Here is a 442,007-nt window from a genome sequence, read left to right on the forward strand (position 1 = left end):
CCTTCGGGCGCCCATCCCATGAATGTGGGCGCCGCGATGTTCAGACCATCGGTGCCGCCCAGAAAGCTCATCTTGGAAAGCGACCCGTAGAGCACCATCGACAGGGCCAGCGACAGCATGGCGAAAAAGATGCCGCGATAGCTGGACAGAAGCGGGCCAAAGGCCATCCCCACCAGCAGGCAGACCGCCGCACTCAGCAGGGTCAGCACGAAGATGTCGGACACGCCGAAGGAATTGGCCACAAGCGTCGCGGTATAGGCCCCAAGGCAATAGTATAGACCTTGCCCGAAAGACACGACACCACCGCGCATCATACCGACGATGCCCAAGCAGACAAGACCCTTGGCCAGCGCCATGGCGAACAGGAACATGGCCCAGTCCGGCAGTATCAGCGATCCCGTCGCCAGCACGGCAAAGGCGGCGATGGCCGAAAGAACAAGATTGATCGGCATCAGATTTTCCTCGCCTGGGTTTTTGCAAACAGCCCCTCGGGCCGGAACATCAGGACGATCGCCATCACGAAATAGATGATGAACAGTTCGGCCTCGGGCAGCATGTGAACCGAAGCCGCGCGGCTGATCCCCACCATCAGCGCCCCGATGGCCGCCCCCGGAACCGATCCAAGCCCTCCGATGATCACGACCGCGAAGGCCACGATGATCACATTCACGCCAAGTCCCGGCGTGACCGAGATCATCGGCGCGGTCAGCGCCCCCCCAAGCGCGGCCAGGAAGGCACCGGCCATGAAGGCACCCAGATAGATCCGCTGGACGTTGACGCCCATGGTCTGGCTCATCTCGGGGTCATGGATGACTGCCAGGACCACCTTGCCGATACGCGTGTGATTCAGCGTCAGCCATACGACCAGCCCCACGATGATCGCGGCCGCAATCACGGCGAAATCGTAGCCTACGTAGAACAGCGGTCCGATCTCGACATCGCCCAGAAGGGTATAGGGTTCGTAGACGAAATAGGGGTTCACCCCCCAGATCAGCTTCATCACATCCTCGAGGATCAGGAACACCGCATAGGTCACCAGCACGTTCAGCACCTCGTCGCGACCATAGAAGAACCGCAGCAGGCCCCGCTCCAGCAGCGGGCCCAGCACCAGCGCGACCAGAAGTGCCGCCAGGATCAGGGCCGCATAGCTGCCATAGGGAAATGCGGCGCCACCGGCCGCGAAATAGGCGCCCACAAGCGAGGCCGAGGCATAGGCGCCAATCGCGTAAAGACTGCCATGCGCGATGTTGAGAATATTGAGAACGCCGAAGACAAGCGTCAGGCCGACCGAAACGATAAACAGCCAGCCGGCGTAAATAAGTCCATCGACAAGGATGGTTGCCACAAGATCCATGGGTCCGGGGTCCCTGCGCTTTTCAGGAAAAAGGGACCCGCCGCAGCGCTGCGGCGGGCCTGTTCAGATCGCCGGTGTCAGTCGCACTGCGCGCCGGGGAAGCCCTGCGCCAGCCAGTCCTGCGATTTCATACCCTCGGGCGGGTTCACGCAGCGGGCGTCGTAATATTCGACATCGACCAGTTCCATCTTGCCAGCCGCGGCATTCCACTTGGTGGTGCCGATCGCATTGGGCTGGATTGCCTGGTGCCCGTTCGCAAGCGCCATCTCGATGCGCCCCGAGGGGGCATCCCAGGACAGGCCCTTCATCGCCGCGGCCAGTTCTTCGCTGGACGGTTTCTTGCCGCCGTTATCGGCCATCGCCTTTTCGACCGCCGTCTTCAGGCCGAACAGGGCTTGCCACATCCGGAAGGGGGCCTGAACCGGGAAGGTTCCGAACTCTGCCTCATAGGCGTTCCACATCGTGTCGGTCAGCTCCTTCAGCTCGCCACCGCGGGCATAGGCCGCCAGGCCGTTGACGCCACGCGCGCCCAGGAAAATACCGTCGGGCATCTTGTCCTGAAGCTGCGGGATCACGTGATCGCCCGCCGCCAGCGCAAGTTGCGACCGCTCATGCAGACCGCGCGCCGTGGCCTGGATCAGGAAACCCTGCAAATCGCCACCCCAGTTCGAGGAATGGACCAGCGCAGGCTTTTCGCGCAGCAGCGCCGAGATCTCGGTGCCGTATTGACCCGCGCCGAACTTGGGGAACAGGGCCGTCTTGACCTCGGCATCGGGGTAAAGCTGCTTCATCGCCCCGGTGAAATCCGCCCAGCTGTCCTGCCCCCAGGCATAGTCCTGGTTCAGGCCGGCAAAGCTGGGTACATCGAAGTTCCGCGATTTCAGGTAGCGGGCCAGGCTGACGTTATCCATCGTGGCATGGGCCGCAGTGCGGAACACGTATTCATAGGTGCCATCCTCGAACACACGCGGGGTGCCGCAGTCATAAAGGATGGTGAAGGCTTTCAGCTCGTCCGCAACCGGCGGCACGGCCAGGCAGTCGCCGGACGATACGTATCCGACAACCGCGTCCACTTCTTCGCGCTGCACCAGATTGCGGAATTCCTGCACCTGCTTGGTGGCGCCGCCGGCCTCGTCCACGACGACGACTTCGATCTTCATTCCGCCAAAGCCCATGGTGTCATAGGGCGCGGGCAGCTTGCCGCCTTCGTTCAGCATCTCCACCAGCAGCTTGCCACCGTTCCAGGCCGGCACGCCAAAGCTTTCCGCGGCCTGGCCCGACAGGAAGGTGATCACCCCGATCTTGAAGGTGTCATCTGCCGCGGTCGCGGGCCCGGCAAGGCCCGCCGCCAGTGTCACTGCGGCCAATGTGCCGCCTATCTTGGATTTCATCATCTTCATGGTCTCCTCCCTGAGTCATGTCAGGACAGGCCGGCCGCGGGATGTTGTCTGCGGCAGCAAGGCTCCTCCGTAGGCGGCTTTCGCCGCATACCCTTGCCGCCATCGCCCCCAGCGCGACGCTTTAGTGTCCTATTGTTGGACACTGTGACTCAATTCACGCTACGTCAACAAGAATTGGCAGGGGTGGAATAATTCTGACGCACCGCGGGACGCAGCGCGATCGGGACAGCGAACTGCCCCGCGCGTTGCCCCCGCGGCGCAAGCCTCCGGTGAACCGGGCTTGCCGAACCTCTGATGTCGATGCCGCCCGAAAAGCATCAATGCCGGGCGGCAAGATGCCCGCCCGGCTTGAAACGGCCACGGGGCAGACCTGTGCCCCCGGAACACGGGTCTGACCGCATCGACCCGGTTTGATCTGCCCGTGACCACGCGTGTCCGGGCTGCGGCGGCTCAGGTATTGTCAGGTCAGCCTGGCCAGGAAACCGGCCAGTTGTTCTTCGGCAAAGGCAAGGGTGGGCTCGTCCTTCAGCACACCATCCTCGACCTTGGTATTGGCCATGGTGACGGCGATTTCCTTGCAGGGCCAGACATCGGCCAGCATCCCGTTCAGGATGTATTTCAGGTGCCCCTGCGCCCGCACACCGCCCGTCGCGCCACCCGACACGCTGACCACGGCGCAGGGCTTGCCTGCAAAGACCGACGCGAAGGCCGGGCGCGAGGCCCAGTCGATGGCGTTCTTCAACACACCGGGCACCGAGTAATTGTATTCCGGCGTCACGAAGACCACGCCATCCGCGGCGTCAACCTGCGCGACGAAGGCCGCGACGGCCGCGTTGTCGGTCACATCCGCGTTGTAATGCGGCAGGGCGCCGACATCGGCGGTGTCACACTGCGCCCGTGCGCCGATCATGGCGATCAGGGCGCGGACGGTCGCGCGCGAGGCGGATGCACCGCGCAGCGAACCGGGGACGAACAGCAATTTGGGCATTGGCATTCCTTTTCTACGGGGGTTATGTGCGGGCTGCTCTGCCGGATTATATCCGGGCCAGCCAGGTCGCGATTGGTGGGAATACGATCAGAATGGCCAGCGCCGCGATCATCGCCAGAACGAAGGGGACGGCACCTGCGAAGATCTCTCCCACGCGCAGCGAATCGTCGTTCATGGCAGACTTGATCGTATAGACCGACAGCCCGAAAGGCGGCGTCAGAAGCCCGATCTCGACCGCGATGACGGTCATGACGCCGAACCAGATCATGTCAAAGCCCGCCGCCTGAGCGATAGGCAGCGCAATCGGCAGGACGATCAGCATGATCGAGATGGAATCGATCAGGCACCCCAGCGCGATGATCAGCGCCAGGTACAGGATCAGGAAACCGTAAGGCCCGATGCCGCCCGACAGGAAGACCTGCGCCAAGCTCTGCGGCACGCCCGACAGCGCCAGCATCCGGCTGAAGAATGTGGCCGCAAGTATCAGGAAAAGAACCGATACCGTGATCTGCCCGGTTTCGACCAGAAGCGCCCAGAAGGTGCGCCGATCCAGCGACCGGCGCAGAAGCGCTATGACCAATGCGCCGAATGCACCTGCGGCCCCGGCCTCGGTCGGGTTCAGGAACCCGCCATAGAGCCCCCCCAGGACCAGGGCCATCAGTGACAGGATGGGCACGGCCTTGGTGGCGATCTCGGCCAGGCCGATGGGGGCGTCTTCGGGCGCGCTGTCCGTGCTTTCGAAGACAAACCGGGGCCTGGTCAGCGCCAGGATCAGGATGGTCACACAGAACAGCGCCGACAGCAGCAGGCCAGGCCCAACCCCTGCCAGAAACATCCGGCCAACGGATTGTTCGGCCAGAACGGCATAGACGATCATCAGCAGCGACGGCGGGATCAGCATGCCAAGTACGGACGAACCCGCGACAACGCCTGTGGCAAAGCGGTTGGTATAGCCGTGACGGCGCATTTCGGGCACGGCGATCCGGCTGAAGACAGTGGCCGACGCAATCGAGATCCCGGTGATCGAGGCGAAGACCGCGTTGGCAAAGACAGTGGCCATACCAAGGCCCGCCACGACGCGCCTGAGCAGGCGCTGGAAAACGTCGAACGTGTCGCGTCCGACGCCCGAGACAGTCACCAGAAGCCCCATCAGCACGAATAGAGGCACGACTGCGAAAAGGTATTCCTCCAGACTGTCATTGGCGACCTGTGCCATCATGCGGACCGCGACAGTCTCGTTGCGGATGAAGGCCACGCCTGCGAAACTGACCGCAAGCATTGCAATGCCGATGGGCTGGCCGATCATGATCAGCAGGATCAAGCCGCCCAGCGCGTAACTTCCGATTTCTACGGGACTCATGTTCTGGCCTTGATGACAGAGCGCAGCGCGCCAAGGGTCGCGATCACGAATTCGATCGCGGCAATTGCAAAACCGGCCAGGATCAGCGCCCGGAACGGCCAGGTCGGCAGGGTGCCCATACCGTTGATACCGATGAATTCAGCCGCATTCACATCCTTTTCCAGAACGCGGATCGTGGCCCAGGCGATGGTGCCCAGCACGCCGGCGCCAATCGCGTTGAAGGCGGCGTGCAACGCTGCGGCCGCGCGCGGCGATCGGTTTTCGACGGCATTGAGGAAAAACTCGGCCCGGGCAAGTCGGCCCGCGCGCACGGTCGCGGCCAGCTGAAGCGCCACCAGCGTCACGACAAGAAGGGCGCCGCCCTCGGAGACAAGCGGCAGGGACGCACCCATCAGGTTCCGCGCCACGATGTCGGCGCAGATGATCAGCATCAACACCCCGATCAACAGCGTTCCAATCGCGGCGAAAGCCTCGACAACGAGGTGCCAGCCGCGGATCACGCGGCTGGTTTCGTGGCGGTTGTCAGCCAGGCTCATGGCTGGGGGATCACTCGTCCCATGCGCGGACGGGCTCTTCGCCGCGGGCACGCAGACCGGCCAGGTATTGTGCCAGGAATTCCGAGGCGGGGATGCCACGGGCATCCAGCGGTTCGGCCCATTCCTTGGCAACGTTGGGCAGCTTGTTGGCCCATTTGGCCAGCTCGCCTTCAGGCATCGGCACGATCTGCACCGGCACCGACTGGCCCGCGCCCAGTTCGACCATCTTGTTCAGCGCGAATTCGTGGCGCGTCACAAGGTCTTCGCCGTGACTGACGGTATAATACTTGCCGGCAACGATCATCGCGTCCTGCACCTCTTGCGGCAGAGCGTCCCAGCTGTCGCGGTTGATCGCGACGGCCCCCGAGAACGACCCGCCCGCGTCGAAGCGGTTGATGATCGGCGCCACCTCGTAAAGCTTGATCGGCAGCGCGCCCAGCGCCAGGGTCAGAACCCCGTCGGACACGCCGGTCTGCACGTCGGTGTAATAGGTGGTCAGTGCCCCGTCGACGGCGTTGGCATCAGTGCCGCGCAGCCAGTTGCCCAGCACGCCGGGGGCCGAGATCTTCATGCCCGCGATGTCGTCGATGCCGGTCAGGGGCGTCTTTGTGTAGATGTCGTAGAGATCGGTCGCGGTGAAGCCCAGAACCTTGAGGTTATGCTGTTCCCACTCGTTGCGGAAAGCTTCGTTGGTCTCGTAAAGCTCTTCCATCACGGCAAGGATCGCGGGCGGGTTGTCGCTGGAGAAAGGCGCGTTCGACGATGCCTGGCTCAGCGGCAGCTTGGCCTGCTCCAGAAACGAGAAGACCCAGCCGATATCGGTGATGCCTTCCTCGACCGAACTCAGCGTTGCGTTGGCCTTGTAAAGCTGGCCACCGAAGGCTTCGTTCCACTCGATCTTGTAGTTGCCGGTGCTGGCCAGGATCTCATCCGTCCGGGCCATGAAATGCGTCTGGATCATGCCGACCCAAGGCACAACCGTCGGGTGGCTGGCAGCCACGGTCAGGTTGATCGTTTCCTGGGCCTGCACGGGCAGCGCCAAGGCTCCCGCAAAGACCATGCCATACATGAACTTCATTACTTTCCTCCCCTATAGGGGCCGGATACTGCATCTGGCCCTGTCATAACCCGCGTTCAGCTGGCTTTCCTCCGCGCCAGCTCGGTCCGGATTTCGTCGCCATGCTCGTCCAGGACGGGCGGTGGCACGACGTCCAGCTCGGGCTGGCCGTCGAAATTATAAGGTGCGCGCACGGTGGTGAAAGTCCCCAACTCGCGAGATGGCGCCGTAATTTTCAGATGCAGGTGCTGCGCCTGCGGATCTTCAAGCGCCTCGTCACTGTCATAGGCGGGGCTGTGCGGCACTTCGTTTTCCAGCAGCAAGGCGCACCAGTCATCGCGCGTCTTCTGCCGGAAGATCGGTGTGAAATGCGCGATCATCTCGTCCTGGTGGCGGATGCGTTCCATACGTTCGGCAAAGCGCGGGTCTTCGGCCAGCTGCTCTTGCCCGGTTGCGGCCAGAAAGCCTTGCCAGAATTTTGTGGGCGAGGACATGTGGATCGCCACCCATTTTCCGTCGGCGCATTCGAAGGTGTAGGATTGCGAAACGACAGGGCGCGACAATGGGCCCATCACTTCGCCCACGCTGTAATAGTGAGTGAAGCTGTCCAGGTTGAAGTGGCTCATCGCCTCCAGCATCGAGATGTCGAGGCGGCGGCCCTTGCCGGTCTTCGACCGCTCCAAAAGCGCGGCCAGAATGCCCATCGCGGCGTATTGGCCGGTCACCGCATCGGCGATCGCGGGGCCGATCACGCGGGGATCGGCCGGTGGGGTCAGCAGGCGCAGATAGCCCGCCGCCGCCTGCGCCACAGTGTCGAAAGCGGGCCTGTCGCGGGACGGGCCCGAGGTGCCGAAACCCGAGATCGCGCAATAGATCAGGTCGGGGCGCACGCGGCGCAGATCGTCTTCGCCCGCGCCCAGTTTCTCGGCCACGCCCGGACGGAAGTTCTGGATGAAGACATCAGCCGTCGCGATCAGATCAAGCAGAACGGCGTGGTCCGCAGGGTCGGCGGTATCCAGTGCGATGGACCGCTTGTTGCGGTTGTAGGTCTGGTAATGCGGGCTGTAGAGGCCGCCCTTGAAGGCACGGAACGGATCGCCCGTGCCGGGGCGTTCCACCTTGATCACATCGGCGCCCAGGTCGGCCAGGTGCATGCCGGCGGCAGGGCCGGTGATATAGGTGCCCAGTTCGACCACGCGGATGTCTTTGAGGATGCGTACCATGGGATCACTCCGCCGCGTGTTTCCGGGGGGGCTTGCCGTCATAGCTGATAGCAAGATCCGCCTTGTGGGACATGATGAAACCGATCGAGCGCAGCGATTCCTCGTAGAGATGCGCCGACAGGCCGGCGGTGCGCGCCAGAAGCGGCACGGCCTTCAGCGCCTCCAGCGGCCAGCCCGCGTCCAGCATGCAGGCCGGGATCGCGCCCGAAACGTTGATCGGCAGGGGCCGCTCGATGATGGTGCCTGCGTGCTTGTCGAGCGTGCGCAGGGCGTTGATATAGGTCCCGCTGACGCCAAGCTGGTCTGCAATCGCCAGCAGGCGATCGGCGCGCGGGTCACCGCCCGAATGCTGCGGATGCCCCATGCCCGCGACCTTCATGCGCTTGGCCTTGTGCTGGCGCAGACTGTCGATCACGACGCTTTCGATATCGCCGCCCTCGGCTGCCGCAACAAGTTCGGCCAGATAGCGACCTGCGGCTTCGGAACTGCCCGCCACCACATTGCCCATGCCCAGAAGGCCCGCCGCCATCGCGCCCTGCCAGGCGTCGGGGCCCGCGGCAAGGGTCATGCGCGCGGCCTGAACGGATGGCACAAGCCCGTGTTCCGCAATCGCCACAAGGCAGGCATCCAGCATCCCGCGCTGCGCCTCGGTCGGCTTTTCGCCGATCACCAGCAGCCAGAAGTAATCGCTGAAGCCGATCTTGCCGATCAGGTCATCGCACAGATCGTGGCCGCGCACCGTGATCGATTCTGCGTCCGAGGTCGCGATGGCCGTGAAAGCCTGATCCTGTTTTCCGATACGCATGGCGGGTCCCACAGCTTTCGTACAGTTTTCGTATGGCGAAAATATTTTCTCTTGCCGAACATAATGGCGCACTCTACCGTTACGTCAAGTCGCAATTTGAGAGGTCTGTCACAGTGCGGATCGCGGGGAGGAAATGATGCGCAACATCAACCAGTTCACCATAACTCAGGCGGTAAAGGACACGTTCAGGACCGAAGAAGGCAGCCGGTTCGAGCAGTTGCTGCATGGCCTGATCGACCACCTGCATGATTTCACGCGGGAAAATCAGCTGACGCATGAGGAATGGATGCGGGTGCTGATGTTCCTTTACGACTGTGGCAAGATCTCGACCCCCGAGCGGCACGAGTTCATCCTGCTGTCGGACGTGCTGGGATTCTCGGCGCTGGTCGACATGATCAACTCGAAAGGGGGCGCGACCGAAGGATCGAACCTTGGGCCCTTCTATCTGGACGATGCCCCGCGCAAGGCGTTGGGCGATGATCTGTCAGATGGGCGTGACGGGGTGACGGTGCTGGTGCGTGGCAAGGTCACCGACAACCTGCACAAGCCGCTTGCAGGCGCGATCGTGGACACGTGGCAGGCCGATGCGGCTGGCACCTACCCGATCCAGGAACAGGCGCAAGGCCAGGACAAGATGGACCTGCGCGGCGTGTTCGAAACCGATGATCAGGGCCGTTACTGGTACACGACCGTGCTGCCAAAACCCTATACCGTGCCCTATGATGGTCCCGTGGGCGAGTTGCTGCGCGCAGGCGATCGCCACGCCTGGCGGCCCGCGCATCTGCATTACATCGTGCGTGCACCGGGCATGGCATCCATCACGACCGAGGTCTTCTTCGAGAACATGGAATATCTCGACAATGACGCGGTGTTCGGTGTCCGCAAGTCGCTGATCGCCAAGCTTCGCCCCGTCAAGAAGGGCGAGGATCTGGGCGTCGTCACGACCATGACGCCAGAAGCGGTGGTCGATTTCGACTTCGTGCTGGCACCGGCCGGCTGACCGGTCGTGGGCCGCGCTGATTACGGATCGTCACGTGCCAGGCCGCCCGAGTTCGTCGAGGCGCTGGCCAAGGGGCTTGGCATCCTCGAGGCTTTCGACGCCGATCACCCGGCCATGACACTGTCCGAAATCGCGCGGCGCGTCGGCCTGTCGCCTGCGGCGGCGCGCCGGTCGCTGATCACGCTTGAATGGCTGGGATATGTCGGCAAGGCCGACAAGCACTTCTTCCTGCGCCCCAAGGTCATGACACTGGGATCGTCCTTCCATTTCTCGGCCCGCTTCGACGAGGTGCTGCAGCCGGATTTGCGGGTACTGGTCGATCGCTTCGGCGACGCGGCCTCGGTCGGCACGCTGGACGGGGATGACGTGATCTATGTCGCCCATGTCTCGGTGCAGCGAGCGCGCCGCGCGGCGGCGGTGTCGGGTGCGCGCTACCCGGCCCATTGCACCGCCATCGGCCGTGTCCTGCTGGCGGCGCTGAGCGAAGACAAGCTGCGCGCCTGGCTGGCGACCGCCGATCTGCGCCGGATGACCGAAAAGACCGTGACCGACCGGCAAGAGCTTGCCCGCATTCTGGAGCAGGTCCGCGCCGATGGCTGGGCCGCAACGGTCGATCAGCTGGACTACGGCATCACGGCGCTGGCGGTGCCGATCCGCGACACGCAAGGGCGTACCATCGCGGCACTGAACAGCTCGGGTTATACCGGCATGGTGACGCCTGACGACCTGCTGCGTGACCGCCTGCCCGCACTGCATGAGGCCGCATCGCATATCGCCCATGAAATTCGCCGCTTTCCGGTACTGCAATCGGTACTGGGCGGCTGAGCGGCCCGCCCCATTCATACCGGGCCTTCCACCCGACCAAATCATGAGGACCACAATGCTGTTTCCCACCTCTCTCGTCGGATCTTACTGCCAGCCGGACTGGCTGATCGATCGTGAAAAGCTGAAAGGCCAGTTTCCGCCGCGCACCCGTGCCAAGGAATTGTGGCGCATCCCCGAAGACCTGCTGCAACAGGCCCAGGATGACGCGACCCTGATCGCCATCCGTGACCAGGAACGCGCGGGGCTGGACATCCTCACCGATGGGGAAATCCGCCGCGAAAGCTATTCCAACCGCTTCGCAACGGCGCTGGAGGGCCTTGACCTCGACAACTACGGCGAGGTGATGACACGGTCCGGCAAACCCGTGCCGGTGCCGCGAATCTCTGGTCCGATCCGGCGCGTCCGCCCGATCGAAGTGGAAGATCTCAAGTTCCTGCGCGCCAATACGGACCGGAAGATCAAGATCACCCTGCCCGGCCCCTTCACCATGTCGCAGCAGGCCCTGAACGAATATTACCCCAGCACCGCTGATGCCGCGATGGATTATGCACGTGCTGTCCGCGAAGAGATGGCTGATCTCTTCGCCGCGGGCGCCGATGTGGTGCAGCTGGACGAACCCTGGATGCAGGCCAAACCCGAGCTGGCCGAAGAATACGGCCTTGCGGCGTTGAACGCCGCCCTGGAAGGCGCTGCGGGCACGACAGCCGTGCACATCTGTTTCGGCTATGCCGCCCTGACGCAAAGCCGGCCCGACGGTTATTCCTTTTTGCCCCAGATGAAGGATTGCCTCTGCGACCAGATCTCGATCGAGACGGCGCAGGCAAACCTCGATACTTCGGTGCTGGAAGAGGTGCGCGGCAAGACCATCATCCTGGGCGTGCTGAACCTGGCCGACATGCAGGTCGAGACACCCGAGATCATCGCCCATCGCATCCGCCGCGCGCTGCCGCATGTGGATGCCGACAAGGTGGTTGTGGCGCCGGACTGCGGGCTGAAATATCTGCCGCGTGACGTGGCCTTCGGCAAGATGAAGGCGATGGCGGATGGTGCTGCCATCATGCGGGCCGAAATCGGGGGCTAGGCTCAGGGCCGTGATGCCGGACCGATGCGGGCCGGTTTGTGCCCCCCGATGCGCCAGACCTGTTGCGCCGAAATCGGGCCGAAGTCGTCAGGCCCGATTATCCATGCGCTTGTTGAAGGGACGGATCGAGACCGTCTCCCAGATACCTGCGGCATGGAAAGGGTCGTTGCGGTGGAATGCCTCGACCTGCGCAAGGCTGTCAGCGTCGACCAGGAACATCGACCCGATCATGGTTTCCTCATCATCCGCCAGCAGCGGGCCCGAGATCACGATCTTGACCGACGGATTGCTCAGATAGGCCTTATGCGCCGCGTAATGCGCAAGCCGCCTATCGAGAGCTCCCGCATGATCGAGGCAATGGATCACGTAATGCATGGTTTGTTCACTCCGATCAGTCTTTGACAGGCCATGTCGCATGGGTCCTTTTTCGCCCGGCTCAAAGCCGCCCTTACCAGAGGCGCGGCGCCGGGTGTCATCGCGCGCGTCAAGCCCAGGGACGCCCGTGTTTCGAAGGGTCGAGACGGCATTTGAATGGCCCCTGGTTTCCCGGTCACAAGCCTGCTTCAGTTTGTGCTCTGTAGCATCGAAGTCAACGGGCGACAGCATGGGGTCTCCCTGCGCTGTCGTCTCGGATGAGGGACAGGCCGGCGCTTTCCAACGGCTTCGATCATTGGTTTGGGCGTTCAGAAGAAGCTTGATTTCTCGCTCCCCCCGCGCGTGCAGGGGATCATCGACGTTTCGCAATGAAAGCGGAAACCGAATGTACATCATCACCGCCAGGCGAATGACCTCGGGGCTCGTCTAGAAGTAAAGGAATGGGGAGTATTTTTGTCATTCCGGGAAGCTACGGAACCGCCCAGCCCACCTCAAGCTGGTTTGATCTGACAGTGCCGTGAGAGGTCTTCAGGTAGCGGCCCGGGCAAGGTTTTGTCACCGATGGTGGCCAGCCAGCCGCCCTGTCAAACACAAGCTGATTTGATCTGCTAATGTCCCCGCCAGTCGGGAGCTTAAAACAAGTTGGACGCGCCAACCGTTGCTCAACCCTTGGGTTATGACTCTAAACTTTACTTGACACATCCACGTGATCCTCTAAGCCAAATGAGCGTAATCATGACACCAACTGGTTTTTAGGATGAGGATGGCCATTCCATCTCTTTTGCCTGTCGTTAGTCGGGCATTTCAAAAATTTAGGCGATACAAGTCGCTCGAAGATAGCGCCGAAAAGACCGTGACGGTTGAACCTCCTGAAACCATGCGGCTTCCCGAGGCTCTCTACTTGTCGGACCAGCTGGATGATGTGACTGGGACGCATGGCATGGCCGTCAGTCTTGCAGATGAGCTTGAACAGACCGTAGCCCCGAACCTCCGAAATATTGAAACCCGCGCTTATTTCATTCGAAACGCTGTTATCGGCTATAACCGCATAAGTAGCTGGTCAGGTTTCAAAGACCTGTCGCTTCGATATGCGCGCAGCAGACCTATGCGCATCACTGAAGAACTTGACGCTGCTGCACTATGCTCGAGTTGGCAGGGAAACGATTATTTTGCTCATTTTCTTGTCGACGATGCAGCAACACACGCGTTGGCACAAGAATTTGCCAAACCGATTTTTTCCACCATGGATACTCCACGCACTTCGCAGTGCGTGGAGTATCTTGCCCGGTTTGGTTTTGAATATTCAGAGAAAAACCAAGTCTCTGTTCGCGAACTATGGTTTTTCCAAGACTTTTCGTTAGGACCTGATAAGCGTAGACGTTTGCAAAAAATGGCTGCGAATGTAAAGGCTGCGACACTTGGATCCCGACCTCGTCCTGGGGCGTTCATTCGTCGTGGCGTAAGGGGCCAAGTCCGTTGCTTGGATAATGCAGCTGAGATTGAAGCCTGGTGCATTTCTCAAGGCTTCGTAGTCATCGACCCTGAATACCAGTCCCTCGACGAAATCTGCGGTGCCTTAAAAGACGTTCCGATAGTGATAGGGGTTGAGGGCAGCCACCTCGTACACGGCCTTTTCTCCATGGCTGAGAGGGGGATAATAATCTGCATCCAGCCCGCCGACAGATTCAATGTAATATTCCGACATTTGTGCGCGGCGCTAAACCTCCAGTGGGGATTTGTCGTAGCTAAGGGAACCGTCAATGGATTCCACCTGGAACTTGATAAGCTTAAAGCCACGCTCGAACTTTTTCAAAAACGTACTCATTCTGGATTATGGATCTAATGAAACGCTTGGACTTTCTCATGTTAGAGGAACAGGACACCGTTCCGTTCAATCGGATGCCCATAACCGGGTATGAAGAAGAACAACTTATATATGCGTTGAATCTACTTAAAAGCCCTCACTCCAAAGAGCATTTGAACAGATGCCAAGAATGGTTTGAGAAGGAACTGGGATGTGTCCGCGCTCTTTTAACGCCTTCTTGCACGCATTCGCTTGAGATGGCTGCGCTGCTTCTGGATATCCAAGAGGGTGATGAAGTTATTATGCCCTCTTACACTTTCGTTTCGACTGCAAATGCTTTTGTGATGCGCGGAGCGCGGATCACCTTTGTCGATATCCGCCCCGATACAATGAATATCGATGAGACCAAGATAGAGGCCGCGATCAACGAAAGAACACGAGCCATCGTTGTGATGCACTATGCCGGGGTGGCTTGTGACATGGATGCGATCATGGAGCTTGCCGGCAAACACAAACTGATTGTGATCGAGGATGCCGCGCAAAGCGTGATGGCAAGCTGGCACGGTCGGCCTTTGGGCACAATCGGTGCCGTTGGCGCCATTTCATTTCATGAAACCAAGAACTTGAGCTCCGGCGGGGAGGGAGGCTTGACCATAGTTAACAATCCTGCGCTGATTGAACGGGCTGAGATCATTTGCGAAAAAGGTACCAATCGCAAAAGCTTCCTGAATGGTGAAGTAGACAAGTACTCTTGGGTGGACTTGGGAAGTTCTTACTTGATGAACGAAATAAGCGCCGCTTTTCTTTGGGCGCAGATCACGGCGCGGGACCAAATTTACGCCAGCCGAATGGCTATTCACGATACTTACAGTAAAGAATTAAGAGATCTATGCACAGATGGTCGAATAGAAGTGCAGAGTTTTCCTCCGGGTACTTCGCACAACGCGCATATGTTCTATATAAAGCTTCGTGATATGAGTGAACGTAATGCCATGATGCGATGGTTGAATTCGAGAGGCATTAAGGCGCCGTTCCACTATCATCCGCTTCATTCCTCGCAGGCCGGACGAAAATTCGGTCGCTTCAATGGGGTTGACCGGTATACGACAACTGAAAGCGAGCGACTTTTGCGGCTGCCACTTTTCTATAAAATGAACAGCAATCAGGTTGAGCGTGTGATAACAGCGGTAAAAGAGTTCTTGCTTTGAATGACCTAAAATCGTGTATCAACTACTCTTGCGACGTTCTATTTCTGCCTTATCGGCCATCGTGACAGCAGCTTTACCTTGGCAAACTTACACCAAACGCGTCCTCTCTTCCTTTGAAACGCTTCAATCACCAAACGGTGGGATCAAACAGCTAAAACGGCGCTGCATCATCGAATGAAAATCAATAATTTATTGTTTTTTCCAACAGGGTTTTACAATCATGAATATAGAAAGTGAAAAACTGATCGAACCTGCCCATAAACGGTGATCCTTGGTTGGTCCTACTACCACCTGCGAAGGAAGGTGAAAAATCTTCTGTCTGTCGAATACCTGATTTTCCAGATTTTCGGAGTGAAAAGTGCCTATTAACCGCAGCATTAGTTTCAGGCCGCTGACCCAGTTGATTTTCCAGCGCCTGGGTTTAGATCGGTCCGCCGCTGAGTCCGCAGCAGAGACTGTTATTATCTGCCCTCATGAAGAAAACTTGGTCGCTCAGGCTTTTTATCTGGAGGGGCAACTCGATCGAGTAACAGGCGTTTCCGAAAACAACTCTTTCGAACTCGAAAAGACACGCATTACTCAGAGGGTGCGCAGGGATGATGCGACCGTTGCCTACCGGATCGACAATTGCGTCTTTTCAAGTGGGCGGCTTCTTACACACCGAATGCAGGATCGGCAAGGCGGACGGCGCAAACGGAAGCCCCTTGCTTCAATTACGGACACACTGGAGACTGCCGTACTCCCGATGTCGCACTACGCGACTTTTTACTTTGGACATATGGTTATTGACGGAGGTGCTTCCTCACTTTTGGCACCGGAGTTTGGAAAGAGTTATATCGACACCCAAGTGGCCAAGGGTATGGGCGGACACGCTGCACGCTACTGGGATCTCTTCAACCTAAAGTACACTGCCGTTGAGGATGTGCGAATACGCCATGCTTGGATCTTCGATGATCGCGGCATGAACAGCCACAAGATAGCAAGACTGCGAAAAATGAATTCCCTTGTCCGCACAATACCCGCAGCTCGTTCAGGGCACGGGATCTTTTTTAGAAGGCGCGGCTGGGGTGTCCATCGCGCGCCCGAAAACGAAGCGCAACTCGAGGACTTTTTTGCAGAAAGAAACTTCGAAATCATCGATCCAGGCGAGATGAGCGTGGATGAGATGGTGCCACGGATTCGAGAGGCCGACGTTATTATTGGTGTCGAGGGAAGCGGTATGATCCACGGCATGCTCGCTATCCGACCGGACGCCATTGTTGTCATGATGCTCCCACCATGGCGGCTGAACAATATGATGAAGGATTATGCTGACGGACTCGGCCTGAGGTACGGCTTTGTCGTTGGGGAAGGTGGGGTGGATGGATATTGGATTGATCCTGAAGAGATCCTTCGCACCATTGATCTTGCCATCAAATGATAGCTATCGCAGGAGACCTGACCCAGGTCGCCCCTCGTTGCAGTCGTCACGCCAAGGTGGATCTATCGCGTATTTGTGCCGCCCCAAGTGCTCGATTAGGCCACTTTGCGTTCGAAGGCGAAGGGGCTTTTCCCTCCCGATGCTGAGTGCCCTCGACGCGGATTGTAGAAGCCGTTGATGTATTGGAAGATGGCTGTCTCAGCCTGTCGGGGGGTTTCCCAAGGGCGTCGCCAGATCAGCTCGGCCTTGATGGTTTTGAAGAAGGTCTCGACTGCGGCGTTGTCATAGCAGTTACCCTTGCCGCTCATCGAGCCCCGGACGCCATGCTCGCGCAGGATTTTCTGGTGGTCATGCGAACAGTATTGGCTGCCGCGATCACTGTGGAAGATGCAGCCTTTGGGCGGTGGCCGCAGAGCGATTGCCATCTTCAGCGCCCGGATCGCCAGCTCCCGTTTCATGCAGTTGCTGACGGCCCAACTGATCACGCGCCTTGAATGAAGGCCCAAGATCTGGACAGCGCGATTGATCGGTGGTTGCTTGGGCCTAGGACACATGTCAGTCCTTCGATATTTTGAGGCCAAATCATTTGAGTAAAAACGATCCAGAAAAATCTTATCCAGGTGATAATGCCGCTGTTCAGGACATTTTGAGGCTAGCAGAAGCATATCATGCGGCTGCCACAGCTCTGTTTCAAAACGCTCAAAGGGGCGCTCCACTTTCCTATGCACCTGCTCGCCTTTGTTCCATTCATGCGATAGAATTGTGTTTAAACGCTTTTCTGCGCAGCAGGGGCGTTCCCAACAGCGAAATACGTGCTCGGGTGCACAACCTTGCAGACACTACCTTTATAGATGCTCTGAGGCTGCGAAAGAAGACGGCCGACCATTTGGTAGCCATGACAGAGAAGCGCGAATATCTGATTTCGCGATATGCACCGGAATTCGTCGAACAGCACAGTGAGTTGAACAGGCTGACTGCGACACTTAACGAAGTAATGAGCAAAGTAACCAAATACATTTTTCTTGGGCGGTAAGGACTGAAAGCTAGTTCAAAGTATTAGCCTCGTGGCTGCCTTGTTCGCATCGTCGACCGTTGCCAACATCTGTTGATCTGAAGGGCCATTACTGGCCAGAACAATTGGGCTTATGACATCGAGCTTAGAAACCATCTGGGTAAGTGAATGTATCACAGTCTAGGATATCATCGGTTTCTTGAACTGACGGAGGCTCCCGCCGCCCATGCAAGAATTTAAAGACCAGATCATTCTAGCAGCGCTGCGCTATCAAGAATTCATAGCTATAGCCGCTGGTGTCTTGGTTTTTCTGCTGATGTGGTGGTTGATCGTGAGGCGACCGCGACCCAGGATCGAATGCAAGTGGCGGCGTGACCGATCTGTCCAAAGGGCAACCCTCACAAAATGGACCTGCATTAGATGCGGCGCAGATGCGTTCACAGCAACAACCAAACGACCAAAGGATTGTAAGAGGCACCTCAAGCCGAAGGCGCTTTAAAAAAGCTTGCTCGATGACCTATGCCAACAGATCGCCCCGCCGAGAGTGGGGCTTTCTTCATAATGACTTCCGACAAATTCCGAGGCAGTCCACGTCAAGGCGGGGGACATTATGGGGGATTCGGCAATCGCTTTCCCATAAAAATCAGTGACTTAAGGGGTTTAAGTGGCGGAGACGATGGGATTCGAACCCACGAGACGGTTTCCCGTCTACTCCCTTAGCAGGGGAGCGCCTTCGACCACTCGGCCACGTCTCCGCCGACGGGTGTATCCATCACGCGGGCGGGGGACAAGTGGAAAATCAGCGCAAATGCACATCTGGCGGCCCGTTTGTTGATCCAGGGGATGCGCGCCGATACCACGGTGCGGGATTGCATCTGCAGGTCACTTGCGGAGCCGTGAACACAGTTCGGCCCTGAATACAGGAACAGTTTGTCGGGGGCGTAGACAAGATGTCCTGTTTCACCTAGTCAGACCGGGTGGTGTGTGTGAACAGGGATGGTCCCATGAAGCTTGCGAAATCCGGCTGTCGCGTGATCAGCAGAGCGCCGCTTCGAGACCGTTTTCCTGGACGCGCCAGTCTTGGCTATCTGGCGCTTTTCGCGCTCTGCGCGCAGCCGCTTCTGGCCCAGGACAACGCCGCCCCTGCGCTATTTCCGGATCACGGCGAAATGCCCGGCTTCAACATGAACGGTGCGCCGGGCATCGTTGAAATGCCCAGCGCCATGATGGCACCGGATGCGACGCTGTCGGGCAGCCTGTCGCGAATCGGCGGCATCACGCGGGGCACGGTCACCTTCCAGATCACGCCACGCCTCTCGGGCAGCTTCAGATATGCAGCACTTGACGGGCTGACCCGGCTGCGCGGTCAAACAGTGCCCGGCCTTGACGGGGGCACCTATTACGACCGCAGCTTTGATCTGCGCTATCAGGTGCTGCGCGAAGGCCGCTATCGCCCGGCCGTGACCATCGGTTTGCTGGATTTTGCCGGCACCTCGCTTTACGGGGCGGAATATGTCGTGGCCAGCAAGAGCCTGACTCCGCGGGTTCGGGTGACGGGCGGCCTTGGTTGGGGGCGTCTTGGCGGTCGCAACGCGATTGCCAGCACCGGCACCCGCGGCACCGAATTGCTGGAACAGGGCGGCGTGCCCAGTTATGACCGCTGGTTCCGTGGTGACATGGCCGCTTTTGGCGGGGTGGAATGGGCGGTGAACGACCGTCTGACCCTCAAGGCCGAATATTCATCCGACAATTTTGCGGAAGAGGCTGCGAATGGCCTGCTGACGCCCAAGACCGGGTGGAACTTCGGGCTGGATTACCGGATTGCGGAGGGGGTGCAGGCCTCGGTGCTGGCGCTGCAGGGCGCGGCGATCGGCGCCCAGATCACCGTGCACACCAATCCGCGCAGCACCGGCACGCCGGGCGGGACAGAAACGGCCCCGGCGCCGGTCTACCGGCGCAGCGCGGCGGAACGGCGCGACCTTGGCTGGCAGCAGGAGCCCGCACAACGGGATGCCCTGCCCGGGCAGCTTGCACAGGCGCTGGCCCGCGAGCGCATGGTCATGGATGGGCTGACCCTGACAGACGACCGGGCCCTGCTGCGGCTGATCAACCCGGTCCATGCGTCCGAGCCGCAGGCCATCGGCCGCAGCGCGCGCATCATGGCGCGCGTTCTGCCCGGGTCGATCGACACCTTCGTGATCGTGCCGGTCGTCAATGGCATGGCCATGTCGGCCATCACCTTGAGGCGCGCCGATCTGGAGAATCTGGAACATGCCCCGGCGTCCGCACTTCTTGAGGTGACCCGGATCGAGGATGCGGCCACCGTCGCCCGGATCCCGGTCACTGACCGGCCTGCCGCGCTGACATGGTCTTTCGGTCCAAACCTGCGCTACAGCCTGTTCGATCCCGACAACCCGTTTCGCGCCGATCTTCTGGCCACGGCCAGGGCTGATCTGCTGATCGCCCCCGGCCTTATCCTGTCGGGCGCGATGTCGAAACGGCTGGTCGGCAACCTGGACAGCATCAGCCGGCGTGATGCCTCGGCCCTGCCGCGCGTCCGCACGGATTACGGGCTTTATGCACAGCAGGGCGATCCCTCGATCGACCATCTGACGCTGACGCATTACATGCGCCCGGGCCGTGATCTCTATGCGCGGGTGTCGGCAGGTTACCTGGAACAGATGTATGCGGGCCTGTCGGCCGAGCTGCTCTGGAAACCCGTGGACAGCCGCCTTGCCCTGGGGATCGAGATCAACCAGGTCCGCCAGCGCGACTTTGACCAGCTGTTCGGACTGCGCGACTACGAGGTGACGACGGGCCATGCCTCGGCCTATTACGATCTGGGCCGGGGTTTCCACGGGCAACTGGATGTCGGCCGCTACCTGGCCGGGGATGTGGGCGCCACGATCAGCCTGGACCGCGAATTCGCCAATGGCTGGCGGCTGGGCGCCTTTGCCACGCTGACGGATGTGACGCCCGAAGATTTCGGCGAGGGGTCTTTTGACAAGGGTTTCCGGATCACCGTGCCCCTGGGCCATGTGCTGGGACAACCCTCGCGCCGGCTGGGCAATGTGACCGTGCGCCCGCTGACGCGCGACGGTGGCGCGCGGCTGGATCTGCGTGACAGGCTTTATGAACAGGTGCGCGATTATCACCGGCCGGAACTGGAAAAGAAATGGGGGCGGGTCTGGAGATGAGGATGCTGGATAGACCGCGCACAAGATCGGCTGCAGCCTGGGCTTTTGCGGCCCTGGCCCTGGCCGGATGCAGCAACGACCCCAACCGGATCAACTATCGCTCTGTCGTTTCGGGCGTGGCCGCACAGTTTGGCGGCACCCTGCCCTTTGATGGCAAGACCGCAGGCGCGCGACAGGCGCAGAGTCTGGCGGCCCCGTCCGTGATCCTGGCGCAGACCGAGGCGCCCGTGATCCTGGTTCAGCCGCAAAACGGCGCTGGCCCTTTCTATATCGTGGGGATTCGCGACAATGGCCCCTGGCGCACCTATGCGACAGGCGCCCGGCAAACCCTTGTGTTGCGCCAAGGGGTAGTGACGGCCACACGCGGGTTGGGCGGCGATCTTATGGCATCCGACATCGACCCGATGCTGGAACTGCTGCGGGCCAATCGGGCTGGCAAGGCGCGGCGCGTGATGCAGGTTCTGGATGGCGAGGACGTGACACGCCAGATCGCGCTGGACTGCACCCTGTCAGTGGGAACGCAGGTTCGCACAACCACGGGCATTGCCGGGCGCGCCATGACCGAAGATTGTGCATCTGACGACCTGTCGTTTCGCAACAGCTATGTCGTCGACAGGGCTGGCAATGCGCTTCAGTCGGATCAATGGCTTCCGACCAGTCAGGGCAGACTGACCCTGACTGTGCTGCGCCCCTGACGCAGATGACTGCCGACAACAAAAAAGGCACCGCAAAGGTGCCTTTTTCGTGCCATCACAAGCGAAGCTTGATCAGTTGGTGCCCGAACCGCTGGTGGACTGACCCACAACGGAAATCACCGTGAAGCCCAGCGTTGCGAAGGTCAGGGCCGTCGGCAACGTGACCGGACCCATAAAGCCGATAAGCGGTGTACCCTGGGTGGACAGGATGGTCAGATCATCAGTTGCGGGGGTGGCTTCGTTCGCCAGAACCGGCGAGACAGAGGCAGCGGCGATTGCGGCTGCAAGTGCAAATTTCTTCATAACAGTCTCCACTAGTTTACCAGACAACACGTCTTTGCCTACGCGTTATGATTACTACAAGATTACCGGCCAAAAAAGGGCATGATTGCCCTTTGACGCGGTTTAAATCGAAAAATCTGTAGTTTTGATTAAAATTCCCACCGACCACCCTGTGCCGACGGAAAAGTTTGATCAGGTATTGAACAGGAAATGCATCACATCGCCGTCCTTGACGATGTAGCTTTTGCCTTCGGACCGCATCTTGCCCGCCTCTTTCGCGCCCTGCTCGCCGCCCAGCGCCACGAAATCGTCATAGGCGATGGTTTCGGCGCGGATGAACCCGCGCTCGAAATCGCCATGGATGACGCCCGCGGCCTGCGGTGCGGCGGTGCCCTGCCGAATCGTCCAGGCGCGCGCCTCCTTGGGGCCGACGGTGAAATAGGTTTCAAGATGCAGCAGGGCATAGCCCGCACGAATCAGGCGGTCCAGACCCGGCTCTTCCAGCCCCATCTCGGACAGGAACATCTGGGCTTCTTCGGCGTCCAGCTGGCTGATCTCTTCCTCGATCCGGGCGGAAATCACCACATGGGAATTGCCCTGCGCGGCGGCTATTTCGGCCACACGGGCCGAGAGGGCATTGCCGGTTGCGGCATCTTCCTCGGCCACGTTGCAGACGTAAAGGACCGGCTTGGTGGTCAGAAGCTGCAGCATCTTCCAGGCTTTGACGTCATCCTCATCGACCTTGACGGTGCGCGCGGGCTTGTCCGCCTCAAGCGCCGCCAGCGCCATGCGCAACAGGCGATCCTGCTGCACTGCGTCCTTGTCGCCGCCCTTGATCTTGCGCACCAGCCCGGCAAGCCGCTTCTCGATGCTTTCCATATCGGCCAGCATCAGCTCCATCTCGATGGTTTCGGCATCGCTGACCGGATCGACGCGGCCTTCCACATGGGTGATGTCGTCATCCTCGAAGCAGCGCAGCACATGGGCGATGGCGTCGCATTCACGGATATTGGCCAGGAACTGGTTGCCCAGCCCCTCGCCCTTGGAGGCGCCTTTCACAAGGCCCGCGATATCGACGAAGGTCATCCGCGTCGGGATGATCTGCTTGGACCCCGCGATTTTCGCCAGCGTGTCGAGGCGATGATCGGGCACGGCAACCTCGCCCACGTTCGGCTCGATCGTGCAGAACGGAAAATTCGCCGCCTGCGCCGCCGCTGTCCGGGTCAGCGCATTGAACAGTGTCGACTTGCCCACGTTGGGCAGCCCCACGATCCCCATCTTGAAACCCATCTGCGGCCTCCTTGTCTGCAACGCACCGCTCTTAAGCCGGGGCGGCGCGCGGGGCAAGGGCGCAGACTGCATCAAGGATTGAGTTTACCGCGCGTTTGCGGCACATCGGGGCAATCGCAGGGAAGGACAGCCGCCAATGACTCGTATCGACGCCAAATTCGCCACCCTCACCGCCGAGGGAAAGAAAGCCTTCGTGGCTTATGTGATGGCGGGCGATCCCGATTACGCAACCTCGCTAGAGCTGATCAAGGGGCTGCCGGGCGCAGGCGTGGACATCATCGAGATGGGCCTGCCCTTCACCGACCCGATGGCGGATGGCGAAACCATCCAGCTGGCCGGGCAGCGCGCGCTTGAGGCGGGCCAGACCCTGCAGAAGACGCTGGATATGGCGGCAGAGTTTCGCAAGACCGACGACACGACCCCGATCGTGATGATGGGCTACTACAACCCGATCTTCAATCGCGGGGTCGACCGGTTTCTGGTCGATGCCAAGGCCGCCGGGATCGACGGGCTGATCGTTGTGGACCTGCCCCCCGAGGAAGACGATGAACTGTGCATCCCCGCGCAACAGGCCGGGTTGAACTTCATCCGGCTGGCAACGCCCACCACCGATGACAAGCGCCTGCCAAAGGTGCTGCAGAACACCAGCGGTTTCGTCTATTACGTGTCGATCACCGGCATCACCGGCTCGGCCGAGGCCAGCGCCGCCGATGTTGCCCCCGAAGTTGCGCGGATCAAGTCACAGACCGACCTGCCGCTGATCGTGGGCTTCGGGATCAAGACGCCGGAAGCCGCGCAAAGCATCGCCTCCGTGGCCGATGGCTGCGTCGTGGGCAGCGCGATCGTGGCGGAACTGGCCAAGGGCTGTTCCGTCGCCGAGGTGCTGGCCTTCGTGCGGTCGCTTTCAGACGGCGCGCATCGCGCCTGACAGGTCCTGACGGCGTTTATGCGTCAGCCTGTCCTGCGGCGCAGGATATGGATGGCGGTATAGCGCATCACCGCCTCACCATCCTGGTTGACCACCTCATAGGCGATGGTCGTCCGCCCGCGGTCGGGCCTGGAGGCTGACGGGACCGAGGCCACGACCTCGCCCCTCGTGGTCAACCTGTCATCGGGGCGCACCGGGCGCAGCCATTGAACATCGGTCATGCCGGGCGAACCCATTGACGCCTCGTTCCAGACATCGGCCTCAAGCGTTTGCGTGAAGGACGTCAGCAGCGTGTGAAAGCCGCTGGCGATGATCCCGCCATAGGGCGAGGCTTTGGCCGCTGCGGCATCCAGATGAAAAGGCTGCGGGTCCCATTGCCGCGCGAAATCGATGATCGCATCAAGCGGCAAGGTCCGTGCCGCGGTCTCGAAGCGATAACCGACCGGCAGATCATCAAAATACATGGCATCTCCCTCGCCTTTGTGGTGTTGGCGCAGCCTATCGCGGCCACCCTGTGCTGCAAATGAATGATTGCCTGACAAGGCCCTGATTGGTAACCAAAGCTAACCAAATCATGCGAAAGGCCGCAGCCATGCCCGTGATCACGAATATCGACGATCTCAAGCGTATCTACCGGCGCAAGACGCCCAAGATGTTCTATGATTACGCCGAAAGCGGCAGCTGGACGGAACAGACCTTCCGCGAGAACACATCGGATTTCGACCAGATCCGCCTGCGCCAGCGCGTCGCCGTGGACATGACCGGCCGCAGCACCGCCAGCCAGATGATCGGGCAGGATGTGACCATGCCCGTGGCGCTGGCCCCCGTGGGCATGACAGGCATGCAATGCGCCGACGGCGAGATCAAGGCCGCGCGCGCGGCCGAACGGTTCGGCGTGCCCTTTACCCTCTCGACCATGTCCATCAATTCGATCGAGGATGTGGCCGGGGCCACATCGAAACCCTTCTGGTTTCAGCTTTATACCATGAAGGACACCGACTATGTCAGCCGGCTGATCCAGCGCGCCAAGGATGCGAAATGCTCGGCGCTGGTGATCACGCTGGACCTGCAGATCCTGGGGCAGCGGCACAAGGACCTCAAGAACGGCCTCAGCGCGCCGCCCAAGCTGACGATCCCGACGATGATCAACCTGGCGACGAAATGGTCCTGGGGGATCGGGATGCTGTCGGCCAAGCGGCGGCATTTCGGCAATATCGTCGGCCATGTGAAGGGGATCTCGGACACCTCCAGCCTTGGGGCCTGGACAGCCGAGCAGTTTGACCCCTCGCTGGACTGGGGCAAGATCGCCAAGATCAAGGAAGAATGGGGCGGCAAGGTCATCCTCAAGGGGATACTGGACGCGGAAGACGCGAAAATGGCGCTTAGCGTGGGGGCGGATGCGATCATCGTGTCGAACCACGGGGGCCGGCAGCTTGACGGGGCGATCAGTTCGATCCGCGCACTGCCCTCGATCCTGGATGCGGTGGGCGACAAGGTCGAGGTGCATCTGGACAGCGGCATCCGGTCGGGCCAGGACGTGCTGAAGGCCTTGGCGATGGGGGCCAAGGGCACCTATATCGGGCGGGCCTTTGTCTATGGCCTGGGGGCCATGGGGCAGGAGGGCGTCAAGACGGCGCTGGAGGTGATCCACAAGGAGCTGGACATCTCGATGGCGCTCTGTGGCAAGCGCCGGATCGAGGAGCTGACCCGCGACGTGCTGCTGGTGCCCGAGGGCTTCGAGGGCCGCTGGCAAGCCTGATCCGCAAGAGCCCTCGGGGGTGTCCCATGATGGGACATTTTCGGGGTTGAATGATTTCAACGGGTTGCGGGGCGGCCAAAGGCGTTTTTTTCGGCTTGGGTGGGCTTGGGCTGTAGTCCGAGACTTCGTCAGCCTCTGCTTTGGTCGCAATCATTCTGTCCGCATAGCCGACCTCGACCTGCACCGCAGCGAAGGTCTGCTTCCCGCCCCTCGTGTCGAGAAACGCGAACGGCCCAGACCGAACCTTGGCCAAACCGCTAATCGCTGCATCGCAGCTTTCGCATTGCCCCCGTTAATGGCCGCCGTTAATGCAACTTGCAGCTTTTGATACTCTTCAAAGCAAATGACGCGTTCCAGAAGCATCACGCCAATATGTCCGGATCAAGGCCCATGCATCCCCGAGCTATTCTCGGCATCGGTGAGCAAAGGCGTGCAACTTCTGGATATCGTCGTCTTGGATGCCCAATTCATCCAAGTGCGTGACCAGCGAATGAAGATACTCGAAATTCGAGCCTAGCCCGCCTTCCGCCAGAGCGATCATCCTGGCAGCTTCTTCTATGGGCAAATCCGGCATGTAGCGGCGGTTCGTTCTGTCCATGATGAACACCAGTGCGTCTACCGGCCCCTGGGGCGTGGAAACTTCAAGAAACACCGGGCAATAGGCATCCGCGAACATTTCGCGACGCCACATGAATTTGGTCTCCTGATCAACCAACCCCGCCGCGATCTTGAAAACAACCCCGTCACATTGCCCACCTTGATCAAGTGCGGCCATCAGCCCTGGCCGAGCGTGGCTACCTCGCCCCCCCTCCAGCCGCATACAAAAACTGCGACGCCATCCGGTTAAAACGCCGCGCCTATATTCCTCGACGTAAACCGCAGGGTCCCAGATCAGCGAGCCATATGCAAAAACCCAAAGATCTTGCGTCCATCTGCCAGACAGCACCGCCTGCCGATTGGCTTCTCGGGTGTCATGGTCCATGCGCCAACCCGGTGGCCACCCTTCGGCCTCGGCTTGTTCATCCAGCTCCGCAAATCGTTCCTGCCCAAAGCGCATCTCTGAGCTGTCTGGTGGAGTGACTAATTTGCGCAGAGCGGGCGTGTGCTTGAAGACATGTTCGGGAAACGGCATGACGTATTCTTGTCGGTTTTGGGTCTTTATAGCCAGAGAAGAATGCAGTGCCGGGCAAAATGGAGGCAGAACATCTTTTCGAAGGTTAGTGCCGACCTTGGCTCAAGGCGTTGAATAAATTCTTCGCGCCTCTATGTGCTGCGGCATTCGCTCAGATAACCGCACGGCCGCCTTGGAGACATGCGGCCCGGAGCGGTCTTCAAAAAACCGCGCAGCAAAGGTCGGCTTGGCGCCCATTCTGGCGATCTTTAGTCTCGCGGCGAATGCCCGGTTTCGAGCAACTGACCACCTGGCGGCCGAAATCGCTGCTCTGCGGCGCTTTCGAAGCAGGAGGGCTATTGGCAGCGCCTTGCTGCTTCGGTTGCAACAACCTTCCGCGCGCAGCAATTGGCGCGGCATCAATTCAGCGGCGCAGGCCGATGTCTCTGAGGAAATGCTCATTGGCGTGGCGAAGGTCGACATCGGAGCCGGGGCGGGGTGCGAAGAGAGACTTCAAGAGCGTCAATGGAAGGCGCAGGGCGCGTGCGAGGGGCGACGTCGTTGTGCGGGTCTGCAGCGGTGCCGAAAGATCGGTCATGTCTGGTATCCTTCTGAAGAGCCTGCCGGAATGGCCGGTTTGTGAAGCCATGCTGGCAGCCGGAAGGGTGAATGTCCTGAAGCGGCCCGAACCGTTCCGAAAACTTCGGAAAGGATCGGAATGGCTGGCAGATTCTGCGTTGACGTCTATGGGTTGAAGGCAGCCACACGCGGCGATGGCCCGAACCCAAAGGGCTGGGTCACGTGGTTACGCCCTTGCGGCGGCCGCACGCGCATCAAGGTCGCGAATGAGGCGCTGAAAACGAGGAAAATCGCGCAGGGCGTCAAGGTCGGTGTCCTGTTCAACCCAGACAGAGAAGGTGACGGGGTCGACACGCGGCAGGCAGGCTTCGAGCGTATCGAGTGCGGCATCCGTTTCACCGAGCAGCGCCATGGCGCAAGCAATGTTGTAGTCGATGCTTGGATCATCGGGATCAACGGCCTTGACCCGCACGGCCCATTGCTTGGTGCGTTCGGCTTCACCCAGTTTTGCAAGAGCACTGACACCGGTGATCAATGCATAGGAATCCGACGAGTTCTCTGCAAGCACGCGTTCCGCGCGCGCGAGCGTGCGGCGGGCTGTGTCCAGCACCTTCTCATGCTGGCCTGTTGCTCTGTAGCACATGGCGACATGGGAGGTGGCCGCCAAATCCGCTTCTGAAAGTTCGGTTGCGCGTTCCCAGTGCAATATGGCTTCGTCGTGCCGCCCGGTCTGGAAACAGGTGCGCCCATAGAGAAAGCGAACATCGTAGGAATTCGGGGCGAGTTGAAGCGAGCGTTCGTGAAGCTCGAAAGCCTCGTCAAAGCGACCAAGGCCGGCCAGGACGAAGGCCTTTGCCGCAAGCGCCTCTGACAGGTCGGGATTCAGAGCGAGTGCGCGCTCGGCCGCCTGCAGACCATGTTCGGTCGAGCCTGAAAGGCCATAAAGCCCCGTCTGACTGATGGCCAAAAGCGCCCATGCCAGGCCAAAATCGGGGTCGATATCAAGCGCCTTTCGAGCGAGGCGGCTGGCAATCTCGAAGTTGCGCCTGTCCAGACGTGTGTGGTGGTAGCGCGCCTGGAGATAGAGTTCATAGGCTTCGGGGTTGTCGGTCGGGCGCGACTGGATTGCCACGCGCTCGGCCGGGACAAGCCTGACCTTGAGCGCGGCAACGATGGCCTCGGTAATCTGATCCTGAAGATCGAAGATGTCGGTCAGGTCGCGGTCGAAGCGCTCCGCCCAGATCGGATGCCCCGTTGCGCCATCGACAAGCTGGGCATTGATACGAATCCTATTGCCGGATTTGCGTACGCTACCCTCGACCACATGAGTCAGGTTCATGTCGTGGGCCGTTTGCGCGATATCGACGGAGCGACCCTTGAAGGTGAAGGCCGTGTTGCGGGCGACAACAGACAGCGCCGCGACCTTGGAGAGATCGGTGATGACATCCTCGGTGATACCGTCAGCGAAATACTCCTGATCGGGATCGTTCGAGGTATTGGTAAAGGGGATCACAAGGACTTCGGGGAAAGCGGTTTCGCGCTTGTCGGCGTCAGGGGCAGGGACAGGCGTGTTCTCCCCTACAGGGAGCACGAACTGGTAGCCCCGGCCAGGTATCGTCGCCAGCGCCTTGGGTCCGAGCACCTTTCGCAGGGCCGAGACATGAACGGTCAGGTTGCTTTCCTCAACCGCGATGTCCGGCCAGACGGCGTCGAGTATCTCTGCCTTGGTCAGGACGCGATGTCGGTTCGCCACCATGAAGCTCAGCATGTCGAAAGCCCTGGCGCCAAGGGGCAATTCGATACCGTCGCGCGACAGCTTGCGCTCTTGCGTCGCCAGGAGGAAATCGCCGAAGCGGAAGGAGGACAATGATTTTACTCCAGGATCTGCCTTCGATTTTTCGTAACATCAGACTGGCATTATAGATACGAACGTGCCGATGTTTCCTAGCAAATATCGGTTCCTGATGCTCTTTCAATCGGGCGTTCATCCGTGCAAATGATCGTTAGGGCTGCAACCTTGATTTCGTCGGCATAGAGGTCATGCGCGCGGGTTCGTGCCGTAAGGGATCTGATCATTCTCGTCAGATGTCCGTTTCGAGCCCAGAGCGGTAATCTTGAAGTTTAATTAAAGAGCAGCGTCTTGAGCAGGAAGCTCTCCGCCAAACTGAAGCCATCGCGCGTCGTCTTCCGGAAGCAACTCTGCAAGACGTTTATGAAATGCCCGGATGTCATTTTCTGATAGCTTGCCCTCCCACTTTCGACTGCTTGCGCTATCGAAGAAGGCCGCCGGGTCTTTGAAGGTCGCGGACCGTTGAGTGTCTTCTCTGGCAGTTGCGCGCGCATTGGCTTGCATGCTTTCGAACTGCATACTGTCTTCAATCGCCGCCAATTTTTCGTCGTCAAGATCCAGGCCAAGCGCGGAAGCAAGCTTTCTTGTGTGAGAGAGCAAATCGCGCCGCATATCCGCGTAATGGAAAATATGTATGTTGGGGTGCTGGATGTTTGACTTGAACAACTTGAAGTGATGGACGATCGCCTCAAGGGTGATCCCGTCGGCCATCTCCTCTCGGTCGGTCGCGCCAAGGAACAAGGCGAACGAAGCTGCCGCCTCATCCGGGAACCTGTCCTGAATCAGGTCTTCCTTCAGGTTGAAGACGTGTCGGCGCATCGAAAAATGAGCGTCGATTGGGTGTCTGTAGACTGCAATGTAAGTACAGCCGGGGTCGAAAGGAATGCCATCAAATGGCGTATGTGTCTTGATGCATCTTCGGTGGCTCTGAGCTTCGAACATTCGCGCTATGGGGAGCTGATCTCGAAATGCCGGATCGAGCCAAACCGACAGATCATTCATGACCTTGTCCATGCCGGGCTTTTCAAACAAGAGCGACAGCACAAGGGCCTGCGTCCAAGTTGTTCCGCACTTGGGCGGCGTTGCAACAATCACATCCCCTTGTCGCAGCGCGAAGTTGTCCCAAATCCGATTATCGGTAAGGCGCGTTCTGTACTCGAATGACTTGTTTGAAGGCGCTCTTGTCGTCATTCTGATTTCCACCAATGGACCCTGCTGGGGTGAGACGATAGCAAGCTTGCGGCATTGAACCTAGGAGTTTGATGGGACACACGCTGGGCGGCCGTTTTGTTCCGCATGGCTGACCTTCGTGCAGAGTGCAGCAAAGGTCTGCTTCCCGCGTATTGCGACCACGCCCCTCACCATCGCCGACACGCGGGGTGGCGATGTGACTTCTGGTAGGGGCCGGTTTATGGTCGCCCGGCCTTCAGACCTCTGTTTCGTGCCACAACTGTTGCCAAATCGCAGCCGCGGATTTGCGTCCTTTGGGCGTGTCGCTGAGGCGCGCAGCGGTGCTTCGCGCCTTGTTTCCGCGCGGGGGCAGCCCCTGCCCTGCCGGATCGCTTTGACAGCCTGCCCGCGCCGGGGCAGTGTGGCCGCATACATGTGACAAGGTGCCGTTGATGCTGGTTTTCGCCTCTGCCAATCTCGTGCTGTTTGCCGTGCCCAAGACGGGCAGCACGGCCTATCATCTGGCGCTTCGGGGCAAGGCGGATATCGTGCTGGCGGGCCGCGCCGCGATCAAGCACATGACCGCGCGCAAATATGACCGGCATTTCGCGCCCTATCTTGCGCAGGCGCATGGGTTGACGCCGGAACGGGTGGCGGTGATCCGCGATCCGCTGGAGCAGGTCCGCAGCTGGTATCGTTACCGCCAGCGCCCCGATACGGCAGGCCGACCCAACAGCGCGGCGGGCCTGAGTTTCGATGCGTTCGTGCTGGCTTCTTTGCAGGACGATCCACCGCCCTATGCCCGGCTGGGCAACCAGTTGGCCTTCGTGTCGGACCGGCAGGGCACGATTCGCATCGATCACCTTTTCGCCTATGAGCGCCCGCTGGTCCTCCGGGATTTCCTGTCAGACCGGCTGGGTTTCGAGGTCAGGACCGAGCAAAGGAACGTCTCGCCCCCCGCGCCAACCGCGATCAGCCCCGCGGTCGAGGCAAAGCTGCGCGCCGCGCGCGCCGATGAATTCGCGCTGCACGACCGCATCCTTGCGGCAGGCGGCCATCTGGTCACGACCCTGGGCGATGCCCAGCCGGATGATGACTGAAACCGCGAAAACAAGGCGATTCCCCCCTTTTCAAGCCGGGTGAATGCGTCTATACGCGCGACTTCACGCGGACATACAGCCTTGGAGGATGTCCGCCCTAACTTTGGAGAGATACTATGGCTGGAGAGCTTCCTGATCTTCACGCCCATGTCCGGACGGGGACAGGCAAGGGCGCCGCTCGTCAAGCACGTCGCGACGGCATGGTTCCGGGGATCGTTTACGGCGGTGGCGCAGAGCCGCTGGCAATCAACATCCCCTTCAACGCGCTTCTGAAGCGCCTGCGTCAGGGCCGTTTCCTGTCGACGCTGTTCAACCTGAAGGTTGACGGGCAGGAAGACGTCCGCGTCATCTGCCGCAACGTGCAGCGCGATGTGGTCAAGGACCTGCCGACCCACCTGGACCTGATGCGTCTGCGTCGCACCAGCCGGATCAGCCTGTTCATCCACGTCGACTTCATCAACCACGACAAATGCCCCGGCCTGAAAAAGGGCGGCGTGCTGACCATCGTGCGTCCCGAAGTCGAACTGAACGTGCTGGCGGGCGACATTCCGGATCACGTGACCGTGGATCTGGCCGGGCTGAACATCGGTGACGTGGTCACCATTTCCCACGTGTCGCTGCCGGAAGGCAGCAAGCCGACCATCGACCGTGATTTCGTGATCGCGAACATCTCGGCACCGTCGGGCCTGCGCTCGTCCGGTGGGGACGATGAAGAAGAAGAAGAAGATGGCGACGACACCGAAGAGTGATCTTGCCTGACCCATTGCGGGGACAGTGACAGACGGGCGCGACCTTTCGGGGTCGCGCCTTTTTCATTGGCGCGGCCTTGTGGCCTGTCAGCTCTGGTGCAGGACGGTGTCATAGCCCTCGAACACGGGCGCGCCCATCAGCGCCTCGCGGGTGGTGGTATTGCCCGCCCCCCGGTGGCTGTCGCGGAATTGTTGCGATCGTGTCCAGCCGTCGAAATCGGCGCGGCTGGCCCAGATCACATGCGATGTGTAAAGCCGAAAGCCATCCCCATCCGGCCCCTTGAGCAGGCGAAACTCGACAAATCCGGGCATGTCGTTCAACCGGCTTTCCCGGTCGCGCCACATGGTCTCGAAGGCCTCCTCGTGACCATGACGGACCTTGAAACGGTTCATTGCGATAAAGGACATCTCGGCCTCCGCTGGTGGGTCATTCGGGCTGGTGCCGCCGTGGCGGGCTGGGGCATAAGATTGAAAACGCCGGGCAAGGTCAATATCGTCGACCGCGCGGGCAAGATGGGAAGGACGCGGGCATGAAGCTGTTTGTGGGGTTGGGCAATCCCGGTGCGAAATATGCGGGCAACCGTCACAATATCGGCTTCATGGCGCTTGACGCGATCGCCAGCGCGCATGGCTTTGCCCCCTGGCGGTCCAAGTTCCAGGGCCAGGTCAGCGAAGGACGGTTGGGCGGCACGCGCGTGGTGCTGCTCAAACCTGAAACCTTCATGAACCTCTCGGGGCAATCGGTCGGCGAGGCGATGCGCTTTTTCAAGATCGACCCGCCCGATGTGATCGTCTTTCATGACGAGCTTGACCTGGCCCCTGGCAAACTGCGCCTGAAACAGGGCGGTGGCCATGCAGGCCATAACGGGTTGCGGTCCATCCACGGCCATATCGGCGAGGATTATGCCCGCGTGCGCCTGGGCATCGGCCATCCCGGTCACAAGGACCGGGTCGCGGCCTATGTGCTGTCGGATTTCGCATCCGCTGATCAGGACTGGCTGGACGACATGATGCGTGGCATCGCCGAAGGCGCGCCGATGCTGGCCGCGGGCGAAGGGCCAAAGTTCCTGAACGCGGTGGCGCAGCGCATGGCGCCCGCACGCCCCGCGAAACCGGCGCCGGCCGCCCGCGAAGCCTCGGCTTCCACCAAACCGGACACGGCTCCCGCGCCCGATACACGCAGCGCGCTGGAAAAGCTGATGGACCGCTTCCGCTAGGTTTCGCTTGCCAGCGCCGCGGCAGGCTGTTCCCATGTGGTGAAACGATCACCCGACAAAGGACCAGCCCCATGCGTTCCCTGTTGAAATGGACCCAGCGCGTCCTTGCGATGCTGATCCTTGCCGCGGTCGTGCTTGTCCTGTGGAAGAAAGAAGAGATCGGGCGCCTGTTGGCCGTGAACAGTCTTTTTGCCGAAGACAGGATCGTGGCCAATTTCAGCGGAATGGACGGGCTTTTCCTGACCGTTCCGATGAATCGCGGCGCGGGTCCAGTCTCGCCCCTGCCCCGCGGCCCCGCGATGACACCCCCTGACGGGTTCGACACCTGGCTGACGGATCGTGCCGTCACGGCGCTTTTGGTGCTGAAGGATGGCGAGATCCGGCATGAAGACTACTACCGTGGAACCGGTCCCGACGATCGCCGCATCAGCTGGTCGGTGGCCAAATCCTATCTTTCGGCCATGATGGGAATCGTGCTGGAAGAAGGAACGATCGACAGCCTGGACGATCCGGTCACGAAATATGTGCCCGCGCTGGCAGGGTCGGCCTATGACGGCACCACGATTTTGAACGTGCTGCAGATGGCCAGCGGCGTCAGCTTCGACGAGGATTACCTGGATTTCAATTCCGACATCAACCGCATGGGGCGGGTGCTGGCGCTGGGGCAGTCGATGAACGGATTTGCCGCAGGGCTTCGCGACCGTTTCACCGAACCGGGCAGGCAATGGCAATATGTCTCGATCGACACGCATGTGATCGGCATGGTGATCGCGGGCGCGACCGGCCGCAGCATTCCGGACCTGATGCAGGAAAAGCTGATCGCGCCGATGGGCCTGGAAGCCGATCCCCTTTATATCACAGACGGGCATGGCACCGCTTTCGTGCTGGGGGGGCTGAACCTGACCACGCGCGATTATGCGCGTTTTGGCCAGATGTTCCTGCAAATGGGTGAATGGAACGGGCAACAGATCGTGCCGATCGACTGGGTCGCGGCCTCGACCGAACCTTCCGCCCCGACCGCGCCTGGGGCAGAACAATACGGGCTGCAATGGTGGATGGCCCCCAATGCACCGGATGGCGAATTCTACGGACGCGGGATCTATGGACAGTACATCTACATCAACCGGGCCAAAGGGATCGTGATCGCGGCCAATGGCGCGGATCGCGCTTTCCGCGCGCAAGGGGCCAATGAACAGAACATTGCCATGTTCCGCCGCATCGCCGATGCTATGTAGACAAGGTGTAGACCACCCAAGACGAGGTTCCCATGGTTCTGGACAAATATGCCTCCCTCAATGTTCTCGGAGAGGCGCTCGCCCCGTGCTCCTTCGATCCGCTGACCGGGTTTTTCCGCGACGGTCATTGCAACACCTGCGCCGAAGATCAGGGCAGCCACACAGTCTGCGCCATCATGACCGCCGAATTCCTGGCCTGGTCGAAATATGTGGGCAATGACCTGTCCACACCACGCCCCGAATATGGCTTTGCCGGGCTGCAACCGGGCGACACATGGTGCCTGTGCGCGGGGCGCTTCCTGCAAGCCGTGGATGAGGGCTGCGCCCCGCGCATCAATCTCGACGCAACCCACCAAAGCGCGCTGGAAATCGTGGCCCTGGAAATCCTTGTTCGCCACGCCCTGCCCGAATAGCAAGGGTTGCGGTCGACTGCGACGCAAGCAATTCGAGTATTTATGGAAAGATGAAGCCGGGAAGATCACTCCTCCCGGCTTCTTCTTGCTGTAAATATCCCGGGGGGAATCGTCGCACCGCGACGATGGGGGGCAGCGCCCCCCGCCCCGGTCAGACCTTCATGTCGAAGCCGAGGTGTTTCGCGACGGTAAAGATGTCCTTGTCGCCGCGGCCGCACATGTTCATCACGATGATATGGTCGGCGGGCAGATCGGGTGCGATCTTGGCGACATGGGCCAGCGCGTGGCTGGGCTCCAGCGCGGGGATGATCCCCTCCAGCGCGCAGGACAGCTGGAACGCCTCCAGCGCCTCCTTGTCGGTGATGCTGACGTATTTGGCGCGGCCGATGTCGTGCAGCCAGCTGTGCTCGGGTCCGATGCCGGGATAGTCGAGGCCCGCCGAGATCGAGAAACCCTCGAGGATCTGCCCATCCTCATCCTGCAGCAGATAGGTGCGGTTGCCATGCAGCACGCCGGGGCGGCCGCCGGTCAGGGAGGCGCAATGCTCCATCTTCTCGTCGACACCCTTGCCGCCGGCCTCGACCCCGATGATGTTGACCGATGGATCGTCCAGGAAGGGATAGAACAGGCCCATGGCGTTCGATCCGCCGCCGATGGCGGCGATGACGGTATCGGGCAGGCGACCTTCGCCTTCCTGCTCGGCCAGCTGCCAGCGCACTTCCTTGCCGATGATCGACTGGAAATCGCGCACCATTGCCGGATAGGGGTGCGGACCCGCCACCGTGCCGATGCAATAGAAAGTATCGCGCACATTGGTGACCCAGTCGCGCAGCGCGTCGTTCATCGCGTCCTTGAGCGTGCCGCGCCCGGATGTCACCGGCACCACTTCTGCGCCCAGAAGGCGCATGCGGAACACGTTGGGGGCTTGCCGTTCGACATCATGCGCGCCCATGTAGACCACGCATTTCAGGCCGAACTTGGCGCAGACCGTGGCCGTGGCCACGCCGTGCTGGCCCGCGCCCGTTTCCGCGATGATCCGCGTCTTGCCCATGCGCCGCGCCAGGATGATCTGGCCCAGCACGTTGTTGATCTTGTGCGCGCCCGTGTGGTTCAGCTCGTCCCGCTTGAGATAGATCTTGGCCCCGCCGAAATGCTTGGTCATCCGGTCCGCATAATACAGCGGCGAGGGACGGCCCACGTAATGCGTCCACAGATCATCCATCTCGGCCCAGAAGGTCGCGTCGGTCTTGGCCTTCTCGTATTCCTCTTCCAGCGACAGGATCAGGGGCATCAGGGTCTCGGACACGAAACGCCCGCCGAACTGGCCGAAGCGGCCCTTTTCGTCGGGACCGGTCATGAAGGAATTAATCAGATCTTCGGGCATCTTGGGAACCTTCCATTGGCTGGATGTGTATCTAGCCCGTATGCCCGGATCGGTAAAGACATCCGGCATGTTTTCGGCAGCAAAGGCCGGCTCATGCAAAGGGGCATGTCCGGGCGCCGCGGTCAGTTCCGTTCCAATGCGCTTGCGATCTGTGCCAGCGCCGTCACCGGATCGTTCAGCACCCCGTTGGCGCCGACGGTCGTCGCGATATCTGCATGCTGATGCGTGATCTCGCCGGCGACATAGATCAGCGCCTGCGGTGTCAGCAGGCGCGCCGCCCGGATGAACCGGGCCATCGGCAGGATCATGGCATCAGACGAGGCCGACAGACCGATGACAGGATAATCGCCAAGATGTTGCGCCATCAGCAGCTCGTCATGGTCCTGCCCGATCTCGAGGTCGATCTCCCACCCCTCGCGGCGGAAAAGATCGGCTGCCATCGACACACCCATCACATGGCTTTCGCCCGGACAGGCCGCGAAAAGCGCGCGGCGCCTGGGGCTGCCTTCGCGGTCATAGAACACCTTTTTCAGCGCGCAGATGATCGCCGTCAGGCGGCTTGTCGCCAGTGTGACCTGCAGGAACCCGATCTCGTTGTCATCCCACAACTGCCCCAGCCGCCGCGCGGCGCCCGAGATATAGCCGATATAGACTTCGGACAGGGGCAGACCATCGGCCTGAAGACCGGCCAGCATGTCAGAGGCGGCCGCATGGCGATCCGACAGCAGCGCCTTGACCAGCGTGTCCACCTCTGCCGCGGTTGCGTGGTGATCGGTCAACTGGGTGCGTTTGGGGTGTTCGGCCAGTCGCCGGACCACCTCACGCGCAAGTTCGGTCACGACACCGGATTCAAGCCGTTCTGCCTGGCGCTCAGCCGCCGACAAGGCAGAATGAAAGAGTTCCCTGTCAATCACGGTGTCCCCCTGCGACAACGCAACCGGGCGGATCGACGCTTTTCTGCCGTGAAATATCGATGACTGCCGTGCAGACAGCCCTTAATAAATACGGTTTTCGCGCCTTGACCCGGTGACCCGGTGTTTCCCTGAGCGCGAAAGTATACCGATTTCACGAATCGTCAAAAAGATTCTAGTTTTCAGATATGTCCGGGCGGGTCGGTGGGCTTTGGCCCCTTATCAGCGCAGGCGCGGGGCCGCCTGCGGCATGGACGTCTGTCGCGCGGCGGCGACGAAGGCCCTGATCAGCGCGCGGTCCTTGACCCCCGGCGCCGTTTCAACACCCGAGGAGACATCAAGTTGCCTTGCCCCAGTCAGGCGCACGGCCTCGGCCACGTTGTCTGGCGTCAGGCCGCCGGCCAGCATCCAGGGCCGTGTCCAGTATTTACGCCCGGCCAGCAGACGCCAGTCGAAAGACAGCCCGTTGCCACCCGGCAGCACCGCATCGCGCGGCGGTTTGGCATCGACCAGCAACTGGTCGGCGACGGCGCTGTAATCATCAAGCTGGGCCAGATCCGCTGCCGCGGCGATCCCCACGGCCTTCATCACCGGCAGACCGTAGCGCGCCTTGACCTCGGCCACGCGAGCGGGGGTTTCATGGCCATGCAGTTGCAACATGTCCAGCGGCACCTGTGCCATCAACGCGTCCAGTGCCGCGTCATCCGCATCGACCACGAGGCCGACCTTGGCCAGACCTGCCGGCGCCTCGATCGCGATCTCGCGCGCGGCGCCAAGGCTCAGATTGCGGGGCGACCTGGGGAAGAACACGAAGCCGGCATAGGCCGCGCCAGCCTCGGCCACCCAGCGCACATGCTCTGGTCGCGTCAACCCGCAGATCTTGACCTTGATGTCAGATGTCATGCCATGCCTCTGTCGCGCGCCGGCGTGGCGCGTGTCCGGGCCCGCCTTAGCGGGTTCAGGAGGCTTCGTCCAGCAGCGCCAGAACCTCGTCCTTGCCTTCGTTCTTCAGCCGCTTCTCGCGGCGCAGCTCACGCTCAAGCGTCTCGACTTCGCGTGTCCGGCGCACAGCTTCGGCACGGTGCTTGTGCTCGCGCATCCATTCCCAGACAAAACCGATCAGCACACCCGCGATGATGCCGCCGAAAATCACAACGAAAAGCGGCAGGGTGATTTCGGCGCTGAAGCCGATCAGGCCTTCGACGGTGTCGGGCAGCAGATGCAATGTCACAGCTTCGCGGTTCGCGGTGGCAACCACGATCAGGACAATGGCAAGGCTGGCCAGAAAGGCGTAGCGGATATAGCGCATGGGGTCAGATCACTTTCCGTTCAGACGGTCGCGGAGCAGTTTGCCGGTCTTGAAGAAGGGTACGTATTTTTCCTCGACGGGGACAGTCTCGCCGGTGCGCGGGTTGCGACCAATCCGAGCCTCGCGCTTCTTTACCGAGAATGCGCCGAAGCCGCGCAATTCCACGCGGTCACCGCGCGCCATGGCATTCGTGATTTCTTCGAAAATGGTGTTCACGATCTTTTCCACGTCCCGCTGGAAAAGATGTGGGTTCTCCTCGGCAATCTTCTGAATCAGTTCCGATCTGATCATCGGCCATATCTCCCTGGTGCTGTCGTTTCTTGGTCGCAGCTTGAAGATGACTATAGAAAGAAACATCGCATCCCGAAACAGGAACGATCTGCGAAATCAGTCATTTGACAGGAGTTGGCGGGGCCATGGGCGGATTTTTCCGGTGAATTTGGCCCAAGCGGCACCCTTCCGGGCGGTTACTGCACCGCAGCATGACCGAATGCTGCATTGCGACTTCTGACGCGCGCGCTTGATTCGGAAAAGTTAACGGCCCCGCCTTGCAGCGGGGCCGTCCATATCTTGCAGGTGTCAGACCCTCAGGTCCGGATCACTTGTCGCCCTTCAGCGCGGCACCCAGGATGTCGCCCAGCGATGCGCCCGAGTCGGACGAGCCATACTGTTCCACGGCTTCCTTCTCTTCGGCGATTTCGCGTGCCTTGATCGACAGACCCAGACGGCGGGTCTTGCTGTCCACGTTGGTCACGCGCACATCGACCTTGTCACCGACCGAGAAACGCTCGGGGCGCTGCTCGGAACGATCACGGCTCAGGTCCGAACGACGGATGAAGGACTTCATGCCCTCATACTCGACTTCGACGCCGCCATCTTCGATCGCCGTCACGGTCACGGTGATCACCGAGCCACGCTTCACGCCGCCCACGGCCTCGGCGAACTTGTCGCCGCCCAGGGCCTTGATCGACAGGCTGATGCGCTCTTTCTCGACATCGACCTCAGAGACGACCGCCTGGACGACATCGCCCTTGCGGTAGTTCTGGATCGCATCTTCGCCACGCTCGTCCCAGGACAGGTCGGACAGGTGAACCATGCCGTCGATGTCGCCGGGCAGACCGATGAACAGACCAAATTCGGTGATGTTCTTGACTTCGCCTTCGACCTCGGTGCCCTCGGGATGGGTTTCTGCGAACACTTCCCACGGGTTGCGCTGGGTCTGCTTGAGGCCCAGGGACACACGCCGCTTGGCCGCGTCGATTTCCAGCACCATGACTTCGACTTCCTGCGAGGTCGACACGATCTTGCCGGGGTGCACGTTCTTCTTGGTCCAGCTCATTTCCGAGACATGGACCAGACCTTCGACACCGGCTTCCAGCTCCACGAAGGCGCCGTAATCGGTGATGTTGGTCACGCGACCGGTATGGGTGGAGCCCAGCGGATACTTCGCGGCCACCAGATCCCACGGATCTTCCTGAAGCTGCTTCATGCCCAGGCTGATACGGTGAGTGTCCTTGTTGATCTTGATGACCTGGACCTTGATGGTCTCGCCGATCGACAGGATCTCGGAGGGGTGGTTGACGCGGCGCCAGGCCATGTCGGTGACGTGCAGCAGGCCGTCAACGCCGCCCAGGTCAACGAATGCACCGTATTCGGTGATGTTCTTGACCACGCCATCCACGGTCTGACCTTCGGTCAGGTTGCCGATGACTTCGGCGCGCTGTTCGGCGCGGCTTTCTTCCAGGATCGCACGGCGCGACACGACGATGTTGCCACGGCGACGGTCCATCTTGAGGATCTGGAACGGCTGCTTCAGACCCATCAGCGGGCCTGCGTCACGCACGGGGCGCACATCAACCTGAGAGCCGGGCAGGAACGCGACGGCGCCGCCCAGGTCCACGGTGAAGCCACCCTTGACGCGACCGAAGATGGCGCCATCGACGCGCTCTTCGCTGGCATAGGCTTTTTCCAGACGGTCCCATGCTTCCTCACGGCGGGCCATTTCACGCGAAATGACGGCTTCGCCGCGGGCGTTCTCGACCTGACGCAGGAAGACTTCGACCTCGTCGCCGACCTTGATGTCGGGCTGTTCGCCAGGATTGGTGAATTCTTTCAGATCGACGCGGCCTTCCATCTTGTAGCCGACATCGATGATGGCCTGTCCCGCTTCGATCGCGATGACCTTGCCTTTGACAACCGATCCCTCTTCGGGGGTGTCCATTTCGAAGCTTTCGTTCAGGAGGGCTTCGAAATCCTCCATAGTTGCGCGCTGAGCCATGTGGTCTCTGATTTCCTTTACAACGTTATTTCGGGCCGTGCGGTTGTCTCCGCCGGTCTTGGGGTTTCATTGGTCCTGCCAAATGCGAATAAGGCCCGGATCACAGCACCGCGGATCATGTGACCCGTTGCGATGTTCCGGCCCTGCATGGGCACTGTCCGTGCGGACGGTTGGGCAATAGACCTCTTGCCCCTGTTTTGCAAGAGGCAAAGGCGCGCAGCACCCTTGCCCCTTGAAGGGTGCTGCCGTCAGTTCGCCCCCCCGCGGCGGATCAGCGCCGTTCGATCACCAGGTCGGCGCGCGACTTGCGTACCTTGGCGCGACCATGCAGCCAGTCCTTTTCGGCATCGCGGTAGCCCAGCGGCAGCAGCAGCACCGATTTCAGCCCCAGATCACCCAGTCCCAGGATCTCGTCTACAGCGGCAGGGTCGAACCCTTCCATCGGGGTTGCGTCCACACCTTCTTCGGCTGCGGCCATCAGGGCGAATCCCAGGGCGATATAGGCCTGACGCGCGGCGTGCTCATGGTTCACATGGGCGTCACGCGGCAAATAGGTGGCTTTCAGATTGTCGTAATATCCCTTCAGGGCATCGGTCAGACCGCCACGCAGGCTGGCTGTCAGATCCACGAAAGCGTCAATCCGCGCTTCGGTGTAATTGTCCCAGGCCGCGAAAACCAGCAGGGCCGAGCCATCGACAATCTGCTTCTGGTTCCAAGCCACGGGCGCGATCCGGGCGCGCAGGGCGGGATCGGTGACCAGCAGGATCTGGAAAGGCTGCAACCCCGAGGATGTCGGCGCCATCCGGATGGCCTCGAGGATGCGCTCGATCTTTTCTTCGGGCACCGGCTTGGTCGGGTCCATCGCCTTGGTCGCATAACGCCAGTCCAGTTTTTCGTAAAACATTTCAAATCCTTCTCGCGGGGGTGACATGGTGTCAGGCAGCGACAGATAGGTGTCCCGCGAGGATCAGCAAGGGTGCATTGGCGCAGGGCCACCTTGCGCCAATGCAGAACCCGACGGCAGGGGCAGATCAGGCCTGGCCGCGACGCGCCTCGATCGCCGCGATGGCTGCTGCCACGGCCGCGTCGATATCCAGATGCGAAGTGTCGATCAGCACCGCGTCCTCCGCCGGCTTCAGGGGCGCCGTGCTGCGGTCGCGATCACGCGCGTCGCGCTGGCGGACATCCTCCAGCACCTGCGCGTAGGTCATGTCGCTACCGGATGCGCGCAATTCGGCATGGCGGCGATGGGCGCGCACCTCGGCGCTGGCGGTGACGAACAGCTTGGCTTCGGCCTCGGGGCAGATCACCGTGCCGATGTCGCGCCCGTCCAGGACCGCGCCCCCGGCACGCTGTGCAAAGGCGCGCTGAAAATCCAGCAGCGCCTCGCGCACTTCGGGGATGGTGGCCACCTTGCTGGCCGCTTGCGCTGCTGCGGCGCCCCGCAGATCGCCACGCTCCAGGTCACGCGGTGTCAGGGCGCGGGCTGCTTCGACCGGGTCGATCCCGTCCAGCATCCTGACACCGACCGCGCGGTAGAGAAGGCCGGTATCCAGATGGGCAAAGCCGAAATGCGCGGCCACCGCGCGGCTGATCGTGCCCTTGCCCGCCGCTGCGGGTCCGTCGATTGCGATGGTGAATGGCATGGCTCAGGCTCCTTTGTGTCAGGGTTACCCCAAGCCGCATGCGGCTTCAATAATAGGGGCCGTTGCGCCGATGATCCCGCCACACCATCCACAACAACGCCAGCGCCAGGCCCAGCAGCGCGAATTTGCCCTGCGTCAGGGACGAGGCGTGATCGGCCAGGGACGCATCATTGCTGCGCAGGATGCCCGCCAGCACAGCGTTCTCCCACAGGTCTGTCGCGGTATAGAGAAACGGCACCATCGCCAGCCAGCCCCGCCCCAGACGCCAGATCGCACTGGCCAGCAACAGCCCCAGCAGTGGCGGAAACAACGTATCAAGCCAGCCGATCGGCCCGAGGTACAGTGCCCGCCCCCCGTCGGTCAGCGCCGCCAGCCAGCCTGACAGGCGCGCCTCGTCATAGCCGGTGATCCAGGTATCGGGCGGCAATTGTCCACCACCGGCAGGCACCAGCCAGATCAAGCCGACCCCCAGCAATGCCGCGTAGACCAATCCGGTCAATGCCCCCAGCAACCGGATATAGCGGCGGTAGCTCATGCGGGGCTCCGCGCGATCCTTGCGCCCAATGCCTGCATCAGCGGCTCGAACACCGGAAAGGACGTGGCGATGGGCGATGCGTCATCCACGGTGACGGGCGATTGCGTCACCATACCCAGCACCAGGAAGGACATGGCGATCCGGTGATCCAGATGGCTGGCCACGGTCGCGCCGCCGGGGATGTTGCCATGCCCCTGCCCCGTGACGATCCACCAGTCGGGGCCATCCTCGACGCTGATGCCATTCGCGCGCAGGCCGGTGGCCATGGCTTCGATCCGGTCGCTTTCCTTGACGCGCAATTCCTTGACGCCGCGCATCACGGTCCGGCCTGTCGCGCAGGCGGCGACCACGGACAGCACGGGATATTCGTCGATCATGGAGGCGGCGCGCTCGGGCGGCACCTCGATCCCCTTCAGATCGGGCGAGAAGCGCGCCCGCAGATCGGCGACAGGCTCGCCGCCTTCCTCGCGCAAGTTCTCATAGGTCAGGTCCGCGCCCATCTCGCGCAGCGTGGTGAAGAGGCCCGCCCGCGTGGGGTTCAACCCGATATTGGGCACCAGCACATCCGAGCCGGGCACGATCAGCGCCGCACAGACCGGAAAGGCCGCGCTGGAGGGGTCGCGCGGCACGACGATATGCTGCGCCACCAGTTCGGGCTGTCCGGTCAGGGTGATCTCGCGCCCCTCGTCGGTGTCGCGGGTCACGATCTCGGCGCCGAAGCCCGCCAGCATCCGTTCGGTATGATCACGCGTCGCTTCGCGTTCGATCACCACGGTTTGCCCCGGCGCGTTCAGCCCCGCCAGCAGCACCGCCGATTTCACCTGCGCCGAAGGCACGGGCACCACATAGCGCAGGGGCACGGGATCGGCGGCGCCCACCACCGTCATCGGCAGCCGCCCGCCGGACCGGCCCACCGATTGCGCCCCGAACAGCGCCAGCGGATCGGTCACCCGCGCCATGGGGCGCTTGTTCAGGCTGGCGTCGCCGGTAAAGGTCGCGGTGATCGGCGAGGTCGCCATCGCCCCCATGATCAGACGCACGCCGGTGCCGGAATTGCCGCAGTCGATCACCTGGTCGGGCTCGGCAAAGCCGCCCACCCCGACACCGAAAACCGACCAGGCGCCGCCACCGTGGTCAATCACCTCGGCCCCGAAGGCGCGCATCGCGCGTGCTGTGTCCAGCACATCCTCGCCTTCCAGAAGGCCCTCGATCCGGGTCTCGCCCACGCTCAGCGCGCCCAGGATCAGCGACCGGTGGCTGATCGACTTGTCGCCGGGCACATGCGCCTCGCCGGTCAGCGGACCGCAGGCGGTGGACATCATCGGAACGGGGGTGCCATGACCGGACATCGGTTCACTCCTCAAGACTGGTTTGGCGCGTGATAGCCGAGGTCGCAGGCCCGGTCCATCGCCCCGGCTTCTTCTTGCTAAAAATATCCATATGCAGGGCCCGCCCCACAGGGCACGGCCGCCGGGATCAGAGCCGCCGGAAGGTCAGGTAATGGGGCACGCGCCCCTCGCGCAGGGCCTTTTGCTCGTAGCGCGTCGAGATCCAGTCAGGCCATGCGACGCGCCAGTCCTGCGGGCCATCGGCCAGCCATGCAAAGCCGGCTTTCGGCACTTCCTCAAGCGTCTGGCGCACGTAGTCGGGAATGTCGGTCGCCACGCGGAAGATGGCACCGGGTTTCAGGACCCGCGCCAGCGGTTCCAGATGTTCCGGCGTCACGAAGCGCCGGCGATGGTGGCGTTTCTTGGGCCATGGGTCGGGATAAAGCAGGAAGGCGCGGGAAACGCTGGCTTCTGGCAGGACGTCGAACAGGTTGCGCGCGTCGCCCGGATGGATGCGGATATTGTCCACGCCCGCCTTGCGGATCTTGGCCAGCGCCATGGCGACACCGTTCAGGAAAGGCTCGCAACCGATGATGCCGACATCGGGGTTGGCTGCGGCCTGGTGCACCATATGCTCGCCCGCGCCAAAGCCGATTTCCAGCCAGAGGTCCCGCGCACCGAACAGCGCCTTCAGGTCCAGCGGCAGGCGGTCGGGGTTTTCCTCCCATCCCACGGGACCGGGCGAGAGCGTGTCCAGATCCTCATCAAGCAACTGATACTGGCTGTCGCGCAGGGTCTTGCCCTTGAAGCGGCCATAGAAATTGCGCCAGGGCGCGCCGGTGGGATGTTTGCCGTCGGTCATGATGGCGCACCTCTAGCGGTATCCGCCGGGCGCATCAAGCATGCGCGCACCCCTGCCATCCACCCATGGTCGCATCGAAATCATGATTGACGCGCATCGCGGGAAACCAATATCTTAAATGTTGGTTAACTTCGTATATGGGTGGTGGTGTCATGAGTGCTTCGCGTTTGCGCGTCGGTGTTGTGTTGTGCGCTTTGTCAGGCTGGATCGCTCCGGCCATGGCGCAGGAACGAATCCTCGAACAGGACGGGATCGCCATCGAGCTGGAAGAGCTGTTGTCCGAAAAGGGCACCTTCCGGCTGGAATTCGGCACGACCTTTGCCTCCAGCCGTCAGGACGGCATCAGCGGCCTCTACCAGACCATCCAGACCGGCACGGGCGACTTCGTATCCCTGCCCGTCGAACTTGGCATGACGGATCGGCAATCCGACACGATCCTGGCCACGCTTGGCCTGCGCTACGGGCTGACTGCGAAATCGGAACTCTATTCGCGCCTGACCCTGCGGCATGACGAATCGCGCTTTGTCGATACGGCGACCGGCCAGACCGACAGCCTGTCGGACAGTGCCCTGCAAAGCCTTGTGGTCGGGGCGAACTATCGCTTTCAGGACGAAGGCGCGGGGCCCGGGCTGATCGGCTTTGCCGATGTGGCCGTGCTGGAAAATACCGCAGCGCGGGGGACGGATTTCGCGTCTGGCACATCCGGCACCCTGGGCGTCACGGCCTACCGCGTGATCGACCCGCTGGTCCTGTCGGTGACCGCCGGGTACCGCGCCAGTCTTGAGCGGGACATCGGGGCCGACAAGGTCGATCCCGGCGACATCTTCTTCATCAATCCCAGCATCGGTTTCGCCGTGAACAACGAGGTGACGCTGACAGGCGGCATCGGCCTGAACTTCAACGGCGATGACAGGCTGAACGGGCGCACCCGCGACACCGGCGGCACCGCGGCCGAGATGCAGTTCGGGCTGGCCTATGCCTGGGACAAGAACACCACGCTCAGGGCCGATGCCCGCACCGAGGTTCTTGGCGACCGCAGCTTTACCGCGGGTATCACCGTGACCCGCAAGTTCGAAAGGAAGTGACCTCCGCCGGTGGCGGGGTGACGTAAACGGGGACGGGCATGTGGCGTCCCCGGAACTTTAACCAGTGAAAGGAGTGCGACCAAATGAAGATCTTCACCAGACTTGCCACAACCCTGCTGGCCGTTCTTGGCCTTGTGGCGATCCTTGCCAGCCCCGCATCGGCGCAACCGCTGACGGCGTCCGACATGGCCTTTGCCTTTGGCGGCAAGGCAACATCCACGACGGCGGCGGCCGCGGCCGCGCCCAAGGCGGCGGCGCCTGTGGCCATCGCCTCGGCCCGCGGCATGACCCAGACCGAGATGCAGGAGACGAAGGGCGCTGTGGCGCCGATCGTGGTCTATGGTCTCGCGGTCGGGGGGCGCATCGCCTATGTGGGGATCACCAACAACCTGGCGCGGCGCACCGCGCAACATGCCGCGACCCGGTCCTTCGAGACCGTGGTCCGGCTGGGGTCCAGCAGCACACGCAACGGCGCGCGGGTGATCGAGCAGAACAACATCAACCGGTTCAACACGATCAACAACGGGTGGAACCGCATCAACTCGATCTCGCCGCGCAACCCGCTTTCGTCGCGGGTCACGCAGCCCTATCGTCGCTGACAACATGACAACCGGGTCCGGCCGCCACGTGGTGGCCGGACCCTTGTGGAAGGCAAAGCACATGGATCACGCCAAGATCACCCAGGTTCTGGAAAGCCTGCCCGCTGCGGCGCTGTCGCAGCACCGCTTTGTGCGGCATTACTTCTACGGGCCGGAGACCAAGCTGCGCCGGGTTCGGACGCATCTGAAGCGGCTGCGCGACGATGTGACCTTCGACTTTCTGGACAAGGGGCTGGCTGTGACGACAGCGGCGCGTCTGGATCACGAAGGCCTGGCCCAATCGGTCGGGATCATGGAAAGCAGCGCGGCCGAGGTGGGTCTGGAATACGACGGGTTCGAGATCGTGCTGGACGGGGTCGAGGCGCAAACCGCGACGGAACCGTTCGAGGATTTCGTCGATCCCGGCAGCTTTGTGCGCTTTGCCATCTCCAAGGGGCGGTTCGGCTATCTTCTGTTTCTGGGCGGCAACAAGACCGACGGCTATCTGTTCGACTGCCTTGCCCTTGTCGATGACGGTGGGGCCATGCCCGATGTGCTGGCCCGCGCCCCGCGCCTTTATCGGCAGCCAGTGCAGGGGATGATCGATCCGTTCGGGGTTGAGGTCCTGGGCCAGACTACAGGGTTGTCATACCCGATCCGGGTCCCGTTCCGCATGGCCACGGATTACCCCACCCCGGAAGAGGTCGCGACCCTGGCGGCACAGCACGGGATCGCGCCCGACCGGATCGAACGGGACTGGCCCGTGCTGCTGGAACGGCTGGTCGCTGCGGGGCAGAGCATCGGGCGCGGCGATCCCATCGCCTATGCGGCCGAGTTGAAGCGCAATGGCCGCATCACCTGGACCGAGGGGGATCCCATTCGCGCAGACCATACAAGCGCGCGACCCATGCTGTTCGGCGCCCATGTCACGCTGGACACGTTGCGCGCCGCGCTGGCCGGCGGGCCCGATATCGTGGCCTTGACCGATGCGGCCAGCTGACCCGTTCCGGGTCGGACACAACAAGTAGAGGCCCGCGCCCTGGCGCGCGATGGAGGCATAGAGATCAGTCGGCAGAGCTTCGTTTTTGGTGACCAGTGAAAGGAGAGTATCCAGATGAGGACCTTTTCGACATTCGCCATCTGGATGCTGGCCATTCTGGGGCTGGCGGTGATGACCGTGGCACCGGCGACCGCGCAGTCGCTGAATGCCGCCGACATGGCCTTTGCCTTTGGCGGCAAGGCCACGACGCAGGCGCCAGGCGCGATGGCCGGGGACAGCGTCGCCATCGCTTCGGCCCGGGGGATGACCCAGGCCGAGATGCAGGACACCGAAGGTGCGTGAATCCAGATCCCGATCATGATCGGTCGGGTCGCCATCTCGGGCTTTACGCGTCATGGTCTGAACCAGACCATCAACCGCGGAATCCGGCCGGGTGCCATGGTCAGTACGCTGCGCAATCCGACCAGCATCAGGACGTTCACAAGCGGCCCCAACGCGGGCACAACCCGCTATATCGGGCCGCGGTCGACCGTTGTGGTGAACAGCCAAGGGCGTATCGTGTCGACTTGAGGACGGGGCCGCTGACATCTATACCCCCCCGGCCCGGCCGGGGGGATCACATCGGGAGAGACGGATGACAAACAAGGATTTCGGCGGGCCGCAAGCCATTCGCATGATCCTGGACAGGATGCCCGCGGGTCCGGCCGCCTTGCAGGATGACGGGCTGGCGGTGATCGCGCATCTGCGCGATGCCCCCGTGGCCGCGCTGGCCCGGCACCGGTTCACCCAGGCCGAGATCGACGCAATCACCGACCTGATGATGGCGCATTTCGAGGCTGGCGGCCTGGTTGCCGATACGGCCATCGACCATCTTGTCGCCCACAGCGTGCCGGAGTGACCGATGCGTTGCCCCCGCCCTGCCATTTCCGATCCTGCCTGAACCGCAAAGGTGTGCCGCATGCCTGATCTTCGTCTTGCCCTTTGCCTTGTAGCACTGCTGGCCGCAGCCCCCGCCAAGGCCGACATGTTCCCCGGCGATCACCTGAACGGGCAGCCGGTGGTGAACACATGGAAGGCGCTGCGCGATTTCCGGATCGTGAAACAGCAGCTGGATTATTCCTGCGGTGCGGCCAGCATGGCGACGATCCTGAACGAATTCTACGGCATGTCCGTGACGGAAGAGGATGTACTGACCCGGATGGGGGCGACGGATCGTTCCTCGTTCCAGCAGCTGGCGGATGTGGCGCCCGCCTATGGGGTCAGGGCAGGCGGGCTCATGCTGTCCTTCGACGACCTCAAACAGCTCAAGATCCCGGCCATCGCCTATGTGCAGTATCGTGGCGAGGATCATTTCACCGTCATTCGCGGCATCCGCCGTGACGGTGTGGTGCATGTGGCCGATCCGTCCTGGGGCAACCGGCAGCTGACGGCACACCAGTTCCGCCGCATGTGGGAGGCGCCCGATACCGACGGCATGCCGCGCGGGCGCATCCTGCTGCTGATCCCGCAGGACATGAGCCTGGCGCAGATCGACGAGACGTTTTTCACGCAGCCGCAGGGATGGTCCCTGTCGCTGCGGGCCATACCGCTGTCGCGGTAGGGCGAGGTAGCTGTTCCGCCTTTCGGTGACCGGGTTGGCACCGCAGGGCAGATCCCGTCCCGGCGGTTCGGGGCGGCCATGTGTGACAAGTAAAGGGAGTATGCCTGACATGACTATCATCACGAAACTTGCGACCAAGATGCTGGCTGTTCTCAGCATCGTGGCCATGATCGCATCACCGGCGGCGGCGCAATCGCTGAGCGCCTCGGACATGGCGTTTGCCTTTGGCGGCAAGGCGGCCGCGCCTGCCGCGGTCAGCAAGACCGCGCGCACGGTGGCCGAAGCGCCCGTTGCCATGGCATCGGCGCGGGGCATGACACCGGCCGAGATGCAGGAGACCGAGGGCGCCTTCTGGCCGGTGGTCTATGCGGCGGCCGTTTTCGGCACCCGCGCGGCGATGTGGGCCGCGCCGCGGATTGCGCCCAGCACCTTCCGCACCATCACGAACACCAGAAGCGCGCATACGATCATGGTGAACACGAGAACCAGCACGCATGTCTGCCAGGTGGCCTGTGGCACAGGCGCTGGCATCAACGGGGCACATGTGGGATGGGGTGCGGGTGGCCGCAACGGCATGGGGGCTGCGACGCATATATATCGCAATTCGCCGTGGCGCTTTAATCCGTGGTAAGGCTTGCGTTGAAAGGATGATCGGATGATCCGCGGTTTGTTCTCACGCTCTGATCACGAGGTTCGGGTCAAGCTGCTGCATCGGCCGTTTGGTGCGCCGGCGCTGGTCGGCTCATGGACATACGCGGATCGCTGGTTTGTCGAAAAGACCTTCAGCGGCGATACCCTGCTGCTGGGGGTCGAAAGCGACCGGGATACGCGGCGTGCGCTGGCCGTCCGGATGCGTGGCGATCTGGCGATCACGGCCGTTCCCGGCGGACTGTTCCGCGACCGGGTGCGCGAGATCATGGATTTTGACCAGCCATTGGCCGAGCTTGCCAAGGGACCCGCCTACGGCGTGTTCTGGACGATGGCGGCGGGGTTCGGCCCTGCGTTCCGCGCGCGGCTGACAGCGCTGGCCGAGGGGGCGGCACCGGGGGATACCTTTTCAAACCTGCTGCATGACAGGGATTTTCCGGGGCAGGATGGTCCGGACGTAGTGCTTTACCGGAACTATTTCGATGACGAGACCTGTTTGCGGCTGCGCCCGGCGCTGTGGGATGCCCTTCAGGAGGAGGCGCCGCGCGCGCTGCGCCTGGGCTGGATGCAGGTGGAACATGTCAGCTTTGACGGCGAGACCTATGACTTTGGGTCGCGCTTTACCCTGACGCGCGACAGGTAGGCTTTGCGGGCGCCGGTCCGCACGGGCCTTGCACATCAGAAAACGGCGCGCCCGTAGGCGCGCCGCAATCCTGTCTGCGATGGTCCGGGCCGGATCAGAGGGCTTTCTTCAGCGCCTCTGCCAGATCGGTGCGTTCCCAGCTGAAACCACCATCGGCATCGGGCTGGCGGCCGAAATGGCCATAGGCCGCGGTGCGCGCATAAATCGGTCGGTTCAATTGCAGATGGGTGCGGATCCCGCGCGGGGTCAGGTCCATGACCTTGGGGATCGCGGCCTCGATGGCGGCGGCGTCCACATCGCCAGTCCCATGGGTATCGACATAGATCGACAGGGGGCGCGCCACGCCGATGGCATAGCTCAGCTGGATCGTCGCACGATCCGCCAGGCCCGCGGCCACGATGTTCTTGGCCAGGTAGCGCGCGGCATAGGCGGCCGAACGGTCAACCTTCGTTGGATCCTTGCCGGAAAACGCGCCGCCGCCATGCGGGGCCGCGCCGCCATAGGTATCCACGATGATCTTGCGACCGGTCAGGCCCGCGTCACCATCAGGGCCGCCGATGACGAACTTGCCGGTGGGGTTCACATGCCAGACGGTATCGCTGGTCACCCAACCATCGGGAAGCACCTCGAGGATATAGGGCTCGACCACGGCGCGCACGTCGTCGCTGGTCATGCTTTCGTCCAGATGCTGCGTGGACAGCACGATCTGGGTCACGCCCACGGGCTTGCCGTTTTCATAGCGCACCGAAAGCTGCGATTTCGCATCCGGGCCAAGCGTCGGCTCGGCGCCCGATTTGCGCACCTCGGCCAGGCGACGCAGCATGGCATGGGCGAACTGGATCGGCGCGGGCATCAGCGCATCGGTTTCGTTCGTGGCATAGCCGAACATGATGCCCTGATCGCCGGCGCCTTCGTCCTTGGTGTCGCTGGAATTCACGCCCTGGGCGATATGGGCCGACTGCTCGTGCAGCAGGTTCGTGATCTCGCAGGTCGCGTGATGGAATTTTTCCTGTTCATAGCCGATGTCCTTGATGCAGGCACGGGCGATGTCGGGAATACGCTCCATGTATTCGGCCAGCTTGGCCTGGTCCGAAAGACCGACCTCGCCGCCGATCACGACGCGGTTCGTTGTGGCGAAGGTCTCGCAGGCGACGCGCGCTTCGGGCTCTTCGGCCAGGAATGCGTCCAGAACCGCGTCTGAAATGCGGTCGCAGACCTTGTCAGGGTGCCCTTCCGAGACGGACTCGGAGGTAAATACGTAATTCTGTCGTGACATGAAACGTGCTCCATTGGGTTCATCCCGTCACGCCAGGAAGCCGTTGTGACAGGGGTACTGCGTGGTTATGCGCCGTATGGCGGGGCGTCAATCGCTATTTGGCCCGTCGATACGGCAACTGGCGCAAGATCGACACCGCAAGCAACCCAAGGATGATCAAGCCGATCGGCAACTCGCCCCATCTTGCGTATATGGTCGGCGGCAAGGCCTGCGGCAAGGGCGCGTCAAGCCATCCGGCCGTGTCCAGCGGCAACGAGGCCGTGACACGCCCCAGCCCGTCGATCATCGCCGAGACGCCGGTATTGGCCACGCGCACCATGGGCAGGCCCTGCTCGATGGCCCGCAAGCGCGCCTGCGCCAGGTGTTGGTAGGGGCCGGAAAAGGTGCCGAACCAGGCATCATTGGTGATCTGCATCAGAAATTCGGGCCGGTCCGGCGCATCAAGGATCGCCTGGGGAAACACGGCCTCGTAGCAGATCAGCGGAAGCGCGCGCCCCAGGATGCCCAGATCCATCAGGCGCGGCCCTGCACCGGCTGAAAACCCGCCGCCACGCGACGCGGCCATGCCCTGGATGCCGAATTGCGACAGGACCTCGCCGAAGGGCATGTATTCGCCGAAGGGCACAAGGCGATGCTTGTCATAGATCGCCCGGATCGTGCCGCCGCCATCAAGATAGATCGCGGAATTATAGGTACGCTGCCCGATGAACCGCTGGATACCCAGCACCACGGGCACGCCATCCGCGGCAAGGGTGATCGCCTCAAGCTCGGGTTCCGCGTTCTCGAGGATCACGCTCAGCGCGGTTTCTGCCCAGATCACCAGGTCCGGGCGCGGATGCGCGGGATCCAGACCGGGCGCGGCAGTATAGCCGATCTGGCGCTGGAAAAAGACCGGGATCGCGGTGCGATCCCATTTCAGATGCTGCGGCGCGTTGGGCTGGATCAAGCGGATCACGGGGCGGTCCGGCATCTTGGCCGGATCGGCCTGCGCCGATGCCCCCTGCCCCATACTGCCCACAACCATGCCACCCGCAACCGTGCCCCCCCAGAGTGCCGCCGCGCAGACCATGGCAAGACTGCCCGCCCCCCACCAGCGCTGCCCCGGCAAGGCCAGGTTCGCAAGTCCCGCCGCCGCCAGCAGCGCCAGCAGGGTCAGACCGTGATGGCCGACCACCGAGGCGATATAGACAAGGGGCGTGTCGATCCAGACATGGCCGATCAGGGCCCAGGGAAACCCGGTCAGCACATAGGATCGCAGCAATTCGACCAGCGCGAAGGCCGCCACGAAGGCTATGGCCCGCCCGCCCAGCCTGCGCGTCGCAGCCGCCGCCCCGGCCCAGAACAGGGCAAGGCCCGCCGATATGCCGATCAGCGCAAAGGGCGCCATCCAGCCATGCCGCGCCACGTCGATCAGGAAGGGCTCGATGATCCAGAACAGCGCCAGGGCGAAATGCCCCGTGCCTGCCGCCAGCCCCAGAAAGGCCGCCTGGCGGATGTCGTCCGCCTTGCGGATCAGATGGAACAGAAGCGCAAGCCCAAGGATCGCGACGGGCCAGAGACCGAAAGGCGCCTGCCCCAGGGCCACGGCCAGGCCGCAGAATACGGCAAGCAACAGCCTGACGCGCCGCCCCGGCGCGCCGGGCTGCATCTCAGACGGCAACCGCATGTGGCAGTCGGACCCTCAGACGCTTGATGCGGCGGGGATCGGCATCCACCACCTCGAATTCGATCCCGGCAGGGTGTTGCACCACCTCGCCGCGCACGGGGACGCGGCCGGCCAGCATGAAGACAAGCCCGCCCAGGGTGTCGATCTCTTCCTCGTCCACATCCTCGTGTTCGGTCAGGGACTGCCCGATCTCGGCCTCGAACTCCTCGAGCGGGGTCTTGGACAGGGCAAGATACTGCCCCGGCTTTTCCACCGTCCAGAACTGATCCTCGTCGGTGTCATGTTCGTCCTCGATCTCGCCGATGACCTGCTCGATCAGGTCCTCGATCGTGACCAACCCGTCCACCCCGCCATATTCGTCGATGACCAGCGCCATGTGCTTGCGTTCGGATTGCATCTTCTGCAGCAGCACCCCGATCGACATCGAGGGCGGCACGTAAAGCAAGGGGCGCAGCATCTGCTTGAGAGAGAATTCGCCCGAGGCGCCGTTGAACCCGTGCTTGAGCGCGAAATCCTTCAGATGCAGCATGCCCAGCGGCGTATCCAGCGTGCCAGCATAGACCGGCAGGCGGGTCAGGCCGGTCTCGCGGAACAGCTCGACCAGTTCATCCATGGTGATCGTGTCGGGAACGGCGGTGATATCCGCCTTGGGAATCGCGACATCCTCGACGCGCATGCGGCGCAGGTTCAGGATATTGTGGACCTGCTGACGCTCTGGCGCAGAAGACAGCGCCCCCGCCCCATCGTCGTCCTCGCCGCTGTCCGCAGGGCTGAGCGCCCCGATGATACGGCGAAAGAAACCGCCCGATGACGTCTTGTCGGCCTCGGAATATGACAGCGCGCCCTGCGCTGCCTCCGTAGACCCGTCTATGCTGTCGCCCATCTTGCCTTTCCAGAATGCGGAAGCCACGGCTTCCTTGAAATACCTGTTCGCGGGCATGCGGCCCGCGGCGCTGCCCCTAATATGGGTCAGCCACCCCCAGTTTGCCAAGTATCGCCACCTCGATTGTCTCCATCAAAGTGGCATCCTTGTCACGAACGTGATCGTAGCCCAGCAAATGCAGGGTGCCATGCACCACCAGATGGGTCACGTGATCGGTCATCGCCTTGCCCGCCTCGGCGGCTTCCCGCGCACAGGTGTCATAGGCGATGGCAATATCGCCAAGGGCTATGCCCTCGTCATCCGCATCGAACGCGAAGGGATCGTCCTGCGGGGTGTCATCGGGCACGAAGGGCGACTCTCCGTCTTCATCAGCGGCCAGATCCTGTGCCGGCCAGCTGAGGACATTGGTCGGCGCGGGCTTGTCCCGAAATTCTGCATTGAGAATGGCGATGCGCGCATCGTCGCATCCCAGCAGGCTGATCATGTAGAGGTCGGGATCAAGGCCCAGATGCTCCAGCGTGGCGCGGGCCGCGGTCTCGGCCAGCGGCGCAAGCCCGGCATCGGCCCAGCGGTCGTCTTCGATCTGCGTATCGGTCAGCATGCGGCCTTGTCACGGTGGGGGCTGTCCGCCCCCACACCCCCGAGGATATTTTCGGCAAGAAGAAGCAGGTGCAGCGTCAGACCGCACCCTCCGCCTCATAGGCCTCGATGATGGCGGCCACAAGGGGATGGCGCACCACGTCCTTCGAGGTGAAGTAGTTGAAGCTGATCTTGTCGATGGACTTGAGCAGCCGTTCCGCATCCGCCAACCCCGAAGAGACGCCGCGCGGCAGGTCGATCTGGGTCCGGTCGCCGGTGATGACCATGCGCGAGCCCTCGCCCAGACGGGTCAGGAACATCTTCATCTGCATCGAGGTGGCGTTCTGCGCCTCGTCCAGCACCACGAAGGCGTTGCTGAGGGTGCGGCCGCGCATGAAGGCCAGCGGCGCGATCTCGATCCGCTTTTCCTCGATCAGCTTGGCGGTCTGCTTGCCGGGCAGGAAATCGTTCAGCGCGTCATAGAGCGGCTGCATGTAGGGATCGACCTTGTCCTTCATGTCACCGGGCAGATAGCCCAGCTTTTCGCCCGCCTCGACTGCGGGGCGGCTAAGGATGATGCGGTCGACCTGGCCGGTGATGAACATCGACACACCCGCGGCCACGGCCAGATAGGTCTTGCCGGTGCCGGCCGGGCCGATGCCGAAGCACAGCTCATGTTTGAAAAGGTTCTGCACATAGGCTTTCTGCGCCTCGGTGCGCGGTTCCACCAGCTTGCGGCGGGTCTTGATCTCGACCCGGCCCGAGCGGAACATTTCCAGCTGATCGCCAGCCTGCGCGCCGGTACCCTGTTCGGAACCACCCATGCGGATCTGCCGGTCGATATCGCCCTGCTCGAGTCCGCGTCCGGCCTCAAGCCGTTCATAAAGCGCATCCAGCACTTCGATCGCATTGGCGGTGGCAGTTTCCTCACCGAAGACGGCCAGCTGATTGCCGCGTCTCAGGATCTGCACCCCCAGTTTCTTTTCCAGCTCGGCCAGGTTGCGATCATATTCGCCACACAGGTCGATCAACAGACGGTTGTCGGGGAATTCGGCCAGACGTTCGATCTGGGTGGCGGCATCGAAGGGCGGGGGCAGCACTGTGATAGCCAAGCAGGTCTCCTTGCTGAGGCCGGGCCTGCGGAGGGCGGACCCTGTCACCTGGGTTGAATCGTGCCAAGTTGCGCGCCCGGGTGCAAGCGTCATGGTAAGCCAGGGGCCGGATCGGCACGAAAAAACACCGCAGAGCCGGGTCTGCGGTGTTTTATGCAGCTTTCGTGCCGTGGCTCAGAGCCGGTCGCCGAACTTCGAGCCGGACTTGAACGGGCCTGTGGCCACGCCCGGAGGGGCCGCGTTCGAGCAGACGGGCGCCCCGTCGGGCTGCAACCGCGCCGACAGATAGCCTTCGAGACCATCGTCGATGATCCAGTGATCGCACCCGGTCGGATCGACCCAGATCCCCGCCACAAGCTGGCTGAGGTGTTTGGAGTCCACGCCCTTGTCGCGCGATTTGTCCGGCCCCACGCTTTCACAGGCCGACAGTGCCGCCAGCGCGCCCAGCATCGCGATACCCTTGAGATATGTCATTCCCGATCTCCTCAGCGCAGGCAGATGATTTCGACGCGGCGATTCTGCGCCTTGCCGTCTGCGGTGGAATTGCTGGCGCGCGGCATCCGCTCGCCAAAGCCGCGCACATCGATCACATTGGCGCCGATCGATTGTGCGACCTGCGCCACCGCGTTGGCGCGGCGCTGGCTCAGGCGCATGTTGTATTCATCCGATGCGCGGCTGTCGGTATGCCCGTGAACCAGGTAGGCCCGCGCATTCGCCCCGCGGAAGAAAGCCTCGAGGCTCTGCCTGGCCTGGGGGTGGATCTGATGGCGATCGGTTGCAAAGAACTGATCCGTCGGCATCACGCCACAGATCTGTCCCCGGTGGCAGACCGGATTGCCCTTGCGGTCCAGGTGCGGCGACATGAAGCCCTCGGCCCCGTCATCCATGACCCAGTGTTCGCAGCCATCGGGATCGATCCAGATCGTGGGAACGTAGCGTTCGCCCTTGACGGTATTCTGCTGGGCCACCGCAGGTGCGGCGATGCCGGACAAGACCAGCGCCGATAAGGCCAGGCCGGCAAACGCCAAGCGTCTTGATTTCATTGCCATGCTGGAAGAGCCCCCATGTTTACTTGTTAAAGATTTCGCCCCTCAGGAGACCTGCAAAGGACGCACACACATTTTCGCTATCTTAGCAAAAACACGTCGATAGAAAAGAAAAATCCACAATATATTGTGTTGGGCTTTGCAACAGTGCCTAGAAAAGCCGGGGATTAATAACAAATCCCGACATTCGCTCTGCCGCGATCAACTGACGCGGTAGTTGGCATTTCGACATTCAACCAAACGGCCAGTACCAGGCAGGCAATCCGCCTTTCAGACCAGCACGCCGGACAGCGAATTGGTGCCGCTGCCGATGATTCTGACGCGCGCGATCTGGCCGGTCGGTTCGATCCCGCCCCGCACCGCATCTTCCACATGGACCGCATGCAGATATTCCGATTTTCCGACCATCTGCCCCTCGTGACGACCGGAGCGCTCGAACAGGACCGAGACCTCGCGCCCCACCATGCTGTCCTGAATGCGGCGCTGCTGCTCTGTCAAAAGCGCCTGCAGCCGGTAGAGCCGGTCGGTCTTGACCTCCTCGTCCAGCTGGGGACGCTCGGCGGCGGGGGTGCCGGGGCGGGTGGAATATTTGAACGAATAGGCCTGCCCGTATTCGACCGCGCGGATCAGCGCCAGCGTATCTTCGAAATCGGCCTCGGTCTCTTCGGGGAAGCCCACGATGAAATCGCCCGACAGCAGAATATCGGGACGCGCGGCCCGGATGCGTTCTATCAGACGCAGATACTGTTCCGCGGTATGGCTGCGGTTCATCCGCTTCAGGATCCGGTCGCTGCCCGATTGCACCGGCAGGTGCAGATAGGGCATCAGCTTGGCACAATCACCATGCGCCGCGATCAGGTCGTCTGACATGTCATTGGGATGCGAGGTGGTGAAGCGGATCCGCTCCAGCCCGTCGATCTCGGCCAGGGCGCGGATCAGCCGGGCCAGCGACCAGTCGCCGCCGTCGCCGCTGCCGTGATAGGCATTGACGTTCTGACCCAGCAGCGTGATCTCGCGCACGCCGCGCTCGACCAGGTCCCGCGCCTCTTCCAGGATGCGGGTCGCCGGGCGGCTGACCTCTGCCCCGCGGGTATAGGGCACCACGCAAAAGGCGCAGAACTTGTCGCAGCCTTCCTGCACGGTCAGAAAGGCCGTCGGCCCGCGCGCGGCCTTGGGCCGGTGGCGCAATGTCTCGAACTTGTCGTCCTCGGGGAAATCGGTATCCAGCGCCTTTTCGCCCGCCCGGGCCCGCGCCTCGAGCTGGGGCAGACGGTGATAGCTTTGCGGTCCCACCACAAGATCGACCAGAGGCTGGCGGCGCATGATCTCCTGGCCCTCGGCCTGGGCCACGCAGCCCGCGACACCGATCTTCAGATCGGGATTGGCAGCCTTGAGCGCCTTGAACCGGCCCAGTTCGGAATAGACCTTCTCGGCGGCCTTTTCACGGATATGGCAGGTGTTCAGCAGGATCATGTCCGCGTCGTCCGGCGTCTGGGTCTCGACATAGCCCTGCCCGCCCAGCGCCTCGGCCATGCGTTCGCTGTCATAGACATTCATCTGACAGCCATAGGTCTTGATATAGAGTTTGCGGGGCGCGCTCATGGGGGTATCCTGCCGGGATTGGTCCTGCTGGTCGAAACAAGGATGGTGCCTATACCAGAAAAGGGGTCCCTTGCAATGCGCCCGGATTTCGCGGACCTTGCGGGCGTTGGCAGGCAGATCAGGTTCGGGGCGATTTCACGACGATGCAATACGACAGTCTGAAGGATTTTCTGAACCGGTCGGGCAAGATCCTGGCAAAGGGTCCCGTGGCGCTGATCTTCGCCGAAGACGAGGTGGAACTGGCCTCGACCCTGCGCCATCATCTGACCTCGGGCTTTGGGGCGGTCCTTGTGTTCATGCCGGCAGAGCTGTCGCTGACCGAAGACCTGCAAGCCCAGGTGCACCGGATCGCCCTGGACACGGCTGCGCCCGATATGCTGACCGATACGGTCAACGCCCTGATCCGGGCCGCCCCTGGGACCTGGTTCTATTACTGCTACAATGCCGAATACCTGTTCTATCCGTTCTGCGAAAACCGCAGCGTGGCCGAGATGCTGACCTTCCACACAGAAGAGCGGCGCGATGCGATGCTGTGCTACGTGATCGACCTTTACGCCGGGGATCTTGACGCGCATCCATCCGCCGTCAGCCTCGAGGACGCGCATCTGGACAAGTCAGGCTATTACGCGCTGGCGCGCAACGATCCCGAAAACCACAACAATCCGCGTGAACGGCAGCTGGATTTCTACGGCGGTCTGCGCTGGCGCTACGAGGAACATGTGCCCGCGCCGCGCCGCAAGATCGACCGCATCGCCCTGTTTCGCGCCAAACCGGGGCTGGAACTGCGCGCCGATCACACCTTCAACGATCAGGAATACAACACCTACGCCTGCCCCTGGCATCACAACATCACGGCGGCGATCTGTTCGTTCCGCACCGCCAAGGCGCTGAAGGCCAATCCGGGATCGACATTCGATATCCACAGCTTCCACTGGCACAATTCGACGCCCTTCGAATGGCATTCGCGGCAACTGCTGGATCTGGGCCTGATGGAGCCGGGCCAGTGGTTCTGACGCGCGCCCCGCGCTAGACGGCGGCGTGATCGATGGGGCCCAGAATCGGCGGTTGCGCGTTCAGCACCTCGATGGAAAAACCCGACAGTCGTTTGTATTTCTCCGCATGGGCGGCCAGATCGGCGCGGGGGATGACGTCCTCGATATTATCGAAGACGCCACTACAGCGATCCTCGACCATCTGCATCACCGCATCGGGACCCGCGCCGCGATTGGCGCGCAGGATGCCCTCGGCGCGGGGGCGCATCTCGGCCTCGTAGGCCTCAAGCGCCGCGGGCGTCACGCCGTGATCGCGCAGGGCCGCACCCAGCTTGCGCGCGTCGATGATGGCCTGGCTCGCGCCGTTCGATCCCACCGGATAAGTCGCATGGGCGGCGTCCCCCATCAGGGTCACGCGCCCGTCGGTCCAGCGCGCCATCGGTTCGCGGTCCACCATCGGATATTCATAGATCGGCCCCGTGGCGGCGCGGATCATCGCCGGGCAGTCGATCCAGCCGAAATCCCAACCCTCGAACGCGGGCAGGAAATCCGCAGGGTCCGCGGGCTTGTTCCAGTCACCCTTGGCCATGGCCCGGCCCGGATCGACGCGCAGTTCCGCGATCCAGTTCATCTGCGCCAGACCCGTCTCGGGGTCGGTCGCGGAAATCGGATAGGACACGAAGCGCTGCGTGTCATGGCCCGCCAAGATCATCGCGGCCCCGCCCAGGAACGGCACGCCGGGGCTGGTGCCGCGCCACATGATGGCGCCGTTCCAGATCGGCTCGCCCTCGTCCGGCAACATCTGGTGCCGAATGGCCGAGCGAATTCCATCGGCGGCAATGACCAGATCGCCGTCCACGCGGCTCCCATCCGTCAGGATCAGCGCCGCGCCCGCTGCCCCGGTCTCGTAGCGCGCGACGCCGGCGCCGGTCACGACACAATCGGCCCCGGCGCGGACGCGCAGCTCCTCCAGCAGCATCATCTGCAACTGGCCGCGATGGATCGAATACTGCGGCCAGGTGTATCCGGCATATTGCCCGCGCGGTTCGGCCCAGATCTCAAGCCCGGTCTTGGTGTAGAACCCGTATTGCCGGGTACGCACGCCAATCGCGTCCAGCCGCGCCTCAAGACCCAGATCAAAGAGTTCGCGCACCGCGTTGGGCTGGATATTGATCCCCACACCCAGGGGCCGTATTTCACCCACGCGCTCATGGATACGGAAGGGAATGCCCAGCTGGTGCAATGTCAGCCCCATGGACAGGCCCGCTATCCCGGCCCCCGCGATCAGAACGGTCATCCCCGGCCCTCCCTGGCCTTGCATTTCTTCTTGCTGCAAATATCCCCCGCGGAGCGTCCCCACCCCGCGACAGGAACCGCCCTCAGATGTTTTCGGGCTGCGGCATCCCCAGCACGTGATAGCCGCCATCGACGCGGATGATCTCGCCGGTCGTGCAGGCCCCCGCGTCCGAGGCCAGATAGACCGCCGTGCCGCCCACCGCCTCGAGCGTGGCGTTGGAGCGCAGCGGCGCATTCATGTCGGTATGCTTGTAGGTCTTGCGCGCCCCGCCGATGGCCGCACCCGCCAGCGTCTTCATCGGGCCGGGGCTGATCGCGTTGACGCGGATGCCTTCGGGACCCAGATCGTTGGCCAGATAGCGCACGGCGGATTCCAGCGCGGCCTTGGCCACGCCCATCACGTTGTAGAACGGGGTCACGCGGTTCGATCCCTGATAGGTCAGGGTCAGGATGGTGCCGCCATTCCCGACCATCAGGGGATGCGCGCGGCGCGCCACCTCGATCAGCGAATAGCACGAGATATCCAGCGAATTGCGGAAGTTGGCGCGGCTGGTGTTCAGGAACCGCCCGGTCAGTTCGGTCTTGTCGGAAAACGCGATGGCATGGACGACGAAATCGATCGTCGGCCAGCGCGCGGCCAGACCTTCGAATGCCGCATCAAGGCTGGCGTCATCGGTCACGTCCACATCGACCATGAAGTCGGATCCGACGCTTTCGGCCAAGGGTTTCAGCCGCGAGCCGAAGGCCTCGCCCTGGTAGGTGAAGGCCAGCTCGGCCCCGGCCTCGCTCATCGCTTTTGCGATACCCCAGGCGATCGAGCGTTCATTGGCGACCCCCATGATCAGGCCGCGTTTACCCTGCATCAGTCCTGTCATGTCAGATCACCCGTGATATTTCGACAAAAGCATGGATCCGTTGGTGCCGCCAAAGCCGAAGCTGTTGGTCATCACCGTGTCCAGCCCGGCATTGTCGATGCGGGACATGGCGATCTCGCCCGCGTCGATGGCGGGGTCCAGCGTGGCCACGTTGATCGACGGCGCGATGAAGTCATGCTCCAGCATCAGCAGGCAATAGATCGCCTCCTGCGCGCCGGTGGCGCCCTGGCTGTGGCCGGTCATGGATTTGGTCGAACTGATCAGCGGCGTGTTGCCGCGGCCGAAGACGCGGCGCACGGCCTCGACCTCGCCCACGTCGCCCACGGGGGTGGATGTGCCATGCGCGTTAATATAGCCGACCCTGCGGTCCTTGTTCAGGCCCGCCAGCGCCAGGCGCATCGCGCGCTCGCCGCCCTCGCCCGAGGGGGCAACCATGTCATGCCCGTCCGATGTGGCGGCATAGCCGGTGACTTCCGCATAGATCTTCGCGCCGCGCGCCAGCGCGTGCTCCAGCTCCTCCAGCACAACGATGCCGCCGCCGCCCGCGATCACGAACCCGTCGCGATCCGCGTCGAAGGCGCGCGAGGCCAGTTCGGGCGTGTCGTTGTATTTGCTGCTCATCGCGCCCATCGCGTCGAACAGGCAGGACAGGGTCCAGTCCAGTTCCTCGCCACCGCCCGCGAACATCACGTCCTGCTTGCCCATCATGATCTGCTCGGCCGCGTTGCCGATGCAATGCAGGCTGGTCGAACAGGCCGAGGTGATCGAATAGTTGATGCCCTTGATCTTGTAGGCCGTGCTGAGGTTGGCCGAGATGGTCGAGGACATGCATTTCGGCACGGCGAATGGCCCGATCCGCTTGGGGCTGCCATTGGCCAGAACCGTCTGATGCGCCACCAGCATGGATGATGTGGAAGGCCCGCCGGACCCCGCCACCAGCCCGGTGCGTTCGTTGGAGATGTCGGCCTCGGTCAGGCCGGCGTCGGCAATGGCCTGTCCCATGGCGATATGGGCATAGGCGGCACCCGGCCCCATGAAGCGCAGGGTGCGCTTGTCCACGTGGTCGGCGATGTCCAGCTTGATATCACCCGCGATCTGGCTTCGGAAACCGTGCTCCTTCATCGCCTCGTTCGCGCGGATGCCAGAGCGGCCCGCTTGCAGTGCCTCAAGCACTTCCGAGGCATTGTTGCCGATGCTGGACACGATGCCCAGACCTGTGACGACGACGCGGCGCATGGACGCCCTCCCTTTTTCCCGTTCTGGCCTGTTTAGGACAGCAGTCTTTGAGGGGCAAGCGGTTAGGCGGTGTGGCGTCGCGTCGGATGGGCCGGGCTTCTCAGCTTTCGCTCAGCGCGACCTTCATGTCCTTGACCTGGTAGATGACCTCGCCATCGGCCTCGACGATGCCGTCGGCCACACCCATCGTCAGGCGGCGGGTCTGGATCGCCTTGGTGAAATCGACCTTGTAGGTCAGCATCTTGCGGTCGGGCCGCACCATGCCGGTCAGCTTGACCTCGCCCACGCCCAGCGCATAGCCGCGCCCCTGCCAGCCGCGCCAGCCCAGGTTGAAGCCGGTCAGCTGCCACAGCCCGTCAAGGCCAAGGCAGCCCGGCATGATCGGGTTGCCGGGGAAGTGGCAGGAAAAGAACCACAGGTCCGGATGGATGTCGAATTCGGCGACCACATGCCCCTTGCCATGGGCGCCGCCATCCTCGGAAATCTCGGTGATGCGGTCCATCATCAGCATCGGCGGTTCGGGAAGCTGGGCATTGCCGGGGCCGAACAGCTCGCCGCGGGCGCATTTCAGCAGGTCTTCCTTGTCGAAACGGTTCGGATACTGGGCCATCGCGGCGCGGTCCTTTTCTGGTCTGTGGCGTCTTTGTCACTGCAATCAGTCTGCCCCGTCTAGCACCCGCTTGACGCCCCATGCAAGCCTGCCCGCGGCATCCGGCCCACCCCGCCCCTGCCGGGCAATGGAGGGGCCTGCCTGTTTGCAATTGAATTTTTCCCGCCACGGGCTTTATAAGGGGGAAGAGATTGGAACGGATGACAATGACCAAGCTGACGACACCTGAGGCGTGCAGCCACCAGACCCAGCAGGCACAGACCCGTGGCGCCACCTGGCTGGGGACGGCCGGGCTGCGCCCGACGCGCCAGCGCGTCGCGCTTGCGGCGCTTCTTGTGGGCGATGGCGAGCATCGGCATGTCACGGCGGAAAGCCTGTTCGCCGCGGCCCAGGACGGGGGCGAGCGTGTCTCGCTTGCCACCGTGTACAACACCCTGCGCGCCTTCTGCGAGGCCGGGCTGATGCATGAGATCACGGTCGACGGCACGAAAAGCTATTTTGACACGAACACCCATGATCATCCGCATTTCTACTGGGAAGACAGCGGCACGCTGACCGATGCCCCAAGCGACGAGCTTGAGATCCTGCGTATTCCCAACGCGCCCGAAGGCGCCGAGATCGCGGCGGTCGACGTCGTGATCCGCCTGCGTCGCAAGTAACCTTGCATATGGATTGAACGACAGCGCGCGCCCTGCCACAGTGCAAGGCGCTGTGCTGTCACGACCAAGGGAAAGACCACGCCATGAAAGCGATCACCTATTCCGCCTTCGGCGCTGCTGCCGATGTGCTGCGCCTGACCGATCTGGCAACACCCGATCCCGCACCGGGCGAGGTGCTGGTGCGCCTGACCCATTCCGGCGTGAACCCTTCGGATGTGAAGGCCCGCGCCGGATCGCGGCCGGGTGTGACAAAACCGCCCTTTCCGGTGATCGTGCCGCATTCGGACGGTGCCGGCGTGATCGAGGCGGTGGGCCAAGGCGTGGAAAAGGCGCGCATCGGCCAGCGCGTCTGGATCTGGAACGGACAATGGCGCCGCCCCTTTGGCACCGCGGCCGAGATGATCGCCCTGCCCGCCGCGCAGGCCGTCGCCCTGCCCGAGGCCATGACCAATGCCGAGGGTGCGACCATGGGCATTCCGGGGCTGACTGCGGCGCATTGCGTCTTCGGGGGCGGCCAGGTGAGCGGTCAGACGCTGCTGATCTCAGGCGGCGCCGGCGCGGTGGGCCATGATGCGGTGCAACTGGCGCGCTGGGGCGGTGCGCGGGTGATCGCGACCGCCTCGGCGTCCGATTTCGACCGTGTCCGGGCGGCCGGGGCCGAGACGGTTCTGGATTACCGCGACCCCGACCTTGCGGCAAAGGTACTTGAGCTGACGGGCGGACGCGGCGTGGACCGCGCCGTCGAGGTGGAGTTCGGTCGCAACGCGGCGATGCTGGCCCAGGCCGTGGCGGAAAACGGCACTGTGGCGGCTTATGGATCGGCGCTGGACATGAACCCGGTCCTGCCTTTCGGCGCCTATCTGTTCCGCGCGATCACCATCGATGTGGTGCTGATCTACCTGCTGCCCGATGCCCAGCGCAGCACCGCGATCGGCCTGCTGCACCGCGCCCACGGGGCCGGGGCCCTGACGCCTGCGATCCATGCGCGCTTTGCTCTGGCCGATTGCGCCGCCGCGCATGTCTCGGTCGAGGCGGGCCGCCGGTCAGGCGCCGTGTTGCTGGAGATTCCCTGACGCACCGTGGCTAAACCGGGGCTAAACCGGGACTGAAGAGGGGGCTGCCGCCCCCCGTCCCTGCGGGCCCCCCCCGCGGATATTTCGGGCAAGAAGAAGCTCAGCCCATCCTGCCGGGCGCGACACGTTCGCGATTGGCCGCAAGCCCGTCCTGAAACCCGGCAGCATCGCCGTAATCGACGAATTGCGCGTAATAGGCGTGCGGCGCGCCCACCCGGGCCGCGTGCTTGATCGGGCACCAATATGCCTCGGTCCTGCCTGCGATTTCCTGCACATAGCCGATCAGCCCGTTGCAATAGCCGCAATAGATACAGTTGAGTTTCTGCAGCGCGTTCAGATAGGCCAAGTGATGGCGGTCGATGCGGATGAAATCGGCGCGGCGCACGGGCTGGATGCGATAGATCGGAAAGCAGACCCGCTGATAGATCGTGACCATGAGGTCGAGCAGCGCGAAGGGGATGATCAGGCTGTAGATCACGGGCGCGCAGAGCACCACCATCGGCCGGGTGCCACGCAGGAAATCCGACAGGCGCACGCGGAATTCGCGCTGGCGGCGGCGGGCCTCCTCGTCAAAAATGATGCGCCCGTTTTCCAGCCGGTAGCGAAAATCCTCGCTGCGGCGCTCGAACTCGGCCTCAAGCTGGTCCTGAAGGTCGCGGATGCGATCGAGAAGTGCGTCGACGGGGCTGGTCATGGCATGCCTCCCGGGCTGCTGGCTGCCCCCATCATAGGAAAGGCGCGGGGCAAATCCACCCCGCGCCCTTCGGCGTCCCGGCCTGGCGGGTCCCGCTCAGGCGATGGCGACCAGTTCGATCGCAAAGGTCAGGTCGCGCCCGGCCAGCGGATGGTTGGCATCCAGCGTCACCTCGGTCTCGGTCACTTCGACCACGGTCACGGGCATCGCCTGGCCCTGCGGCGTCTGGACCTGCAACTGCGTGCCCAGGTCCAGCGGGATGTGATCGGGGATCTCGGCGCGTGGCACGGCCTGGCGCGCGTTCGGGTCGGGCTGGCCATAGGCCTCGTCGGCGGGCACTTCGACGACTTTCTTGTCGCCGATGCTCATGCCGGACAGGGCGGTATCGAGGCCGGGGATGATCTGGCCGGACCCCACAACGAATTCCAGGGGATCGCGCCCTTCCGAGCTGTCGAAGGTGGAGCCGTCCGACAGGGTGCCGGTGTAGTGAATACGGACGGTATCGCCCGGTTTGACCTGCGTCATGATTGTTCCATTTCTGCTTGGGAAAGATGAATGATCGAGGCCGTTTCGCCTTTGGCGCGAACGGGTGCTCGGGTTGACGCGCCCAAGGCTACAGAGGCGGGGCGGAATTTGCAAACCGGCCGCGGGATCAGGGCATTCCATGCTCATTAACTCTTTTCCCCTACGCGTCGCCGTGCCAGTCTTGGCGCAAAAAGGACGTTGCCGACAGATGATCACGACCTGCATATTCGACGCCTACGGGACATTGTTCGACGTGGCCGCGGCAGCGCGCCAGGTGGCCGCGGAACCGGGCCGCGAGGATTTCGCCAATCACTGGCCCGCGATCTCGGAAAAATGGCGCCAGAAACAACTGCAATACAGCTGGTTGCGCGCCATCACCGGCGATCACACCGATTTCTGGACTGTCACCCAGGACGGGCTGGACTGGGCGCTTGAGGCGCAGGGGCTGGCGGGCGACACAGCGTTGCGCGACCGTCTGCTGGCGCTTTACTGGCAACTCAGCGCCTTTCCCGAGGTGCCCGCCATGCTGACGGACCTCAAGGCTGCGGGAATGAACACGGCGATCCTGTCAAACGGCAGCCCCGAGATGCTGTCGGGTGCGGTGCAATCCGCCGGCTTGAGCGAATTGCTGGATGATGTGCTGTCCGTCGAATCGGTGGGGATCTTCAAGCCGGCGCCGCAGGTCTATGACATGGTAATCCAGCGCTTCGGCTGCGCCAAGTCGCATGTGCTGTTCGTGTCGTCGAACGGCTGGGATGCCGGGGCCGCCGCGGCCTATGGGTTCGAAACCGCATGGGTCAACCGCGCGGGCGACCCGGTGGATCGCTTGCCGGGCCGACCGCATCACGTGCTGAAGGATCTGACGGCGATCCCCGCACTGGTGACCCGCTGATGCCGCGTTTTTCAACGTCGGACGGCTTGTCGCTGCATTACGAGGATGAAGGCGCGGGCCTGCCGGTGCTGTGCCTGTCGGGACTGACGCGCAATGCGCGCGATTTCGACTTTGTGGCCCCGCATCTTGGCGGCGTGCGCCTGATCAGGCTTGACTATCGCGGGCGCGGGCAATCGGACCGGTCGCCCGATCCGCTGAGCTATACCGTGCCGCGCGAGGCGCTGGACGTGCTGGAGCTGCTGGATCATCTGAAGCTGGACAAGGCCGCGATCATCGGCACATCGCGCGGGGGGCTGATCGCCATGGTGCTGGCCGCCATGGCCAAGCACCGGCTGCTGGGCGTGGCGCTGAACGACATCGGGCCAGAGCTGGACCCTGCCGGGCTCGATGTGATCATGGGCTACCTGGGCCGCGATCCCGATGCCGCGACATTTGACGATCTGGCAGCGCAGCGCGCCGCGGCAATGGCGGCAAAATTCCCCGGCGTCGCCCTGGAACGCTGGCGCCAGGAAGTGACCCACACCCATGTGGAAACACCCCAAGGCGTCAGGATCAACTATGACCCCGGCCTGCGCGATGCCGTAATCGCCGCCGGGGCCAAGGGCGCACCCGACCTGTGGCCGCTATTCGATGCGCTGGCCCCGCTACCTTGCGCGGTGATCCATGGCATGAATTCGGACCTGCTGAGCGCCGCCACCGTGGCGCGGATGGCGGACCGGATGCCCGGCCTGATCGTGGCCGATGTACCCGACCGCGCGCATATCCCCTTTCTTGACGAACCGCAGGCGCTTGCGGCGCTGCATCGCTGGCTGGAGCAGATGACATGAATATCGAGATGATCCGCGCCGCGGCAGACCGCCTCAAGGGCCATGCGCGGGTGACCCCGCTGCTGTCTTCGCCCTTCATAGATCACCTGGCCGGGCGTCGGGTCTTCATCAAGGCGGAATGTCTGCAACATACCGGCAGCTTCAAGTATCGCGGCGGCTACTCCGCCGTGTCGGCCCTGCCCGAGGATCTGCGCGCGCGCGGTGTGATCGCCTTTTCATCGGGCAATCACGCACAGGGCGTGGCGCTGGCGGCAACCCAGCATGGGGTGCCGTCGGTGATCATCATGCCATCCGATGCGCCGCGCCTGAAGATCGAGAATACCCGCGCGCTGGGGGCCGAGGTCGTGCTTTATGATCGCGCGACCGAGGATCGCGACGCCATCGGCGAACGCATGTCGCAAGAGCGCGGCCTGACCCTGATCAAGCCATTCGACGAGCCGCAGGTCATCGCGGGCCAGGGCACCACGGGGCTTGAGATCGCGGAACAGGCGCGGGCCGAAGGTATCGACACGGCCGATGTTCTGGTGTGTTGTGGCGGTGGCGGCTTGACGTCGGGCATCGCGCTGGCGCTGGAGGCAGAGGCCCCCGGCCTGCGCGCGCGCCCCGTCGAGCCCAAGGATTTCGACGATACCACACGGTCGCTGGCCGCGGGTTCGATCCAGCGCAATGCCAGCATGACCGGCAGCATCTGCGATGCGATCGTCACACCCAGCCCCGGCAGGCTGACCTTTCCGATCATGCAGCGGCTGTGCGGTCCGGGTCTTGTGGTGACCGATCAGGAAGCGCTGCGCGCCATGGCGCAGGCCTTTCTGCGCTTCAAGATCGTGCTGGAACCGGGCGGTGCAGTGGCGCTGGCTGCGGCCCTCAACCGGCGCGACCAGATCGAGGGCGATGCCGTGATCGTGGTGGCCTCGGGCGGGAATGTGGATCTGGAGATGTATGAAGAGGCGCTCAATACCCTCAAGCCGTGACAGGGTCACGCCTGTCGTAATTTAATTGACAGAGTAAACTATTTTTGCTTCCCTCGTCTGGCGAACAGGGGGGCATCACATGCGTACACAGGTCTGCATCATCGGCGGGGGGCCATCGGGCCTGCTGCTGTCACAACTGCTGCACAATGCAGGCATCGACACGGTGGTTCTGGAACGCCAGACCCGCGATTACGTTCTCAGCCGCATCCGCGCGGGCGTGCTGGAATGGGGCAGCGTCGAGATGCTGCGCAAGGCGGGCGTGGGCGCGCGCATGGACAAGGAAGGCTTCGTGCATGGCGGCACCTATCTTGCCGCGCGCAACCGGGGCTTTCGCGTGGCCTTTGACGAACTGGTGGGCAAGCAGGTCATGGTCTATGGCCAGACCGAGGTGACGCGCGATCTCTATGCTGCGCGCGACAAGGCCGGCGGCGTGGTCATCCACGAGGCGGCAGGCGTCAAGCCGCACGGGCTGGAAACAGACAAGCCCTATGTGACCTATCTCAAGGATGGCAAGGTCCACCGGATCGATTGCGATTTCGTGGCTGGCTGCGACGGGTTCCACGGCCCCTGCCGCAAGGAAATTCCCGCCGATGTGCTGCGCGAATACGAACGTGTCTATCCCTTCGGCTGGCTGGGCATCCTGTCGGAAACCCCGCCCGTCAGTCACGAACTGATCTATGCCAACCATGAACGGGGTTTCGCGCTGTGTTCGATGCGCAATGCCAACCTCAGCCGCTATTACGTGCAATGCCCGCTGACCGACTCGGTCGATCAATGGTCCGATCAGGCCTTCTGGGACGAGCTGCGCCGCCGCATCCCGGCCGATGCCGCCGAAAGCCTTGTGACCGGCCCGTCGATCGAGAAATCCATCGCGCCGCTGCGGTCCTTCGTGGCCGAACCGATGCGCTGGGGGCGGCTATTCCTTGTTGGGGATGCCGCGCATATCGTGCCGCCCACAGGGGCCAAGGGGCTGAACCTGGCCATCGGCGATGTGCATTACCTGCATGAAGGTCTGATCCAGTATTACCAGGGCGATAACGAAGGCGTGCAGAAATATTCCGAACGCGCCCTGGCGCGCGTCTGGAAATCGGAAAGATTTTCCTGGTCGCTGACCACCATGCTACACCGGTTCCCGAACCAGTCGGCATTCGAGCAGCGCATGCAGGAGGCCGAGCTGGACTACCTGGAAACCTCTGCCGCGGCGCAGCGCGTCATGGCCGAAAATTATGTAGGATTGCCATACTGATGCGTATCGCCGACCTCGGAGACCTGAAAGTCCATTACCGTATCGACGGCAACCCCGATGGGCGGCCCGTTGTCTTTGCAAACTCGCTGGGCACCGATCTGCGGCTGTGGGACCAGGTGCTGCCGCTGCTGCCGCAGGGGCTGAAATACATCCGCTATGACAAGCGCGGCCATGGCCTGACCGAACTGACACCCGCACCCTATTCCATGGGCACGCTGGTGCGCGATGCGGAACGGCTGATGGATCACCTTGCGGTCAAGGATGCGCTTTTCGTGGGCCTGTCCATCGGCGGCATGATCGCGCAGGGCCTTGCGGTCAAGCGGATGGACCTGGTGCGCGCCATGGTGCTGTCCAACACGGGCGCCAGGATCGGCCAGCCCGCGATGTGGGATGACCGGATCGCCGCCGTGAGGGCCGGCGGGATCGAGGCGCTGGCGGACAGTATCATGGAGCGCTGGTTTTCCGCCCCGTTCCGCAAGACCGATCAATTCCATGCCTGGCGCAACATGCTGGTACGCCAGCCCGCCGAAGGTTACATGGGCTGTTCGGCCGCCATTTCGGGGACGGATTTCTACACGCCCACCAGTGGCCTGCGCCTGCCCACCCTGGGCATTGCCGGGTCCGACGATGGATCGACCCCGCCCGATCTGGTGCGCGAGACCGTCGACCTGATCCCCGGATCGCAATTCCATCTGATCCGCAAGGCGGGCCATCTGCCTTGCGTCGAACAGCCCGAAGAATACGCAACCGTATTGACAAGGTTCATGCAGGACGTGGGCCATGTCTGAGCGTTTCGACAAGGGCATGAAGGTGCGCCGCAAGGTCCTGGGTGACGCCCATGTGGACCGGGCGGAACGGGCCAAGACCCCGTTTGACGAACCGTTCCAGACGCTGATCACCGAAGGGGCATGGGGCACGGTCTGGGCGTCCGACGGGATATCGCTGCGGGAACGCTCGATGCTGACGCTGGCGCTGCTGGCCGCGACCGGCAACTTCGAGGAAATCCCGATGCATATCCGCGCGACCATTCGCACCGGCGCCAGCAAGCAGGATGTGCTGGAGGCATTTCAGCATGTCGCGATCTATGCCGGTGTGCCGCGCGCCAATCACGCGCTGAAACTGGCCAAGGCCACCTATGCCGAGATGGAGGCAGATGATGAAAGACATGACCGATAACGGCCCTTTGATCCCGCGCCAGCGGGACATGCACCCGGTGCCCTATGATCCGGACTACAAGACATCCGTCCCGCGCTCGCCGAAATGGCCGCTGCTGTCGATGGAAAGCACCCCGTCAGAGGAAACAGGCCCGCGTTTCGGGAATTCCCTGCTGGGGCCGCTGGACAACAACCTGATCCTGAACTTCTCCAAGGATGGCAGCCCCGCGATCGGCGAGCGCATCCTGATGCATGGCCGCGTTCTGGATGAAAACGCGCGCCCCGTGCCACATACGCTGGTCGAGATCTGGCAGGCCAATGCAGGCGGGCGCTATCGTCATGTCAAGGACAACTACCTTGCCCCGCTCGATCCGAATTTCGGCGGCTGCGGGCGCACGATCACCGATGCGGAAGGGCGCTATCAATTTCTGACGATCCGGCCCGGTGCCTATCCCTGGCCCAACCGCGCCAATGACTGGCGACCGATGCATATCCATATTTCGGTCTTCGGGCACAGCTTCGGGCAGCGCCTGATCACGCAGATGTATTTCGAAGGCGATCCCCTGATCGACCGCTGCCCCATCGCGGCGACGATCAAGAACCGCAGCCAGCTTGACCGCCTGGTGGCGCCGCTGGACATGGCGCGCGCAAGGCCGCTGGATTTTCTGGCCTACAAGTTCGACATCGTGCTGCGCGGCCGCCGCCAGACCATGTTCGAAAACCGACTGGAAGGGATGTAAGCCATGGTGCAACCGCTTGATACGCTGATCGAAACCCCTTCGCAGACCGCAGGGCCATATGTTCACATCGGCTGCATTCCGACCTTTGCGGGGCTGCCCGGCGTCTATCCGCAGGATCTGGGCCTGTCCCCCATCGCGCCGGGCGCCAAGGGCCAGATCATCACCATCACCGGCGCCGTGATCGACGGCACCGGCTGGGCGCTGCGCGATGCGATGATGGAAAGCTGGCAACCGGATGCGGCGGGGCTTTTTGCGGGCCAGGAGGGTGCCGATCCTGCCGTCAGCGGCTTCTGCCGCTTTGCCGCCGACAAGGACAGCGGGCTGTTTACCCTGACCACCGTGAAACCTGGCCCCGTGCCCCAGCGTGGCGGCGCGACGCAGGCGCCGCATATCAGCCTCTGGGTGGTGGCGCGGGGGATCAACATCGGGCTGTCCACCCGCATCTATTTCGAGGATGAGGATAACAGCACAGATTCGCTGCTGGCGCGCATCGAACAGCGTCCGCGTGTGGATACACTGATTGCAAAGAAGACCGGCGAGGGCCAGTATCGTTTCGACATCCGCCTTCAGGGCGATCATGAAACGGTATTTCTGGATATCTGAATGGCTGATTTTCTTCTGATCCACGGATCGTGCCACGGCGCGTGGTGCTGGCGTGACCTGATCCCGGAACTTGTGGCGCGCGGCCATACTGCCCGCGCCATCGACCTGCCGGGGCACGGGCAGGACGCGACCCCCTACCAGGAGGTCACGCTGGAAGGCTACGCCCGCGCGATCGTTGACGCGATCGACACGCCCGTCACGCTGGTAGGCCATTCCATGGCGGGCTTTCCCATCTCGCTGGCCGCCGAAATGGCCCCGGACAAGATCGACCGGCTGATTTATCTATGTGCCTATGCCGCGCAGGACGGTCGCAGCCTGGTCGAGATGCGCGCCGAAGCGCCGCGCCAGCCCATGGCCGATGCCGCGATCAGGACCGAGGATGGCCTGGCCTTTCGCGTCGACCTGTCGAAGGCGCCCGCGCTGTTCTACAATGATTGCCCGGCCGAGGCGGTGGACTATGCACTGCCGCGCCTGTGCATCCAGGCGATCAGGCCGCAGGCCACGCCGATCCGGCTGACCGATGCCTATGCCAGCGTGAAGCGCAGCTATATCCGCTGCGACGATGACCGCACGATCCCGCCCGAATACCAGCGCACGATGACCGAAGGCTGGCCCGCGCAGGATGTCCATGCCATGCCGACAGGGCATTCGCCCTTCTTCGCCGATCCGGCCGGGCTGGCCGATCTGCTGACCCAAATCGCAAAGGGCTGATCCATGGCCGCATCGGTGTTCGACAGCCCGCTCTACAGCCGCTTGTTCCCCTCGGGCGAGGTCGGCAAACTGTTCACCGACAGCGCCGAGGTGCGCGCCATGCTGCTGGTCGAAGGGGCGCTTGCAAAGGCGCAGGGTGCGCTTGGCGTGATCCCGGAAACCGCCGCCGCCTACATCCACCGCGCCGCGATGGAGGTGCAGATCGACCCTGCCGCCCTAGCCGCGCCCACCGGGCAGAACGGCGTCTCGGTCCCCGGTCTCGTCGCTGCCTTTCGCACCGCGATGGAGGCACCCGAACACGCGCAATACGCCCATTGGGGCGCCACATCGCAGGATATCATCGACACCGGGCTGATGCTGCGGCTGCGGCAGATGCTGTCCCTGCAACAGGACATGCTGACCGATACCGTCAGGGCGCTGGGGCAACTGGCCGCCGATCACGCGACAACCCCGATGGCCGCGCGGACATATGGGCAGCATGCAACGCCCACCAGCTTTGGCGCGACCCTTGCCCATTGGGGCGCGCCCCTTCTTGACCTGCTGGCCGAACTGCCCGCCTTGCGGCAATCCTGCCTCTGGGTCTCGCTCTCGGGGGCGGCGGGCACCTCTGCAGCCCTTGGGCCAAAAGCGCAGGAGACACGCGCGGCGCTGGCACGGGCGCTGAACCTGCATGACCCGGCGCGCAGCTGGCACAGCGACCGTGGCCCGATCCTGCGGCTGGCCGATTGGCAGACGCGCCTTGCGCTGGCCCTTGGCAAGATGGCCGAAGACCTGCTGCTGCTGACCCAGACAGGAATCGCAGAGGTCTCGCTCGGTGCCGCGGGCGCTTCCTCGACCATGCCGCAGAAACAGAACCCGGTGCTGCCCTCGGCCATGGCCGCCAGTGCGCGGCAGGTCGCGGGGCTGAACGCCACGCTGCAAGGGGCTGCACTGCACCGGCTGGACCGGGACGGAGCCACATGGTTCACCGAATGGCTGACCCTGCCGCAGATCTGCCTTGCGACCACCGCCACGCTTATCCATGCCCAGAGCCTGTCACACAGCCTGAAGCCCATCCCGGCACAGATGCTGGCCGCCATGATAGATGGTCAGAACCTGATCCACGCCGAAGCACTCAGCTTCGTGCTGGCCCAGAACCTTCCCCGGCCCGAAGCGCAGGCCGCGATCAAGTCCCTGTGCCGACAGGCGGGCGATACCGGCGCGGATCTGGCCGCGCTGGCGATACAGGCCTATCCCGATCTGGATCTTGCCCCGGTCTTCGACCCGGCCGCGCAGATGGGCCATGCCCCGACCGAGGCACGCCGCTTTGCCGCTGCGGCCAAGGCACTGTAACCCGCGATTTCTTCTTGCTTCAAATATCCGGAAAGCGCCGCGGCAACGGGCAGGACAGGCGTTATTTTCGCCCTGTGTAGAATTGCCAGAGCCAGATCAGCAGCAGCGATCCCAGGATGGCGCCGACCAGACCCGCGCCAATGCCCATCACCGCCAGAAGCGTGCGCAGCACCAGCCCGCCGATCAGCGCGCCCACCATGCCGATGACGATTGTGGTGACGATATCCGCCTCGACCCGCATCAGCCGCGTGGCGATGAACCCCGCCGCAGCCCCGACGATCAACAACCAGATCACACCCATCATGCCCCTCCCTACCGTTTGCGCCAATGGGTCGGCACCAGGATCAGCGCGCCGACCGAGGACAGGATCGCATCGACGCCGGGGCTACCGATGCTCAATCCGAACATGATCCGCACAAAGTAGAACAGGAAAGCCCCGCCGACGCAAATGATGATGGATTGCAGGATTCCGTTGCGGGTAAAGCCGGTCTTTTCCGAGACGTAGCCCACGATCCCCGCAATCACCACCGTACCGATCAGCATGGGAAACATGACACTCTCCTGTTAAAGCCGCGCACCCTTGGGCAGGGGCATCCCCCGCAGAAACTCTGCCGCATCCTGCGCCCCGCGCCCGGCGCGTTGCAAGCGCAAAAGCTGCACGGCACCGGTTCCGCAGGCCACCGTCAGGGCATCGTCCAGCACCTCGCCGGGCGTGCCCTCACCTTTGGCCAGACGCGAGGCCAGAAGCTTGATCCGCTGGCCGTCATGTTGGGTCCAAGCACCCGGAAAGGGTGACAGCCCCCGGATCAGGCGATCCACATCGGCGGCGGGGCGGGTCCAGTCCACGGCCGCTTCGGTCTTGTCGATCTTGCTGGCATAGGTCACGCCCGCGGCGGGCTGCGCCTCTGGCGTCAGCCGGTCCAGCCGCGCCAGCGCATCGACGATCAGGCGCGCGCCCATCTGCGACAGCCGGTCATGCAGTTGGCCCGTGGTCTCTTCGGGTCCGATCGGGGTGGCCTCGCGCAGCAGCACGGGGCCGGTATCCAGCCCCGCTTCCATCTGCATGATGCAGATGCCGGTCTCGGCATCGCCCGCCATGATCGCGCGGTGGATCGGGGCCGCGCCGCGCCAGCGCGGGAGCAGGCTGGCGTGGATGTTCAGACAGCCGTGTTCGGGGGCATCAAGCACCGCCTGTGGCAGGATCAGCCCGTAGGCCACGACCACGGCCAGATCGGCGTCAAGCGCGGCAAAATCCGCCTGTGCCTGTGCGTCGCGCAGGCTGACCGGATGGCGCACCGGCAGGCCCAGCTCGATGGCGCGCTGATGCACGGGGGTGGGCGTTTCCTTCTTGCCGCGACCCGCCGGGCGTGGCGGCTGGCAATAGACGGCGGCGATGTCGTGGCCCGCCTTCACCAGCGCATCCAGCACCGGCACCGAAAACGCGGGCGTGCCCATGAAGACGAGTCTCATGCTGTCCGCCTCATGCCAGTTTCCTTGCACGGCGGATCAGCATGTCGCGTTTCACCTTGGACAGGTGGTCAAAATACATCCGGCCTGCCAGATGGTCGATCTGGTGCTGCACGGATGTGGCCCAAAGGCCCACGAAATCACGCTCTTCGATCGCGCCCTGTTCGTTCAGAAACCGCACCAGCACCGCGCGGGGGCGGCTGATCCGGGCCGAAACGCCGGGCAGGTTGGGGCTGGCCTCATCGTGTTCGCGCAGCTGGACCGAGGCATGGACGACCTCGGGGTTGGCCATCCGCACCGCCTGGCCACGTTTCTCCGAGGCATCGACCACCGCAAGGCGCAGCATCACGCCGATCTGGGGCGCGGCAAGGCCCACGCCCGGCATCGCCTCCATCGTGTCGATCATGTCGGTCCAGATCGCGCGGATCTCGTCGGTCACCTCGGCCACATCGGCGGCAGGGGTCCGCAGGCGCGCATCGGGCCAGGGGATGCAGCGCCGGGCGGTCACGCGGGGCGCACCGGGAAGCTGACGGAATAGGCGGCCTCGACCACGCGCCGCGCCTCGTCGGACAGCCGGTCGAAGGTCACGATCCCGTCCAGATGATCCAGCTCATGCTGGGCGCAGCGCGCCGCGAACCCGTCGAGTTCCACCTCTTGGGCGCGTCCGTCAAGGTCATTGAACCGCAGGGTGATGCGTTCGGGGCGCATCACCTCGGCCAGTACGCCGGGGATCGACAGGCACCCCTCGCTGCCGGGCGCCATGCCGTCGGAGGACAGGATTTCGGGGTTGATGCACACCATCGGGGTCATATCGCCTTCCTTCCAGCCGCAATCCATCACGAAAAGCCGCTTCATCACACCCACCTGCGGCGCGGCCAGACCGCGTCCGGGGGCGGTATACATTGTTTCGAACATGTCGCGCACCAGATCGCCCAGATCTTCGCCGGGCTGCACCGGATCGCAGAGGCTGGACAGGCGCGCATCGGGCCAGCGCAGGATCGGCAGCAGGCTCACACCCGCGCCCGTTCACGCTTGAGCTTCTGCATCCGTCGGGTGATCAACTGACGGCGCAGCGGCTTGAGGTAGTCGATGAACAGCTTGCCATCCAGATGGTCGATCTCATGCTGCACGCAGGTGGCCCAGAGGCCGGCAAAATCTTCTTGCTGCTCATGCCCGTTGCGGTCGATCCAGCGCACGCTGACCTCGGCCGGGCGCTCGACCTCGCCATATTGCTCGGGGATCGACAGGCAGCCTTCCTCGTAGACGCTGCGCTCGTCCGAGGATGCGATGATCTCGGGGTTGAACATGATCAGCGGGCGCGGCGCCTCGCCCTCGGCCTTGACGCAATCCAGCACGATCAGCCGGGTGTTTACACCCACCTGCGGCGCGGCCAGCCCGATACCTGGCGCGTCATACATGGTTTCCAGCATGTCATCGGCCAGGCGGCGCAGATCATCGCTCAGGTCCGGCACGGGGGCCGAGACCTTCTTCAGGCGCGGGTCGGGATGGATCAGGATCGGGCGTTTTGTCATGCAGCACGAGATAGGACAGCGGCCCTTGCGGTGCAATGGTGCAAAACAGCCCGCCGGGCGCAAAATTGCCCGTTGCAGCCGCCCAGCCACCGGGTAGGCTGCGCCCAAACAGGAGATGCAGATGAGCTTTGACACCCCGATCAACCGTTTCGGCACCCATTCCACCAAATGGGACATGATGGAAAAACTCTATGGCGTGCCGGCCTCTGATGGGATTCCGATGTGGGTCGCAGACATGGATTTCCGCGCCCCCGACTGCATTCAGGACGCGGTGGCGCGGATGCATGATCACGGCGTCTTTGGCTATTACGGCGATGATGCCGCCTATCGTGCGGCCATCTGCTGGTGGATGCAGACGCGCCACGGCTGGCAGGTGCAGCCTGAATGGATCTTCAGCACCCATGGCCTGGTCAATGGCACCGCCATGTGCGTCGATACCTATACGCAACCCGGAGACGGGGTGGTGCTGTTCACACCTGTCTATCACGCCTTCGCCAGGGTCATCAAAGCCAACGGGCGGCGGGTGATCGAATGCCCGCTGGTCAATACTGCCGGGCGCTACGAGATGGATTTCGATGCCTATGATGCCCAGATGGACGGCAGCGCCAGGATGGTGATCCTGTGCTCGCCGCATAATCCGGGCGGGCGTGTCTGGACGCGGGCCGAGTTGCAGGCCGTCGCCGATTTCGCCAAGCGGCACGACCTGATCCTGGTCTCGGACGAGATCCATCACGATCTGGTCTTTCCCGGCGTCACCCATACGGCCATGGCCAATGTGGACGCGGGCATCGCGGACCGGCTGATCATGATGGCCGCCACGACCAAGACCTTCAACATCGCGGGCAGCCATACCGGCAACGTGATCATCCCCGATCCGGCCCTGCGTGCAAGGTTCGAAGGGCGGATGATGGCCCTGGGTCTGTCGCCCAATTCCTTTGGCCTGTTCATGGCCACCGCCGCCTATTCGCCCGAAGGTGCGGCCTGGGTCGATGATCTGATGATCTATCTGGACGGAAACCGGCAGCTGTTCGACGCGGGCATCAACGCCATACCGGGGCTGTCTTCCATGCCGCTGGAGGCGACTTACCTCGCATGGGTCGATTTCGCGGGAACGGGGATGGAGCCTGCGGAATTCACGGCCCGCGTGGAAAAGGGCGCGCATATCGCGGTCAATCACGGGCCGACCTTCGGCAAGGGGGGCGAGACCTTCCTGCGGTTCAACCTGGCAACGCCACGCGCCCTGGTGGAACAAGCGGTGGAGCGGATGCAGAAGGCCTTTGCCGATCTTCAGTGACCGCAGCCCAGGACCGGGCCGTGTGCACCGCCCGGTTCGGTCGCTTTTTGTCATGATCCGCTGTTTATGATCCGGGCTTTTTCGCTCCGGCTGGCCCGTTTGGATGGCCCGCCTTGCTAGCGTGACTGGGTGGGTTCAGTCCCGTGCGATCAACGCCACGGGTGCCGCCTCATCGCGCGCAAAATCCAGCGCTGCATGATCTGCAACCAGGGTGCTGCGCTTGAAATCGAACCACATCTCATCCTCGCGCGCTTCCGATGCGACGATCAGGCAATGCGACAGGTGCCGCCCGCCATCGTAAAGGTCGACCAGTCCGCGCAGATGGGGGGCATCGTCCAGATCCATCGCGAAACCGCCATTCCAGACCCGCAAGACCGGATAGGTCTTGCCGTCAACGTCGATCCGCAAGCGGCTCTTGCGCTTTTGCGCCAGCTTGCGCGCGGCCGCCAGACCGTCGCGCAATTCCCTGGATAGAAACGTCGTCATGGCATCCCCCTTACCATTCCTGACCCCAAGATGAGGCCTGGTTGAAAATCGTCAAGTAAAGCTTTGACGACACTTCGTTTCCAGCCTGTTACCACGATGACGATTCATTCATTTTTTCAGGAAATCCGGCCTGCTCGGGCCAATCGGCACCATGGGTTTCGCGCGCGAAACCCGGGGCGCTGCGGCGCAGGGGTGACAGGTCACCCCGGTCAGGACCCCGGTCAGGGGCCGATAGGCGCGCCCTCACGCAGCTTGCCCGCGACAAGGCGGATCGATTCGGGACATGCCGCGATCCTTGCCGATGTGCGCTGATGCAGGGCGGATGCGCGATCCACCGGGTTATCGTCCGGGGCGATCTGGCCTAATGTGCCCGTTCACTGAAGGAGATTGACAGATGGGCCACCTGGTCAACGGCAAATGGCATGACACCTGGTACGACACCAGCAGCACGGATGGCGCGTTCAAGCGCAGCACGGCGGGGTTTCGCAACTGGGTCACGCCAGACGGCAGCGCGGGCCCTTCGGGAACCGGCGGCTTCAAGGCCGAAAGTGGCCGCTATCACCTCTATGTCTCGTTGGCCTGTCCCTGGGCGCATCGCACGCTGATCTTTCGGGCGCTGAAAGGTCTGACCGATCATATCGATGTGTCGGTGGTGCATCCCGACATGCTGAACGATGGCTGGACCTTCGCCACGGATTATCCCGGTGCCACGGGCGACCGCCTGTTCGGCCTGCCTTTCTTGCGTGACATCTATACCCGCACCGATCCCGAGGTCTCGGGACGGGTGACGGTGCCGATCCTTTATGACACACAGCGCGAAACCATCGTGTCGAACGAGAGTTCGGAAATCATCCGCATGTTCAATTCCGCATTCGACGGTCTGACCGGCAACCGGGATGATTACTGGCCCGAAGCCCTGCGGGACGGTATCGAAAAGGTCAACGCCCGCGTCTATGACAGCTTCAACAACGGCGTCTACAAGGCCGGGTTCGCCACCACGCAAGGCGCCTATGACGCGGCGGTGGTTCCGCTGTTCGAGACGCTGGACTGGCTGGAAGGCCATCTGACCGCCAACCGCTACCTGATGGGCGACCGGATGACCGAGGCGGACTGGCGGCTGTTTCCCACGCTGGTGCGGTTCGATCCCGTCTATCACCTGCATTTCAAGTGCAACCGCAAGCGGATCGTGGATTACCCGAACCTCTGGGCCTATACGCGGGAACTGTACCAGGTGCCGGGTGTCGCCGAGACAGTGAACCTGGATCATATCGTGCGGCACTATCATTACAGCCACGAGACGATAAACCCCTACAGGATCATTCCGATCAACCCGATCATGGATTTCCTCGCGCCCCACCGGCGCGGTTAATCAAATCCGCACCCCACGAGCGCGGCTGAGTACCCGGATCAGCCGGCCTTGCAGTAGTGGCACACCATCGCCGCCAGATCTTCGGGCGGGGTGCTGCTTTGCAGAAAGGCGCATGCGTTGGGGCTGTGCAGGAAGATCGAGCCGTCCGAAAAGAAGGTTGTGTTCGTCACGAAGATCACCTGCGCCGCGGGACGGCGATAGCTGGAATAGTCCGCTATGGCCAGGGCGCTGCCTTCTTGCAGGACCAGATCCAGCACGATCATGTCCACCGGCAGCGCGCGCAGCAGTTCGAAGGCTGCGGATTGACCGTGTACCAGATGCACCTGCGCGCCCTGCCGTTCCATGTGACGTTTCCAGAGCCGCCCGAGATCCGGGTCAGGCTCGACTATCAAGACGATCATTCTTTCCTCATCCGGTCACCAGGATCCGCCGTACCCTGGGGTGCCGGGTTGTCATGTCTTCCCGGCTTGTGCCGACTGTCATGATCCTCAAAACCTAACAAAGTGTTAACGATTGCGAAGGATTTGTTAACTTCGCAAACAGGTCGGCGAAGCCTTGCTGTCCGGCTTGCGCTTTGGGCGCGAATCCGCTTGATGGGCCGCATGCGAAAGCCGCCAATGACCCAGACTCACACCGACCCGACACAGGATGCCGCCCTGCCCCGGCCCAGTGGCGCCCTGCGTGATCATGGAGGCGGGCTTGACGGGGCGGTGGCCTGTTTCGGCGGGGCGCGGGCGGAATGGATCGACCTGTCCACCGGCATCAACCCCTGCCCTTGGCCGGTTGCGCGCGTCGATCTGCCCGACAGCGCATGGACCGCGCTGCCGGATCGCGGCGCGGCGCGGGCGCTGGAAGATGCGGCGCGCAAACTGTGGCAGGTGCCGGACGGCATGGGCATCCTTGCCGCCCCCGGTGCATCGGCGTTGATCGCCCGGATCCCGGGCCTTGCCAATGCGGGGCGCGTCCACATCCCGCAGCCGACCTATAACGAACATGCCGCCGCCTTTGCCCTGCATGGCTGGGATATCCGTCCGCAGGCCGACGGGCCGCATCAGGCGCGGGTCATCGTGCATCCGAACAACCCGGACGGTCGATGGTATGGTCCGGCCGACCTGGCGGATGCGCCACTGGTCGTGGTGGATGAAAGCTTTTGCGATGTGGCGCCAGACCGATCCTTGCTGCCGCATCTGCCGCGCGAGGGCGCGATCATCCTAAAGAGTTTCGGCAAGTTCTGGGGTTTGGCGGGCTTGCGCCTTGGCTTTGCCATCGGAGATCCCGCACTGCTGGCGCGGCTGGCCGAGGGGCTGGGGCCCTGGCCGGTTTCCGGCCCCGCACTGGCCATCGGGGCGGCGGCGCTGGCCGACCGGGACTGGGCCAGGGCCACGCGGGCGCGATTGGCGGCGGATTCGGGGCGGCTTGACGCGCTGATGCGCCGTGCGGGCGCGACAGCAGAGGGCGGAACGGACCTGTTTCGTCTTTATGCCGTGGATGACGCGGAAACCTGGCAAGCGCGGCTGGCAGCCGCGCGGATCTGGAGCCGGATCTTTCCGTGGTCCCGCACACTGATCCGCCTTGGTCTGCCCGCACCCGCAGATTGGGCGCGGATCGAGGGCGCGCTGTGACCCTGATCCTGGCGATGCTGCTGGATGCCTGGGCCGGCGAGCCGCGGTGGCTGTGGTCGCGCCTGCCGCATCCGGCGGTGCTGATGGGGCGGCTGATCGGTTGGGCCGATGCACGTTTCAACCAGGGCGCTGCGCGGCGGATCAAGGGCCTGGCGGTGATGACCGTGCTGGGCCTGGGCGCGCTGGCGCTGGGGGCGGCGCTGGCGTCTTTGGGCACGGTGGTCGAGGTGATCGTGGCCGCGATCCTGATCGCGCAGCGCAGCCTTGTGGAGCATGTGCAGGCCGTGGCAGAGGGGCTGCGGCACGGCCTGCCCGAAGGCCGCCGCGCCGTGGCGATGATCGTCAGCCGCGATACCGGCGCGATGGACGAAAGCGCCGTGGCCCGCGCGGCGATCGAATCCGCCGCCGAGAACATGTCGGATGGGGTGGTCGCGCCGCTGTTCTGGTTCGCGGTCGCCGGGCTGCCGGGCTTGCTGCTTTACAAGATCACCAACACCGCCGACAGCATGATCGGCTATCGCACGCCACGGCATGAAGCCTTCGGATGGGCAGCGGCGCGGTTCGACGATCTGCTGAACCTGCTGCCCGCGCGGGGCACTGCGGCCCTGATCGCGCTGACGCAGGGTGGCTTGCGCGACTGGCGCGGGATCGTGGCCGATGCGCGGCTGCACCGCTCGCCCAACGCGGGCTGGCCCGAGGCGGCAATGGCCCGCGCGCTGGGAATCGCACTTTCCGGGCCGCGCGCCTATGACGGGCAGATGCAGGCGTTTCCCTTCGTGAATGCCGCCGGCCGCAAACCCCTGCTGGCGCAGGATATCACGGGCGCGGTGCGGGTTCTCTGGGCGGTCTGGGCGGCGGTTTTCTGCCTTGCCGTGGTGCTGGCGTTCTTGTGATCGTCACCGGGTGCGCGGGCTGCTAGGGTCGGGCGGTTGTTATCCATTTCAAGGTGTCCCATGCCCAAGACCGCCCTTCCCCTTGCCGCAATTTTCCTGTCGCTCTGCGCTATGCCGGGCTTTGCCCAATGTGGCGGGAACTTCGCCGGTTTCGTCGCGGGCCTGAAAGCCGAGGCGCAGGCGAAAGGCCATGGCGCCGATAGCGTGACGCGGTTCTTCGCCCCCGTCAGGCAGGACCCGGCAGTGCTTGCCGCCGACCGGCGGCAGGGTGTGTTCGCGCTGGATTTCACGACATTCTCGCGTCGCCTGATCAGCCAGCAGCGGCTGGATACGGGGCTTGCGAAAGCGCGGGAATGGGATGCGGTCTTTGACCGGGCCGAGGCCGAATACGGCGTGCCGCGCGGCCTGTTGCTGGCCTTCTGGGCTTTCGAGACCGATTACGGCGCCTTCCAGGGCGATTTCAACACGGTCAACGCGCTGGTCACACTGGCCCATGATTGCCGCCGCCCCGACCTGTTCCGCCCGCAGATCTTTCATGCGCTGACCCTGTTCGAGGCGGGCGACCTGGACCCCGCCTCCACCACCGGGGCCTGGGCAGGCGAGATCGGCATGGTGCAGATGCTGCCGGGCGACATCCTGGAGAATGGCGTTGATGGTGACGGGGACGGGCATGTGCTGCTGAAGACATCCGTGCCGGATGCGCTGCTGTCCGGGGCGAAGATGCTGGCGCATTTCGGCTGGCGCAGGGGCGAGCCATGGTTGCAGGAGGTGACGGTGCCCGCCGACATGGACTGGTCGCAAAGCGGGATCGCCACGGCGTTGCCGGTGGCGGAGTGGCAGGCGATGGGCGTGCGGCCAAGGGCGGGCGACTGGGCCGCAGATCTGCCCGCCAGCCTGGTCCTGCCGCAGGGCCACAAGGGGCCGGCGTTCCTGGCCTATCCGAATTTCAGCCTGCTGTTCGAATGGAACCAGAGCTTTACCTATGTGCTGACGGCGGCCTATTTCGCCACGCGGCTGTCGGGCGCGCCGGTCTTTGCCCCCGGCAATCCAGATGCCGGGCTGGATCAGGACGGCATGAAGCGGTTGCAGGAAAAGCTGGCGGCGCGCGGCCATGACGTGGGCGCGGTGGACGGTATCCTGGGCGCGGGCACCCGGGCCGCGGTGCGCGCGGAACAGGCGCGCCTTGGCCTGCCCGCCGATGCCTGGCCCACGGCGGCGCTTCTGTCGCGGCTGTGACGCCGCAGAGGCAAGGTCTTTTTCGAGTATTTGGGGAACGATGAAGGGGCGCGGGCGGGCTTTGGCGGGCCGGATCAGGCCACGAGGGCCTCGGCCTTTTTCAGATCGACCGAGACCAGCTGACTGACGCCCTGTTCCTGCATGGTGACGCCAAACAGCCGATCCATCCGCGCCATGGTCACCGCATGGTGGGTGATGATCAGGAAGCGGGTGTCGGTGCGGCGGCACATCTCGTCCAGCAGGTCGCAGAAACGGGTGACGTTGGCGTCATCCAGCGGTGCGTCGACCTCGTCCAGCACGCAGATCGGGGCGGGGTTCGCCAGGAACACGGCGAAGATGAGCGCCAGCGCCGTAAGGGTCTGTTCGCCGCCCGAGAGCAGGCTGAGTGTCGAGAGTTTCTTGCCCGGCGGCTGGCACATGATCTCGAGCCCCGCCTCAAGCGGGTCATCGCTTTCGACCAGCACCAGATCGGCCTCGCCGCCGCCGAAGAGGTGTTTGAAGAGCAGGGCGAAGTTGCTGTTGACCTGTTCGAAGGCAGTCAGCAGACGTTCGCGCCCTTCGCGGTTGAGGCTGGCGATGCCGGTACGCAGGGTCTTGATCGCCTCTTCCAGATCGGCCTTTTCGCGGGCGAGATTGTCATGTTCCGTCTGCACTTCGGCGGCGTCTTCCTCGGCGCGCAGGTTGACGGCGCCCAGCGCGTCGCGCTGCCGCTTGAGGCGGTTCACATCGGCCTCGATCGCGTCCGAGGCGGGCATGGCGTCGGGATCGGCCCCAAGGCTTTCCAGCAATTGGGCCGGGGTGGTTTCCTGATCCTCGCTGATGCGCTCGGCGGCATAGGCCACGGTTTCGCGGGCGGCGTCAGTTCGGGCCTCGGCGCGGGCGCGGGCTTCGCGCGCCTCGGAGGCGGCGCGTTCGGCGTCGCGTTCGGCCTGTTCGGCGGCGCGCAGGGCGGTTTCGGCCTCGGCCAGGGTATCGGCGGCGTGGCGGCGGCGCGCCTCGGCTGTGTCGATGGCGCTGGTCAGTTCCGCGCGTTTGGCGGCGATTTCCTCGGGCGCGGCGCTGGCTTCCTTGAGTTCGGCCGCCGAATCCTGCTTGCGCTGCACCAGTTCGGCGCTGCGGGTTTCGGCGGTCTGCAGCCGGTGGCGCCAGCCGGAAAGTTCCTTGGTCACTTCCTGGGTACGGCGGGTCCGGGCCTCGCCTTCGCGGCGGACCTCGTCATGGGTGGAGCGGCGCGTCATCATGGTGATGCGCGCGGCCTCGACCGTCATGCGCAGGTCTTCCATCCCGGCGCGGGCGCTATCCAGATCCTCGAGCCCGGCCACGGCGCGCTCTGCCTCGGCGACCTGGGTGCGGGCGGCCATCGCCTCTTCCTCGTGGCGGGTGACCGCAAGGCCCAGCGATTCAAGCCGCGAGGCGGCAAGGTTGCGATCGGCCTCGGCGCGGCTGAGGGCGCGGTTCGCCTCGTTGACCTTGGCGTCGGCGGCGCGGCGTGCGCCGCGCGCGGCCTGATCGGCGGCGGTCAGATCGGCCAGGCGCGCGGCCAGGCTTTCATGCGCGGCGCGGGCGGCATCGGCGCGGGCGGTGGCGCGTTCCATCTGCTGCTTGAGTTCTTCCAGCCGGTTGAGCTGTTGCAGGCGCAGGGCGGCAGCCGAGGGCGCATCTTCAGCCCAGGCGCGGAACCCGTCCCAGCGCCAAAGGTCGCCTTCAAGGCTGACAAGGCGCTGACCGGGTTTCAGAAGCGGCTGAAAGCGCGGGCCATCGTCGGGATCGACCAGACCGATCTGGCCCATGCGCCGCACCAGCACGTCGGGAACCGAGACATGGTTGGTCAGCGCCGTAACGCCCTTGGGCAAAGGCTGGGGGTCTGCATAGGCGGGCAGCGAGGTCCAGCCCGAGGGGCCGTCGGCCTCGACCTCCGGGGCGCGCAGATCATCGGCGAGTGCCGCACCCAACGCCTTTTCGAAACCCTGTTCGACTTGCAGCCGGTCCATGATCTGCCCGCCCTCGGCGGTGTCACGCTGCACCAGCCGGGCCAGGGCCGTCACCTCGGCGCGCAGGGCGTTCAACTCTCCCTCGGCGGCGGAGCGTTCGGCGCGCACATCGGCTTCGCGTTCCTGGGTCTGGGCGCGGGCGGCTTCGGCCGCCAGCAGGGTTTCATCAGCGCGCTTGGCCAGATCGACGGCGGCGACCTCTTGCGCCTGGGCCTCTTCATAGGCGGCGATGGCCTTGTCGAGCGCGCCTTTGGACGCCTCTACCGCGTCGCGGGCGCGGGCCGCTTCGGCCTCGCTGCGGGCGCGGGTCTTGAGGCTGTCTTCCAGCAGGCGATGCGCGGATTGGTGGCGCGCGGCAAGGCGGGCCACATCCTCGGTCAGTTGGGACAGATCCGCCTCGCGCTGTTGCAGCACTTCGGCAGCTTCGCGGGCGGCGGCGGCGGCGGCCTCGAGCTTGGCGGCGTGGCCTTCGCCCGCGCGTGCCAGTTCACGCGATTCCCATTCCAGACGCGCGATGGTGTCGCCTGCATCGCGGTTCAGACCGGCCTCGCGTTCGATGTCGCGGGTCAGCTGTTCGATCCGGGCTTTCAGCGTCTCGATGGTCTGGCGGGCGCGGGTTTCCTGATCGGTCAGGGTATCGCGCTGCACTTGCAGCCGTTGCAGGACGGCGCTTGCGATCGCCTCTTCCTCACGCAGGGGGGGCAGGGCATCGTCACGCGCCACGCGCGCCTTGCCAGCGGCGCGGGCGGCGCTTTCGGCCTGTGCGGCGGCAGTCGTGCGGGCGCGCAGATCATCCTCGGCGGTGGCGCGGGCACTGTCGGCTTCCTTCCAGCGGCGATAGAGCAACAGACCTTCGGCGCGGCGCAGCTCATCCCCGATGGCGCGATACCGTTGCGCCTGCCGCGCCTGCCGTTCCAGCTGCGCCAATTGCGCGGCCAGCTGTTCCAGCACGTCATCGACGCGCAGCAGATTTGCTTCGGCGGCGTTCAGCTTCAGTTCGGCCTCATGGCGGCGCTGATAAAGACCCGAGATTCCAGCCGCTTCTTCCAGAATGCGGCGGCGATTCTTGGGCTTGGCGTTGATCAGTTCCGAGATCTGGCCCTGCCGTACCAGCGCGGGCGAATGCGCGCCGGTCGAGGCATCGGCAAAGAGCATCTGCACGTCGCGCGCGCGCACATCCTTGGTGTTGACCTTATAGGCGCTGCCCGCATCGCGGGTGATGCGGCGGGTGATTTCCAGCGCGTCATTGTCGTTGAACCCGGCGGGCGCCAGCCGTTCGGCATTGTCCAGCACCAGCGTCACTTCGGCGAAGTTGCGCGCCGGACGGGTAGCGGCCCCGGCGAAGATCACGTCTTCCATCCCGCCGCCACGCATGGCCGAGGCGCGGTTTTCGCCCATGACCCAGCGCAGCGCCTCAAGCAGGTTGGACTTGCCGCACCCATTCGGACCGACCACGCCGGTCAGCCCGTCCCGGATCAGCAGATCGGTCGGATCGACGAAGCTTTTGAAGCCGGTCAGTCTGAGCTTGGTGAAACGCACGCGCTGCCCTTCGATTCCAGTGGTGATGGAAATTTGGCGGGCATGGGGGGCACGAGTCAACGGATTTGCACCGGATATGGGGATTTCTGCCAAGTTATCCCCAATATATTGGGTGAACCCGGCAATTTCAGAGGCTGCGCGCCGGCGCAATGACGACGTTGACAGGGGGCTGTGCCCTGCGTCACGCTGCAATCTGACATATGCTGAAAGGCCATGACCATGCGCTTGCCTGCCCGACTGCTTTATTTCGTCCTGCCGCTGGGGGCCGGTCCGGCGCTGGCGCATCACCCGCTGGCCGGTCTGCCAATGGAAACGGGGGCGCAGGGCCTGCTGTCCGGTCTGGCGCATCCGGTGCTTGGGTTCGATCATCTGTTTTTCGTCCTGGCCGCCGGGGTTGCCGCGCGGCTGGCCGGTCGGGGGCTGACCGGACCGCTGGCCTATGTGGCCGCGATGCTGGCGGGCTGTGCGCTGGCCCTGACGGGTGTCGCGCTGCCGCTGGTCGAGGGGGTCATTGCCGCGTCGCTTGTGGTGCTGGGCGGGCTGATCCTGTCGGGCAGGGCCTTGTCGGCAAGGCTGATCCTGCCGGTGATCACGGGCTTCGGCCTGTTTCATGGCGCGGCCTTTGCAACAGGCATTGCCGGGGCCGAGGCCAGCGTGCCCCCGGCGGTGTTCACGGGCTACCTGCTGGGGCTTGGTGTGGTGCAATATGCGCTGGCGCTGATGGCAGGGCTTTTGGCGGGCTGGGCCGGTGGCGCGGGTGCGCTGCGTCCACGATTGGCCGGGGCCATGGTGGCCGGCGTCGGGCTTTTTCTGACCCTTGAGGCGATGGAGGGGCCGCTAGTTGCGGTGATCACGGGCTTTGCGGGCTGAGGCGACAGCGATGCAGATCCGGCCTGGCGATCCGCGCGAACCGGGGGCGCTGGCCTGCTTGCAGGCCAGCCATGCCTTGATGGAAAGCCTGTTTCCACCAGAGGACAATCATTACCTGTCCGTCGATGCCCTGCGGGTGCCCGGGATTTCCTTCTTCGTGGCCGAAGACGGCGCGCGGATCCTGGGCACGGTCGCGCTGGCGGACAAGGGTGCCTATGGCGAGGTGAAATCAATGTTCGTCGCACCCGAGGCGCGCGGGCGCGGGGTGGCGCGGGCGCTGCTGGCCCATATCGAAGGCGTCGCACGACGCAAGGGGCTGGCGATGCTGCGTCTTGAAACCGGCAATCTGCTGGAGGCCGCCATCACGCTATACACCGCGCAGGGCTTTGCCCCCTGCGGGGCTTTTGGCGAATACGCGGTCAATGGCACAAGCGTCTTCATGGAGAAGTCACTTGGATGAGGGGGCCACGACTGGTTCCCCGCGCAGAGTGGCGCCGACCGAGGACATGCGCGCCATCCTGTCGCTGCTGACGCTGGCCTTTGCCCATATGGAGGGGCGGATCGATCCGCCGTCATCGCTGGACCGCATGGGGGCGGCCGAGCTGGCGCAGCAGGCGACGAAGGCAGAGCTTTGGGTGATCGAGGATCAGACCGGCCCGCTGGCCTGCATGATCCTGACCCCGCAGCCCGAGACGCTATACCTGGGCAAGCTGGCCGTCGCCCTTGCGGCGCGGGGTCAGGGGCTGGCGCGGCGCATGATCGACACTGCGGTTGACCGGGCGCGGGCGCTTGGCCTGCCCTCGATCAGTTTGCAGACACGGATCGAGCTGCTGGAGAACCACGCGACCTTTGCCGCACTGGGCTTCGAGATGACGGGCAGCACCGCGCATCCCGGTTATGACCGGCCCACATCGCTGAGTTTCCGGCGCATGGTCTGACCGGGCTTCAGCAATCCAATATGCCAAGGATCAACGCCTGATCGCCGCGCACCTCGCGCACCGCGCAACCGCTGACCTGTTCCATCGCCTTTGCCGCGCGCGCGCCGATAGGCCCCATCCGGGGGGCATATTGCGGGTTGATGCGCACGGCCTCTGCCAGCCGCCCCTTGACGCGGACCGCGAAAACGCTGCCCTCAACCTCGACCCGGGTGGGTTCGATCCCCATGAAATGCGGGCTGCCGCCATCGCAGGCCGCGAGGATCAGAAGAAAAGCAGGGAAAAGAACCATGGGGCGCATCATGTCACCATCTGCACAGAGATTGGTTAACAAAGGCTGAACCGGCAAGGCGACAGCGGCTTTGGCGCAGGAACCGCCCTTTCCTTTTGCAAGCCGCCGCGCCCTGTGCATTCTGGCATGAACCAAAGCCCGAGGGAGACCCGTGATGATTCAGGCCGTTGCCATCCTGCTGATCTGCCAATTGCTGGGAGAGACCCTGGCGCGGGGGCTGGCGCTGCCGATACCCGGCCCGGTCCTGGGCATGGCGCTGCTGCTGGCGGGGTGCCTGCTGTCGTTGCGGCTGGCGGAACGGGTCATGCCCACGGCGCAGGGGTTGCTGGCGCATCTGTCGCTGCTGTTCGTGCCGGCGGGTGTCGGTGTGATCAGCCATCTGGGCGTTCTGGGCAGTTCCGGCCCGGCCTTGCTGTTGGTGCTGGTCGCCAGCACGGCGCTGTCGCTTATCGTTGGCGTTCTGGTCTTCGTGGGCGTGGCCCATCTGACCGGCGACACAGCCCATCCCGAGGAGCAGCAGCCATGACACCCCTGCCCCTGCCCGAGATCTGGTCATACCTGAGCCGCGAACCGCTGCTGTGGTTGACGGCCACGCTGGTCGCCTATCTGGTCGGGGATGCGCTGTCGCGCAAGGCGGCGCGTCATCCGCTGATCAATCCGGTTCTGGTCGCAATGGTGCTGCTGGGCGGGTTGCTGTGGATGACAGGCACGCCCTACGGCACCTATTTCGAAGGCGCGCAATTCGTGCATTTCATGCTGGGGCCGGCCACCGTGGCGCTGGCCCTGCCGCTTTACGCAAATCGCGCGCAGATCCGGCGCGCCCTGCTGCCGATGCTGGCGGCCCTTCTGGCGGGATCGGCCACGGCCATCGTCTCGGCCCTGTGGATCGCCAGTGCTTTCGGTATAGAGGGGCCCGTCTGGCTGTCACTTGCGCCAAAATCCACCACGGCCCCGGTCGCCATCGGCATATCCGAACAGCTTGGCGGCCTGCCGACGCTGACCGCGGCACTGGTGATCCTGACCGGCATCATCGGCGCGGTGATCGTGACGCCGCTGATGCGGCTGATGCGGATTCGCGACTGGCGGGCGCGGGGGTTTGCCGTGGGGGTGGCGGCACATGGGATCGGAACGGCCCGCGCGTTCCAGGTCAATGATACCGCCGGGGCCTTTGCGGGGATCGGCATGGGCCTGAATGCGATGCTGACCGCCATCATTGCCCCTTACGTTGTATCGCTTCTGCTCTGATCTGCACGAATATCTGTTGTCGGCGGGCACGCGTGGTCATATCATTTTGCCAATTGATCTGAGGTCAAACGATGCCCTTCCGTGCGGTCCAGCCCGAAAAAATTTCCACTTCGGTCACCCATCAGATCGAGCTATTGATCCTGCGTGGCATCCTGCGCCCCGGCGAGCGGCTGCCATCCGAGCGCGAGCTGTCGGAACGCATGGGAATTTCGCGCCCCTCGCTGCGCGAGGCCATCGCCGAATTGCAACAAAAGGGGCTGCTGACCAGCAAGGCCGGTGCGGGCATCTATGTGGCCGATGTGCTGGGCGGGGCATTTTCGCCCGCGCTGACGCGGCTTTTCGCGGATCATGACGAGGCGGTTCTGGATTACATCGGTTTTCGCCGCGACATGGAGGGGCTGGCCGCCGAGCGCGCGGCGCGGCTGGCGTCCGATACTGATCTGCGGGTGATTCAGGCGATCTATGACAAGATGCTGGCGGCTCATGCCAAGCGCGATCCGGCGGATGAGGCCCTTCTGGATGCGGATTTCCATCTGTCGATCATCGAGGCCAGCCATAACGTGATCATGCTGCACATGATGCGGTCGATGTATGATCTGCTGCGGCAGGGCGTGTTCTACAACAGGCAACTGATGTTCCGGCAGCGCAGCATCCGTGACAACCTGCTGGAACAGCACCGCGCGATCAACGAGGCGATCCAGGCGCGTGACCCGGTGGCGGCCCGCCGCGCGGTCGAGGACCATCTGACATTTGTCGAAAACGCGTTGATCGAGCAGAAGAAAGCCGAGAGACACGAGGAAATCGCGCGCCAGCGCTACGAGCACGAGCAGCGCCGCTGAGACCAGGCCACCCAGGCAACCCAATCAGCCTGCCCCATCATTTTCAAAGCCTTCAGGTTGCAAAGAAAAAACCCCGCATCAAGTGATGCGGGGTTTTCCTTTTTCGGATCTGGCCGACGTTCAGTGCAGCTTTGCATCCACCACGTCGATACCGTCTTCGATCAGCTTGTTGCCGTCAGCGGCGGTCATCTGCTTGGCGATCACATCGCGGGCGGCGCCGATTGCGATGACAACGGCGCGGTCGCGCACTTCCTTGATCGCGGCAGCTTCGGCCGAAGCGATCTGATCCTCGGCAGCGGCGATGCGGCGTGCGATGGACTTTTGCAGATCGGCCTTGGCCTGTTCCGCGGCGGTCGCGGCTTCGTCCTTGGCCTGGGCGATAATGCGGTCAGCCTGTTCCTGCACTTCTTTCTGCTTGCGCTCGTAAGAGGCCAGCAGCGTCTGTGCTTCTTCGCGCAGGGCGCGGGCTTCTTCCAGCTCGCCACGGATGGTGTCGGCGCGCTTGTCCAGCAGACCGCCGATCATGCCGGGGACCTTGAAATAGAACAGGACACCGATGAACAGCAGGAAGGCCAGAAGCACCACGAAGTCGGTGTTCTTCAGCGAGAAGAAGGGACCGCCTGCCGCGAAGGCCGGGCTTGCTGCCAGAAGAAGGGCGGGGACGAGGATCAGCGTTCTCATCTTGGTTAGCCTTTCATCCGGGCGTTGACGGCAGCGGTGACGCTGCGCGCATCTGCGGTGCCGCCCATTGCGGCGACGATTTCCTTGGCCGTGTCCTTGGCAACGTCGGTGACGTTTTCCAGGGCGGTGGCGCGGATGGCGGCGATGGCCTTTTCGCCTTCGGCTGCCTTTGCGGCGATCTCGGCATCGGCCTTGGCGATGGCCTTGTCCAGATCTGCCTGAATCTCTGCCTTGGTTTCGGCAATGATGCGGTTCGCCTCGACGCGGGCATCTGCCAGCGCCTTGTTGTAAGCGGCTTCCGCCTCGATCGCCTTGGCCTTGAGGTTTTCAGCCGCGGCGATGTCATTCGTGATGGTGCCCTGACGCTCGGCCAGGACCGCGCCGATGCGCGGAAGGGCGATGCGTGACAGGATGAAATAGATCACGACAAGCGTGAGCAGCAGCCAGAAGATCTGGTTGCCATAGGTCGAGAAGTCCAGCTGAGGCATGCCCGGTGCGGACTCTGCGCCATGCGGTTCAGTTGCCATGTCGTTCTCCCTAGGGAAACTTGCCTGTTACAACGGATGGGCCACGGGGGCCCATCCGCGCGTAAGGATATGTTCCGTCAGGGCTCAGACGGCGAACATCAGCAGCAGAGCGACGAGGAACGAGAAGATCCCCAGTGCTTCTGCGAATGCGATGCCGATGAACAGGGTCGCTGTCTGACCTGCTGCTGCCGACGGGTTACGCAGAGCGCCCGCCAGATAGTTGCCGGCCACATTGCCCACACCGACTGCCGCGCCGCCCATGCCCATGCATGCCAGACCCGCGCCGATGTATGCGCCCATTTGTACGATATCGCCTTCCATGATTTTCTCCTTACGATGGAATGGTGGTGATCAGTGTTTGAGGCGGCCAGGACCGCCCCGGTGTTGGATATCCCGCGTCAGTGGTGCGGATGCAGCGCATCCTTGAGGTAGACACAGGTCAGAATGGTGAAGACATAGGCCTGGATGAAGGACACCAGCACCTCAAGCCCGTACATCGCGGTGATGGCCACGACCGACAGCGGCGCAATCGCGGTGATCGCGGCGAAGCCTGCGAAAACCTTGATCACGGCGTGACCGGCCATCATGTTGCCCGCAAGACGGATGGAGTGGCTGACCGGGCGCACGAAATAGCTGATGATCTCGATCAGCGCCAGGATCGGGCGCAGCGCCAGCGGCGCGCTGGAGACCCAGAAAAGGCCCAGGAAAGCCGCGCCGTTCTTGACGAAACCCAGCACCGTGACCGCGAAGAACACCGCGAAGGCCATGACGGCGGTGACAGCGATATGGCTGGTGGGCGTGAAGGCCATGGGCAGCAGGCCCAGGAAGTTCGAGAAGACGATGAACATGAACAGGGTCATGATGTAGGGGAAATACTTGACCCCATCCTTGCCGGTCACGTCCTCGACCATCTTGTAGATGAAGCCGTAGGCCAGTTCGCCGATGGACTGGCTGCGCGACGGAATGATGGCGCGGCGCGAGGTGCCCAGAACCAGCATGGCCGTGATGCCGACAATCGCCAGCACCATCCAGAGGGTTGCGTTGGTGGGCGTGTACCAATGTACCGCATCGCCACCGAAAAGCGGCTTCACGATGAACTGGTCCATCGGGTGGAACACCAGACCGCCTTCTGCATTTGCGTCCGTCGCCATGACTTGTCCTCTTGCCGTCAGCCCCGCGGGGCACCTGTCTTGTCGGCCTCTTCGGCCAGCTTGCCTTTCTGGATTTCCTGCGCGGAGCGGAGCATCGTCTTCACCCCTGCCGCAAGGCCCAGCATTGTAAAAAGCACCAGGAAGATCGGGATCGTCCCGAACAGGCTGTCCAGCCCGTATCCGATGCCGAAACCGATCCCCAGACCGGCCACGAGTTCGATCACCATGCGCCAGGCAAGATTGGCCTGGGAATAGTGCTCATCCGCACGAGGCTTGGGGGCCTGTGCCGCCCTGGCAGCCGCGATCCTTGCTTCAAGCTCGGCCAGTTGCCGCTGCTGATCGGGATCGGTCATGCCAGAATACCCCTGTCGCACCCTGTTGGATGGTTGGCGCATTGCTATGCGTAGGGCCGCTGCGAGTCAAGCGCCCCTGCCGCAGCGCCGCATTTGCGACAAGCCTTTGTTTCAATGGATATTTCTAGCAAGAAGAAACAGGCGGGAGACTCTGTCGCAGCCGGTCTGGCCCCAATCCCGGCAGGATCGGCATATTCAACCATCCGGTTGACGATTGGCCGGACGCGGGCTTAATGGCTGCATGACCGATCCGCTTGATACCGTCTTTGCCGCACTGGCCGATCCGACCCGCCGCGCCATCCTGACGATGCTGCTGGAGGATGACATGGCCGTGACCGACGTGGCCGAGCCTTTCGAGATGAGCCTGGCAGGCATATCCAAGCACCTGGGGATTCTGGCCGGTGCGGGTCTGATCACCCAGGAAAAGCGCGGCCGGGTGAAATGGTGCAAGCTGGAACCCGATGCGCTGCGCCGCGCCAGCGTCTGGATGCAGGGCTTCGGCCAGTTCGAACCGGTGAACCTGGACGCTTTCGAGCGGTTTCTTGAAGCCGAGTTGCAGGGATCCGATCCAGACACCCCGCCTCAGGGCGACTGAGGGACCGGCGCCCTGGCATCGTCATCGCGCAACAGCATCAGCAGCGCCAGCACGGTCAGCGCGACACCGCCCAGCACCCAGGGCGTGGGCAGACCGTTGCCCAAGGCGTATTCCAGCACGATCACCCAGCTTGGCGTCAGGTAGGTATAGGCCATCACCTTGGCCGAGGGCAGGTGCAGCGTGGCGTATTGCAGCAGCACGAAGGTGCCTGCGCTGGCGAAGACCGACACATAGGCCAGCGTGATCCAGACGATGCCGGGCAGAGCGGCCCAGTCGGTGGCGCGGATCGCGGGCCAGGCCCAGGCGGTCACCAGCACGCCGCCGCCCAGGAGCATGCCGAAGGTAAAGACGACCGCAGGCTCGCCGCGGTTCAGCTTGCGCACCATCGGTGTGTAGACGGCATGGGCGATGCAGCCGAAGAAGAAGATCGCCTCGCCCTTGCCGATCTCGAACCTTGCGAGGGCGGCAAGGTCGGCGCGGAAGATCACCCAGACCGCGCCCGTGGCCCCGATGGCCAGCGCCAGCGCCATGCGCGGCGTGGTCACCTGGCGCAGCAGGAACCAGCCGGCGATCCCCGAGATCACCGGCGTCAGCGTGAAGACTGCCGAGGCCGATACGGCCTGCGCGGTCTTGAGCCCTTCGAACATCAGCACGAAATAGATGCCGAACGTGCCCCCCAGCAGCAGGTAGCGCCAGGGTGCCTGCAGCGCGCGGCGCGGAAAACCCGTGGTCAGGGCGGCGGCGGTGCCGACGATGGCGGCGGCCAGCCAGAAGCGCAGCGCTGTCAGGGCGGCGGGGTCCACATGGGGCGCGGCCAGCACACCCAGGGAAAAGCTGCCCGCGACCAGGGCCGAGAAGGTCAGCATCGCCAGGTGGCCGCGCGCCTGTCCGGTCATCAGGCGTCAGACCCTTTGGCGGCGTCCGGGCCGGATTCCTGTTCAGCGTCAGCATCAGTACCTGAGTCCGCGTCCGATGAAAGGCTGCGCGCATGGGCCTTGAGGAAGGACAGCAGGCTTTGCACCTTGGTGGTGCGGTGCAGATCGACATGGGTCACTAGCCATAGCGCTGCTTCCCATTCAGGGCGGGGTGGCGCGATTTCCAGCAGCTGGGGATGGGCGTCCGCCTCCCACTGGCTGAGAAAGCCGATGCCCATGCCGCGGACCACGGCCATTTCCAGCGCATTCATGTCGGTGCTGCGAAAGACCACGTTATCCTGCGGGATCGTGTTCCAGAGCCATTGGTTGAACGGTGCGCGGTTCGCCCGGTCGTCATTGGCGACAAAGAAATGGCCGCTCAGATCTTCGGGGGTGTCGGGCAGGCCATGCCGGTCGGCATAGGCGGGTGCGGCATAAAGTGCGGGGGCCATGCGGATGAAGGGCTGAACCACGTTGTCAGGCTGATCGGGAACGGCACCGGCGCGGATCGCCACATGCGCCTCGCCGTATTCCAGGCGGAACAGACGCTCGCCGGTCAGGTAGCGCAGCACGATACCGGGGTATTCGGCGCGAAAGGCGGCCAGCACCGGCAGGATCAGCCCGTCGAGACCAGCCAGCGAGGTGATCACCAATTCGCCTGTCACATCCCGGCCGCGCCCCTTGATACGGCCGGCCAGTTGCGAGAACTGGTCATCGGTGGCGGCGGCGACGCGCAACAGGTCTTCGCCTGCCTCGGTCGCGGTATAGCCGCGCGGATGCCTCTGGAACAGTTTGACGCCAAGCCGCTGCTCCAGCGCGTCGATATGGCGGATCACCGTGGCATGATGCACGCCCAGCACCTCGGCCGCGCCGCTGACGGTGCCAAGCCGGGCGACATGATAGGCTGTGCGGATCTCGTCCCAGTTGTCCATCGGCGGGGCCTCCTTGGGCTTGGCGCGGTGTCGCGGCGGGTCTGTGCGCCGGCGAAGATATCCAGATAGAAACGCGGCACACCCGCGAAGACAAGGGTGAAAGCGGCGACAGGAGGGCGTTGATGCTTGACTCTGCCGACCGGCCCGCCTAAAGCCTGCGCCATCCCGGAGGTCTGTCAGAACTTCCGGTCCCATGGGCTTTGCCCGGGATCGCCCCCCGTCAGCGCGTCGCGCCCACGGGGGCCATTTCGGTTTTCACGCCTTGCACATGGGGAAGCGCGGGGCCTGACCGGGGCACCGTCTGGCAAATGGGCCGGCACTTTCCTATCTGGAGTGTCATATCGCAACGGGCAAAGGAGCCGTCGAGATGTTTGAAAATCTGTCCGAACGCCTCTCTGGTGTCTTTGACCGGCTGACTCGGCAGGGTGCGCTGTCCGAAGAGGATGTGAAGACCGCCCTGCGCGAGGTGCGCGTGGCCCTGCTGGAAGCGGACGTGTCCCTGCCCGTGGCGCGCGATTTCGTGGCGGCCGTGCAGGCCAAGGCCACCGGCCAGGCCGTGACCAAATCGGTCACACCCGGCCAGCAGGTCGTCAAGATCGTGCATGATGCGCTGGTCGATACGCTGACAGGGTCCGAAGATCCCGGCGCGCTGAAGATCGACAATCCGCCTGCCCCGATCCTGATGGTCGGTTTGCAGGGGTCGGGCAAGACCACCACGACCGGCAAGCTGGCCAAGCGGCTGAAGGAGCGGGATGGCAAGCGGGTGCTGATGGCCTCGCTGGACATCTACCGCCCGGCCGCCATGCAGCAGTTGCAGATCCTGGGCCAGCAGATCGGGGTGGATACGCTGCCGATCGTGCCGGGTGAAAATGCCGTGCAGATCGCCAAGCGCGCCAGGACGCAGGCCAGCCTTGGCGGCTATGACGTCTACCTGCTGGATACCGCGGGCCGTTTGCAGATCGACCAGACCCTGATGCAGGAGGTCGAGGATGTGCGCGACGCGGTCAAACCGCGCGAGACGCTGCTGGTGGTCGATGGTCTGACCGGCCAGGTCGCCGTGGAAGTGGCCGAGGAATTCGATGCCAAGGTCGGCATTTCCGGCGTGATCCTGACCCGGATGGACGGTGACGGGCGCGGCGGTGCGGCGCTGTCGATGCGCGCGGTGACCGGCAAGCCGATCCGTTTCGTCGGCCTGGGCGAGAAGATGGACGCGCTCGAGACCTTCGAGCCGGAGCGCATCGCGGGCCGTATCCTGGGCATGGGCGACATTGTCGCCCTGGTCGAGAAGGCGCAGGAAACCATCGAGGCCGAACAGGCCGAGCGGATGATGCGGCGTTTCCAGAAGGGTCAGTTCAACATGAACGACCTGCGGACACAGCTGGAACAGATGCTGAAGATGGGCGGCATGGAATCCATCATGGGCATGATGCCCGGCATGGGCAAGATGGCCGCACAGGTCAAGGAGGCGGGTTTTGACGACCGCATCCTGAAGCAGCAGATCGCGCTGATCCAGTCGATGACCAAGAAGGAACGCGCCAATCCGGCCCTGTTGCAGGCCAGCCGGAAAAAGCGGATCGCGGCCGGTGCCGGGATGGATGTCTCGGAGCTGAACAAGCTTCTGAAGATGCATCGCCAGATGGCGGACATGATGAAGAAGATGGGCAAGGGCGGAATGCTGAAACAGGCCATGAAGGGCATGTTCGGCAAAGGTGCGGCAGGCGGCCTGCCCGGTGGGATGGACCCCGCGCAGATGGACCCCAAGGCGCTGGAAGCTGCCGCCAAGGCGATGGGCAACAAGCTGCCCGGCGGCCTGGGTGGCCTGGGTGGTCCGGGTGGCATGAAGCTGCCCGGTGGGCTGAGCGGTTTCGGAAAGAAGAAATAAGTGACTCAGTCCCCGGCATATCCCCTGGCCAAGGGTCCGCTGACCCAGGCGCCGCGTCTTGAGACGCGCAACCTGATCCTGCGCGGGCCGGAGCATGGCGATATCGAGCCGATGATCGACTTCCTGATGGATCGCGACCGGTCCTGGGGCTTCGGATCCTATGACAACCGCCATGACGCCTGGCGCTGGTTCGGGCTGAACGTGGGGCACTGGCACCTGCATGGCTACGGCTATTTCTCGATCGAGGATCGCGAGACCGGACAGGTGGCGGGCATCACCGGCATCTGGAACCCGGACGGCTGGCCAGAGCCGGAACTGGGCTGGGCGCTGTTCGACGGTTTCGAAGGACGCGGCATCGCCCATGAGGCGGCGACCCGCGCCCGCGAATGGGCCTATGCCGAGCTGGGCTTCATGACGCTGACCTCGAACATCGTGCCGGGCAATGCGCGCTCTGTCGCACTGGCCGAGCGTATGGGCGCCTGGGTCGAGCGGACCTATCAGAACGTCTATATGGGCAAGGAGATGCTGTATCGGCATCCCGGCCCGGAATCCCTGGACAGTGACAGCGACGGATCGGTGGAGGCCTACGCATGACGCAATCCCCGCAGAGCACGGATGTCGTGGAGCGTGCCGCCGAGGTGCTGCGCGAGCATCGCGCCTCGATCGACCGGCTGGACGCGATCCTTGTCTATACCCTGGGCGAGCGGTTCAAACATACACAGGCCGTGGGGCGTCTGAAGGCGCAGCACGACCTTCCCCCTTCCGATCCCGATCGCGAGGCGCGCCAGATTGCCCGGCTGCAAGAGCTGGCGCAGGACGCCGATCTGGACCCGGAATTCGCAAGGGCTTTCCTGCAGTTCATCATTCAGGAAGTCATCCAACACCACAAGAAACATCAACAATAACAAACGATATGGCGGGACATCCCGTCAACCAAGCCATCCAAAGGAGACACTGACATGGCAATGAAAATCCGTCTGGCCCGTGGCGGCAGCAAGAAACGCCCCTTCTACCGCATCGTGGCTGCCGACAGCCGCATGCCGCGCGATGGCCGCTTCATCGAGAAGCTGGGCACCTACAACCCGCTGCTGCCGAAAGACAGCGAAGACCGCGTGAAGATGGATATCGACCGCGTGAAGCATTGGCTGGCCCAGGGCGCGCAGACCACCGACCGTGTGGCCCGCATGCTGGAAGCCGCAGGCGTGACGCCCAAGACCGAGCGCAACAACCCCAAGAAGGGTGAGCCGGGCAAGAAAGCCAAGGACCGCGCCGAGCAGAAGGCCGCAAAAGACGCGGCACCCGCCGCCGAAGAGGCCGCAGCCGAAGAATAAGGCCGGGAGGGCCGGGAATGCAGGATTTCGACAACGCATTCCGGGACCAACTGACCGCGCTGATGCGCTGGCGCCGCGACGTGCGGCGCTTTCGCACCGACCCGGTGCCCGAGGCAATGCTGCTGCATTGCCTCGATGCATTTGTGCTGTCGCCGTCGGTCGGGCTGTCGCAACCCTGGCGGCTGATCCGTGTCGAGTCTGCGGCGGCACGCGCCGCGGCGCTTGCGAATTTCGAAGCGGCCAACGCGCAGGCGCTGGCCGGCTATGATGGTGACAGGGCGGCAGTCTATGCCGGTCTGAAACTGTCGGGCATGCGCGAGGCGCCGGTGCATCTGGCGGTCTATTGCGACGAGGACACCGAAACCGGCCACGGGCTGGGTGCGGGCACCATGCCCGAGATGCGGCGCTATTCCGTTGTCGCCTCGGTAATGCAGTTCTGGCTGCTGGCGCGGGCGCACGGGCTGGGCGTGGGTTGGGTGTCGATCCTTGATCCGGCGCGGCTGGCGCGGGATCTGGATACGCCGGATGCCTGGCGTCTTGTGGCCTATCTCTGCGTCGGCTGGCCGGAAGCGGACAGCGACACGCCAGAGCTGGAACGGCAGGGCTGGGAAGTCCGGCGGGACGAATTGGTGGTGGAAACACGGTAGCCGCAGGGCCGCCGAACGCCAGTGCAAGGCCATGCAAGGCCGGAAAAGACGAGGACAAGAATGAGCGATCTGATCTGCGTTGCGGCCATTGCCGGTGCCTTCGGGGTGAAGGGCGAAGTGCGGCTGAAAAGCTTTACCGCCGATCCCCTTGCCATCGGGGAATATGCCCCGCTTGTGACCGAAGACGGCCAACGCAGTTTCGACGTGGCGCTGGCGGGGCAACTGCCCAACGGCCTGCTGGTGCGCCTGTCGGGGGTCAGCACCAAGGAAGAGGCCGACGCGCTGAAGGGCGTGAAGCTTTACGTGCCGCGCGACCGCCTGCCCGCCCTGCCCGATGATGAATATTACCATGCCGATCTGATCGGCCTGACCGTGCTTGATACCGGCGGCACAACGCTGGGCCGCGTCAAGGCCGTGCTGAACCATGGCGCGGGCGATATTCTCGAGGTGCAGGTGCCCGGCTCGTCCGACACCGTTCTGCTGCCCTTCACGCTGGAGGCGGTGCCGACCGTCGATCTGGCCACGGGCCGCATCATCGCGGACCCGCCCGAAGGGCTGTTCTAGGGCTCGCCATCTGGTTGCCCCAGGATGGGACATTTTGAAGACCCCTTGTTTTCAATGACTTACGCCTTGGCTTTTACCATATATTAGTGGACCACGACACAAGAGCACCGTGACCGCCCGTCCGAGCACATGGCGCCGGGTCTTCTGCATCCTTTGCGAAACCTCAGGCCCAATCCTTACCCGGGAGACGCGCGCACATGGCCTGAAGTCCGGCCCAGACATGGGCGCGGCGCGGTGTGTCGCGTTCGGGATCGGGCGGCATCTCTTGCCAGAGGCGCGCGAGCCCAAGCGCGATGAAGAAGCCCAAGGCCGGATCGTCCCGCATATCCATGCCATAGGCCTGCCAGAAGGCCGACAGCGCCGCAGGTTGCGGGCCGAACCAGACCTCGTGATCGACCAGAAGCATCGCCAGATCCCGCGCGACTGGCGCGGGGCTGTCGTTTTCAAGGTCGATCCCTGTCGTGCAGCCCGGTGCGATCAGAAGATTGCCGAGGGTCATGTCGCCGTGGATGATCGCCTGTGGCATCGGTCTGCCGTGCACCTGCGGGGCCAGATCCTTGATCCGGGCAAGGAGCGCGGCAAAAGCATCGGGGCGCGGGGGCGGCGCCTGACGGGCCTTGCGGATCAGGCGCCGCAGGGCGGGGGCCGGATCGAAGGGGGCTGGCGGCTGGACACGGCCCCGGTGCAGCGCGCCAAGCCACGCGCCCGCCGCCTGCATCACGCGGAGATGATCGGCAGGATATATGCTGTCGGACAGAAGGGTGCGGGCATCCACCCCCGGACAATGCGACAGGATCAGGGCCTGATGATCGGGCAAGGTCAGCACCAGGCGCGGCACCGCGAACCCGGGCTGGCCGGAGAGCCCGGCGACCGCCCCGGCATAGGCGCGGCTGGCGGGCCCGGTCGTGTCGCGCTGGGCGCCCATCCGCAGTTTAAGGATCAGATCGCCCTGCCCGTCATCGCCGCTGATCAGCATGGCCACCCGCCCGCCGCGCGCCTCGCGCCGGGCAGCCAGAACGCGGGTGCGGGCAAGATGCGGATCGCGCCCAAGTTGCGGGGCGGCGGCGGCCCAGGCTGCCAAGGCCGCATCGGTCAGCCTTTTGCGGAGATCGCTCATGCCTTGGTCCGGTTCTGCAGATGCGCGGCCACCCTAGGCGCGCCATGCAGGGGCCGCAATCGGGCATCTTTTGCGCGGGGGAAAAAGCCGCTATGGGACAGCCATGAGCGATACATCCGATCCCGAGGGCCCTGCCCCGCAAAATCCGACACCGGCCAGATCACATGGCCGCAAGTCCATCCGTGCGACTCTGCGCCCGCGTGAGCTGATCACGGACAGCCCGGATCTGGCAGGGGCCTGGACGGCGCAGGTCATCACCCTTCTGCCGCAGGCCTTTCCGGGCGTCCTGGGCGAAAGCCTGACCGGCAAGGCGCTGGCCGAGGGGCGCTGGTCCTTGCGGACCATCGACCTGCGGACGTTTGGCGAGGGCAAGCATCGCAATGTCGATGACACCCCTGCGGGCGGTGGCGCGGGGATGGTGCTGCGGCCCGATGTTCTGGGCCATGCGCTCGACGAGGCGGGGCTGGCGGCGCGGGGGCGCTGGCCGGTGATCTACCTGTCCCCGCGCGGTGCGCCTCTGACGCAAGCCATGGCGCGTCGTCTGGCGGCGGCGGATGGGGTGACGCTGCTTTGTGGGCGGTTCGAGGGTGTGGATGAGCGCGTGCTGGAAGCTTATGACATCGAAGAGGTGAGCCTTGGCGATTTCGTCATGACCGGGGGCGAGATCGCGGCGATGGCGCTGATCGACGCGACCGTGCGCCTGTTGCCGGGGGTTCTGGGCAATGCGGCCTCGACCGAGGAGGAAAGCTTTTCCGACGGGTTGCTGGAGCATCCGCAATACACGCGGCCTGCCGAATGGCGCGGGCGGGCGATCCCCGAGGTGCTGCTGTCCGGCAATCACGCCAAGATCGCCGCATGGCGGCGCGCGCAATCCGAGGCAATCACGCAAGAGCGCCGCCCTGACCTGTGGCAGGCGCATGAAGCCGACAAAGGCAAGCCGGGCGACTGATCTGCCCCAATCGGTCCTTGCCAAGCGCGCGCGCGACGGGTATCACCCGCGCGTCCGGGGCTTGCTTGAGTCTATCGGACCTGTTGCCTTTGGCCGTGACCCTTTTCTTCGGGGTCGTTATCGGAAAGGGGCGCAGCACCAATGAACGACGACCCAAACTCTGGCGGGCGCACCGATGTTTCGGAAGGCGGACCCGGTTGAAGACCAAGAGCTCTGGGGTTGTGGCAAACTTTGCGGGACAAACCGCAAGCAAATAGGAGCAATGCGATGAACCTGATCGCACAGATCGAGGCGGAACAGATCGCCGCCCTCGGGAAAGAGATTCCCGATTTCAAGGCCGGCGATACCATTCGCGTCGGCTACAAAGTGACCGAAGGCACCCGTTCGCGCGTGCAGAACTACGAAGGCGTCTGCATCAGCCGCAAGAACGGCAAGGGCATTGCCGGTTCGTTCACGGTCCGCAAGATTTCCTTTGGCGAAGGCGTGGAACGTGTGTTCCCGCTCTATTCGACCAACATCGACAGCATCACCGTCGTGCGCCGTGGTCGCGTGCGTCGTGCGAAGCTGTATTACCTGCGCGCGCGTCGTGGCAAATCCGCCCGTATCGCCGAAGTCGCAAACTACAAGCCCGGTTCGGGCGCTGAAGCATAAGGATCGGCACGATGAAAAAAGACATCCACCCCGATTATCACATGATCACCGTCAAGATGACCGACGGGACCACCTTCCAGATGCACTCCACCTGGGGCAAGGAAGGCGACACGCTGGCGCTGGACATCGACCCGACGGTGCACCCGGCATGGACCGGTGGCGGCACCCGTCTGATGGATGCCGGCGGCCGTGTGTCGAAGTTCAAGAACAAGTACGCCGGCCTGGGTTTCTGATCCCCGCCATTGCGTGCAGCACAACCGGAAACGCCGCCCTCAGGGGCGGCGTTTTCCATTTCGCGACCGGCACGGCCGATCAGCCGCGATACCCCGGCGCAAGCAGGCGCGAGATCCCGCGCGCCAGCGGCCTGAGTCGCGACCGCGCGGCGGGAAAGCGGCGGATGATCAGCCCGTACCCTGCCCTCAGCCGGCGGTGGATGCGCTGGGGCCATGTGTCGGCCAGGCGGTCAAGCTGCGCCAGCTGATCCAGCAGGTGATGAGAGGCCAGGCGCGCGGCGAACAGCTGCATCTTGTATTCCAGCCGGGCATAATTGCGCGCGGCCTGTTCGGGCGACATGACCTGAAGCACGCGGAAGCCGCCGGATTGCGCGACATAGCCGATCAGCCGCTCCTGCACATGGGCAAGACCGCCGTCCACGTGATCGGGTTCGGGGTTATACTCCTCCCACCGCCAGGGCCGTTCGAACATGGGGCGCAGGGCCGCGATCCGGAACCAGAACATCGTGCCGTAGGGCGCCACGGGCGTATGATCGTCCAGCGGGACGGCAAGGCGCATGCTCGCACTGAGATCGGCCACCGCAGGGCGGTTGGAATACCAGGCATGGCCCAGCGTGCCGAAGCCCAGATGGATCACCGGCGGGATCACCAGGCCAAGATCGGCCTCGGCCTCGAACCGGTCCAGGATCTGGCGGATCGCGGCCGCCGATGGCAGCAGGCTGTCGAAAAGATGCGCCTTGAAGCCGCGTGCGACCTGCGGCGAGACCTGCGGCGTCCGCTTGGAATGCAGGCGCAGCCCGATCTGGTAATCGCCCGACAAGGCCACATCGCGAAAGGTGATGAACAGCGCCGACATGTCGCGCCCCCGGTTCTGTTCCACCACGCGCACCGTCCGTTCAGCGGTCGGCCAGCCGCGCGCGTCCAGAAAGGCGTCGATCGCCATTTTGTCACTGGCCAAAGCCGCGGTGATGAACAGATGCGCCGGCATGGGAAAGCGGGCGATCCGTTCCCAGAACTCGGGCATCATCTGGGCGTAGAAGGCATGGATGAACACCGCGACGGGCCCAAAGCCCCATGTGGCCCGGTCGGACGGGTAATGCGGGCTGAGCACCTCGTATTGGTCGGCGATGGTGGTGAAGGCGCGCAGCGGCACCCGCGCGCAGGCAAAGGCGATGACGGCATGGTAAAGCGCGGGATTGAGGCCGCGCAACCGGTCAAGCGCTGCGCGAAGGTCGATGCCGTTGAGGTCGTGGAGCAGCGGATCCAGCGTCAGCACAGACACCGGCAGGCATGGCGCGCCCAGCGCCACCAGCCTGTCCACCTCGAAATGGCGGGGATCGACCGTGTGCAGGCTGTCCTCGGGCAGGGCATAGGCGATACGGCGACCCGATCTACCCAGCGCGCGGGCCAGCGGAACCAGCCCACGCTCGACCTCGTCCCAGCTGTCGGTGAAGGGCGGCAGGCGGTCCCAGAACCGGGCCATTTCGGGATCGTCCAGCAGGTCTGCCGACAGGATCGCCATATCAAGGCATGGCAGTCGCGCCGGCATATCGGGCCGGGTTTGAAGGCGGGGATCGTCAGCGGCCTTGTACCAGTAGGGCGCCAGAAGATCCGCATCCGTCTGCAATCTCCGCCAGCCGCCGGGCAGGATCGGGCCAAAGACGTGATACCCCGTCAGGATCACGGGGCCGCGCGGGGCATCCGACGCCTCAAGCGCCCGCAACCCGGCGCGATAGGCCGACAATATCGACCGGTCGCGGTCACAGCGGATCAGGCGCAGGCGCCCGCAGGGGTCCAGATCCCGCAGGGCGGATGCGGTCTGCGCCAGCGCTGCCCCGTCCGTCACGACCACAAGGTGCTGCACCATGGCCATGAGTTCGGTCAGCGCCAGCCGTACATGCGCCAGGCCTTCGGTCCGGTGGCGGATCACGTAGATCGCGGCCACGCAGCCCGTGGCAACCGGGGCGTCAGCGCGCATAGCCCAGCGCCTGCATGCGGTCATGGTGGCGGTCCCAGAACCTGTCGATCTGTGCCGCGCTGAGATAGCTGCAATGGGTGCCGACCTTGCGTTTCCAGAAAAACCGCCCGTCCGTGCCGGTCAGCCGTTCCGATGTGGCGCGGATGCGATCCAGCGCGCCGGGATCAAGGGGCAGGTCAAGAAAGGCGCTGATCCCCTGAACGGTGGAGTCGAAATCATCGCTCAGATCCTCGTAGCGCAAAAGGTGCACGGGCTGCCCCCGGGCCTGTAGCGTCCTGTAATTCTCGATGCTGTCAAACAGGCTGCCAAAGGGGTTGCCCGCGCGCGGATCGAAGGTGCCGTGGATCAGAAACCGCTGAAAAAGGTGTTCCATCTGGTCCGCTGTCAGATCATCGACCCGGTCAAAGCCAAAGCCGAATACCTTCTGTGACAGGGCCGTCACGTTGCCGGACAGGTAATTGAGGTAGGAGGTGAAGACATCCAGCGGGTGGCGGTAGATGTAAAGGATGCGATCCGGCCGGATCACCTGCCCGTCTTCCACCACGAAGGGTTCCATGTTGTGCGACTTGTAAAAGCACCATGTCCGGCCCGCAAAGCGCCAGGGCCTGTGGCCGATGCACTGCCCCATATGGGTGTCGATCACGTATTCGGCCATCTGCCCCCGATCAGCCGGATCGCCGACGATGCCGGCCACGATGGCGCGCAACCAGGTGTTTCCGGTTTTGGGAAAGGAATGCAGCCCAACCAACATGTCACAGCCGGGGATACCCGCCGTGGGAGGGTCGTCCGGCGCGCTGGCCAGCCAGGCTGGCGCTGACAGGTTCCGAGACTGCATCGCGATCCGCCTCCCGCCGGTCAGGCGCTGGCCATGGCGGCGGGGGGGCGCATCTGGCGGCCCGACCAATGCGCCAGCGCCAAGAGGCCAGCATCCAGCGGAATGCGGGGCGTCCAGCCCAACAGTGCGGCGGCGCGGCTGATGTCTGCCACCGCATGACGGATATCGCCGGGGCGAAAGGCGCCCGTCACCTGCAGCCTGTCGCGCGGCGCGCCCAGGCAACCCAGCAGGCGGCGCGCCACCTCCAGAAGGGTGATGCCCTGCCCCGATCCGATATCAAGTATCTCCTGCGGCATGGCCGGGGCTTCGACCATCATCGCGAAGGCGCGCACCACGTCATCGACCATGACGAAATCGCGGGTAATCTGCCCATCCTCGTAGATGGACAGGGTCTGCCCCTCGTGGATCTGGCGGCAGAAGATGGACAGAACGCCGGTATAGGGATTGTCCAGCGACTGACCGGGGCCATAGACATTCTGCAACCGCAGAATGCCCACCTGCGTCGCGCTGCCCCAGAATGCCTGCCTGAGCAGATGTTCCTGCATCAGTTTGGTGGCCGCATAGATCGAGGCGGGCGCAACCGGGCAATCCGCATCTGTCGGCACCGGGACAAGCGGTTGCCCGTCGCGCCCCTGTACCCGAAAATGCCCATGCGCCATATCGCCTGCCCGGCGCGGCATGGCGCGCGCGCGCATTCCGCTATCGTCGATGAAGGCCCCTTCGCCATAGACCGCGCGTGTGCTGGCCAGCACCAGACGTTGCAGCCCCGGGGCATGGCGACGCACGGCTTCGGCCAGCAGGGCAGTGCCGATCACGTTGACCTGGGCGTAATGGGTGGGCTGCCTGAAGGACTGCCCGGTGCCGGTTTCGGCGGCAAGGTGCAGGATCACGTCAGGCCGGGTATCGGCCACGGCGGCGGCGATGGCGGCCGGGTCGCGCAGATCGCCGGTGATCACCTCGACGCCGGCGCGCGCCAGGGCGATGCGCGTGCAGGCCGGGTCGGAATGCACCTGGGCCAGGAAATTGTCGAAGACCCGCACGCGATGCCGCGTGGCCAGATCGACCGCAAGGCGCGATCCGATGAAACCCGCCCCGCCCGTTATCAGAATCGTCTTTCCCGCAACCATGGCAGTATCCCCGGCACAGATGAACGGCAGGGTCGTCAGTGCCAGGGCAGGTCAGGCGGCATGACTCGTCGCCGCAATGCGACGGGCCATCCCGACAATCCTGGCATGACGACGCAAGCCCGAAGCCGCACCATGCCAGCCGTGCCTTAAGATCGGGTTAGTCCAGCAGTTGCTTGAGATACTTGCCGTAATCGTTCTTGGCGAATTTCGCCGCCAGCGCCGCCAGCGCCTCGCGGGTGATCCAGCCATGATCGAAGGCGATTTCCTCGGGGCAGCCGGTTTGCATGCCCTGGCGTTTTTCCAGCGTACGCACGAAATTGCCCGCATCCAGAAGGCTGCCATGGGTGCCGGTGTCCAGCCATGCATAGCCCCGCCCCATGCGCTTGACCGACAGCGTGTCTTCGGCAAGGTACATCTCGAGCAGCGAGGTGATTTCAAGCTCGCCGCGCCGCGATGGCTTGACCTGCCGGGCCTTTTCAGGCGCGGTCCCATCCAGGAAATAAAGCCCGGTGACGGCGTAGTTCGAGGCAGGCTTCTCCGGCTTCTCGATGATTGAAATGACGCGGCCATCAACGTCGAAATGCACCACGCCGTAGCGTTCGGGGTCGCTGACGCGGTAGCCGAAGACGGTGCCGCCGGTGTCATGGCCATCGGCCTCTTGCAGCAGTTCGGGCAGGCCGTGACCGAAGAAGATGTTGTCGCCCAGCACCATCGCGGAGGGGGCACCCGCCAGGAAATCCTCGGCCAGGATATAGGCCTGGGCCAGGCCATCGGGCGAGGGCTGCGTGATATAGGTGAAGGACACGCCCCACTGGCCGCCATCGCCCAGCAGCCGCTTGAACTGGTCCTGATCCTCGGGCGTGGTGATGATCGCGATCTCGCGGATGCCGGCCAGCATCAGCACGCTGAGCGGATAGTAGATCATCGGCTTGTCGTAGATCGGCAGAAGCTGCTTCGACAGGCCCATGGTGATGGGATAAAGCCGCGTGCCAGACCCGCCTGCGAGGATAATGCCCTTGCGGTTCGTCATCTCAATTCTCCTTCAAGTCACTCATTACACTGGCCAGGCTGGTGCGCCAATCGGGCTGTTCAATACCGAAGTCACGCATCAATGCGGTGCAATCCATGCGGGAGTTACCGGGACGGCGTGCGGGCGTGGGATAGGCCGCGGTGGGAATGCCCTCGACCGCGCAGGTCAGACCGGCCTGTGCGAAGATCTCGCGCGCGAAATCGGCCCAGCTGACATCGGGGGCGCCGCTGAAATGATAGGTACCGGTCACGCCATGTCCGGCATGGAAGGCCCGCGCCATGGCCAGCAGGGCCGCCGCGATATCGGCGGCAGCCGTCGGGCCGCCGATCTGATCGGCGACGATGGTCAGTTTCTCGCGTTCGGCACCAAGGCGCAGCATGGTTTTGACGAAATTCGCGCCATGCGCCGAAAACACCCAGGAGGTACGCAGGATCGCATGGGCGCCGCCTGCCGCCCGCACGGCCTGTTCGCCCGCCAGCTTTGACCGGCCATAGGCCCCCAGCGGTCCGGTGGCGTCATTCGGCCGCCATGGCTGGGTGCCGCTGCCATCAAAGACATAATCGGTCGAGACATGCAGGAAGGGGATGCCTGCGGCCTTGCAGGCGGCGGCCATTGCACCCGGTGCCGTGCCGTTGATCGTGGTCGCCAGATCCTCTTCGGATTCCGCGCGGTCCACGGCCGTATAGGCGGCTGCGTTGATGACCACATCGGCGTCAGAGGCCGCGATGGCGGCGGCGCAGGCGGCGGGGTCCGCGAGGTCCGCCCGGTCGCGGCCCAGACAGGTCATGACGATGTCGGAAGTGGCTTGCCGCGCCAGTTCGGTGGCGACCTGACCGGTCTGCCCGAAAACCAGAATGTGCATCATGCCTTGGTCCCCAGACGCTGGCCGACGCCGTGGCGTTCCTGCAAAGGGCGCCACCATGCCTCGTTGTCGAGATACCATTGCACGGTGCGGCGCAGTCCTTCTTCGACGGTGACGGAAGGACGCCAGCCCAGTTCGGCGCGGATGCGCGACGGATCAATGGCATAGCGCGCGTCATGGCCGGGGCGGTCGGTGACGAAAGTGATCTGATCGGCGTAAGAGCCTGCCGCCTTGGGGCGCAGAGCGTCGAGGATGGCGCAGAGCGTGCGGACGAGTTCGAGGTTGGTGCGCTCGTTCTCGCCGCCGATGTTGTAGCTGCGGCCAAGCGCGCCCTTTTCCAGCACCAGCAGCAGCGCGTCGGCGTGATCCTCGACAAAGAGCCAGTCGCGGATGTTGGAGCCATCGCCGTAGATCGGCAGCGGCTTGCCCGCCAACGCGTTGAGAATGATCACCGGCACCAGCTTTTCGGGGAAATGATAGGGGCCGTAATTGTTCGAGCAATTGGTCAGCACCACCGGCAGGCCGTAGGTTTCATGCCATGCCCGCACCAGATGATCGCTGGCCGCCTTGGACGCCGAATAGGGCGAACGCGGATCATAGGGGGTGTCTTCGGTGAATTTCACCGCCGGATCGGCGGGAAGCGAGCCAAACACCTCGTCGGTCGAGATGTGATGGAAGCGGAACCCTGCGGGCTTTCCCTTCGTCGTCCAGTAGGCACGCGCGGCTTCCAGCATGTTGTAGGTGCCGGTGATATTCGTTTCGATGAAATCGCCGGGTCCGTCGATGGAGCGGTCCACATGGCTTTCCGCCGCCAGATGCATCACCGCATCGGGTTTGTGGGCGGCAAAGATCCGGTCGAGGGCGGCGCGGTCGCGAATGTCGGCCTGTTCAAAGGCATAGCGCGGATCGCCCGCCACCGATGCCACGTTATCAAGGCAGGCGGCATAGGTCAGCGCATCAAGATTGACCACCTCGTGCCCCCGCGCCACGGCCAGCCTGACCACTGCGGATCCGATGAAGCCCGCGCCCCCGGTTACAAGAAGTTTCATGCCTCAGCCCTCGTAGACGAAAGGTGTTTCGAAATCGCGCAACCAGAGTGCCTTGGCATCCTTGTCCGACAGCAGCGGGGTCACGCCCTCGGGCAGGCCCCAGTCGATCCCGATGTCGGGGTCGTCAAATCGCACCGCGCCGTCACATTCGGGGGCGTAGTAATCGGTGCATTTGTAAATGATCTCGGTATCCGGCTCGCGGGTGACGAAACCATGCAGGAAACCGGCCGGAATCAGAAGCTGGCGGCCGTTTTCGAATGACAGCTCCTCGCCGATCCAGCGGCCATAGGTGGGCGATCCGCGCCGGATATCGACGGCCACGTCGAACAGGCGGCCCTTGCCGCAACGCACCAGCTTGGCCTGGGCATGGGGTGGCGACTGGAAATGCAGCCCGCGCACCGTGCCGACCTGCGCTGAAAGCGAGTGGTTATCCTGCACGAAATCAAGGCTGATCCCGTGACCTTCAAGCGTCTTGCGGTTCCAGCTTTCCGAGAAAAACCCCCGCGAATCGCCGAAACGGGCCGGGGTCAGAATCAGAACACCGGGCAATTCTGTTTGTTCGACCTTCACAATCGCACCCTTTGATTCACCATAATATCAAGGTTGCCTAGCAACGTAATCATCGGTTGTCACGCAAATCGCGCCACATCACGATCCGTGCCGCGTTCTGGATGCTTGACCTTGCCCATGCTGACCATAAGAGGGCATACACCATAACACGGCGGCGATCGGGGAAGACCCCGGCTGCGGTCGCGTTGGTTGCAGGGAAGGCGAGGACAGGGTTTGGCGCATATCATCGTTGTTGGAAATGAAAAGGGCGGCGCGGGCAAATCCACCGTCTCGATGCATGTGGCGACTGCGTTGGCGCGGTTGGGCCATCGGGTCGGGGCGCTGGATCTGGATCTGCGGCAAAGGACCTTTGGCCGCTATTCCGAGAATCGGGCAGCCTTTCTGGCCAAATCCGGGCTGAGCCTGCCCGGCCCGGTCTATATCGATCTTCCCGAAGCCGATGCCAGCACATTGAAGGACGGCGAAAACCCTTACGATCAGCGTCTGTCCGCCGCCATCGCCACGCTTGACCCGGTCAGCGATTTCATCGTGATCGACTGCCCCGGATCGCATACACGCCTGAGCCAGGTGGCGCATAGCCTGGCCGATACGCTGATCACGCCGCTGAACGACAGTTTCATCGATTTCGACCTGCTGGCCCAGGTGGATGGCGACGGGCGCAAGATCCTGGGCCCTTCGGTCTATTCCGAAATGGTCTGGGGTGCGCGGCAGTTGCGCGCGCAGGCCGGCCTGAAACCCATCGACTGGGTCGTGGTGCGTAACCGCCTTGGCGCCCAGCAGATGGTCAACAAGGAAAAGATGGGCCGCGCGCTGGACAACCTGGCCAAGCGGATCGGCTTTCGCGTGGCGCCCGGCTTCAACGAGCGGGTCATCTTCCGCGAGCTTTTCCCGCGCGGCCTGACCTTGCTTGATCTCAAGGATATCGGGGTGAAGCAGCTCAATATCTCGAACGTGGCGGCACGACAGGAGCTGCGCGACCTGATCAAGGCGCTGAACCTGCCGGGGGTCGAGCCGAAGTTCTGACCCTCTGCGTCAGTGTCAGCCCATGCGCGCCAGCTTGCGCAGGGCCGCGCGCAGGATGCGTTCTTCCTCGGGGGTCAGGGTATCGGCCAGGGCAGCGTCATAGCGATGCGCCACCCCGTGCAGATCGCGGTAAGCCATGCGCCCCTGCGCTGTCAGATCAAGATATTCCTGCCGCCGGTCGGCCTCGTCCGGGTCGCGGGTCAGAAAGCGCCGTTCCTCCAGGCGCTGCACGGCGCGGCTGATCTTGGTCTTGTGCATCTTGGACCGCGCCCCGATCTCTTTCGCGGTCAGGCGGCCGTAAAGACCCAGGTGGAACAGGACCCGCCATTCGGTACGCAACATTCCGTAGCGATCCCGGTAGACCTTCTGAAACGCCAGGCTGCTTTCCTCGGCCGCCTGGTTCAACAGGTAGGGTAGGAAATTCTGCAGATCGAACGCGTCTTTTTCTGACATGATGAAGACTCCTGATGTTGTTAGTTACAAAATCAACCGTTAACGACGCAACCATAAAGGAGGACGTCCCATGAATCGCCCCACCCTTCCGCATTCCTTCGTGCAGGCGGCCACGCCGCAAGGCACCACCCCCGGCTACATGCCGGGCTTCGGCAATGATTTCGAAACAGAGGCCCTGCCCGGCGCGCTGCCGCAGGGCATGAACAGCCCGCAGAAATGCAATTATGGTCTTTACGGAGAGCAGTTGTCCGGCACGGCCTTCACCGCGCCCAGCCACCAGAACGAGCGCACCTGGTGCTACCGGATCCGCCCCTCCGTCAAGCATTCCAAGCGTTATGTGAAGATCGACGTGCCCTATTGGAAATCGGCGCCGCATATCGACCCCGATGTGATCAGCCTGGGCCAGTACCGCTGGGACCCGGTGCCGCATACCGATGCAGCCCTGACATGGATCACGGGCATACGCACCATGACCACCGCGGGTGACGTGAACACGCAGGTGGGCATGGCCAGCCATGTCTACCTGGTCACAGCGTCGATGAAGGACGAATATTTCTTCTCGGCCGACAGCGAATTGCTGATCGTGCCGCAAGAGGGCCGTCTGCGGTTCTGCACCGAATTGGGGATCATCGACCTTGAACCCAAGGAAATCGCGATCATCCCGCGCGGGCTTCTGTACCGGGTCGAGGTGCTGGAAGGCCCCTGCCGCGGGTTCGTCTGCGAAAACTACGGACAGAAATTCGACCTGCCCGGACGTGGCCCCATTGGCGCGAACTGCATGGCGAACCGGCGCGATTTCAAGACGCCCGTCGCCGCCTTCGAGGATCGCGAGGTGCCGTCATCGGTGGTCATCAAGTGGTGCGGGCAGTTCCACCGCACCGAGATTGGCCATTCGCCGCTGGATGTGGTGGCCTGGCACGGCAATTACGCGCCGGTGAAATACGACCTGCGGACCTATTGCCCGGTGGGCGCGATCCTGTTCGATCATCCCGATCCGTCGATCTTCACCGTGCTCACCGCCCCATCGGGCGTGGAGGGGACCGCGAATATCGACTTCGTGCTCTTCCGCGAACGCTGGATGGTGGCCGAAAACACCTTCCGCCCGCCATGGTATCACAAGAACATCATGTCCGAGCTGATGGGCAATATCTATGGCCAGTATGACGCCAAGCCCCAGGGCTTCGTGCCCGGCGGGATGAGCCTGCACAACATGATGCTGCCGCACGGGCCGGACAAGAACGCCTTTGAAGGCGCGTCGAATGCGGATCTCAAGGCGGAAAAGCTGGACAATACAATGTCCTTCATGTTCGAGACGCGCTTTCCGCAGCATCTGACGCGCTTTGCCGCCGCCGAGGCGCCCTTGCAGGATGACTATATCGACTGCTGGGACAGCCTGGAGAAGAAGTTCGACGGCACGCCCGGCAAGAAATAGGTGGCATTCGCCGCCTGCGGGCAGGAGTTTTACGCCCCTGCCCTTGACTGACATTCCGGCCGTGCACTTCGCGCGCGGCTGACCCCCGGAAGGACCCAAGACAATGCCCCTGATGACAAGCTGGGTGGCCTCGGCCAATGCGCCCGGTCACCCGTTTCCGCTGAACAACCTGCCCTGCGGCGTCTTTTCCGTCGGCGATGACGACCCGCGCTGCGGCGTGGCCATCGGCGACATGATCCTCGATTGTCGCGCGGCCGAGGATGAGGGGCTTCTGAACCTCGATGATGCGCCCGTCTTCGACGTGCCCTTCTGGAACGAGGTGATGGAACTGGGCCCCGAGGCATGGGCCGCGCTGCGCGCCCGGCTGATCCAGTTGCTGAAGGATGGATCGGCAGAGCGTGCGGCGGTGGAGCCTTTGCTTGTGCCGATGGATCAGGCCGAGATGAACCTGCCCTTCCTTGTGGCGGAATATACCGATTTCTATGCCGGCCGGCATCACGCCACCAATGTGGGCACGATGTTCCGGGGGGCCGAGAATGCGCTGCCGCCGAACTGGCTGCATATGCCCATCGGCTATAACGGTCGCGCGTCATCGGTCGTGGTGTCCGGCACGCCGGTGCGCCGCCCCTGGGGGCAGCTGAAAGGCCCCGATGACGCGGCCCCGCGTTTCGCGCCCTGCGCGCGCTTCGATCTGGAGCTTGAAATGGGCGCCGTGGTCGGCACCGGCAGCGAAGGTCCCGTCACGGTGGACGAGGCCGATGCGATGATCTTCGGCTATGTGCTGCTGAACGACTGGTCCGCGCGCGACATCCAGGCCTGGGAATACCAGCCGCTGGGCCCGTTCCAGGCCAAGGCGACCGCCACGACGATCAGCCCCTGGATCGTGACACGCGCCGCGCTCGCGCCATTCCGCGTGTCCACCCCTGCGCGTGAGGTGCCGCTTCTGGATCACCTCAAGGATACCGGGCCGATGCTCTATGATATCGACCTGACCGTGACGCTGGCCCCAGAAGGCAAACCCGCCACGGAAATCGCGCGCACCAATTACCGCGAGATGTATTATTCCGCCGCCCAGCAACTGGCCCATCACACGACCAGCGGCTGCCCGATGACGCCGGGGGACCTGCTGGGCTCTGGCACCATTTCGGGGCCGGAAAAGCACCAGCGCGGCAGCCTGCTGGAACTCAGCTGGGGCGGGAAGGAGCCGCTGACGCTGGATACCGGCGAGACGCGCAGCTTTCTGGCCGATGGCGATACGCTGACCCTGCAGGGTGCGGCCCATGGCGATGGCTACACCATCGGCTTCGGCACCTGCACGGGCACGATCCTGCCCGCCCTGAAAGACCCTTACGCAAGATAGACACGGTTTCTTCTTGCCTCAAATATCCCCGCCGGAGGCTTCGACAGCTGACCCCGGCACCGACATCAGAAAGGACGACCCATGGCCAAGGCTTTCGCATCGCAAGGCGACATGACCGAGAAGAAGATCACCTTCACCGAGGTGGGGGATGGCGTCTATGCCTTCACCGCCGAGGGGGATCCCAATTCGGGCGTGATCATCGGCGACGAGTCCGTGATGATCGTCGAGGCGCAGGCAACCCCGCGTCTGGCCAACAAGGTGATCGACTGCGTGCGCTCTGTCACCGACAAGCCGATCAGCCATGTGGTGCTGACGCATTATCATGCCGTGCGGGTGCTGGGCGCCTCGGCTTTCGGCGCGCAACAGGTGATCATGGGCGACAAGGCCCGCGCCATGGTGGTGGAACGCGGGCAGGAGGACTGGGACAGCGAATTCCAGCGCTTTCCGCGCCTGTTTGAGGGGCATGAAAGCATCCCCGGCCTGACCTGGCCCACCACCACCTTTTCCGAGGACATGACCGTCTACCTGGGCAAGCGCAGGGTGGACCTGATGCATCTGGGCCGCGCCCATACGGCGGGCGATATCGTGATCCACGTGCCCGACCAGAACGTGATGTTCACAGGCGATATCGTGGAATACCACTCGGCCTGCTACTGCGGGGACGGGCATTTCAGCGACTGGGGCGATACGCTGGATGCGATTGCCTCGTTCCAGGTCGATGCCATCGCACCGGGGCGCGGGGATGCGCTGATGGGGCAGGACATGGTCACGGCTGCCATCGAGAATACGCGCGACTTCGTCGAAAGCACCTATGCCGCCGCCGCCCGCGTCGCGGCCCGTGGCGGCAGCCTCAAGGAGGCCTGGGATGCCGTGCGCGCGGCCTGCGATCCGAAGTTCAAGGATTACGCGATCTATGAACACTGCCTGCCCTTCAACGTCGCCCGCGCCTATGACGAGGCGCGCGGGATCGACACGCCCCGCATCTGGACCGCCCAGCGCGATATCGAGATGTGGGAGGCGCTTCAGGGCTGAGGGATCGGGCGTGGCAGGTAAATACGGACCATCGCGGGGCGAGCTGAAGCTGCGCCTGGGCTTTTCCATCTTCGGGCTGGGGCTGATGGTCTTTGCCCTGCTCACGCGCGGCTTCGGCGGCATCGCCATGATCGAGGTGGTGTTGATCGCGGGCACATTCTTTGGCGGCTCGGCGGTCTGGTCCGCCAGGGCGCTTTTGCGAAAGGACGACTGATGAACAAGATCTTCGAAGTTCCGCTCTATCCCTACAGCCACCACGCCGATCAGGATGCGGTCACCCCCGCGCATCACAGGGTGGTGATCGTGGGGGCCGGTCCCGTCGGTCTGGCCGCCGCCATCGACCTGGCGCAGCAGGGCATCGAGGCGCTGGTCGTGGACGAAAACGACAAGGTCAGCTTCGGCAGCCGCGCGATCTGTTTCGCCAAGCGCACCCTGGAGATTGCCGATCGCCTGGGCTGCGGCGCGCCACTGGTCGACAAGGGTGTGCAGTGGAACATCGGCAAGGTCTTTTTCGACGACCGCAAGGTCTATGATTTCAACCTGCTGCCCGAGGATGGGCACAAGCGCCCCGCCTTCATCAACCTGCAACAGTATTATTTCGAGGAATACCTGGTCAAACGCGCCCGCGAGATCGAAGCGGCCGGCGCACCGCTGGAACTGCGCGGCGGCAACAAGGTCACCGGCCTCACAGATCACGGCGATCATGTGACCCTGGGCATCGACACGCCAGACGGCCCCTATGCGATCACCGCCGACTATGTCATCGCCTGCGACGGGGCGGCCAGCCCGATCCGGTCCATGATGGGGCTGGATTTCGTGGGCCGCGTGTTCGAGGACAATTTCCTGATCGCCGATGTGATCATGGAGGCGGATTTTCCGACCGAGCGCTGGTTCTGGTTCGACCCGCCCTTCAACAAGGGGCAATCGGCCCTGCTGCACAAGCAGCCCGACGGCGTCTGGCGGATCGATCTGCAACTGGGCTGGGACATCGACAAGACCGAAGAGAAGAAGCCCGAGCGCGTCATTCCCCGCCTCAAGGCGATGCTGGGCGATGATGTGGAGTTCAGCCTTGAATGGGTGTCGATCTACACTTTCCAGTGCCGCCGGATGGAACGCTTCCGCCACAACCGGGTGATCTTTGCGGGCGACAGCGCGCATCAGGTCAGCCCCTTCGGCGCACGCGGGGCCAATTCCGGCCTGCAGGACACCGACAACCTGGCGTGGAAGCTGAAACTGGTGCTGGAGGGCCACGCCCCGGATGCGCTGCTGGACAGCTATGATGCGGAACGCATCCATGGCGCGGATGAAAACATCCTGAACTCGTCGCGTTCCACCGACTTCATCACGCCCAAATCAAAGATCAGCCGCATCTTCCGCGATGCCGTGCTGGACCTCAGCGAACATCACGCCTTTGCCCGGCCATTGGTCAACTCGGGCCGCCTGTCGATGCCCTGCACCTATGACGGATCGCCGCTGAACAGCCCCGATGCGCTGCCGGGCGGGCCCGCGCGCACGCGCCCCGGATCGCCGTGCCCCGATGTGGGCCTGGGCAACGGTTTCCTGCTGGACGGCCTGGGTAACCGGTTCACCTTGCTGACGGTGAACGCGGACGCGCCGGACAGCCTGACCGAAGGCGGGGTCGCGGTGACCCGGCTTGCGCTGACATCGAAGGACGATGCCACCGGCGCGCTGGCGTCGCGCTACCTGGGCGATGCCCCCGCTGCCGTTTACCTGATCCGTCCGGATCAGCATGTGGCCGCGCGCTGGCCCGCCTATGACGAAGCCGCGATCCGGGCCGCACTGCGCCGCGCCACCGGACAGGAGATGCAGGCATGAGCAGCGATCTGATCCTGACACCCAACCTGGACCGGCCCGATGACATTTATGCCGACCTGCTGGCCGCGCATGACGGGCTGGACAAGGCCGAAAGCGATGCGCTGAACGCGCGGCTGATCCTGATCCTGATGAACCACATCGGACAGCGCGCGGTATTGCGCCAGGCGCTCAAGGCGGCAGGGGCCCCCGAAAAAGCCTGACCCGTCTCTTTCATCGTTCCAAAAATACTCAAATCCCCCGCTTGCCGCGACACGCAAGGCGGGGGATTTTCGTTGCCAGATGCCAAGACACAATATACTTACCATGTTAACCAAATAGGAGGGCTGATATGCGCTGGGACGAATTTCCAAAATGGGGCCGCTGGGCCGCCGACTGGGCCGGGCGCTATCACGCCGGACTGCGCGACCGCCCCGTGCGGGCGCAGACACGTCCCGGTGACATCCTGGCCGCCCTGCCCGCCAGCCCGCCCGAGGCGGCGCAACCGATGGACGACATCATCGCGGATTTCGAATCCATCGTGATGCCGGGGATCACCCATTGGCAGCACCCGCGTTTCTTTGCCTATTTCCCGTCCAATGCCTCGCCTGCCGCGGTGCTGGCGGATCATCTGGTCACGGTGATGGCGCCGCAATGCATGCTCTGGCAGACCTCTCCCGCCGCGACCGAGATGGAGACGCGGATGATGGATTGGCTGCGCCAGTCGATCGGCCTGCCCGATGGGTTTTCGGGCGTCATCCAGGACAGCGCCAGTTCCGCCACGCTGGCCGCCGTGCTGGTGATGCGCGAACGTGCGCTGGAGTGGGACGGCAATGCCAGCGGGTTGCCGGGGCAGAAGGTCTTGCGTGTCTATTGCTCGGCCGAGGTGCATTCATCCGTGGACCGCGCAATCTGGATTGCAGGGATCGGGCAGGCCAATCTGGTACGTATCCCGACGCAAGGCCCGTTGCGGGGCATGGATGTGGCCGCGCTTGAGGCCGCAATCGAGGCGGACAAGGCAGCAGGGATGCTGCCTGCGGGTGTGATCGCCTGCACGGGCGGCACCGGCACCGGGGCTTGCGATGATATCGCGGCGGTCTGCGCGGTGGCGCAGCGGCACGGGGTATTCACCCATGTGGATGCCGCATGGGCCGGGGCCGCGATGATCTGCCCCGAGTTCCGCGATCTGTGGCAGGGCGTGGAGATGGCGGATTCGGTCGTGTTCAACCCGCACAAGTGGCTGGGCACGCAGTTTGACCTCTCGGCGCATTTCATCCGTTCGCCCGCCGACCTGACCCGCACGCTGGCGATCCAGCCCGAATACCTGAAAACGCAAGGGGCGGACGGGATCATCAACTACTCCGAATGGTCGATCCCGCTGGGGCGGCGGTTCCGCGCGCTGAAGCTGTGGTTTTTGATCCGCGCCTATGGTCTGGAGGGGCTGCGCGGCATGATCCGCAACCATGTGGCCTGGAGCCAGGATCTGGCCGAGCGGTTGCGCGCAACACCGGGGTTCGAGATCGTGACCGAGCCCGTGCTGTCGCTGTTCACCTTCCGCTATGCGCCGGACGGGGGCGATGCCGAGGCGCTGACCCAGGCGCTGCTGACCGCCATCAACGATGACGGGCGCATCTACCTGACCCAGACGCGGGTGAAGGGTGATTACGTGATCCGCTTTCAGGCCGGGCAATTCGATGCCACAAAGGCGGATATCGACATGGCCCATGACGTGATCGTCGAGATGGCCGCAAACCTGGCGAAAGGATAACCGATGCCCGCCCCCGTCAACCGTTTCAAGGCGGCGCTGGCCGCAGGTCAGATGCAATATGGCTGCTGGGCCGGCTTTGGCGATGCCTATCCCACCGAGGTCATGTCCACCGCCGGGTTCGACTGGCTGGTGATCGACGGGGAACATGCCCCCAATGACATTCGGTCGATCATGGCGCAGTTGCAGGTGCTGGAGGGCAAGCCGGACAGTCACCCGGTCGTGCGCCTGCCGATGGGCGAGGCCTGGCTGATCAAGCAGGCGCTGGATATCGGCGCGCAGACCCTGCTGATCCCGATGGTGGAAAGCGCCGAACAGGCGCGCGATCTGGTGCGGGCGATGCGCTATCCGCCCGAGGGGATCAGGGGATCGGGGGCGGCGCTGGCGCGGGCCTCGCGGTTCTCGGCGATCCCGGATTACATCCGCACGGCGAATGACCAGATGTGCCTGCTGGTGCAGGTGGAAACCGTCAAGGGGATCGCCGCCCTGGACGATATTCTGGCGGTCGAGGGTGTGGACGGGGTGTTCATCGGCCCCTCCGATCTGGCCGCAGACATGGGCCACCGGGGCGACAGTGCACAGCCCGAGGTGCGTGCGGTGATCAAGGACGCGCTGGGGCGGATCGCGGCATCCGACAAGGCGGCCGGAATTCTGGCCGTGGATCACGACACCGCTGTCACCTATCGCGACTGGGGCGCGCAATTCCTGGCCGTGGGGATCGATGTGGTGCTGCTGGCACGCGCCGCGCGCGATCTGGCTGCGCGCTGGACCAAGGGCTGAGGCCGCGCCGTGGCGGGGCAGACCGAAACCATCGTCGCGGCGATCCTGGGCGCGATCGAGACCGGCAGCCTGCGGCCTGGCGGCCTGATCGACGAGCAGGAACTGATCGAGGCGCATGACGTATCGCGCACGCCCGTGCGCGAGGCGCTGATCCAGCTAGAGACCGCCGGCCTGATCCGGCGCCTGCCGCGCAAGGGGGCGGTGGTGTTCAAACCGTCGCTGGAGGAGTTTCTGGCGATCCTCGAGGTGCATGCCAAGCTTGAGGGGCAAGCCGCAGGGCTGGCCGCGCGGCGGCTGTCCGCCGCCCATGCAAGCGCGCTTGAAGCGGCCGTGGCGGCCTGCGAGGATCACGCGGCGCGCCTGGGAGATGCGGAGCCCGACCGCTATTACCAGTTGAACATGGATTTCCACCGCGTCGTGGCCGAGGCAGCGGGCAATCCGTTCCTGCTGGAGATGATCAAGACCAATGCGCGCAAACTGATGGCCTATTATCGGGCGCGCTATCACTATGCCGGAGCGATAGGGGCATCGGCGCGTGACCATCGCGCGATCGCGGCGCTGATCGTGGCGCGGCGGTCGGATGAGGCCGAGGCCGCAATGGCGCGGCATGTGCAGTTCGACCAGGTGACAGCGATGGATCTGCTGGCGGTGCTGGGCTGAGCCTTGCGCGCGGTGCCCGTTGCGGCCGGTGGATCCTGAGTATTTTTGGAACGATGAAGCTGGGCGTCAGCCCTGTGTCATGGCCTGTGCCCTGGCCTGTTCCCTGGCCTGTTCCCTGGCCTGCTCGAAAAAGCGCGCGATGGTTTCGGCGAAGGGTCGCGTATCGGCCGGACGGTCCAGCGAGGCGCGGGCGCGGGCGATCACTTCGGCGGGTTTGTCGTCTTTCAGATGTTCGACGAGGGCCGCGATGAAGGCGGGCGTCATCTCGGGGTGGTATTGGGTGGTGTAGACATGCCCGCCGATGGCGAAACCGCCGACCGGGCAGTCCGGCGATGCGCTCAGGATCCGTGCGCCCGCAGGCAGGGCGGTGACCTGTTCCACATGCGCGGCGTAGACCCCGGCCTGCGGCGGCAAGGGGTCCATCCAGGGCGCGGGATCGGTCGCCTGGATTTCGGTGCGCCCGAACACCCAGCCGCCCGGATTGGGTCCGACCTGCCCGCCCAGCGCCAGCGCGATGGCCTGATGGCCGAAACAAGCGCCAAAGAGTGGCAGGCGGGCGGCGACCATCCGGCGGATCAGATGGAGAAGATCAGCGACCCATGGATCGGAATCATGGACAGAGGCCGGGCTGCCGGTGATCATGACCCCGTCGAAGGTGGACAGGTCAGCTGGGAACCGGCCGTCTTTCACCGCGAATACCTCGGTCGTCCAGTCGGGGCGGACGGACTGGATCAGTGCCGTGAATTTCGCGCCATCCCTGGGGTGGGCGGCTGCAAAGTCGCTTTCGTCCGTGTTGGCCATGAGGATTGCAAGATGCATGCGCCGGGTCTTTCGATGTCACTTAATTTTGCTTTACATATTTATATCCGCTTTTAATATACATAACAGGTTAACGACAAGTCCCAATCGGGGCGGCTGACGGAAAGGTGACGCGATGACGGTCTGGACCCCCACTGACGACGGTTTCGCCGATCTGACCAGCCATGACACCTTTGTGCATGGCGTGCCGCACAACACCTTTGCCCGGCTGCGCCGCGACGACCCGGTGCACTGGACCGACTGGGATCAGGGACAGGGATTCTGGTCCATCACGCGCCATGCCGACATCATCGAGATGAACCGGCAGCCCGATGTCTTTTCCTCGGCGCGGGGCATCCGGATGGAGGATCAGACCTATGAGGAATACCTGGCCCGCCGCACCTTTCAGGAGACCGACCCGCCCGAGCACATGCAGACGCGCATCAAGGTGGCGCGCGCCTTTTCCAAGCCCGTGATTGCGGAGTACGAACAGGATATTCGCGCGCTGTGCGACGAGATCCTGGACCAGGCGCTGGAGGCGCGGGAGTTCGATGCGACCAAGGCCATCGCGCGGCAATTGCCGATGCGGATGCTGGGCCGCATCCTGGGCACGCCGGAAGCCGATCTGCCCTGGCTGGTGGAAAAGGGCGATGCGCTGATTGCCAATACGGACCCGGATTTCACCGACCATGTGCTGGACAAGATGGATACCGATGCGTTCCGGATGATGCCCTTCAACTCGCCCGCGGGGGCGGAATTGTATCAATATGCCAAGGAGTTGATGGAGCATAAGGCCCGCAGCGGGGATACGAACGGCATCCTGAACCTGATCCTGAACCCCGGCCGGGACGGCGGGGTGATCAGCGAGACGGAGTTTCGCAACTTCTTCTGCCTGCTGGTAGCGGCGGGGAATGACACGACGCGCTATTCCATCGCGGCGGGCATCCAGGCGATGTGCCATCAGCCGGAACTGCTGGGCCAGATGCAGGCGGGCGGTGCCGTCTGGGAGACGGCGGCGGATGAGATCATCCGCTGGGCCACGCCCGCGATCTATTTCCGGCGCACCGCCACGCGCGATGTCGAGATGCATGGCAAGACGATCCGCGCGGGCGACAAGGTGCTTTACTGGTTCGCCTCGGCCAACCGGGACGAAGCGGTCTTTGACGATCCGTTCCGGGTCGATCTGACCCGCAGTCCGAACAAGCATCTGAGTTTCGGCCAGGGCGGGCCGCATATCTGCCTTGGCATGTGGCTGGCCCGGCTGGAGGTGCGGGTGCTGTTCGAGGAATTGTCCAAGCGGCTGGCCGCGATCGAACCGGCAGGGCCGCATCAGTTCCTGCGCTCGAACTTCGTGGGCGGCATCAAGGCATTGCCGGTGCGGGTCACGCCCGCCTGAAGATCAAAACGCGCGGGGATAAACCCGCGCCCGAGGGAGAGACATGAGATGAACACCCGCCTGCGCGCGCTTTTCTGCGACCATCTGTCGATCATGCGGGGCAAGTATCTGCCCGGCTCGAAGATCGGGGACGGCCATACCCGTTTCTGCCGGTCGAATTTCGGTGTGCATTACGACAAGGACCTGCTGAATTCACCGGGGTCGATGATGATGGAAGGGTTGCCCGACATGGTGCTGCACTGGCGCGGGGACGAGATCCGCGACAGCTGGGACCGGGCGACCAAGATCGTGGTGGGCGATCTTTACGACACCGATGGCGCACCGCTGCCGATGTGTGGGCGCGGCGCGCTGAAACGGGCCGTGGCCGACTGGGGCAAGCATGGCCTGACGCCCAAGGTGGGGATCGAGCTGGAAGCCTTTGCCATGGTCGCGGACGATCAGGGGCGGTTGCGCCCCTATGATACGCCGGGCGCGCATGTCTACGGCACGGGGCCCTTCACGGATCCGTTGCGGTTCAACGATGCGATCTGGGAAAAGGCCGATGAGCTGGGATTCAGCCTGGACCTGATCACGTCGGAATATGACAGCCCGCAATTCGAATACACGCTGACCTTCGACGATGCGGTCAAGGCGGTGGATGATATCGTGCTGTTCCGCTTGATGGCGCGCGAGATCGCGCTGGAGCATGGGGTTGTGCTGACCTTCATGCCCAAACCCATCGCCGAGGCGGGTGGTTCGGGGATGCATGTCAACTTTTCCTTCGTGGACGAGGCCGGGGGCAATGCCCTGTCAGATGGGCCGAAGGGCGGACCGGATCACATGAACGCGCTGGCCCGCGGCTGCGTCGCGGGGCTGCTGCGGCACCACAAGGGGCTGGCCGGGCTGATCGCGCCCACGGCCAATTCCTATCAGCGGCTGCAACCCGGCAGCCTGTCGGGGCATCTGTGCAACTGGGGCGGGGATCATCGCAACGTGACCACGCGCATTTCCAGCGAAGGCGGCGCCAAGGCGCGGCTGGAGCATCGGATGGCCGATGCCTCGTCGAACCCCTATGTGGCGGTGGCAGCCGTGCTGCAAGCCGCGCGGCTGGGCTTTGCGGGCGGCTATGACCTGCCCGCGATGGAAACCGGCGACGGGTTCGAGAAATGGGACGCGAAGGAGGCGACCGCGCTGAACCTGAAGGGGGCGGTGGCCGATCTGAAGGCCGATACCGCGCTGACGCAGGCGGTAGGGTCGCTGCTGGTGGAAAACCACGTTTTCATGAAGGAACACGAGGTCAAGAAGACCCGTGACCTGGAAGGCGACGCGCTGCGCGATTTCTACATCTGGTTCGTCTGAGGGGGCTGCTGCCATGAAGGTGACGTGGATACTGCCCGACGGGTCCGAGATTTCGGTCGAGGTGGCCGAGGGGCTGTCGCTGATGGAAGCGGCGGTGGCGCATAACGTGCCGGGTGTTGTCGGCGAATGCGGCGGCAACCTGAGTTGCGCGACCTGCCATGTGCATGTGGCAGATGCCTGGGCCGACCGGGTCGGCGGGCCCGAGGATTTCGAGGATGCGATGCTGGACACGGTCGAGGCGGCGCGGGTGCCGACCTCGCGCCTGTCCTGCCAGATCAGGGCCAGCGCCGCGCTGGACGGTCTGGTGCTGATCGTGCCCGAGGTCTGAGCGCGGTCCGGGCCGCGCGGTTGCGTGATGGATATTTGAGGCAAGAAGAAGCAGGGTGTGATCTGCGCCCTGGTCCTTGCCTGTCCTTACCTGTCCTTGCGTGACGCGATCGGGCTAGCGTGTTTCATCCTGCTTGCGGGATGACTGTTCTTCTTTCTCGCGGGCCTTGATGCGGCGGAGCTGGATCTCGCATCCGATCCACGCGGCGGCCGCAATGACAATCACCGCGACAAAGACGTAAAACCCCAAAGCGGTTTCGGAGAGCAGCGCACCCGGCGTTCTGGTATCGTAAATCGACGTCATCCGGACGGCCTTTCTGCCCGCGCTACCTGTTTCGTAACGCAGGGTGGACGATCCACCAAGAGGCGCGCGATCACAGGGCGGCGAACCCCTGGTCCAGCGCGGAGAGGATCACCTGCACATCGGCGGCGGTCAGGATCAGCGGCGGCGACATGATGACATTGGCGCCCGAGACGCGGACCATGGCGCCGGCGCGATAGGCGACCTCTTGCAGGGTGCCGATGGTCTTCTTGTCGATCGGGGTTTTCTTCGCCCGGTCGCTGACCAGTTCCAGCGCGCACATCAGGCCATGACCGCCACGCACATCGCCGATCACGTCGTATTTTTCTGCCAGTGCCAGCAAACCCTGGTGAAGTTGCGCGCCGCGCGCGGCGGCGTTTTCGGGCACGTTCAGACGTTCGGTTTCGGCAAGACAGGCCAGCGCGGCGGCGGCGCCGACCGGGTGGCCGGAATAGGTGTAGCCATGTCCGATAGCGGCGGCGCCGGTCTTGTCGCCCTCGAAGACCTGCGCCACATCTTCGGCGATCATCACGGCACCAAAGGGGAAATAGCCGTTGGTGATGGCCTTGGCGGTACACATGAAATCGGGCTGCACGCCCCAGTGGCGGCTGCCGGACCAGCTGCCGGTGCGACCAAAGGCGGTGATCACCTCATCCGCGATCAGCAGGATGCCGTGGCGGGTGCAGATCTCGCGTACGCCGGGCATGAAGCTTTCGTGCGGCGGGATCACGCCGCCTGCGCCCAGGACCGGCTCCATGATGAAGGCGGCGATGGTGTTTGCGCCCTGAAAGGCGATCTCATCCTCCAGCGCGGCAAGGCAGAGCTGCGCCAGCTTGGCCGGATCGCTTTCGTTGAACGGGTTGCGATAGGTATAGGGCGCGGGAATGTGGTGGCAGCCGGCCAGAAGCGGCTCGTAGGCGGTGCGGAAATTGGCATTGCCGTTGACGGAGGCGCCGCCGAAATGGGTGCCGTGATAGCCTTTCTTGAGGCTGAGAAACTTCACCCGCTGCGCCTGCCCCCTGATCTTGTGATATTGCCGCGCCAGCCGCAGCGCGGTTTCGACGGAATCCGATCCGCCCGAGGTATAGAAAGCGCGGGTCAGCCCGTCGGGGGCGAAGAAGCGGCGCAATTCCTCGGACAGTTCGATCACCGCGTCGTTCGACGTGCCCCGGAAGGTCGAGTAATAGGGCAGACGGTCCAGCTGCGCGGCAATCGCTGCCTTGATGGGGGCGCAGGAAAAGCCGAGGTTCACGTTCCACAGGCCGCCCACGGCATCCACCACCTCATGCCCGTCGATATCGGTGATCCGCACACCCTGCGCGCCGGTGACGATGGTGGGAGGATTGGCAAGGCTGTCGGCCGGATGGGCCATCGGGTGCCACATCGACCGCGCGTTATGTTCTTTCAGGAAATTGCTGTCTTTCATCGGATCATCCTTTCGAGAAGCCCAGAAGGCGCAGGGCCTGGTCATAACTGCGGGCGGGCTGCGCCACGTCGAACTGCAGGGTTTGCAGGCCGACCGCCCGCGCGCCCGCGATGTTGCGCGCCTGATCATCGACAAAGACGCAGGAGGCCGCAGGCAGGCCAAGCTGATCAAGGCAGAGGTGATAGGCGGCGGGATCGGGTTTGAGTACCCCGGTATAAGTGGCGTCCACGATCACCTCGAACTGCTGCAAGACCGGCAGCTTGTCGCGAAAGCCCGCGCCATAGAAAAGGTCCAGCTCGTTCGACAGGATCGCAAGGCGGATACCTGCCGCGCTGGCCCTTGCGATGGCGTCACGAAATTCGGGACGGATCACGGCATCAGGGTCGGCCCCGCGCGCGGCGCGGACGAAATCGGAAATCTCCGTCCATTTCCGCCCGGTGAGCAAGGCCGCCTCGGCGGTGCGAAGCCGCCAGTAATCGCGTTCGCTGATGCGGTCGGCCTGCATGTCCTGCCAGAGCGGATCGCCGTCCGGATCGAAGGGGCCGCGCCACGTGAGGGTGCCGGGGGGCAGGCCCAGGGCCGCCTCGGTCAGATCATGGGTTTCGAACATGGTGCGCGAGATGACACCGCCGAAGTCGAGGATCAGGGCGCGGTCGGATCCGGTCATTCCGCGGCCTCCTGTGCCGTGAACCCGTCAGGAGGGAAACCGCCCAGCGCGCGGGTCAGGCCGGTGGCGTGCCGCCAGAGTTCGCGCCGGATCAGCGCGGTGAGGTCGGGCGTCATGCGCGCCACGGGTGCGGCCACTGCCATGGCGCCGATCACGCGGGCCTGTGCATCGAAAAGGGGCACGGCGTGGGAATGGACATCCTTTTCGAACCCGCCCACGGATTCCGCAATGCCGGTGCGGCGCACCCCATCCAGCACGGCGCGGATCGCGGCCGGGTCGGTCAGCGTTTCCTCGGTGCGCTTTTCAAGCGGGGCTGACAGGATGCGGCCGATCATCTCGGGCGGGCTGAAGGCCAGAACGGCCAGGCCGGAACTGGTGGCGTGAAAGGCCAGGATCTGTGCATCCTCCATGGTGACGCGGGTGCCGTGGCGGGGGCTGTAGGCATAGCTGAGCATGCTGAGCCGGTCGCCCTGCAAAAGCGACAGATGTGCGGTCTCATGGGTGGCGTCCGACAGCGATTGCAACGCCTGGGCCGCCATGTCGCGCAGCGGCACGGCCGTTTCGCGCAAGGAGGCCAGACGCAGGACAGCGGGACCAAGACGGTATTCGCGCCCCGTGCCGGTCTGTTCGACGAATCCCCCCTGCTGGAGTTCGGACAGCAAACGATAGGCGGTCGCCTTGTTCAGACCGGCCAGGCGGGCAAGCTCGCTCAGGCCGATTTCAGGCCGGTTGCGGCTGAAATGATCCAACAATGACAATGCCTTGGCGACGGTTCCCATGGGGGCGGCTGCTCCGGTATCCTGCCTGCTGTTCAGGCATCCGCAGATACGGACGCCTTGGGTTCGTTAAAATCGTTGACAGAAACGCTGGCGCTCTGTCAATCTATTTTAGAACCATTGGTTCAAATAATGAACCGATTGCACAGGGAGAAGACCATGAAGACCACATCCATCCTAGGCGGGGCGCTGGCCCTGTCCATGGCTGCCGTTGGCGGCGCGGCGCTTGCCGATTATCCTGAAAAACCAGTCAGCTTCATCGTCCCGTTCCCGCCGGGCGATCTGGAGGATGTTCTGACGCGGATGATCGCGGATGACTTTCAGGCCGAATATGGCGTAGCGGCAGCCGTGGTGAACAAACCGGGTGGTGGTGGCGGCCCCTTCCCCGGCGCGATCGAAGTCGCGAATGCCCCGGCAGACGGCTATATGATCGGGTCCTTCGTGATCGGGGTGCCGGTCGTGGGACACCAGATCGGCATTCCCGAACTGAGCCCCGAGAAATTCGACCCGCTGGGCATTTTCCTGACCTATCCTTTCGTCATCGCGGTGGCGGGCGATGCGCCCTATGACGACATGGAAGGGCTGGCGGAATATGCGCAGACGAACGAACTGGCGCTTGGGCATTTCGGCAATGTGCTGACACCGACGCAGGTGACGATGGCGCTGGCCAAGACGATGGGTTTCGAATGGGGGTCTGACGCGGCCTTTGACGCGCTGGATTGCAACACGCTGGCCAGTGGCGATGCGGATGTGATCAACACCACGTTGCAGTTGATCCTGCCTTGCCTTGACAGCGTCAAGGTTCTGGCCTCGATCACCGACGACCGGATTCCGCTGGTGCCCGACGCCCCAACCGTGGGCGAGATCGAGCCAAGCCTGGATATCGCGCTGTGGAACGGGCTGTTCGTGCACAAGGACACACCGCAGGACGTGCGCGACAAGATCATCGCCGTGGCGCAAAAGACCGTGATGAGCCCGCGCGCGCAGCAGGTCGCCAAGGATACCGGCGGGCTGGTCTACTGGCAGAATGCCGAAGACAGCGCCGCGCGCATCAAGGCCGACATCGAGAAAGTCGCGGCCATCGAAGCGATGCTGGAGTGATCCGGCCGGGGCGGCGCGGGACATGATCCGCCCGCCCCACCCATCCACAACCCGCGGCCGACAAGGGTGAATGATGTCTGACGATCCTTTACTGGCCAGCAAGGGGCCGCGGCGGGGGCAGATCCTGTTCGCGCTGGCCTTTGCCGCCTTCGCGATCTTCATCCTGTCGAACCTGGGCAACCAGACCGTCTGGGCCCCGCGCACCAAGCTGTTCGCACAGCCGGGTTTCTGGCCCGGCGTTGCCGGTGCCGGCATGGTTCTGTTCGGTCTGCTGCACCTGCGCGGTCTGCGGCGCGGCAAGGGTTTGCGCCGCCCCTGGATCAGCCGCGAGGATCGGGACGAGGCACGGATATGGCTGCAACCGCTGGAATATACCGCCTGGTTCATGATCTATGTCTTCGCCGTGCCGCGTATCGGCTATCTGCCCGCGACAATCGTCTTTGCCCCCGCACTGACATGGCGGCTGGGCTATCGCAGCCCGCGCCTGCTGTGGGCCTCGGTCGCTTTCGGGATCGCCGTTGTCCTGATCTTCAAGGGCTTGCTGGGCGTGAAGATCCCGGGCGGCGCCCTCTACGAATATCTGCCCGACGGCCTGCGGGCCTTCGCGCTGCGTTACCTGTGAGGCGGGCATGGATCTGATTTTCGCAGGGCTCGAGGTTCTTTACCGCTGGGATGTGGCGCTGGCGCTGCTGGTGGGGTCCATCGGCGGGGTGATGATCGGGGCGGTGCCGGGCGTGGGCCCTGCGGTCGCCATCGCGATCCTGCTGCCGGCGACATTCTCGATGGATCCGATCGTGGGGCTGACGCTGCTGCTGGGGATATATGGCAGTTCGATGTACGGCGGCGCGATCCCGGCGATCCTGATCAACACCCCCGGAACGGCGGTGAATGCGCTGACGACCTATGACGGCTTTCCGATGACGATGCGGGGCGAGGGGCGCAAGGCGATCTCGATCGCCTATACGGCCAGTTTCGTGGGGGCCATCATCTCGATCATCTGCCTGATCAGCCTGGCGCCGGTGCTGGCGAAGGTGGCGCCGATGTTTGGCGCGCGCGAGATCTTTCTGGCGGCCCTGCTGGGGCTGGTGCTGGTCGTGGTGTCACATCGCGGGCAATCGGCGGTTGCCGCCGCATTGGCCTGCCTTGGCATCTTCATCGGCACCATCGGGCTGGAGCCGGTGAAATACACCAAACGTTACACATTCGATCAAAGCTGGCTGGCATCCGGCGTGGATCTGATCGTCGTGGTGCTGGGGCTTTACGCGATCAGCCAGGCTTTCGTGCTGATGCAGGGCGACGATGTGAAGACCCGCCGCGTGCCGCTGGGCGGTGGCATGTTCCAGGGCATACGCGAAGTGGCGCGGCATCCGCGCGTCACGGGGGCCTCGTCCGGTTTCGGGGTGATGATGGGGATCATTCCGGGCGTAGGGGAATTCACCTCGCAATTTCTGGCCTATACCTATGCACAAAAGACGTCGAAACGGCCCGAGGATTTCGGCCATGGGTCGGTCGAGGGGCTGATCGCATCTGAAAGCGCCAACAACTCGGTCCCCGCCGCCGCGATGGTGCCCCTGCTGGCGCTGGGCATTCCGGGCGAGGAACTGACCGCGATGATGCTGGCGGTCTTCTACGTGCATAACGTGGTGCCCGGTCCGGGGCTGTTCCAGAACCAGATGGATTTCGTGATGGCGATCTATCTGGCGCTGCTGTTTCTGAACATCCTTGTGATGGTGTTCTTGCTGTTTTCCACCAATGCGCTGATGACCGTGGCGCGGCTGCCGAACCGCTTTCTGGGCGTGTCGATCCTGACCCTGTCCTTCGTGGGCATCTATTCGTTGCGTAATTCCGCGACCGACTGCCTGATGGCGGCGGGGTTCGGGCTGTTTGGGTTCATCCTGAAGCGCCTGAACCTGCCAATCGTGCCGATCATCATGGGCATCGTGCTGGGCGGCATCATGGAGGCCAAGCTGCGGATCGCCATGGCGCGGGTCAAGACGCCCTTCGACTTCATCGACCGGCCCATCGCGATGGCGCTGTTTCTCTTCATCATCCTGATCATCGTCTTCCAGATCCGGGGCGCGGTGATTCAGGCCAGACGAGCCAAGGAGGCCCAATGGTCGACCAGACCCGCATCGACACGCTTCGGAACCTTCCTGTCCCGCCGCAGGGACTTTGTATTGACGGAACGTGGCAAGAGGCTGAGGGCGGAACGCTCGATATTGTCTCGCCCATCGACGGAACGCGACTGACCACGGTCGGGGCGGCCAATGCCGCCGATGTGAACCGCGCCGTGGCCGCCGCGCGCCGCGCCTTCGAGGATGGGCGCTGGTCGCGGCTGGCCCCTGCCGCGCGCAAGACCGTACTGCACCGTATCGCCGACCGGATCGAGGCCGAGGCTTTGGCCCTGACCGTTCTGGGCGTGCGCGACAACGGGACCGAGATCAGCATGGCCCTCAAGGCCGAGGCGGGATCGGCCGCTGGCACTTTCCGCTACTATGCCGAGGCGATCGACAAGGTTTACGGCCAGATCGCACCGACCGCGCCGGATGTGCTGGGGCTGGTGCATCATGTGCCTGTGGGCGTCGTGGGGGCCATCGTGCCGTGGAATTTCCCGCTGATGATCGGCGCGTGGAAACTGGCGCCCGCGCTGGCGGCGGGCAATTCGGTGGTGCTGAAACCGGCGGAAACCGCATCCTTGTCCTTGCTGCGTCTGGCGCAGATCTGCATGGACTGCGGCCTGCCCGATGGCGTGCTGAATGTGGTGACCGGGCACGGCCATGTGACGGGCGAGGCACTGGCGCTGTCGATGGATGTGGATGTGATGGTCTTTACCGGATCGGGCACCACGGGGCGGCGGTTGCTGGAATATTCCGCGCGGTCCAACCTGAAACGGACCTATCTGGAGCTGGGGGGCAAATCGCCCAATATCGTCTTTGCCGATGCGCCGGATCTGGAACAGGCGGCAAAAGTATCTGCCATGGGGATATTCCGCAATGCCGGGCAGGTCTGCGTTGCAGGCTCTCGCTTGCTGCTCGAACGCGGCATTCATGATGAGTTCGTCGCGATGCTGGCGCGCCATGCCGCGGCCTTGAAGGTGGGCGATCCGCTGGATCTGTCCAGCCAGATCGGCGCGGTGAATTCCGAGCGGCAGTTGGCGGGCAACCTTGGCTTTGTCGCGGATGCGATTGCCGAAGGGGGCGATCTGGTGCTTGGCGGCAAGCGCATCCTGCAAGACACCGGCGGCACCTATATGGAACCCACCATCGTGACAGCCGTGCAACCGCATCACCGGCTGGCGCGACAGGAGGTGTTCGGTCCGGTTCTGGCCGTGATCCCCTTCGATACCGAGGATGAGGCGCTCAGGCTGGCCAATGACAGCGACTATGGCCTTGCCTCGGCGGTGTGGACATCGAACCTGAGCCGCGCGCATCGGATGGTCGCGGGGTTGCGTGCCGGGGTGGTGCATGTGAACACCTATGGCGGGTCAGACAACACGGTGCCGCTGGGGGGTGTGAAACAATCCGGCAATGGGCATGACAAATCGCTGCATGCGCTGGATAAGTATCACGACCTCAAGACAGCGTGGATCCAGCTATGACCGAAACCCTGACAGACCGCCGCGCCCGCCTGCTGGGGCCGAACATGTCGACCTTCTATGATGAACCAGTGCATCTGGTGCGCGGCCTTGGCACAAAGCTGTGGGATGCCGAGGGGCGCGAATACCTGGATTGCTACAATAACGTGCCGCATGTCGGCCATTGCCATCCTCGCGTGGTCGAGGCGATCTGCGCGCAGGCCGGGACGCTGAACACCCATACGCGGTATCTGCACGAGGGGATTCTGGACTATGTCGAGGCGCTGACCGCGACGGTGGGCGCGCCTTTCGATTCCGCGCTCATGACCTGCACCGGGTCCGAGGCGAATGACGTCGCCTTGCGGATGGCGCAGGCCTTGACCGGCAAGACAGGCGTGATCGCCACCGATCACACCTATCACGGCAATACCACTGCGGTGCATCAGCTCAGCCGGACAAACCCGCCACCGGGGGGCTATGCCACCAACGTGGCCTTCGTGCCCGCGCCTGACAGCTATCGCCCCCTGGGCGGGGTTGCGGGGATGCCCCATGCCCATGCCTTTGCGGCGAAGGTGCAGGAACAGATCGACGCGCTTGAGACGACCGCGCACGGGTTTTCCACGCTGATCCTCTGCCCCTTCTTCGCCAACGAGGGCTTTCCCGACCTTCCCCATGGCTGGCTTGATCCGACGGTCGAGGTGGTGCGCCGCGCGGGTGGCGTGATCATCGCGGATGAGGTGCAGCCCGGCTTCGGGCGTCTTGGCACGGATTTCTGGGGTTTCCGCAAGATCGGCTTTACCCCCGACATCATCACCATCGGCAAGCCGATGGCGAACGGGCATCCTGTGGCGGCGGTGATCGCCCCGCATGATACGATGTATGCGTTTCGCAGCGCGTTTCGCTATTTCAACACCTTCGCGGGCAACCCGGTGTCCTGTGCCGCCGCGATGGCCACGCTCAAGGTGGTGCAGGAGGAGGGGTTGATGGAGAATGCCCGCGTGGTCGGTGACTACGCGCGCGCGGGGCTGCTCGATCTGGCGGGGCGGCATCATTGCATCGGGGATGTGCGCGGGTCGGGCCTGTTCTTCGGGGCCGAGATGGTTATGGACCCTGCCACCAAGACGCCCGCGACGGCCTTTACCAAAAGGGTTGCCAACGGCATGCGCCAGCGCGGTGTGTTGCTGAATTTCCTCGGCATCCATTACAACGTGCTGAAGATGCGCCCACCGATGGTGTTCTCAAGGCAGGATGCCGACCGGATGCTGGATGCGCTGGACGATGTGCTGCGCGCCACCCCGCTGGAGGCATGATGGCGGCGCTTGCACAGCAGGCCGCCCGTCTCTGGGGCTTTGCGCCGGATCAGATCCGGCTGGCCGCGCGGCGCGAGAATATCGTTTGGCGGGCCGAGGATGGCAGCGGCGCCTTTGCCCTGCGCCTGCACCGGCCGGGTTATCGGAACGCCGCACAATTGCTGTCGGAATTGCGGTGGATGGACGCGCTGGTGCAAGGCGGCCTGAACGTGCCGCGCCCGGTGCCGTCACGCGCGGGCACGCTGGTGGAAGCGGTGGGCGATACGCTGGTCGATCTGCTGACATGGCTGCCGGGCAGGCCCATCGGCATGCAGGGCCAGTTGGATGTGACGGACCGTGTCGGCCTGTGCTGCAACCTTGGGGCCCTGCTGGCCCGGTTGCACGATATCAGCGACGGCTGGACCCCGCCGCCGGATTTCAGCCGGCCTGCGTGGGACCGCGCGGGGCTGCTGGGTGACAGGCCGTTATGGGGGCCGTTCTGGGACAATCCCGGCCTGACCGCCGCGCAGCGCGCCACGCTTCTGGCCGCGCGCGCCAAGGCAGACGCGCATCTTGCGGCGATCGAACCGGGTCTGGATTACGGGCTGATCCACGCCGATGCCCTGTCCGAGAATATCCTGATCCATGACGATGCGCTGTCGCTGATCGACTTCGACGACGGCGGCTGGGGGTTTCGCGACTTCGACCTGGCAACCTTCCTGATGCGCTTTCTGCCGGCCCCCGATTACCCTGCCCTGCGCGCGGCGCTGCTGGCGGGCTACGCCAAGCGCCGCGCTGTCGATCCCGGCGCACTTGATCTGTTCATCCTGCTGCGCGCGTTGACCTATCCCGGCTGGATCATCCCGCGGCTGCACGAACCCGGCGGTGACGCACGATCCGCCCGCGCCATCCACACCGCCCTGCCGCTGGCAGAGGCTTATCTGGCCACGCCCTGAAAACCCGGAGGACCGCATGACCACCGCCTCAGACAAGACCATCCTCGTCGTCGGCACCTATGACACCAAGGATGACGAGCTGTCCTATCTGTCGGGCCGCATTCGCGCGCAGGGGGGCGGGGTTCTGTCCATGGATGTCTCGGTTCTGGGGGATCCAAAGGCGCCCACGGACATATCCAAGCATCAGGTGGCCGCGGCAGGTGGCAGCACCATCCAGGCGGCGATCGACAGCGGAGACGAGAATGTCGCGATGCAGATCATGGCGCGGGGCGCGGCCATGCTGGCCCGGCAGCTTCACACCGAGGGGCGGATCGACGGGGTGATCGTGCTGGGCGGCACGATGGGCACGGATCTTGCGCTGGACCTCTGCGCGGCGCTGCCGCTGGGCGTGCCGAAATACGTGGTCTCGACGGTCAGCTTTTCCGCCATGCTGCCGCCCGAACGGATCGCAGCGGATATCCAGATGATCCTCTGGGCCGGGGGGCTTTATGGCCTCAATTCCGTGTGCAAATCCTCGCTCAGCCAGGCGGCGGGGGCCGTTCTGGGCGCGGCGCGGGCGGTCGAGCCGCCGAAGCGGGACCGCCCGCTGATCGGGATGACCAGCTTTGGCAAGACGATCCTGCATTACATGGTGCATCTGAAACCCGCACTCGAGGCGCGCGGGTTCGAGGTTGCCGTGTTCCACGCCACCGGGATGGGCGGGCGCGCGTTCGAATCGCTGGCGGCCGAAGGGGCCTTTGCCTGCGTGATGGATTTCGCCACGCAGGAAATCGTCAATCATCACATGGGATCGGGCATTTCCGCCGGGGCTGACCGGATGACAAATGCCGGGCGGCGCGGCATCCCGCAGATCGTCGCACCAGCCTGCTATGACCTTGTGGACCTGATCGGCTGGCAACCCGTGCCGCCGCGCCTGGCAGGCCGGCCCACCCATGACCATAACCGGCTGCTGACCTCGACCATCCTGACCCCGGACGAGCGGCGCGAGATCGCGGGCGTCTATGCCGAAAAGCTGGCCACGGCCACCGGGCCTTCCGCTTTCATCCTGCCGCGCGCAGGGTGCAACGAATGGGATCGCCCCGATGGCCCGCTGCATGATGCCGAAGGCCTGGCGGCCTTTTGTTGCGCGATGGAACAGGCCATGCCCGCCAATACAACGCTGCACAGTCTTGATTGCCACATCAACGATCCGGGTTTTTGCCAAAAGGTGCTGGAGATTTTCGACGACTGGGTCGCGCGCGGGATCGTCATCGCCTGATCAGGCGCGCCGCACCGCTTTCCGCTTCTTCTTGCCCCAAATATCCCGGGGGAGGCGTCGAACGAAGTTCGACGTAGGGGGCAGAGCCCCCCCTTTTTTCCTAACCGGGCCAGGCCCGCCTCAACCGCGCGGGTCACGGTCCAGCGCGTCAAGCTCGTTCAGCAGATCCAGCAGCGCATCCAGCTTGTCGGCACCAAAGCTTTCGCGCAGCCAGGCGTTCAGCCGCTGGCTTTCCTTGAGGTTGTCGGCGATCAGCTGCCGCCCTGCTGCCGTGATCGTCACCAACTGGCGGCGGCGGTCGGTCGGATGCGCCTCGCGGGTGATCAGGCCCTTGGTTGTCAGGGTTTGCAGGATACGCGTCAGGCTGGGCATCAGCAGGCAGGATCTGTCCGCGATTTCGGTCGGGTCCAGCGTGCCGCGCTCGGCCAGAACACGCAGCACGCGCCATTGCTGTTCGGTCACGCCCACATCGGCCAGCATGGCGCGGATTGGTCCCATGACCTTTTCCCGCGCCCGCAGAAGCGCGATGGGAAGGGAGCGATTGGTTTCGGGTGCAGTGTCGCGCATGATGTCCATGGTTCTATCTGCCCCGAAAACGCCCCGCAGGCAATATCAGGACTTGACGCAACCGATAGTTTACTTAACATGTTAATAGCAAGATCCGGGGAGGGAGTCATGCCGCATATCACCATAGATTATTCGCCCAACCTTGAGCCGGAGGTCGATATCGCAGCGCTCTGTGACACCCTGCGCCGCTCCGCGATCGAGACGGGCGAGTTTCCGGCGGCCGGGGTCCGGGTGCGCGCCTTTGCCGCCAGCCATGTCAGCATCGCCGACGGCAACCCCGATCATGGCTATATCGATATCGGGGTGCGGCTGCGCGGCGGGCGCGACCTGGCCACACGGGAACGGGCAACGGCGCACATATTTTCCGCAGCCGAAGGGTTTCTGGCCCATGTGATGGCGCAACGCTCGCTCGCGCTGTCCTTCGAGATGCGCGACATCGACCCCGCCCTGTCACCCAAGGCAGGAACGACCCGTGATCACATGCCTGCCGACCCCACAACGGCATCCGAGACCCCGAAGGGCTGACCCCATGACCGACACCACCGCGCGTGATTCCAACCTTGCCAAGCTTCGCCCGATCCTGGACCGGATCGCCGCACAAGGCGTGATGAACCGGATCGGGGGGCATGATTGTCCGGCGTCCAATGGCGCGACCTTCGCCAATCACTCTCCCGTCGATGAAAGCCTGATCTGCCAGGTCGCGCGCGGGACCGCCGCCGATATCGACGCTGCCGCCGCGGCTGCGAAAGCGGCTTTTCCGGCCTGGCGCGACATGGAGGCCGCGGCCCGCAAGAAGATCCTGCACAAGATCGCGGACGGGATCGTGGCGCGCGCCGAAGAGATCGCGCTGGCCGAGTGCTGGGACACGGGGCAGGCGCTGCGCTTCATGTCCAAGGCGGCGCTGCGCGGGGCGGAAAACTTCCGCTTCTTCGCCGACAAGGCCCTGTCGGCGCGCGACGGACAGCACCTGCCCTCGCCCACCTTGATGAACATTACCACCCGCGTGCCTATCGGCCCGGTGGGGGTGATCACGCCCTGGAACACGCCGTTCATGCTGTCCACATGGAAGATCGCGCCCGCCCTGGCCGCCGGTTGCACCGTGGTGCACAAACCGGCCGAGTTCAGCCCCGTTACCGCCCGCATCCTGCTGGAAATCGCGGAAGACGCGGGCCTTCCCCCCGGTGTATGGAACCTTGTCAACGGGTTGGGCGAAGAGGCGGGGCGCGCGCTGACCGAACATCCCGACATCAAGGCGATTGCCTTTGTGGGCGAGTCCAAGACCGGTTCGATGATCATGAAGCAGGGGGCGGATACCCTCAAGCGGGTGCATTTCGAACTGGGGGGCAAGAACCCCGTGATCGTCTTTGACGATGCCGATCTGGACCGCGCGCTGGATGCGGCGATCTTCATGATCTATTCGCTGAACGGGGAACGCTGCACATCGTCGTCGCGGCTGCTGGTGCAATCCTCGATCGCCGATGATTTCACCGCAAAGCTGGTGGAGCGGGTCAACCGGATCAAGGTCGGCCATCCGCTGGACCCGGCCACCGAAGTGGGGCCGCTGATCCACAAGGTGCATTTCGACAAGGTCTGCAGCTATTTCGACGTGGCGCGCGCCGATGGCGCGATGATCGCGGCCGGGGGCGCGGCGCTGGACCAGCCCGGTCATTACGTGCGCCCGACGCTGTTCACGGGCGCGCGGGCCGACATGCGGATCGCACAGGAGGAAATCTTCGGCCCTGTCCTGACAGCCATTCCCTTTGACACCGAGGACCAGGCGCTGGAGATCGCCAATGGCGTGGCCTACGGGCTGACCGCCTATGTCTGGACCAATGACCTGACCCGCGCCTTGCGCGTGACCCATGCGCTGGAGGCCGGGATGATCTGGGTGAATTCGGAAAACGTGCGCCACCTTCCCACGCCGTTTGGCGGTGTGAAGGCCAGCGGCATCGGCCGCGATGGCGGCGACTGGTCCTTTGACTTCTACATGGAGCAGAAACACATCGGCCTGGCCATCGGCCAACATCCCATTCCCCGGCTTGGCGCCTGAAAAGGAGGTATCGACATGCCCGTTCCTGCCCCGGTTCTGTACCCGCCCTTCAACATCGTCCGCCTGTCCCATGTGGAATATGGCGTGACCGACCTGGCGGCGTCGCGCGCCTTCTACGTGGACACGCTGGGCCTGCAGGTCACGCATGAGGACGGCGACAGCATCTATTTGCGCGCAATGGAAGAACGCGGGCATCACTGTATCGCCCTGCGCCAGGCAGGCACCGCCTGCGCCCGTGTGCTGGGCTTCAAGCTTTATGACGAACCCGATCTGGACCGGGCCGAGGCGTTCTTTCGCGGCAAGGGACTGCCGGTGGACTGGATCGAACGCCCGTACATGGGTCGCACCCTGCGGACGCGCGATCCTTTCGGCGTGCCTCTGGAATTTTACGTCAAGATGGACAGGTTGCCGCCGATCCACCAGAAATATGCCCTCTACAGGGGGGTCAAGCCGCTCAGGATCGACCATTTCAACATGTTCGCCAGCGATGTGGATGCCAGCGTCGCCTTCTATACCGAACTGGGGTTCCGCACGACCGAATATACCGAGGATGACGAGACCGGAAAACTCTGGGCGGCGTGGATGCATCGCAAGGGCGGGGTGCATGACGTGGCCTTTACCAACGGGACCGGTCCGCGCCTGCACCATACCGCCTTCTGGGTGCCGAACCCGCTGGCGATCATCGACCTGCTGGATCTGATGTCGACCACTGGCTACGTCGGCAATATCGAGCGGGGGCCGGGGCGGCACGGGATTTCGAACGCGTTTTTCCTCTATATCCGTGACCCGGACGGGCATCGGATCGAGATCTACAGCTCGGACTACCAGACGGTCGACCCGGACCTGGAGCCGATCCGCTGGAGCCTGACCGATCCGCAGCGCCAGACCCTGTGGGGCGCACCGGCACCGCGCAGCTGGTTCGAGGAGGGCAGTCTGTTCGAGGCGGCAGAGCTTGTGGAGTCCCGCCTCACGGCGCAACCGATCATTGCGCCGTGAGGTCGGACTTGAGTATTTGAGGAACGATGAAGCGGAGGGTGCGCGGATGCGGTTTGCGACGGTAATCGCCGGGGGGCGGCAGGTCTACGGGGCGGTGATCGAGGGCGGTATTGTCGCGCTGTCGGATGATTTCCCCCAATGGCCGAGCTTGCGCGAGGTGATCGCGGCGGATGCGCTGGGCGCGCTGGAGGTGGCGGCGCAGGGGCGCGCGGTCACGCATGCTGACGGGGATTTCGCCTGGGACATCCCGATCCCCGCGCCGGAGAAGATCATCTGCGTCGGCGTGAACTTTCCCGACCGGAACGCCGAATACAAGGACGGGCAAGAGGCGCCGCCGAACATGTCGCTGTTCATACGGTTTCCGCGGTCCTTTACCGGGCATGGCCAAGCGCTGATCCGCCCGCCGGAGACACCACAACTGGATTACGAGGGCGAGATCGCCGTGGTGATCGGCAAGGGCGGGCGGCGGATCGCGGAAGGCGCGGCGCTGGATCATATCGCGGCGCTGACCCTGTGCAACGAGGGCACGCTGCGCGACTGGGTGCGCCATGCGAAGTTCAACGTGACGCAGGGCAAGAACTGGGACCGGTCGGGGGCGATGGGGCCATGGATCGTGCCGTTCCGGGATCATGCCCAGATCACCGATGTGCATTTGCAGACGCGGGTGAATGGCGAGGTCCGGCAGGATGACCGCACCGGGCGCATGCTGTTTCCGGTGGCGCGGCAGATCGCCTATATCTCGACCTTCACCACGCTGAGCCCCGGCGACATCATCGTGACGGGCACACCCACCGGCGCGGGCGCGCGCTTCGACCCGCCACGCTACCTGGTGCCGGGCGACGTGGTCGAGGTGGAGGCCGAAGGCATCGGCATATTGCGCAACACCGTGGAGGACGAGGCATGACGCCAGAGCAGATTTCCGCAGCGGCCGAGGCGCTGTTTCAGGCCGAGGAAACCGGCCAGCAGATCGGGCTTTTGTCGCTGGCGCATCCCGGCATGACCATGGATGACGCCTATGCGGTGCAAAAGGCGTTGGTGGCGCGGCGTATCGCGGCAGGGAGGCGGGTGATCGGGTGGAAAATCGGCCTGACCTCCAAGGCGATGCAGGCGGCGTTGAATATCGACATCCCGGACAGCGGCATGATGACCGATGACATGCTGTTCGAGAGCGGCGCGACCGTGCCGCGCGGGCGTTTCATCCAGCCTCGGGTCGAGGCCGAGATCGCTTTTGTCATGAAAGCCCCCCTGGCGGGCGAGAATGTGACACGGGCCGACGTGGTTGCCGCGACCGATTACGTGGCCCCCGCGCTGGAGATATTGGACACGCGCATCCTGCGTGCCGATCCCGCGACCGGGCAGACGCGCAAGATTTTCGACACGATCGCCGATAATGCCGCCAACGCGGGGATCGTGATGGGCGCGCAGCGCCATGCCGTGGATGCGGTTGATCTGCGGTGGGTTGGCGCGATCCTGAGTTGCAACGGCGAGGTCGAGGAGACAGGCCTTGGCGCTGGCGTTCTGAACGACCCCGCCCTGGCCGTGGGCTGGCTGGCACGGCGGATGGCGATGTATGGTCAGCGGATCGAGGCGGGGCAGGTGATCCTGTCGGGCAGCTTCATCCGGCCCGTGGAATGCCCGCCCGGCAGCAGCATCGCCGCCGATTTCGGCAGTTTCGGCCAGGTTGCGGTGAATTTCGCTTGAGATGACAGGCGATTTGACTGCCGGCTGACCCGCAGGCCCCTTGGCAGCCCCCCCTTATCGGACGCTTGTACGTCCGCGATGCGGAATTTTATCCCGAAAAGCTGTGTTCCGCTGCGTCAGGCAGGGGCAAATCTGTTGACGGATTTGGGTAAACATGGAGAGTGAAGGCCAATCCGGGACGGGTGCCTGTTCTACCATTGGGTGCAGGACCCCATCGCCTCGGACCCCGCGCCGGCCTTTTTGGAGGAGGGCCGACCGCAGGGAAAAGCATAACGGCGCAAAGCCGGGGCACCCTGCATCACAAGCAAGGGCCGCAAAACAGGGAGGATCGCGTGGAGGTTTTGCAACTTCTGATCAGCGGGCTTGCGAATGGCTGTGTCTACGGCCTGATCGCGCTGGGCTTCGTGCTGATCTACAAGGCGACGGAGGCCGTGAATTTCGCCCAGGGCGATTTCATGATGCTGGGCGCTTTCGTGACCCTTGGGCTGGTCAATCCGGAATATGCGGGCATCCCGTTCTGGCTGGCGCTGCCGCTGGTCTTTCTGATCATGGGCGTGCTGGGCTACCTGCTGGATATCGTGGTGCTGCGCGCCGTCTTCGGGCAAAGCCAGGTGGCGGTGATCATCGTGACCATCGCGCTGGGTTTCGTGATCCGTTTTGCCGTGGGAGAGATCTGGGGGCATGAGCCGCAATCGCTGCGTTCGCCGCTGGCGCTGGGCGATGTCCGCATCGGAGAGCTGGTGCTTGGCCTTGCCGATATTGCTGTCATCATCGTGACCCTGATCATGACCTTCCTGCTGTGGCAGTTCTTTCAGCGCACCAAGATGGGCCTGGCCATGCAGGCGGCCAGCCAGAACCAGATGGCGGCCTATTACATGGGCATTCCGGTCAAGCGCATTCAGGGCATGGTCTGGGCGCTGGCGGGAATCGTGGCCGCTGTGGCAGGTATCCTCTACGCCTCGAAGGGGGCGCTGGACCCGACTGCGGGCTTCATCGGGATCAAGGCCTTTGCCGCCGCTGTGATCGGCGGGTTCGGCAGTTTGCCCGGCGCGCTGCTGGGCGGGCTGATCGTGGGCGTGATCGAGCCTTTCGCCTCGCGCTACCTGCCGCCGGGCTGGAGCCAGATCGCGCCTTACGCCCTGCTGATCGCAGTCCTGCTGTTCCGCCCCCATGGCCTGTTCGCACAGGTCCGAGCGAAGAAGGTCTGAGCCGATGAGATTCCATTTCAAGACAGATTACGACCAGGACATCCGCCTGTTCGAGGATGGGTGGACCTTCAGCCTTTATGCGGCCCTGCTGGTGCTGGCCCTGGCGCTTCCGCTGATGATCGACCCGTTCTTCCTGGGCGAGGCGACAAACGTGCTGATCTGGGCGATTGCCGGGTTGGGGCTGATGCTGTTGACCGGACAGACGGGACAGGTCAGCCTGGGGCATTCGGCCTTCATGGCGCTGGGATGCTATTCCTGCGTTCTGATGATGGAGGCCAATGTGCCCTTCGTGCTGGCCTTCCTGCTGGCGGGGGTGATCACCGGCGTGGTTGGCGCGCTGATCGCCATTCCGGCGCTGAAGCTGCATGGCGTCTATCTGGCCATCGCCACGCTGGCGCTGGCGATCCTGGCCGATGACATCATCGTGCTGCTGAAGGAATGGACCGACGGGGTGAATGGCAAGATGTCGCCGCCGATCGACCTGTTCGGCTATGAGATCAGCCGCTGGAACAACCCGATCGAATGGTATTACCTGACCCTGGCCGTGGTGCTGATGGTCACGCTGTTCTATCGCAATCTGCTGCGCGCGCCGCTGGGCCGAGCCTTTGCCGCCGTGCGCGACAGCGAGATTTCAGCGCAGGCCATGGGTGTCAACGTGGCGCAGACCAAGACGATCGCCTTCGGCATCTCCTGCGCGATCACGGGGCTGGGCGGGGCGCTGATGGGCCTGTTCGCGGGCGCTTTCAACAACGAGACCTTCAATTTCCTGCTGTCGATCCAGCTGCTGATGATGATCGTGGTGGGCGGGCTTGGCTTCATCCACGGGGCGTTTCTGGGGGCGGTGGTCATCGCCTTCCTGCCGCAGGTCCTGTCGATGACGACGGACCTGTTCGGGCGCGGCGTCGCGATCCCCGGTCTGGAATCGGGGGTTTTCGGGGTGATCCTAATCCTGTTCATCCTGTTCGAGCCGATGGGCCTGTACGGGCGCTGGCTGAAGATCCGCACCTTCCTTGAGCTGTTCCCCTTTGCCCGCAAGGACATGTTCAAGCGGCAGAAAAGCTACCTCAAGACGGAGCGGCTGAGATGAGTTTGCTGGAACTGGACAGTGTCACGCTGAAATTCGGCGGTCTGACGGCGGTGAACGATCTGTCGATGTCGGTCGAGGAAGGCCAGGTCTTTGCGCTGGTCGGCCCCAATGGTGCGGGCAAGTCGACCGTGTTCAACCTGATCTCGCGCTTCTACACGCCGGTCACCGGGTCGATCCGGTTCGATGGCAAGGATGTGCTGAAGATGGCCCCGCATGAGGTGCCGAACCTGGGCATCGCACGCACCTTCCAGAATATCGAGCTGTTCCATCAGGCGACCGTGTTGCAGAACCTGCTGGTGGGACGGCATCGGCACCGCAAGACCAACATGATCGCGCAGATGCTGCATCTGCCGTCGGTGCGCGCCGAGGAGCGCGAGCATCGCCACGCGGTGGAAGAGGTGATCGACTTTCTGGACCTGCAACCCTACCGCAATTCGCGCATCGCGGGCCTTCCTTACGGTGTGCGCAAGGTGGTGGAACTGGGGCGTGCGCTGGCATCGAAGCCGCGGCTGTTGCTGTTGGACGAGCCTGCCTCGGGCCTGTCGGTCGAAGAGACGCAGAACATGCGCTGGTGGATCGACGACATTCGTCGCCACATGGGGATCACCGTTCTGATGGTCGAGCATGACATGGGCCTTGTCGGCAAGGTCTGCGACCGCGTGCTGGCGCTGGCCGATGGCGCGAAACTGGCCGAAGGCACACCCGCCGAGGTGCAGTCGCATCCGAAGGTGATCGAGGCCTATCTGGGCACCAACGCGGTCAGCAAAGGGGGTAAGGTGGCATGAGTGACCTTCTGCTGGAAGTCCGCAATCTTGAGACATTCTACGGCCCGATCATGGCGATCCGGGGGGTCAGCCTTGAGGTTCGAAAGGGGCGCGTCGTCACCGTGCTGGGCGCCAATGGCGCGGGCAAGACCACGTTGCTGAAAACCATTTCCGGGATCATGGACCCGGAAAAGGGCAAGATCATCTTCGAGGGTCAGGAGATCCAGGGATGGGAGCCGCACCGCGTGGTCAAGGCTGGTATCGTGCATGTGCCCGAAGGGCGCGAGGTCTTCCCCCTGCTGACGGTCGAGGAAAACCTGGCACTGGGGGCCTATACGCGCAGCGACAAGGCCGAGATCGCGCGCGACCGGGATCTGGTGTTCAACTATTTCCCCATCCTTGCCGAGCGCCGCAAGCAGGAGGCGGGCACCCTGTCAGGCGGGCAACAGCAGATGCTGGCGATCGGGCGCGGGCTGATGCTGCGGCCCAAGATCATGCTGCTGGACGAGCCCAGCCTTGGCCTGTCGCCGCTGCTGACGCAGGAGATCTTTGCGATCCTGAAACGCCTTAACCAGGATGAAGGCGTGACGATGATGCTGGTGGAACAGAACGCCGCCGTGGCGCTGGATCTGGCCGACGATGGTTACGTCATGGAACTGGGCCGGATCGTGATGTCGGGCACCGCCGACCGCCTGGCCGCGTCGGAGGATATCCAGAGCTTCTATCTGGGCCATGACACCGAAGGCGCGCGCGGCGAACGCCGCTGGAAGCGCAAGAAGACATGGAGGTAAGGCTATGACAAAGCACGATCCCATCCAGCCGCAAGAGGTTGTCAACGGTGTCTCGCTGAACGCGACACCGGGCCAGCGCCCGCTGGTGATCGACGGATGCACCACCCTGCCCGCCCTGTTCCAGTCGCGCTGCAGCACGCTGGGCAGCCGCACCGCGCATCGCGAGAAGGACCTGGGTATCTGGAAAGCCTATAGCTGGTCCGATTACTGGAACCATGCCCGGCTGATCGGTCTTGGCCTTCTGCGTCTGGGGCTGGAACGCGGCCGTGTCGTGTCGATCCTGTCCGAAGACCGCAAGGAATGGCTTTATGCCGACATGGGCATTCAATGCGTGGGCGGCATTTCGTCGGGGGTCTATACGACCGACAGTTCCAGCCAGCTTGCCTATATCCTGAAGGACAGCGACACCCAGTTCCTGATCGTCGAGAACGAAGAGCAGCTGGACAAGTTCCTGGAAATCCCTGACGGCGCGCCGACGGTTGAAAAGGTCATCATCCTGGAGGATGAGGGCCTGCACGATCTGAAGGGCGAGCGGTTCCTTTTCCTGGAGGAGCTTTACGATCTGGGCCGGTTGCATCTGGCCGAGCATCCCAAGCTGTTCGAGGCCGAGATCGAAAAGGCGCAGGCCGGCGATATCGCCCTGCTGATCTATACATCCGGCACCACGGGCGCGCCCAAGGGCGCGATGCTGAGCCATGAGAACATCATGGCGGCGATCGAGGGTGGCATCCGTGCCCTGCCCACGGATTCCAGCGCCGAACAGCTGTGTTTCCTGCCGCTGTGCCATATCCTTGAACGCGACAGTTCGATCTATTTCCCGCTGGCGGTGCGATCCACGGTGAATTTCGCGGAAAGCCCCGAGACGGTGTTCGACAACCTGCGCGAGGTCAGCCCGCATGTCTTCACCGCCGTGCCACGGGTCTGGGAAAAGGTCTATTCCCGCGTGACGGTGCTGTCGATGGAAGCGACCACCCTGGGCAAGCTGGCCTTCAAGGCGGCCCTTGGCGTGGGCATGACGCGCGCCACGCTGATGCAGCAGGGCAAACCCGTGCCCGCGATGACCGCTTTGGGTTACAGACTGGCCGATTTTCTGGTCTTCCGGAACCTGCGCCAGATGCTGGGGCTGGACCGTCTGCGGCAGGGCACATCCGGCGCCGCACCGATCAGCCCTGCCCTGCTGATGTGGTACCGCGCCATCGGTGTGCCGCTGCTGGAAGGCTACGGCATGACCGAGAACGCGGGCCTGGCCACCGTCAACACCGAGGATGACAACCGCCCCGGCACCGTGGGACGCGCCGTGCCCGGCGTGAAACTGCGTATCGCGGATGACGGCGAGATCCAGACACTCGGGCTGAACAATTTCATGGGCTACTGGCGCAACAACGAGAAAACCGCCGAGACCTATACCGATGACGGCTGGCTTCGCACCGGCGATATCGGGCGGCTGGACGATGACGGGTTCCTGACCATCACGGGCCGCCTGAAGGACATCATCATCACCGCAGGCGGCAAGAACATCACCCCGGCCGAGGTCGAAAGCCGGTTGAAGTTCAGCCATTACGTCTCGGATGCGGTGGTGATCGGCGACAAGCGCAAGTTCCTGACCTGTCTGATCATGATCGACCAGGAAAACGTCGAGAAATATGCACAGGACAACAAGGTGCCGTTTTCGGATTTTGCCTCGCTGTGCCGTGCGGAACCTGTGCTGGACCTGATCCGCGCCGAGGTGGAGCAGGTCAACAAGGAATTCGCCCGCGTGGAACAGATCAAGGATTTCCGCCTGATCGACGTTCTGCTTACGGCGGAGGACGAAGAGCTGACGGCGACAATGAAACTGCGCCGCAGCTTTGTGGAAAAGCGCCACAAGGCGCTGATCGATGATATGTATAAATGAATCCCGCAATCGGGGTGTTTCTGGGAGGAGACCAAACATGAAGAAAATGATGACATCGCTTTTTGCCGGTGCGGTTGCTCTGGGTATGGCCCAGGCTGCCGTGGCGCAGACACAGGGCGTGAGCGATACCGAAGTGGTGCTGGGTTCGGTCAACGACCTGTCCGGCATCTTCGCCGCTGTGGGCGTGCCTGCCGTCAATGGCGCCAACCTCAAGTTCGACCAGGTGAATGCGGCCGGTGGCATCCATGGCCGCCAGATCCGCTTTGTGGTCGAGGACCATGCCTATCAGCTGCCGAAATCGACGCAGGCCTATAACAAGCTGATCAACCGCGACCAGGTCTTTGCCAATCTTCTGAGCCTTGGAACGCCGCATAACCTGGCGGGTTTCCAGCTTATGGACCCCAAGGGTGTCTTCAACATCAACCCGCTGACGGCTGCGCGCGAGATGCTGAAGGAACCGGTCGACAACAAGTTCACGGGCTTTTCCAGCTATTATGACCAGACCACCGCCGGCATGCGCTATCTGGCCAAGGAATACGGGCTGACCAAGGTCTGCACCATGTATCTGCCGACCGATTTCGGCCTGGAAATCTCGAACGCGACCAAGGAACAGGCCGAAAGCCTGGGCATGACCTTCGTGTCGGAAACGACCCACAAGCCGGATGAGCAGGAATTCGTGGGTGCGGTTCAGAAGCTGCGTTCCGATGGCTGCGAGGTCGTGACCATGGCGCTGGGTGTGCGTGCAGGGATCACCGTTGTGGGCACCGCCAAGCAGCTGGGCTGGACCGATGTCAAGTTTCTGGCCACCTCGGCCGGTTTCCTTGAGGCCGTGGCCGCTGTCCCCGGTGGCGTGACCGATGGTCTTTATGCCGCATCCGGCTGGGTGGACCTGCAAGCGCGCCGTGACGATCCCGCGCCTGCAAAGTTCATCGCCGAGTACGAGGCCGCCTTTGGTCAGCCCGCAACCGGCTTTGCGATGCTTGGCTACAACGCCGCCGACACCGTGGTGCGCGCATTGGAAGCAGCAGGTCCCGACCTGACGCAGGACAGCTTCCGCGCGGCGATGGAAGGTCTGGAATACTACAGCGACTTGCTGGATACCCAGATCAAGTACAGCCCCGAGAATCACCAGGGCGCCAATGACATCACCATCTCGGTTGTCGAAAACGGCCTGTGGAAGCTTGTCGGTCGCGAATGATCCGGTGACCGATCTACCATCGAAAGGGGCGCTTCGGCGCCCCTTTTTGCTGGGGCCCACGGGATGCGTGCGGTTTCACGACATCAGATTGGGTCCTGCCCCCGTCAACATCACCTTTTTTCTCGGAAAAATTGTATTAAAGGATGTTGGCTCTCTTGTAGTTCCCCTGACCTCTCGCCACTATGACCAGACTATGGCGAGGGGGCTGTGCGATGCGTTTAAGCATGCAATTTCCACAACTTGCGAGATCAGATCTATTTCAGGACATGACCGCCGCAGATATTGCAAAACTTCTGGATGATTGTGAAATGAAAACCGTACCCACCGGTACGGTCATGCTGCAACAGGGCGCGGAGGTGCCCGGAACGGTCCTGATCGCCCATGGATGCGTCGAAATCTCACGGATGAACGCGAACGGGCATGTGGCGATCATTCATCACGCCCGCGAGGGCGAGACCCTTGGCGAGATCGAGACCATCTCGCGCGAGCCCTGCCTGGCCAGTTGCACATCGGTAGGGTCGGTCACCTATCTGACCTGTCCGGTCGATCTGTTCGTCCAGCATCTGGCAAACCCGCTGATCCAGCGCAACATCATGCGTATCACCAGGGGGCGCCTGCAGCGCGACAACGAGCGGAAATACGTCGATCAGAATTACCCGCTGGACAGACGCATCTGCGCCTATCTGCTGCGGCTTGCGGACCGCAACGACAAGGTGACGCAAAGCCAGGGCTATATCGCCAATCTGGCCAATTGCTCGCGCCAGTCGATCAACCGGGCGCTGGCGGGCCTGCGCGAGGACGGGTTGATCACCATCGAAAAGGGAAAGATCCGCATCTTGGACCGGGTCGGGCTGGAACTGAAACTGGCAGGGCAGAAGGCCGCCGCCTTTCAGCCCGATACGGGAATGACATCCACCGATTGACGGCTGCTTTGCGCCCCGGCGACGCGCAGCATCCCCTTGACCGGAGAGACATCGGCGTAGTCGCGGCCCCAGGCGACCTCGATATGATCCATCCCGGCCAGACAATCATTGGTCGGGTCGAAATCACTCCATCCCGTTTCAGGCCCGCACCAGGCACGGACCCAGGCATGCATGGCATCTGCGCCCTCGAGCCTTGGCTTGCCAGGGGGCGGCAGCGTCCGCAGGAAACCACTGACATAGCCCGCCGGTATGCCAAGACTGCGCAGCGCCGCGATCATGATATGGGACATGTCCTGGCAGACGCCGCGTCGCTTGGCAAAGGCTTCGGCCACCGGGGTATCGACGGTCGTCGCCCTGGCGTCGAACCGGATGTCGCGGTGCAGGGCATTGCCGATGGCCAGAACCACCTGCTGGCATGTGACATCGCTATCCAGACCGTTGCATATCCCGGCCGCATAGTCGGCGATCCGGGGCAGATGCGGCACCCGCACGGATGGCGCAACAAAATGCAGCGGCGACCGTGCGCCCAGGTCACGACAGGTTCCGAGTTCCTTCGGCATGTCAGACCAGCGGATCGAGAGAGGCAGCCACCCGTCCGAGGGAAACCGCTCCACCCGCGCCTTGAGGGTCAGATCGACGTGATCATGCGCGCCACCCAGCGCGAATTCGACAGTGGGATTGTCGAAGAAGTCACGCCATGACCGCCGCTCGGCTGGATCCGGAGCGATCTCGATCAGGCTGGCGACAACCCTCTGGCGGCCAGGCACATCCAGCGGCGTGACCCGCACCAATTGCCGCCCGCCGGCCGCAGCGCCAGTATAGTCGTAGCGGATCTTCAGCTTGATGTCGTAGATCACCGGGCGCTCACTTTGCTATAGCAGAAAGGCGTCATGCAAGGCCGTGGACAGGGCCAGCAGATCATCATGCAAGATGCGAAGCGCATCACCGTCCATGGTTTCGACACGGTACAGGGCAACGCGCGTGTCCAGCTCCAGCACGCGCCGTTCAAAGTCGCTCATGCCGGCACCGGGGCGATGCGCCGAAAGATCTTCCGCACGGTTGCGTATGGCCATCAGGTGAAACCGGATCGAGCGGGGGTTCTGCGGGTCAAGCGCCAGCATGTCGATCACGCTGTTGTGGGTCGTGGTCACGGCATAGCGCTGACGGTGGATCATGATGCTGTCACCGATCTCGATCGCCAGATCCAGCGCCCCTTCCGGTGCGTCGGGCTGTGTCGTGACGGCCAGCAGATCGGCCAGCATCGCCGCCCGTTCGAGCGAGCGACCGATGGTCAGAAACTGCCATCCGGTGGCGCGATACATGTTTTCATGCACAAGACCCGAAAACCCCGCGATCTTGCGCAGCAGCACGCTGAGCGCCAAGGCGGCATCGCCACCACCCTGTGCTGTCAGGGCGATCCGGCCCATCGACTTCTCGAGATCCTTGAGCGCGGCCCAGCCATCCACCGAAAAGCGGTCGCGGATCTGGCTGGCGCTTGCCACGGCGCGCTCCAGCGTCTCGCGCAGCCCGTCGGGAAGCGGTTTATCCACCTTGATACCCTGAAAGGCCAGCCGCGCGCGAATGAGGGTCAGCAAGGGTTCTGTCGCGGCTTCGTCAAGGCGGCTGTGATAGGCGCGCAAAAGACGCAATATGCCTTCGGTCCGTTCGACATAGCGGCCCAGCCAGAACAGGTTGTCAGCCGCGCGCGACGGCAGCGGGCCAAGCTGCGCGCGCTGAAAGGGTTTGTCAGCCGGTGCCAGCATGGTGTCAGGCTCTACGGGGTCATCGCTGACGACCCAGACATCGGCCACGGCGCCGCCCTGCCGCATTGCGATGGCAGATGCATCCTGACCCGTGCCGATGCGGCCGAAACCACCCGGCATGACCTGCCAGCCATCCGGCGTGCGCGCCAGAAAGACGCGGATCGTCATCGGGCGCGGCACAAGCCCGCCATCCTGGAAGACCGGTGTTGTGGACAGGGTGACAAGTTCCTGACCGACCAGGTTCGTGGCATTCTCCTTCAACCAGATATCCAGAGACGCGACATCGGCGCCACGCATCTTGCCGCCGATCGCATGAGGGGCGTTGGTTTCGAAGGGCATGCGCGTGGACAGCGCCGGGCCGATCATCATGCGGTCCGCATGCGCGCGCACATGAGCCAGTTCGCCCGGCTGGCCGCACCACCAGGTCGCGACATTCGGCATGGTCAGCGGTTGACCGGTCATGCGGCGGCAGATCGCGGGCAGGAAGGCCATCAGCGCCTGGGTTTCAAGCACGCCCGCGCCCAGGGCATTGACCATCGTGACCTGCCCCTGGCGGATCGCCGAGACAAGGCCGGGCGTGCCGATCTGCGACTGCTCGTTCAGCTCAAGCGGATCGGTCCAGGCTGAATCCATGCGCCGCCACAGCACCTCGACCGGGACAAGGCCCTGCACGGTGCGGACCTGAAGCCGGCCATCCTTGACGGTCAGATCCTCACCCGCAAGCAGGCTGAGGCCGAGGTATCGCGCGATATAGGCCTGTTCGTAATAGGTATCCGTCAGCGGCCCCGGCGTCAGGATGCCGATGCGCGCGGCGGGATCGTCGCGCAGCTGGTCCAAACCTTGACGGAAGGCGCGGAAGAAACTGGCCAGGCGATGCACGTTGGTCTGCCGGAAAAGATCGGGAAAGACACGCGATGTCGCAACCCTGTTTTCCAGCGCAAACCCGGCGCCCGATGGCGCATCCGTGCGGTCCGCCAGCACCCACCAGCGCCCGTCGGGACCGCGCCCGATCTCGAATGCCAGGAAATGCAGGAAATGGCCCCCATGCGGCGCGGTTCCCACCAGCGGGCGCAGCCATTCAGGGTTCTGCGCGATCAGGCTGGCGGGAAGATGCCCTTCGGCCACCAGGCGATTGGGGCCGTAAAGGTCCGCCATCACGGTTTCCAGCAGGTCGGCACGCTGGATCAGCCCCTTGCTGATATGGCGCCATTCCGCTTCGGGCAGGATGATCGGCACCGGGCTGAAGGGCCAGTCGCGCCCCGACAGGGTGGTATCGCCATAGCTGCGAAAGAACACGCCGGCATCGGCCAGGTATTGATCGCCGCGCGCGATGTCATGGGCCATCGCTTCGGTATCGAGGCGTGACATATGCGCGATGAGCCCGGCCCAGCCGGGACGCATGCGCCCGGCTTCGTCGCAAAGCTCATCCGGCACGCCCGGCAGCGGGCGGTAGCTTTGGAACAGATGCATCCCCCCGGTACCGGTTTGCGCCAGATCCGCCATCAGATGCCGGCCGCCCGCCGCAGATCAAGGGTCATCGGCGCTTCGGGATGGGGCGTTTCCGCGACAGGTTCATAAAAGCCCGCCGTATGGCCATGCGGTTCGAAACGCGCAAGGCGACGCGCCTCGGCCTCGTTGCCATTGACGGGGAAGGTGTCGTAGTTCCGCCCGCCCGGATGGGCCACGTGATAGGTGCAGCCGCCCAGCGCGCGCCCGGTCCAGGTATCGTAGATGTCGAAGGTCAGCGGCGCGTTGACCGGCAGGACCGGATGCAAGGCCAGCGGCGGCTGCCACGCCTTGAACCGCACACCCGCCACCGCGACACCGTTCGCCCCCGTCTTTTGCAGGGGCAGACGTCGCTTGTTGCAGGTCACGACATAACGGTCGGGATCACTGGTTGTCAGCTTGGCCTGCAGACGTTCGACGGAACTGTCGGTATAGCGCACGGTGCCGCCGATCGCGCCGGTTTCACCCAGCACATGCCAGGGTTCCAGCGCTTGGCGCAACTCCAGCGTCGCACCCTCTACGGTGACTTCGCCGCAGAACGGAAAGCGGAATTCGCCCTGCGCCTTGAACCAGTCCGCATTCAGGTCAAACCCGTGCCGCCGCAGATCGGCCAGAACCTCGAGGAAGTCTTCCCATACGAAATGCGGCAGCATGAAGCGGTCCGACAGGGTGGTGCCCCAGCGGGTCAGGCTGCCCCTGACCGGATTGGCCCACATGCGCGCGATCAGGGCGCGGATCAGCAATTGCTGGGCCAGCGACATGCGCGGGTTGGGGGGCATCTCGAAGCCGCGAAACTCGACCAGCCCCAGCCGTCCGGTGGGACCATCGGGGGAATAAAGCTTGTCGATGCAGATCTCGGCCCGGTGGGTGTTGCCGGTCACATCGACCAGCAGATTGCGGAACAGCCGGTCCACCAGCCATGGCGCGGGTGGTGTGCCCTGCCCCGGCAGCGGCACCTGGGCCAGTGCGATCTCCAGCTCGTAAAGCGCGTCCATCCGCGCCTCGTCGATGCGCGGGGCCTGCGAGGTCGGCCCGATGAACAGACCCGAGAACAGGTAGGACAGTGACGGATGCCGCTGCCAGTGCAGGATCAGGCTGGCCAGCAAATCGGGACGGCGCAGGAACGGGCTGTCGCCGGGGGTCGCGCCGCCGACGACCACATGGTTGCCCCCGCCGGTACCGGTATGCCGCCCGTCGATCATGAACTTGTCGGCGCCGAGCTTGAGCTGTCGCGCCTCCTCGTAGACGGCTTCGGTCGTGGCGACGCAGTCCTGCCAGGTATGGGCAGGGTGGATGTTCACCTCGATCACGCCGGGATCGGGGGCGACGCGGATCACGTTGAGGCGCGGGTCATGGGGCGGGCCGTAACCTTCGATATGCACGGGCAGACCCAGCTTTTTCGCGGCCGCCTCGGCGGCGGCGACAAGATCAAGGTAGTCCTCGACCTGTTCCACGGGCGGCATGAACACGCAAAGCCGGCCATCGCGCGGTTCGACGGACAGGGCGGTACGAACCGCGCCGCCCAACTCTCCGATCGTCTGTTCGTTCTGGGTCTGACCGGGTTCGGATGCAGTGAACCGCGTGGCCTGGGCCGGATGCTGGGCGGGACCATCCGCCGACGCATCCTGCTGTCGCGACGGATCAGGGGCGAATCCGGGAAGCGGGCCGCGATCGTCGAACGGATCAGAGGGGATCACATGCGGATACTGCGCCTCGGGGACATGCGGCAGCGCCGATAGCGGCAGGCGATAGCCAACGGGGCTGTCGCCCGGCACAAGGAACAGGTTGCCGCGCCGCAGCGTCCATTTTTCGGATCGCCAGACGCGCCCGGTGGCGCGGGCCTGCCAGCGCTGCACCGGCAGCACGAAACCCGAAGGTTCCGTCAGGCCCCGCCCGAATACGCGCGCGATGCGGTTACGCTCCTCGGGGTCCTTCAGTTCGGAATTCTGGGGGGTCACGTTCTCGGGCAGGTTGCCTTCCTTGATGATCCATTCAGCGGGATCCTCATAGGCGGGCATCACGTTTTCGGCGGGCAGGCCAAGTTCGCCAGCGATGGTTTCCAGCAAGGTCGATGCCTGATCGGGCGTCACGGTGGCATCGGTCGCTTCGGGGGCGATCAGATCGGGATCCGTCCAGATCGGCTGACCATCGCCGCGCCAGTAAAGCGAGAAGGTCCAGCGCGGCAATGTCTCGCCCGGATACCACTTGCCCTGGCCGTAATGCAGAAACCCGCCCGGCGCGAAACGGTCGCGCAGGCGGCGGATCAACGCATCCGCGAAGACGCGCTTGGTCGGACCGACCGCATCGGTATTCCACTCGGGCGCTTCGAAATCCAGGGTCGAGACGAATGTCGGCTCGCCGCCCATGGTAAGGCGCACGTCACCCTGCTTCAGGGCTGCGTCCACCTTTTCGCCCAGCGCGTTCAGCTCGGCCCAGGCGGCATCGGAAAAGGGTTTCGTGATGCGGGGATGTTCAGCCACGCGCGTCACGGTCATGTCGAAATCAAAAGAGACATTCGCGGCGCTGGCCATTCCGGAAATGGGTGCTGCATTGCGGTAATGCGGTGTCGCAGCCAGGGGAATGTGGGATTCTCCGGTCAAGAGCCCCGATGTCGGGTCCAGTCCGATCCAACCGGCGCCGGGCAGATAGACCTCGGCCCAGGCGTGCAGGTCGGTGAAGTCATGGGTGGCGCCGACCGGACCATCGACGGCAATCAGATCCGGTTTCAACTGGATCAGGTAACCGGACACGAAACGCGCGGCGAACCCCAGGTGACGCAACACCTGCACAAGCAGCCAGCTTGTGTCGCGGCACGATCCCTTGCCGGTCTCAAGCGTCTGTTCAGCGGTCTGCACCCCCGGCTCCAGCCGGATGACATAGCCGATATCCTGCGCCAGACGGGCATTCAGCCCGACCACGAAATCAACCGTACGCGCCCTGCCGCGCGGCACCGTATCAAGCCAGCCCTGCAGGCGCGGGCCGGCGGGTTCGGGGGTGCGGTAGATCACCAGATCGGGGGCGATATCCTCGGGGTAGTCAAAGGGCCATTCCTCGGCCGTATCCTCGACGAAGAAATCGAAAGGATTGTAGACGGTCATGTCGGCGGTCAGATCGACCTCGATCTTCAGTTCGCGCACCGGCTCGGGAAAGACATAGCGCGCCAGCCAGTTGCCATAGGGATCCTGCTGGTAGTTCACGAAATGATCCGCAGGACTGACCTTGAGCGAATGCGATACCACGCGCGTGCGGCTGTGCGGCGCGGGGCGCAACCGGATGACCTGAGGTCCCAGGGTTACGGGGCGATCATATGTGTAGTGGGTCAGATGGTGAATGCTGGCAAGGATAGACATGGGCACCTTTCAGGTCAGGTCTGTCACTTTGTTTTTTCACAGCGCTTCCCATCATACCATCACAAACTGGCACCTTGCCGGGCTTCAGGCGGATTCGCCCGAAATTCCGGCAAGGCGGCGTCATTTCTGGTGAAGCCGCGCGCGCTGCCGCCCCATCGCATCGAAATTTGCAGGATCAAGCCATGCCACAAAGCCCGCCTTGAGATCTGGCCAGTCCCCGTCCGTGATCGCGTACCAGGCCGTATCGCGGTTGCGCCCCTTGTAGGTGGTCGCTTGGCGGAAGGTGCCCTCATAGGTGAAGCCAAGCCGCAGCGCCGCATGGCGCGAGGGCGCGTTCAGCGCATCACATTTCCATTCATAGCGCCGGTATCCCAATTCGTCGAAGGCGCGCGCCATCATCAGGAACATCGCCTCGGTCGCGGCGCGGGTTCGTGACAGGGCGGGCGAGAAGTTGATATTTCCCACCTCGATCACGCCATGGGCCGGGTCGATCCGCATCAGGCTGGCCACACCCAGGGGATGCCCGTCAACCAGGATGGTGTGAAACAGCGGGTCATCCGTCAGACAGGTTTCATCCATCCAGGCACGATAGGCGGCCAGATCGGCAAAGGGCCCTTTTGGCAGATAGGTCCAGATACGCCCCTCGGTATCGGCGGCATAGGCGGCATGGAGCGCTTTCGCATGTGCATCGGGATCCAGCGGCACCACATCGCACCAGCGGCCCCGCATCGGGGTTCGTGGCGGGCGCGGGCGCGGCAGCGCGATGGTCAGCGGCGCGCCGACGGGTTGGCCCAATTCATTGACATGTTCCGACATGGCGCGCCCTCCTGCCCAGTGCCCAGTGCCCAGTGCGCAGTGCCCGGTGCAACCTATCCGCAGCGGGGCCTTACAGGCCAGTGCCAGTCTTGACCGACCTCTACATCCAGCGCCGCGACAGACCGCATGTTCGCAAAGCGTCTGCGATCCCGCACTATGCGGCGGCCTTATTGTCTTAAATTGGCATTTTACGCAATATTATTGTTATTATGAAATGCAAAGAAAACATTTATTGCAATAATAGAGGTCAACCCCGGGTATGCGGGGCAGATGCCGGGGCTGCATTTTCCCATCTGTCTACATCGGGCGCAGGATCATCTGCGTCTGGGTGACGATGGCGGCCAGCTTGCCTTCACCGGTCGTGATCGTGGTCTGCCACACCATCGTCGAGCGGCCCTTGTGAAGCGGCACCGTGACAGCGCGGGCAGTATCACCGATGGCCACGGGCCGGAAGAAGTTGGTCTTGCTTTCGATGGTCGATGTGCCCTCGCCCGTCTTGAGGTTCAGGAAGGTCGCAGTGCCGCCAAGATTATCGGCCAGGGCCATGAAAGCCCCGCCATGCAAGGTGTTGTTGCGGTTGCCCAAGGCTTCGGTCACGGGCAGCTCTGCCTCGACCCGGTCGGGATGGGCTGACAGGATCCTCAGGCCAAGTGTCTGTGCAAAGGGCGGCTGCGCCTGCGCGATGGTGTCGATGCGCGCCTGTTCGCCCGTGTCGGTATCGGTCATGCGGTCCTCCTTGGTCGGGGGCATCATCTCAGGGGATCGGGCCATGTCAATGCGGTCTTCCCCGCCCCGCTGGTCTTGCCGCCCGGTCGCGCAGGCTGTAGCCCTGTGCCATGCTGGTGCTGGACAACATCATCAATGATCGCGGGTCGCGCTACGCGGTATCGGGTGCCGCCTGCCGGTCAGAGACCGAAGCGCGGGCTTTCGTCAAAACCCTGTGCAAGCGCAAGAAATTCGCCCGCGCCACCCATCACAGCTGGGCCCTTCTGGCGGGTGACCAGCCGATCAAGGCCGATGACGGCGAAGCCGGTGCGGGCATGGTCATCCTGCGGATGCTGGAACGCGAGGGGCTGCGCGACCATGTGGTGGTCGTCACCCGCTGGTATGGCGGCAAGCATTTGGGCGGCGACCGTTTTCGCCACGTGCAGGATGCTGTCAGGCTCTACCTGGATCAGGCCGGGCCGCAGGACGTGGCGGATCGGCCCTGACGCAACATCTTGTGTAGAAAAACGCGCAAACCTGGCGCTTCTGGTTTTATTCTGCTTTTGGTTGTTTATTGATCCTTTGCAAGACTTCAAGCAAACTCGCAGGTGAAAACGCGCCTTTTATCCACTTGCCGCCTGCCGATGAAACACGGGGGTTTCACCCCAGAAACGTCCCGCCTGCCAAGATGCGAACCGGACAGCCCAAGGACCCCACGACCGACATGACAGGCTATTTCCAATACGGCGCAGATTTTCTGAAACGCAGGTTTCTGCGCCCCAGCGCCTTGACCGTCGCGATCGCCACCTTGGTCATGTCCGGGCTCTGGATCGCTGCGGAAAAGCGCAACAGGATGTTTTATGCCCAGCAGTTGCGGGTTGATGTGATCGATGATCTCACGCTGCTGCGCGCGCGGCTGGAAGGCGAGGTCACGGGCAACGTGCAGCTGATCCGTGGCCTGATCGCCACGCTGATCACGGAACCCGACATGAACCAGGCGCGTTTCGCCCAGATCGCCGAGGGGCTGATCGGCGAGAATTCCGCGATACGCAATGTTGCCGCGGCACCCGACATGACCATCCGGATGGTTCACCCCTTGGCCGGCAACGAGGCGGCGCTTGGCCTGAATTACCTGGAAAACGCGGCGCAGCGCGGGGCTGCGGTCAAGGCGCGCGATACGGGCGAACTGGTTCTTGCCGGACCCGTCGCACTGGTCCAGGGGGGCACGGGATTCATCGGGCGGTTTCCCGTCTTCGTTCCGCAACCCGGTGGAGAACGGTTCTGGGGTCTTGTCTCGACCGTTTTCAGCGACACCATGCTCTACGAATCCGCCGGATTGCTGCAACCTGATCTGAACATGCGGCTTGCCCTGTCCGGGCGCGATGGCGCGGGATCCGACAGCGATGTGTTTTTCGGTGACCCCGCGGTGCTGTCAGCCGATCCCGTCACGCTGGACGTGCTGCTGCCCAGCGGCAAGTGGCGGCTGTCGGCGGTTCCCCTTGAAGGCTGGAGCACAAGCCCGCCGACAACGCCGATCCTGCGGGCCGTCATGCTGGGTGCCTGGCTCCTTCTGCTTTTGCCAAGCATCATGATGGGGCGGCTGATCGAGGAACGCCAAGCCAACATCCGGGATCTGGAAGCGTCGAACGACGCGCTGAGCAACCGGATGTCAGAGCTTGAAAAGGCGCGCCAGGAACAGAACCGCACCGAAACCAAGCTACGCCACAGCCTGCAGGCCGAGGAGCAGATCAATGCCCGCTTCGCGGAGGTGACGGAAATCAGCGGCTCCTGGGTCTGGGAGCAGGATGCCGATCTGCGTTTCACCTATGTTTCGCCAGGTTACACAAAACTGACGGGGTATGACGCATCGCTCTTGCTGGGGCGCACCCGCGATCAGCAGCGCGCCTTGCTGCCAAAGGCGTTCAGCCAGGCGGATTGGGGCGGGCTGGCACGGAAAATGGCCGCGCGCGAGCCTTTCAGCGAGTTCAATTTCGGGTTCCGGGCAAAGGACGGGCGGGAGCTTTGGCTGATGATCAGCGGGACGCCCACCTTCGACAGCAACGGCCGTTTCACAGGCTATCGCGGCGCGGGCGCGGATGTGACCAGCATTCATGCCGCAACCCTGGCCGCGCAGGAAGCCAACCGTACCAAATCCATGTTCCTGGCCAACATGAGCCACGAGATCCGCACCCCGATGAACGGCATTCTGGGCATGGCGGAAATGCTGGAGCGCACGCTGACCGAGGACAATCAGAAACGGATGATCGGGGTGATCCGCAGCAGCGGTGCGACGCTTCTTGCGATCCTGAACGACATCCTCGATCTGTCGAAGATCGAGGCTGGCAAGCTGACGCTGGAACATATCCCCTTTCGACTGGACGAGATCGCCAACCGTATCGAAACGCTGCACCGGCCAAAGGCGCAGGAAAAGGGGCTGCGTCTGGATGTCTTCACCGACAGCAGGGCACGGCGTCGCCGGCTGGGCGACCCGCATCGCGTCGCCCAGGTTCTGCACAACCTGGTCAGTAACGCGATCAAGTTCACCGATGACGGCAAGGTCAGCCTCTGGCTGAGCGTGCTGGCAAGCGGAGAGATCCGGATCGAGGTGATCGATACCGGGATCGGCATGTCCGAGGCGCAACAGATGCGTATCTTTGACGAATTCGTGCAGGCTGACGGGTCGATGACCCGTCGGTTCGGGGGAACCGGCCTTGGCATGTCGATCGTGCGCCGCCTGGTCGAGATGATGGGCGGCCAGCTTGAACTGGTATCGGAACCCGGAAAGGGCACGACCTTTACCGTGACGCTGCCCCTGCCGGACGCGGAACAGGCCGCCACGCAGACCCCGGTTGCCGATGCGGACAGGCATCTGCCGCAGCCCCCGGTCGATCTGACCGGGATGCGTATCCTTGCCGCCGACGACAATGACGTGAACCTCGAGGTCCTGGCTGCAATGCTGGCGGAAACGGGCGCCCAGATCGTCATGGCGCGCGATGGCAAGCAAGCGATTGACGCTTTCGCGGCGCAGCCTTTCGACCTGTTGCTTCTGGATATCTCGATGCCGGTCTTTGATGGCCCCTCGGCGCTTGGGCGGATGCACAGCATTGCCACCCAGGACGGGCGCACCATGCCGCCGGCGATCGCCTTCACGGCCAACCTGATGCCGCACCAGATCGCAGAGCACCTGCAGGCCGGTTTCGTTGATGTCGTGGCAAAACCCCTCAAGCAGCGCGCGCTGCTGGATCAGGTGCAGCGCGTCATCAGCCCGGCGCAGGGCTAGGGCGATGCGGCGGATCGGCTGGCGCTGATTGACACGCCGGGCCGATCCGGGATCACATCCGGTCGCCCCGGCCTACCAGCGCAACAGCCGTGCGCCTGCCAAAGCCCCAAGTGCCGTGACCGTCAGGATCGCCACACCATACCAGGTGACGTAGAAAAGCGGATTGTCCATCATGCAATAGAACGAATAGCCCGCCGTCGCCCCGGCCGAGACGCCCAGGCCAAGCATGGCGCCGGTCCGGGCGGGCGCGGTGGGTGCGCCTTGTCGCACCAGGGCGAAAGCCACAGCCAGCGCAGGCGCAGAGATCAGCAGGATGAAGCCGAGGCATTCAACAACCTTGATCAGCGCCAGATCGGCAAACCATAGCGACGCAGGGCTGGCAAGCATGGCCGTCAGACACAGCGGCAAGACCCCCAGCAGCGCCAGCCCGGCCAGGCCGCGCAGACCGATACCGGCAGCAGCGCCAGGGCGCAGCCACCGCATCACCTGGCTTAAAGCCAGCACGCACAACAGTGCCGGCAGCAGGGTCTTGGCCGCAACCAGCGGCTTGACCAGATGCCCGAGAAGATCCGCCCGCAAACCGGCGAACGCCAAAAACAGCACCGCGAAAAGCGTAACCCCCGCAACAATGGCCAGTGCGATCCGCCCCGTTTTCAGGGGGGGTGCTGCCGGTTCCAGCGCCAGTTGCGCGATCATGTCTTGGGTGTTCATCGGGTATCCTTTCGGGCGATGGCGCCCAGTCTCTTGATTGCGCGGTGCAAGGCCACGCGCACGGCGCCCTCTGACATGGACAGGGCCTGTCCGACCTCGGCGGTGGTTTCACCTTCAAGGCTGACCGCGCGCACGATTCTGGCAGAGCGTGCATCAAGCTGTCCGATCAGGGCGGCGCTGTCGCGGGCGGCCATGGCTGCGGCCACGTCATCGGCATGAGGTGCCGCCTCGATCTGGTCGATAATCGGCTCCAGCGGCTCATGTCCGCGGTGGCGGCGTCGGCGCTGCGCGTCGATCACCTTGTAGCGGGCGATAGCATAGAGCCAGGGCAGCAGCGGGGCGCTGTCATCCCAGGTGTGACGCTTGGCGTGAACCGCAAGCAGGATTTCCTGAACGATGTCCTCCTGCGAGTCCGCGCCCAGCGTGGGAATGCGCGCCCTGACGATGCCGCGCAGCGTCGGCGTCACGGCCCCGAGGAACGCGGCATAGGCCCGCTGATCGCCGGCCCGGGCCGCACGCAGCAAATCCGCCAGCTCTGTCTCGCGCCCTGACATGTCGGGGATCATCCTTTTTTGGTGCGATTGTGCCGCATGCGCCGTGCCGTTGTCGCCTGACATCTTGGTGATGCGCGCGGCAAGGGCGCGGGGCCCATGCATGACGCCTGCCGCGATCCCTGCGTGCAGGTTCAGGGTTGTGGTGGCACTTGCCATGGCCTGCGCTCCTTTCCCGTGATGCGCCCTTGGGGTGCAGTCCAGTTCGGGGCAGGCATGGGATCGTTACAACCCATAGATCACATCACGCTGATGTGACGTGGCCGTCGTCCGGCGGTGTGGCCTGCCGTGCGTCAGGCGGCGATGCGCGGCGTGAAAATGGCGCGCGCGGTGTCGCAGCTGTAGCCCTGCGCCATGTCGGCCGCGCGCCCAGCAAGATCGACGATGCTGTTCAGGATGAAATCCACCTTGTCGTCCGTCATCAGCAGGCTCAGGTTCAGCCGGGTAAATCCGGGCTTTGCCACCTCGTGCCCTGCCAGGATCGCCTCGCGCAGGTTGGCGGATGCCGTGGGATCTATCCCGAGCAGTTCATGCACATATGGGCCCGCGCAGGCACAGCCGCCACGCGCCTGAATCCCGTAGCGATCGCTGAGAAGGCGGGTCACAAGCTGCTGATGCACATATCCGCCCTGCCCGTCCGACAGCCGGAAAGACAGGATCGGCAAACGGTTCGGCAAGGCCGGTCCCAGCAGATCAATCCGGGGATGATGCCGCAGACGCGCCTCGGCCCGCGCGATCAGATCCTGATTGCGGATGGTGATCGCGTCGGTTCCCATGGCGTCCTTGACCAGAAAGGCCAGTGCGGCGCGGATATCGCCGATCACATCGGGGGTGCCCGCCTCTTCGCGCGCCTCAAGCGTAAGGCTGTAGTCGTGGCTGTCCGGGGCAACGAAGCGCACCGTGCCGCCGCCCGGCCATGTCGGTGTCGTGGTCCGCAACGCGTCGCGCCGCAGGATCATCACGCCAGAGGCCGCGGGCCCGCCGGTGAACTTGTGCGGCGAGGTCACGATGGCGTCGATGGGCGCATCGGCGGCCGGGGTCATGTGGATGGGCAGATAAGGCCCGCCACCCGCATAGTCCCAGACCATCAGCGCACCTGCCGCCTTGACCTGCCGGGTCAGCCCTTGGACATCGGCCAGGATTCCGGTGATGTTCGATGCGGCCGAAAAGGCGCAGATCACGCGACCGGGGGCGGTGTGCAATGCCGCGTCCAGCGCGACGGGATCGGGGCCGCCTTCCGGTGCGGCGGGAAGGGTCACGATTTCGGCCCCGCTTTCGCGCCAGGGCAGGATATTCGAATGATGCTCATAGGGGCCAAGGATGACGCGCACGGGTGTAGTGGCGTCATCTGCCCCCAGCAGCGCCACAAGGCGGTTGATCCCCGCCGTCGCACCCGCGCCGCAGAAGATCACGGCGTGATCCGGCCCCGCGCCGCAAAGCCGCGCGATGGCGGCGCGGGCCTCGGCCCGCAGGCGTGTCATGCGGCCGCCGCAGAACGACGCCTCTGTGTGGCTGTTCGCATAGAAGGGCAGAACCTGTTCCATCACGAAGCGTTCCACCTGCATCAGCGCCCGGCCCGAGGCGGTATAGTCGGCATAGACCAGCGGTTTCGGGCCGAAGGGCCCGTCGATCATCACCCCTTCACCGATCAGCCCGGCCCGCAGATCGGCCAGCCTGTCGGCGGTCATCAGGGATGCCCGGAAATCATCAAGTGGCGCCGTGGTCGTTGCTGTCATGTCGCGCATGGTCCCTCCTGTTCGCTGAAGGGGACAATAGCGCAGCAAAACGCAGGATTTTTCCCAAATTCATGGCTGACTTTCTGAATTATTGTGTCATATGATCGAATTTATGGACCAAATTGATGATCTTGATCTGAAAATCCTGACCCAGCTGCAAAAGGACGCCACGCTATCGCAGCGCGAACTGGCGGATCGCGTGGGGCTGTCGCAGAATGCCTGCTGGCGGCGGATGCAGCGGCTTCAGGCGTCAGGGTTGATCAGCAATGCCCGCGTGACGGTGGACCTGTCGCGGCTGGGCATGGACCTGACGGTATTCGTGATGATCCGCACCAGCCACCATTCCAAGGACTGGGCAGAGGTTTTTGCCCGCCACGTCAAAAGCCTGCCCGAAGTTGTGGATTTCTACCGCATCGGCGGCGATTGGGATTACATGCTGAAGGTCGTGTGCCGGGGGATGCGCGGCTATGACCAGTTCTATCAGCGCCTGATCACCGGGTTCGATTTTACCACGGTCACGGGCCTCTTCTCGATGGAAGGGTTGCTTGAGAACCGGCCGCGCGACCTGTTCCACTAGGTCTGCGGATCCAGCGGGCGCTGCAGCAGCGCGCAGACCGCGCCCAGCATCAGCAGGCCGGCTGCCGCGACAAGGCTGACCCCGATATTGCCGGTCAGGTCCCCCACAAGGCCCGCGCCATAGGGGCCGGCGGTCTGGGCCACGGCAAAGACCACGGTGAAAAGGCTGATCGCGCGGCCCCAGGCCTCGGGGGGCAGGTTCTTGCGGGCGAAATTCGTCACGGCCCCAGGCGCCATGAAGACCGATAGGCCGAAGATCACCGCCGAAATCAGCAGCACCGGCCCCTTGGGCAACAGCACCGGCAAGGCCGATCCGATGGCGATGCCGGTCAGGATCATCGCAAGTGGCAGGCCCGAGGCATGGCGCGCCAGCACGGGCCGCCAGACAAGGGGCGACAGGCAGATACTGGTGCCAAGAACCACCCAGACCAGCGCCATGAAGGGCGCGCTGGCGGCCTGTTCGGTCATCCATGCCGACAGGAAGGTCAGGTAGACGATATAGCCCAGTCCGAACCCCGCATAACCTGCCAGTTGCGGCAGCATCCGGCGGATCGGCAGCGGCGCGGGCTTGCCCGTGGATTGCACCGGCGCGCGCAGCTGGAAGGCGGCCCAGAGGCCGAGAGGGACAAAGGACAGGCTGATCGCCCCGATCACGATCCAGCCAAGGGGCCATGACGCCGGCCCCCAGGCGTCCAGCATCAGGGGCAGCGCCGCGCCCGCCAGCACGATGCCAAGACCCCCGCCAGATCCGAACAGGATGGCAATGGCCAGGGCATTGCGGCGCGGATCGCCCTGAAACAGGCCCGCCGCCAGCGCGCCGGCCGTCGAAAAGGACATCGCGCCCACCACGCCGGCCACGATGCGCCACATCGTCTGCCACCACAGCGCCGCATGCAGGCCGGTCGCCAGCAGGGCAAGGGTGGTGGCCACCAGCCCGATCGCGAAAAGCCGTGTCGGCGGAATGTGACGGATCAGGATCATCGTCAGAACCGCCCCAAGGATATAGCCCAGCGCATTGGCCGTATTCAGCCAGCCTGCCTGGGCATAGCTCCAGGCCATTTCCGATTTCATCGCCGGCAGGATCAGCCCATAGGCGAATCGGGCAAAGCCATTGGTCACCGTGACGCCCAGGGCCAGACCGGTCAGCACCAGCCATGGCCGAGTCGGCGCCGCGCTCATGCGGCCATCCCCGATGGATATGTGACATGCATCAACATGACAGGCCCTTGCCGCTGGGATGATCCCCTTTCGGGATGTCCTTCGCGGCACGCTGTCAATGAAACAAGGGCGGCGCAACCCCTCTTGCGTGATTGCGGCAGGTCATCCGGGTGCCGGTCACAGGGGTTTTGTCACAAAACTTTTACATAACTTTCATATCAGGGTTAGGAACGGGGCATAGCTGCGGTGCCAGATCGCCACGGGTGGTGGTCGTGAAAAACCGCAAACAGGAGACATCTCATGTCATTTGCAAAACTCGCCGCATCGGCAGTCGTTCTGGCGGCAGCAACTGCCACGACGGCCTCGGCCCGCGACAACGTGCAGATCACCGGTTCGTCGACCGTGCTGCCCTATTCGACCATCGTTGCCGAAGCCTTTGGCGAGAATTTCGATTTCCCGACCCCGGTCGTGGAAGGTGGTGGTTCGGGCGCAGGCCGCGCCAAGATGTGCGAAGGCGTGGGCACCAATACCGTGGATATCGCCAACTCGTCCTCGCGGATCTCTCAGAGAGACCTCGATACCTGCGCGGCCAATGGCGTGACCGAGGTGATGGAAGTCCGTTTCGGCTATGACGGCATCGTCTTTGCCTCGGATGTGAACGGCCCGGAATTCGCCTTTACCCCGGCCGATCTTTTCAATGCGCTGGGCGCCCAGGTGGCCAAGGATGGCGCCATTGTCGCCAACCCCCACAGCATGTGGTCGGATTTCAACAGCGCCATGCCCGCGCAGGAGATCCTGGTCCTGTCGCCCGGCACCAAGCACGGCACGCGCGAGGTCTTTGACGAGCGTGTGATCTATGAAGGCTGCAAGGCCACCGGCGCCTATGACCTGTTCCTGGCCGTTGCCGAGGGCGCGGATGACAAGGCCAAGGCCCGCGCCGCCAAGGGTGAATGCACAAAGCTGCGTACCGATGGCCGCAACGTGGACATCGACGGCGACTACACCGAAACGCTGGCACGTCTGGAAGCTGACAAGAAGGCGATCGGCGTCTTCGGCCTGTCGTTCTACCAGAACAACACCGACAAGCTGCGCGTCGGCACGATGAACGGTGTCGTTCCCTCGACCGAATCGATCGCGGCGGGTGACTATCCGGTGTCGCGTCCGCTGTATTTCTACGTGAAGCTGGCGCATCTGGACGTGATCCCCGGCCTGCAGGAATATATCGAGTTCTTCGTGTCCGACGACATGGCAGGCCCCGATGGCCCGCTGGCGGAATACGGCCTTGTATCGGACCCCGAACTGGCCGCGACCCAGGACATGGTGGCCAATCGCACGCCGATGGGTCCGCTGAACTGATCTGACTGAAACATCGCCCTCCGGCTTGATGGCCGGAGGGCGGCGACGTTCCGAAAAATACTGTCGGGAAACACCATGTCCGTCTTCTTGCTGATCATCGTTCTTGGTGTTCTCGCCATTGCCGGTTTTGTTCTGGGGCGCCGCCGCGCCCTTTCGTCCGTTGACGGCAATACCCGCCGTCTGCATTCGCTGCCCGGCTATTACGCCTGGCACGGGGCCATCATGGCCTTTCTGCCCGCGATGGCCGTCCTGACCCTGTGGCTGATCGCACAACCGCTGGTGATCGAGCGGCAGCTGGCCGATTACTTTCCCGCCGAACAATTCGAGAATGACAGCCAGCGCATCCTGCTGATGGCCGATGTGCGCCGCGTCGCCGAAGGGCTGGACGTGGCCGTGGCCGCAGGCGCGCTGACCCCGCAAGAGGCCGAGACGATCACCGTGGCCGACGGATCGGTACGCGAACGCCTGGGCGCGGTTGGGGTGGCGCTGGGGTCAGAGGTAACACCCGAGGTGCTGGACGCCGCGCAAAGCTATCGCGCGCTAGCGTCTACCGGGGCGCTGGGACGTGCCATCGTCACACTGATCGCGGCGCTGGCCGGTCTGGCCTATGCGTTGCGGATCACGCACGGCGATTTCCGGGCGCGCAACCGCGTAGAGGCGGTGATCCTGGGCGTGCTGATCCTGGCCTCGACCATCGCGATCCTGACCACCGTGGGCATCGTGATGTCGATGCTGTCGGAAACGATCCGCTTTTCCTCGATGTATCCGTTCAAGGATTTCCTGTTCGGGCTGACCTGGCAACCCAGTTTCCAGGGCAACAGCGAACTTGGCCTTCTGCCGCTGCTGTGGGGCACGCTTTACATCAGCCTGGTCGCGATGATCGTGGCCGTGCCCACGGGCCTGTTCACCGCGATCTACCTTGCCGAATATGCCAGCCCGCGTGTGCGATCCGTCATCAAGCCGCTGATCGAGGTGATCGCGGGTATTCCCACGGTCGTCTTCGGCCTGTTCGCGCTGGTCACCGTCGGGCCTTTCCTGCGCGACTGGTTCGCCGTGCCCACCGGGCTGGGATCATCAGGATCGTCGGTCATGACGGCGGGCCTTGTGATCGGGGTTCTGAACATCCCTTTCATTTCATCGCTTGCCGATGACATCATCAACGCGGTGCCGCAATCGTTGCGTGACGGATCCTATGGGCTGGGTGCCACCAAATCGGAAACCGTGCGGCAGGTGATCCTGCCCGCCGCCCTGCCGGGTATCGTGGGCGCCATCCTGCTGGCTGCCAGCCGGGCCATCGGCGAGACGATGATCGTGACGATGGGCGCAGGCGCCGCCGCCAAGCTGGACATGAACCCGTTCGAGGCGATGACAACGATCACCGTCAAGATCGTCAGCCAGCTGACGGGCGATACGGAATTCAACTCGCCCGAGACGCTTGTCGCCTTCGCGCTTGGCATGACGCTGTTCGTCATCACGCTGGGCCTGAACATCTTCGCCCTCTGGGTGGTACGCAAATACCGGGAGCAATACGAATGACCGACGCCACTTCTGCCCAATCCCCGGCACCGGCCCCGGTTCGCACGTCCTTGCTGACGCAGAACGCGTTGATGAAAAAGCGCAACGCGGCAGAGGCGCGTTTCAAGGCCTATGGCGTGGCCGCGATCTGCGTCAGCCTGTCGGTGCTTGCGATCATGCTGTGGACGATCTTTTCGGACGGGGTGTCGGCCTTCAAGCAGGCGACACTCAGCTTTCCGGTCACCCTGGACGCCGATGCGCTGGACCCCAAGGGCAACCGCGACCGGGCCGAGATGATGCGCGTGACCACGATTGGTTACACCAAGCTGCTGAACGCGCAGCTTCTGGCCCATCTGGAGGCGCGCGGCATTTCCACCGAAGGGGTCACCGACAAGGATGTTGCCGCCTTCATCTCGCGCGATACCCCGGCGCGGGTGCGTGACATGGTGCTGGAGCAGCCCGCATTGCTGGGTCAGACGATCGAGGTCAGCGGTTTTGCCACGGGCCGGATTGACGGCTATCTCAAGGGCCGCGTCACCCGCGACACGGCAGAGCGGGATACCAATATCTCGGTGGCCCAGCTTGATCTGGCCGACCGGATGCAGGCCGAGGGGATCCTGACCGCCAAGTTCAACTGGAGCTTCCTGACGGCGCCCGATGCCTCGGACCAGCGGCCTGAGGCGGCGGGTCTTGGCGTGGCGCTGATCGGTTCGGCCTACATGATGGCGCTGGTGGTGATCATGGTGCTGCCGCTGGGTGTCGCCGCGTCGATCTACCTTGAGGAATTCGCCCCCAAGAACCGCTGGACCGACATCATCGAGGTGAACATCTCGAACCTGGCCGCGGTGCCGTCCATCGTCTACGGGATTCTTGGCCTGGCGATCTTCATCAACTTCGCCAAGTTTCCACAATCCTCGCCGCTGGTCGGTGCGCTGGTGCTGACGCTGATGACCCTGCCCACGATCATCATCGCCACCCGCGCCGCGATCCGGGCCGTGCCGCCTTCGATCCGCGATGCGGCGCTGGGTGTGGGCGCGTCGAAGATGCAGACGGTGTTCCATCATGTGCTGCCGCTGGCCGCCCCCGGCATCCTGACCGGCACGATCCTGGGCCTGGCCTCGGCCCTGGGCGAGACTGCGCCGCTGCTGCTGATCGGGATGGTCGCCTTTGTGGCGAACTACCCCGCAAGCCCGCTGGATGGCGGTGTGCTGGACCCCGCCACCGCCCTGCCCGTGCAGGTCTATTCCTGGGCCTCGCGGTCCGACCCCGCCTTTATCGAACGGTCTGCCGGTGCGATCATCGTTCTGCTGGCCTTCCTGGTGACGATGAACATCATCGCGATCATCCTGCGCCGGCGGTTCGAGCGTCGCTGGTAACCTGCGGACAAGGATGCAAGACATGTATGACGCGCCCAATCTGGAGACGAGAGTGACCCAAACCAACACGAAAATCACCGCACGCGGCGTGCAGGTCTTTTACGGCGAGAAGCAGGCGTTGCAGGATGTGAACGTCGATATCCTGGACAATACAGTCACTGCCTTCATCGGGCCGTCGGGCTGCGGCAAGTCCACCTTCCTGCGCTGCCTGAACCGGATGAACGACACGATCGCAAGCGCGCGGGTCGAGGGCGAGATCCTGCTGGACGGAGAGAACATCTATGACAAGCGCGTCGATCCCGTGCAGCTGCGCGCCAAGGTCGGCATGGTTTTCCAGAAACCCAACCCCTTTCCCAAGTCGATCTATGACAACGTGGCTTACGGCCCCAAGATCCACGGGCTGACCCGGTCCAAGGCTGAACTTGACCAGATCGTCGAGGAAAGCCTGCGAAAGGCGGCGCTGTGGAAAGAGGTCAAGGACCGCCTGACCGAGGCTGGAACCGGTTTGTCGGGTGGCCAGCAGCAGCGCCTGTGCATCGCGCGGGCCATCGCCACCGCACCCGAAGTGCTGCTGATGGACGAGCCCTGCTCGGCGCTGGACCCGATTGCCACGGCCCAGGTCGAGGAACTGATCGACGAGCTGCGGGCCAGCTTTTCGGTGGTGATCGTGACCCATTCCATGCAGCAGGCCGCCCGCGTCAGCCAGAAGACGGCGTTTTTCCACCTGGGCAATCTGGTCGAGTATGGCGACACCAGCCATATTTTCACCAATCCCAGCGATCCGCGTACCGAAAGCTACATTACCGGCCGTATCGGCTGACCCCGCGACCGCGGCCTGACCAGGCCGCAGGACGCCTTATTGAACAGGAAGACCGAACCTCATGTCTGACAGCACGCAACATATCGCCTCGGCCTTTGACCGCGACCTTGAAGGCATTCAGGGCCAGATCATGAAGATGGGCGGCCTGGTCGAGGCCGCGATCCTGGACGCCGCGCAATCGCTGGCCGATCGTGACGAGGAAATGGCCGAGAAGGTTCGCGCCGGCGACAAGGCCATCGACGAGCTGGAAGAGCTGATCAACGAAACCGCCGCACGGGTCATCGCCTTGCGGGCGCCCACCGCGATCGACCTGCGCGTGGTGCTGTCGGTGATGAAAATCAGCGCCAACCTGGAGCGGATCGGCGACTACGCCAAGAACATGGCCAAGCGGACATCGGTCCTGGTGCAGATGAGCCCGATCAACGGCAGCCACGCCGCCCTGCGCCGCATGGCGCGCGAGGTGCAGATGATGCTGAAAGACGCGCTGGACGCCTATATCCAGCGTGATGCGGAACTGGCGCTGGACGTGATCCAGCGCGACCGCGACGTGGACCAGATGTACAACGCCCTGTTCCGTGAATTCCTGACGTTCATGATGGAAGACCCGCGCAACATCACCGCCTGCATGCATCTGCATTTCATCGCCAAGAACACCGAGCGGATGGGCGATCATGTGACCTCGATCGCCGAGCAGGTCGTCTATCTGGTGACAGGCCAGATGCCGGACGATCAGCGACCCAAGGGCGACAACGTGTCATTCGACATGCCGGACGCGAAGGATTGAGGATATGGCTGGCGATCAACCCACCGTTCTGATCGTCGAGGACGAGCCAGCCCAGCGCGAGGTGCTTGCCTATAATCTGGAGGCCGAGGGGTTTCGCGTCAGTCGCGCCGAGAATGGCGAGGAAGCCTTGCTGCTGGTGGCCGAGGAAATGCCCGATCTGATCGTGCTGGACTGGATGCTGCCCAATGTCTCGGGGATCGAGGTCTGCCGGCAACTGAAGATGCGAGCCGATACGCGCAAGGTGCCGGTGATCATGCTGTCCGCCCGCTCGGAAGAGGTGGACAAGGTGCGCGGACTGGAAACCGGGGCCGATGACTATGTGATCAAGCCCTATTCGGTAGTCGAGCTGATGGCGCGGGTGCGCGCGCAGCTGCGCCGGACGCGCCCCGCCAGCGTGGGTGGCCGGCTGGAATACGAAGATATCGTCCTGGATAGCGAAACCCACCGTGTCAGCCGCGCCGGCAAGCCGCTGAAACTGGGCCCGACCGAGTTTCGCCTGCTGTCGACCTTCATGGAAAAGCCGGGCCGGGTCTGGAGCCGCGATCAGCTGCTGGACCGTGTCTGGGGTCGCGATATCTATATCGATACCCGCACGGTCGATGTGCACATCGGCCGGCTGCGCAAGGCGCTGACCCTGCATGGCGGCAGTGATCCACTACGCACCGTACGCGGTGCAGGCTACGCGCTGGGGTGAACCCGGGCCACGGCCCGACGCTCGATGCGCGCAAGGCCGGGCTGCCGCAAGCGCCCCCGTGCCTTGACGCCTCATTGCGCGGCCCAGACATAGGCGGCATAGGCCAGCAACATCGCCACGCCCACCATGCGCCCTATCACGGGGCGCGTCACCAGCAGCAGGGTCAGCACCAGGGACACCGCGATCAGGATCGGCAGATCAAAGGCCAGGAAGCGCGGCGCAACGGGCACAGGCGTGATCACGGCCGTCAGCCCCAGGATACCCAGAATGTTGAAGATGTTCGATCCGACGATATTGCCGATCGCGATTTCCGACTGCCGGCGCAATGCCGCGATCAATGAGGTCGCGAGTTCCGGCAGGGATGTTCCTATGGCCACGATCGTCAGGCCGATGAAGGCCTCGGAAATGCCATAGCCGCGCGCGATGGACACCGACCCGTCCACAAGAAAGCGGGCCCCAAGCATCAGCGCGATCAAGCCGCCGACAACCCAAAGGCCGGAGATCGCGACGGATGCCGGGGCGGGTTGGTCGATCTCGTCGGGTGCTGCCGCACCGGGCTGGCGATAGGCCCAGATCAGATAGCCCGCAAGCCCCGCAACCAGGATGATGCCGGCCAGGCGCCCCAAATGCCCCATGGCGAACAAGGGCACCATTGCCAGGGCTGCGGCCATCATGACGGCCGTATCGCGCCGCAGGGTGTCGCCCATGACCTTGATCGGCCAGATCACGGCGGACAGGCCGACGATCAGCAGGATATTGGCGATGTTCGAACCGATGACATTGCCCAGCGCGATATCCGGGACACCGCGCCACGCCGCATCGACCGAGACAAGAAGTTCCGGTGTCGAGGTTCCGAACCCCACAACCGTCAGACCGATCAACAAGGGCGAGATGGACATGCGGCGGGCAATGCCGACACTGCCACGCACAAGGGCCTCACCGCCCAGAAAAAGACCCAGCAATCCAAGGAAAATGAAAAGGTAATCCACGCGAAGCGCCCCCTCGGGCAGAACACCTGCCCGGACGCCACAGGTGTTTATCGCCACACGGTCCTGCAAGGCGGGCGAAAAAATATTTCCGTCGATCCCCGAAAGGAAAAGCCGCCGATGGGACCGGCTTTCACGACGCTGGGTTGCGGCGCTGGTTCACGGCGCTGGTTTGCGGCGCGGCACGGCCCCTGGCAGACAAGGTTTGCGATCAGGACAGAGGATGCAGATAGACGTTGTTCAGATAATGTTCGTTCTCGATGGTGAAGTCGCTCTTTCCGACCTCGACGAAGCCGCGCTCGAGATAGAAGGCGATGGCGGGCGCATTCTCTGCGTTGGTCGTCAACCAGACAGAGGCTGCGGACCTGCTGCGGCAATGCGCGAGGGCGGCATTCAACAAGCCCGTGCCGATGCCTTTGCCATGGTGACGGGGCTGCACGTAAAAGGTGGCGATCTCGAAACCGGAACAGCCTTCCACCGGGGCGGTGCTGCCTTCGGACACACGGATGAACCCGTCGATGCCGTCGTCGTTCTGGGAAACAAGGATGAATTCCGCCGGATCCGCGATCAGCATCCCGGCCTTGGCCGCGGTGAACCTGCGCAGGGCATAGTCCGCGAAAAAGGCGCTGACGCCCTTTTTCAGATAGGTGCCGATCCAGACCTCGAGCGAGATGGCCGCGATGCTGGACGCATCCTCGGGCTTGGCCGCTCTGAGGATCATGGGATGTTTTCCATCCGAATAGCCTCGCACACCGCGTCCGCGACGTGCCGCGTCGTGGCCGTGCCGCCGACATCCGGGGTCATCACGCCGTCCGCGCAGACCTTTTCGACAGCGCGCATCAGCCGGGCCGCAGCCGCGGGTTCGCCCAAGTGCTCCAGCATCTGGGCCGCGGTCCAGAAGGTCGCGACCGGGTTGGCGATCCCTTTGCCTGTAATATCGAAGGCCGATCCGTGGATCGGCTCGAACATCGAAGGGTAACGGCGTTCGGGATCGATATTCGCCGTCGGCGCCACGCCAAGGCTGCCGGCCAGGGCCCCCGCAAGATCCGACAGGATATCGGCATGCAGGTTGGTGGCGACAATCGTATCAAGGCTGCGCGGGTTCTTGACCATGCGGACCGTCATCGCATCGACCAGCATCTTGTCCCAGGTCACATCGGGGTAGTCCTTGGCGACTTCGGCGGCGATTTCATCCCACATCACCATTCCGAAACGCTGGGCGTTGGATTTCGTCACGACGGTCAGCAGCTTGCGCGGCCGCGATTGCGCCAGCTTGAAGGCATAGCGCATGATGCGGGTCACGCCGACGCGGGTGAAGATCGACACTTCGGTGCCGACTTCCTCGGGAAGGCCCTTGTGCGCCCGCCCGCCTATCCCGGAATATTCCCCTTCGGAGTTCTCGCGCACGATGACCCAATCCAGATCCCCCGGCCCGACATCCGCCAGGGGCGAGCGGATACCCGGCAGGATCCGGGTGGGGCGCACATTGGCATATTGGTCGAAGCCCTGACAGATCGGCAGGCGCAGACCCCAAAGGGTTATGTGGTCCGGCACATCGGGCGCACCGACCGCGCCGAAAAAGATCGCGTCAAAGGCTTTCAGTTGCTCTGTCCCGTCCTCGGGCATCATGGCGCCGGTCTTTCTGTAGTAATCCGAGCCCCAGTCGAAAGTGGTGACATCCAGCCGGAAGCCGCCATCGCGACGCTCCAGCGCCTCAAGCGCCTGAAGGCCGGCGGCGATCACCTCGGGGCCGATACCATCGGCCGGTATGGCCGCGATCCTGTAAGTCCTCATGACGACATCTTTCCTTTTGGGCCAGAACCAGACCGCGTGAAACCCGGCAAGCCAAGGCGACCGCGCAACATCACCCCTGCCCCCGCATGGCACCGTATCGGTGCCGCTTGCGCGATATGGCAGCACAGTTCAGACCGCGTCAATCAAGAGAGGGGGCGCGTCAAGGCGATCACCAGGCAAATGCCCCTCCTCCCAGTCTTGCCGCATGGGGCCTTGCATGGTTAAGCTGACGCGGATGTTCAAAAGTCTGCTTCCCCTGACCGCGCTTTTCGTCGGATCCGCCTTCCTGCTGTTTGCCGGGGGCCTCAATGGTCTGATCCTGCCCTTGCGCGGACAGTTCGAGGGGTTCTCGGCCGCGTCGCTGGGGCTTCTGGGGACCGGATGGGCCATAGGCTATGTCGCGGGGTGCCTGCGGACCCCGGCGCTGGTGTCCAAGGTCGGACATATCCGGGCCTTCGGGGTGATGTGCGCCATGGCTGCCATCACGGTGCTTTTGTCCCTGATCTTCCTGACACCCTATGTCTGGATACCGCTGCGCGCCCTGTCGGGGTTCTGCTTTGCCGGTGCCGCGATGATCGTGGAAAGCTGGCTGAACGAGCGCACGGAAAGCGCATCGCGGGGGCGCGTGTTCGGCATCTACACGATGGTCAATCTTGCAGCGACGACCTGCGGTCAGATGGTCCTGACCATGGGGGACGCGCGCGGCTTTCTGTTCTTTGTCGTGGCGGCCGTGTTCTATTGCATGGCGCTTTTGCCGACGGCGCTGTCGGCCACGTCGACCCCGACGGCGCTTGTCAGCGTGTCGCTGGACCTGCGCGCGCTTTGGCGGAATTCGCCGATCGCGGTGTTTGCCGTACTGATGGTCGGGATTTCGAATTCGACCTTCGGCACGCTGGCCGCGGTCTATGGTGCGCGGGTTGGCCTGACCACCAGCGAGATCGCACTTTTTGCCAGCATACCCATCCTGGCCGGGGCAGCCGCGCAGGTGCCGATCGGCATGCTGTCAGACCGGAAAGACCGCAGGCTTGTGCTGATCGGAACGGGGATCGTCGCCTTGATGGCCGATCTGGTCTTCATCTTCGGCGGCATGACGCAGCCCGTCTTGCTGATCGCCAATGTGGCAGTCTTTGGCGCGGCTGTCTTTGCGATGTATCCCGTGATTGTCGCCCATGCAAATGACCACGCGCAGCCGGGATCCTTCATCCAGATCAGCGGCGGCCTTTTGCTGATCTACGGGATCGGGTCCATCCTCGGACCAACCACGGCAGGCTTTGCCATGACATCCTTCGGGCCGCAAAGCCTGTTCATGACGACGGCCTTTGCCCATGTCCTGCTGCTGGTTTTTGCGGTCGTCAGGCTGCGCGCCCGGGCGAGCCTGCCAAGCGCCGCGAAAGGCGCCTTTCAGGTGTCGCCGATCGCGCGGGCCAGCACACCTGAAACCGCGGCTCTTGCGGCGGGTGCGCCACTGGACGAAGGCAGACGGGACTGATCGGCAATGCTTCAGCTGGTGAAGCGGACGCCAATCAGGCGCAATGCCCATCCCGCAAGATCCTGCAGCGCAGCGCCCGTGGCCTGATCGAAGCTTTCCACGACCGCAAGCGTGTCTGTCGAAGCCGCCTGCGCCGTTGTCTGGACTGTCCGGCTGCCGATGACAGAAGCGTCGGATTCGCGCACAAGACGCGCGGTCAGACGCACCCTTGTGGTCACCGCCTGGCCTTCAGCGGCGAGTTCGGCCTGGAAATCGGTCAGCTCGGAGACAAGCACGTAATCCCCCGTGCCGCCCAGGGGTCTGCGGCCCACATAGCGCAGGGCATTGGTATCCTCGAAGCTGCGCAGCATCAGGTTTTGCAACATGACGGGGGCCGTATCCGTCCAGCGCGCGCCGGGAAGGTATTGCGCCTGAAACGGACCCGGACGGATCATGATCCGGTCAGTATCCAGCGCGCCGCCCGCTGTGGGTGTTTCGATCACCAGATCGCGGCGGACACTGCCCTGGACGGCGGGCAATGCGACGGGCGCGCGCAGTTCGAACGCGTCCAGGGGCGTTGTCGCATCAGTCAGTGACGACAATGCGGAACAGCCCGCAAGCGTCAGCGCGAATACTGCGGGCAAGGCCGTGCGGATCAAGGTCATCTTCTGAACTCCGGTGTCTGGCGGTTGAGGAAAAAGCGGGCCGGATCACGCTGGATCTGACGCACCAGGCTTTCGAGATTGGCGATCAGATTGCGGGTTTCACGCGCCAATTGCGCGTATTGCGGCAAGCCATTGGATGCGAAATCGCCCACCGGCGTGCCGACATCCGTCACGATCCGCCCCAGGTCCGCAAAGGTGGTGTTGGCGGTTTCAGCCGCGCGCCGCAGATCGGCGGTGATCTCGGGCAGATCTGCTGACACCGTGGCGATCGCACCGTCGAGCCGCTCCATCACCTGGCGCAGATCGGCCGTCATCGCGCCGATATCCTCGTTGATCACGCGGTCCGCACCGGCAAAGGCGCGCTCGGCGGCATCCAATGTGCGCTCTCCGGTCTCGAGTGCCGCGTTGATAGCATCAAGTGTCTGGTTGGCATTCGCAAAAGTATCCGTGACCTGGGCCAGGGCCTGGGCCGCGCCATCGGTCAAACCCTCGACCCGTCCGGCCGCCGCACCGATCTGCTGCCCCAGGTCTTCGATCACGCGACTGGCGGTGCCGGTTGCGCTGCGGATATCCGCGACGATCGTGGGCAGATCCGATTGGGCGACATTGCTGATCATGCCCACGGCGCTGTCCGCATTGGCAATCATGGCCCGCGTTTCAGCCATCAGGGCCGTGCCGTCATTCGTGATCAGATCATCAAAGGATGTCGCCGCAGCGTCGATCCTGTCCAGCGTTTCAAGCAGGCGGGCAATCGTGGTTTCCGTCGCCTGAAGGGTCGCGCGCGCCTCGGTCAGGCGGGCGGTGGCTTGCGTTCCGGTTGCCTTGAAGGTGGCGATCAACTCGCGCGCGTCGGCAACGAGAACTTCGGTCTGTTCGCGCAGCAATTTTGTCGTCGCGGTCAGGTCCTGCACGATCACCGGCAAGTCCCCGGTCATGAACACCTCGGCCGCATCCAGCGCCACGCGTCCGCTGGCCAGGGCCGCATCGCCCACATCAAGCGAGGAGATCAACCGCTGGGACAATGTCGTGAAAGCATCCAGCGTCGTATCCACATTGCCCAGCGTCCCTTCGACCGCACCGATCACCGGATCAAGCCGCCCGGTGAAGCCGGCAATATCCACCGAGGCGCTGGCGATGGTCTGGCTGACCACGGCAAAATCGGCCAGGGCCTGGCTCAACTCGCCGGAAGACTGGGCCAGGTTGTCCAGGATGTCCTGAACCTTCTGCTGGTTGTCCTCGTTCAGGATCTCGCCGATCTTCTGCATCACGGCCAGGGCTTCGGCCACGATCTCGGGCGCGTCTTCGGTGATGCTTTGCAGCACCGAGCGGCCCGCCGGGATCTCGGGGATGGTTTCATCGTCACGCAGCAAGGGCGCCTGCGGATCGCCCGCGCTGATCCCGACAAAAGAAACACCCGTCACACCCATCGATTCAATCGTGGCGATGCTGTCGGCGCGCACCGGCGTATCGCCCGTCACTTCCAGCCGGGCCAGAACCGTGCCGTCGCGGTCAGGCGATAGCCGCACATCCACCACCTGCCCCACGGGCAGCCCCGAAAACCGCACTTCGGAGGCGCGGGACAGCCCCGATACCGAAGTGAAACGCACATCGTAATAAGCGAACTGCCGATCCAGTTCGAACCGGGCGAACCACAACAGGAACGCCAGCAATCCGAAGAACCCCGCCAAAGCGAAGGCCCCGATCAGCACGTAATTGGCACGTGTTTCCATGATGTCAGTCGTTCCTGTCCTTGGCCGCCATTGCGGCACGTGCGCGGGGGCCATGAAAATACTCATGCACCCAGGGGTGATCCACCTTCAGCATCTCCTGCATCGTGCCGGTGACCAGCACGCGCTTTTCGGCCAGAACGGCGATCCGGTCACAGGTTGCATGAAGCGTATCAAGATCATGGGTCACAAGGAACACCGTCAGCCCCAATTGCCGCGACAGCCCCTTGATCAGCGCATCAAAGGCCGAAGCGCCGATGGGATCCAGCCCGGCGGTCGGTTCGTCCAGAAAGACGATCTCGGGGTCCAGGGCCAGGGCCCGCGCCAACCCGGCGCGCTTGCGCATCCCGCCCGACAATTCCGACGGGTACTTGTCACCCGCCGACCAGGCCAGCCCTGACATCGCGATCTTCAGATCGGCCAGCGCGCGGCGCAAATCGGGTGTCAGACCGTCGATGGCGCGCATCGGCACCTCGATGTTCTCGCGCACCGTCAGGGATGAAAACAGCGCGCCGTCCTGGAACATCACGCCGGTGCGCCGGTCGATCATGGCGCGCTCTTCCTCGGTGGCCGCAAGCGCGTCCTGGCCAAACAGGAACACACTGCCCGCACGCGGGCGCAGCAGGCCCACGATGGTACGCAGCAGGACGGATTTGCCCGTGCCTGATCCGCCGACCACCCCCAGCACTTCGCCACGCCAGACGTCCAGATCAAGGTTGTCATGCACGACCTGCGCGCCGAACTGGTTGCGGATACCCCGCAGAGAGATGATCGGCGCGGTGTCCATCAGATCTCCATCTGCGCGAAGAATATGGAAAACAGCGCATCGGCGACGATCACCGCGAAGATCGCGGTCACAACCGCGTTGGAGGTCATCCGCCCCAGCGATTCCGCGTTGTTGCCGACTTTCATGCCCGCATGGCACCCGACGACCCCGATGATCACGGCAAAGACGGGCGCCTTGACCATGCCCACGATCACATGGCTGATCCCTGTCCCTTCAATCAGGCGGGTGCGGAACATCGCCGGGGAAATTCCCAGTTCGATCCAGGACATGATGGCGCCACCCAGAAGCCCCATCACATTGGCGATCAGGCCAAGGATCGGCAGCATGAGCAGAAGCGCCAGGATACGCGGCACGAAAAGGGCCATCGCCGGGTCGATGCCAAGCGTCCGCATGGCGTCGATTTCCTCGCGCATTTTCATCGAGCCGATGGCCGCGGTAAAGGCGGATGCGGTACGACCGGCCACGATGATCGAGGTCAGCAGAATACCCAGTTCGCGCAGGATCGAGATGGCGATCAGGTCCACCACAAAGACCTCGGCGCCGAACTGGCGCAGTTGCGCCGATCCCTGAAAGGCCAGCACCACCCCGATCAGGAAGGCCATCAGCGACACGATGGGAACGGCGCGCAGCCCCACCTCCTGACAGTGATGCACCAGCGCGGTCAGGCGAAATTCGCGCGGATGCAGGGCGGCACGGCCCAGACGCGACAGGAAGATGCCAAGATAGCCTGTCAATTCCATCAGGAAGGTCGCGCCGCCGGCCACCGCACGTCCAACCGTTGCAAGCCTATCAGACAGTGCAGGCGGCGTGACCTTCGTCTCGGGGATCACGGGCAATGCGGCGGCAACCGTTTTCAGCAGATCCATCTGTTGCGTGCTGGCGCCGTCGATTTCCACCCTATGCCCTGCATCGGCCATCCGCTTTTGCAGCGTGACAATCGCCCAGGCCCCGGCCGTGTCCAGGCGCGTGACCGCGGACATATCCAGCCTTGCAGGCCGCGCGGGCAGCGCCCGCAGACGGGCATCAAGCCGGGACAGCGTCTGCACGCTCAGGCTGCCGCCAAGCGTGACCAGGTGGCTGTCACCCGTTTCGCCGACCTCGACCTGCAAGAGATTTGATGCCGCGCTGTGCAAGAAACGTCCCCATTCCCATCCGGCACCCAGGCCGTCATGTCCATTGATGTCCGGGGGTGACGGTCCTGCCCGGCCGGATCACCGGCAGCAAACCCCGAGACATGCGAAAAACGCTTGCCTTGCTGCGTCCGGAAGGGGTCGATCCGACGTGCGGGGCAATTTTCAGCTACCGTACCATCATGCCAGTCTAGCGGGATATCTTCGCCCCCGCCAGCCTTGCAGACCCAAGGGCCCGCGCAAGTGTCCTGACCCGTTGAGACCGCTTCCAAACCGTGCAAGAGTTCGGACAGACCCGATGAGCAAGGATTGCCCGGATGCGCGCCACCAAGACAATTCACGTCATTTCCGCCCATGCCGAGGGCGAGGTTGGTGACGTGATCGTGGGCGGTGTGCTACCGCCGCCGGGTGACACGATCTGGGATCAAAGCCGGTGGATCGCCCAGGATCAGACCCTGCGCAACTTCATGCTGAACGAACCGCGCGGCGGGGTCTTCCGGCATGTCAATCTTCTGGTGCCGCCCAAACACCCCGAGGCCCACGCGGCCTGGATCATCATGGAGCCGGAAGATACCCCGCCGATGTCGGGATCGAATGCCATCTGCGTGGCGACCGTGCTGCTGGATGGCGGCCTGGTTCCGATGCAGGAGCCGGTAACACATCTTGTTCTGGAAGCGCCCGGCGGGATCGTGCGGATTCGCGCTGATTGTCGCAACGGCAAGGCGGAACGGATCAATGTGCAGAACCTGCCCTCTTTCGCGTCCAGGCTGGATGCGCCGCTCGAGGTCGAGGGGCTGGGCCGTCTGACGGTCGATACGGCCTATGGCGGCGACAGTTTCGTGATCGTGGATGCTGCCGCGCTGGGGTTTGCGCTGCGCCAGGACGAGGCCCACGACATTGCCAGACTTGGGGTCAGGATCACGAATGCCGCGAATGAGCAGCTTGGCTTCGTGCATCCGGACAACCCGGACTGGCGGCATATTTCCTTTTGTCTTTTCGCGGGGCCCCTGACCAGCGGCGCAACCGGGCTTGAGGCCGGGGCCGCGGTGACGATCCAGCCGGGCAAGGTCGATCGTTCGCCGACAGGCACGGCCTTGTCGGCCCGCATGGCGGTGCTGCATGCACGGGGCCGGATGAAGACGGGCGACACCTTGACGGCGCGGTCCGTGATCGGATCGACCTTCGAGGGCACGATCATTGGCCATACCACCGTAGGCGGGCAGGCCGCGATCATCCCCGAGATTTCGGGACGCGGCTGGGTGACGGGGACTCACCAGCATATGCTGGACCCGTCCGACCCCTGGCCCGAGGGATATCGCCTGTCAGACACCTGGGGCGCGCGTTGACCGCAGCGGGCCACGGGCAGCCATGGCGCGGGGGAAAACCGCCGATGTCAGGCGTGCTGGCGCGGAACGATGCGCTTCTCTTTTTAATCGCCAAGGAGTGTGATTTAACCCGAATGTGTCAGGAGATTTAAATGAAATTTCGCTTCCCCATCGTCATCATCGACGAAGACTACCGTTCGGAAAACACCTCGGGGCTTGGTATCCGCGCCCTGGCGCAGGCCATCGAGAACGAGGGCTTCGAAGTTCTGGGCGTGACAAGCTACGGCGATCTGTCCCAATTCGCGCAGCAGCAGTCCCGCGCCAGCGCCTTTCTTCTGTCGATTGACGACGAGGAATTCAGCCCCGGTCCCGATCTTGACCCGGTCGTTCTGAACCTGCGCAGCTTCATCGAGGAAGTGCGCTGGAAAAACGCGGATGTGCCGATCTATGTCTATGGCGAGACCAAGACCAGCCGGCATCTGCCCAACGATATCCTGCGCGAATTGCACGGCTTCATCCACATGTTCGAGGACACGCCCGAATTCGTGGCGCGTCACATCATCCGCGAGGCGAAAAGCTATCTGGAAGGCATCCAGCCGCCGTTCTTCAAGGCGCTGCTGGACTACGCCGAGGACGGATCCTATTCCTGGCATTGTCCGGGGCATTCGGGCGGCGTTGCCTTTCTGAAAAGCCCGATCGGGCAGATGTATCACCAATTCTACGGTGAAAACATGCTGCGCGCGGATGTCTGCAACTCGGTCGAGGAACTGGGCCAGCTGCTGGATCATAACGGCGCCATCGGCGCGTCCGAGCGCAATGCCGCGCGCATCTTCAATGCCGATCACTGCTTTTTCGTGACCAATGGCACCTCGACCTCGAACAAGATGGTCTGGCACCACACGGTGGCACCGGGTGACGTGGTCGTGGTTGACCGGAACTGTCACAAATCCATCCTGCACAGCATCATCATGACGGGGGCGATCCCCGTCTTCCTCAAGCCGACGCGCAACCATTTCGGCATCATCGGCCCGATCCCGCAGTCGGAATTCGAGGTGAGCGCCATCAAGGACAAGATCCGCGCCAACCCGTTGCTGGAAGGGGTGGACCCCGAAACGGTCAAGCCCTGCATCATGACCCTGACGCAATCGACCTATGACGGGGTTCTCTACAATACCGAAAAGGTCAAATCGATGCTGGACGGCTATGTGGCGAACCTGCATTTCGATGAAGCCTGGTTGCCGCACGCGGCCTTTCACCCGTTCTACGGCAGCTTCCATGCGATGGGCCGCAAACGCGAGCGCCCGATGCATTCGGTGACCTATTCGACCCAGTCGATCCACAAGCTGCTGGCGGGCATCAGCCAGGCAAGCCACGTTCTGGTGCAGGACAGCCGCGACACCAAGCTGGATCGCCACCTGTTCAACGAAGCCTACCTGATGCACAGCAGCACCAGCCCGCAATACAGCATCATCGCAAGCTGCGACGTGGCCGCCGCGATGATGGAGCCGCCGGGCGGCACGGCACTGGTCGAGGAAAGCATCGCAGAGGCGATGGATTTCCGCCGTGCGATGCGCAAGGTCGATCAGGAATACGGACCCGATGACTGGTGGTTCCAGGTCTGGGGTCCCGACGCGCCGGAGGATGAAGGCATCGGGCGCACGGAGCACTGGATCCTCAAGAAAACCGACTCGGACGGGGTGCAGCCATCGGATGGCGAGGATTCATGGCATGGGTTCGGCGACATGGAGCCCGGCTTCAACATGCTGGACCCGATCAAGGCCACGATCGTGACGCCGGGGCTGAACATGGACGGGCGTTTCGAGGATGCGGGCATTCCCGCCTCGATCGTGACGAAATACCTCACCGAACATGGCATCGTGGTGGAAAAGACCGGGCTTTACAGCTTTTTCATCATGTTCACCATCGGCATCACCAAGGGCCGCTGGAACACGCTGCTGACCGAGCTTCAGCAGTTCAAGGACGACTATGACCGGAACCAGCCGATGTGGCGGGTCATGCCCGAGTTCTGCGCGAAACACCCGCGCTATGAACAGATGGGGCTGCGCGATCTTTGCCAGCATGTTCATACGCTTTACGCGAAACATGACGTGGCGATCCTGTCGACCGAGATCTACCTGAGCGATCACATGCCCGCGATGAAGCCCAGCGATGCCTTCGCGCAGATCGCGCGCCGGACCACGCAACGGGTTCCGATCGACGATCTGGAAGGGCGGATCACGACCAGCCTGATCACCCCCTACCCGCCCGGCATACCGCTGCTTATTCCGGGGGAAGTGTTCAACAGGAAGATCGTGGAATACCTCAAGTTCAACCGCGCCTTCGCACAGGAATGCCCCGGTTTCGAGACGGACATTCACGGATTGGTCCAGGAAACCGGGCCTGATGGCGTGCTGGGCTATTACGCGGATTGCGTGGCGATCTGATCCTGCAAATCCGCGCGCGATCAGGGTCCCGGCCCGGTCGGCAAGTTCTGGCCCGCGCGTGTTCCGCGCGGGCAGGCAAACCGTCAGGCGGCGGGAACCACGGTCAGGTTCGACGCTGACCTGATACCACCTACGCCGGTCATCCGCACCGCTGGTCCCTGGCGCGTCAGCCCAGGCCAGGCCTGGGTCAGGGCGATCAGACCTTCCTCCAGTTCGGCACGGGCCAGGGCCTCGCCCAGGCAGCGATGCGGCCCGCCGCCGAAGACCAGATGCAGGCGCGGATGATCGGTGCGGCGGATATCGAACCGATCGGGGTCAGCATAAAGCGCATCGTCCCGCATGGCCGACATCATCGACAGCGACAGCACGCGATAGGCGGGGATCACCACGCCTGATGCCTCGATCGGTTCCAGCGTGAAGACCGGGATCGACCCGATCGAGGGTTCGAACCGCAAGCCTTCGGCCACGGCGCCCGCGGCCATGCCGGGATCGGCGCAGACCATATCCCACTGGTCGCGATGATCCAGCAACAGGGACACCAGCGCCGTCATCGCCGCGCGGGTGGTATCCGCCCCGCCGATGATCACGGTGACGATCTGTGTGATGATCTCGGTCGGGGACAGGTCGCCCTCGGCATCGACGCGGGCGACATAGGCGCTCAGGAAATCATCGCGCGGGGTGGTGCGACTGTCTGACAGCAGCCGATCGACATAGGCGTGCAACTGGGCTGCCGCAGCGTGAATGTCGTCGAATTCCTCGGGCAGGGTGCCGAAGGCCAGCCCCTTGGTCATGCGGTAGACCAGGCTTGTGAACTCGGGCACGTCGGCTTCGGGTGCGCCCAGGATCTCGGCGATGGTGCGCGCGGGCAACTGTGCCGCAAAGGTGTCGCGCAGATCCAGCGCCTCGCCTGGCGTCCAGTCGGCCACAAGCCGGTCGGCGGCGCGCCGGATCGACGGGCGCAGCATGTTCATCAGCGGATAGGCAAAGGCGCGCGCCAGCGGTGTCCGACGCCGCACATGATCGCGCCCATGCGACAGCAGCAGTGTTTCACGCGCCCATGCAAGGAAAGGGCCTTCGGCGACACCTGCGGCCTGCATGCCTTCGACGCCGATCTGGCGGATCCGGGGGTCGCCGAACATGCGCTGTACATCGGCTGCCCGCAACATCATGGCCGATCCATCGCTGAACCCGGCGACAGGCCCCAGCGACCGCGCCGCACGGAACATGCCATGCGGATCGGCCATGAGCGCCTTGAAGGGAATACGGACAAGGCCCGTATCCTCCATCAGGAAAGGCATCTCGGGCTTTGGATCGTCTTGCGCCATGGTATCTTTTTGCATCGGCCGCTCCTTCAAGCTGGCCATGCCCAGTCGGCTGACCCCTGGCCGTCAGGTTCCAGCATGGCTGGCCAGTAGTCAAACCCTATGTCGCCGGGGGCGTATCGGGGTCGTAGAACTCGGAATTCTGCGCGCGCACCGCCAGCCACCAGCCTGACTGCTGCGGCCAAGTCGAAAAATCCGTGTCATGCCCCAAGGATTGCGCCGCATGCAGGGTCCACATCGGATCAACCAGGGCTTCGCGCGCGATGGCGATCAGATCGGCCTGCCCGCTTGTCAGAATGGCCTCGGCCTGTTCGGGATGGGTGATCAGACCGACGGCGATCGTGGGAATCTCCGCCTCGTGCCGGACGCGTTCCGCATAGGGCACCTGAAAGCCGGGCTGGCGTTTGGCACCGCGCGCCGATGTGGCACCGCCCGCGATACCGCCAGAGGAACAGTCCACGATATCGACGCCCAGATCCTTGAGTGCGCGCGACAGGACGACCGTATCGTCCAGCTGCCACCCTTCGGGCATGCCATCGACCGCCGAGGTGCGGAAGGCCAGCGGAATGTCATCCGGCAGGGCGGCGCGCACCGCCTGCGCGATCTCCAGGGCAAGGCGCATGCGGCCTTGCAGGTCGCCGCCATAGGCATCCGTGCGCGTGTTCGAGATTGGCGACAGGAAACTGTGGACAAGGTAGCCATGCGCGCCATGGATCTCGATCAGCTTGTAACCCGCGGCCAAGGCACGCCGGGTCGCGGAAACGTAATCCGCGATCAGGGTCTGGATATCGGCAAGGCTCATGTCCTGCGGGACCGGCCAGCCATCGGCCACCGGGATCGCGGAGGGTGCAACCGGGGTCCATGGCATGTCACCGCGCGCAAAATCCTCCGCGTTCAGCGGGCCATTGCCGAACCAGGGCCGCTGCATGCTGGCCTTGCGGCCGGCATGTCCCAGCTGGATCGCGGGAATGGCACCGTGGCGCGACACGAACTGCGCGATGCGGGCATGGCCGGGGATCTGGCTGTCATCCCACAGGCCGGGGCAGCCATGGGTGATGCGGCCCTGCTTCTGCACAGCCGTGGCTTCGGTGAAAACGATCCCGGCACCGCCGATGGCGAAGCGCCCCAGGTTCACCAGGTGCCAATCCTCCAGATGACCGTCATGGGCCGTATACTGGCACATGGGCGATATGACGACACGATTGCGCGCAACCACGCCCCGCATCTGGAAGCTTTGGAAAAGAAGCGGTGTTGTCGGCATGTGGCTTGTCCTGCATGAATGTCATCGGGCGCGCCCACGGCGGGCGCAACAGCGCATGATGTTGCCGACATCGGCGGGAAGATCAACCTGTCGGTGCAATCGGCGGGTGTTGCGCCGGCAGGCTGACGATTGCTGCGGACGATCCTGTCGGGTAGATCAGGACGGGAACACATCCCGCAGGAGGACCATCATGCCGCAACCCAAACGCAAGGTCATCATTTCCTGCGCCGTCACTGGCGCCATTCACACGCCCAGCATGTCGCCGCATCTGCCGGTGACCCCGGCGCAGATCATTCAGCAAAGCCTTGAGGCGGCTGAGGCGGGTGCAACGATCCTGCACCTTCACGCCAGGGACCCCGAAACCGGTCGCCCCACGCAGGACCCGGATGCGTTTCGCGCGTTCCTGCCGCAACTCAAACAGGCCACTGGCGCGGTCCTGAACCTGACGACTGGCGGCAGCCCGCACATGACCGTCGAGGAGCGCATGCGCCCCGCGGCAGAGCTGAAGCCCGAGGTGGCCTCGCTCAACATGGGGTCGATGAATTTCGGGCTCTATCCGATGCTGGGCCGGTTCACGGACTTCAAGCACGACTGGGAGAGGCAGCATCTGGAGAACAGCCGCGATCTGGTGTTCAAGAATACATTTGCGGATATCGAACACATCCTGAAGATCGGGAATGCCAATGGCACGCGGTTCGAATTCGAATGCTATGACACCAGCCATCTTTATAACCTGGCGCATTTCGTGGATCGCGGGTTGGTCAAGGCGCCGTTCCTGGTGCAGACCGTGTTTGGCCTGCTGGGCGGCATCGGCGCCCACCCCGAGGACGTGGCCCATATGAAGCGGACCGCCGATCGTCTGTTCGGGGACGCCTATATCTGGTCGGTGCTGGGGGCGGGGCGCAACCAGATGGCGGTTATCGCCCAGGCGGCAGCACAAGGCGGCAATGTCCGTGTGGGGCTTGAGGATTCGCTCTGGATCTCGCCGGGCAAGCTGGCCGAAAGCAACGCGGACCAGGTGCGAAAGGCGCGTGAGATCCTGTCCGGCCTCAGCCTTGATGTGGCCACACCGGACGAGGCGCGCGAGATGCTGGGCCTCAAAGGCGCGGCAAACGTCGCCTTCTGAGGCATGGTGCATCTTCAAGCCCGCGTCAGGCGCGCCTTGCGACCAGATCGATCTCGACCAGGGCACCGACCGCAAGCGCGGTAACACCGATGCAGGTGCGCGCCGGAAGCTTGCCCTGCTCGAAATAGCTTTTGTAGGTTGCGTTCATGGGTTCGTAATCGCGTTCGAAATGCGTCAGATAAACACGCGCCTGCGCGACGTTCTTCAGGCTCAGCCCCATCCCGTCGAGAACCAGGATCAGGTTGTCCATCACGCGGCGGGTCTGTGCCTCGATCCCGTCCGGCAGGGCGCGGTCGGGTTCACCGGGCCATGTGGGCATCTGGCCTGTCAGAAACACCCAGCCATCCACTTCGGAGGCATGTGAAAAGGTGGCCACAGGCCGCGGCGCGCCATCAATCATGTGAAACGTGGGGTAAGGCATGCGGCTCTCCGTTTGCTGGGCCGATATGATGGGCCATGCGGTTGCGATTCAGTCAGGCCACAAGGCCATGGATCGCAGATCCGGGCAATCGAAACACGCACCTGCCCCGGCATCGCCGAAAGAACCCGCTTGTTCACAAGGCGGGACGAAGATCAGGTGCTGCCGAGGTGGCGTTTTGAAAGCGGGCCGCCAGCGTGAAAATCGCAGCCTCGTCATGGCTGGGCGCGACGATCTGAAGGCCGACAGGCAGCCCGGCGCGGGTCATGCCCACCGGCAAGGAGGCTGCGGGCTGCCCTGTCAGATTGAACGGATAGGTGAAGGTGGCCCAGGACACGATGCTTTTGTCAGCATAGCCGGGCGGCACATCATGGCCCACGTCAAATGCAGCGACCGGCAAGGTTGGCGTCAGCAGCAGGTCATAGCCTTGGAAGAACTGGCGCATCTTTTCACGGAAGGCGTAGCGTTCGAATACCTTTTGGTAATAGCTGTCCATGTCCTGGGAAATGGCGATCCTGAGGACCTCCAGAACCGCCGGATCAAGCCTTTCCGGCGCGTCCAGCAAGACCTGGCGCAGCTTCGTGCCGACCCCGGCATAGAACTCGGCCGCCCAGAGGTCGACCGGATCATCCATCACATGATCGACCAGTTCCACGTCCACGTCCAAGCCGGCGATTGTCGCCACGGCATTGGCGGTGATCTGTGCAACCTCGGGATCGACGCGGCCATACCCCAGGGTCGGACTCCAGGCGACGCGCATGCGGCGCGGGTCACGCATCGCCACGTCCGGATCGGCAAGCGGTCCGTTGACCGTGGCCGGATCGCGCCGGTCATAACCCGCGATGACCGACAGTACCGTCGCCGCGTCTTCGACATTGCGCGTCAGCGGCCCGACATGGGCCAGGGTTGGCGTGGCCGAAGTCGGAAAGACAGGGACGCGGCCGAACTGGGCCTTGATCCCGAACAGTCCGCAAAGTGAGGCCGGAATGCGGACCGACCCGCCACCATCGGTGCCGATCGCATAGGGCACAAGGCCGGCGGCCACCATGGCCGCGGCCCCGCAGCTGGAACCGCCCGGCGTCTTTTCAGGGTTCCACGGGTTGCGCGTGATCCCCGTCAGCGGGCTGTCGCCCACAGCCTTGCACCCGAATTCGCTTGTGGTGGATTTGCCAAGGATCACCGCACCGGCCTTGCGCAACCGTTCCACGGATGGGGCATCCTGGGCCACGGGCGCATCCGACACGGCACGAGAGCCGAACCGCTGCGGCATGTCCCTGACGGCGATCAGATCCTTGATGGATGTGGGAATGCCATCCAGCACGCCGATCCTTTCGCCGCGCCGGATACGTTCGTCGCTTGCCCGGGCACTGACCCGCGCGGCATCGAAATCGACATGGCAGAACATGTTGAGCCGGGGTTCAAGCTGATCATGACGGGTGATCACCGCCTCAAGAAGCTCTGTTGCTGAAAACGCCTTCTGGTTCAGCCCGGTGCTCAAGTCGCCAAGGCTTTTGAAGCTGAAATCGGACATCTTTTCCCCCATGCGCGGCTCAGCCTGATGATAGGCACGTTCCGGCGCGGCAAACAACGCTGTCTCGGCAGTCCGCGGGCACGCAAGCCATGCCTTGATGCGGTATCAGGGCAGGTTGCCGGATCGCGCGGATTGGCCACAAGGTGAACACGCGCCGAAAAGACCCGCCGTCAGGTGACCGTGAACTGGCCCATCATGCCGGCGTCTTCGTGTTCAAGGATGTGGCAATGGAACATGAAGGGGGTGTCTTCGCGGGCCGGCTGGTCGAACCTTGCGATGATCTCGGTCTCGCCGGCGACCAGGACGGTGTCTTTCCAGCCTGTGTTCTCGGGCCGTGGCGGGCCACCATTTTCCGACAGGACGCGGAAGCGGATGCCGTGAACATGGAACGGATGCGCGACCATGGTGCTGCGGATCCGCCATTTTTCGACCGATCCAAGTGCAACCCTGAAATCAATCCGGCGCATGTCATAGGGTCGTCCGTTGATGCCAAACCCGCCGCGCCCCATGCCCATACTGCCCATGCCTCTGCCGCCCATTCCCATACCACCCATGCCCATACCACCCATGCCGCCCATTCCCATATCAAGCGAGACCTGCCGCGTCCCGGCATCGGCAAGCGGCAGATCGTCGACCACGCCGTCCAGTTGGTCGGGGATGCTGGTGATCCGTGCCGTCAGCCGGGGGTCTACGGCGAATTGCATGACACCGTAGGCCTGTCCGGGATCGCTCAGTAGGATCGGCGCGCCGCCTTCCGCGAAATCCACAAGCACTTCGGCCCGTTCGCCGGGTGACAGCCGCAGCATCTTCAAGGCGATCGGTTCTGCAACAAAGCCCCCATCCGTCGCCACCAGATGCATCGGCCGCGCATCGTCGAAAAACAGGGTGCAGATCCGCGCGTTCGCACCGTTGAGCAGCCGCAAGCGAACCATCCCCTGCGGCACGACCGCCGTTGCCCCCGCCTGCCCGTTGACCAGCATCCGGTTGCCGGCAAAGCCGTGCATCACATCCATCATCGACGGGTTGTAGACCATGCGCCCGGCCTGATCGAACCGCCTGTCCTGCAGCACCAGCGTAAGATCGTCCAGGCCGTAGTCAGAGGGCAGGCCCCGGTCATCGTCGCGCCCATCGGTCAGGTGGATGACCCCGGCAAGACCGAAATACACCTGCTTTGCCGTGCGTTCATGGATATGCGAGTGATACCAGATGGTCGCCGGATCCTGCGCGATGGTCATGGCAGGACGCCAGACAGCGCCGGGGGCAATCGGAAGGTGCGGGCCGCCGTCATGCTCTCCTGGCACCAGAAGGCCATGCCAATGCGCGCTGACGGGTTCATCAAGGGCGTTGCGCAGCTCGGCATCCAGATCACCGTTCTGCATCACGATGGTCGGTCCCAGATACGCCTGGTTGAACCCGGCGGTCGCACCTTCCGGCCCGCCGGCAAAGCCGGTTTTTCCAGGCGTTGCCGTCAACGCAAGTCGTCCCGTCTGCCGCGTGTCAAGACGCGGCGGCATGGCAAGACGCGCCTGCGATGCGGGGACTTGCGCGAAGGCCTGCCGGATCGAGGTATGGGAAAGCGCACCCGCGGTCAGGATTGCCGCGGAGGTGGAAGTCAGGAAATCGCGTCTGTTCATGGCAAACCCTTGCGTGACATGCGAATGGATGCGGCACCCTGACAGAGGCATATCACGCCGCGCGATATCCGGGCGATATTTTCGGCGGACTGGCTGACACCCTGGATCAGTCGGCCAGCAGCTTTCTGCGTTCGGCGAATTCTTCCGAGTCGATCTCGCCCTTGGCATACCGTTCCTTCAGGATCGCCAGAGCACGGTCTTGCCCGGCCTGACCGGCCGTTGCGGACCTGGCACCCGCAGACTGGCGCAGAATATAGACGACCCCCACCACGATGGCGGCCACTGTCAGGATGATGAAAAGCGGCCCAAGAAGCATTCCAAACCCTCCCCAATGGGTGCCGCCCCACATCATGTCATATCCATGATGGTAGTAGCTGTTTCTATCCGGAATATTGCCGACCTGCGCCATCGCAGAGGTGGCGACACCGCCAAATGCGGCGGCGATTCCGGTCAGGACCATACTATCCTTGTGCCCCATGATGCGTCTCCTTGTTGCTGGTGCGAAATCCGACTTGCAAAAACATTATCTTGCACGTGCAGGCAGCCGTCCCTGATCTGGATCATGATGGCACGATGACGATCAGGTGGTGCTATCAGCTGCTTGTCGCCGCATATCGAAGCCCCCCGCGCCACAAGAAAGAATGGCGGGCAAAGCCATTTGAGAGCCATGCGAGCGTCGCGGCGCAACTGCGGGCCAGTTGCAAAGGCCCGGATCGGGCGCTTCGGCTGCGGGTGGTGGGGATGGGGATGGGGATGGGGCAATTTATGCCGGGCCATCAGTCGTGCAAGACCGCTGCTGCCTCAAGAATTTCTTAATCTTCTAATAATCTCCATTGAATCAACGGAGGATTGAATGATGAACACACTCAAAACGGTAGCTTTTACCCTTGCAGTTTCAACGGCCTTGGCCGTTCCGCTTGCAATCGGTGGGTTCGATTTGTCAGTTGACCCGGTGCATGCAAAAGCGGGCGGCGGCGGCGGTGGGAATGGCGGCGGCAACGGTGGCGGAAACGGTGGCGGAAACGGCGGCGGGAATGGCGGCGGAAATGGCGGCGGGAATGGCGGTGCGGCCAGCGCTTCGGATGCGAATGGCGTCGCCGGGAACCCCGGAAACGGCAAGGATGTCGGACAGGCGGGCGAAGCGCCAAACGGCAAGGACGGCGCCTGGGGTGGAGGATCCCGTGGCATGTCCGACGGGGACAAGGGAGAGGCAGACGACGCCGAGGCCGAAGATGTCGCAGAAGATGCCGATGACACGGATGCCGAAGACGACGCGGATCAGGAAAGCAGCAGCGCAGCCCCTGACGCCGAGACCGCCGAAGAGGGATATGCGGCAAACGGCGGCGACGCCTGACCAAGGGCCGGCGTCCGGTCATGCCCGGACGCCACATAGCCGCGATGGTGGACTTTTTCCGGGTCTCTCTGACAGTGCCGCTTGCAGGCGCTTTGGCCCGTTAAACCCAGATCAAGGAGACGCCCCCGGGCTTGGCCAGAGGTTGGCGGCGACTGGCCGGAATTGACCTGATGCCTATCCCGGGGCTGATTGCAGGCTTTTCAAGCTGCGGGATCCATCACGCGTGCGCGCAGGGCGAATTTCTGGATCTTGCCGGTCGAGGTCCGGGGAATGGGCATGAAAATGAACCGTCCAGGCACCTTGTAGGGCGCCAGCTGCGCGCGGCACCATTCTTTCAGCATGTCGGTATCCAGATGGTGACCTGATGCAACCTCGACAAAGGCGCAGGGGGTCTCGCCCCATTTCTCATGCGGCATGGCGACGACCGCCGCGACGGCAACGGCCGGATGTCGGTAAAGGGCTTCTTCCACTTCGATGGAGGAAATGTTTTCCCCGCCCGAAATGATGATATCCTTTGAGCGATCCTTGAGCTGGATATAGCCGTCGGGATGCATGACACCCAGATCGCCGGAATGGAACCAGCCGCCGGCAAAGGCCTCTTGCGTGGCCTTCGGATTGCGGAAGTAGCCCTTCATGACGACATTGCCGCGAAACATGACCTCGCCCATGGACGTGCCGTCGCGCGGTACCGGCCGCATGGTTTCGGGGTCCAGCACTGCAAGCCCTTCCAATGGCAAGTAGCGCACACCCTGTCGGGATTTCAGTTTCGCCTGTGCGGCGGCCGGCAGATCGGACCAGTCCGCGTGCCAGTCGTTGACGACGGCGGGACCATAGGTTTCGGTCAGCCCGTAAAGATGCGTGACATCAAACCCGGCGGTTTTCATGTCCGCAAGCAGCGTCTCGGGCGGCGGGGCGGCGGCGGTAAAGAATTGCACCGTCCGGTCAAGGGGGCTTTTGACGGCCTCGGGGGCCGCGATCATCAGCGACATCACGATGGGTGCGCCGCACAGATGCGTGACACCATGATCGGCAAGGGCGTTCCATATCTGATCAGCGCGCACCTGCCGCAGACAGACATGCGTGCCGATGATCGCGGATAGCGTCCAGGGAAAACACCAGCCATTGCAGTGGAACATCGGCAAGGTCCAAAGATAGACCGCGTGTTTCTGCATGGAGGATGTCAGCGCGTTGCCTTGCGCCAGCAGATAGGCGCCCCGATGATGCGACACCACGCCCTTGGGGTCTCCGGTCGTGCCGGAGGTGTAGTTGATGGATATGGCATCCCATTCGTCCTCGGGCATGAGCCAGGCAAAGTCGGGATCCCCCGCGGACAGGAACGCCTCGTAGGCGGGCAGGTCATCCTGCGCGGGCGTGGCATCGAACACCGGGTCATCATACCGGATCACCAGGGGGCCGACGGCCGCAAGCGACAGCGCCTCCTGCATCAATGGCAGGAACTCCCGGTCGACGATCACGACTTTCGCCATGGCATGATCAAGCTGGAACGCGATGATCGAGGCATCCAGCCGCGTGTTGATCGAATGCAGGACAGCGCCGCACATCGGGACGCCGTAATGGCACTCCAGCATGGCGGGCGTGTTTGCCAGCAAGGCCGATACCGTATCGCCGCGCCCGATACCACGCGCCGCCAGGGCAGAGGCCAATTGCCGCGACCTCGTGTAGAAGTCGGCATAGCTGCGCCGCAGATCGCCGTGGATGATGGCCGTATGATCGGGAAAGACACTGGCCGCCCGTTCCAGAAAGGTCAGCGGCGTCAAAGGCTGATGATTCGCCGGGTTTCGATCCAGATCGGTGTTGAAGAGGTTCGCGCGCATGGGATCAGGCATCCTGCCACAGGGGCGCGCGTTTTTCGATGAAGGCACCGATGCCTTCTTCGGCGTCCCGCGCCAGCATATTGTCGACCATGACACCGGAGGCATAGGCATAGGCCTGCGCCAGTGGCATGTCGCGCTGCGCATGATATGCGCGTTTGCCCGTCGCCAGGGTCATGCTTGATTTGGCGGCAATCTTGCGCGCCAGCAGCATCGTTGCCGCCCGCAGGTCTTCAGGGGCAACGGCGTGATTGATCAGCCCGATCTCGGCGGCGCGGGCCGCAGGTGTCATGTCTCCGGTCAGCAGCATTTCCATCGCGTGTTTGTCTGCGACATTGCGTGACAAGGCCACCATCGGGGTCGAGCAGAACAACCCGATGTGCACCCCCGGCGTGCTGAACTGCGCCGTGGTGGCCGCAATCGCCAGATCGCAGCTGGCCACAAGCTGACAGCCCGCCGCCGTGGCGACACCCGTAACCTCGGCAATCACCGGCTTGGGGCAGTTGACGATCGCCTGCATGACCCCGGAACACATATCCATGACCATGGCAAAATAGGCTTTGCCACTGTCCGGCCCGGCGCGGCCGGCCGTCATTTCCTTGAGGTCGTGGCCCGCGCAAAAGGCAGGCCCGTTCGCGGCCAGAATGATCACACGGACCGCAGGATCGTTGCCCGCCGCAGCGAAGGCCGCGCCCAGTTCAGCCAGCATGGCCTCGGAAAGGGCATTGCGTCTTGCGCCATCGTTAAGGGTCAGGCGCAAGATGCCGCTGTCGTCTTGTTCATGCAGCAAGATAAGGCTGTTGGTCATCAGATCCGGTCCTGTGGTGCGGTTCAGAGAATGTTGATCTCGACGCTTTCGGCGAGGGTGTTGGCGATAAAGCAGTATCGATGGGCACGGTCCTGCATCTGTGCCAGGGCCGCGTCGTCAACGCTGAACCCGGTGTCAAAGCGGACAACCGGATTCAGATCGATGCGCGTGACCGACATCTGCCCCTTGGCGTTCTTGCCAAGATGGGCCTCGGCGTGGTCGTGATAGCTTGCCACCGGCCAGCCCGATTTGGCGGCAAGCGCCAGAAAGGTCATCATGTGACAACTGGAAAGCGCCGATGCGAGGGCCTGCTCGGGGTTGGTGTTGTCGGTCGCGCCGCCCCAGTCAGGGGCGGCGTCAACCTGCAGGTCGAAACGATCGTTGAACTGTACCGTATGCGCGTTCGAATATTTGCCGGGTTCAAGGGCAGGCTCCACGCGATGCCAATGCAGCGAGATCGAAAGGTCAGACATGTTGCCGGCTCCTGAACTGGTGGCAGCGATCAAGCCGCGGCCAGCTTTTTCTTGGGATCGAAGAAGGGACGCTCCACGATGGTTGCCCGGGTCGGGCCGGAGGGGGTCACGACTTCGATATCCATGCCGACATGGGCGAAGTCCGCAGACACCATGGCCAGGGCGATATTCTTCTCAAGCCGTGGGGAATAGACAGCCGACGTGACCTTGCCGATGGCCGCGCCATCCTTGTTGATGGTCCAGAAGGTGGTGTTGGGGCCCTGCATCGGCTCGCAGTCGATAATCAGCCCGACCTGCTTGCGGCTCACGCCGGCCTGCTGGATCCGGCGCAGCGCGGCCTTGCCGATGAAGTCGGCCTCCATGTCCAGGTTCACCAGCCGGTCAAGACCCAGCTCGTAGGGGTTGGTGTTGATATCCGCGTCAGCGTGATAGGACAGCATCCCGCCTTCGATCCGGCGGATCGAAGAGGTGTGGCCGGGTTTCAGCCCGAACGCCATGCCGGTTGCCATGATGCGTTCCCAAAGCGCGTCACCATGTGCGCTGTCGCGCAGATAGATCTCGTAGCCCAGTTCGCTGGACCAGCCGGTACGCGAGACGATCAGGGGAATGCCGTCCAGCTCGACCTCGCGCAGCCAGTAGTATTTCAGGTCCATGATGCTGTCGCCAAAGAGGGCCTGCATGATCTCGCCCGATTTGGGGCCCTGCAGCTGCAGGGGCGACACATCCGGTTCGCCGATCGTGACATCAAGGCCGGAATGCACCGCCACGCCCTGCGCCCACAGCAGGATGTCGCTATCCGCCAGAGAGATCCAGAAATGGTTTTCCGCCAGGCGCAGCAGGATCGGATCGTTCAGGATCCCGCCATCGGCATTGGTGATCAGCACGTATTTGCACTGCCCGACGGCCATGCTGGACAGGTCGCGCGGGGTCAGCATCTGGACAAACCTTGCCGCATCCGGGCCGGTGATCTCGACCTGCCGCTCTACCGCCACGTCGCACAGGATGGCGTCATTCACGAGGTTCCAGAAGTTCTGTTCCGGATTGCCGAAATCGCGCGGGATATACATGTGATTGTAAACCGAAAACCCCGTGGCGCCCCAGCGGACGGTTGCCTCGAAATAGGGGGATTTGCGGATCTGTGTGCCAAAACCGAAGCCGTCTGCGTTCATCTTTTTCGCCCTTTCTGCGTGACCGGCGACAGGGCCGGGGATCGACTGAAACTGGCGAAAACTTATGTGCGAAACCTGCGTGAAAGCGGACCAAAGTTATCAAGACTTCAGGCTGAACGGGCCATTTTTTCGGCAGAATGCAAACCGTTCAGTCGCGCGGGCTCATCTGCCGGCATGCGCGGCCAGCTTGGCCAGGTTGGGCCGGCTTGTCTTGACGCTCCGAGTCGCGATGTAGGTCATGTAGCGATCAACACCGATCTCTGCGTCCTGCATCGATTGCATGAGGGTCTGGAACAATGCTAGGCTTGGGCAGATCACCTTGAGCACGTAATCCATGCCGCCGCCTGTCGCGATACATTCGGTGAACTCGTCATGGGCTTTTACAAATGCTTCGAACCGGTCGAAATCGGCGGTTCTGTGGTGCGTCAACGATACGGTCACGTATACCTGGACGAAATCACCCACCTGCCCCAGTGCGATATCGCTGTGATAGCCCTTGATGAAGCCCGCGGCCTTGAGGCGATCCAGACGGGCCCAGCACGGGGTAGGCGAGATGCTGACGATCTCCGCAAGCCTGGTCTTGCTCAGCGGCCCATGCTGCTGCATCGCACTGAGGATGCGAATATCCGTCGCATCTAGGCCAAACCTTTTCATTCGTTCGCGTCTTTCGCTTTCTGTCCGCGGCATCAGGACCATCAAGGGAATGCCCGCCGCCATCTGGAATGACCGTAACGGCCCAATTGGACGGGGGCGCCAGAATTTGCGACCAATTCTTTGTCAACCGCGTCCATTTAGGCCCAGCGGGCATCTTGCGCTGTCCCACCGGCGATGTCGGGCGCCAGGTATTCCGCCCTGCCGGGTATATGCCGCCTTCGGCAAGGGTAGCTGCCATGCGGCGGCCTTCCAGGGGGCCTCTTGGCATGGCGGCAAACCTGGACTATCTAGCAGCCTCCCGGTCGCAGCCTACCCGGGTAACAAAACAAGGGTACCTAGATGAAGACTATCGTGATCTGCTCCGGCGGGCTGGATTCCGTTTCACTTGCGCATATGGTCGCGCGGGAACGGGACCTGACCCGCCTTGTTTCATTCGATTATGGCCAGCGTCACCGCAAGGAACTTGATTACGCCGCGCTTTGTGCCCGGCGGCTGAATGTGCCGCATGATGTCATTGATCTGCGCGCGATCGGCGCGGCCCTGACGGGATCCGCGCTGACCGACGACATAGATGTGCCGGATGGCCACTATGCAGAGGAAAGCATGCGTATCACGGTTGTGCCGAACCGCAATGCGATCATGCTGACCGTGGCCTTTGGCGTTGCGGCGGCACGTGGCGACCAGGCGGTCGCGACAGCGGTGCACGGGGGCGACCATTTCATCTATCCCGACTGCCGCCCGGCCTTCACGCAATCCTTCGAGGCGATGCAGAAGCTGGCATTGGACGGCTATGCCGATGTGTCGCTTTACACGCCTTTCGTACACCGGACCAAAGCCGATATCGTCACCGCAGGCGCGCGCCATGATACGCCCTTCGCGCTGACCTGGTCTTGCTACAAGGGCGGCGAACATCACTGCGGCCGTTGCGGCACCTGCGTCGAACGGCGCGAGGCGTTTGACCTGGCGGGCGTCGCAGACCCCACCCCCTATGACGATCCGGATTTCTGGATCGAGGCTGTCGCCAGAAAGGAACGTGGCTGATGTACCGGATCACCAAGGAGTTCCATTTTTCCGCGTCGCATCAACTGTCACATCTGCCCGATGATCACCAATGCGCGCGGTTGCATGGGCATAATTACATTGTCGTGGTTGAACTGGCCTCGGCAGACCTGAATGCCGACGGCTTCGTGCGCGACTACGCAGAGCTCAAGCCGCTCAAGACCTATATCGACGAGGTGTTCGATCATCGTCATCTCAATGACGTGATGGATACGGCATCGACAGGCGAAAACATGGCGCGGCATTTCTATGACTGGTGTGCGGCCCGCTGGCCCGAAACAACAGCCGTCAAGGTCAGTGAAACGCCAAAGACCTGGGCGGAATACCGGCCATGACCGCGCTGCGTATCGCCGAGATCTTCGGCCCCACCGTGCAGGGCGAGGGGGCGCTGATCGGGCAACCCACGGTCTTTGTGCGGACAGGTGGCTGCGACTATCGATGCAGTTGGTGCGACAGCCTTCACGCGGTGGATTCTGCCTTTCGCAGCACATGGGCGGCCATGACCACCGATCAGGTCTGGTCCGAAGTGACCCGCCTGTCCCGTGGGCGTCCGCTGACCGTGTCGCTGTCAGGGGGCAACCCCGCAATCCAGGACTTCACCGACCTGATCGCGCGCGGCCATGCCGAAGGCTACCGTTTTGCCTGTGAAACGCAGGGGTCCGTGGCAAAGCCGTGGTTCGCGCAACTCGATACCCTCGTGCTCAGTCCGAAACCGCCATCCAGCGGTGAAACGGTTGATTGGGGGACCTTCGACGCATGCCTGTCGGCTGCGGCGGGCGCAGGGCAGATCGTCATGAAAATCGTGATCTTCGATGAACGCGATTATGGCTGGGCCAGGGCCGCTGCCGACAGATATCCCGACCTGCCGCTTTATCTGCAACCCGGCAATCCCGAGGTTGATCCCGAGGTGCCGGTCGATCCGCAAAGATTGGCGGATCGGCTGTTGTGGCTGGTCGACAAGACGATGGAAGACGGCTGGTTCGCCCCCAGGGTGCTGCCGCAACTGCACGTTCTTCTTTGGGGAAACAAGCGCGGGGTCTGATCCGCATCGCGAGGTAACATGGAAACGATTTACAGCAACCTTCAGCAACTGGGTGGCAAGACCGAATTGCCCGCCTCCCCGGAAGAGGCGACGCTTGAGCGGGTGGCAAACCCGCAGGCGGGCATCGCATATTGCGTGCGGTTCACGGCCCCTGAATTCACGTCGCTCTGCCCGATGACGGGTCAGCCTGACTTCGCGCATCTGGTCATCGACTATGTGCCCGGTGACTGGTTGGTCGAATCGAAATCGCTCAAGCTGTTTCTGGGCGCGTTTCGGAATCACGGTGCGTTCCATGAAGATTGCACGATCTCGATCGCGCGCCGCCTGGTTGATTTCCTGAACCCTCAATGGCTGCGGATCGGTGGATACTGGTACCCCCGTGGCGGCATTCCGATCGACGTCTTCTGGCAGACGGGCGCCGTTCCCGAACAGGTCTGGATCCCGGATCAGGGTGTGCCGCCCTACCGTGGCCGAGGCTGACGGGACGGGGCCCATGACGGGGCCCATGACGCGGCAATTGGCGCGGATCGGATTGCAGCCATTCGCGCATGATGCAACGAATGGCTGCAGCACCGTCAATAGATCTGTTTCAGCTCGCTGTAGTCCCCCCGCAGTTGCAGGGTCACGGTGATGTCGCTGCTGTCACGGTTGCGCCAGAACCAGCCGTGTTCGCCCGCGAAAGGGGCCTCGATGCTGCCCTCTCCTGCAGTTTCGCCGCGACCACGGGAATAGTCGATCGACTTGCCCTCGCCATGGGCATGCAGGTCGAAGTTGATCCGCCCGCCTGTCGCGGTCCAGGCGTAGGTGGCGGTCATGCCAGCCTCCATCACCAGCTTGATTTCGGCCGTGGCGCCGGGCGCGAGGGTAAAGGTCACCTCGTCGCGCCAAGCCTCCTGCGCCTGGGCCACATTGAAGAGCGCGGCGAAGACGGCGTCGATCAGGTTCAAGGATTGATCGCCGTGAATTTCAGCATCGCGCGCGGCCTCCTCGGCCAGTTCGCGCTTGATCTCGCCCATCTCGGTCAGGCCGGTCACGCGGCCCAGGCCTGTGGGGTCGATGGCATGTTCGGCAGGCAGGTAGACGGTGACAAGGATCACCACCGCGCCGATGGCCGCCGCGATGGTGGAGCGGAACAGCTGCGCCTTGGTGGGAAGGTCTTCGAGGCGGGGTTTGGGTGCATTGCGCATGTGGTTCTCCGATATGTCAGGTGGACGCGATGTAACCGGCGATCTGCTGGCCGGTCAGGATCACGCCAAGGACGATCATGATGATGTTGACGGCCGTTGCCTGCCGCATGAAGTTCGGGCTGCGCCGCCAGTACCCCATGACGATCAGGATGACCGCCAGGGCCAGGATCTGGCCGATCTCGACGCCAATATTGAAGGCCAGAAGGTTGGGCAGAAGCCCATCCTCGGCGATCTGGTATTCAAGGATCTTGGTCGCCAGGCCCGTGCCGTGAAACAGTCCGAAGATCAGCGTCGCGGCCTTGGTATCGGGCTGGATCCCGAACCATTTCCGGTAGGCGCCAAGGTTGTCGAGCGCCTTGTAGACCACCGACAGGCCGATGATCGCGTCGATGACATAGGCGTTGATGCCCCAGCCATACCAGACACCCAGAAGCATGGTGATCGAATGGCCCACCGCGAAGATGCTGACATAGATGGCGACGTCGCGCATCCTGTAGAGGAAGAAGACGACGCCCAGCAGGAAAAGGATATGGTCATATCCCGTAACCATGTGCTTGGCGCCAAGGTAGATGAAGGGGATGATGTTCACCCCCCAGATTTCCTGGATATAGCCGGCATCGCCGGGTGTGACGTTATGGGCCTGCGCCTGCGCGGTGCTGACCATGAAGGCCGCAAGGACAAGAAAGGCCAGTTCGAGCGCCCGGCGTATCGCCCGCGCGCAAAGGCCCCGTTGAATCGAGGTCATGGAAGGTTCTCCGTTGAAAATTATGTCTGATCGTCAAGACTGCCCGGGCAGCAACGGTCAGGCGCGCGGAGGTCGGTCAATCCGGAAAACGCGGGGCGCAGGTTCCTGCGACGGGTGAAGACGCCAGTTGTCTTTCTGGTTGTAAACCGGCGCAGTGTCATGCGGCGAGACCAGGAAGGCCTGGGTATGATCGTGATCCAGCGCATCATGGCTGTGCCCATGCAGCGCCCATGCAAGATCCTCGGCAAGGCCATGCGAATGGCCATGCGTGGCGATCATGTCGGCGTGATCCTGAAGGGTCTCCAGCACCGTGGGCACATGCGTGGCGCCGGGCAATATGGACCAGAACATGACAGACAGGCAGATGCATGCTGCCAACGCCTGTCGTCCGAGGGTCCACCAAGGCTGCATCTTTGTTGTCCGCCTGCTCATTTGGCCGCAGCGCGCGTGTCGCGCCATCTTGTTCCATACCCCTTGGGGGGCGTGTCTTTTCTCTAGGGCGAAACACCATATCCATGCAACCCGCGCCGTCTTGGTCCTCCGGCTGAAATGCGGCGACGGGCGTCTGCGCGCGGCACCACAGGCATAGGTTTGTGATCGACGATGACCGTCCCCGCTGGGCGTCACATCTGCAAGCCCGCAAAACGGCGCATGAACCTGTGCACCCGGTGGTCAATCATGCGACCGTTCACGGAAAAGTAGGGTGCATAAACCACGCAGGCGTTGACAGCTTGCGGATGAACCGACAATCAAGGTGCATGTTGTCACGGATGATCATGACCAGGTTGATCAGGACGCTCTTGGGCGTGCTCCTTCTCCTGTCCGTGACAGTCTATCCGCCGTCTGCTGCCCATGCCCATCATGCGTCGCATGGTCCGGCTGCGGCTGTGGATGCGCAGGCTGCACATCATGCCCATCACGGGGATCATGCACATCACGACAGCGGCGATGCCCATGGGCGGGGTCTGAAGGCGGCCGACAGCGGCACGTCGTCTGATACGCCCAACTGCTGCCAGGGCATCTGCATGGCGGCGGTCATCGCGCAATCCCCGACGGTTCTGCCGGATGGGTATCGTGCGGAACACAAGGCGACATGGCTGCCGCATTTTTCCCTGGGCGAGCCCACACGGCATCTGCGACCGCCAAAACACCTGATCTGATCGCGATCCCGCAGGCGGGATCAACAACGTGATGCGTGTCCATGACAACATGGACACTGAATGATCAGGGTATCCAGATGAAATCCTACCTGTTTGCGGGGGCCACAGCCCTTGTACTTTCGGCCTGTGCCCAAGGTTCGACACCCTTGCCGGACATTGCCGCCCAGACGGCCATGACACATGCCACGCATAGCTCGCCCGTCACCTTCAGCGATCCGTTCGCGGGTTATACCGACCGGACCCCGACCGGGCCGCGCGACTGGCGGCAGGTGAATGACGAACAATCGGAGGGCAACTGATGCAACGCAGAACCATTCCGATGATCCTCGGACTGCCGCTTGTCCTGGCCGCCTGCGCCACTGCGGTGCCGGAAAATTACACCACGCCAAAGGCTGGATTTGCCGCAGTCTCGGAACAGACCGCGGCAGCCATCGGCAAGCGCACGGCCTTCGCGCAGACCCAGGCCGAGAATGACGCGCTGCGGCGCGAAGTGCTGGCCATGGTGCAGGGCAAGACCATTTCCGCCGACACCGCGGTGCAGGTCGCATTGCTGAACAACAAGGGCTTGCAGGCCGCCTATGCCGAGATCGGACTGTCGGCAGCCACGGCATGGCAAGAGGCCACCCCGGTCAATCCGGTGGTGTCGATCGGCATTCTGGGCATCGGGGCCGCCGAACTTGGCGCCTACCGCGCCATCGAGGGGATGATCGCGTCCAATCTGTTGGCGGCGCAGACACGCGCACAACGCATGGCCCTGGCGGATGTGAATTTCCGCGCGGCACAGGCGCGCGCGGTGAATGATACGCTGATGCTGGCAAACCAGACCCGCGTGGCCTGGGTCAAGGCCGTCGCGGCCTTTGAAACGGTCAGCTACCTGCAACGGGCCAAGGTCACGTCGGATGCCGGGGCCGAGCTGGCGCAACGTCTGGGCGAGACGGGCGCATTGAACAAGGCCGGCCAGGCCCGCGAATTCGCGTTCAACGCGGAACTGGCCGGTCAGTTGGCGCAGGCGCGGCTGAATGCCACCCGCGCCAAGGAGGAGCTGTCGCGCCTGATGGGCCTCTGGGGGGATGATCTTGCCTATTTCGTGCCTGATGCCCTGCCATCACTGCCCCGCGCGATGAATGCCGTGTCGGCGATCGAGGCGAAGGCACTGAACAACCGCGTCGATCTGCGGATTGCCAAGCTTGACCTGGAAGCGCAGGCGGCGGCCTTCGGGCTGACGGATCGGACCCGCCTTGTGACCGATCTGGAACTGATCGCGGGCCTTGAGGCCGAGCGCGAAGCAGAGGGCGGCGATATCGAAACCGAGGTCACGCCGCAACTGGAACTGGAATTCGCCATTCCGATTTTCGACACCGGCAAGGCCCGGATGCGCAAGGCGGAACTGTCCTATCTTCAGGCGGCAAACGTCCTGGCGCAAAAGGCCGTGACTGTCCGGTCCGAAGCCCGTGCCGCCGAGGCGGGATACCGCGCGACATATCGCATCGCGCAGCATTACCGCGATGTGGTGGTCCCGCTCAGGGCCACGGTCGAGGAAGAGGGGCTGCTGTCCTATAACGGGATGATCACCAGCACCTTCGAACTGATCAGCGCCGCCCGCGACAAGCTGGGCGCCGAATTGCAGGCGGCGAATGCCAAGCGCGATTTCTACCTTGCACAGGCCGACCTGACCGCCGCGATCTATGGCGGCGGCGCGGGGGCCTCAGGTTCTGCTGAAACTGCTGCTCTCGCCGCTGGCGGCGATGTCAAACATTGAAAGGACGAATGAGATGTTCAACAGACGTCAATTGCTGGGGGCAGGTGCGGCGGGTGCGGCGCTTGTCTCGTCAAGATCCTGGGGCCAGACCGCGAACATGGGCCTGCCCGAGGCCGCGTTCATGGATAGCGCCGCAACCCAGATCACGCCGCGCCCGACGTCAGGGCCGGATTACACCCCTGTGGTCACGCTGAACGGCTGGACGCTGCCGCACCGCATGAACAATGGCGTGAAGGAATTCCACCTTGTCGCCGAACCCGTCGAGCGTGAACTGGCCGAAGGAATGGTCGCGCATCTGTGGGGGTATAACGGGCAATCGACCGGCCCCACGATCGAGGCCGTGGAAGGCGACAGGGTACGCATCTTCGTCACCAACAAGCTGCCGGAACATACCACGATCCACTGGCACGGGCTGATCCTGCCCTCCGGCATGGACGGTGTCGGCGGCCTGAGCCATCCGGCGATCCCGCCGGGCAAGACCTATGTCTACGAATTCGACCTGATCAAGTCCGGCACCTTCATGTATCACCCGCATGCCGATGAGATGGTGCAGATGGCGATGGGGATGATGGGCATGTTCATCGTGCATCCCAAGGACCCGACCTTCCGCCCGGTGGATCGCGATTTCCTGATCATGCTGAACGCCTTCGACATTGATCCCGGCACCTATGTGCCACGGATCATGACGATGACGGATTTCAACCTCTGGACATGGAACAGCCGCATCTTCCCCGATATCGACCCTCTGGTGGTCAACAAGGGCGACAGGGTGCGGGTGCGGGTCGGCAACCTGACGATGACGAACCATCCGATCCACATGCATGGCTATGACTTCAAGGTGACATGCACCGATGGCGGATGGGTGCCCGAAAGCGCGCAATGGCCCGAAGTATCCATCGACATCCCCGTGGGCGCGATGCGCGCCTATGAGTTCACGGCCGATCACCTGGGGGACTGGGCGATTCACTGCCACAAGTCGCATCACACGATGAACGCGATGGGCCATGATGTGCCCACATTCATCGGTGTGAACAAGGCAGAGCTGACCCGCAAGATCCGCAGCTTCCAGCCGGAATACATGCCGATGGGCACAGCGGGCATGGCCGACATGGGCACGATGGAAATGGAACTGCCTGACAATACGGTGCCGATGATGACCGGCTGGGGACCGCATGGCCCGATCGAGATGGGAGGCATGTTCTCGGTCGTGAAGGTACGCGAGGGTATTGCCCCGGACGATTACGCCGATCCCGGCTGGTATCAGAACCCGCCGGGCGAGCAGGCCTATGAATGGACAGGCGAGCTGCCCGAATTCACCCGCGTCAATGACGCGCGCACCCGATTGACCCCCAAACCCGACAGCAAGGGCTGACCGCCCCTGCAAACACCAGATCATCCAGTGAAAAGGACCCCGAGAATGAAAACGATACTGCTGACGACAACCTTCGTCATGTCTTTTGGCGGCGTGGCACTGGCGGCGGGAACCCATGCCGGTGGGCATGGGCATGACATGATGGCGATCGGCGCACCTGCGAAGGGCGCGGCGGATCGCACCGTCGAGGTGGCCATGCGCGAAACCGAAGATGGCGCGATGGTGTTCGAGCCTGCCCGGCTGGATTTCAACGCAGGCGAAACCGTGCGGATCGTCGTGACCAACGCAGGCGAGCTGGACCATGAATTCGTGATGGATTCCCCTGAAAAGAACGTCGAGCACAAAGCGCTGATGGAGAAGTTCCCCGAGATGGAGCATGACGATCCGAACGCGGTCCGGCTGGAACCCGGTGCCAAGGGCGAGATCCTGTGGACCTTTACCAACAAGGGAACATTCGAATTCGCCTGCCTGATCCCCGGTCATTACGCCGCCGGGATGCATGGCCCGCTCATCGTCAACTGACACCCCTGACAGAAAAGGAAAACCGGAATGAACATTCTCAAGACAGTGACCATGACCACCCTTGCGCTGACGCTTGGCACGACGGTCGCATTTGCCGAAACCTTTACCAAGGGCGTCGTCAAGAAAGTGGATGCACCTGCCGGCAAGGTCACGATCATCCATGAAGAACTGGTCAGCCTCGATATGCCCGCCATGACGATGGTGTTCCGCGCCGACGCAGAGCTGATCGCCAAGCTGGCCGAGGGTGACGAGATCGAATTCACCGCCGATCGCGTTGAAGGCAAGCTGAAGGTCACGGCGCTGAAATAGGCGCCAGGATCGGACATGGCCGCATCTGATCCCCTCTGCGGGGGATCAGATGTGCGCCCCGGGACTCAAGGACACGGCATGAAACGATTGGTTTTGGGGACAGCCCTTGCCGCCGCGGCGATCGGCGCCTTTTCCCTGATGCAGCCTGCGGACACCGACAGGACAGACCCGCGCGCGGATGCAGCGCTGGAAGGGGATGCGATGGTTGCCGTACTGATCCCGGCCAGCTTCAGCCCGGCCGAGCAGATGGGCAAGCGCGGCTTCGATGCCGCTTGTGCCGCCTGCCACGGCGCAAATGCAAGGGGCCGCCAGGGTGTCGCCCCACCGCTTGTCCACAAGATCTATGAGCCCGGCCACCACGGCGATGCGGCATTCATCCTGGCGGCACAGAACGGGGTGCGGGCGCATCATTGGCGCTTTGGCGACATGCCACCCGTCGCAGGTGTCACGCGGGCCGATGTACTGAATATCGTGGCCTATGTCCGCGCGTTGCAGCGCGAAAACGGTATCAACTGATCCGACGGGCCGTCATGATCCCGCCCAGCGCGCGGCGCCCCCTTGCTTTGCGGTGTTGCGTCACTGATGGCCGAGGCATGACATTTTTGGTCCCGCCAGCCTCAGCCAAGGTGCCGGATCCTGTGTCGGGCGCATCGTATTCCCTGAAATGCTTTGATCCGCTATGAATGGGCATGCTCAAGTTTGACAAGGAAACCACCGACCTGCTTGAGATCGCCTACAAGGGCGGGGACGCAAGTCGACGCAGGCGGATGGCCTATGATGCGCTGCACCTTTCTGCAGGGGACGTTGTCGTCGATATCGGTTGCGGCAATGGCCTGCTGACCGAAGAGGTTGCGCGCGCGGTGGGAACGACCGGACTTGTTGTTGGCGTGGACCCCAGCGAAGACATGCGCGCGCCTGCCGCTGCGCGATGTGCGGCATTTCCAACGGTTCGGATCATGGACGGTTTGGCAGATGCGCTGCCGATGGAAGATGGATGCGCCGACAAGGCCGTCGCCCTTCAGGTGCTTGAGTATCTTCGGGATATTCCGGCGGCGATGCATGAGGCAAGCCGCGTTCTGCGCCCCGGTGGGCGGTTTGTTGCAGTCGATACAGGTTGCAATACCCTCGACTGGTTTTCCGAGGATGGCGATCGAATGCGGCGCATTCAGGCGGCGTGGGATCACCATTACACAGAAGCGCGTGTGGCGGCTCTCTGGCCTTGTCTGGCACGAGAGGCAGGGTTTACCGCGATAGACGTCGCCCCCTTTACCTTCTGCGATGTGACTTTGCGGCCAGATGGCATTGCTTTCATGCTGATGCATCTGATGTCACGCTACGCATCGGAAAACGGTCACGTCAGCGCAGCCGAAGCTCAAGCCTGGTTTGACGAACAAGTGGCGCTTGCACAGCAGGGGCGCTTCTTCTTTTCCCTGACATATTACCGGATGAGCGCCATCAAACGGTAGATTGCGGCGTGTGGGTTGGCCGGCATCCCTGGTCCTTTGTGTCGGGCCAGGGTCCACATATCAAACCGGATCAGGGAAAGCGCGCGACGTCACGCCCCTGGATCGCCCCGCAGACTCAAGGTGTCGCGACATGATGCAAGATGACCGGAAGGCGGTTCTTGGGTTGCGGGATCGGCATGCGTTGCCATTCGGTTGCGGATGGTTTTGCCAATGCGACACGCCGCTTGCGTAACAGGGTTGCGATGAAAAGCTTGACCTGCAACGTCGAGAAATGCATCCCGATGCACTTGTGCGCGCCACCGCCAAACGGGGTCCACGCGAATTTATGGGCCTGATCCTCTGCACGGTTCGGCGAGAAACGCGAGGGATCAAACCGCTCGGGATCGGTGAAAAATTCCGGCGACAGCATCGTTATTCCCGGGTTCAGCGTAATCGCGGTGCCTGCTGGGATATCGAAACCCTTCCAGGTGAACCCTTCAATCGCATAGCGCGGTATGAACGGAACCGGCGGCACAAGTCGCAGCGCTTCCTTGAAGACCTGCTCGGTCTGCGTCATCAGCGCCAGGGCATCATTATCAAGAGGACCATCGCCGATCTGCGCAACTTCCGCCGCCAGAATATCCTGCCATTCAGGATGCGCGCCAAGGGCCCATATCATCGTGCTGAGTGCCGTTGATGTGGTGTCATGCGCGGCCATCATCAGGAAGTTGAACTGATCGAGTATCTCGTCCTCGCTCCAGCCCTTGCCGTCCTCGTCCTTGGCCAGACACATCTGCGAGAAGAAATCCTCGCCCGGTGCCGCACGACGTTCCGCGATAAGGCTACGAAACGTGTCCCGCAGGAAGGCCCGGCCGCGCACGCCATGCCACATGGGCGTAAAGGGCACGGGATAGCGGATCACCGAAAGCGCTGCCCGGATTTCATTGATGAAGGCCCTGTTCAGCTTGCGGGCCAGATCGCCGTCCGGCGGCAAGCCCATGAACACGGAGCAGCCCAGACGCAAGGTCAGATCCTTGATGGCGTCGTAAAAGAGAAACTCTTTTCCTACGGGCCATTCCGCGACAAGCGATTGCATCGCATCGGCCATGCGATGGGTGTAATCGCGCAAGGCCGGCGCACGAAAGGCCGCCTGCATGATCCGCCGGTTCTGACGATGCTCTGCGAAATCCTGCAACATCAGCCCGCCGGGAAAGAGGCGCTTCAACGCATCCCAGCCGACCTTGGATGAAAAGTTCTGATGCTGGTCCAGCAATACCATTTCCAAGGCATCGGCACCGCAAAGATTGACCCGCCAGGTGCCCAGCAACTTGACCTTGTAGACCGATCCATAGCGCGCGATGGATGTCTGCTGAAGCCCATATGAATCGCGCACGATACGCAGGGTGTGGCCCACAATCGGTGGCGCGGGCGGCCCCGGTATGTGGGATAGTGCAGCCTCTGATACCATTCCCGATTTCCCTTGATCCAAGTCCGACAGGCGTGGAAAGTCCGCCACCATGTCCCTTTGCAGCACCTCAATCAACACTCTTCGACATTCGAGCCGTTCATCGGGCATCCTGCGCCGGGTTTGAGCAAAATTTGATGTTTCCGGGCGGCTGCACTGCCTGTATGGCTGCCCTTGGTCGGGATTTCGATGGGCTGCAGATCCGGCTTCGGTTTCAACCTATCGGGATGTGATCCGTGCACCCCCAAGGCCCACGCCTTGCGCGAACCGGGCGCGGGACGGGGCCATGAAACGGCCCCGTCTGCCATGGTTTATTTAAGCAGTTCCGTCCAGATCGCGGTGTAAAGATCGACCGCAGACTGAGGGCATGTTGGCAGGAACTTGCCCCCCGCGGCGAACTCTGCCGGTGTGACGATCTCGGGCGCGGTTTTCATGTCTTCCGGCATGAATTCTTCGGAACCCGCGACCCCGTTGGCATAGCGCGCAAAGCCAGAGATCATCGCGGCGTTTTCCGGCTCCAGGATGAAGTTGATGAACTGGTAAGCCTCATCGACGTTTTGCGCGTCGGACAACAGGGCGACGGAGTCCATGAACAGGGGGTAGCCCTCTTTCGGATAGCCGTACACGATGTCGGGATTGTTGATACGGGCGCGCATGGTCGAGCCGTTCCAGTTCACGGAAGCCGCGTAATCGCCCGAGGACAGCTTGTCAGTGGTGCCATAGTCCATCGAAAGCCATTTCGGCTTTGCCGCCATCATCTTGTCGCGCACCTTCTTGAGCAACACGAGGTCCTCGGTACAGGCCTCGCCGCCAAGATTGAAGATCGCCATGTTGATCACATCCGTCATCTCGGGGACGACGTTGATCTTTCCAACCAATTCCGGCGGTGGGTCCATGAACAGTTCTGACGTGTTCACGTCACCGCTGTAGACGCTGGTGTTGACCGCAATGCCGACAGATCCCCACTGCCACGGAACCGAATGGGTACGGCCCGGATCCCATGGCACATCTTTCCATTCAGCGGCGATATTGCCGATATTCGGTATCCGGGAATGATCAAGCTCGGCGATCAGGCCCTTGCGGACGTAGACGGGAATGTAATTGGCGGAAGGCACCACAAGATCAAAACCCGATCCACCGGCCTCGACCTTGGTCAGCGCTGTGGTGTTGCTGTCGTAATCGGTGATCGTCACCGCGATCCCTGTCTCGTCCGTGAACTTCTGGATCAGTTCCGGGCTGGTATAATTGCCCCAGTTGTAGAGGTTGAGTTGCCCATCGGCCAGGGCGCCCAGGGCACTGCCCAGCAGGGCTGTCGTTGCGATAAGATAAGTTTTCATTTGCTTCTCCACTGTTGTTGAAATGCAGGTTACTCCCGCTTCTTGGTGACAAAGAAAAAGGCCGTGAGGATGATCACCGTCAGCGCCAGAAGCGCGGTCGAGATCGCGTTCACCTCGGGCGTCAAAGCCCGGCGCAATTGGCCCAGCATGTAGGTGGGCAGTGTATCCTGTCCGGCGGATTTTACAAATTCGGTGATAATGACGTTGTCGAGCGAGATGATGAACGCAAGCATCGCCCCCGCAATGACACCGGGCAAAAGTAGCGGCAGGGTGACGTATCGGAACGTCTGCCAGCGCGTTGCGTAAAGGTCGGCCGCGGCGGTTTCCATCGTGGTGTCCATCCCCTCCAGTCGCGCCTTGATGGGAAGATAGGCGAAGGGCACGCAAAAGGCGGAATGTGCAATGATCAGATAACCCAGGCCACTATAGCCCGTGACGACCTTGACCGAGGAAAAGAAGATCAGCAGCGCCACGGCTGTCACGATCTCGGGCACCATCAGCGGCTGGTTGATGATGACATAGATGATCGTTTGCCCCTTGAACTTCCCGCGCCGGGTTGTGCCCAGCGCCGCCATTGTCGCCACCACCGTCGAGATGACCGAGGCCCAGACCGCGATGATCAACGAGCGGGCCGTGGCCTCTTGCACGGCCTGGTTCTGGGCTGCAACCGCGTACCATTTCAGGGAAAACCCACCCCATTGGTTGACCGAGTTTCCGCCGTTGAACGAATAGATGACCAGCGTCACGATCGGGGCATAGAGCAGCACGAAGGACAGGATCGCGACAAAGGTGAATCCCGGCAAGGTCGTGACATCGAAGGCGCGTGGTTTAGCCACCGGGATCATCCCTTGATGAGACGCGGGTATAGACGATCAGCGACACCACAACGATCAGCAAAAGCAGGGTCGAAAGCGCTGCCCCCAGCGGCCAGTTCTGCCCTTGGCCGAATTGCAGCTCGATGAAATTGCCGATCATCATGTTCTTGCCGCCCCCCAGAACACGGGGGGTCACATAGGCGCCAAGGCTGGGAATGAAGACCAGAATACTTCCCGCGATGATCCCCGGCTTGATGATCGGAAGGATCACACCGCGCAGCACCTGCCAGCGTGAGGCATAAAGATCATACCCCGCCTCGATCAGTTTGAAGTCAAACCGGTCGATGGACGCATAGAGCGGCAAGACCATCAGCGGCAGGTACACATAGGCCATGCCGATCAACACGGCCGTATCCGTGTAAAGGATCTGGATGGGTTCCGAAATCAATCCGACATGGATAAGAAAGGTGTTCAGGATACCCTGATTGCGGATCACCTCCATGATCGCGAAGGTGCGGATCAACAGGTTGGTCCAAAAGGGGATCGTGATCAGAAAAAGCCAGATCGCGCGTGTTTTTGCGGGCCGCGTCGCGATGAACCATGCCGTGGGCAGGCCCAGGGCAAAGGTGATCACCGTGGTTGCAACCGACAATTTGACCGAGCGCCAGAAAATCGAAAGGTTCGCATCGGCCAGACTTACGGTCTGGTCAAAGATGTCTCTTTCGAACAGGACACGAAACCAGCCTTCGCCCGAAAGAATCCAGCGCACGCCGGAATAGTCGCCCTTTTCCAGCAGGGAATAGACCGCCACGATCAGCAAGGGACCACTGGCTGCAAGCACCAGAAGGATCAGCGCCGGGGCGGACAGAAGCCAGCCATCGACGGCCTTGCTGCGTGGTCGCCCCGCGCCGCTCATGACTTCAAGACATGGACAGCCTGAACGTCGATGCTGACGCTCACGCTGTCGCCCACGCGGAACGTCAGGGTGGAATTGGATTGCACGCGCGCCACCAGATGACTGCCGTCTTTCAGCGCCAGCGTGTAATGGGTGTCAGTGCCCAGAAAGTTGGCTTCCAGAATGGTGGCAGGGATGCCCCCCTCGGCGGGCCTCAGGCTGATCTGCTCGGGTCGGATTGCCAGTGTCACATTCCCTTGTTGCCCGTCCAGCGAAACGCCCAGCCTATCGCCCGTTCCAATCCGGACCTGCCCGCCATCCACATGGCCTTCGAGAAAATTCGTCTCGCCGATGAAATCAGCGACGAAGCGGTTTACCGGCCGGTCATAGATGTCGCGCGGCGTGCCAACCTGCAACAGCGCCCCTGCCGACATCACCCCGATCCGGTTGGACATTGTCAGCGCCTCTTCCTGGTCGTGGGTGACAAAGACAAAGGTGATCCCCGTTTCCGTCTGAAGCCGCTTCAGTTCGCTTTGCATTTCCTTGCGAAGCTTGAGATCCAGCGCCGACAGCGGTTCATCAAGCAGAAGAACTTCGGGTTCGGGGGCCAGGGCGCGCGCCAGGGCCACGCGCTGCTGCTGACCGCCCGACAACTGCTGCGGCAGACGGTTGGCGAATTGCTCCAACTTGACAAGGGCAAGAACGCGATCGACCGCGCGGGCCACCTCCTTGGCGGGCTTGCCCAGCATTTTCAGGCCAAAGCCCACGTTCTGCGCGACGCTCAGATGGGGAAAAAGCGCGTAGGACTGAAACACCGTATTCACGGGACGCTGGTTTGGCGGCGTATGGGTGATGTCGCGCCCGGACAGATGGATCGTGCCGGATGTCGGGGTTTCAAACCCCGCGATGCACCGCAGCAGGGTGGTTTTTCCACATCCCGACGGGCCAAGCAGGGTAAAGAATTCCCCCTTTTCAATCGCGATAGACACGTCACCGAGCGCGGTTACGGCACCGGAACCAACCCCATATGTTTTGCCGATATTGCGCGCATCAACAGCGCATTCAGTGCTTGAGCGAACATCCATCCTTGGAAGGGTGCAACAGGTTTTGCATGGATGCAAGGTAATCCGCCTTCACAGCCCACCACGCCCGCGCGTGACTGGCGCCACGCCACAAAGTTGCACAAGAAGGCCCATTCATCCGCGATTCCGGGGCCGGATCACGTGATAAGGGCCGCAGAGCGGCGGCTGCACCGCACCATACCCCCCCGCGCCAAGATCATCCGCCGGACATATGATTCAGGCCGCACCAATCCGCGATGAAAAGGGCCAGAACCTCGGTCGTGCGCCGAAAGGAGTCAAGGTTCACACGTTCATCGAAGCCGTGAATGTTTTCGGCTTGGGGGCCGTAACAGAAGGCAGGAATCCCGTAGTAAAGACCGTAGAAACGCGTATCGGTCAGTGCGGTCATTTTCCGTTCCGCCAGCTCAGCCCCTTTCCCGAATACGGCTGCATGACTGCGCCGCATGGCCGCAAGACCCGGCTCGGCTTCGGGCCCAAGAACATATCCCTCGGCCTGAAAGCCATTCCAGATAACCTCGGGCGGATTGTTGGACAGGAACGGATGATCGCGTGAAGCCGCGGAGACACAGGCCTCGATTTCGGACTTGGCCGCCGCCAGATCCTGACCTGGCAAGACACCGATGCGACAGTCGACATTGCACCAGGCGGGCACGCTGGACGCCCAGTCGCCCCCGGCGATCTGCCCCGGATTGAAGTTCAACGGATGCGGAACATCGCCATAAACCGGATCTTGCGCGGCGCGAGCATTCCAGTCTGCCTCGAGTTTCTGAAGTGCGCGGATCACATCATGCGCGGCCATGATCGCGTTCGAGCCTTCCTGCGCCACCGCAACATGCGTGGGCCTGCCTTTGACCGCGATACGGAACCATAGCACGCCGATCTGCGCGCGATTGACAGTATGCCCCGAGGGTTCGGGAAGCACGGCAAGGTCAGCGCGATAGCCTCTTTGCAGCGTGGAAAGCGCACCAAGTCCCGTACTCTCTTCTTCGATCACCGACTGGACATGTATGCGGGCGGCAGGTTCAAAGCCGGCGTGGCGCAGGGCATCCAGCGCGAAGATCGCCGCGACTGTTCCAGATTTCATGTCACCTGCACCACGACCATACATCCAGCCGTCAATGATTTTCGGCTCGAAGGGCGGATGCGTCCACATATCCACAGGGCCGGTCGGCACGACGTCAAGATGACCCTGCAGGATAAGCGACCGGCCGTGCGTTACACCGGGCCGGTGGGTGCCCACGACCGTCCGCGCGCGGGAAAAATCACCATGGATCGGCCCGAAGCCCGGCAGCGGCTCAAGCTCTGAAAGTCTGACTTGCCATTCATCGACCTCGTACCCCCTGTCTTGCAAAGCAGCCGCGATGAAATCCTGCGCCGGAGCTTCTTCGAAGCGCAGGCTGGGAATACGCACGAAATCCGCAAGAAATGAGACCTGCTTGTCGAAGCGGTCTGTGACTGCGTCGCATATGAGTTGGCAGGTCTGCGCGTTCAGGGGTGTGCCAGATGTCTTGGTCATGCGCGATGCCTTCCGTGGATTGGGCGCTTCGGGGATATTTCGGTCTGTGCTTTGGCAAAGTCTACGCGAGATCGGCAAGAACCACACCTGATTGCCTGTACCACACGAAATCGGGCAGCGAGCCTGGCTGAAAACTATGCGCGCGGCTACATCCTGGCCAGGTCGTGGGCCAGTCTATCCTGAACAAACCGAATGCGCGGGCTGGACTGCATCTGGACATGCGTTACCAGCCAGACAGGGACCACGATCGGCGGCATCTCCGGGAACAGCCTTGTCACCCCCTGCGTGATGTCGGCGATTTCTCGCAGCATGGGCGCGACCCCCATTCCCCGCTTGACCATTTCCCAGACCGTGACTGCCGAGTTTGCAACCAGCCGGAAATCGGAAGGGGTCACGGGAATACCAATGTCTTGCAGATACTCCGCGAAACGCGCTGTGTCCTGAAACGCGATCAACCCGGCATTGCCAAGATCTGAGAGCCTGGCAGGCGCAGCGTTGCGTTCCAGCCAATCATCCGAGGCATAGAAATATGCCTCGGTGTCACGGATGTGCTGACCAATCAGACCGGGGCGATCAGGGGCCACATGCCGGATCGCAATGTCTGCCTCGCGGCGGTGAAGGTTGCTGAGTTCATTGGATTCAACAACCTCTATGGTAATCTGTGGTGCGTCTTGCGTGATGCGTTCGATGATCCGTGGAAGAAGATACGCGGCATACGTATCGGTAGCTGCGATCGAAACCTTGCCGCTGATGTCCTGAACCTGACCGCTGGCAATCAGCGCCATCACGTCCACCGCGTCCGCCATGACTGCAACACGCTCAAGCATCTGGCTACCCGTTTGCGAGAGCACAAGCTTGCGCCCCACACGCTCGAACAGCACCACGCCCAGGGTGGCCTCAAGTGCAGCAACCTGGCGCGAAAGCGTGGGTTGCGTCAGACCAAGCTGGCGTGCAGCAGCCGATAACGAGCCTGTGGTCGCCGTCGCGTGAAAGGCTCGGATATGATTCCAGTCCAGTGCAGTCATGCACAAATGCATAACACAGTTTCATTTTTCGCCAATTTTCATTTTTTTCGCATATGATACGCAGCGTCGCAAAGGAGACCACATCATGATGCCAAGCAGCGACGCATATTTCTGGGACCGTGCCGCACGTAAATACGCCAAGTCGAAGATTGCCGATCAGGTAGGCTACGAGCGGACGCTCGACCGCACCCGCGCCCTGTTGAAACCGGCCGACCGCGTTCTGGAGCTGGGCTGCGGGACAGGAACGACGGCCCTACTGCTTGCGGGAAGCGTTCACAGCTATGTTGGAACAGATATTTCAACCGAAATGATCGCAATCGCGCATGAGAAGCACCAAGAGAGACATGTTCCGGGGCTGACGTTTTCCAAGGCAACCGCTGAAACCCTTGCTGCACAAGGGATGCAATTCGATGCCGTTCTTGCTTTCAGCTACTTGCACTTGGTTCGGGACTTGGCTGACACATTGCGCTGCATCCACGACATGCTTGCACCGGGTGGTTTGTTCATCTCAAAGACACCCTGCATCGGTGAGATGAACCTGTTGATCCGGCAATTCTTGCTTCCCGCGATGCGGGCTGTCGGAAAGGCGCCCTATGTCTCGATTTTCAATAGCGTTGCGCTGACCCAACTGGTGTCAGCAGCAGGCTTCGACTTGCTGGCCAATGAAAGCCACGCAGCAAAAGGTAAAGACGTTCGGCCATATATCGTTGCACGCAAGCGCGCCTGAAATCTGCAAACCCAACCATCATCACCCCGCATGCAGGATCGTGGGCGGGGCATTCCACCGGGCGCAGAACATCACCCGAGGCCGGTACACCCTGAGTATGTCGGGAAACACTTGAAAGGTCAGCGCCGGGTCATGGCAGACCGCGACACGGCGACCGCCCCGCCGTGATCCGGCTTCAACTGGCATCGCGGGGCATAGAGGTAGTCGCGCGTCAGGGGCACCGTGTCGCGCTTGTGGGCAAGCTGCAGGTGGTAGACGCATTGCTCCTGGTCCTCGAAGGCCATGATGCAGACAGTCAGGTAATAGCGCCACATGCGGATGAAACGGTCATCATACCAGCCACGCACCGTATCGAGGTTTGCGTCAAAATTGTTGCGCCAGCATCTGAGGGTCCTGGCATAGTGCAGGCGCCAGACCTCGATATCGGCCTGCCAAAGGCCCGAGCGTTCCAGCGGATCAAGCAGTTCCGACAGTGAAGGCACATAGCCGCCGGGAAAGATGTATTTGGTGATCCATCTGCTCTGCGTTATCGGGGGCGCGACGCGGCCGATCGTGTGAACAAGGGCCACACCGTCACTGTCCAGAAGATCGGCCACCTTCGAGAAGTAATCGCCGTAATGCGGGACGCCCACGTGCTCAAGCATGCCGACGCTCACGATCCGGTCGAAGCTTTCGGACAGGTCGCGGTAATCCATCAGCCGAAAGTCGATCCGGTCGGACAGCCCGGCCTGCGCGGCGCGCGCGCGTGCGGTAGCAAGCTGGTTCTGCGAAAGGGTCACGCCGGTTACCCGCGCACCGTAGTCGCGCGCCAGCGTCAGCGCCATGCCACCCCAGCCGCACCCGATGTCCAGAACCCGCATCCCCGGTTCGATCAGCAGCTTTTCGGCGATGTGGCGCTTCTTGGCCGCCTGCGCTTCGGCAAGCGTAACGTCGGGGCCGCCGAAATAGGCGCAGGAATACTGCATGTCCTCGTCCAGCATCAGTCGATAGAGATCGTCCGAGATGTCGTAGTGATGGGCCACGTTGGCGCGTGAGCTGTCCGCGTTGTTCCGCTGGACGATCCCGCGCAGCATGAAGCGCATCCGTTCCACCAGGCGCAGGTAGGCGGGAAAGCGTTTTGGGTCACGGTTGCGGATCAGGACGCGCAGCACCGCCTCGAGTTCGGCATTGCCGCCGATGTCGATGGTTTGATCCATATAACCTTCACCCAGCGCCAATTCGGGCTGCAGGCAGAGTTGCCGCAGGGCGCCGCGGGTACGGATGGCCAGCGCTGCGGGTGCCCCTGTCCCGTCGCCATAGGTCCGCGTGGTTCCGTCCGGGTAAGTGATTTCAAGCAGGCCAGATTGGATAAGCTGGCCTACCATGTTGTGAAAGAGCCGCTCCCACATCGTGTTCACCTATCTCAAGTGCAGGGCACACGACACTGGTGCGCCCGATGAAATAAAGCGAAATCACCCCTGAACCAAAGCCAACGTTTCCAACATTCGCCGTCGGTAAAGACATGATCGCCTGATTTCCCGGTGCCGATCAAGCTTTCTTCAGGCCTTCTTGCGGTCGCGTTTGGAATCATCGCGCATGTCGTGATCGTGTTCCCCGTTCAATTGGGTGCGGACGGAAGCATGAACCGCCGCGAATTGCGGCAAACATCGCATTTGCCCGACGCCGAGCGTGGCACCGGGCTGCCCGCCGCAGCCGGTTTTTCCGTAACAGCGCCGTGATGCCTCCTTGCCTGCGTATATACGTCGAGAGGCATTGGCCCATTAATACTTTGACCGGATGCGATTTGGGGGACACTGTCAGGTCAGGGGTGTGCGAAGACTGGCGAGGCCGGCACAGCGCCCCCAGGCCGGCCCCACCTTGGCCGGTGACCGCAGAATTGGCCCGGCGCATCGGGCCGGATCACAGGCTTGCAAGCCGCAGCCCTTTGCGCCCGCGCGATGTGTTGCGCGTGAGCACGGCAATCACCCTTGTGCCTGTCGGAATGTTGCCGCAGGGGACTTGTCGCCTTGGCCGGTTGTGTGTTCCCAAGTGAACCAGGCGCGCAAAACAGGAGGAAGACCATGTCCAGGAGTAGCGAAATCAGGAAAATTCAGACGCAAGGTGTGCACCATATCACGATAATCGGCGCTGATCGTCAAAGCTCCATCGATTTCTGGGAGGGCGTGCTCGGCATGCCGTTCATCTTCGACCAGCCGAACCTCGACAACCCGAACGAGGGTCATCTGTATTTCGATCCCGGAGATGGCCGCCTGATCACGATCTTCACGAACGAAGACCGCAAGCCCGATGCCACCCCCGTGCCCGAAGCCGTCGGGTCGCTCCATCATCTCGCTCTCAACGTAAGCCAGGCCACTTTCTGGCAGGTGGCTGCACGTCTGGACGCACGCGGGGTGAAGCATTCCGGGCCTGTCGACCGTGGTTTCATGGATTCAATCTACTTCAGGGACCCGCTGGGCCTGCGTTTGGAACTCGCAAGTTATCGGTTCGAACCCCCGGCAGGGTGCCTGCATGCAGATGTCATGATAGAGGCGCACAAAATTCGTGTGGCACGCGGTGATCACCACATCGACAGGGAGCATCTTGCCGATGCAATCGCCCTTCTGGTGGAGCGGCGGCAGCGGTCCTTGTCTGAAGACAGATCGCCACGGCAAGCCTATTAGCGCAATGGTGGACGCTTTCTTGCGGGTGGGTTCAGACCAATGCGACCTGTCCTTGCTGAAACTGTGAAGCTGCGCTTTTTGCAACCCCAAGACAGCGCCACGCGGCCAGGGCCGTGGCGCGGTTGCGCTTGAAACAGACGCGCATCCAGTGGTGGCGTTCCTGTTGAAGTGGTTGCGGGCGGACGAACGAATGGCCGCATATTTCTTCAAGCATCGCATCTGCCGGAAGCGGAACAGCCTGCGGTCTTTGCGTGGTGGTTCAGCCAGCAATCGGTGTCTCGGCGGGAAGCGGTGCCGCTCGCCGTGATCGCCGCCCCGTCATCCGACCTTCGACACAGAGCGGCGGAACCAGCGCCAACACCAGGGCATGGGCAGCCGTCCAACAGGGCAGATGGAAAGTTTGCGTTGTGGCGCAAACTCGGATAGGCAGCGCGGGCTAGGCTTCATATTTTGATCTTCTGTATCCTTCCGGCTTCAGTTGCGACTCTGACGACACTGAGCCAGGTCACCGCGTTCATGCGGGTGACAGATAAAGGAGACATCACGATGGCCAACGGCACCGTGAAATGGTTCAATTCCACCAAAGGCTTTGGATTTATCGCACCGGCACAGGGCGACAAAGACGTCTTTGTCCACGCGACAGCGCTGGAACGCGCAGGCATCCGTCATTTGGACGATGGCCAGGCACTCTCATTCGATCTGGAAAGTGACCGTAACGGTCGTGAATCCGCAACGAACCTTGTTCTTGCGTGAAGCAAGCCAGACAAACCCAGGGGACAACCTTCGGGTTCCCCATCTCTCAGATAGGATACGAACTTTGACATCACTGAAGACAAACGACTTTGCCGATCGCCGCAGCTCTGCAATGGCGGCGAAAGCGGAAATTCTCAAAGCTTATCGCGCGAAAATGGATGAAGACGAACCTGGCCGGGTAGCGCGACTGGAAGAGCGCATGGCGATCGCGGCCGCGCGCGACGAGCGGCACAAGGAACGCGACAGATTGAAGGCAGAAGCTCGGGAACTGCATGAGGCAGAGGAGCGTCGGAAGGCCGAAGAGGTGGCTTATCTGGACGCCGCAAACGTCGCCGCGCGTGCCAAGGTCGAAGCCGAGCAGAAATCGGACAATATGATCGCCCGGGTCATCAAGGACGAGGCAGAGCGCAAGGCAGATCGCGACACGCGCTATGCAAATCGCAAGGCCCGACAGCGGTAAGTCCCGATATCAGAGCCGCGCATGGATGACAGGCGTGTTTTGAGCGGAATGGCATTCATCAACCCCAATGGCTTGCGGTGGTCGGACGCGGCGAAGGCCTATGGCTTGATGAGAACCCCTTACACCCGCTGGACGCGGCGGATGTAAGTGGGTGCACGTCACCGGGCCGGCGATGCCCGAAGGCCGTCCCGTCAGCCGCAGACCTTGCAGAAACGGTCTTGTTCTGGTTTTGACGATCAATGAGCCGGCACCTAAGAGCTTGAGATACTGCCCTGCGCCTCAAGCCGGTTTCCTCTGACCAAGCGCTTTCCGACACTGTCGATCAGGTCTTGCCAATCATGGGCGAAACTTTGTTCGAACGCGGGAGTGCCCGCAGCGGCGGGCATGGTGTAGCGACCTTGCGCCAATTGGCCCAAGGCTGTTTCCCACGCCTCAACCGATGGCTCTGCCACCGGGTGCGCGCCATGTGACAGGTGATCTTGCAGACCGTCCAGATCATTCACCAGCAGGATCCGGCCCGCGCTCAGCGCTTCGATGGCCACGAGGCCATAGGCCTCCCATCGAGAGGGCATGGCGACCGCATCCACAGCTTTCATCGCGGCAACGGGATCATTGGCAAAACCCATGAAACGGATACGCGGATCATTTTCGGCCAGCAATCGCAGGGCGTTCTCATCTGCGCCGGTGCCGTAGATGTGCAGCTGCAGGTTAAGATCCGGGCGGCGGCGCATCGCGGTTATCAGCGTGTCGAAGCCCTTTTGACGATCCAGCCGACCAATGGCACCGATCACCTGTACCGGGTGATCCTTGCGCGGCAAGGCCCTGAATGATGCAAGATCCACACAGGAGGGAATGACATGCAGCGCATCCCGGCGCAGGAACCGGCGCAGCCAGGCCCCCTGCCCCTCGCTGACCGCGACGACCCGGTCGAAAAGGCCATAGGCCAGAAGCAGCAAGGCCGCGAACCGGTGCTTGGCGACAACATTCAGCGAACAGAATGCATCCGTATAGCTATGTTCGACATGAACCAGCGGCGTGAACGGATGCAGGGCGCGCAAAGACGCCATCAAGGGCAGGTTCCGCCAGCTGACCGAAAGATGCGACACGATGATATCCGCAGGGATGCGACCCGGCCCCAGGCTGCCACGCGCCACATGGCACAAGCTGTGTTGCCCCGTCGCGGCCATTTCGGGCGCCGTCACGATATGGTCCAGAACCCGCATCACCCCGCCGGCTGTCATGTCGTCGACCAGGTGAACGATACGCCGGGCCTTCATCGGGCCAGCGCGCCGCCACGCAGGCGACTGACGGCTTTCATCGCCATGGACAGGGTGCCGGGCCCCAGTGCTGACAAGGCCAGCGCAGCGACGATCGTGACCAGGGATTTGCCGGGCTCTTCCCACAGCGGTTGACGCGATTCACGCAACCAGGCGCGCGTCAGGGTCATCGCCCGCGGTCCATCATGATCGCTGATGGCACGGCGACTGAGATAGCGCAGTTGATAGGCCCGCGCGAGCGGGGTGTTGACCTCGAAGAATGCCGGGTTGAGGGGCCAAAGCTTTTTCACCATCCGTTCCCAGGCGACAAGCTGGCGGTCGGTGGCGGCAGACAGACCGCCCGTGCTGATGCGATAGCGGGTCAGAAGCCCCTCGACACCTTCGAACCGCCAATCGGTGGTCAGCGCGATCCGCAAACAGCATTCGATATCTTCGGATTGTCGAAAGGTTTCGTCGAAATACCAGCTGCGCTCGCTCTCGTTTGCGGGGCGATAGGCGATATCATCAAACACGGCGCGGCGCAGCACGACCGCCGAACCGTTTCCGATAGGATTGCGCCGGAAGATGACCCCTGCGTCGATCCCGTCAAGGCGTGGCCGCTGTGCCTGGCCAATCGGATTACCGGCGTCATCAATCAGTGCAGAACCGGAATAGCTGATCCCGACAGCAGGGTTTGCATCGAGATGGGCGACATGCGCCGCAAGCTTTTCCGGTGCCCAGGTATCATCCGCATCGCAGAACCCGATCACCTGACCACGGGCGGCCGCGATACCGCTGTTGCGCGCACCCGCCAGGCCACGGTTGGCCTGCCGCAGGACGCACAACCGCGGGTCATGGCAAAAGGTCTGCAACAGGTCTGCGGTCGCGTCCGTGGATCCGTCATCCACGACGATGATCTCGAAATCCGGATAGGTCTGGTTCAGCAGGGCGTCCAATGTCTCGGCCAGGGTATTCTGGACGTTGAAGGCGGGGACGACGATCGAAGCAAAGGTCATTTTCATTTGGCTTTCACGAAGAAGGATTAACGGGAGAAAAGCGTCAGGGCGATGCCCTTGGGCAGGACCAGCGCGGCCAGCGCGCCCGCCAAAGTCAGCGCGCCGCGCCGCGCCGGGCTGAGAAAACCGGAAGGGCTGTAGCCCAGACCGCGCAGCGCATGGCGCAGGGGCTGCGTAGGCCCCAGGCCAAGGCGCAGGGCACGCCGCGCCAGGTAACGCTGGTGGATCGCATGGCTGCGCCTGTCCGGGATCACGCCGAAACGGGCGGCCGTATCCAGTGCCCGCAGGCGTCCTTCCTCCATGGCTTGCAAGTTCGTGGAAAGGCCACCGCGGCTGGTGCGATAGAAGGTCTGCAACTGCGGAACCCCCACGATCACGGCCCCCTGACCAACCAGGCGGATCAGCCATTCCAGATCTTCGTTATGGACCATTTCCCGGTCAAATCCGCCGGTCGCCACAAAAACCGAACGACGAAGGCCGATGTTCGACATGGTGCAGACCGGATTTTCACCCAGCAGGCGCGCGATGCTCAACTGACCCGCGGGCAGCGCTGAAAAGGTGGTGGCATCGTCCGGTGTGTCGCTGAAGAACGCGACCTGCCCATAGGCGCCATCGACATCATCGTTGCGAAAGACCTTGTCCCATTGGCTCAGCTTGTCGGCGTGCCACATGTCATCGGCGTCACAAAAGGCCACGATCTGACCGCTTGCACAGTCCAGAGCGCCCATGTTGCGCGCCGCGCTGGGGCCCTTGCCGGTATTTCGCACCAGGCTGATACGCGGGTCCAGCGATGCCGCGGCCTGAACAAGAGCAGGGGTTGCATCGGTCGATCCGTCATCAACGCAAATCGCCTCCCAGTCGGTGAAGCTCTGGTGTTGCAGGCTTTGCAGGGTGCCGCCGATGGTTGCGGCCGCGTTGAAAGATGGAATGACAATCGAAAAACGGGGCATGGGTCACACCTTTGCAAGCGAACGGCCGAAGGCCATGACGAGGGTTGGCAGCGATGCTCCGACCATCACGGTCGTGGCCACCAGCGCATAGCCAACGGCGACAGGCCAAAGGCCGTAGGGGGCCAGGATTATCGTGTTCAGAACCAGCGCGAAGGTCGTGGTCAGGGTGACCCAGAATTCCTGTCGCGCCCGTCCCGTGGCGCGCAGCCAGCCTGCCGTCGCCGACCACAGCGTCGTCGGAATGGCGACCAGGCACAGGATCGACACGATTTCATCGATGCCGGTCCAGCCCGCACCGTAAAGAAGCGGCACGTAATAGGGCGTCAGCGCTGCCTGCAGCAGGACGGCGGGCGCGATCAGCCCCATGGCCATGAGAATGCCCTGACGCAACGCGGCGATCTTGTCGTTGCTGGCACAAAGATGCGGGAACAAAACCGTCGAGAACGCGACCGAAAAGGAACTGGACAGGCTGAGACCTGCGTTGAACGCCATGAAATAAAGGCCAAGCGCCTCGGCCCCCATCAGCGAGCCAACGATCAGCTTGTCGGCCTGAAGGCGCAGAACCTTGACCAGTTCGACCCCCAGAACCGCGCCGCCGAAGCTCAGGAACGGACGCAAGGGCGCGAAACCATGCGACATGTCACGGCGCCACGGATGCAGACGGCGCATCGCGATCAGCCAGAACGGCGCGGTCAAGAGGCGTGGCAGGATCAGGGCCAGGGCTGAGGGCCACAGCAGCGCCAGCGCAGCCGAGATGAGGTTGGCCCCCACGATCTGCGCGCCGGAAATGGCAGCGGTCTGGCGCAGCTTGCCCGCCCGCATGGCCAAAGCGGTCTGCACAAGACCCGCCGGCATGAACAGGTACTCACCCGCCAGGATCAGGATCATCAGCAGCAGCACCAGGCTTCCGCCCATGGCGTAGATCACCAAGCCGACAGCAGACTGCGCCAGAAACAGGCCCAGGCACCAGACCCAGAAAATCCGATGCGCGGTCGCGCAGGTCCGCTCCAGTTCATCTTCCGATGCGGCGATGATCCTCTGCCCGACGCCGTTCTCGGTCAGTGCCTTCAGGATATCCGCCGCCGCAAGGGCGGCTGCCGCCACACCGATCTGACCAAGATCAAGCGTGCGCGCCACGACGACAACAACCAGAAGACGCGAGATCTTGGCCGCGACTTCGGATGCACCATAGGCAAAAAGGTTCTGTACGATGCGCGATTGCGCGGCAGGCATTGCCATGAGGGCGGTCCGATCTGTTGTTCAGGCTTTCTTCTACAACCCCGCATTCAAGGCGTCGCGGACGCACGCGGACAGAACCATGGCGCAACAGTAGACATGCATATCCATAGGGATAGCGGCCATCCTCCATCGCCCCTCTCGACCGGGCAGGTCGAAGCGCCTATGACTGGGTCAGGACACAACAGCAGAAGAATTCCAGAGGTGCAGCCGATGTTGAAACACGCAACCGCCGCGCTTGCACTCATGTCGCTGGCCAATTGCGCTTCGCTTGATGTGCCCGACAACCTGGAACCGGTAGAAACCGGAGGCGGCTATCAGGCCCAGTACCGCCAACCGGATGTCACCCGTGCCAATGCCGAATTCCTGCGCTCTGCCGAAATGAACGCAAGTACCTGTCGTCCGTTGCGCGGTGACGCCGGTGGAAAGACGTCCGTCGCGTCTGAAACGGCATTGCGCGGTGAACGCCTGACACGCAACGATCTGGTCAATATCCGTATCGGTGACGACGAGACTTTCAACGGCGATTATGTCGTGTCGCGTGACGGCACGCTGAAGCTGCCGTTTCTTGCGCCGATCCGGGCGCAGGGGCGGCTGACCGGCGATGTCGAAGCCGAGATCGCAGAACAGCTTCTGTCGGGCGATTTCTTTGCACAACGCCCACGGATATCCGTCCGTGTTGCCGATTTCGCATCCGTCACGGTCGGCGTGTCCGGCGCGGTCTTCGAACCCCGCGCGGTCGAGATCGGTGGCGTCGACGGGGACCGTATCGATGACCGGCGTCAGGGCGCGCTTGGCGCATCGACCGAGGGGCGAAACCTTTCGGCTGCGCTGCGTGCCGCCGGTGGTGTCAGGCCAGATGCCGATATTTCGGCGGTCGAAGTCCTGCGCGCGGGAAAGCGCCATGTCCTGGACATGCGCGGAGTGTTCGAAGGGCGAAATGCCGTGGACATCATGCTGCTGACCGGCGACGAAGTCAGCGTTCCAAGCAGGGGATGCTTTCAGGAAGCCCTGATGCGGCCCAGCCCGATCAGCCCGCCGGGCGTTTCGCTGTTCCTGTCCAACCTAACGTTGCCCGCCGCCGGCAATGCGACATCGGCCGTTGGCAGGGATGTCCGCGAAATCCCCTATGGGACGCGGTATCTGCAGGCCGTGATCGACACCAACTGTGTCGGAGGCGCGCGAGTCTCAAGCGCCAATCGTTCTTCGGTGCTATTCTCGCGCAACCCGGTCACGGGCGTTTCGGTCGTGATCGAGCGTGACATCGAAGACCTGCTGCGCCATCGAAAGTCCCGTTCTCGATCAGCAAGGGCACGAAGACCCTGTTGTGGATGTTCGAGTGGTTCTCGATGTTTCCCTTGCCGTTGGGGAAGACGAGGTTCAGTTCGCCACGCGCGCAGACCGACGTCCATGCCTTCAAAGTGTCATGCACGATCGGGGCCATCGGAATGCTCCGCTTGTTTGTGCGGCTCTTGGGCTTGCCCATCTCGTTGAAGCGGTCCGCGCACTTCTGGACGTGGATCAACCTGGCGTCAAAGTCGACGCAGTCCCATGTGAGCCCCCGCAGTTCGCTGATCCGCATGCCCGTGAAAATGGCCGTGACGATCAGGCAACGAGAAGAACTGACACAGAAGCAGGAAGCGAGGAAGCAGAAACGTCTGCAGACAACAAACCGAGCACCTGCAGGAATGTAATGCTCTGACAGACTGTGAAGAGTGCACGAAAGAGATAGTCCAATACAGAGACCATAGCCGCTGCAAGGTTATGAGGGTCTGCAACTTGTCGTCAGATCCGGCAGCGCTGCCCATGCATGAAAGACTGGAGAGAGTGGTCTGGCTCAGACGGAGCGTTTTCCAAGAATTCGCCTTCGCGCCTTTATTTAGTAAATAAGAAGAAGAGTAAGTTATTGAGTATTTATCTATTAGGGACGCGCGGAGGACCAACCTCGGTCATAAGCGGTGAAAACCTGCTTCCCTCAACCTGGGTTGAACCAGGTCTTCATCCCCAAACGGGTCAATGCATGGGCGACACCGCGGATATCGGTCTAGAAAAGTTGCCAGCAAACCGGGCAATCCACCAGATCAAGACGCGAAGTGAGAGGTGGATGGCCGAGTTGACGCGCTTTCGCAGTCCGATCCTCTCACATTCGGGCGCTCTGGCGACTGCTGTAGAGGCTGAGAGCGCAAAACACTTGATCAGTTGGCAAAGTCAGGCGATCTTGCCACTTATCGGCAGGCCACTTGGGAAATGTCGGTTCAACCGCCCAACTGGGGATCAACACATGGCCGACATCCACTGGATCACAATGCATCGGTGGCGCTTCGACAAAAAGTATTTGTGGCCCGACGTCGATCAAAACTGCCCAACCGGGGCGCATCACCACGTCATTGGCCCCGGTGAGCCCTATGGCCCCGATGGCGCACCCGTCCACGACGATCTGTCATGGGGGTGCATGGTGTTCCACGAAACCCGCGCCAGCGCCGACACCCTGCTCGACGCGCCCGTAAAGGGCTTCCCGAACATGCCAGACGCCGCCGAGGCCTTCCATGTTCTGCTCAGCCCGATCAAATTCCGGGGCGAAACGACTTGGTTCTCCCGCGCAGACTCCAGCCTTGTCCTCGCGGCCAAAGATCCGGGCGGCCCCGTCGCCGTCCTGACATCCGCTGCATACAATGCCCCGGATGATCCCCGCCTGCCCGCATTTGTTGCGCAAGTGGCCAAAGTCCGGCTCTGGTATGACAGCTTGCCCGGCAATATCGTACAAAGCGACTACAACTGCGAAAACGGGCCCGGCGAAGGCATGACCTTCACGATCTGGCGCGACGACAAGAGCCTGACCGAAGCCGCCTACGGCCCCGGCCTGCACCGCACCGAGATGGACCACCAGTTCAAAGGCACCCCCGGCCACTTCGACCGATCCTGCTTCCTGCGCTGCCGTATCGTCCGGCACGTGGGCACATGGAACGGCAAGGACCCGGTCGCACAAACCATCCCCGCCTGATGCGACCCGCTTATTGGAGCAGAAAATACTCCCGCCGCAGGGGAAATTCCAAGGATGCTCCCCAAGCTCCGCACTTCGCTAATGCTGGCCAAAAGGGGCCGCTCTCTGAGGTCGCGCCACAGCGCGCTTCGCCGCGAGGGGCACCGACCCTCATGACATCCCGCGGACGCTGCCTGCGCGCGCCCTTGCGAGCCTCAGGCACATGCCAGACAGGATGCACAACCAATAACTCTCGGGACGCCCCTAACTCGGATAATAGGATCGTCATCCGGCTCGGGTCACTGGGTTTTCGGCGGCACTCTCCCCGTAACCAACGCGTCAAACTGGGACACTGTTCGGCAGCCTTCGATAGGGAAAGGCAAGCACCTCGCCGAAAGCCGTTCACCCTTGGAACTCCGAAGTCCTAGAGAGAGCTGTATACCTTACAAGGCCTTGGCGGCAGGAAAATCAAGGACGGTGTCGGAACCTTGGAGAGAGCGATCAGCGGTGGCTCAGGACAGCTAGGAACACCGGACAATGCTGCATCTATGCACCACGCAGAAGCACCAAAAACTCTGACCCCATATTTAACCCCTACGTAAACCCCACGCGAAAACGCTATTTTGCGTAGGGTTTTCTGGCATTCAAAAACGTGAGACTTTCGCCGCGATGGTTCAAAAAGCTGATCTGACACGTAAGCACCGTCGCCCCCCGCCTGGACCTGTCCGCTCACCACCAGCGGACCCCAGCGCTCAGACTATCACTGTGCATGAGACACATTTGCACAGGAGGCGCACATGACCCCTTTTAGGCTAACAGCGATAATGCTCGCAGACGCCATCGAGAAATCGGAACTGACCCAGCATGAGATCGCGGATCGCATCGGCTTCAAGAATGCCAACATCATCTTGATATTGAAGACCGGTGAAGCGCGTGTTCCGCTGGATAGAAACAGCGCCGAGGTCCGCGACAATGATGACCAGATAGAACAGTCCAGCAAGCCGCGCCCTGCGGGCAATCTCGGGCGTGACTTTGAGAATGACCATGTAGAGGCTTCCCGTTTGGGATAATGTCATGCGACTTTCGTTCGCATCACTGCGGGACCCGCTGGCCCAAGTATGGAACGTGCACGGTTCGCGCGCTGTCCGAACCACACAGACCCAAGGACGATAGCAGCCCCGAGTCCCTGTAAGAGCGACAAGGACTGGCCTAGCCAGATCCAACCCAGGATGACTGCTGTAACCGGGCTCATCATGCCAAGCATCGAGACAGCACCCGGTTCAAGCCTGGCGACCCCTCTAAACCACAACACATAGGTGGCAGCAGCGCCTATGAGACCAAGCCAGGTAAGACCAACAAGGTTGGTGGCCGAGAGAGGAGGAAGCGGCGGTTCGAAGATCAGCGCAAGCGGCAGAAGAAGGACTCCTCCTGCAATGAGTTGCCAAGCCGTGAAGCTCAGCGCTGAAACTGGTGGCTGCCATTTCCGGCTGAGAACCGTGCCCGCAGCCATGGAGGCTGCACCACCCAAGCCGGCCGCTATGCCAGCGGGATCAAGCGCTGCCTCGGGCCCGATGAGAAGAAGCGCCACACCCAGAACACCGGTTGCCGCTGCAACGACTGCACCCGCCCGGATCGGTGTGCCGAGCCAGCCGCGGGCCATCAAGATGACCATCATTGCCTGTAACGCCCCCAGCGTCGCCGCGACACCACCAGGTAACCGGTAGGCGGCCACGAAGAGCAGCACCCAGAACAGCGCGAAGTTGAATGCACCAAGTAGAAAGACGCGGCCAAGCCAGACGCGGGGCGGCAGGCAGCGCGTGACGGCGAGCAGCAACAGCCCGGCAGGAAGCGCACGCAGTGCCGCCATAGTAACGGGATAGCCGCCAGGCAGTGCCTCGGTCGTGACAAGATAAGTGCTACCCCATATGGCCGGGGCAAGCGCGGTGAGAAGAACATCGTTGCTGCGTGACATCGGTTGTCTCGTTTTGGGAGGATGGAAGAATGTGAGAACGCGAGCGTGATTTGCTGGCCCGCCATCGGTCGTGTCAGGCGGCGTCAATCGCCCTCGTCATGCCTGACGACAGTGAAGCGCTCATCCGGCGATGGCGCGACGAAGTGACTGGAGAACTGATGAAACTGGGCCTTTGTCACCGCGAATGGGTGGTCACCTCGACTGTTGCGTTCGCGTAGCCGTGCGAGACAGACTTCGTCCGGCGCGTCCAGCAGGTGAAGCTGGTGGGATGCCGTCGTGTTCTCGAGGATGCCACGCATCCAGCTGCGTTGTTCGACGGTGTTGGCCGGAAAATCGAGGACGACCGACACTCCCGCGTTCAACACTACGGCGATATGGGGCGCCAGAATATGTCTAAGCTTGGAGGAGCACCGGACATAGTCAGGCAAGGAAACCAACTCGTCGGCGAAGAGCGCATTCAGCCAATCATCCTCGGCGATAAGGATGGTCTGGGGTGCGCCGGCAAGGCGTGCGGCCAGGGTGGATTTTCCTGCGGCGATCTTTCCGCAGAACATATGAAGGATTGGATGTCTTTCGGTCATGATGAACCTCGGATACTTTCGCTCACCAGAGCGGGTGGAAGGGCAAGCGCATGCGGTCCGGCCAGGGATCGAGGCCGATGTCGCGCATCAGGTGAGGTGGCAAATCGCGAGGCACACCTCGAAGAGCTTGGCGACAAACTGGGTCCTTGTGGCGGAAGATCGGGAAGGTCATGCGAAGGCTCCTTTTCAGGCGACCAGGTGCAAGGCTGCGCGCAGTTGTGCTGCCAGATCCTCTCGCGGACCGTTGACGAGGCGGGTGCCGGTTTCGCGAACGATCAGGGTGGGAATGGACCGGACCTGCATTTTGCGGGCCTGTTGTCGATCAGTCTCGACGGTACGAAGCGTTTGCGGGTCCTCGAAAAACTCGGCGAAGGCAACTGCCTCGAACCCTAGTTCGCGCGCGATATCCAATACTGTGGCAGGATCGGCAATGTTCCTCGCCTCGGTCAGGTGAGCGCGCTGCAGCCGGTCGAACATGTCCCAATGGGCCGTTTGACCTTCGAGTCGTTCAGCAGCCTTGCACCCCAGCGCGGCGGTCATGCCGTGCGGATAGTCGAAGGGCGCGGCCCGCATCGCGTTGATATCGACAAGCTCTGGCTTATCGCTGACACGTCGGCAGACCGCCCAGTGACCGAGGATCGTTTCCCGGGCGTCCCTGGGACTACCCCAGCGCGCGGCCATTTCGGCGGGGCTGGCTTGCAGGACGAAAGTGCGGTGTCGAACGTCGAGATCGAACTCTGCCGCGAGGTTGCGCATCCGCGAGGAGATGTTGAAGCACCAGCAGCAGACGACATCGTGGAAGAAGTCGATGGTCAGCGAGGCCATTACGCAGCCTCCCCAGCTTGGGCGGCCCCGGCCAGCCGCGCGGCGATGCGCGCCACATGCGCGCCTTGGAAGCGCGCTCCGGCCAGGTCGGTTTCGTTGGGCGCGCGCGACCCGTCGGCGCCGGCGATCGTTCCTGCGCCATAGGGCGCGCCGCCGACGATTCCCTCGGCTGTGGTTTGACCGGCAAAGCTGTAAGGCATGCCCACGATCAGCATACCGAAGTGCTGGAGCGGGATTTGCGTGGACAGCAATGTTGCCTCGTGGCCACCATGCTGCGAGCCGGTGGAGGCGAAGACAGCGGCGACCTTTCCCACAAGGGCGTTACGCGCCCAGAGCCCACCGGCCTGATCGAGGAAGGATTTCATCTGTCCGGCCATCATGCCGAAAAGCGTGGGCGTGCCGAAGATGATGGCGTCATAGGCCTCCAGATCGGTCGGCGTCGCCACAGGCGTGTCGTCCGGGGCGAAGCCGGCTTTTTGCTTCACCTCGTCCGGAACTGTTTCGGGCACGCGGCGCAGATCCACATGGGTGCCGAGCACGGAGCGCGCACCTTCGGCCTCGGCCTGCGCAAGCGCGCGGACATGGCCGTAGCTGGAATAGTAGAGAACAAGAACGCGGGTCATGAGATCCTCTCGGGGTATGCAATTTCAATGTCCGAGAGAATGGGGGATGTTCAGCGAGCGAAAAACCGGCCGGCGCTCACTTCATTCTTTACACTGGCTGAAGAATGTCAGGCCTGCAGCGCCGCGCGCAGGTGATCAAGAAACGCCGTGACTTTCGCGTCCATACTCAGCCGCGAGGCCGTCACGGCGAATATCTCCGGGGCCGGAAGTTCCCAGTCTGGCAGGATCCGAACAAGATTGCCCCGTGCTTCGGGCTCTTTCGACACGAAGTCCGGCAAGGTGCCGATGCCGTAACCCGCAATCAAAAGATCGCGCAGCACAAGGCTGTTGCCGACGCGCACTGGTGGGTCAAGGTCGATGGTGGTTGTGCCCGAGGGACTGTGCAGGGTCCATGATGTCAGATGATCCGCGAGCAGGAAGCCAATGACCCGGTGCTGCGTGATGTCCTCTGGGACCTGCGGAACGCCAGCCTTTTCGAGATAGGCGGGAGCGGCGAAGATACGTTGCCGCATTTCTCCAATCTTGCGTGCCACCAGCGCGGAGTCGGGCAAAGTGGGCCGGATGCGGATTGAGACATCGAACCCGCCTTCGACCATGTCCAGCACCCGGTCGTCCATGGACAGTGACAGACGCAGATCGGGATAACTGTCGAGAAATCCTGGCAACATCGGTGCTATGACCGTCTGCCCGAAGGAGCTGGACGCGTTGACCTTCAGATGCCCGCGAACCACGCCCGCGCCATCCCGGATGCGTTCTTCGACCTGGGCCACAGCGCCGAGAATGGCATTAGCCTCGTCATAGTAGAGCTGCCCGGCGTCGGTCAAGGACATGGATCGGGTGGTGCGTGTCAGTAGAGTGGCCCCAAGACTATCCTCAAGCAGCTTTATCTCGCGGCTCAGCAGTGCGGGCGAGATACCAAGATCCTCGGCTGCACGAGCGAAGCTGCCGCGCTCGACGATGCGGCGGAAGGCTTGCATGACAGAAAGCTTGTCCATTCTCGTCTTCCATCGGTCGGGCGCGCTCGGCTTCTTTATTTGGCTCCCATATAGGGCAATACCATATTTCCATTGCGGTGCGAATGGACTGGTGATCGGTCTTGCCTTTGATCTCCACGCATCCTGCAACGGCTAACAGCTTGAGCAAGGTCTCTTGATCGCAACTGCGGCAGCCAAAGATCATCCGTCACTGTCGCTCACACCTTCGCCAGCCCCATTTTCAATGATCGCGGAGGTCCGGGCTTCGTGCAACACGCGGCGAATAACCGCTCTGTGCACTTGGTGAAGGCGTCCGCTTCCGGCCCATAGCGGACCTTCGTGGCAGATGCAGCGAAAGGCAGGAAAGAGCCCATATCATCTTGTCAAAGGTGATGCGATAAATCGTTTGCATTGACCAGCCGGTTCTGTTCACCCTCGTGGATACGAGACAACCTCAAGGTTCCAAACGATGGCAAAAGTGAGCAGCGAAAGATTGGCGGCCCATATCGAGGGTGATTTTGTGGTCTTTCTTATCGGCTTCCGGATCAACAAACCCTGGAAACTTCACAAATGGTTGCCAGTATTCTTTGCCATGCCAAAGATGTTGAAAGAGCTTGATGCCCTACCTTCCGACGAGACTGGCTTCTTGGGGCATACCGGACTGAGCATGGGGGTTATTGCCCAATATTGGCGCAGCTTTGACCATCTTGAAAGCTATGCCCGCTCTAAAGAGAATGCGCATTTTCCAGCTTGGGCAGCCTTCAACAAACGCATGAAAAGTAGCCGGGACGACGTTGGGATTTGGCACGAGACCTTTCAAGTAAAGGCCGGCCAATACGAAGCTGTATATTCCGGGATGCCGCCCTTCGGTTTGGGAAAAGCATCAGAGCTTGTTCCTGCTACTGGAAACCGGAGTGAAGCGCGGATGCGCTTGAATGGGTAATTCGGTCTCGCAGCTCAAACGGAAGCTTTGTCCGCACAACAGACCTTGGCCCACATGGCAGCTAACGTCCGCTTTCCGTCCTAACCGGGCTTTCGCAAGAACATCCATCGCTGCGGCACGCCCCCCTTGGAGCGGCATTTTGGGGACATGATCAAGGTTGGAAGCAAATCATTCAGTCTTCGGCGCCGCCGCCGATCCGGCGAGCAAACCGCCGTCGATATTGAGTTCTGCCCCGGTCATGTAGGCAGCTTCATCCGAGGCCAGCATGACGGCGAGTGCGGCAACCTCGTCGGGATCGCCGAACCGGCGCAGCGGTGTGTCCGCGACGAAGGCTGCCATGCGCGCGTCGCGGTCCGTGCCAGTGCCCAGCATCGGCTCCCACATCGGAGTCAGGACGGCGGCGGGGTGGATCGAGTTGCAGCGGATGTTCAAGCCTTGTTCGGCGCAGTAAAGCGCGACCGACTTCGTGTGGTTGCGCACGGCGGCCTTGGATGACGCATAGGCGGCGGCCGCCGGGATACCCACAAGACCCGAGCGGGACGAGATATTGATGATCGACCCGGCACCCCGGGGGCGCATCGCGCGGATCGCGTAGCGGCATCCCAGGAAGGTCCCGTCGAGATTGACCGCATGCACCGCACGCCAGTCTGCCAAGCTGGCATTTTCGGGATCATGTGGGCGCAGGGCCTGCTCGAAGCCGGTTATGCCCGCGTTGTTCACAACCACGTCGCATGCTGGCCAGGCTTCGGCCAGCGTCTCCCAGTCCTGCTCGGATGCCACGTCGAGGCGCATCGCATCCGCGCCGGTCTCACTGGCGACCGCGATGGCGCTGTCTTCGTCCTTGTCGGTCACCACGACGGTTGCGCCCTCGCGGGCGAAGGCCCGCGCGATCGCGGCACCGATGCCGCGCCCCGCACCGGTCACGATGCAGGTCTTGTTCTTCAGTCGGGGCATGGTGTTCCTTTCGGTTCAAGGCGTAGTCAGTCTGCTGCCCCATCAAGTGGCAATGTCCGCAGGCAGGCGAATTCAAGGGTAAACAATGCGAGGACGGTGTCCAGACTACGTCGCCCCGTGCGGCGGTGCTCAGTCAGACAGACACAGCTTGTTGCCATCGAGGTCGCGCACATAGGCCGAAAACCTTGGCCGACGCTGATTGGGCGCCCCTTCGCAGGTGCCGCCAAGCTCAAGCGCCAGGCGGTGCATCCTTTCAACATCTTCCCTTCCGCCTAAGCAGAAGCCGACCATCGTGCCATTTCCATATGTAGCCGGCTTTTCGTCGAAAGGCTTTGCAACGGCAAAGGCAAAGTCCTCTCCTATCCAATAGGTCATGCGCTCGGACGGCGACATGGTCTGGAGCCCCATGCCCTCGAAAAGGGCGTCGTAGAAGGTCCTGGATGCGCGCATGTCGTTGGTTCCTACAACGACGTAGTTCATTTTCATAGTAGTCTCTCCGATTGAATTCGTGGTTTCGATCTAGCTGTTATGCGAGCCTCTCACACCACGACGACATTGCCGCGCTTGTGTCCGGCCTCGACATAGGCGTGCGCCTCGACGAGGTCGGACAGCGGGTAGATCCGGTCCATGACCGTGGCGAGACGATCCTGGTCGATCTGAGTCAGGATCTCGGACAGCATGGCCCGCAGTTGCTGCGGCTTTTCCAGACCCACGGGCGCGAACAAGGCGCGTTTCCGGCCCACAAGGCCTGAGAGCAGGATCGCGGGCAGCCGCCTCAGTGTCAGCACCGGGCAGAGGTAGCACCCCGCATCGGCAAGCGCAGGCTTGGCAGCCGAGAAAGACGCTACGCCCAGCGTGTCAAAGATCACATCGTAGCCGACACCGGGCTGCAAGGCTTCCTCGGTGGCGTAGTTGATGACGCGGGTAGCCCCGAGCGAGGCCACGAAACCGGCATTGCGCGCACTGCAGGTGGCCGTCACATCTGCGCCCATTGCCGCGGCAATCTGCACCGCGGCGCTGCCGAGGCTGCCGGCCCCGCCCAAGATCAGGACGCGGTGACCTTTTTGCACCTGGCCGAGGTTGTGCAGGTAATGCCAGGAGGTCAGCACGCCATCACACAGAACCGCCGCATCCTGATGCGAGAGCGTTTCCGGTTTGAGCATCAGAACCCCTTCTTCATCCAGGCAGATGTGGCTCGCATTTGCGCCAAAGCGCATACCGGCCTCGCCGAAGACCATATCGCCCGTCGCAAAGCGGCTGACCTTGTCGCCAATCGCGATCACTTCGCCCGACAGGCCAGTGCCGGAAAGCCCGTTGCGCGGACGCCGCAGGCCAAGGAACGGGCGCGCAAACAGTGGCTCGCCCTTGCGCATCATGCCGTCGGCCCGCGTCACGGCAGAGGCATGGATGCGGATCAGCACCTCTGTAGCGCGAGGCTGCGGCATGGGCAGCGTGACGGGTGTAAGAATTTCGGGGCGGCCATAGCGCGGGATCTGCCAAGCGGTGCGTGTCGAAATCATTGGGAACCTCCGTGGTGTCTGGGTGTGCTGAAGGGAATAGAGGTTTCTTTTCGCTCCGAAGAGTGACTAATATAGACCATATTGGTTCAAAAACGATCCGGGCAGTCATGGATTGGAAATCTCTACCGGCTTTTCTGGCTGTTGCGCGGAACGGCTCGCTTCGGGCGGCTGCCGAGCAAACGGGCGGCACCCACGCTACCCTGCGTCGCCAGATCGAGGCGCTTGAGGCGCAGCTTGGCGCCCAGCTTTTCCGGCGGGGCGCAGACGGCTTGTCCCTGACAGCCGCCGGGCAACGCCTGCTGCCGCAAGCGCTTGACGCCGAGGCGGCAATGCTCAAGGGGTTCAACGCGGTAAAGGGGCTCGACCGCGAGGCATCCGGCCGCATCCGCCTGTCGGCGGACCCGATGACGGCGCATTACCTTCTGGCCCCGGTCTTGGCCGATTTCGCGGCGCTTTACCCCGAGATCGAGATCGAATTGCGGCTTGCCTATAAACTTGACTCGATCGCCCGAAACGAAACGGATGTCTCGATCCGCCACGCCGCCGCGATCGAGGACGATGCGGTCGGGCGGAAACTCTTTCCCTTGTCCATCGGCGTGGTGGCCTCGCGCGATTACATCGACCGCGCCCTGCCTGGGGCGGGCCGGAAGGGGCAAGGGTTGAGCTGGATCGGATATGGCGACGTGCCCGAGCTTGCGTCCATGATCGGGGCCTCGGCCTTCCCCGAAGCCAGGATCCGCCACTCGGTGCCCGACCCGGAAATGCAACTGCATCTTGTCCGCGCAGGAGCGGGTATGACTTTCCTTGCAACATGGGTCACTTCGGTCTTCCCCGAACTGCAACGCGTTCCCGGCACCGAGCTTGACCAGCGGCGCGCAACCTGGGTTCTTCTGCATGGCGAGCTGCGCCGAGTTCGAAGGGTCCGGCTTTTCGTCGACTACCTGTGCGACGCGCTCTTGGAACGCCGCGCGGCGTTCTTGGGACCTTAATTCGACGACATTCCCGGTTTGGGATAGGCTGCATCGTCAGGCCGCACCTGAGACCTTCGGCCCAAAGACCGGAGACCCACAATGCACTGACTATCAGACCGGACCACTCGATGGAGGCTGTCCAGTGCGGCCTCCGGCTCTTTGAGCAGGCCGACGCACTGATGCGGCTCGTTTTTCAAATCGTTTGCGCCTGAGACTGCGCCGCCCAGGTGAGCGAGATCAGCAGCAGCGCTGCTGAAAGTCCGCAGGCAACGGTGCGGACTGTGTTCCAGAAGCTCCAGCGGGGCAGATAGGTGCGGGTCCAGTAGTCCCGCGTCACATCTGCATAGGTCTCCATCTCCGCCAGGGTTTCGTTCATCGGCACGTTGAAAAACACCGTTACCCCGAAGCATCCAGAGAAATATGCAAGGCCGGCTAGCATCATTAGAAGCCCCGAACCGTGTTCGACGACGATTGCGCCATAGGCCGCGATCAGCAGCGATGCCGGTGCCAGCCCGAGGAAGAGCATCATGAAAACCCAGCGGAAGACCTCTCGGTTGATGGTCTGCATGGTTTCTACACCACCGTGGCCGCTGGTCACGGACAGGGCGCGCATGATGAAATCCGAGAAGGCGAGAAAGACGCCGCCAACCATTGCATAAGCAAGGACGACGAAGTGAGCGAGGTAGAAAACAAGAGGGGACATGGGGCGGGACTCCTTGAATGGGGGGCGGCACGACCTTGCTGGCCATGCCGCTGCGTCAGGTTCAGCGCGCGGGTAACCCCGTGAAGGGTGCAGGCGTTCCATGCCAGAGACGCCTGCGAAAGGCTGCCAGGCATAGTGTGGCAATGACGAGTTCGACGATGAGTGCGGCAATGATGCTGCCGGATGGAACCCCGTCCACCACAACCCCGAAAAGCCGTCCGGCCGGAAAGGCGATGAAGACCGTCAGCGCCGCAGCCATGGCGACGGGCAGGGCAGATTGCCGCCATATGCCGCGCAGCATCAGTAGGCCGAACGCCGCAAGACCGGCGCCGGGAGCACGCAATTCGCTCAGCAGGTTGATGTCTTCGCCAAGCGCGATGCCGTAGCTGGCGTAGAAAGCATGCGGCGCGAACAGGATCAAAGCGCCGATGGTGAATGCTGTAAGGCCCGACAGGCCGAGCGCGATCTTCTCGAGCAAGGAAGGTTTCATGCCATCGTCCCTTCATGCGAGAGACTGTCGGTGCTTGTCCAAGCGCCGGACCGGGCGGTCGCCTTGGCGAAGTCCTTAAAGTCGCGTGGAGGTCGGCCAAGCGCGCGCATGACACCATCCGTTGTTTGCGCGTTGCGCCCGTCCAGCGTTTCCCGCGCGATGGCTGTGAAGACATCGGCCACGAATGTGCCGCCCGCCTGCGCGATGTTTTGGTGAAAGTCCTCGAAGGTGATCGGAATGTGCCTGATTTCACGCCCGGTCGCTTGCGAGAGTTCGGCGGCCATGTCTGCGAAGGACATCAGCCGCGGGCCTGTCACCTCGTAAAGTTCGCCTTTGTGGCCCTCTTGGGTCAGCGCCGCGACCGCGACGTCGGCGATGTCGTCGATGTCGATGATGGGTTCGGCGACATCGCCACCGGGCATCGGCAGAACGCCGGCGAGGACCGGATCGCGCAGGTAGCCTTCGGAAAAGTTCTGCGCGAACCATGCCGCCCGGATGATCGTGGCATCCACGCCGGAATTGCGCAGCACCTCTTCGCCCAGCCGCGCGTTATGTTCGCCCCTGCCGGACAGCAGGACAAGGTGTTCCACGCTTACGTCGCGGGCTGTTTCGCAAAGGGATTCGAGTTTTTCCACGGCTCCCGGAAAGGCGAGGTCGGGAAAGTAGGTCACATAGGCCGCGCGCGCCCCGCGAAGAGCGGGCGCCCAGGTTTCGGGCGCTTCCCAGTCGAAAGGCGTTGCGGAGCTTCTTGAGCCCCTGCGCACCGGATAGCCCAGCACTTCGAGGCGGTTGGCGACACGGCTGCCGGTCTTGCCAGTTGCACCGATGACGAGGATCGATTGGTCGTTCATGGGGATATCTCCCTGGTTTGGTTTTCGGTGGCCAGGGGATATTTGATGTGACGCCGCGCGGTATTGACCGACGCTGCCAGCGTTTTGACCGCTGTCGCCAAGGTGGTCGTCAGCCGCCGGGCAGATCCTTGCGATAGGCTGCGGGTGTTGTGCCGAACCAGCGCTTGAACGCGCGGGTAAAGGCGCTTTGTTCCGAGAAACCGGTGAGAAAGGCGATTTCGGCCAGGGAATGGCCGCCGTCCCGCAACAACCCTTCTGCAAGGTCGCGGCGGGTCTCTTCCGTCAGGGTCTGGAAGTTCATCCCGTGTTCGGATAGCCGCCTGTGGAAGGATCGCGCGCTGAGGCCGAGGTCGCGGGCAATCTGCGTCATCTTCGGCGTGCCTTCGCTGAGGGCCTGGGCGATTGCGGCTCTTGTCTGCGTGACAAGCGAGGTCTCACGGGTAATCTCTGACAACTCCGCGTCGAGATGCGAGATCAGGTAGCGCGAGATCCCCTCGTCGCCCAGAATGTTCTGGCGGGCCAGCGTCTCGTTCGCGAAAAGGATCGCATCGAGTTCGGCGCCGAAGTTTACCGGACAACCGAACCAATCCTGATGCGCTGCGATGGAATGCGGCGCTTTGTGCCGGACCAAGACTTCAAGGGGCGACAGGGGAGCTGGACAGACCTGCCGCGCAATCGCTACAGCGCTTGCAAGGGTCGCCTCGTTGGAAAGCCGCATTCCCAGATGCCTTTCGCCGGTGCGATGCAGGATGAAAAGTGTGCCCTCGGCAACCGGCCGCAATTCATATGCGACGACACTCGTCCAAAGACGTGCGTAGCGTTCTACCCGCGCGTAAGATGCACCGAGGGTCCTGGCAGCCTTGAAGGCCAGCCCAAGTGCGCCGTATTCGTCGAGCTGCATAGAGGCACCTGCGCGCACTGGCAGGTCGGTGACGTCGATCTGCTCTGCCAGCTGTTCGAGCATCGCATAATAGCGCGCGGCCGGGATCATCTGTCTGGGGTCAACCGGGCCTTCCGGGTCGATCCCCAAACCAGCCAGAATTGCCGCGGCATCGATGGTGTCGCCCGCCGCTGCGACCATCTTGCGTGCGAAAAGCGATGTCACATACCCCATGCCCGGCATACTAAGTTAGACTGGGTGAGCAGCCAAGCTCGAGGAGGATATAGGCAACCCGAAGGCCTTAACTTGCCTGAACTGACCACTCCTAAGATCTTAAGACCTACCGTTCCCGACAGTCCGGTAAAGCCATCCACGCCTGCTCAAGTCAGACGGGAAAGCTCTCAGAGGTCGCGCTACAGCGCGCTTTACAGCAACGGGCAACTGCCCTCATGAAAACCGGGGGTACCGCCTACGCGCGCCCTGGCGAGCCTCAGGCACACGCCAGACGCGGTGCTCAACCAATAACTCCCGGGACGCCCCTAACTTGGATAGTAGGATCGTCATCCGGCTCGGGTCACCGGGTTTTCGGCGGCATTCTTCCCGCAACCGGCGCGTCAAACTGGATACCGTTCGGCAGCCATCCAGAGGGAAAGGCCAGCGCTTCGCCGATAGCAGTTCACTCTTGGAACTCGGAAGTCCTAGATAGAGCTGTATGCCTGATAAGGCCTTGGCGGCAGGAAAATCAGGATCGGTGTCGGAACCTTGGAGAGGCAGGTCGCGACGAGCGCAGGAGTTATCTTGTTTTGCCCCAAGCACAGAGATAACGACCAGTCAGAAACTAGCCCCCATATGTAAACCCTATGAAAACCCCACGCGAAAACGCTATTTTGCGTAGGGGTTTGCGGCAACCAACACCGGGCGTCTTTCCTGAGGCTGCCCAAGAAGTTGGCGCGCGTTTTGACCAACGCCATCATTCTCTTGAGCCAATCCTTTGACCACCCGCGGACCCCAGAGAGCTGACTATCACTGTGCATGAGAAACAGTTGCACAGGAGATGCACATGACGACCATTAGCCCCACCGCAATGATGCTTGCGGACGCAATCGAGAAATGCGAACTGACCCAGCGTGAGATCGCCGATCGTGTCGGCTTCAAGCACGCCAATATCATCTCGATGCTCAAGACCGGTGAAACGCGTGTTCCGCTGGATAGGATCCCGGCGCTTTCCCAGACCCTGGGTATGGACGAACGCCTGTTCCTGATGATTGCGATCGAGGAGTATCACCCAGGCGTCCACGAAGTTCTGGTCGATGTCCTCGGGCTGCCCCTGTCCGATGCCGAACTGGGGATCCTCACGATGTTCCGTATGGCCAGCATGCGGGACGAGATCGAGGTGGAGGGTCCCTTCAAGCAGGCTCTGGAAGGACTTTTGGCCTTGGCTGCAATAGCGGCCTGATACAGTAAGCGGCGGACGGAATAGATTTCTGCCCGCCGCAAGCTCCCCCACAAACCGGGCTTGCCTCCCGCAGAGACACAGGCTTTCTTCTCCAACCCCGGCCAGAGCAAGGCTAACACCGAGGGCGAGATCACGGGACAAGCCTCTCCGGGAAGACTGGTTGTGGAAATCAATAGCAACGAAGTCATAATACCAGTCTTGGATTGCGGTCGCATTGGGCTCAAGCCGATGCTGCGTCAGCAATGTTTGCATCGGAAGATCGGACATGTGCTTAGCAGGCGGGCTGCTAGGCTTATCTGTGGCAGGCACAACTGTGAACGGGCGCATGGCTGCGCCCGCTCCACCTTGGCGGTTCAGATATGTCTGTGCTCTTGCATGAGGCCTTTGAGGATACACCAGCACATCAGCAGCAGCACGACCGTGAAAGGCAGGCCCGTCGAGATGACCATCGCCTGCAAGGATCCAAGTCCGCCACCGATCAAGAGCGCGATGGCGACCAGGCCTTCGAAGGTACACCAGAAAACGCGCTGCGGCACCGGCGCATCCACCTTGCCACCGGCCGTAATCGTGTCGATCACGAGGCTGCCGGAGTCAGAAGATGTCACGAAGAAGACGATCACGAGGACGATACCGACGGTCGACGTGATTGAGGCCAACGGAAGGCTTTCAAGCATCGCAAACAGCGACAGTTCCGGCACATAGGCGTCGATCACATTGGCTTTTACGGCGCTTGCGTCGAGGTTCGCGATCATGTCGTTGATCGCCGTACCGCCAAACACGGCCATCCAGAAGACGCAGACCAACGAAGGGATGATCAGTACGCAGGTGATGAACTCGCGGACGGTTCGGCCACGCGAGACACGGGCAATGAACATTCCGACGAAGGGCGACCAAGAAATCCACCACGCCCAGTAGAACGCGGTCCAGCCTTCGCGGTAACCGTCGTCTTCACGACCAAAGGGGTTGGACAGCGGGATCACCTCCTGCACATAGGCAACGAGGGTCTTGCCGAAATCGGTGACGATGCCGACCGCTCCCGCAGTGAAGAGCACGAAGAGCAGAAGCAAGATTGCCAGCCCCATGTTGATTTCCGACAATACCTTGACCCCGCCATCAAGGCCCCGCAGGACCGACACAAGCGCGATAAGCGTGATGCCGATGATCAGGATAACCTGAACGGTCACGCTGCTGGTGATGCCGTAGACATGCTCCAGCCCGGCGTTGGCCTGTTGAGCGCCCAGACCCAGCGATGTCGCAAGACCGAATAGCGTGGCAAAGACTGCCGTAATGTCGATCACATGGCCCCACCAGCCCCAGACACGTTCACCCAGGATTGGGTAGAAGGCCGAGCGGATCGACAGCGGAAGACCCTTGTTGTAGCTGAACAGCGCCAGCGCGAGCGCGACCACGGCATAGATCGCCCAAGGATGCAGCGCCCAGTGATAAGAGGTCGCGGCAAGCGCCATGCGCCGGGCGGCGTCCACGTTTTCCGGGATCAGCACCCCATCCTCGGTGAACGGGCGCACCACCCCCAATGGTTCGTCCCCCCAAGGGGTGCCGAAATAATAGGCAGGTTCCAGAACGCCGAAGAACATCAGCCCGATGCCCATCCCTGCAGCAAAGAGCATCGCGAACCAGCCCGTATAGCCGTAATCGGGTGTGGCGTCGGCACCGCCCAAACGGACCGCCCCGTAGGGCGACACGATGAGAAAGAGGCAGAACAGAACGAAGATGTTTGCCGCCGACAGAAAGAAACCGTCAAACGTGGAAGTCAGGGCCGGGCGCAGCCAGCCGAAGAAATCGGCCGCCTGCTGCGGGGCCAGCAGCGCGTAGACCACAAAGGCCACCACCGAAAGCCCCGAGATCAGAAAGACCGGGTTGTGAATGTCCAGACCGAAGGGGCCGATCTTCGCTACGATATTGTCCTGTCCGATCTCGTAATCGGTATCAATGAGATCGGACGCGCCTTCTGGCGCGGGGATCCCCGTATTATCATCGATGTCAGTGTTGTCAGTCATGTCTCGGCTTCCCCTGTTTTTTCCTTGTGTGGAATCGTGCGTCAGGCACGCACAACCATGACCGAGCACTTTGCATGCTCGGCGAGCTTCCCACCGTTGGACGGCCAGATGTAATCCATGACGTTCGGCACATGGCTCGCCATCACGACGAGATCGGCGCCGGTTTCACCAATTGCGCGCATCAGCGCATCGTCGACATCTGTCGTGGGGTCATGCGCGATCGCCGTGTGCGCAGAGGTTTCCACGCCGTGCCTCACCGCCTCAGACGCGGCGAATGCGCCAAGTCTTTGGCTGAACTCTTTCGGGTTATGCGCTAATGGGCCGGGGGCAGATGACGTCACCCCCACATATGTGATTGGCACACCGTAGTGTTTGGCGAGGTCCGCCGCGCAATCGAGTGCACGTTTCAACATGTCGATATGCGACAAGTCGACCGGTGCCATGATCCGTTTGAACATTTCTACCTCCACTTTAAGCGCTGGCGCATGATGGAGAAGGCTGCAGACCGTCCTGCCAAAAAGCTTTGCGCTCTTGTTTCATGACCAAGCTGCGATGCGGCTCGAGAGAGCTAGTCTACACATCCTGAAGAATTTGGCAAAAACAGTGCCAATTGGACCGACTTCAAACCAAATTTGCAGGTATCGACGGTTTTGCCCCGCACAGTGGACCTCCATGCATGGTCCAGCAAAGGTCCTCCTCCCGCGCTTCGTGTCGAGCGTTGGAAGCGGAGAGCGAGCGGCCCGCACCTGACCTTTGTGTCAACACAACTAGCGTCCGCTTTGCGTCCACCTACTTATAAAGAACCGCAAGCCAGGTAACTTCCGAGCCTTACGCATGCAGCCGCGCTTTTTTTTGGGAGTTGTATCCTGTCAAGTCCAGCGCGCTAAAGCTGAGCACCCCGATGGTGCGGTCAAAGCCGGGCCAAGCTGTGCGCGATGTCCGCCGCAATCGCCAGTGCGTCTACGCCATCGCGTTCCGCCGAAACACGCAGACCCAAGAGGTCAGACTGATACCTGCGCGCGAGGACATCAGGATCATGCGCGCGACCGATATCACCAGTTTCCTGCGCTTGCCTAGGTGTTCAGTCAAGGCCTTCTTTGCCCATTCTGAGAAAACGGAGGTCAATGTCAGTTGCCAACTTACCACTTTGGCGGCGGAAAGCCTAAGCTCAACGCCGCCAAAGTGGCCTGGCGATGGAGTGGCTGTAGTCTAACGGAGTCGTTTTCCGTGAGCACAGGGCAACCTCAAACGAACATCATGCTCAGCATCACCACCGACATACCAATCATCATCAGGTTTTCAGAAAGGCTGACAAAGCCGAGTGGGACATTGGAGTTGCCACCGACACATGCACATTTCAGCTCACGCTTATCTAAATAGACCGCCTTGAACACGCTGACAGCGCCGACCGTCGCGATGAAAAGTGCCGCGAGTGCGGCAAGCGGGGTCAGCAACATGCCGGTCATCAATATGCCTGCCCCGGTCTCGACCCAGGGGTAGATATAGGCATAAGGAACCCATTTGCGTGCCAGCAGGTCATAGTTGAGGAACATAGTCGTGAAACCCTCAACGTCGCGCAGCTTCTGCATGCCTAGAAGGATCATCGAGACGGAAACGAACCAGCCCAGCGTCTGCCACGTAATTGCACCTAGAAAGCCGATGGACAACGCAATCGCAGTGGCCGCAGCGACCGTAAACAGATAGGCGACTGGGCGATAGGTGGTGGCCTTGGGATCGTAAGCAGTCAGTTTTTCGCGCAGATCTGAATAACCGCCGACCCGTTTTCCCTCGATCCAGATCTGCGGCGTCGTGGGAACGCCATATTGCTTCTTGAAAGCATCGACCTCGGACCGCTCACGGAACAAGCGGTCATCGACCGTGTATCCCTTGCTTTCGAGCAGCCAGCGCGCCTTCTGGCCGGAAGGACATAGATGATCGGGAAGTGCCATGCGGTAAATTACGGCGGTTTTTCCGGTTGCATCGGTAGCGGGGTCAGTGGCGACATCTGAGACGTTGCGGAAATCCTTTGGCATTTTGTTATTCCTTATTCATATCAGTCATTGAGACAATAATACCTATAGGGGGTATATATTCGGTTTGTCAATATACCCTTATGGGGTATAAGTAAGCGATCGCTATGATGGTTCCGGAAAAAGAGAGCGCTTTCATGAAAGCCAACAAGCAAAAGACGCTAGACCGCCTTGCACGCCTCGAAGGCCAAGTGCGTGGTGTCGCAAAGATGGTGGAAGCCGATCGCTACTGCATGGACATCATGGTTCAGACAGCTGCTATCCGGTCGGCGGTTCTAGCAGTGGAAAAAATGCTGCTGGAACACCACGCCCAACACTGCGTAGAGTCTGCTATCGAGAGCGGAGACCCCGAGGAACAACGGGCAAAGTTCGATGAGCTGATCGGACTTCTCCAAAAAGCGTCCCGCTAGGATCGCGCAACTGAGCGTTGATGCACAAAGCCAGCGCAGCTCGGGCAGGTGTACTGAACGTCGGCCGGCGCAGCTTTCTTCTTTCCTGTGGCGCGGCCCGACGCGTAGTGTCACGGGTCGGCCTTGAACTTGGTCTGACATTTCTCGGAGCAGAAATGAAAGGTCTTACCCCCAAACTCCGCGTGTCGCCCCTCGGGTGTGACCGCGACCGTCATCCCGCAGACTGGATCCCTAGACGTCTCGCTCCCCTCAGGAATGTTTCGGGCAGGGTGATGGTCATGTTCCATAGTGGATCGGCCTTTCAATATGATGTTCTGACAGGTGCATCCCGGTGTGCAGAACGCAGGTGAGTTCAGCGGCGGTCGACATCTCCCGCTCCAGGCTATTTTCGCAACGCTGCCCAAAGCAGTGGCACCCCCGTCACCAGCCCGAGGCCGAGAACCGCCCAGCTTGCTCGCCCAAGGTCTCCGCTGGCAGCCTCGTCGCCGAAATGGGCCAGCAGGAAGCTTGCTGGAATGATGCCAGCCAAGGTCGCGCAAGCGAACCGCCAAGTATGAAGGCGGCTGAGGCCTGCAGCATAGCTGATCATGTCGAAGGATACGAACGGCATGAGGCGGCTTGCAAAGACCGTGGCCGTCAAGGCTGTTTGCGAACCCAGAAGCCCGGCATCGAGCTTGTCGCCGAACATTCGTCGCAAGACGTCCCGCCCCAGAACCCGCGCCAATCCGAACGCTATTAGCGCTCCCAACTCAGCCCCGATCACGACCAGGACCGTGCCCCAGATATGTCCGTAGGCCGCCCCAGCAGCCAGAGCTATCGGTGCGCTGGGGATTGGGCTGGCCACGATTGCGACCGTCATTAGCGTGACGATCAAGACAGGACCCCAAATACCTGCGCGCACGACCAGCATCTTGAGACTCTCACCGTCCATCAGACCAGGTGCCTCTGTGAACACTGATGGCGAAAACTGCCACACGCCGACCAGGGCGACCCCGAGGATCGCCAACCCTGCTATAATGGAGGCGCGCAGACTCATCTCAGACGGCCTCTACGACCTTCTGCAGAAGTGCGCGGACCTCGCCTGGGATGGCTATCAGTTCTGCTTTTTTTTTTGATAGTCTTCATCGTCGCTATGGCATCGATCTCGGTTAGCACGCCTAAACCTTTACCTGTCAATGCCGCGCAGGTGCGCACGTCAACGGCATCGAATTCAGCGTCCGCTATCACGCGGTTGATCGTGCAGTCCATTGCCGGTCCTTTTGATGTATGACTCGGATTCCAGCAGCGACATCTACTTCCGGCCCGGCTGCAGCGTTATTGAACTTCGGCACGTGGCGTGCCTGCAGGTGCTTCGCCGTTCGCCTCGATGTCAGCGATATATCCCCTCATTTCAGCGATTTCGCTGAGCTGCGCTTCAATGATTGCATCAGCCAGTGCCCTGACCCTTGGGTCCGATATTTCGGCCCGCTCGCTGGTCAGGATGGCGATGGAATGGTGCGGGATCATCGCCCGCATCCAAGCAAGGTCGTCGACAGTCTCTTGGCTTCGCACAAGCCAGAGCGACAGAATGAATGTTACAACAGCTCCTGCGAAGATCGCGAGATTGACCCTTTTGTTGGAATACATGCCCAGCATGAAAGCGAGCATGATGATCACCATCACCGAACCCATATAGATCGCCATCCACATGCGCGTCTGCGAGAAGAAGACGTGGTCGAGCGCGTAGGTGTTGAGATACATTAATCCAAACATTACGACCGTCGAAGTCGCAATCATTGCAAAGAAACGTCCGTAGTTCATCTTTTCAGCTCCTGATCAATTAGTTTCTTCAGCTCAACACCCCCAGCAAGAAGTCCTCGAGGATCGCAAGCGCCGCGAGCTTGGCGGTGCGGATGACATCTCAGATCGCTGCCACGGTTTTCGCCAGAAGATCTCGGACCTCACCCGCGACGGCTATCAGGGCAGTGTTTTCGATTGCCTGCATCGAGGCCACAGGGTCGACAGCACTAACTTCGACCCCACCCTCGACTTCACGCAGGATTACATTGCAAGGCAACATTGCACCCACCCTAGCACAGGTTGGGCAAATTGAACGCCGTGGGCCTGCGAGATCTGTCAGATGAGCCTTATGTCGACCGCCTGGCCTGCGCGATGCGCGAGATGATCATGGCGGTGTGCGAGGATCTAGACGTTGCGCTCTATGCCCGTTTCCGGTCGGAACGCGAAGACTGGTTTCATGCCACGGTGCGGGCGGGCATCGGATTTGCCTTCATGCCTGAATATTCGGTCACCCTGCCCAGCCTGTTGCAACGCCCCCTGACTGAACCTTCTGTCGAAAGACAAGTCTGCACGGTCACAGTGCCGGGCCGTCGCCATTCCCCTGCGGTCGATGCCTTCTTGCGGGCCACACGCAGCTTTGCCTGGCCCGAATAACACAGTGATGAACTAAGGCGGTCACACTGGTCTGGCCCAATTGAGTGAACCGCGCCGGGTTTGCCGGAGGCACCAACTCCTGAGTCGGTTGGAGCATCCTGAGCAAGACAAGGAACAAGTATTCCCCTGAAGCGCGTGAACGCGCGGTGCGACTGGTCTTCGACAATGAAGATCAGCACGGGTCGCGTTGACAGGCGGACAGAGAGAAAAGTTCCGAGACAGTCGCGGATTTGTCTTTCTATCTGCGAGGAAGCTGGCCTCGATTTATAGGGCATCCCGGGTTGCGCAATTTCCTGTCGACCGTGACGAGACGCCAAGGATCGTGTAGGCTCGCATTCGATGGCTTTGAAGGAGACGCCCGGATGGATTCGCCGCGTGTCAGATTTTGCAAAAGCTTTGATGGAACGCGCCTCGCTTATTCTGTTTCGGGTTCAGGTCCGCCGGTCCTGCTTCTGCCCAGCTGGCTTACCCATCTTGACTACCAGTGGCGCAGTGTCGCGTGGCGCCCGTGGTTGAAGGCGCTTTCCGACAACCGCCAGCTGATAAGATACGATCCGCGAGGCTGCGGTCTGTCCGATCGCGATCTGGCAAATCTTTCCTTCGATGCCTGGGTGCAGGATATCGATGCTATCCTCGACGCCGTCGATGTCCCGACAGTCGCCATGATCGGCATTTGCCAAGGGGGAGCCGTCGCCATCGACTATGCGGCGAAGCGGCCCGATCGTGTCGACCGGCTCGTACTCTATGGGACCTATGCGCGGGGCCGCGATCGTCGTGGCAACCTCCCGCTTGAGCCCGAGAAGGCTCGGTTGATGCTGGAGATGCTGGAAATCGGATGGGCCGAAGAAGACGCGGCCTTCATGAGGTCCTTCGCAACACAGTTCCAACCGGACGGCACACTCGACCACTTGCGCTCATGGTGCGAGCTTCAAAGGCAGGCGGCGACGGCTCGGAATGCCGTGGAGCTAACGCGGATAATGTTCGACATCGACGTCTCCGCCTCGGCACGAAAGATCCGCTGCCCGGTCCTTGTAGCCCATGCCACAAACGACGCCGTTGTTCCGTTCGACGAGGGACGATTTCTCGCCCACTCGATTCCAGACGCAGAGTTTCTGGTCCTCGAATCCCGCAACCACTTCATGCTGGAAAAGGAACCGGCATGGGGACGGATGGTCGACGCACTCGCGGCTTTTCTTCCCAACCAAAGCACGCCCGATGGAGACCTGGATACTCTCAGCCTGCGCGAGCGACAGGTCCTGCAAGGAATTGCCGAGGGACTGGACAATGCCGAAATCGGCACATCTCTGGAGATCAGCGAGAAGACGGTCCGGAACCACGTCTCGCGAGTCTTGTCGAAGCTCGGCGTCCCATCTCGGGCAAAAGCGATCGTAAAGGCCATCCGTGCCGGTATCGGCTCCGAGCCCTCCGACCATTAGGGATGGCCGGGACGCTGGTCCCAAGGATTCCCTAGTAAGAGACCGGATAAACTTCTGGCTCGGGACCTAGGGCTCACGCGCCATCGGCTGTACTCGAGCATGCTTTCCCCAGATGATGGGGAGGCCTGGATCCGATGAGATCAAGAGTGATTTTGATTGTTTTTGTAGCTTTGGTCTTCGTAAGCGTTGGCGCGAGAGGGTCGGCGGACGGGCACGAGGCGACGGTCGCATTGCTTAAGCGCGCCTATCTCGACTGCGAACGTCGCGCATTGACCGAAGGTCTGCCGACCGGGGAAGTCGTGCGGTGCTCCGAAATCTACGAGCGGCTCAAACTTCTTGCTTTCGGCGGCAACTGGATGATGCTCCGAGAGTGGACTGAATTGAACCTTAGCCCGGGTCAGAACACCTGAATGGGCTCACCATGCATAGAGGGTCCGCCTTCCGCCCATAGCGCCCAGGAAAGGCAGAACAGCACTACGACAAAAGCCGGAACTGAACACCTAGTTTTGCCGGCGTAACGACTTGGCATTACCGGTGCCCCGCCCATCCACGGTCATCGGTAAACGCTCGGGCCGGAGCAACCTGCACCGTCTCAAAGTTCTCGGGCAGCGCGTCCAGCGGAGCGAGCTGACGCGGGGACGCAGCCATCACAATGTTGGTGCGCCCATCGTCTTCAACGGGTCCTTGCACGGTTTGCACATAGGGATATATCTCGCGCAGGATCGCATGAACTCCCTGCACGAGGCGACCGTCGGGCAGATCAATCAGGTTAACATAGACCGGACCTTCGACGATGGCGGCAAGGCGCGCATAGGTTTCGCGCGTGGCGAGATGGGCGGGCACCGACTCTGATGAAAACGCGTCCATTACGGCGGCGTCAAAACGGCGAGACGTCTCATTCAGAAAGACCCGCCCATCGGCGTGCACGATCCCAAGCCGCGCCGCGCTGTTACGGATCTCGGAACCGTCAACGCCCGCATCGATGCCGGTCCGATCAATCGCATCCCCTGCCCAAGGCAGATTCTGGCGCACGACTTGCGTGATCAGCGGGTCGATCTCAACCGCCACGGCCCGCGCTGCGGGGCGTGTTTCAAGCAATTTCGTGGGCAACGTATACCCGCCCCCGCCGATGAACAGCACCGAGGGCGAAGGCCCCAGATCGCGATCCATGCGCGCCCAGAGCAATTGCGTATAGGGGATCACCAAAGACCGCGATGTCTCGGATTGCTCGGCCTGCGGCACGGTCTGTTCTGCCGCCTGCAGGGTGCGGTCAGAATAGAGGTAGATCACCCTGCCCTGCCGCGCCACATCGATGCAGGACATGCCGGATTCGTAACGGCACACTGACCCGCCGGCCATGGTTGCCATCACCAACAGGGCCGCCACACCGAAGGAGACCACGTTGACGGGCGTCTTGGCCTCCGCTGCCAACACGTCACCCTCGTCGCCTGCGCCGGGTGCTTTGCCCTTTATGAAGGGCACACAGAGAAGAGCCACAAGACCACAGCCCGCAAAGGTCGCGACCGAACCTGCGAGCGGAAGGGCCACGAATCCGGCAAGAATCGCGCCGACAATCGCGCCGAACGACCCTGCCGCAAGCACGGTCCCGAGCGAAGACCCCTCGCGCCCCGGTCGTGCCTCGACCGCAAGCTTGGCCAGAAGCGGCGTTGGAAAACTAACGAGCACCGACGCCGGGAAGAAGGCAACAACGACGGCCACCAACATGCCCCACGTCCCTCGCGCGCCCGATGCATAGATCAGACCAAGAACTGTTGGCGATATCGCCATAAGGACCGCTGTCGCGACCAGCGCTTTGCGCACGGTGGCAGCCGCTAAATGGCGTTGACGTTCAGCCACAAGACCGCCAACGGCGCTTCCCAGCGAAAATCCTGCCAGCACCACGGCGATGACTGTCGTCCACGTGAGGAGCGACGTGCCGAAGAACGGCGCAAGAACGCGACCGGCCGCGATCTCATAGGTCAAGCCGAGGGCGGACAGAACAAGGATCAAACTGATGGTTATCCAGAACTGAATGACGGCCTCCAGGGCGTTAGGTGGGGCGCAAACGGGCCAGCCTGCCGAGACATCGTGCTGACGTTCACGTTGTGAGACACCGCCTGATTGGTTTCCGCCTTATCTTGCTTGAAGGATATAGAGTTTACCATCGGCACGCAGGGGTGGCTGCAGCCCTGATCGTAGTGGAGCCTAAGAAATTTGGGAAATGCTTGGTAGCGGAGGAGGGACTCGAACCCCCGACACGCGGATTATGATTCCGCTGCTCTAACCAACTGAGCTACTCCGCCGAAGCGAGTTGCGCTTTACGAAAGCGCGGGTGGCCCGTCAAGGGCGAAACAGCATGAAGGGCTGTCTTTGCGGAAAAACCGATCATCGCGCATGCCGCGCCGCGGCTGTTGCCTTGCATCGCGCCGTCCGACGTCACGCCGGGGCAATCATTCGCAAAAAGCACAAATAAAAGTCATTTCGCACATCAAGTGGGCGTTTTTTGTGAAATGGCGGCCTGCACCCTCTCTGATCTATGTTGCCGGAAGGCGAGGCCCGCCAAGATCTGAGCGTCATACAGCCACGCCTGTCGATGCACATGAACCGCGTGACACGGCGCCACGCAAACCAAGGGAGGCGGTCATTCAGGACGCAGTGCAGATCGTACCGCCTGCCAATCGCACCGGTCTGCCGCGCGCGGTGGGATCATTGTTGCTGCAATCGAAGCGCCGTGCGGAAAACGGTGCCTCGGTCCTGGCGGATCTGCGACATTCAGGCTGCCTCAAGGCGCTTTTCCCGCGCGGCGCGGCAGATCGCCTGAACGCGGTACTTGTCAACACATCCGGCGGGATCACCGGGGGCGACGATCTGCGGATCCAGGCGCGAGTCGGCGCGGCCAGCAGGTTGAGCCTGACCACGCAGGCCGCCGAACGCATTTACCGCGCCAGCAGCGCCGCACCCGGCCGCGTCAGCACGCGGATCACCGTCGAACCCGGTGCAAGGCTGGACTGGTTGCCGCAAGAGACGATCCTGTTCGATGATGCGCGGCTTGACCGCGAACTCAGGGTCGATCTTGCCCATGATTCACACTGTCTGCTGGTTGAAACGCTTGTTTTTGGCCGGACCGCCATGGGCGAGCATGTCTCGAAGCTGCACCTGTCCGACCGCATTTCCATCTGGAGAGAGGGGGCGCCCCTGTTCATTGACCGGATGCGCCTTTCCGGCGATGCCGACATGATGCTGCGCCGCACTGCCATTGGACAAGGCGCGGTGGCGACGGCCTCGGTCGTGATGGCGACACCTGCGGACAGCGGCGCAGCGCCCGCCCTTCTGGAACAATTGCGCCCGCTATTGCCCGCGCAGGCCGGCGCTTCGGTGATCCGGCCGGGCCTGCTGTTCCTGCGACTGACTGCAAGCGACAGTTTCGAATTGCGCCGGAGCCTGCTGCCGGTGCTGGCACTGCTGAATGATGGGCCGCTGCCCCGAACATGGATGATCTGACATGAACCTTACCCCGAGAGAAAAAGACAAGCTGCTGGTCGCAATGGCGGCAGAGGTCGCGCGCAAGCGCCTGGCGCGGGGCGTGAAGCTGAACCACCCCGAGGCGATCGCCCTGATCACCGATACCGTCGTGGAGGGCGCGCGGGATGGCCGGTCTGTCGCCGACATGATGCAGGCCGGCGCACAGGTGATCACCCGCGCCGACTGCATGGAGGGCGTGCCGGAAATGATCCAAGAGGTTCAGGTCGAGGCGACCTTTCCCGACGGCACCAAACTGGTGACCGTGCACAATCCGATCCGTTGATGTTCGCAGGAGTTCAACACATGACCCGAATGACCCTATTGCTGACCGCCCTCTGGGCAACACCTGTTCTGGCCGATAGCGGGTTGCACATGCACCCGCATGCCGATCATCCGGCATGGTCGCTGATCATGCTGGCCTCGGCCGTGGTCGGGGCTGCCGCCTATCTCGCATGGCGCCGCCGATGATCCCCGGAGAGCTTTTCCCCGCCGCGGGCGAGCTGACCCTGAACGCGGGGCGCGAGGCGATCACCCTGATGGTCGCCAATACCGGGGACCGTCCGGTGCAGGTGGGCAGCCATTATCATTTCGCCGAAACGAACCCGGCGCTGGCGTTCGACCGCACCGCTGCGCGCGGGATGCGGCTGGATATCGCCGCCGGCACCGCCGTGCGGTTTGAACCCGGACAGCGGCGCGAGGTGCAGTTGATCCCCTATGGCGGGGATCGGATCGTGCAGGGTTTCAACCAGGCGGTGATGGGGCCGCTCTAGGCCCTGCCGCAGATATCATTCGTCAAAGGATCGAACCGATGCCCGTCAAGATTTCCCGCCCCGATTATGCCGCCATGTATGGCCCTACGACCGGCGACCGGCTGCGGTTGGCCGATACCGACCTGATCATCGAGGTCGAGCGTGACCTGACGGCGCTGGCCGTGGGCAGCGCCATGAGCGGCGGCAGCGGGCCGAACGCCGCCATCTACGGCGAAGAGGTCAAATTCGGCGGGGGCAAGGTGATCCGCGACGGGATGGGGCAAAGCCAGGTCACCCGCGCGGGCGGGGCGGTGGACACGGTCATCACCAATGCGCTGATCGTGGACTGGACGGGCATCTACAAGGCCGATGTCGGCCTGCGCGACGGCCGCATCCACGCGATCGGCAAGGCGGGCAACCCGGATACGCAACCCGGCGTCAGCATCATCGTTGGGCCGGGGACCGAGGTGATCGCGGGCGAGGGGCGCATCCTGACGGCGGGCGGCTTTGACAGCCATATCCATTACATCTGTCCGCAGCAGATGGAGGATGCCTTGCATTCCGGCGTGACGACCATGCTGGGCGGTGGCACCGGCCCCGCGCATGGCACCCTGGCCACCACGGTCACGCCCGGCCCCTGGCACATGGCGCGGATGTTGCAGGCGGCGGATGCCTTTCCGATGAACCTGGCCTTCGCGGGCAAGGGCAATGCCTCGCGTCCCGCCGCACTTGAGGAACAGATCCTGGCCGGCGCCTGCGCGCTGAAACTGCACGAGGACTGGGGCACCACGCCTGCCGCCATCGATTGCTGCCTCTCGGTTGCGGATGCGATGGATGTCCAGGTGATGATCCATACCGACACGCTGAACGAAAGCGGGTTCGTGGAACATACGGTTGCCGCGCTGAAGGGGCGCACGATCCACGCCTTCCATACCGAAGGCGCGGGCGGCGGACATGCCCCCGACATCATCAAGATCTGCGGGCTGCCGAATGTCCTGCCCTCCTCGACCAACCCGACACGGCCTTTCACGGTCAACACGGTGGACGAGCATCTGGACATGCTGATGGTCTGCCACCACTTGGACAAATCCATCCCCGAGGATGTGGCCTTTGCCGAAAGCCGCATCCGGCGCGAGACGATTGCAGCCGAAGACATCCTGCACGACATGGGCGCGTTTTCGATCATCGCGTCCGACAGCCAGGCGATGGGCCGTGTGGGCGAGGTGCTGATCCGCACCTGGCAGACCGCCGACAAGATGCGCAAGCAACGCGGCCGCCTGCCCGAGGAGACGGGCGAGAACGACAATTTCCGGGTGCGCCGCTATATCGCGAAATACACGATCAACCCGGCCATCGCGCATGGGATATCGGCCCATATCGGCAGTATCGAGGTGGGCAAGCGCGCCGACCTGGTGCTGTGGAACCCGGCCTTCTTTGGCGTCAAGCCCGAGATGGTGCTGATGGCGGGCACGATCGTGCTGGCGCAGATGGGCGATCCCAATGCCTCGATCCCGACACCGCAGCCGGTCTATTCGCGGCCCATGTTCGGGGCATACGGCCGTTCCCTGGAACATAGCGCGGTCACCTTCGTGTCCGAGGCGGCGCAGGCCGACGGGATCAGGGGCAAGCTGGGCCTTGCGAAACAGACGCTGGCCGTCACCAACACGCGCCAGATCGGCAAGGCGGATCTGAAGCTGAACACGGCCACCCCGCATATCGACGTGAACCCCGAAACCTACGAGGTGCGCGCGGATGGCGTGTTGCTGACATGCGAACCTGCCACGGTTCTGCCGATGGCGCAGCGCTATTTCCTCTATTGATCCGAAAGGCCCGATCCGATGCCCCTGCCCCATAGCCATCATCTGACCCGCGCCGCCGATCTTCCGCCCGCGACGGATCAGTGCCTTCTGACCTATGATGCACGCTTTCTGCGCCGCAAGCGGCTGGAGACGGTGACGGGCGCGCCTTTCCTCATCGACCTGGCGCAGACCGTGTCGGTCGATCAGGGGGATGGCTTCATCCTGTCGGACGGGCGTGTGATCGCTGTACAGGCCGCCGCCGAGGCGCTGCTGGAGGTGCGCGGCGCCGATCTGATACGGCTGGCCTGGCACATCGGCAACCGCCACACGCCCTGCCAGATCGAGGCGACGCGCCTGCTGATCCAGCGCGACCGCGTCATGCGTGACATGCTGGCCCTGCTGGGGGCAGAGGTGACAGAGGTGACGGAACCCTTCACACCCGAAGGCGGCGCCTATGGCCATGGCCGCACCCATGGGCACAGCCACGGCGACGCCCATGGCAATCCGGTCGCGGCACACCATACGCATTCGCATGGTGCTGATCAGGACCACGCCCATGATCAAGAGCACGAGCATGAACACGGGCACGAGCACGGGCACGGGGACGAGCACGGGCACGAGCAGGGGCATCACCACTATCACCATCATGGGCATGAACATTGAGATGATCGCCACACCTCATCTTGTGACCCTGATGCAATGGCTGTCACCCGCCTATCCGGTAGGTGGGTTCAGCTACTCTCATGGTCTGGAATGGGCCGTGGAAGCAGGCACCATCACCGATGCGGCCACTTTCCAGGAATGGCTGGCCGATATCCTTGAATATGGTACGGGCCGCAATGATGCGATCCTGCTGGCCGCTGCCTATCGCGCGGTGGATGCGGCCTATCTGACCCATGTGGATGCCGTCGCCCGGGCCCTGGCCCCTTCCGCGGAACGTCTTCTGGAAACGACCGCGCAGGGCGCGGCCTTCGTGCGTACGACCGCCGACATCTGGGCGATCGACTTGCCGATGCTGTGCTATCCGGTGGCGGTTGGCCGGGCCGCCGCCCTGATCGGTGTTGGGCTGGAGCAGGTGCTTCCGCTTTACCTTCACGGCTTTGCCGCAAACCTGACCGGCGCGGCGATGCGACTTGTGCCGCTTGGCCAGACCGAAGGCCAGCGTGTGCTGGCAGCGATGACACCACTGTGCGATCTGCTGTCCCAGGAGGCCCTGGGCGGTGATGGCCTGGACGATCTGGGCGGCTGCACCGTGATGGCCGATATCGCCGCGATGAAACATGAAACCCAATATACAAGGCTTTTCAGATCATGACCTCACCCCATGGACCCTTGCGGATCGGCATCGGCGGCCCTGTCGGCGCGGGCAAGACCACGTTGACCGCCGCCCTGTGCCGCGCATTGCGCGACGACTACTCGGTTGGGGCGATCACCAATGACATCTACACGCAGGAAGATGCAGAAGCCCTGATGCGGATGCAGGTGCTGCCCCTGGACCGGATCATCGGGGTCGAGACAGGCGGCTGCCCGCATACGGCGATCCGTGAGGATGCCTCGATCAATCTGGCCGCTGTGGCCGAGATGCGCGCACGCCACCCCGAGGTAGAGCTGGTCCTGATCGAAAGCGGCGGCGACAACCTGTCGGCCACCTTCAGCCCGGAACTGGCCGATCTGACGATCTATGTCATCGACGTAGCCGCGGGCGAGGAAATCCCGCGCAAGGGCGGGCCCGCGATCACGCGGTCGGACATCCTTGTGATCAACAAGACCGATCTGGCCCCGCATGTGGGCGCCTCGCTTGAGGTGATGGACCGCGACGCCACACGGATGCGGGCGGGCCGGCCTTTCGTCTTTACCGCGTTGCGCAAAGGCGAAGGGCTTGACGATGTGGTCAGCCTGATCAAGACGATCGGCGGGCTTTGAGCCGGGAACGCCGCGGGGGTCGCTGTGGCGGTGCCTCCGGCGGGGATATTTGGGGCAAGAAGAAACCGGCGGTCAGGCGCCTGCCGGGGCTTCGAGCAGGATCACGGAACAGGCCGCTTCGTCAAAGCCGATGACTCCGCCGCCGTTTTCAGCAAGGGCGATCCGGGCGCGGCCGGTTTGACGGTCACCGGCTTCCTGTCGCAGTTGCAGCGACAGTTCGTGGATCATCGACAGGCCGGTGGCGCCCACAGGGTGACCCTTGGAGACAAGCCCCCCGGACAGATTGATGGGCATCCGCCCACCCAGCGCCGTGGCGCCGGATTCCATCAGCGCGCCGCCCTTGCCATCCTCGCAGAAGCCCAGCATCTCGGCCTGGAAAATCTCGCAGAACGAGGTGGCGTCATGCACCTCGGCGAGGTCGACATCGGCGGGGGTCAAGCCGGCGGCCGCATAGGCCTTTTGCGCGGCGACACGGGACAGGCCCGGCTCGTCAGGGGCGCGATACTTGCCCCCTGTCAGCACCGAGGCGCGCACCTTCACGGCGCGGGTCCGGACATCGGCAGGCTGGGCGCGCAGGAAATCTTCTGAACACAGGATCGCCGCCGCCGCACCATCCCCGATCGGCGCGCACATGGAGCGGGTCAAGGGGTAGGAGATCGGCCGATCCTGCAGCACATCATCCACCGAGACCTTGAAACGATACTGCGCCTTCGGGTTCAGCGATCCGTGGTGGTGGTTCTTGGATGCGGCGATGGCGATCTGCTGGCGGGTCGTTCCATAGCGCTTCATGTGCCAGGCCGCCTGCATCGCGTAGGTATCCATGAAGACCGTGCCGCCAGCCGCCTTTGCGTCGAAAGGCTTGCCCGCCTCCTTGCCACGCGCGGCATAATAGGCCTGCCACTCCTGGGGGTCGAGCTGGTCGATGCCGCCGTCGAAGATTTCCTGCGTACGGGCGGCGTCACCCGGAAAGAAGGTTTTTTCGACACCTATGGCCAGCGATACCTCGGCCTGGCCCGACAGGATATCCTTCCAGGCGCCGTGAAAGGCCATTGATGCCGTGGCGCAACCGCCTTCGACATTGATCATTCCCACCCGTTCGGGGAACAGCCCTTCGCGCACCAGCGGCGTGAAACAGACCTGACCGCGAATGTTGCGCTGCCCAAACGTGCCCATGCCGCAGTTTCCGAACCAGCCCATCTCGATATCCGTACCGGTTTCAAGCCCGGCATCGGCCAGGACATCCAGATAGGCTTCGCGGGTCAGTTCCTTGAAACCGGTATCGGGCCGCTTGCCGAAGGCGGTGCAAGAGGTGCCGAGGATATAGACGTCACGCATGGCGGGTTTCCTTCCAATCCCGGACTGATCCTGGGCCGATCCCGGGGAAATGGTTCCGGTGGTCGATCTTTGTGTTTGACAGCCGCCAAACAATCATTTGATTTATGTCATGGAACGAAAATCGCTTCAAGGCATTGATCACGCGATTCGAAACATGGGCCAGAGCAATCAGACAGCTTTCCTGCATGGCCAGATCATATCGGACGGCTTTTTCCATCAGGGAGGCGGGATGCCGGACGACAAGACATAAACCAACCAACGATCAGGGAGGACGTTGTAATGAAACCGATTTTCAGGGCTATTGCCATCACGGGCGCCATTGCGGGACTGCTGGCGGGTCACGCAGGCCAGGCGCAGGCGCAGGACTATCCCGCGTTGTCGTTGCGTCTGGCGCATCCGCTGCCGCAGACATGGCCAGCGGCGGAATGGGACGGCTGGTGGGCCGAGGAGGTCGCCAGGCGGTCCGGCGGAAAGATCCAGATCGAGGTCTTCTGGGCCGGCCAGATCGGCAGCCTGACCGAGATCAAGTCACTGGTGTCGAATGGCGCGGTTGACCTGGGCGTCTTCGCCCAGGCCGTGCATGCCGAGGAACTGCCGCTGACCTCTGTGTCCGCTGGCCTTCTGAATCGTGTATCGGCAAGCCCTGCGGTGGCGGATACCCTGGCGGGCGCGCTTTATGCCACCGATCCCATCCGCGACGAGTTGGCGGCACAGAACCTGCATGTCCTGAAATGGACGGTTCCGTCGACCTATACCCTGCAGTGCAACCGTCCGATCAACAGCACGGCAGACCTGGCAGGTCTGCGGGTGCGCGCGGTCGGCGGGGCCTATGTTCCGATCTGGATGGAATCCCTTGGCATGGTGCCGACCCGTGTGCAGGCAACCGAAATTCGGGAAGGTCTGACGCGCGGTACGCTGGACTGCAACTTCGGGCCGATCGAGTGGGCCACCTTCGCAGGGTTCGAAACCGCAGCCCCTTACTGGTCCGACATCAACACCGGCAGTTTCACCACCTTCCAGCTTTATATCGCGAAATCGGCCTGGGACGGGTTTCCGCAGAACGTGCGTGACCTGATGACGGATGTGGCCAAGGAAGCCATGGCCAAGGATCAGGCCGCGCTGGACGCCGTGGCCGCCAAGGCTGTCGATGCCTATAAGGCGGCGGGCGGTCAGATCGTGAACCTGTCGGACATGGACGCGCTGGTGGCGAAATCACCCGACATGATCAGCATCTGGGAAGAGCGCATGACCGGGGCCGGGATGGCAGACAAGATTGCCCCCCTTGTCGGGCCGATGCGTGAGGCGCAGAAATCCTTCCAGAACTGATGCGTTGTCATGTCACCGGGCGGCCAGGCCGTATTGGCCGCCCTTGCAACGCGCCGCCTGACAGGAGGGATCATGCTGATTGAACGCGTGGCCAGTGCCGTGGCCGCCATCGCCCTGGCCGTCGTCATGCTGGTCGGGGTTACCGATATCGTTGCAGGCGAAGTCCTTGGGGTCTTTCTTGCCTTCAAGGTCGACATGTCGGGCACGTTGACGGCGGCAGCCATCTTTTTGGCATGGCCGCTTGTTCAATCACGCAATGAACATATCAATGTGGATCTTTTCTCCGGCATTTTCCCACGCTGGAGCCGCATTCTACGCGAAATAATTGCAAAGCTGGCGGGCCTTGTTTTCTTTGCGCTGATCGCGCGCGGCACCTGGAAGGTTGCCCTGGACAGCCTTGCGATCCGCGAGACATCGGCCGCGACCCTGGGTTATCCGATCTGGCCGGCCAAACTGGCCTGTGCCATTGGCGCAAGCCTGGTGCTGCTTGTCATCACCCTTCAGATCGGGCGGTTGATCCTGCAGATGCGGCATGACCGGAACGGGCATTCCTGATGGGGGGACTGGAGACAGGCCTGATCGCATTCGCGGCACTTCTGGGATTGCTGGCCATGGGCGTGCCTGTCGCCTTCGCACTGGGGGTTGTTGCGGCCGCCGGGATGTATCTGACGATCGGGGCCAATTTTCTGTTCACGACATTTCAGACCACGCCCTACACGCTGACAAGCGACTATACATTCGTTGTCGTCCCGATGTTCGTGCTGATGGGCGGGATCGCCGGGCGCGCAGGCATCATCAGCGATCTTTACACCGCCGCGCATTACATGCTGGACCGGATCAAGGGCAGTCTGCTGATGGCAACGATCATCGCCCAGGCTGGCTTTGCCGCGGCTTCGGGATCAACCGTCGTGGCCTCCAGCGTTTTCACGCGCATGGCCCTGCCCGAGATGCTGCGCTTTGGCTACAATGGCGGGATCGCGGGCGGCTGCATCGCCGCGGCTGGCACACTTGCGGGACTGATCCCGCCCTCGATCGCGATGGTGCTGTACGCGATGCTGACCACGCAGCCGGTGGGCGAGTTGCTGATCGCGGGCATCATCCCCGGCGTGCTGACGGCGGCGGCCTACATGGTCGGGGTACGGGTCATGCTGATCTTTCGCCCCGAATGGGCGCCGCCATCGAAGATGACGATCACATGGGGGATGCGCGGCCGCGCCATGGCAAAGGTCTGGAGCGTGCTTTTGCTGATGACCCTGGTGATGGGTGGCATCTATGGCGGCTACTATCCGCCGTCGGCTGCCGGGGCCGTGGGTGCGGCGGGCGCGCTGGTCATCGCGCTGTCGATGCGCCGTATCGGCGGGCGCGACATCTGGGAGTCGTTGCTGGAAGCGGCGCGCATCTCGGCGATGATCTTTGCCATCGTGATCGCGGGCCTGATCTTCAGCCGGTTCCTGCTGATCAGCGGCTTCATCGGCGAGGTGCGGGCCCTTGTCATTGCCAGCGAACTGGGTGTGACCGGGTTCCTGCTGGTGACGATCGCGATCTTCCTTGTGCTGGGGATGTTCATCGACTCCGTCTCGCTTCTGGTGATCGCGGTGCCGTTTCTTTACCCCATCGCCCAGGCGTTGCAGATCGACCCGATCTGGTTCGCCGTGATCATCATCAAGCTGATCGAGATCGCGGCCATCACGCCCCCCGTCGGGCTGAACCTCTATGCCGTTCTGGCAGCGGCCAATGGCGTGCTGCGACCGGCAGAATTGTTTCGCGGGATCACGCCGTTTATCGTGATCGAGTTCGTGGTGCTGGGCCTGCTGATCGCCTTTCCGGCGCTGGTCACATGGCTGCCGACAACAATGTAGGAAGGATGAAGACATGACCGAACTGCTGGATCAGCCTTTCGTGAACATCAGCGACATGCTGGCCCAACATGGGCGTTTCAAGGCAAAACGTCTGGCCGTGGTCTGTGGAGACGACAGCCGGACATGGGGCGATTTCGACCGCAACATCAGCCGCGTCGCCCATGCGCTGATCGCGGATGGTTTGCAGCGCGGCGACCGGGTGGCGGTGCTGATGGACAACGCCGTCGAGATGCTTGAGGTGGTGTTCGGCGTGATCCGCGCGGGCGGTTGCGCCGTGCCATTGTCGGGGCTGCTGACCGGCGCGCAGATGGCGGGCCTGATCACGGACAGCCGTGCAGCGCGTGCTTTCGCCAGCGCGGGTTTCCGCGAACGGCTGGATGACGTGCGCGACGATCTGGGGCAGGTCACGTGCTGGGTCGGCTTCGGCTTCACCGGCGCGGGCTGGACCACGCTTGAGGATTTCATCGCAGGCCAACCCGACACGGTGCCCGGCATACGCCACCGTCCGGGTGATGATTTCAACATCATCTATTCCTCGGGCACCACGGGTCTGCCCAAGGGGATCGTGCAGACCCATGCCGCGCGGCTGCATTTTGCGTTTTCCAACGCGATCGAGCTGGGCATCACCTCGGACGCGCGGACGCTGACCACGACCTCGCTTTATTCCAACGGGACATGGATCGTGATGCTGCCCACGCTTTTTGCAGGCGGCACGCTGCATGTGATGCCCGCCTTCGATCCGGCGGGCTTTCTGGATACTGTCAAGGCGCAGCAGATCACCCACAGCTTCATGGTACCCGCACAGTTCATCATGATCCTGGATCATCCGGCCATGGAGGCCGCCGATACAACCTCGTTGCAGCGGGTCGTCTGCGCCGGGTCCCCCTTGCGGCGGGACGTGAAAAAGAAGGTGCTGGAGCGTCTGACGCCGGGGCTGTGCGAGCTCTATGGCTTTTCCGAAGGCTTCGCCGCCGTCCTGAAACCCGGTGAGCCTGACGACAAGTTTGCAACCGTCGGTATACCCGTGATGGGCTTCGACCTGCGGGTGATCGACGAGGAAGGGCGTGAATGCCCACCCGGCAAACCCGGAGAGATCGTGGGCTATGGCGCGGGGATGCTGCGCGAATACAACGGCCAGCCCGCGCTGACCGAGGCGCTGATCTGGCGCGACGAACACGGACGGACCTTCATCCGGTCGGGCGATGTGGGCGTGCTGGATCAGGACGGGTACCTGACCATCATCGACCGCAAGAAGGACATGATCATCTCGGGCGGTTTCAACGTCTTTCCCACGGATGTCGAAGCGGTGGTGGGCCAGCATCCCGATGTGGCCGATGTCTGCGTCATCGGCGTGCCGCATGACAAATGGGGCGAGACATGCCTGGCCCTGGTGATCCCGCGCGGACAGGCTGACCCCGAGGCCGTCAAGGCATGGTCGAATGAACGACTGGCGAAATACCAGCGTCTGCATGCCGTGGAAATCAGGCAGGACTTTCCGCGCAATGCCCTGGGCAAGGTGCTTAAACGCCTGCTGCGCGATCCCTATTGGGCCGATGCCCGGATATGAAGATGGCGGTGCAGGCGGCGGTTGGCCTTCCTCCTGGGCTGTGCGGCGCGCAGTCCGTCAGGCAGGGTGACGTCGGCGCGACGATGCCCGATACCGTCAAGACCGCAGCGCGCAAATCCGTCACCGCCGGCCTGCCCTTTCCCAAACGCGGGGGAACGCCTGCCGCATTCGCCCGCGATGGTATCGGACCAACGGTGAACGATATCACCTTGTGCCCGGATGGGGCCCTGCGTCCGGTATGATCCCGGCTCAGGCCTCGCGCGGCATTGTGCTGTCAAGCGAAGGGCGACCCGCCTGCCGGGCGCGCCATGCGGCCAGGGCCGGCCGGTGGCTCAGCCAGTCCCGGTCCGGAAAGCGGAAGGCCGCGTAATCCAGCGCCGTAGCCGTGGCGATGGCAGCCATGTCGGGGCTGTCAGCCATATCGCGGGGCGGCGCCGCCTCAAGCAGATCAAAAGCCGCGTTGATGGTGCGAAACCGCTTTTGCCCGATTACCAGGTTGTCAAAGTCCGGGGCGGATTTGCGGGTGATGATGATGGCCGCCATCACGTCGATCGCGCCAAGTGCGACCCCCGCCTGCCGCAGCATCCCAGCCAACCCGTCACGTGGGAAAAGCGGTGGTTCGGGCGCCAGTTGATCCAGCCAGTGCAACACCATGGCGCTTTCGGAAATGCCGGTTCCGTCGTCGGTCACAAGGGCTGGCACACGTTCATGCACATTACCGCCCACGAAATCAGGATCGCCCCCCCAAGGGTCGATCACCCGAACTTCCACCTTTTCGGCCAGCCCCTTTTCGATCACCGCAATGCGCGACAGGCGGGCAAATGGTGATGTCAGGTTGGTGAACAGGATCATGCGCGTCTCCGTCGTTGCCCGGTCTCAATGCCGGAAGCCATGGGCCCAGCATCGGAAAGCCCGCCATCAGACGCAAGCCCGCAAGTTGCACCCTGCCGCAGGGCCAAAGATCCTTGGCCAGTGTTGACCCCAAGGCATCGTTTTTCGCCGCAAGGCCCGTTCCTGCTGGCGTGCCATGGCTGGACAATGCGAAACGGCAATGCAATAGTCAACCAAACGATTGCTTGGTAATTTGGCTGCTGCCAATATGACCGCACTCACCGCCCTGAATACGACCAACAAGCGAATCGCGCCAGGCATGACCGGGAGGAGCCATTGAACAACCCGTTGAAATCGGCGGCAGCGCATTACGACCCGACACTTCCACAAGTGGTCAGGGATCCCTACCCTTCGCTTCTGGCCCTGCAACGTCACGACCCGGCGCACTGGAACCCCAAGCTGAAGGCCTGGGTGCTGACACGCTATGACGATGTCAAGATGGCCCTGACCTCGACCGACATGTCGGTGGACCGGATCAGGCCGTTCTATGAAAACCTGCCAGCCAAGGAAAAAGGCGTCCTGTCAGAATTGATGCGTTATCTGACACTCTGGCTGGTGTTTCGCGACCCCCCCGAACATACCCGTCTGCGCCACCTCATGAGCCGCGCCTTCACCATGCGCGCGGTCGAGGTGCTGCGCCCGGGCGTCGAAGATATCTGCGACATGCTGACGGATCGCCTGCCGCGCGGTGAAGCCTTCGATTTCGTGAACGACTTCGCGATGCAATTGCCTGCGATGGTCATCATGGACCTGCTGGGCGTGCCGCGGAAACATATGTTCCACCTCAAGTCCTGCTCCGACCGGATGCAGCTGTTCATCGGCTCGGCCCGCAACGCCCCCGACAAATACGAACGCGCGGCAGAGGGCGCGCATGAGATGGCAACGCTGTTCCGTGGCCTGATCGCAGAACGCCGGGCCGAACCGCGGGATGACCTGATCTCGGCTTTCATTGCCGCACGAGAGGCGGACGACGCCATGACCGAGGACGAACTGGTCGCCGCCTGCATGCTGGTCATGTTCGGCGGGCATGAAACCAGCGCCAACCTTCTGGGCGGCGGCATGGCCAAGTTCATCGCCCATCCCGAGGCGGCACGGTTGCTTGCCGATCAGCCCGATCTTGCAAAATCCGCGGTCGAGGAATGTCTGCGGCTGGATGGTCCCTCGGGGTCGATGGCGCGGCTGGTGGCGGTCGAGCACCAGTTGCACGGCAAGACCCTGCGCCCGGGCGAACGGGTCTTTGCCATGATCAACACCGCCAACCAGGATCCCGACATGTTCGAGCGGCCCGGTGATTTCGACATTACCCGCAAACCGAACCGGCACCTGACATTCGGATACGGGGCGCATTTCTGCATGGGTGCGGCATTGGCGCGGCTGGAGGCCGAAGTGACCTTCCCCCGCCTGGTTCAACGGCTGCCGAATCTCAAGCTGGCGGCAAGGCCGATCGAATGGCATGCTACCATCATCATGCGCGGCCCGCGCGTCATGCCGGTGGAACTGCACTGACGTGGATACAAAGGGAGCCGGGTCATGACAAAGACAGTCATTGCTGGCGACGTCTGCGGTCTGCCGGGATTTGTCATCGGCAAGGTGGTGCAGGACTTCACCCGCAAGCGTCCGGTCCATGACACGCGGCCGGGCGGGTCCCGGTTCAGCGACACCCTGCCGGTGCAAGGAACACAGACACCAGATAAACACCGCCTTTTCCCCGATGGGTTTATCCCCGGCGCGGCCCCTGCCGGGTTCGATCCGCGCGCGACGAAGGCGACCATACGAAAGGCAAGCGCATGAGCGGACCCGATACAGGCAAAGTCGACGTCACCCTGGACAGCGCGATCGCGGTGATCCGTTTCTCGAACCCGCCCGAAGGTTTCATGGACGAAGGCACCGAGGCCGGCCTGACCGCGGCGCTTGACCAGGTCGACACGGATGATGCGATCCGCGCCGTGATCCTGACGGGTGCCCAGGAAGGGGTATTCATCCGCCACTATGATGTCCGTATCCTCGAGGCGCGGTCGCGCAAGATGGCGGCGCGCGGGATGGTTTTCACACCCGACAGACCGGTGCCGGAACCCGCGCTGCATCGCGCCATGCGCCGGATCGAAAACAGCCCAAAGCCCTATATCGCCGCGATCAACGGGACAGCCATGGGCGGCGGGTTCGAACTGGCCCTGGCCTGCGATATCCGCCTGGCGCAGGCGGGGGATTACCCCATCGGCCTGCCCGAGGTAAACCTTGGCATCCTGCCGGGCGCGGGTGGCACGCAGCGGCTGCCCCTGCTTGTCGGACAGGCGCGCACCCTGGAATATTGTCTGACGGGACGGACCTTTACACCGGAAGAGGCCGCCAAGGCGGGGTTGGTCAATGCCTGCGTCGCCGACCCCGTTCTGGATCACGCTCTGGGGATGGCGCGCCGGATGGCTGGCAATCCGCCACTGGCGTTGGCGCATATCAAACGGCTGATCCGTGGCGCAACGCCAGATCCCGAACGGATGGCGCTGGAACGCACGCTGTTTTGCGACCTGATGGTGCAGGATGAGGCGATAGAAATCATGGCCCGGATGAACCGCAACGGCAGCGACATCCGCAATCCCTGATCAGGGGCGGCCCTGGTGGAACCGCGTAGTGATCAGCACCTTGCCATCCCGCCCCTCGCGCGCGGCATGGGCCACGGCATCGACAGCGTCGACGATAGGATAGCGGGCATCGACCCTTGCGCCGATCTTGCCCTCGTCCAGCCATGTCACAAGTTGGCCATAGACCTGCTTGATCCGCGCGGCCCCGGCGGTGGCGAACCATGACGCCAGCCAGAACCCCCTCAGGGTCAGTCCGCGAAATACCAGGTCATGGGCGCTGAGGTGCGGGCTTTCCCCCGACAACAGGCCATAATTCACCACAGTGCCACCATCAGCGACGCAGGCCGCCAACCGTTCGGTCGCGACCCCGCCGATCGCGTCCAGCGCCAGCCGCGCCCCGGCGCCGTCCGGCAGCGTTGGCGCAGGGCCTGTGCCATCGTCAACGATGATGACCTCGGCGCCAAGGTCGCGCAGGGTTCGCGCGGCCCCCTCACGCCGCACGACGCAGGCGATACGCAAGCCCAGCGCGCCGCCCACCTTGACCACGTTCTGCCCCACGGCGGAATTTGCGGCATTCAGGACCACCCAGTCGCCCGGCTGCAAGGGCACGATATCCTGCAGCATCACCAGCGCTGTGGCCGGGTTCGCCTTGAGCATCGCCGCCTGATCCAGATCGACATCCGCGGCCAGGGGCACCACGTGACGCGCAGGCAGGGTGATCTGTTCCGTCCATGTGTTGCCCGGCATCGGCATCACGATCTCGCCGGGCTTGAGGGTGACATCCGGCCCCACCGCACTGACACGGCCCACCCCTTCGCTGCCTGGCACGAAAGGCGCAGGCGGGCGCACGCCATAGCGCCCTTCCAGCATCAGAAGATCGGCAGGATTGATCGTCAGGATCAGCATATCGACCGTCACTTCACCCGGCCTCGGCGGGGCTGGTGCGGATTTTGTCACCACGGCAAGGTCGGTCAGACCATTTCCTGTTGCTTCGACGGTGTGGATGGTGTTCTCGGTCATGTCGAACCTAATTGCGGAAGATTGTTAACAATCGTTCGTTAGTCAGCTATATCGACAGCATGCCGTTCGCGCAACAAGACCTGTTCCACGCCAGATCAAGACACCCTTAAACATGACAGAACCAGAGACAGAAAACACATCCCCCGGTAATCGGCGCGAAGAGTTGCTTGACCGCGCCGGGGAGTTGATGGCCGCCAAGGGCTATGACGGCACGTCGATGCGCGACATCGCCAGCGCGGTGGGCATGTTGCCGGGTTCGCTCTACTACCATTTCGCGTCAAAGGAAGCCTTGTTTCTGGCCCTGCACCAGCGTGTTGTCGCATTGATGGAGGCGCGGGTCAGCGCAGCCTTGAAGACGGCCGAGGAACACGGTGTCGGACCATGGGACAAGCTTGAGGCGGCCGCGACGGCGCATCTGGAAGGGTTGATCGAGACCGGTAATCTGGTTGCGATCGTATCACCTGAATTCCTGGGTGAACGCGAAGGCATCAGCAGCCAGATCAGGTCCGAGCGGCGGCGTTACGAACAGACCTTCCGCGATCTTTTCAGCGCCCTGACACTGCCCGAGGATGTGGATCGCACGCTTCTGCGCCTGCATCTTTTCGGCGCGCTGAACTGGGCCCCGATCTGGTTCGACACGGCCAGGGGCCATGATGCGCGCACTGTCGCGCGTCAGATCATGGGCGTGTTCAGAACCGCCTATGAAGGCAAGGGCGCCTGACCTCAGACCGTGGCGGCAAACCGTGCGGCCAGAGTATCGACATCAGCACGTATTTCTGCCCGAATCGGCCCGTTTCGCGGGTCATCGCGCAGGGTGGTAAACCAGTGCTCGGGCGGTCTGCGCCCGCGCCGGTTGCCGCGCCACTCAAGCCCGCGCAAGACATCCTGGGCCAAAGCGGGCAGCCGTTCGGGAATGTCATGGCCCGCCAGCGTGGCCCAGACACCTGTCCAGGCACGCCCGACGGACCAGGGGTTATAGCCGCCACCGCCCAGAACCAGATAACGGTCAGTCAAGCCGCCCAGGGCCGCGACCACGGACCAGAGCGCGCCATTGGACAAGGTCAGGCGTGACTGCGGGTCTTCGGCCAGCGCATCAGCGCCGCATTGCAGGACAATCGCCTCGGGGGCGAAACGGGCGACCACCGGCAGGATCAGCCGGTCGAGGATCAGCGCCATCTCGGTATCGTTCAACCCCTTGGGCAGCGGCAGGTTGAACACGTTGCCTGCGCCCTCATCCGTCAGGGCGCCGGTCCGGGGCCAGCGGTTCACCTCGTGGGTTGATACCAGCAGGACATCGGGATCGTCGCGAAAGGCGTGATCAACACCGTCGCAATGATGGGCGTCGATATCGACATAGGCGATGCGCCGCAGCCCCTGGCGGCGCAGCGACAGGATCGCCAGGACCGGGTCGTTGAAATAGCAGAACCCGTTGGCGTGGTCGGGCATGCCGTGGTGGGTGCCTCCCGCCGGGGCATAGACAACACCGGGGCGTGCCAGGATCTCACCGGCCAGAAGCGCGCCGCCCGCCGATGTGGCGGGACGGCGAAACACCTCGGAAAAGATGGGGTTGGCATGGGTCCCGATATTGTGACGGGCGCGGATCTCGGGTGAAACCTCGCCCTCTGCCTCGGCCTGTTGCAGGGCGGTGATATAGGCCGGATCGTGCCAGATCGACAGGGCTGCCGGTTTGGCCCGCGGGCTGGTGACATAGGTCGAAGGGTCAAGCCAGCCCATGGCGCGGGACAGGTCCATCACCGTCGAGACACGCGGCACCCGCAACGGATGCCATTCGCCGTAGCTGGATCCGCGATAGATCTCGGAACCTATGAACAGGGGCGGTTTCATGCTGTGGACGACCGGGACGCGCAGTTCACGCCTTGGTCAGCATCGCTTCGATCTGGCTGGTGATCCGACCGGACAATGGCTTGACCGGCGCCGCGAAGGTCCCGGCCACACTGCCATCCGGAGCGATCAGCACCTTGTTGAAGTTCCATCCCGGCACGAAGCCCGCCGTCCGCGACAGCCACTGATAGAAGGGATGCGCCGCCTCTCCCTTGACCGAGGTGATCGTGGTCATCGGGAAATCGAGACCGAAGTTGACCTCGCAGAATTCCGCGACTTCTTCATTGCTGGACAGTTCCTGGCGGAAGTCGTTGGACGGTACGGCAAGCACGATCAGGCCGCGATCCCTGTAGCGGTCATAAAGGGCCTGAAGCTCGTCATACTGGCGCGTGTAGCCACAGCGCGAGGCCGTGTTCACCACCAGTACCGGCTGGCCGCGCCATTCGTCCAGCGACAGCGTGCCCCCATCGATCGAGTCGAACACGAACGCGTCGCGTGCATTCGCCGGGTAGGTCAGGATCACCGATGCCACGGCCAACAACATGCTGAGCAGGATGGCAGGGTATGTTTTCTGAAGAAGGGTCATCTTTTCATGCTTCCACGTCGAGGGCCGCTTACCGAAATCGGGCGCGTCTCATGCTTGCGTAGGCAGATAGGTGTTATTAACCGACTGTCCAGTGAAGGCTTCGCGCATCGGCAGTTTGTCGCAGATCGTACGGGACGCGCTTTGGCTTGCCAATGGCGGCAGTTCGGTCCCAGATGGCGCAAATGCCCCGGAAAACAGACCGGATCAAAGAGGGAGGAATACCGAATGCTGGACAGGCTTGAGAAGATCGTGGGCCCCGCAAACCTGGTCAAAGGGGCCGATCTGGTCAAGTGGTCGCGGGACTGGACCGGCGTCTACACATGGACCCCGCTGGCCGTGGCGCGGCCCGGGTCCACCGATGAGGTTGCCGCGATCCTGCGCCTGGCCAATGATACGGGCACGGCCGTCGTGCCTGTGTCGGGCAATACCGGGCTTGCCGGTGGAACAAAGGCCGAGGGCGCGATCATGCTGTCGCTGGACCGGATGAACCGCATTCGCGAGGTCCGCCCCGCGGCGCGGATCGCCATCGTCGAGGCGGGCGTGATCCTGTCCAGCCTTCATGAGGCGGCGGATACCCATGACCTGATCTTCCCGCTGACCTTCGGCGCGCGCGGATCGGCCATGGTGGGCGGTTTCCTGTCGACCAATGCGGGCGGGTCCAACGTGCTGCGCTATGGCAATACCCGCGATCTGTGCCTTGGCCTGGAGGTGGTCCTGCCGACGGGCGAGGTGATGGACCTGATGAGCGAACTGCACAAGGACAACTCGGGCTATAACCTCAAGCATCTGATGATCGGGGCCGAGGGCACGTTGGGCATCATCACCGCCGCCGTTCTGAAACTGGCCCCCAAGCCGCGCGCCTATGCCACGGCGATGGTCGCGGCACCCTCGCTGGACCAGGCATTGATCCTGCTGAACCGCCTGCAAGAGGCGACGGGCGGCGGGGTCGAGGCGTTCGAGTTCATGCCGCGCAGCTATATCGAGGGGCATCTGGAGAAGTTCCCCGGAGCCAAGCCACCCTTCGAGGCGATGCATGACGTCAATATCCTGGTCGAGGTGGGCGCCACCGCGCCGCGCGATTGCACCCCTGGCCCGGACGGGCGCGTGCCCGTCTCCGTGCATCTGGAGGAGGTGCTGGAGGGTATGTTCGAAGAAGGCATGATTCTGGATGCCGTGGTGGCCCAGTCGCACGCCCAGCGCGCCGAAATGTGGCAGCGCCGCGAGGCGGCTGCGGAAATAGCGCTGACGCGGCGGCCCATCGTGAACAATGACGTGGCTGTGCCGCTGGACAAGGTATCGGTGTTCCTGTCGCGCATCCACGACCGGCTGACTGTTCTGGACAAAGGCGCGAAAGAGTTGACCGTGTCGCACCTGGGTGATGGCAACGTGCATTACACCGTCTGGCCAGTCTCGCAGGACCCGGCCGTGCATGACGCGATCATGGAAGCGGTCGAAGATGTGGTCCTGGACCTGGGCGGCAGCTTTTCGGCCGAGCACGGGATCGGCATGTCGAAACTGCCCTCGATGGCGCGACGCAAGAACAAGGTGGCGCTGGCGGCGATGCGGGCGATCAAGGGCGCGCTTGACCCGAAAGGTATCCTCAACCCCGGCAAGGTGCTGCCTGGCTGACAGCTGCGCCTCCGGCGGGGATATTTCCGGCAAGAAGAAACGACTGGCGCGGATCAGCGCCAGTCGAAGAAACCGGGGCCGGCCTGCTTGAGCAGGGATTGCGCCATGTCGCGCGCCATGTCCGGCGCGTCCGCGATCGGGGCGCTGCGGTCATCGGCGATCTTTTCCGACCCGTCCGGGCGCAACACTTCGCCGCGCAGGCGCAGGGTGGTTCCGTCCAGCTCGGCCAGGCCGGCAATCGGCGTCTCGCAGGATCCGTCCAGCATGGCAAGGAAGGCGCGTTCCGCGGCAAGGCGCTGGCCGGTTTCAACGTGATGAATCGCCTCGAGCATGGCAGCAGTATTGGTGTCATCGGCGCGCCGTTCGATTCCGATGGCGCCCTGCGCCACAGCCGGCAGCATGTCGTCGGGCGAGATGGCGCCGCGCGCCACATGGGCCATGCCGAGGCGGTTCAGCCCGGCCTGCGCCAGGAAGGTGGCGGCGGCCACGCCATCGGCCAGTTTCTTGAGCCGTGTCTGCACGTTGCCCCGAAATTCCACCACTTCCAGATGCGGGAAGGCATTCAGAAGCTGCGCCCGGCGGCGCAGCGAAGACGAGCCGACACGTGCGCCTTCGGGAAGATCCTTGAGTGCCGCCACGTCCTGCGCCACGAAGGCGTCGCGCACATCTTCGCGTGGCAGGTAGGTATCCAGCAGAAGCCCCGCCGGTTGCAGAACCGGCATGTCCTTCATCGAATGCACCGCGATGTCGATGGACCCGTCCAGCAGCGCTTCCTCGATCTCGCGCGTGAACAACCCCTTGCCGCCAATATCCTTGAGCGGGCGATCCTGAATCGCATCGCCGGTGACCTTGATCACCACGATGGCGAAAGCCTCCTCGGGCAGGTCGAATGCTGCCATCAGACGCGCGCGCGTCTCATGCGCCTGGGCCAGAGCCAGCGGGGAGCCACGGGTGCCGATCTTCAGCGGTGAGGCGGGTGTGGGGCGTGTCAGTGTCATGAGACAGTTGTTAGTGATGTCAGACAGGCCTGACAAGCACCAGATGCTTGACATCCTTGCGCCCAAAGGGGACGAAACTGTCAACCGAAGGGAACAAATATGACCGATAAAACGATTTTGCGGGCGCTTGCCGGGGAAACGCTGCCCACACCGCCGATCTGGATGATGCGCCAGGCGGGCCGCTACCTGCCGGAATACCGCGCCACGCGGGAAAAGGCCGGGGATTTCCTGTCTTTGTGCTACAACAGCGAACTGGCCGCAGAAGTGACCCTGCAACCGATCCGGCGTTACGGGTTCGATGCGGCGATCCTGTTCGCCGATATCCTGTTGGTGCCGCAGGCGCTTGGTGCGGATCTGTGGTTTGTCACGGGCGAAGGCCCGCGCCTGTCCACGATCACCTCGCAGGCGGGCGTTGATGCGCTCAAACCCGTGGAGGCGATCCACGAGACGCTGAACCCGGTCTACGAGACAGTCCGCATCCTGCGCCGCGAACTGCCGCGTGAAACGACGCTGATCGGTTTTGCCGGCGCGCCCTGGACCGTCGCCACCTATATGATCGCGGGGCAAGGCACCAAGGATCAGGGCCCGGCCCATGCTCTGAAAGCACAGAATCGGCCCGTGTTCGAGGCACTTCTGGCGCGGATCACGGCCGCCACGATCGAATACCTGTCCGCGCAGATCGACGCGGGTGCCGAGGTCGTCAAGCTTTTCGACAGCTGGGCGGGATCGCTCAAGGGTGCCGATTTCGACGGCTATGCGCTGGCCCCCGCGAAAGAGATCATCGCGGCGCTGAAGGCACGCCATCCCGGCATTCCGGTCATCGCCTTCCCGCGCGAGGCGGGCGAGAAATACATCGGCTTTGCACGCGCGACCGGCGCCGATTGCGTGGCCGTGGATGATTCCGTCACCGCGGAATGGGTGGCGCAGCATGTTCAGCCCGACAGCTGCGTGCAGGGCAACCTCAAGTCGTCCCATATGGTGACGGGTGGCCAGGCCCTGGTGGACGAGACCCGGCACATCGTGCAGGCGCTGAAAAACGGCCCGCATATCTTCAACCTGGGTCACGGGATCACCCCGGATGCGGACCCGGCCAATGTGCAACTGATGATCGACACGGTGCGCGGGGGCTGACGCCCCGCGCATCATCCCGCCGGGGTCGTCAGACCCACTTCGCCAGCGGCGGCAGGCTCATCAATACGGCATTCGCGTCATGGCCGGTTTCCAGACCGAACTTGGTGCCCCGGTCGTAGACAAGGTTGTATTCGGCATAAAGGCCGCGGTGTATGAGTTGCACGTCCTTGTCCGCTTCGGTCCAGGACTGGGTCCTGCGCTTTTCGACCAGCGGCAGATAGGCGGGCAGGAAGGCGCGGCCAATGTCCTGGATCAGCGAAAAATCCGCCGCCCAGTCGCCGGTATTGTGATCGTCCAGGAAGATGCCGCCCACGCCGCGCGCGCGGCCCCGGTGCGGGACGAAGAAATACTCGTCCGCCCATGCCTTGAGGCGCGGGTAATGCCCCGCGCCATGCGGGTCCAGATGGGCCTTCTGCACAGCATGAAAATGGGCGGTATCCTCGGCATATTCGATGCAGGGGTTCAGGTCGGACCCGCCGCCGAACCACCAGGCGCCAGGGGTCCAGAACATGCGGGTATTCATGTGGACAGCCGGGCAATGCGGGTTCTGCATATGCGCGACAAGGCTGATGCCGGATGCCCAGAAGCGTGGATCATCCTCCATCCCCGGAACGCCGCGCGCGGCCATGGCCTTTTGCGCGCGCGCACCCAGGGTGCCATAGACGGTCGAGATATTGACGCCGACCTTCTCGAACACGCGGCCCCCGCGCATCACGCTCATCAAACCGCCCCCTGCGTCCGAGCCATCCTCGGACGACCGCCTGGTCTGCGTTACCTCGAACCGGCCTGCCGACAGGCTGGCCGTGGGCCCCTCGGTCTGGGTATCCTCCAGCGCTTCGAAGGCAGCCACGATATCGTCGCGCAACTGGCGGAACCAGGCGGCGGCGGTATCTTTTTCGGTCTGCATGGCCGTGGCGATTGTCGAGGTCTGGGTCATCAAGGCGTCCTGTCAGGGTTTCGTAATCTCTGTCAGAAAACCTAACAGCCGACAAAGCGCAGCGCCAGACGCCCGTTACGCCCCCGCCGCTTCTTCTTGCCGCAAATATCCCGGGGATGGTCGAACGCAGTTCGACCTACGGGGCAGCGCCCCGATCCTGTCCTCGCCGATCAATGCGCCGGCGCGATCACCGGATCCAGCAGGCCCCGCCCGCCATCCACCGTCATGATCTGCCCGGTCATGAAGCTGGAACAATCGGACGCCAGATACTGCACCGCTTCGGCCAGTTCCGATGGCGGCGCGATGCGGCCCAATGGCGTGCGCGCGATGATCTGGTCGCGATAATCCGGGTTGTCCTTGATCGCAGCTTTCAGGCTGGCCGACATGACGGACCCGAAAGCGACCGCATTGACCCGGATACGGTGCGGTGCCAATGCCAGCGCAAGCGAGCGGGTCATCTGGTCCAGCGCCGCGGTCGAGATGGAATAGCCCATCAGGTCGGGATGGGTGCGCTGCGCCGCAAGGCACGAGATATTGACGATGGTGCCCGCCGCCTCGACCTCTTCCTGGTCCTCGGTCTGCTTGATCATCCGCCGGGCGACCATCTGCGACAACCTGAGCGATGTCAGCAGGTTCTGCTCCAGCAGCGTATCCACCGAGACGTCTTCGGGGTCCAGCGCATCGGTCGTGACGATCTGGCGCGCGCCGTTGACAAGGATGTCCACCCGGTCGAAGGCGTCGATCGTGGCCGACAGAAGGTTTGCTATGGTCAGGCGTTCGCGCAGGTCGCCTGCAAAGTAGCGGTGGCTGTTGCCATCCTCGTTCGGGCCGAATTCCTTGCGCAGACGATCCTCGTCGAGGTCGGCAAAGATGACGTTCGCGCCCTTGTCCAGGAAATGCCTGCCGATGGCATTGCCGATTCCATAGGCGCCTCCGGTCACGATGGCGGTCTTGCCGCTGATGGAAAAGGACATGTCGTGTCTCCGTTGTTCCGGGGAAAGCTAGCCGATCTCAGCGCTTATGGCGAGACGGCTGCGACGTGGGGCGCGCGGCCACGAGAATCTTGAACCTGTTGTCGCCGGCAAGCTCGCTGACCTCGGAGAAATGCTGCGCCAGCACGGTCTCGTAGGGCAGGTGCCGATTGGCGACAAGCCACAGTCGCCCTTGCGGTGCCAGCATCGCGGCGGCTGCCGCGATGAAGGCGCGGCCCAGATCGGGATCAGCTTCGCGGCCACTGTGAAAGGGCGGGTTCATCACCACCGCATCCACCGGGGATTCGGGCCGCCATGTGGTTGCGTCCGCCCAATGAAAACGCGCACGCGGGTCGGTGACATTGGCCCGGGCGCATTCAAGGGCCGCGTGATCGGCCTCGACCAGATCAATCGATCTGACCGTGTCCCGCGCAAGGATCCGCGCCGCCAGATAACCCCAGCCCGCGCCAAGATCGACCACGCGCGCGCCGATCTTTTCGGGCAGGCTGTCCGCCAGCAAGCGCGAGGCCGGGTCGATTCCATCGGCTGAAAACACGCCTTCGGCTGTCAGGAACCCATCCTCGACGGGCTGTGCCCCCCGTGCATGCCAGTCATCGGGCATGGGCCGCGCGGCGAACCACAGCAATTTGCCATGCGCCTTCGACAGCACCATCGGCGACAGGCCCTGTCCGCGCAGATCGCGCAGCATCGATTCGATCCCGTCGGTCTTTTGCCCGTCCACGATCATCAGGCCGCCCGCCCCGACAAGGGCCGCGGCCGCGGCCAGCAGCGCCCGGCCCCGCGCCTTGGCGCGCGGCAGGCAGACCAGCGCCACGGAACAGGGTTCCTTGGCTTCGCGTTCACAAGGGTAGCCCGCTGCGGCAAATGCATCGTGATCCGGCTTGAACCCGGTGATCACCATGATCCTGTCATGCGGCAGGCTGGACAGGTCGGTTCCCGCCTTCGGGCCGAATACGGCGATCATGCCATCTTCGGGCAGGGTCAGGTCGCCCCCCGACAGGGCAAGCGACAGGCGCTCTGACAACATCTGGTTATTCTTTTTCCATGGTGCATTGCAGCGGGTGCTGATGGCGTCGCGCGAAATCCATGACCTGTGTCACCTTGGTTTCCGCAATCTCGTGGCTGAAGACGCCAACCACGGCCAGACCCTTCTTGTGCACCGTCAGCATGATTTCGAAAGCCTGCGCGTGGGACATACCGAAGAACCGTTCCAGCACATGCACGACGAATTCCATCGGCGTGTAGTCGTCATTCAGCAAGAGCACCTTGTACAAAGGCGGGCGCTTTGTCTTCGGCCGTGTCTGAAGCACAACCGAGGCATCGCCTTCGCCGTCTTTCTTGTCAGACATCATGATAGGCCGCTGGATCATCTGGCGCTGTTTCGCTTTTGCAGTCATGCTGAGGTTTGGTTTGCAGGGTTTATATAACCTCTATGGCCCGATAGGAAAGAGGCTGCTCCGGGATCGATGGGCAAGAGATGCAGAATCTGACCACAATCGGCTTTGATGCGGATGACACGCTCTGGCAGAACGAGCGGTTTTTCCGGCTGACGCAGGCGCGTTTTGCCGAACTTCTGCGCGACCATGCAGCGCCCGAGCATCTGATGGAACGCCTGCTTGCCGCAGAGCGCCGCAACCTTGGCCATTACGGGTTCGGCATCAAGGGGTTCGTGCTGTCGATGATCGAAACGGCGATCGAGGTGACGGAAGAACGGGTTCCGGCCAGCGTGATCGCCGAGTTGATCGCCGCCGGTCAGGAGATGCTGCGCCACCCGATCGAGCTTCTGCCCCACGCGCAAGAGGCGATCGAGGCCCTGGCCGGCACGCATCGCGTGCTGCTGATCACCAAGGGGGATCTGCTGGACCAGGAACGAAAGCTGGCGCAATCGGGACTTGGCGATCTGTTTCACGGGGTCGAGATCGTGTCGGCCAAGACCCGCCCGGTCTATGAGGCTATCTTTGCGCGCCATGGCGACGGTGCGGCGCGCGCGATGATGGTGGGCGATTCCATGCGCTCGGATGTGGTGCCGGTGATCGAGGCTGGCGGATGGGGGGTCTATGTGCCCCACGGTCCGGCCTGGGAGATCGAAAAGGCAGCGCCCCCCGTTCAGGCCCCCCGCTACCGCGAAATCCGGAACCTGACGGCCCTGCCCGATCTGGTGCGTGACATCGGTTAAAAACCAGGCAGCCGTTGCCTGACCACGGGGGTTTCCTGACATCCGCGTGAGGGGCCTTCCACCATCTCCCGGCATGAAGGCGGCATCATGACCATACCGGTTGATGCACCACATCGTGGTGCCACAACATGTTGCGGCAAGTGCCTGAAAACCACACAACCTGACCAAGAAAGGTGTTTGAAATGAGCACTTTATTCAACACAACTCATGTGGTAGCCTGAAGGCATAAAAATTGACCGACCGAAACATCGGCGGCGTGAGGCAGAAGGCAGTGACAATGAAGGTTCGGCGCAGGCAGCCGGCCCGATACGGGCTATTTATATTCACGACACTTTGGTTGATCGTGGTGCTTCCGTTCAGCGTGAGGGCAGCGCCCTACGCCGCGCTGGTGATGGATGCGCGCAACGGCGAGGTCCTGCATGCCGAGAATGCCGATACCCGGCTGCACCCCGCCTCTCTGACCAAGATGATGACGCTCTATGTTGCCTTCCAGGCGATCGAACGGGGCGAGATAAGCCTTGATACGGTCGTGACGATCCCTGCCGCCGCCGCGGCCGAGCCGCCAAGCAAGTTGGGATTGCGCGCCGGGCAAAAGATCAAGCTGCGTTACCTGATCCGCGCGGCAGCGGTCAAATCCGCCAATGACGCCGCCCATGCCATCGGAAACGCCATCGAAGGGTCCGAGGCCGCCTTTGCCCGCCGCATGAACCGTACCGCTGCGGCGATGGGCATGACACGCACCACCTTCAAGAACATGCATGGCCTGACGGAAGAAGGGCATATGTCGACCGCACGCGACATGACCATCCTGGGCCGTCACCTGCTTTATGATTTCCCCGAATATTACAACCTGTTCTCGCGTCGCTCGACCGATGCGGGGATCGCACAGGTGAACAACACCAATCGCCGCCTGCTGGATGCCTATCGCGGGGCCGACGGGATCAAGACGGGCTATACCCGCGCTGCGGGCTTCAACCTTGTCGCTTCGGCTGAACGGGGCGACACAAGGATCATCGCCACGGTGTTCGGCGGACGCTCGACCGTGTCGCGCAATCAGCGTGTGGCCGAACTTCTGGACCTTGGCTTCAAGAAGGCACCATCGCGGGTCGCGCTACGCAAGCCGGTCAAGCCCGATGCGGTCCCCGGTCGCGGCCCTGGCCAGGGCGATGTGGAAACGCAAGTCGCCTCGGCAGGCGCCACAAGCGGTGGCCGGCCCGCGGCGGGCAAGACAATCCGCCTTGTCACGGCTGTGTCATCCAGCTTGCGGCCCGTGGCCCGCCCCGGACCGGGCATGCCGGCCCCGGTCCTTGTGGCGCTGAAGGACGATATCTCGCAAGCGCTGAGTGAAGTTGCCGCACAGACCGCGGCGCTGGAAGTCGCCGAAGCGCAGGCCGCGCCGGCATCCTCGGACGTGGCGGTTACCGTGTCATTGACACCGCCCGCCGCAATCCCGGACCGTCCCGCCACGGCATCGGCGGAAGGCCCGACACCCGAGGTCCTGGCCGAGGTTCTGGCCGAGGTCGAGACCGAAAGCACGGATGAAGAGGTTGCCGAACTGACCGAAGCCGTTGTCGCGGCGACAGCGGAACTGCCTGCCCTGACCGAAACTGTCGCATCTGAAACCGCCAAAACCGAAACGGTCGAGGTTGCCGCCGTGGCGCCGGTCGCGCCTGTTGCGCCTGCGGTCAGTCCGGCGCTGGCCGCAATCAAGCCGCGCGCGCGCCCCGAAGGTTTGGTGGTTCTGGCAAGCCTGCCAACAGAGACAGCATCGGCCAGCGACACGCCGACCCCACAGACCACGGCAGCGCGCCAGCTCAGCCAGGAACCCGAGGTCGTGACGCGCCTGAGCACATCGGGCGGGCGTCACTGGGGCATCAATGTCGGTCGCTACGGCAACCGGCACGCGGCAGAGAAGATGCTGCTGCAGACGGCCCTGACCGAGATCAACACGCTGGACGGCACCCTGCGAAAAGTCGTGCCGGGCGGTGGTGGATTTGACGCCAATTTCATGGGTATGACCCGGGAATCCGCCGATCTTGCCTGCCGCAGATTGCAGGCGCGTCAGGTGCAGTGTGCCATGATCGGGCCAAGCTGATCCAAGATTGCAAGCGTGCAGGGGGGCTGTCTGCCCCCCGATATCGAACAGAGTTCGATATCCCCCCCGAGGATATTTGCGGCAAGAAGAAACGGCAGGCGCCGTTCAGGGTTTGGGGTGGTCGTCCCAATCCTTGTTGAGAATGCGGCGTGCGTCGCCTTCGGGGTCGTCATACTGGTTGCTGCGCACCGTGTAGAGGAACGCCACAAGGCCGACGCCCCCCAGAAGCAAGGATATCGGGATCAGGTAAGACAGCACATCCATGGGATTACTTGAGCCTCAGCGCGTTGAGCGAAACGGTGATCGAGGATAGCGACATCGCCAGTGCCGCGACCAGCGGCGTGGCAAGGCCGATCACAGCCACGGGAACCGCGATGACGTTGTACCAGGTGGCAATGCGGAAGTTTTCCTTGATGCGGCGGATGGCCGATTGCGCGGTTGTCAGAGCCTCGCCAATGGGTTCGAGATCGCTGCCCAGAAGCACGATATCCGACGCGACCCGCGCCGCATCCAGAGCAGAGGCCGGCGAGATCGACACATCGGCGGCGGTCAGGGCGGCGGTGTCGTTCAGCCCGTCCCCCACCATCAGCACATGCTGCCCTTCGGCCTGCAATTGTCCGATGCGCGCCGCCTTGTCGGCGGGCAGCGCATCGGCTTGCCATTCGGGAATGCCCAGGCGCGCCGCCAGCGCCGCCACGACCGGTTCGGTATCGCCAGACATCAGGATCACGCGCTTGCCTTGCCGCATCAGGTGCTGCACCGCATTTGCCGCGCCGGGGCGCAGGCGATCGGTAAAGGTGAAGGCGCGCGGCGCACAATCGCCGATGGCCAGCCAGGCGGCTGTCTCGGCCCCGGGGATCGCCCCGGTCCATGCGGCGCGGCCCAGGCGCACGCGCTGTCCACGCCAGGTGCCCTGGGTTCCGTAACCCGGCACCTCGGCCAGGTCCGCGATATCAGCGGGCGCGATCCCGGCCGCACGCGCCGCATTCGCCAAAGAGACCGCCAGAGGGTGCGACGACACATCAGCCAGAGCCAGAGCGATTGCGACATCATGGCTGTCATGGTCGGCAAGATTGGTCAGCTCGGGCGTGCCAGCGGTCAGCGTGCCGGTCTTGTCGAAAACGACCGTATCGACCTGCGCCAGACGTTCCAGCGCCGTTGCATCCTTGATCAGCATGCCCTTGCGGAACAACCGCCCCGAAGCGGCGGTGGTCACGGCGGGAACCGCCAGGCCCAGGGCGCAGGGGCATGTGATGATCAGCACGGCCGCCGCGATATTCAGGGCCGTTCGCACATCCCATGAATAGAGATACCAGCCCAGGAAGCTGAGCGCGGACAGAATGTGAACCCCGGGCGCGTAAAGCTTGGCGGCACTGTCGGCCAGCGAGGTATAGCGCGACCGGCCGCTTTCGGCGATGGCCACCAGATCGGCCATGCGGTGCAGCGAGGTGTCGCGCCCCACGGCGGTGGCACGGATCGTCAGAGGCCCTGTCAGGTTCACCTCGCCCGCGGATACGGCGCGACCGGGTTCGGCGAATACGGGCAGGGTTTCGCCGGTCAGCAGCGAGCGGTCGATCTCGGACCGGCCATCGGTGATCAGGCCATCGACGGGCATCCGCCCACCGGGGCGCACCAGTATTAAATCACCGAGTCGCAATTCGGCCACCGGAAGCTGCACCTCGGCCCCATCGCGCAGGGCAATGGCGCGGGGTACTTCAAGCGCCGACAACTCTTGCGCGGCCGATCGCGCGATGGCGCGGGTGCGGTGATCCAGGTAGCGGCCTGTCAGCAGGAAAAAGACCAGCGCCACGGTCGCGTCAAAATAGGCGTGATGCCCCGACAACGCCGTTTCCCACAGCGATGTGGCCAGCGCCAGCACCAGCGCCAGCACGATGGGCACATCCATGTTCAGACGCCGCGCGCACAGGGCCGACCAGGCGCTTTTGTAGAAGGGCACCCCAGAGAAGGCGAGGGTCGGCAGGGCAATCGCCGCCGATATCCAGTGGAACAGATCGCGCGTGGCATCCGTGGCGCCCGACCAGACCGCCACCGACAGCAGCATGACGTTCATCATGGCAAAGCCCGCCACCGCCATCCGCATCAGCAGATCGCGGCCCGCGCGGTCGTTCTGTGTCACGGACAGGGTGCCGGCGTCCAGCTCATGCGCCTCATAGCCCACATCTTCGAGGACCTTGACCAACTGGTCGGGCATGATCGCGGGGTCGGCCTCGACCGTGGCGCGCCGCAGGGTCAGGTTCACCCGCGCCGATCGCACACCCGGCACCGCGGACAGCGCCCTCTCGACCGTCGAGATGCAGGCCGAACAGTGGATCGTCGGCAAGGACAGCGCAATCTGGGCGTCCTTGTGCAGGGCCTGTTCCGCCAGGGCCTGCGCACCGGGCGCGGCAACACAGGCGGGACAGGCCGAAATCGAGGGGCGCATTGCTGCGGTCATGGGTCAGATCTTCCGGTTCAGCGGATCACATGCAGGATGACGCGCTGGGTGAACTGGGTGCCGTCCTCGGCAAGGGCGGTCATGCGGATATTCCAGTTGCCATCGGCCAGGGTCACCGGGGCCACATAGGATGTGCCATCGAAGATGAATTCGGGGCGGATATCGTCGGCCACATGGGTGGCACGGCCAATCACCGCATCCAGCCCACCGACGCGGACAGGCTGGCCCTGCTCATCGGTGATGCTCAGGACAACCTCGCCCTCGGCCGCATCGGCGCGCACGGTCCATCGCAGGGCTTCCTGTGCGGCCTTGCGCGCGTCGAACTGCTGGCTGGCGACGTAGGAGTTCTTGACTTCGAGCCCCGGAAAGGTGGCCACGGCGGACCAGGCCAGCACCAGGTTGACACCGATGATCACGCCGAAGGCTCCGACGAAGATCATCAGGACATGGCGCCCGGTCAGTTGTTTCTCGGCCTTCATTGTGTTCTCCCGTTGAAGATCGTGTCCTTGTAGACGCGGAGGTCGTTGGTCATGTCCTGCACCCAGATGCGGATATCGACACGGCCCTGGGTGGCCGCCGGGGTGCCCGGTTCGGCCACGACATAGACCCTTTGCAGGAAGGTGGTGTCAGCCGGGACCATCACCGTGTCACCTTCCACCGATTCCAGCGCGACCGTGAAGGGCTGATCGCCCTCGACCGTGACGCGGAAGGGATGATCCTCGCCCTGCTTGTTCAGCAGGCGTACGTCATAGGTGTTGCGGATCGACCCGTCCGACAGGACCACGAAGGTGGGGTTGCGGATCGGGGCCACTGTCATCTCGATATCCGAGCGGACCAGAAGCGCGATCATCAGGCCCACGCCCACCAGCGACCACAGGCCGGTATAAAGCATGGTGCGCGGGCGCAGCACGTGTTTCCAGATCGGTTTGGGCGCATGACCCGCGCGCTCTGCCGTCTCATCCGTCAGGGCCATGTAGTCGATCAGGCCGCGCGGCTTGCCGATCTTGTCCATCACGTCGTCACAGGCGTCGATGCACAGCGCGCAGGTGATGCATTCCAGCTGCTGCCCGTCACGGATGTCGATCCCCATCGGGCAGACATTCACGCAGGCCATGCAATCGATGCAGTCACCAAGCTGCTCAGCGCCCTCGCCCTTGCGATGCTTGCCGCGCGGCTCGCCACGCCAGTCGCGATAGGCGACGGTCAGCGTATCCTCATCCATCATCGCGGCCTGGATGCGCGGCCAGGGGCAGGCGTAGATACAGATCTGTTCGCGGGCGAAACCGCCAAAGAAGAAGGTTGTCAGGGTCAGGATCAGCATTGTGGTATAGGCTACGGGATGCGCGTTCAGCGTCACCAGATCGCGCGCCAGCGTCGGCGCGTCGGTGAAATAGAAGACCCATGCGCCGCCTGTCGCCAGCCCGATCAGGAACCACGAAATCCATTTCGTCAGCCGCAAGCGGGCCTTTCGAAGATCCCATTTTTCCTGCCTGTGCAGGCGCAGGCGGGCGTTTCGGTCGCCTTCGATCCAGCGCTCGACCAGGATGAACAGATCAGTCCAGACCGTCTGCGGACAGGCATAGCCGCACCAGACACGGCCCAGTGCCGAGGTGAACAGGAACAGCCCCAGCCCCGCCATGACCAGAAGGCCCGCGATGAAGTAGAACTCATGCGGCCAGATCTCGATCCAGAAAAAGAAGAAGCGGCGGTTCGCAAGGTCGACCAGCACCGCCTGATCCGGCAGGTTTGGTCCACGATCCCAGCGCAGCCAGGGGGTGATGTAATAGATACCCAGCGTGACCGCCATGATCACCCATTTGAGGTTACGGAAATTGCCCGATACGCGGCGCGGAAAGATCGGTTCGCGCGCGGCATAAAGGCTTGGCGGGACATCTGGTTCGGTCTGGGACACAGGGGGAATCGCTCCGTCACCTACTTGCTTGATGGCCCCTTGTCACAGGGTTGCGCCGGCGCAGCCTTGACCTGCATCAAATATTGACTCTGCGAGGTATCTATTCCGCAACGTCATCGCCATGGGACATGAAACAGGCGGCTTTCGGCAAGATGGTCCTGACATGGCAACCGCCACCCCCCCCCGGCGGAACCGGCGTGGGTGGCGGCGCTCTGCGGACCGGTCAGGGAGGGCCGGCCACGACAAGGCGGCTGGAAGTCCGCCTGTCGAATAAATTGGTGCCGGCCTTCCAGGAAACGCGCGAACAGGACGGAAGGTCCGGCACCGACCCTTGGGCGTTTGTGGCGCCCAAGGGTATCTCAGGGGGCGATTACTCGCCGCCGCCCAACTGGTGAACATAGGTCGCCACTGCGCGGATCTCGGCCTCGCTCAGGCGGTTGGACCAGGACGGCATCACGCCGAAGCGCGAATAGGTCACCGAATGGGTCAGCGTGTCGTGGTTGCCGCCATAGAGCCAGATGGCGTCGGTCAGGTTGGGCGCACCCTGCGCGCGGTCCCCTGTGCCGTTTTCCATGTGGCAGGCGGCGCAGTTATCCTGGTAGACGACCGATCCGGCCTCGACCAGGGACGCATCCTGCGGCGTGCCCGACAGGGACATGACGTAGTTCACGACCTGATCAATCTCCTCCTTGGCCAGGATGTCGCCAAAGGCAGGCATCTGCGACCAGCGGGCGTCGGGGTCTTCCTCGTTGCGGATACCGTGGGTGATCGTGGTGTGGATCGCCTCGATATCGCCGCCCCAGAGCCAGTCATCATCCAGCAGGTTCGGATAGCCCGACGCCGCGACACCCGCCGCGCCCGATCCGTGGCACTGCGCGCACCAGGTCCGGAACACGGCGGCACCGGCCGATGTGGCATAGGTGCGCAATTCGGCGTCATCCGCGATCGCCGTCAGATCGGCCGAGGCCAACTGCGTGTTGATCGTGGCATTGGCCGCTTCGGCCGCGTCGATTTCGGCCTGCACATTCGCCCGGGTCGACCAGCCCAGAAGCCCGGGCGAAGCCGCCTTGATACCCGGCCAGGCAGGATAGGCGATGGTATAGAGCACACCCCAGAGGATGCAGGCATAGAAGGTCCAGAGCCACCAGCGCGGCAGGGGATTGTTATATTCCTGGATGCCGTCCCAGCTGTGGCCGGTCGTGTCCACCTCGGGCTTCCTAGAATTGTTCTGCGGTTGCTTTGCCATGTCCTCACGCCTCCTTGGCGTCGCGGGCGCGGGCAGGCGTGTCACCTGCGGCGGCGGGTTTGTCTTCATGCCGGAACGGGATGTCGGCCACGTCGCGATAGGTTTTCGTGCTTCCGGGCCGCATCACGAAGATGACAATGGCGACGAAGAACACGAACAGCGCCAGAAGCATCCAGCTGTCGGCGAATTGGCGCAGAAGGGAATAGGTTTCCATCTTGTTGCCTCCTTACCGGCTTGCGTCGGGCGTGAAGGTCGAGAAATCGACCAAGGTGCCCAGCATCTGGAGATAGGCAATCAGCGCATCGGTTTCCGAAATGCCGGGCTGCCCGTCAAAGTTGCGTACCTGCGCGCCGGGATAGCGTTCCACCAGCCCGTCCCAGTCGCCGTCAGGATCGACCTGCACCGCGAAATCGGCACTGGCGTTTTCGATCATCTCGTCGGTGTAGGGCACACCGACCATGCGATGGGTCGCCATCAGCTCTTCGATATGCTCGCCGTCGATCAGCCGGTTTTCCAGAAAGCCGTATTTGGGCATGACCGATTCTGGGACCACCGATTGCGGGTCACGCAGGTGGACCAGATGCCAGTCATCCGAATAACGCCCCCCCACACGGGCCAGATCCGGCCCGGTCCGCTTGGATCCCCATTGGAACGGGTGGTCATACTTGCTTTCGGCCGCCAGCGAATAGTGGCCGTAGCGTTCCACCTCATCGCGCATCGGGCGGATCATCTGGCTATGGCAGACATAGCAGCCTTCGCGGATGTAGACATCGCGCCCGGCCAGTTCCAGCGGGGAGTAGGGGCGCACGCCCTCTACGTCCTCGATGGTGTTTTCCAGCCAGAACAGCGGAGCGATCTGCACGATCCCGCCCACGGTCACCACAAGGAAGGCGAAGATGGCCAGCAGCGTCACGTTCTTTTCGAGAACGGCGTGTTTGTCGAGAATTGCCATTTGTCCGGCCCTCCTTATTCAGCCGGGACTGCGGAATGCGTGGCCTCAACGGCCGGCGCGCGCTTCACAGTCATCCAAAGGTTGTAGCACATGATGATCGCGCCCATGAGGAACATGATCCCGCCCAGACCGCGCACCACATACATCGGGAACTTGGCGGCCACGGTGTCGGCAAAGCTATTCACCAGGAACCCGTTGGCATCCACTTCGCGCCACATCAGGCCCTCCATGATGCCGGTCACCCACATGGCGGCCGCGTAGAGAATGATGCCGATGGTGGCGAGCCAGAAGTGCCAGCTGACCAGCGACAGGCTGTAAAGCCGCTCGCGGTTCCACAGTTTCGGCACCAGGAAGTAGAGCGCGCCGAAGGTGATCATGCCGTTCCAGCCCAATGCGCCGGAATGCACGTGGCCGATCGTCCAGTCGGTGTAATGCGACAGCGAGTTGACCGCGCGGATCGACATCATCGGACCCTCGAAGGTGGACATGCCGTAGAAGCCCACGGAAATCACCATCATGCGGATGATCGGATCCGTACGCAGCTTGTCCCATGCGCCCGAGAGCGTCATCAGGCCGTTGATCATGCCACCCCAGGAGGGCATCCACAGCACGATCGAGAACACCATGCCCAAGGTCGAGGCCCAGTCAGGCAGCGCGGTGTAATGCAGGTGGTGCGGACCGGCCCAGATGTAGATGAAGATCAGCGCCCAGAAGTGGATGATCGACAGCTTGTAGCTGAACACCGGCCGTTCGGCCTGTTTCGGCACGAAGTAATACATCATGCCCAGGAAACCGGCTGTCAGGAAGAAGCCCACGGCGTTGTGGCCATACCACCACTGCACCATTGCATCCTGCACACCCGAGAAGACCTGAACGGACTTGGACCCGAACATCGAGACCGGGATGCTGAGGTTGTTGACCACATGCAGCATGGCCACGGTGATGATGAAGGACAGGTAGAACCAGTTGGCCACATAGATATGCGGCTCCTTGCGCTTGACCAATGTGCCCAGGAACACGGCCAGATAGGCCAGCCAGACAATGGTCAGCCACCAGTCGACGTACCATTCGGGTTCGGCGTATTCCTTGGACTGGGTGGCGCCCAGCAGATAGCCGGTTGCCGCCAGCACGATTACCAGCTGGTAGCCCCAGAAGACGAACCAGGCCAGGTTTCCGCCCCACAGGCGCGCGGCGCTGGTGCGCTGGACCACGTAGAAGGATGTGGCGATCAGGGCGTTACCCCCGAAGGCGAAGATCACTGCCGATGTGTGCAGCGGACGCAAGCGCCCGAAGTTGAGGTAACCCTGCGCCCATTCGAAATTGAGTACCGGAAAGGCAAGCTGAAAGGCGATGATCACGCCAACCAGAAACCCTACAACCCCCCAACCAGCGGTGGCGATCACCCCGGCGCGCACGACGCCGTCCATGTATTCTCCGGACAGATCACGCTTCACAACCGGTTCCCCGGTCTGGCGCAAGGTCCAGAGAAAGATCCCGCCCGCTGTTGCCGCCACGATCAGGGCGTTCACCAGATAGGCAAGGTCACGTGCGTAATTGGCTGCAATCAACGCGAAAAGCGTGATGAGGCCAAGCACGATCAGCTTGATATAATTCAACATTTTGCGTCCCTTTTGTCCTGTCCCGGCGATTCGTCACGACCTCGGAGTTTCTTCAGACTGGGCTAGTGATGCTATCTGCTGGGGCTGGGTGCCTTGATCTGTGTCAAGGCTGGGGCGCTGCGTCCTTGACGCGTGTCAAAGTGGCCGACAGGCGCATGTGTTAGCTTTTTTTTTAATGTAAGACTTCAAAGGAGAGTGACATGGCGTACAAGACACTGTTTTCGGTAATCACCGACACCGCCTTGGCGGGTCCTGTGCTGGATCAGGCAACCGCCATGGCGGCAGCTTGGGATGCGCATCTGGATGTGCTGTGCATGGGTCTGGATCGTACGCAGACCGGCTTCTACTACGCCGGAGCGAATGCGATGATCCTTCAGGAAACGATCACCCGCGCCCAGGAAGAAGCGCGCGAAGTCGAAGTCTTCGTCAAGGATATCCTGGGCCGAAGCGATGTACGCTGGAGCCTGGACAGCGGCGTGGCGCAACTGGCGGACATGGGACGGCACGTGGCACAGCGGGCCCGGTTCTCAGATCTGGCGATCCTGCCGAAGCCCTATGGTGACAAACGTGGGGTCGAACTGGAACCGATCCTTGAATCCGCGATGTTCGACGGGGCGACCCCGGTGCTCATGGTGCCGGAAGCCGGCCAAGTCATGACAAATCCCAAGCGTATCGTGCTGGCGTGGAACGAAAGCGACGAGGCTTTGGCCGCCGCGCGCGCGGCGCTGCCGCTGCTGAAACAGGCCGATCTGGTGCGAATCGTGGTCATCGACCCGCCGGTGCACAGCCCGACGCGGTCAGATCCCGGTGGCCTGCTGTCACAATACCTGTCGCGGCACAATGTTCCCTGCGAGATCGACGTGCTGTCCAAGACCTTGCCGCGCGTGTCGGATATCCTGATGCGCCACGCCGCGGATACCGAGGCCGACATGATCGTGATGGGGGCCTATGGTCACTCGCGCTTCCGCGAGGCGATCCTTGGCGGTGCGACCCGCAACATGCTTGAGAACGCCACGATACCCGTATTCCTAGCGCATTGACGCAAAAGGCGCGACCTGGCCTTGCCGGTCGCGCCTCTTTCTTTGGGCCATCTGTGCCGTCGCTTCATGCGATGTGAATGCGGCCAGTTCAGGCCAGCAAGCCACCGTCGCTGTCATCGCCCGCTTCCTCCAGAAGCCGGACGAAATCCGGCACAGTCACGTGACGCTTGCCTTGCAGGGAAATCACCCCGTCACGCTTGAGCGCCGAAATCTGCCGGCTCACGGTTTCAAGCGTCAGGCCAAGGTAGTCTGCCATCGCCTCGCGGGTCAGGGGCAGATCGAAAACCATGGCGCCCTCCGGTGCGCGAAGGTTCAGCGTTGCATCCCGCCGCGCCAGGATCGTCAGAAGCGATGCAATCTTTTCGCGCGCGGTCTTGCGACCAAGGACCAGCATCCATTCGCGCGCGGCGTCCAGCTCGTCCAGCGTCATTTCCAGAAGGCGGTGCGCGATATGGGGCGTACGCTCCATCATCGCCTCGAAGGGTTTCTTACGGAAGCAGCACATGACCAAGTCGGTCGTGGCGACCACGTCATAGGGCGATCCATTGCGCCCGGGGCGCCCCACGAAATCCGAAGGCAGCAACAGGCCCACCATCTGGGTGCGGCCATCCTCCATTGTCTGTGTCAGCGTGGCGATACCGGATACGACAGAGCCCACGAAATCCATCCGGTCGCCTGACCATATGACGGTCTGGCCAGCCTCGAACGAGCGATAATACTTGATCTCCTCAAGACGCTCGAGCTCGTCGGTTTCGCAACGGGCGCACACGGCCCTGTGCCTAATAGGACAATCGCCGCACTCAACCGAGTGAGACATGGTTTTCTCATTCAGCATTTTGACACTTCGCATGTTTGATCTGGGTCAAAGAATTTTTTCCCATTTCTTATCAATCGTAATTTTATGACGATGAGAAAGCAACTTGCAAAACTTGGTCTCTTCGACGCGAAAGTGCCGAGGTACACGAGTTACCCTACCGCCCCGCATTTTTCAAATGCTGTTGGTGAAGATGATTACACGAGTTGGATCAAGGCGATACCCCCCAGCTCGAATATATCTCTTTATCTGCACGTTCCCTTTTGTCGCAGGTTGTGCTGGTTCTGCGCCTGCCGGACGCAAGGCACCCAGAGCGAGGCCCCGGTAGCTACCTACCTGGAAACACTGAAAGCGGAACTGACACTTCTGAAGCGTATTCTGCCGGATGGCATACGCCTGTCGCGCCTGCATTGGGGTGGCGGGACGCCCACGCTGATGTCGGCCGCCATGATGAGCGATCTTGCCGGTACTGTCTTCGATGTGGCACCGATGGCGCCGCAGGGTGAATTCTCGGTCGAGATCGACCCCAATGAAATCGACGATGCCCGCCTTGATGCCCTGGCAGCCGCCGGGATGAACCGCGCCTCGATCGGGGTGCAGGATTTCGACGACGCCATCCAGCAGACAATCGGGCGCATCCAGGGTTATGACATCACCCGTGATGCGGTTCTGGCGATCCGCGCGCGCGGTGTCACCAGCCTCAATGCGGACATCCTGTTCGGCCTGCCGCACCAGTCACGCGCAAGAATTACGGAAAGCGTGCAAAAGCTGCTGTCGCTCAACCCTGACCGCGTGGCGCTTTACGGTTATGCCCATGTGCCATGGATGGCCAAACGCCAGCAGATGATCCCGTCCGATGCGCTGCCCACGCCCGAAGAACGGCTGGACCTGTTCGATACCGCGCGTCGGCTGTTCCTTTGGGATGGCTATGCCGAAATCGGCATTGACCATTTCGCCACCCAGACCGACGGGCTGACCGTGGCGCAGAGGTCGGGACAACTCAGGCGCAATTTTCAAGGGTATACGGATGATCCCGCGGATGTGCTGATCGGTGTCGGGGCCTCCTCGATTTCGCGGTTCCCGCAGGGCTATGCACAGAATGCGCCCGCCACGGGGGCGCATACGGCCGCCATCCGCAACGGGCGGTTCTCGGTCGCCAAGGGCCACAGGTTCACACCTGACGACAGGCTCCGCGGCCGGATGATCGAGATGCTGATGTGCGACTTCAGGGTGGACCGCCACGCATTGCAGGACAGTTTCAATGTGACCGATGCCGTGGTTCAATCCCTGTTCGACAAGGTGATGGCAGACTTCCCCGGTATGCTGACCCTTGATACAGACGGGCTTGGCGTCCCGGTGGAGGCCAGGCCCCTGGCCCGGATGATCGCGCGGAGTTTCGACGCCTATGAGATGAGCAAGGCCGGACATAGTTCGGCCATCTGATACTACCAGAAAGGGGGAAGACCCCGTGCGGCTGGCGAGTTTCAATGTCCAGAGTCTGCGCCTGCGCTGGCGTGACGGTGAACCCCGGCTGGACGGGGCGCGGGATGCCGATGTACCGGCTGATCGCGGTCCCGCGGCAGAGGCGCTTGACCCAGAAGACCGGCGCCTGACTGCCGCCGTGCTGGCGCGCACCGATGCCGATGTGATCGCCCTGCAAGAGGTCTTCGATCAGGCGACGCTGGATCATTTTCACGATCACTGCCTGCGGGTCACCGGCATCGCCCCCTATCCTTACCGCCATTGCATTCCCGGCAACGACGGACGCGGGCTGGATGTCGCAGTCATGAGCCGCCTTCCCCTGCGTTCCGTGGTCAGCCATGCAAGCGAAACACCGGCCAGCCTTGATCTTGACGTGCCCGACGGGGTCGATCCTGACCTGCCGGTATTCCGTCGCGATTGCCTGTTGGTCGAGGTCGGTCTGGTCACCCTCTTCATCTGCCATTTCAAGGCCCCCTACCCCGACGCCCTGTCAACATGGCCCGTGCGCCGCGCCGAGGCGCTGGCGCTGCGCCGCCTGATCGCGCGGCATTTTCCCGATCCCACATCGGGGATCTGGCTTGTCCTGGGTGATCTGAACGAGCCGCGCCACGCCGCGCCGACAAGACCCGAGGCCGCCATCGTCCCGGTCACGGCACCTTTCAGCATAGACCTTCTGGACCGTCTGCCCGCAGCCGAACGCTGGTCATGGCATGAACCTTTCGGGCCCGATCTTGGCTGCCCTGACGTGATGCTGGCCAGTCCGGCCCTGGCCCAGCGCTGGCCCGATGCCTGCCCGCAGATCATCCGTCTAGGACTTGGGCTGGAAGCCGCGCACTATGATGGGCCGCGTCTTGGTGGGGTGGGCTTGCATCGTCCCCATGCCAGCGATCACGCCGTACTGATGATAGATCTTCCGGGGGCTGAAGAATGATCCGCAAACTGACACTTTCTGCCGCGATCCTGCTGATCGCCTCTATATCGCCTCTTTGGGCGCAGGATCATTCCTGCGACAAGGGGAACGCCATCGTCACGGGGGCCGATCCCGATCTTGCAAGGCATCTGTGTGACGTGGTGGATCGCGCCGAGGAACAATTGGCGCAGTGCCATCTTGTCAGGAAAAGACCCCTGACCATCAAGGTCGTGGATCGGTTCGCGGAAGACAGGCCCGGCTGCGTGGGGATCTTCGATTGCGCGAACGACCGGATCGAAATCCTCAAGCCCGATTCAATGCTCATGACGCTGGAAGACAATCGCCGCTTTTCGCGCCTGCCGATCATGTCGCTGTTTGACAGCGTGGTCGCGCATGAGATGACCCACGCCCTGGTGTTCCAGAACTATGGCGAAATCGGCAGCAACTGGGCTCAGAACGAATACATGGCCTATGCGATGCAACTGGCCTTTCTCTCGCTCGAGGACAGGGCCCTTTTCATGCAAGGTTTCACGACCGACCGGCCGGGATCACTGGCCGGGGTCAATATCCTGGTCATGCTGATGGCGCCCGATGCCTTTGCCGCTCAGGTATGGCTGCATTTCAGCGAAAAGGACAACGGCTGCGATTTCATGGGAAAACTGCTTTCCGGCGAAACAAGGATCGGTGAGTCGGCGCCCTGAGGCGGCAGCGTTCAAGATGTCAGGTCCAGTGCTGCGGCCAGCAGGGTGCGAGCGTAATCGGTCTGGGGGTTCGCGAACAGGTCCTGCGCCTCGCCCGCCTCGACCACATCGCCCTGCTTCATCACGATCATCTTGTGGCTCATGGCGCGCACCACGTTCAGGTCATGGCTGATGAACAGATAGGCCAACCCGTATTTGACCTGCAGCGCGCGCAGCAGGTCCACGATCTGCACCTGCACGGTCATGTCCAGCGCCGATGTGGGTTCATCCAGCACCAGCAGCTTGGGCCGCAGGATCATGGCGCGGGCTATGGCAATGCGCTGACGCTGGCCACCCGAGAATTCATGCGGATAGCGATGCATCATGACCGGGTCCAGCCCGACCTCGGTCATGATCTCAGCCACCATCTGACGCTTATCCTGACCGGGGGCCACACCATGCACACCCAGCCCTTCGGCGATGATCTGCTCGCAGGTCATGCGGGGCGAGAGGCTGCCGAACGGGTCCTGGAACACGATCTGCATATCCTTGCGCAGCGCGCGCAGCTTCTTGGTGGACCAGGCGCGCACATCCTGACCGTCAAAGGTGATCCCGCCCTCGGATGCAATCAGCCGCATGATCGCCAGCGCCAGCGTGGTCTTGCCCGATCCGCTTTCGCCCACGATGCCCAATGTCTCGCCGGCGCGGACGCTGATCGTGGCGTCGTTCACGGCCTTCACATGGCCCACGGTGCGCTTGAGAAACCCGCGCTGGATCGGGAACCAGACCTTCAGATGATCGGTGCGGATCAGCTCCGGCGCGTCTTCCGGCACCGGGGCGGGCTGCCCCACCGCGCGCGCGCCCAGCAGCTTGCGGGTATACTCATGCTGCGGATTGGCGAAAATCTCGGCTGTGGGCCCCTGTTCGACAATCTCACCACCTTTCATCACGCAGACCTTGTCGGCGATTCGGCGCACGATCCCCAGATCATGGGTGATGAACAGAAGGCCCATGTTTTCGGTGCGTTTCAATTCCGCCAGCAGGTCAAGGATCTGCGCCTGAATGGTCACATCCAGGGCGGTCGTGGGTTCGTCCGCGATCAGCACATCGGGCTTGTTGGCCAGGGCCATGGCGATCATCACCCGCTGGCGCTGTCCGCCCGACAACTGGTGCGGATAGGCGCCAAGGCGGCTTTCGGGATCACGGATGCCGACCTTTTCCAGCAGTTCGATGATCCGCGCCCGCGCGGCGTCGCCCACGATCCCCTGATGCAGGGCCAGTGATTCCGACAACTGCCGTTCCAGCGTGTGCAAGGGGTTCAGGCTGGTCATCGGTTCCTGGAAGATAAAGCTGATATCGTTGCCGCGCACCTTTCGCAGCATCGCCTCATCCGCGCCGATCATCTGCTGGCCGTCATAGGTGACAGACCCCGACACCTGCGCGCTATCGCCCAGCAGGGACACGGTGCTGAGGGCGGTCACGGATTTGCCTGACCCGCTTTCCCCCACCAGCGCCACGGTCTCGCCCCGCTCAAGCGTGAATGTGACGCCGCGCACGGCTTGCGTCAGCTTGCCGTCCTGCCGGAAGGACACGTTCAGGTCACGGACCTCAAGCAGGCTCATTGAAAGGTCTTCCTGGGGTCAAAGGCATCGCGCACGCCTTCAAAGATGAAGACCAGCAGCGACAACATGATGGCAAAGACAAAGAACGCGGTGAAGCCCAGCCAGGGCGCCTGAAGGTTCTGCTTGGCCTGAAGCGTCAGCTCGCCCAGCGACGGGGCCGAGGATGGCAGGCCGAACCCCAGAAAATCCAGACCCGCCAGCGTGGCAATCGTGCCGGTCACGATGAAGGGCAACATCGTCACGGTCGCCACCATGGCATTGGGCAGCATGTGGCGGAACATGATCGTGGTGTTGCTGACGCCCAGCGCCTTGGCCGCGCGCACATATTCCAGATTGCGCGCGCGCAGGAATTCGGCACGGACCACACCCACCAGCGCCGTCCAGCCGAAAAGGACGGTAATGAAGACCAGCAACCAGAAACTTCGTCCCAATATCGCGAACAGGATGATGATCACATAAAGCGCGGGCGTCGCGCCCCAGATTTCGATGATGCGCTGAAAGATCAGGTCGACCCAGCCGCCGAAATACCCCTGTATCGCGCCGGCCATGATCCCCACCAGCGATGCCAGCGTGGTCACGATCAGCGTGAACAGGATCGACAGGCGGAAGCCATAGATCACCCGCGCCATCACGTCGCGCTTGGTGTCATCGGTGCCCAGCCAGTTCTGGCTGTTTGGCGGCAGGGGCGCCGCACCGGGCCGGTCCACCGTCGTGCGATAGCTATAGGGGATCAGCGGCCAAAGCGCCCAGCCCTGTGCGATCGCCTGCCCGTTCACCATGCCGGTTTCGGCCTGTGTCATGATGCCTTCGGGATCGTCAAAGCAATCCTCCAACCCGCCGGATGCGATGAGGCACTGCACCTCGATATCGCGGTAAGGCGCTTCGGTTTGGAAATCGCCGCCAAAGGTGGTTTCAGGGTAGAAGCGGAAGATCGGCGTGTAGAATTCGCCCTGGTATTTCACAAGGATCGGCTTGTCATTGGCGATGAACTCGGCGCAGAGCGACAGGCCGAACAGCACCGAAAAGATGATCAGCGACCAGAAGGCCCGCCGGTTACGCTTGAAATTGTTCCAGCGGCGCTGGTTCAGCGGCGACAGGAACGCCTTTTTCGGCGCGGCGATGTCGGTGGGCATGGGCGCGGGTGTCACCGTGGGATCGGGCAGGGTTGCCATCGCTTATCCCTCCCTCTTCTCGAAATCGATGCGCGGATCGACCAGCACATACATCAGGTCCGACAGGATGCCCACCACCAGCCCGATCAGGCCAAAGATGAAAAGCGTGCCGAAAATCACCGGATAATCACGCGCCACGGCCGCCTCGAAGCCCAGCCGCCCCAGACCGTCCAGCGAAAAGATCGTCTCGATGATCAGCGATCCGCCGAAGAACACACCGATGAAAACCGCCGGGAAGCCCGCGATCACGATCAGCATCGCGTTGCGGAAGACATGGCCGTAAAGCACCTTCTTTTCCGACAGGCCCTTGGCCCGCGCGGTCATGACGTAATGTTTCTTGATCTCGTCCAGAAAGCTGTTCTTGGTCAGCAGGGTCAGCGTGGCAAAGGCCGAGATCGTCGAAGCCGTTACCGGCAGGGCGATATGCCAGAAATAGTCGGCCACCTTGCCCAGCAGAGACAGCTCATCGAAGTTGTCCGAGGTCAGCCCCCGCAGCGGGAAGATCTGCCAGTAGGACCCGCCTGCGAACAGGACCAGCAACAGGATGGCGAACAGAAAGCCGGGGATCGCATAGGCCACGATGATCATGCCGGATGTCCATGTGTCGAAGGGTGAGCCATCCTTGACTGCCTTGCGGATGCCCAGCGGGATCGAAACGGCATAGGCGATCAGCGTGGACCACAGGCCAAGCGTGATCGAAACCGGCATCTTTTCCAGAACAAGTTCGATCACGCTGATCGAGCGGAAGTAGCTTTCGCCGAAATCAAGCCGCATGTAGTTCCACAGCATGTTCAGAAACCGCTCAAGCGGCGGCTTGTCGAAGCCGAACTCGCGCTCAAGCTGGGCGATGAATTCAGGCGGCAGGCCCCGCGCGCCGGCATATTCGCTGTCTGATCCAGATCCCGCACCCGCGGTGGCCCCGGCATCGCCACCACCGGCGAAACCTTCGAACACGTCGCCCTGACCCTGCACCTGGGCGATGATCTGTTCGATCGGCCCGCCCGGCACGAATTGCACCAGCGCGAAGTTGATCACCATGATTCCCAACAGCGTGGGGATCACCAGTGCCAGGCGGCGAAGGATATAGGCGCCCATGCCCCGCGCCCCTTAACGGATCGCGCCAGAGGCGCGCAGCGCCTGCGCCTTGTCCGCGTTGAACCACCAGATCGACAGCTCGCCCATCCCGTTGGGCGGAGGGGTGTCGGTATAGGGACGCTCGTACATGTCGAAATAGGCGATGTTATGCTCGCCCTTGTACCACTGGGGCACCCAGATGTGCATGGCACGCAGCACCCGGTCCAGTGCGGATACGGCCGTTTCCAGGTCTTCACGTGTGGTTGCGTTCTCGATGGTCTTGATCAGCGAATCAACTGCCACGTTGTTCACGCCGGCGATGTTGTTCGACCCTTCCACATCGGCCGCCTCGCCACCGAAGATGCCGCGCAATTCGATCCCCGGTGTCTGCGACATGGAATAGCGGCGCGTCACGATGTCAAAGTCGAACTTCTTCTCGCGCTCCTGCGATTGGGCGCTGTCGACACGGGTATAGACCGCATCCACGCCCAGACGGCGCAGGTTCTCGACATAGGGGTTGATGATCCGCTCGAAACTGGCGCTGTCGTTCAGCACCTCGATCCGCAGGGGTTGACCCGCCGCATTCACCCGGATGCCGTCGGCGCCTACGGTCCAGCCAGCATCTTCCAGCAGGCGACCGGCGGCGCGCAGCACACGGCGGTCGGCGACGTTGTCGGGGCTGGATACGGCCGGGGTGAAGGCCGGTTCGGAAAAGACGGTTTCGGGCACATGTTCGCGCAGCGGCTCCAGCAGGGCCAGCTCGGCCTCCGAGGGCAAACCCACGGCCTGCATGGTCGAGTTTTCCCAGAAGCTGTCGGTGCGGGCGTAGATGCCATAGAACAGGCTTTCATTGGCCCATTCGAAGTTGAACGCCATGCCGATGGCCTGACGTACGCGCGGATCCTCAAAGATCGGGCGCCGCAGGTTGAACCAGAAGCCCTGCGTGCCGGCCGGTCGCCCGTCGGGCAGGGTTTCGACCTTGACCGCACCGCTTTGCACGGCGGGGAAATCATATCCCGTGGCCCAGAGCAGGGACATGAATTCTTCGCGGTACATGTAGGCGCCCGCCTTGAACGCCTCGAACGCGGTGGTGTAATCCGCGAAATATTCGACCTGAAGGATGTCGAAATTATTCTGGCCGACATTCACGTTGAGATCACGCGCCCAGTAATCATCGCGCCGCTTGTAGCTGACGGACCGACCCGGATCGACCCGGTCCAGCGTATAGGCACCAGACCCAAGCGGCGGCTCCAGCGTGGATTCCGCGAAATCACGGGTTTCGTAATAGGCGCGCGAGAAGATCGGCAAGCCGGCCGCGCTCATCGCCAGTTCGCGCAGCGCACCGTCAGCGTTGAAGGTGAATTTCACCGTCAGATCGTCGATCGCCTCGACCGATTTGAAATCCTTGAACAGAACGCGATAGGCGGGCTGCCCCTTGTCGCGCAGCACTTCGTAGCTGAACACCACATCCTGCGCGGTCACGGGGGTTCCGTCGGCAAAACGCGCCTCGGGGCGCATGTGGAAGATCGCCCATTCACGGCTTTCGGGATATTCGATCGTATGGGCGACCAGACCGTACATCGCATCAGGCTCGTCCAGCGACCCGGTCATCAGCGTGTCGAAGAACACGGTCGACAGGGCGGCGGCATTACCCTTGAGGATATAAGGCGACAGGCTGTCAAAGGTGCCAAACCCCCAGGTCGAGAATGTGCCGCCCTTCGGCGCATCCGGGTTCACATAGTCGAAATGGGCGAAGCCTTCGGGATATTTCAGATCGCCGAAGGTGGAAATGCCATGGGCGCGGATGATCCGTTCTTCGGCCCGAAGGGGGGCCACAGCTGCCAAAAGCAGAAGGCAGGCCATGCCAAGCGCCACCAACATGGCGACGACATGGGGGGGCGTGGATTGGGCGGCGCGCGCGGCGGCGCTGTTGCGGGGCCGGTTCAAGTGCTCATCCTCCTGCTGGTGCGACCGGTGCAATCCGATCCTCATTGATCAAACTAAGCTAAAGGGCGGCAAGGGCCATATTCAAGTTGAGATTGGGTGATCTTTCCGTGATCGACGGCAAAGTTACCAAGGCGGAATGAAAAAGACCGCCAATGCAGGGCACGGCGGTCTTTCGGGTTGTCGCAAAGAGACAGGATCAGTTGTCGATGCTGTCCAGATAGGCGATCAGGTCGGCGCGGTCCTGGGCATCCTTCAGGCCGGCGAAAGCCATCGACGTGCCGGGCGCATAGCCACGCGGGTTTTCCAGGAACGCCGACAGGTTTTCGGGGGACCAGACATCGTCGGTGGCGATGGCGCCGGAATAGCCAAAGCCCTCGGCTGCGCCTTTCGCACGACCCACGACACCGTACAGATAGGGGCCGGTTCCGTTGGCACCGGCTTCCAGTTTGTGGCAGGCGGCGCATTTGTTGAACTGGCGGGCGCCACGTCCCAGATCGGCCTGCGCCAGCAGCTCGTCAAAATTGACCTCTTCGGCGACCTCGGCCACCTCTTCCGCGCCTGTGTCAATCACATAGGCTTGCTGGGTTTCGCCGTGACCGCCGCCCACGTGATACAGTTCCTCAGCGCCCCATTTGGCCAGAAGAAAAATCAGAAGCGCGCCGCAGAAGGCGCCCAGGGTCTTGGTGAAGGTCATCGTGTCAAGCATGTCTCGCCCGTCCGTTGAATCGGTTTCCAATTGGTCGCTATTTGGCGGGTATCTATTGCTTCCCCTTCTGCGTGGCAAGGTATAGTTACCGCGACCAAACGCCCACCGGGGCGAAAAGTGACACGAATTCGACAGGAATTGACCGCATGACCCATCGCATTGCCTTCCAGGGGGACCTTGGCGCCTATTCGCACGAAGCCTGCGTGGCGGCCCGCCCGGACCTTGAGGCGCTGCCCTGCCGCACCTTCGAGGATGTGATCGAGGCCGTGAATTCAGGTCGTGCCGAGATGGCGATGCTGCCGGTGGAAAACTCGACCTACGGGCGCGTCGCGGACATTCACAGGCTGCTGCCCGAATCCGGTCTGCATATCGTGGGCGAAGTCTTCGTGCGGGTGCGGATCTGCCTGATGGCGCGTCCGGGCACACGGCTTGAGGATATCCGCAAGGTGCGGGCCCATCTGGTTCTGATACCGCAGGCACGTGCCTTTCTGGAGGCGCATGGCATCGCCGCTGAAGCCGCCGCCGACAGCGCCGGTGCCGCGGCCGAGCTGGCGCGCGGTCAGGCAACGGATCAAGGCGTTCTGGCCAGCGAACTGGCCGCGCAAATCCACGGGCTGGAGGTTCTGGCCCATGATATCGAGGATCACGGACATAACACGACGCGCTTTTTGCTCATGGCACCCAAAGCGGATCTGACCCGCAGGTCGGATCACATGATGACGACCTTCATCTTTCAGGTGCGCAACATCCCGGCCGCGCTTTACAAGGCGATGGGCGGTTTTGCCACCAATGGCGTGAACATGACCAAGCTTGAAAGCTACATGGTGGGCGGGTCATTCACCGCGACGCAGTTCTATGCCGATATCGAAGGCCATCCCGACGATGAGCATGTGCAGCGCGCCCTTGAGGAATTGCGCTATTTCACCAACGAGCTGACGATCCTGGGCGTCTATCCCGCAGACCCCAAGCGTTACTGACCCCCGCCACAGTCCATCAGGACGAAAGGAAACCGCATGAAAGTCCATATTCTTGACGATTGGTTCGACACGCTGCGTGCCCTGCCCTCCTTTGCCAAGCTTGATGGGCACGACGTGACCGTGTGGACCGACCATGTGGCCGATGTGGACATCCTTGCGGACCGGCTGGCCGCGGCCGAGGCGCTGGTGCTGTTCCGCGAGCGCACGCCCGTCACCGCGGCGCTTCTGGACAGGCTGCCGGGGCTGCGCCTGATTTCGCAGCGCGGACCCTATCCACATGTGGATGTCGCCGCCTGCACGGCACGCGGGGTGCTGGTGTCATCAAACATGAGCGCGGGATTGCCATCCTATGCGGCCGCGGAACTGACCTGGGGGCTGATCCTGGCCGCGATGCGGCAGATCCCTCAGCAGATGCAAAGTTTGCGCGCGGGGAATTGGCAGATGGGCGTCGGGCGGACCCTTCGCGGGCGGCCACTTGGCCTGTTCGGCTACGGCCGCATCGCGGGCGTAGTGGCGGGATACGCCCGCGCCTTCGGCATGCCGGTGCATGTCTGGGGATCCGAAGCCGCCCGCGAAAGGGCCCAGGCCGACGGGCTTTTCGTTCCCGACAGCCGCGAGGCGTTCTTTGTCGGTTGTGACGTGATCAGCCTGCATGTGAAACTGACACCCGAGACGCGCGGCATTGTCACCGCGGCCGATCTGGGCGCAATGCACCCCGGATCCGTGCTTGTGAACACCTCGCGTTCGGGGCTGATCGCAGCAGGGGCCCTGCTGGATGGTCTGAACGCGGGCCGCCCCGGCATGGCGGCGCTTGATGTCTTCGACACCGAGCCGCTGACGAATGTGGCAGACCCGCTGATGTCACATCCCAACGTGATCTGCACCCCGCATATCGGCTATGTGACCGAAGATGAACTGGACATGCAGTTCGGCGATATCTACGACCAGATCAACGCCTATGCGAAAGGCGCGCCGATCCATTTGGCGAATCCCGAGATTCACGGGAAAAGCTGAACCGCCTGGAGCAAGGTCAGGGTGCCAGGTCAGGCGTCAGGTCACACGCCTGACCCGCTCTTCCAGTTCGCGGGCGTAATCTGCCATCCTGAGGTGAAATTTCTTGTTCAGGTTGGTGCGCGCCAGCTTGAGCGACTGCACCAGCAACCGGGCGGAAATGGATCGCGGCTTCAGATCCAGATCCACGCTCAGACGGGTGCGGCCACGTGACAGGGCAAGCAGTTCCACCTTCAGGTCGGTTTCCAGGCCCTGGGCCACGGAATGGAACCGCATGTTGTCGGGGGGATCATATTCGGTCATCCGGATATCCAGCTGACGTTCACGGCCCCGGGCCATGAAACTGGCGGTCCAGCTCATCCCGACGGCGGGGTTTCGCATGTTGTCGGTGCGCTGCACCTCGGCGCCGCGGCGCAATGCGGCACGCTCGATCGTTTCGAAATCGCTTACCAGCGCGAAAACCTTTTCGATCGGAGCCTCGATGTCTTCTTTGGAGGAAAACTTCATAACCACTCACTCGTAAATTTCGGGCACCGGCCCAGACAAGGCCATCTTCTTTCCGGGGCACTATCTGCCTGACCAACCGGCCAGGAACAAGGCGCTTTGTGATCCGGGACGGTGATAAGTCGGTGCGGTTTCATGTCAATCAAGCCGGTCGGCAAGCCAGTTGTTCAGGATGAAATGCGCGATCGCCCCCTTGCGCGCCGGCAGGATCCTGGGATGCCGCCCTGCGAAGGCTTCCAGCATCTCGTCACGGCTGACCCAGATCGCATCTTCGATCTCGACCGGGTCTATGGTGATGTCGCGGCTGGTGGCCTCTCCGCGGCAGCCCAGCATCAGCGAAGACGGAAACGGCCAGGGCTGGCTGGCCAGGTAATCGACCTGGCCGACGCGCACGCCCGCCTCTTCCCAGACTTCACGGCGCACGGCCGCCTCGATCGTCTCGCCGGGTTCGATGAAACCCGCCAGCAGCGAGTACATGCCCTCGGGCCACCCGTGAGAGCGCCCCATCAGCACGGAATTTCCATGTGTGATCAGCATGATGACCACAGGATCGGTGCGCGGGAAATGATGCGCGCCGCAAGCCGGGCAATCGCGCTGCCATCCCGCCTTCGATACCTGGCTTCGCACACCGCAAACGGCGCAGAACCCATGCGTGGCATGCCAGTTCAAAAGCGCCCGTGCGCTTGCGGCCAGTTCTGCATCGCGTGGGCTGATCCGCGTCATGACCGCGCGCAATTCCGCGAAACGGTGCGTCTGCGGCAGATCGGGATGCACCTGTTCGCTGCGGTCGACAAAGCTGTTCACCGATGAAAGGTCCTGATCGTTGGGCGTCCAGCCCGCAAGGTTATGGGCAAAGACCGCCGCCCCGTCCTCGCGCCCCAGAAAGAAGGGATCGGGGGCCGCACCTGACAGCACCGGATGATCCAGAGGCAGGCGCGCCAGCCCGCGCCCTTCAGCAGTATCCGCCAGCAGCGGCTTGCCACGCCAGAACAGGATGGTCCGGCTGGTCGGTTCCGCCATGGCCTGCGCAAGCGCGGGCGCATCGCCCCGCAGTTCGGCGGCGCGATCAAGACCCGATCCGCCGAATGTCACTGTTTCCGCGATTCTCATGCTGCCCTTCGCCTGTTCCCGGCGTCCTGTTTCGGCCCGGTCTGTTTCCGCCAAGAGATTGGCACCGGCTTTTGCCGAATGCAAAGCATCGCGGCGAATTTCTTCTGCTTTCGCTTTAAGGTAGTTTATTTTAACAACGAACTACCCTAGAGTGGGATCGCCGCAGATTTGATACGCGGCCTGACCTTGGTCGAAGACATACTGGTGCGATAAATAGTGACTTTTACTTTGCCGGACCGAAATATTCACTGCCCCTCATCCGTGCTGGAAGAAATTGACCTGCGCCTTTTGCAGACAACCGATCTGCACGCACATCTTCTGGCCTATGACTACCTTTCGGATCAGCCTGCGGACAGGATGGGCCTGGCGCGGCTGGCCAGCCTCATTCATGCCGCGCGGGCAGAGGCCAAGAATTGCCTCTTGCTGGATACCGGCGATTTCCTGCAGGGCAGCCCTCTGGGCGATCTTTATGCCGATCCGCAGATGACGGATCATGACCGGACCCACCCGGTCATCGCGACCATGAACAGCCTGGGCTATGACCCGGCAACCCTGGGCAATCACGATTTCAACTATGGCATCGATTTCCTGGGCCGCACCCTGCTGCGGGCCGCATTTCCGCTGGTCTGCGCCAATGTCGCGCACCGGCTTGGCCCCGATCCCAGCGCCGATGACACATGGCTACCACCCTGGACGATCCTGACACGCAGGGTCCGTGACAGAACCGGGGGCTGGCATGATCTGCGGATCGGCATGATCGGCCTGCTGCCTCCGCAGATCGGCATCTGGGACCGCCAGCATCTTGAAGGTCGCTTGCAAACGCGTGACATGATCCAGGCGGCGCGCGCGCATCTGCCCGACATGCGCGCCGCAGGCGCTGACCTTGTGGTGGTCCTTTGCCATTCCGGCATCGCCCCCGACGATGGCAGCGCCCGGATGGAGAACGCGGCCCTGCCGCTTGCCGCCCTGGCCGGGGTCGATGCGATCCTGTGCGGCCACCAGCACCGGACCTTTCCCGGACCCGCGTTTTCCGGGATCGCCGGCGTGGATGAAAAGGCGGGAACGATCCACGGCAAGCCGGCCGTGATGGCCGGGTTCTGGGGATCGCACCTTGGGTTGATCGACCTGACGCTGCGCCGCACCCCCGACGGCTGGCAGGTCAGCGGGCATCGCAGCGCATTGCGTCCGATCTTCTGCCGCGCCGATGACCGGACAGGGCGCGCGCTGGTGGAGGATGACAGTTCCGTGGTTGCCCTGACCCGTGACGCGCATGCCAGAACCCTTGCCCATGTGCGGCGCCCGATCGGTCACAGCAGCCAGCCCTTGCATTCCTTTTTCGCGATGGTGGCCGATGATCCGTCGATCCAGCTTGTCGCCGAGGCGCAGCGCGCGCGGGTGGCTGCATTGCTTGCCGGCACGGCCGAGGGGGAATTGCCGTTGCTGTCAGCCGTGGCCCCGTTCAAGGCGGGTGGCACCGCCGGCCCCGAGCATTTCACCCATGTTCCCGCGGGTCCGCTGAAGATCCGCAACCTTGCCGATCTCTATGCCTTTCCGAACCTTCTGCATGCGGTGCAGGTGACGGGCGATGCCCTTTGCAACTGGCTGGAGCATGCCGCCGGGCAATTCAACACGATCCGACCCGGCCAGCGCGACCAGATGCTGTGCAACCCGGACTTTCCCAGCTACAATTTCGATGTGATCTGCGGCCTGCGCTATGTGATCGACCCCACGCAGCCCAGGCGCTTCGGTCCCGATGGCACGCTGCTGGATCGCGGGGCGCGGCGCATACGAGAAATCACCTGGAACGGACGCGCCATCGCCGCCGATGACAGGTTCATCGTGGCGACCAACAGCTATCGCGCCGGGGGCGGTGGCGGCTTTGACCTGTCGGTCGAGATGCGGGATGTGGCCTTGGACAGGCCCGCCCCCGGATACACCGAATCCATCCAGGAGGTGCTGGAGGCCCATGTCGCGGGCAATATCATCACGCATGTGACGCGTCCGGTCTGGCGCTTTGCGCCTTTGCGTGACACCTCAGCCCTGTTCGACAGCGCGCCCGCCGCCGCCGAGGCGCTGCACGATCTGAGCGGCGTGAGAATTGAAAGCGCGGGCTGGGCGCCGGATGGCTTTGCGCGGTTTCGCTTGCATTTCTGATGCCGCGCCAATCAGCGGGATGCCGGATACACATGCTTGCAATGCAACGCATCGCCGCCTATATGGGCGTCGAGAGGTTGGCGCGGGCAGGCACCTCGCCAACCCGGTCAGGTCCGGAAGGAAGCAGCCGTAACGAGCCCCGCTTGGGTCGTTGTCCAGCCTCTCACCTTATTCCCTCAAGATTGCAGGATGCACGCCGGCCTTGCGTCGGCCTGCGAAACCCGACAAGGATCGTGCCTGATCGCGATCCCTGACGAAAGGCCATGATGCCAACTGACAGCCCCCAGAACACCCAAGACAGCACGCTTGAAGGGCTGGCGGCCTTGGGATGGTCCGCCCATTTCGCTGATCAATGCGCGGATGAGGCCAGCATGGCACTGCGGCCCATGCGTATCATTTCCGTACAGCGCGCGATGGCGACGGGGCTGGACAGCCAGGGCGAACGGCCCCTCGGATTTCCGCCGGAATTGCGCGCGGGTGGGCTTGCCGTCGGTGACTGGGTGCTGGCCGACCCCGAAACCGGGCGCATCGAGAAGGTCCTGGAACGGCAATCACTGCTCAGCCGTCGTGCCGCCGGGATCGAGGCCAAGCCACAGCTGCTTGCCGCCAATGTGGACACGCTTTTCATCACCACCTCCTGCAATGCCGATTTCAACCCCGCCCGTCTGGAACGCTACCTGGTTCTGGCGCTGGATGCGGGGATTACGCCCGTGATCGTGCTGACCAAGACCGACCAGACCGATGCGCCTCAGGACTATGCCGATCAGGCGCGCGCCCTGTCCGACAAGCTGGCCGGCGTCGTGGCCCTGAACGCGAAGGACCCCGAACAGGTCCGGCTTTTGTCGGAATGGTGCGGACCGGGCAGAACCGTCGCCTTCGTCGGCTCCTCCGGGGTGGGCAAATCGACCCTGATCAACGCCCTGACAGGCAGCGACCAGGCCACCGCCGCGATGCGGCAGGACGATGCCAAGGGCCGGCACACGACCACGGCGCGATCACTGCACCTGATGGCCGATGGCGGGCTGGTCATCGACATGCCGGGCATGCGTGAACTTGGCCTGCACGATGTATCAGGCGGGATCGACGAGCTGTTCGAGGATATCACGGCCCTGACCGGCCAGTGCAAATTCCGCGATTGTAAGCATGTCTCGGAACCCGGATGCGCGGTGCAGGCCGCCATCGCCGCCGATCAGCTGGACCCCGCGCGGCTGGAGCGCTGGCGCAAGCTGAAATCCGAAGACAAGCTGAACACTACCTCGATGACCGTCAGCCGCCGCCGTGCGCGTGCCCTGACGCGCGCGCACAAGGCCGAATCGGACGCGCAGCGCAAGGCCAAGGGCAATAGCCCGCAGCCCAAGAAGCCGCGCAAGGGCTGATCTAGCGCCGCAGCTTGCGCCGTGCCGCCATGGCCCATCGCATCTGGTCCTCGGTCTCGATGGCGCAGGGCCTGATCCCGCGCAGCCTGTCCAGCGCATGGCCGGGTGTCTCGCCAGCCTCGATCATGAGCCGCAGCGCGATCATCCCTGACCGGCCGCAGCCCCCCTTGCAATGCACCAGCACACGCCCCCCGCCCGAGAGGGCGGACAGGATCTGTTCGCTGACGGCGGGCCAGCGCGCCGCCGTCGCGTCATCGGGCACGCCATAATCCGCAATCGGTAGATGCACCCAGCGGGCGCCGCTTTCCTGCATCATCTGCCCAAGATGCTCCGATCCGTTCTCGATCATCTCGATCCGGGTGGTAAGGCTGAGAACGATCGCGGGCCGCCAGGCGCGCAGATGCTCCATATCTCCGGCGTGATCCCCCAGCCGCCCCGGCAGCGGGGCGATGGCCAGGATACCCCCCGACACGGGCAGGGCATGGATCACCAGATCGGACATGTCACAGCGTGCGCGCCGCGAAAGTATCGCAGCGCCCCATCTGCCCGCTGTCATAGCCAATGGCGAACCAGCGCGCGCGCTGGGCACTTGTGCCATGGGTGAAGGTATGAGGTTGCGGCACCCGCCCTGCCCTGGACTGAAGCCTGTCATCACCGATCATCCGCGCCGCGTTCAGCGCCTCTTCCAGATCGCCAGGCTCCAGCAAGCCGTCCACGGCCCCCGCCCAGACGCCTGACAGGCAATCAGCCTGCAATTCCAGCCGCACGGTCAGGGCATTGCCCTCGGCTGTGCTGACGGCCTGACGGGCACGGTGGACCTGACCCAGAATGCCCATCTCGTTCTGGATATGATGGGCCACCTCATGGGCGATGACATAGGCGGCGGCGAAATCGCCCTTGGCGCCAAGTTGCCGCGACAGCGTGGCAAAGAAATCGGTATCCAGATAGGCCTTGCGATCGGCCGGGCAGTAGAAAGGCCCAGTCGCCCCGGACGCGCCGCCACAAGGGCTTTGCGTCACGCCCGAATAAAGCACCAGAACGGGCGGCTGATAGGTGCGGCCCGCCTGGTCCCGCATGACCTTTGACCAGACCTGTTCGGTGGTGGCCAGCACGCGGCCCGCGAATTCCGCCGCTTGCTGTTCCTCGGGGGTGGGCGCGGTCTGGGTGATCTGACCCCGCGGGTCCTGATCCTGCAAGAGCGGGGTCACATCGATCCCTGCGAAATAGCCGATCGCCAGCACCAGCAGCAGCCCGACACCGCCAATTCTGGCCCCGCCACGTCCGACGCGGCGCTGTCCGCGCCTATCTTCGATGTTGCGGCTACGCCGCACGTCCTTCAACCGCATGGTCGATCCCCCCCCGGAACCCGGTATCACCGCGACAGACTACACCAAAGGGGCGATGCGAAAAGCCCGGATTCACCACGGCCATGTCTGGACGCGGGCGGGCCGATTGCCTAGGTTGACATCTGTCCCCTGAACCCGAGGCCCCATGACCCAGACCCCAGAAACCGGCTACCGCGTTCTGGCCCGCAAGTACCGGCCCGAAACCTTTGCCGATCTTGTGGGGCAGGATGCTATGGTGCGTACGCTGCGGAACGCCTTTGCGGCCGACCGCATCGCGCAGGCCTTCATCATGACGGGCATCCGTGGCACGGGGAAAACCACGACGGCGCGGATCATCGCCAAGGGCATGAACTGCATCGGCGCGGATGGCGCGGGTGGCCCGACGACCGACCCCTGCGGAACCTGTGAACATTGTGTGGCCATCATGGAAGGCCGCCATGTCGATGTGATGGAGATGGACGCGGCATCCCGCACCGGCGTGGGCGACATCCGCGAAATCATCGAAAGCGTGCATTACCGGGCGGCCTCGGCCCGCTACAAGATCTATATCATCGACGAGGTTCACATGCTGTCGACCAGCGCGTTCAACGCGCTGCTCAAGACGCTGGAAGAGCCGCCTGCCCATGTGAAGTTCATCTTCGCCACGACCGAGATCCGCAAAGTGCCGGTTACCGTGCTGTCACGCTGCCAGCGCTTTGACCTGCGCCGGATCGAACCCGAAGTGATGATCGCCCTGCTGCGCAAGATCGCGGGGGCCGAGGGCGCGCAGATCACCGATGACGCGCTGGCGCTGATCACGCGGGCGGCGGAAGGATCGGCGCGCGATGCCACATCGCTGCTGGATCAGGCGATTTCCCACGGCGCGGGCGAAACCACCGCTGATCAGGTGCGCGCCATGCTGGGCCTGGCGGATCGCGGCAGGGTGCTGGACCTGTTCGACATGATCATGCGCGGTGACGCGGGCGGGGCGCTGGCCGAACTGGGCGCGCAATATGCCGATGGCGCCGATCCGATGGCGGTGCTGCGTGATCTGGCCGAGGTGACGCACTGGATTTCCGTGGTCAAGATCACACCGGACGCGGCCGAAGATCCCACGGTCGGACCGGATGAGCGTGCGCGGGGGCAGGACATGGCCGACCGTTTGCCGCTGCGCGCGCTGGCGCGGATGTGGCAGATGCTGCTCAAGGCGCTGGACGAGGTGGCCCAGGCCCCGAATGCGATGATGGCGGCCGAAATGGCCGTGATCCGTTTGACGCATGTGGCTGACCTGCCCACACCGGAAGAACTGGTGCGCAAGCTGCCCGACCTGCCGCCCCCTTCGCCGGGTGGTGGCCCGTCGGGCGGCGGGATGGCGGCAGGCCATGCCGAGGGCGGCGCGCCCGCCATGACACGCGGCGGCAGCGTTCCATCCGGTGCTGGCGGGTCGGGGAACACCGTGCAAGCCGTGGCACTGGATGCCGAACAGGCGCTGGCCCGGTTTCCGACATTCGATCACGTGATCGACCTGATCCGCGCCAATCGCGATGTCAAACTGCTGGTCGAGGTGGAAACCGGCATGCGCCTGGCGGCCTATCGTCCGGGACGTATCGAATTCGTGCCGGCCGAAGGTGCGGCGCCTGACCTGGCGCAGCGCCTGGGGCAGCGGCTGCAACTGTGGACGGGGAACCGCTGGGCAGTCAGCCTGGTCAATGACGGCGGTGCGCCCACGATCGCGGAAGCGCGCGACACAGCCGAGGCCGACCTGAAAGCGCAGGCCGCGGCCCATCCCATGGTGAAGGCGGCCCTGCTGACCTTTCCAAAGGCCCGCATCATCGAAATTCGCACACCCGACAAGCTGGCCGCCGAGGCAGAAGCCCAGGCCCTGCCAGAGGTCGAGGATGAATGGGACCCGTTCGAGGACGATTGAAACACGGCGCCGGCCCCACCGGACATGCCGCAGATGCAAACAGGAGAGAAACAAGATGCTCAAGGGATTAGGCGGGCTTGGCGACATGGCCAAGATGATGAAAGCCGCGCAGGAAATGCAGCAGAAGATGGCGCAGCTTCAGGAAGAGATGCACCAGATGACCGTGACCGGGGAATCCGGTGCCGGGCTGGTCAAGGCCACCTGCACCGTCAAGGGAGAGCTGAAAAGCCTTGATATCGACCCGTCGATCTTTTCGGCCGATGACAAGGAAGTGGTCGAGGATCTGATCCTTGCCGCGATCAAGGACGCGCAGGGGCGCGCCTCGGAAAAGGCCAAGGAAGAGATGGGCAAGCTGACCGAAGGCATGGGTCTGCCCAAGGACATGAACCTGCCGTTCTGACCCGGCCGGACATCCCCACATGAGCGCCAATCGCGACATCGAGGCCCTGATCGACATGATGGCCCGTCTTCCGGGGCTGGGTCCACGATCGGCCCGGCGGGCCGTGCTGCACCTGATCCGCAAACGGGCCTTGCTGATGACGCCGCTTGCCGACCTGATGCAACAGGTGGCAGCCACGGCGCGCGAATGCCTGAACTGCGGCAATATCGGCACCGGCGACATCTGCGAGATCTGCGCCTCGGACAAGCGGGCCAACGGGATGATCTGCGTAGTCGAGGATGTGGCCGATCTTTGGGCGATGGAACGCTCCGGCGTCTTCAAGGGGCGCTATCACGTGCTGGGCGGCACCCTGTCGGCGCTGGATCAGATCGGTCCCGACCAGTTGCGCATTCCGCGACTGGTGGACCGGGTCGATAGTGAAAACGTGACCGAAGTGATCCTGGCGCTGAACGCCACGGTCGATGGGCAGACCACGGCCCACTATATCGCAGATCAACTCGAGGGGCGGGTGACCCTGACGTCGCTGGCGCAGGGCGTGCCGATCGGGGGCGAGCTGGATTACCTGGATGACGGCACGATCACGGCAGCGCTGAACGCGCGGCGCAAGGTCTGATCACCACCGCGGCGCGGGTTTGTCGACGCTACCCGTCGCATGGATATTTGCAGCAAGAAGAAACAGGCGCGCGCAGGATCATGCCCGCCGCGCGCCTGAACCTTTTCAGATCACCACCACATCCAGCGGCGGAAAGCCGTTGAAGCAGACCGAGGAATAGGTCGATGTATAGGCCCCGCAGTTGCGGATGATGAACCTGTCGCCCGCGCGCAGGCCCAGCGGCAGTTGCACGGGGCGCTTTTCATACAGCACATCGGCGCTGTCGCAGGACGGCCCGGCCAGGATGCAGGGACCGGTTTCCTCGTGATCGCGGTCTGTGATGAACTGGTAGCGGATCGCCTCGTCCATGGTTTCGGCCAGGCCCGAGAACTTGCCGATATCCAGATAGACCCAGCGGCAGATGTCATCATCGGACTTGCGCGAGACCAGCATCACCTCGGCGGCGATCATGCCTGCCTCGGCGACCATGCCGCGACCGGGTTCGGCCATGACACGGGTGGCACCGTCGAAACGGGCCTCGACCATTTCCATCACGCGGGCGGCGTAGAGGGTGGGCGCCTCGATCTCCTCGCCGTAGAAGGCAGGGAAGCCGCCGCCGATGTTCAGCAGGTCCAGATCGAAACCAGCGGCGCGAGCCGTGGCCCAGGCGGCGGCGACGTGATCCAGCGTGCCGGTCCACATCTCCGCGCGGCGTGTCTGGCTGCCGACATGGAAGGACATGCCCACGGGTTTCAGCCCCAGTTCGGTGGCGCGGGTCATCAGGGGGACGACCATTTCGGGCGCGCAGCCGAACTTGCGGCTGAGCGGCCAGTCCGCCTCGGTCGAGCCGACCAGAAGGCGGATGTAGACCTGTGCACCCGGTGCATGTTCGGACAGTTTCTCAAGCTCTTCCGTGGCATCGGCCGCGAAGATGCGGATACCCGCAGCATAGGCGAAGGCGATGTCCGACGCGCGCTTGACCGTGTTGCCGAAGGAAATGGTTTCAGGCCGCGCACCCAGGCTGAGGCAAAGCTCGATCTCGCCACGCGAAGCCGCATCGAAATGGCTGCCTTGCGCGATCAGGGTCGACAGGATGGCGCGTGCCGGGTTCGCCTTGACGGCATAGTGAATATCGGCGCGGCCCAGGCCCGCCTTGAGCGCGCGGTATTGATCCGCCACGATCTGCGTGTCCAGTACCAGCGTCGGGCGGTCGAACGTGGACTGCCGGATAAAGGTTTCGATACGATGGGATGCGCGGACGGGGTCGCCGCCCAGCTGGGGGTTCACGTAGGCGTTCATGGTCATCTCCAATAGGAACCGGATCAAAGACCCGACCAGTTCAACAGGAGACGTTACCGTCGCTACGTAAACACTGAGAGCTCATCACCCTCGGCCAGAGGCGCGTGCGTTGGCGTCTATATCTGCGCATTTAGGACCAGTGAAAAATTCACGCAAGATATTTTGCAAAGCGCCAATAAAAAAATAATTCCACCGCGTCGCGCCACGGTGTCAGCGTAAAGTGATGCCTGAAAAACAAGGGGCTCAGGACGGCAAAGCAGCCTGCTGCGCCCAGTCCGGCAAGCCGCGCCCCAGGGCCAGTTCGGCCCCCAGACGCCCCAGTTCATCGCTGCATTTCGCACCACGCCCACACCCGCCGACCGCCACAGAGAGGCGCGGCCCCAGCCGTTCCAGCGCGGGGATATTCTGCGGCGTGAAGGTGGTGACGCAGGGCTGAACATGGCTTGTGGCCACGCGCAGGCCAGGCATGCGTGCGCGCACCTGATCCGCAAGCATGCGACCCACGGCGACATTGCCGCCCCCGCGAAACCAATCCCTGATGTCCTGCGTATCCCGCAGGATCACATCCACGGTGTCGCCGCCCATTTTCAGGTAGATACGCCCGTCAGGATAGCGGATCGGTGGCAGCAGGTATGGATCGTTGCCATCGGGTTCCAGCCAGATCAGCGATGGCATGGCGGCAAGGCGCCCGGCCTCTTGCGGATCAAGTTCCAGCAGCACCACGGTACGGGCATAGACAGTCAGCGGCAGCGGGTCGGGCAGGATCATATTGGCAAACCCGCCTGCCGCCACCAGCGCCTGATTGGCCAGCACCTCGCCCTGGTCCGTACGGATCCGCAGGCCGGTTGGCGTCTCATCAAGGCCCAGGACGGTATCAGGCAAGATCCGTGCGCCGGCCTGCGCGGCAATGCGGATCTGTGCGCGCACCAGAGTTCGCGGATTGATATGCCCCGCGCCTTGCGTTTCGTGCAGCGCCAATGTGCCGGGATCGAACCGAAAGAAGGGAAAACGCGCGGTCAGAACCGGCCCGCGCAGCATATCGCAAGGCAGGTTGTCCTGATCGCGCACCTCGCAGAGACGTCGGATATAGGGGCTGTCTTCGGCGCCGGCCATGACGGTGCCGGTTTCATGAAAGAAGCGCAGGCCACTGTCGGCTTCGATCTGGTGATAGCGGGCGATGCTGGCCTGGCTTGCGCGGCTCCAGAATGGCCAGGGATCCAGGGCGCGCGTGATCCGCCCTTCGTCGTAATGGCTGGCGAAAACGCCGGGGTGTGCGGCCTTGTCCTGCGGTTCGGGCGGGCCGATCAGCATGACCTGATGCCCACCCTGCGCCAGGTGGCGGGCAGCGGCCGCGCCGATCATCCCGGCGCCTATCACGGCTATGACCATCAGGGGCCTCCTGCGGGCAGTTCAGGGCAGAGTGCCCGAAGCCCTTGCCCGATGCCAAGCCCGATCCGGCGGCCGGAACGAAAAAGCCCGGGCAAAAGGCCCGGGCTTTTCGATCTTGCCGAAAACGACAGCTTAGCGGCGGCTGTCCTCGTCCTCGTCATCCTCGTCATCATTGTCGGGCAGGTTGAAGAAGCTGTCGGCGTCGTATTTCGTTTCCGGCTTCTCGTCCTCGTCATCCTGACGCAGCGTGAATGTCTCCAGGCCTTCGATGGCGGTCGGCATCCGCGGGCCGTCATCCATGCTGAGCGACTGTTCGGTGCTGACCAGCTTGCGGCGTTCGTCATCCGACATCACAACGCCGTCTGCCGCGCGCTTGGCGGCGGCCTTCTGCACAGCAGCATCAAGTTCGGACTGCTTGCAAAGACCAAGCGCCACCGGATCGATCGGCGAGATGTTGGCGATGTTCCAGTGGGTGCGCTCGCGAATCGCCTGGATCGTCGGCTTGGTGGTGCCGACCAGCTTGCCGATCTGGCCATCGCTGAGTTCCGGGTGGAACTTGACCAGCCAGTAGATCGCGGCAGGGCGATCCTGACGCTTGCTGAGCGGGGTGTAGCGCGGACCGCGGCGCGTTTCCTCGCCAACGGCGGCTGGGTTGAACTTGAGCTTGAGCTTGTGCAGAGGGTTGGCCTGACCCTTGTCGATCTCTTCCTGGGTCAGCTGGTTGTTCGCGATGGGATCAAACCCCTTCACGCCTGCCGCCACATCGCCATCTGCGATGCCCTGCACTTCAAGCTCATGCATCCCGGTGAACTCGGCGATCTGCTTGAAGCTCAGCGTGGTGTTGTCCACAAGCCAGACAGCGGTGGCCCTGGCCATGATCGGTTTGGTCATGTCATCATCTCCTTGACCCGAATGCGCCCCTTGTCGGCAAATCTTTCCCGCCGCCTGAAAAGGCTGCCCTTTGCGGGGCGGGTTACCGTTGTCGGGGAACTCGATGGCTATATAGTGGAGAAGGCTTGCCAAGAAAAGCCCGAATGCGCCAGACCGACCTTGCCAGTGAAACGGAGCCCGCCATGCCCGCCCTTTACCGATTGATCCTGTTGCTGACCATGGCGTTGTGCCTGGCCGTGCCGTCGCGTGGCATGGCCGATGGCGAAAGGCCGGGCGAATTCGACTATTACGTGATGTCGCTCAGCTGGTCGCCCAGTTGGTGCGCGCTTGAGGGCGATGCGCGCAGATCGCCGCAATGCCGCGACGACAGCGGCCATGGCTGGGTGCTGCATGGGTTGTGGCCGCAATATCACCGGGGATGGCCCAGCTATTGCCGCACCACAGAGGCCCAGCCCAGCCCCGCGATGACCGCCGCGATGGTCGACATCATGGGCACACCGGGTCTGGCCTGGCATCAGTGGCGCAAGCACGGGGTCTGCAGCGGCCTGTCGGCCCGCGCCTATTTCGACCTGTCGCGCCGCGCCTATGCCAGCATCACGCGCCCGGCCGTGTTCCGCAACCTGGACCGGCCCGTGCGCTTGCCCGCCACCCTCATCGAGGAGGCGTTTCTCAAGGAGAACCCGCAGCTTGAACCGGACATGCTGACAGTGACCTGTCGTGATGGCCGGATACAAGAGGCACGGATCTGCCTGTCCAGGGATCTGACCCCGGTGCCGTGCGGCCGCGACGTGGTGCGCGACTGCACGCTCAGGGATGCGTTGTTCGATCCGATGCGCTGAAAAGGATCAGACCAGCAGATCGTCCGGCGACACGCCAGAGGTCACCGCGGTCTTGAACCATGCAGGCTGACGGCCCTTGCCGGTCCAGGTGATGCTGGCATCATCGGGGTGGCGATACTTTGGCGCCGCAGGCTTGCGACGTGCCTTGCCCTGCGTTGATCCGGTCAATTCCGACAAGGAAAAACCCATTTCACGCGCCTTTGCCTCGAGCGCCGCAATAGCCTGATTTTTCTGACGCTCTTCGAATTCATCCACAGCTTTCGCCACTTTCTTCTGGAGGACTTTCAGTTCCGTCAGAGACATTGCTTCGAGGTCGATCTGTACCATTAGGGATTCATCCATCTTTTACGGCCCATGCAACGGAACTTTACCATTCGAACTGCCTGGAACCTGGGGCCTATTAATCTTTGATCTTCATTTCATACAGATAGAAATAGAAAAGGCAAAATGAATCTACATATGCAGGCAAAAGCACCAGATGTTTCTTTTGCACAGGGAAATCGGTTTGGACGCTGTTTCCAGGTAATCGCGTCACATGTTTCCCAAGCGTTCAAAAATAACCTCAAGGCTTGGTAATTATGGTGCAAAAGCCGTTTTGCATTTGTGTTCCAGGGATGGAGCAGAAAAAGAAAAGGGGGCGCAAACCGCCCCCTTTGCAGAAACATGCGCGTCCGATCAGGGTTGCAGGATCGTGCTGCCCGTGGTCTCGCGTCCTTCCAGCGCACGATGTGCATCTGCGACCTGATCCAGCGGAAAGCGCTGATCAATCCGAATCGCGACATCGCCCGAAAGCACCTTTTCAAAAAGATGTCCCGCCATTTTCTGACAGGTGGCATGGTCCCCGATATGGGTATAAACGGTTGGCCGCGTCACTTGCAGCGACCCCTTTGCGCCAAGGATCCCAAGATCCAAGGGCGGCACCTTGCCTGAAGCGTTTCCAAAGGAAATCAACATGCCCAGCGGACGCAAACTATTGAGAGAGCCTTCAAAAGTATCCTTTCCGACCGCATCCATGACAACATCAACACCTTTTCCGCCCGTCAATTCACGAACCTTGGCGGCGAAATCGACCTTTCGGTAATTGAGGCAGTGGCTGGCGCCATGATCCAGCGCCAATTGGCATTTCTCATCGGTGCCAGCCGTGCCGATCAGGGTAATCCCTTCCGAGCGGGCCCACTGGCAGGCGATCAGGCCGACACCACCGGCAGCTGCGTGAAACAGGACCGTGTCACCGCGTTTCAGCGGATAGGTGCGGTGAAACAGATATTCGACCGTCAGCCCCTTCAGCATCATGGCGGCACCCTGTTCGAAGGAAATGCCATCCGGCAGCGGGCATACCTGCGCGGCGGGCATCACGCGCGCCTCGCAATAGGCGCCCGGTGGTTGCGACGTATAGGCCGCGCGATCACCGACTTTCAGATGCGTGACACCTTCGCCCACGGCCTCGATCACACCCGCACCCTCCATGCCCAGGGCATGGGGTAGAGGAAGGGGATAAAGCCCGGTGCGCTGATAGACGTCGATGAAGTTCAGACCGCAGGCATGGTGACGGATACGCACCTGCCCCGGACCGGGTTCGCCCAGCGCGCGATCCACCAGCTTCATTTTTTCCGGGCCGCCGAATTCTTCGATAACAACAGTTCTTGCCATGGTCGTCATTGGGTTTCCTCTTCCCTCGTCCTTCCGCGCTTCATGCGCGGCAATCCTTTGCGTTCCTCGTGGTCCTCATGCCACTTTCAGAACGATCTTACCGATATGTCCGCTACCCTCCATCCGGGCATGCGCCTTCGCGGCCTCCTCCAACGGATATTCGCTGTCCATCACGGGGGCCACGCGGCCTGCATCCAGCAGCGGCCAGACTTCGGCCCTCAGCGCGTCGGCGATGCGCGCCTTGGCCAGGTCGCTTTGCGGGCGCAGGGTGCTTCCGGTCATGGTCAGGCGACGGCGCATCAGGTCGCTGAAATTCACCTCAACCTTCGCGCCTTGCAGGAATGCGATCTGCACAAGCCGACCATCGTCAGCCAGAGCGCGGAAGTTGCGCGGGATATAAAGACCGCCCACCATGTCCAGGATCAGGTCGGCGCCACCCTCGGCGCGCATCACCTCGACGAAATCCTCGTCCCGGTAGACGATGGCGCGCTCTGCCCCCAGATCGAGACAGGCCTTTGCCTTTTCCTCAGACCCCACTGTCACGAAAACCCGCGCGCCGAAGGCGCAGGCCAGCTGGATCGCCGTCGTGCCGATCCCGCTGGAGCCGCCGTGCACAAGGAACCGCTCGCCGGCGCGCAGACCGCCGCGCTGAAAGACATTGGACCATACCGTAAAGAAAGTCTCGGGCAGGCAGGCGGCCTGTTTCAGATCCATGCCCTTGGGCACAGGCAGGCAATGGGCGGCAGGCGTCGCCACATATTCGGCATAGCCGCCACCGGGCAGCAGCGCGCAGACCTGATCCCCCAGGGCAATGCCGCTGACACCTTCGCCCAGCGCCACGACCTCGCCCGCGCCCTCAAGACCGGGCAGATCGCTGGCGGTCGGGGGCGGCGCGTAATTGCCTGCACGCTGCAATGCGTCTGGACGGTTCACACCGGCATAGGCCAGCTTGAGCACGACCTGACCAGGTGCGGCCTCGGGGATCGGCCTTGTGCAAAGCTTCAGCACCTCGGGTCCACCGGGTTGCGATATCTCGATGGCGCGCATCGTCTGGGTCATGTCTTTTCCTTCATTACTTTGTGCCGTTGTTCCAGCGGCCAGGCCAGCCGCCTTCGGGCGCACCTTTTCCGGGTGCGCGTATTTTTCCAAGGACCGACAGGGGTGCGGCCAGAAGACTGCTGAGGGCCTTGTTGTCGCGGACGGTTGCCTTGAACTTTTCAAACCGCATCACGTCGTCGATCCGACGGTCCAGGAAATCCCAGGTGGCCTGATGCCCAAGCGAATCATCGCCCAGCCAGAACAGGACCGTTGCGCCATAGACGCCCGACAGCGTGGCGCGCTTGGTATACCAGTTGATATCGTCCGAGGTATCGCCCAGCGCGGTCCAGATCAGGTCACAGGTATTCCAGATCGCACGCGCCCCATCCGCCGCATAGACCGGCAGGGAAAACAGCGTCGTGCCGCGGCGCACGGCTTCCTTGTCATCGGCCGCTTCCAGCCGGTAGCGCACGGCAAGTGCCACACGGTCGCGAAACCGCATGGACGACAGGTCGGTCTGGCGCAGACGTTCAAGCATGATTGCATCGCCGCGCGCGTGATAGGCCAGCGCAAGGTCCACTGCACCGCGCGGACAGGCGGCACGCGCCACGGTCCGGTCGATCCCGGTATCGGCGATGGCTGCGGCGAAACTGGCCTCGGACCAGCCATCGAAGGGCACATGCATCAAGGCCGCATCAAGCAGGCGGTCTTTGACATCTGTCTCTGTCATCAGGGGTTCCTTCCTGTGCACTTGGCCCGATCGGGTGGATCGGGCTTACCCTAGACAAGTAGGGCGGGCTTTGCTATACGGCCACCTCCTGCAAATTCTTGCAACTCAAACTTAGAAAGGTGGTGAAAACCACATGCAGGTTAGTGTTCGTGACAACAATGTCGATCAGGCCCTCCGGGCTCTGAAGAAAAAGCTGCAGCGTGAAGGCGTATTCCGCGAAATGAAGCTCAAGCAACATTTCGAGAAGCCGTCCGTCAAGAAAGCGCGCGAGAAAGCTGAAGCCGTTCGTCGTGCCCGTAAACTGGCGCGCAAGAAAGCCCAGCGTGAAGGCGGCCTTTAAGGTATCCTTCCTCAACAGCTTGAACGCTATTGAAAACGACCCCCGTGCCCAGCGCCCGGGGGTTTGTTTTTTCTGACGCTTCCGTTTTGGACCCGGCTGCCGCACTGCGCTTTTGGACAAGCGCACAGATCACGATGGCGTCGGCCTGATCCAGCGCCGGCCAACGCGTCTGGTCCTTCGCTTTCACGTCGCAGGTCAGGGCTCAGCGATATTGGCCAGCCGTGATGAATTCGCTGAACGCCTCGCACCAGATGACCACGGTGGTGTATTGGGTCACATCCACGCCTTCGGGCACGGACAGCACGACGCCGTTGAACGTCTTCACATCACCGATCAATTGCGCCTCGGCCTTCAGGGGCAGGAATTCATCCTCATGTTCAACAAACTGCTTGACTAGATACAGCTTGTAATCCGGCCCGGGCGCAAGCTTTCCGTCATGTACGATGCGATCGGTTGAAACGCTGATCCTGCCTTCACCCCAGTGCAGGAAATCACTGCCCCTCAGGTCACGGGTCAATTCAGCGACAAATAATGCATCCTGGGCTTCGCGCTCCAATACAGCGCGGTCCGGTCCGGCCGGAGCCGTCAGGATCGGCAGAAAATAAACCCCAAGCGCAAAGCCAACCGCAACCGCCAGCACATGGGTCACAATGAATGTCAGAAACCGTCTCATTTTGTATTCTCCTGCCACCTTCACCACGCGGATAAAACACGGAACCGGAAGACCTTAGGCCGTCACCCGGCCCAAGATCATGTCGCTGGCCTTTTCCGCGATCATGATCGTGGGTGAGTTGGTATTGCCCGATGTGATGCGCGGCATCACGCTGGCGTCCACCACGCGCAGACCTGCCACGCCCCTCACGCGCATCTGCCCATCCAGCGGCGCATCGTCATCGGTGCCCATGCGAACGGTGCCGACGGGATGGAAGATGGTCGTCCCGATATCGCCTGCGGCCTTCATCAGATCCTGCTCGGTCTGCGCGGTCAGGCCCGGCTTCATTTCGTCGGGCGCGTATTTCGCCATCGGCGCCTGCGCCATGATGTGCCGCGCCTGCCGGATCGCATCCACGGCAACACGGCGGTCGCCCTCGGTGCTGAGGTAGTTGGGCGCGATGCGCGGCGCGTCGCGGGGATCGTTGCTGGTGATCTCGACCGTGCCCCGGCTTTCGGGGCGCAGGTTGCACACACTTGCAGTCATCGCGGGGAAATCATGCAGAGGCTGGCCGAAGGCCTCCAGCGTCAGGGGCTGGACGTGGTATTCAAGATCCGGCGTCTCAAGATCCTCGCGCGAGCGGGAAAAGGCACCAAGCTGGCTGGGGGCCATCGACATCGGACCGCTACGGCGCAGCACGTATTCCAACCCGATCCGGGCCTTGCCCAGAAGCGAGCTGGCCATCGTGTTCAACGTCTTCGCCCCCGTCAGTTTCCACGCGCAGCGCAGTTGCAGATGGTCCTGAAGGTTTGCGCCGATGCCAGGAATGTCGCGGATCACGTCGATCCCGTGGCGCGCCAGCAGCGCCGCAGGCCCAAGCCCCGACAGTTGCAGGATCTGCACCGATCCGATGGCGCCTGCGGACAGGATCACCTCGGCCCGCGCGCGGGCGGTCTTGACCTGCCCACCTTGCTGGTATTCGACCCCGACGGCGCGTCCATCCTCGATCAGGACGCGGCGGGTCTGGGCATGAGTTTCCACCTGCAACCCCTGCCCCGTGCGGGTCCGCAGAAAGGCGCGTGCCGTGTTCATGCGCCATCCGCTGCGCTGGTTGACGCGGAAATATCCCACGCCCTCGTTGGTGCCGGTGTTGAAATCCGTGGTCTCGGGCAGGCCAGCCGCCACGGCGGCGGCTTTCCAGTCATCGAGCACATCCCAGTGCAGGCGCTGGTTCTCGACCCGCCATTCACCACCAGCCCCGTGCATGTCGCTTTCGCCTTCGACGAAATCCTCGGAGCGTTTGAAATAGGGCAGCACATCATCCCAGCCCCAGCCGGTCAGCCCCATCTGCCGCCAGCCGTCGTAATCCGCCGCCTGGCCCCGCAGGTAAAGCATCCCGTTGATCGAGGAGCATCCCCCCAGAACCTTGCCGCGCGGATAGATCAGGGATCGCCCGTTCAGGCCGGGCTCTTCTGCCGTGCGATACATCCAGTCGGTGCGCGGATTGCCGATGCAGTAAAGGTAACCCATAGGGATATGGATCCAGTGATAGGCGTCCGTTCCCCCCGCTTCCAGCAACAGCACGCGATGCCCCGCGTCTGTCAGACGCTTGGCCAGAACGCAGCCAGCGCTGCCAGCGCCAACGATGATGTAATCCCAGGTCATGCAGTCCCTCCGCTACCCTGCAATCTGGGCGAAGGGGGCGGCAATGGCAACGGCTGTCGCATCACGGCGGACAGAGGATCAGACCGGGATCGCCGTGGTCTTGAAGACGGTACGCAAGGCAAAGCTGCTTTGCATCTGGGCCACGCCCGGCAGCCGCGACAGGTGCTGGCGATGGATGCGGGCGAAATCCTCGGTGTCTTCGGCGACGATCTTGAGGATATAGTCCGCAGTGCCCGCCATCAGGTGACATTCCAATACGTCAGGAATGCGCGAGACCGCCTTTTCGAAGGCGTCCAGCAGATCGTCCGCCTGACCGGACAGCGTGATCTCGACGAAAACAAGCGTGGGCAGGCCCATCTTGCGACGATCCAGCAGGGCCACATAGCTGCTGATATATCCGTCTTCCTCAAGCCGCTGCACACGGCGATGACAGGCCGATGCCGACAGGTTCACCTCTTCCGACAGGTCTGCGTTGGAAATGCGCCCCTTGCGCTGAAGAACGGAAAGAATGCGACGATCTGTCGGGTCAAGCGCCATGAAACGAAGATTCCTTCGATGAATTGCTAAACTTTCCGAAGGATATCCGCAAAGGCACTGAAAATGCGACCCCGAATTCAAACGATTTGCGCCGGGTCTGCGCCATGATGGGCCAGAACACGCATCAAGGGAGATAGCGCAATGAAAATCGGATGCCCCAAAGAGATCAAGCCGCAGGAATTCCGCGTCGGCATGACGCCCAATGCCGCGATGGAAGCCGTGGCCCATGGCCATGAGGTGCTGATCGAAACCGGTGCGGGTGTCGGCGCGGGTTTCCCCGATGCCGATTATGTCGCCGCCGGTGCGCGGATCATCGGCACGGCGGCCGAGGTTTTCGCGACAGCCGACATGATCGTGAAGGTCAAGGAACCGCAGGCGGGCGAGCGCAAGATGCTGCGCGAGGGGCAGCTTCTGTTCACCTATCTGCATCTGGCGCCGGACCCGGAGCAGACGCATGACCTGCTGGCCTCGGGCTGCACCGCCATCGCCTATGAAACCGTGACCGACCGTTCCGGTGGCCTGCCGTTGCTGGCGCCCATGTCCGAGGTCGCAGGCCGGCTGGCCCCGCAGGTGGGCGCCTGGACGCTGCAAAAGGCCAATGGCGGGCGCGGTGTGCTGATGGGGGGTGTGCCCGGTGTGGGACCGGCGCGCGTTCTGGTGCTGGGCGGGGGCGTTGTTGGCACCCATGCGGCGCGGATCGCGGCGGGCATGGGGGCGGATGTGACCGTGCTGGACCGGTCGTTGCCGCGCCTGCGCTATCTGGACGATGTGTTCGGTGGGCTTTTCAAGACGGGGTATTCCTCGGCCGGGTTGCTGGCCGAACTGCTGCCGCAGGCCGATATGGTCGTAGGCGCGGTGCTGATCCCCGGCGCGGCGGCGCCCAAACTGATCACCCGCAAACAGTTGGGCGTGATGAAGCCGGGATCGGTTCTGGTGGATGTGGCCATCGACCAGGGCGGCTGCTTCGAGACATCCCGCGCCACGACGCATCAGGATCCGATCTACGAGGTCGACGGGATCATGCACTACTGTGTGGCCAACATGCCGGGGGCTGTTGCGCGCACCTCGACCCTGGCGCTGGGGAATGCCACGATGCCCTTCATGCTGGCGCTGGCCGACAAGGGGTGGAAACGCGCCTGCGCCGAGGATCCGCATCTGCTGGCCGGGTTGAACGTGCATGCGGGGCAGTTGACCTATGCCGCCGTAGGCGAGGCGCTGGGGATCGCGACGGTAGACCCAAAAACGCTGGTGGCGTGACAGGAACGGGCGCGGCGGGTGGGCCTGCCGCGCCCTGTGGTTTCAGGCCAGAGTCCAGAGATGGAAAAGAAGGCCCGAGAGGAACGCACCGGAGAGCGAGAGCGCGATATAGGTGGCGAAAACGCCCGGACGGACCAGCGCCCAGACCGCGATGGCCGCTGGCACAGACGTCACGCCGCCCGCCACCAGAAAGGCAAGGCCCGCCCCCGGCGCCATGCCTTGCGCGATCAGACCACCGACCAGCGGCAGCGCGGCATAGCCGTTGAGGTAAGCGGGCACACCGACCAGCGTGCCGAGAGCGATGGGGGCGATGCCGGTACCGCCCAGCACCGATGTCACGGTTTCGGCGGGGATATAGGCAAGCATCAGGCTTTCCAGCAGGAAGGCCAGCAATAGCCATTTTGCAAGGAACAGGGTGGTGTTCAGCGCCTCGCGCCCGAATTTCACGCGCCGCGCCGGATCGTTCCAGAACCGCCAGACGACCTTCTTGGGTGCGCGCACACGCGCACCGCCGCAACCGCCATTGCCGATGCCGTCACGCAAGGGCGCAGGAAAACCGCCCGCCCGCGTCACCCAATGGACAACAGTGCCCCCCATCAGGCCAAGGCCGATGGCGGCCAGCGTCTTGGCGATGGCGAATTCCAGCCCCAGAACGCCCGTGGTCAGCACGAACATCGAGGGGTCCATGACCGGCGAGGCCAGCCAGAAGGCCATGACGGCTGAAAGCGGCACGCCCATCGCCAGCAGGGCGGCGATCAACGGGATCACCCCGCAAGAGCAGAAGGGCGAGAGCGCGCCCGCCAGGGCCGCCATCACGATCATCAGCGCAGGCGCGCCGGTGAAGGCCCGCGCGATCAGGTTGTCGGCGCCCGTGGCCCCGGCCCAGGCCGCGATCCCGATGGACAGCAGCAGGAAGGGCGCGGTGTTCAGCAGCGCCGCAGTTGCGAATATCGCCGAGGCCTGCGCCTGCGCCGCATCCATGGCGGCCAGCACGGCAAGGATCAGCGCCGAGGCCAGCCAGACCCGGTGCCGTGTCCAGATCACACGGGCAAGCACCGCAGGGTGGCGAGGGCCGAGGGTGACGTCAGTCATGTCTAAATCCCTAATTTTATAGTTATTTAAGGCCGAAAAAATCAGGCTACCTTGCACGTTCTGGACAGGGTCACACCGCTGCAGCATTCGGCGGTCAGGAAATCCACCGTACGGTGCATCACATCGTAATCCACGCGATTGATCACCATGCGCCCCTGCTTTTCCTGCGTGACCAGACCGGCATCGACCAACGTGGACAGGTGATGCGCCAGCGTCGAGGGGGCGATATCCAGATGTTCGATCACCTCGCCGATGGTCAGACCGCCCTGCCCCGCCTTGACCAGTAGACGGTAGATCGACAGGCGCACATCATGGCCCAAAGCGGCCAAGGCGCGGGATATGGGGGTTGCGGTTGTCATGGCGCCAGATAAAACTAAAAAACTGGTTATGTCAATATATCATGTTGTCAATATATCATGTTACAGGGACGCGCCTCACACCCGCTGCGCCTCTTCCAGCTCACGGACCAAGCGGCGTTCTTCCTCGACCTTGGGGGCGGTGAAGCGCGCCAGCAGCAGATAGGCGACGGGGGTCAGGTAGAGCGTTGACAGCGTGGCAAGGCCAAGGCCGCCCACAATCACCCAGCCCAGCGCCTCGCGCGCTTCGGCGCCGGCGCCGGAGGACAGGATCAGCGGCACGCCCCCCAGCACTGTCGAGGTCATGGTCATCATCACCGGGCGCAGGCGGATGGTCGAGGCATCGAAGATCGCCTGTTTCACATCGGCGCCACGATCACGCAGCTGGTTGGCGAATTCGACGATCAGGATCCCGTTCTTGGCCATGATCCCGATCAGCATCACCAACCCGATCTGGCTGTAGACATTCAGGCTAAGGCCGCTGAACAGCAGCGCGAAGATCGCGCAGGCCAGCCCGAGCGGGACCGTCGCCATCACGACGATAGCGGAAATGAAGCTTTCGAATTGCGCGGCCAGCACCAGCAGCACCACAAGGATGGCAAAGGCGAAGGTCACGATCAGGCCGGATGAGGTCTGATCCAGTGCGGCGGCTTCAGCCAGGGGGACGATGGTGTTTTCCGGCGCGATGATCCCGTCGGCCAGCACGCGCACCTCTTGCATCGCATCGCCAAGGGACATCTCGGACGTCAGACTGGCCGTGATTTCGACCGAGCGTGCCTTGCCCTCGCGTTTGAGTTCGGGGGCGATGGCGCGTTCTTCGAGGCGGACGAAACTGGACATGGGGATCATCTGCCCATCCGACGTCTGCACGAAGATGTTTTCCAGATCGGTGGGATCGTTCACCGGATCGCTGCTGGACAGCATCTGCACATCATAGGAGGTATCGTCGATGAAGACCGATCCGACGCTGCGCCCGTCCAGAACCGCCCGCAGCGCATTGCCCAGGCCCGAGATGTCGATACCAAGGTCCGAGGCGCGGGCGCGGTCGATCTCGACAAAGAGCTGCGGCAGGGTCGTTTCATATTCCAGCCGCACCTGGCCCAGGGCCGGGTTTTGCTGCATGGCCTGCACCAGTTGATCCGCAACATCGGAAAGCTGGGCGTAATTGCTGCCTGTGATCGCGAAGCTCAGGCCACGGCCCGCCCCGCGAATCCGCAAGGAATTGGGCTGAATCACGAAGGCGCGCACCCCTACAACGCTACCAAGGTAGCGGTTCACGTCGCCGACAATCTCTTGCTGGCTGCGGGAGCGCTCTTTCCACTTGGCAAGGGTCATGACCACGAAACCCCGGTTCGACGCACCAAACCCGGTGATCGAGAAGACATTCGTCATCTCGCCGCTGTCGCGCAGCGGGGACATCGCGGTCTCGATCTCTTGCAGCTTGGCGCTGGTGTAGTTCAGGGACACACCCGTGGGGGCCGTGACGGACATCAGGATGATGGCGCGATCCTCGCGCGGGGTCAGTTCCTGTCGGATGCCGCCCGAGACCAGAACGGCCGTCAGCGCGAAAAGACCGGCAACAATGACGACGACCATGGGCGCGGCCAGTGCGGCGCGCAGGGTGCGGGCATAAAAACCGGCCAGCTTGTCGCCCAGCCAGACCATCGGCCCCGTCTCGGGCTGGCCGCTTTGCGCGCGGGCCAGAAGCCGGCTTGCCAGAACCGGCGCCAGCGTCAACGCCACGACAGAGGACAGCATGACCGCCATGGCCAGGGTGAAGCCAAATTCGCGGAACAACCCGCCGGCCTGACCGGGCAGGAACGACAGCGGGATGAAGACGGCCGCCAGCGTGGCGGTGGTGGTGACGACGGCGAAGAACACCTGCTGCGTGCCAAGGACGGCGGCGGCGCGCGGCCCCATCCCTTCGGAGCGGCGGCGCACGATGTTTTCCAGCACCACGATCGCATCATCCACGACCATGCCGGTGGCCAGCACCAGTGCCAGCAGCGTCAGGATATTGACCGAAAAGCCGACCATGTAGATCGCGGCCAGCGTGCCGATCAGCGCCACCGGAAGGGTCAGGGTGGGGATCAGGGTGGCGCGCCAGTCACGCAAAAAGACAAAGATGACGCCGACCACGATCAGGATCGCCAGACCCAGCGTTGTCACCACCTCGCGGATCGAGCCGTTGATGAAGACAGCATCGTCAGAGGTGACAAAAATCTTCACGTCATCCGGCAGCACACGCTGCAATTCGTCAACGGCCTGATGGACACCGCTGGAAATTTCCAACGTGTTGCTGGTGGCCGCGCGAATGATACCCATTCCCATGCCGGTCTGGCCATTGGCGCGCAGGACCGTTTCGTTCGGGGCCGGACCCAGCGTGACGCGGGCGACGTCTCCGATGGTGACGTTCGGGCCCAGTTCAAGGGCTTCGAAGGCTTCCGGCGTGATCACCGTGGCCGTCGTGCGTACGTTGATCGACTGGCGGCTGCCTTCCAGATCGCCGGCAGGCACATCGAAGGCCACGTTGTTCAGCGCGCGCGCCATATCGGCCAGGGTCAGACCGCGACTGGCCAGTTCCAGCTGGTCGATATCAACACGGAAAATGGCATCCCGGTCGCCATAAATCTGCAGATCCGCCACCCCGGGGATCGAGATCAGACGATCCTCGACCCGGTCGCGCACCAATTGCGTCAGATCCTGCGGCGAGCGGGTGTCGGATGTGACCGCGATCCGCATCACCGGATCGGCATTGGCATCCGCCTTGATGATCTCGGGCTGGTCAGCGTCATCCGGCAGGTCATTGGCGATGCGCGCCACCGCATCGCGGGTATCGGTGGCTGCAACGTCCAGATCGACGCCATCGTTGAATTCCAGCGTGACCCGGCTGCGGCCATAGCGCGACTCCGACGAGATGGTGCGCACACCGGACACCCGCCCCACAGCGCCTTCGATACGGCCGGTCAATTCCTGATCGACGGTTTCGGGCGATGCCCCCGAGAACCGCGTGGTGATCGTCACGACGGGACGATCCACATCGGGCAGTTCGCGCACCTCGACCCCGAACAGGGCGGCAAGGCCCGCGATGATGATCAGGGCGTTGATCACGAAGGCCAGGATCGGGCGGCGCACGAAAAGCGCGGTTCCGGCTGTCGTGGGTGCGGGATTGGCCGGGTTTTTCATCTCGACCGACTCACAGCGTAGCAGCGGTGGCTTTGCCGTCGCGCGCCGCCGCAGCCTCGTTCGCGGGGGCCACCTCGGCGCCGGGGCGCAGGGTCTGCACGCCTTCGATCACCACCATGTCACCTTCGGACAGATCACCCTCGACCAGAACCCGGTCGGGGTTGCGCTGGCGGATCACGACCGGCACGCGCTGCGCCTTGCCATCCTGCACCCGCCAGACGAAAGACCCCTGGCTGGACCATTGCACGGCCAAGGCATCGACCGAGGGATAAGCCTGGCCCACCACATCAACGGTGACTTCGAAAGCCATACCCTCGCGCAGGCGGTCCGAATCATTGTCCAGGGATGCCTGCACCCGCAACGTCCGGCTGGCGCGGTCGACCACGTTGTCGATCGCGGTCAGGCGGCCGGATACCGGGATCGGAACCCCGGACATGGACCGCACCGTCACTTCTTTTCCGACTTCCAGTGCACCGATCACACGTTCCGGCACCCTGAAGTCGATGATGATCTGCGACCGGTCGGTCAGAACACCGATGACGTCCTGCGCCGTCAGCCTGTCGCCATGCTCTACCTCGACCAGTCCAAGCCACCCCGAGATCGGCGCGGTGACCACGGTCTGATCCAGATCGACCTCGGCCTGCCGGATCGCCAGCAACGCATTCTGCAAGGCAAGTTCCGCCTCGCGGATCCGCACGGCCGTGACGACGCCAGAGTCGCTCAGCGTGGTCAGGCGCCGCAGCTCGTCCTCGGCATCGGCCTGCATCAGGCGGGCCCGCTCCAGCGCGATGACCTCGGCCCGGTCTTCAAGCCGGACCATGATCGCGCCCTCTTCGACATATTGGCCCGAAGCCACCTCGACCGCGCGCACGCTGCCGGTTCTTTCGGCGCGCACTTCGACCGAACGCAGCGCGCGCCCGTCGCCGATCGCGTTGACCCGCTGGCTCAAAACGTCCTGGATGACGCCATCCAGGACAACCTTTGCAGGTCCGCGCGGACCGAAACCGCCACCGCCCGCGCCCTGCGGGGCGGTTGCCACCGGCTCTATCCCCAACAGCCCGAGCACACCGATCCGGTCCAGCATCGGCCGTGCCGAGGGCACGAAGACGATCCACAGGGCCAGCGCGGCGGCGACCGCCACAAGCGACAGAAGGGTCTGTTTGAACAAGGACATCTGGCTTCCTCGGATGGTCGGGAACAGGTCAGTACGAAAGCCCACGAAGGGGTTCAGAACCCGGACATGGCGCAATTTCCTTCAAAGCACCGGTAACAAGTAACCTTTTGTCCGAAATAGGCAACATGGCGCAGGTCGTTGCGGCAAACGAAAAGACCCGCACGTTGCGCGCGGGTCCTGTTTTTCACGTGCTCTTGACCGGCTGTGACGACAGCCCTGTCACTTCTTCAGCGCGTCGCGGATTTCCATCAGGATCTCCAGTTCGGTCGGTCCGGCCGGTGCGGCGGGCTCTGGCTCGGGCTTCTTGATGGCTGCGTCGCGGGCGCGGTTGACGGCCTTGACCAGCATGAAGACCACGAAGGCGATGATCAGGAAATTGACCACGGCCATGATGAAGCGCCCATAGGCGAAAACGGCCGCGCCAGCCTCTTCCGCGGCCGTGATCGAGCTGTACTCACCGCTGCCCAGCAGCACATACATGCCGGAAAAGTCGATGCCGCCGATCACAAGGCTGATGATCGGGTTGATGAGGTCTGCCACCATCGAGCTGACGATCGCCGTGAAGGCCGCCCCGATGATGATACCGACGGCCATGTCCATGACATTGCCGCGCGCGATGAAGTCCCTGAATTCCTTAATCATTATGTCCCTCTTTTTCGTTTTACCAAGCCGGCCTTGTGACCGGTTACTCTTGCGCCACGCCAAGCATCTACGCCTTTCTTCCGAAGGGAAGGCGCGCCTCGATGCACAGATGCCATCAAAAGATATCACGCGGAATCGCGGCACGACATGAAGATATGCGTGCCTGACGCAATATGCGCCCGACCTGTGCAAAATCGCGACAAGCGGCGGCGCAGGCGGTGTTGGTTCAGGTGATCAGAAATCGGAGGATTGGTGGAGCCTAGGGGGATCGAACCCCTGACCTCTTGCATGCCATGCAAGCGCTCTCCCAGCTGAGCTAAGGCCCCATCATATCGGCCCTGTTCGGGCCAAGATCGTGTAACCCCTGAGGGTTGTCGCGGTTCTTTAGGCAATGGCGCGGGCGGGATCAAGCGGAAAATTCCGCCCGCTGCCAGTCATTCGAAGAGGTCAGATCTCGTCGTCATCCGAGGCGACATCGGCGATGTCGTCCAGCGACACGTTGTCATCCTCGTCGTCATCCAGCAGATCATCATCCAGATCCACATCGACCTCATCATCGTCCAGAACATCCTCATCGGCGTCCAGATCGACGGCTTTCATCTTCTTGGTCGCAGCATCCTCGGCATCGGCGGCGATCATGCGGCTTTTGCCGATATCGAATTCCACCACTTCACCGGTATAGGGGCTGACGATCGGGGTCTTGTTCAGGTCGTAGAAACGCTTGCCGGTTGTCGGGCATACGCGTTTCACACCCCATTCTTCCTTGGGCATGGATATCCCTTTCAAATCTTGTGTCTTGTCGACGATCCGCGCCAACTGCCATAACGGGTCACGCGTGTCAAAGGCTTTAACAGAACGCCTGGCGCCGGTTCGAGAGGCCATATGGGACAGCATTTCCTGCCAGGCAACCCCCCGGTTGCAATCACCTTGCGGAAAACCGCGCAGGCGCGTCGCATTTCGCTGCGGATATCGCGGCTTGACGGGCGGGTGACACTGACCTGCCCGCTGCGGGTCAGCGACCGCGAGGCGCTGGCCTTTGCCCATGAAAAGGCGGACTGGCTGCGGCAGAACCTGATGAGCCATCCGGGTCCCGCGCGGGTGGAGATCGGCGCGCAGATGCCTTTCGAGGGCCGCATGCTGCGAATCGCGACAGGCCCGGGGCGGCTGGTGCGCCCCGAGGGCGATCATTTGCTGGTTCCGGGTACGCCTGACAGGGCGGCGGCCCGTATCGCCGGATTTCTCAAACAGGCGGCGCGTGACCGGCTGGCCGAAGCATCGGATCATTACGCGGCACGGCTGGGGCGCGGCTACAACCGCCTGAGCCTGCGCGACACCCGCTCGCGCTGGGGGTCCTGCACGGCGGATGGCGGGTTGATGTATTCCTGGCGGTTGATCATGGCGCCGCCCGAGGTACTGACCTATGTGGCCGCCCATGAGGTGGCGCATCTGGCCGAAATGAACCATTCCGATGCCTTCTGGTCTGTCGTGACACGGCTTTACGGCGACTATCGCGCCCCCCGGCGCTGGCTGCGCGAAAAGGGCAGCGATCTGCATCGCTACCATTTCGGCGGCTGATCCGAGGTTGACCCGCCCCCGATTTGTGATCACATGAACGCATGCAGACAGTCATCACACGTCCTGATCCGGTGCCCAATGCCCATGACCGCGTTTACCGTGGCCTGCGCAGCCGTATCATGCATGGCGACATCGCGCCTGGCCAGGCCCTGACACTGCGCGGGATCGGCAAGGAATACGGCGTGTCGATGACGCCCGCGCGCGAATCCATACGCCGTCTTGTGGCCGAGGGGGCGTTGACGCTGTCATCCTCTGGCCGGGTCTCGACGCCGGAACTCAGCAATGAGCGGATCGAGGAGCTGGCCGCGCTCAGGTCCCTGATCGAGGTGGAACTGGCCAGCCGCGCCCTGCCCCGCGCGCATATGGCGCTGATCGACCGGCTTCAGACCATCAACGCCGCCGTGGGCGATGCCGCAATGCGCCAGGATGCGGTGGCCTATATCCGCACCAACCTGGAATTCCACCGCACATTGTACCTGCGCGCGCAGGCCCCTGCGATGCTGGCCATGGCGGAAACCGTCTGGTTGCAGATGGGCCCCACGATGCGCGCGCTTTACGTGCGGCTGAAACGCAAGGACCCGCCGCATTTTCACCGGCTGATCATTGCCGCGCTGAAGGCGGGGGATGAACCGGGGCTGCGGCTGGCGGTGCGGTCCGATGTGACACAGGGCCTCAAGATGTTGGCGGGCTGAAAAGGGGGCCACATGGCACTCTCTCAGAGTTTTCTGGTGCTTGCGGGCCTGTTTCTGGCAGGTCTTGCCGCGGACTGGCTGGGCACGCGCACGCGGCTTCCCCGTGTCACGCTGCTGTTGCTGGTAGGGGTGGCAATGGGCAGCGCCGGGTTCGACCTGATCCCGGCCGAGGCCGTCGCCTGGTACGAGGCCCTGTCGGTCATGGCCCTGACCATGGTGGCCTTCCTGCTGGGCGGATCGCTGACGCGCAAGACACTGGCCGCGCATGGGCGGGCGATCCTGTTCATCTCCATCAGCATCGTGCTCTTTTCGCTGGCCCTGGTGTCCGCCGGCGCCTGGCTGCTGGGCGTGCCGCCGGGCCCGGCGCTGGTGATCGGCGCCGTGGCGACAGCCACAGCACCCGCCGCCACGCAGGACCTTATCCGGCAAACCGGCGCCAGGGGGCCGTTCGTCGATACAATCCGGGGAATTGTCGCGATCGACGACGCCTGGGGCATGATCGCATTTTCGCTGGCGCTGATCTTCGCCATCGGCCTGTCTGGCAATGGCACGCAGGCTAACCTTCTGGCAGAAGCCGGTCGCGAGATTTTCGGCGCCATTGGTCTGGGTCTGGCCATCGGCCTGCCCGGTGCGTTTCTGACCGGCCGCATCAGCCGTGGCGAGCCGCTTCAGACCGAAGCGCTGGCGCTGGTGTTTCTGACCGCTGGCCTGTCGTTATGGCTGGGGGTGTCATTCCTGCTGGCCGGTATGACCGTCGGCGCGGTGATCGTGAATTTCGCCAGCCATCATGACCGCGCCTTCCACGAGATACGCCATGTCCAATGGCCCTTCATGCTGCTGTTCTTCCTGCTGGCGGGCGCCACACTCCAGATCGAAACCCTGCAACAAATCGGCCTTCTGGGCGCGGCCTATATCGTGCTGCGGATCGTGGCGCGCCTGATCGGCGGCTGGCTGGGGGCGCGGATCGCGGGACGCGGCGCGAAGGAAGCCCTGCTTTACGGCCCCGCCCTGTTGCCGCAGGCGGGGGTGGCGGTGGGCATGGCGCTTGTCGCGACACAGGCATTGCCAGGTAGCGGCGAGATGATCCTGACGCTGACGATCGGCAGCACGGTCATCTTCGAACTGATAGGTCCGCTCGCGACACTGTGGGCGCTGCGCAGGGCGGGCGCCATCGGCGTCCGCGGCGGCTGATCAGGCCGCCAGACCCTTGCGGCCCATCTCGATGTATTTGCGCCGCCGATCCTCGATCAGTTTCTTGCCCTTGAGGTCGGTCAGTTCGGCCAGCATCGCCGCGATCGTCTCGCCCACGGCCTTGATCGTCTTTTGCTTGTCGCGATGCGCGCCGCCGACGGGTTCAGGGATCACGCGATCTGCCACACCCAGCTTGCGCAGGTCCTGCGCGGTCAGTCGCAGCGCCTCGGCCGCCTCGCGCATTTTCTCTGAATCCTTCCACAGGATCGAGGCGCAGCCCTCGGGGCTGATCACGGAATAGACGGAATGTTCCAGCATCGCGACGCGGTTCGCGGTGGCAAAGGCCACGGCCCCGCCCGATCCGCCCTCGCCGATGATCACGCTCAGCAACGGCACGCCGATCTGGAGGCATTTCTCGGTCGAGCGGGCAATCGCCTCGGACTGGCCGCGTTCTTCCGCGCCCTTGCCGGGATAGGCGCCGGGGGTGTCGACAAGGGTGATCACGGGCAGGCCGAAGCGGTCGGCCATATCCATCAGGCGGATTGCCTTGCGATAGCCTTCGGGGCGGGCCATGCCGAAATTCCGTTCGATCCGGCTTTTGGTGTCATTGCCCTTTTCGTGGCCGATCACCATGACGGGCGTATCGTTGAACCGGGCAAGACCACCCATGACGGCGTGATCGTCGGCAAAGTTCCGGTCACCGGCCAAGGGCGTGTATTCGGTGAACAGCCCCTCGATGTAATCCCTGCAATGGGGCCGGTCGGGATGGCGCGCCACCTGGCATTTCCGCCAGGGGGAAAGATCCTTGTAAAGAGACACCAGCAGATCTGCCGCTTTCTTGTCCAGCGCCGCAGCCTCGGCCTCGATATCCATCTCGGCATTCTGCCGCGCCATGGCGCGCAGCTCCTCGGCCTTGCCTTCGATCTCGGCAAGGGGGCGTTCGAAATCGAGGTAGTTGGTCATCCGATCACTCCGGCTATCGACGCATGGTATATGGCCCCGTCAGCCGCGGGATGCAACGGGATCATGCAGGATCAGCATCTTTGTCAGCATCTTTGCTTGCGCTAGAGCGGGACAAAAACCACCGGGATCAGCGAGACGACCAGCAAGGCCGCCATGCTCCAGTTGAAGGCGCGAAGCCGCGCGGGGCTGGATAGAACGCGCCCCATCTGCTGGCCCATCACCGTCCATGTACTGACAGAGGGGATGTTGATCAGCACAAAGACCACGCCCACCCACAGGATCGCCACGACCGACCGATCCGGCGCATAAAGCGTGATGGCCGTCAGACCCATCTGCCATGCCTTCGGGTTCACCCATTGGAAAAGCGCGGCTTGCAGGAATGTGAAGGGCCGCGCCCCCACACGGGCGGCATCGGGCGCGGCCGCATGCGCTATCTTCCAGGCGAGCCACAAAAGATAGCAGACGCCAAGGATGGTGAGAATCAGATGCGCCACCGGAAAGGCATCGAAAACGCGCACAAGGCCAAGGCCGACCAGAACGATCATGAGCCCGAATCCCAGACCGATTCCCAGCATATGCGGTACGGTCCGGCGGAAGCCGAAATTGGCGCCCGAGGCCATCAGCATCAGGTTATTGGGCCCCGGCGTGATCGACGAGACAAGGGCAAAGGCCGACAATGCGAAAAGCTGATCAACCGTCATGGCACAACATTATCATGACGCAACACTATTCGAAGTTTCGCGCAATTTATTTGCAAATCTTCTGATTTCATGCCAGTTAAAGCAACAAATGATAGATACAGACAAGATCAACGCTCACATATTGCGAGAGCTTTCTCGCAACGGACGGATCAGCAACACGGATCTGGCCGACCGGGTTGGTCTGTCTCCCTCCGCCTGTTTGCGCCGCGTTCAGGATCTCGAGCGGCGGGGCGTGATCCGGGGCTACCGCGCCATTCTGGACCCCGTGTCGATGGGTGTCGGCTTCACTGCTTATATCACGGTCGGGCTGAATTCTCACACGAAAACAGCACAAGAAGCCTTCGAGCGTGCGATCTCACGCGCGCCAGAGGTTCGCGAATGCCACAACATCACCGGCAATGTGGAATACCTGTTGCGGATCGAGGCCGCGGACCTGGCCGCGTACAAACGGTTTCACACCGATGTACTGGGCACGCTTCCGCAGGTCGATTCGATCACATCATTCGTGGTGATGGGATCGCCAAAGGACGAACGCGGCTGATCAGCGCGCCCTTCTGATTCTTCTTGCTTCAAATATCCAGGAACAGACCGCCCCGCCGGCGCGACGGGGCGATTGTCGCGTCAGCGCGACGGGGCGATTGTCGCGTCAGCGCGATGGAATTTGTCGCGTCGGCGTCAGCGGGCGATCATCTCGGACTGCCGGACGATCACCTCGGCCTGCTTGATCGAGGCGATATCGACGAGGCGGCCCTTGTAGACCGTGGCGCCTTCGCCGCGGGCCTTGGCCTCTTCCATCGCGGCCAGGATCTCGCGCGCCTCGGTCACGGCCTCCTCGGAGGGGGTGAAGATCTCGTTGGACAGGGCGACCTGCTTGGGGTGGATCGCCCATTTGCCGACCATGCCAAGCGTGGCCGAGCGGCGCGCCTGCGCGCGGAAACCCTCGTCATCGCTGAAATCGCCGAAAGGCCCATCGACCGGCAGGATACCATGAGTGCGGCAGGCGGCAACAATGGCGGTCTGCGCCCAGTGCCACGGGTCGGACCAGTATTTCGCGCCCTCGTGCAGCATGTAGTAATTGGCTTGTGTGCCACCGATCCCGGTCGTCTGCATTCCCATGGAGGCCGCGAAATCCGCGGCGCCCAGGCTCATCGCCTGCAAGCGCGGGCTTGAGGCGGCGATCGCTTCGACATGCGCGATGCCGGCGGCGGATTCGATGATCACTTCGAAGGTGATGGGTGTCTTGCGGCCCTTTGCCCGCTCGATCGCGGTGACAAGCGCATCGACGGCATAGACATCTTCGGCGCAGCCGACCTTGGGGATCATGATCTGGTTCAGGCGCTCGCCGCCCTGCTCCAGCAGATCGACCACATCGCGATACCACCATGGCGTATCCAGCCCGTTGATCCGCACGGACAGGTATTTGTTGCCCCAGTCCATTTCGTTGATCGCCTTGATGACATTGGCGCGGGCGCTGTCCTTGTCGGAGGGGGCGACAGAATCTTCCAGATCGATGTTGATCACATCCGCAGCACTGGTCGCCATCTTCTCGAAGATCGCCGGGCGCGAGCCGGGGCCGAACAGCTGGCAGCGGTTCGGGCGGGCGGGGGCTGTGGGCTGGATGCGGAAGCTCATCGGTTGCGGACCTTTCGGGTAAGGATATTGCGTATTTCTGGCGCCATTGGGTATGAAATTGCGCAAGGCGGCGCAAGCGCCTTTTGCAGATGCGGCATGATTGCCGCGACGCCGCATAGCGGGCGCGCAATCGGCATCCGGGGTGAAGATACTGCGCAAAATGCGGTCATCCGGCGGAGGATCTTGCGCGATTTCCCGAAATCCATACCGATTTGCAATGCAATCCCGCGCGAAATCCGCAACGCTCGGGACAAAATGCATGTGAAAGGGCAACGCGATGATCGAGACCCCGTATCTACTGTTTCTGGGCGATGCGCCCGACGGGCTGGCCGCAAAGGTGGCGCAGGGCATCAAGGACTGGCGCCCGCAGAATGCCGTCGGACAGTTCCGGATGGAGGGCTGCCGCGCCGATATGCGCCTGCCAGACATGACGCTGGAAGACGCCCGGGCCGCGGGTGCCAAGACGCTGGTCATCGGCGTGGCGAACCGGGGCGGCGTGATCTCGGCGGCCTGGAAAAAGGTGCTGGTGCAGGCGCTGGAGGAAGGGTTCGATCTGGCATCCGGTCTGCATAACCTGCTGCGGGACGAGCCTGACCTGGTGGCCGTCGCCAAGGCGACAGGGCGGCAGTTGCATGATGTGCGTGTGCCGTCGGTCCAGTATCCGATCGCCAATGGCGTGAAGCGGACCGGCAAGCGTTGCCTGGCGGTGGGTACGGATTGTTCCGTGGGCAAGATGTATACCGCGCTCTGCATGGACCGCGAGATGAAGGCGCGCGGCCTGAAATCCAGCTTCCGCGCCACCGGGCAGACCGGCATCCTGATCACCGGCGACGGCGTGCCGCTGGATGCGGTGATCGCGGACTTCATGGCCGGGTCCGTCGAATGGCTGACGCCCGACAATGACGCGGATCACTGGGACATGATCGAAGGACAGGGAAGCCTGTTCCATGTGTCCTATTCCGGCGTGACCATGGCGCTGATCCATGGCGGGCAGCCCGATGCGCTGGTCGTGTGCCATGAGCCGACGCGCGAACACATGCGCGGTCTGCCCGGCTACAAGCTGCCCAGCCTGGAACAGGTGCGCGACATGGCTCTGGAACTGGCGAAGGTCGCCAACCCGGCCTGCCAGGTGATCGGCTATGCGATCAACACCCAGCACATGGCCGAGGACGCGGCGCAAGCCTATCTGGCGGATGTCGAGGCGCGGCTGGGTCTGCCCGCGACGGACCCCTACCGTTACGGCGCGGACAAGCTGGTGGACGCGCTGGCCGCGATCTGACAGGTTTTCGCAGGATCTTCCCTGGCGCGCGTGGGCGGGTCGGGGAATTCGAGTATTTATGGAACGATGAAGCAGGGGGCGGTCATGCAGATCACGGTGACGCGCGATATCTTCAAGCTGGCGCAGGTCTTTACCATCAGCCGGGGATCACGGACCGAAGCGCAGGTGCTGACCGTCAGGATCACGGATGGCGGCGTGACCGGCTGGGGCGAATGCGTGCCCTACGCCCGCTATGACGAGACGCTGGACAGCGTGACCGCGCAGATCGAAAGGCTGACCGGCGATCTGAGCCGTGCGGCGCTGTACGATCTGCTGCCCGCGGGGGCGGCGCGCAACGCGCTGGATTGCGCGCTATGGGATCTTGAGGCGAAGCGCAGCGGCAAGCGGGTCTGGGAACTGGCGGGGTTGCCCAAGCCGGGGCCCGAGATCACGGCCTATACGCTGTCGCTGGCGGAGCCTGCCGAGATGGAGGCGCAGGCCGCGAAACATGCGTTCCGGCCCTTGCTGAAGATCAAGCTGGGCACGCCCGACGACATGCCCCGGCTTGAGGCCGTGCGGCGCGGTGCGCCCCGGTCCACGATCATCGTGGATGCCAATGAGGGCTGGTCGGCGGATGTCTATGCCGATCTGGCCCCGCATCTGGTGCGATTGGGCGTGGCGCTGGTGGAGCAGCCCCTGCCCGCGTCGCAGGACGAGGCGCTGATCGGGATGGACCGCCCGGTGCCCGTCTGCGCCGATGAAAGCTGCCATGACCGCGCGAGCCTGCCGCATCTGGCGGGCAAGTACGATGTGGTGAACATCAAGCTGGACAAGACCGGCGGGCTGACCGAGGCGCTGGCCCTGCGCGATGCGGCGCTGGAACAGGGCTACGATGTGATGGTCGGCTGCATGGTCGGAAGCTCGCTTGCCATGGCGCCTGCGACATTGGTGGCGCAGGGCGCGATGGTGACGGATCTTGACGGGCCGCTTCTTCTGGCCGAAGACCGCGACACACCGCTTCGGTTCGACGAGGCGGGCGTGCATCCGCCCGAACCGGGCCTTTGGGGCTGACCCGCAGCAAGGAGACAAGATCATGCGCACCGTCTATGTGAACGGAGAGTACCTGCCAGAGACCGAGGCGAAAGTGTCGATCTTCGACCGGGGTTTCCTGATGGCCGATGGCGTCTATGAGGTGACATCCGTGCTGGGCGGCAAGCTGATCGATTTCGAAGGTCACCTGAAGCGGCTGGAGCGGTCCCTGTCGGAGCTGGACATGGACAAGCCCGAGGGTTTCGACAACCTGCTGGAGATCCACCGCGAACTGGTCCGGCTGAACGGGATCGAAGAGGGGATGATCTATCTGCAGGTCACGCGCGGCGCGTCCGGCGACCGGGATTTCGCCTTTCCCGACCCGGCGGTGACCAAGCCGACGCTGGTGCTGTTCACGCAGAACAAGCCGGGGCTGGCCGCGAACCCCGTGGCGCAGAAGGGGATCAAGGTCATCAGCATCGAGGATATCCGCTGGGGTCGGCGCGACATCAAGACGGTGCAGCTGCTCTATCCGTCGATGGGCAAGATGATGGCGAAGAAGGCCGGCTGCGATGACGCGTGGATGGTCGAGGATGGGGCCGTGACCGAGGGCACCAGCAACAACGCCTATATCGTCAAGGGCAACCGGATCATCACCCGCCAGCTGAGCAACGACATCCTGCACGGGATCACCCGCGCCGCGGTGCTGCGCTTTGCGCGGGAGGCCCAGATGGAGGTTGAGGAGCGCGCCTTCACCATTGCCGAAGCACAGGATGCGGACGAGGCTTTCATCACTTCGGCCTCGACCTTCGTGATGCCGGTGGTGGAAATCGACGGCGCCAAGGTGGGCACGGGCACACCCGGCAAGGTGGCCGCGCGGCTGCGCGAGATCTACCTGGACGAAAGCCTGAAGGCGGCGGTCTGAGGCATGAGGGCGCGCGTGGGGGCCTGGCCCCCACACCCCCAGGATATTTGTCGCAAGAAGAAACGTCAGCGAGACACGTCAGCAAGACACGTCAGCAAGACAGGGGCGCCGGGGGTTACTTCGGCGCTTTTTTCGTGACGTTTTCAGCGAAGGCTTTCTGGAATTCGGCCTGTTTTTCGGGGCTGGCCTCTTCCTGCTGCGCGCGCCAGTCATCATAGGGCATGCCATAGTAGATCTCGCGCGTCTGATCCTTGGTCATGTCGATGCCACGTGCGTTCGCGGCTTCCTGATACCAGCGGCTGAGGCAGTTGCGGCAGAAGCCTGCGAGATTCATCATGTCGATATTCTGCACATCAGGGCGCTGCACCATCAGGTGATCGCGCAGGGCGCGGAATGCGGCGGCTTCCAGTTCGATGCGGGTCTTGTCATCCATCGGTCTTCTCCTTCCGGGTGTGGTCACTGTCCGGTATCGGCCAGCGCCTGTTGCAGGATCGGGGCAAGGCGGTCTGCCCAGGCGATCTGTTGGCTGGTGGTGGCAATCAGGTCATTGCGGACCTCGATCAGGGCGTTCAGCCGTTCCCATGCGATCGCGTGACGCGCTATGGCATCACCGGGAAGGTGGCCGCCATAGGGTTCGTTTTCGCCCACGCAAAGATCGGGCTCGGCCCGCAGGCGGGCCAGCAGCGGCCGGGCAAAGCGCGTGTCGGCGGCATAGAGCACGCCCACATGCCAGGGGCGCGGCGGACGGCCCTGCAATTGCGGCGTGAAGCTGTGGACCGACACGATCACGGTATCGTCGCGCCGCGCTGCCAGTTCGGCCAGCGCCGTGTGATAAGGCCGGTAGCAGCGGTTCAGTCGCATCTCCAGTTCATCCCGCCCGGCGTGGCGGTTGGCGGGGATGATCGTGCCGTCGTAGAGCTTCATCAGCAGGGTCGGATCATCCTCGCCACGGTTCGGATCAATGACGAGACGCGAGAAGTTCGACAGGATGGCGGGGCAGCCCAATGCATCCGCCAACGCCCGGCTGACGCCGGCCGCGCCCACGTCATAGGCGATGTGGCGTTCCATGTCGCAAGGGGCCAGACCCAGGTCGCCCCCGTTGACGAAAGCGGGCACGGTGTTGGCGGCGTGGTCACATGTCACCAGCCAGCGCGACGCGCGGTCAAGGCCGGTGATTTCGAAAGGCGCGTATGTCATGGGGCTGTCATTTCCTTTGTGGAAGACCTAGGACAGATGGAAGCGGAATGGAATTGCAGAGCGCGCGCATTTGGGCGATTGCTAGCGATAACATGCAGGCCAGAGACGAGGAGACAGGATGAGACGGCACCGGAATGTGAAGATCGTGGCAACGCTGGGGCCTGCATCGAATGATTATGCGATGATCCGCGCCCTGCATGAGGCCGGAGCGGATGTGTTCCGCCTGAACATGAGCCATGGCACCCATGACGATATCCGCGCGCGTCACGAGATCATTCGCCAGATCGAAAAGGATCTGGACAGCCCGATCGCGATCCTTGCGGATCTGCAAGGCCCCAAGCTGCGCGTGGGCAGTTTTGCCCGCGGCGAGGAAGAGCTTGCCGAAGGCGCGGCCTTCCGGCTGGATCTTGATCCGGCCGAGGGTGACGCGACCCGTGTCTGCCTGCCCCATCCCGAGATTTTCGCGGCGCTGGAGCCGGGCGCGAACCTGCTGGTCAACGATGGCAAGATCCGCCTGACGGTGCAGCGCTGCGGGCCGGATTTCGCGGATTGCACCGTGACGGTCGGCGGCACGATCTCGAACCGAAAGGGGGTGAACGTGCCTGACGTGGTGCTGCCGCTGGCGGCCCTGTCCGAGAAGGATCGCAAGGATCTGGAATTTGCCTGCGCGCTGGGGGTGGACTGGCTGGCGCTGTCCTTTGTTCAACGCCCCGAGGACGTGATCGAGGCGCGATCGCTGGCCGCGGGTCGTGCCGCGATCCTGTCCAAGATCGAGAAACCCTCGGCCGTGAAATGCTTTGACGAGATCCTCGCGGTCAGCGACGGGATCATGGTGGCGCGCGGCGATCTGGGTGTGGAACTGCCCGTGCAGAACGTGCCGCCAATCCAGAAGCGTCTGGTCCGGCGCTGCCGGACTGCCGCGAAACCGGTGATCGTGGCGACGCAGATGCTGGAATCGATGATCGAAAGCCCGATGCCCACCCGCGCCGAGGTTTCGGATGTGGCGACCGCCATCTACGAGGGTGCGGATGCCATCATGCTGAGCGCGGAATCCGCCGCCGGGCACTACCCGGTGGAGGCCGTGAGCACGATGAACAACGTGGCGGTCGAGGTCGAAAGCGACCCGACCTATCGCGAAGTCATCGAGGCCAGCCGCAAGGCCAGCCGCACCACCGTGGCCGACGGCATCGTGGCCGCCGCGCGCGAAATCGCAGAGACGACGGATATCAAGGTGATCTGCTGCTACACCCAGTCAGGCACGACCGCGCTTCTGACGGCGCGGGAACGGCCGCGCGTGCCGATCATCGCCATGACCAGCCTGCGCGGTACCGCGCGGCGCCTGGCGCTGACATGGGGCGTGAACTGCGTGATGACCGGGGCGCTGGACCGCTTCAAGATGGCCGTGGTCAATGCCGCACGCGCCGCACGCGCGCAGGGCTACGCGACCGAGGCCGATCAGATTCTGGTCATCGCGGGCGTGCCTTTCAACAAGGCCGGCACGACCAACATCCTGCGCGTCGCCCCTTGCGCGGAACGTTTGATTTTCGCCACCGACCCGGAGTAGTATCGCACCAATTTATTATTGCATCCTTTCTTGGTGAGAGTTCGAATGGATACAGATCTTGCATTGGTCATAGGGCTTTTTGTTCTGTGTTTTTCGGCACCATCCATTGTCAGTGCCATATCGGACGGGCGCGCGCCGCGCATCGCCATGGTCACGCTTCTGATCGGGGGCGGATTGACGTTATTTGCCCTGACACAAAAGCCGGGCGGCTACCGGATCGACGATATACCCGGCGTCGTCATCAAGGTGATCGCGGATTTCGTCTGAACGGCGGCAACCATGAAGCCACGAAACCAGCCCTGACAGCACCTTTACTGGCCGCTTAGGGCTGGACAGCCCGCGCGATCCCTCGTATATCGCGCGCTCTTACTGCGGGACCGGCCAATGTGGCATGCCGAGTCGCGCGTGAACCGACCCAAAGTCAAGGAGACGGAAATGCCCAAGATGAAGACCAAGTCGAGCTGCAAGAAGCGGTTCAAAGTGACGGCGACAGGACGCATCCTGACCGCGCAGGCCGGCAAACGCCATGGCATGATCAAGCGTCACAAGAAGTTCATCCGCAACGCCCGCGGCACCACAGTCATGTCGGCCCCTGATGAGAAGATCATCAAGTCGATGATGCCGTACGATCGTTAAGGAGAAGCTGATATGTCTCGCGTCAAAAGCGGTGTAGTCACCCACGCCCGTCACAAGAAGATCATCAAGGCCGCCAAAGGCTATTATGGTCGTCGCAAGAATACCTTCCGCGTTGCCGCACAGGCCGTGGACAAGGCCAACCAGTACGCAACCCGCGACCGCCGCGCCCGCAAGCGGAACTTCCGCGCGCTGTGGATCCAGCGGATCAACGCCGGTGTCCGCGCCTTCGATGAAACCATGACCTATTCGCGCTTCATCAACGGTCTGGCCCTGGCCGGGATCGAAGTGGACCGCAAGGTTCTGGCCGATCTGGCCGTGCACGAGCCCGAAGCTTTCGGTGCCATCGTCACACAGGCGAAGGCCGCGCTCGCGTAAGCCACTCCACAACCGGAGTTGCAGATAAAGGAAGCCGCGGACCTGTTCAGGGTCTTGCGGCTTCTTGCATGAACGGGCCATGCCCTGCGGGGCAAGGGTCACAATAGCAAGGAACGCCGTGTGATGGACGATCTGAAACGCAAATACCTGGACCTGATCGCAGGGGCCGCGGATGAGGCGAGCATCGAAGAGGTGCGTCTTGCCGCCCTTGGCAAGAAGGGCGAGCTGAGCCTGAAGATGCGCGAACTGGGCCAGATGAGCCCGGAGGAGCGCCAGGTCGCAGGCCCCGCGCTGAATGCCCTCAAGGACGAGATCACCAGCGCCTTGGCCGCGAAAAAGGCGGCCCTTGGCGATGCCGCGCTGAATGAGCGTCTGCGCGCCGAATGGCTGGACGTGACCCTGCCGGGGCGTGGTCGTCGCGCGGGCACGATCCATCCGATCAGCCAGGTGTCCGAAGAAGTGGCGGCGATCTTTGCCGACATGGGCTTTTCCGTCGCAGAAGGCCCGCGCATCGACACCGACTGGTACAATTTCGACGCGTTGAACATTCCCTCGCATCACCCGGCGCGGGCCGAGATGGACACGTTCTACATGCACCGCGACGCGAATGATCCGCGCCCGCCGCATGTGCTGCGCACCCATACCAGCCCGGTGCAGATCCGCTCGATGGAGGCGCATGGCGCCCCCATCCGCATCATCTGCCCCGGCGGTGTCTATCGCGCCGATTACGACCAGACCCATACCCCGATGTTCCACCAGGTCGAAGGTCTGGCGATTGACCGCGACATTTCGATGGCCAACCTGAAATGGTGCCTTGAGGAATTCGTGAAGGCGTTCTTCGAAGTGGACAACGTCGAACTGCGCTTCCGCGCCTCGCATTTCCCCTTCACCGAGCCTTCGGCCGAGGTCGATATCCGCTGTTCATGGGAAGGCGGCACGCTGAAGGTGGGGACGGGCGATGACTGGCTGGAAATCCTGGGCAGCGGCATGGTGCATCCCAAGGTGCTGCAAGCGGGCGGGATCGACCCCAATGAATGGCAGGGCTTTGCCTTCGGCATGGGGATCGACCGGATCGCGATGCTGAAATACGGCATCCCCGATCTGCGGGCATTCTTCGATTCAGACCTGCGCTGGCTGCGGCACTACGGCTTTGCCTCGCTGGATGTGCCGACGCTGCATGGCGGTCTTTCGCGTTAATCATCGGGCGGGCGCTGCCCGCCGCATCCAAGACACGGGTGGGCCTGATCCCACCGAACGAGACGGGACAGCAACATGAAATTCACCCTCTCCTGGCTGAAGGATCATCTCGACACCACCGCGACGGTGGACGAGATCACCTATGCGCTCACCGATCTGGGGCTTGAGGTCGAAGGCGTGGAAAACCCCGCCGCCAAGCTGGCCGATTTCACCATCGGCAAGGTGATCCATGCCGAAAAGCATCCCGACGCCGACAAGCTGCGCGTCTGCAAGGTGCTGACCGATGAGGGCGAGACCCAGATCATCTGCGGCGCACCCAATGCGCGCGAGGGGATCACCGTGGTCGTGGCGAAACCCGGCACCTATGTGCCCGGCATCGACACCACCATCGGCGTGGGCAAGATCCGGGGCATCGAAAGCTTCGGCATGATGTGTTCCGAGCGCGAGATGGAACTGTCCGAGGAGCATGACGGCATCATCGAGCTGCCGTCCGGCGAGGTGGGCGAACGGTTCACCGACTGGCTGGCCAAGAACGATCCGGCAAAGGTCGATCCGGTGATCGAGATCGCGATCACGCCGAACCGCCCCGATGCGCTGGGTGTGCGCGGGATCGCCCGCGATCTGGCGGCGCGGGGCTTGGGTACGCTGAAGCCTGGACGCGAGGCCGAGATCAAGGGCAGCTTCCCCTGCCCCATCGGCGTCAGCATCGACGCGGATACGAGGGAAGGTGGCTGCGAGGTGTTCGCCGGTCGTCTGATCCGTGGCGTCAAGAACGGCCCCAGCCCCGAATGGCTGCAAACCCGGCTGCGCGCCATCGGGTTGCGGCCCATTTCGACGCTGGTGGATATCACCAATTTCTTCACCTTCGATCGCAACCGCCCCTTGCATGTCTTCGATGCGGACAAGGTCAAGGGCGACCTGCGCATTCACCGCACATCGGGTGGCGAGACATTGGTCGGTCTGGATGACAAGACCTACACATTCGACGCGGGGCAGGTCGTGATCTCGGACGATACGGGGATCGAATCCATCGCAGGCATCATGGGCGGGCTGGCCACGGGCTGCACCCATGATACGGTGAACGTGTTCCTCGAAGCGGCTGTCTGGGATAGGGTGCAGATCGCGATGACGGGCCGCGCGCTCAAGATCAATTCCGATGCGCGCTATCGCAACGAACGCGGCATTGATCCGGCCTTCAACATGGAAGCGGTTGATCTGGCGACGCAGATGATCCTTGATCTGTGCGGCGGAGAGCCGTCCGAGGTTGTGGTGGCGGGCAAGGTGCCCGATGTCAGCCGCGCCTACCGTCTGGATACCGCGCGGGTGCAGTCGCTGGTCGGCATGGACATCCCCGAAAGCGAGCAGCGCCAGACCCTGACCAAGCTGGGCTTCAAGCTGGAAGGCAACATGGCCCATGTACCCAGCTGGCGCCCCGATATCCTGGGCGAGGCGGACCTGGTCGAGGAAGTGGCGCGCATCGCCTCGCTGACGAAACTGGTCGGCAAACCGATGCCGCGCGCACATGTGGGCGTGCCCAAGCCGATCCTGTCGCTGGGCCAGCGGCGCGAGCAGATCGCGCGACGCACCGTGGCGGCGCTGGGGTATAATGAATGCGTCAGCTACAGCTTCATAGATCAGGCGGCGGCCGCCCTGTTCGGCGGTGGTACGGATGCGACCATGCTGGCCAATCCGATCAGCGCCGACATGTCCCATATGCGCCCCGATCTTCTGGCCGGGCTCTTGCAGGCCGCCGCCCGCAATCAGGCGCGTGGCTTTGCGGATCTGGCGCTGTTCGAGGTGGGCCATGCCTTCACCGGCGGCGAGCCGGGCGAACAGGTGGTGCAGGTCGCGGGCCTGCTGGTGGGGCGCACTGGCCCGCGCGATCCGCATGGCGCATCCCGCGCGGTGGATGTGTTCGACGCCAAGGCCGATGCCGAGGCGGTGCTGGCCGCCCTTGGCGCGCCCGAGCGTGTGCAGATCCTGCGCAACGGTGCGGCCTGGTGGCATCCGGGCCGGCACGGCGTGATCAGCCTTGGCCCCAAGAAACCGCTGGCTGTCTTCGGCGAGGTGCATCCACGCGTGCTGGCCGCTCTGGACGTGAAAGGCCCCGCCGTGGCCTTCACCATCTGGCCCGCCGAGGTTCCCGCCCCCCGCAAGACGGGCGCCACGCGCCCCGCGCTGGTGATGCGCGATCTGCAAGCGGTGGAGCGTGACTTTGCCTTCGTCGTGGACAGCACGGTCGAGGCGCTGACCATCGTGAACGCGGCCCTCGGGGCCGACAAGACGCTGATCGACCAGGTCCGCATCTTCGACGAGTTCACCGGCCCCAAGGCCGAGGCGCAGATGGGCGCGGGCAAGAAATCGGTGGCCATCACCGTACGACTGCAGCCCAGCGAAAAGACCCTGAAAGAGGCCGAGATCGAAGCCGTGGGTGCCCGCATCATCGACAAGGTCACCAAGGCCACCGGCGGCGCGCTGCGCGGCTGATTGCCGGGAAACGAAAACGCCGCCCCCTGATCCGGGGCGGCGCCTTTCCTTTCATCGTTCCTCAAATACTCATTCCAACCGTGCCGGAAAGCCCTCGGCCCGCAGGTCGGTATCCAGCACATCCTCAAGCAGTTTCACGATCTGCGTGGATTGCGCCTGCCCGCCGTAAGCGGCGCGCCCTTTGACAAAGGTCTGTTGCACCTGCCCCGCCAGGTCCAGCGGCACGCCGAATTCCTGCCCGAACCCCATGGCAAAACCCAGATCCTTCAGCGCCAGATCCATGCTGAAGGCGATGTCATAGCTGCCGTTCAGGATCAGCTGGCCCTCGGTTTCATGCACGAAGGATGTGCCGGAGGAGGCGGAAATCGCCTCCCAGGCGGTTTTCAGGTCAAGGCCCGCGCGTTTCGCCAGCATCAGCGCCTCGCCATCCGCGACAAGGTGGATGAAGGCCAGCATGTTGGTGATCACCTTGATCACCGCCGCCGAACCCAGCGGGCCGATGTGGAAAATCCTGTTGCCCATCGCCTGCAAGGCGGCGCGATGCGCCTCGAAGACAGCCGCGTCACCGCCTGCCAGCACCGTGATTTCGCCGCGAGCGGCCAGATGGACGCCGCCGGTCACGGGGGATTCCAGCACATGCACACCCTGCGCCTGCGCCATGGCCGCCAGCCGCAGGATATCGTCGCGGCCCAGCGTGGACATCTCGACCCAGGTCATGCCGGGGCGCATGGCGGGCAGCATCTGGTGCAGCACCGCCTCGGACACGGCAGGCGAGGGCAGACAGGTCAGCACCGTGTCGGAGGCCGCCGCCACATCGGCGGCGCTGTCGGCCCATGTGGCGCCCATCGCCAGATGCCTGTCGGCCAGGGCGCGATCCCGGTCATGCACCGTCACGGCAAAGCCCGCGCGCAGAAGACTTGCGGCAAGGTGGCCGCCCAGGTTGCCCAGACCTACGAAACCCAAACGCATCATGCCGTCCTTCCGTTGAATGCGATCTGGAACCGCGCGCGCACCTGTGCATCCACGGCCGGATCAATCAGGGATCCCGCCCGCGACAAAATGCTGTCCATCCGCCCCCGCGCTGCGCGCAGCAGGTCGGGCTTGCCGGCTTCGGCCCATTCCTTGGGGCTCATGCGGTTGCCGATCTCGGGGTAGATGTATTCGGTCTGCATCAGGGCCAGGGTCTGCGCCGAGCCCAGGTAATGCCCCGGACCTTCCAGGCAGACCTGGCGCATCGCCTCGATGCTGACGCTGTCCTCGGTCACGTCGATGCCGCGCACGCAGCGCATGACCTGGCCCAACATGTCATCGCCCAGCACAAGCGACTCAAGACAGAAACCCAGCAGCGAGGCATGCATGCCCACGGCCTCATAGACCATGTTGAGGCCCGAAAGACCCGCGAGCACGTTGGAAATGCCCTGTTCCCATCCGGCCTGCATGTCCGGCAGCTTGCTGTCGGCGATGCCAGCCGCAGCGCCCCCCGGCAGGCCGTAGAACTGGTGCATCTGGGCGCAGCCCGCTGTCAGCAGCGCCTGTTCGGCGCTGCCGCCCGACATGGCGCCGGTGCGCAGGTCGGACACGAAGGGCCATGTACCGAAGATCGCGGGATGGCCCGGCGCCATGGCGTTGACATAGACGACACCGGCCAGGCATTCGGCCACGGCCTGCACGATGGCCAGCGCGATGGGCGCGGGCGCGGTGGCCCCGGCCTGACCGGCCGACAGCAGCAGCACCGGCATGCCCGCGCGGATGCAGGCCTCCATCGTCTGGCAGCTTTCGGTCGCGAATTTCATCGGCGGCACGACGAAGCAGTTGGAGTTGCTGACAAAGGGGCGCGCGCGCCACGCGTCCTCGCCCCCCGCGATCATGTGCAGCAGGTCAAAGCAGCCATCCACATGCGAGGGGTCCGAAAAGGACGTGCCCACATGTTTCGTGGTCCCCGCGCAGCAGGCGTAAAGCGTGTTGATATCCATCTGGAAATTGTCGACCACGTCGCGGCAGACCATGGCGCGCTGGAAGAAATGCACATTGTCCAGATGCTGGGTCAGGCGCGCCGCGTTGTAGAGATCCTGCGCCGTGCTGTCGCGGTAGCTGTTGGTTTCCAGATCGACGATATGGACCGCCGCCCCGGCGGTGCCGAAATGAACCTTTGTGCCAGACAGGTGCAGATCGAACCGGGGATCGCGGCCGTGAAGGGTGATGTCGCGCGCGGCCAGGGCCAGCATATCCTCGACCAGCGCGCGCGGGAACCGCAGGCGGCCGTCATCGCCCAGGATCGCGCCCGCCTTGGTCATGATCTCGATACCCGTGGGCGGCGCATCGGCCAGACCAATGGTTTCCAGCGCATCAAGTGCCGCCTGGTGGATACGTTCCATCCCGGCGGCGGTCAGGGGCTTGTATTGCCCGCCGGACATGCCGGGACGCACGGGCCGCAGGTTATCGGCCAGGGGCGCCCCCCGGGCCGCCACGCGGGCTGCCCGCCCACCGGACCGCAGGGCGGCGCGCTTGGCACGTTCGGGTGCACAGCCTTCGACATTCAGGTCAGTCATGCCTTCATCCTTTCGCCCATCGGGTCATAGAGGGGAACCAGCGAAGGCGTGGCGGCAAAGCGCCGCCCCGCCACTTCGATCTCGTAGCTTGAGGCCAGCACGTCTTCCGCGCTTTCACCGGCGCAGGGCACATAGGCCATGCCAACGGCCCCGCCCAGCGTGTGGCCGTAATTGGCCGAGGTGACGATCGACACGATCTGACCGTCGCGCACCAGGGCTTCGTTGTGAAACAGCATCGGGTCGGGATCCTTTAGCAGGAACTGCACCATGCGGCGCGACAGCCCCGATTCGCGCTTGCGCAAGACCGCGTCGCGCCCGATGAAATCGCCCTTGCCCGTGCGGACGGCAAAGCCAAGCCCGGCCTCCAGCACGTGATCCTCATCCGTGATGTCATGGCCCCAATGACGATAGGCCTTTTCAATGCGGCAACTGTCCAGCGTGTGCAGACCGCAGAGCGTCAGGCCCATGTCGGCGCCCGCGTCTTCCAGCGCTTCGAACACATGGGCTGTCTGGTCGCTGCTGACATAGAGCTCCCAGCCCAGTTCACCGACGTAGGACACGCGATGCGCGCGGGCCAGGCCCATGCCAATCTCGATCTCGCGCGCGGTGCCGAAAGGATGCGCGTCATTGCCCATGTCATCGGGACTGACGCGCGCCAGAAGGTCGCGCGATTTCGGCCCCATCAGGCACAGCACGGATTCGGCCGCCGTCACATCGGTGACGACGGCAAAGTCATCGCCCAGGTGACGCCGCAGCCATGCCAGATCGCGCTGCAAGGTGGCCCCCGGCACAACAAGCAGGAAAGCCGTTTCCGACAGACGCGTGACCGTCAGATCGGATTCGATCCCGCCACGGGCGTTCAGCATCTGGGTATAGACGATCCGCCCCGGCGGCACGTCCATCTGGTTGGCGCAAAGCCTTTGCAGGAAGGCCAGCGCCCCCGGCCCTTCGACCCGGATCTTGCCGAAACTGGTCATGTCGAAAAGGCCCACGCCCTCACGCACCGCCATGTGTTCGGCGCGCTGGTTGTCGAACCAGTTCTGGCGCCCCCAGTCATAGCGGTATTCGCGTTCCTGCACCGGACGCGCGAACCAGTTGGCGCGTTCCCATCCCGCGACCTCGCCAAAAACGGCGCCACGTTCGGCCAGGTGCCCATGCAGCGGCGAGCGGCGCACGCCGCGCGCGGTTTCAACCTGCCGGTAGGGGTAGTGATCGGCATAGAGCAGGCCCAGCGTTTCGGTTACGCGTTCCTTCAGGTAACGGCGGTTGCGCTGGAAGGGTTGCGCGCGGCGGATATCCACCTCCCACAGATCGAAGGGGGGCGCGCCTTCGGTGATCCAATGCGCCAGCGCCATGCCCGCCCCGCCCGAGGACACGATCCCGATGGAGTTGTATCCGGCAGCGATCCAGTAGCCGCGCTTTTCGGGCGCCTCGCCCAGGTAATAGCGGTCGTCGGGGGTGAAGCTTTCGGGACCGTTGAAGAAGGTGTGGATGCCTGCCGTCTGAAACAGCGGCATGCGGTTCATCGCATGTTCAAGGATCGGCTGGAAATGGTCGAAATCCTCGGGCAGGCTGTCAAAGCAGAAATCCTCGGATATCCCGGTCATGCCCCATGGTTTCGCCTTTGGCTCGAAGGCGCCCAGCATCATTTTTCCGGCGTCTTCCTTGTAATAGGCGCATTCATCGGGCACGCGCAGCACCGGCAGGCGGCCCAGCCCCTCAACGGGTTCGGTCAGCAGGTAGAAATGTTCGCAGGCATGCAGCGGCAGGGTCACGCCCGATTGTGCGGCCAGATCGCGGCCCCACATGCCACCGCAGTTGATCACCACATCGGCGGCGATATGACCCCGGCCTTCGGCGGTTTCCCAATCGACGCCGGTGACGCTGGTACCATCATCGGTCACGCGCGTGACCTTGACGCCTTCGACGATGCGCGCGCCGCGCATCCGCGCGCCCTTGGCCAGCGCCATGGCGATATTGGCCGGGTCGCATTGCCCGTCCAGCGGCAGATGCACGCCGCCCAGCACATCGCCCACGTTCAGATGCGGATACATCGCCTTGATCTCGGAGGGCGAGATTTCGGCCACATCGACGTCAAAGGCGCGGGCCAGCGTGGCCTGGCGGCGCAATTCCTCAAGCCGGTGTTCGGTCAGCGCGACCGAGATCGACCCGGTCTGCCGTATGCCCGTGGCAACGCCGGTTTCCTCTTCCAGCCGGACGTAAAGATCGGCGGAATATTTCGCCAGCCGCGTCATGTTCTGGCTGGCGCGCAACTGTCCGATCAGACCCGCGGCATGCCATGTGGTGCCGCTGGTCAGCTGCTTGCGTTCCAGCAGGATGATATCGGTCCAGCCTGCCTTTGCCAGATGATAGGCGACCGAGCAGCCCGAGACACCACCCCCGATGATGACAGCCCGCGCCTTGTTCGGCAGATCCACCATGGTCAGACCACCTCATGCCCTGCGGCGCGGATTTGCCGCGCCAGTTCCGTGATATGGGCCGGGCCCACCTCGCAGCAGCCGCCGACGATGCTGGCGCCCTGCCCGATCCATCCCATGGCATGGGTGGCGTAAGCCTCGGGGCCCAGATCCTGCCGTGCCGACAGGGAATCCACGGTGGGTTTGTGACCCAGGAATTCCTGCGTGATCCGGGTAAAGCCGTTGGCATAGGCGCCAAACGGCTTGCTGCCCCGCGCCAGAACATCCAGCGCCGCCGGGATCGCCTCGGGAACCGAGCAGTTGATCAGGATCGCATCAGCAGCGTCGGCCACGGCCAGCACATCGGCCAAAGCCTCGCCTGAGCGCAGGCGCGTGCCGTCGGTGTCATCCACGGTCAGCGACAGCCAGACCGGCAGACCCGCCTGAATCGCACCCTCCAGAACCGCCCTTGCATGGGCGACAGAGGCCACGGTTTCGCAAATCAGGATATCGCATCCCTTGGCCAGAGCCTTGGCTACTTCCGCATAAAGCGGCACGGCCACGTCATGGGCGGGGTGGATATCGGGGCGGTAGCTGGCGATCAGCGGGCCGATGCTGCCCGCGATCCGGCCCGCACCATGGGCGGACCGGGCGGCCTGCGCCTCGGCCAGAGACAGGCCGATCAGGGCGTCAAGCTTGCCCGCCAGCGGGGTGCCGGCCAGCCGGTCATGATGCACGGCATAGCTGTTGGTGGTGGCCATGGTCGATCCCGCATCGAAGTAATCGCCATGCACGGCGCGCACGATGCCCGGATGATCCACCATCACCTGCGTCGACCACAGAGGTGTGGGCCTGTCGCCCGAACGGTGCACCAGTTCCTGCCCCATGCCACCATCCAGAAGTGTGATCTTGCTCAAGCCCTGATCCTTTCATTGGCCGGATCCCAGAGCGGGCCATCCGGCTGCACCACTGCGCCGTAGCGCTTACCGAAAATCTCGACCTCAAGCGGTGTGCCGGGGGCGGCCAGATCGGCGCGCACCATGCCCAGCGCCAGCGAAGACCCCACCCGATACCCCCAGGCCCCGCTTGTGGTTTCGCCCACGATCTGCCCGTCATGCCAAAGCGTGGACATATAGGGCGCGTCCTGCTCGCCTGCCTCCACGGTCAAGGTGACGAAGCGCTTGGTCACGCCTGCGTCCTTCTCGGCCAGCAGTGCGGCCTTGCCGGGGAAGTCCTTGGACCAGTCGATGAACCGCTCCAGCCCGCCTTGCAGCAAGGTGTAGTCGGTGGACAGGTCCCCCTTCCATGCGCGATAGGCCTTTTCGATCCTCAGCGCGTTCAGGGCGAACATGCCGAAAGGCGTGGCGCCCGCCCCCGTCACCGCATCCCAGATCAGCGGGGCGTCGGCGGCGGGGCAATGCACCTCCCAGCCCAGTTCACCCGCGAAAGAGACACGCATCAGCATGCAATCCACACCGCAGACCCGCGCTTGCTGCGCGGACAACCAGGACAGGGTCAGATCCGCATCGGTCAGAGGGGCAAGCACCTCGCGGGCTTTCGGCCCCGTGACCAGCAGGCAATCGTATTTGTCCGAACGGTCATGCACCATGATGCCCGCAGGGGCCTGGCGCGACAGCAATTCGCCGTCATGTCGCTGCGCGACGCCCGCCGTGATCAGCCATGTGCAATCGGGACTGCGCGGGATGACCGACATTTCGGTCACGATCCGGCCCTTGTCATCGGCGAAATAGGCCAGACCCACGCGCCCCACGCGCGGGATGCGCGATGCGGTCAGGCTGTTGACGAACGCCTCGGCCCCTGGCCCTTCCACTGACAGGCGGCTGAAGCCCGAGATCGCCAGCACACCGCAGCCATCGCGGACGGCCGCGCATTCCTCGGCCACGCGCGGCGCCCATGGGCCTGCGCGGTCCCAGGTCTGGCTGCCGTCCCAGCTGGTATCGTCGCCGGGCTTGGCGAACCAGTTCGCGCGTTCCCACCCGTTGTAGGCACCGAACTGCGCGCCCGCGTCCTTCAGGCGGGAATGCAGCGCCGACAACTTGCGATCGGCCCCGGCGGGCCAACGGGCATGAGGGAAATGCATGCCATATTCGTGGCCGTAAACCTCCAGGCCCTTTTCGATGCAATAGGCCGGATCCTCGAACCCGGTGAAGCGGCGCGGATCGCAGGACCACATATCCCATTCCGTGCCGCCCTCGGTCACCCATTCGGCCAGCACCTTGCCCGCGCCACCGGCCTGGCAGATGCCGAAGGTGAAAACGCAAGCCTCGAAGGCATTTGGCAGGCCGGGCATCGGACCGATCAGCGGATTGCCATCGGGGGTATAGGGGATCGGCCCGTTGATGACCTTGCTCAGCCCCGCCTTTTCCAGCAGCGGCACGCGGGCCATGGCATCACCGATATACCATTCCAGCCGCTCCAGATCGTCGGGAAACAGCTGAAAGCTGAAATCCTCGGGCATCGGGTCCTCCGGCGTGATCCAATGGGCGCGCCCGTTGCGCTCATAAGGGCCAAGGTTGAAGCCGTGCTTTTCCTGCCGCAGGTAATAGCTGCTGTCGACATCGCGCAGCAGCGGCAGCTTGGCGCCCGTGGAGGCGGACCATTCCGCAAGTTCGGGGATCGTGTCGAACAACAGGTACTGATGGCTCATCACCATCATCGGCACCTCGCGGCCGAACATCGCGCCGACCTCGCGCGCATAGTAGCCGGCGGCATTCACCACCTTTTCGCAGCGCACCTCGCCCTTGGGGGTGACGACAACCCATTCATCCCCCTCGCGCCGCACGGCGGTGACGGGGCAGAAGCGTTCGATCCGCGCGCCCATCTGGCGCGCCCCCTTGGCCAGAGCCTGGGTCAGCTGCGCGGGGTCGATATCCCCGTCATTGGGATCGTAAAGCGCGCCCTGCAGGTCATGGGTTTCCAGGAAGGGATAGCGGCCGCGCATCTCGTCCGGGCCCAGCAGATCCAGATCCATGCCCTGATAGCGGCCCATGCCCACGACGCGGGCGAATTCCTGCATCCGTTCGCGGCTATGGCCCAGACGCAGGGACCCGGTGACGTGGTAGTTCATCGGATAGTCGACCTCGGCGCCAAGGCGCCGGTACAGATCCGCCGAATAGCGCTGCATGTTCATGATCGACCAGCTGGACGAGAAGGTCGGCACGTTTCCGGCCGCATGCCATGTCGATCCGGCCGTCAGCTCGTTGCGCTCCAGCAGCAGGCTATCGGTCCATCCCGCGCGTGCCAGATGGTACAGGGCAGATGCCCCCACCGCGCCGCCGCCGATGATGACCACGCGCGCCTGTGTCGGAAAATCCGCCATGCCTTGCCCCTTTGCCTTCTGTCCGCTGTCTGTCGACTGACTATCGACTGGGCGAATGCCTCTATCAATCCGGGTCAGCCGGGTTTATTGATCGGAAAAGCCGATTAGGAACCACGATGCAAACCGAGCTTCTGGAAACATTCCTGGACCTGTGCGAAACGCGCAGCTTCAACCGCACCGCAGATCGGCTGGGTGTCACGCAATCCACGGTATCCGGACGGGTGCACGCGCTTGAGGGGGCGCTGGGTTGCCGCCTGTTCCACCGCTCGCGGGCCGGCACCGGGCTGACCACCGAAGGCCTGCGGTTCGAGCCCCATGCCCGCGCCCTGCGGCAAGGCTGGGCAGAGGCGCTGCAGGATACGGCCGGATCGGGCAGCCGCGCCATGACGCTGCGGATCGGGCTGCAACGCGATCTGACAGACCATCACATCGGCGACTGGATGCGCCAGTTCCGTGCCGCCCTGCCCGAGGCCGCTTTCTATATCGAGGCGGATTATTCCGCCCAGATGTGTGCCGATCTTGTCAGCGGGGCGCTGGATCTGGCGCTGCTGTTCACGCCAAAGCCGCAACCGGACCTGCATTTCGAAACCGTGGGAGAGTTGTCTTACCGCATGGTGTCGACCCGGCCGGTCGCGCTGGCCAGCCTGCCCATTGAACGCTATGTGCGCGCCAATATCTCGCCCGCCTTCAGCGCCGCACATGCGGGCCTTTTGCCGCAACTCACGGCCGCCCCCGTGTCCAGCGGTCAGAATGCCACGGTCACCGGCCTGATCCTTGCCCTGGATGGCGCAGGTTATGTCCTCGAGGATACGGCACAATCCCTGATCGAGGCCGGGCAGGTCCATGCCGTCGCGAATGCGCCGCGCATCCCGCAGCCGGTTTTCGCAGCCCTGCCGCTGCGCCAGCGGCACCGCCCCTTGCAACGGCGCCTGGTCACCGTGCTGCGCGCGCATTTCTCGGCCAAACGACCGCAGAAATGACAAACCCGCACCAAGGGCGCGGGCGGGCTTGCCATAGTCATTCGGATCAGGCGCTTACCACTCGGTCGGGCCCTTGTCGGCAAAGGCATGCACCAGGAAGTCGATGAAGGCACGGACCTTGGGCTGGGTGAAGCGGCCCGGCGGATAGACCGCATATATCCCTTGGGTTTCAACCGGCAGATCGGGGATCGCATCCTCGACCAGACCCTTTTCCATTGCATCGGCATAAAGGAAGCTGGGCAGATAGGCGATGCCAAGCCCGGCCACACAGGCGTTCAGCAACGACTGGCCGTCATTCACGCTCAGCCAGCCGGCGGTACGCACCTGGCGCTTTTCACCTGATGGGGCGGTCAGTTTCCAGACGTTGCCGTTGGACTGATTGGAATAATGCAGCAGCTTGTGATCGTTCAAATCGTCGATCTTCTGCGGGCGGCCATATTTCTCGAAATAGCCGGGGCTTGCGATCATCCGCTTGGTGGTTTCGGTCAGCTTGCGGGCACGCAGGGTGCTGTCTTCAAGCTCGCCGATCCGCACGGCCATGTCGAAGCCTTCGCTGATCAGTTCGACATAGCGATTGTTCAGCACCATGTTCACCGTGATATCGGGGAATTCCGACAGGAACTCGCCCAGCACAGGCGACAGGTGATTGACCCCGAAGTCGGTCGCGACCGAGATCCGCAGCAGGCCCGAGGGCGCCGATTGCATCGAGGTGACAAGCGCATCCGCCTCGCCCGCATCGTTCAGGACCCGCCGGGCCCGGTCGTAATAGGCAAGGCCAATCTCGGTCGGGCTGACACGCCGCGTGGTGCGGTTCAGCAACCTTGCGCCCAGACGCGCCTCAAGGCTTGAGACATGCTTTGACACGGCCGATTTGGATATGCCCATCTTCTTGGCGGCATCGGTGAAGCCACCCTGATCCACGACCGTGGCGAAGGCTTCCATTTCCGTCAGACGATCCATCCGCGACACCCTTTCGTTTGCGTTGTTTCCGGTATCGCGTCGAAATCAGGCATGACTTGGGCGGGGTGCGGACAATATCGGGGTATTGTCAGGGATCGTTAATGGCATGGAAACAGGCAAGCGGGCAGAAAAGGGCCATTTCTTCTTGCTGAAAATATCCATGAATCCCGTCTGTACCGCCGGATTCCGCGATGCCAGATGCCCCTTTCGCTGCGGTCAGGCGTCAGAAAATTTGATCATATCAAACCTATTTCAGCCATTCGTGCCGAAGATCATCAAATTTGTTCCCTTTGCATTTGATCAAATATATGGATGCAACAACACAGGGGCAAAAGCCAGGGTCATGACGCGATGAACGGAATGGTGGAAACAACCGCAGACAGCCTGGCTGGCGTGCCGATCGCCCGTCTGGAAACGGTGCGCGCGCGGGAAGCTGCATCCTATGCGGACCGGCGGCCACGCACACAGGCGGCGCTGGCAGGCGGCACAGAGGCCTGGCTGGACGGTGTGCCGATGCACTGGATGAAAGATTGGCCCATGCCTTTCCCGATGCTGGTGGCGCAGGCGCGCAATGCCAGGCTGACCGATCTGGACGGGCACCGGATCGACGATTTCTGCCTGGGCGATACGGGTTCGATGTTCGGCCATTCGCCCGCCCCCGTGGCCGAAGCGATCCGCCAGCAGGCCCGCGCCGGGCTGACCTATATGCTGCCGACCGAAACCGCGCTTGAGGCGGGCCGGTTGCTGACGGAACGCTTTGGCGATTACCGCTGGCAGATCGCCACGACCGCGACGGATGCCAACCGCTTTGCCCTGCGCGTGGCGCGCGCGGTGACCGGGCGGCCAAAGGTTCTGGTCTTCAACGGGTGCTACCACGGCACCGTGGACGAGGCGATGGTGGCGCTGCATGACGGGCAGACCGTGGCCCGCCCCGGCCTGACCGGGCAGGTGGCCGATCTGACCCGCACCGCCGTGGCCGTGGAATTCAACGACCTGTCCGGGGTCGAGGCGGCGCTGGCAACCGGCGAGGTTGCCGCGATCCTGACCGAGCCGGTCATGACGAATTCCTGCATGGTCCTGCCCCAGCCGGGCTTTCACGACGGGCTGCGCGCCCTGTCGCGCCAGTATGGCGCGCTGCTGATCATCGACGAGACGCATACCATCTCCAGCGGGCTGGGCGGCTATACCGCTGTACATGGGCTGGACCCTGACATCTTCGTCGCCGGCAAATGCATCGCGGGCGGAATGCCCACGGCGATCTGGGGGCTGCGCGCCGCCGTGGCCGCGCGTTTCGCCAGCTATAACGCCACCCGCGCGCCGGGCCATTCGGGGATGGGCACCACCCTGTCTGCCAATCCGATGCAATTCGCCTGCCTGCGGGCAACACTGGCCGAGGTGATGACACCTGACGCTTATGCCCATATGGAAAAAGGCGCGGCAAGGCTGGAGGCCGGGCTGGCCGCAGCCATTGCCCGCCACGGGGCGCCGTGGCACGTCGTGCGCGTCGGCGCACGGGTCGAGTTCATCTGCGCCCCCGGGCCGTTGCGGAACGGGACCGAGGCGGAGGCGGCGCATAAACCGGCACTGGAAGCGGTAATCCACACCTGCCTGCTGAACCGTGGCTGCCTGATTGCCCCCTTTCACAACATGATGCTGGTCAGCCCCGTCACAAGCATGAAACAGGTAGACCGGCTGATCGCCGCCTTCGACAAGACGCTGGCCCTTCTGTTCGGGCATCACGAGGACTGACATGACGACCCAGACCAACAGCCCCTCGGGGGCCACCATCGCCGAGGCGCAGGCCTTTCTGGACGCCCACCCCGAAATCGAAGCCTTCGATATCGTGCTGCATGATTCCAACGGAATCGGGCGGGGCAAGATCATCCGGCGGCATGAGTTGCTGGCCTTTTACCAGTCGGGGCGGTTTTTGCCGATCTCGATACTGGGTCTGGATATCTGCGGCGAGGATGTGCATGAAACCGGGCTGATCTGGGATCAGGGCGATGGCGACCTGCGCGCCTGGCCCATCCCCGGCACGCTGAAGCCGCTGCATGGCACCACGCCGCCGCGCGGTGAGGTGCTGATGTCGCTTTATACGCTGGAGGGTGCGCCGATGACATCGGACCCGCGCCATGCGTTGCAGGCGCAGGTTGATGCGATGGCGGCAGAGGGGCTGTTTCCAGCGGGCGCGTTCGAGCTGGAGTTTTTCCTGCTGGCCAATGATCGCGGGCCGGACGGGCGCGTGCGCCCTGCCGCCGATGTGCTGGACGGGCGCGCCAGCCACCGGACGGAAGTCTATTCGGTGGATCACCTGCACGGGATGCTGCCCTTGTTTTCCGACATTTATGCAGGGGCCGAAAAGGCCGGGATCACGGCGGAAACCATGATCTCGGAATACGCCCCCGGGCAGTATGAGCTGACGCTGCATTACCGCACCGATGTGATGCAGGCCGCCGATGATCTGATGCGGCTGAAACGGATCGTGCGCGCGCAGGCCCGCGCCCATGGGGTGACGGCCTGTTTCATGGCCAAGCCGATCGAGGATTACGCCGGATCGGGGATGCATTTCCATGTCTCTTTGCAGGACCGCGAGGGGCGGAATGTGTTCACGGAAAGCGTTGATGGGCAATGGTCGCCCGAGATCCTGCATGCGCTGGGCGGGCTGCGCGCGACGATGGGGGAATCGATGCTGGTCTTTGCCCCGCATGCCAATTCATGGCGGCGTTTCGCCAACCAGAGCTATGCGCCGGTCTCGACCAGTTGGGGGGTGAACAATCGCTCGGTTGCGCTGCGTATCCCGGCAGGCGACAAGCGCGCGCGGCGGATCGAGCATCGTCCGGCAGGGGTGGATGCGAACCCCTATCTTGTCGCGGCGACGGTGCTGGCGGGTATCCGGCACGGTCTGGCCCACAGGATCGACCCCGGCCCGGAGACGACCGGCAACGGCTATGACGAGGCGGGCGGCGATGACAGCATCCCGCGCGACTGGAACGCGGCCATCGCCGCGGCGCGCGACTCGGCCTTTCTGAAGGATGCCCTGGGCGAGGACATGCACCGCACCTTCGTGGCCGTCAAAGCCGCCGAATATGCGCGCGTGGCGCGCACGATCTCGGACGTGGATTACGATCTTTACCTGCACACGGTGTGAGTCGGGGCAAGTGTCGGTCCTGGATATTTGGAGCAAGAAGAAATAGGGCTCAGAGCGCCGCTGCCAGCCGGGTCCCTTGATCTATCGCCCGCTTCGCATCGAGCTCCGCCGCAACATCGGCCCCGCCGATCACATGGGCCGTGATGCCGCGCGCGGCCAGCGCATCCGCCAGGCTGCGTTCGGGCAGCTGACCCGCACAGAGAACCACCGTATCCGCCGGGATCACGCGCGGGTTTTCCCGCGCCTCGCCAAAGCTGACATGGAGGCCATCGTCGTCGATGCGTTCGTAGTTCACGCCCCCGATCATCTGGACGCCCTTCATCTGCAGGGCGGCGCGATGAATCCAGCCCGTGGTCTTGCCCAGCCGCTTGCCGGGGCGTTCGGCCTTGCGCTGCAGCAGCGTGACCTGACGGGCGGGCGCATCGGGGCGCGGACCTTCTGCGGCCAATCCCCCGCGCACCTGTTCCGGGTCCGCGACACCCCATTCGCGCATCCAGTCGGGGATGCTTTCCGTCGGGCTATGGCCTTCGTGGACAAGGTATTCCGAGACATCAAAGCCGATGCCACCCGCGCCCACGACAGCCACGTTCTTGCCGACAGAGACCTTGCCCGCAAGCACGTCGATATAGGACAGAACATTCGGCCGGTCCTGACCGGGGATGCCCGGATCGCGCGGAATGACCCCTGTGGCAATGACTACTTCGTCAAAGCCTGCCAGATCATCCGCAGAAACAGAGGTGTTCAGACGCAGGTCGATGCCGGCCTCGGCGACCATGGTTTCGTACCAGTCCACCAGCCCGTGGAATTCTTCCTTGCCGGGAATCTGGCGCGCCATGTTGAGCTGCCCGCCCACGCGGGCGGCGCGATCGAACAGCGTGACCCTGTGGCCCCGATCCGCCGCCGTCAGCGCCACGGACAGACCCGCAGGCCCAGCGCCCACAACGGCCAGGGTCTTGGGCGTGGCCGCGGGGGTAATCACCAGTTCGGTTTCATAGCAGGCACGCGGGTTCACCAGGCAGCTTGATATCTTGCCGCCGAAAGTGTGATCCAGACAGGCCTGATTGCAGGCAATGCAAGGCGCGATGCTGTCGGCGCGCCCCGCCATCGCCTTGACCACGAAATCGGGATCGGCCAGCAGCGGTCGCGCCATCGACACCATATCGGCGCAGCCCGTGGCCAGAACATCCTCGGCCACCGCGGGAGTATTGATCCGGTTCGAGGTGATGACCGGGATGCCCACCTGACCCATCAGCTTTTTCGTGACCCAGGCAAAAGCCGCGCGCGGGACGGAGGTGGCGATGGTTGGGATGCGCGCCTCGTGCCAGCCGATGCCGGTGTTGATGATGCTGGCACCCGCCTTTTCGATTTCCCTGGCCAGTTGCACGACCTCGTCGAAGGTCGAGCCGTTGGGTACAAGGTCGATCATCGACAGGCGGTAGATGATGATGAAGTCATCGCCCACGGCGGCGCGGACGCGTTTGACCACCTCGATGGGCAGGCGCATCCGGTTCTCATAGGAGCCGCCCCAGCGATCGGTGCGCTTGTTGGTGTGGGTCACGAGGAACTGGTTGATGAAATAACCCTCGGACCCCATCACCTCGACCCCGTCATATCCGGCTTCGCGGGCGCGGGTGGCTGCGGTGACGATGTCATGGATCTGCTTTTCGATCCCGGCCTCGTCCAGTTCCTTGGGCGGGAAGGGCGAGATCGGCGATTTGATGGCGCTGGCCGAGACACATTCGGGGCCGTATGCATAGCGCCCGGCATGCAGGATCTGCATGGCGATCCTGCCGCCCGCTGCGTGCACGCGGTCGGTCACGATCCGGTGGTTGGCGATATCCTGATCGTTGAACAGGCCCGCCGCCCCCGGAAACACGCCGCCTTCGCGATTGGGGGCCATGCCGCCCGTCACCATCAGGCCCACACCGCCGCGCGCGCGGGCGGCGTAGAACTCGGCCACGCGGTTCCAGTCCTTCGTTTCCTCAAGGCCCGTGTGCATGGACCCCATCAGAACGCGATTTTTCAGCGTGACATGGCCCAGATCAAGCGGGGCCAGAAGATGTGGATATGCGGTCATGTGATGCCTCCCGTTTAGACGCCATCTGAGCGGAAGGCGCGGGGTTTGTCACCTGAAACCCAGCGTCAGCAGTCTTGCACGCATGTCAGACCGTATTGTCCAGAACGATCGGCGTTTCGAAATATTCAAAACGCGGAAGGGCACCATAGATGCCGCGCACCTTTTCGCACCATGCCGCATCATGGCCTGCCTTTGCGGCCTCTAGCGTCTTCCACAGATAGACCCCGCCGCCGCGGCGACCTTCGGGATCATAAAGGTAATTCTTGCGGATCAGATCGGTATTGGCGGACCAGCCGGGTACAGTGGCCTTGAAATTTGCGATGACCTGATCGCGGCTCATGTCTGCGGGAATCGGGAAGGTGACGATTTCGGTGATCATGGCGCTGTCCTTTCCTACATGGATTCCAGGCAATGCCGCCGGAATGCGCGCTTGAGAAGGTCCAGCTCCTCGCGCAGCAGATCGACTTCGGCGCGGATATCGTCGGCCAGCGCCTCTCCGGCGAGGATGGCGAAACTGCCCAGTGTTTCACCGGTTTCCGCGTCTCGGATCAGGAAAGTGTGGATACCGTCGGTCAGAGCCTGTCGCGGCACCGGGATACGCAGTACCCAGTCAGGCGCCTTTGCAGCCTCGACCAGTTCGGCGCCGGGCACCGGCTGTTCCAGATGGGTCACGGCAATCGAAGGGCGCGTGCCCGCAGGCGATCCTGTCACGATACCTTCCCATATGCCCTGAAACAGGCGGGTCTTGGTGACGGTCAATGCGCTCACGGGTTCATCCTTTGAATATGATATCACAATTCGGCGCGCGGGCGCCGGCTGAAGGTCAGGTCACGCAGGATCACCTGGTTCATCCGGGGGCCTTCGAAGATCAGGTCGACCCAGGCTTTTTCCACGCGTTTTTCGTTCATGCTGGAATAGGCAAGGTCGAATTCCACCATGTTGTCTTCTTCGGTCAGGGGCAATTCGCGCACGATCTGTTCGGTGTTCGGTCCGTGGCGGATGTTGAGCCGGGCAAAGATCTCCAGCGGCTTTTCCATCTCGACAATCGTGTTCATCCGGATCAGGTGGCGCCGTTTCAACCCGGCCACCGCATCGCCGGGCAGATCGACGGCAAGCGACAGAAACGATCCGTCGAAGCGGAATACATCCATCCGCAGGCCAAAGGGCGCCAGATCCTTTTCGCGCCGGTTGCGAATCTGGCGAAGGGTCAGTTCGGACCGTTCGCAGTCATGAAACAGCGTCACCTCATCGCCGAGCATGCTTTTGCTCTGCACCGAGGCAAAGCCCGGCACCGGCAAGGGGCCACGCCACAATTCAGGCCGCCAGCCCCAGTCGGCCCCATGCGGCCGGCGAAAGGCGTTGGAACCGATCATCGGCAGCGCAAGGCGGCTGTCGGCGACATGGATCAGGTCATCCAGATGGCGGCGCAATTGACGCGCGCGCTGGCGTTGAAGCCGCAGGTCGGCAAGATCGGCCTCACCTGCCCGACGCGCCGCGTCAGACCAGCGCTTGCGCCCGATTGCGAATGCGATTGTGTCGAGAGCCTTGCCACCCAGCATTTTCATTCGTCCCGACCTGCCTTGCCTGTCTTATACGCGTACCACACCCGGCGCATGTCAGTACCGCCCAATGACGAAACAATCCTTACCGATGAAACGCATTGGCACAATTAAAGAAACGCCATCGCCATATCAATCTGCCGCAGGGGTGGAACCGGATGCAAGTTTTTCAGCAGCCGGGCTGTCCCGACGGATCGCATCGGCCAGATCCATCATAAGGCGCATCCCGCGATCGGATACCATGACGCTGTCAGGCGCGCCATAAAGCGCAAGGCCCAGAACCTTGTCACCGACAGTCATCAGCGCGCGCCAGTGCCTTTGGTCCGCGTTGGGTGGAACGGTCGATCCACCCTCGACCTGCAACAGGGCCAGGCCCTCGCGGTTGATCGCGCGCAGGATGCGCCCACGCCCCAGCGCCTGCTGAAAGTCCCGGCTGTCGGTGCTGACCGCGCCCTCGCCCGCGGGGGACGCCGAGATGGTGATGATCGCAGGCTCGACGAACACGCCGCTGGCGTCCCCGGTCAGGCTGGCGCAACTGCCGATCAGGGCAAAACCGCCCTGGGCGCGGTTGACGACGCTGCCCGCGTCAACGCAGTAGCCCGACGGCGGCCGCACGATCACCGTGCCGCCCGCCAATTCGGCCTGCCGCAGAACCGGCGTGGCGGTGGTGCCCCCGTCGATCTGGAGGCACCCCGAAACACCGAAAGCCAGGACCGGGACCAACCAGAGCCGCATCGACCGGCGCCCCGCTATGTCACAGATCCATGTAGATGTGTTTTTCGGCCTTGCCGCCCGGATGGGTGACAGCGCCCTTGTAGGTTTCGCCGACGATCTGGGCATATTTCCACAGCGCGCCGCTTGCGTAGATCGTGGGGCGCGGGCCTTTCCAGTCGGCTTTGCGCGCTTCCAGTTCGGCATCGGTCAGGGCCACGCTGATTTCGCCGGTGATGGCGTTCAGCGTGATCACGTCACCGTCCTTGATCAGGGCGATCGGGCCGCCATGGGCCGCCTCTGGGCCGACATGGCCCACGCAGAACCCGCGCGTCGCGCCCGAGAAACGGCCATCGGTGATCAGCGCCACCTTCTTGCCCATGCCCTGGCCGGAAATGGCGGCCGTGGTGGCCAGCATCTCGCGCATGCCGGGGCCGCCTGCGGGTCCCTCGTTCCGAATGACGATCACGTCGCCTTCCTTGTAGTCGCGGCGCTGGACGGCGGCAAAGGCGTCTTCCTCGCATTCGAAGACACGCGCGGGCCCCGAGAATGCCTGCTGCTCCTCGGTCATGCCCGCCACCTTCACGATGGCGCCGGTCGGTGCAAGATTGCCTTTCAGGCCGACGACACCGCCGGTCTTGGTGATCGGGTTCGCGACGGTGTGGATGACCTTGCCGTCAGCTTCGCGGGTGATCTTGTCCAGTTCCTCGCCGATGCTGTAGCCGCTGGCGGTGATGCAATCCTCGTGGATCAGGCCCGCCTTGCGCAGTTCCTTCATCACGACCGGCACGCCGCCCGCCTCGTAAAGATCCTTGGCCACGTAATCGCCACCGGGCTTGAGGTTCACGAAATAGGGCGTGTCGCGGAAAATCTCGCAGACATCATCGAGGAAGAAGTCGATCCCCGCCTCATGGGCGATCGCGGGCAGGTGCAGGCCCGCATTGGTAGACCCGCCGGTGCAGGCCACGACGCGGGCCGCGTTTTCCAGCGACTTGAGCGTGACCACATCGCGGGCGCGGATGTTCTTTTCGATCAGGTTCATGACAGCACGCCCCGACGCCTCGCCATACTGGTCGCGGCTTTCGTAAGGCGCGGGCATGCCCGAGGAGTTCATCAGCGCCAGGCCGATGGCCTCGGACACGCAAGCCATGGTGTTGGCGGTGAACTGGCCGCCACATGCGCCCGAGGTCGGGCAGGCGACACGCTCCAGGATCTCAAGCTCGGCATCGGACATGTTGCCCGCCTGATGCTGACCCACGGCTTCGAACACGTCCTGCACGGTGACATCCTTGCCGTTCAGGCGGCCCGGCAGGATCGACCCGCCATAGATGAAGACCGACGGCGTGTTCAGGCGAACCATCGCCATCATCATGCCGGGCAGTGACTTGTCACAGCCGGCAAGGCCGACGATGGCGTCATAGCAATGGCCGCGCATGGTCAGTTCGACCGTATCGGCAATCGCCTCGCGGCTGGCCAGCGAGGACCGCATGCCTTCGTGGCCCATGGCGATCCCGTCGGTCACGGTGATCGTGGTGAATTCGCGCGGGGTTCCGAAGGCCTGCTTGACGCCCATCTTGACGGCCTGCGCCTGACGGTTCAGGGCGATGTTGCAGGGGGCCGCTTCGTTCCAGCAGGTGGCCACGCCAACCAGGGGCTGGTGGATCTCTTCCTCGTTCAGACCCATTGCATAGAGATACGAGCGATGCGGCGCGCGGGCGGGCCCTTCGGTCACATAGCGGCTGGGCAGTCTGGATTTGTCGATGCGCGGTTTCGTGGACATTGGTGCCTCCCCGGTAAATCTGTCCGGATCGGAATAAAGAAGCCTCTGCCGTGGCACAAGTGCGTTTGCAAGACGTGGCGTCACGGCGCACGCAGGCCAAGCAGCGGCGTTGACAGGGTCGCCGCGCAGGCAAACACTGGTCGCCAAGCATCACGGAGGGGAGGGCGCGATGACAGCCGGCCAGACCATCAGCCCGCAGGGCAAGAGCCATCAGGCGCTGGGGCGCGATTTCTTCAGCACGGATGAGATCCGCGCGCTGGCCGAACGATCCGACCTTTGGGGATGGTGGCTGGTGTTGCATTGCTGGGGCACGATCGCGCTGGCGCTGGCGCTGTTCGCGGTCTGGCCCAATCCGCTGACCTTTGTTCTGGCTGTCATCATCATCGGCTCGCGGCAACTGGGGCTTGCGATCCTGATGCACGAGGCCGCGCATAACGCACTGTTCAGATCGCGTGGCCTGAACGACTGGGCCGGTGAATGGCTGTGCGGGCGACCGATCCTTGCCGATCTGGCGGAATACCGGCGCTATCACCTGAAACATCATCGCCATACGCAGACCGCGGAAGACCCGGACCTGAAGCTGTCGCACCCCTTTCCCACCACACGCGCGTCATTGCGGCGCAAGTTCTGGCGCGACATCACCGGACGTACCGGGATCAGGCAGCGCAGCCAGCAGATCATGTTCGCGCTGAAGATGGCGGGCGAGGTCGAGGGCCAACCCGGCGCGCAGGATCTGGCGCAGGCCTTTTCCGGCCCGGTGATCGGGCGGGCCTTGATCGCCAATGCCGCGATCTTCGCCCTGATGTGGGCGGTGGGGGCCTGGTGGTGGTGGCTGGCCTTCTGGGTGCTGCCCCTGCTGACCTGGTTCCAGCTTGTGCTGCGGATCCGCAATATCGCCGAACACGGTGCGGTCGAGGCGGTGGACGACCCGCTACGCAACACGCGCACGACCTATGCCGGGCCGCTGATGCGCCTGCTGGTCGCGCCCTATTGGGTGAATTACCATCTTGAGCATCATCTTGTGATGCATGTGCCTGCACGGAACCTGCCGCGCCTGCATCGGTTGATGGTGGAACGGGGGCATGCGGCAAAAATGCAGATCGGCCGCCATTACCTCGATGTGCTGCGGATCGCATCATCCAGACCGGCATGATGCCGCAAGCCCCCTGTTCGCCCCCCTGACCGCGCGCTAGGTTCGTGTCAGGGCCCGAAAGACAGGCCGCGACACGAGGATGCAGAGCAGACCAATGCCCCATGATGCCCACAAGGACTTCATCGCACCCGCGCGCCAGACAGCGCAGGTCTGGCGCCTGGCGCTGGGGCTGGTCCTGATCGTGATCATCGTGGTCGGCTTGAATGCCCTTTTCAATCTGGCGGTCCGGCAGCTGGGGGCGGATGCGCTATACCGTGACATCAGCAGCCTTGACGCGCCGGGCCAGACCCCGGCCGGGGTGCTGGCGCTGCTTTACAGCTTCCTGTTCATGACGCTGGCGGCCGCGATCGTGACCCTGCAGCTTCACAGGCGCAACCCCTTGACGCTGCTGGGGCCCTGGCCATTGATGCTGCGGCAGTTCGGGGCAACGCTGGCGGTTCTCATCGCGATTGCCATCATCATCATCGTCCTGCCGCCCTGGGGCTTTGCGGACCCGCTGGCGCCCGGCCTTTCGCCGCTGACCTGGATCTTGCTGCTGCCTGTCTCTCTGATCGCGGTTCTGGTGCAGACCTCGGCCGAAGAGATCCTGTTTCGTGGCTACATCCAGCAACAACTGGCCGCGCGGTTCCAAAGCCCGCTGGTCTGGATGGTGGCGCCGGCCGTGATCTTCGGCCTATTGCACTATCGGCCGGATGCGGGTGCCAATGGCTGGCTGATCATGGCATGGGCTGCCGGTTTTGCCTTGGCGGCCGCGGATCTGACGGCGCGCGCGGGCACGCTGGGACCGGCCATTGCCCTTCACTTCATGACCAATGCCAGCGCGCTTCTGATCATGTCGGCCGAGGGCACCTTGTCCGGGCTGGCGCTGTTCAGATTGCAGGTCGACATGGCCGATCCGATCGCCCTGCGGCCCTACCTGGTGATCGACGCGATGCTGATCCTGATCGGCTGGCTGGCGGCGCGGCTGGCGATTCGGCGCTGATGACCCGGCACCCCTATGATCCGCACTGGCGTTTCGTTCTGCCCGCGCGCGCACGGTCCGAGCCGAAGCTGCTGGTGATCGGTATCCTGATGGTCGAGGTGATGTATCTTGCCTCGCTCTACCTGATGGAGCCATTCCTGCAACTGGTGCCCTTGGCCAGCCCCGCAGAGGTGGCTGGTGGCACCAGTCCGCGCGGCCTGCTGATCCAGTTGTTCAGCTTCGTGGCCCTGGGCCTTGCCGTGGTGCTGATCAGCCGCAGGCTGCATGGGCGTGGCCTGGCCAGCCTGATCGGCCAACCGGGGCTTGCGCTGCAACAGATGCTGCAAGTCACCCTGCTGTTGAGCATCGCAACGCTGGCCATCGAATTCATCCCGCCCGATATCGAACTGCTGTCGCTGGCGCAGATGCGCCCGCTGGGCCCCTGGCTGGCGCTTTTGCCGCTGGCGCTGGCAGCCCTGCTGATCCAGACCGGCGCAGAGGAGCTGTTCTATCGCGGCTATATCCAGCAACAGCTGGCGGCGCGCTTTGATCAACCCTGGGTCTGGCTGGTGCTGCCAAGCCTGCTGTTCGCCTCGGCGCATTATGCACCGGAACTGCCCCCAGTCCAGGCCGCGCATTACATGATCTGGGCGTTTGTCTTCGGCCTGGCCGCAGCGGACCTGACCGCGCGCAGTGGCACGCTGGGGCCCGCGATCGGATTTCACCTGGTCAACAACGCCTTGGCTTTTCTTCTGTTCGGCGAGGCGGGCGGCATGGATTCGGGGCTGGCGCTGTTTCTTTTCCCCTCGGATCCGAGTCAGTCGCTGGCGCCGCTGCCGACCATGCCGCACCCGCTGCCGTCAGAGGACAGTGACGCGATCGGCCTGTTCGATCCCGGATTCCTGATCGAGCTTCTGGGGATCGGCATGTTATGGGCCGGTGCGCGTATCGCCATTCGCCGCTGATTGCATTTTGTCGCCCGAAGGCTTACCTCGAACCCTGAACCGTCCAAACGGACACTCGACCACGAAAAAGGCCCGTCGCCCATGAACTGGATCACCAACTACGTCCGCCCGCGGATCAACTCGATCTTCTCGCGCCGTGAAGTGCCCGAGAACCTGTGGACGAAATGCGACGAATGCGGAACGATGCTGTTTCATCGCGAACTCAGCGACAACCAGAATGTCTGCACATCCTGCGGGCACCACATGGCGATCACGCCGCGCGCGCGCTTCTCGGCGCTGTTCGATGGCGGGATATTCAGCGAAGTGGCCGTGCCGGAACCGCTGGCCGATCCGCTGCACTTTCGCGACCAGAAGAAATACCCCGAACGCATGAAGGCGGCGCAGAAATCCACCGGCGAGCGTGACGCGATGCTGGTGGCAACCGGCGAGATCGGCCGCACCCCCATCGTTGCAGCCGCGCAGGATTTCAGCTTCATGGGCGGGTCCATGGGCATGTATGTGGGCAATGCGATCATCGCCGCCGCCGAGGAGGCGGTGAAGCTGAAACGCCCGCTGATCCTGTTTTCCGCCGCCGGTGGCGCGCGGATGCAGGAGGGGATCCTGTCGCTGATGCAGATGCCGCGATCGACCGTCGCGATCCAGATGCTGAAAGAGGCCGGATTGCCCTATATCGTGGTGCTGACGCATCCGACCACGGGCGGTGTGACCGCATCCTATGCCATGCTGGGCGACGTGCAGATCGCGGAACCGGGCGCACTGATCTGCTTTGCCGGGCCGCGCGTGATCGAACAGACCATTCGCGAGAAACTGCCCGAGGGATTCCAGCGGGCCGAATACCTGCTGGATCATGGCATGCTGGACCGCGTGACACCCCGCACAAAGCTGCGCGAGGAGTTGATCACCATCACCCGGATGCTGACACGCCAGCCACCCGCCGTCTGGGGCGATCTGCCGGCGCCCGAAACGGCCGCGGCAAAGCCCGCCAGCGCGACCTGATCCGATCATGGCGCATGCAGGATCGGACATCATCCTTGAACGGATGATGGCGCTTCATCCCAAGATCATCGATCTGACGCTGGATCGGGTCTGGCGGCTGCTGGCTGCATTGGACAACCCGCAGGACCGGCTGCCGCCAGTGATCCATATCGCGGGCACGAATGGCAAGGGCAGCACGCAGGCCATGATCCGCGCCGGGCTTGAGGCGGCGGGGCATCGCGTGCATGCCTATACCTCGCCGCATCTGGCGCGGTTCCACGAACGGATCAGGCTGGCCGGTGAGCTGATCACAGAGCAACACCTGACCGAGATGCTTGAGGCGTGTTATGCCGCCAATGACGGTGCGAACATCACCTATTTCGAGATCACGACCTGTGCCGCGCTGTTGGCCTTTGCCCGCACACCGGCCGATTTCACCCTGCTGGAGGTCGGCCTGGGCGGGCGGCTGGACGCAACGAATGTGGTCGAAAAGCCTGCGCTATGCATCATTACGCCGGTCTCGATGGATCATGAGCAATATCTTGGCGACACCCTTGGAAAGATCGCGGGCGAAAAAGCGGGCATCCTGAAACGCGGCGTGACCTGCATCGTCGGCCCCCAGACCGACGAGGGGCTTGACGCGATCGAGGCCAGCGCCGCGCGTGTCGGCGCCCCCCTGCTGATCCATGGGCAGCACTGGCATGTGGCGCGCGAAGGCGACCGGATGATCTATCAGGACGAAAACGGGCTTCTGGATCTGCCCCTGCCAAACCTGCCCGGCGCACATCAGATCCAGAACGCGGGCGCAGCCCTTGCTGCCTTGCGCCATCTTGGGCAGCCGGATGTCACCTTTGAGGCCGCCGTCACAAGGGCGTTCTGGCCCGCCCGCATGCAAAGACTGCGCGAAGGCCCCCTTGTCGAACAAGCGCCCAAGATCGAGCTTTGGCTGGATGGCGGCCATAACCCCGCAGCAGGCGAGGCGATCGGCGCGCATCTTGCAACCCTGCCGAAGCGCCCCACGCATCTGATCTGCGGCATGCTCAACACCAAGGATATCGGCGGCTACCTGCGCCCGATGGCGCCGCATATCGACAGCCTGCTTGCGGTCAGCATTCCCGATACCGAAGCAACCCTGCCGGCGGCAGAGACGGCGGCGGCGGCAACACGTGCCGGGATCACCGCCAGCGTGGCCGCTTCCGTCGGCGCGGCGCTGGCCGATATCGCGGCACGCGACCCTCAGGCGCGGGTGCTGATCTGTGGATCGCTTTACCTGGCAGGGTCGATCCTGCGCGAAAACGGCTAGGCTGCGGATCATCAGCGCCACATCGGGGCAACTGCACGGGATCTCGGCATTTCGGGGGCGGGCGACGAATCGCGCCCTGCCCGAATCACTTTATGTTGACTGATTCGGACCGATTCCCCTATATCTTGCCTATTCATCGGGGCAAGCCCGTCTGCCAGTATCACGGGCTGTCTTTTTTCTGGGGGATTTTCGTGATGTTGCGCCGTTTGAGCCTTGTTTGTCTTTTTGTCAGTATGGCAACGCTTCCCGTGCTTGCAGAGCCGGTACGCATCACGCAGGACGTCGATGTCCGGACGATCGACCTGAATGGCACGACCATCGTGATCGACCGGATACAGGACAGCGAGAACCGGCTTGAAGGGGACTTTGCCCGCACCTCTCGCCCCTGCCCGCCCTTCTGCATCACGCCCATGACCGCGGCCCCGGGTGTCGTCACCCTGGGCGAGCTTGAGGTGATGGATTTCCTGGAAACCCGCGTTTCGGCCGGCGAGGGTCTGCTGCTGGACAGCAGGCTTCCCGAATTCTTTTCCAAGGGCACGATCCCCGGCGCGATCAACCTGCCCTTCGCCACGCTTGATCCTGCCAATCCCTATCGTGACGAAATCCTCAAGGCGCTGGGTGCGACCCTGACCGGCACCGAGTGGGATTTCTCGCAGGCCAGACAGCTTGCGGTCTTCTGCAACGGTCCCTGGTGCGATCAGGCGCCCCTGGCGATCCGGTATCTTCTGCAGGCCGGCTATCCTGCCGAAAAGCTCAGCTATTATCGTGGCGGGATGCAAGTCTGGCTGCAACTGGGTCTGAGCACCCATATACCGAGCGGAGGTTGACCTTGTCCGCAACCGCTCAGCCCAGCACGACCTTGCATGCCTCCCAAGGCGTTTTGGGGTGCAAACCCGTTTTTGACAGTATCCGTCGTTTTCCGGAGAATTCCATGTTTCGCGCCCTCGCCATCGCCAGCCTTTTCGCAGGGGTGACCGTTTCCCTTGTCCTGATCCAGTCGGATTCCGGAACGCCCCCGGCGCTGGACGGCGCGGGTGTGACGCGGTCTTCGGCGGGCTTCGATCAGCTGGCGATTGCGCCGGCGGTTGCGGCCCCGCAGGCGCTGACGTCTGTGCGAACAGCAGATCAGACCAGCGCAGGTCAGGCCGACGCACCCCCCCGGCAGGGGATCGCCGCGGATATGGATTTGCAGGCGATGACGCGGGGGGTTCTTGTGGAACTTGGCGTGACCCCACCGGCCCCGGCCGCAGGCGACACCCAGGCCGATGATCCCATGCGCGCGATGTCGATGTCCGCGCTGAGCGGGCTACGCAAGATGACCGGTCAGCCTGATCCCGCAGAAGCGACCATGACGTTCCAGACACTGATCGCGCGGGCCCTGCAGGCGGGTCAATCAGACGCCTATATCGACGCGCTGCTGAACGAGGCCGCAACAAGCGGCGCAATCTCCGTGCCGGGCGCCCTGGTCACGGCAGAGGGACGTGTCGATACCCATGTCATCCTCAGCACCATCGTGGCCCAGGCCGCTATCGCCAGCGGCCAGGATGTCGCGGCCGTGGTTCCGTCAGGCAATCTGGCGCAAAGGGGCGGGCAACAGGTCTACACGGTCGGACCGGGCGACAGCCTTGGGTCGATCGCATTGCGATTCTACGGCGATATGGCGCGCTATACCGCGATATTCGAGGCCAACCGCGCCCTGCTGTCCAGCCCGGACAGTCTGCGGGTAGGACAGCGCCTGGTGATCCCCACGATTTGACAGTTAAGGCAGGCAGGAGACGAAAGAGGGGCCGAACCAACGGCCCCCTTTCATTTTCGGGACAGGGGTTTGCGCCGGATCAGGCCCGCAGGCCGGTTTCGCGCAACATGCTGCGGCGCTTGGCCTCGTAATAGTAGCCGCGCGCATACCACATGACCGCGCGATCATGGCTGCCATCGGCCAGCAGCCATGCCCCGCGCAGGTAGCGCACGGCGTAACGCAGGTTGGTTTCGGCATCCAGAAGGTCAGCGGGCTGCCCACGAAAGCCCATCGTGCGCGCCGTGGCGGGCAGAATCTGCATCAAGCCATAGTAGGGCCCGTTGCGCGCGTCGGGGCGATGGGTGCTTTCGCGCAGGATCACGCGCTGCACCAGTTCCACCGGCACATCGTTTTCGCGGGCGGCGGCCACGATCAGGCGGCGCAGCTGTGGCGTTTCGTTCGGATAAAGCGGGGTCGACCGGGTGGCCAGGTCTTCAGGCTCCGGGGGCGCAGATCGCGCACAGGCCGAAACGGCAAGGGCGGCGATCAGGCCAAGGGCGGCACGTCGGGAACAGGATACCATCAATGACCTCGAAAAGGGTTCTGCCTTGCGCGTGATAGCCCGCGTTCCGACCGGACAGAACTGTTGTTTTCGGTATCGGCAAAGCGGCGCCGATCAGACCCTGTCGCCCGCCCATTCCGCTGATTGCATCTCGCGCAGGCGGCTGGCGGTCCGTTCGAATTCGAACGTCCCCTCACCCTCGAGATAAAGGTATTCAGGTTCTGCGGCGGCCGAACAGATCAGCCTGACCTTCGCCTCATAGAGCGCGTCGATCAGGGTGACGAAGCGCTTTGCCTCGTTGAAGTTGGACCGCCCCAGAGTGGGGATATTCTCCAGCACCAGAACACGCGCCGCTTCGGCCAGGGCCAGGTAATCGGCGGCCCCCAGGGGCTTGCCGCACAGATCGTAGAAAGAGGCGCGGGCGACACCGTTGCGAAAGGCGGGTATTTCCACCTGCCGCCCCTTCACATGCAGCGTCAGAGGGTCAGTGCCGCCCCCCGTCAGATCCTGCCAGACCTGCGCGATGGCCGCGCGCGCCGCGTCATTGACGGGGGTGAAATAGACAGGCGAGCCTGCCAGCCGGTCCTGTCGGTAGTCACGGTGGCTGACCAGCTCATGCACGACCATCCGTTCCTTGAGCAGGGCGATGAACGGCAGAAAGATCTGCCGGTTCAGACCGTGCTTGTACAGATCATCCGGCACCCGGTTCGAGGTGGTGACCACGACGACACCGGCCTTGAACAACGCCTCGAACAGGCGCCCCACGATCATCGCATCGGTGATGTCTGTGATCTGCATCTCGTCGAAGGCCAGAACCTTGACGCTTGCCGCGACATCGGCCGCAACCGGGGCGATTGCATCCTCGACGCCGCGCTGGCGCGCCTTGTGCATGCCGGTGTGGATTTCCTGCATGAAGGCGTGGAAATGCACCCGTCGCACCGGCACATCAAGGCTTTCGACAAACAGATCCATCAGCATCGACTTGCCGCGCCCGACCCCGCCCCAGAGATAGAGACCGCGTGGCGGTTCAGGCGGTTTGCGGAACAGGCCACGCTTGACCGGCTGCGCCAGGGCCGCGCGAATACGCTCGAACTCGGGCAGGGCCTCAAGCTGGGCCTCGTCCGGGGTCAAGCGACCCTCCTGCACGCGGGCCTCGTAGATCTGGAGCAGTGTTTCCATGCCCTCTCCTTAGCCCGCGCCCCGTGCCGTGAAAAGACGCAGGGCATCACGAAAGGTGATGATTGACCGCAGATTTCATCAATTGACGCTGCCAAGCATCGGCTTAAGGTCCGGCCACCATCCCAGGAGACCCCGATGCACAGCGCCGCGCCCGCCAGACCCGCCTCGATCTTCACGCCTGTCCTGCTGGTCGGTTGCGCCATCATCATGGTGTCTTTCGCAATCCGGGCCAGCTTCGGCGTGTTCCAGATCCCGATTGCCGAAGAATTCGGCTGGCTGCGCGCCGAATTCAGCCTTGCCATCGCGATCCAGAACCTGGCCTGGGGCATCGGGCAACCCTTCTTTGGCGCGATGGCGGAAAAGCTGGGCGATCGCAAGGCGATCATCCTTGGCGCGCTGTTCTATGCGGCGGGGCTGGTGCTGTCGTCTTTCGCCGTGACACCGACGGCACATCAATTCTACGAAATCCTTGTGGGCTTCGGCATCGCCGGCACCGGGTTCGGCGTGATCATGGCCGTTGTCGGGCGCGCCGCATCGGATGAAAACCGTTCGATGAGCCTGGCCATTGCCACCGCCGCCGGTTCGGTCGGGCAGATCTTTGGCGCGCCGCTGGCCGAGTGGCTTCTGACGATGATGAGCTGGCAAAGCGTGTTTCTGGTCTTTGCCGCATCCATCCTTGCGGTGCTGTGCCTTCTGCCGCTGATGCGCGCACCCACACCCCCGGCCAGCCGCGCCGAGCTTGAACAGAGCCTTGGCGCGATCCTGAACAAGGCGTTTCGCGATCCGTCCTTTACCCTGATCTTCGTGGGCTTTTTCAGCTGCGGCTATCAGCTGGGCTTCATCACCGCGCATTTTCCCGCCTTCGTGACGGAAATGTGCGGGCCGATCCTGCCGGGCGGCGTGCTGCACGGTCTTGGCATCACCACGACCTCGGCGCTGGGAGCGGTCGCGATTTCGTTGATCGGTCTGGCCAATATCGCAGGCACGCTGGCCGCCGGATGGGCGGGCAAGTACTGGCCGCGCAAGTATCTGCTGGCGGGTATCTACACCGCGCGCACATTCGTCGCCGCCGCTTTCATCCTGACGCCGATCACGCCCGCGACCGTGCTGCTGTTTTCGGCGGCGATGGGGTCACTCTGGCTGGCGACGGTGCCGCTGACCTCGGGGTTGATCGCGCATATCTACGGGCTGCGCTATATGGGCACGCTCTACGGCATCGTCTTCTTCAGCCACCAGCTGGGCAGCTTCATGGGTGTCTGGCTGGGTGGCAAGATGTATGACCTGACCGGCGACTACATGCTGGTCTGGTGGATCGGCATAGGCGTCGGTGCCTTCAGCGCCATCGTCCACTTGCCGGTGCGCGAAAAACCGATGCCACTTGCGGCCAAGGCGGCCTGAGGCGGCCTGAGGCGGGACAACCCGCCCGGGGCCGCGTCTATCAGTCGCCTGCCACCTCGGCGGCGATCCCGGCTTCGATGGCGCGGACGATGGCGCTGGCATGGGTATAGGTCAGCCCGTGGCCTGCGCCGTCAATCACATCCTGCCGGGCCATGCGGTTCCATTGCGCCAGCCTGCCCATCGCGCTGATCGGAATGACGGTATCGTCGCGGCCCCAGATCGCCATCACGGAAATCCCTTCGCGGCTGATGGCGCGATGTTCCTGCTCCAACGGGCGGGGCAGGATACCGCGCATCGACGACAGGACCGCAGGCACGAAACCGCGCTTGCCCAGTTCGGCCTGCTGATAGTCGATGATGCCCGCCACCTCGGTGGGCAAGGCGCGCTCGGCCTCGGTGCCCTTCTTGTGGAGCGCCGGATAGCGCAGCAGCATCAGCCAATCCCCCAGGATCGGCGTGTCGCGGGTGAATTTCGCAAGCTTGCCCAGATCATGCCCCATGCCTGCGGGCGCCAGCAGGATCATGCGCCGCACCCGGCCGGGATTGCGCGCGGTATAGGCTGACACGATGGCGCCCCCCATGGAATAGCCCAGAAGGGTGATGTCATCCTGCACCCCCTGCGCGGCCAGCAGATCGTCCAGTTGCCGGATGAAGAAATCCTGATCCTGAAGCCCCGGCACGCGATCGGAATAGCCGCGCCCGTAAAGATCGTAGACCAGCACCCGAAACCCCATCAGGGCCAGCCCCTGCGCCACGGCGTCCCAGACCATCGAGGGCGTCGTCAGCCCGTGCACACAAACCGCCACAGGCCCGCGCGCGGGCCCGATCCAACGGAAATGCGTGACACCTTGCGACAGGGTCGCGAATTCACCCGGCGCGTCCTGGCGCGCCGCGTCGTTCATCGGCTGGCGCATCGCTTCACGCGCGAAGGGCCAGATCGCGACAAGCCCGATTACGAACAGAAAGATCAGGAACCAGATCATTGTGCTGCCCTCCAGGCATCCAGAATGTAGCGGCTTGTCATCAGGTCCAGATGCGCGCCGCCACCGTTCTTGAAAAGCGTGATGTCATCATCGCTGCTGCGGGCGAATTTGCCCGCCTCGTAATAGTCGGCCAGAATATCTTGGCGCGCGATCACGCCACGCGCCAGCGGGTCCTTGATCTCGCCGATATGACCCACGGTGGTGTCATAGCTGTCCACGAAGATGCGCGCGCGGCGCAGGGCCGTATCATCCGCCTCGCGCATGTCGGGGCGATAGGCGCCGATCAGGTCCAGATGCTGGCCGGGGCGCAGCCAGTCGCCCTTGATGACGGGTTCGGTGCTCATCGTGGCGCAGGTGATGATGTCGGCCTGCGAGACGGCCTGTGCCAGATCATCGGCAACGGTCATTCCCGGCCAGTCGGCGGCCAGTGCCTCGGCCCCGGCGCGGCTGCGGTTCCAGATGGTGAATTCGGCATCGGGAAAGCCCGAAGCATAAGCCTCGCGCAGCGACCGGCCCACGGTGCCCGCCCCCACGATCAGGATGCGTCGGCTGTCGGGCCGCGCCAGCCTGAGGGCCGCGCAAAGGCTGTCACCGGCCGTCTTCCACTTGGTGACCAGGTGAAAATCGACGATTGCCTCCAGCATCCCGTCACGGTCGGAATAAAGCGTGACCCCACCGTTGACCACGGGCTTGCCCGCTTGTGCGTTGCCCGGAAAGATCGTGGCCGATTTCACCGCCACCCCCAGCCCGTCGATCCATGCCGCGCGATTCAGCAGCGTATCAGGCGTGCGATAGAGGAAGGTATCGGCAATCTCGGCCCGTGGCAGGGTATGGCCACGGGTCAGCGCCTGTGTCAGGGCGCGCCAGTCCAGATGCGCCTCGGCGGTGAAAGGAATAATGGGGATGGTCATGCGGCTTCCTTTTCGGTCAAGAGACCCTCGGCAATCAGGCAGTTGGCCCAGCCTTCGGGTCCGTCGAACAGATGCGTCTGCCAGCCGCGTTTCGCGGCGGCCTCGATATTCTCGGCCCGGTCGTCCGTGAACAGAAGCGAGGATGGCGGCAGGCCACAGCCGTCCTCGAGCATCTGGTAGATGCGGGGGGCGGGCTTGGTCACGCCCATCGCGCCGGACAGGAACAGCCGGTCGAATTCATCCAGAAACGGGTAGACGCCACGCGCCATCCGGAACGGTTCCAGCCCGAAGTTGGACAGGGCAAAGACCGGCACGCCGCGCGCGCGCAGGGCGCGCAGCAGGCGGACGGAATGCGGGATTTCGGGCCGCGCCATGTCCAGCCAATGACTGTGCCACATCATGATCGCCGCGGCATGGGCGGGAAACTCGCGCGCGGTGCGGGCGATTTCATCCGCAAAATCGCCCCCCGAATCCACCCGGTCGTTCATCGCATGCAGGTCCACATCCGCAAACATCGCGCGGCGGCGCCCCTCGCCGATTGTGGCGTCATAGAACCGTTCCGGCTGCCATTCGATCAGCACATTGCCGATGTCGAAGATTACCGCCTGCACGCGCATCGCCGCCTCCTGTGCCGCGCCTGTTGCGGGCTAGGTCTGTTTGCCAGCCGCGCGGATCTCGCGGTCAAGCGCTTCAAGAAAGCGCGAGCGATCCGCCTTTGTAAAGCCCTTGCCGCCACCTTGGCGGAACGGATCTGCGGCGCGCAGGTCGGTCATCAGGTCACGGGTCGCCAGCACATTGCCGATATTGGCCTTGGTCAACGCCTCGCCATTGTGTTTCAGAACCCGCGCACCGGCGGCCACGCATTTCGCAGCCAAGGGGATATCGCCGGTGATCACCACATCGCCCGGCCCCGCGCGATCCGCGATCCACATATCGGCCACGTCAGGGCCTGCGTCCACGATCACCACCTCGACCAGCGGGTTGCGCGACAGGCGCAGGCCCCCGTTGCTGACCAGCTTCATCTGGATACCGTGGCGGGTCGCCACGCGCTCGGCCTCTTCCTTGACGGGGCAGGCATCGGCATCGACGTAGAGAATGCTCACGCGTAAAGCGCCTCGGCGTGGAAGGACACGTGATCTTCCATGAAGGTCGAGACGAAGAAATAGCTGTGATCGTAGCCCGGTTGCAGACGCAGCACGGCCTGCGCGCGGCGGGCCATCACGGCATGGGCCAGGGTTTCGGGGCGCAGGTTGTCAAGGAATTGGTCCTTGGTGCCAGTGTCACACAGCAGCGGGATATCCAGACCCACCGCGCGCATCATCAGGCTGGCGTCATGGCGCGCCCATGTGGATTCGTCATCGCCCAGATAGGCGCCCAGTTGCTTGCGCCCCCAGTCGGCCCCCGTCGGGTTGCAGATCGGCGCGAAGGCCGAGACCGAACGGAACCGCCCCGGCAGACCCATGGCCAGCGTCAGGGCACCATGCCCGCCCATCGAATGGCCGGTAATGGCCTGGCGTTCCTGATCCAGCGCGAATTCATTGAACAACAGACCGGGCAGATCCTCGGCCACATAGTCCCACATGCGGAAATGCGGGGCCCATGGCGCTTGCGTGGCGTTCACGTAGAACCCGGCCCCCTGCCCCAGATCATAGGCCGCGTCATCCGCCACGCCTTCGCCGCGCGGACTGGTATCGGGGAAAACCAGCGCGATCCCCTGCTCTGCCGCCCAGCCCTGCGCGCCTGCCTTGACCATTGCATTCTCATGCGTGCAGGTCAGCCCGGACAGATACCACAGCACGGGCACGGGGCCATCCTTGGCCTCGGCCGGCAGGAACAGGCCAAAGGTCATGTCGGCTCCCGTCGCTTTCGAGGCGTGCTTGTAGACGCCCTGCACGCCGCCGAAACAGGCGTTTTCCGAAAGGGTTTGCATCAAGGTGTCTCCTTTTCGCGTTTGGTGGCTTGGCTAAGCCAATGATACCCGGCCCACAAGGTTACAGCGTCGAAATCCAGCCAATCACCAGCGAGACGGTCACGATACTCAGCGCGGTCGAGATCAGGATCGAGGACGACACCCGATGCGGCGCCACGCCATAGTGCTGCGCCAGCATGTAGACATTGCCGGCCACCGGCAAAGCCGCCGCCGCGATCATCACGCCCGCCGCATAGGGTTCGACCGGAAAGATCAGCAGCGCCGCCACGGCGACAGCGGCCGGATGCAGCACCAGCTTGCAGAACGACAGCCAGCCCGCCACGAAGACCCGTTCCGCCGATTTCGACGCAAGCGAGGCACCGATGGCGAACAATGCGCCCGGCGTCGCGGCATTGCCCAGCAGGATCACGAATTCATTCAGCGGGCCGGGGATCGGGATCTGCAGGCCCGACCAGGTCAGGCCCAGCACGATGGACACGATCATCGGGTTCTTGAGCAGCCCCAGTCCGATGCTGCGGAAGATCCCCCAGGAAACCCGCCCGTCCCGCGCGCCGGTGATCAGGATCACGATCAGGCTGCCAAAGACGATCAGGTCCACCGCCAGCACCAGCATGACCGAGGCGATCGCCGCCTCGCCCAGCAGCAGCGCCAGCATCGGGATACCCAGGAAGCCGACATTGCCGATGGTGGCGCATTGCGCCTCGATCGCGGCCTCCTGCATCGGAATGCGGCGCAGAAGGGCCACGCCCGTCGCCAGCAGATAGACCACCACGGTGGCCAGCAGATAGGCTTTCACGAAGGTCAGATCGAAGACCTCTGCCAGTGACAGGTTCGCCGAGAACCGGAACAGCATCGCCGAGAGGGCAAAATAAAAGACGAATTTGGTCAGCCAGGCGGTTGCGGCCTCGGTGAAAAAACCGCTGCGCCCAGCGCCATAACCGACGCCGATCACCATGAAGAAGGGCAGGGTCTTCAGAAAGATCTCGAACATCAGCCGTTGGTAACACGGCGGGGGGCGGCGTCAATTGCCGAAAGCACCGGGGCCCGTCATCAGCCGCTGCCGATCAGCACCCCGGCGGCCAGCACAAGCGCGCCGCCCAGCACCACCTGAAGTGCCGCGCGGAAAAACGGCGTTTCCATGTAACGGTTCTGGATCCAGGCGATGGCCCACAATTCGACGAAAACAACGGCAATGGCGATCACGGTTGCGGTCCAGAAATCGGTGATCAGATAAGGCAGCGCATGCCCAAGTCCGCCGACCGTCGTCATGATACCAGAGGAAAAGCCGCGTTTTGCGGGTGAACCGCGCCCTGACAATTCGCCATCATCTGACGCAGCCTCGGTAAAGCCCATGGAAATCCCTGCCCCGATGGACGCCGCCAGACCCACCTGAAACGTGGTCCAGGTATCTTGCGTGGCAAAGGCCGTGGCGAAGATCGGCGCCAGGGTCGAGACCGATCCGTCCATCAATCCGGCCAGACCGGGTTGCACCCAGGTCAGGACGAATTGCCGATGCGATGCGCGCCCTTCAGCGGCGCGTACATCCTCGGGCAGATGCTTTTCCGCAAGGTCGCCGGCCAGTGCCTGATGCCCGGATTCGGCTGCGGCCAGATCGCCCAGCAGCTTGCGGGTGGCCGCATCCGTGCTGCGCTGCGCGGCCTTGAGATAAAAGGCTTCGGCCTCGCGCTCCATGCCTTCGGCCTCGGCGCGGATACGCTCAATCCCCAGGTTCTCGATCAGCCAGACCGGACGGCGCGCGTAATATCCCGCGACATGTTCCCGCCGGATCAGCGGAATGACGGATCCGAAACGCGCTTCGTGCAGGTCGATCAGGCGGCGGCGGTGGCTGTCTTCCTCGGCGGCCATGCCATCGAACATGGCGGCCGTATCGGGATAATCGGCCCGCAATCTTTCCGCATAGCTGCGGTATATGCGGGCATCATCCTCTTCAGAGGAGATCGCCAGCGCAAGGATCTCTTGCTCGGACAGGTCGCGAAAGCGGCGGCGTTGGGACAGAAAGGGCATACAGCTATTTCCATGCATATTAGAATGATTCTAATCTAAACCTGACAGAGTGGTTCGGCAAGGGGCGGCGATGCATGCAGATTGCTTGTCGAAACTGAACCATTCGGTTTAAACTGCACCGATGCAAGGGACAGGGGCGCATGAATATCATTGCTGAACAGGGGCGCGTCAAACCGCGCAAGGGCCGAAAATATGACCAGGTTCTTGATGGCGCACGCGAGGTGTTCCTGCTGTGCGGTTTCGAGGGCGCGTCGGTAGACGATATCGCGCGCGCGGCAGGCGTGTCCAAGGCCACGCTCTACAGCTATTTTCCTGACAAACGCCTGATGTTCACCGAGATGGCAGAGCGCGAATGTTCGCGGCAGGCCAGCGCCGCCCTTCAGGTGATCGACATGACCGCCCCGCCCGCGCTGGTCTTGCGGCAAACCGCGGGGCGACTGATCCGGATCATCCTGTCCGATTTCTCGCAGCGGATCTTCCGCGTCTGCGTCGCCGAAGCTGACCGTTTCCCCGAACTGGGTCAGGCCTTCTATGACAGCGGCCCCGCCCTTGGCCGCGCCCGGATCGCGGATTACCTGCGTCAGGCACAGGCACGTGGCGAAGTCGCGATCGAAGATTTCGGACTGGCCGCCGACCAGTTCGCCGAGCTGTGCAAGGCGGATTTGTGGACGCGGGCCGTTTTCGGCATCCAGAACCGGTTCTCGGATGATGAAATTGATCGCGTGATCGAAGGCGCCGTCAAGACATTCCTGGCCCGATACGGCGTGAAGGACTGAGCGTTCAGTCGATCCGCCGCACCAGTATCTGGTTGCCCGATCCGCGCTTTGTTTCGAATATCTTCAGATCGGCAATGAGATCGCTCAGCTTCTTCTTGCCGTAGCTGCGCGTATCGAAATCCGGATTGGCCGCGGTGATGAACTGGCCCAGGGGACCCAGCGCATACCAGTCGTCTTCCTGATCGATACTGTCCATGGCCTTCAGGATCAGATCGCGCGCTTCTGGCAGGTTGCCCGACGCACGCGGTTCCGCCCGGGCCGCAGGCTTGCCCGCAGGATCGGCCCCTTCCAGGTTCTCAAGAAAGATGAACCGCTTGCAGGCCTTGCGAAACGCCTCGGGCGTCTTTTGCGCCCCGATGCCAAACACATCCAGCCCCTGTTCGCGGATACGGCTGGCCAGCCGCGTGAAGTCGCTATCGGACGAGATCAGCACGAAGCCGTCGAACCGGCCCGAATGCATCAGGTCCATCGCGTCGATGACCAGGGCAATGTCGGATGCGTTCTTGCCCACGGTATTTGCGGGCTGATGATGCGGCACCAGACCGAACTCGGCCTGCACCTTGTTCCAGCCGCTCATCTGCGTGCTGGAAAAATCGCCATAGACGCGGCGGACGCTTGCCTCGCCCATGCCTGCGATCTCCTCGAAAATGGCGCGCGTCCATTTCGGCGAGGTATTGTCGGCGTCGATCAGCACGGCCAGAAGCGGCGGGCGGGCGGGATTGTCCATAGGTCTGTCCGTTCTGTCAGGTTGCGCCCGCCGCCCCCTCGGGCAGCAGGCTGCGATACATCACCAGCGCATCCACATAGCCCTCTACGGGATGCAGATAGGCACCGGGCAGGCGTCCCACGATCTTGAACCCTGCCGCCTGCCACATCGCAACCGCCCGGGTATTGGTGCCGATCACGAAGTTGAACTGCATCGCACGGTAGCCCGATTGCGCCGCGCGGTCCAGCGCATCGGCCAGCATGGCCCGTGCCACCCCGCGCCCCTGCGCCGCCTGCGATGTCACAAAACCGCAATTGCACACATGCGCGCCGCCACCCTCGGCATTTGGCCGGATGTAGTAGCTGCCCAGCACCTGGCCATCCGCCTCGGCCACGCGCACCTCGCGGCCCGGCCCGAACCAATAGGCCAGCGCGTCGGCCTCGGAAATGGCGGGGTCGATCGCATAGGTTTCACCGGCCCGGAACACGGGCCGCAGAATATCCCAGACCGCCGCGTGATCTGCCACCGTCGCCGCACGCATCGTCACATCATTCATGGTGCAACCCTGCTTCTTCTTGCCGGAAATATCCCCGCCGGAGGCATCCGACAGCACCGCCTGACGCCTCCGCCGAAAGATGGATCAATAGGTCACGACCGCGCGGATCGACTTGCCCTCATGCATCAGATCGAAGCCTTTGTTGATCTCGTCCAGGGTCAGGATATGGGTGATCATCGGGTCGATCTCGATCTTGCCATCCATGTACCAGTCGACGAATTTCGGCACATCGGTCCGGCCCTTCGCACCGCCGAAGGCCGTGCCCTTCCAGACCCGCCCGGTGACCAGCTGGAACGGCCGCGTGCCGATCTCGGCCCCCGCGGGCGCCACGCCGATGATGACCGACACGCCCCAGCCGCGATGCGAGCATTCCAGCGCATCGCGCATCACCTTGACGTTGCCGGTGGCATCGAAGGAATAATCCACGCCGCCGATATGGTCGATCCCGCGCTTGGTCAGGTTCACGATCTCCTGCACCACGGATCCTTCGATCTTGGACGGGTTGATGAAATGCGTCATCCCGAACTTGCGTGCCATCACTTCCTTGTCGTCGTTCAGATCGACACCGATGATCATGTCGGCACCCGCCATCCGCAGGCCCTGGATCACGTTCAGGCCGATCCCGCCCAGACCGAAGACGGCCGCCGTCGATCCGATCTCGACACCCGCGGTGTTGATCACCGCGCCGATACCCGTTGTCACGCCGCAACCGATATAGCAGATCTTGTCGAATGGCGCGTCCTCGCGCACCTTGGCCAGCGCAATCTCGGGCATGACCGAGTGATTGGCGAAGGTCGAGCAGCCCATGTAGTGATAGATCGGGGTGCCATCCAGCATCGAAAAGCGCGTGGTGCCATCGGGCATCAGGCCCTGGCCTTGCGTGTTGCGGATCGCCGTGCACAGGTTGGTCTTGCCGGACAGGCAGGAATAGCACTCGCGGCATTCTGGTGTGTAAAGCGGGATCACGTGATCGCCGGGTTTCAGCGTGGTGACGCCCTCGCCAACCTCGATCACGATACCTGCGCCCTCATGGCCCAGGATGCAGGGAAACAGCCCCTCGGGGTCCGCGCCGGAACGGGTGAATTCATCGGTGTGGCAAATGCCCGTCGCCTTGATCTCGATCAGGACTTCACCCTTCTTCGGGCCGTCCAGGTTCACCTCCATGATTTCCAGCGGTTTTCCGGCCTCAAGGGCCACGGCGGCACGTGTGCGCATGTCTTGCATCCTCCTGTTGTTGGGCGCCACCTTTTGCGAAAGCGCGCCGATCTTCAACCTCCTCCTACCCGGCGGCCGGGTTTCGGTCTAGGCTGCAAGCGGATCAATTGCAGCAAAGGCCGACATTCATGGGTTACAATGCTCCTGCCGCTTTTGGCGCAATCCTGTTTCTGATGGCCTGCATGCCCGAAAACCCCGCAACCGATTCCGCTGCCGCCGCCCAGGCTGCCGCCCAAGCCGCCGCTGTGCCTCCCGCGGACGCTTGCGGAGCGGCGACGCTGCAATCGCTGGTCGGCCAGCCTGTTGTGGATCAGGACTTTTCCGGGATCGGCACGGCGCAACGGATCATGGCGGATGGCAGCCCGATGACAATGGATTACCGCGCGGACCGGCTGAACGTGACCTACGACGGCAAGGGCCGGATCACCCGGATCTGGTGCGGCTGAGGGTAGGGACTCGACTCTGCACGACGCGGGCTCTAGGTTTGAACAAATAGTGAACATATTGCCACAAAGCTGCCCATGGCCCCGAAACGAATCCTTTCGCTCTGGTTTCCCCGCCTTGGCGCGGAACGGCTGCTGCGTGCGCTGCGCGGCCTGCCGGACGCGCCTTTCGCGGTGATCGAACAGGCGGGATCGGCGCAGCGGATCGCCTCGGTCTCGGTGCTGGCGCAGGCGGCGGGGCTCTATCCGGGTCAGCCGCTGCGCGATGCGCTGGCAATCTGCCCCGCACTGGTGACGCAAGCCCGCGATGCGGCGGCCGAGGCGGCGTTTCTGACGCGCCTGCGCCGCTGGGCCGGGCGCTGGTCACCGCTGGTGGCGGAAGAGGCCCCCGATGCGCTGGCCCTCGACATCACCGGCTGCGCGCATCTGTTCGGGGGCGAGGCCGCGATGGTCGACCAGATCGGCGCCGCGCTGGAGGGTATGGGCCTGTCCGTGCAGGCCGGGCTGGCCGATACGCCGGGGGCGGCCTGGGCGCTGGCGCGTCATGCCGGAGGCCGCGCCGCCACAGGGCGCAGCGGCGACGCCATCCAGCAAGAGGCGCGGGCGACACGGTCGCGCGCCGCGAACCGGCCACGGCATGACAGGGGCGCCAGCGCCATCACGACCTTCGCCCCTGCCATCGCCGCCGTGGGGCAGACCCATTCCGCCATTGCCCGCCTGCCCGTCGCGGCCTTGCGCCTGGATCCGGACACCGTGGCGCAATTGACCCGGCTTGGCCTGCGCCATGTCGGCGATCTGACGGGCCAGCCGCGCGCCGCCCTGGCGCGACGCTTCGGCAAGGGGCTGGTGTTGCGACTGGATCAGGCCCTGGGCAGCGCACCCGAACCGATCAGCCCGGCGCGCCCTGACACGGCCTTTGCCACGCGGATCAGCCTGCCCGACCCCGTCGGACTGGAGGCCGACATCCTGGCCGCGATCGACCGGTTGCTGGACCGGCTGTGCCAGTTGCTGGCCGACAAGCGGCAGGGCGCGCGGATCATCCGGCTGGAGGCCTATCGCAGCGATGGCAAGCGGCAGGAGATCACGCTGACGCTGGCCCGCGCCAGCCATGATCCCGCGCGCATCCGCCCCTTGCTGGCCATGCGGCTGGGCACGATCGACGCGGGTTTCGGCATCGACATGTTCCGGCTCGAGGCGCTGCGCACCGAGCCACTGCATGACAAACAGGCCAGCGGCCATCTGGACGCCGCCCGCGCCGCCGCCAGCCGCGCCGCGCGCGACACCGCGCTTGAGGATCTGATGGCCCGCATGGGCGCGCGGATCGGGATGGAGGCGATCACCCGCCACCATCCCGGCAACAGCCATATCCCGGAAAAAGCCGCACAGGTCCTGGCCGCGGCCTGGTCCGAGCCCGTGGCCAACTGGCCTGCCCCTCCAGCGCCACGTCCCCTGCTGCTGTGGCGGCCCGAGCCGGTGACCGCGCCCGACACACCCGACCCGCCCGCGCGGTTCCGCTGGCGGCGGCGCGATCTGGCGATGGCCTGCGCGCAGGGTCCCGAACGCATCGCACCGGAATGGTGGCTGGACGAGCCCGACTGGCGCAGCGGCACGCGCGATTACTGGATCGTCACCACGATCTGCGGCACGCGCCTGTGGCTGTTCTTCGCCCATGGCGCCACGATGTCGCGTGGCTGGTTCTGCCATGGCAGCTTCGCCTGACCTGGCCGCACCCTCGGGAATATGAGTATTTATGGAAAGATGAAGGACAGGCCAGTTCCCTGCTTCATCGTTCCCCAAATACTCGAAAGCGGCAGGGCGGCAGGCGCTGCGCCTCACACGGCGCGCAACCCGCCCAGCACGAAATCAGCCGCCAGATCGGCATAGGCGGCGCGGCTGAGGCCCTTGCCGGGACGATGCCACATGTAGAACCAATTGAGGATGCCATAGACCGACATCGTAAGCGCGCGCAGGCGGTCCGGGTCCAGACCCGGTCGCTCGGCATCCACCGCCTCGGACATGACGGCAACCAGCCGCCGCTGCGCCGCGATCAGCGGGGTCTGCCGTTCCGGCGGCAATGTCGCCAGAGCGTCCAGTTGCAGCTTGTGCTCGGCATCCGCATCCTCATAGGCGGACAGCACCGCCCGGATCACGCCGCGGATCCCGTCCCCCTGAACAGCCTGAGCGGCTTCGACCACCTCGACCAATGCGCCGAGATGATCGTCCAGGATGTCGAACAGCAGGTCCTCCTTGCTGGCGTAGTAGTGATATATCAACGCCTTGGACACGCCACAGTGCTTTGCTGCCCCGGTCATCGACGCGCGGTCATACCCGTGTCGGGCAAAGTAGTCCGCCGCCCCCTTGCGCAGGGCGGCGCGTTTTTCATCGTGATCGCGTGCCAGCCCGCGCGCCATGTCAGGCGCCCTTGGGGCGGTTGTCGACGATGCGTACGGCCTTGCCCTCGCTGCGGGTCACGCCACCCGGATCGGCGACATGGATCTCGACCGAAATACCGACTGTCTGCTTGATCCGGTGCGACATGTCCCGCGCCGCCGCCTCGCGCCCCGAAGGACCGACGCCTTCGCAGGCCTCGCAGAGCACGCGCATGGCGTCCATCCGGCCCTTGCGGTGCAATTCGATCTGGAAATGCGGGGCCAGGTCGCGGACCTGCATCAGCACTTCCTCGATCTGGGTCGGAAAGACGTTCACGCCGCGCAGGATGATCATGTCGTCACTGCGCCCGGTTATCTTTTCCATCCGCCGCATCGACCGCGCCGTGCCCGGCATCAGCCGCGTCAGGTCGCGGGTGCGATACCGCACGATCGGAAACGCCTGCTTGGTGAGCGAGGTGAAGACCAGCTCGCCCAGCTCGCCATCCGGCAGAACCTCTCCGGTTTCGGGGTTGATCACCTCGGGATAGAAATGATCCTCCCAGATGTGCAGCCCGTCCTTGCTCTCCACGCATTCATTGGCGACACCCGGCCCGATCACCTCGGACAGGCCGTAGATATCCACCGCATGCATGTCGAAGGCATCCTCGATCTCGCGGCGCATGGCGTTGGTCCAGGGTTCGGCCCCGAATATGCCCACCTTGAGCGGGGATTTGCGCGGGTCGAGCCCCTGCTTGGCGTATTCGTCCAGGATCGACAGCGCGTAGGAAGGTGTCACGGTAATCCCATCCGCCCGGAAATCCTCGATCAGGCGCACCTGGCGCGGTGTCATGCCGCCGGAGACCGGCACCGTGGTCAGGCCCAGCTTGTCAGCCCCCAGATGGATACCCAGGCCGCCGGTGAACAGACCATAGCCATAGGCGTTGTGCAGGATATGCCCCGGCCGCAGACCGGCCGCGCGCAAGCTGCGCGCCACGACCGTGCCCCAGACATCCAGATCGGCCTTCGTATATCCGACCACGGTGGGCTGGCCTGTCGTGCCGGATGAGGCATGAACCCGCGCCACCTGTTCGCGTGGTACGGCGAACATCCCGAAGGGGTAGTTCGCGCGCAGATCGCCCTTGGTGGTGAAGGGAAACTTCGCCAGATCCGACAGGGACTTGAGGTCATCCGGGTGCACCCCCGCCGCATCGAAAGCGGCGCGGTAGTGGGGCACGTTGTCATAGGCGTGACGCAGCGACCACTTCATGCGGGTCAGTTGCAGCGCGGCGATCTCGTCACGGCTGGCGGTCTCGATCGGTTCAAGGTCGCCGGGTTTGGGAGAGAGGTCTTCCATCACACCGCCTCCAGCATCAGGGCGATGCCCTGGCCCACGCCGATGCACATGGTGCAGATCGCGCGCTTCGCCCTGGCGTCGGACAGGTTGATTGCCGCCGTCAGCGCCAGCCGCGCGCCGGACATGCCCAGCGGATGGCCCAGCGCGATGGCCCCGCCATGCGGGTTCACATGGTCCGCGTCATCGGACAGGCCCAGCTGGCGCATGGTGGCCAGGCCCTGCGCGGCGAACGCCTCGTTCAACTCGATGAAATCAACCTCACCGATCGTCAACCCGTGCCGATCCAGCAGCGCCTGGGTCGCGGGCGCGGGCCCGATCCCCATGATGCGCGGGGCGACACCGAGCGTCGCCATGGACACGATCCGCGCTTTTGGCGTCAGGCCATACTTTGCCACTGCATCGGCCGAGGCCACGATTAGCGCCGCCGCCCCATCGTTGACGCCCGAGGCATTGCCCGCCGTGACGCTGCCACCCTCGCGGAAGGGTGTCGGCAGCGCGGCCAGCTTTTCCAGCGTCGTGGCGCGGGGATGTTCGTCGCGGTCCACGACCACGGCATCGCCCTTGCGCTGCGGGATTGTCACAGGCGCAATCTCGCGCGCCAGACGACCGCTTTCGATGGCCGCAATCGCGCGGGTCTGGCTGCGCAAGGCGAAGGCATCCTGATCGGCGCGGGAAATCCCGAAATCCGCGGCCACGTTCTCGGCCGTCTCGGGCATGGAATCGGTCCCGTAAGCCTTGTGCATCGCCCGGTTCACGAACCGCCAGCCGATGGTGGTGTCATAGATCTCGGCCCGGCGGGAAAAGGCGCTGTCGGCTTTCGGCATCACCAGCGGCGCGCGGCTCATCGATTCGACGCCGCCTGCCAGCACTACTTCGGCCTCGCCTGTCTTGACGGCGCGCGCGGCTTGGCCCACGGCATCCAGACCCGATCCGCAGAGCCGGTTCACGGTCACGCCAGGCACGCCTTCACCCAGGCCCGCCAGCAACACCGCCATACGCGCGACGTTGCGGTTATCCTCGCCTGCCTGGTTGGCGCAGCCCATGATCGCCTCGTCCACCGTCATTCCGGGGAATTGCGCCATCACCGCGCGGATCACGCCCGCCAGCATGTCATCGGGGCGCACCGAGGACAGCGCCCCGCCGTAGCGTCCGATAGGGGTGCGCAACCCCTCGCACAGGAATGCTTCTCTCATGCCTCGTCCTCCTTGAAATGGGTCCCGGAAATCTGCCGCGACAAGCCCCGGAACAGGGCGACCTTGCGCCCGTCCTCGCCCGTCACGACCACATCATAGACACCGGACCTGCCGGCCAGATGCATCTCTTGCGCCGTGGCGGTCAGGATCTCGTCCGACTTGCCTGGGCTCAGGTAGGTGATCGTATTCTCTTGTGCCACGACCAGCTTGTTGTGGCTGTTGCAGGCATAGGCGAAGGCCGTATCGGCCAGCGTGAAGATATAGCCACCATGACAGATGCCATGCCCGTTCAGATGATCGGGGCGCACGGCCATGGTCATCACCGCCTGACCGGGCGCGATGCGGACCAGCACCATCTCCAGCGCGTGGGCCGCCACATCGGTGGACCACATCGCGGCGGCCGAGCGTTCGGCGCGTTCCTGAGGCGTCATGGTCTCTCCTCCCCGTGACAATGATCGTAACCTGCACAAAACCGACCGCGCGGTCAAGAGTATTGCTTTGTGCGAAAACCTGCGCCATGCTGCGCGTCACACAGCGCGATCTCAAGGGAGGATTTTCAATGCTCAGACCCCATAGCCATGCCTGCGGCCAGTGGATCGCGCCGGGGGATGCAGCCACGGATATCATCGGCCCCGTGACCGGGAAGGTCATCGCGCGGGCAGGCGGTGCGCCTCTCGACATGCAGGCAATGCTGGATCATGCGCGGGGCGTCGGCGGCCCTGCCCTGCGCGCCATGGGATTTCACGACCGCGCCCGGATGATCAAGGCGCTGGCCGGATATCTGGACACCCACAAGGAACAGCTTTACGCGCTGAACCCGCTGACCGGGGCCACGCGGCGCGATGGCTGGGTCGATATCGACGGCGGCATCGGCACCATGGGTCTGTTCGCCTCGAAGGGGCGGCGCGAGATGCCGGATGGTCATGTCTATATCGACGGCGATGTCGAAATGCTCAGCCGCAAGGGGACATTCCTAGGCCAGCATGTCGCCGTCCCGCTGCAAGGCGTTGCCGTGCAGATCAACGCCTTCAACTTCCCGGTCTGGGGGATGCTGGAAAAGCTGGCCCCCGCGCTGCTGGCCGGCGTCCCCTCGATCGTCAAACCTGCGACGCAGACCTGCTACCTGACCGAGGCTTGCGTGCGGTTGATCATCGACAGCGGCATCCTGCCCGAAGGTGCGCTGCAACTGGTTATCGGACGTACGGGCGACCTGCTGGACCGACTGGGCGCGCAGGATGTGGTGGCCTTCACCGGCTCTGCCGATACTGCGCTGATGTTGCGCAGCAATCCCGCCTTGATGCGCCATTCCACGCGTTTCATGGCGGAACAGGACAGTCTGAACGCCTCTGTCCTGGGTCCCGACGCGGGGCCGGACAGCGCCGAATTCGCGCTGTTCATCAAGGAAGCGGTGACCGAGATCACCACGAAGGCCGGGCAGAAATGCACGGCCACCCGCCGCCTGATCGTGCCTGCGGGAATGATGGACGCGGTTGGCGGGGCACTGTCCGAAAATCTTGCCGCCATCAGCATCGGCAACCCTTCGGCCGAGGGCGTGCGGATGGGGGCGCTGGCCTCGCACGCGCAGAAGGCGGATGTGCTGGCCCGGCTCGCCCAGTTGCAGACCGAGGCGCGGCTGATCCATGGCGATCCGTCCAAGATGACGCTTGTGGATGCAGATCCTGAACAGGCCTTCCTGCCGCCCATGATTCTGTCCTGCGCCGACCCTGACGCCGCCCGCCTGGTGCATGCGGTCGAAGCCTTCGGCCCCCTCTCCACCCTGATGCCATACCGCGACACCGCCCATGCGGCGGCGCTGGCCAATCGTGGCGGCGGCTCGCTGGTCTGCTCGCTCTTTACGGCCGATCCCGGCGTGGCGCGGGCCATCGTGCTGGACAGTGCGGCATGGCATGGCCGCATCTACATCAACAACGCCGCCTCGGCGGCCGAGGCGACGGGCCACGGCTCTCCGCTTCCCCACATGGTGCATGGCGGCCCCGGTCGCGCCGGCGGCGGCGAGGAGTTGGGCGGCGTCCGCGGCGTGCTGCACTACATGCAGCGCACCGCCATCCAGGCCAGCCCCGACATGCTGAGCGCGATCACCGGCACATGGGTGCAGGGCAGTGCGACCACGACAGGACCCGCCCATCCCTTCCAGCGAACATTCACCGAAATCGCCATCGGCGAGACGATCCACACCGACCCGCGCGCCGTGAGCCTCGACGATATCGAACATTTCGCCCATTTCACCGGCGACACGTTCTACGCCCATATGGACGAGGACGCTGCCCGCGCGAACCCCTTCTTCCCCGGTCGGGTGGCGCATGGCTACCTGCTGCTCAGCTTTGCGGCGGGTCTGTTCGTACAGCCCGACCCCGGCCCGGTTCTGGCCAATACCGGGCTCAACGCGCTCAGCTTCCAGAAACCTGTCAGCCCCGGCGACGGCATTCGCGTGGCCCTGACCTGCAAGCGCAAGACCCGGCGCACCGACAGCTATGGCGAGGTGGCCTGGAACGCGACCCTGACCAATCAGGATGGGGATCAGGTCGCGCGATATGAACTTCTGACGATGGTGGCTTATGACCGGCCCTAGGGCAGATCAGGGCTTCTTCTTGCTCCAAATATCCATCCGCAGGTGCCGCATGTCACTAATGGTTCAGTTGGCCACGCAATCCGTGTAACAGGCGGATATGGACCCGCTTGATCCCGTCATAACGGCGCTACATGCCGAATCCCGCCTGCGCGTCTGGTCGCTGGTGATCACCGTTTTCGGCGATTGCGTGCAGCATCGCGGCGGGGCGATCTCGACCGCGCGCCTCGGACGGCTTCTGGGCCGCATCGGCGTAGAGCCGGGCGCGCTCCGCACGGCCCTGTCACGGCTGGGCCGCGATGGCTGGGTGGACAGCGAACGTGCCGGACGCGTGAGCCATTACCGGCTCAGCCCCTCGGGTCTTGCCCGCTTCACCGAGGCGACCGGCCGCATCTATGCGCCCCCGCGTCATGCGCCGGTCAGCGAATGGGCGCTGTCATCCGAGGGGGCGCCGCAGAGTGCGGTCTCCCTTGGCGGTCTGTGGCTGGCCCCCGCCGATACACCGCAGCCACCGCACCCCGCCTTCCGCCTTGTCGGACAGCTCACGGATCTTGCGCCCGCCATGCGCGACAGCCTGATCAGTAACGAACATGCCACCGCCCTGCGCCGCCTGATGGCTGATCTGGGCCAGCTTGGCGCGTTGGCGGCGGATCCGCTGACCCATGCCGCCGCGCGCATTCTGCTGATCCATCGCTGGCGACGGATCGTGCTGCGCTACCCGGACCTGCCGCCCGAGGTTCTGCCTGCCGACCTGTCGGCTTTGGCGCCACGGGCGCGCGTCGCGGCTGCCTACCATCACCTGACCCCCGGCGCCGAGACCTGGCTGGACAGCACCGAAGGTGAAATTGCCGCCATGCCCCCGGCCGATGCCAGCCTGGCGCGGCGTTTCTGCAGGGACTGATCCGCAGAGGGGTTGATTTCGCAGGGCATCAGCGCAACTCTGGCCGCATGACCGCGCAACCACCCATCCCGATCGTCACGGCGCAGGCGCCCGAACAGGTCGCCTTCGACAGGTTCGAACTGGGACAGATCCTTACCCTTTACGGGCGCATGGTGGCCATGGGCGAATGGCGCGACTACGGGATTTCCCATCTGCGCGAGGTCGCCGTCTTCTCGATCTTCCGACGGACGGCGGAAAACCCCATCTACCGGATCGAAAAACGGCCCAAACTGCGCAACAAGCAGGGCCTCTATGCGGTGATCGGCATGGACGGACAGGTTCTCAAGCGCGGGCAGGATCTGCGCGCGGTACTGCGGGTGCTTGAACGCAAGCTGATCCGCGCGGTGGATTGACGCGTGGCTCAACCGCCTTCGCAAAGCCGCATGATCCGTCATGTCGCCATCATCGGTGCCGGTCTGATCGGGGCCAGCTGGGCCGCGCTTTTTCTGTCAAAAGGGCTGCGTGTCACGGTCTGTGATCCGGCGCAAACCGCGCTGGACAAGCTTGCACCTTTCATCACCGCCGCTTGGCAGGATCTGGCGCAATTGGACGATATCGCCGCCGCGCCACCTTTCGACAGGCTGCACGTGACGCAGGAGATCGCCGCGGCCTCTTTGGGCGCCGACATGGTGCAGGAATGCGGCCCGGACCGAATCGCGATCAAGCGTCAGATCGTGGCGCAGATCGAGACGTCGCTTGCACCGGGCGCAATCATTGCCTCGTCAACCTCATCCCTCATGGCCAGCGACATCCAGGATGGGGCAAAGCATCCCGAACGCATCCTTGTGGCCCATCCGATGAACCCACCCCATCTGGTGCCGCTGGTGGAACTTGTGGCGGGCCGCGCCACAGACCCTGAAAAAGTTGACACCCTGCGCGCCTTCTATGACAGCATCGGCCGCGTGACCGTGGTCGTGCAAAAGGAACGCGTCGGCCATCTGGCGAACCGCCTGACCTCGGCCCTCTACCGCGAGGCGGTCAGCCTTGTCGCCGAAGGCGTCGCTACGGTGGCGGATGTTGATCGCGCCATCGCCCACGGGCCGGGGCTGCGCTGGGCCTTCATGGGGCCGCACCTGACCTATCATCTGGGCGGCGGCGCGGGGGGCTATCGCCATTATCTCGATCATCTGGGGCCCACGCAGGTGGCGCGATGGGCGGATCAGACCGCACCAGAGCTGACGCCTGACCTGATCGAAACCCTCGTGGCCGGGATCGAGGCCGCAACCGAAGGGGAAAGCACCGCAGACCTTGCCCGGCGCCGGGATGCCGCGCTGGTGGCGCTGGCCAAGCTGAAACGCACATTGGGGGCATGACGGCCCCTTTCATCTTTCCAGAAATACTCAAGAAAAACCCGGCCGCCTCAGCCCGGACGGCGATGGGCGGTCACGGGCCCGCCACCCTGCGCTGCGATCCGGGCCACTGCCTCGGCCAGACCTTCGAAGGCGACGGCCATATGGTGGGCATTGGCGTGCAGAATCATCTCCCGCCCCGAGACCCAGGCGACGTGCCCCTTCCAGAACAACAGGTCACCACGGCGCGGTGGCGTGCCTTCGGTCACAGGCTGGCCCAGGCCACTGGCCTGAAGATCGCTGTCACCGGGGCAGGCGATCCCGCAGGCGAGGCAGGCGGCCTGCACCAGACCTGAACAGTCGATGCCGAAAGCGCTGTTGCCCCCCCAGAGGTAAGGCGTGCCCAGCAAAAGCGTCGCGATCGTCACCGGGTCGTCGGCATGCTGGTCCAGCGGCGCAAGATGGCTGGCCGGCACATAGCCTGCATCGGTCAATACAAAGCGGCCGTCATGTTCCAATGCCGTCAGGCGGCTGCCAAAGCTCAGGCTTGCGATGTCGGGCGACTTGATGTCGGCGGCGGCATAGGCATGGGTCGCGCGGGTGATCACCCGCATATCCGGTGCCGCGCCTTCACGCAGGGCCTTGCCGGGAACATAGCCGACATAGCCATCGCGCGCGGCCTGCACGAAACACCAGCCGTCAAGATCCTCGAATACGGTCACGGCCTCGCCGCGCAGCAATTCACGCTCGCGCCGCCCCTGCGGGGCATCACGTAGCGCCACGACCGGGTCCGCGACCAGACGCCCCCAACCTTCCACGTAGCGCGCCGCATCGACCTGCCCCTTGAGGGACAGGGAGGCCACGCGCGCGTTGGCGGGGGTCAGGCGGCGGTCATGCGTCACAGGCCCAGCACCTCGGGCAGCGCCTCCAGCAGGGCGCGCGCGCCCATGCCCACCCCGCCCTTGGGGCGCGCCGGGGCGGCGCTGGGTTGCCAGCCATAGATGTCGAAATGCGTGTAGCGCTGGCCTTCGCCCGCGAAGCGGCGCAAGAACAGCGCGGCGGTGATCGCCCCGGCAAAGCCGGATTTCGGCGCATTGTCCAGATCGGCGATGCCGGGTTCGATATCCGCCTCATAGGGGGTCCAGAAGGGCAGGCGCCAGACCGGATCGGCCACGCGCGACGCTGCGGCCTCAAGGGCTGCCGCAACACCGGCGTCATCGGTGAAATAGGGCGACAGGTCAGGCCCCAGCGCAACGCGGGCCGCCCCTGTCAGCGTCGCCATCGACACCATCAGATCGGGGCTTTCCTCGGCTCCCAGGGCCAGGGCGTCGCCCAGAACCAGACGGCCTTCGGCATCGGTATTGTTGATCTCGACCGTCAGCCCCTTGCGCGAGGGCAGGATATCGCCCGGCCGCATGGCCCCTGCGCTTATCGCGTTCTCCACCGCCGGGATCAGCACGCGCAACCGCACCTTGAGGCCAAGTGCCATGATCATATGCGCCAGTCCCAGAACCGTGGCGGCACCGCCCATGTCCTTTTTCATCAGCCCCATGCTAGAGGACGGCTTGATGTTCAACCCGCCAGTGTCGAAACACACGCCCTTGCCCACCAGCGTCAGACGCGGCCCGGCATCGCCCCAGCGCAGGTCGATCAGCCGGGGTTCCTGCGCGGCGGCACGGCCAACCGCGTGGATCATGGGAAAGTTCTGCTCAAGCAGCGCGGCACCCCGGATGACCTGCGTCCCGGCGCCGTGGCGCGCCGCAAGTTCAAGACAGGCGGCTTCCAGCGCATCAGGCCCCATGTCATTGGCCGGGGTGTTGATCAGGTCGCGGGTCAGGGCCTCGCCTTGTGCGATCACTTCCAGACGCGCGGCATCCACACCTTCGGGCGCGACAAGCCGGGCCGGATTGCGAGTCTGGCTGCGGTAGCGATCAAAGACATAGCCCGACAGCAACCAGCCCAGTGCCTCTTGCGCGGCACGTTCCTGCGGCAGACCCGAGGCAATGCGATACGTGCCCGCAGGCAGGTTCGCCGCGATACCGGCCAGGTGAAACCGCCCGCGCGCGCGCTGCGCCGCGCCGCCATATCCAGCCAGCACAAAGGCCGGCCTACCATCCGCGTCCGGCACCATGAGGTGCTTGCCCAACGCGGCCGAAAAGCCCGACGCGCGCACCCAGGACGCGACCTGCGCGGGCTGATCGACCAACCAGGCATCAAGGCCATCCGCGTCGATCACATGCAGGGCAAGCGTCTCAGGGGTGGCGGTGGCAAAGGTCAGGGACATGGGCGGGCCTTTCCGGCGGTATGTGAAGACAATGGCCCGTGTCGGCAACCAGAACACCGCACACAGCCTTTTCCCGCACCCTAGCGGCCCTGCCTGCAACCGCAAGGGGGCGGATCAGCCGGACAGGTCTCGCAGGTCCCAGACCTCTGTCAGAGACCGCTCCCCGATCCGCAACAGCCGCGCCAGCGTTGCCGCCAGCCCGTTATGATCGCCGCAATCGATGCAATGCGCCACATCGCGCGCGACCCGCGTCAGCCCGTGCATCCCGACCTGATCGGCAATCGCAGCCATGCACCGCACCATCTTGCGCAGGTCCGTGATCTGATCCTCGCGATACATCCGCTCGGCGCAGGCAAGGCGCACGGCCATTTCTTCCATGGCGCGGCAGATCACATCCTCTGCCGCCGCTTCGCCCAGCTGGGCATAGAGTTCCCCCAATCGGTCGGGGTTCAACAGAACAGCCTCGTTCTGCGTTAGAATCGTTACCTTGTTCAAGACTTCACCCTTGATCTCACGCCCCCACGGCATCAGGCATAAATGCCCATCCATAGGTTCCCAAAAGGTTGCGCTGCGGCCTTGTTTTCTCTCGAATTGTTCGACAATACGCTCTATGAGGGCCACGCAGACGCCCCGAAGCCTTGCGCGACACGGGAACCAGAACGGGGATCATGTCATGAACCACGCCAAACCCTTGCCGGGCTACCTGATCCAGCGGTACCAGGGGTGGAAAGCCACCTCCTATGCCGAAAACCAAAGCTGGTACCGGCGCCTGGCCGAAGTCGGGCAACATCCGCGGGCCATGGTGATTTCCTGCTGCGACAGCCGCGTGCATGTCACCTCGATCTTCGGGGCCGACCAGGGCGAGTTCTTCATTCACCGCAACATTGCCAACCTGATCCCGCAATACGAACCCGACGGAGAGGCGCATGGCACCTCGGCGGCCGTGGAATATGCGGTCGGCGTTCTCAAGGTCGCGCATCTGATCGTGCTGGGCCATTCCTCCTGCGGGGGGGTCAAGGGGTGCCTTGACATGTGCACCGGCCATGCGCCCGAACTGGAAGAAAAAAGCAGCTTCGTAGGCCGCTGGATGGATATCCTTCGCCCCGGCTATGAACGGGTGAAAGACGTGACGGATTCCGCCGCGCAGCTGCGTGCGCTGGAAAAGCAGGCGGTTCTGGTGTCGCTGGACAATCTGATGACCTTTCCGCTGATCGCGGAAGAGGTGAAGGAAGGCCGGCTGTCGGTACACGGACTGTGGACCGATATCGGCGAAGGGTCGCTGGAATATTTCGATCCGGCCAGGCGTGAATTCCTGCCGGTGTGATCCCGTGTGACGTCTGGCATGCCCATGCGCCGCATTCCGGGCAAGACAGCCACAAGGCCAAGGCGGACCGGCGCCGCGTGAAAAGGGACAGATCACGACATGGAAGGCATTATTGCACTGGCGGGCGCCAACCTGATTTCGCCCATCGTCCTCAGCTTCGCGCTGGGTCTGTTCGCAGCCCTTGCGCGATCCGACCTGAGCGTGCCCGAGGCCGTAGCCAAAGGCATGTCGATCTATCTTCTGTTCGCCATCGGCTTCAAGGGTGGGGTGGCGGTGGCCTCGCACGGGATCGATGTCACGCTGGGACTGTCGCTTCTGGCCGGGGTGATCCTGTCCGCGGCGCTGCCGCTGGTGGCCTTCGCGCTGCTGCGCGCCATGTCCAACCTGTCACGCATGGATGCGGCTGCGGTTGCCGCGCATTACGGGTCGATCTCGATCGTGACCTTCGTGGCCGCATCCTCAGTCCTTGAGGGGCGCAGCATCGCCTATGAGGGTTACATGGTCGCCGTCGCCGCCGCGATGGAGGCACCGGCGATCCTGTCCGCGCTGTGGCTGGTGGCGCGCGGATCGGGCGGCCGCAAGATGGAGGCAGGGCTCTGGCACGAGATCCTGCTGAACGGGTCCATCGTGCTGCTGATCGGATCCTTCGTGATCGGATGGGTCACCGGCACGGATGGGCTGGCGCAGATCGACAGCTTCATCGTGGCCCCGTTCAAGGGCGTACTGTGCCTGTTCCTGCTGGACATGGGGCTGGTCGCGGGACGCGGATTGCGCGGGGGGCGGCATGTGCTGGGTGCCGGCGCGCTGGCCTTTGGCGTGATCATGCCGCTGATCGGCGCCGGGTTCGGACTGATGGCAGGGTTGCTGCTGGGTCTGTCCACCGGAGGCGTGACCCTGATGGCGGTGCTCAGCGCCTCGGCCAGCTATATCGCGGTGCCCGCAGCGATGCGCGTCGCCCTGCCCGAGGCCAATCCATCGATCTACCTGACCCTGTCGCTCGGGGTGACCTTTCCCTTCAACCTGACCCTTGGCATTCCGCTTTACATGGCGGCGGCCGTGGCCCTTACCGGAGGCTGAGACATGCAGACCCACAAGGCCAAACGCGTCGAGATCACCATCGAAGCCGTGATGCAGAACCGGCTGACCGACGCGCTGCACGGCGCGGGTGTCACCGGCTATACGATCCTGCCGGTGCTGGGCGGATCGGGCCGGTCCGGCGACTGGACCCGCGAGGGGCAGATTGGCCGCGCAGGCATGGTGCAGGTCGTCTGCATCATCCGCCCTGATCGTCTGGACGGGCTGCTGGATGCGGCCTTTGGCGTGGTCGAACGCCATATCGGTGTGGTCTGCGTCACCGATTGCGATGTGCTGCGGGCCGAGCGTTTCTGACAACGGATTGTCACGGCCCGGCCCTGACCGTCAGGGCGCTGACCTGATCCCAAAAGAAAACCCCCGGTGCAGGTTCACTGCATCGGGGGTTTCATCCTGTCATTCCGGCACGGGCCGCAATCAGCCCTTTTTCAGAACCCGCTGGCCCAGAACTTCGGCGATCTGCACCGCGTTCAGCGCGGCACCCTTGCGCAGGTTGTCGGACACGCACCACAGGTTGATGCCGTTCTCGATCGTGCTGTCCTGGCGGATGCGGCTGATGAAGGTGGCGTAATCGCCCACGCATTCGATCGGGGTCACGTAGCCACCGTTCTCGCGCTTGTCGATCACCATGATACCGGGCGATTCACGCAGGATGTCGCGGGCCTCGGCCTCGTCCAGATGATCCTCGAACTCGATATTGATGGATTCCGAATGACCGACGAAGACCGGCACGCGCACGCAGGTTGCCGTGACCTTGATCTTGGGATCCAGGATCTTCTTGGTTTCGGCCACCATCTTCCATTCTTCCTTGGTCGATCCATCCTCGAGGAAGACATCGATATGGGGGATCACGTTGAAGGCGATCTGCTTGGTGAATTTCTTCGGCGGCTTGTTGTCGGTGGGATTGTAGATGCTTTTGGTCTGGTCCCACAGCTCGTCGATACCTTCCTTGCCGGCGCCCGACACGGATTGATAGGTGCTGACCACCACACGCTTGATCCGCGCGCGGTCATGCAGCGGCTTGAGTGCGACAACCATCTGCGCGGTAGAGCAGTTGGGGTTGGCGATGATGTTCTTCTTGGAATAGCCGTGGATCGCGTCGGCGTTCACCTCGGGCACGATCAGCGGCACGTCGGGGTCGTAGCGGTAGAGCGACGAGTTGTCGATCACGATGCAACCCGCAGCGGCGGCCTTGGGCGCATAGATCTTGGTCGCCTCGGACCCTACGGCGAACAGCGCGATATCCCAGCCGGTGAAGTCGAAGGTGTCCAGATCCTTGGTCTTGAGGGTCTTGTCGCCAAAGCTGATCTCGGTGCCCAGGGATTTGCGACTGGCCAGGGCCACGATCTCATCCACGGGAAACTGGCGTTCATCCAGTATGTTCAGCATTTCACGGCCCACGTTCCCCGTGGCACCGACGACGGCAACCTTGTAGCCCATCTGGGACAACTCCTTTGTTCAGAACGCCGCGCTCATATCGCAGCTGTCCCCGGAATTAAAGCGGATTCGCCGATTTCCCGCGATCTGGCGCGGCTCAATCCAGCCTGTCACGGCTGAACAGGTAGACCACAAGCCCGATCAGGACCAGAGCCGCAAAAAAGCCGAACAGCACCGTATAGGGCTGCGCGGCCGGGGCCGCCGGGTCGGCCATGGCACGATAGACCTGCCCGGTCGCCACCTGCATCAGGCCCACGCCGCCGATGCTGATCAGGTTCAACAGCGTGATGCCCCGCCCGGCCAGATGCGGCGGCACGAAGCTGCGGCTATGCGCCATGATGATCGGAAAGGACAGGCCGAAAAAGCCGACCACCGCGAACAGGAACACCGCAGTCACGAAACCGGGCTGCGGCCAAAGCGCGAGGGTTGCAAGGGCAAGGCAAGACAGCGCGTTACCGCCGAAGATCACCCATTTGCGTGTGCCCAGGATACGATCCAGCGGGCCATAGGCCAGCGATCCCGCGATCATCGCCAGGCCCATCACAAGCGTCGCGGTACCGATCAGCGCCTCGGTCGCGCCATGCACCTCGGCCAGGTATGGCCCGATCCAAAGCCCGCGCAGACCGGCGGCCGGGGCATAATTGATCAGCAGCAGCGGAAAGATCACCCAGAGTGCGGGCATCTTCAGGATATCAAGGACCGACCCTTTCGTATCGCTGATGATCCGTGGCGGGTCCTCGACCGTCAACCAGATGCCGGCGGCCAGGATCAGCGACATCAGCGACAGGCCCCATATCGTCTCTCGCCATCCGAATGCCCCGATGGCCCATGCCAGCGGGGCGGAACCGGCCAGGTTGCCCAGCGATCCGACACCGATCATCACGGCGCCTAGCGTGGCGAACATGGCGGCCGGATACATGCGCGCGAAGATGAAATACGATGCCATGAGGACCGGCGAACAGCCGATACCGATCAATCCCATCGCGATCGATATGTGCAAGGGTGTCGTCGCCATGGCGAAAAGCGCGGCCCCGCCACCGCCGCCAATGGCCAGAATCACGGCAGCCGTGCGCCTGGGCCCTATCCGGTCAAGCGCCGCGCCCACGGGGATCTGGGCCAGCGCGAATGTCAGGAACCACAGCCCGGACGCAAAGGCGAGATCAGCGGGAAGCGCGCCGATATCCTGCTCAAGGACCCGCGCCAGCACGGCCAGGAAAGCGCGAAAGAACTGGCTGAGAACATAGCCCGCACAGAGCAGGACAAGCCCAAGGCGCATCTGATTTCCTCCCACAGAGCTTGTGCTGCCTGCCATGCGCCCAATAAATGTGCAAGAACAGAAAGCTTGCGTTTGCCCATTGGCCCCGGCGCCAGCACGGCAGGTTGCGTGGACGGGGTGCGGGCGGAAATTTCGCGCCGCCCTACTTGACGGCGCAAGGGCGCCGGATCATTTGAGCACAACCCCGGACAACAGGCACCGGGACAGGGGTTCGCCGCCACCATCCGATGACATCACATGATTTTTCCTCGGGCGATCTGATCGCCGACCGCCGCGCGGATTACGCGCAGGCGCTGGCCGCGTCGGGTGACATGCCCGCCGCGATCGACCTCATGCAGCAAGCGCTTGCTCTGGTGCCGGACTGGGCCGCCGGGTGGTTCCGTCTTGCCGAATGGCAAGAGACCACGGGCGATACGGATGCCGCGCGCGACAGCTGGCGCAGGGTGATCCAGATCGACCCGCAAGACAGGTTTGGCGCCGGCCTTCGCCTTGATCTGGCGCGCCCGGTTCCCGTGGCCGAAACCATGCCTGCCGCTTTCGTCGAAACACTGTTCGATCAATATGCCGACAGGTTCGAGACCTCTCTGGTGGATCAGCTTGGCTACCGGGGACCGGCGCAGATCGTGGAGGGGCTGCTGCGCGCGGGCCGGACCCGGTTCGAGCGCGTGCTGGATCTGGGCTGCGGCACCGGGTTGATGGGACAGGCGATCCGGCCCCATGCAGGCTGGCTGGAGGGTTATGACATTTCGGCCCGCATGCTGGCGCAGGCGCGGGCCAAGGGCATCTATGACGACCTGCAAAAGCACGACTTGTCGCGGCTGGATCTTGGCGGCGCGCCCTTCGATCTGATCCTGGCTGCCGATGTGTTCATCTATGTCGGCGCGCTGGAGCAGATCGTGGGATGGGCGGCGGCCAGCCTGACCCCCGGCGGTGTTCTGGCCTTCACGCTGGAGGAATTGCCTGATGGTGAGGGCGATCTTCGCCTGCGCCCCTCGCGCCGCTATGCCCATGGGGCCGAGTATGTGACGCGGTTGCTGGATCAGGCCGGTTTCACCCCCCCGCAGATGAGCCGGGCCACCCTGCGGATGGATGCAGGGCAGCCCGTGTCGGGACTGACCGTCCTGACAGCGCGCAGCCCGCAGCCTTTCCGGCGCGAGACGGATGGCGAGGAAATGGCCAGCGCCTGAACGCTGGCCCGTTGCCCGTCGGATACCCCGTCAGATGCAGCGGCCGCCGTCCACTTCCATCGCGACGCCGGTGATCATGCTGGCCTCGTCCGAGCACAGGAAACAGGCGGCATTGCCCATGTCCTCGGGTGTGGAAAAGCGGCCCAGCGGGATCGTGGACAGGAATTTCGTCCGCATCTCGGGCGTGTCCTCACCCATGAACGAGGCCAGCAGCGGCGTCTCGCCCGCGACCGGGCAAAGCGCATTGACCCGCAGCTTTGATAGGGCCAGTTCCACCGCCATGGTCTTTGTCGCGGTGATCATCCAGCCCTTGGATGCGTTGTACCAGTTCAGGCGCGGGCGCGGGCTGAGGCCCGCGGTTGATGCCACGTTCAGGATCGCGCCGCCCTTGGCCTTCATGTGCGGCACCAAGGCGCGGGCGGTCAGGTAGACCGATTTGCAGTTCACGGCGAAAACGCGGTCGAACTCATCTTCGGTGACGTCTTCCATCGGTTTGGGCAGATGGGTGATACCGGCGTTGTTCACAAGGATATCGACCTGCCCGAATTCCTTGATCGCAAAGGCCGCCATTTCCGCCACGCTGGCCCCGTCGGCCACGTTGCAGGCGATGGACAGTGCACCGTTGCCCACTTCCCCGGCCATGGCTGCCGCACCATCGGCGTTGATATCCACCACCAGGACCCGCGCGCCTTCGGCAGCGAATTTGCGTACGATACCAGCACCAAACCCGCTGGCGCCGCCTGTCACGATTGCCGTCTTACCTGTCAGTCTCATGGTTCTTTTCCTTTTCTGTCTGTCTGGATCAGCCGTGAAAGGCCGCGACGGTTTTCAGCACTGTGAAGCCATACATCGCCTCGAACCCCTTTTCGCGGCCATGGCCGGATTTGCCCATGCCGCCGAAGGGCAATTCAACCCCGCCGCCCGCGCCATAGTTGTTGATGAAGATCTGCCCCGCGCGGATCCGCTTCGCCATCCGCATCTGGCGCGCGCCATTCTGACTCCAGACGCTGGCGACAAGGCCATAATCGGTGCCGTTGGCGATCGCGACGGCCTCTTCCTCGTCCTCGAAGGGGATGACGACCTGCACCGGGCCGAAGATTTCATCGCGCGCCAGGCAATGGCCGGGGCTGACATTTGCAAAAAGGGTGGGACGCACGTAGTTGCCACCGTTGGGCGCGCTGACAAGCTGCCCCTGGCCTGCGATCTGCAAGTCCGCACCCTTGTCGATAAAGCCGCTGACGATGTTTTTCTGCCTGGCCGAAATCAGCGGCCCCACATCCAGATCGTCCATCGCGCGCCCGACCTTCAGCGCGTCATAGCGCAGGGCCATGCGTTCCACGACCTGATCATAGACCGCCCGCTGCACAAGGATGCGCGACGAGGCCGAGCAGGTCTGGCCCGCGTTCTGGATACCGGCATTGACCAGAAACGGAAGGGCGGCGGGGATATCGGCATCCTCGAACACGACCTGGGGGGATTTGCCGCCCAGTTCCAAGGTCACGGGGATCACGTTTTTTGCCGCGGCTTCCTGCACCATCACGCCGGTAGCGACCGATCCGGTAAAACTGATGTGGTGCACGCCGGGATGCGCGGTCAGGGCCGCGCCCGCCTCGGACCCAAGTCCGGGCACCACGTTCAGCGCACCGTCCGGCAGGCCCGCCGCCTTGGCCATCTCGGCAAAGGCCAGCGCGGTCAGGCAGGCATCTTCGGCCGGTTTCAGCACGCAGGCATTGCCCGTGGCCAGTGCGGCACCCACGGATCGCCCGATGATCTGCATCGGATAGTTCCAGGGCACGATATGGCCCGTCACGCCATGTGGCTCGCGCAGCGTATAGACGGTATAGCCCTCCAGATAGGGGATCGTCTCGCCGTGCAGCTTGTCCGCAGCGCCGCCGTAAAACTCCATGTAACGCGCAAGGGCCACCGCATCGGCGCGCGCCTGCTTCAAGGGCTTGCCCACGTCCAGCGCCTCGATCCGGGCCAGATCATCGACCCGCTCCAGCACCATGCGGCCCAGCGTCATCAGGATACGGCCACGCTCGGCCGCGCTCATCCGGCCCCAGGGGCCATGGCGCGCGGCTTCGGCCGCGGCCACTGCCGCGTCGATATCGGCCCCCGTGCCGCGCGCGATCTGGCCGATCTTCTCGCCGGTCGAGGGGTTTTCCAGCGGCAGATATTGCCCGCCCGACGGGGCCACCCATTCGCCCGCGATCAGGCATTTTGACGGGTCAAACCACAGTCCCAGATCATCGCTCATGTCTTTGTCCTCCTCAGGCGTCGGTGATGTCCGGCAGACGTGGCGTCGCCGACAACAGTTGTTTGGTATAGGGATGCGCGGGCGCGTCAAATATCTCTGCCGTTTCGCCCTGCTCGACGATCCGGCCCGCCTGCATCACCAGCACCCGGTCCGTCACTTGCCGCACAACCGACAGGTCATGGCTGATGAACAGATAGGTCAGGCCCAGACGGTCCCCCAGATCGGCCAGCAGATCAAGGATTTGCGCGCGGATCGACACATCCAGCGCCGACACGGCCTCGTCCAGGATGATCAGGTCGGGCTTGATGATCAGCGCGCGCGCAATGGCGATGCGCTGCCGCTGGCCGCCGGAAAACTCATGGATATACTTGTGCCGGTCATCGGCGGTCAGGCCCACGCTTTCCAACGCCTCGGCGATGGCCGCATCACGCGCGGCGCCTTGCGGGGGGGCATTCAGCAGATGGAAGGGTTCGGTGATCAGCCGCTCGACCCGGTGACGCGGGTTGAAGCTGCCGTAGGGGTCCTGGAACACCACCTGCATCCGGCGGCGGACCGCGCGATTGGGTTTGTGGCCGGTAAAGACGGGCTGGCTGTCCAGCAGGATCTCGCCTGCCTGCACCTCCTCCAGTCCCAGGATGGCGCGGGTCAGGGTGGATTTGCCGCAACCGGATTCCCCCACCAGCCCCAGCGATTCCCCCCGCCGGATCCGGAAACTGACATCATCGACGGCGCGGAAGGTGCCCGACTTGCCCCAGATCCCCTTGCGCGCGGTGACATAATCGCGGATCACGCCGCGCACCTCCAGCAAGGGCACTTCCTGCGGCTGCGCGGCGCGGTCCGGCTGATGCGTGGATGCCGCCAGCAGCGCCTTCGAATAGGGATGCTGCATCCGGTGGAACAGATCGGGCGATGGCCCGCTTTCCACCACGCGACCGTGGCGCATGATCACCAGCTGATCGGCCATATCGGCCACCACCGCCAGATCATGGCTGATCATCAACAGGCCCATCCCGTCCTCCTGCACCAGCCGTTTGAGCAGCTTGAGGATCTGCGCCTGCGTGGTGACATCCAGTGCCGTCGTGGGTTCATCCGCGATCAGCAGCCTGGGCCGCAAGGCAATGGCCATGGCGATCACCACCCGCTGCCGCTGCCCACCCGACAGCTCATGCGGATAGCGCGTCAGGGGAAAACGGTCCTCGGGCAGTTCGACACGCGCAAGCGCCTGCCGCGCGCGCTCCCGCGCCTCGGCGCGGCTGACGCGGTCATGAACCAGGATCGTCTCGGCCACCTGATCGCCAATGGTCTGGATCGGGTTCAGCGCCGTCATCGGCTCCTGGAACACCATGCCCATGACGCGACCCCGCATGCCGCAGAGATCGGCCTCGGACAGTTGCAGCACATCCTGCCCGTCCAGCATCACGCGCCCTGTGGCCTGCGCGCCCTCCGGCAGCAATTGCATCACGGTCAACGCGGTCATGGATTTGCCCGATCCGCTTTCCCCGATCACACCGACGATCTGCCCCGGAGCCACGGTCAGGGACACATCATGCAGGATCGCATAATCGTGGATGGCAAGGGAAAGCCCTTCGATCCGCAACAGGCTCATCGACGGTCCCTCCTGATCCGGGGATCAAACAGATCGCGCAGCCCGTCGCCCATCAGGTTCAGCCCCAGCACCGTCAGCAGGATCGCCAGACCCGGAAATATCGCCATATGGGGCGCCAGCGAGATCATCGTCTGGCTATCCGCCAGCATCCGCCCCCAACTGGGGATGGGCGGCTGCGCGCCAAGCCCGACATAGGACAACGCCGCCTCGGCCAGGATGCCAAGGCTGAACTGGATGGTGCCCTGCACGATCAGCAGGTTCGTCACATTGGGAAGGATATGTTCGGCGCTGATCCGGACCGCGCCCTTGCCGGCCACCCGCGCCGCCAGCACATAGTCCCGTGTCCAAAGGCTCAGCGCCGCGCCACGTGTCAGTCGGGCAAAGACGGGAATGTTGAAAATCCCGATGGCGATGATCGCGTTCAGGGCAGAGGGCCCGAACACGGCCGTGATCATGATCGCGATCAGAAGTGACGGGAAGGCAAAAACCAGGTCGTTGCCCCGCATGATCACCTCGTCCAGCAGACTGCCGCGCCGGGCGGCGGCGGCCAGCCCCAGCGGCACCCCCAGCCCCATGCCGATCACCACGGCCACCACGGCCACGGCAATCGAGGTGCGCGCCCCCACCATGATCATCGACAGGATGTCGCGTCCGAAATGATCGGTGCCCAGCGGATGCGCGGCGGAGGGCGGCTTGATCTTGTTGGCGATGTCCAGCGCGGTCACATCTTGCGGCACCCAGATGAAACTGATCAGCGCCGCGCCCACGAACACCAGCGACAGCACCAGCCCGACCACGAGGGATCGGTTGGTCAGCGCCGCCCGGATCAGCCCGCCCCCGCTCATCGCCGCCCCCGCAGGCGCGGATCGACGGCGGCATAGGCCACGTCCACCGCGAAATTCACGACGATCACGGCAAAGACCAGCAGCATGACCACGGATTCCACCACGATCAGGTCGCGCGCCGCAATCGACTGGAACACCAGCCGCCCCAAGCCTGGCAGGAAAAAAACGTTCTCGATGATGATCGCGCCCGCCATCAGAAAGGAAAACTGCATGCCGATGATCGTCAGCACCGGGATCATCGCGTTGCGCAGCGCATGGCGCCACAGAACCTGGCGGCGGGTCAGGCCCTTGGCGCGCGCCGTGCGGATAAAATCCTCGGACAGCGTATCCAGCAGGCTGGATCGCATCACCCGCGTCAGGATGCTGGCCTGCGGCAGGGCCAGCGCCACGGCCGGCAGGGTCAGGCTTTTCATGCCGGCCAGAACCCCCTGTTCCCAGCCGGCAAAGCCACCGGCCGAAAACCAGCGCAGGTTGATGGCGAAGACCAGCACCATCAGCATCGCGAACCAGAAGTTCGGGATCGCCACGCCCAGCTGTGTCACCCCCATCACCCCCATATCCACGACCGATCCGCGCCGCGACGCGGCCCAGACGCCCGCCGGAAAGGCGATCAGCGTGCTCAGCGTCAGCGCATAAAGCGCCAATGGCAGACTGATCCAGAGCCTCTCTCCGATCATCTCGGCCACCGGCGTGCGATAGGTATAGGAGGTGCCGAAATCGCCCTGCAGCATACCCCCGACCCAGGACAGGTAGCGCTCGGGGATCGAGCCGTTCAAACCCAGCTGATCACGCAGTGCCGCCAGCGTATCCGGCTGCGCATTCATGCCCAGCATATAGGCCGCCGGGTCGCCCGGCACGACCTCGATCGCGAAGAAGATCACAAGGCTTGCCACGGCCAGCGAGATTGCCAGCGATACCAGCCGTTTCAGCACATAGTGCAGCATTTGCCCCATATCCCGCCCGCGCCCTGCCACTCTGGCCCCGGCGCGCGCGCCCCCTGCTTCTTCTTGCCCGAAATATCCCCGCCGGAGGCTCCCCCGCGCGCCAGACGCGCGAGGGTCGGTTTTACGCCCTGCCGGTTCAGTCGGCCCAGTAGACAGCCGTCAGGTCGGTGGCCTGCGTCGGCGCGTTCGTCCACAGGCCCATGACCTTGGCATTCGCCACGCTCAGGGCCGCCAGCTGGAACAGGTAGCCGTTCACGTAATCAAGCGAGATCTTCTCCTGCGCCTGTTTCAGCAGCGCGCTGCGGGCCGCCGGATCTGTCTCGGCGGTCAGATCTGCCATGATCTTCTGGAACTCCGGGCTGTCATACTGGAAATAATAGTCGGGGTTGGCGTAGATCCCGATATCCATCGGTTCGGTATGGCTGACGATGGTCAGCCCGAAATCCTTGCCGGTAAAAACCTGCTCCAGCCACTGGGCCCATTCCAGGTTGCTGATCTCGGTCTCGATCCCCACGGCGCGCAGCTGCGCCGCGATGATCTCGCCGCCGCGCCGCGCATAAGAGGGGGGCGGCAGTTTCAGCGTGGTGGTGAAGCCATCGGGAAAGCCCGCCTCGGCCAGCAAGGCCTTGGCCTTTTCCGGATCATAAGCGGAATTGCCGGTCAGATCGACGTAATCCGGGTTGTGCGGCGCGAAATGGGTGCCGATGGGCGTGCCATAGCCGAACATCGCCCCGTCGATGATCGCCTGCCGGTCGATCGCATGGGCCATCGCCTCGCGTACCTTGATATTGTCGAAGGGCGCCTGCTTGTTGTTGGTGGACAGGATCGTTTCGCCCTCGGTCGATCCGATCAGGACCTGGAACCGCGGGTCGGCATCGAACTGCGGCAGATTTTCGGGCGCGGGGAAGCCGGCGAAGGCATGCACATCCTCGGCCATCACGGCGGCAAAGGCGGCCGTCGGATCGCTGATGAACTTGAAGGTGGCGCGGTCCAGTTTCGCGGGTTCGCCCCAGTAATCGGGGTTCTTCACGATGTCGATACGGTCGCCCTGCACCCAGTTGTCGAACTTGAATGCGCCAGTGCCGATCGGATTGGTCTTGATGGTCTCGATGCTTTCGGGGGCCACGATCACGGCGTCACCCCAGGCCATGTTGAACAGGAAGGACCCGTTGGGCGCACCCAGCGTGACCTGCACGGTCAGGGGGTCGATGACGGTGACATCGGTGATCCCGGCAAAGAGGCCCTTCTGCGCGTTCACCGAATCCTCGGCGCGGGCGCGATCAAGGCTGAATTTCACGTCCTCGGCATCCATCGTGCTGCCGTCATGGAAGGTCACGCCGTCATGCAGCTTGAATGTGTAGACGGTGCCATCCGCCGAAATCTCCCAGCTTTCCGCCAGGCCGGGGTTCACCGATCCATCAGGGCCGAAACGGGTCAGACCCTCGAAGACATTGGCGTAAAGCACCGAGTCGATCGCGCCCGCGGCCGCGCTGGTCGGGTCCAGGTGCGGCGGTTCCAGCTGCATGCCCACGACGATATCGGTCTTGGCCTGCGCCATGCCGACACCGGCGACAAGCGCCAGCGCGCTGACCAGGCCGCGTGTGAAATTCGCATAAGTCATCTTGTTCTCTCCCTGTTGAGCAGTGCTCTCAGTCCCTGGCAAGCAATGCGATCAGCGACCGCCCCATCACCCTTGCGGAATCCAGCATATCATCCACGCCGACATATTCATCCGGTTTATGCGCAAGGTCCAGAATGCCGGGCCCGTAAGCAATGCAATTCTTCAGCTTGCCGATCCGGTCGATATGCTTCTGGTCATAGGTTCCGGGCGATACGACATATTCGGCCTCGCGCCCCATCGTGTCTGCAATCGCCTTGGCGACCACCTGCACGACGGGGGCGGATTTCTCTGTCATCGTGGGCAGGACACGGTGCAATTCCCTGACATCATAACTGAAGGTCGCACGCCGATCGGCCACTGTGCGCAGGATCTGCATGACCTCCTCGCGGACTTCGTCGATATCCTCCTCGATCAGAAAACGGCGGTCGATCACCATGCGGCAGCTGTCGGGCACACAGGGCGCGGGCAGGCCGGTGTAATCCTCGGCCTGCTCGTTCTCTCCGCCATGGATCGAGTTGATGTTGAGCGTGGATTGCTTGGCCCCATCGGGCACCACGGGCATATCCGTGCGCTTCATCGCCAGGGCCGGAAACAGCGATGTCTCCATCTCGGCCATTACCGCGCCCATGTGGCGCACGGCGCAATCGCCCAGGAACGGCATCGAACCATGGGCGATCTCGCCATGGGTTTCGATCTCGGCCCACCAGACACCGCGATGACCCAGGCAGATGCGATCCTTGTTCAGGGGTTCGGGAATGATGACATGCTGCACGCGGTCCGGGCTGAAAAAGCCTTTCTCGGCCAGATAGGCGACACCGCCGAAACCACCCGATTCCTCATCCGCCGTGCCGCTGATCTCGATCGCGCCCGCGAAATCGGGGCAGACCTCCAGGAACGCCTCGGCCGCGATGATGCTGGCGGCCAGCCCGCCCTTCATGTCACAGGCGCCGCGCCCATAGATCTTGCCGTCCTTCAGCTCTCCGCCGAAGGGGTCTGTGCTCCAGCCGCGTCCCACCTCGACCACATCGATATGGCTGTTGAAATGGACGCATTCACCGAGAAAGGCCCCCTCGCGCCGCGCCACGATGTTCCAGCGCGGGTGCTTGTCGCTGTCGCCCGGCGCCCCATGGGCGCGCACCAGTTCCGTCTGGAAACCTTGCGCGGCCAGCCGCCGGTCGAGGTATTCGCAAATCTCGAGATAGTTATCGCCCGGCGGGTTCAGCGTCGGTATCCTGATCAGATCCTGCGTCAGCGCAATCAGATCGTCACGCCGCCCCGCCACCGCCATATCCAGCCTGTCAATCAGGGACATACCGCCACTCCTTTGCGCTTGCCTTGGAATGCCCAGCATGCTTTGCCGCAACTACGGTATCAATACCGTAGAACCACGGTAAGGCCCGCCCATGGATGACATCGCCCGCATCGCCTTTGATCACGCGCCCGTCGGCATCGTGATGACCCGCCACCGGGTGATCGAACAGTGCAATACCACGTTCTGCGACCTGTCCGGCTATGCGTCCGCCGCGCTTCTGGGCCAGAGCTTCCGGATGCTCTATGGCTCCGAGGCCGAGTTCAACCAGATCCGCGACATCGGGCTGGAACCCTTGCGCCGCGCCGGGGCCTATGCGGATGAGCGGATGCTGCGCCACGCCCAGGGCCATGCCATCTGGTGCCGCTTTCGCGCGCGCACGCTGACGCCGCAAGACCCTTTGGCGCGCATCGTCATGAGTTTTGCCCCGATCGCGCCGCGCAGCGATGGCCCTGCCCTGACGGCGCGCGAACGGCAGGTGGTGACATGGCTGGCGCGCGGCAAGACCAGCAAGGAGATCGCGCAGGTGCTTGGCCTGTCGCCCCGCACGATCGAGGATGTGCGCGCCCGCCTGATGCGCAAATTCGATGTACGCAACACGGGTCTGCTCTTGGCGCGGCTCAGCGATCTGGGGCAGTAGCACCCTTGGCGACAAGCCCCGCCAGGGCGTCGAAATGATCAAAACGCGCCAGGCAATGCACCGTATCATGCGGGACATGACAATAGCCTTGCGTGAAAAACGCAAAGGCGATCCCGGCCGCCTGTGCCGTCTCGGCATCCACCTCGCTGTCGCCTACGTAAAGCCCCGACGACGCGCCCAGCGCGGCAAAGGCGTGATGCAACGGGGCCGGATCGGGCTTACGCGCGGCCAGAGTGTCGCCGCCCACCACCACATCGAACAGATGCGCCATGCCGAACTGGTCCAGTACCTTGCGGGCGGGCGCTTCGGGCTTGTTCGTGCAGATGCCAAGGCGATGCCCTTCCTCCCGCAACCGTTCCAGCATCGCCATGACGCCCGGATAGGGCCGCGTCAGATCGTTTGCCGCCGCGTTGTAATGCGCCAAGGTCACTTCGGTCAGACGCGCGTGCTGGTCCATGGGAATCCCCCGCGCGCCCATGGCCCGTTCCACCAGTCGCGGCAGACCATGCCCGATGAAGGAAATCACCGTCGGCAGATCAAGCGCCGCATGGCCTTCATCCTCCAGCGTGCGGTTCACAGCCGCCCGGATATCCGGCGCGCTGTCGATCAGCGTGCCGTCCAGGTCAAAGACGATGGCGCTCACCCGCGCGCGGCCTCGGCGGCGCTTCGGATGGCGCGGATATTGTCGCCGTAGGGCATCGGGTTATCGACGGATCCACCTTTGAAAACGGCAGAGCCCGCCACCAGCACATCTGCACCCGCGGCCACGACCAGGGGCGCGGTGTCCACAGTCACGCCGCCGTCGATCTCGATATGGATGGGGCGGTCGCCGATCATGGCGCGCAGGCGGCGGACTTTTTCGATCTGGCTGTGAATGAACTTCTGCCCGCCGAAACCGGGGTTCACCGTCATCACGCAGACCATATCCACCATGTCCAGCAGGTAATCCACCGCCTCGACCGGCGTGCCGGGGTTCAGCGCAACCCCCGCCTTCACGCCATGCGCGCGAATTGCCTGCATCGTGCGGTGGGCATGGGGGCCCGCCTCGACATGGGCGGTGATGATATCGGCCCCCGCCTCGGCGAAGGCGGCGATATAGGGATCGACGGGCGCTATCATCAGATGCACGTCCATCACGGTTGTCACATGTGGCCGGAACGCCGCCACGGCGGGCGGGCCAAAGGTCAGGTTGGGCACGAAATGCCCGTCCATCACATCGACATGCACCCAATCGGCGCCCTGCGCCTCGATCGCGCGGATCTCCGCGCCGAAATTTGCAAAATCCGCCGAAAGAATCGACGGCGCGATCTTGATGGACCGATCAAGGGTCATGACGTCTCTCCACTTTGCGCCGGTTTCTTCTTGCTGCAAATATCCCTGGGGGTCCGGGGGGTTGGCCCCCCGGCCTTGCCCGTCGCGGCCTCAGGCCGCCTTGTTGCCTGCGGCGCGCGGGTCCAGCTTGCCGGCGGCATAGCGCACTGCCATGTCATCCATGCTGATCACCTTGATCGCGCTTGCGTGACCGGCTGTGCCGAAACGCTCGAAACGGTCGCGGCACAGCGCCTGCATTTCGGCCATCGCGGGGATCATGAACTTGCGCGGATCGAATTCGTCGGGGTGCTCCATCGCGATCTTGCGGAACTGGCCGGTAATCGCCATCCGGCAATCGGTGTCGATATTGACCTTGCGTACGCCCATCTTGATGCCGCGCTCGATTTCCTCGACCGGCACGCCATAGGTCTGGGGCATCTTGCCGCCATGGGCGTTGATCAGATCCTGCAGATACTGCGGGACCGAGCTTGATCCATGCATCACCAGATGGGTATCGGGCAGCTTGGCATGGATCGCCTCGATCGTGGACATGGCCAGGATCTCGCCATCGGGCTTGCGGCTGAACTTGTAGGCCCCGTGGCTGGTGCCGCAGGCGATCGCCAGCGCATCACATTTCGTCTTCATCACGAAATCGACCGCCTGATCCGGGTCGGTCAGCAGCTGGTCATGGCTCAGCTTGCCGACGGCGCCCGACCCGTCCTCTTCCCCGGCCTCGCCGGTTTCCAGACTTCCCAGCACGCCCAGCTCGCCCTCGACCGAGGCACCGACCAGATGGGCGGCTTCGGTCACGCGGCGGGTGACATCGACGTTGTAGTCATAGTCGGAGGGGGTCTTCATATCCTCCTCGAGGCTGCCGTCCATCATCACCGACGTGAAGCCGTGACGGATCGCGCTCAGGCAGGTACCCATGTTGTTGCCGTGGTCCTGGTGCATGCAGACCGGGATCGAGGGGAACATCTCGACCAGGCCCATCATGATGTGTTTCAGCATCAGATCGCCCGCGTATTTGCGCGCGCCCCGGCTGGCCTGGATGATCACCGGCGCATCAACCGCCTTGGCCGCGTTCATGATCGCAAGGCCCTGTTCCATGTTGTTGATGTTGAAGGCGGGCACCCCGTAGCCATGTTCGGCGGCGTGGTCCAGCAGTTGACGCATCGTAATCAGTGCCATGTTGTCTTGTCCCCTCAAGGTCGAAATGGTCCGGCGCCCGCGCGCCGGTGAATGTTGCGGCGGCGCTCAGCGCGCCTTGTCGTAATAGCCGGCCACCTGGCGCACCTTGTCCGGGCTGCCAAACACCAGCGGGCTGCGCGCATGCAGCGCATCCGCCGCCAGATCCATGATCGGCGTCCGCCCGTCCGTCGCCAGACCGCCGGCCTGTTCGACCAGAAAGGCGATGGGCGCCACCTCGTAAACCATCCGCAGCCGTCCCTTCTCATAGCCCGGACGCGCATCGCCCGGATAGAGGAAGATACCCCCACGTGTCAAAATGCGGTGGGTTTCCGCCACCAGCGAGGCAACCCAGCGCATGTTGCTGTCCTGCCCATGCGGGCCGGTCTTTCCCGCCTGGCAATCCTCGATATAGGCGCGGATCGCCGGATCCCAGTGGCGGTGGTTCGAGGCGTTGATTGCATATTCCTTGGACGCGCCCGGTGTCTGCATCGCGTCGTTCACCAGTTCGAACCGCCCCGTGGCGGGGTCCAGCACGAACATCAGCGTGCCCTTGCCGAAGGTCACCGCAAGGCAGCATTGCGGGCCATAGATTACATAGCCGCCCGCCACCTGCTCGGACGCCGGGCGCAGAAAGCTGTCTTCGGCGGCGTCCCTGGCTTCGAAGATCGAAAAGATCGTGCCGATGGATACGTTCACGTCGATATTCGACGATCCGTCCAGCGGGTCGATGGCCAGCGCATAGCGACCCGCGGGGTTCAGGGGCAGGACGGTCTCCTGCTCCTCGGAGGCGTACCAGCGGACCGATGTCTGACGCAGCGCGGCCTCGAACATGTCATCGGCCAGCACATCAAGCGCCTTTTGCCCGTCACCACCGGCGTTCTCGCCGACCTCGTGGCCCAGCGACTGGCCAAGTGGACCGCGCGCGATGATCCCGGCCAGATCGATCGCCACCTTGCAGAGCGCGGACATGACAGGCGCAAGATCCGCCGGAATCAGCGGGTTGGACAACGGGTTTGCAGTCTCGGGCATGCTATTGAGGTTCCTTGCAGTCCATGGGCAGAAAGCGCCGGTTCCGTCGGGCGGACCTTCGCATCGGCCCCTGATTATCCGAAGTTGTGGGCAAGGAAAATCCAATATGCAGCACAGGGGGCATTCAGGGGCAAAATCCTTGCCAATTGACGCAACAGGGCGTGCCCCGCGCGGGATTGCGCTGCATGTCCCGACCTGCGGAAAGTAATTTCGCACAGTTGATCCGACACGGCCTTTGTGCAAGCCTTGCAGAATAACGGGGGAGGACCGTGTGAGATTTGACGGAAAAGTTGCGCTGGTCACCGGCGCATCGGGAGGGATTGGCCGCGCCACGGCGGAACGGCTGGCCGCCGAGGGCGCTTGCGTCGTGTTGGTCGATCTGGCCGACTGCCCTTTGCCACAGGTGGGCGGGCCGCATCTTTCGTTGCCCTGCGACGTGTCAGACGAGGCTGCGGTCAAGGCCTGCATCGCGCAGGTGCTTGACCGGTTCGGGCACATCGACGTGCTGTGCAACAATGCGGGCATCACCTGCAGCCACGCCCCGATCACCCAGATCGACAGCGCCGACTGGGCGCGCGTGATGGGGGTCAACCTGTTCGGCACCGCGCATTTCATCAAGCACGCGGCGCCTTCGATGATCGCACGCGGAACAGGGGCCATCGTGAATACCGCCTCGGTCGCGGGCATTCGCTCGGGCGCGGGCGGCAATGTCTATTCCGCCTCAAAGGCCGGAGTGATCAACCTGACCCAGACGACCGCCTGCGATCTGGGCGGGCATGGCATCCGCGTCAACGCGGTCTGCCCCGGCCTGATCGAGACGGGCATGACACAGCCGATCTTCGATTACGCCCGCAGCGTCGGCAAGTCGGACCGCCTTGGCGCGCGCTGCGAGTTGCGCCGTTATGGCCGCCCGGAAGAGGTCGCCGCGGTGATCGCCTTTCTGGCCAGTGACGACGCCAGCTATATCACCGGGCAGGCGCTGCCCGTGGACGGGGGCAATACCGCCTCGTTGAACCTGCCCGGCATGAAAGTCTGATACGGATGCCCATGATGACCCGCCATTACGCCATCTGGCCCGAGGGGATGCCGAAATCCCTGAACGCGCCGGACCGGACGCTGTTCGCCAATCTGGCTGAAACGGCCGCGCGCTTTCCCGACCGCAAGGCTCTGATCTTCTACGGTCGTGAATGGACCTATGCCGGTCTGCTGGCAGATGTGGAACGGCTGGCCGGATGGATGCAGGCAAAGGCCGGCATTCAAAAGGGCGACCGGGTGCTGCTCTGCGTCCAGAACAGCCCGCATTTCGTGATCGGCTATTTCGCCACCCTGCGCGCCGATGCGGTAGTGGTTCCCGTCAACCCGATGAGCCGGAGCGCGGAACTGGAACACCTTGCCCGCGACACCGGGGCGCGCCTGATGATCGGCGGGCAGGAAGGGTTGGGCGACAGTGCCCCGCTGATCGCTAGCGGCCTGCTGGACCGCGTGCTGGTGGCGACCTACGCGCAAGGCACCGACCCTGCCGCTGACATCCCCCTGCCCGAGGCGCTTGCGGCGCTGGATCCGGCGGATGTGCAGGGCCCGGGACTGACCCGCTGGGAAGATGCGCTGGCGGCCGGGCACCAGCCCGGTCCGCATCTGGCAAAACCCGACGATCTTGCCGTGATTCCCTACAGTTCCGGCACGACGGGTCAGCCCAAGGGGTGCATGCACAGTCACCGCACCGTGATGGAAACCGCCTGGGGCGGGCTGATCTGGAACCCGTCGAACGAAACTGATGTGCATCTGGCCACCCTGCCCTTCTTTCATGTCACGGGCATGCAGGGCGTGATGAACGGGCCGGTCATCAAGGGCGGCTGCATCGTGATCCTGATCCGCTGGAACCGCGCCCATGCCGCGGCGCTGATCCAGCGGCACCGGGTCACGCGCTGGCGGTCGATCACGACCATGGCGATCGACCTTGTGAATGATCCCGATGTCGCCAGCTATGACCTGTCCAGCCTGAAGGCGATCGGCGGCGGCGGTGCATCCATGCCCGAGGCGGTGGCCGCCAAGCTGAAGGCGATCACAGGGCTTGATTACATCGAAGGCTATGGCCTGTCCGAGACCATGGCCGCGACCCATACCAACCCGGTCCATGCCCCCAAGCGGCAATGCCTTGGCGTGCCGATGTTCGACGTGGACAGCCGCATCCTGGCAGTTACCGAAAGTGGCGATGTCGGCGCCGAGCTTGGCCCGAACGAGGTGGGAGAGATCGTGACCCACGGCCCGCAGGTCTTTCTGGGATACTGGAACAACCCCAAGGCCACCGCCGAAGTTTTCCTTGAGATCGAGGGCAAGCGGTTCTTCCGCACCGGCGACCTGGGTTATTATGACGAGAACGGCTATTTCTTCATGGTGGATCGGGTCAAGCGGATGATCAACGCCTCGGGTTTCAAGGTCTGGCCCGCCGAGGTCGAAGCCCTGATGCACCACCATCCCGACATCGCCGAGGTCTGCGTGATCGCGGCCCCCGATCCGCGGCGGGGCGAGACCGTGAAGGCCTGCGTCGTGGCGACGCCAAAGGCGCGCGGCAGACTGACCGAAAGGGATGTGATCGACTGGTGCAAGACACAGATGGCCGCTTATAAGTGCCCGACGCAGGTGGCATTCATGGACAGCCTGCCCAGATCCGGGGCCGGCAAGGTCCTGTGGCGGGCATTGACCGAAGCCGAATTCGCGGGACAGACAAACAGCAGAACAGGAACCCAGCCGTGAGGAAAAGAGCCGCAGAGAACGCGCCCGAGGTCGAAGACAAGGATCACGCCGAGGACCGGCAGTTCGTCACAGCGCTGCACCGGGGGCTTGATATCCTGCGCGCCTTCACACCGGCGGATCGGTCGGGACTTGGCAACCGGGATCTGGCGGATCGGACCGGCCTGCCCAATTCCACCGTGTCGCGGCTGACATATACGCTGCTGAAGCTGGGATACCTGGTTTATGACGAGGGCACCGGACGCTACCGTATGGGCGTGCCGGTCCTCAGCCTTGGCTATGCCTGCCTGGGCGGGCTGAAAGTCCGGGAAACCGCGCAACCCCTGATGCAGGAACTGGCCGATGCCTGCGGCGATGGCGTTCTGGTCGCACTTGGCGGACGCGACGATCATTCGATGACCTATATCGCCTGCGCGCGGGCGGTGCGGGGCATGATCTCTTTGCAGCTGAACGTGGGCTCGCGCATTTCCCTGGCGCGCTCGGCCATGGGGCGGGCCTATATCGCGGGCACGAATGCCACGGAACGCGCCCAGATCATGGACATGATCGAGGCCCGCACCCCGCCCGCCGATTGGCCCCGCATCCGCGACGAAATCGCCGAGGCCGCCGAACAGATCCGCACCCGTGGCTTTTACGCCAATATCGGCAGCTGGCAGTCAGACGTGAATTCGGTCGCCGTGCCTTATCGGTCGCCACAGGGGGATGCGCCGATGCTGGCCTTCAACCTGGGTGGCCCGGCCTATATCCTGCCGCGCGCGCGGATCGAGGCCGAGCTTGGCCCCCGTCTGGTCGAGATGGTGCAGAAGGTGGGCCGGATCGGCGGCTGATCAGCCGCCTGGTCTGACCATCCCTCAGGGGATCAGGGCGATCTTGCCAACGGCGCCGCGCCCCAGGACACGGGTCAGCACCTCGGGGGCCTGCGACAAGGGATAGCGCCCCTCGATCAGCGGCTTGACCTTGCCGGCGCTGTACCAGCCCAGCAACTCGCGCATGTTGTCGGCATAGGCCTGCGGTTCGTGGCGGGTGAAGTTGCCCCAGAACACACCGACCAGGCTGAATTCCTTCACCAGCGCCAGGTTGACCGGGAATTTCGGGATGTCGCCCCCGGCAAAGCCGATGATCAGCAACCGGCCATTGCGGGCCATGGACCGCGCGCAGGCGTCGAACGCCTCGCCACCCACGGAATCATAGACAACGTCCACGCCCTTGCCGCCGGTCATGGTCTTGAGTTGATCCTTGAGGTTCTCATAGCCGATCGCCTCGTCCGCGCCGTTGTCGCGGGCAATCGCGCGCTTTTCATCGGTTGATGCGACGGCGATCACCCGCGCCCCCATGATCTTGCCGATCTGGATCGCCGCCACGCCGGTCGCCCCGGCGGCCCCCAGCACGACAAGGGTCTCGCCCGGCTGAAGATGGGCACGCTGTTTCAGCGCGTGATGCGAGGTGCCAAAAGCCACCAGCAGCGCACAGGCATCGGCCGCATCCATGTCACCGATGGGGAAAACCCGCGCCTCGGTCTCGGCCACCTTTTCGGCATAGCCGCCCAGTGAACAGATCGTGGCAACCCTGTCCCCGATCTTGAAACGCGTGACGTCAGGCCCCACGCTTTCGACGACGCCAGCGGCTTCCATTCCCGGCACGAAAGGATGTTCGGGGCGCATCTGGTAAAGCCCCTGAACCAGCAGCCCGTCGGGATAGTTCACGCCTGCCGCCTCGACCCGGATTACCACCTGATCGCCCTTGGCCTGCGGGTCGGGCATCTCGCCGAACTCCAGTTGATCCAGCGGGGCAAAAGCGTTGCAGATGATGGCTTTCATGATCGTCTCCTTCAGTTCGGGCGCGGCAAGCAGGGCGAGGCGCCATGCGATCCGGCAAGCCTAGGGATGCGCTTTGCCACCAGCAAGCGCCGTGATGACATGACGCCACGGAAAAGCGTCCGGCAGGCCACGGTTTTTGCCTTTGGCAAAGGCGCGCATCGCGCTAGGGTCCGCACAACATGATTGCGAATGGGAGGAGAACCACATGCAGGGCATGATGATGAACAGGCCGCTGATGATCAGCGACATCCTGACCTATGCTGCCGAAGCGCATCCCCGGGCCGAGATCGTGTCCGTCAGGACAGAGGGCGATGTGCACCGCCAGACCTATCCCGAAACGCTGGCGCGGGTGTCGCAACTGGCACATGCGTTGCAAGGGATGGGGGTCGAGGCCGGTGACCGGATCGCCACGCTGGCCTGGAACGGATACCGGCACTTTGAACTCTACTATGCGATTTCCGGCATCGGTGCTGTCTGCCACACTATCAACCCGCGTCTGAGTGCCGAGCAGATGACCTATATCGTCGCGCATGCGGGCGACAAGGTGCTGTTCGTGGACCTGACTTTCGTGCCGATCCTGGAAAAGCTGAAGGATCAGCTGCCTGCATCGCTGACCTATGTGATCATGACAGACCGGGCCCATATGCCGCAAAACAGCCTGAACGCGCTGTGCTACGAGGAATTGCTGGAGGGGCAGCCCACCACATTCGACTGGCCCGAGTTCGACGAGAATACAGCCTCGGGGCTGTGCTACACATCGGGCACCACCGGCAATCCCAAGGGCGCGCTTTATTCGCACCGCTCCACCGTGTTGCACGGGTTGATGATCTCGCTGGTCATGGGGTCGGCCTTCCCGGAAGGCGCCAAGGTGCTGCCGGTCGTGCCGCTGTTTCACGTGAACGCCTGGGGCCTGCCCTATGCCGCGCCCATGGTTGGCCTGTCGATGGTCATGCCGGGGCCGGCGCTGGACGGGCCGAGCATCTTCAAGCTGATGGATGCCGAAGGTGTCTATTCCGCCTGGGGCGTGCCGACCGTCTGGCAGGGTCTTCTGGCCGAGATCAAGGCGCAGGGTCGCATCCCCAATGGATTTGGCGACGTGATCGTGGGCGGGTCCGCCGCGCCGCGCGTCATGATCGAAACCTTCGAGAAACTGGGCATCAACGTGGGCCATGCCTGGGGCATGACGGAAATGAGCCCGATCGGCACCCATGGCAACATGCCCGGCTGGGTCAGGAAACTGCCCTTCGACAAGATGATCGACGCCAAGGCCAAGCAGGGCCGCCGCGTCTTTGGGGTGGATCTGAAGATCGTCGACGACAACGGCAAGCGGCAGCCGCATGACGGCAAGGCGATCGGAGAGCTTTACGTGCGCGGCAATACCGTCGTGTCGGGATATTTCAACAACGAAGAGGCGACGAAAAAGGTGATCGACGCCGAAGGCTGGTTCGGCACGGGCGATATCGCCTCGATTGATCCCAACGGGTTCCTGTCGATTCAGGACCGGTCCAAGGACCTGATCAAATCGGGCGGCGAATGGATCAGCTCGATCGATCTGGAAAACGTGGCCATGGCCCATCCCGGCATCGCGTCCTGCGCGGCCATCGCCATGCCCCATCCCAAATGGGATGAACGCCCCGTGCTGATCGCGGTGGCATCGGGTGCGGACAAACCCTCGCTTGAGGATATTCATACGCATATGGAGGGGCATTTCGCCAAGTGGCAGTTGCCCGACGATATCATCTGGGTCGAGGCGTTGCCGCTGACTGCAACCGGCAAGGTGTCCAAACTGACGCTGCGCCAGCAGTTTGCCGACTACAAGCTGCCGGATCTGCGCTGAACCGCGCGTGCGGGGCCGATCACGGCGGTGATGGCCCTGCAAATCACGTTACGGAATGACAGGCGTACCCCAAGGCGTGCTTGACGGTTGTGCCAAGATGATGTTGCCTTGGCCAGTGAAATTCATTTCCGCATTGCGAACATAAAGCCGAGGGAGGGGTGATATGTCCGACGCAACCCAGGATCTTGCCGCGTTCCGCGCCGATATCGCGGCCTGGATCGGTGCGAACTGTCCGTCCGCCCTGCTGGGACGCCCGATGGATGAGAACGCCATCGTCTGGGGTGGGCGCAGATGGACATTCACCGACGATGATCAACGGCTCTGGCTGGAACGCGCCATCGGGCGCGGGCTGACCGCGCCGCGCTGGCCCGTGGAATACGGCGGTGCAGGGCTGACCCGCGCGCAGGAAAAGATCTACCGCGAGGAAATGGAGCGGCTTGGCGCACCGCCGCCGCTGGAAAGCTTCGGGCTGTGGATGCTGGGGCCGGCGCTGCTGGAATTCGGCAACGCGGCACAGAAGGCCGAACATCTGCCGAAGATCACGAAGGGGCAGATCCGCTGGTGTCAGGGCTATTCCGAACCGGGGGCGGGATCGGATCTTGCCAATGTGCAGACCCGGGCCGAGGACATGGGCGATCACTGGCTGATCAACGGCCAGAAGATATGGACCTCTTATGCCGACCGCGCAGACTGGATCTTTGCGCTGGTACGCACCGATCGCGAGGCGCCAAAGCACAGGGGCATTTCCTTTTTGCTGATGGATATGGAGACGCCAGGCATCACCACGCGCCCGATCCGTCTGATTTCCGGAAAATCCCCCTTCTGCGAGACATTCTTCGACAATGTGAAAGTGCCGAAGGAAAACCTTGTGGGTGAATTGAACCGCGGCTGGGATATCGCGAAATACCTGCTGACGCATGAACGCGAGATGATCGGCGGGGGTGCACGGGGTCTGCTGGGCGGGCGGTCCGTCAGCCAGATCCTTGCCGCGCAGGAAGGTGACGTGATGGCCGATCCCGTCCTGCGCGCAGAGGCGATGCAGCTTGAGGTCGATGCCCTGGCCTTCGGCCTGACGATGGATCGTTACAAGGATCAGGCCGAGGCCGGGCGCGGTGTGGGCAATGCCTCCGCCATGCTGAAATACTACGGGACCGAGCTGAACAAGCGCCGCTACGAATTGCTGATGGCGACAGCGGGCAGCGAAGGTGTGGAATGGGACGGCGCGCAGGGCGGGCTTGCCCCCGAATGGCTCCGCACCAAGGCCAATTCGATCGAAGGCGGGACGACCGAGGTGATGCTGGACATCATCGCCAAGCGCGTGCTGGAGATGCCGAACCAATGAATGCCATGACGCAATCACTGCTGGAGACCGAAGACGAGGTCATGCTGCGTGACGCCGCGCGCGGGTTTCTGGCGGATGCCTCGCCCGTATCCGCGCTGCGGGCCAACCGCGATGCCGGTCGCGCCCATGATCCGGCACTTTGGACCGAGATGGCGCAGATGGGCTGGACCGGCGTGCTGGTGCCCGAGGATGCGGGCGGGGCCGACATGGGTCACCGTGCGGCGGGCATCCTGGCCGAAGAGATGGGGCAGGTGCTGGCCGCATCGCCCTTTTTGTCGACCGCCGTGATCGCCGCTTCGGTGCTGCGCGACGCCGGGCCGCGCGCGACAGGCGCCTTGCAGGCGATTGCCACGGGTCAGGCAACCTATGCGCTGGCGCTGGACGAGGGGCCGAAATTCGCCCCCGCCGCCACTGCCCTGCGCGCCGAACGGCAGGGCAATGCGTTTCGGTTGTCTGGTACAAAAGCCTTCGTGGCGGATGGCACGACAGCGGGCCGCATCCTGGTCCTGGCGCGCACATCCGGCGCGCCAGGCGATCCTGCGGGCCTGACCCTGTTTGACATCGACGCCAACCGCGCAGGTCTGGACCGGCAGGCGCTGTCCACCATCGACAGCCGCGATCATGCGCGGCTGGTCTTTGACGGGGTCGAGGCGACAGGCGACGATATCATCGGCGATCTGGACAACGGGTTTGCCACCCTGCGCCCCGGCCTTCAGGCCGGACAGGCGGCGCTGGCGGCTGAACTGACCGGGTTGGCCGCGGGCGCTGCCGCGATCACGCTTGGCTACCTCAAGGACCGTCGCCAGTTCGACCGTACCATCGGCAGCTTTCAGGCATTGCAGCATCGCGCCGCCCATCTGTGGTCCGAGATCGAGGTGACGGCCAGCGCCATCGCCAATGCCGGTCGCGTGCTGGACCATACGCCAGCGGATGCTGGACTTGCCGTGTCACTGGCCAAGGCGCGCGCGGCGCAGACCGCGAAACTGGCCGTGTCAGAGGCAGTGCAGATGCATGGCGGCATCGGCATGACCGATGCCCATGACATCGGGTTCTTCATGAAACGCGCCCGCGTGGGCGCCGAATGGCTGGGCGATTACGGCCACCACGCTGCGGTGATCGCTGCTGCGCGTGGGTTTTGACGAAAAGGAACTGACATGACTTCGACATTGACGCCCGCGCATCTGTTCGACCTGACCGGAAAGGTCGCCCTGGTCACCGGCGGGGCCACGGGTATCGGGCGCATGGCCGCCGAAGGGCTGGCCGCCGCGGGCGCCCGCGTGCTGATCGCCAGCCGCAAGGCCGACGCCTGCGAGGCTGTCGCGGCCGAGATCAACGCCTTGGGTGTGCCCGGCTCTGTCGAGGGCTTTGGCGGCGACGTCGCGACCGAAGAAGGGATCGCCGCGATGGTGGCCGAGGTGCAGCGCCGCACCGACAGGGTGCATATCCTGATGAACAATGCAGGCCGCACCTGGGGCGCGCCGCTGGGCGAGCACCCCTATGACGCCTGGGACAAGCTCTTGCGCCTGAATGTCACGGGCATGTTTCACCTGACCCAAAGCCTGTTGCCGCTGCTGCTGGCCGCCAAGTCCGAGGGTGATCCGGCCCGCGTGGTCAATGTCGGGTCGGTCATGGGGGATATTCCGAAAGGCACGATGACCTATTCCTATGCCGTGTCCAAAGGCGCCGTGCATCACATGACGCGGGTGCTGTCCAATGACCTTGCACCCCAGGGCGTGACCGTGAACGCCATCGCGCCGGGGCCTTTCGTGTCCAAGATGACAGCCTTCGCGCTGGCGGATGAAGAAGGCCGCAAGAAGTCGGCGCAAGGCGTGCCGCTGGGCCGCGTCGGCATCCCCGAGGATATCGCGGGCGCGCTGCAATATCTCTGCGGGCGCGGCGGGGCCTATGTCTCGGGTGCGATCCTGCCGCTTTCGGGCGGCATGCAATCAAATGCCCCCGGCAGCCTGTTCAACGAGGACCTGTAGGATCATGAACATTCCTGCCAGAAGCCACATCAGCCGTGCCGCCTTCGAGGCGCTGAAAGGCCAGGAGATCGGCGTATCCGACTGGTTCACGGTCACGCAGGCGCAGATCGACGCCTTTGCCGATTGCACCCATGACCACCAGTATATCCATGTCGACCCGGAGGCCGCGGCCAAGTCACCCTTCGGCACGACAATCGCGCATGGTTTCCTGACCCTGTCGCTGCTGTCGGCCATGGTCTATCAGATGCCAGCCATCGAAGGCGTGGTGATGGGGGTCAACTACGGGTTCAACAAGATCCGCTTCGTGTCGCCGGTCAGGGTGAATTCCCGCGTGCGGGCACGTTTCGTGTTGGTGGACTTCACCGAAGTCCGCCCCGGCGAGATACAATATACCCTTGCGGTCACCGTCGAGATCGACGGTCAGGACAAGCCCGCGCTGGTGGCCGAATGGCTGTCGCGGCGCTACTTTGAAGGAGACAGCGCATGAGCATCCGCTTTGACGGCCGCGTGGCCATCGTGACCGGCGCAGGCGTGGGACTGGGGCGGTGTCATGCCCTTGGTCTGGCCGAACGCGGCGCGCGTGTCGTGGTCAACGACCTGGGTTCTTCCACCGACGGGAGCGGCCAGTCATCAGACGCCGCCCGCGCCGTGGTCGAGGAGATCCGCGCCATGGGTGGGCGCGCCATCGCCAACGGGGCGGATGTCACCGACACCGCGCAGGTGCAGGCCATGGTGGACGAGGCGATTGCCGAATTCGGGCATGTGGACATCCTGGTCAACAACGCGGGAATCCTGCGCGACAAGACCTTCGCCAAGGTGACGATGGAGGATTTCCGCAAGGTGCTTGACGTGCATCTGATGGGATCGGTCCATACCACTCATGCGCTATGGCGGCATATGGTCGAACGCGGTTATGGCCGCATCGTCTATACCACCTCGGGGTCGGGCATGTATGGCAATTTCGGTCAGTCCAACTATGGCGCGGCCAAATCCTCGTTGCTGGGGCTGATGAACGTGCTGTCGCTGGAGGGGGCGAAATACGGCATCCGCGTCAACATGCTGGCCCCTACCGCCGCCACGCGCATGACGGAAAACCTGCTTCCGCCTGAAACGATTGACCTCTTGCAGCCCGAAACGATCACCCCCGGCCTTCTGGCACTGGTGTCCGAGGATGCGCCGACCAGGATGGTGATGGGCGCGGGTGCGGGGTGTTTCACCGAGACGAAGATCACCGAAACCGCCGGTGTCGCATTGCAGGGCGCGGCACTGTCACCCGAAGGCGTGATGGCCGCCATGGCCCAGATCCGCGACCCGCAAGGGCAATCCGAGATGCCGGATGCCTTCGCACAGACCCGCAAATATGCCCGCATGGCAGCCGAGGCCCGTGGCCTGCCGCTGCCGTGGAACGACTGACCTTGAAAGGAACAAGACATGCGTGACGCCGTTATCGTATCGACCGCCCGGACCCCGATCGGCAAAGCCTATCGCGGTGCCTTCAACAACACCCAGGCGCAGGAATTGATCGGCCATGCCGTGCGCCATGCCGTGTCGCGCGCGGGCCTGGAAGGGCACGAGATTTCCGATTGCGTGATCGGGGCCGCGATCCAGCAGGGCTCGACCGGCGGCAACATCGGCCGGCAGGCCGTGATCCGCGCGGGTCTGCCCGTGACGATCGCGGGCATGTCGCTGGACCGTCAATGCGCCAGCGGCATGATGGCCATCGCCACGGCCGCCAAGCAGGTGGTCCATGACGGCATGGATATCGTGATCGGCGGCGGCGTGGAATCGATCAGCCTTGTCCAGAACCAGAACATGCGCACCGACCGGGCGGGCGACCCTTGGATCAAGGAACACAAGCCCGCCCTTTACATGACCATGTTGGAGACGGCTGAAAACGTCGCCTCGCGCTATGGTGTCAGCCGTGAAGATCAGGACGCCTATGCCCTGAAATCCCAGCAGCGCACCGCCGCCGCACAGGACGCAGGCAAGTTCGACGACGAGATCGTGCCCCTGACCTCGATGATGGGGGTGATGGACAAGGACACCAAGGAAATCTCGTTCAAGGAAGTGACCCTGACCAAGGATGAGGGTAACCGCCCCTCGACCACGCTGGAAAACCTGCAGGCGCTGGCGCCGGTGTTCAAGGATGGCCAGGTCGTGAAAGAGGGCAGGTTCATCACCGCCGGCAATGCCTCGCAGTTGTCGGACGGGGCATCCGCCTCGGTCGTGATGGAGGCGAAAGAGGCCGAGCGCCGCGGGCTGCAACCGCTGGGCCGCTACATCGGCGTGATGGCCGCGGGATGTGAGCCTGACGAGATGGGGATCGGCCCGATCTATGCGGTGCCCAAGCTGCTGGCCGCGCATGGTCTGAAGATGGACGATATCGGCCTGTGGGAACTGAACGAAGCTTTCGCCAGCCAGGTCCTGCAATCGCAGCGCGTTCTGGGTATCCCGGACGAATTGCTGAACGTGAATGGCGGCGCGATTTCCATCGGCCACCCCTACGGCATGTCGGGCGCGCGCATGGTCGGCCACGCCCTGATCGAGGGCAAGCGGCGCGGCGCGAAATACGTTGTCTGCACCATGTGCGTCGGTGGCGGCATGGGGGCGGCTGGCCTGTTCGAGGTGCTTTGATGCGTCAGTTGCCAAAACAGTTGCAGGGGCTTCGGATCCCCGTTGTCGCCTCACCGCTGTTCATCATCTCGAACCCGGATCTGGTGATCGCCCAGTGCAAGGCCGGCATTGTCGGCAGCTTTCCCGCGCTGAACGCGCGGGAAGCCGCGGGCGAGCCGATCATGCTGGAGGCCTGGCTGAAACGGATCACCGAAGAGCTGGACCGCCACAACCAGTCCAACCCGGATTTCCCGGCCGCCCCTTTTGCGGTCAACCAGATCGTGCATCGTTCCAACGCGCGGCTGGAACGGGATATCGAGATTTGCCACAAGTGGAAGGTCCCGATCTGGATCACCAGCCTTGGCGCGCGGGTCGAAGTGAACGAGGCCGCGCATGATTGCGGCGGCATTTCACTGCATGACATCATCAATAACCGCTTTGCCAGGAAAGCCATCGAAAAGGGTGCGGATGGCCTGATCGCGGTCGCGGCCGGTGCGGGCGGCCATGCGGGGGCGCAATCGCCACTGGCGCTGATCTCGGAAATCCGCGAATGGTTCAACGGGCCGGTGCTTTTATCGGGTGCCATCTCGACGGGTCGGTCGATTCTGGCCGCGCAGGCGATGGGGGCCGATCTGGCCTATATCGGCTCGCCCTTCATCGCCACCGAAGAAGCCAATGCCGATCAGGCCTACAAGCAGATGATCGTCGAAAGCGGGGCCGAGGATATCGTCTATTCTTCGCTGTTCACCGGCGTGCATGGCAATTACCTCAAGCCGTCCATCATCCGTGCCGGCATGGACCCGGACAACCTGGAAACGGCGGATGCCTCATCCATGAACTTTGGCGAAGGCCGGTCCAAACCCAAGTCCTGGAAGGAAATCTGGGGCGCGGGGCAAGGGATCGGCGCGGTCAAGGATGTTGTGCCCGCGCGCGCGCTGGTCGATCGGCTGGCGCAGGAATACGATGCAGCCAAGGCCGAAATGCGCGAGATCGTGAATGGCTGAGCTTTGGTTGATCCGTCACGCGCAGGCCAGCTTCGGCGCGGCAGACTATGACAAGCTGTCCGATCTGGGGCACGAACAGTCCCGCGAACTGGGCCAGGCGCTTTTGGCGCTTGGGGCCAGGCCGGATGCGGTGTTCATCGGCGCGCAGCGGCGGCACCGCGAGACATGGGAGGGGATCAACACCGCCCTTGGCTTTCCGACCGATCCCGGCGTGCTGCCCGGCTTCAACGAATTCGACTTTGGCGGGCTTTTGAACGCGCGTTATCGCGGCCGCGAGCGCCCCACCGACCTGCACACCGACCGCCGTCTGCATTTCAAGACGCTGCGCGAAACGGTGCTGGAATGGCAAAAGGACGAGATCGCTGATCCGCCGGAACCCTATGCCGCCTTTGCGGACCGTGTCCGCGATGCGCGCATGCAGGCCACCGCAGCGGATGCCGAACAGGTGATCGTCGTCACATCCGGCGGGGCGATCGGGCAATCCGTGGCCGAGGTGATGGGCGCGCCCGCCGATGCGATGATCCGGCTACAGTTGCAGATCAAGAACTGTTCGCTCTGCCGGATCGTGGTGACACCACGCGGCGAGCATCTGGGCACCTTCAATGAAACCCCGCATATCACAGCCGCAAACGCAGCGCGGCTGCTGACCTATAGCTGAGAAAGGACAGGGCGATGACCACCCATGCCGCAGCCCAGCTTGACACCGATGCCGTCGCGACGTGGCTTTCGCAACATCTGGAGGGTTTCGAGGGCCCAGTCACGGCCGAGAAATTCGCAGGCGGGCAAAGCAACCCGACCTTCCGGCTGATCACGCCCAAGGGCCGGTACGTGCTGCGCCGCAAGCCGCCAGGCATCCTGCTGAAATCGGCCCATGCGGTCGAACGCGAATTCCGCGTCCAGAAGGCGCTGGAAGGCAGCGACGTGCCCGTCGCGCGCATGCATGTGCTCTGCGAGGATGACAGCGTCATCGGTTCGGCCTTCTACGTGATGCAAGAGGTGGAGGGACGGCATTTCAACGATCCGCGTCTGCCCGAACTGCCCCGCGCAGATCGCCGCGCCGTGCAGGACGAGATGAACCGCGTCCTTGCCGCCATTCATTCCGTCGATCTGGTTGCCACGGGTCTGAACGACTACGGCCCCGAGGGCAATTATTATCGCCGCCAGATCGACCGCTGGACCAAGCAGTACCGCGCCTCCGAGATGGATCATATCGCGCCCATGGAAGACCTGATCGCCTGGCTGGACACCAACATTCCACCCGATGACGGACAGCGGACGCTGGTGCATGGCGATTATCGCATCGACAACATGCTGTTTGCCAAGGATAGCCCGACATGCCTGGCCGTGCTGGATTGGGAATTGTCCACGACAGGGCACCCCTATGCCGATCTGGCCGCCGTGCTGATGCAATGGGGCATGCCACCGGGGAATGAGGGGCGCGGGTTGGCCGGGGTGGACCGCGCCGCCGAGGGGCTGATGACGGACGAGGAATTCATCGCCGCCTATTGCGCGCGGCGCGGGCTTCCGGGGATCGACGATTTCGGGTTCTACCTGGCCTTCGCCTTCTTCCGCATGGGCTGCATCCTGCAAGGCGTGCTGAAACGCGCGGTGGATGGCAATGCCTCGAACCCCGAGCGGGCGCGCAAGCTGGGCAGTTTCGTGCCGCTGTTCGCGCAAAGCGGGCTGGACGCCGCGCGGAAAGGATGACCATGCCCCACCTTGATCCCGCCCTGATCGAAGACGCCTATCCGTTGCAGGCCCATCTGGGTTTCGTGATGACCGGATGGTCGGATGGCTACAGCCGGTTCGAACTGCCGCTTGCGCCCTTCCTGATGAACCGCTTCGGCATTCCGCATGGCGGTGTCCACGCGACGATGCTGGACACGGTGATGGGGTTTTGCGGCTGTTACACAGGTGACCCCGATACGCGCCAGATGGCGATGACCCTGTCCATGACGGTGAATTTCGTCGCACAGGCACAGGGCAATGTCATGATCGGCGAAGGGCGCGTCACCGGCGGCGGGCGCAAGACCTTCTTTGCCGAAGGCACGGTCAAGGATGAGTTGGGCACGCTGATCGCCACCGGGACGGGCGTTTTCCGCTATCGCGGGCGCTAGACCAGGCTATCGACACCACGCACAGGCGCGACCCGGAAAGGGCGCGCATCACATATGAAGGAGATCACCCATGACCGAGATGATGAAACGCATCGCTCTGGCCCGCCGTCCCAGCGGCTCGCCCGTGCCCGAGGATTTCAGATATGAGGATGCGCCGATGCCCACACCCGGCGAAGGCGAGGTGCTGGTCAAGGTTCTCTACATGTCGCTGGACCCTTACATGCGGGGGCGTATGGATGATGCGAAATCCTATGCCAAGCCGGTGCCGGTCGGAGGCACGATGGAAGGCGGCGCCGTGGGCGAGGTGATCACATCGAACAGCCCGCATTTCAAACCTGGCGACATCGCCTTCGGCATGTTCGGATGGGCCAGCCATGGCTGTTTGCCGGGGCGTGAGCTGCGCAAGCTGGACCCGTCACATGGCCCGATCACGGCTGCACTTGGCGTGCTGGGCATGCCCGGCTTCACCGGCTGGTTCGGCCTGACGGAATATGGCCGCCCCAAGGAGGGCGAAACCCTGGTCGTCGCCGCCGCCACCGGCCCGGTTGGGTCCATGGTGGGCCAGATCGCCAAGGCGCGCGGGCTGCGCGTGGTCGGCATCGCCGGCGGGGCCGAGAAATGCAAGCTGGCGGTCGAGAAATTCGGCTTTGATGTCTGCCTGGATCACCGCGCCTATGCCGACGGGCGCGAAATGCGCGCAGCCCTGGCCGAGGTCTGCCCCAAGGGGATCGACATCTATTTCGAAAATGTCGGCGGCAAGGTTCTTGAAGGGGTGATCCCGCTGATGAACGTGGGCGCGCGCATCCCGGTCTGCGGCATGATCAGCTGGTATGACCTGGGCGGGCTGGGCAGCGCCTCTGACAGTCCCGGCAAGGACAACCTGCCCAAGCTGTGGCGCACGATCCTGGTGAACCGGATGCATGTGCATGGTTTCATCATCTCGGATCATTTCGACCGTTTCCCGGCCTTCCTGTCGGAAGTCGGACCCATGGTCGCGAAGGGCCAGATCGCCGTGCAGGAAGACATTGCCGAAGGGCTGGAAAACGCGCCTGCGGCCTTCATGCGGATGCTCAAGGGTGGCAATTTCGGCAAGCAGATCGTGAAAGTCGCCTGATCCGCCGGGATGAGGGGGCAGGAGCCTCCGGCGGGGATATTTGCGGCAAGAAGAAACGGGGGCGTCCGGACCGGGGCGCCCCTTCTGTCTTCGGGCCGGATTATTCAGGCTGGCAGATCTCGCCCGCGCGCATGGCCCGGTAGGTTCTGATCAGCAAGGCGGCGATGATGATGACCAGGACCCCCATCAGCCCCGTTCCGAACAGGGCATGGACCGCGGATCCTGTCCGGTCCGCATAGAGAAAGCTGGCGGCGGTCACGGCTGCGAATGGGAAGGACAGGGCCCAGAAGGACAGCGCGAAAGGCAGCCGGACGATGCGCGGCAATTGCACGGCCACCAGCAGCGTGAACAGGTAGGCCCCGTTCATCAGCACGCGCGCGAAAGCATCGATGTCGCCGGTCAGGCGCACCCAGGCCAGAAAGCCAACGGCAGGCGGCGCGATCAGGATGACCAGCGTGGGTTGCAGCCTGCCGGGCATCGGGTCGTGAAAGATCAGCCGGTTCATCACCAGGGTCAGCAGCACGACCCAGAAGATCAGGCCAACCGACAGGAAATACCAGCTGATCTCGACATAGCCCATCTGGACCCCGGCGATCGGGACGATCACGTTGCCAACAGCGGGTATGAACCAGGCTGGCGACAGATGCGGCGTCTGAAAGGCCCTGTGCCCGATCCAGCCGGAAATGACGGCGATGGTCAGCGCGCCTTGCAGCCCCATGCCGAACAGCCAGAGCGGCTCGGCCACTGTGGGGGCGCGTGGCAGGGTCAAAGTGGCCAGCAACAGCAGCGAGATCGAGATGGCCGGGAAGAAGGCCAGCCTGACAGGATGGTTCCATTCGGCGCGTACAGCCGCCGGATAGCGCCATGCCTTCAGCGCGTAGACCGCCGCGATGGCCAGAAATGCCGCGATGGTCAGCCAATAGGCCGCACCCGACGCCTGTGATCCCAGCCCATGTGCGGTTTCGAAGGCATGCAGGGCCAGCGAGAGCCCGGACAGCCCCATCACGATCGCAAAGAAGGTGACCGGGTAATGCTCCAGCTGGCTATGGCTGGCAGGGGTCTGGACGGCGTCAGGGCTGGTCAGCGATGGCATGAGGCGAGTCTTTCTTCTGCGACGGATCTTGCGCGCATTTCATCAGCAAGGCGCGCGATTGTCACGCCCTGCTCTGGTATATCCCCTGGCCAGTTCGCCCTAGATCATGCCCAAGAGGCGCGCGGCATTGTTCTTGAGGATATCGGGGCGCAGTTCGTCCTTGATGTCGATTTTCTCGAAATCCGCCAACCAGCGTTCGGGGCTGATCATGGGCCAGTCGGAACCGAACAGGACCTTTTTCCGCAGGATCGAATTGGCGTAGCGTACAAGGATCGGCGGGAAATACTTGGGCGACCAGCCTGACAGGTCGATGTAGACATTGGGCTTGTGCTGGGCCACGGCCAGCGCCTCTTCCTGCCAGGGGAAGGACGGATGCGCCATGATGATCTTCATGTCGGGGAAATCGACCGCAACGTCATCGAGATACATGGGATTGGAATATTTCAGCCGCATCCCGTTGCCGCCCCGCATCCCCGATCCCACGCCGGTCTGGCCGGTATGGAACAGGGCGATGGCGCCCGCCTCCTGGATCGCCTCATAGAGCGGATAGGCGAAGCGCTCGTTGGGATAAAACCCCTGGAACGTGGGGTGGAACTTGAACCCCTTGATCCTGTAATGCTCGACCAGGCGGCGCGCCTCGCGGACGCCCATCTTGCCCTTGTGCGGATCGATCGAGGCGAAGGGGATCAGCACATCGGAATTCTCGGCGGCCAGTTCGGCCACTTCTTCGTTCTTGTAGCGGCGATAGCCGGTCTCGCGTTCGGCATCGACGGGAAAGATCACGGCCGCGATGTTCTGGGCGCGGTAGTGGGCTGCGGTTTCCGTGATCGTCGGCGGATGCGACCAGGGCGCGCCGAAATACTTGGCCATGGTGGATTGCAGATCGTCATACCCGTCATCGGCATGGCATCCGCAGGGTTCTTCGGCATGGGTGTGAATGTCGATGGCGCGGATCTTGTCGAGGTCGATCATGGGTCAGTCCTTTCGCGGGTTCGCACAGGGGGCTGGTGTCCCGCCCCGGCCTAAACGTGTCGTGAGGGTTATGATGCATCCCTGTGTCACAGCTGGATCACCTGGGGATCTTCGGGCGCATAAAGCCTTTCGACAAGCGCGGCCCTTCGGGTCAGAACCCGCCTTGTGTTAAGGTTTCCCTTGGCTGTCATTTCGCCTTCGGCAAGGCTGGCCGGTTCGTGCATCACCATCGCACGACAGACGCGCGTCGCCGATCCGGTGGCGGATCTGGCCAGGGGCGCAAGGCGTTCCGCGATCCGGGCGGCAAGGTCGGCTTCGGGTCGCCCTGCGGGGAAAATCAGCACACCCAGCATGTCGCGGTCATGGCCGGTGATCACCGCATCGGCGGCAAGCCCTTCCAGTGCTGCCAGGATCTGCCCACGCAGGCTGGCCACCCGCACCCATGTTCCCGATGTCAGCTTGAAATCATCAGAGATGCGGCCATCGAAGGACAGCCCCCGATCAGGTGCCGCGGGATCGACGAAACGCATGGCATCCCCCGTGATCAGGAAACCATCGGCGTCAAAAGCCTCTGCCGTCTTTTGCGGATCGTCCAGGTAGCCTTTCAGCACATTGGGACCCTTCACCCGCATTTCATAGCGACCCTCGTCTTCCGGAATCAGGCAAACCTCGGTCCCCGGCAAGGGGACGCCGACGATACCGGACCGGTTGATCCGCTCGTGGGTCAGCAGCACCGCAGGGGCGGTCTCCGTCATCCCCCAGCTTGAGATCATCAACGGCACCTCGCCGGTGACCTCACGGGCCATGTCCGCGAAGCCTGACCAGACCTCCTGCGGCAAGGATGCGCCGGCGTAGAACGTCAGATCGAGCCCGGTGAAGAAGCGGCGACGCAGGTCAGCATCCGCCCTGAGCGCCGCAAGCTGGCGGGAAAAGCCGATGGGCACGTTGAACGCCAGCGTGCCAGTCTGCATCTGCATGTTTTCCAGCGTGCGGGGAAACAGTGCATCGGTCGGCTTGCCGTCGTCGATATAGAGCGCGCCACCATTCGCCAGCATCATGTTGAAATTGTGCGATCCCCCGAACACGTGGTTCCATGGCAACCAGTCCAGAATGCGCGGGGGGCGCGCGCGCAGCAGCGGCAGGACATCTGCGATCTGGGTCTGGTTCACACACATCATGCGGTGCGTGGTCAGCACGCCCTTGGGCAAGGAGGTCGAACCCGATGTAAACAGGATCTTGCCCAAGGTGTCAGGTGTGACAGCGGCATGGGCCGCGGCGACATCCACGGATGCATCCCCCCTCAGCGCCTGGTCCATCGTCAGCGACGGGCGCGACGGATCGGCACGGCTGGCGATGACGGGAATGCCGGCCAGTTCCGGCAAGTCCAGAGCCGCCGCGCAGATCGCCGGATCATCGACATGGATCAGCGAAGGCCGTACTGCGCGGACAATATAGGCCAGCCTGTCATGCGCGCCGGGGATCAGGGCATATTGCTCTGCCACCGGGACATTGGCCATGCCGACATATTGCGCGGCCAGCGCCAGCAGACCGTGATCGACGGAGTTGCCAGACAGCATCAGAACCGGACCGGTTGCGGCAAACCCCTGCCCGATCAACCAGCCGCCCAGCGCCTGCACCATCTGAAACGTGGTCAGGTAATCCAGTTCGCGCCATCCCGCGCCCGCGCGTTCAGC

Annotated in this window: 455 protein-coding genes, 3 tRNA genes, 1 other RNA gene, 4 pseudogenes and 1 riboswitch (2 of these 464 cut by a window edge); of the genes and pseudogenes, 219 read left to right on the forward strand and 244 right to left on the reverse strand. The window is 63.3% G+C overall.

The window, feature by feature from the left end:
* From ACFQ3C_RS07330 to ACFQ3C_RS07370, 9 genes are all read right to left on the reverse strand, one after another.
* Positions 1-452: the 5' end (the start) of a branched-chain amino acid ABC transporter permease gene (locus tag ACFQ3C_RS07330; RefSeq protein ID WP_380790003.1), read on the reverse strand. The gene continues 490 nt to the left of window position 1, outside the view; the window shows 452 of its 942 coding nt (coding positions 1-452); it begins with the start codon at positions 450-452; its stop codon lies beyond the left edge, outside the window.
* The gene (locus ACFQ3C_RS07335; protein WP_380790006.1) at positions 452-1,354 is read right to left on the reverse strand and encodes a branched-chain amino acid ABC transporter permease; all 903 of its coding nucleotides are present in this window, start codon (positions 1,352-1,354) and stop codon (positions 452-454) included. Before ACFQ3C_RS07335 ends, ACFQ3C_RS07330 begins: the two co-directional genes overlap by 1 nt.
* A gap of 77 nt (positions 1,355-1,431) precedes the next feature.
* Entirely contained in the window at positions 1,432-2,754 is a 1,323-nt protein-coding gene (locus ACFQ3C_RS07340) for an ABC transporter substrate-binding protein (protein ID WP_380790009.1), read from the reverse strand.
* A 460-nt stretch (positions 2,755-3,214) separates the two neighbouring features.
* Positions 3,215-3,742, reverse strand: a complete 528-nt coding sequence (locus tag ACFQ3C_RS07345) for an NADPH-dependent FMN reductase (RefSeq protein ID WP_380790011.1) — start codon at positions 3,740-3,742, stop codon at positions 3,215-3,217.
* Positions 3,743-3,788: 46 nt separating this feature from the next.
* Positions 3,789-5,102 (reverse strand): TRAP transporter large permease, encoded by a 1,314-nt coding sequence (locus ACFQ3C_RS07350; protein WP_380790013.1) that lies wholly within the window; start codon positions 5,100-5,102, stop codon positions 3,789-3,791.
* Positions 5,099-5,638, reverse strand: coding sequence for a TRAP transporter small permease subunit (locus ACFQ3C_RS07355; protein WP_380790015.1), 540 nt, complete (start codon positions 5,636-5,638; stop codon positions 5,099-5,101). The genes ACFQ3C_RS07350 and ACFQ3C_RS07355 overlap by 4 nt, the downstream gene beginning before the upstream one ends.
* Before the next feature lie 10 nt (positions 5,639-5,648).
* On the reverse strand, positions 5,649-6,716 hold the full coding sequence (locus tag ACFQ3C_RS07360) for a C4-dicarboxylate TRAP transporter substrate-binding protein (RefSeq protein ID WP_380790017.1): 1,068 nt from the start codon (positions 6,714-6,716) through the stop codon (positions 5,649-5,651).
* A 56-nt stretch (positions 6,717-6,772) separates the two neighbouring features.
* Positions 6,773-7,918, reverse strand: a complete 1,146-nt coding sequence (locus ACFQ3C_RS07365; protein ID WP_380790020.1) for a CaiB/BaiF CoA transferase family protein — start codon at positions 7,916-7,918, stop codon at positions 6,773-6,775.
* A gap of 4 nt (positions 7,919-7,922) precedes the next feature.
* Positions 7,923-8,723 (reverse strand): citryl-CoA lyase, encoded by an 801-nt coding sequence (locus tag ACFQ3C_RS07370; RefSeq protein WP_380790022.1) that lies wholly within the window; start codon positions 8,721-8,723, stop codon positions 7,923-7,925.
* Positions 8,724-8,859: 136 nt separating this feature from the next.
* On the opposite strand from ACFQ3C_RS07370, the gene ACFQ3C_RS07375 reads away from it, so the two are divergent.
* From ACFQ3C_RS07375 to ACFQ3C_RS07385, 3 genes are read left to right on the forward strand one after another with little or no spacing between them, the layout of a single operon-like run.
* Entirely contained in the window at positions 8,860-9,723 is an 864-nt protein-coding gene (locus ACFQ3C_RS07375) for a dioxygenase family protein (RefSeq protein ID WP_380790024.1), read from the forward strand.
* 6 nt (positions 9,724-9,729) lie between these two features.
* On the forward strand, positions 9,730-10,548 hold the full coding sequence (locus tag ACFQ3C_RS07380) for an IclR family transcriptional regulator domain-containing protein (RefSeq protein ID WP_380790026.1): 819 nt from the start codon (positions 9,730-9,732) through the stop codon (positions 10,546-10,548).
* A 55-nt stretch (positions 10,549-10,603) separates the two neighbouring features.
* Complete coding sequence (locus tag ACFQ3C_RS07385) at positions 10,604-11,629, forward strand: uroporphyrinogen decarboxylase family protein (RefSeq protein ID WP_380790028.1); 1,026 nt, start codon at positions 10,604-10,606, stop codon at positions 11,627-11,629.
* 87 nt (positions 11,630-11,716) lie between these two features.
* On the opposite strand, the gene ACFQ3C_RS07390 is transcribed toward ACFQ3C_RS07385, so the two are convergent.
* Positions 11,717-12,403, reverse strand: coding sequence for a YciI family protein (locus ACFQ3C_RS07390; RefSeq protein WP_449329184.1), 687 nt, complete (start codon positions 12,401-12,403; stop codon positions 11,717-11,719).
* Positions 12,404-12,767: 364 nt separating this feature from the next.
* Between ACFQ3C_RS07390 and ACFQ3C_RS07395 the strand changes: the two genes are divergently transcribed.
* From ACFQ3C_RS07395 to ACFQ3C_RS07405, 3 genes are all read left to right on the forward strand, one after another.
* The gene (locus ACFQ3C_RS07395; protein ID WP_380790033.1) at positions 12,768-13,847 is read left to right on the forward strand and encodes a glycosyltransferase 61 family protein; all 1,080 of its coding nucleotides are present in this window, start codon (positions 12,768-12,770) and stop codon (positions 13,845-13,847) included.
* Positions 13,847-15,016 (forward strand): dTDP-4-amino-4,6-dideoxygalactose transaminase, encoded by a 1,170-nt coding sequence (gene rffA / locus ACFQ3C_RS07400; protein ID WP_380790035.1) that lies wholly within the window; start codon positions 13,847-13,849, stop codon positions 15,014-15,016. Before ACFQ3C_RS07395 ends, rffA begins: the two co-directional genes overlap by 1 nt.
* A 358-nt stretch (positions 15,017-15,374) precedes the next feature.
* Complete coding sequence (locus tag ACFQ3C_RS07405; protein WP_380790037.1) at positions 15,375-16,436, forward strand: glycosyltransferase 61 family protein; 1,062 nt, start codon at positions 15,375-15,377, stop codon at positions 16,434-16,436.
* Positions 16,437-16,531: 95 nt separating this feature from the next.
* Here the strand turns inward: ACFQ3C_RS07405 and ACFQ3C_RS07410 are convergent.
* Positions 16,532-16,945, reverse strand: a pseudogene (locus tag ACFQ3C_RS07410) (IS3 family transposase); the annotation flags it as partial.
* 77 nt (positions 16,946-17,022) lie between these two features.
* Between ACFQ3C_RS07410 and ACFQ3C_RS07415 the strand changes: the two are divergent.
* Positions 17,023-17,469, forward strand: a complete 447-nt coding sequence (locus tag ACFQ3C_RS07415) for a hypothetical protein (RefSeq protein WP_380791149.1) — start codon at positions 17,023-17,025, stop codon at positions 17,467-17,469.
* Between the two features lie 644 nt (positions 17,470-18,113).
* Here the strand turns inward: ACFQ3C_RS07415 and ACFQ3C_RS07420 are convergent.
* Positions 18,114-18,203, reverse strand: a tRNA-Ser gene (locus ACFQ3C_RS07420).
* Between the two features lie 276 nt (positions 18,204-18,479).
* Between ACFQ3C_RS07420 and ACFQ3C_RS07425 the strand changes: the two genes are divergently transcribed.
* Together ACFQ3C_RS07425 and ACFQ3C_RS07430 are read left to right on the forward strand one after the other, a co-directional pair.
* Positions 18,480-20,645, forward strand: a complete 2,166-nt coding sequence (locus tag ACFQ3C_RS07425) for a YjbH domain-containing protein (protein WP_380790039.1) — start codon at positions 18,480-18,482, stop codon at positions 20,643-20,645.
* A gap of 2 nt (positions 20,646-20,647) precedes the next feature.
* On the forward strand, positions 20,648-21,340 hold the full coding sequence (locus ACFQ3C_RS07430) for a YjbF family lipoprotein (protein WP_380790041.1): 693 nt from the start codon (positions 20,648-20,650) through the stop codon (positions 21,338-21,340).
* Between the two features lie 72 nt (positions 21,341-21,412).
* Here ACFQ3C_RS07430 and ACFQ3C_RS07435 read toward each other — a convergent pair whose 3' ends face one another.
* Both ACFQ3C_RS07435 and ychF read right to left on the reverse strand, forming a co-directional pair.
* Positions 21,413-21,643 carry a hypothetical protein gene (locus ACFQ3C_RS07435; RefSeq protein ID WP_380790043.1) on the reverse strand — a complete coding sequence of 77 codons (231 nt, stop codon included), beginning with the start codon at positions 21,641-21,643 and terminating at the stop codon, positions 21,413-21,415.
* A 171-nt stretch (positions 21,644-21,814) separates the two neighbouring features.
* Entirely contained in the window at positions 21,815-22,912 is a 1,098-nt protein-coding gene (gene ychF / locus ACFQ3C_RS07440) for a redox-regulated ATPase YchF (protein WP_380790045.1), read from the reverse strand.
* Positions 22,913-23,048: 136 nt separating this feature from the next.
* On the opposite strand from ychF, the gene trpA reads away from it, so the two are divergent.
* Positions 23,049-23,840 carry a tryptophan synthase subunit alpha gene (gene trpA, locus ACFQ3C_RS07445; protein ID WP_380790047.1) on the forward strand — a complete coding sequence of 264 codons (792 nt, stop codon included), beginning with the start codon at positions 23,049-23,051 and terminating at the stop codon, positions 23,838-23,840.
* 23 nt (positions 23,841-23,863) lie between these two features.
* Here trpA and ACFQ3C_RS07450 read toward each other — a convergent pair whose 3' ends face one another.
* The gene (locus ACFQ3C_RS07450) at positions 23,864-24,304 is read right to left on the reverse strand and encodes a MaoC family dehydratase (RefSeq protein ID WP_380790049.1); all 441 of its coding nucleotides are present in this window, start codon (positions 24,302-24,304) and stop codon (positions 23,864-23,866) included.
* Between the two features lie 128 nt (positions 24,305-24,432).
* On the opposite strand from ACFQ3C_RS07450, the gene ACFQ3C_RS07455 reads away from it, so the two are divergent.
* On the forward strand, positions 24,433-25,599 hold the full coding sequence (locus tag ACFQ3C_RS07455; protein WP_380790051.1) for an alpha-hydroxy acid oxidase: 1,167 nt from the start codon (positions 24,433-24,435) through the stop codon (positions 25,597-25,599).
* Between the two features lie 403 nt (positions 25,600-26,002).
* Here the strand turns inward: ACFQ3C_RS07455 and ACFQ3C_RS07460 are convergent, their stop codons facing one another.
* The 4 genes from ACFQ3C_RS07460 to ACFQ3C_RS07475 form a co-directional block, all read right to left on the reverse strand.
* Entirely contained in the window at positions 26,003-26,731 is a 729-nt protein-coding gene (locus ACFQ3C_RS07460; RefSeq protein WP_380790053.1) for a gamma-glutamylcyclotransferase, read from the reverse strand.
* A 403-nt stretch (positions 26,732-27,134) separates the two neighbouring features.
* Positions 27,135-27,308, reverse strand: a complete 174-nt coding sequence (locus ACFQ3C_RS07465) for a hypothetical protein (RefSeq protein ID WP_380790056.1) — start codon at positions 27,306-27,308, stop codon at positions 27,135-27,137.
* 207 nt (positions 27,309-27,515) lie between these two features.
* Positions 27,516-29,156, reverse strand: coding sequence for a winged helix-turn-helix domain-containing tetratricopeptide repeat protein (locus ACFQ3C_RS07470; protein WP_380790058.1), 1,641 nt, complete (start codon positions 29,154-29,156; stop codon positions 27,516-27,518).
* Positions 29,157-29,414: 258 nt separating this feature from the next.
* Entirely contained in the window at positions 29,415-30,329 is a 915-nt protein-coding gene (locus ACFQ3C_RS07475; RefSeq protein ID WP_380790060.1) for a sulfotransferase domain-containing protein, read from the reverse strand.
* Between the two features lie 431 nt (positions 30,330-30,760).
* Between ACFQ3C_RS07475 and ACFQ3C_RS07480 the strand changes: the two genes are divergently transcribed.
* Both ACFQ3C_RS07480 and ACFQ3C_RS07485 read left to right on the forward strand, forming a co-directional pair.
* Positions 30,761-31,408, forward strand: coding sequence for a hypothetical protein (locus ACFQ3C_RS07480; protein WP_380790062.1), 648 nt, complete (start codon positions 30,761-30,763; stop codon positions 31,406-31,408).
* A 116-nt stretch (positions 31,409-31,524) separates the two neighbouring features.
* Positions 31,525-32,157: a 50S ribosomal protein L25/general stress protein Ctc gene (locus ACFQ3C_RS07485; protein WP_380790064.1), complete on the forward strand. Its 633-nt coding sequence runs from the start codon at positions 31,525-31,527 to the stop codon at positions 32,155-32,157.
* A gap of 87 nt (positions 32,158-32,244) precedes the next feature.
* Here the strand turns inward: ACFQ3C_RS07485 and ACFQ3C_RS07490 are convergent, their stop codons facing one another.
* The gene (locus tag ACFQ3C_RS07490; RefSeq protein WP_380790066.1) at positions 32,245-32,565 is read right to left on the reverse strand and encodes an antibiotic biosynthesis monooxygenase family protein; all 321 of its coding nucleotides are present in this window, start codon (positions 32,563-32,565) and stop codon (positions 32,245-32,247) included.
* 122 nt (positions 32,566-32,687) lie between these two features.
* Between ACFQ3C_RS07490 and pth the strand changes: the two genes are divergently transcribed.
* The 3 genes from pth to ACFQ3C_RS07505 all read left to right on the forward strand — a co-directional run bounded on the left by pth (position 32,688) and on the right by ACFQ3C_RS07505 (position 35,022).
* Complete coding sequence (gene pth, locus ACFQ3C_RS07495) at positions 32,688-33,374, forward strand: aminoacyl-tRNA hydrolase (RefSeq protein WP_380790068.1); 687 nt, start codon at positions 32,688-32,690, stop codon at positions 33,372-33,374.
* 71 nt (positions 33,375-33,445) lie between these two features.
* Positions 33,446-34,609: a serine hydrolase domain-containing protein gene (locus tag ACFQ3C_RS07500; RefSeq protein ID WP_380790070.1), complete on the forward strand. Its 1,164-nt coding sequence runs from the start codon at positions 33,446-33,448 to the stop codon at positions 34,607-34,609.
* A gap of 32 nt (positions 34,610-34,641) precedes the next feature.
* Complete coding sequence (locus ACFQ3C_RS07505) at positions 34,642-35,022, forward strand: DUF2237 family protein (protein ID WP_380790074.1); 381 nt, start codon at positions 34,642-34,644, stop codon at positions 35,020-35,022.
* A gap of 151 nt (positions 35,023-35,173) precedes the next feature.
* Here the strand turns inward: ACFQ3C_RS07505 and trpB are convergent, their stop codons facing one another.
* The 11 genes from trpB to trmB form a co-directional block, all read right to left on the reverse strand.
* The gene (gene trpB / locus ACFQ3C_RS07510) at positions 35,174-36,406 is read right to left on the reverse strand and encodes a tryptophan synthase subunit beta (RefSeq protein WP_380790077.1); all 1,233 of its coding nucleotides are present in this window, start codon (positions 36,404-36,406) and stop codon (positions 35,174-35,176) included.
* 122 nt (positions 36,407-36,528) lie between these two features.
* Entirely contained in the window at positions 36,529-37,290 is a 762-nt protein-coding gene (locus ACFQ3C_RS07515) for a cobalamin B12-binding domain-containing protein (protein ID WP_380790079.1), read from the reverse strand.
* Positions 37,291-37,539: 249 nt separating this feature from the next.
* Positions 37,540-38,220, reverse strand: a complete 681-nt coding sequence (locus ACFQ3C_RS07520; protein WP_380790082.1) for a phosphoribosylanthranilate isomerase — start codon at positions 38,218-38,220, stop codon at positions 37,540-37,542.
* Between the two features lie 55 nt (positions 38,221-38,275).
* A complete protein-coding gene (locus tag ACFQ3C_RS07525) occupies positions 38,276-38,626 on the reverse strand; it encodes a LapA family protein (protein WP_380790085.1) in 351 nt (116 codons plus the stop codon).
* 9 nt (positions 38,627-38,635) lie between these two features.
* Entirely contained in the window at positions 38,636-38,917 is a 282-nt protein-coding gene (ihfB, locus tag ACFQ3C_RS07530) for an integration host factor subunit beta (RefSeq protein ID WP_068288727.1), read from the reverse strand.
* 307 nt (positions 38,918-39,224) lie between these two features.
* Positions 39,225-40,916, reverse strand: a complete 1,692-nt coding sequence (gene rpsA, locus ACFQ3C_RS07535; RefSeq protein WP_380791117.1) for a 30S ribosomal protein S1 — start codon at positions 40,914-40,916, stop codon at positions 39,225-39,227.
* A gap of 259 nt (positions 40,917-41,175) precedes the next feature.
* Positions 41,176-41,808 (reverse strand): NAD(P)H-dependent oxidoreductase, encoded by a 633-nt coding sequence (locus ACFQ3C_RS07540; protein ID WP_380790089.1) that lies wholly within the window; start codon positions 41,806-41,808, stop codon positions 41,176-41,178.
* 127 nt (positions 41,809-41,935) lie between these two features.
* Positions 41,936-42,550 carry a (d)CMP kinase gene (locus tag ACFQ3C_RS07545; RefSeq protein WP_380790092.1) on the reverse strand — a complete coding sequence of 205 codons (615 nt, stop codon included), beginning with the start codon at positions 42,548-42,550 and terminating at the stop codon, positions 41,936-41,938.
* 46 nt (positions 42,551-42,596) lie between these two features.
* The gene (locus ACFQ3C_RS07550; RefSeq protein WP_380790094.1) at positions 42,597-43,085 is read right to left on the reverse strand and encodes a hypothetical protein; all 489 of its coding nucleotides are present in this window, start codon (positions 43,083-43,085) and stop codon (positions 42,597-42,599) included.
* Entirely contained in the window at positions 43,082-44,434 is a 1,353-nt protein-coding gene (gene aroA / locus ACFQ3C_RS07555; RefSeq protein WP_380790097.1) for a 3-phosphoshikimate 1-carboxyvinyltransferase, read from the reverse strand. Before aroA ends, ACFQ3C_RS07550 begins: the two co-directional genes overlap by 4 nt.
* Before the next feature lie 127 nt (positions 44,435-44,561).
* A complete protein-coding gene (gene trmB, locus ACFQ3C_RS07560; RefSeq protein ID WP_380790100.1) occupies positions 44,562-45,275 on the reverse strand; it encodes a tRNA (guanosine(46)-N7)-methyltransferase TrmB in 714 nt (237 codons plus the stop codon).
* Positions 45,276-45,493: 218 nt separating this feature from the next.
* Between trmB and ACFQ3C_RS07565 the strand changes: the two genes are divergently transcribed.
* From ACFQ3C_RS07565 to ACFQ3C_RS07605, 9 genes are all read left to right on the forward strand, one after another.
* Entirely contained in the window at positions 45,494-46,360 is an 867-nt protein-coding gene (locus tag ACFQ3C_RS07565) for a hypothetical protein (protein WP_380790103.1), read from the forward strand.
* 83 nt (positions 46,361-46,443) lie between these two features.
* The gene (locus tag ACFQ3C_RS07570) at positions 46,444-46,959 is read left to right on the forward strand and encodes a hypothetical protein (RefSeq protein ID WP_380790106.1); all 516 of its coding nucleotides are present in this window, start codon (positions 46,444-46,446) and stop codon (positions 46,957-46,959) included.
* Between the two features lie 4 nt (positions 46,960-46,963).
* Positions 46,964-47,938, forward strand: coding sequence for a hypothetical protein (locus ACFQ3C_RS07575; RefSeq protein ID WP_380790109.1), 975 nt, complete (start codon positions 46,964-46,966; stop codon positions 47,936-47,938).
* 114 nt (positions 47,939-48,052) lie between these two features.
* The gene (locus ACFQ3C_RS07580) at positions 48,053-48,280 is read left to right on the forward strand and encodes a hypothetical protein (RefSeq protein WP_380790111.1); all 228 of its coding nucleotides are present in this window, start codon (positions 48,053-48,055) and stop codon (positions 48,278-48,280) included.
* A 15-nt stretch (positions 48,281-48,295) separates the two neighbouring features.
* A complete protein-coding gene (locus tag ACFQ3C_RS07585; RefSeq protein WP_380790113.1) occupies positions 48,296-48,508 on the forward strand; it encodes a hypothetical protein in 213 nt (70 codons plus the stop codon).
* Positions 48,509-48,572: 64 nt separating this feature from the next.
* Positions 48,573-48,836, forward strand: a complete 264-nt coding sequence (locus ACFQ3C_RS07590; RefSeq protein WP_380790115.1) for a hypothetical protein — start codon at positions 48,573-48,575, stop codon at positions 48,834-48,836.
* 60 nt (positions 48,837-48,896) lie between these two features.
* Positions 48,897-49,538: a C39 family peptidase gene (locus tag ACFQ3C_RS07595; RefSeq protein WP_380790117.1), complete on the forward strand. Its 642-nt coding sequence runs from the start codon at positions 48,897-48,899 to the stop codon at positions 49,536-49,538.
* Between the two features lie 109 nt (positions 49,539-49,647).
* A complete protein-coding gene (locus ACFQ3C_RS07600; RefSeq protein WP_380790119.1) occupies positions 49,648-50,169 on the forward strand; it encodes a hypothetical protein in 522 nt (173 codons plus the stop codon).
* A gap of 24 nt (positions 50,170-50,193) precedes the next feature.
* Positions 50,194-50,829, forward strand: a complete 636-nt coding sequence (locus ACFQ3C_RS07605) for a hypothetical protein (RefSeq protein WP_380790123.1) — start codon at positions 50,194-50,196, stop codon at positions 50,827-50,829.
* A 94-nt stretch (positions 50,830-50,923) separates the two neighbouring features.
* Here ACFQ3C_RS07605 and metK read toward each other — a convergent pair whose 3' ends face one another.
* The 8 genes from metK to miaB form a co-directional block, all read right to left on the reverse strand.
* On the reverse strand, positions 50,924-52,105 hold the full coding sequence (metK, locus tag ACFQ3C_RS07610; RefSeq protein ID WP_380790126.1) for a methionine adenosyltransferase: 1,182 nt from the start codon (positions 52,103-52,105) through the stop codon (positions 50,924-50,926).
* Positions 52,106-52,111: 6 nt separating this feature from the next.
* A riboswitch (SAM-SAH riboswitch) is annotated at positions 52,112-52,160 on the reverse strand.
* Between the two features lie 39 nt (positions 52,161-52,199).
* Positions 52,200-53,771 carry an apolipoprotein N-acyltransferase gene (gene lnt, locus ACFQ3C_RS07615; RefSeq protein WP_380790129.1) on the reverse strand — a complete coding sequence of 524 codons (1,572 nt, stop codon included), beginning with the start codon at positions 53,769-53,771 and terminating at the stop codon, positions 52,200-52,202.
* The gene (locus tag ACFQ3C_RS07620) at positions 53,755-54,654 is read right to left on the reverse strand and encodes a hemolysin family protein (protein WP_380791120.1); all 900 of its coding nucleotides are present in this window, start codon (positions 54,652-54,654) and stop codon (positions 53,755-53,757) included. The genes lnt and ACFQ3C_RS07620 overlap by 17 nt, the downstream gene beginning before the upstream one ends.
* Positions 54,655-54,730: 76 nt before the next feature.
* A complete protein-coding gene (ybeY, locus tag ACFQ3C_RS07625) occupies positions 54,731-55,255 on the reverse strand; it encodes an rRNA maturation RNase YbeY (RefSeq protein ID WP_380790133.1) in 525 nt (174 codons plus the stop codon).
* Positions 55,256-55,331: 76 nt separating this feature from the next.
* The gene (locus ACFQ3C_RS07630; RefSeq protein WP_380790136.1) at positions 55,332-56,438 is read right to left on the reverse strand and encodes a PhoH family protein; all 1,107 of its coding nucleotides are present in this window, start codon (positions 56,436-56,438) and stop codon (positions 55,332-55,334) included.
* Between the two features lie 81 nt (positions 56,439-56,519).
* Positions 56,520-56,819, reverse strand: coding sequence for a hypothetical protein (locus ACFQ3C_RS07635; protein ID WP_380790138.1), 300 nt, complete (start codon positions 56,817-56,819; stop codon positions 56,520-56,522).
* Between the two features lie 11 nt (positions 56,820-56,830).
* A complete protein-coding gene (locus ACFQ3C_RS07640) occupies positions 56,831-57,394 on the reverse strand; it encodes an OmpA family protein (protein WP_380790140.1) in 564 nt (187 codons plus the stop codon).
* A gap of 267 nt (positions 57,395-57,661) precedes the next feature.
* Positions 57,662-58,993 carry a tRNA (N6-isopentenyl adenosine(37)-C2)-methylthiotransferase MiaB gene (miaB, locus tag ACFQ3C_RS07645; protein WP_380790143.1) on the reverse strand — a complete coding sequence of 444 codons (1,332 nt, stop codon included), beginning with the start codon at positions 58,991-58,993 and terminating at the stop codon, positions 57,662-57,664.
* A gap of 143 nt (positions 58,994-59,136) precedes the next feature.
* Here miaB and ACFQ3C_RS07650 point away from each other — a divergent pair, with 143 nt between their 5' ends.
* Positions 59,137-60,006: a glycosyltransferase family 2 protein gene (locus ACFQ3C_RS07650; protein ID WP_380790146.1), complete on the forward strand. Its 870-nt coding sequence runs from the start codon at positions 59,137-59,139 to the stop codon at positions 60,004-60,006.
* Positions 60,007-60,019: 13 nt separating this feature from the next.
* Here the strand turns inward: ACFQ3C_RS07650 and ACFQ3C_RS07655 are convergent, their stop codons facing one another.
* From ACFQ3C_RS07655 to fabA, 4 genes are all read right to left on the reverse strand, one after another.
* Positions 60,020-61,282 carry a flavin-dependent oxidoreductase gene (locus ACFQ3C_RS07655; RefSeq protein WP_380790149.1) on the reverse strand — a complete coding sequence of 421 codons (1,263 nt, stop codon included), beginning with the start codon at positions 61,280-61,282 and terminating at the stop codon, positions 60,020-60,022.
* A gap of 82 nt (positions 61,283-61,364) precedes the next feature.
* Positions 61,365-62,156: an enoyl-ACP reductase FabI gene (locus ACFQ3C_RS07660; RefSeq protein ID WP_380790153.1), complete on the reverse strand. Its 792-nt coding sequence runs from the start codon at positions 62,154-62,156 to the stop codon at positions 61,365-61,367.
* A 6-nt stretch (positions 62,157-62,162) separates the two neighbouring features.
* Complete coding sequence (gene fabB, locus ACFQ3C_RS07665) at positions 62,163-63,392, reverse strand: beta-ketoacyl-ACP synthase I (protein ID WP_380790156.1); 1,230 nt, start codon at positions 63,390-63,392, stop codon at positions 62,163-62,165.
* A gap of 100 nt (positions 63,393-63,492) precedes the next feature.
* On the reverse strand, positions 63,493-64,002 hold the full coding sequence (fabA, locus tag ACFQ3C_RS07670) for a bifunctional 3-hydroxydecanoyl-ACP dehydratase/trans-2-decenoyl-ACP isomerase (RefSeq protein WP_068291348.1): 510 nt from the start codon (positions 64,000-64,002) through the stop codon (positions 63,493-63,495).
* 206 nt (positions 64,003-64,208) lie between these two features.
* Between fabA and irrA the strand changes: the two genes are divergently transcribed.
* Positions 64,209-64,661, forward strand: a complete 453-nt coding sequence (irrA, locus tag ACFQ3C_RS07675; RefSeq protein WP_380790158.1) for an iron response transcriptional regulator IrrA — start codon at positions 64,209-64,211, stop codon at positions 64,659-64,661.
* An 83-nt stretch (positions 64,662-64,744) separates the two neighbouring features.
* Complete coding sequence (locus ACFQ3C_RS07680) at positions 64,745-65,734, forward strand: NADPH:quinone reductase (protein ID WP_380790160.1); 990 nt, start codon at positions 64,745-64,747, stop codon at positions 65,732-65,734.
* 100 nt (positions 65,735-65,834) lie between these two features.
* On the opposite strand, the gene ACFQ3C_RS07685 is transcribed toward ACFQ3C_RS07680, so the two are convergent.
* Together ACFQ3C_RS07685 and ACFQ3C_RS07690 are read right to left on the reverse strand one after the other, a co-directional pair.
* A complete protein-coding gene (locus ACFQ3C_RS07685) occupies positions 65,835-66,428 on the reverse strand; it encodes a hypothetical protein (RefSeq protein WP_380790162.1) in 594 nt (197 codons plus the stop codon).
* 96 nt (positions 66,429-66,524) lie between these two features.
* Positions 66,525-66,953, reverse strand: coding sequence for an FKBP-type peptidyl-prolyl cis-trans isomerase (locus ACFQ3C_RS07690; RefSeq protein WP_380790164.1), 429 nt, complete (start codon positions 66,951-66,953; stop codon positions 66,525-66,527).
* A 208-nt stretch (positions 66,954-67,161) separates the two neighbouring features.
* On the opposite strand from ACFQ3C_RS07690, the gene ACFQ3C_RS07695 reads away from it, so the two are divergent.
* From ACFQ3C_RS07695 to ACFQ3C_RS07740, 10 genes are all read left to right on the forward strand, one after another.
* Complete coding sequence (locus tag ACFQ3C_RS07695; RefSeq protein WP_380790166.1) at positions 67,162-67,845, forward strand: haloacid dehalogenase type II; 684 nt, start codon at positions 67,162-67,164, stop codon at positions 67,843-67,845.
* Positions 67,845-68,672 (forward strand): alpha/beta fold hydrolase, encoded by an 828-nt coding sequence (locus ACFQ3C_RS07700; protein WP_380790168.1) that lies wholly within the window; start codon positions 67,845-67,847, stop codon positions 68,670-68,672. Before ACFQ3C_RS07695 ends, ACFQ3C_RS07700 begins: the two co-directional genes overlap by 1 nt.
* On the forward strand, positions 68,669-69,643 hold the full coding sequence (locus ACFQ3C_RS07705) for a threonine ammonia-lyase (RefSeq protein WP_380790170.1): 975 nt from the start codon (positions 68,669-68,671) through the stop codon (positions 69,641-69,643). The genes ACFQ3C_RS07700 and ACFQ3C_RS07705 overlap by 4 nt, the downstream gene beginning before the upstream one ends.
* A gap of 79 nt (positions 69,644-69,722) precedes the next feature.
* Positions 69,723-70,889, forward strand: coding sequence for a 4-hydroxybenzoate 3-monooxygenase (gene pobA / locus ACFQ3C_RS07710; protein ID WP_380790172.1), 1,167 nt, complete (start codon positions 69,723-69,725; stop codon positions 70,887-70,889).
* Positions 70,889-71,677 (forward strand): 3-oxoadipate enol-lactonase, encoded by a 789-nt coding sequence (gene pcaD / locus ACFQ3C_RS07715; RefSeq protein WP_380790174.1) that lies wholly within the window; start codon positions 70,889-70,891, stop codon positions 71,675-71,677. The genes pobA and pcaD overlap by 1 nt, the downstream gene beginning before the upstream one ends.
* Positions 71,670-72,065, forward strand: coding sequence for a 4-carboxymuconolactone decarboxylase (pcaC, locus tag ACFQ3C_RS07720; RefSeq protein WP_380790176.1), 396 nt, complete (start codon positions 71,670-71,672; stop codon positions 72,063-72,065). Before pcaD ends, pcaC begins: the two co-directional genes overlap by 8 nt.
* Positions 72,055-72,783: a protocatechuate 3,4-dioxygenase subunit beta gene (gene pcaH, locus ACFQ3C_RS07725; protein ID WP_380790178.1), complete on the forward strand. Its 729-nt coding sequence runs from the start codon at positions 72,055-72,057 to the stop codon at positions 72,781-72,783. Before pcaC ends, pcaH begins: the two co-directional genes overlap by 11 nt.
* A gap of 3 nt (positions 72,784-72,786) precedes the next feature.
* The gene (gene pcaG / locus ACFQ3C_RS07730) at positions 72,787-73,386 is read left to right on the forward strand and encodes a protocatechuate 3,4-dioxygenase subunit alpha (protein WP_380790180.1); all 600 of its coding nucleotides are present in this window, start codon (positions 72,787-72,789) and stop codon (positions 73,384-73,386) included.
* Positions 73,387-74,097, forward strand: a complete 711-nt coding sequence (locus ACFQ3C_RS07735) for an alpha/beta fold hydrolase (protein ID WP_380790182.1) — start codon at positions 73,387-73,389, stop codon at positions 74,095-74,097. It begins immediately after the preceding gene.
* A gap of 3 nt (positions 74,098-74,100) precedes the next feature.
* Positions 74,101-75,429, forward strand: coding sequence for a lyase family protein (locus ACFQ3C_RS07740; protein WP_380790184.1), 1,329 nt, complete (start codon positions 74,101-74,103; stop codon positions 75,427-75,429).
* A gap of 61 nt (positions 75,430-75,490) precedes the next feature.
* On the opposite strand, the gene ACFQ3C_RS07745 is transcribed toward ACFQ3C_RS07740, so the two are convergent.
* The 6 genes from ACFQ3C_RS07745 to def (ACFQ3C_RS07770) are packed head-to-tail and all read right to left on the reverse strand — an operon-like array spanning position 75,491 to position 78,428.
* On the reverse strand, positions 75,491-75,730 hold the full coding sequence (locus ACFQ3C_RS07745) for a GlsB/YeaQ/YmgE family stress response membrane protein (protein ID WP_380790186.1): 240 nt from the start codon (positions 75,728-75,730) through the stop codon (positions 75,491-75,493).
* Between the two features lie 11 nt (positions 75,731-75,741).
* Complete coding sequence (locus ACFQ3C_RS07750) at positions 75,742-75,981, reverse strand: hypothetical protein (protein ID WP_380790188.1); 240 nt, start codon at positions 75,979-75,981, stop codon at positions 75,742-75,744.
* A gap of 12 nt (positions 75,982-75,993) precedes the next feature.
* Positions 75,994-76,899 (reverse strand): methionyl-tRNA formyltransferase, encoded by a 906-nt coding sequence (gene fmt, locus ACFQ3C_RS07755; protein ID WP_380790190.1) that lies wholly within the window; start codon positions 76,897-76,899, stop codon positions 75,994-75,996.
* Positions 76,900-76,909: 10 nt separating this feature from the next.
* Positions 76,910-77,404: a peptide deformylase gene (gene def / locus ACFQ3C_RS07760; RefSeq protein ID WP_380790192.1), complete on the reverse strand. Its 495-nt coding sequence runs from the start codon at positions 77,402-77,404 to the stop codon at positions 76,910-76,912.
* Positions 77,401-77,910: a peptide deformylase gene (gene def, locus ACFQ3C_RS07765; RefSeq protein WP_380790194.1), complete on the reverse strand. Its 510-nt coding sequence runs from the start codon at positions 77,908-77,910 to the stop codon at positions 77,401-77,403. Before def (ACFQ3C_RS07765) ends, def (ACFQ3C_RS07760) begins: the two co-directional genes overlap by 4 nt.
* Positions 77,907-78,428, reverse strand: a complete 522-nt coding sequence (gene def, locus ACFQ3C_RS07770) for a peptide deformylase (RefSeq protein ID WP_380790196.1) — start codon at positions 78,426-78,428, stop codon at positions 77,907-77,909. Before def (ACFQ3C_RS07770) ends, def (ACFQ3C_RS07765) begins: the two co-directional genes overlap by 4 nt.
* A gap of 121 nt (positions 78,429-78,549) precedes the next feature.
* On the opposite strand from def (ACFQ3C_RS07770), the gene ACFQ3C_RS07775 reads away from it, so the two are divergent.
* A complete protein-coding gene (locus ACFQ3C_RS07775) occupies positions 78,550-79,722 on the forward strand; it encodes a MalY/PatB family protein (RefSeq protein WP_380790198.1) in 1,173 nt (390 codons plus the stop codon).
* Positions 79,723-79,857: 135 nt separating this feature from the next.
* Here the strand turns inward: ACFQ3C_RS07775 and ACFQ3C_RS07780 are convergent, their stop codons facing one another.
* A complete protein-coding gene (locus ACFQ3C_RS07780) occupies positions 79,858-80,208 on the reverse strand; it encodes a hypothetical protein (protein WP_380790201.1) in 351 nt (116 codons plus the stop codon).
* A gap of 394 nt (positions 80,209-80,602) precedes the next feature.
* On the opposite strand from ACFQ3C_RS07780, the gene ACFQ3C_RS07785 reads away from it, so the two are divergent.
* On the forward strand, positions 80,603-81,577 hold the full coding sequence (locus ACFQ3C_RS07785) for a glutathione S-transferase family protein (RefSeq protein ID WP_380790203.1): 975 nt from the start codon (positions 80,603-80,605) through the stop codon (positions 81,575-81,577).
* A gap of 38 nt (positions 81,578-81,615) precedes the next feature.
* Here the strand turns inward: ACFQ3C_RS07785 and ACFQ3C_RS07790 are convergent, their stop codons facing one another.
* On the reverse strand, positions 81,616-81,978 hold the full coding sequence (locus ACFQ3C_RS07790; protein WP_380790205.1) for a response regulator transcription factor: 363 nt from the start codon (positions 81,976-81,978) through the stop codon (positions 81,616-81,618).
* Positions 81,979-82,194: 216 nt separating this feature from the next.
* On the opposite strand from ACFQ3C_RS07790, the gene ACFQ3C_RS07795 reads away from it, so the two are divergent.
* From ACFQ3C_RS07795 to ACFQ3C_RS07805, 3 genes are read left to right on the forward strand one after another with little or no spacing between them, the layout of a single operon-like run.
* Positions 82,195-83,199, forward strand: coding sequence for an aminotransferase class I/II-fold pyridoxal phosphate-dependent enzyme (locus ACFQ3C_RS07795; protein WP_380790208.1), 1,005 nt, complete (start codon positions 82,195-82,197; stop codon positions 83,197-83,199).
* The gene (cbiB, locus tag ACFQ3C_RS07800; RefSeq protein ID WP_380790210.1) at positions 83,196-84,092 is read left to right on the forward strand and encodes an adenosylcobinamide-phosphate synthase CbiB; all 897 of its coding nucleotides are present in this window, start codon (positions 83,196-83,198) and stop codon (positions 84,090-84,092) included. Before ACFQ3C_RS07795 ends, cbiB begins: the two co-directional genes overlap by 4 nt.
* Before the next feature lie 60 nt (positions 84,093-84,152).
* Positions 84,153-85,328, forward strand: coding sequence for a lytic murein transglycosylase (locus tag ACFQ3C_RS07805; protein WP_380790213.1), 1,176 nt, complete (start codon positions 84,153-84,155; stop codon positions 85,326-85,328).
* Positions 85,329-85,402: 74 nt separating this feature from the next.
* Here the strand turns inward: ACFQ3C_RS07805 and smc are convergent, their stop codons facing one another.
* Positions 85,403-88,858 carry a chromosome segregation protein SMC gene (gene smc, locus ACFQ3C_RS07810; protein WP_380790215.1) on the reverse strand — a complete coding sequence of 1,152 codons (3,456 nt, stop codon included), beginning with the start codon at positions 88,856-88,858 and terminating at the stop codon, positions 85,403-85,405.
* A 213-nt stretch (positions 88,859-89,071) separates the two neighbouring features.
* Between smc and ACFQ3C_RS07815 the strand changes: the two genes are divergently transcribed.
* The 3 genes from ACFQ3C_RS07815 to ACFQ3C_RS07825 are packed head-to-tail and all read left to right on the forward strand — an operon-like array spanning position 89,072 to position 90,666.
* Positions 89,072-89,728 (forward strand): HupE/UreJ family protein, encoded by a 657-nt coding sequence (locus tag ACFQ3C_RS07815; RefSeq protein ID WP_380790217.1) that lies wholly within the window; start codon positions 89,072-89,074, stop codon positions 89,726-89,728.
* A 10-nt stretch (positions 89,729-89,738) separates the two neighbouring features.
* Entirely contained in the window at positions 89,739-90,188 is a 450-nt protein-coding gene (locus ACFQ3C_RS07820) for a GNAT family N-acetyltransferase (RefSeq protein ID WP_380790220.1), read from the forward strand.
* Between the two features lie 46 nt (positions 90,189-90,234).
* The gene (locus ACFQ3C_RS07825) at positions 90,235-90,666 is read left to right on the forward strand and encodes a GNAT family N-acetyltransferase (protein WP_380791125.1); all 432 of its coding nucleotides are present in this window, start codon (positions 90,235-90,237) and stop codon (positions 90,664-90,666) included.
* Positions 90,667-90,673: 7 nt separating this feature from the next.
* Here ACFQ3C_RS07825 and ACFQ3C_RS07830 read toward each other — a convergent pair whose 3' ends face one another.
* Positions 90,674-90,955, reverse strand: coding sequence for a hypothetical protein (locus ACFQ3C_RS07830; protein ID WP_380790223.1), 282 nt, complete (start codon positions 90,953-90,955; stop codon positions 90,674-90,676).
* Positions 90,956-91,109: 154 nt separating this feature from the next.
* Here ACFQ3C_RS07830 and ACFQ3C_RS07835 point away from each other — a divergent pair, with 154 nt between their 5' ends.
* The 3 genes from ACFQ3C_RS07835 to ACFQ3C_RS07845 all read left to right on the forward strand — a co-directional run bounded on the left by ACFQ3C_RS07835 (position 91,110) and on the right by ACFQ3C_RS07845 (position 93,039).
* Entirely contained in the window at positions 91,110-91,481 is a 372-nt protein-coding gene (locus tag ACFQ3C_RS07835; protein ID WP_380790226.1) for a CidA/LrgA family protein, read from the forward strand.
* Positions 91,478-92,200, forward strand: coding sequence for an LrgB family protein (locus tag ACFQ3C_RS07840; protein WP_380790229.1), 723 nt, complete (start codon positions 91,478-91,480; stop codon positions 92,198-92,200). The genes ACFQ3C_RS07835 and ACFQ3C_RS07840 overlap by 4 nt, the downstream gene beginning before the upstream one ends.
* A 71-nt stretch (positions 92,201-92,271) precedes the next feature.
* Positions 92,272-93,039 (forward strand): FadR/GntR family transcriptional regulator, encoded by a 768-nt coding sequence (locus ACFQ3C_RS07845; RefSeq protein WP_380790232.1) that lies wholly within the window; start codon positions 92,272-92,274, stop codon positions 93,037-93,039.
* Positions 93,040-93,159: 120 nt separating this feature from the next.
* On the opposite strand, the gene ACFQ3C_RS07850 is transcribed toward ACFQ3C_RS07845, so the two are convergent.
* The 5 genes from ACFQ3C_RS07850 to ACFQ3C_RS07870 form a co-directional block, all read right to left on the reverse strand.
* Complete coding sequence (locus ACFQ3C_RS07850; protein ID WP_380790235.1) at positions 93,160-93,720, reverse strand: F0F1 ATP synthase subunit B; 561 nt, start codon at positions 93,718-93,720, stop codon at positions 93,160-93,162.
* 5 nt (positions 93,721-93,725) lie between these two features.
* Positions 93,726-94,247 carry a F0F1 ATP synthase subunit B' gene (locus tag ACFQ3C_RS07855; protein ID WP_380790238.1) on the reverse strand — a complete coding sequence of 174 codons (522 nt, stop codon included), beginning with the start codon at positions 94,245-94,247 and terminating at the stop codon, positions 93,726-93,728.
* A gap of 84 nt (positions 94,248-94,331) precedes the next feature.
* Complete coding sequence (locus tag ACFQ3C_RS07860) at positions 94,332-94,568, reverse strand: F0F1 ATP synthase subunit C (protein WP_008227326.1); 237 nt, start codon at positions 94,566-94,568, stop codon at positions 94,332-94,334.
* A 77-nt stretch (positions 94,569-94,645) separates the two neighbouring features.
* Positions 94,646-95,398, reverse strand: a complete 753-nt coding sequence (locus ACFQ3C_RS07865) for a F0F1 ATP synthase subunit A (protein ID WP_380790242.1) — start codon at positions 95,396-95,398, stop codon at positions 94,646-94,648.
* A 17-nt stretch (positions 95,399-95,415) separates the two neighbouring features.
* The gene (locus ACFQ3C_RS07870; RefSeq protein WP_380790245.1) at positions 95,416-95,751 is read right to left on the reverse strand and encodes an AtpZ/AtpI family protein; all 336 of its coding nucleotides are present in this window, start codon (positions 95,749-95,751) and stop codon (positions 95,416-95,418) included.
* Positions 95,752-95,992: 241 nt separating this feature from the next.
* On the opposite strand from ACFQ3C_RS07870, the gene ACFQ3C_RS07875 reads away from it, so the two are divergent.
* Positions 95,993-96,346, forward strand: coding sequence for an ArsR/SmtB family transcription factor (locus ACFQ3C_RS07875; RefSeq protein ID WP_380790252.1), 354 nt, complete (start codon positions 95,993-95,995; stop codon positions 96,344-96,346).
* On the opposite strand, the gene ACFQ3C_RS07880 is transcribed toward ACFQ3C_RS07875, so the two are convergent.
* Complete coding sequence (locus ACFQ3C_RS07880; protein WP_380790257.1) at positions 96,334-97,242, reverse strand: DMT family transporter; 909 nt, start codon at positions 97,240-97,242, stop codon at positions 96,334-96,336. The two genes, ACFQ3C_RS07875 and ACFQ3C_RS07880, sit on opposite strands and share 13 nt — an antisense overlap.
* Positions 97,242-98,192, reverse strand: coding sequence for a LysR family transcriptional regulator (locus ACFQ3C_RS07885; RefSeq protein WP_380790260.1), 951 nt, complete (start codon positions 98,190-98,192; stop codon positions 97,242-97,244). The genes ACFQ3C_RS07880 and ACFQ3C_RS07885 overlap by 1 nt, the downstream gene beginning before the upstream one ends.
* Positions 98,193-98,559: 367 nt before the next feature.
* On the opposite strand from ACFQ3C_RS07885, the gene ffh reads away from it, so the two are divergent.
* Genes ffh through rimM form a run of 6 tightly spaced genes read left to right on the forward strand, consistent with a single transcriptional unit; the run spans position 98,560 to position 102,616 of the window.
* A complete protein-coding gene (ffh, locus tag ACFQ3C_RS07890; RefSeq protein ID WP_380790262.1) occupies positions 98,560-100,074 on the forward strand; it encodes a signal recognition particle protein in 1,515 nt (504 codons plus the stop codon).
* Complete coding sequence (locus ACFQ3C_RS07895) at positions 100,075-100,668, forward strand: GNAT family N-acetyltransferase (protein ID WP_380790265.1); 594 nt, start codon at positions 100,075-100,077, stop codon at positions 100,666-100,668.
* Positions 100,665-100,979 (forward strand): chorismate mutase, encoded by a 315-nt coding sequence (locus ACFQ3C_RS07900; protein ID WP_380790267.1) that lies wholly within the window; start codon positions 100,665-100,667, stop codon positions 100,977-100,979. Before ACFQ3C_RS07895 ends, ACFQ3C_RS07900 begins: the two co-directional genes overlap by 4 nt.
* A 54-nt stretch (positions 100,980-101,033) precedes the next feature.
* Positions 101,034-101,405, forward strand: coding sequence for a 30S ribosomal protein S16 (rpsP, locus tag ACFQ3C_RS07905; protein ID WP_380790269.1), 372 nt, complete (start codon positions 101,034-101,036; stop codon positions 101,403-101,405).
* 17 nt (positions 101,406-101,422) lie between these two features.
* Positions 101,423-102,052 carry a 5,6-dimethylbenzimidazole synthase gene (gene bluB, locus ACFQ3C_RS07910; RefSeq protein ID WP_380790271.1) on the forward strand — a complete coding sequence of 210 codons (630 nt, stop codon included), beginning with the start codon at positions 101,423-101,425 and terminating at the stop codon, positions 102,050-102,052.
* A gap of 60 nt (positions 102,053-102,112) precedes the next feature.
* Positions 102,113-102,616 (forward strand): ribosome maturation factor RimM, encoded by a 504-nt coding sequence (gene rimM, locus ACFQ3C_RS07915; RefSeq protein ID WP_380790273.1) that lies wholly within the window; start codon positions 102,113-102,115, stop codon positions 102,614-102,616.
* 163 nt (positions 102,617-102,779) lie between these two features.
* Here the strand turns inward: rimM and ACFQ3C_RS07920 are convergent, their stop codons facing one another.
* A complete protein-coding gene (locus tag ACFQ3C_RS07920; protein WP_380790275.1) occupies positions 102,780-103,733 on the reverse strand; it encodes a phosphotransferase in 954 nt (317 codons plus the stop codon).
* Positions 103,734-103,836: 103 nt separating this feature from the next.
* Here ACFQ3C_RS07920 and trmD point away from each other — a divergent pair, with 103 nt between their 5' ends.
* The 3 genes from trmD (at position 103,837) to rpmE (ending at position 105,566) form a co-directional block, all read left to right on the forward strand.
* The gene (gene trmD, locus ACFQ3C_RS07925) at positions 103,837-104,682 is read left to right on the forward strand and encodes a tRNA (guanosine(37)-N1)-methyltransferase TrmD (RefSeq protein WP_380790277.1); all 846 of its coding nucleotides are present in this window, start codon (positions 103,837-103,839) and stop codon (positions 104,680-104,682) included.
* Between the two features lie 267 nt (positions 104,683-104,949).
* Entirely contained in the window at positions 104,950-105,333 is a 384-nt protein-coding gene (gene rplS, locus ACFQ3C_RS07930) for a 50S ribosomal protein L19 (RefSeq protein ID WP_068291445.1), read from the forward strand.
* Between the two features lie 11 nt (positions 105,334-105,344).
* On the forward strand, positions 105,345-105,566 hold the full coding sequence (gene rpmE, locus ACFQ3C_RS07935) for a 50S ribosomal protein L31 (RefSeq protein ID WP_068291447.1): 222 nt from the start codon (positions 105,345-105,347) through the stop codon (positions 105,564-105,566).
* Positions 105,567-105,645: 79 nt separating this feature from the next.
* On the opposite strand, the gene ACFQ3C_RS07940 is transcribed toward rpmE, so the two are convergent.
* The 7 genes from ACFQ3C_RS07940 to rfbC all read right to left on the reverse strand — a co-directional run bounded on the left by ACFQ3C_RS07940 (position 105,646) and on the right by rfbC (position 113,017).
* Positions 105,646-107,544 (reverse strand): rhamnan synthesis F family protein, encoded by a 1,899-nt coding sequence (locus tag ACFQ3C_RS07940; RefSeq protein WP_380790280.1) that lies wholly within the window; start codon positions 107,542-107,544, stop codon positions 105,646-105,648.
* Positions 107,534-108,379, reverse strand: coding sequence for a sulfotransferase domain-containing protein (locus ACFQ3C_RS07945; protein ID WP_380790282.1), 846 nt, complete (start codon positions 108,377-108,379; stop codon positions 107,534-107,536). Before ACFQ3C_RS07945 ends, ACFQ3C_RS07940 begins: the two co-directional genes overlap by 11 nt.
* 20 nt (positions 108,380-108,399) lie before the next feature.
* Positions 108,400-109,506 (reverse strand): NAD-dependent epimerase/dehydratase family protein, encoded by a 1,107-nt coding sequence (locus ACFQ3C_RS07950; protein ID WP_380790284.1) that lies wholly within the window; start codon positions 109,504-109,506, stop codon positions 108,400-108,402.
* A 157-nt stretch (positions 109,507-109,663) separates the two neighbouring features.
* A complete protein-coding gene (rfbA, locus tag ACFQ3C_RS07955; protein WP_380790287.1) occupies positions 109,664-110,536 on the reverse strand; it encodes a glucose-1-phosphate thymidylyltransferase RfbA in 873 nt (290 codons plus the stop codon).
* Position 110,537: 1 nt separating this feature from the next.
* Positions 110,538-111,398, reverse strand: coding sequence for a dTDP-4-dehydrorhamnose reductase (rfbD, locus tag ACFQ3C_RS07960; RefSeq protein ID WP_380790289.1), 861 nt, complete (start codon positions 111,396-111,398; stop codon positions 110,538-110,540).
* Positions 111,398-112,447: a dTDP-glucose 4,6-dehydratase gene (rfbB, locus tag ACFQ3C_RS07965; protein ID WP_380790291.1), complete on the reverse strand. Its 1,050-nt coding sequence runs from the start codon at positions 112,445-112,447 to the stop codon at positions 111,398-111,400. Before rfbB ends, rfbD begins: the two co-directional genes overlap by 1 nt.
* A gap of 3 nt (positions 112,448-112,450) precedes the next feature.
* On the reverse strand, positions 112,451-113,017 hold the full coding sequence (rfbC, locus tag ACFQ3C_RS07970) for a dTDP-4-dehydrorhamnose 3,5-epimerase (protein WP_380790294.1): 567 nt from the start codon (positions 113,015-113,017) through the stop codon (positions 112,451-112,453).
* Between the two features lie 213 nt (positions 113,018-113,230).
* On the opposite strand from rfbC, the gene ACFQ3C_RS07975 reads away from it, so the two are divergent.
* Positions 113,231-114,040: a division plane positioning ATPase MipZ gene (locus ACFQ3C_RS07975; RefSeq protein WP_380790297.1), complete on the forward strand. Its 810-nt coding sequence runs from the start codon at positions 113,231-113,233 to the stop codon at positions 114,038-114,040.
* Between the two features lie 15 nt (positions 114,041-114,055).
* Here ACFQ3C_RS07975 and ACFQ3C_RS07980 read toward each other — a convergent pair whose 3' ends face one another.
* A complete protein-coding gene (locus ACFQ3C_RS07980) occupies positions 114,056-114,493 on the reverse strand; it encodes a MarR family winged helix-turn-helix transcriptional regulator (RefSeq protein WP_380790299.1) in 438 nt (145 codons plus the stop codon).
* A gap of 70 nt (positions 114,494-114,563) precedes the next feature.
* On the opposite strand from ACFQ3C_RS07980, the gene hmgA reads away from it, so the two are divergent.
* The 9 genes from hmgA to ACFQ3C_RS08025 all read left to right on the forward strand — a co-directional run bounded on the left by hmgA (position 114,564) and on the right by ACFQ3C_RS08025 (position 123,334).
* Complete coding sequence (hmgA, locus tag ACFQ3C_RS07985) at positions 114,564-115,925, forward strand: homogentisate 1,2-dioxygenase (protein ID WP_380790301.1); 1,362 nt, start codon at positions 114,564-114,566, stop codon at positions 115,923-115,925.
* Positions 115,926-116,028: 103 nt separating this feature from the next.
* Positions 116,029-117,285, forward strand: a complete 1,257-nt coding sequence (fahA, locus tag ACFQ3C_RS07990; protein ID WP_380790303.1) for a fumarylacetoacetase — start codon at positions 116,029-116,031, stop codon at positions 117,283-117,285.
* Positions 117,286-117,366: 81 nt separating this feature from the next.
* Positions 117,367-118,317: an MBL fold metallo-hydrolase gene (locus ACFQ3C_RS07995; RefSeq protein WP_380790306.1), complete on the forward strand. Its 951-nt coding sequence runs from the start codon at positions 117,367-117,369 to the stop codon at positions 118,315-118,317.
* A 10-nt stretch (positions 118,318-118,327) separates the two neighbouring features.
* Positions 118,328-118,531, forward strand: coding sequence for a hypothetical protein (locus ACFQ3C_RS08000; protein WP_380790308.1), 204 nt, complete (start codon positions 118,328-118,330; stop codon positions 118,529-118,531).
* Positions 118,531-120,153 carry an FAD-dependent oxidoreductase gene (locus ACFQ3C_RS08005; protein WP_380790310.1) on the forward strand — a complete coding sequence of 541 codons (1,623 nt, stop codon included), beginning with the start codon at positions 118,531-118,533 and terminating at the stop codon, positions 120,151-120,153. The genes ACFQ3C_RS08000 and ACFQ3C_RS08005 overlap by 1 nt, the downstream gene beginning before the upstream one ends.
* The gene (locus ACFQ3C_RS08010; RefSeq protein ID WP_380790312.1) at positions 120,150-120,353 is read left to right on the forward strand and encodes a DUF2783 domain-containing protein; all 204 of its coding nucleotides are present in this window, start codon (positions 120,150-120,152) and stop codon (positions 120,351-120,353) included. Before ACFQ3C_RS08005 ends, ACFQ3C_RS08010 begins: the two co-directional genes overlap by 4 nt.
* A gap of 128 nt (positions 120,354-120,481) precedes the next feature.
* Entirely contained in the window at positions 120,482-121,897 is a 1,416-nt protein-coding gene (locus ACFQ3C_RS08015) for a pyridoxal phosphate-dependent decarboxylase family protein (RefSeq protein WP_380790315.1), read from the forward strand.
* 3 nt (positions 121,898-121,900) lie between these two features.
* Positions 121,901-122,674: an aldolase/citrate lyase family protein gene (locus ACFQ3C_RS08020; RefSeq protein WP_380790317.1), complete on the forward strand. Its 774-nt coding sequence runs from the start codon at positions 121,901-121,903 to the stop codon at positions 122,672-122,674.
* Positions 122,675-122,683: 9 nt separating this feature from the next.
* Positions 122,684-123,334 (forward strand): GntR family transcriptional regulator, encoded by a 651-nt coding sequence (locus ACFQ3C_RS08025; RefSeq protein WP_380790320.1) that lies wholly within the window; start codon positions 122,684-122,686, stop codon positions 123,332-123,334.
* A 66-nt stretch (positions 123,335-123,400) separates the two neighbouring features.
* Here ACFQ3C_RS08025 and ACFQ3C_RS08030 read toward each other — a convergent pair whose 3' ends face one another.
* Positions 123,401-124,135, reverse strand: coding sequence for a type 1 glutamine amidotransferase (locus tag ACFQ3C_RS08030; RefSeq protein WP_380790323.1), 735 nt, complete (start codon positions 124,133-124,135; stop codon positions 123,401-123,403).
* A 133-nt stretch (positions 124,136-124,268) separates the two neighbouring features.
* Between ACFQ3C_RS08030 and ACFQ3C_RS08035 the strand changes: the two genes are divergently transcribed.
* From ACFQ3C_RS08035 to ACFQ3C_RS08045, 3 genes are read left to right on the forward strand one after another with little or no spacing between them, the layout of a single operon-like run.
* Positions 124,269-125,528: a cytochrome P450 gene (locus ACFQ3C_RS08035; RefSeq protein ID WP_380790325.1), complete on the forward strand. Its 1,260-nt coding sequence runs from the start codon at positions 124,269-124,271 to the stop codon at positions 125,526-125,528.
* Positions 125,529-125,576: 48 nt separating this feature from the next.
* Positions 125,577-126,866: a glutamine synthetase gene (locus tag ACFQ3C_RS08040; RefSeq protein ID WP_380790327.1), complete on the forward strand. Its 1,290-nt coding sequence runs from the start codon at positions 125,577-125,579 to the stop codon at positions 126,864-126,866.
* A 13-nt stretch (positions 126,867-126,879) separates the two neighbouring features.
* Positions 126,880-127,194 carry a 2Fe-2S iron-sulfur cluster-binding protein gene (locus tag ACFQ3C_RS08045; RefSeq protein ID WP_380790330.1) on the forward strand — a complete coding sequence of 105 codons (315 nt, stop codon included), beginning with the start codon at positions 126,880-126,882 and terminating at the stop codon, positions 127,192-127,194.
* A 114-nt stretch (positions 127,195-127,308) separates the two neighbouring features.
* Here the strand turns inward: ACFQ3C_RS08045 and ACFQ3C_RS08050 are convergent, their stop codons facing one another.
* From ACFQ3C_RS08050 to ACFQ3C_RS08065, 4 genes are all read right to left on the reverse strand, one after another.
* Positions 127,309-127,497: a hypothetical protein gene (locus ACFQ3C_RS08050; RefSeq protein ID WP_380790332.1), complete on the reverse strand. Its 189-nt coding sequence runs from the start codon at positions 127,495-127,497 to the stop codon at positions 127,309-127,311.
* Positions 127,498-127,567: 70 nt separating this feature from the next.
* Positions 127,568-128,920 carry an aspartate aminotransferase family protein gene (locus ACFQ3C_RS08055; protein WP_380790334.1) on the reverse strand — a complete coding sequence of 451 codons (1,353 nt, stop codon included), beginning with the start codon at positions 128,918-128,920 and terminating at the stop codon, positions 127,568-127,570.
* Between the two features lie 4 nt (positions 128,921-128,924).
* Positions 128,925-129,587, reverse strand: coding sequence for an HAD-IA family hydrolase (locus ACFQ3C_RS08060; protein WP_380790337.1), 663 nt, complete (start codon positions 129,585-129,587; stop codon positions 128,925-128,927).
* A complete protein-coding gene (locus tag ACFQ3C_RS08065; protein ID WP_380790339.1) occupies positions 129,584-130,366 on the reverse strand; it encodes an IclR family transcriptional regulator in 783 nt (260 codons plus the stop codon). Before ACFQ3C_RS08065 ends, ACFQ3C_RS08060 begins: the two co-directional genes overlap by 4 nt.
* 156 nt (positions 130,367-130,522) lie before the next feature.
* Between ACFQ3C_RS08065 and ACFQ3C_RS08070 the strand changes: the two genes are divergently transcribed.
* The 7 genes from ACFQ3C_RS08070 (at position 130,523) to ACFQ3C_RS08100 (ending at position 138,541) form a co-directional block, all read left to right on the forward strand.
* On the forward strand, positions 130,523-131,464 hold the full coding sequence (locus tag ACFQ3C_RS08070) for a tripartite tricarboxylate transporter substrate binding protein (RefSeq protein WP_380790341.1): 942 nt from the start codon (positions 130,523-130,525) through the stop codon (positions 131,462-131,464).
* 73 nt (positions 131,465-131,537) lie between these two features.
* Positions 131,538-132,086: a tripartite tricarboxylate transporter TctB family protein gene (locus ACFQ3C_RS08075; RefSeq protein ID WP_380790343.1), complete on the forward strand. Its 549-nt coding sequence runs from the start codon at positions 131,538-131,540 to the stop codon at positions 132,084-132,086.
* Between the two features lie 7 nt (positions 132,087-132,093).
* Positions 132,094-133,713 (forward strand): tripartite tricarboxylate transporter permease, encoded by a 1,620-nt coding sequence (locus ACFQ3C_RS08080; RefSeq protein WP_380790345.1) that lies wholly within the window; start codon positions 132,094-132,096, stop codon positions 133,711-133,713.
* Positions 133,641-135,062 carry an aldehyde dehydrogenase gene (locus tag ACFQ3C_RS08085; RefSeq protein WP_380791128.1) on the forward strand — a complete coding sequence of 474 codons (1,422 nt, stop codon included), beginning with the start codon at positions 133,641-133,643 and terminating at the stop codon, positions 135,060-135,062. Before ACFQ3C_RS08080 ends, ACFQ3C_RS08085 begins: the two co-directional genes overlap by 73 nt.
* Positions 135,059-136,348: an aspartate aminotransferase family protein gene (locus ACFQ3C_RS08090; RefSeq protein WP_380790347.1), complete on the forward strand. Its 1,290-nt coding sequence runs from the start codon at positions 135,059-135,061 to the stop codon at positions 136,346-136,348. Before ACFQ3C_RS08085 ends, ACFQ3C_RS08090 begins: the two co-directional genes overlap by 4 nt.
* On the forward strand, positions 136,348-137,283 hold the full coding sequence (locus ACFQ3C_RS08095) for a phosphotransferase enzyme family protein (RefSeq protein WP_380790350.1): 936 nt from the start codon (positions 136,348-136,350) through the stop codon (positions 137,281-137,283). Before ACFQ3C_RS08090 ends, ACFQ3C_RS08095 begins: the two co-directional genes overlap by 1 nt.
* A gap of 16 nt (positions 137,284-137,299) precedes the next feature.
* Complete coding sequence (locus tag ACFQ3C_RS08100; protein WP_380790353.1) at positions 137,300-138,541, forward strand: Tm-1-like ATP-binding domain-containing protein; 1,242 nt, start codon at positions 137,300-137,302, stop codon at positions 138,539-138,541.
* A 120-nt stretch (positions 138,542-138,661) separates the two neighbouring features.
* On the opposite strand, the gene hpaR is transcribed toward ACFQ3C_RS08100, so the two are convergent.
* Positions 138,662-139,108, reverse strand: a complete 447-nt coding sequence (gene hpaR, locus ACFQ3C_RS08105) for a homoprotocatechuate degradation operon regulator HpaR (protein ID WP_380790356.1) — start codon at positions 139,106-139,108, stop codon at positions 138,662-138,664.
* A gap of 108 nt (positions 139,109-139,216) precedes the next feature.
* On the opposite strand from hpaR, the gene ACFQ3C_RS08110 reads away from it, so the two are divergent.
* The 12 genes from ACFQ3C_RS08110 (at position 139,217) to ACFQ3C_RS08165 (ending at position 151,720) form a co-directional block, all read left to right on the forward strand.
* The gene (locus ACFQ3C_RS08110) at positions 139,217-139,633 is read left to right on the forward strand and encodes a 5-carboxymethyl-2-hydroxymuconate isomerase (protein WP_380790358.1); all 417 of its coding nucleotides are present in this window, start codon (positions 139,217-139,219) and stop codon (positions 139,631-139,633) included.
* A gap of 4 nt (positions 139,634-139,637) precedes the next feature.
* The gene (hpaE, locus tag ACFQ3C_RS08115; RefSeq protein ID WP_380790360.1) at positions 139,638-141,158 is read left to right on the forward strand and encodes a 5-carboxymethyl-2-hydroxymuconate semialdehyde dehydrogenase; all 1,521 of its coding nucleotides are present in this window, start codon (positions 139,638-139,640) and stop codon (positions 141,156-141,158) included.
* Between the two features lie 15 nt (positions 141,159-141,173).
* Entirely contained in the window at positions 141,174-142,154 is a 981-nt protein-coding gene (gene hpaD / locus ACFQ3C_RS08120; RefSeq protein ID WP_380790362.1) for a 3,4-dihydroxyphenylacetate 2,3-dioxygenase, read from the forward strand.
* Between the two features lie 46 nt (positions 142,155-142,200).
* The gene (locus tag ACFQ3C_RS08125; RefSeq protein ID WP_380790364.1) at positions 142,201-143,058 is read left to right on the forward strand and encodes a fumarylacetoacetate hydrolase family protein; all 858 of its coding nucleotides are present in this window, start codon (positions 142,201-142,203) and stop codon (positions 143,056-143,058) included.
* The gene (gene hpaH / locus ACFQ3C_RS08130) at positions 143,055-143,855 is read left to right on the forward strand and encodes a 2-oxo-hept-4-ene-1,7-dioate hydratase (protein WP_380790367.1); all 801 of its coding nucleotides are present in this window, start codon (positions 143,055-143,057) and stop codon (positions 143,853-143,855) included. The genes ACFQ3C_RS08125 and hpaH overlap by 4 nt, the downstream gene beginning before the upstream one ends.
* A 332-nt stretch (positions 143,856-144,187) precedes the next feature.
* The gene (locus tag ACFQ3C_RS08135; protein ID WP_380790370.1) at positions 144,188-145,063 is read left to right on the forward strand and encodes a branched-chain amino acid ABC transporter permease; all 876 of its coding nucleotides are present in this window, start codon (positions 144,188-144,190) and stop codon (positions 145,061-145,063) included.
* A 4-nt stretch (positions 145,064-145,067) separates the two neighbouring features.
* On the forward strand, positions 145,068-146,150 hold the full coding sequence (locus tag ACFQ3C_RS08140; RefSeq protein ID WP_380790373.1) for a branched-chain amino acid ABC transporter permease: 1,083 nt from the start codon (positions 145,068-145,070) through the stop codon (positions 146,148-146,150).
* Positions 146,147-146,935 carry an ABC transporter ATP-binding protein gene (locus ACFQ3C_RS08145; RefSeq protein ID WP_380790376.1) on the forward strand — a complete coding sequence of 263 codons (789 nt, stop codon included), beginning with the start codon at positions 146,147-146,149 and terminating at the stop codon, positions 146,933-146,935. Before ACFQ3C_RS08140 ends, ACFQ3C_RS08145 begins: the two co-directional genes overlap by 4 nt.
* Positions 146,932-147,705, forward strand: coding sequence for an ABC transporter ATP-binding protein (locus tag ACFQ3C_RS08150; RefSeq protein WP_380790378.1), 774 nt, complete (start codon positions 146,932-146,934; stop codon positions 147,703-147,705). Before ACFQ3C_RS08145 ends, ACFQ3C_RS08150 begins: the two co-directional genes overlap by 4 nt.
* Before the next feature lie 4 nt (positions 147,706-147,709).
* Positions 147,710-149,599 (forward strand): AMP-dependent synthetase/ligase, encoded by a 1,890-nt coding sequence (locus ACFQ3C_RS08155; protein ID WP_380790380.1) that lies wholly within the window; start codon positions 147,710-147,712, stop codon positions 149,597-149,599.
* Positions 149,600-149,636: 37 nt separating this feature from the next.
* Positions 149,637-150,797: an ABC transporter substrate-binding protein gene (locus ACFQ3C_RS08160; RefSeq protein ID WP_380790382.1), complete on the forward strand. Its 1,161-nt coding sequence runs from the start codon at positions 149,637-149,639 to the stop codon at positions 150,795-150,797.
* Positions 150,798-151,105: 308 nt separating this feature from the next.
* Complete coding sequence (locus ACFQ3C_RS08165; protein WP_380790386.1) at positions 151,106-151,720, forward strand: Crp/Fnr family transcriptional regulator; 615 nt, start codon at positions 151,106-151,108, stop codon at positions 151,718-151,720.
* On the opposite strand, the gene ACFQ3C_RS08170 is transcribed toward ACFQ3C_RS08165, so the two are convergent.
* The 5 genes from ACFQ3C_RS08170 to ACFQ3C_RS08190 form a co-directional block, all read right to left on the reverse strand.
* On the reverse strand, positions 151,687-152,577 hold the full coding sequence (locus ACFQ3C_RS08170) for a transglutaminase family protein (protein ID WP_380790389.1): 891 nt from the start codon (positions 152,575-152,577) through the stop codon (positions 151,687-151,689). The genes ACFQ3C_RS08165 and ACFQ3C_RS08170 overlap by 34 nt on opposite strands.
* A 15-nt stretch (positions 152,578-152,592) precedes the next feature.
* Entirely contained in the window at positions 152,593-154,986 is a 2,394-nt protein-coding gene (locus ACFQ3C_RS08175) for a circularly permuted type 2 ATP-grasp protein (protein WP_380790391.1), read from the reverse strand.
* Entirely contained in the window at positions 154,986-158,339 is a 3,354-nt protein-coding gene (locus tag ACFQ3C_RS08180) for a transglutaminase family protein (protein WP_380790393.1), read from the reverse strand. Before ACFQ3C_RS08180 ends, ACFQ3C_RS08175 begins: the two co-directional genes overlap by 1 nt.
* A gap of 120 nt (positions 158,340-158,459) precedes the next feature.
* On the reverse strand, positions 158,460-159,155 hold the full coding sequence (locus ACFQ3C_RS08185; RefSeq protein ID WP_380790395.1) for a GNAT family N-acetyltransferase: 696 nt from the start codon (positions 159,153-159,155) through the stop codon (positions 158,460-158,462).
* Between the two features lie 297 nt (positions 159,156-159,452).
* A complete protein-coding gene (locus tag ACFQ3C_RS08190) occupies positions 159,453-159,881 on the reverse strand; it encodes a PaaI family thioesterase (RefSeq protein ID WP_380790397.1) in 429 nt (142 codons plus the stop codon).
* Positions 159,882-159,991: 110 nt separating this feature from the next.
* Between ACFQ3C_RS08190 and ACFQ3C_RS08195 the strand changes: the two genes are divergently transcribed.
* Positions 159,992-160,366 carry a YigZ family protein gene (locus ACFQ3C_RS08195; RefSeq protein WP_380790399.1) on the forward strand — a complete coding sequence of 125 codons (375 nt, stop codon included), beginning with the start codon at positions 159,992-159,994 and terminating at the stop codon, positions 160,364-160,366.
* 182 nt (positions 160,367-160,548) lie between these two features.
* The gene (locus tag ACFQ3C_RS08200) at positions 160,549-163,140 is read left to right on the forward strand and encodes an ATP-binding protein (RefSeq protein WP_380790401.1); all 2,592 of its coding nucleotides are present in this window, start codon (positions 160,549-160,551) and stop codon (positions 163,138-163,140) included.
* 72 nt (positions 163,141-163,212) lie between these two features.
* On the opposite strand, the gene ACFQ3C_RS08205 is transcribed toward ACFQ3C_RS08200, so the two are convergent.
* The 3 genes from ACFQ3C_RS08205 to ACFQ3C_RS08215 form a co-directional block, all read right to left on the reverse strand.
* Entirely contained in the window at positions 163,213-163,851 is a 639-nt protein-coding gene (locus ACFQ3C_RS08205; RefSeq protein WP_380790404.1) for an NrsF family protein, read from the reverse strand.
* Positions 163,848-164,561 (reverse strand): sigma-70 family RNA polymerase sigma factor, encoded by a 714-nt coding sequence (locus ACFQ3C_RS08210; protein ID WP_380790407.1) that lies wholly within the window; start codon positions 164,559-164,561, stop codon positions 163,848-163,850. The genes ACFQ3C_RS08205 and ACFQ3C_RS08210 overlap by 4 nt, the downstream gene beginning before the upstream one ends.
* Positions 164,562-164,695: 134 nt before the next feature.
* Positions 164,696-166,138 carry an aminotransferase class V-fold PLP-dependent enzyme gene (locus ACFQ3C_RS08215; RefSeq protein ID WP_380791130.1) on the reverse strand — a complete coding sequence of 481 codons (1,443 nt, stop codon included), beginning with the start codon at positions 166,136-166,138 and terminating at the stop codon, positions 164,696-164,698.
* Between the two features lie 112 nt (positions 166,139-166,250).
* Here ACFQ3C_RS08215 and ACFQ3C_RS08220 point away from each other — a divergent pair, with 112 nt between their 5' ends.
* Positions 166,251-166,715: an Lrp/AsnC family transcriptional regulator gene (locus ACFQ3C_RS08220; protein ID WP_380790409.1), complete on the forward strand. Its 465-nt coding sequence runs from the start codon at positions 166,251-166,253 to the stop codon at positions 166,713-166,715.
* Here the strand turns inward: ACFQ3C_RS08220 and ACFQ3C_RS08225 are convergent.
* Positions 166,712-167,893 (reverse strand): YbfB/YjiJ family MFS transporter, encoded by a 1,182-nt coding sequence (locus ACFQ3C_RS08225; RefSeq protein WP_380790411.1) that lies wholly within the window; start codon positions 167,891-167,893, stop codon positions 166,712-166,714. The genes ACFQ3C_RS08220 and ACFQ3C_RS08225 overlap by 4 nt on opposite strands.
* A 279-nt stretch (positions 167,894-168,172) precedes the next feature.
* Between ACFQ3C_RS08225 and ACFQ3C_RS08230 the strand changes: the two genes are divergently transcribed.
* From ACFQ3C_RS08230 to phoB, 6 genes are all read left to right on the forward strand, one after another.
* Positions 168,173-169,228: a PstS family phosphate ABC transporter substrate-binding protein gene (locus ACFQ3C_RS08230; protein WP_380790413.1), complete on the forward strand. Its 1,056-nt coding sequence runs from the start codon at positions 168,173-168,175 to the stop codon at positions 169,226-169,228.
* 75 nt (positions 169,229-169,303) lie between these two features.
* Entirely contained in the window at positions 169,304-170,764 is a 1,461-nt protein-coding gene (pstC, locus tag ACFQ3C_RS08235; RefSeq protein ID WP_380790415.1) for a phosphate ABC transporter permease subunit PstC, read from the forward strand.
* Positions 170,761-172,119, forward strand: a complete 1,359-nt coding sequence (pstA, locus tag ACFQ3C_RS08240; RefSeq protein ID WP_380790417.1) for a phosphate ABC transporter permease PstA — start codon at positions 170,761-170,763, stop codon at positions 172,117-172,119. Before pstC ends, pstA begins: the two co-directional genes overlap by 4 nt.
* Positions 172,120-172,141: 22 nt before the next feature.
* Positions 172,142-172,939, forward strand: coding sequence for a phosphate ABC transporter ATP-binding protein PstB (gene pstB, locus ACFQ3C_RS08245; protein WP_380790419.1), 798 nt, complete (start codon positions 172,142-172,144; stop codon positions 172,937-172,939).
* Positions 172,940-173,000: 61 nt separating this feature from the next.
* Positions 173,001-173,723: a phosphate signaling complex protein PhoU gene (gene phoU / locus ACFQ3C_RS08250; RefSeq protein ID WP_380790422.1), complete on the forward strand. Its 723-nt coding sequence runs from the start codon at positions 173,001-173,003 to the stop codon at positions 173,721-173,723.
* A gap of 4 nt (positions 173,724-173,727) precedes the next feature.
* Positions 173,728-174,417 (forward strand): phosphate regulon transcriptional regulator PhoB, encoded by a 690-nt coding sequence (gene phoB, locus ACFQ3C_RS08255; RefSeq protein WP_380790424.1) that lies wholly within the window; start codon positions 173,728-173,730, stop codon positions 174,415-174,417.
* Positions 174,418-174,488: 71 nt separating this feature from the next.
* Here phoB and ACFQ3C_RS08260 read toward each other — a convergent pair whose 3' ends face one another.
* From ACFQ3C_RS08260 to ACFQ3C_RS08270, 3 genes are all read right to left on the reverse strand, one after another.
* Entirely contained in the window at positions 174,489-175,406 is a 918-nt protein-coding gene (locus ACFQ3C_RS08260; RefSeq protein ID WP_380790426.1) for a calcium/sodium antiporter, read from the reverse strand.
* Between the two features lie 208 nt (positions 175,407-175,614).
* Positions 175,615-176,124 carry a GNAT family N-acetyltransferase gene (locus ACFQ3C_RS08265; protein WP_380790428.1) on the reverse strand — a complete coding sequence of 170 codons (510 nt, stop codon included), beginning with the start codon at positions 176,122-176,124 and terminating at the stop codon, positions 175,615-175,617.
* Complete coding sequence (locus ACFQ3C_RS08270; RefSeq protein WP_380790430.1) at positions 176,121-177,197, reverse strand: tartrate dehydrogenase; 1,077 nt, start codon at positions 177,195-177,197, stop codon at positions 176,121-176,123. The genes ACFQ3C_RS08265 and ACFQ3C_RS08270 overlap by 4 nt, the downstream gene beginning before the upstream one ends.
* A gap of 217 nt (positions 177,198-177,414) precedes the next feature.
* Between ACFQ3C_RS08270 and ACFQ3C_RS08275 the strand changes: the two genes are divergently transcribed.
* Positions 177,415-178,686 (forward strand): MFS transporter, encoded by a 1,272-nt coding sequence (locus ACFQ3C_RS08275; protein WP_380790432.1) that lies wholly within the window; start codon positions 177,415-177,417, stop codon positions 178,684-178,686.
* A gap of 11 nt (positions 178,687-178,697) precedes the next feature.
* On the opposite strand, the gene ACFQ3C_RS08280 is transcribed toward ACFQ3C_RS08275, so the two are convergent.
* The 4 genes from ACFQ3C_RS08280 to ACFQ3C_RS08295 are packed head-to-tail and all read right to left on the reverse strand — an operon-like array spanning position 178,698 to position 182,977.
* Complete coding sequence (locus tag ACFQ3C_RS08280; RefSeq protein ID WP_380790434.1) at positions 178,698-179,330, reverse strand: ABC-type transport auxiliary lipoprotein family protein; 633 nt, start codon at positions 179,328-179,330, stop codon at positions 178,698-178,700.
* The gene (locus tag ACFQ3C_RS08285; RefSeq protein ID WP_380790436.1) at positions 179,327-181,060 is read right to left on the reverse strand and encodes an MlaD family protein; all 1,734 of its coding nucleotides are present in this window, start codon (positions 181,058-181,060) and stop codon (positions 179,327-179,329) included. The genes ACFQ3C_RS08280 and ACFQ3C_RS08285 overlap by 4 nt, the downstream gene beginning before the upstream one ends.
* 4 nt (positions 181,061-181,064) lie before the next feature.
* Positions 181,065-181,844, reverse strand: a complete 780-nt coding sequence (locus ACFQ3C_RS08290) for an ABC transporter ATP-binding protein (RefSeq protein ID WP_380790438.1) — start codon at positions 181,842-181,844, stop codon at positions 181,065-181,067.
* The gene (locus tag ACFQ3C_RS08295; protein ID WP_380790441.1) at positions 181,844-182,977 is read right to left on the reverse strand and encodes an MlaE family lipid ABC transporter permease subunit; all 1,134 of its coding nucleotides are present in this window, start codon (positions 182,975-182,977) and stop codon (positions 181,844-181,846) included. Before ACFQ3C_RS08295 ends, ACFQ3C_RS08290 begins: the two co-directional genes overlap by 1 nt.
* A gap of 314 nt (positions 182,978-183,291) precedes the next feature.
* Between ACFQ3C_RS08295 and ACFQ3C_RS08300 the strand changes: the two genes are divergently transcribed.
* Together ACFQ3C_RS08300 and ACFQ3C_RS08305 are read left to right on the forward strand one after the other, a co-directional pair.
* On the forward strand, positions 183,292-184,320 hold the full coding sequence (locus ACFQ3C_RS08300; protein WP_380790443.1) for a trans-3-hydroxy-L-proline dehydratase: 1,029 nt from the start codon (positions 183,292-183,294) through the stop codon (positions 184,318-184,320).
* Positions 184,321-184,451: 131 nt separating this feature from the next.
* On the forward strand, positions 184,452-186,743 hold the full coding sequence (locus tag ACFQ3C_RS08305; RefSeq protein ID WP_380790445.1) for an Orn/Lys/Arg family decarboxylase: 2,292 nt from the start codon (positions 184,452-184,454) through the stop codon (positions 186,741-186,743).
* 83 nt (positions 186,744-186,826) lie between these two features.
* Here ACFQ3C_RS08305 and ACFQ3C_RS08310 read toward each other — a convergent pair whose 3' ends face one another.
* A complete protein-coding gene (locus tag ACFQ3C_RS08310) occupies positions 186,827-188,083 on the reverse strand; it encodes a cytochrome P450 (RefSeq protein ID WP_380790447.1) in 1,257 nt (418 codons plus the stop codon).
* Between the two features lie 82 nt (positions 188,084-188,165).
* Positions 188,166-189,326 (reverse strand): NADH:flavin oxidoreductase/NADH oxidase, encoded by a 1,161-nt coding sequence (locus ACFQ3C_RS08315; RefSeq protein WP_380790449.1) that lies wholly within the window; start codon positions 189,324-189,326, stop codon positions 188,166-188,168.
* 190 nt (positions 189,327-189,516) lie between these two features.
* On the opposite strand from ACFQ3C_RS08315, the gene ACFQ3C_RS08320 reads away from it, so the two are divergent.
* The gene (locus tag ACFQ3C_RS08320; RefSeq protein ID WP_380790451.1) at positions 189,517-190,452 is read left to right on the forward strand and encodes a BKACE family enzyme; all 936 of its coding nucleotides are present in this window, start codon (positions 189,517-189,519) and stop codon (positions 190,450-190,452) included.
* A 25-nt stretch (positions 190,453-190,477) separates the two neighbouring features.
* On the opposite strand, the gene ACFQ3C_RS08325 is transcribed toward ACFQ3C_RS08320, so the two are convergent.
* The 4 genes from ACFQ3C_RS08325 to ACFQ3C_RS08340 form a co-directional block, all read right to left on the reverse strand.
* Positions 190,478-190,873: a RidA family protein gene (locus tag ACFQ3C_RS08325; protein WP_380790453.1), complete on the reverse strand. Its 396-nt coding sequence runs from the start codon at positions 190,871-190,873 to the stop codon at positions 190,478-190,480.
* Between the two features lie 133 nt (positions 190,874-191,006).
* Complete coding sequence (locus tag ACFQ3C_RS08330; protein ID WP_380790455.1) at positions 191,007-192,401, reverse strand: amidase; 1,395 nt, start codon at positions 192,399-192,401, stop codon at positions 191,007-191,009.
* Between the two features lie 170 nt (positions 192,402-192,571).
* Positions 192,572-194,035 (reverse strand): multicopper oxidase domain-containing protein, encoded by a 1,464-nt coding sequence (locus ACFQ3C_RS08335; RefSeq protein WP_380790457.1) that lies wholly within the window; start codon positions 194,033-194,035, stop codon positions 192,572-192,574.
* A 106-nt stretch (positions 194,036-194,141) separates the two neighbouring features.
* Positions 194,142-194,513: an SHOCT domain-containing protein gene (locus ACFQ3C_RS08340; RefSeq protein ID WP_380790459.1), complete on the reverse strand. Its 372-nt coding sequence runs from the start codon at positions 194,511-194,513 to the stop codon at positions 194,142-194,144.
* Positions 194,514-194,891: 378 nt separating this feature from the next.
* Between ACFQ3C_RS08340 and ACFQ3C_RS08345 the strand changes: the two genes are divergently transcribed.
* Entirely contained in the window at positions 194,892-195,389 is a 498-nt protein-coding gene (locus tag ACFQ3C_RS08345) for a hypothetical protein (protein ID WP_380790461.1), read from the forward strand.
* Positions 195,390-195,589: 200 nt separating this feature from the next.
* On the opposite strand, the gene ACFQ3C_RS08350 is transcribed toward ACFQ3C_RS08345, so the two are convergent.
* The 5 genes from ACFQ3C_RS08350 to ACFQ3C_RS08370 form a co-directional block, all read right to left on the reverse strand.
* Complete coding sequence (locus ACFQ3C_RS08350; protein WP_380790463.1) at positions 195,590-197,224, reverse strand: acyl-CoA synthetase; 1,635 nt, start codon at positions 197,222-197,224, stop codon at positions 195,590-195,592.
* A gap of 4 nt (positions 197,225-197,228) precedes the next feature.
* A complete protein-coding gene (locus ACFQ3C_RS08355; protein WP_380790466.1) occupies positions 197,229-198,029 on the reverse strand; it encodes an enoyl-CoA hydratase in 801 nt (266 codons plus the stop codon).
* Positions 198,030-198,052: 23 nt separating this feature from the next.
* The gene (locus ACFQ3C_RS08360; RefSeq protein WP_380790468.1) at positions 198,053-198,502 is read right to left on the reverse strand and encodes an OsmC family protein; all 450 of its coding nucleotides are present in this window, start codon (positions 198,500-198,502) and stop codon (positions 198,053-198,055) included.
* Between the two features lie 29 nt (positions 198,503-198,531).
* Positions 198,532-199,671, reverse strand: a complete 1,140-nt coding sequence (locus tag ACFQ3C_RS08365) for a glycine cleavage T C-terminal barrel domain-containing protein (RefSeq protein WP_380790470.1) — start codon at positions 199,669-199,671, stop codon at positions 198,532-198,534.
* 162 nt (positions 199,672-199,833) lie between these two features.
* The gene (locus ACFQ3C_RS08370; RefSeq protein WP_380791131.1) at positions 199,834-200,325 is read right to left on the reverse strand and encodes an Lrp/AsnC family transcriptional regulator; all 492 of its coding nucleotides are present in this window, start codon (positions 200,323-200,325) and stop codon (positions 199,834-199,836) included.
* 339 nt (positions 200,326-200,664) lie between these two features.
* Here ACFQ3C_RS08370 and queC point away from each other — a divergent pair, with 339 nt between their 5' ends.
* From queC to queF, 4 genes are read left to right on the forward strand one after another with little or no spacing between them, the layout of a single operon-like run.
* Complete coding sequence (queC, locus tag ACFQ3C_RS08375; protein WP_380790472.1) at positions 200,665-201,366, forward strand: 7-cyano-7-deazaguanine synthase QueC; 702 nt, start codon at positions 200,665-200,667, stop codon at positions 201,364-201,366.
* Positions 201,366-201,719 carry a 6-carboxytetrahydropterin synthase QueD gene (queD, locus tag ACFQ3C_RS08380; RefSeq protein WP_380790474.1) on the forward strand — a complete coding sequence of 118 codons (354 nt, stop codon included), beginning with the start codon at positions 201,366-201,368 and terminating at the stop codon, positions 201,717-201,719. The genes queC and queD overlap by 1 nt, the downstream gene beginning before the upstream one ends.
* The gene (queE, locus tag ACFQ3C_RS08385; protein ID WP_380790476.1) at positions 201,716-202,426 is read left to right on the forward strand and encodes a 7-carboxy-7-deazaguanine synthase QueE; all 711 of its coding nucleotides are present in this window, start codon (positions 201,716-201,718) and stop codon (positions 202,424-202,426) included. The genes queD and queE overlap by 4 nt, the downstream gene beginning before the upstream one ends.
* An 18-nt stretch (positions 202,427-202,444) precedes the next feature.
* Positions 202,445-202,906 carry a preQ(1) synthase gene (gene queF, locus ACFQ3C_RS08390; protein ID WP_380790479.1) on the forward strand — a complete coding sequence of 154 codons (462 nt, stop codon included), beginning with the start codon at positions 202,445-202,447 and terminating at the stop codon, positions 202,904-202,906.
* 95 nt (positions 202,907-203,001) lie between these two features.
* On the opposite strand, the gene ACFQ3C_RS08395 is transcribed toward queF, so the two are convergent.
* Genes ACFQ3C_RS08395 through ACFQ3C_RS08405 form a run of 3 tightly spaced genes read right to left on the reverse strand, consistent with a single transcriptional unit; the run spans position 203,002 to position 204,709 of the window.
* Positions 203,002-203,613, reverse strand: coding sequence for a transmembrane anchor protein (locus tag ACFQ3C_RS08395; RefSeq protein ID WP_380790481.1), 612 nt, complete (start codon positions 203,611-203,613; stop codon positions 203,002-203,004).
* Positions 203,614-203,629: 16 nt separating this feature from the next.
* Positions 203,630-204,358, reverse strand: coding sequence for a HupE/UreJ family protein (locus ACFQ3C_RS08400; RefSeq protein WP_380790483.1), 729 nt, complete (start codon positions 204,356-204,358; stop codon positions 203,630-203,632).
* Positions 204,359-204,415: 57 nt separating this feature from the next.
* The gene (locus ACFQ3C_RS08405; protein ID WP_380790485.1) at positions 204,416-204,709 is read right to left on the reverse strand and encodes a hypothetical protein; all 294 of its coding nucleotides are present in this window, start codon (positions 204,707-204,709) and stop codon (positions 204,416-204,418) included.
* Positions 204,710-205,164: 455 nt separating this feature from the next.
* Between ACFQ3C_RS08405 and ACFQ3C_RS08410 the strand changes: the two genes are divergently transcribed.
* The 8 genes from ACFQ3C_RS08410 to ACFQ3C_RS08445 all read left to right on the forward strand — a co-directional run bounded on the left by ACFQ3C_RS08410 (position 205,165) and on the right by ACFQ3C_RS08445 (position 210,946).
* Positions 205,165-205,518 (forward strand): hypothetical protein, encoded by a 354-nt coding sequence (locus tag ACFQ3C_RS08410; RefSeq protein ID WP_380790487.1) that lies wholly within the window; start codon positions 205,165-205,167, stop codon positions 205,516-205,518.
* A gap of 41 nt (positions 205,519-205,559) precedes the next feature.
* Positions 205,560-205,817: a hypothetical protein gene (locus ACFQ3C_RS08415; protein ID WP_380790489.1), complete on the forward strand. Its 258-nt coding sequence runs from the start codon at positions 205,560-205,562 to the stop codon at positions 205,815-205,817.
* Entirely contained in the window at positions 205,817-207,277 is a 1,461-nt protein-coding gene (locus ACFQ3C_RS08420; protein ID WP_380790491.1) for a TolC family protein, read from the forward strand. The genes ACFQ3C_RS08415 and ACFQ3C_RS08420 overlap by 1 nt, the downstream gene beginning before the upstream one ends.
* 13 nt (positions 207,278-207,290) lie before the next feature.
* The gene (locus ACFQ3C_RS08425; protein ID WP_380790493.1) at positions 207,291-208,649 is read left to right on the forward strand and encodes a multicopper oxidase family protein; all 1,359 of its coding nucleotides are present in this window, start codon (positions 207,291-207,293) and stop codon (positions 208,647-208,649) included.
* 45 nt (positions 208,650-208,694) lie between these two features.
* Positions 208,695-209,171, forward strand: coding sequence for a cupredoxin domain-containing protein (locus tag ACFQ3C_RS08430; protein ID WP_380790495.1), 477 nt, complete (start codon positions 208,695-208,697; stop codon positions 209,169-209,171).
* Positions 209,172-209,198: 27 nt separating this feature from the next.
* A complete protein-coding gene (locus ACFQ3C_RS08435; RefSeq protein ID WP_380790497.1) occupies positions 209,199-209,480 on the forward strand; it encodes a copper-binding protein in 282 nt (93 codons plus the stop codon).
* A gap of 78 nt (positions 209,481-209,558) precedes the next feature.
* A complete protein-coding gene (locus ACFQ3C_RS08440) occupies positions 209,559-209,996 on the forward strand; it encodes a c-type cytochrome (protein WP_380790499.1) in 438 nt (145 codons plus the stop codon).
* A gap of 173 nt (positions 209,997-210,169) precedes the next feature.
* Entirely contained in the window at positions 210,170-210,946 is a 777-nt protein-coding gene (locus ACFQ3C_RS08445; RefSeq protein ID WP_380790502.1) for a methyltransferase domain-containing protein, read from the forward strand.
* A gap of 115 nt (positions 210,947-211,061) precedes the next feature.
* On the opposite strand, the gene ACFQ3C_RS08450 is transcribed toward ACFQ3C_RS08445, so the two are convergent.
* The 7 genes from ACFQ3C_RS08450 to ACFQ3C_RS08480 form a co-directional block, all read right to left on the reverse strand.
* Positions 211,062-212,393 carry a cytochrome P450 gene (locus tag ACFQ3C_RS08450; RefSeq protein ID WP_380790507.1) on the reverse strand — a complete coding sequence of 444 codons (1,332 nt, stop codon included), beginning with the start codon at positions 212,391-212,393 and terminating at the stop codon, positions 211,062-211,064.
* Positions 212,394-212,701: 308 nt separating this feature from the next.
* Positions 212,702-213,727, reverse strand: coding sequence for an extracellular solute-binding protein (locus ACFQ3C_RS08455; protein WP_380790511.1), 1,026 nt, complete (start codon positions 213,725-213,727; stop codon positions 212,702-212,704).
* A 29-nt stretch (positions 213,728-213,756) separates the two neighbouring features.
* Positions 213,757-214,563, reverse strand: coding sequence for an ABC transporter permease (locus ACFQ3C_RS08460; RefSeq protein ID WP_380790514.1), 807 nt, complete (start codon positions 214,561-214,563; stop codon positions 213,757-213,759).
* Complete coding sequence (locus tag ACFQ3C_RS08465) at positions 214,556-215,458, reverse strand: ABC transporter permease (RefSeq protein WP_380790516.1); 903 nt, start codon at positions 215,456-215,458, stop codon at positions 214,556-214,558. The genes ACFQ3C_RS08460 and ACFQ3C_RS08465 overlap by 8 nt, the downstream gene beginning before the upstream one ends.
* A complete protein-coding gene (locus ACFQ3C_RS08470; RefSeq protein ID WP_380790518.1) occupies positions 215,455-216,522 on the reverse strand; it encodes an ABC transporter ATP-binding protein in 1,068 nt (355 codons plus the stop codon). Before ACFQ3C_RS08470 ends, ACFQ3C_RS08465 begins: the two co-directional genes overlap by 4 nt.
* Before the next feature lie 193 nt (positions 216,523-216,715).
* Complete coding sequence (locus ACFQ3C_RS08475) at positions 216,716-218,035, reverse strand: ArgE/DapE family deacylase (RefSeq protein ID WP_380790520.1); 1,320 nt, start codon at positions 218,033-218,035, stop codon at positions 216,716-216,718.
* Positions 218,036-218,181: 146 nt separating this feature from the next.
* Positions 218,182-219,060, reverse strand: coding sequence for a LysR family transcriptional regulator (locus ACFQ3C_RS08480; RefSeq protein ID WP_380790522.1), 879 nt, complete (start codon positions 219,058-219,060; stop codon positions 218,182-218,184).
* A gap of 85 nt (positions 219,061-219,145) precedes the next feature.
* Here ACFQ3C_RS08480 and ACFQ3C_RS08485 point away from each other — a divergent pair, with 85 nt between their 5' ends.
* Entirely contained in the window at positions 219,146-219,787 is a 642-nt protein-coding gene (locus tag ACFQ3C_RS08485) for a class I SAM-dependent methyltransferase (protein WP_380790524.1), read from the forward strand.
* Between the two features lie 119 nt (positions 219,788-219,906).
* On the opposite strand, the gene ACFQ3C_RS08490 is transcribed toward ACFQ3C_RS08485, so the two are convergent.
* A complete protein-coding gene (locus ACFQ3C_RS08490; protein ID WP_380790526.1) occupies positions 219,907-221,151 on the reverse strand; it encodes a class I SAM-dependent methyltransferase in 1,245 nt (414 codons plus the stop codon).
* 156 nt (positions 221,152-221,307) lie between these two features.
* Here ACFQ3C_RS08490 and ACFQ3C_RS08495 point away from each other — a divergent pair, with 156 nt between their 5' ends.
* The 4 genes from ACFQ3C_RS08495 to ACFQ3C_RS08510 all read left to right on the forward strand — a co-directional run bounded on the left by ACFQ3C_RS08495 (position 221,308) and on the right by ACFQ3C_RS08510 (position 223,660).
* Positions 221,308-221,505 (forward strand): hypothetical protein, encoded by a 198-nt coding sequence (locus ACFQ3C_RS08495; RefSeq protein WP_380790528.1) that lies wholly within the window; start codon positions 221,308-221,310, stop codon positions 221,503-221,505.
* A 360-nt stretch (positions 221,506-221,865) separates the two neighbouring features.
* Positions 221,866-222,447, forward strand: a complete 582-nt coding sequence (locus ACFQ3C_RS08500) for a VOC family protein (RefSeq protein WP_380791134.1) — start codon at positions 221,866-221,868, stop codon at positions 222,445-222,447.
* A gap of 546 nt (positions 222,448-222,993) precedes the next feature.
* Positions 222,994-223,200 carry a cold-shock protein gene (locus tag ACFQ3C_RS08505; RefSeq protein WP_380790531.1) on the forward strand — a complete coding sequence of 69 codons (207 nt, stop codon included), beginning with the start codon at positions 222,994-222,996 and terminating at the stop codon, positions 223,198-223,200.
* A gap of 64 nt (positions 223,201-223,264) precedes the next feature.
* Complete coding sequence (locus ACFQ3C_RS08510; RefSeq protein WP_380790534.1) at positions 223,265-223,660, forward strand: DUF6481 family protein; 396 nt, start codon at positions 223,265-223,267, stop codon at positions 223,658-223,660.
* A 251-nt stretch (positions 223,661-223,911) separates the two neighbouring features.
* Here the strand turns inward: ACFQ3C_RS08510 and ACFQ3C_RS08515 are convergent, their stop codons facing one another.
* From ACFQ3C_RS08515 to ACFQ3C_RS08530, 4 genes are read right to left on the reverse strand one after another with little or no spacing between them, the layout of a single operon-like run.
* A complete protein-coding gene (locus ACFQ3C_RS08515; protein ID WP_380790537.1) occupies positions 223,912-224,937 on the reverse strand; it encodes a glycosyltransferase in 1,026 nt (341 codons plus the stop codon).
* A complete protein-coding gene (locus tag ACFQ3C_RS08520) occupies positions 224,934-225,932 on the reverse strand; it encodes a glycosyltransferase family 2 protein (RefSeq protein ID WP_380790540.1) in 999 nt (332 codons plus the stop codon). The genes ACFQ3C_RS08515 and ACFQ3C_RS08520 overlap by 4 nt, the downstream gene beginning before the upstream one ends.
* A 26-nt stretch (positions 225,933-225,958) precedes the next feature.
* Positions 225,959-226,882 carry a glycosyltransferase family 2 protein gene (locus ACFQ3C_RS08525; RefSeq protein ID WP_380790543.1) on the reverse strand — a complete coding sequence of 308 codons (924 nt, stop codon included), beginning with the start codon at positions 226,880-226,882 and terminating at the stop codon, positions 225,959-225,961.
* 3 nt (positions 226,883-226,885) lie between these two features.
* Positions 226,886-228,121, reverse strand: a complete 1,236-nt coding sequence (locus ACFQ3C_RS08530; RefSeq protein ID WP_380790546.1) for an oligosaccharide flippase family protein — start codon at positions 228,119-228,121, stop codon at positions 226,886-226,888.
* Positions 228,122-228,499: 378 nt separating this feature from the next.
* Between ACFQ3C_RS08530 and ACFQ3C_RS08535 the strand changes: the two are divergent.
* Positions 228,500-228,787 (forward strand): annotated as a pseudogene (locus ACFQ3C_RS08535) (polysaccharide biosynthesis/export family protein); the annotation flags it as partial.
* 562 nt (positions 228,788-229,349) lie between these two features.
* On the opposite strand, the gene ACFQ3C_RS08540 reads toward ACFQ3C_RS08535, so the two are convergent.
* A complete protein-coding gene (locus tag ACFQ3C_RS08540; RefSeq protein WP_380790549.1) occupies positions 229,350-229,700 on the reverse strand; it encodes a tyrosine-type recombinase/integrase in 351 nt (116 codons plus the stop codon).
* A 438-nt stretch (positions 229,701-230,138) separates the two neighbouring features.
* Between ACFQ3C_RS08540 and ACFQ3C_RS08545 the strand changes: the two genes are divergently transcribed.
* Positions 230,139-231,119, forward strand: a complete 981-nt coding sequence (locus tag ACFQ3C_RS08545) for a hypothetical protein (protein ID WP_380790552.1) — start codon at positions 230,139-230,141, stop codon at positions 231,117-231,119.
* A gap of 791 nt (positions 231,120-231,910) precedes the next feature.
* Here the strand turns inward: ACFQ3C_RS08545 and ACFQ3C_RS08550 are convergent.
* The 7 genes from ACFQ3C_RS08550 to ACFQ3C_RS08580 form a co-directional block, all read right to left on the reverse strand.
* A complete protein-coding gene (locus ACFQ3C_RS08550; protein ID WP_380790555.1) occupies positions 231,911-232,144 on the reverse strand; it encodes a hypothetical protein in 234 nt (77 codons plus the stop codon).
* A gap of 26 nt (positions 232,145-232,170) precedes the next feature.
* Positions 232,171-233,070 carry an EamA family transporter gene (locus tag ACFQ3C_RS08555; protein WP_380790557.1) on the reverse strand — a complete coding sequence of 300 codons (900 nt, stop codon included), beginning with the start codon at positions 233,068-233,070 and terminating at the stop codon, positions 232,171-232,173.
* Positions 233,071-233,153: 83 nt separating this feature from the next.
* The gene (locus ACFQ3C_RS08560; RefSeq protein ID WP_380790559.1) at positions 233,154-233,651 is read right to left on the reverse strand and encodes an AAA family ATPase; all 498 of its coding nucleotides are present in this window, start codon (positions 233,649-233,651) and stop codon (positions 233,154-233,156) included.
* Positions 233,652-233,673: 22 nt separating this feature from the next.
* The gene (locus ACFQ3C_RS08565; protein ID WP_380790561.1) at positions 233,674-233,823 is read right to left on the reverse strand and encodes a hypothetical protein; all 150 of its coding nucleotides are present in this window, start codon (positions 233,821-233,823) and stop codon (positions 233,674-233,676) included.
* A 14-nt stretch (positions 233,824-233,837) separates the two neighbouring features.
* The gene (locus tag ACFQ3C_RS08570) at positions 233,838-234,476 is read right to left on the reverse strand and encodes a DsbA family oxidoreductase (RefSeq protein WP_380790563.1); all 639 of its coding nucleotides are present in this window, start codon (positions 234,474-234,476) and stop codon (positions 233,838-233,840) included.
* The gene (gene wrbA, locus ACFQ3C_RS08575; RefSeq protein WP_380790565.1) at positions 234,476-235,099 is read right to left on the reverse strand and encodes an NAD(P)H:quinone oxidoreductase; all 624 of its coding nucleotides are present in this window, start codon (positions 235,097-235,099) and stop codon (positions 234,476-234,478) included. The genes ACFQ3C_RS08570 and wrbA overlap by 1 nt, the downstream gene beginning before the upstream one ends.
* 107 nt (positions 235,100-235,206) lie before the next feature.
* Positions 235,207-236,094 (reverse strand): LysR family transcriptional regulator, encoded by an 888-nt coding sequence (locus ACFQ3C_RS08580; RefSeq protein WP_380790569.1) that lies wholly within the window; start codon positions 236,092-236,094, stop codon positions 235,207-235,209.
* 448 nt (positions 236,095-236,542) lie between these two features.
* Here ACFQ3C_RS08580 and ACFQ3C_RS08585 point away from each other — a divergent pair, with 448 nt between their 5' ends.
* The gene (locus ACFQ3C_RS08585) at positions 236,543-237,016 is read left to right on the forward strand and encodes a DUF4188 domain-containing protein (protein ID WP_380790571.1); all 474 of its coding nucleotides are present in this window, start codon (positions 236,543-236,545) and stop codon (positions 237,014-237,016) included.
* 168 nt (positions 237,017-237,184) lie between these two features.
* On the opposite strand, the gene ACFQ3C_RS08590 is transcribed toward ACFQ3C_RS08585, so the two are convergent.
* From ACFQ3C_RS08590 to ACFQ3C_RS08600, 3 genes are all read right to left on the reverse strand, one after another.
* On the reverse strand, positions 237,185-237,970 hold the full coding sequence (locus tag ACFQ3C_RS08590; RefSeq protein ID WP_380790574.1) for an SDR family oxidoreductase: 786 nt from the start codon (positions 237,968-237,970) through the stop codon (positions 237,185-237,187).
* Positions 237,971-238,099: 129 nt separating this feature from the next.
* The gene (locus tag ACFQ3C_RS08595; protein ID WP_380790576.1) at positions 238,100-238,456 is read right to left on the reverse strand and encodes a VOC family protein; all 357 of its coding nucleotides are present in this window, start codon (positions 238,454-238,456) and stop codon (positions 238,100-238,102) included.
* 53 nt (positions 238,457-238,509) lie between these two features.
* On the reverse strand, positions 238,510-239,490 hold the full coding sequence (locus tag ACFQ3C_RS08600) for an NAD(P)-dependent alcohol dehydrogenase (RefSeq protein ID WP_380790578.1): 981 nt from the start codon (positions 239,488-239,490) through the stop codon (positions 238,510-238,512).
* A 107-nt stretch (positions 239,491-239,597) separates the two neighbouring features.
* Here ACFQ3C_RS08600 and ACFQ3C_RS08605 point away from each other — a divergent pair, with 107 nt between their 5' ends.
* A complete protein-coding gene (locus ACFQ3C_RS08605; RefSeq protein WP_380790580.1) occupies positions 239,598-240,479 on the forward strand; it encodes a LysR family transcriptional regulator in 882 nt (293 codons plus the stop codon).
* Positions 240,480-240,654: 175 nt separating this feature from the next.
* Here the strand turns inward: ACFQ3C_RS08605 and ACFQ3C_RS08610 are convergent, their stop codons facing one another.
* The 4 genes from ACFQ3C_RS08610 to ACFQ3C_RS08625 all read right to left on the reverse strand — a co-directional run bounded on the left by ACFQ3C_RS08610 (position 240,655) and on the right by ACFQ3C_RS08625 (position 243,586).
* Entirely contained in the window at positions 240,655-241,164 is a 510-nt protein-coding gene (locus ACFQ3C_RS08610) for an anthrone oxygenase family protein (RefSeq protein ID WP_380790582.1), read from the reverse strand.
* Between the two features lie 61 nt (positions 241,165-241,225).
* Positions 241,226-241,642: a DUF4345 domain-containing protein gene (locus ACFQ3C_RS08615; RefSeq protein WP_380790584.1), complete on the reverse strand. Its 417-nt coding sequence runs from the start codon at positions 241,640-241,642 to the stop codon at positions 241,226-241,228.
* 8 nt (positions 241,643-241,650) lie between these two features.
* Positions 241,651-242,505, reverse strand: a complete 855-nt coding sequence (locus ACFQ3C_RS08620) for an NmrA family transcriptional regulator (RefSeq protein ID WP_380790586.1) — start codon at positions 242,503-242,505, stop codon at positions 241,651-241,653.
* A 109-nt stretch (positions 242,506-242,614) separates the two neighbouring features.
* Positions 242,615-243,586, reverse strand: a complete 972-nt coding sequence (locus ACFQ3C_RS08625) for an AraC family transcriptional regulator (protein ID WP_380790588.1) — start codon at positions 243,584-243,586, stop codon at positions 242,615-242,617.
* Between the two features lie 859 nt (positions 243,587-244,445).
* On the opposite strand from ACFQ3C_RS08625, the gene ACFQ3C_RS08630 reads away from it, so the two are divergent.
* Positions 244,446-244,841: a helix-turn-helix domain-containing protein gene (locus tag ACFQ3C_RS08630; protein WP_380790591.1), complete on the forward strand. Its 396-nt coding sequence runs from the start codon at positions 244,446-244,448 to the stop codon at positions 244,839-244,841.
* 353 nt (positions 244,842-245,194) lie between these two features.
* Here the strand turns inward: ACFQ3C_RS08630 and ACFQ3C_RS08635 are convergent, their stop codons facing one another.
* The 4 genes and pseudogenes from ACFQ3C_RS08635 to ACFQ3C_RS08650 form a co-directional block, all read right to left on the reverse strand.
* Positions 245,195-246,859, reverse strand: coding sequence for a BCCT family transporter (locus ACFQ3C_RS08635; protein ID WP_380790593.1), 1,665 nt, complete (start codon positions 246,857-246,859; stop codon positions 245,195-245,197).
* 41 nt (positions 246,860-246,900) lie between these two features.
* Complete coding sequence (locus ACFQ3C_RS08640; protein ID WP_380790596.1) at positions 246,901-247,317, reverse strand: universal stress protein; 417 nt, start codon at positions 247,315-247,317, stop codon at positions 246,901-246,903.
* A 452-nt stretch (positions 247,318-247,769) separates the two neighbouring features.
* A pseudogene (locus ACFQ3C_RS08645) lies at positions 247,770-247,934 on the reverse strand (TetR/AcrR family transcriptional regulator); the annotation flags it as partial.
* A gap of 169 nt (positions 247,935-248,103) precedes the next feature.
* The gene (locus ACFQ3C_RS08650; protein ID WP_380790598.1) at positions 248,104-248,892 is read right to left on the reverse strand and encodes a glutaredoxin; all 789 of its coding nucleotides are present in this window, start codon (positions 248,890-248,892) and stop codon (positions 248,104-248,106) included.
* A gap of 134 nt (positions 248,893-249,026) precedes the next feature.
* Between ACFQ3C_RS08650 and ACFQ3C_RS08655 the strand changes: the two genes are divergently transcribed.
* On the forward strand, positions 249,027-249,299 hold the full coding sequence (locus ACFQ3C_RS08655; RefSeq protein ID WP_380790600.1) for a metal-sensitive transcriptional regulator: 273 nt from the start codon (positions 249,027-249,029) through the stop codon (positions 249,297-249,299).
* Between the two features lie 110 nt (positions 249,300-249,409).
* Here ACFQ3C_RS08655 and ACFQ3C_RS08660 read toward each other — a convergent pair whose 3' ends face one another.
* From ACFQ3C_RS08660 to ACFQ3C_RS08680, 5 genes and pseudogenes are all read right to left on the reverse strand, one after another.
* Positions 249,410-249,586 (reverse strand): YHS domain-containing protein, encoded by a 177-nt coding sequence (locus ACFQ3C_RS08660; protein ID WP_380790602.1) that lies wholly within the window; start codon positions 249,584-249,586, stop codon positions 249,410-249,412.
* A 95-nt stretch (positions 249,587-249,681) separates the two neighbouring features.
* Positions 249,682-250,335: a TVP38/TMEM64 family protein gene (locus ACFQ3C_RS08665; protein ID WP_380790605.1), complete on the reverse strand. Its 654-nt coding sequence runs from the start codon at positions 250,333-250,335 to the stop codon at positions 249,682-249,684.
* Positions 250,332-250,547, reverse strand: a complete 216-nt coding sequence (locus ACFQ3C_RS08670; protein WP_380790607.1) for a hypothetical protein — start codon at positions 250,545-250,547, stop codon at positions 250,332-250,334. Before ACFQ3C_RS08670 ends, ACFQ3C_RS08665 begins: the two co-directional genes overlap by 4 nt.
* A 66-nt stretch (positions 250,548-250,613) precedes the next feature.
* Entirely contained in the window at positions 250,614-251,099 is a 486-nt protein-coding gene (locus tag ACFQ3C_RS08675) for a DUF305 domain-containing protein (protein WP_380790609.1), read from the reverse strand.
* A 100-nt stretch (positions 251,100-251,199) separates the two neighbouring features.
* Positions 251,200-251,370 (reverse strand): annotated as a pseudogene (locus tag ACFQ3C_RS08680) (DUF302 domain-containing protein); the annotation flags it as partial.
* Positions 251,371-251,378: 8 nt separating this feature from the next.
* On the opposite strand from ACFQ3C_RS08680, the gene ACFQ3C_RS08685 reads away from it, so the two are divergent.
* The 3 genes from ACFQ3C_RS08685 to ACFQ3C_RS08695 all read left to right on the forward strand — a co-directional run bounded on the left by ACFQ3C_RS08685 (position 251,379) and on the right by ACFQ3C_RS08695 (position 253,578).
* Complete coding sequence (locus ACFQ3C_RS08685) at positions 251,379-251,732, forward strand: LysR family transcriptional regulator substrate-binding protein (protein WP_380790611.1); 354 nt, start codon at positions 251,379-251,381, stop codon at positions 251,730-251,732.
* A gap of 362 nt (positions 251,733-252,094) precedes the next feature.
* Entirely contained in the window at positions 252,095-253,168 is a 1,074-nt protein-coding gene (locus ACFQ3C_RS08690; protein ID WP_380790613.1) for an alpha/beta fold hydrolase, read from the forward strand.
* 146 nt (positions 253,169-253,314) lie between these two features.
* Entirely contained in the window at positions 253,315-253,578 is a 264-nt protein-coding gene (locus tag ACFQ3C_RS08695) for a hypothetical protein (protein WP_380790615.1), read from the forward strand.
* A 118-nt stretch (positions 253,579-253,696) separates the two neighbouring features.
* On the opposite strand, the gene ACFQ3C_RS08700 is transcribed toward ACFQ3C_RS08695, so the two are convergent.
* Both ACFQ3C_RS08700 and ACFQ3C_RS08705 read right to left on the reverse strand, forming a co-directional pair.
* Positions 253,697-255,151, reverse strand: coding sequence for a fused MFS/spermidine synthase (locus tag ACFQ3C_RS08700; protein ID WP_380790617.1), 1,455 nt, complete (start codon positions 255,149-255,151; stop codon positions 253,697-253,699).
* 243 nt (positions 255,152-255,394) lie between these two features.
* Positions 255,395-255,471: transfer RNA gene (locus tag ACFQ3C_RS08705), tRNA-Met, on the reverse strand.
* Between the two features lie 352 nt (positions 255,472-255,823).
* Between ACFQ3C_RS08705 and ACFQ3C_RS08710 the strand changes: the two genes are divergently transcribed.
* Genes ACFQ3C_RS08710 through ureG form a run of 8 tightly spaced genes read left to right on the forward strand, consistent with a single transcriptional unit; the run spans position 255,824 to position 261,161 of the window.
* Entirely contained in the window at positions 255,824-256,669 is an 846-nt protein-coding gene (locus tag ACFQ3C_RS08710; RefSeq protein WP_380790620.1) for an urease accessory protein UreD, read from the forward strand.
* Position 256,670: 1 nt separating this feature from the next.
* A complete protein-coding gene (locus ACFQ3C_RS08715) occupies positions 256,671-256,973 on the forward strand; it encodes an urease subunit gamma (RefSeq protein WP_380790622.1) in 303 nt (100 codons plus the stop codon).
* Between the two features lie 20 nt (positions 256,974-256,993).
* A complete protein-coding gene (locus ACFQ3C_RS08720) occupies positions 256,994-257,158 on the forward strand; it encodes a peptidase M23 (protein ID WP_380790624.1) in 165 nt (54 codons plus the stop codon).
* Positions 257,155-257,460 (forward strand): urease subunit beta, encoded by a 306-nt coding sequence (locus tag ACFQ3C_RS08725; RefSeq protein ID WP_380791137.1) that lies wholly within the window; start codon positions 257,155-257,157, stop codon positions 257,458-257,460. Before ACFQ3C_RS08720 ends, ACFQ3C_RS08725 begins: the two co-directional genes overlap by 4 nt.
* Before the next feature lie 38 nt (positions 257,461-257,498).
* Positions 257,499-259,259, forward strand: a complete 1,761-nt coding sequence (gene ureC, locus ACFQ3C_RS08730) for an urease subunit alpha (protein ID WP_380790626.1) — start codon at positions 257,499-257,501, stop codon at positions 259,257-259,259.
* An 18-nt stretch (positions 259,260-259,277) separates the two neighbouring features.
* The gene (locus tag ACFQ3C_RS08735; protein WP_380790629.1) at positions 259,278-259,901 is read left to right on the forward strand and encodes an urease accessory protein UreE; all 624 of its coding nucleotides are present in this window, start codon (positions 259,278-259,280) and stop codon (positions 259,899-259,901) included.
* Between the two features lies 1 nt (position 259,902).
* Entirely contained in the window at positions 259,903-260,553 is a 651-nt protein-coding gene (locus tag ACFQ3C_RS08740; protein WP_380790631.1) for an urease accessory protein UreF, read from the forward strand.
* Positions 260,550-261,161: an urease accessory protein UreG gene (gene ureG / locus ACFQ3C_RS08745; RefSeq protein WP_380790633.1), complete on the forward strand. Its 612-nt coding sequence runs from the start codon at positions 260,550-260,552 to the stop codon at positions 261,159-261,161. The genes ACFQ3C_RS08740 and ureG overlap by 4 nt, the downstream gene beginning before the upstream one ends.
* 72 nt (positions 261,162-261,233) lie before the next feature.
* On the opposite strand, the gene ACFQ3C_RS08750 is transcribed toward ureG, so the two are convergent.
* Entirely contained in the window at positions 261,234-262,496 is a 1,263-nt protein-coding gene (locus tag ACFQ3C_RS08750) for a thiolase family protein (RefSeq protein WP_380790635.1), read from the reverse strand.
* A gap of 279 nt (positions 262,497-262,775) precedes the next feature.
* On the opposite strand from ACFQ3C_RS08750, the gene dctP reads away from it, so the two are divergent.
* From dctP to ACFQ3C_RS08775, 5 genes are all read left to right on the forward strand, one after another.
* Positions 262,776-263,822, forward strand: a complete 1,047-nt coding sequence (dctP, locus tag ACFQ3C_RS08755; RefSeq protein ID WP_380790639.1) for a TRAP transporter substrate-binding protein DctP — start codon at positions 262,776-262,778, stop codon at positions 263,820-263,822.
* A 72-nt stretch (positions 263,823-263,894) separates the two neighbouring features.
* Positions 263,895-264,377, forward strand: coding sequence for a TRAP transporter small permease subunit (locus ACFQ3C_RS08760; protein WP_380790642.1), 483 nt, complete (start codon positions 263,895-263,897; stop codon positions 264,375-264,377).
* Positions 264,377-265,681 carry a TRAP transporter large permease gene (locus ACFQ3C_RS08765; RefSeq protein ID WP_380790644.1) on the forward strand — a complete coding sequence of 435 codons (1,305 nt, stop codon included), beginning with the start codon at positions 264,377-264,379 and terminating at the stop codon, positions 265,679-265,681. The genes ACFQ3C_RS08760 and ACFQ3C_RS08765 overlap by 1 nt, the downstream gene beginning before the upstream one ends.
* A 13-nt stretch (positions 265,682-265,694) precedes the next feature.
* Positions 265,695-267,248 (forward strand): class I adenylate-forming enzyme family protein, encoded by a 1,554-nt coding sequence (locus ACFQ3C_RS08770; RefSeq protein WP_380790646.1) that lies wholly within the window; start codon positions 265,695-265,697, stop codon positions 267,246-267,248.
* Positions 267,245-267,490, forward strand: a complete 246-nt coding sequence (locus ACFQ3C_RS08775) for a hypothetical protein (RefSeq protein WP_380790648.1) — start codon at positions 267,245-267,247, stop codon at positions 267,488-267,490. The genes ACFQ3C_RS08770 and ACFQ3C_RS08775 overlap by 4 nt, the downstream gene beginning before the upstream one ends.
* Before the next feature lie 7 nt (positions 267,491-267,497).
* Here the strand turns inward: ACFQ3C_RS08775 and ACFQ3C_RS08780 are convergent, their stop codons facing one another.
* Positions 267,498-268,100, reverse strand: a complete 603-nt coding sequence (locus ACFQ3C_RS08780) for a glutathione S-transferase family protein (protein ID WP_380790650.1) — start codon at positions 268,098-268,100, stop codon at positions 267,498-267,500.
* Between the two features lie 315 nt (positions 268,101-268,415).
* Here ACFQ3C_RS08780 and ACFQ3C_RS08785 point away from each other — a divergent pair, with 315 nt between their 5' ends.
* From ACFQ3C_RS08785 to ACFQ3C_RS08795, 3 genes are read left to right on the forward strand one after another with little or no spacing between them, the layout of a single operon-like run.
* Complete coding sequence (locus ACFQ3C_RS08785; RefSeq protein ID WP_380790652.1) at positions 268,416-269,645, forward strand: cytochrome P450; 1,230 nt, start codon at positions 268,416-268,418, stop codon at positions 269,643-269,645.
* A 24-nt stretch (positions 269,646-269,669) separates the two neighbouring features.
* Entirely contained in the window at positions 269,670-269,930 is a 261-nt protein-coding gene (locus ACFQ3C_RS08790) for a hypothetical protein (protein WP_380790654.1), read from the forward strand.
* The gene (locus ACFQ3C_RS08795; protein WP_380790656.1) at positions 269,927-270,736 is read left to right on the forward strand and encodes an enoyl-CoA hydratase/isomerase family protein; all 810 of its coding nucleotides are present in this window, start codon (positions 269,927-269,929) and stop codon (positions 270,734-270,736) included. Before ACFQ3C_RS08790 ends, ACFQ3C_RS08795 begins: the two co-directional genes overlap by 4 nt.
* On the opposite strand, the gene ACFQ3C_RS08800 is transcribed toward ACFQ3C_RS08795, so the two are convergent.
* Positions 270,737-271,735, reverse strand: coding sequence for a zinc-dependent alcohol dehydrogenase family protein (locus tag ACFQ3C_RS08800; protein WP_380790658.1), 999 nt, complete (start codon positions 271,733-271,735; stop codon positions 270,737-270,739). It lies immediately after the preceding gene.
* A gap of 112 nt (positions 271,736-271,847) precedes the next feature.
* On the opposite strand from ACFQ3C_RS08800, the gene ACFQ3C_RS08805 reads away from it, so the two are divergent.
* On the forward strand, positions 271,848-272,456 hold the full coding sequence (locus ACFQ3C_RS08805; RefSeq protein WP_380790660.1) for a TetR/AcrR family transcriptional regulator: 609 nt from the start codon (positions 271,848-271,850) through the stop codon (positions 272,454-272,456).
* A 2-nt stretch (positions 272,457-272,458) separates the two neighbouring features.
* On the opposite strand, the gene ACFQ3C_RS08810 is transcribed toward ACFQ3C_RS08805, so the two are convergent.
* Together ACFQ3C_RS08810 and ACFQ3C_RS08815 are read right to left on the reverse strand one after the other, a co-directional pair.
* Positions 272,459-273,580: an acetoin utilization protein AcuC gene (locus tag ACFQ3C_RS08810; protein WP_380790662.1), complete on the reverse strand. Its 1,122-nt coding sequence runs from the start codon at positions 273,578-273,580 to the stop codon at positions 272,459-272,461.
* 25 nt (positions 273,581-273,605) lie between these two features.
* Complete coding sequence (locus ACFQ3C_RS08815; RefSeq protein ID WP_380790665.1) at positions 273,606-274,163, reverse strand: glutathione peroxidase; 558 nt, start codon at positions 274,161-274,163, stop codon at positions 273,606-273,608.
* Between the two features lie 225 nt (positions 274,164-274,388).
* On the opposite strand from ACFQ3C_RS08815, the gene ACFQ3C_RS08820 reads away from it, so the two are divergent.
* Positions 274,389-275,792, forward strand: coding sequence for an FAD-binding oxidoreductase (locus tag ACFQ3C_RS08820; protein ID WP_380790668.1), 1,404 nt, complete (start codon positions 274,389-274,391; stop codon positions 275,790-275,792).
* Positions 275,793-275,845: 53 nt separating this feature from the next.
* On the opposite strand, the gene hemC is transcribed toward ACFQ3C_RS08820, so the two are convergent.
* Positions 275,846-276,790, reverse strand: coding sequence for a hydroxymethylbilane synthase (gene hemC / locus ACFQ3C_RS08825; RefSeq protein WP_380790671.1), 945 nt, complete (start codon positions 276,788-276,790; stop codon positions 275,846-275,848).
* A 99-nt stretch (positions 276,791-276,889) separates the two neighbouring features.
* Here hemC and hemE point away from each other — a divergent pair, with 99 nt between their 5' ends.
* On the forward strand, positions 276,890-277,921 hold the full coding sequence (hemE, locus tag ACFQ3C_RS08830) for a uroporphyrinogen decarboxylase (RefSeq protein ID WP_380790674.1): 1,032 nt from the start codon (positions 276,890-276,892) through the stop codon (positions 277,919-277,921).
* Positions 277,922-277,949: 28 nt separating this feature from the next.
* Here the strand turns inward: hemE and hemF are convergent, their stop codons facing one another.
* The 4 genes from hemF to clpS all read right to left on the reverse strand — a co-directional run bounded on the left by hemF (position 277,950) and on the right by clpS (position 281,220).
* Positions 277,950-278,858, reverse strand: a complete 909-nt coding sequence (gene hemF, locus ACFQ3C_RS08835) for an oxygen-dependent coproporphyrinogen oxidase (RefSeq protein ID WP_380790677.1) — start codon at positions 278,856-278,858, stop codon at positions 277,950-277,952.
* A 170-nt stretch (positions 278,859-279,028) separates the two neighbouring features.
* A complete protein-coding gene (locus ACFQ3C_RS08840; protein ID WP_380790680.1) occupies positions 279,029-279,832 on the reverse strand; it encodes an SDR family NAD(P)-dependent oxidoreductase in 804 nt (267 codons plus the stop codon).
* Positions 279,833-279,869: 37 nt separating this feature from the next.
* The gene (locus ACFQ3C_RS08845) at positions 279,870-280,877 is read right to left on the reverse strand and encodes a class I SAM-dependent methyltransferase (protein WP_380790683.1); all 1,008 of its coding nucleotides are present in this window, start codon (positions 280,875-280,877) and stop codon (positions 279,870-279,872) included.
* A gap of 4 nt (positions 280,878-280,881) precedes the next feature.
* A complete protein-coding gene (clpS, locus tag ACFQ3C_RS08850) occupies positions 280,882-281,220 on the reverse strand; it encodes an ATP-dependent Clp protease adapter ClpS (RefSeq protein ID WP_380790686.1) in 339 nt (112 codons plus the stop codon).
* A gap of 107 nt (positions 281,221-281,327) precedes the next feature.
* Here clpS and ACFQ3C_RS08855 point away from each other — a divergent pair, with 107 nt between their 5' ends.
* Both ACFQ3C_RS08855 and ACFQ3C_RS08860 read left to right on the forward strand, forming a co-directional pair.
* Positions 281,328-282,026 carry an HAD family hydrolase gene (locus ACFQ3C_RS08855; RefSeq protein ID WP_380790689.1) on the forward strand — a complete coding sequence of 233 codons (699 nt, stop codon included), beginning with the start codon at positions 281,328-281,330 and terminating at the stop codon, positions 282,024-282,026.
* A gap of 277 nt (positions 282,027-282,303) precedes the next feature.
* Positions 282,304-284,121: a D-alanyl-D-alanine carboxypeptidase family protein gene (locus ACFQ3C_RS08860; protein WP_380790692.1), complete on the forward strand. Its 1,818-nt coding sequence runs from the start codon at positions 282,304-282,306 to the stop codon at positions 284,119-284,121.
* Between the two features lie 105 nt (positions 284,122-284,226).
* On the opposite strand, the gene ccoS is transcribed toward ACFQ3C_RS08860, so the two are convergent.
* The 8 genes from ccoS to ccoN all read right to left on the reverse strand — a co-directional run bounded on the left by ccoS (position 284,227) and on the right by ccoN (position 292,305).
* Complete coding sequence (gene ccoS, locus ACFQ3C_RS08865) at positions 284,227-284,385, reverse strand: cbb3-type cytochrome oxidase assembly protein CcoS (RefSeq protein ID WP_380790695.1); 159 nt, start codon at positions 284,383-284,385, stop codon at positions 284,227-284,229.
* A gap of 4 nt (positions 284,386-284,389) precedes the next feature.
* On the reverse strand, positions 284,390-286,576 hold the full coding sequence (locus ACFQ3C_RS08870; protein ID WP_380790699.1) for a heavy metal translocating P-type ATPase: 2,187 nt from the start codon (positions 286,574-286,576) through the stop codon (positions 284,390-284,392).
* Positions 286,577-286,593: 17 nt separating this feature from the next.
* Complete coding sequence (locus ACFQ3C_RS08875) at positions 286,594-287,055, reverse strand: FixH family protein (protein ID WP_380790702.1); 462 nt, start codon at positions 287,053-287,055, stop codon at positions 286,594-286,596.
* The gene (gene ccoG / locus ACFQ3C_RS08880; protein ID WP_380790705.1) at positions 287,052-288,488 is read right to left on the reverse strand and encodes a cytochrome c oxidase accessory protein CcoG; all 1,437 of its coding nucleotides are present in this window, start codon (positions 288,486-288,488) and stop codon (positions 287,052-287,054) included. Before ccoG ends, ACFQ3C_RS08875 begins: the two co-directional genes overlap by 4 nt.
* Before the next feature lie 370 nt (positions 288,489-288,858).
* Entirely contained in the window at positions 288,859-289,734 is an 876-nt protein-coding gene (ccoP, locus tag ACFQ3C_RS08885; protein WP_380790708.1) for a cytochrome-c oxidase, cbb3-type subunit III, read from the reverse strand.
* A 4-nt stretch (positions 289,735-289,738) separates the two neighbouring features.
* Positions 289,739-289,948, reverse strand: a complete 210-nt coding sequence (locus tag ACFQ3C_RS08890; RefSeq protein ID WP_380790710.1) for a cbb3-type cytochrome c oxidase subunit 3 — start codon at positions 289,946-289,948, stop codon at positions 289,739-289,741.
* Between the two features lie 12 nt (positions 289,949-289,960).
* The gene (gene ccoO / locus ACFQ3C_RS08895; RefSeq protein ID WP_380790712.1) at positions 289,961-290,686 is read right to left on the reverse strand and encodes a cytochrome-c oxidase, cbb3-type subunit II; all 726 of its coding nucleotides are present in this window, start codon (positions 290,684-290,686) and stop codon (positions 289,961-289,963) included.
* Positions 290,687-290,700: 14 nt separating this feature from the next.
* The gene (gene ccoN / locus ACFQ3C_RS08900) at positions 290,701-292,305 is read right to left on the reverse strand and encodes a cytochrome-c oxidase, cbb3-type subunit I (protein ID WP_380790714.1); all 1,605 of its coding nucleotides are present in this window, start codon (positions 292,303-292,305) and stop codon (positions 290,701-290,703) included.
* Positions 292,306-292,505: 200 nt separating this feature from the next.
* Here ccoN and ACFQ3C_RS08905 point away from each other — a divergent pair, with 200 nt between their 5' ends.
* Positions 292,506-293,345, forward strand: coding sequence for a universal stress protein (locus ACFQ3C_RS08905; protein WP_380790716.1), 840 nt, complete (start codon positions 292,506-292,508; stop codon positions 293,343-293,345).
* A gap of 88 nt (positions 293,346-293,433) precedes the next feature.
* Here the strand turns inward: ACFQ3C_RS08905 and fnrL are convergent, their stop codons facing one another.
* Complete coding sequence (gene fnrL, locus ACFQ3C_RS08910; RefSeq protein ID WP_380790718.1) at positions 293,434-294,180, reverse strand: transcriptional regulator FnrL; 747 nt, start codon at positions 294,178-294,180, stop codon at positions 293,434-293,436.
* Between the two features lie 66 nt (positions 294,181-294,246).
* Between fnrL and hemN the strand changes: the two genes are divergently transcribed.
* Genes hemN through ACFQ3C_RS08925 form a run of 3 tightly spaced genes read left to right on the forward strand, consistent with a single transcriptional unit; the run spans position 294,247 to position 297,252 of the window.
* Positions 294,247-295,602 (forward strand): oxygen-independent coproporphyrinogen III oxidase, encoded by a 1,356-nt coding sequence (hemN, locus tag ACFQ3C_RS08915; protein WP_380790720.1) that lies wholly within the window; start codon positions 294,247-294,249, stop codon positions 295,600-295,602.
* A 25-nt stretch (positions 295,603-295,627) separates the two neighbouring features.
* Positions 295,628-296,572 carry an endonuclease/exonuclease/phosphatase family protein gene (locus tag ACFQ3C_RS08920; protein WP_380790722.1) on the forward strand — a complete coding sequence of 315 codons (945 nt, stop codon included), beginning with the start codon at positions 295,628-295,630 and terminating at the stop codon, positions 296,570-296,572.
* Positions 296,569-297,252, forward strand: coding sequence for a DUF6639 family protein (locus ACFQ3C_RS08925; RefSeq protein WP_380790724.1), 684 nt, complete (start codon positions 296,569-296,571; stop codon positions 297,250-297,252). The genes ACFQ3C_RS08920 and ACFQ3C_RS08925 overlap by 4 nt, the downstream gene beginning before the upstream one ends.
* Before the next feature lie 11 nt (positions 297,253-297,263).
* Here ACFQ3C_RS08925 and ACFQ3C_RS08930 read toward each other — a convergent pair whose 3' ends face one another.
* The 5 genes from ACFQ3C_RS08930 to ACFQ3C_RS08950 form a co-directional block, all read right to left on the reverse strand.
* Positions 297,264-298,853 (reverse strand): ABC transporter ATP-binding protein, encoded by a 1,590-nt coding sequence (locus ACFQ3C_RS08930; RefSeq protein WP_380790726.1) that lies wholly within the window; start codon positions 298,851-298,853, stop codon positions 297,264-297,266.
* Entirely contained in the window at positions 298,850-299,986 is a 1,137-nt protein-coding gene (locus ACFQ3C_RS08935) for an ABC transporter permease (protein WP_380791139.1), read from the reverse strand. Before ACFQ3C_RS08935 ends, ACFQ3C_RS08930 begins: the two co-directional genes overlap by 4 nt.
* A 42-nt stretch (positions 299,987-300,028) precedes the next feature.
* Positions 300,029-301,120, reverse strand: a complete 1,092-nt coding sequence (locus tag ACFQ3C_RS08940; protein ID WP_380790728.1) for a microcin C ABC transporter permease YejB — start codon at positions 301,118-301,120, stop codon at positions 300,029-300,031.
* A 12-nt stretch (positions 301,121-301,132) separates the two neighbouring features.
* Positions 301,133-302,980: an extracellular solute-binding protein gene (locus tag ACFQ3C_RS08945; protein ID WP_380791141.1), complete on the reverse strand. Its 1,848-nt coding sequence runs from the start codon at positions 302,978-302,980 to the stop codon at positions 301,133-301,135.
* A gap of 262 nt (positions 302,981-303,242) precedes the next feature.
* The gene (locus ACFQ3C_RS08950) at positions 303,243-303,752 is read right to left on the reverse strand and encodes a c-type cytochrome (RefSeq protein ID WP_380790730.1); all 510 of its coding nucleotides are present in this window, start codon (positions 303,750-303,752) and stop codon (positions 303,243-303,245) included.
* Positions 303,753-303,898: 146 nt separating this feature from the next.
* Between ACFQ3C_RS08950 and ACFQ3C_RS08955 the strand changes: the two genes are divergently transcribed.
* Both ACFQ3C_RS08955 and ACFQ3C_RS08960 read left to right on the forward strand, forming a co-directional pair.
* Positions 303,899-304,729 (forward strand): prephenate dehydratase, encoded by an 831-nt coding sequence (locus tag ACFQ3C_RS08955; RefSeq protein WP_380790732.1) that lies wholly within the window; start codon positions 303,899-303,901, stop codon positions 304,727-304,729.
* 36 nt (positions 304,730-304,765) lie between these two features.
* Positions 304,766-305,743 carry a D-2-hydroxyacid dehydrogenase family protein gene (locus ACFQ3C_RS08960; RefSeq protein WP_380790734.1) on the forward strand — a complete coding sequence of 326 codons (978 nt, stop codon included), beginning with the start codon at positions 304,766-304,768 and terminating at the stop codon, positions 305,741-305,743.
* 36 nt (positions 305,744-305,779) lie between these two features.
* Here the strand turns inward: ACFQ3C_RS08960 and ACFQ3C_RS08965 are convergent, their stop codons facing one another.
* Together ACFQ3C_RS08965 and nudC are read right to left on the reverse strand one after the other, a co-directional pair.
* Complete coding sequence (locus tag ACFQ3C_RS08965) at positions 305,780-306,247, reverse strand: SRPBCC family protein (protein WP_380790736.1); 468 nt, start codon at positions 306,245-306,247, stop codon at positions 305,780-305,782.
* Between the two features lie 135 nt (positions 306,248-306,382).
* On the reverse strand, positions 306,383-307,354 hold the full coding sequence (gene nudC, locus ACFQ3C_RS08970; RefSeq protein ID WP_380790739.1) for an NAD(+) diphosphatase: 972 nt from the start codon (positions 307,352-307,354) through the stop codon (positions 306,383-306,385).
* A 261-nt stretch (positions 307,355-307,615) separates the two neighbouring features.
* Between nudC and ACFQ3C_RS08975 the strand changes: the two genes are divergently transcribed.
* The 3 genes from ACFQ3C_RS08975 (at position 307,616) to rsgA (ending at position 310,884) form a co-directional block, all read left to right on the forward strand.
* On the forward strand, positions 307,616-309,508 hold the full coding sequence (locus tag ACFQ3C_RS08975) for a bifunctional 2',3'-cyclic-nucleotide 2'-phosphodiesterase/3'-nucleotidase (RefSeq protein ID WP_380790742.1): 1,893 nt from the start codon (positions 307,616-307,618) through the stop codon (positions 309,506-309,508).
* 71 nt (positions 309,509-309,579) lie between these two features.
* An RNA gene (gene ffs, locus ACFQ3C_RS08980) (signal recognition particle sRNA small type) lies at positions 309,580-309,676 on the forward strand.
* Between the two features lie 98 nt (positions 309,677-309,774).
* A complete protein-coding gene (gene rsgA / locus ACFQ3C_RS08985; protein WP_380790744.1) occupies positions 309,775-310,884 on the forward strand; it encodes a ribosome small subunit-dependent GTPase A in 1,110 nt (369 codons plus the stop codon).
* Between the two features lies 1 nt (position 310,885).
* On the opposite strand, the gene ACFQ3C_RS08990 is transcribed toward rsgA, so the two are convergent.
* Both ACFQ3C_RS08990 and ypfJ read right to left on the reverse strand, forming a co-directional pair.
* Positions 310,886-311,386 carry a dual specificity protein phosphatase family protein gene (locus tag ACFQ3C_RS08990; protein ID WP_380790746.1) on the reverse strand — a complete coding sequence of 167 codons (501 nt, stop codon included), beginning with the start codon at positions 311,384-311,386 and terminating at the stop codon, positions 310,886-310,888.
* Position 311,387: 1 nt separating this feature from the next.
* Positions 311,388-312,230, reverse strand: coding sequence for a KPN_02809 family neutral zinc metallopeptidase (gene ypfJ, locus ACFQ3C_RS08995; protein ID WP_380790748.1), 843 nt, complete (start codon positions 312,228-312,230; stop codon positions 311,388-311,390).
* 145 nt (positions 312,231-312,375) lie between these two features.
* On the opposite strand from ypfJ, the gene ACFQ3C_RS09000 reads away from it, so the two are divergent.
* From ACFQ3C_RS09000 to recR, 3 genes are read left to right on the forward strand one after another with little or no spacing between them, the layout of a single operon-like run.
* Positions 312,376-314,136, forward strand: coding sequence for a DNA polymerase III subunit gamma/tau (locus ACFQ3C_RS09000; protein ID WP_380790750.1), 1,761 nt, complete (start codon positions 312,376-312,378; stop codon positions 314,134-314,136).
* Between the two features lie 55 nt (positions 314,137-314,191).
* The gene (locus tag ACFQ3C_RS09005) at positions 314,192-314,536 is read left to right on the forward strand and encodes a YbaB/EbfC family nucleoid-associated protein (RefSeq protein WP_375568783.1); all 345 of its coding nucleotides are present in this window, start codon (positions 314,192-314,194) and stop codon (positions 314,534-314,536) included.
* A 19-nt stretch (positions 314,537-314,555) separates the two neighbouring features.
* Positions 314,556-315,149: a recombination mediator RecR gene (gene recR, locus ACFQ3C_RS09010; protein WP_380790752.1), complete on the forward strand. Its 594-nt coding sequence runs from the start codon at positions 314,556-314,558 to the stop codon at positions 315,147-315,149.
* Positions 315,150-315,254: 105 nt separating this feature from the next.
* Here the strand turns inward: recR and ACFQ3C_RS09015 are convergent, their stop codons facing one another.
* The 3 genes from ACFQ3C_RS09015 to ACFQ3C_RS09025 all read right to left on the reverse strand — a co-directional run bounded on the left by ACFQ3C_RS09015 (position 315,255) and on the right by ACFQ3C_RS09025 (position 318,707).
* The gene (locus ACFQ3C_RS09015; RefSeq protein WP_380790755.1) at positions 315,255-316,427 is read right to left on the reverse strand and encodes a type III PLP-dependent enzyme; all 1,173 of its coding nucleotides are present in this window, start codon (positions 316,425-316,427) and stop codon (positions 315,255-315,257) included.
* Between the two features lie 243 nt (positions 316,428-316,670).
* Entirely contained in the window at positions 316,671-317,816 is a 1,146-nt protein-coding gene (locus ACFQ3C_RS09020) for an FAD-dependent oxidoreductase (protein ID WP_380790758.1), read from the reverse strand.
* A gap of 132 nt (positions 317,817-317,948) precedes the next feature.
* A complete protein-coding gene (locus ACFQ3C_RS09025) occupies positions 317,949-318,707 on the reverse strand; it encodes a DUF1013 domain-containing protein (RefSeq protein ID WP_380790760.1) in 759 nt (252 codons plus the stop codon).
* Positions 318,708-318,925: 218 nt separating this feature from the next.
* Here ACFQ3C_RS09025 and ACFQ3C_RS09030 point away from each other — a divergent pair, with 218 nt between their 5' ends.
* On the forward strand, positions 318,926-319,546 hold the full coding sequence (locus ACFQ3C_RS09030; RefSeq protein WP_380791143.1) for a ribonuclease T2 family protein: 621 nt from the start codon (positions 318,926-318,928) through the stop codon (positions 319,544-319,546).
* Positions 319,547-319,552: 6 nt separating this feature from the next.
* On the opposite strand, the gene ACFQ3C_RS09035 is transcribed toward ACFQ3C_RS09030, so the two are convergent.
* The 4 genes from ACFQ3C_RS09035 to ACFQ3C_RS09050 form a co-directional block, all read right to left on the reverse strand.
* Complete coding sequence (locus ACFQ3C_RS09035) at positions 319,553-319,873, reverse strand: H-NS histone family protein (protein ID WP_380790762.1); 321 nt, start codon at positions 319,871-319,873, stop codon at positions 319,553-319,555.
* 348 nt (positions 319,874-320,221) lie between these two features.
* Positions 320,222-321,205, reverse strand: a complete 984-nt coding sequence (locus tag ACFQ3C_RS09040; protein WP_380790765.1) for a quinone oxidoreductase family protein — start codon at positions 321,203-321,205, stop codon at positions 320,222-320,224.
* A 66-nt stretch (positions 321,206-321,271) separates the two neighbouring features.
* A complete protein-coding gene (locus ACFQ3C_RS09045) occupies positions 321,272-322,255 on the reverse strand; it encodes an NAD(P)H-quinone oxidoreductase (protein WP_380790767.1) in 984 nt (327 codons plus the stop codon).
* Between the two features lie 13 nt (positions 322,256-322,268).
* Entirely contained in the window at positions 322,269-322,964 is a 696-nt protein-coding gene (locus ACFQ3C_RS09050) for a COQ9 family protein (protein ID WP_380790769.1), read from the reverse strand.
* 133 nt (positions 322,965-323,097) lie between these two features.
* Here ACFQ3C_RS09050 and rpsU point away from each other — a divergent pair, with 133 nt between their 5' ends.
* On the forward strand, positions 323,098-323,304 hold the full coding sequence (gene rpsU / locus ACFQ3C_RS09055) for a 30S ribosomal protein S21 (protein ID WP_082896406.1): 207 nt from the start codon (positions 323,098-323,100) through the stop codon (positions 323,302-323,304).
* A gap of 202 nt (positions 323,305-323,506) precedes the next feature.
* Here the strand turns inward: rpsU and ACFQ3C_RS09060 are convergent, their stop codons facing one another.
* The 3 genes from ACFQ3C_RS09060 to ACFQ3C_RS09070 all read right to left on the reverse strand — a co-directional run bounded on the left by ACFQ3C_RS09060 (position 323,507) and on the right by ACFQ3C_RS09070 (position 326,158).
* Positions 323,507-323,953, reverse strand: coding sequence for a DM13 domain-containing protein (locus ACFQ3C_RS09060; RefSeq protein WP_380790771.1), 447 nt, complete (start codon positions 323,951-323,953; stop codon positions 323,507-323,509).
* 78 nt (positions 323,954-324,031) lie between these two features.
* On the reverse strand, positions 324,032-325,621 hold the full coding sequence (locus tag ACFQ3C_RS09065; RefSeq protein ID WP_380790774.1) for a GMC family oxidoreductase: 1,590 nt from the start codon (positions 325,619-325,621) through the stop codon (positions 324,032-324,034).
* A 78-nt stretch (positions 325,622-325,699) separates the two neighbouring features.
* Positions 325,700-326,158, reverse strand: a complete 459-nt coding sequence (locus ACFQ3C_RS09070) for an Lrp/AsnC family transcriptional regulator (protein WP_068293854.1) — start codon at positions 326,156-326,158, stop codon at positions 325,700-325,702.
* A 141-nt stretch (positions 326,159-326,299) separates the two neighbouring features.
* Between ACFQ3C_RS09070 and ald the strand changes: the two genes are divergently transcribed.
* A complete protein-coding gene (ald, locus tag ACFQ3C_RS09075; protein ID WP_380790778.1) occupies positions 326,300-327,415 on the forward strand; it encodes an alanine dehydrogenase in 1,116 nt (371 codons plus the stop codon).
* A gap of 42 nt (positions 327,416-327,457) precedes the next feature.
* On the opposite strand, the gene ACFQ3C_RS09080 is transcribed toward ald, so the two are convergent.
* The 7 genes from ACFQ3C_RS09080 to ACFQ3C_RS09110 all read right to left on the reverse strand — a co-directional run bounded on the left by ACFQ3C_RS09080 (position 327,458) and on the right by ACFQ3C_RS09110 (position 334,636).
* Entirely contained in the window at positions 327,458-328,507 is a 1,050-nt protein-coding gene (locus tag ACFQ3C_RS09080) for a permease (RefSeq protein ID WP_380790781.1), read from the reverse strand.
* A 41-nt stretch (positions 328,508-328,548) separates the two neighbouring features.
* The gene (locus ACFQ3C_RS09085; RefSeq protein WP_380790785.1) at positions 328,549-328,866 is read right to left on the reverse strand and encodes an ArsR/SmtB family transcription factor; all 318 of its coding nucleotides are present in this window, start codon (positions 328,864-328,866) and stop codon (positions 328,549-328,551) included.
* A 75-nt stretch (positions 328,867-328,941) separates the two neighbouring features.
* Positions 328,942-332,049 carry an efflux RND transporter permease subunit gene (locus ACFQ3C_RS09090; RefSeq protein ID WP_380790788.1) on the reverse strand — a complete coding sequence of 1,036 codons (3,108 nt, stop codon included), beginning with the start codon at positions 332,047-332,049 and terminating at the stop codon, positions 328,942-328,944.
* A 10-nt stretch (positions 332,050-332,059) separates the two neighbouring features.
* On the reverse strand, positions 332,060-333,223 hold the full coding sequence (locus ACFQ3C_RS09095; protein WP_380790791.1) for an efflux RND transporter periplasmic adaptor subunit: 1,164 nt from the start codon (positions 333,221-333,223) through the stop codon (positions 332,060-332,062).
* Positions 333,224-333,442: 219 nt separating this feature from the next.
* On the reverse strand, positions 333,443-333,865 hold the full coding sequence (gene mscL / locus ACFQ3C_RS09100; RefSeq protein WP_380790794.1) for a large conductance mechanosensitive channel protein MscL: 423 nt from the start codon (positions 333,863-333,865) through the stop codon (positions 333,443-333,445).
* Positions 333,866-334,115: 250 nt separating this feature from the next.
* Positions 334,116-334,191 (reverse strand) — tRNA-Ala (locus ACFQ3C_RS09105).
* 121 nt (positions 334,192-334,312) lie between these two features.
* Positions 334,313-334,636, reverse strand: coding sequence for a TIGR02300 family protein (locus ACFQ3C_RS09110; protein ID WP_380790797.1), 324 nt, complete (start codon positions 334,634-334,636; stop codon positions 334,313-334,315).
* Between the two features lie 111 nt (positions 334,637-334,747).
* On the opposite strand from ACFQ3C_RS09110, the gene ACFQ3C_RS09115 reads away from it, so the two are divergent.
* Genes ACFQ3C_RS09115 through ACFQ3C_RS09125 form a run of 3 tightly spaced genes read left to right on the forward strand, consistent with a single transcriptional unit; the run spans position 334,748 to position 337,323 of the window.
* A complete protein-coding gene (locus ACFQ3C_RS09115) occupies positions 334,748-335,440 on the forward strand; it encodes a M48 family metallopeptidase (RefSeq protein WP_380790800.1) in 693 nt (230 codons plus the stop codon).
* A gap of 41 nt (positions 335,441-335,481) precedes the next feature.
* The gene (locus ACFQ3C_RS09120) at positions 335,482-336,132 is read left to right on the forward strand and encodes a GntR family transcriptional regulator (protein ID WP_380790803.1); all 651 of its coding nucleotides are present in this window, start codon (positions 335,482-335,484) and stop codon (positions 336,130-336,132) included.
* A gap of 12 nt (positions 336,133-336,144) precedes the next feature.
* On the forward strand, positions 336,145-337,323 hold the full coding sequence (locus ACFQ3C_RS09125) for a cation:proton antiporter (RefSeq protein WP_380790808.1): 1,179 nt from the start codon (positions 336,145-336,147) through the stop codon (positions 337,321-337,323).
* Here the strand turns inward: ACFQ3C_RS09125 and ACFQ3C_RS09130 are convergent, their stop codons facing one another.
* Together ACFQ3C_RS09130 and ACFQ3C_RS09135 are read right to left on the reverse strand one after the other, a co-directional pair.
* On the reverse strand, positions 337,324-338,286 hold the full coding sequence (locus ACFQ3C_RS09130) for an acetyl-CoA carboxylase carboxyltransferase subunit alpha (RefSeq protein ID WP_380790813.1): 963 nt from the start codon (positions 338,284-338,286) through the stop codon (positions 337,324-337,326). It lies immediately after the preceding gene.
* A 101-nt stretch (positions 338,287-338,387) separates the two neighbouring features.
* Positions 338,388-338,987, reverse strand: a complete 600-nt coding sequence (locus ACFQ3C_RS09135; protein ID WP_380790817.1) for a LysE family translocator — start codon at positions 338,985-338,987, stop codon at positions 338,388-338,390.
* Between the two features lie 88 nt (positions 338,988-339,075).
* Here ACFQ3C_RS09135 and ACFQ3C_RS09140 point away from each other — a divergent pair, with 88 nt between their 5' ends.
* Positions 339,076-339,528, forward strand: coding sequence for an Lrp/AsnC family transcriptional regulator (locus ACFQ3C_RS09140; protein WP_380791145.1), 453 nt, complete (start codon positions 339,076-339,078; stop codon positions 339,526-339,528).
* 134 nt (positions 339,529-339,662) lie between these two features.
* Here the strand turns inward: ACFQ3C_RS09140 and ACFQ3C_RS09145 are convergent, their stop codons facing one another.
* Positions 339,663-340,619, reverse strand: coding sequence for an L-malyl-CoA/beta-methylmalyl-CoA lyase (locus ACFQ3C_RS09145; RefSeq protein ID WP_380790820.1), 957 nt, complete (start codon positions 340,617-340,619; stop codon positions 339,663-339,665).
* A gap of 277 nt (positions 340,620-340,896) precedes the next feature.
* Between ACFQ3C_RS09145 and dgcN the strand changes: the two genes are divergently transcribed.
* From dgcN to ACFQ3C_RS09160, 3 genes are all read left to right on the forward strand, one after another.
* Positions 340,897-341,898 carry an N-acetyltransferase DgcN gene (dgcN, locus tag ACFQ3C_RS09150; RefSeq protein WP_380790823.1) on the forward strand — a complete coding sequence of 334 codons (1,002 nt, stop codon included), beginning with the start codon at positions 340,897-340,899 and terminating at the stop codon, positions 341,896-341,898.
* A gap of 84 nt (positions 341,899-341,982) precedes the next feature.
* Positions 341,983-342,948 carry an N-acetyl-D-Glu racemase DgcA gene (gene dgcA / locus ACFQ3C_RS09155; protein WP_380790826.1) on the forward strand — a complete coding sequence of 322 codons (966 nt, stop codon included), beginning with the start codon at positions 341,983-341,985 and terminating at the stop codon, positions 342,946-342,948.
* A 22-nt stretch (positions 342,949-342,970) separates the two neighbouring features.
* Complete coding sequence (locus tag ACFQ3C_RS09160) at positions 342,971-343,831, forward strand: D-amino-acid transaminase (protein ID WP_380790828.1); 861 nt, start codon at positions 342,971-342,973, stop codon at positions 343,829-343,831.
* 115 nt (positions 343,832-343,946) lie between these two features.
* Here the strand turns inward: ACFQ3C_RS09160 and ACFQ3C_RS09165 are convergent, their stop codons facing one another.
* Both ACFQ3C_RS09165 and ACFQ3C_RS09170 read right to left on the reverse strand, forming a co-directional pair.
* Positions 343,947-344,264, reverse strand: a complete 318-nt coding sequence (locus ACFQ3C_RS09165) for a DUF1244 domain-containing protein (protein ID WP_380790830.1) — start codon at positions 344,262-344,264, stop codon at positions 343,947-343,949.
* 23 nt (positions 344,265-344,287) lie between these two features.
* Positions 344,288-345,028 (reverse strand): N-formylglutamate amidohydrolase, encoded by a 741-nt coding sequence (locus tag ACFQ3C_RS09170; protein ID WP_380790832.1) that lies wholly within the window; start codon positions 345,026-345,028, stop codon positions 344,288-344,290.
* Positions 345,029-345,146: 118 nt separating this feature from the next.
* Here ACFQ3C_RS09170 and pyk point away from each other — a divergent pair, with 118 nt between their 5' ends.
* The 6 genes from pyk (at position 345,147) to pheT (ending at position 351,287) form a co-directional block, all read left to right on the forward strand.
* Entirely contained in the window at positions 345,147-346,592 is a 1,446-nt protein-coding gene (pyk, locus tag ACFQ3C_RS09175; protein ID WP_380790834.1) for a pyruvate kinase, read from the forward strand.
* 45 nt (positions 346,593-346,637) lie between these two features.
* Positions 346,638-346,859 carry a hypothetical protein gene (locus ACFQ3C_RS09180; RefSeq protein ID WP_380790837.1) on the forward strand — a complete coding sequence of 74 codons (222 nt, stop codon included), beginning with the start codon at positions 346,638-346,640 and terminating at the stop codon, positions 346,857-346,859.
* A 168-nt stretch (positions 346,860-347,027) separates the two neighbouring features.
* Positions 347,028-347,228: a 50S ribosomal protein L35 gene (gene rpmI, locus ACFQ3C_RS09185; protein ID WP_068294390.1), complete on the forward strand. Its 201-nt coding sequence runs from the start codon at positions 347,028-347,030 to the stop codon at positions 347,226-347,228.
* A 12-nt stretch (positions 347,229-347,240) separates the two neighbouring features.
* Positions 347,241-347,603, forward strand: a complete 363-nt coding sequence (gene rplT, locus ACFQ3C_RS09190) for a 50S ribosomal protein L20 (protein ID WP_068293908.1) — start codon at positions 347,241-347,243, stop codon at positions 347,601-347,603.
* Positions 347,604-347,726: 123 nt separating this feature from the next.
* Positions 347,727-348,800, forward strand: coding sequence for a phenylalanine--tRNA ligase subunit alpha (gene pheS / locus ACFQ3C_RS09195; protein ID WP_380790840.1), 1,074 nt, complete (start codon positions 347,727-347,729; stop codon positions 348,798-348,800).
* 75 nt (positions 348,801-348,875) lie between these two features.
* Positions 348,876-351,287, forward strand: coding sequence for a phenylalanine--tRNA ligase subunit beta (pheT, locus tag ACFQ3C_RS09200; RefSeq protein WP_380790843.1), 2,412 nt, complete (start codon positions 348,876-348,878; stop codon positions 351,285-351,287).
* A gap of 69 nt (positions 351,288-351,356) precedes the next feature.
* Here pheT and ACFQ3C_RS09205 read toward each other — a convergent pair whose 3' ends face one another.
* Genes ACFQ3C_RS09205 through ACFQ3C_RS09225 form a run of 5 tightly spaced genes read right to left on the reverse strand, consistent with a single transcriptional unit; the run spans position 351,357 to position 359,593 of the window.
* Positions 351,357-352,256: an NAD(P)-dependent oxidoreductase gene (locus tag ACFQ3C_RS09205; RefSeq protein WP_380790845.1), complete on the reverse strand. Its 900-nt coding sequence runs from the start codon at positions 352,254-352,256 to the stop codon at positions 351,357-351,359.
* Positions 352,256-353,836, reverse strand: a complete 1,581-nt coding sequence (locus ACFQ3C_RS09210) for a trimethylamine methyltransferase family protein (protein WP_380790847.1) — start codon at positions 353,834-353,836, stop codon at positions 352,256-352,258. Before ACFQ3C_RS09210 ends, ACFQ3C_RS09205 begins: the two co-directional genes overlap by 1 nt.
* The gene (locus ACFQ3C_RS09215; RefSeq protein WP_380790850.1) at positions 353,833-356,277 is read right to left on the reverse strand and encodes a GcvT family protein; all 2,445 of its coding nucleotides are present in this window, start codon (positions 356,275-356,277) and stop codon (positions 353,833-353,835) included. The genes ACFQ3C_RS09210 and ACFQ3C_RS09215 overlap by 4 nt, the downstream gene beginning before the upstream one ends.
* Before the next feature lie 2 nt (positions 356,278-356,279).
* The gene (locus ACFQ3C_RS09220) at positions 356,280-357,170 is read right to left on the reverse strand and encodes a homocysteine S-methyltransferase family protein (RefSeq protein ID WP_380790852.1); all 891 of its coding nucleotides are present in this window, start codon (positions 357,168-357,170) and stop codon (positions 356,280-356,282) included.
* Positions 357,167-359,593, reverse strand: coding sequence for a GcvT family protein (locus ACFQ3C_RS09225; RefSeq protein WP_380790853.1), 2,427 nt, complete (start codon positions 359,591-359,593; stop codon positions 357,167-357,169). The genes ACFQ3C_RS09220 and ACFQ3C_RS09225 overlap by 4 nt, the downstream gene beginning before the upstream one ends.
* 116 nt (positions 359,594-359,709) lie before the next feature.
* Between ACFQ3C_RS09225 and ACFQ3C_RS09230 the strand changes: the two genes are divergently transcribed.
* A complete protein-coding gene (locus ACFQ3C_RS09230; protein WP_380790855.1) occupies positions 359,710-360,573 on the forward strand; it encodes a LysR family transcriptional regulator in 864 nt (287 codons plus the stop codon).
* Between the two features lie 54 nt (positions 360,574-360,627).
* Here ACFQ3C_RS09230 and ACFQ3C_RS09235 read toward each other — a convergent pair whose 3' ends face one another.
* Positions 360,628-361,533, reverse strand: a complete 906-nt coding sequence (locus tag ACFQ3C_RS09235) for a LysR family transcriptional regulator (RefSeq protein ID WP_380790857.1) — start codon at positions 361,531-361,533, stop codon at positions 360,628-360,630.
* A 106-nt stretch (positions 361,534-361,639) separates the two neighbouring features.
* Between ACFQ3C_RS09235 and ACFQ3C_RS09240 the strand changes: the two genes are divergently transcribed.
* The 3 genes from ACFQ3C_RS09240 to ACFQ3C_RS09250 are packed head-to-tail and all read left to right on the forward strand — an operon-like array spanning position 361,640 to position 364,681.
* Positions 361,640-361,888 (forward strand): hypothetical protein, encoded by a 249-nt coding sequence (locus ACFQ3C_RS09240; RefSeq protein ID WP_380790859.1) that lies wholly within the window; start codon positions 361,640-361,642, stop codon positions 361,886-361,888.
* A 5-nt stretch (positions 361,889-361,893) separates the two neighbouring features.
* Positions 361,894-363,282, forward strand: a complete 1,389-nt coding sequence (locus tag ACFQ3C_RS09245; protein ID WP_380790862.1) for an aspartate aminotransferase family protein — start codon at positions 361,894-361,896, stop codon at positions 363,280-363,282.
* Between the two features lies 1 nt (position 363,283).
* On the forward strand, positions 363,284-364,681 hold the full coding sequence (locus ACFQ3C_RS09250) for a glutamine synthetase family protein (RefSeq protein WP_380790864.1): 1,398 nt from the start codon (positions 363,284-363,286) through the stop codon (positions 364,679-364,681).
* A 49-nt stretch (positions 364,682-364,730) separates the two neighbouring features.
* On the opposite strand, the gene ACFQ3C_RS09255 is transcribed toward ACFQ3C_RS09250, so the two are convergent.
* The 6 genes from ACFQ3C_RS09255 to ilvD all read right to left on the reverse strand — a co-directional run bounded on the left by ACFQ3C_RS09255 (position 364,731) and on the right by ilvD (position 370,808).
* Positions 364,731-366,758 (reverse strand): oxidoreductase, encoded by a 2,028-nt coding sequence (locus ACFQ3C_RS09255; protein WP_380790866.1) that lies wholly within the window; start codon positions 366,756-366,758, stop codon positions 364,731-364,733.
* 85 nt (positions 366,759-366,843) lie between these two features.
* A complete protein-coding gene (locus tag ACFQ3C_RS09260; RefSeq protein ID WP_380790868.1) occupies positions 366,844-367,137 on the reverse strand; it encodes a hypothetical protein in 294 nt (97 codons plus the stop codon).
* A gap of 14 nt (positions 367,138-367,151) precedes the next feature.
* On the reverse strand, positions 367,152-367,526 hold the full coding sequence (locus ACFQ3C_RS09265; protein WP_380790870.1) for a hypothetical protein: 375 nt from the start codon (positions 367,524-367,526) through the stop codon (positions 367,152-367,154).
* A 23-nt stretch (positions 367,527-367,549) separates the two neighbouring features.
* On the reverse strand, positions 367,550-368,323 hold the full coding sequence (locus ACFQ3C_RS09270) for a DUF6478 family protein (protein WP_380790873.1): 774 nt from the start codon (positions 368,321-368,323) through the stop codon (positions 367,550-367,552).
* A 126-nt stretch (positions 368,324-368,449) separates the two neighbouring features.
* Entirely contained in the window at positions 368,450-369,052 is a 603-nt protein-coding gene (locus ACFQ3C_RS09275; RefSeq protein ID WP_380790876.1) for a hypothetical protein, read from the reverse strand.
* Between the two features lie 19 nt (positions 369,053-369,071).
* Positions 369,072-370,808 (reverse strand): dihydroxy-acid dehydratase, encoded by a 1,737-nt coding sequence (gene ilvD / locus ACFQ3C_RS09280; protein ID WP_380790878.1) that lies wholly within the window; start codon positions 370,806-370,808, stop codon positions 369,072-369,074.
* A gap of 169 nt (positions 370,809-370,977) precedes the next feature.
* Between ilvD and ACFQ3C_RS09285 the strand changes: the two genes are divergently transcribed.
* The 7 genes from ACFQ3C_RS09285 to ACFQ3C_RS09315 all read left to right on the forward strand — a co-directional run bounded on the left by ACFQ3C_RS09285 (position 370,978) and on the right by ACFQ3C_RS09315 (position 377,921).
* Positions 370,978-371,961, forward strand: coding sequence for a fatty acid desaturase family protein (locus ACFQ3C_RS09285; RefSeq protein ID WP_380790882.1), 984 nt, complete (start codon positions 370,978-370,980; stop codon positions 371,959-371,961).
* A gap of 94 nt (positions 371,962-372,055) precedes the next feature.
* Positions 372,056-372,943, forward strand: coding sequence for a CPBP family intramembrane glutamic endopeptidase (locus tag ACFQ3C_RS09290; protein WP_380790884.1), 888 nt, complete (start codon positions 372,056-372,058; stop codon positions 372,941-372,943).
* Complete coding sequence (locus tag ACFQ3C_RS09295; RefSeq protein WP_380790886.1) at positions 372,943-373,887, forward strand: CPBP family intramembrane glutamic endopeptidase; 945 nt, start codon at positions 372,943-372,945, stop codon at positions 373,885-373,887. Before ACFQ3C_RS09290 ends, ACFQ3C_RS09295 begins: the two co-directional genes overlap by 1 nt.
* 81 nt (positions 373,888-373,968) lie before the next feature.
* Entirely contained in the window at positions 373,969-374,883 is a 915-nt protein-coding gene (gene accD / locus ACFQ3C_RS09300; protein WP_380790888.1) for an acetyl-CoA carboxylase, carboxyltransferase subunit beta, read from the forward strand.
* 7 nt (positions 374,884-374,890) lie between these two features.
* Positions 374,891-376,165, forward strand: coding sequence for a bifunctional folylpolyglutamate synthase/dihydrofolate synthase (locus ACFQ3C_RS09305; protein ID WP_380790891.1), 1,275 nt, complete (start codon positions 374,891-374,893; stop codon positions 376,163-376,165).
* 233 nt (positions 376,166-376,398) lie between these two features.
* Positions 376,399-376,992, forward strand: a complete 594-nt coding sequence (locus ACFQ3C_RS09310; protein ID WP_380790893.1) for a rhodanese-like domain-containing protein — start codon at positions 376,399-376,401, stop codon at positions 376,990-376,992.
* A 104-nt stretch (positions 376,993-377,096) separates the two neighbouring features.
* On the forward strand, positions 377,097-377,921 hold the full coding sequence (locus ACFQ3C_RS09315) for a LysM peptidoglycan-binding domain-containing protein (RefSeq protein ID WP_380790896.1): 825 nt from the start codon (positions 377,097-377,099) through the stop codon (positions 377,919-377,921).
* A 79-nt stretch (positions 377,922-378,000) separates the two neighbouring features.
* Here ACFQ3C_RS09315 and ACFQ3C_RS09320 read toward each other — a convergent pair whose 3' ends face one another.
* Positions 378,001-378,483, reverse strand: a complete 483-nt coding sequence (locus ACFQ3C_RS09320; protein ID WP_380790898.1) for a transglycosylase SLT domain-containing protein — start codon at positions 378,481-378,483, stop codon at positions 378,001-378,003.
* Between the two features lie 93 nt (positions 378,484-378,576).
* Positions 378,577-379,641 carry a cell division protein ZapE gene (zapE, locus tag ACFQ3C_RS09325; protein ID WP_380790901.1) on the reverse strand — a complete coding sequence of 355 codons (1,065 nt, stop codon included), beginning with the start codon at positions 379,639-379,641 and terminating at the stop codon, positions 378,577-378,579.
* A 135-nt stretch (positions 379,642-379,776) separates the two neighbouring features.
* Here zapE and ACFQ3C_RS09330 point away from each other — a divergent pair, with 135 nt between their 5' ends.
* Positions 379,777-381,039: an MFS transporter gene (locus ACFQ3C_RS09330; RefSeq protein WP_380790903.1), complete on the forward strand. Its 1,263-nt coding sequence runs from the start codon at positions 379,777-379,779 to the stop codon at positions 381,037-381,039.
* 40 nt (positions 381,040-381,079) lie between these two features.
* Here ACFQ3C_RS09330 and ACFQ3C_RS09335 read toward each other — a convergent pair whose 3' ends face one another.
* From ACFQ3C_RS09335 to mbfA, 7 genes are all read right to left on the reverse strand, one after another.
* Positions 381,080-382,021, reverse strand: a complete 942-nt coding sequence (locus ACFQ3C_RS09335) for an alpha/beta fold hydrolase (RefSeq protein ID WP_380790905.1) — start codon at positions 382,019-382,021, stop codon at positions 381,080-381,082.
* Positions 382,018-382,932 carry an ornithine cyclodeaminase family protein gene (locus tag ACFQ3C_RS09340; protein ID WP_380790908.1) on the reverse strand — a complete coding sequence of 305 codons (915 nt, stop codon included), beginning with the start codon at positions 382,930-382,932 and terminating at the stop codon, positions 382,018-382,020. The genes ACFQ3C_RS09335 and ACFQ3C_RS09340 overlap by 4 nt, the downstream gene beginning before the upstream one ends.
* Positions 382,929-383,549 (reverse strand): HAD family hydrolase, encoded by a 621-nt coding sequence (locus ACFQ3C_RS09345; protein WP_380790910.1) that lies wholly within the window; start codon positions 383,547-383,549, stop codon positions 382,929-382,931. The genes ACFQ3C_RS09340 and ACFQ3C_RS09345 overlap by 4 nt, the downstream gene beginning before the upstream one ends.
* 30 nt (positions 383,550-383,579) lie before the next feature.
* The gene (locus tag ACFQ3C_RS09350) at positions 383,580-384,035 is read right to left on the reverse strand and encodes a YaiI/YqxD family protein (RefSeq protein ID WP_380790912.1); all 456 of its coding nucleotides are present in this window, start codon (positions 384,033-384,035) and stop codon (positions 383,580-383,582) included.
* Positions 384,032-384,862: an S-formylglutathione hydrolase gene (gene fghA / locus ACFQ3C_RS09355; protein ID WP_380790914.1), complete on the reverse strand. Its 831-nt coding sequence runs from the start codon at positions 384,860-384,862 to the stop codon at positions 384,032-384,034. The genes ACFQ3C_RS09350 and fghA overlap by 4 nt, the downstream gene beginning before the upstream one ends.
* Before the next feature lie 61 nt (positions 384,863-384,923).
* Positions 384,924-385,853: an AEC family transporter gene (locus ACFQ3C_RS09360; protein WP_380790917.1), complete on the reverse strand. Its 930-nt coding sequence runs from the start codon at positions 385,851-385,853 to the stop codon at positions 384,924-384,926.
* A 59-nt stretch (positions 385,854-385,912) separates the two neighbouring features.
* A complete protein-coding gene (gene mbfA, locus ACFQ3C_RS09365; protein ID WP_380790919.1) occupies positions 385,913-386,887 on the reverse strand; it encodes an iron exporter MbfA in 975 nt (324 codons plus the stop codon).
* Positions 386,888-387,027: 140 nt separating this feature from the next.
* Between mbfA and ACFQ3C_RS09370 the strand changes: the two genes are divergently transcribed.
* Complete coding sequence (locus ACFQ3C_RS09370) at positions 387,028-387,663, forward strand: TetR/AcrR family transcriptional regulator (RefSeq protein WP_380790921.1); 636 nt, start codon at positions 387,028-387,030, stop codon at positions 387,661-387,663.
* A gap of 4 nt (positions 387,664-387,667) precedes the next feature.
* Here the strand turns inward: ACFQ3C_RS09370 and ACFQ3C_RS09375 are convergent, their stop codons facing one another.
* The 3 genes from ACFQ3C_RS09375 to ACFQ3C_RS09385 all read right to left on the reverse strand — a co-directional run bounded on the left by ACFQ3C_RS09375 (position 387,668) and on the right by ACFQ3C_RS09385 (position 390,140).
* The gene (locus tag ACFQ3C_RS09375; protein WP_380790923.1) at positions 387,668-388,390 is read right to left on the reverse strand and encodes an NYN domain-containing protein; all 723 of its coding nucleotides are present in this window, start codon (positions 388,388-388,390) and stop codon (positions 387,668-387,670) included.
* A 16-nt stretch (positions 388,391-388,406) separates the two neighbouring features.
* The gene (locus ACFQ3C_RS09380; RefSeq protein ID WP_380790926.1) at positions 388,407-388,925 is read right to left on the reverse strand and encodes a GNAT family N-acetyltransferase; all 519 of its coding nucleotides are present in this window, start codon (positions 388,923-388,925) and stop codon (positions 388,407-388,409) included.
* A gap of 84 nt (positions 388,926-389,009) precedes the next feature.
* Complete coding sequence (locus tag ACFQ3C_RS09385) at positions 389,010-390,140, reverse strand: S-(hydroxymethyl)glutathione dehydrogenase/class III alcohol dehydrogenase (protein WP_380790928.1); 1,131 nt, start codon at positions 390,138-390,140, stop codon at positions 389,010-389,012.
* Positions 390,141-390,268: 128 nt separating this feature from the next.
* Here ACFQ3C_RS09385 and ACFQ3C_RS09390 point away from each other — a divergent pair, with 128 nt between their 5' ends.
* Both ACFQ3C_RS09390 and ACFQ3C_RS09395 read left to right on the forward strand, forming a co-directional pair.
* Positions 390,269-390,586, forward strand: coding sequence for an I78 family peptidase inhibitor (locus tag ACFQ3C_RS09390; protein ID WP_380790930.1), 318 nt, complete (start codon positions 390,269-390,271; stop codon positions 390,584-390,586).
* Between the two features lie 75 nt (positions 390,587-390,661).
* Positions 390,662-392,302, forward strand: coding sequence for a Y-family DNA polymerase (locus ACFQ3C_RS09395; protein WP_380790933.1), 1,641 nt, complete (start codon positions 390,662-390,664; stop codon positions 392,300-392,302).
* A 113-nt stretch (positions 392,303-392,415) separates the two neighbouring features.
* On the opposite strand, the gene ACFQ3C_RS09400 is transcribed toward ACFQ3C_RS09395, so the two are convergent.
* The 4 genes from ACFQ3C_RS09400 to paaI are packed head-to-tail and all read right to left on the reverse strand — an operon-like array spanning position 392,416 to position 395,930.
* A complete protein-coding gene (locus tag ACFQ3C_RS09400; protein WP_380790936.1) occupies positions 392,416-392,994 on the reverse strand; it encodes a TetR/AcrR family transcriptional regulator in 579 nt (192 codons plus the stop codon).
* Between the two features lies 1 nt (position 392,995).
* A complete protein-coding gene (gene paaK, locus ACFQ3C_RS09405) occupies positions 392,996-394,306 on the reverse strand; it encodes a phenylacetate--CoA ligase PaaK (RefSeq protein ID WP_380790938.1) in 1,311 nt (436 codons plus the stop codon).
* A complete protein-coding gene (gene pcaF, locus ACFQ3C_RS09410; protein ID WP_380790940.1) occupies positions 394,306-395,499 on the reverse strand; it encodes a 3-oxoadipyl-CoA thiolase in 1,194 nt (397 codons plus the stop codon). The genes paaK and pcaF overlap by 1 nt, the downstream gene beginning before the upstream one ends.
* The gene (paaI, locus tag ACFQ3C_RS09415; RefSeq protein ID WP_380790942.1) at positions 395,496-395,930 is read right to left on the reverse strand and encodes a hydroxyphenylacetyl-CoA thioesterase PaaI; all 435 of its coding nucleotides are present in this window, start codon (positions 395,928-395,930) and stop codon (positions 395,496-395,498) included. The genes pcaF and paaI overlap by 4 nt, the downstream gene beginning before the upstream one ends.
* Before the next feature lie 128 nt (positions 395,931-396,058).
* On the opposite strand from paaI, the gene paaZ reads away from it, so the two are divergent.
* The 4 genes from paaZ (at position 396,059) to ACFQ3C_RS09435 (ending at position 400,339) form a co-directional block, all read left to right on the forward strand.
* Positions 396,059-398,089 carry a phenylacetic acid degradation bifunctional protein PaaZ gene (gene paaZ / locus ACFQ3C_RS09420; protein WP_380790945.1) on the forward strand — a complete coding sequence of 677 codons (2,031 nt, stop codon included), beginning with the start codon at positions 396,059-396,061 and terminating at the stop codon, positions 398,087-398,089.
* 97 nt (positions 398,090-398,186) lie between these two features.
* Positions 398,187-398,987 carry a PaaX family transcriptional regulator C-terminal domain-containing protein gene (locus ACFQ3C_RS09425; RefSeq protein WP_380790948.1) on the forward strand — a complete coding sequence of 267 codons (801 nt, stop codon included), beginning with the start codon at positions 398,187-398,189 and terminating at the stop codon, positions 398,985-398,987.
* Between the two features lie 47 nt (positions 398,988-399,034).
* Positions 399,035-399,379 (forward strand): DUF2794 domain-containing protein, encoded by a 345-nt coding sequence (locus ACFQ3C_RS09430; protein ID WP_380790951.1) that lies wholly within the window; start codon positions 399,035-399,037, stop codon positions 399,377-399,379.
* Between the two features lie 30 nt (positions 399,380-399,409).
* Positions 399,410-400,339 (forward strand): 3-hydroxyacyl-CoA dehydrogenase NAD-binding domain-containing protein, encoded by a 930-nt coding sequence (locus ACFQ3C_RS09435; RefSeq protein WP_380790954.1) that lies wholly within the window; start codon positions 399,410-399,412, stop codon positions 400,337-400,339.
* Positions 400,340-400,386: 47 nt separating this feature from the next.
* Here the strand turns inward: ACFQ3C_RS09435 and ACFQ3C_RS09440 are convergent, their stop codons facing one another.
* From ACFQ3C_RS09440 to ACFQ3C_RS09450, 3 genes are all read right to left on the reverse strand, one after another.
* Positions 400,387-401,217 carry a C40 family peptidase gene (locus tag ACFQ3C_RS09440; RefSeq protein WP_380790959.1) on the reverse strand — a complete coding sequence of 277 codons (831 nt, stop codon included), beginning with the start codon at positions 401,215-401,217 and terminating at the stop codon, positions 400,387-400,389.
* Positions 401,214-402,599, reverse strand: coding sequence for a leucyl aminopeptidase family protein (locus tag ACFQ3C_RS09445; RefSeq protein WP_380790961.1), 1,386 nt, complete (start codon positions 402,597-402,599; stop codon positions 401,214-401,216). The genes ACFQ3C_RS09440 and ACFQ3C_RS09445 overlap by 4 nt, the downstream gene beginning before the upstream one ends.
* Before the next feature lie 114 nt (positions 402,600-402,713).
* Complete coding sequence (locus tag ACFQ3C_RS09450) at positions 402,714-403,094, reverse strand: hypothetical protein (RefSeq protein ID WP_380790964.1); 381 nt, start codon at positions 403,092-403,094, stop codon at positions 402,714-402,716.
* A 178-nt stretch (positions 403,095-403,272) separates the two neighbouring features.
* On the opposite strand from ACFQ3C_RS09450, the gene ACFQ3C_RS09455 reads away from it, so the two are divergent.
* From ACFQ3C_RS09455 to ACFQ3C_RS09465, 3 genes are all read left to right on the forward strand, one after another.
* Complete coding sequence (locus tag ACFQ3C_RS09455) at positions 403,273-403,923, forward strand: carbonic anhydrase (RefSeq protein WP_380790967.1); 651 nt, start codon at positions 403,273-403,275, stop codon at positions 403,921-403,923.
* 99 nt (positions 403,924-404,022) lie between these two features.
* Positions 404,023-405,000: a sodium-dependent bicarbonate transport family permease gene (locus ACFQ3C_RS09460; RefSeq protein WP_380790970.1), complete on the forward strand. Its 978-nt coding sequence runs from the start codon at positions 404,023-404,025 to the stop codon at positions 404,998-405,000.
* 3 nt (positions 405,001-405,003) lie between these two features.
* A complete protein-coding gene (locus ACFQ3C_RS09465; protein ID WP_380790973.1) occupies positions 405,004-405,312 on the forward strand; it encodes a P-II family nitrogen regulator in 309 nt (102 codons plus the stop codon).
* Between the two features lie 120 nt (positions 405,313-405,432).
* Here ACFQ3C_RS09465 and ACFQ3C_RS09470 read toward each other — a convergent pair whose 3' ends face one another.
* Both ACFQ3C_RS09470 and ACFQ3C_RS09475 read right to left on the reverse strand, forming a co-directional pair.
* On the reverse strand, positions 405,433-406,455 hold the full coding sequence (locus ACFQ3C_RS09470; protein ID WP_380790976.1) for an aspartate-semialdehyde dehydrogenase: 1,023 nt from the start codon (positions 406,453-406,455) through the stop codon (positions 405,433-405,435).
* Positions 406,456-406,549: 94 nt separating this feature from the next.
* The gene (locus ACFQ3C_RS09475; protein WP_380790979.1) at positions 406,550-407,728 is read right to left on the reverse strand and encodes an MFS transporter; all 1,179 of its coding nucleotides are present in this window, start codon (positions 407,726-407,728) and stop codon (positions 406,550-406,552) included.
* A 227-nt stretch (positions 407,729-407,955) separates the two neighbouring features.
* Here ACFQ3C_RS09475 and ACFQ3C_RS09480 point away from each other — a divergent pair, with 227 nt between their 5' ends.
* Positions 407,956-408,915, forward strand: coding sequence for a methyltransferase (locus tag ACFQ3C_RS09480; protein WP_380790982.1), 960 nt, complete (start codon positions 407,956-407,958; stop codon positions 408,913-408,915).
* Between the two features lie 30 nt (positions 408,916-408,945).
* On the opposite strand, the gene ACFQ3C_RS09485 is transcribed toward ACFQ3C_RS09480, so the two are convergent.
* From ACFQ3C_RS09485 to ACFQ3C_RS09515, 7 genes are all read right to left on the reverse strand, one after another.
* Positions 408,946-409,689, reverse strand: a complete 744-nt coding sequence (locus ACFQ3C_RS09485; RefSeq protein WP_380790985.1) for an SDR family oxidoreductase — start codon at positions 409,687-409,689, stop codon at positions 408,946-408,948.
* Positions 409,690-409,717: 28 nt separating this feature from the next.
* On the reverse strand, positions 409,718-411,172 hold the full coding sequence (locus ACFQ3C_RS09490; protein WP_380790988.1) for an aldehyde dehydrogenase family protein: 1,455 nt from the start codon (positions 411,170-411,172) through the stop codon (positions 409,718-409,720).
* A gap of 13 nt (positions 411,173-411,185) precedes the next feature.
* A complete protein-coding gene (locus tag ACFQ3C_RS09495) occupies positions 411,186-412,778 on the reverse strand; it encodes an ABC transporter ATP-binding protein (protein ID WP_380790991.1) in 1,593 nt (530 codons plus the stop codon).
* A complete protein-coding gene (locus ACFQ3C_RS09500) occupies positions 412,775-413,623 on the reverse strand; it encodes an ABC transporter permease (protein ID WP_380790995.1) in 849 nt (282 codons plus the stop codon). Before ACFQ3C_RS09500 ends, ACFQ3C_RS09495 begins: the two co-directional genes overlap by 4 nt.
* Positions 413,620-414,567, reverse strand: coding sequence for an ABC transporter permease (locus ACFQ3C_RS09505; RefSeq protein ID WP_380790998.1), 948 nt, complete (start codon positions 414,565-414,567; stop codon positions 413,620-413,622). Before ACFQ3C_RS09505 ends, ACFQ3C_RS09500 begins: the two co-directional genes overlap by 4 nt.
* Before the next feature lie 136 nt (positions 414,568-414,703).
* Positions 414,704-416,188: an ABC transporter substrate-binding protein gene (locus ACFQ3C_RS09510; protein WP_380791001.1), complete on the reverse strand. Its 1,485-nt coding sequence runs from the start codon at positions 416,186-416,188 to the stop codon at positions 414,704-414,706.
* A gap of 28 nt (positions 416,189-416,216) precedes the next feature.
* On the reverse strand, positions 416,217-417,500 hold the full coding sequence (locus ACFQ3C_RS09515; protein WP_380791004.1) for an acetylornithine deacetylase/succinyl-diaminopimelate desuccinylase family protein: 1,284 nt from the start codon (positions 417,498-417,500) through the stop codon (positions 416,217-416,219).
* A gap of 91 nt (positions 417,501-417,591) precedes the next feature.
* Between ACFQ3C_RS09515 and ACFQ3C_RS09520 the strand changes: the two genes are divergently transcribed.
* Positions 417,592-418,137 carry a helix-turn-helix transcriptional regulator gene (locus ACFQ3C_RS09520; RefSeq protein ID WP_380791007.1) on the forward strand — a complete coding sequence of 182 codons (546 nt, stop codon included), beginning with the start codon at positions 417,592-417,594 and terminating at the stop codon, positions 418,135-418,137.
* On the opposite strand, the gene gph is transcribed toward ACFQ3C_RS09520, so the two are convergent.
* From gph to ACFQ3C_RS09540, 4 genes are all read right to left on the reverse strand, one after another.
* Positions 418,118-418,780, reverse strand: coding sequence for a phosphoglycolate phosphatase (gene gph / locus ACFQ3C_RS09525; protein ID WP_380791010.1), 663 nt, complete (start codon positions 418,778-418,780; stop codon positions 418,118-418,120). The genes ACFQ3C_RS09520 and gph overlap by 20 nt on opposite strands.
* Positions 418,777-419,469, reverse strand: a complete 693-nt coding sequence (rpe, locus tag ACFQ3C_RS09530) for a ribulose-phosphate 3-epimerase (protein WP_380791013.1) — start codon at positions 419,467-419,469, stop codon at positions 418,777-418,779. The genes gph and rpe overlap by 4 nt, the downstream gene beginning before the upstream one ends.
* 90 nt (positions 419,470-419,559) lie before the next feature.
* Positions 419,560-420,639: a class II fructose-bisphosphate aldolase gene (gene fba, locus ACFQ3C_RS09535; protein ID WP_380791015.1), complete on the reverse strand. Its 1,080-nt coding sequence runs from the start codon at positions 420,637-420,639 to the stop codon at positions 419,560-419,562.
* Positions 420,640-420,705: 66 nt separating this feature from the next.
* The gene (locus tag ACFQ3C_RS09540; RefSeq protein WP_380791018.1) at positions 420,706-421,668 is read right to left on the reverse strand and encodes a class 1 fructose-bisphosphatase; all 963 of its coding nucleotides are present in this window, start codon (positions 421,666-421,668) and stop codon (positions 420,706-420,708) included.
* Positions 421,669-421,939: 271 nt separating this feature from the next.
* Here ACFQ3C_RS09540 and ACFQ3C_RS09545 point away from each other — a divergent pair, with 271 nt between their 5' ends.
* From ACFQ3C_RS09545 to ACFQ3C_RS09555, 3 genes are read left to right on the forward strand one after another with little or no spacing between them, the layout of a single operon-like run.
* Positions 421,940-422,704: an SDR family NAD(P)-dependent oxidoreductase gene (locus ACFQ3C_RS09545; RefSeq protein ID WP_380791021.1), complete on the forward strand. Its 765-nt coding sequence runs from the start codon at positions 421,940-421,942 to the stop codon at positions 422,702-422,704.
* 5 nt (positions 422,705-422,709) lie between these two features.
* Positions 422,710-424,422: a long-chain-fatty-acid--CoA ligase gene (locus tag ACFQ3C_RS09550; protein WP_380791023.1), complete on the forward strand. Its 1,713-nt coding sequence runs from the start codon at positions 422,710-422,712 to the stop codon at positions 424,420-424,422.
* On the forward strand, positions 424,419-425,246 hold the full coding sequence (locus ACFQ3C_RS09555; protein ID WP_380791026.1) for an IclR family transcriptional regulator: 828 nt from the start codon (positions 424,419-424,421) through the stop codon (positions 425,244-425,246). The genes ACFQ3C_RS09550 and ACFQ3C_RS09555 overlap by 4 nt, the downstream gene beginning before the upstream one ends.
* A gap of 24 nt (positions 425,247-425,270) precedes the next feature.
* Here ACFQ3C_RS09555 and ACFQ3C_RS09560 read toward each other — a convergent pair whose 3' ends face one another.
* Positions 425,271-426,236: an NADPH:quinone oxidoreductase family protein gene (locus ACFQ3C_RS09560; protein ID WP_380791029.1), complete on the reverse strand. Its 966-nt coding sequence runs from the start codon at positions 426,234-426,236 to the stop codon at positions 425,271-425,273.
* A gap of 60 nt (positions 426,237-426,296) precedes the next feature.
* Positions 426,297-426,485, reverse strand: a complete 189-nt coding sequence (locus ACFQ3C_RS09565; RefSeq protein WP_380791151.1) for a hypothetical protein — start codon at positions 426,483-426,485, stop codon at positions 426,297-426,299.
* Here ACFQ3C_RS09565 and ACFQ3C_RS09570 point away from each other — a divergent pair.
* From ACFQ3C_RS09570 to ACFQ3C_RS09625, 12 genes are all read left to right on the forward strand, one after another.
* On the forward strand, positions 426,442-428,073 hold the full coding sequence (locus tag ACFQ3C_RS09570) for a long-chain-fatty-acid--CoA ligase (protein WP_380791031.1): 1,632 nt from the start codon (positions 426,442-426,444) through the stop codon (positions 428,071-428,073). The genes ACFQ3C_RS09565 and ACFQ3C_RS09570 overlap by 44 nt on opposite strands.
* 163 nt (positions 428,074-428,236) lie before the next feature.
* Positions 428,237-429,415: an acyl-CoA dehydrogenase family protein gene (locus ACFQ3C_RS09575; protein WP_380791033.1), complete on the forward strand. Its 1,179-nt coding sequence runs from the start codon at positions 428,237-428,239 to the stop codon at positions 429,413-429,415.
* 5 nt (positions 429,416-429,420) lie between these two features.
* Positions 429,421-430,554: an acyl-CoA dehydrogenase family protein gene (locus ACFQ3C_RS09580; RefSeq protein ID WP_380791035.1), complete on the forward strand. Its 1,134-nt coding sequence runs from the start codon at positions 429,421-429,423 to the stop codon at positions 430,552-430,554.
* 15 nt (positions 430,555-430,569) lie between these two features.
* Positions 430,570-431,400, forward strand: coding sequence for an SDR family NAD(P)-dependent oxidoreductase (locus ACFQ3C_RS09585; RefSeq protein ID WP_380791037.1), 831 nt, complete (start codon positions 430,570-430,572; stop codon positions 431,398-431,400).
* A 4-nt stretch (positions 431,401-431,404) separates the two neighbouring features.
* The gene (locus ACFQ3C_RS09590; protein WP_380791039.1) at positions 431,405-431,887 is read left to right on the forward strand and encodes a MaoC family dehydratase; all 483 of its coding nucleotides are present in this window, start codon (positions 431,405-431,407) and stop codon (positions 431,885-431,887) included.
* The gene (locus tag ACFQ3C_RS09595; RefSeq protein WP_380791042.1) at positions 431,884-432,813 is read left to right on the forward strand and encodes an SDR family NAD(P)-dependent oxidoreductase; all 930 of its coding nucleotides are present in this window, start codon (positions 431,884-431,886) and stop codon (positions 432,811-432,813) included. The genes ACFQ3C_RS09590 and ACFQ3C_RS09595 overlap by 4 nt, the downstream gene beginning before the upstream one ends.
* Positions 432,814-432,831: 18 nt before the next feature.
* Positions 432,832-434,034 carry an acetyl-CoA C-acyltransferase gene (locus ACFQ3C_RS09600; protein ID WP_380791044.1) on the forward strand — a complete coding sequence of 401 codons (1,203 nt, stop codon included), beginning with the start codon at positions 432,832-432,834 and terminating at the stop codon, positions 434,032-434,034.
* Positions 434,034-435,017, forward strand: coding sequence for an NAD(P)H-dependent flavin oxidoreductase (locus ACFQ3C_RS09605; RefSeq protein WP_380791046.1), 984 nt, complete (start codon positions 434,034-434,036; stop codon positions 435,015-435,017). Before ACFQ3C_RS09600 ends, ACFQ3C_RS09605 begins: the two co-directional genes overlap by 1 nt.
* A complete protein-coding gene (locus tag ACFQ3C_RS09610; RefSeq protein WP_380791049.1) occupies positions 435,010-435,675 on the forward strand; it encodes a histidine phosphatase family protein in 666 nt (221 codons plus the stop codon). Before ACFQ3C_RS09605 ends, ACFQ3C_RS09610 begins: the two co-directional genes overlap by 8 nt.
* Before the next feature lie 14 nt (positions 435,676-435,689).
* Positions 435,690-436,724 (forward strand): phosphotransferase family protein, encoded by a 1,035-nt coding sequence (locus ACFQ3C_RS09615; RefSeq protein ID WP_380791051.1) that lies wholly within the window; start codon positions 435,690-435,692, stop codon positions 436,722-436,724.
* Between the two features lie 2 nt (positions 436,725-436,726).
* Positions 436,727-437,134 (forward strand): PaaI family thioesterase, encoded by a 408-nt coding sequence (locus ACFQ3C_RS09620; protein ID WP_380791054.1) that lies wholly within the window; start codon positions 436,727-436,729, stop codon positions 437,132-437,134.
* 70 nt (positions 437,135-437,204) lie between these two features.
* Positions 437,205-438,248, forward strand: coding sequence for an NADP-dependent oxidoreductase (locus tag ACFQ3C_RS09625; protein WP_380791056.1), 1,044 nt, complete (start codon positions 437,205-437,207; stop codon positions 438,246-438,248).
* Between the two features lie 100 nt (positions 438,249-438,348).
* Here the strand turns inward: ACFQ3C_RS09625 and ACFQ3C_RS09630 are convergent, their stop codons facing one another.
* From ACFQ3C_RS09630 to ACFQ3C_RS09640, 3 genes are all read right to left on the reverse strand, one after another.
* Positions 438,349-439,341, reverse strand: coding sequence for an SLAC1 anion channel family protein (locus tag ACFQ3C_RS09630; RefSeq protein WP_380791058.1), 993 nt, complete (start codon positions 439,339-439,341; stop codon positions 438,349-438,351).
* A 99-nt stretch (positions 439,342-439,440) separates the two neighbouring features.
* Positions 439,441-440,313 (reverse strand): amidohydrolase family protein, encoded by an 873-nt coding sequence (locus tag ACFQ3C_RS09635; protein ID WP_380791061.1) that lies wholly within the window; start codon positions 440,311-440,313, stop codon positions 439,441-439,443.
* A gap of 86 nt (positions 440,314-440,399) precedes the next feature.
* Positions 440,400-442,007, reverse strand: partial view of an AMP-binding protein gene (locus ACFQ3C_RS09640; protein ID WP_380791064.1) — the 3' portion only. It continues 153 nt past the right edge of the window; only the last 1,608 of its 1,761 coding nucleotides appear in the window; its start codon lies off the right edge, out of view; the stop codon is at positions 440,400-440,402.

This window comes from Seohaeicola saemankumensis, from assembly GCF_042678485.1.
Taxonomy (GTDB): domain Bacteria; phylum Pseudomonadota; class Alphaproteobacteria; order Rhodobacterales; family Rhodobacteraceae; genus Seohaeicola; species Seohaeicola saemankumensis.

Excerpts from the sequence above, each read along its gene's own strand:
- ACFQ3C_RS08440 (WP_380790499.1), top strand. The coding sequence starts at position 209,559 with ATGAAACGATTGGTTTTGGGGACAGCCCTTGCCGCCGCGGCGATCGGC.
- ACFQ3C_RS09240 (WP_380790859.1), top strand. The coding sequence starts at position 361,640 with ATGGAAACAGGCAAGCGGGCAGAAAAGGGCCATTTCTTCTTGCTGAAA.
- ACFQ3C_RS07335 (WP_380790006.1), bottom strand. The coding sequence starts at position 1,354 with ATGGATCTTGTGGCAACCATCCTTGTCGATGGACTTATTTACGCCGGC.
- ACFQ3C_RS08470 (WP_380790518.1), bottom strand. The coding sequence starts at position 216,522 with ATGGATGTTCGCTCAAGCACTGAATGCGCTGTTGATGCGCGCAATATC.
- ACFQ3C_RS09170 (WP_380790832.1), bottom strand. The coding sequence starts at position 345,028 with ATGACATACGCGCCTTTCGAAATCACCGGCCTTGACCGCGCGTCGCGC.
- ACFQ3C_RS07695 (WP_380790166.1), top strand. The coding sequence starts at position 67,162 with ATGATCACGACCTGCATATTCGACGCCTACGGGACATTGTTCGACGTG.
- ACFQ3C_RS08795 (WP_380790656.1), top strand. The coding sequence starts at position 269,927 with ATGAGCGGACCCGATACAGGCAAAGTCGACGTCACCCTGGACAGCGCG.
- dgcA (WP_380790826.1), top strand. The coding sequence starts at position 341,983 with ATGCAGATCACGGTGACGCGCGATATCTTCAAGCTGGCGCAGGTCTTT.
- ACFQ3C_RS08960 (WP_380790734.1), top strand. The coding sequence starts at position 304,766 with ATGAAAGTCCATATTCTTGACGATTGGTTCGACACGCTGCGTGCCCTG.
- ACFQ3C_RS08490 (WP_380790526.1), bottom strand. The coding sequence starts at position 221,151 with ATGGTAGGCCAGCTTATCCAATCTGGCCTGCTTGAAATCACTTACCCG.
- ACFQ3C_RS08505 (WP_380790531.1), top strand. The coding sequence starts at position 222,994 with ATGGCCAACGGCACCGTGAAATGGTTCAATTCCACCAAAGGCTTTGGA.
- ACFQ3C_RS08775 (WP_380790648.1), top strand. The coding sequence starts at position 267,245 with ATGAAGATGGCGGTGCAGGCGGCGGTTGGCCTTCCTCCTGGGCTGTGC.
- ACFQ3C_RS08050 (WP_380790332.1), bottom strand. The coding sequence starts at position 127,497 with ATGACGTCGATTTACGATACCAGAACGCCGGGTGCGCTGCTCTCCGAA.
- ACFQ3C_RS08630 (WP_380790591.1), top strand. The coding sequence starts at position 244,446 with ATGACGACCATTAGCCCCACCGCAATGATGCTTGCGGACGCAATCGAG.
- ACFQ3C_RS09305 (WP_380790891.1), top strand. The coding sequence starts at position 374,891 with ATGGCGCATGCAGGATCGGACATCATCCTTGAACGGATGATGGCGCTT.
- ffh (WP_380790262.1), top strand. The coding sequence starts at position 98,560 with ATGTTTGAAAATCTGTCCGAACGCCTCTCTGGTGTCTTTGACCGGCTG.
- ACFQ3C_RS08610 (WP_380790582.1), bottom strand. The coding sequence starts at position 241,164 with ATGTCCCCTCTTGTTTTCTACCTCGCTCACTTCGTCGTCCTTGCTTAT.
- ACFQ3C_RS08270 (WP_380790430.1), bottom strand. The coding sequence starts at position 177,197 with ATGAGGACTTACAGGATCGCGGCCATACCGGCCGATGGTATCGGCCCC.
- rfbA (WP_380790287.1), bottom strand. The coding sequence starts at position 110,536 with ATGACGAACCGCAAGGGCATTATCCTCGCAGGCGGGTCTGGCACGCGG.
- ACFQ3C_RS08360 (WP_380790468.1), bottom strand. The coding sequence starts at position 198,502 with ATGTCTGACCTTTCGATCTCGCTGCATTGGCATCGCGTGGAGCCTGCC.
- ACFQ3C_RS09400 (WP_380790936.1), bottom strand. The coding sequence starts at position 392,994 with ATGGCGCGCGGGCTGGCACGCGATCACGATGAAAAACGCGCCGCCCTG.
- ACFQ3C_RS08320 (WP_380790451.1), top strand. The coding sequence starts at position 189,517 with ATGCCGCAACCCAAACGCAAGGTCATCATTTCCTGCGCCGTCACTGGC.
- ACFQ3C_RS09245 (WP_380790862.1), top strand. The coding sequence starts at position 361,894 with ATGGTGGAAACAACCGCAGACAGCCTGGCTGGCGTGCCGATCGCCCGT.
- lnt (WP_380790129.1), bottom strand. The coding sequence starts at position 53,771 with ATGCGGTTGCCGTCTGAGATGCAGCCCGGCGCGCCGGGGCGGCGCGTC.
- ACFQ3C_RS08445 (WP_380790502.1), top strand. The coding sequence starts at position 210,170 with ATGCTCAAGTTTGACAAGGAAACCACCGACCTGCTTGAGATCGCCTAC.
- ACFQ3C_RS08520 (WP_380790540.1), bottom strand. The coding sequence starts at position 225,932 with ATGACCTTTGCTTCGATCGTCGTCCCCGCCTTCAACGTCCAGAATACC.
- ACFQ3C_RS08065 (WP_380790339.1), bottom strand. The coding sequence starts at position 130,366 with ATGGGAACCGTCGCCAAGGCATTGTCATTGTTGGATCATTTCAGCCGC.
- ACFQ3C_RS08625 (WP_380790588.1), bottom strand. The coding sequence starts at position 243,586 with ATGGTCGCAGCGGCGGGCGACACCATCGATGCCGCGGCAATTCTGGCT.
- ACFQ3C_RS08605 (WP_380790580.1), top strand. The coding sequence starts at position 239,598 with ATGGATTGGAAATCTCTACCGGCTTTTCTGGCTGTTGCGCGGAACGGC.
- hpaD (WP_380790362.1), top strand. The coding sequence starts at position 141,174 with ATGCCCGTTCCTGCCCCGGTTCTGTACCCGCCCTTCAACATCGTCCGC.
- ACFQ3C_RS07840 (WP_380790229.1), top strand. The coding sequence starts at position 91,478 with ATGACACCCCTGCCCCTGCCCGAGATCTGGTCATACCTGAGCCGCGAA.
- ACFQ3C_RS07500 (WP_380790070.1), top strand. The coding sequence starts at position 33,446 with ATGCGTTCCCTGTTGAAATGGACCCAGCGCGTCCTTGCGATGCTGATC.
- ACFQ3C_RS08200 (WP_380790401.1), top strand. The coding sequence starts at position 160,549 with ATGCGAACCGGACAGCCCAAGGACCCCACGACCGACATGACAGGCTAT.
- ACFQ3C_RS08395 (WP_380790481.1), bottom strand. The coding sequence starts at position 203,613 with ATGCGCAATGCACCCAAACCCCGCCTCGAAGACCTTCCCACCAAGGCG.
- ACFQ3C_RS08275 (WP_380790432.1), top strand. The coding sequence starts at position 177,415 with ATGGTTAAGCTGACGCGGATGTTCAAAAGTCTGCTTCCCCTGACCGCG.
- ACFQ3C_RS09085 (WP_380790785.1), bottom strand. The coding sequence starts at position 328,866 with ATGACAACCGCAACCCCCATATCCCGCGCCTTGGCCGCTTTGGGCCAT.
- ACFQ3C_RS08020 (WP_380790317.1), top strand. The coding sequence starts at position 121,901 with ATGCCCGCCCCCGTCAACCGTTTCAAGGCGGCGCTGGCCGCAGGTCAG.
- nudC (WP_380790739.1), bottom strand. The coding sequence starts at position 307,354 with ATGAGAATCGCGGAAACAGTGACATTCGGCGGATCGGGTCTTGATCGC.
- ACFQ3C_RS08285 (WP_380790436.1), bottom strand. The coding sequence starts at position 181,060 with ATGGAAACACGTGCCAATTACGTGCTGATCGGGGCCTTCGCTTTGGCG.
- ACFQ3C_RS08600 (WP_380790578.1), bottom strand. The coding sequence starts at position 239,490 with ATGATTTCGACACGCACCGCTTGGCAGATCCCGCGCTATGGCCGCCCC.
- ACFQ3C_RS08055 (WP_380790334.1), bottom strand. The coding sequence starts at position 128,920 with ATGAAAGACAGCAATTTCCTGAAAGAACATAACGCGCGGTCGATGTGG.
- ACFQ3C_RS09145 (WP_380790820.1), bottom strand. The coding sequence starts at position 340,619 with ATGAGCTTCCGCATCCAGCCCACAGCCCCCGCCCGCCCGAACCGCTGC.
- rpe (WP_380791013.1), bottom strand. The coding sequence starts at position 419,469 with ATGACCCTTGATCGGTCCATCAAGATCGCGCCGTCGATTCTTTCGGCG.
- ACFQ3C_RS08315 (WP_380790449.1), bottom strand. The coding sequence starts at position 189,326 with ATGCCGACAACACCGCTTCTTTTCCAAAGCTTCCAGATGCGGGGCGTG.
- ACFQ3C_RS09380 (WP_380790926.1), bottom strand. The coding sequence starts at position 388,925 with ATGAATGATGTGACGATGCGTGCGGCGACGGTGGCAGATCACGCGGCG.
- pstA (WP_380790417.1), top strand. The coding sequence starts at position 170,761 with ATGACCGACGCCACTTCTGCCCAATCCCCGGCACCGGCCCCGGTTCGC.
- ACFQ3C_RS09605 (WP_380791046.1), top strand. The coding sequence starts at position 434,034 with ATGCGTCAGTTGCCAAAACAGTTGCAGGGGCTTCGGATCCCCGTTGTC.
- ACFQ3C_RS07590 (WP_380790115.1), top strand. The coding sequence starts at position 48,573 with ATGACAAACAAGGATTTCGGCGGGCCGCAAGCCATTCGCATGATCCTG.
- ACFQ3C_RS09035 (WP_380790762.1), bottom strand. The coding sequence starts at position 319,873 with ATGGTACAGATCGACCTCGAAGCAATGTCTCTGACGGAACTGAAAGTC.
- ACFQ3C_RS09255 (WP_380790866.1), bottom strand. The coding sequence starts at position 366,758 with ATGACCGCATATCCACATCTTCTGGCCCCGCTTGATCTGGGCCATGTC.
- ACFQ3C_RS07740 (WP_380790184.1), top strand. The coding sequence starts at position 74,101 with ATGGCCGCATCGGTGTTCGACAGCCCGCTCTACAGCCGCTTGTTCCCC.
- ACFQ3C_RS09515 (WP_380791004.1), bottom strand. The coding sequence starts at position 417,500 with ATGTCCCTGATTGACAGGCTGGATATGGCGGTGGCGGGGCGGCGTGAC.
- ACFQ3C_RS07460 (WP_380790053.1), bottom strand. The coding sequence starts at position 26,731 with ATGCCGTTTCCCGAACATGTCTTCAAGCACACGCCCGCTCTGCGCAAA.
- wrbA (WP_380790565.1), bottom strand. The coding sequence starts at position 235,099 with ATGACCCGCGTTCTTGTTCTCTACTATTCCAGCTACGGCCATGTCCGC.
- paaK (WP_380790938.1), bottom strand. The coding sequence starts at position 394,306 with ATGGAAGACCTCTCTCCCAAACCCGGCGACCTTGAACCGATCGAGACC.
- trmB (WP_380790100.1), bottom strand. The coding sequence starts at position 45,275 with ATGACCGACGGCAAACATCCCACCGGCGCGCCCTGGCGCAATTTCTAT.
- ACFQ3C_RS09330 (WP_380790903.1), top strand. The coding sequence starts at position 379,777 with ATGCACAGCGCCGCGCCCGCCAGACCCGCCTCGATCTTCACGCCTGTC.
- ACFQ3C_RS09335 (WP_380790905.1), bottom strand. The coding sequence starts at position 382,021 with ATGATCTGGTTCCTGATCTTTCTGTTCGTAATCGGGCTTGTCGCGATC.
- accD (WP_380790888.1), top strand. The coding sequence starts at position 373,969 with ATGAACTGGATCACCAACTACGTCCGCCCGCGGATCAACTCGATCTTC.
- ACFQ3C_RS07490 (WP_380790066.1), bottom strand. The coding sequence starts at position 32,565 with ATGTCCTTTATCGCAATGAACCGTTTCAAGGTCCGTCATGGTCACGAG.
- ACFQ3C_RS09510 (WP_380791001.1), bottom strand. The coding sequence starts at position 416,188 with ATGACTTATGCGAATTTCACACGCGGCCTGGTCAGCGCGCTGGCGCTT.
- ACFQ3C_RS09360 (WP_380790917.1), bottom strand. The coding sequence starts at position 385,853 with ATGTTCGAGATCTTTCTGAAGACCCTGCCCTTCTTCATGGTGATCGGC.
- ACFQ3C_RS08550 (WP_380790555.1), bottom strand. The coding sequence starts at position 232,144 with ATGGTCATTCTCAAAGTCACGCCCGAGATTGCCCGCAGGGCGCGGCTT.
- ACFQ3C_RS08855 (WP_380790689.1), top strand. The coding sequence starts at position 281,328 with ATGCAGAATCTGACCACAATCGGCTTTGATGCGGATGACACGCTCTGG.
- ACFQ3C_RS08340 (WP_380790459.1), bottom strand. The coding sequence starts at position 194,513 with ATGGGGCACAAGGATAGTATGGTCCTGACCGGAATCGCCGCCGCATTT.
- ACFQ3C_RS08125 (WP_380790364.1), top strand. The coding sequence starts at position 142,201 with ATGCGGTTTGCGACGGTAATCGCCGGGGGGCGGCAGGTCTACGGGGCG.
- pcaD (WP_380790174.1), top strand. The coding sequence starts at position 70,889 with ATGCGTATCGCCGACCTCGGAGACCTGAAAGTCCATTACCGTATCGAC.
- pcaC (WP_380790176.1), top strand. The coding sequence starts at position 71,670 with ATGTCTGAGCGTTTCGACAAGGGCATGAAGGTGCGCCGCAAGGTCCTG.
- pheT (WP_380790843.1), top strand. The coding sequence starts at position 348,876 with ATGAAATTCACCCTCTCCTGGCTGAAGGATCATCTCGACACCACCGCG.
- ACFQ3C_RS07395 (WP_380790033.1), top strand. The coding sequence starts at position 12,768 with ATGGCCATTCCATCTCTTTTGCCTGTCGTTAGTCGGGCATTTCAAAAA.
- ACFQ3C_RS07480 (WP_380790062.1), top strand. The coding sequence starts at position 30,761 with ATGCTGGTTTTCGCCTCTGCCAATCTCGTGCTGTTTGCCGTGCCCAAG.
- ACFQ3C_RS08740 (WP_380790631.1), top strand. The coding sequence starts at position 259,903 with ATGATCGCCACACCTCATCTTGTGACCCTGATGCAATGGCTGTCACCC.
- ACFQ3C_RS07545 (WP_380790092.1), bottom strand. The coding sequence starts at position 42,550 with ATGCCATTCACCATCGCAATCGACGGACCCGCAGCGGCGGGCAAGGGC.
- ACFQ3C_RS08560 (WP_380790559.1), bottom strand. The coding sequence starts at position 233,651 with ATGACCGAAAGACATCCAATCCTTCATATGTTCTGCGGAAAGATCGCC.
- ACFQ3C_RS09495 (WP_380790991.1), bottom strand. The coding sequence starts at position 412,778 with ATGAGCCTGTTGCGGATCGAAGGGCTTTCCCTTGCCATCCACGATTAT.
- ACFQ3C_RS09625 (WP_380791056.1), top strand. The coding sequence starts at position 437,205 with ATGACCGAGATGATGAAACGCATCGCTCTGGCCCGCCGTCCCAGCGGC.
- ACFQ3C_RS07655 (WP_380790149.1), bottom strand. The coding sequence starts at position 61,282 with ATGACCGTTCTGATCGCGGGGGCCGGGATAGCGGGCCTGTCCATGGGG.
- ACFQ3C_RS09250 (WP_380790864.1), top strand. The coding sequence starts at position 363,284 with ATGACGACCCAGACCAACAGCCCCTCGGGGGCCACCATCGCCGAGGCG.
- ACFQ3C_RS07920 (WP_380790275.1), bottom strand. The coding sequence starts at position 103,733 with ATGAGCGATCTCCGCAAAAGGCTGACCGATGCGGCCTTGGCAGCCTGG.
- ACFQ3C_RS07870 (WP_380790245.1), bottom strand. The coding sequence starts at position 95,751 with ATGACCGATCCCGATCAGCAGCGGCAACTGGCCGAGCTTGAAGCAAGG.
- ACFQ3C_RS07805 (WP_380790213.1), top strand. The coding sequence starts at position 84,153 with ATGCCCAAGACCGCCCTTCCCCTTGCCGCAATTTTCCTGTCGCTCTGC.
- ACFQ3C_RS07485 (WP_380790064.1), top strand. The coding sequence starts at position 31,525 with ATGGCTGGAGAGCTTCCTGATCTTCACGCCCATGTCCGGACGGGGACA.
- ACFQ3C_RS07860 (WP_008227326.1), bottom strand. The coding sequence starts at position 94,568 with ATGGAAGGCGATATCGTACAAATGGGCGCATACATCGGCGCGGGTCTG.
- ACFQ3C_RS07640 (WP_380790140.1), bottom strand. The coding sequence starts at position 57,394 with ATGGCAATGAAATCAAGACGCTTGGCGTTTGCCGGCCTGGCCTTATCG.
- hemF (WP_380790677.1), bottom strand. The coding sequence starts at position 278,858 with ATGACCCAGACCTCGACAATCGCCACGGCCATGCAGACCGAAAAAGAT.
- ACFQ3C_RS08165 (WP_380790386.1), top strand. The coding sequence starts at position 151,106 with ATGAAAACCGTACCCACCGGTACGGTCATGCTGCAACAGGGCGCGGAG.
- ACFQ3C_RS08660 (WP_380790602.1), bottom strand. The coding sequence starts at position 249,586 with ATGGAACATGACCATCACCCTGCCCGAAACATTCCTGAGGGGAGCGAG.
- ACFQ3C_RS07595 (WP_380790117.1), top strand. The coding sequence starts at position 48,897 with ATGCCTGATCTTCGTCTTGCCCTTTGCCTTGTAGCACTGCTGGCCGCA.
- trmD (WP_380790277.1), top strand. The coding sequence starts at position 103,837 with ATGAGCGATACATCCGATCCCGAGGGCCCTGCCCCGCAAAATCCGACA.
- ACFQ3C_RS08530 (WP_380790546.1), bottom strand. The coding sequence starts at position 228,121 with ATGGCAATGCCTGCCGCGCAATCGCGCATCGTACAGAACCTTTTTGCC.
- ACFQ3C_RS08425 (WP_380790493.1), top strand. The coding sequence starts at position 207,291 with ATGTTCAACAGACGTCAATTGCTGGGGGCAGGTGCGGCGGGTGCGGCG.
- ACFQ3C_RS08715 (WP_380790622.1), top strand. The coding sequence starts at position 256,671 with ATGAACCTTACCCCGAGAGAAAAAGACAAGCTGCTGGTCGCAATGGCG.
- ACFQ3C_RS07350 (WP_380790013.1), bottom strand. The coding sequence starts at position 5,102 with ATGAGTCCCGTAGAAATCGGAAGTTACGCGCTGGGCGGCTTGATCCTG.
- ACFQ3C_RS09275 (WP_380790876.1), bottom strand. The coding sequence starts at position 369,052 with ATGCGGCTCTGGTTGGTCCCGGTCCTGGCTTTCGGTGTTTCGGGGTGC.
- ACFQ3C_RS09230 (WP_380790855.1), top strand. The coding sequence starts at position 359,710 with ATGCAAACCGAGCTTCTGGAAACATTCCTGGACCTGTGCGAAACGCGC.
- ACFQ3C_RS08800 (WP_380790658.1), bottom strand. The coding sequence starts at position 271,735 with ATGACCGAGAACACCATCCACACCGTCGAAGCAACAGGAAATGGTCTG.
- ACFQ3C_RS09040 (WP_380790765.1), bottom strand. The coding sequence starts at position 321,205 with ATGACGACCATGGCAAGAACTGTTGTTATCGAAGAATTCGGCGGCCCG.
- ACFQ3C_RS08990 (WP_380790746.1), bottom strand. The coding sequence starts at position 311,386 with ATGTCCGATCTGGTGATCCATGCCCTGCCCGTGTCGGGGGGTATCCTG.
- ACFQ3C_RS08655 (WP_380790600.1), top strand. The coding sequence starts at position 249,027 with ATGAAAGCCAACAAGCAAAAGACGCTAGACCGCCTTGCACGCCTCGAA.
- ACFQ3C_RS08155 (WP_380790380.1), top strand. The coding sequence starts at position 147,710 with ATGACAAAGCACGATCCCATCCAGCCGCAAGAGGTTGTCAACGGTGTC.
- ACFQ3C_RS08405 (WP_380790485.1), bottom strand. The coding sequence starts at position 204,709 with ATGTTCTGGTCCATATTGCCCGGCGCCACGCATGTGCCCACGGTGCTG.
- ACFQ3C_RS07570 (WP_380790106.1), top strand. The coding sequence starts at position 46,444 with ATGAAGATCTTCACCAGACTTGCCACAACCCTGCTGGCCGTTCTTGGC.
- ACFQ3C_RS07705 (WP_380790170.1), top strand. The coding sequence starts at position 68,669 with ATGAATATCGAGATGATCCGCGCCGCGGCAGACCGCCTCAAGGGCCAT.
- ACFQ3C_RS07340 (WP_380790009.1), bottom strand. The coding sequence starts at position 2,754 with ATGAAGATGATGAAATCCAAGATAGGCGGCACATTGGCCGCAGTGACA.
- ACFQ3C_RS08590 (WP_380790574.1), bottom strand. The coding sequence starts at position 237,970 with ATGCCCCGACTGAAGAACAAGACCTGCATCGTGACCGGTGCGGGGCGC.
- pstB (WP_380790419.1), top strand. The coding sequence starts at position 172,142 with ATGTATGACGCGCCCAATCTGGAGACGAGAGTGACCCAAACCAACACG.
- ACFQ3C_RS08305 (WP_380790445.1), top strand. The coding sequence starts at position 184,452 with ATGAAATTTCGCTTCCCCATCGTCATCATCGACGAAGACTACCGTTCG.
- ACFQ3C_RS08465 (WP_380790516.1), bottom strand. The coding sequence starts at position 215,458 with ATGAGCGGCGCGGGGCGACCACGCAGCAAGGCCGTCGATGGCTGGCTT.
- ACFQ3C_RS08225 (WP_380790411.1), bottom strand. The coding sequence starts at position 167,893 with ATGAGCGCGGCGCCGACTCGGCCATGGCTGGTGCTGACCGGTCTGGCC.
- zapE (WP_380790901.1), bottom strand. The coding sequence starts at position 379,641 with ATGGAAACACTGCTCCAGATCTACGAGGCCCGCGTGCAGGAGGGTCGC.
- rplT (WP_068293908.1), top strand. The coding sequence starts at position 347,241 with ATGTCTCGCGTCAAAAGCGGTGTAGTCACCCACGCCCGTCACAAGAAG.
- pcaF (WP_380790940.1), bottom strand. The coding sequence starts at position 395,499 with ATGAGAGAAGCATTCCTGTGCGAGGGGTTGCGCACCCCTATCGGACGC.
- ACFQ3C_RS08215 (WP_380791130.1), bottom strand. The coding sequence starts at position 166,138 with ATGACAGCAACGACCACGGCGCCACTTGATGATTTCCGGGCATCCCTG.
- ACFQ3C_RS08400 (WP_380790483.1), bottom strand. The coding sequence starts at position 204,358 with ATGACCTCGATTCAACGGGGCCTTTGCGCGCGGGCGATACGCCGGGCG.
- hpaR (WP_380790356.1), bottom strand. The coding sequence starts at position 139,108 with ATGCGCGACACTGCACCCGAAACCAATCGCTCCCTTCCCATCGCGCTT.
- ACFQ3C_RS08635 (WP_380790593.1), bottom strand. The coding sequence starts at position 246,859 with ATGACTGACAACACTGACATCGATGATAATACGGGGATCCCCGCGCCA.
- ACFQ3C_RS07550 (WP_380790094.1), bottom strand. The coding sequence starts at position 43,085 with ATGAGCTACCGCCGCTATATCCGGTTGCTGGGGGCATTGACCGGATTG.
- ACFQ3C_RS07435 (WP_380790043.1), bottom strand. The coding sequence starts at position 21,643 with ATGAAGAAATTTGCACTTGCAGCCGCAATCGCCGCTGCCTCTGTCTCG.
- rpsP (WP_380790269.1), top strand. The coding sequence starts at position 101,034 with ATGGCAATGAAAATCCGTCTGGCCCGTGGCGGCAGCAAGAAACGCCCC.
- queF (WP_380790479.1), top strand. The coding sequence starts at position 202,445 with ATGGAAACGATTTACAGCAACCTTCAGCAACTGGGTGGCAAGACCGAA.
- ACFQ3C_RS09395 (WP_380790933.1), top strand. The coding sequence starts at position 390,662 with ATGGCCCCGAAACGAATCCTTTCGCTCTGGTTTCCCCGCCTTGGCGCG.
- ACFQ3C_RS08210 (WP_380790407.1), bottom strand. The coding sequence starts at position 164,561 with ATGGCAAGTGCCACCACAACCCTGAACCTGCACGCAGGGATCGCGGCA.
- ACFQ3C_RS09485 (WP_380790985.1), bottom strand. The coding sequence starts at position 409,689 with ATGAGACTGACAGGTAAGACGGCAATCGTGACAGGCGGCGCCAGCGGG.
- ACFQ3C_RS09540 (WP_380791018.1), bottom strand. The coding sequence starts at position 421,668 with ATGCCCGAGACTGCAAACCCGTTGTCCAACCCGCTGATTCCGGCGGAT.
- ACFQ3C_RS08070 (WP_380790341.1), top strand. The coding sequence starts at position 130,523 with ATGAAGACCACATCCATCCTAGGCGGGGCGCTGGCCCTGTCCATGGCT.
- ACFQ3C_RS08930 (WP_380790726.1), bottom strand. The coding sequence starts at position 298,853 with ATGAGCCTGCTTGAGGTCCGTGACCTGAACGTGTCCTTCCGGCAGGAC.
- ccoN (WP_380790714.1), bottom strand. The coding sequence starts at position 292,305 with ATGTTGAATTATATCAAGCTGATCGTGCTTGGCCTCATCACGCTTTTC.
- ACFQ3C_RS09430 (WP_380790951.1), top strand. The coding sequence starts at position 399,035 with ATGACCGCGCAACCACCCATCCCGATCGTCACGGCGCAGGCGCCCGAA.
- ACFQ3C_RS07630 (WP_380790136.1), bottom strand. The coding sequence starts at position 56,438 with ATGACGCTTGCACCCGGGCGCGCAACTTGGCACGATTCAACCCAGGTG.
- ACFQ3C_RS07980 (WP_380790299.1), bottom strand. The coding sequence starts at position 114,493 with ATGTCAGAAAAAGACGCGTTCGATCTGCAGAATTTCCTACCCTACCTG.
- ACFQ3C_RS07885 (WP_380790260.1), bottom strand. The coding sequence starts at position 98,192 with ATGGACAACTGGGACGAGATCCGCACAGCCTATCATGTCGCCCGGCTT.
- rpmE (WP_068291447.1), top strand. The coding sequence starts at position 105,345 with ATGAAAAAAGACATCCACCCCGATTATCACATGATCACCGTCAAGATG.
- paaZ (WP_380790945.1), top strand. The coding sequence starts at position 396,059 with ATGCTCAGACCCCATAGCCATGCCTGCGGCCAGTGGATCGCGCCGGGG.
- queC (WP_380790472.1), top strand. The coding sequence starts at position 200,665 with ATGAAGACTATCGTGATCTGCTCCGGCGGGCTGGATTCCGTTTCACTT.
- ACFQ3C_RS07735 (WP_380790182.1), top strand. The coding sequence starts at position 73,387 with ATGGCTGATTTTCTTCTGATCCACGGATCGTGCCACGGCGCGTGGTGC.
- ACFQ3C_RS08725 (WP_380791137.1), top strand. The coding sequence starts at position 257,155 with ATGATCCCCGGAGAGCTTTTCCCCGCCGCGGGCGAGCTGACCCTGAAC.
- ACFQ3C_RS08100 (WP_380790353.1), top strand. The coding sequence starts at position 137,300 with ATGACCACCGCCTCAGACAAGACCATCCTCGTCGTCGGCACCTATGAC.
- rimM (WP_380790273.1), top strand. The coding sequence starts at position 102,113 with ATGAGCGATCTGATCTGCGTTGCGGCCATTGCCGGTGCCTTCGGGGTG.
- bluB (WP_380790271.1), top strand. The coding sequence starts at position 101,423 with ATGCAGGATTTCGACAACGCATTCCGGGACCAACTGACCGCGCTGATG.
- ACFQ3C_RS09455 (WP_380790967.1), top strand. The coding sequence starts at position 403,273 with ATGAACCACGCCAAACCCTTGCCGGGCTACCTGATCCAGCGGTACCAG.
- ybeY (WP_380790133.1), bottom strand. The coding sequence starts at position 55,255 with ATGCTGACCGATACGCAGATCGAAGACGACCGCTGGGCCGATGCCGGG.
- ACFQ3C_RS09290 (WP_380790884.1), top strand. The coding sequence starts at position 372,056 with ATGCCCCATGATGCCCACAAGGACTTCATCGCACCCGCGCGCCAGACA.
- ilvD (WP_380790878.1), bottom strand. The coding sequence starts at position 370,808 with ATGTCCACGAAACCGCGCATCGACAAATCCAGACTGCCCAGCCGCTAT.
- ACFQ3C_RS09635 (WP_380791061.1), bottom strand. The coding sequence starts at position 440,313 with ATGATCGACCTCGACAAGATCCGCGCCATCGACATTCACACCCATGCC.
- ACFQ3C_RS08780 (WP_380790650.1), bottom strand. The coding sequence starts at position 268,100 with ATGATCCTGTTCACCAACCTGACATCACCATTTGCCCGCCTGTCGCGC.
- fabB (WP_380790156.1), bottom strand. The coding sequence starts at position 63,392 with ATGCGCCGCGTCGTCGTCACAGGTCTGGGCATCGTGTCCAGCATCGGC.
- ACFQ3C_RS08810 (WP_380790662.1), bottom strand. The coding sequence starts at position 273,580 with ATGAAACCGCCCCTGTTCATAGGTTCCGAGATCTATCGCGGATCCAGC.
- ACFQ3C_RS08540 (WP_380790549.1), bottom strand. The coding sequence starts at position 229,700 with ATGCGGATCAGCGAACTGCGGGGGCTCACATGGGACTGCGTCGACTTT.
- ACFQ3C_RS09295 (WP_380790886.1), top strand. The coding sequence starts at position 372,943 with ATGACCCGGCACCCCTATGATCCGCACTGGCGTTTCGTTCTGCCCGCG.
- ACFQ3C_RS09205 (WP_380790845.1), bottom strand. The coding sequence starts at position 352,256 with ATGCGTTTGGGTTTCGTAGGTCTGGGCAACCTGGGCGGCCACCTTGCC.
- ACFQ3C_RS08595 (WP_380790576.1), bottom strand. The coding sequence starts at position 238,456 with ATGAAAATGAACTACGTCGTTGTAGGAACCAACGACATGCGCGCATCC.
- ccoO (WP_380790712.1), bottom strand. The coding sequence starts at position 290,686 with ATGGCAATTCTCGACAAACACGCCGTTCTCGAAAAGAACGTGACGCTG.
- ACFQ3C_RS09235 (WP_380790857.1), bottom strand. The coding sequence starts at position 361,533 with ATGGATCGTCTGACGGAAATGGAAGCCTTCGCCACGGTCGTGGATCAG.
- mbfA (WP_380790919.1), bottom strand. The coding sequence starts at position 386,887 with ATGCCCTTTCTGTCCCAACGCCGCCGCTTTCGCGACCTGTCCGAGCAA.
- ACFQ3C_RS07430 (WP_380790041.1), top strand. The coding sequence starts at position 20,648 with ATGCTGGATAGACCGCGCACAAGATCGGCTGCAGCCTGGGCTTTTGCG.
- ACFQ3C_RS08890 (WP_380790710.1), bottom strand. The coding sequence starts at position 289,948 with ATGGAAACCTATTCCCTTCTGCGCCAATTCGCCGACAGCTGGATGCTT.
- pcaG (WP_380790180.1), top strand. The coding sequence starts at position 72,787 with ATGGTGCAACCGCTTGATACGCTGATCGAAACCCCTTCGCAGACCGCA.
- ACFQ3C_RS07605 (WP_380790123.1), top strand. The coding sequence starts at position 50,194 with ATGATCCGCGGTTTGTTCTCACGCTCTGATCACGAGGTTCGGGTCAAG.
- ACFQ3C_RS09030 (WP_380791143.1), top strand. The coding sequence starts at position 318,926 with ATGGCGTTGTGCCTGGCCGTGCCGTCGCGTGGCATGGCCGATGGCGAA.
- ACFQ3C_RS08195 (WP_380790399.1), top strand. The coding sequence starts at position 159,992 with ATGCTGGTGCTGGACAACATCATCAATGATCGCGGGTCGCGCTACGCG.
- ACFQ3C_RS07680 (WP_380790160.1), top strand. The coding sequence starts at position 64,745 with ATGAAAGCGATCACCTATTCCGCCTTCGGCGCTGCTGCCGATGTGCTG.
- ACFQ3C_RS08670 (WP_380790607.1), bottom strand. The coding sequence starts at position 250,547 with ATGGACTGCACGATCAACCGCGTGATAGCGGACGCTGAATTCGATGCC.
- ACFQ3C_RS09465 (WP_380790973.1), top strand. The coding sequence starts at position 405,004 with ATGCAGACCCACAAGGCCAAACGCGTCGAGATCACCATCGAAGCCGTG.
- ACFQ3C_RS07620 (WP_380791120.1), bottom strand. The coding sequence starts at position 54,654 with ATGGGCGACAGCATAGACGGGTCTACGGAGGCAGCGCAGGGCGCGCTG.
- pobA (WP_380790172.1), top strand. The coding sequence starts at position 69,723 with ATGCGTACACAGGTCTGCATCATCGGCGGGGGGCCATCGGGCCTGCTG.
- ACFQ3C_RS07855 (WP_380790238.1), bottom strand. The coding sequence starts at position 94,247 with ATGGCAACTGAACCGCATGGCGCAGAGTCCGCACCGGGCATGCCTCAG.
- ACFQ3C_RS09445 (WP_380790961.1), bottom strand. The coding sequence starts at position 402,599 with ATGTCCCTGACCTTTGCCACCGCCACCCCTGAGACGCTTGCCCTGCAT.
- ACFQ3C_RS08870 (WP_380790699.1), bottom strand. The coding sequence starts at position 286,576 with ATGACCGCAGCAATGCGCCCCTCGATTTCGGCCTGTCCCGCCTGTGTT.
- ACFQ3C_RS08450 (WP_380790507.1), bottom strand. The coding sequence starts at position 212,393 with ATGGTATCAGAGGCTGCACTATCCCACATACCGGGGCCGCCCGCGCCA.
- ACFQ3C_RS08925 (WP_380790724.1), top strand. The coding sequence starts at position 296,569 with ATGATCCGCAAACTGACACTTTCTGCCGCGATCCTGCTGATCGCCTCT.
- ACFQ3C_RS09045 (WP_380790767.1), bottom strand. The coding sequence starts at position 322,255 with ATGACCCAGACGATGCGCGCCATCGAGATATCGCAACCCGGTGGACCC.
- ACFQ3C_RS08180 (WP_380790393.1), bottom strand. The coding sequence starts at position 158,339 with ATGTCTATCCTTGCCAGCATTCACCATCTGACCCACTACACATATGAT.
- aroA (WP_380790097.1), bottom strand. The coding sequence starts at position 44,434 with ATGTCCGGTCATGGCACCCCCGTTCCGATGATGTCCACCGCCTGCGGT.
- ACFQ3C_RS08310 (WP_380790447.1), bottom strand. The coding sequence starts at position 188,083 with ATGCAAAAAGATACCATGGCGCAAGACGATCCAAAGCCCGAGATGCCT.
- ACFQ3C_RS09570 (WP_380791031.1), top strand. The coding sequence starts at position 426,442 with ATGCAGGGCATGATGATGAACAGGCCGCTGATGATCAGCGACATCCTG.
- ACFQ3C_RS09435 (WP_380790954.1), top strand. The coding sequence starts at position 399,410 with ATGATCCGTCATGTCGCCATCATCGGTGCCGGTCTGATCGGGGCCAGC.
- ACFQ3C_RS09210 (WP_380790847.1), bottom strand. The coding sequence starts at position 353,836 with ATGACTGACCTGAATGTCGAAGGCTGTGCACCCGAACGTGCCAAGCGC.
- ACFQ3C_RS08430 (WP_380790495.1), top strand. The coding sequence starts at position 208,695 with ATGAAAACGATACTGCTGACGACAACCTTCGTCATGTCTTTTGGCGGC.
- ACFQ3C_RS09550 (WP_380791023.1), top strand. The coding sequence starts at position 422,710 with ATGCCCATGATGACCCGCCATTACGCCATCTGGCCCGAGGGGATGCCG.
- ACFQ3C_RS08080 (WP_380790345.1), top strand. The coding sequence starts at position 132,094 with ATGGATCTGATTTTCGCAGGGCTCGAGGTTCTTTACCGCTGGGATGTG.
- ACFQ3C_RS08875 (WP_380790702.1), bottom strand. The coding sequence starts at position 287,055 with ATGAAGGCCGAGAAACAACTGACCGGGCGCCATGTCCTGATGATCTTC.
- ACFQ3C_RS09480 (WP_380790982.1), top strand. The coding sequence starts at position 407,956 with ATGACATCACATGATTTTTCCTCGGGCGATCTGATCGCCGACCGCCGC.
- ACFQ3C_RS09005 (WP_375568783.1), top strand. The coding sequence starts at position 314,192 with ATGCTCAAGGGATTAGGCGGGCTTGGCGACATGGCCAAGATGATGAAA.
- ACFQ3C_RS09160 (WP_380790828.1), top strand. The coding sequence starts at position 342,971 with ATGCGCACCGTCTATGTGAACGGAGAGTACCTGCCAGAGACCGAGGCG.
- dgcN (WP_380790823.1), top strand. The coding sequence starts at position 340,897 with ATGATCGAGACCCCGTATCTACTGTTTCTGGGCGATGCGCCCGACGGG.
- ACFQ3C_RS08820 (WP_380790668.1), top strand. The coding sequence starts at position 274,389 with ATGCTGGACAGGCTTGAGAAGATCGTGGGCCCCGCAAACCTGGTCAAA.
- ACFQ3C_RS09340 (WP_380790908.1), bottom strand. The coding sequence starts at position 382,932 with ATGACCATCCCCATTATTCCTTTCACCGCCGAGGCGCATCTGGACTGG.
- ACFQ3C_RS08940 (WP_380790728.1), bottom strand. The coding sequence starts at position 301,120 with ATGGGCGCCTATATCCTTCGCCGCCTGGCACTGGTGATCCCCACGCTG.
- ACFQ3C_RS08325 (WP_380790453.1), bottom strand. The coding sequence starts at position 190,873 with ATGCCTTACCCCACGTTTCACATGATTGATGGCGCGCCGCGGCCTGTG.
- ACFQ3C_RS07635 (WP_380790138.1), bottom strand. The coding sequence starts at position 56,819 with ATGACATATCTCAAGGGTATCGCGATGCTGGGCGCGCTGGCGGCACTG.
- ACFQ3C_RS09520 (WP_380791007.1), top strand. The coding sequence starts at position 417,592 with ATGGATGACATCGCCCGCATCGCCTTTGATCACGCGCCCGTCGGCATC.
- ACFQ3C_RS09215 (WP_380790850.1), bottom strand. The coding sequence starts at position 356,277 with ATGGTGGATCTGCCGAACAAGGCGCGGGCTGTCATCATCGGGGGTGGT.
- ACFQ3C_RS07745 (WP_380790186.1), bottom strand. The coding sequence starts at position 75,730 with ATGGGTGTGATCTGGTTGTTGATCGTCGGGGCTGCGGCGGGGTTCATC.
- ACFQ3C_RS09015 (WP_380790755.1), bottom strand. The coding sequence starts at position 316,427 with ATGAACGCCTACGTGAACCCCCAGCTGGGCGGCGACCCCGTCCGCGCA.
- ACFQ3C_RS07775 (WP_380790198.1), top strand. The coding sequence starts at position 78,550 with ATGAGCTTTGACACCCCGATCAACCGTTTCGGCACCCATTCCACCAAA.
- pth (WP_380790068.1), top strand. The coding sequence starts at position 32,688 with ATGAAGCTGTTTGTGGGGTTGGGCAATCCCGGTGCGAAATATGCGGGC.
- ACFQ3C_RS08475 (WP_380790520.1), bottom strand. The coding sequence starts at position 218,035 with ATGACCAAGACATCTGGCACACCCCTGAACGCGCAGACCTGCCAACTC.
- ACFQ3C_RS08545 (WP_380790552.1), top strand. The coding sequence starts at position 230,139 with ATGGGCGACACCGCGGATATCGGTCTAGAAAAGTTGCCAGCAAACCGG.
- ACFQ3C_RS08205 (WP_380790404.1), bottom strand. The coding sequence starts at position 163,851 with ATGAACACCCAAGACATGATCGCGCAACTGGCGCTGGAACCGGCAGCA.
- ureC (WP_380790626.1), top strand. The coding sequence starts at position 257,499 with ATGCCCGTCAAGATTTCCCGCCCCGATTATGCCGCCATGTATGGCCCT.
- ACFQ3C_RS08280 (WP_380790434.1), bottom strand. The coding sequence starts at position 179,330 with ATGACCTTGATCCGCACGGCCTTGCCCGCAGTATTCGCGCTGACGCTT.
- ACFQ3C_RS08015 (WP_380790315.1), top strand. The coding sequence starts at position 120,482 with ATGCGCTGGGACGAATTTCCAAAATGGGGCCGCTGGGCCGCCGACTGG.
- ACFQ3C_RS08010 (WP_380790312.1), top strand. The coding sequence starts at position 120,150 with ATGAGCAGCGATCTGATCCTGACACCCAACCTGGACCGGCCCGATGAC.
- ACFQ3C_RS08190 (WP_380790397.1), bottom strand. The coding sequence starts at position 159,881 with ATGACCGATACCGACACGGGCGAACAGGCGCGCATCGACACCATCGCG.
- fba (WP_380791015.1), bottom strand. The coding sequence starts at position 420,639 with ATGGCACTGATTACGATGCGTCAACTGCTGGACCACGCCGCCGAACAT.
- ACFQ3C_RS08040 (WP_380790327.1), top strand. The coding sequence starts at position 125,577 with ATGAACACCCGCCTGCGCGCGCTTTTCTGCGACCATCTGTCGATCATG.
- ACFQ3C_RS07650 (WP_380790146.1), top strand. The coding sequence starts at position 59,137 with ATGCAATACGACAGTCTGAAGGATTTTCTGAACCGGTCGGGCAAGATC.
- ACFQ3C_RS08585 (WP_380790571.1), top strand. The coding sequence starts at position 236,543 with ATGGCAAAAGTGAGCAGCGAAAGATTGGCGGCCCATATCGAGGGTGAT.
- ACFQ3C_RS08675 (WP_380790609.1), bottom strand. The coding sequence starts at position 251,099 with ATGAACTACGGACGTTTCTTTGCAATGATTGCGACTTCGACGGTCGTA.
- ACFQ3C_RS09260 (WP_380790868.1), bottom strand. The coding sequence starts at position 367,137 with ATGATCACCGAAATCGTCACCTTCCCGATTCCCGCAGACATGAGCCGC.
- ACFQ3C_RS07575 (WP_380790109.1), top strand. The coding sequence starts at position 46,964 with ATGACAACCGGGTCCGGCCGCCACGTGGTGGCCGGACCCTTGTGGAAG.
- ccoS (WP_380790695.1), bottom strand. The coding sequence starts at position 284,385 with ATGGATGTGCTGTCTTACCTGATCCCGATATCCTTGCTTCTGGGGGGC.
- ACFQ3C_RS08150 (WP_380790378.1), top strand. The coding sequence starts at position 146,932 with ATGAGTGACCTTCTGCTGGAAGTCCGCAATCTTGAGACATTCTACGGC.
- ACFQ3C_RS07565 (WP_380790103.1), top strand. The coding sequence starts at position 45,494 with ATGGCGCAGGAACGAATCCTCGAACAGGACGGGATCGCCATCGAGCTG.
- ACFQ3C_RS09500 (WP_380790995.1), bottom strand. The coding sequence starts at position 413,623 with ATGAGCGGGGGCGGGCTGATCCGGGCGGCGCTGACCAACCGATCCCTC.
- ACFQ3C_RS08735 (WP_380790629.1), top strand. The coding sequence starts at position 259,278 with ATGCCCCTGCCCCATAGCCATCATCTGACCCGCGCCGCCGATCTTCCG.
- phoB (WP_380790424.1), top strand. The coding sequence starts at position 173,728 with ATGGCTGGCGATCAACCCACCGTTCTGATCGTCGAGGACGAGCCAGCC.
- ACFQ3C_RS08095 (WP_380790350.1), top strand. The coding sequence starts at position 136,348 with ATGGCGGCGCTTGCACAGCAGGCCGCCCGTCTCTGGGGCTTTGCGCCG.
- ACFQ3C_RS08665 (WP_380790605.1), bottom strand. The coding sequence starts at position 250,335 with ATGAGTCTGCGCGCCTCCATTATAGCAGGGTTGGCGATCCTCGGGGTC.
- ACFQ3C_RS09620 (WP_380791054.1), top strand. The coding sequence starts at position 436,727 with ATGCCCCACCTTGATCCCGCCCTGATCGAAGACGCCTATCCGTTGCAG.
- mscL (WP_380790794.1), bottom strand. The coding sequence starts at position 333,865 with ATGATTAAGGAATTCAGGGACTTCATCGCGCGCGGCAATGTCATGGAC.
- def (WP_380790196.1), bottom strand. The coding sequence starts at position 78,428 with ATGACAAAACGCCCGATCCTGATCCATCCCGACCCGCGCCTGAAGAAG.
- ACFQ3C_RS07865 (WP_380790242.1), bottom strand. The coding sequence starts at position 95,398 with ATGGCGACGGACGCAAATGCAGAAGGCGGTCTGGTGTTCCACCCGATG.
- rpsU (WP_082896406.1), top strand. The coding sequence starts at position 323,098 with ATGCAGGTTAGTGTTCGTGACAACAATGTCGATCAGGCCCTCCGGGCT.
- phoU (WP_380790422.1), top strand. The coding sequence starts at position 173,001 with ATGTCTGACAGCACGCAACATATCGCCTCGGCCTTTGACCGCGACCTT.
- ACFQ3C_RS08300 (WP_380790443.1), top strand. The coding sequence starts at position 183,292 with ATGCGCGCCACCAAGACAATTCACGTCATTTCCGCCCATGCCGAGGGC.
- ACFQ3C_RS08935 (WP_380791139.1), bottom strand. The coding sequence starts at position 299,986 with ATGCCCACCGACATCGCCGCGCCGAAAAAGGCGTTCCTGTCGCCGCTG.
- ACFQ3C_RS09095 (WP_380790791.1), bottom strand. The coding sequence starts at position 333,223 with ATGTCCTTGTTCAAACAGACCCTTCTGTCGCTTGTGGCGGTCGCCGCC.
- paaI (WP_380790942.1), bottom strand. The coding sequence starts at position 395,930 with ATGACGCCTCAGGAACGCGCCGAACGCTCGGCCGCCGCGATGTGGTCC.
- ACFQ3C_RS09140 (WP_380791145.1), top strand. The coding sequence starts at position 339,076 with ATGATAGATACAGACAAGATCAACGCTCACATATTGCGAGAGCTTTCT.
- ACFQ3C_RS07945 (WP_380790282.1), bottom strand. The coding sequence starts at position 108,379 with ATGCAGTCTCGGAACCTGTCAGCGCCAGCCTGGCTGGCCAGCGCGCCG.
- ACFQ3C_RS09020 (WP_380790758.1), bottom strand. The coding sequence starts at position 317,816 with ATGGTCATAGCCGTGATAGGCGCCGGGATGATCGGCGCGGCCGCTGCC.
- ACFQ3C_RS07845 (WP_380790232.1), top strand. The coding sequence starts at position 92,272 with ATGCCCTTCCGTGCGGTCCAGCCCGAAAAAATTTCCACTTCGGTCACC.
- hpaE (WP_380790360.1), top strand. The coding sequence starts at position 139,638 with ATGACCGACACCACCGCGCGTGATTCCAACCTTGCCAAGCTTCGCCCG.
- ACFQ3C_RS08690 (WP_380790613.1), top strand. The coding sequence starts at position 252,095 with ATGGATTCGCCGCGTGTCAGATTTTGCAAAAGCTTTGATGGAACGCGC.
- ACFQ3C_RS09135 (WP_380790817.1), bottom strand. The coding sequence starts at position 338,987 with ATGACGGTTGATCAGCTTTTCGCATTGTCGGCCTTTGCCCTTGTCTCG.
- ACFQ3C_RS07580 (WP_380790111.1), top strand. The coding sequence starts at position 48,053 with ATGAGGACCTTTTCGACATTCGCCATCTGGATGCTGGCCATTCTGGGG.
- ACFQ3C_RS08480 (WP_380790522.1), bottom strand. The coding sequence starts at position 219,060 with ATGACTGCACTGGACTGGAATCATATCCGAGCCTTTCACGCGACGGCG.
- ACFQ3C_RS07525 (WP_380790085.1), bottom strand. The coding sequence starts at position 38,626 with ATGCGCTATATCCGCTACGCCTTTCTGGCCAGCCTTGCCATTGTCCTG.
- ACFQ3C_RS09565 (WP_380791151.1), bottom strand. The coding sequence starts at position 426,485 with ATGTCGCTGATCATCAGCGGCCTGTTCATCATCATGCCCTGCATGTGG.
- ACFQ3C_RS08220 (WP_380790409.1), top strand. The coding sequence starts at position 166,251 with ATGGACCAAATTGATGATCTTGATCTGAAAATCCTGACCCAGCTGCAA.
- ACFQ3C_RS07700 (WP_380790168.1), top strand. The coding sequence starts at position 67,845 with ATGCCGCGTTTTTCAACGTCGGACGGCTTGTCGCTGCATTACGAGGAT.
- ACFQ3C_RS07355 (WP_380790015.1), bottom strand. The coding sequence starts at position 5,638 with ATGAGCCTGGCTGACAACCGCCACGAAACCAGCCGCGTGATCCGCGGC.
- ACFQ3C_RS07360 (WP_380790017.1), bottom strand. The coding sequence starts at position 6,716 with ATGAAGTTCATGTATGGCATGGTCTTTGCGGGAGCCTTGGCGCTGCCC.
- ACFQ3C_RS09080 (WP_380790781.1), bottom strand. The coding sequence starts at position 328,507 with ATGACTGACGTCACCCTCGGCCCTCGCCACCCTGCGGTGCTTGCCCGT.
- ACFQ3C_RS07835 (WP_380790226.1), top strand. The coding sequence starts at position 91,110 with ATGATTCAGGCCGTTGCCATCCTGCTGATCTGCCAATTGCTGGGAGAG.
- ACFQ3C_RS08420 (WP_380790491.1), top strand. The coding sequence starts at position 205,817 with ATGCAACGCAGAACCATTCCGATGATCCTCGGACTGCCGCTTGTCCTG.
- ACFQ3C_RS09505 (WP_380790998.1), bottom strand. The coding sequence starts at position 414,567 with ATGCTGCACTATGTGCTGAAACGGCTGGTATCGCTGGCAATCTCGCTG.
- hmgA (WP_380790301.1), top strand. The coding sequence starts at position 114,564 with ATGAATCGCCCCACCCTTCCGCATTCCTTCGTGCAGGCGGCCACGCCG.
- ACFQ3C_RS09025 (WP_380790760.1), bottom strand. The coding sequence starts at position 318,707 with ATGACCAAACCGATCATGGCCAGGGCCACCGCTGTCTGGCTTGTGGAC.
- ACFQ3C_RS09630 (WP_380791058.1), bottom strand. The coding sequence starts at position 439,341 with ATGCCATCGCTGACCAGCCCTGACGCCGTCCAGACCCCTGCCAGCCAT.
- ACFQ3C_RS07940 (WP_380790280.1), bottom strand. The coding sequence starts at position 107,544 with ATGCGCGCTGACGCCCCGGTTGCCACGGGCTGCGTGGCCGCGATCTAC.
- ypfJ (WP_380790748.1), bottom strand. The coding sequence starts at position 312,230 with ATGCGGTTGAAGGACGTGCGGCGTAGCCGCAACATCGAAGATAGGCGC.
- ACFQ3C_RS07995 (WP_380790306.1), top strand. The coding sequence starts at position 117,367 with ATGGCCAAGGCTTTCGCATCGCAAGGCGACATGACCGAGAAGAAGATC.
- ACFQ3C_RS08760 (WP_380790642.1), top strand. The coding sequence starts at position 263,895 with ATGCTGATTGAACGCGTGGCCAGTGCCGTGGCCGCCATCGCCCTGGCC.
- recR (WP_380790752.1), top strand. The coding sequence starts at position 314,556 with ATGAGCGCCAATCGCGACATCGAGGCCCTGATCGACATGATGGCCCGT.
- ACFQ3C_RS08330 (WP_380790455.1), bottom strand. The coding sequence starts at position 192,401 with ATGTCCGATTTCAGCTTCAAAAGCCTTGGCGACTTGAGCACCGGGCTG.
- ACFQ3C_RS08355 (WP_380790466.1), bottom strand. The coding sequence starts at position 198,029 with ATGACCAACAGCCTTATCTTGCTGCATGAACAAGACGACAGCGGCATC.
- trpB (WP_380790077.1), bottom strand. The coding sequence starts at position 36,406 with ATGCCCGAAGATCTGATTAATTCCTTCATGACCGGTCCCGACGAAAAG.
- ACFQ3C_RS07505 (WP_380790074.1), top strand. The coding sequence starts at position 34,642 with ATGGTTCTGGACAAATATGCCTCCCTCAATGTTCTCGGAGAGGCGCTC.
- ACFQ3C_RS09575 (WP_380791033.1), top strand. The coding sequence starts at position 428,237 with ATGTCCGACGCAACCCAGGATCTTGCCGCGTTCCGCGCCGATATCGCG.
- ACFQ3C_RS09070 (WP_068293854.1), bottom strand. The coding sequence starts at position 326,158 with ATGGCGCTTGACCCGACAGATCGTCGCATTCTTTCCGTTCTTCAGCGC.
- ACFQ3C_RS08570 (WP_380790563.1), bottom strand. The coding sequence starts at position 234,476 with ATGGCCTCGCTGACCATCGACTTCTTCCACGATGTCGTCTGCTGCTGG.
- ACFQ3C_RS09615 (WP_380791051.1), top strand. The coding sequence starts at position 435,690 with ATGACCACCCATGCCGCAGCCCAGCTTGACACCGATGCCGTCGCGACG.
- ACFQ3C_RS08110 (WP_380790358.1), top strand. The coding sequence starts at position 139,217 with ATGCCGCATATCACCATAGATTATTCGCCCAACCTTGAGCCGGAGGTC.
- clpS (WP_380790686.1), bottom strand. The coding sequence starts at position 281,220 with ATGATCCAGCGGCCTATCATGATGTCTGACAAGAAAGACGGCGAAGGC.
- ACFQ3C_RS09475 (WP_380790979.1), bottom strand. The coding sequence starts at position 407,728 with ATGCGCCTTGGGCTTGTCCTGCTCTGTGCGGGCTATGTTCTCAGCCAG.
- ACFQ3C_RS07450 (WP_380790049.1), bottom strand. The coding sequence starts at position 24,304 with ATGTATTTTGATGATCTGCCGGTCGGTTATCGCTTCGAGACCGCGGCA.
- ACFQ3C_RS07520 (WP_380790082.1), bottom strand. The coding sequence starts at position 38,220 with ATGACATCTGACATCAAGGTCAAGATCTGCGGGTTGACGCGACCAGAG.
- ACFQ3C_RS07825 (WP_380791125.1), top strand. The coding sequence starts at position 90,235 with ATGCGCGCCATCCTGTCGCTGCTGACGCTGGCCTTTGCCCATATGGAG.
- pyk (WP_380790834.1), top strand. The coding sequence starts at position 345,147 with ATGAGACGGCACCGGAATGTGAAGATCGTGGCAACGCTGGGGCCTGCA.
- ACFQ3C_RS08555 (WP_380790557.1), bottom strand. The coding sequence starts at position 233,070 with ATGTCACGCAGCAACGATGTTCTTCTCACCGCGCTTGCCCCGGCCATA.
- ACFQ3C_RS07830 (WP_380790223.1), bottom strand. The coding sequence starts at position 90,955 with ATGGTTCTTTTCCCTGCTTTTCTTCTGATCCTCGCGGCCTGCGATGGC.
- ACFQ3C_RS08840 (WP_380790680.1), bottom strand. The coding sequence starts at position 279,832 with ATGTCCTTTTCCATCAGCGGCAAGACCGCCATCGTGACCGGAGGCGCC.
- pstC (WP_380790415.1), top strand. The coding sequence starts at position 169,304 with ATGTCCGTCTTCTTGCTGATCATCGTTCTTGGTGTTCTCGCCATTGCC.
- ACFQ3C_RS08335 (WP_380790457.1), bottom strand. The coding sequence starts at position 194,035 with ATGAACAGACGCGATTTCCTGACTTCCACCTCCGCGGCAATCCTGACC.
- ACFQ3C_RS08160 (WP_380790382.1), top strand. The coding sequence starts at position 149,637 with ATGAAGAAAATGATGACATCGCTTTTTGCCGGTGCGGTTGCTCTGGGT.
- ACFQ3C_RS09370 (WP_380790921.1), top strand. The coding sequence starts at position 387,028 with ATGAATATCATTGCTGAACAGGGGCGCGTCAAACCGCGCAAGGGCCGA.
- trpA (WP_380790047.1), top strand. The coding sequence starts at position 23,049 with ATGACTCGTATCGACGCCAAATTCGCCACCCTCACCGCCGAGGGAAAG.
- rffA (WP_380790035.1), top strand. The coding sequence starts at position 13,847 with ATGAAACGCTTGGACTTTCTCATGTTAGAGGAACAGGACACCGTTCCG.
- ACFQ3C_RS09000 (WP_380790750.1), top strand. The coding sequence starts at position 312,376 with ATGACCCAGACCCCAGAAACCGGCTACCGCGTTCTGGCCCGCAAGTAC.
- ACFQ3C_RS08035 (WP_380790325.1), top strand. The coding sequence starts at position 124,269 with ATGACGGTCTGGACCCCCACTGACGACGGTTTCGCCGATCTGACCAGC.
- ACFQ3C_RS08185 (WP_380790395.1), bottom strand. The coding sequence starts at position 159,155 with ATGTCGGAACATGTCAATGAATTGGGCCAACCCGTCGGCGCGCCGCTG.
- ACFQ3C_RS07795 (WP_380790208.1), top strand. The coding sequence starts at position 82,195 with ATGACCCAGACTCACACCGACCCGACACAGGATGCCGCCCTGCCCCGG.
- ACFQ3C_RS09375 (WP_380790923.1), bottom strand. The coding sequence starts at position 388,390 with ATGGACAATCCCGCCCGCCCGCCGCTTCTGGCCGTGCTGATCGACGCC.
- ACFQ3C_RS07685 (WP_380790162.1), bottom strand. The coding sequence starts at position 66,428 with ATGACCAGCCCCGTCGACGCACTTCTCGATCGCATCCGCGACCTTCAG.
- ACFQ3C_RS09130 (WP_380790813.1), bottom strand. The coding sequence starts at position 338,286 with ATGACCAACTACCTCGATTTCGAACGCCCCCTTGCCGAGATCGAAGGC.
- ACFQ3C_RS09610 (WP_380791049.1), top strand. The coding sequence starts at position 435,010 with ATGGCTGAGCTTTGGTTGATCCGTCACGCGCAGGCCAGCTTCGGCGCG.
- hpaH (WP_380790367.1), top strand. The coding sequence starts at position 143,055 with ATGACGCCAGAGCAGATTTCCGCAGCGGCCGAGGCGCTGTTTCAGGCC.
- ACFQ3C_RS09585 (WP_380791037.1), top strand. The coding sequence starts at position 430,570 with ATGACTTCGACATTGACGCCCGCGCATCTGTTCGACCTGACCGGAAAG.
- ACFQ3C_RS09315 (WP_380790896.1), top strand. The coding sequence starts at position 377,097 with ATGTTTCGCGCCCTCGCCATCGCCAGCCTTTTCGCAGGGGTGACCGTT.
- ACFQ3C_RS07750 (WP_380790188.1), bottom strand. The coding sequence starts at position 75,981 with ATGTTTCCCATGCTGATCGGTACGGTGGTGATTGCGGGGATCGTGGGC.
- ACFQ3C_RS09065 (WP_380790774.1), bottom strand. The coding sequence starts at position 325,621 with ATGACCTGGGATTACATCATCGTTGGCGCTGGCAGCGCTGGCTGCGTT.
- ACFQ3C_RS07660 (WP_380790153.1), bottom strand. The coding sequence starts at position 62,156 with ATGACAGGACTGATGCAGGGTAAACGCGGCCTGATCATGGGGGTCGCC.
- ACFQ3C_RS09310 (WP_380790893.1), top strand. The coding sequence starts at position 376,399 with ATGGCAACGCTTCCCGTGCTTGCAGAGCCGGTACGCATCACGCAGGAC.
- ACFQ3C_RS08720 (WP_380790624.1), top strand. The coding sequence starts at position 256,994 with ATGACCCGAATGACCCTATTGCTGACCGCCCTCTGGGCAACACCTGTT.
- ACFQ3C_RS08230 (WP_380790413.1), top strand. The coding sequence starts at position 168,173 with ATGTCATTTGCAAAACTCGCCGCATCGGCAGTCGTTCTGGCGGCAGCA.
- pheS (WP_380790840.1), top strand. The coding sequence starts at position 347,727 with ATGGACGATCTGAAACGCAAATACCTGGACCTGATCGCAGGGGCCGCG.
- queE (WP_380790476.1), top strand. The coding sequence starts at position 201,716 with ATGACCGCGCTGCGTATCGCCGAGATCTTCGGCCCCACCGTGCAGGGC.
- ACFQ3C_RS09270 (WP_380790873.1), bottom strand. The coding sequence starts at position 368,323 with ATGAAAATGCTGGGTGGCAAGGCTCTCGACACAATCGCATTCGCAATC.
- ACFQ3C_RS08075 (WP_380790343.1), top strand. The coding sequence starts at position 131,538 with ATGTCTGACGATCCTTTACTGGCCAGCAAGGGGCCGCGGCGGGGGCAG.
- ACFQ3C_RS07370 (WP_380790022.1), bottom strand. The coding sequence starts at position 8,723 with ATGCGTATCGGAAAACAGGATCAGGCTTTCACGGCCATCGCGACCTCG.
- ACFQ3C_RS09110 (WP_380790797.1), bottom strand. The coding sequence starts at position 334,636 with ATGCCCAAGGAAGAATGGGGTGTGAAACGCGTATGCCCGACAACCGGC.
- ACFQ3C_RS08965 (WP_380790736.1), bottom strand. The coding sequence starts at position 306,247 with ATGAAGTTTTCCTCCAAAGAAGACATCGAGGCTCCGATCGAAAAGGTT.
- hemN (WP_380790720.1), top strand. The coding sequence starts at position 294,247 with ATGACGATGAGAAAGCAACTTGCAAAACTTGGTCTCTTCGACGCGAAA.
- ACFQ3C_RS07475 (WP_380790060.1), bottom strand. The coding sequence starts at position 30,329 with ATGACGACAAGAGCGCCTTCAAACAAGTCATTCGAGTACAGAACGCGC.
- ACFQ3C_RS07780 (WP_380790201.1), bottom strand. The coding sequence starts at position 80,208 with ATGACGACGTTTCTATCCAGGGAATTGCGCGACGGTCTGGCGGCCGCG.
- ACFQ3C_RS07875 (WP_380790252.1), top strand. The coding sequence starts at position 95,993 with ATGACCGATCCGCTTGATACCGTCTTTGCCGCACTGGCCGATCCGACC.
- ACFQ3C_RS09470 (WP_380790976.1), bottom strand. The coding sequence starts at position 406,455 with ATGGGCTACAAGGTTGCCGTCGTCGGTGCCACGGGGAACGTGGGCCGT.
- rsgA (WP_380790744.1), top strand. The coding sequence starts at position 309,775 with ATGCCAACTGACAGCCCCCAGAACACCCAAGACAGCACGCTTGAAGGG.
- ACFQ3C_RS09050 (WP_380790769.1), bottom strand. The coding sequence starts at position 322,964 with ATGACAGAGACAGATGTCAAAGACCGCCTGCTTGATGCGGCCTTGATG.
- ACFQ3C_RS09285 (WP_380790882.1), top strand. The coding sequence starts at position 370,978 with ATGACAGCCGGCCAGACCATCAGCCCGCAGGGCAAGAGCCATCAGGCG.
- ACFQ3C_RS08750 (WP_380790635.1), bottom strand. The coding sequence starts at position 262,496 with ATGCGTGACGTCTATATCCTCGGCACCTCTTGCACCGCCTTCGGCAAG.
- ACFQ3C_RS08365 (WP_380790470.1), bottom strand. The coding sequence starts at position 199,671 with ATGAACGCAGACGGCTTCGGTTTTGGCACACAGATCCGCAAATCCCCC.
- ACFQ3C_RS09120 (WP_380790803.1), top strand. The coding sequence starts at position 335,482 with ATGCAGACAGTCATCACACGTCCTGATCCGGTGCCCAATGCCCATGAC.
- ACFQ3C_RS08905 (WP_380790716.1), top strand. The coding sequence starts at position 292,506 with ATGGCGTACAAGACACTGTTTTCGGTAATCACCGACACCGCCTTGGCG.
- fghA (WP_380790914.1), bottom strand. The coding sequence starts at position 384,862 with ATGCAAACCCTTTCGGAAAACGCCTGTTTCGGCGGCGTGCAGGGCGTC.
- metK (WP_380790126.1), bottom strand. The coding sequence starts at position 52,105 with ATGTCACGACAGAATTACGTATTTACCTCCGAGTCCGTCTCGGAAGGG.
- ACFQ3C_RS08565 (WP_380790561.1), bottom strand. The coding sequence starts at position 233,823 with ATGACCTTCCCGATCTTCCGCCACAAGGACCCAGTTTGTCGCCAAGCT.
- ACFQ3C_RS07385 (WP_380790028.1), top strand. The coding sequence starts at position 10,604 with ATGCTGTTTCCCACCTCTCTCGTCGGATCTTACTGCCAGCCGGACTGG.
- ACFQ3C_RS08945 (WP_380791141.1), bottom strand. The coding sequence starts at position 302,980 with ATGTTGGTGGCGCTTGGCATGGCCTGCCTTCTGCTTTTGGCAGCTGTG.
- ACFQ3C_RS08435 (WP_380790497.1), top strand. The coding sequence starts at position 209,199 with ATGAACATTCTCAAGACAGTGACCATGACCACCCTTGCGCTGACGCTT.
- ACFQ3C_RS08485 (WP_380790524.1), top strand. The coding sequence starts at position 219,146 with ATGATGCCAAGCAGCGACGCATATTTCTGGGACCGTGCCGCACGTAAA.
- ACFQ3C_RS08175 (WP_380790391.1), bottom strand. The coding sequence starts at position 154,986 with ATGGCGGATCTGGCGCAAACCGGTACCGGGGGGATGCATCTGTTCCAA.
- ACFQ3C_RS09490 (WP_380790988.1), bottom strand. The coding sequence starts at position 411,172 with ATGAGCGATGATCTGGGACTGTGGTTTGACCCGTCAAAATGCCTGATC.
- ACFQ3C_RS08650 (WP_380790598.1), bottom strand. The coding sequence starts at position 248,892 with ATGCCAAAGGATTTCCGCAACGTCTCAGATGTCGCCACTGACCCCGCT.
- ACFQ3C_RS07820 (WP_380790220.1), top strand. The coding sequence starts at position 89,739 with ATGCAGATCCGGCCTGGCGATCCGCGCGAACCGGGGGCGCTGGCCTGC.
- ACFQ3C_RS09560 (WP_380791029.1), bottom strand. The coding sequence starts at position 426,236 with ATGAAAGCCATCATCTGCAACGCTTTTGCCCCGCTGGATCAACTGGAG.
- ACFQ3C_RS07785 (WP_380790203.1), top strand. The coding sequence starts at position 80,603 with ATGGGCCACCTGGTCAACGGCAAATGGCATGACACCTGGTACGACACC.
- ACFQ3C_RS09115 (WP_380790800.1), top strand. The coding sequence starts at position 334,748 with ATGGGACAGCATTTCCTGCCAGGCAACCCCCCGGTTGCAATCACCTTG.
- fabA (WP_068291348.1), bottom strand. The coding sequence starts at position 64,002 with ATGGCCCAGTATCCGAACCGTTTCGACAAGGAAGACCTGCTGAAATGC.
- ACFQ3C_RS08345 (WP_380790461.1), top strand. The coding sequence starts at position 194,892 with ATGAACACACTCAAAACGGTAGCTTTTACCCTTGCAGTTTCAACGGCC.
- ihfB (WP_068288727.1), bottom strand. The coding sequence starts at position 38,917 with ATGATCAGATCGGAACTGATTCAGAAGATTGCCGAGGAGAACCCACAT.
- ACFQ3C_RS08515 (WP_380790537.1), bottom strand. The coding sequence starts at position 224,937 with ATGAAGGCCCGGCGTATCGTTCACCTGGTCGACGACATGACAGCCGGC.
- ACFQ3C_RS09595 (WP_380791042.1), top strand. The coding sequence starts at position 431,884 with ATGAGCATCCGCTTTGACGGCCGCGTGGCCATCGTGACCGGCGCAGGC.
- ACFQ3C_RS07950 (WP_380790284.1), bottom strand. The coding sequence starts at position 109,506 with ATGGTTGCGGGAAAGACGATTCTGATAACGGGCGGGGCGGGTTTCATC.
- ACFQ3C_RS09320 (WP_380790898.1), bottom strand. The coding sequence starts at position 378,483 with ATGGTATCCTGTTCCCGACGTGCCGCCCTTGGCCTGATCGCCGCCCTT.
- ACFQ3C_RS09590 (WP_380791039.1), top strand. The coding sequence starts at position 431,405 with ATGAACATTCCTGCCAGAAGCCACATCAGCCGTGCCGCCTTCGAGGCG.
- ACFQ3C_RS08765 (WP_380790644.1), top strand. The coding sequence starts at position 264,377 with ATGGGGGGACTGGAGACAGGCCTGATCGCATTCGCGGCACTTCTGGGA.
- hemE (WP_380790674.1), top strand. The coding sequence starts at position 276,890 with ATGACCGATAAAACGATTTTGCGGGCGCTTGCCGGGGAAACGCTGCCC.
- ACFQ3C_RS07900 (WP_380790267.1), top strand. The coding sequence starts at position 100,665 with ATGACGCAATCCCCGCAGAGCACGGATGTCGTGGAGCGTGCCGCCGAG.
- ACFQ3C_RS09345 (WP_380790910.1), bottom strand. The coding sequence starts at position 383,549 with ATGCGCGTGCAGGCGGTAATCTTCGACATCGGCAATGTGCTGATCGAA.
- ald (WP_380790778.1), top strand. The coding sequence starts at position 326,300 with ATGAAAATCGGATGCCCCAAAGAGATCAAGCCGCAGGAATTCCGCGTC.
- irrA (WP_380790158.1), top strand. The coding sequence starts at position 64,209 with ATGACCAAGCTGACGACACCTGAGGCGTGCAGCCACCAGACCCAGCAG.
- ACFQ3C_RS09225 (WP_380790853.1), bottom strand. The coding sequence starts at position 359,593 with ATGGCGGATTTTCCGACACAGGCGCGCGTGGTCATCATCGGCGGCGGC.
- ACFQ3C_RS07375 (WP_380790024.1), top strand. The coding sequence starts at position 8,860 with ATGCGCAACATCAACCAGTTCACCATAACTCAGGCGGTAAAGGACACG.
- ACFQ3C_RS08045 (WP_380790330.1), top strand. The coding sequence starts at position 126,880 with ATGAAGGTGACGTGGATACTGCCCGACGGGTCCGAGATTTCGGTCGAG.
- ACFQ3C_RS08770 (WP_380790646.1), top strand. The coding sequence starts at position 265,695 with ATGACCGAACTGCTGGATCAGCCTTTCGTGAACATCAGCGACATGCTG.
- ACFQ3C_RS09125 (WP_380790808.1), top strand. The coding sequence starts at position 336,145 with ATGGCACTCTCTCAGAGTTTTCTGGTGCTTGCGGGCCTGTTTCTGGCA.
- dctP (WP_380790639.1), top strand. The coding sequence starts at position 262,776 with ATGAAACCGATTTTCAGGGCTATTGCCATCACGGGCGCCATTGCGGGA.
- ACFQ3C_RS09180 (WP_380790837.1), top strand. The coding sequence starts at position 346,638 with ATGGATACAGATCTTGCATTGGTCATAGGGCTTTTTGTTCTGTGTTTT.
- ACFQ3C_RS09385 (WP_380790928.1), bottom strand. The coding sequence starts at position 390,140 with ATGCGCACACGTGCCGCCGTGGCCCTTGAGGCCGGAAAACCGCTGGAA.
- rfbD (WP_380790289.1), bottom strand. The coding sequence starts at position 111,398 with ATGCACATTCTGGTTTTCGGGCAGACCGGTCAGGTCGCCACCGAACTG.
- miaB (WP_380790143.1), bottom strand. The coding sequence starts at position 58,993 with ATGAGCGCGCCCCGCAAACTCTATATCAAGACCTATGGCTGTCAGATG.
- ACFQ3C_RS09165 (WP_380790830.1), bottom strand. The coding sequence starts at position 344,264 with ATGGATGACAAGACCCGCATCGAACTGGAAGCCGCCGCATTCCGCGCC.
- ACFQ3C_RS07585 (WP_380790113.1), top strand. The coding sequence starts at position 48,296 with ATGATCGGTCGGGTCGCCATCTCGGGCTTTACGCGTCATGGTCTGAAC.
- ACFQ3C_RS08265 (WP_380790428.1), bottom strand. The coding sequence starts at position 176,124 with ATGATCCTCAGAGCGGCCAAGCCCGAGGATGCGTCCAGCATCGCGGCC.
- ACFQ3C_RS08060 (WP_380790337.1), bottom strand. The coding sequence starts at position 129,587 with ATGACCGGATCCGACCGCGCCCTGATCCTCGACTTCGGCGGTGTCATC.
- ACFQ3C_RS07540 (WP_380790089.1), bottom strand. The coding sequence starts at position 41,808 with ATGTTTTACGAAAAACTGGACTGGCGTTATGCGACCAAGGCGATGGAC.
- ACFQ3C_RS07465 (WP_380790056.1), bottom strand. The coding sequence starts at position 27,308 with ATGACCGATCTTTCGGCACCGCTGCAGACCCGCACAACGACGTCGCCC.
- ACFQ3C_RS07600 (WP_380790119.1), top strand. The coding sequence starts at position 49,648 with ATGACTATCATCACGAAACTTGCGACCAAGATGCTGGCTGTTCTCAGC.
- ACFQ3C_RS07455 (WP_380790051.1), top strand. The coding sequence starts at position 24,433 with ATGCCCGTGATCACGAATATCGACGATCTCAAGCGTATCTACCGGCGC.
- ACFQ3C_RS09580 (WP_380791035.1), top strand. The coding sequence starts at position 429,421 with ATGACGCAATCACTGCTGGAGACCGAAGACGAGGTCATGCTGCGTGAC.
- ACFQ3C_RS08845 (WP_380790683.1), bottom strand. The coding sequence starts at position 280,877 with ATGTTGTCAGAGCGCCTGTCGCTTGCCCTGTCGGGGGGCGACCTGACC.
- ACFQ3C_RS07365 (WP_380790020.1), bottom strand. The coding sequence starts at position 7,918 with ATGGTACGCATCCTCAAAGACATCCGCGTGGTCGAACTGGGCACCTAT.
- ACFQ3C_RS08860 (WP_380790692.1), top strand. The coding sequence starts at position 282,304 with ATGAAGGTTCGGCGCAGGCAGCCGGCCCGATACGGGCTATTTATATTC.
- queD (WP_380790474.1), top strand. The coding sequence starts at position 201,366 with ATGTACCGGATCACCAAGGAGTTCCATTTTTCCGCGTCGCATCAACTG.
- ACFQ3C_RS08145 (WP_380790376.1), top strand. The coding sequence starts at position 146,147 with ATGAGTTTGCTGGAACTGGACAGTGTCACGCTGAAATTCGGCGGTCTG.
- ACFQ3C_RS08455 (WP_380790511.1), bottom strand. The coding sequence starts at position 213,727 with ATGAAAACTTATCTTATCGCAACGACAGCCCTGCTGGGCAGTGCCCTG.
- ACFQ3C_RS08525 (WP_380790543.1), bottom strand. The coding sequence starts at position 226,882 with ATGCCCCGTTTTTCGATTGTCATTCCATCTTTCAACGCGGCCGCAACC.
- ACFQ3C_RS08290 (WP_380790438.1), bottom strand. The coding sequence starts at position 181,844 with ATGGACACCGCGCCGATCATCTCTCTGCGGGGTATCCGCAACCAGTTC.
- ACFQ3C_RS08350 (WP_380790463.1), bottom strand. The coding sequence starts at position 197,224 with ATGCGCGCGAACCTCTTCAACACCGATCTGGATCGAAACCCGGCGAAT.
- ychF (WP_380790045.1), bottom strand. The coding sequence starts at position 22,912 with ATGGGTTTCAAGATGGGGATCGTGGGGCTGCCCAACGTGGGCAAGTCG.
- ACFQ3C_RS09460 (WP_380790970.1), top strand. The coding sequence starts at position 404,023 with ATGGAAGGCATTATTGCACTGGCGGGCGCCAACCTGATTTCGCCCATC.
- ACFQ3C_RS09390 (WP_380790930.1), top strand. The coding sequence starts at position 390,269 with ATGGGTTACAATGCTCCTGCCGCTTTTGGCGCAATCCTGTTTCTGATG.
- ACFQ3C_RS08640 (WP_380790596.1), bottom strand. The coding sequence starts at position 247,317 with ATGTTCAAACGGATCATGGCACCGGTCGACTTGTCGCATATCGACATG.
- ACFQ3C_RS08620 (WP_380790586.1), bottom strand. The coding sequence starts at position 242,505 with ATGAACGACCAATCGATCCTCGTCATCGGTGCAACTGGCAAGACCGGC.
- ACFQ3C_RS08005 (WP_380790310.1), top strand. The coding sequence starts at position 118,531 with ATGAACAAGATCTTCGAAGTTCCGCTCTATCCCTACAGCCACCACGCC.
- ACFQ3C_RS08030 (WP_380790323.1), bottom strand. The coding sequence starts at position 124,135 with ATGGCCAACACGGACGAAAGCGACTTTGCAGCCGCCCACCCCAGGGAT.
- hemC (WP_380790671.1), bottom strand. The coding sequence starts at position 276,790 with ATGACACTGACACGCCCCACACCCGCCTCACCGCTGAAGATCGGCACC.
- rfbB (WP_380790291.1), bottom strand. The coding sequence starts at position 112,447 with ATGAAACTTCTTGTAACCGGGGGCGCGGGCTTCATCGGATCCGCAGTG.
- ACFQ3C_RS08090 (WP_380790347.1), top strand. The coding sequence starts at position 135,059 with ATGACCGAAACCCTGACAGACCGCCGCGCCCGCCTGCTGGGGCCGAAC.
- fnrL (WP_380790718.1), bottom strand. The coding sequence starts at position 294,180 with ATGCTGAATGAGAAAACCATGTCTCACTCGGTTGAGTGCGGCGATTGT.
- ACFQ3C_RS07790 (WP_380790205.1), bottom strand. The coding sequence starts at position 81,978 with ATGATCGTCTTGATAGTCGAGCCTGACCCGGATCTCGGGCGGCTCTGG.
- ACFQ3C_RS08415 (WP_380790489.1), top strand. The coding sequence starts at position 205,560 with ATGACAACATGGACACTGAATGATCAGGGTATCCAGATGAAATCCTAC.
- ACFQ3C_RS07345 (WP_380790011.1), bottom strand. The coding sequence starts at position 3,742 with ATGCCCAAATTGCTGTTCGTCCCCGGTTCGCTGCGCGGTGCATCCGCC.
- ACFQ3C_RS08950 (WP_380790730.1), bottom strand. The coding sequence starts at position 303,752 with ATGCTTGACACGATGACCTTCACCAAGACCCTGGGCGCCTTCTGCGGC.
- ACFQ3C_RS07850 (WP_380790235.1), bottom strand. The coding sequence starts at position 93,720 with ATGAGAACGCTGATCCTCGTCCCCGCCCTTCTTCTGGCAGCAAGCCCG.
- ACFQ3C_RS07690 (WP_380790164.1), bottom strand. The coding sequence starts at position 66,953 with ATGACGCAGGTCAAACCGGGCGATACCGTCCGTATTCACTACACCGGC.
- fahA (WP_380790303.1), top strand. The coding sequence starts at position 116,029 with ATGCCCCTGATGACAAGCTGGGTGGCCTCGGCCAATGCGCCCGGTCAC.
- ACFQ3C_RS08140 (WP_380790373.1), top strand. The coding sequence starts at position 145,068 with ATGAGATTCCATTTCAAGACAGATTACGACCAGGACATCCGCCTGTTC.
- fmt (WP_380790190.1), bottom strand. The coding sequence starts at position 76,899 with ATGAGACTCGTCTTCATGGGCACGCCCGCGTTTTCGGTGCCGGTGCTG.
- rpmI (WP_068294390.1), top strand. The coding sequence starts at position 347,028 with ATGCCCAAGATGAAGACCAAGTCGAGCTGCAAGAAGCGGTTCAAAGTG.
- ACFQ3C_RS09425 (WP_380790948.1), top strand. The coding sequence starts at position 398,187 with ATGGACCCGCTTGATCCCGTCATAACGGCGCTACATGCCGAATCCCGC.
- ccoP (WP_380790708.1), bottom strand. The coding sequence starts at position 289,734 with ATGGCAAAGCAACCGCAGAACAATTCTAGGAAGCCCGAGGTGGACACG.
- ureG (WP_380790633.1), top strand. The coding sequence starts at position 260,550 with ATGACCTCACCCCATGGACCCTTGCGGATCGGCATCGGCGGCCCTGTC.
- pcaH (WP_380790178.1), top strand. The coding sequence starts at position 72,055 with ATGACCGATAACGGCCCTTTGATCCCGCGCCAGCGGGACATGCACCCG.
- ACFQ3C_RS09600 (WP_380791044.1), top strand. The coding sequence starts at position 432,832 with ATGCGTGACGCCGTTATCGTATCGACCGCCCGGACCCCGATCGGCAAA.
- ACFQ3C_RS08580 (WP_380790569.1), bottom strand. The coding sequence starts at position 236,094 with ATGGACAAGCTTTCTGTCATGCAAGCCTTCCGCCGCATCGTCGAGCGC.
- ACFQ3C_RS07880 (WP_380790257.1), bottom strand. The coding sequence starts at position 97,242 with ATGACCGGACAGGCGCGCGGCCACCTGGCGATGCTGACCTTCTCGGCC.
- ACFQ3C_RS07815 (WP_380790217.1), top strand. The coding sequence starts at position 89,072 with ATGACCATGCGCTTGCCTGCCCGACTGCTTTATTTCGTCCTGCCGCTG.
- rplS (WP_068291445.1), top strand. The coding sequence starts at position 104,950 with ATGAACCTGATCGCACAGATCGAGGCGGAACAGATCGCCGCCCTCGGG.
- ACFQ3C_RS08815 (WP_380790665.1), bottom strand. The coding sequence starts at position 274,163 with ATGACCCTTCTTCAGAAAACATACCCTGCCATCCTGCTCAGCATGTTG.
- ACFQ3C_RS09090 (WP_380790788.1), bottom strand. The coding sequence starts at position 332,049 with ATGAAAAACCCGGCCAATCCCGCACCCACGACAGCCGGAACCGCGCTT.
- ACFQ3C_RS08955 (WP_380790732.1), top strand. The coding sequence starts at position 303,899 with ATGACCCATCGCATTGCCTTCCAGGGGGACCTTGGCGCCTATTCGCAC.
- ACFQ3C_RS08370 (WP_380791131.1), bottom strand. The coding sequence starts at position 200,325 with ATGAAAAGGTTTGGCCTAGATGCGACGGATATTCGCATCCTCAGTGCG.
- ACFQ3C_RS08805 (WP_380790660.1), top strand. The coding sequence starts at position 271,848 with ATGACAGAACCAGAGACAGAAAACACATCCCCCGGTAATCGGCGCGAA.
- ACFQ3C_RS08790 (WP_380790654.1), top strand. The coding sequence starts at position 269,670 with ATGACAAAGACAGTCATTGCTGGCGACGTCTGCGGTCTGCCGGGATTT.